This is a genomic window from Stenotrophomonas sp. 86428_Sma, assembly GCF_056481585.1.
In genome coordinates this window covers 2237112-2698484 of the sequence record NZ_CM151156.1, presented here as the reverse complement: position 1 = coordinate 2698484, position 461373 = coordinate 2237112, and the positions used below count along the sequence as shown (strand labels likewise).

Below are 461373 nucleotides of genomic sequence, written 5' to 3'. Positions count from 1 at the left end.
GTAGTCGCCAACCTTGGTTGGCGCCGCGATGCATCGGTGCCCACCAAGGTGGGCAGCTACCAAAGCAGCGCCGCTCAAGCCCGGTAGTCGCCAACCTTGGTTGGCGTCGCTTTCATCAATGCCCACCAAGGCGGGCATCTACCGATCCCGCCGCCCTTGCACCACCATCGCCAACACCACCACGCCCGCGGCAACGCTGGTGTGACCGGACAGCGCAGCCAGACCGAAACCCACGCCCAACCCGCGCATGGCAAACACGGTACTGAACACCAGCAGTGCCCAGCCAATCGCGCGCAGCTGCTGGGTTGCCTGCGCGCTCAGCACACGACGCAATACGTCCCGCTGATGACGCTCCATCGCCAGTGCCAGGCAGGCGAACGCGGCCAGCGACAACACGAACAGAATGACGTGGATCATGCGCTGGCCTCCGGTGCCGCAGTGCGTGACGCGGCAGACGGCCGTGCGCGCTTCACCTTCGGCGCATGCCGCCAGGTGCGCCAGGCCAGCAGCGTGTGCAGGGCGGCCAATGCCAGCAGGGTCAAGTCGGTGCCGGCAAACGCCCAATCGCCCGCGGCCAGCGTGCGCCACAGCGGATGCAGCGTGGTCACCGCAGTCAGCACCGGCAGCAGCGCCAGCAGCAGTGCCCCCAGCAGGAACTGTTCGATCCATGCGCGCTTGGGTGTGCGCAGCGTGGCGTGCACGAACATGGCCGCCCAGGCCAGGAAGAACACATGCACCTCCCACGCCGCGCGCCCGTCCATGGCAGTGGGCAGCAGGCGGTTCGCCCACAGGTAGGCCGCCATCGCCACCGACAGGCCGGCGACGGTGGCGATGTTGAGCCGCTCGACCAGGCGGAAGCCGAAGTAGGGTCGCTGCGGATCAGGCAGCTGCGCGCGGCGCTTGACCGTCCACAGCACCAGCCCGGTGCCGACCATGGCCGTGCCGGCCAGGCTGACGATGAAGTACAGCCAGCGCAGGGCGGCATCGGCGAAGCGGCCCAGGTGCAGGCCATACAGCACGCCCTGGGTATCGGCGGCAACGCCCGAGTGTTCCTTGACCTGCAGCAGCTGCCCGCTGCTGCCATCGAACAGCAGGTAGTTCGGCGTGGTGGAAACGCGGCTGGACTGCGCACGCACCACGGCCACGCGTGCGTTCTCGTCGCCGGGATTCTGCACCTGCACGCTGCCCACCGCGCCGGCTCCCCAGCGCTGCTCGGCCTGCTGCACCAGTGCACCGACGTTGGTGAGCGGAGCAGGGTGGCCGGCGGCCTTCTGCGGTGGCAGGAACAGGCGCATCTCGCTGACCACCTCGGCCTGCTGGCGCTTGTCCGGCAGCTTGGCCAGGCCCCACGGCATGTACAGCACCGCCAGCATCACCAGGCCGCTCCAGGTGATCATGAAGTGGAACGGCAGGCCGAGTACCGACAGCGCCGCGTGTCCATCCAGCCAAGAGCGCTGGCCCTTGCCCCAGCGGAAAGTGAAGAAGTCGGCGAAGATCTTCTTGTGGGTGATTACGCCGCTGACGATGGCGACCAGCATGAACATCGCGCACAGGCCGACGATCCAGCGGCCCCACATCGCCGGCATGTAGTGCAGGTTGAAGTGGAAGGCATAGAAGAAGTCGCCGCCGCCGGTGTCACGTGCCTGCAGCGGTGCACCGGTGCTGGCGTCGAACAGGCCCGAGTCGAAGCCATGCCGGCCACGCCCGCCCGGGCTGGCCCACATCGCCGACACCCACGGCATGCGCGTGCTCGGCAGGCTGAGGTTGATCTGGCTGGCCGCAGGCGTGTCGGCCATGATCGCCGTGACGGTACGCTGCGCAACCACAGCGGCGTCCGGCAACACGGACGGTGTGGCGATTTCCGGGCGGGTGTAGCGCGAGAGCTCGTCGCGGAAGTAGCTGGCGGTGCCGGTGAGGAACATCGCGTACAGGATCCATCCGGCCAGCAGCCCCACCCAGATATGCAGGTCGGACATGGTCTGGCGGATGCCGCGTGGCTTCGGAGTGCGATCGACCTTGCTCATGCAGCGCCTCCGTTGCCGACCGTCTGTGCGATCAACCACAAGGGCAATGCGGCGAAGATCAGGCCCAGCCACGCACGCCGCGCCGAGCGCACCGCGAACACCCAGACCACGGCGCCGGCGTACACCAGGAAGCTGGCCAGCATGCCGGTGAACACGGCCTGGCGACCATCAATGGGCAGCGCCAGTGCCGCGATGCTGCACAGTGCGGCCAGCACATAGCCGCCGAACAACGCGGCGATGATGCGTGAGACCAGGGGCAGCCAGGTCAGCACGGAGGCGGTACGGGAAACGGTCAAAGCACTTCTCCAGGGCACCACGCGCAATGGCGTGGCGCCCTTGAAACGAGGATCAGAAATCGACGGTGGCCGACAGCAGGGCGGTGCGTGGCGTACCCAGCCCCGAGCCGAGGCTGCCCGCCCAGTACGCCTTGTTGGTCAGGTTCTGCACGGTGGCACGCAGTACCAGCGGATGGCCGGCCGCTTGCGTCGCATAGCGGGCACCGAGATCGAACACGGTGCGGCCCGCCACCCACTGGCTGTTGTCAGCAGTGATGTAGCCCTTGGACAGGCTGACCGCGTTGCCGGTGAGGGTGAGGCCGGCCACGGTCGGCACGTCCCATTCGACGCCCAGCTTGCCCTGCCATTGCGGTGTGGCCGTCGCCAACCGGCCTTCGTTGATACCGCCCTGGGTACGGGTCAGCTTCGGCTGCAGCCAGCCGATGCCACCGAGCACGCGCAGCTGTTCGGTGGCCTGGCCGAACACGGTCCATTCCACGCCCCGGTTGCGTTGCTGGCCTCCGAACGAGAAGACATTCGTGGTCGGGTCGGTATAGGAGCTGGGCTTTTCGATCTCGTACACGCTCAATGCGCTGGCCACGCGGCCGAAGTCGAGCTTGGCACCGACCTCGCGCTGGGGGGTCTTGAACGGCGGGAACACGTCGCCCGCGTTGGCGGCGGTTGCCGGGGCGGTGCTGCCCTGGCTCAGGCCTTCGATGTAGTTGGCATACAGTGACAGGCGGTCGCTGGCCTTGAACAGCAGTGCACCGGCCGGGGTGTTGGCGCTGGCGTCGTAGCGTGCGGTGCGCTTGCCTGTGCCGCCATCGAAGGTATCGCTGAGCACGGTCTGGTGACGGATGCCCAGGGTCAGCTGCACACGATCATCGATGAACGACAGCGTATCGGCGATGCCGAAGCTGGTGGTGCGCACTTCCGCGGTCTTCGGAAGCGACGCATCACTGAAGCTGCGGTCGATGGCAGGGCCCCACTGCGGGTTGTAGATATTGGTTACCCAATCGCGGGCCAGCAGGTTGCGCTTGAAGCCGAACTTCTGGTCGTGCTGGTACCAGGCTGCACTGATGGCCAGCGCGTGATCGACCGCGCCGGTGCGGAAACGCGCCGACAATCCGGCTTCGGCGGTGTCCTTGCTGTAGATGAAGCGTTGGTGGGCGAAGTTGTTGCGGAAGTCGCCGGCGGTGTTGGTGATCAGCGTGGTGGCACTGGCGATGGAGTCGAAATCGGTATGGCCGTGGCCGTAGCTGGCATGCGCCTGCAGGTAGTCATTGATGTCGAACGACCAGCGCAGTGCGGCGGCCTGGTCCTTGACGGTGCTGAAGGTCCAGTCCGGTGCAAACAGGGTGCTGGCTTTCGGCGGGCGGGGCACGGCCAGGCCGGGCGCCAGCGAGACGCCACGGTTGAGGCCATCCACATGGTCGCGGCTGCTGAACAGGTCCAGCGACACCTGCGAGCGCTCACCACGCCAGTCCAGGCCGAGCGATGCGAGCTGCGTCTTGTGCTGCTGGTGGTCGGTGGCGGTGTCGCCGTCGCGATGCACGGCATTGAGGCGTACGCCGAACTGCTTGTCCGCGCCGAAGCGGCGGCCGACATCCAGGTGACCGCCCCACTGCGCGTCGCTGCCGTAGCTGGCGGTGAAGCGGGTCAGCGGCGTGTCGCCTGCACGCTTGGGTACCACGTTAACCGCACCGCCCACCGAGCCACCGGGCGGCATGCCGTTGAGCAGCGCGGACGGGCCCTTCAGCACTTCGATGCTCTCGGCCAGTTCGGGAGTGACGCGGTAGTAGGGGATCAGCCCGTACAGGCCACCAAAGCCGATATCCGACGAGGCGACACCGAAACCGCGGATGTTGAAGTAGTCGGTGATGCCACCACTGGAGCCACTGTTGTAGACGCTGGGGTCGGTCAGTGCGATGACCCGCACCAGGTCCGGCGCCTGGATGTTGTCGATGAATTCGGCGGTGTAGCGGGTGGTGTTGAACGGCGTGTCCATGAAGTCGAGCTCGCCGAGCAGGCCGACGCCGCTGCCGCGCGTGACCTGGCCGCCGGCGTAGGTATCGGTGGGTGCGGTCTTGTCGGCGCGCACGTTCACGGTGGGCAACTGGCGGGCGCCATCGGGTGCATCGTTGGCGTGTGCGGCGGTGGCGATCAGCAGGGTGGGCAGCAACGCCGCACGGGCGGCCAGAGACAGCGCCGAGCGGCGTGGGAGGGGCAGGGTTCGCAGGGGGAGGGACATGGCGGTTCTCGTGTGGTGGGTCGTGCGATCGGCCAGCACGGCGCCGTCTGTGACCTGCGGGGGCAGGACGACGCGGGCTGTGGAATGGCTGGCAGAGGGCACGGCACTGCCGCTGTGGCAGTGCTGCACGCGAGGTGCGTGGGCGATCTGTGGCTGGGTGGAACGAAGCGCGGGGCGCGGATACTGCGGGGTGGATCAGATATCGTCGGCGAGGTCGTCGAGGTCCTGCTGGCCACCGCCGCGTGCCAGCACGCGCTCGTAGTTGCGGCGGCGACGCTGGTCGGTCTCGGTGGTGGTCTCGCCACGTTTCCAGTAGCCGGCCACGGCAACGTCGCTGCGTGGCAGGCCGACCGTTTCGATGAAGTGGCGGCGCAGGGCACGCATTTCCTCGCGCTCGCCGGCCGCCCAGACCGTGCTGCCGGGTTCCGGCCGCAGTTGGCGCGCCTGCTGCAGCAACGGCACGTCACCGGTGGCGAGGCGGAGCACGCGGACACCTTCAATGGCGGGCAGTTCGTCTACCGGGAATGCATCATCCGAGGCGATCCAGGCCTCTGCGCGCAGGTCGGCCGGCCACTGCTGCAGCAATGCAAACAGGGCAGGGATGGCGCTTGGGTCGGCGAACAGGAGGGCGCAGGTGCCCTCGCGCTGCGGTACGTGCAGATGGGGGCGCGGTCCGGTCAGATCGAAGGCATCACCGGGGCGCAGCGCACCTACCCAGGCCAGCATCGGCCCCGGTGCCTCGTGCAGCACTACGTCCAGGGTGAACTGGCGGGTGTTGGGATCGAAGCTGCGCACGGTGTAGATCCGTGACACATCGCCGAACGTGGCGCCGAGCTGGATGCGCACGGCGGTGTTGGCACGCTGCCAGGGCGCGAGTTCTGCATGTTCCGGCAGCTGGACCACGAGGCGCAGCAGGCTGGCGCACGGCTGTGCAACCGCGACCACCTGGACCTGCAGCGCCTGCAGGCCGCGATCATGGTCGGCGCCGCGCAGCGGCCCGGCCGGGGTGATTGAAGTGGGGGACGCGGACATCGACAACGATCCTGGACACTGCAAATGCGAATTAGTTACATCATAGTAAACTAAATTGATCGTGCCGCAACCGGGGCCTGTCCACGGACCGCAGCGACGCGTTGACCACGGCGTCGCTGCGGACCACCATGGCAGCCCTTGCCCGCGCACCGCGCAGGAACCGTTACCGCATGGCTGCACCGAAAAAGACCGCTGCCCGTGGGCGACCGCCCAGCATCACCCGCGAGCGCATCGCCGACGCCGGCATTGCCATGACGCTGCCGGGGCTGAGCTTCGTGGGCGTGGCGGCGGCGCTGGGGGTCAGCCACATCGCGCTGTACAAGCATGTGGCGAATCTGGCGGCACTGCGCGAGCTGGTGGCCGAGGCGATCTTCGAGCGTTGGCAGGCACCGGCACTGGATGCCGCTGGCCGGCGCAGCATCGAGGAGGATCTGCGTGCGTTCCAACGTTCACTGCGGACGCTGGTGGACGGGAATCCGGGGCTGGCGCCGTTCCTGGTCAGCCACGGCGCGAAGACACCGGAGATGCTGGCGCGCATCCAGCGCCACCATGCCGAATTCAGCCGCGTGCATGATCTGCCGCTCGAGCAGGCGGCGTGGCTGCTGTCGACCGTGGCCTATCACGCCGTGGCGTTGGCCGACACCGTGTACTCACGCCATGCGGTGGTGGATACCACGCGACGCCCGCTGGATCGGAAGGCGCAGGAGGCCGAGTTCGACCGCAGCATGGAAGCGTTGATCATCGGAGCATTGACGATGTGCGGGCGCACGGCAACGTAGTCGCCAACCTTGGTTGGCGCCGCGATACATCGTTGCCCACCAAGGTGGGCGTCTACCGGTCAAGCGGCATCCTTGCGCTCAGCATCCTCCATGCCGGGGCTGACGCGGCGGCCGATGTCCTTCGGCGAGGTAACCGCCAATCCTGGTTGGCACCGTTGCCCCGGTAGTCGCCAACCTTGGTTGGCGCCGAGATGTGTCGGTGCCCACCAAGGTGGGCATCTACCGGTCAAGCGGCATCCTTGTGCTCCGCATCTTCCATGCCCGGGCTGACGCGGCGGCCGATGTCCTTCAGCGAGGTAATCGCCAATCCTGGTTGGCACCGTTGCGCCGGTAGTCGCCAACCTTGGTTGGCGCCGCTATACATCGTTGCCCACCAAGGTGGGCATCTACCGGTCACGCGGCATCCTTGTGCTCCGCATCTTCCATGCCCGGGCTGACGCGGCGGCCGATGTCCTTCCGCGAGGTAACCGCCAATCCTGGTTGGCACTGTTGCCTTGGTAGTCGCCAACCTTGGTTGGCGCCGCGATGTGTCGGTGCCCACCAAGGTGGGCATCTACCGGTCAAGCGGCATCCTTGCGCTCCGCATCTTCCATGCCCGGGCTGACTCGCCGGCCGATGTCCTTCAACCGCGCCAGCTGATCCACCATCGACGGTGCATCGTCCAGGCTGCCGACGAACGTCCACAGATAGGTCATCACCGCGTACACATGACCCGGCGTCACACCGTCGGTGGTGGCGAGTCGTCCGATGGTCAGCGCGAACAACACCGCCGCCGCCGCACCCACCACCACGAAGGCCCCAGCTTCTCGGTCCGAGAGCAGGATGCGCAGCCGCGACAGCGTGGTGTAGTGGCGACGCAGCACCGAGGGACTGACCCGGTCGACCAGGCGGATCTCATGCTCCAGCCGGTTGTTCAGTCGCCCATGCAGCTGCTCGTTGCGGCGTGCGAACGACGGCAGCAGCAACAATGCACCCAGCAGTGCGACCAGGCTTGCAGCGCCCACCAGCGGTTCGATCGCCAGCAGCATCGCTGCCGCACCAAACATTGATACCAGCGCGGTGGCGATGATCGGTACGTGCTTTTCGAAGAAGTCGACGAACTCACGGGCCAGCACAACGCGTGCGGCCGAGGTGGAGGTGGCGTGGCCCAGCCTGCGCTGCGCCTGCACCACGTTCACCGCCAGGTCGGCATAGATGCGGGTGAAGGTACGGGTATCGACCGCACGGCGGGCAGCACCGACCAGCCAGAACAGCAGCACCACGCCGGCGTAGGAAATGGCATGGCCGATGTTGCCTCGGATGATCGCGTCCACCGCGAAGCCGGCAAGCAGCGGATAGGCCAGCAGCAGCGCATTTTCCAGCGCCACCAGCGAAAAGGTGCCGGTGAGCTGCCACGGATAGGTTCGCAGGATGGCCTTGAGGGTGGCGGCCGCGTTCTGCTGGCCGATGCTGCCGGCGGCGGCCGCCGGATCATGTGGGGGGGGCATGGGGGTGCCTGGGCGAGGTGGAGGCAGGGCAGGGGGCCGGATACCTGTCGCCTCCCTGGTCACGCCCAGTATCGGCGGCCCTTTGGAGTGGGTATGGAGGGACGATGGAGATTGCGTGGAGAAACCGGCGCCGTTCAGCGATGCGAATGTCCACCAAGGTGGGCCGCTACCAGGGCAGTGTCTACCGCCTCAACGGCAGGCATGCACCGGCCAGCGGATTTCGAAGGCACTGCCACCACGTTCGGTGGCCCGGCATAGCGCTGTTCCGTGATGGGCCACGGCAATCGCACGCACCACGGCCAGGCCAAGCCCGGAGCCACCACTCTGCCGCGAACGCGAGACATCCGTGCGCTGGAAGGCTTCGAAGATGCTGTCGCGAAGGTCGTCCGGCACACCGGGGCCGCCATCTTCCACCGTGACGGTGCAATGGCCTTCTGCCAGCGTCACGTACACCCGCAGCGGGCAGGGAATGGCATGGCGTCGTGCATTCTCCAACAGTGCCAGTACTGCCTGGCGGATGCGTGCAGGATCGCAGTCGGCCAGCGAAGGTCGTGCGTCCAATGTCACCGAGAAACCACTCTCGGTCAGTGCCTCGGACATCGCTTCAACCACCGCGGCCACCTGCACACTGACATCGCTGCGCTGCAGGCGCAGATCCAGGTGGCCACTCTCGGCCAGACTGACCACGCGCAGGTCCTCGATGATGCGGGTCAGGCCTTCCAGCTGGGTGAGCATGCTGTTGAACTGCTCAGGCCCCGGCTCGAACACGCCTTCGGCGATGCCCTGCAGGCGGCCGCGCAGGATGGTCATCGGCGTGCGCAGTTCATGCGCGATCGCCGCGTTCCAGAACACCCGGTTCTCGGACATCCGGCTCAGCCGTTCTGCCATGGAGTTGAAATCGCTGACCAGCGTGGCCGCTTCGGCCATCGTGGTATCACCACCGCGTGCACGCGCTTCCAGATCGCCACTGGCGACCCGGCGCAGGCTTTCGGCCACCGAGTTCAACGGCGTGATGATGCGCCGGGTCAGGCGCGAGGCGACCAGCGTGGCGAAGATGACGACCACGGTGGCGGTCAATCCGATCCACAGCCATTCCAGCCCGGACGGCATGATCGTTTCCGGCTCGTCGTACCAGCGCGGGTAGAACACCTCCATGAGGTAATAGAACAGGTAGAAGCCGCTGATCGACAGCACCGTCGAACACAGCGAGGCCACGGTGATGGACAGCGTGATCTGGCGTCCGATGCTCTTGCCTTTGGGGTTCATCATTCAGTCCAGGAAGCGGTAGCCGACGCCGCGGATGGTGGCGGGAATGCCGATCACGCCGACATCCTCCAGCTTGCGCCGCAGTTTGCTGACATGGCTGTCGACGGTGCGTTCCTGCGCATCGCCTTCGGGCAGGCAGGCATGCAGCAGATCCACCCGCGCATGCACCTGCCGCGGCGCGCGTGCCATATGCACCAGCAGCCGGAACTCGGTGAGGGTGAAGTTCAGCTCGTGCACCTGCTCGCCATGGCGCACGGTCACCTCGTGGCTGCGCAGGTCGATCTCGAAGGGCCCTTGGCGGATCAACCCGTTGGGCGCTTCGACGACGGCGCGGGCACTGCGGCGCAGCACGGCCTGGATGCGGGCGACGATCTCGGCCGGATTGAACGGCTTGGCCACGTAGTCGTCGGCGCCCACGCGCAGGCCGGTCAGCTTGTCCACGTCCTGGTCGAGCGCAGTGAGCATGATGACCGGGGTGTTGCCGATCCGTCGCAGTTCGCTCAGCACCTGCCAGCCATCCAGTTTTGGCATCTGCACATCCAGCAGCACCAGGTCCGGGCGCAGTTGACGGTGGCTGGCGAGTGCCGCCTCACCGTCGGCGGCGCGGGCGCTACGCAGGCCGGAACGGGCCAGGTAAGCACTGAGGATGTCGGCGATTTCGCCCTCATCTTCGGCAATCAGCACCAAGGGTGCCTGTCGGGTACGGAGATCGTGTTTCATCGCGTGCTGCGGGTTCGGGGCAAGGGTGGGCAAGGGCGGGATCAGGGGCAGGGTCATCGTCGCCGCTGCATGTCCTGCGCCTCTTCGTTGGCAGCCCAGGCGAGGGTGGCCAGCACCAGCGTGCGCTGCAGGCTGGGTTCCACTGCACCTGCGCCGCGCAGCTGCTGCAGCATCAGGGTGGAGACCGCCGCCGGCAGCTTGCTCCAGCGCGATGCCATGGGGGTGGTGTTTACCCGGGCCTGCAGCCGCGAGGCCATGCCCAGGATGGCGCTCAGGCGCAGTGCCAGCAGGGCGACGATCGCGAGAGTGGCAAGGGCGAGCAGCAGATGCAGGGTGGCGTCGGCGACCGGGTGCGTTGCCGCCCAGACCGCCAGACCAATCAGCGCCAGCGACGCGAGTGCGCCGGAACGGCCAGTGCAACCGGGTCCATCGCTGCGGAACCCCACCAGGGCGGCCGCCCCGAAGCCCGCCAGCAGCGGGGGTAACGGATCCGGCGCGGCCAGCATCCAGCTGGTGGTCGATGCCAACACGACGGCGATCAACCACGGCGAAGGCGCACACCACGCCAGGTAGGCACGGCGCACATCGATGGGTGGCAGGTCTGGATGGGAAAGGGACACGGCAGGCGGGCAGTCGGCAAGGCCGACGAGGCTAGCGACCGTTGATGGAGACTCGGTCGAGATTGTGTCGAGATTGCGTGGACGCAGGCTGCAGCATTCAGGCGCGGGGCTGGTGCCTGAACGGCTGCCGCGGCTCCATGCAATCTCCACAGTGGCTCCAAGAAACGTCCATCCGCGGCTTCCAGACTGCAGTTTCGGCGGTCGCACTGGGCGACTGCACGCAGCCGGGCGTTTCGATGAGCAACCGCAGGATCTGGATCATTGCCGCCACCGTGACCACATTGGCCGCCGGCGCTGGATTGTGGGCATTTGCCGGCGGCGATGATGCCGCGTTGATCACCGCGCCGGCAAGGGTGGCGGATCTGGAGAAGACCGTACAGGCGGTCGGCCGGGTCCATCCCAAGGAGCTGGTGGCGGTGGGTGCGCAGGTGTCCGGCCAGGTCAAGCGCCTGCATGTGGTGCTGGGCCAGCGCGTACAGGCCGGTGACCTGATCGCCGAGGTCGATTCGCAGCCGCAGCGTATCGCGCTGCGCAGTGCCGAGGCGGCCACCAACACGCTGCGCGCCCAGCATGCGGCCAGCCAGGCCCGCTATGCGCAGGCCAGCCGTGCTTACCAGCGGCAGTCGCAGCTGGTGGCGTCGCGCCTGGTGTCACAGGAAGGTTTCGAAGCCGCACGCGTGGCGCGCGATGCGGCACGCTCAGAGGTGGCCGCGCTGCAGGCGCAGATCGACCAGGCCGTGACCCAGGTCGAAACCGCACGGATCAACCTGGGCTATACCCGCATTGTTTCGCCCAGCGACGGTTACATCGTGGCCATCGTCACCAAGGCCGGGCAGACGTTGAACTCGATGCAGACCACGCCGACCATCGTGATGCTGGCGCAGATGGATACGATGACCGTGCGCGCCGAGATCGCCGAGGCCGACGTCGAGCTGGTGGCACCGGGGCAACCGTTGTGGTTCTCGACACTGGGGCCAAGCGGCCGCCGCTATGAATCCCACCTGCAGCAGCTGGAACCGGCGCCCTCCTCGATTGCCGACGTCGCCACCGGCAATGCGGGTGGCTCTGCGCAGACGCCGAAGGCGGTGTACTACGCCGGCCTGTTCGACGTGGCCAATCCCGGCCTGAAGCTGAAGCCCTCGATGACGGTGAAGGTGACCCTGCAGCTGGCACGGGTTGCCAACGCGCTGCAGGTGCCATTGACGGCGCTGACCGATTCGGATGGCAAGGACGGCAGCCGTGGAACCGTGCGCGTGCTCGACACCAAGGGCCGCGCCCAGGAACGTGCGGTGACGACCGGCCTGCGCACCGCCACCGCCGTGCAGATCCTGTCCGGTCTGCGCGAGGGTGAGAACGTGGTGGTCGGCCAGGCGCCCAGCGGCGGCGAATCCGAACCGACCAGCCTGCTGGGGATGTGAGCATGGCCGACGTACTGCTGGAACTGCATGGCGTATCGCGCGCCTATCGCTCCGCCGCCGGCGAGGTGGTGGTGTTGAAGGACGTGTCGCTGCGCATCACGGCGGGCGAGTTCATCGCCATCATCGGCCCGTCCGGTTCGGGAAAATCCACGCTGATGAACATCCTTGGCTGCCTGGACCGGCCGACCGAGGGCAGCTATCGGGTGAACGGCGAGGCCACCGAGCAGATGGCGCCGGACGCGCTGGCACGCTTGCGGCGCGAGCATTTCGGTTTCATTTTCCAGCGCTACAACCTGATGGAGAACCTGAGTGCCACGGAAAATGTGGCACTGCCGGCAGTCTATGCCGGCGTGGATGCCGATGCGCGCACCGCCCGCGCGCGCATGCTGCTGGAAACACTGGGGCTGGGTGAGCGCACCACGAACCGGCCGAGCCAGCTGTCCGGCGGCCAGCAGCAGCGCGTGTCCATTGCCCGTTCGCTGATGAACGGCGGCGCGATCGTGCTGGCCGATGAACCCACCGGCGCGCTCGATCACGCCAGTGGCCAGCAGGTGATGGCCGAGCTGAAGCGCCTGCATGCACAGGGCCACACGGTGATCCTGGTGACACACGATGCGGCGATTGCCGCCAACGCGGCGCGGGTGATCGAGATCGCCGACGGCCGGGTGGTGACCGACCGCGGCGAGCGGGGATCGCGTGCTGCGGCTGAAACACCCGGGACCGAACGCGGCGTGTCGCCGGTCACCGAGCGCCGCGCACGCATGGATGCGATTCGCGAAGCCGCGCGCATGGCCGTGCGCTCGATGCTGGCCCATCGCCTGCGCACGCTGCTGACCATGCTCGGGATCATCATCGGCGTAGCCGCCGTGGTGACCGTGGTTGCGCTGGGCAAGGGTGCACAGGCGCAGGTTGAATCACAGATCAACGAACTGGGCGCCAGTACGCTGGAGATCTTCCCGGGCTCGGATTTCGGTGACCCGCGTTCGGCGGAGATCGAGACGCTGGTGGTGGGCGATGCGGACCATTTTGCGGCGTTGAGTTACGTGGACAGCGTAAGCCCGAACCTGAGCGGATCGGTGGCAGCGCTGCAGGGCAACCGGCGTGCCAACACCCAGGTGCTGGGCGTAGGCGCCGACATGCCGCGCGTGCGTGGGCTGCGGCTGAAGGCCGGCCGCTTCTTCACCGACGCCGAAGTGGATGCGCACCGCGCCGTGGGCGTGGTCGACCAGAAGGCGGCCAAAGCGCTGTTCAGCGGCAGCCCGATCGGCAGCACGGTGCTGCTGGGCGGCATGCCGGTGGAGGTGATCGGTGTGGTCGGGGCCAATGCGTTCGCTGGCGGTGCAACCCCGACGGTCTACGTGCCGTATACCTCGGCGGCCTCGCGACTGCTGGGCAGCGAGCGCCTGGAGAGCATCACGGTGCGCGTGCGCGACAACGTGCCCACCAACGCCGCCGAAGCCTCGCTGGGGGCCGAGCTGGAGCGGTTGCATGGCCGTCGTGACTTCTTCATCTACAACGCCGACCAGATCCGCAAGGCGGTGATGAAGTCCAGTCAGACCATGGCAGCGTTGGTTTCGGCCATCGCAGCAGTGGCGCTGGTGGTCGGCGGGGTGGGGGTGATGAACATCATGCTGGTCTCGGTGAAGGAGCGCGTGCGCGAGATCGGCGTGCGGCTGGCGGTGGGCGCGCGGCAGGGCGACATCCTGCGCCAGTTCCTGATCGAGGCGGTGCTGATCTGCCTGTTCGGTGGCGTGCTGGGGGTGCTGTTCGCGTTCGGGGTGGGTGCGCTGTCCAGCCTGCTGTCGCTGGGTGTGCCGTTCCTGTTCACGGCGGGCCCGGTGCTCGCCGCGCTGGCATGTTCGTCTGCGATCGGGCTTGGCTTCGGCTACTTCCCGGCGCGCAGTGCGGCACAACTGGATCCGATCCAGGCGCTGGCAGCGGAGTAGGCGCAGGCCCGGTGCAGGCATTTGTGGAGCCGAAGGCAACGGCAGGAGCCGTTGCCTTTGGCTCCACAGGAGCAGCCTCAGGATGAGGGGCGCGGATGCGTGCGCACGCGTGCACGCTCGCGATACAGACGGCTGTCGGCGCGCTGCAGGGTGTCGGCCACCGTCTCGCCGGGTGCGTGGTGGGTCGCGCCCAGCGAGAAGGGTGTGGGTGACTGCCCGGCATGCTGCGCATACCACTGCTCCAGCGCGGCCAGCCGTCCCGGTTCCGGTGCAGTCAGCACCACCATGAACTCGTCGCCACCCATACGCACTACGCTTTCCATTGACCCCAGTGGAGCGCGCAGGAAGGCGGCGAACTCGACCAGCACCGTGTCACCCCGCGCATGGCCCTGGGTGTCGTTTATCTGCTTGAAATGATCCAGATCGAACATCAGGCAGGCCCAAGGCTGGTCGATCAGTTCGTCCAGGCGGGGCAGGAAGCGGCGGTTGTAGCTCTGGGTGAGGGGGATCCTTGAAGGACATCTCGCGCAACTGCTGTTCCTGCATCCGCAGTGCGGTGACGTCCTGCGCATGGCCGAGCACGTAGGGTGGGGTGGCCTCGTTGTCGAGCACGTTGTGATACGCCCAGAAATGCCGGGAACCATCGGCGGCGATCAGCTCGATGACGCCGGCATCGGTGTGGTTGACTGCGATGCGTTCCAGATACGCCTTGAACGCGGCCCGCTTCTCCGGCGGCATCAGGTCGCACAAGCTGCGCCCGATCATGTAGCTCTCATCGAAGCCCAGTGACTGCACGGCCGCTGGGTTCACCGAGGTCAGCACGCCCTCCAGCGTGTGGGTGCAGATCAGGCCAAGGCTGTAATGGAACAGCCGCCGGTAGCGGGTTTCGCTGGCTTCCAGTGCATCCAGCGCGGCGCGCTCCTCGGTGATGTCCTGTATGGCCCCGACCAGCCGCGGCCGGCCATCGACCTGCTGCCGGCCTCCAACCACGCGGGTCCAGATGGCTCGTCCGTCGGCGGTGGTCATCGGCAGCTGCACCTCCCACGACGTGCCTTCATCGATGCAACGCTGCACCGCCGTGCGGATGATGTTTCGGCTGTCCTCGCGATAGAACGAGAGCGCAGTTTCGAGCGTCGGTTCGAAGTTGCTGCGCACGCCGTGGATCTGCTTGGTTTCGCGGGTCCAGCGGACCTCGTTGCTGACCAGGTCCATTTCCCAGCCACCCACCCGGGCCGCGCGGTTCGTGCGCTCCAGGAAGTCCTCGCTGCGCTTCAGCTCACGATGCAGGGCCTTGGCCTGGCCCACCTGGGCCATCAGCGTGCTGCGCTGCTCCAGCACCTGGGTGGTGACCCGGGCCAGATGCACCATCAATTCGCGCTGCGAGGGAGACAGAACGCCCGGCATCGGGTCGAGCAGGCACAGCGTTCCTATGCGCGCGCCATGCGCCGAGCCCAGCGAGATGCCCGCGTAGTGACGGATGCGCGGGCCGCCGGTCACCAGGGGATTGGTGGAGAAGCGAGGGTCCTGGCGCGCGTCCGGAATCTCGAACAGCGTGTCCTGCTGTATGGCATGGGTGCAGAATGAAATCTCGCGCGCGGTTTCGCTGACACCTTCCAGCCCGATGTTGGCCTTGAACCACTGGCGCTCGTCGGCAACAACTGAAATCAGAGCCATGGTCATGCCGGTTGCGGCACGCGCTGCGGCGACGATCGCATCGAAAACAGGCTCTGGTGGCGTGTCGAGCAGGTGCAGGCGGTCGAGTTCAAGCAGTCGTTCGGCTTCGTCCATGGCACTTTTCAGGGCGGGGTGGCGAGGGCGGCTTCGGCTGTCGGGCACTACGCTAGTGCGTACCACGTTATGTATCGCCAGCGTCGGGTGATGCCGGTGTGACGCGTTGGCATCAGCGTTTCGGTGGGCCGCACGTGGGTCGAGCCAAAACGTGACGGCGGTCGCGGACATGCAGCGCGTGTCGAACGACGGGGTAACGACGGGGTAGTGCCGGCCGCTGGCCGGCAACTTCGTGACGCCGGGGTACTGCAGATGCCGGCCAGCGGCCGGCACTACCGGTCGATTGGCCGGCAGGCGACGCAACGCGCAACGCACGCATCACGGGGCGTTCCGCCAGCAGCCGCAATGGTGGGCCGCATAGGCTGGGTAGTGCCGGCCGCTGGCCGGCAACTTCGTGACGCCGGGGTACTGCAGATGCCGGCCAGCGGCCGGCACTACCCCATCACACGACCAATGGCATCGGCCAGCAGGGCGCGCACCCGTTCCGGCGGCAGGTCGGGGTCGCGCACGGCGCGCATCGCCAGACCTTCCACCAGCAGCCGCAGCAGCAGGGTGCGGCCTGCAATCTGCTCTTCGTCCACGATCCGGCCCTGATCGACATCGCGCTGGCGCAGCCAGGCATGGATCGCGGCACTGGTCTGCTTGTCATGGGTGCGCAGCACCCCTGCCAGCATCGGGTCGCGATGCGCCTCGGCATTGATCTCTGCATACAGGGCCACGCTGGCGATGGCATTGCCGTGGATCGGCAGCACCTCGCCGCGTGCCCATTGCTGGTAGCACTCCAGCAGCCCATCAATCAGATCGGACGCCACCGGCATCTCGCTGATCGAGGCCTGGTCGTGGCGCAGCTGGCGCTCGATCAGGGCCAGGATCAGGGCGCGCTTGTTGGCGAAATAGCGGTACATCAGCCCCTGGCTGATCTCGGCCTCGGCAGCGATATCGCCGATCGAACCGGCATGGAAACCACGGGTGATGAAGCACTTCTGGGCGGCGTCGAGGATGCGCCGGCGCTGGGCTTCGGCATGGGCGGCGGCATGGGCGTCAGCGGGTGCGGCCAGGGCGGTTTTCGGCGTCATTGCATGAAGTCGGGGCGTCCAGAGGCGGGATAGTACGTCACAAAAGGTGTGAATGAACGGTCATTCATTTGTAATTCCCGCCTCCCAGACTGCGCCGGCCTTCTCCTTCCGCGAATGAGTCCGATGCGCCACGCCCTGCTGCACCGCCCGCTGCTCACCCTCGCCATTGCCGCCGCGCTGCCGGCACTGGCCCATGCCGAAGACAGTCCCAGTGCCGACGCCGAGGCATCCTCCGAGGCCGCGCGCACTGTCGTTGCCCTCGACCAGGTGATGGTGACCGCGCAGAAACGCGCCACCAACCTGCAGGAGACCCCGATCTCGGTATCGGTGGTCGATGCCGAAGCGCTGAAGGACCGCAGCGCGATTTCGCTGGGCAGCCTGTCCGATGGCTCCATCCCGTCGCTGCGGGTCACGCCGTTCGCTACCCGCAGTTCGGCGCTGAACATCGGCATCCGTGGCATCGGCGCCTCCGGCGACGCCAACCAGCCGGCCCGCGACGCCGGCGTCGGCATCTACGTCGACGGGGTGTTCATGGGCCGCGCACAGGGCCTGGGCAGCATGCTCTACGACGTGGAGCGTATTGAAGTACTGAAGGGGCCGCAGGGCACGCTGTTCGGCCGCAATACCGAAGGCGGCGCGGTGAGCATCGTGACCAAGGCGCCGACCGGCGAGTTTGGCGGCAACGTCAGCGCGGGCGTGTCCAACTTCAGCGGCTACAACAGTGCGCTGCACCTGGATCTGCCCAGGGTGGGCGATGTCAGCTTCAAGATCGACGCCGTGCAGGCCAAGCGTGGCGGCACCACCGACAACCCGATGCGCGGCGAGCGCGACTTCAACAGTTACGACAAGCGCGGCGCCCGCCTGAGCGCGCTGTGGCAGCCGAGCGATGACTTCTCGCTGCTGTACGCGTTCGATCGCTCCTACGACGCCACCACGCCGTACCACACCCAGGTGCTGGTGCCGGGCGCGTACCTCAGCCCGTTGCAGAAGGCCGGTGCCAGCCTGGATCGCCGCGACAGCGCGATCCTCGGTGGACCGCAGGAAGACAACATCGGGCGTACCAGCGGCCATCTGTTGAACCTGTCGTGGACGCTGAATGACAACCTGGAGCTGAAGTCGATCAGCTCATACCGTGAACTCACCCAGGGCCAGTTCGACATGGGCCTGGTCGATGCGATTTCCGCTTACGGTGGTGCAGGGACGCCGTTCGGTCGTTACAGCCTGGCGCAGGTCTACCAGCACCAGTACAGCCAGGAATTCCAGCTGATCGGCAATACCTCGCAGGTGCAGTTCCTCGGCGGAGCGTTCTACTACCACGAGACTGCCGGTGACAATGCGCAGACCCCGAACATGCTGGTCTGGGGGCCGGGTGGCAACAGCTACACCGTGAATCCGGCGACCAACCCGCTGGATCTCTCGCGGGTACGCATCGATCGCGCCAGCAAGGCCTGGACCGACAGCCTGGGCGTCTTCGGCCAGGCCACGTGGACCCCGGAAGCGATGCAGCGGCTGCACCTGACAGCGGGTGGCCGCTATACCCGCGATGACAAGAAGGGCAGCCTGTACATCGTCAATGGTGCGGCGACCAACCTTGCGTTCAAGGATCGCTGGAGCCGTTTCGACCCGATGGTCAATATCGCCTACGACCTCGGCGAGCACGCGATGGTCTATGCCAAGTACAGCACCGGCTTCAAGGCCGGCGGTGCCAACTCGCGCTCGACCAACTACAGCGCGTTCGGTCCTGAAGAAGTGACGGCCTATGAGCTGGGCTTCAAATCGCAGTTCTGGGACAACCGCGCGCGCCTGAACCTAGCGGTGTTCGATTCGACCATCGCGCACAAACAAATGGACTTCTCGCTGCCGTTCGACCCGAACAGTGGCGAGACCCGCACCACCATGGTCACCACCAATGCATTGAGCGATGGCAAGTCGCGCGGCGCGGAGCTGGAGTTCAACGTGATGCCGGTGGACAACCTCACTCTCGGCCTCAACTACGCCTATACGAAGATCGACGCGCAGACCGCGACGGACCCGTTCGGTGCAGGGGTGCAGGTAACGGTCCAGCCGCTGCTGGCGCCGAAGAACGCCGGCAGCCTGTCGGTCGACTACCTGGTGCCGTTCGCGAACTTCTCGGCACTGAAGCTCCATGTGGACGGCAACTGGTCCGATGGCTACTACACCAGCGAGTACGACCAGATGCTGACCGACAGCTCGTTCGTGGTGAACGCACGGGTGGCGCTGGTGGATGTGCCGGTCAACAGCACTGGCACCACCATGTCGTTCTCGTTGTGGGCACGCAACCTGCTCGATGAGCAGCACCTGTTCTACAAGATCAACAGCGCGGCGCTGGGCCAGAGCGGCATCTTCAACGACCCGCGTACCTTCGGCCTGGAAATGGCCGTCAACTTCTGATTCGAACGGAGAATTCCATGAAGCACCGCTCTACCGAACTTGTCCTGGCCCTGATGCTCAGCCTGCCGATGGCTGCGACGGCTGCTGCCGCTGATGCGCCGCAAGTCGCCGCCGCGAAGCCGACGGCCGTTGCGAACGTGAAGCCCGTCGCTGCCGATGCGCAGCGCGTGATCCCGCTGCAGGGCGCCTGGAACGTGCGTACCTTCGCCGGCCTGCAGGGCAGCCACGGTCCGATTCCGGCCGATGCGTTCGTGCGCACCGCAGACCTCGGCCGCCTCACCGATGCCGACCGTGATGCCCTGGCCGCGGCCGGCGTGAAGCTGGATATCGACCTGCGTACCGCCGATGAAGAGGCGCAGTCGCCGGACCTGCTGGCCAGGGATGATCGCTTTGCCTACCAGCGCATTTCGCTGATGGGCACCGAGAAGATGGACCTGCAGAAGATGATGACCAGTTTCCCGGATTCGCTGGGCGAAGCCTATGTGCAGTGGCTGGGCCACAGCCAGCCGCAGTTCAAGCAGGTGTTCCAGCGCATCGCCGCGCAGCAGGACGGTGCCGTGCTGTTCCATTGCACGGCCGGCAAGGATCGCACCGGCATCATCGCTGGCCTGCTGCTGGATCTGGCCGGCGTGCCGAAGTCCGAGATCGTGCACAACTACGCGATCTCCGCGCACTACCTGGAAGGGCAGCCAAAGGACAGCGCGATGAACGCGCAGATCATGGCGCTGGTCAAGCAGAACCCCGAGATCGCCCGCAAGATGGCCGGTATGGCCGGTACCGCACCGGACAACATGGAGCAGTTCCTGGCGGCGTTGCACAGCCAGTATGGTGGTGCGGAAGGGTACCTGAAGTCGATCGGGGTCAGCGAACAGGAGATCCAGCAGTTGAAGGTGCGGCTGGGGCAGGCCGGCTGAAGACTGCCAGGCTGAAGGCAGGTGCCGGACAGCCCGGCACCTGCCGAGCGTCATCACGGCTGCTGCGGTGCTACCAGGATGGCGGCATCCAGTACCGGGAATGTCTGCGGTGCCTGGCCGGACGATGCGACCAGGCGGATCTCCAGCGTGATCGTTCCCCCATCGGCGGCATTCAGTGCCTGCAGGGCCCCCAGTTTCTGCGGCAGCGGCACCGCGAACGTGGTTGGGTGGCTGTGATCCATCCCGGCCATGGTCGGCCCGAAGAACGATACGGTGCCGGCGTAGTACGGACTGTCGGCCGCCACGGAGGCGGTGCCCGCCGGTGCGTTGATCAGCACGTCGAACTCGCGCGTATTGTTCAAACCGCGTGGTCGCTCCAGGGTCACTTCGGCAATCAACTGGCGCGGGCCCGATGTGGTCAGGTGCGCGCGCACCGCCTCATTGGGGACAGCCACGCGGACGGCGCCATCGGAGCGTGTGCCGCGCACCAGCCGCACCGCACCGGCAGCTGCTGGCAGCGTGACCGCCTCCAGCATGTCGTTGCGGCGCGCGTAGACGTAGTCGTAGTCGAAGGCCGTGGTGGAGAAGAACGCGCTGGCCGGACGCTCGCCAACGGGCTTGCCCTGTGCATCGACGAAGAACCGGAACGGTTCGTTCATGAACTGACGCCGCTGGTCGACGTTGACGGGCATGATCGGCTTGCCGCGGGATTGCTGCAGCTGGTTCCACACATCCCACAGGCGGTCCATGTTGGCGTGGTGCAGGTAGAAGATCGGATCGAGTGGTGACAGGAAGTTGGTCATGTTGCCGTAGGGGCCGGGATCGACCGCGCCGACGCCACCGATGCAGTTGTGCACCTTGTTGTGCGGGAATCCTTCCAGTACCGAGAATTTCGTGGCGCCGTCAGGCTGCACCACGTGCGAGGCCGTACGTGAGCTGGTGAAGCTGCGGCTGACATCGTCGTTGTAGAACTCGACCGGCGACAGCCCCGCGTGGATGGTGTCGGGAGACACGGCCGAAGCGGTCTTTGCATCGAAGCCGGGATTCTCGCGCCAGAGGTAGCGGGCGCCGCAGGTGATCGCATAGGCCGCATTGCCCGAGATGCCGGTCTTTTCCGCGACGCTGTAGCCGGTCACATCGTTCCAGACATCGTCTGCAGTGAGGTAGCCGCGGAACTTGAGCTGGCCGCGTTGGCCTGCATCCAGCGTGTCCCAGTAGCGCTGCAACGCCGGGCGCATGAACCGGGTGAAGACCGCCAGGTTGCGCGTATACGGCGCATAGGCGCTGTCAGTGGGCGTCAATACGCCGTCGAACATCGCCGGGGGAATCCGTGGCAGCTCGGTCCAGTCCCAGTAGGGCATGGCGAACTGCGGATCACCGCTGAGCATACGGATGGTCTGTTCGAAGTAGCCGACATAGCCCCGGTGCCAGACATAGAACCACCAGTTGCCGTGCGGGCAGTCCATCAGATGCACGAAAGCGTTGCGGAACCAGTTGCGTGGATCGTCTGCCGGCAATGCCAGCATGGCCTTGATGCCACGCGCGTAGCTGGCCAGCATGCGCTGGCCTTCGGGGGTGGTGACGTTGTAGCGGTGGTAGCGTGCCTGTGCGGCCTTGCCGGCCGGCTCAGCACCGCTGGCCCAGGCCCCGGGTGCTACCAGTGACGCCAATGAAGCGCTGGCGGTGGTGGCAAGAAAATCACGACGTGTGTAGCGCATAGCCTTCCCCCTGGTGATTGGTTGAACCGCGTTGGGTTACAAATCACTGGCAGGACCGGCGGCAGCGTGGCGGCCGGCCCGACGGGGACATCCAGCCCCGCCGCTTCCACCGGCAGGTGCAACGATGGCAGGGGTGGAAGCGGCGGTAGTATAGGCATGGCAAACAGAGCTGATCTGCGAAGCAGGCCACAGTCGCAGGCGCGTACACATCCGCCCGGCTGAAGCTGTTCACCGTCGTCGTTGCGGCGTTGTCGATCAGCCAGGCATGGCCTGGCTCTACTGGTCGGGTTTCACCCTTGCCACCCGTTTCCGGTACTCGTACACGTTGTCACCGCGTATGCGCTTTTCCTCGGTGCCGGTGACCCGGCCCACCTGCTGGTCTGAACCGGTCACGGGCTGCGCCTCGATTTCGGTCTCGTGCTCGAAGGAATGCGATTTGTCGGTGTTGCGGTAATAGCGGTACAGCGCCCAGTACAGCGCGGTTGCGCCGGCCGGACCTGCCGCCAACAGCCAGAGGCCACTGTCGTCGCTCATGTCGATGCCACCAGGAAGGCAATTGCGAGGGCTTCAATGACGGTGCCGGTGGCAAGGGCCGCCAGCAGCATCTTCCATTGCTGCACGGGCACGCTGCCCATGGTTTCGCCGGTACGGCCGTTCACCGCGATGTAGTGCAGCATGCCGCCGTTCTTGCCAGGCTGATGGTACGAGTACAGCCAGACCGGCAGGTACATCGACACCCAGCGGGTGCCATGCACCTCCAGCTGTTCCTGCTCCCAGCGCACGCCGCGGTTGTAGCGCTTCACCGAGCCTTCCACCTGTGCGCGGGCAATCGACAGCAGCTGGTCTTCCAGCCGCGGCCGCAGCTTTTCCACATCCAGGTTGCGCTTCTCCGAAGTGAAGCCGGCCAGGTACGAGGCGTTCCACTTCACCGCGTTCTTGGTATCGAACGGCAGGATGGTGTTGATGATGTTGTTGGTGTTGGCGCGGGTATCCAGGTTGCCGCGCTCGGCCGAGGATTCCAGCGGAAGATCGTCGACCGTGAAATCGACCTGGCGTTCGACCTGGTAGACATCGGCGTCGTAGAGGGTGCGCTTGTTCTTCTCGCTGCCGACCGTGTACTCACGGGTCTTGATCTCGCCTTTGCCGGCCACCGCAGCGCTGACATTGCTGTCGACGATCATGTAGGGCAGGAACACGCCCACCACGTTTTCAGGGGTGAACTGGTCCTTGAACGCCTTCAGCGCGAACATCCGGCGCTTGTCGACGAACTGGCGGATGCGCGCGACCGCATCGTCCTTCTTGATGTGGAAGGGCAGCACCGCATCGGGTACCGCGCCATTGGCAATCTGCTCATTGACGCCGAAGACGTGGCGGCACCAGTGGCAGCGCGCCGTCATCGTGCTTTCGGTGTTGACCGTGACTTCTGCGCCACAGCCCGTGCACTTGAAGGTCATCAACGCCGAGGTGTCGGCATCGATGTCGCGTGCGCCGGAGGCGATGACGGTGCCGCGCAGCTGGTCGATGGCCTCGCCCAGCCCGAACTCCTCCTCGACGCGTGCGCCATGCCATTCGTGACGGCAGTACAGGCAGACCAGGATATCGGTACCGGCCTTGGGCCGGATGTCGGTGGCGCCGCACTTCGGGCAGCGGTTGAGGCCGTCCTTCAGCTCGCTGGCCGAAGTATCGATGGCCACAGGATCGGGCGCTTCCACTTCATCGCGGATGGCCTGTGGCAGTTTCGAGGTGTCCAGCGGGAAGCTGCCGGGCAGGGGAGGGACGTCCTGCGGCGAACCGGGCCCATCCAACGACGCCGCCGGCAAGGGCGGCGGCGTCGCGGGCGCGGATCCGGGCAGCGGCGGTGGGCCGTTTCGGGGATCGGACATGTTCGTTGTGCGTCCTGCTGTTACAGGCCCAGTGCCTTGGCTTTCAGGGCGTCATAGTCGCTCTGGGTGATCAGGCCCAGGTCCAGCATTTCCTTGGCCTTCTTCAGCTTGGCGACCGGGTCATCCGCGGCCGGAGTGACCGGCTGCTGCATGCCACCCACTCCGAACATGCCCGAGGCCATGCCGACGCCGACCAGGCCGGCCGCGCCGCCGTTCTCGCCGGCCGACTGGATGCCCTGGGCGACACTGGCCTGCAGGTTGGAATTGCCGCGCGAACCGGACAACGCATCGGCGCGCTGCACGGTCTTCAGCAGTTCGCGGGTATTGGCGTCGTATTCAATCGAGACGATAGCGGTCTTGACGATGGCCAGACCACGGTCGGACTTCCACTGGTAACCCTGTTCGACCGCAGCCGACAGGCTCTGCGCGAAGCCCAGCGAGTCCTGCTGCAGCTTGGTGATGCGGTTGCCCTTGCTCGGGTCGTTGGTATACAGGCTGAAGGCCGGCGCCAGCGAACCGACCACTTCATTGAACAGCTGGCTGGCCGCGGCGTTGTCCAGATCGGTGAAGTCGAACACCTGTCCCGGCTGCAGGTAGCTGGCCGGTACGAAGTTCTTCACGAACAGGATCGGGTCGACGATCTTCAGCGTGTACGAACCACGCGTGACCGCGCCGACCTGGGTATTGAGGAAGCCGTCGTCCCAGTAGATTTCCGATTGGGTGCCGAAGCGGTTATCCGGCAGTTCCTTCAGCGAGACGAAGTAGGCTGCCTGCTGCGAGCCGGGCTGGCCGCCGAACTTGAAGCGTTCCCAGCTCTGCTTGATGAAGGTGCTGACCAGGCCGTCGCCGGCGAAGATCGACTGCGAGTTCAGGTCGTCAGAGCGCCACTCGTAGCCGCCCGGTTCGGCGACGAACGCGGTGATCGCGCCGTCCTGGAACAGCAGCAGGCCATAGCCCTCCGGCACGATGATCTTCGAGCCGTTGGTGATGATGTTGGACGAGCCGCTGGTGTTGGAACCGCGGCCGGCATTGGTGCCCTGCGGCACCGCCGCGAACAGGGCCGCCGTGGACGGCAGGCCCGCCGGCACGGTGTAGAAGTCCTTCCACTGGTCGGCCAGCACACCGCCAACCGCACCCTTCACCGCCTGTACCAGACCCATGACCAACTCCCTGTGATTCGAGGGCAGGCACCATGCCTGCCGAGCTGGACTGAATATAGCAGTGGCCGGGGGCGGCTGTGGTGCCGGTGGGTGAATGCCGTCTCTGCCTTCGACCGCTTGTGCCGCGAATGGCTCAGCAGGTGCGGGCAGTAGATTGATCTGGCGTCAGGGCGCCCCACCGGGACATAATCAGCCTGCCTCGAGCGAGGCAATATGAAATTCAGAGTATCAACGGACGAACAGGGGGATTCATGGATGTTATTCGCGTTCTGGTTGAAGAGCCTTCCGAAGGCAATGTAAGAAACGGCCTGGCGTCGATGCGTTCGGGCATGGCACGTGTGGTTGAAGTAGGTGCCATGGAAATGGATGATAGTGTCCGGAAGATGGCCGAACATTTCTCGAAGATGCTGGAGGACGGCTTTTTGGCCTCGACTTCAGTCGTTGTGGATGAAATCGAACTTTCGTTGGCCGTAACCGCAAGCGGCGGCGTTGAGTTGCTCGGGAAGTTCTCTGCTGGGACCCAGGCGGGGCTTAAGCTCAAGCTCAAGCGGAAGGGCTGATGAGATGAGTACTGAGGCCAGCAGTTTCATCGAGCGTCGGAAGCGGGAGCAGGATCATCCTCTAGGCAAAGTGCGCCCGGAGCTGATCGCGGAGATTGCCGAGGAACTGGAACTACCTGCGGCAACTGGCTTGCCAGATGCCGCCTGTCGGGTGCAGATGGTTCTTCAGGATCTGCGGCCCGTGCTTCCAGAGTCCATCATCAGCCGCCTTGACGATGGTCGGATCTCAGCTGCGGAAATCTACGAGTACAACCCAGCCGTATACGTCCAAACGTTCCAGGACGGGAGTTACGGCATCGTGATGACATCAGCGCTCCCCGAGTATCTCTATCGGGTCGCAAGGCCTCTTTCCAGTGCGCTCATTCGCCTTGAAAGCAATCCTTCCAAGGGGCTTGAGCTCGACGAGTTGGCGCGCATCCTGGGCGAGATTGTCTGGTGGCAGTGCGAGGGTAGTTTCGGCCCTGACTACGAAATCTCAAAGCATCAGCGCGTCTATGCCAGCGAGCTCGCCATGCGTGCTCAGCGTTTTCTGGTTGCACATGAACTCGCGCATGTGATGTGCGACGTTGAGGATAAGCTGCGAGAGGCGCGGCCAGAAGCCGTCGGGCCTGTGGAGGAGGAGCTTGTTTGCGACTACATCGCGGTGCAGCTCTCGATGCACGCCAGTTCGGCGCGTGATGATGATCCGAATTTCCACATGCTCAACTATGCAGCTGCGGAGTTCGCGCTACAGTCGTGGTCCTTGCTGGAACGCTTGGGCGATCATGCGACTGATGCGGGCTCTCATCCTGCTCTCCCAGATCGGCTTGGGGCGATGCGACAGGCACTGCGCGATTGCTGTGAGGATGAAGCGACGTTCGAACAGATCGTATTGGTTGCAGATCTGATCGATCGTGCATTCGCCCGGGCTGCTGATCTGTTGCCAGACATCGAAGTGCGGTTCTCCGCCGACGCCGATGCTTTCGCATGCGACATCCATGCACTTCTTGATGAGTGCTCGCTCGAAGACGTCCCTGACTACTCCCGATTCCGGGAAGAGATCAGGCCCATTCTTGGGCGTGGCTATCCAGTAAAGCTCGTCGAGGCGGTGCTGAGTCCGGTGATCGATGGGTTCTTCCTCGCAAACCGATCGGGATCGCCTGAATTCTCTGATGAAGAGATCAAACGGCGCTTTCGCCGGATGAAGCTCCTCTATAGTCTGCAGGGCAATTATTCAAAGGCGATGGACACACTTCTGGAGTGTGTATTCAGTCGATACCGATAATGAGGGCAGGGCAGCCGTCCCGGCCATGCCGATGACTGGCTGGGACGAGTTGTTCAAGTAGCTACAACATGTACGGAATCTTGAACGCCAACGTGAAGTCCGGCGCATCCGGGGTCAACCCGATGCCCAGCAGCGTCACCAGCGTGGTGTGCTGGTTCAGCGCATAGGTCACGCCCAGGTTAAGTGATGCCGCATTGGCATCACTGCCGATTACCTTCATCCACTTGCCGCCCTGGAAGCGGGTGGAAGCGCGTGCGCTGATGCGGTCACTGAAGGACAGGCTCAGGCTGGTCCGCTCGTTGAATGCGAAGGCCACGCCTGCGCCGAAGTACACCGAGCCGCCCAGCTTCACATCGCCCGGGTTCACCGTGTCCGGATTACTGTCGATGTCGTTGAACCCACGCGGGATGGAGTGCACGTAGCCAATGTTGGCAAACAGGATGGCCGGGTCGGCGGTCTTCACCATCGACAGGCCCAGGTTGGCCTGCCATACGCCATTGCCAGTGGGTTGCTCGCGCGGCACGGCGAAGCGGATGTAGTCGTCGTCATCGCGCTCGATCACCTTCCAGTCCAGGCCGTAGGGTGCGCGCCCGGTGGGGGCGGTGACGCCGGCGGTAAGCACGGTCTCAGGACGCCAGCCGCGTTCGCCGAACAACCGGTAGTTCGCACTGAGCCCGATATCACCCAGGCCGTTGCCGTTGGTCTCTTCCTGTGCAATGGCGGCCGCTGCTCCGCCGGCGCCGCCCTTCTGGTATACGGTGCGCCGGGCCAGGTAAGGCACGTCCAGGTTGAGCGTCAGGTTCGGGCTGACACCCCAGCGGGCCGCCACGTTGTAGGTCAGCGAGTCGGACTCCACGTTCTCGATGGCGATATTGCCGAGGAAAATGGCGTCCAGCGCGAGGAAGCCGTTGAGGGTGAGCTGCTTGCGGTCGTAGCGGGCGTAGGTGAGGCTGTTCTCGATGGTGAAGCGGCGGGAGAACAGGGCCGATTGCTGTTGCTTCACGTCGTCCACGCTGCGCCGCGACTCCTGCTTGGCCTGTTGCGCCTCGGCGGCGGTACTGGCGTAGCCCTCGCTGCTCGGTGGGACCGCGGCGGCGGCCGCCTGCGCCAATGGCGCGGCCGGTGGGGCTGTGACCGGGCCAACCCGCCCGCTCAAGCGCGCCTGCATGGCCTGGACCTGCATGTCCAGTTCGCGCAACCGCCGCACTTCCTGTGCGTAGTTGGCCTTCAGCTGTTCCAGCTGGTTGGCCAGGGCCTGCACGTCAGCGCCATCGTCGGACGTCGGCGGTGCGGCAAGGGCGGTGCCCGCCAGCGCCGCCAGCGCCAACGGGGTGATCCTCATCAGGGTGTGCATGTTGGTGTCCTGCGTTGTGGAGCGTTTCCCCCAATGCCAGGCCCTGTTACTGGCCTGGCCCCATGCCGCGGTTCAACGCAATCGCCTGGGCCACGTTCTGGCTCAACGGCAGGTTGCTGCCCACGGCGTTGCGCACCAGCTCCAGCCGCAGCTGGTTACTGGCGATCTGGCCGTCACCGGCGAGGGCGATACCCTGGCCGACGCTGCCATTGCGGATCCACTGCTGCACCAGCCCCTGGCCATCCACCTGCAGCAGCAGGCGTGCCTGGTTGCCTTCCAGCATGGCGGTCGCGCTGGCGCCGGCCTGCTGCGCGGTGACGTTGCCTGCGCCATCAGAGAGAACGGCTGGCACGCCACCCTCGCGGACGGTCAGCGTGGTGACGTTGCGCGCGACATTGCCATCGCCGGCCACCTGCACGCTCTGCACCAGGCCGCTGGCGTTGGCCAGACCGCTGCTGTCGATGCTGCGTCCGTTGGTATCAGGCAGCGGCGCATCGGCTGCCGTGACATGCACGCTGGGTTGGAAACTCAGCTTCGGCGCGCCACCACCACGGAAGTCCATGCCCAGGGTGAGGCTGCCCTGCAGCGTCGCGCCGTTGCTGGTCTGCCACTGCGACACCATGGTGACCCCGAACCAAGCAACGTTGTTGCCACCCACGGTGTAGCGCCCCCGCATCAGGCTCAGTTCCGGGTCCTGAATTTCCTTCAGGCCGCGACCGGGAGCACCCTCTGCCGCCTGCAGAGGCAGGGAAGGGAAGGCCAGCAGCAGAGCCATCATCATCGGTTGGCGGAACATGGTCGAACCTCCTTCAGAACAGGTCGGCGTGGCTGAAGCCGAAGTCGACCAGTTCGGCATCGGTGATCGGCCCTTGCCGCGCGTAGAGCGCGCGGGCGCTTGGCCGTTCGCTGGGTTGCAGAAGAGCGGTGTTGCGATCGAAGTCGCTGCCGATCACCACGAAGACCGCGCGCGATGGCCAGGCGGCCAGGAACTCCGGAAGGGCCAGGCTGCGGTTGCCCAGGATCGGGTCGGCCACTTCCACGATGCCGTTGCGCACCTGCTTGAGCACCACGAAATGGCGGAAACCGCGCACGTCCATCAACACCAGTCCTGGCACGCGAAGGGTGCGCAGTCGTGTTTCATCGATGCGGTAGCCCCGACCGCGCATGCCCAGCGATTCCACGTAGCGCTTGATGTCGAGCAGCGAGAAGCCGCGCTCGGCTACCAGAGCGGGATCGGAGACCCCCATCATTCCCTCGATCACCGTCGCCTCGTCGGTATCAAGGTGGTAGGCGTGGCGCAGGATGGTGGCCAGCGCGGCGGCCCCGCAGCTGTAATCGGTGTGCTGCCGCACCACGTTGCGGTAGCGCCGCTCCTGCATGCTCTCCACCTTCTGCTGCAGCAACGCGCCATTGGGCAATACGCCGCTGAAGCGCACCTCGCCCGCCCACGCGGAGGCGGTACCCAGCAACAACAGCATCGCCAGCAGGCGCATCGAGAGGCGGCAACGGCTCATCACGTTCTCCGGCAGCAGGGGGGAGCCCCTGTCCCAAGGGGGAGGAGGAACAGGGGCTCCCGGGGACCCGGCCATTGGCGGACGGCCGGGGTGTTGCGCTTACTCGCCGCTGCCGCCACCGCCGCCGGTGCTGGGCTGGGCGACGGCCAGGGCCAGGCTGTTGGCCTGCAGGTTGCCGGTGCCCGCAGCAACGTTCACGCCGATGTTGCCGGAGGCGCCGGAGAAGGCACTGCCGGACAACGCCGAGGTGTTGGTGGCGTTGACGTTCACCCAGCGCGTGGTGCTGACCGTGCCGCTGAGGCTGGCGTACAGATCGGCCACGCCCAGTTCGACGAACTGGCTGGTGCCACTCTCACGCGTATCGAAGCCCAGGCCGCCCACTCCCGGCCGGTTGGGGTTCATCGTGGCGTTCTGGATCTCGTTGTCCAGGTCGATGTGGCCGGTGCTGTTGCCACCCGGATGTGGCAGCTCGCCATTCCATGTATCCAGATAGTAGTTGGCCATCTGGTAGGCGTTGCCGGTGCCGCGGTAGGTGCCCGCGCCATAGGCCAGCGTCAGGCCGCTGACGCCGCCACGCATGCCGACCTGCACGGTATCCGTGTAGGACTGCACGAAGCCGGCATTGCTGACCGTGTTGCTGGTGGAGACCTGGTTGGAGCTGATGCTCGACTGCGCCACTGCGGTGGTCGCTACCGAGGCCGCGAGCGCGTTCTTCTGCTCGTTGTTGTTGCCCGAGGCGATGTTCACGCCGATGTTGCCCGAAGCACCACCGAAGGCGTTGCCGCCGAGACCTGCGGCGTTGGTGACGCCGGAGTTCATGGTGGCGTTGCCGAAGCCGGCCTGGTTGACGAACACCTCGGCGTCGGCCATGCCGAAGCTGAAGGACGCGTCGGCAGCGGACAGCGACGCGGCATTGTCCTGGGCGTTGTTGTCGCCCGACACCACGTTGAAGCCGAGGTTGCCCGAAGCGCCTGCACCGACACTGTCGCCGATGGAGGCACTGTTGGTGACCAGGCTGTTGCTGGTGACGTTGTTGCTGATCGACTGGCGGTTGTCGATCACGGCAATGGCCGCCGAGTCGAGGTCGATGTCGCCGGTGATGTTCGGGTCACCGGAGAAATTGATGTCGGTGCTCAGCCGCAGGTCCTTCTCCAGGTTCACGTCGACGCCGTGGTTGTTCTTTTCCTTGCGTTCGTCGGCCTGGATGTTGCTGTGTTTCTGCACATTGACATTGACGGTGCGGTTGCGTACGTCGTTGTCGGTGTGGTTGTGCGTGTCGTTGCGGGTTTCGCTGACGGTGTGGTTGTGATTGATGTTCGCGTTGGCGTTCTGGTTGTCCCAGCCATTGGCCGCAGCGGCGGTCGAGGCAGTGGCAATCGCCATGGCGAGCATGGTCTGTTTGACGGTCGCTTTCATGGTGCCCTCTCTCTCATCAGGTGGTGCATCGGTTGGGTGGTTGTCACGGGCGGTCCTGCACGACCAGGCCCAATACGTTGGCCGTGTCGTTGCCGTTGCCCGCGATCTGATTGAGTTGCAGGACCCCGTCGAATCCCCGCAGTGCGGTGCTGGCTACACCTGCGCTGCGGGTGCCCGTCGCGACGCCGTGACCGGTGTCGTCCCGCCCCCCTGCCAACGCGGAACCCTCGGCAGCCAAGGCCGTATCGTCGGTTTCGCGTATGCCCTGTCGGGCCAGCGTCGCGCTGACGACGTTGAGCGTCGTGTTGGCGATGCCGCTGGCCTGGTTGATGGATGCGATGCCACTGGCACCGGCCAGTGCGTCACCGCCAATGAATGCAGTGGCCTGCAGCGGTCCGGACAGCACGCGGTTGCCCTGCTGCAGCTGCCGCGCATTGATCGCGACATCGGCGCGATCACCCTTGGCGATACCCCGTAGGTTGGCCTGCACGTTGAGGTCGCCGGCGGCCTGGTTCACGGCGATGGCGCCATTTGTTCCGGCGAGTGCGTGGCCGTCGATGCGGGCCACGTCGAGATAGGCGAGCATGCCGCTGTAGTCATCGGCCCGGGTCGCCCAGGGCGCGGCAGCGAGCAGCAGAAGCAACCCGTGCAGCGCCTTCATTTTCCACCTGCCGGGGCCGTGCCCTGCAGCGGGAACTGGGCCAGTGCGCCGCGCACGGTATCGGCGATACCGCGGGTGCTGCTGCCGACCGCTCCGAGCGGCCCACTCATGGCACCCCCCAGATTGCTGCCGACCATGCCGTCGCCACTGCGGCCCAGCGTGCCGCCCAGGGCCTGCTGGGTGACCCGTTCAACGGTGGTGCCACCCGGCGCCGTGATGGACGCGGCCTGGCCGGCGCCCATGCCGGCATAGTCCTCATCGCTCAACTCGTCCATGCCGGTTGTTGTGCCGCCGGCACCCAATGCGGTGGCGATCTCGCGCTGCGGCTTCGGGTCGGCAATCAGCGCCATGCCCGGCGGTGCCATGCGATATGCCGGGCGCGCGGATACATCCCGCAGCAGGACGATCTCGCCCGGTTGTGCCTTCACGCCTTGGCGGGCGCCGGATGCGGATGCGCCCGCGCCAACCGACAGCAGGGCCACTGCCAGTGCTGCGGCCAGGCCGCGAATCAGGGTGGAGCCGTCCATGCCGATCTCCCGCGATGGGTGCGGCGGAACCACGCATCAACCGTGCCAACTTCGAAGTGCCCACCGGCCAATGTCGGCACCGTGCCGCACCTGACCGGGCTGCTGCCACGCTGTTACAGGCACGTCGTGGAATTGTTGGGATTTCGAAGCCCCAGGCACTGCAGGGCAAGGGCGGCGGGCGACTGTCGCATCCGTGTTACAGGTGGCGTCGCGGTCTGCAACGGTGCCGCTTCAGCCAGGAATTTCTTGACGCACTGCTCATTGCGCCGCCGTTTAGGGAAGCGCTAGGATCCGCCCAACAAAGGCCGCCCCGGTGGCCGTAGAGGTCCCGGCGGGGGGCGGCACGCCGGTGATTGCCTGACAGTCCGCCGACGGTGTCCGGATGCTGGGGGAAGCATGGCAGCGGTCCCGGAGGCTTCAACGTCACGTTGCGTGCTCTGGTTTGGCGAGCCGTTGGCGAACGAGCGCAGTGCGCTGGCGGCAGCAGGCTGGTATGTGCGCAGCATCCGTCCCGATCCCGCCATGGCGATTGGCCTGCGCGGGCGCGATCGCTTGCTTGCCGTGCTCGATCTGCGCCACCTCGATGCGGTCGCGCTGCAGCTGCTGGTACCGTGGATCGAGCAGCACCAGCATCTACCCTGGCTGGCGGTACTGCCACCGGGTGCCGGACCTGCTTCAGCGGCCTGGCTGCCGTTGCTGCAGCGATGCCGTGCCCGCTTCACGCTGCCGTTCGGCCTGCAGGATCTGGTCTGCGCAATGCGCCAGCAGTTCGACGCAGATGATCCGCCTGTCGACGCAACCTGCAGCGGGCAGGGACCGCACGCATTGATTGGTGAAAGCGCTGCGCTGCATGCGGTGCGCACGGTGCTGCACAAGTTCGCGCCGGTGGAGCTGCCGGTGCTGGTCACCGGCGAAACCGGTACAGGCAAGGAACTGGCCGCACATGCGCTGCATGCGTTGTCGGGGCGTGCTGGCAGGCCTTTCATTGCGGTGAACTGTGGTGCGATTCCGGCCAACCTGGTGCAGTCGGAGCTGTTCGGCCACGAACGTGGCTCGTTCACCGGTGCCGACAAGCGGCAGATCGGCGTGTTCGAATCCGCGCACGGCGGCACGGTGTTTCTGGACGAAGTCGGTGACCTGCCGTCGGAGGCACAGACCAGCCTGTTGCGTGTACTGCAGGAAGGCACCTTCGAGCGCGTCGGCAGCAGCCAGCCGTTGCGGGCGGATGTGAGAGTGCTGGCTGCCACCCACGTGGAACTGGAACACGCGGTGGCGCAGGGCCGGTTCCGCAGCGATCTCTACTACCGTCTGAACGTGCTGCGCCTGCTCATGCCACCATTGCGTGAGCGCGGTGCCGATGTGCAGCTGCTGGCCGAACACTTCCTGCGCTGTTTCCGGCAGCGCCACAGCGTGCGTGCACGCGGCTTTGCGCCGGCCGCACTGCAGGCCATGCGGCGTTTCGAATGGCCCGGCAACGTACGCGAACTGCTGAACCGTGTGCAGCGTGCAGCGATCATGGCCGAGGGCGAGCTGATCAGCGAGCGTGACCTGGAGCTGGGCGCATCGGTGGCGGTCCTGCCTGGGGCGATGCTGCACGATGCGCGGGGCCAGGCCGAGCGCGATGTGCTGCTGCAGACCCTGCGCCAGACCGGCTACAACGTTTCCGAGTGCGCGCGGCAGATGCAGATCTCGCGGGTGACGGTGTATCGCCTATGCCGCAAGCACCGGTTGGAGCTGCCTGCGCAGCGCTGATCAGCCGGCCGCCAGGTGCTTGAACAGGCGCAACGGCTTGCCCGTGACGCGCTCTATCACGCCCTTGGCTTCCAGGTCCAGCTGCACGGCCTTCAACCACCAGCCGGCGGTGGCGCCTGCCGGGAACAGGGCGGCGGGCAGGTGCGGCAGCAGCGCCTGCTTGGCCTGCGCAACGGTCAGGCCTGGCGGTTGCGCAGGCAGGGCCTGCAGCAAGGCATGGCGCATGGCGAGATACTTGGCACGATCCACGCGCTGGATGTGCCCGGGCGTGGTGATGCTCTCGATCTCGATCCGCTCGGGCTCAGACATGGCTATCTCCCGCGACTTCGATGCGTGGGCTGCGGAAGCCCATGGCGATCCACGCCTGCATCAACCGTGCATAGAACCGCAGCGACCGGGTCTGCAGGTTCGGCACATCGTCCGGAAGGACAGACGCATCAGGAAGATCACTGACCATCGTCCGCATCTCCACGGCGGGTCTTGCCGATGCGGGCCACAACAGGCCATACAGGCTCAGCCAATGGCCGCCACTGAACTCCAGGAACAGCGGCGTATTGCAGCAGCCCGCCAGGACGCGGCGGCTGCCGCCCCTGCTGGACAAGCGCAACGCACGCAGCATGGAATGTCCGGCGTCGATGCTGACGCGATCCTTGCGGTGCATTACGAAAAGCGTCTGGCCGTGCGGGCCCAGTACTTCGGGTGCTCGGGGCAGCGACTGCAGCATGGCGCCGGCCTTGCGGCAGCTGTCGCAGCAGCATTCGACGGTGGCAATGGGTTGGCCCGTGGCGGTCAGGCGGACCTGGCCGCAGGCGCAGGCAAGGGACTGTTGGGAGGGCATCTGCATTTTCTCCTGGGGTACTCATCCTCTCGACGAACCGGGGCGCCGGGAATCGACAACATCCGCCTTCAAGGGCGCTTCATCCGGTAGTGGATGCGGTACAGGTCCAACCCTGCACCGTCCGCACGCCGCGCCGAATAGGTCAACGTGCCGGGTTGCGAGCCATCCAGCATCGCGCCGTAGCTGTTGCCGGAGGTCTCGTTCAAGGGCGAGGGCAATGCATGGCCCGCGTCATAACGGCCTCCACGTTCGTAAGCAATGAACTGGCGCACCGGTGCGCTGCCGAAGTCGAGAGCGCGGGCAAAGACCACAGTACGGCCATCCCCGAGGAAGGTGGCATCGAACTCCTGCGCCGAGGTATTGAGGTCTCCGGGCAGTGGCCGCGCGGGCTGCGCCTCACCACGGACGATCGCTGCGACGTAGAGGTCATGGCCACCCGCACCGCCTGCACGATTGCTGGAGAACAGCAGCGTGGCTGCGTCTGGTGAGAGCATCGGCGCGAACTCATCGGCCGCGCTGTTCACTGCGGGGCCAAGATTGACCGGTTCCCCGAATCGGCCGTCGCTCCCCACGCTGACCCGATACAGATCGTCACCACCCTGGCCGCCTTCTCGATCCGAACAGAAATACACCACGCGGCCATCGGCGGAAAAGGCGGGATCGAAGTCACGTCCCGGCGTGTTGAACGGCACCGGCGTCGCCGGCCGCCAGCGCTGCCCATCGTTACGGGAGACCCAGATGTCATACCCACCCGGACCGCCGGGCCGGTTGCGGCTGAACCACAGTGCGGTCTTTCCGTCCGGGCTCAAGGTCAGTCGAATCTCGTCGTACTGCGTGGATGCAATGCCCGGAGCAAAGCGCTCGGCCGGGCCGACGATCTGCAGCACCCTGGATGGAGACGCGCCAGGCGATGCAGACACCAGCAGCATCACGGCCAGCAGCGCCTTCATGCCTGTCGCTCGAAGTCGCTGACCCAGTTGGTTTCCCAGCTGCGTCCACCATCGGTCGAGGCCGCCTGTTCCCAGCGCGCCGAACGCGGGGTAATGCGTGACCAGATCACCCGCGTCTGGATCGCTCGTCCGTCGTGCTGGTCCTCGCCGAAGAAGCGACCGACACCGGCCTCGAAACCACCGCGCAGCGGCGCGCCGATCCGGGTCGGTTCCCGGCCATCCAGCCACCAGCTCAGCCAGTGCCGCTCCGCCGCATTCCAGGCGCGGATGCCCATGCCTCGCAGCGGCGCTCCAGGCATGTCCATCAGGTTGTCACCCACGTTGCCGAATCCTCCCAGCACCGGCCAGTTGTGCAGGGTGCCGTCGAACGCGTCCCACGCATCGCTGCCTGCCAGCCGAGCGCGCAGGCGACGATGGCGCACATTCCAATGGCCCACCAGGAAATCAAAATCGCCCGGTACATCCGGCAGCTTCGGAAGCGGAGAGGGGACCGCAGCTGTGCGGCGGAACCAGTTGCGCCAGTTCACTTCCCAGTGCGCACCGGCATCGTCGGAGAACGCCTGTTCCCACCACGGCTCCTCGCCGTGGATGTCATGCCAACGGAACCAGACCTCGATGGGGCGCCCGTCGATCCGGTCGGTGCCGCGGAAGCTGCCGGCATCGCCCTTGAAAGCGCCGCGCACGGGGGCTTCGATATAGGCAGGGTTGCGGCCATCGATCCACCAGATCGACCACGTGGAAGACACCGGATCGAATGCACGCACGCCCAGGCCCCTGTAGGGGCCCGAAGGCAGCGCCATGATGTTGTCATCGATGGTGCCGAGCCCGCCCAAGGTCAGCCAGACCGCACTGGCGCCGGTGAAGGACTCCCAGCGAGTGTCACCTGCCAGGCGTTCCTGCAGGCGTTGGTGCCGGACCTGCCAGTTGCCCTGCAACCATTTCCAGTCTTCGCTGTGGCTGGCCAGGGCCCACCCGGAGGGCAGGGCGGCGGACGCGGCCGTGGCGGCCAGGGTGACCAGAAACTGCCGTCGATCCATATGCGTGATCCCTTACCGAAGGTGCCCCCATCGTTGCGGGTACGAAGGGGATTGACCACGCAGATATCGGGGCTCAGGCTAAGCCACACTTATGGTCACCCAACGCCAGCTGCCATCGCTTGCCGCCATCCGCGCCTTCGAGGCGGCGGCGCGGCTGGGCAGCTTCGCGCGTGCCGCCGAGGAGCTCGACACCACTGCGGCATCGGTGAGCTATCACGTGCGGCGGCTGGAGGCCCAGACCGGTACCTGCCTGTTCCTGCGCCACGCACAGCACGTGGAACTGACGGTGGTGGGTGCCAGCGTCGCGCGGGAAGCCACCCGGGCATTCGACGCACTACGCGCCAGCTTCATGCGCGCCGCTGGCATGGATGCGGCGCGACTGCGCCTGTCCGTACTGCCAACGCTGGGCACCAGTTGGTTGACGCCGCGGCTGGGTACGTTCCGCGCCCGCCATCGGCAGCTCCTGCTGGAACTGGATCTGTCGGCAGAGCCGCAGGATCTTGCCGCCGGCCACTTCGATGCCGCCATCCGCAACGGGAATGGCGAGTGGCCTGGGTTGCAGGCCACGCCCTTGTTCCCCAGCGTTTTCATGCCGTTGTGTGCGCCGGCGCTACTGCCGGCGGCCCGTGGGCTGGGCAGCACCACGCTGGAGATTCCCCTGCTCGGTCGGCCGGACTGGTGGGCCCTGTGGTTCGCCGCGCACGGGCACCTTCCACCGCCGGCACCAGGGAGTCTGGTCACGCCCTTCGCCGTCGAGCATCTGGATGTCGGTGCCGCGATCGCAGGGCAGGGCATCGCCATCGGTTCGCCGATCCTGTTCCAGGCCGAGCTGGAGAGCGGGCGCCTGGTGCAGGCGCATCCGGGTGTCGCCAGCGACGGTCGCAGCTTCTGGTTCGTGGCGCCCTCGGCGCGGAGTGGGAGCGCCAAGGTCATCGCATTCCGTGACTGGGTGGTCGAACAGGCCGCCGAGGCACGGCACGCAGCACGCCATCATCTGGCGCAAGCGGTGACGCCGTGAACCAGAGCCCCGAACTGCTGCGACGCCTGCTGCGTGCCAAGGACCGGATGGACCGGGCCAGCCATGAGGAATGGCCAGTCACACGCCTGGCCGAGGTCAGTGCGGTGTCGCCGGCGCACTTCGCCCGCTCGTTCAAGCAGGCATTCGGGTTGCCGCCGCACCGGTATCTTCTCAGCCGCCGCATCGAACGGGCCGTGGCGATGTTGCGTGACACCGACATGCCGGTCACCGAAATCGCCGTGCAGACCGGTTGGAGCAGCCTGGGCACCTTTGGCCGCATCTTCCGTGACATCACCGGTGACAGCCCGGGCAATGTGCGTGAGCGTGAGCGTGGAGGCCAGGCGGCGTCGACCAGCGTGCCGGAATGCCACGCACGTGCCGCACAGCGACCGGACCTTAAGATCGCAGTTTTGGAGAAGCGTCGCCGCGAGGCGGTTGCTAACGTGGACCCCACCTGAGGGAGGTCCCATGACGAACACTGTGAACACGGTCGGCCTGTATGTGCGCGACCAGGATGAGGCGCTCGCGTTCTATGTCGGCAAGCTCGGCTTCGAAGTGCATACCGATGTACGCAACGGCAGCTACCGCTGGCTGACGGTACGCAGCCCGGGCCAGGACGGTTTCCAGCTGGGCCTGTTCGTGCCTGGCCCGCCCACCCACGATGCGGCCACCGCGCTTTCGCTGCAGCAGCTGGTGGCCAAGGGCGCAATGCCGCCGCTGGTGCTGGCCGTGGATGACTGCCAGGCGTGCTACACGCAATGGCTGGCGCTGGGCGTGGAATTCACCCAGGAGCCGATCGAGCGCTATGGCGCCGTGGACGCCGGATTCCGCGATCCATCAGGCAATGGCTGGAAGATGATCGAAGCCCGCTCCGAGACGAGGCGCCGGCAATGAGCCGCGGTGGCTGGGCACGGCCCGTGCACCGTTGGACCTCGATCGTGTTCACCCTGGCGGTGATCGCCAACTTCGTAGTGCGCGCGATGGGACAGGGCGAGCCTGCGGCGTGGCTCACCTACTCGCCGTTGCCACCCCTGTTCCTGCAACTGTTCACCGGCCTTTACCTGTTCGTGCTGCACTACGCCGGAAGGCGCCGCAGCGCCGCACTCGGCGCTACGGGCTGAGGCAAGGTCAGGCGACCGCGTCGACCGCATGGGCGGCAAGCAGGGCGGGCAGGTCTTCCATGCGCTGGAAGATCACCTGTGCACCCGCTGCACGCAGGGCCTCCGGCGTACTGTGGTGCGGACCGCCTTCACTGAAGCCGAACACGGTTGCGCCAGCGGCCACACCGGCCGTTGCACCGGTAACAGTGTCCTCGATCACCGCGCAACGCTTCGGGTCCACGCCCAGCGCAGCGGCGGCGGCCAGATAGACATCCGGATGCGGCTTGGTGTGCGGCATGTCCTGGCCGCTGAACACGTGGGCCCCGAAGGCATCAAGGATGCCGACCTTGCCCAGCTGCAGCTTCACCTTGTGCAGATCGGCGCCGGACGCGCATGCAATCCGGCCGTCGGTGAGCACCGCGATCGCACGCACCGCCTCGGGCGCACCCTGGATGGCAACCAGGTCACGTTCCAACGCGCGGTTGCGCTGCTGGCGGAACTCTTCCAGCCATTCCTCGGTGAACGGCTTGCCGGTGCGTTCTTCGATCAGGCCGGCCAGATGGGCCACGGACTGGCCCAGGAACACCTCACCGGCCTGCGCCGGGGTCAGCGGCCAGCCGCGCTCGGTCAGCATTTCCGAAAGCACGCGGGCGACCAGCGGCTCGGAATCAACGAGTACGCCATCGCAGTCGAACAGCACGGCATCGAAGGGGAAACGGGACATCTACAGCTCCTTGAAACAACAGCCATGGGGGCGATCAGCGGGTATTTTCCCACGGTGGAGACGGAACGAACGCCTCGACCAGCGCATCCACTGTGGCACGCACCTTGGGAGCAAGGTCGCGGGTGGTAGGCCAGAGCGCATGCAGGGGCGCGCCCGCGCTACCCGAGGCAGGGAATACGGCCACCAGTGCGCCGCTGCGCAGCGCGTCCCCCACCAGCCAGGTGGTCGCTTCTGCAATGCCCAGCCCGGCCAGCAATGCGCTACGCAGCGCATCGCCGTCACTGATGCGGTGGCGCCCTTCAATGCGGTGCTGGACAAGCCCGCCGGAGCCGTCCGGCACCGTCCAGGGTAGCGCGTGCCCCTGCCGGCCGAAGGTGATGCAGTCGTGTCCGGCAAGATCCTCGGCGCGCACCGGGACGCCACGTGCCGCCAGGTATCCGGGTGCAGCGCATATCACGGCATGCTGGCGGCCGAGCGCCCGGGCAGAGAGCGAGCTGCTGTCGTCAAGCGGCCCCAGGCGGACGGCCAGATCGACGTTTTCCTCGAGCAGATCAACCCTGCGGTCGGTGAAGCTGACATCGAGCTGCAGCCGCGAATGGCGTTGCGCCAGTCCGATCAGTACCGGCATCACCCAGCGCTGCCCGAACGCTACCGGCAGGCTGACCCGCAACAGGCCGGAAACCTCTTGCCGCCGCGACGCTGCGTTGGATTCGGCTTCGTCCAGTTCGGCCAGGATGCGCCGGCAGACCTGGTAGAACTCGGCGCCCTCGACAGTGAGCGCCAGCCTGCGCGTGGTGCGATCCAGCAACCGGGTGCCCAGTCGCCGCTCCAGCGTGGCCACACTCTTGCCAACGGCCGATTTGCTCAGCCCCATGCGCAGACCGGCTGCGGTGAAGCTGCCGGCGTCCACGGCCTGGACGAACACACTGATGCCCTGCAGGCGCGCCGCACTGTAGCTGGTCATATGCGTCAATTGGGGAATTTATGGATTCAGTGTATCGACAATATCCCGTCACTGAACACCTCAATGCGTCAATAGACTTTCCTGGCGCACTTCCGCGCGCCAATGAGTGATTTCCCATGTCTGTTTCGACCATAAAGGTCTGGGAGCTCGATGCCCCGGGCCTTGCTCACCTGCGCTGCGTACGGCGCCCCATTCCCAGGCCAGGCCCTGGTGAGGTACTGGTCAAGGTCGGTGCCGTGTCGCTCAACTACCGCGATCGCCTGGTGATCGACGGCGGACTGTTGTCCGGTCCGCTGCCACACCCGTTTGTTCCCGCTTCGGACATGGCCGGCGTCATTGTCGAAACCGGAAGCCCAGCGCGACGCTTCAGCGTTGACCAGCGGGTGATGGGCAATTTCTGGACGCAGTGGCTCGATGGCGCGCCTCCGCCCGAGATGCTGCAGCACGGACTGTCCCTGGGCGGTCCGCTGCCGGGCGTGCTGGCGGAGTATGTGGTGCTGCCGGAGGACGTGGCAGTCGCTACGCCCCCCTCGTTGTCTGACCTGCAGGCCAGCACGTTGCCGGTGGCGGCGCTGACGGCCTGGTTTGCACTGGTCGAGGCCGGCCAACTCGCTCCTGGCCAGACCGTGCTTGTGCAGGGGACCGGTGGTGTTTCCTTGTTCGGGCTGCAGTTCGCCCAGCGGCTGGGAGCCCGGGTAATCGTGACTTCACGCAGTGACAGCAAGCTTGCCCTTGCAGAACGGCTGGGTGCATGGGCGTCGATCAACACGCGGCAACATCCTGCATGGGGCGCGCGAGCGATGGAGCTGAGCGGAGGGCAGGGCGTCGATCATGTGCTTGAGCTGCTCGGAGGCGGCAACCTCGCCCAGAGCGTGGAGGCGCTCGCAGTGGGCGGGCACATCCTGCAGATCGGCTTCCTCGAGGATCCCGACCTGCACATGCCGGCGGTTCCTCTCATGCTGCGCCGCGCGACGCTGAAGGGGGTTTCGGTTGGCCATCGCCAGGCCTTCGAGGCGATGAACGTCTTCATCGAACGCGAGCGCCTGCAGCCTGTCATCGACAGCGTGCATCCGTTCGCCGGCCTGCCTGCGGCACTGGCAGCACTGCAGCAGGGGCCGTTCGGCAAAGTGGTGGTGCAGGTGGCAGAGCACTGAATCCAAGTGCGCCGTACCTGTCCAGGCGAAGTGCGCCTGTGCGGCCGGAATCGCGACCGCACGGGCGTCCTGGCGGATCAGCCCAGATCACAGCCCGCCGGCTGCGGCCAGGTGGTGGCCGGCAGCATGTTCTTCAACGAAGCGGGCGCGTTGATCGCCACATAGCTGGCGCCCAGCAGCTCCTCCAGGTCGGCGATGGTCACCAGATAGCTGTCGAGGCTGCCCAGATTGGCTTCGTTGGGAATGATCCAGCTGATCGCCTTGGCGGTGCCGGTGTTCGGGTCACGGGTGATGATGGTCTTCCAGAAGAACTCCGGCGTCGGGATGCCGTGGCTGGAAAGGAAGTAGTCGTTGGAGGCGTCGCCGTAGACCACGCCACCATAGACATCCACCGGCGCGATGTCGCGGTAGCACTCGGCCACGTTCTCGGCCTTCACCCAGACGCCCTGATTGAAGCTGGAAACCTGCGGAACGATGTTGGTCATGTAGTTGGCGCGACGGATGTAGGTCGCGTTGTAGTCCATGTGGTTGGAGGTCACCAGATGGCCGCGGTCATAGCCGCTGCGGATGCTGGCATACGACGCGGTGCTGTTCTGGCCGAGGCAGCCGGCCGGCAGGTCCGGGTCTTTGTAGAAGCTGGACGGGCGCGCGGCGGAGCCGGTGTCGGCGGTGAGCGTGTATTCGTAGCGGGTGGCGCTGTGGATGCTGCAGTCGTAGGTGAGCACGAAGCCGCCCTTGTTGAGGGTGACGACCTGGGCCTGGGCGGCACCGGCGAAGGTACTGAGGACGAACGCGAAGAAGAAACCTGCAAGGCGCATTGCGATTCTCCAGCAGAAGTTCAGGGCGCAGCCGTCCGCTACGACCGGGCCGGAGCGAGGTCATGTGAGGACACTGCGTAGTCGGGTAGTGCGGAATGCGTGGGACGTGACCGCGATGACAGGGCCGCGGAGGCCGTGCGGTGTCGTAAGCGTCACAAGCTGTCGTCTTTCGGTCAATGGCGAAACGACGAAGCTGTGACAGCGCGCAAGCACTGGAGATGTGTCAGATCATGTGGCGCGTGGATGAAACGCAGGCGTGCTAGGACGCCGCGCTGCCTGCAGCGGTGGTCAGGGGTTCGTCTTCAACATGTAGTCGCCCTTGCGTGTTCCCGGCACCAGCGACCATCCCGGCTTCAGGCTCAGCGACCACCCCGGCCCCTCCAGTGGCGGTTCAGCACTTGCCGGGGCCTGCACGAATACGACCTTCCAGTCGCTCTGCAGCAACGCACCGTCGGTGACATCCAGGCTGCCCCAGATGTCGGACAGCCGCATTGCTGGATACACCATGCCTTGGCCTGGCAACGGCTGCATGGTGTTGGGATCGAACTGGATGCGCATGTTGCGCAGATCCAGGCGCACGACCGGGCCTGTCACGAAGCGCGCACGGTTGTGTTCCAGCTGCGCAAGGCGCTGCTGCTCGCGCAGCGTTTCGGCTTCGTGCAGCTCCGGCCCGTCATAGCGCGCGGCAGCCGCTCCCAGCGCGGTCGCGTCCAGCTGCAATGGGGCCTGCGTCACTTCGGCCAGACGCGTGCCGAGATCGCGAGCCTGGTGGGCGAGGTCGCCGCGCCAGCCAGGTGCCGCCTGGTCCAGCAGCAGGCCATAGGCCGGGCCGGTGGCATAGGCGAAAGAGCGGACGAAGCTGCGATCACCCACGTGTGCGCGAAGGTCATGCAGTGCCGCCTGGATACGTGTCGACGGCGTCGGATTGCCGACGAACACGCCGGTGTACTCGGCCAGGCCCTCGTTCAATTCCAGCGCCGCTTCTTCCTGCGCAGCCGCAGGGAACCGGCGGTAGCGCTCGGCGCGGAATGCGAGCGCGTCCGTCATCGCAGTGTGCTGCGCTACTGCATCGGTGGATTCGAGTGCGTCCGCAAGCGCGCGCCATTCCAGCTGCAGCCAGTAGCGTCCTTCAAGCGTATCGAGGTGTTCGTTTCCACCTGCCGCCGGTGCGATGATGGGCAGCGCCGGCTGCAGGCGATGGAACATTTCGTGAGCCAGCAGCGTGCTGCGTCGGGACGCGTCCTGCGGCAATGGCCAGAGCAGCTGCGTCCAGCGTGTGCCGGACCAGTCCACGGCGGTGTTGGCGACGATCGCATCAGACGGAAGCTGGCCTGCGAACACATTGCCGCGCTCCTTCAGCGCACCTTGTGCGTCTGACTGCGAGGCGATGACCTGCCGGCTCTTTGGATCCACCAGCATCATCGGCCCGCACAGGGATTGACCCCACAATCGACCCCGGTCTCCGTTGCAGAGCTGTTCGGCGCGCCGGAAGACCTCGCGGGCCGCCGCATCGGAGAACGCCTGCTCGTTGGCCATCACGGTTCGTTGCGCACATAGCGCCAGTACAGCGAAGAGCAGGAAGCGTGACCTCATGACGTCCATTCATCCTTGGGGCCCAGCTCTCATAGCATCGATCCCATAGGCCGGCAATGCAGCAAACGTCATGTTGCGTCGCAAGGTGCCACCCACCATTCGCACTGGTACGGTCCAACCCGTTGCACCACCACCGACGGGGACAGACGACGATGCGCAAGGTATTGCTGCTGTTGATCCTGCTGACCGGACTGGCGCCCACCGCCTGGGCCGCTACGGTCAAGACCACCCACCGGACCATTCCCAGCTGGGATGGAACGCCTCTCGGGGCCTTCGTCATCGAACCGCAGGACGCGGGCAGCGGGCGCTATCCACTGCTGGTGATGCCCAGCAGTTGGGCGGTACCCAGCGTGGAGTATGTGGGGGTGGCGCAGTCGCTGGCGCGGCGCGGCTATGTGGTGATCAGCTACAGTTCGCGGGGTTTCTGGGAGTCTGGCGGCAGCATCGACATCGCAGGGCCAGCCACCGTCGAAGATGTCAGCGCCCTGATTGATTGGGCGCTGGACAACACCCGGGCCGATCCCGCCCGGATCGGCGTTTCGGGCATCTCCTACGGCGCAGGCACCAGCCTGCTGGCGGCGGCGCGCGATCCACGCATCAAGGCCGTGGCGGCGCTGAGTGGCTGGGCCGATCTGCAGGCCTCGCTGTACAGCAACGACACCCCCAGCGCGCAGGGCATCGCCTTGCTGGTGGCAGCCGGCCTGGCCACCGGCCGCCCGGGACCGGAACTGACGACCATCAATCGCAATGTACTGGTCGGCAACTACCAGGGCGCGGTGGATTCGCTGTTGCCGGTGGCGGCGCAGCGCAGCCCCGGGGCCAGCATCGATGAGATCAACGCCAACCAGCCAGCGGTGTTCCTCGCCAACGCCTTCAACGACAGCCTGTTCCCGCCGGGCCAGCTGGTCGATTTCTTCACCCGGTTGAAAGGCCCCAAGCAGTTGCAGTTGCGCCACGGCGATCATGCGCTCAACGAAGCCTTTGGCGCTCTGGGTGTTCCCAACGAGGTCTACGATTCGGTGGGCGACTGGTTCGACCATTACCTCAAGGGTGAAGCCAATGGCATCGACCGCCAGCCTGCAGTACAGCTGAAATCGCAGAAGGGCAGCTGGAGTACCTATCCGAACTGGCAGGCGACCAATGCCGGCGCTGTCAGCTATGCGCTGAGCGCACCCAAAGGGCTTCTGCTGCCCACGGGCGGCCTCGTCGCGAGCGGCAGCAGCACCGGCTGGAGTTACCGGATCGGCAGCGGGCTGCTGACCGCCGCCAATTCCGGCGTGGCGATGGCCTCCGGTGCATTGCAGATGATCAACCTGCCGCCCGGTGCCTATGTGCCCTTCGTGGGCCGCAACGCCGCAGGTGTCTGGCAGGGGCCGATCCAGTGGAGTGCGCAGCGCCTGGATGGAACGCCGGAGGTACGCTTGACCGTCACGCCCAGCCGCGCCAACACCACGCTGTACGCCTACCTGTACGCCGAGGATGTGCTGGGCAACGGCCAGCTGATCAGCCACAAGCCCTATACGCTGCGTGGTGCCACGCCGGGGCAGGCGAAGACCATCGACCTGCGGTTGGAAGCCAGCAGCTGGAACCTTCCGGCCGGCAGCCGCCTGACCCTGGTGGTGGACACCGTGGACCTGCGGTACGCGGGCATCAGCCAGCTGGGTGGCACGGTGACTTTCAGTTCGCCGGCCAATGCGCCATCAGTGTTGAAGGTGCCGTTGCATTGATGGAAGGCCGCGCCCGTTGCGGCGGGCGCGGTACGTCAGGCAGTAGAACTGCGAGACTGGCGTTTGTTCCGGGGAAGGGAAGAATCCATGGTCATTGCATGGCTGTTGCTCGGTGCAGCGCTTGCGGCACCTACCGCGCAAGGCGCGCCGATCGACTGGTCGGATACGCTGTTGAAGGATCTGGACGCTGCCGACGCCGCCATGCGCGGCAGCCATCCGGGCGCCGTGGACCTGCGCAATCCTGGTTTCGGCGCACAGCTGGACGATGCCCTGGCGCTTGCACGCTCGCGCGCGGAACGGGTCGCCAGCTACCCGGGCTACTGGTGGGCGATGAAGGGCTATGCGGCCTCCTTCAATGATGGCCATGTCAGCCTCAATGCGCTTGCCGATGCTCCCGATCTTCCAACGCAGTGGCCCGGCTTCCTGACCGGCTTCGATGGCGACGCACAGGTGGTCATGACCGTGGATGGTGGTCCGGGCCATCCGCCGCTGGGGGCTCGAATGCTGGCCTGCGATGGCATCGATGCGCAGACGCTGGCTGTACGCCGGGTGGGTGACTTCAACGGGCGCTGGAACCTGCAGGCCAGCCGCATCCAGGGTGGCGGTGAAGTGCTGCTCGAACAGGGCAATCCTTACGTGCCTGCATTGCGTACCTGCGTTTTCCAGGTGGGCGGACGCGAGACATCCTATGCACTGCGGTGGCAGCCGCTGCAGGCAGCACAGCGCAAGGAGCGCTTGGCTGATACCCGGCGCAGCTTCCGTCCCCCCAACGGCTGGCACGCGATGCCCGATGGCAGTTACTGGATCACCACCAGCAGCTTCAATGCCGACCCTGCGGAGCAGAACTTCAAGGAACTGACCGCGCTGCTTGAACAGCTTGCTCCGCAAGCCGAAGGGCTGCAGCAGGCACCGACGGTGGTGCTGGACGTGCGTGGCAACACTGGCGGTGCTTCGCAATGGAGCATCGAACTGGCGCGATTGATCTGGGGCCGGGCCGCTGTCGACGCGCTGCCCGACCGCAGCTGGGTAGAGTGGCGGACCTCGGAGGGCAACATCGCCCAGCTTCGCGGCTTCCTGCAGAAGCTGGAACAGGCGCCCGACGCGTCGCCTGAGCTGCGTCGCATGCTGGAATCGGTGACGGCAGGCATGGCGCAGGCTCGCGGCCGGGGTGAGGCTTTGTGGCGCGAGCCATCCGAGGCCAGCGCAGATCCAGCATTCGCCGCAAGCCAGGCCGGACCTGTGCGCAAGGGCAGGGTCCTGGTTGTGGCCGATGCTTCCTGTGGCTCGGCCTGCCTGGATGCATTGGACCTCTGGAAGCGGCTGGGCGCGGTGCAGGTGGGCGTCGAGACCTCCGCCGACAGTCTGTACATGGACGTGCGGCCGGAGCGGTTGCCCAGCGGGCTGGCCAGGATCTCGGTGCCGATGAAGGTGTTCCGTGGGCGGGTACGTGGTTCGAATGAACCGCACGTGCCCGATCATCGCTATACGGGCGACATGCGCGACACCCGGGCGCTGGAAGCGTGGCTGCTGACGCTGTAGGTGCGCGCAGGACCTCGTGCAGGGCTGAATTCCGCAGGAGAGGATCGCATGAACATCCCGCCACCCAGCGCTGCCAGGCCGCCATCGCGGGCAGGAGCCTTCCGTCGTTGGATGCTGACACCCGGTGCATTGCTCGGCGTGGCGCTGCTGATGTACATGGTCGGCGTACGTGTACCGCTGGCCAGGCTGAGCGGCCTGTAGGGCGGAGCGAGATCAGCGCCGGACGTCAAACTGCTCGCTCTCCAGCAGCGCCCAGACCTCGGCCTCGCGCACGGGACTGAAGTCTCCGGGAATGGAGTGCTTCAGCGCACCTGCCGCCAGACCGAAGCGCACGGTGCTCTCTGCATCGAATCCGGACGCCAGCCCGTGCAGGATGCCTGCCGCGAACGCATCGCCGCCGCCGATGCGATCAACGATACCGGGCAATGGCCGCGAGGGAGCCTGCGCACGGGTACCGTCGCGTCCCAACAGCAGCGCGCCCAGGATGTGATGATCTGCACTCACCACGTCGCGCTGGGTGCAGGCCAGCCACTGCAGGTGCGGGAGGGCCGCGAACGCGGCCGCTGCAGCCGCCTCGGTCCGCGCGATGGGGCTGTCCTCGGCGAAGCGCAGTCCCAGCACCAGTTCGATATCGCGATGGTCGGCAAAGACGATATCCGCCTCTGCGAAGAGCTCCCGCAGGATGGCGGCGGCGTTGCCGCCCCAACGCTGCCAGAGCGAAGGTCGGTAGTTGCCGTCGAAGGACACACGCACGCCTGACCTGCGTGCGGCCCGTGCAGCGCTCAAGACGGATTCGGCCACATTGGCGCCCAGCGCCGGACTGACGCCGGAAAGGTGCAGCCACTGCGCATCACGAAACAGCGTTGGCCAGTCATGGTCGGCAAGTGCAGTGTTGGCGAATGCCGAACCTGCCCGGTCATACACCACTTCACTGGCGCGCTGCAGCGCGCCGGTGGCCAGGAAATACAGGCCCATGCGGTCTCGGTCGACTTCACGCACACCTGCCACGCCCACACCATGCCGCCGCAGCTCGGCCACGGCATGCCGGCCCAGCGCGTTGCCGGGCACCGTACTGACCATCTGCACATCGTGGCCGAAACAGGCCAGTGAGACCGCCACATTGGCCTCGGCGCCCCCCACGTGGACCTGCAGCTGCGGTGTCTGCAGCAGCAGTTCACGACCGGGTGCGCCCAGGCGCAGCAGCAGTTCACCGAAACAAACGACGCGGCTCATCGGTTCTCTCTCATTCGGTGGGGGTACAGCCCAGCATGCGCAGATCGATGGCATCGGCCATGCGCCGGTAGCCTTCGTCATTGGGGTGCAGGTGGTCGCGGGTGATGTCGTTGGGCAACGATTCCACGGCCTTCGGGTCACGCAGCGCGGCATCGAAATCGATGATGCCATCGAACCCGGTCTTCCCACCGCGTGCCCACTGGTTGATCGAGGTGCGGGTCGCTGCGGACACGGGCTCGTAGCGCTCGGAACCACCGAATGGGGTCAACGTACCCAGCCAGGCGCGGATGCCGTGCGCATGCAGTCGCGCTGCAACCTGCTGATAGCCCAGCAGCATGTCCGCCGCACTGCGTCCAGGCAGCGGCTGCGTGCCACCACCGTGGCGGATGTCATTGATGCCCTCGAACAGGATGACCTGATCGGCATCGGCCACCGCGATCACATCGCGATCCAATCGTGACAGGGCGCTGTGGCTGCGGCCATGGTCAAGCAGCTTGTTGCCGCTGATGCCCTGATTGAGTACCACGAACCGGTTCGGGCAGGCTTGCTGCAGGCGCTGCGCCAATCGCTCCGGCCACTGGTTGAAGGTTCCGCGACGGGCGGTGGCACCTTCCGTGATGGAATCGCCGAGTGCCACGATCACCTGGGGACGATCAGCGCGCTGCACCATCACGGCCGAGAACACGTTCTGCTGGTAGCTCAGCCGCATGCTGTCGGCAACCGATGTCTGCCTGCCGTCCGCTACCCGCACTTCGGTGCGGCGCACGGCGGGATGGGTAGGCTGCGGGAAGTAGGCCGTTACGCTGATCTCCTGCAGCGCTGCCACCGGCATCGGTACCGGGTCGCTCAGCAGCGCGGCACCCACCGGCACCTCGATGACCGCGCGGCCATCCACCGTTACCGGCAGAGGGGCGGAATCGCCGTTTTTCACTCCTGCGCGCAGGTCCTCGACCCGTAACGGCGCCGTGCCGAGTTCGTTGCTGATGCGCAGCCGCAACGCGTCGCCACGGCTGCCGATGCGCATGTCCTGGCGCACGGTCTGCGCGGCGAACTGTACGGGGGCCTCGGCGGTGCCATCCTTGCGGTCAGGTGCCGGCGAGGCGGTCCACGCGGTGACCCAGACCGGTGCGGCCAACGCGCCAGGGGCGGCCGCGGCGGAACAGATCGTCAATGAAAGCAGGAGCGTCCAGCGCTGCATGGTCAGGATTCCAGTCAGGAGAAGTAGGTGCCGCCGTTGACGTCCAGATTCGCACCGGTGATGAACGCCGCCGCATCCGAGGCCAGGAATACAGCAGCGTCGGCAGCTTCGTCCGGTGCCCCTTGGCGGCGCAGCGGGGTAGCGCCGGCAACCGCCGTGCGCACTTCCGGCTTGGTGAACTCGTCATGGAAACGGGTGGCGATCATGCCGCAGCACAGTGCATTCACGCGGATGCCCTTCGGCCCCAGCTCCTTGGCCATGGCACGGGTGAAGGTCATTACTGCCGCCTTGGCGGTGGCATAGATCGACGCGCCAGGGCCGCCACCATCACGACCTGCCTGCGAGGCGAAGTTGACGATGGCCGCGCCGTCGCGCATGTGTGGCACCACCGCGTGCGTGGTCAGGTAGGTCGAGGTCAGATTCAGGTCCATCACGGCGTGGAAAAACGCCGGGTCGATGTCGGCCAGCGGCCGACGCTGCACCATGCCACCGGCCACGTTCACCAGCAGGTCGATACGCTCGCCGAACGCGGCCTGTACCGCAGCGACCAGGCCGGCCACGGCGGCGGCATCGGTGACGTCGGCGCGATGCACGATGGCCTGGCCACCGGCCGCCTGGATCTGTGCCAGCGTTTCCTGGGCACTGGCTTCATCATGGGCGTAGTTGATGCAGACGCGTGCACCGGCGGCAGCCAGTTTGATCGAAACGGCGCGGCCGATATCGCGGCCACCACCGGTGACAATGGCCACCTTGTCCTGGAACGACATGCGGAAAACTCCTTGGTTTGCGGGGGAATGGATGTACTTGGAAAAGAAGGAGACCCAGGCTCAGCCGCCGCGACGGTCGAGCTTCTGGATAGGTCCGGTCCACCACCACAGCGCAGCCAGCGACAGCGGCACCAGCGCGGCAACGAGGATGAAGATCGGGGCGTAGGAGTGGCGGGTCAGCACCGGCACCAGCCAGGTGGTGATCAAGGTGCCGGCGACCGCCGCCAGGCCACCCAGGCCTGCCAGCGTGCCCACCGAACGGCCGTCGAACAGGTCGCCGGGCAGGGTCTGGATGTTGCCGATGGCTACCTGGAAGCCGAACAGCACCGCAGCGATCGCCAGCACCGCCAGCAGCGGCTGGTTGGCCAGCACAGCACCCAGCAGGGCAGGGGCCATGATCACGCACCCCAGGGTGATGGCCAGCTTGCGGGCGCGGTCCACGCTGTGTCCGGCGCGGATCATGCGACCCGACAGCCAGCCGCCACTGAGGCTGCCCAGCATCGCGCCGACGAAGGGTACCCAGGCGAAAAGGCCGATCTGCTTGATGTCGAAGCCGAAGGTTTCAGCGAGATAGATCGGCAGCCAGGATACGAAAAGCCACCAGATAGGATCCAGCAGGAAGCGGCAGGCGAGCATGCCCCAGCTCTGGCGATGGGCCAGCAGCTCGCGCACGCTGGCTTTGGGCGCCGCCTCTATCTGTTGCCCGGCCTGGTCTTGCTGGATCAGTCGGCGCTCGGCATCGCTCACCCACGGATGCTTGTCCGGCCCGGCGCGGTAGACAAACAGCCACGGCAGCAGCCACAGGAAGCCGATCGCACCGACCAGCACGAAGGTGCCGCGCCAGCCCAGCCACAGATAGAGGCCGGCGATGGCGGGTGCGGAGACGATCGCGCCGATCGACGCACCCGCGTTGAACACGCCCTGCGCCAACGCGCGTTCGCGCGCAGGGAACCACTCGGCATTGGCCTTGACCGCGCCGGGCCACGCACCCGCTTCGCTGATGCCGAGCATCGCCCTTACCAGGCTGAAGGAGAGCATCGAATGGGTGATCGAGTGCAGCGCGATCGAGATCGACCACACGCTGATCGACAGGGCGAAGCCCAGGCGCGTGCCGATCATGTCGAACAGGCGACCGAACAGGAACTGGCCGGCGGCGTAGAACAGCATGAACACCGTTACCAGCAGGGCATAGTCGTCCTTGGTCGCGCCTACTTCCCTGGCGATTTCCGGCCACATCACCGCCAGTGCATTGCGGTCGATGTAGTTGATGACCGTAGCGACGGCGATCAGGCCCACGATCAACCAGCGCACTGCTGAACGCACCGGCACCTTGCGCAGGTTGGCCACCACGGCAGGGCCGTTCATTTTCCGTCACCCTTGCTGCGGTCCATGCGTGCATGGCTGCCGCTCCAGCGGTAGGCATGGCCGTCCACGGTCACGCTGTGCTCGCCCTTGGCGCTGCTGTCGTCGGCCACGCCGAGGGCGATGCGTGCACCGCTGGCCAGGCGCAGTTCGATCACCTCTGCATCGCTGCCCCGGCTGCGCACGATGTCCTTGATGCGGCTGTCCGCGCCGTGCACGTACTCGGCGGTGCCGTTGTACTCGCCATGCGGCTCCAGCACACTGAAGAAGGTCACGTCCTTCTGGCCTTCCACGCGCTGCAGCAGGGCCGGTTCACGGCGCAGGTTGAACTCGGGATCGTTGGCACCACTTTCCACCAGCAGCGCCTGTGCCGGCGCACTGCTGCCGAAGCGGTAGGTGTAGAAGCGCCCATCCAGCAGCCACGCCAGCGAACGCGATTCGCTGCCGGGCGTGCTGCGTGCATCCAGCCACAGGTGCTGGTAGCCGTTGTCCTTGCCCAGCACCGGGCGCTGGGTGGGGAAGTGTTCTGCCTCGAAGCCGGTGGTGACGATGTGGCCCTTGAAGTGCAGCGGCAGGTCGTAGCGCGCGGCCTTGTCGCCGTGCACCTGCAGCAGGTCCAGCACCACCGGCAGGCCCAAGTCGGGATGGCGCAGCAGCGCCTGGGTGCGGGTGAACACCACGCCGGGGTAGGCATCGCGCATGGTCGCCGAGGCAACCTGGGTATCGGCATCGGCCTGGAAGAAGCGCACCTGCGGGGCATGCTCCTCGCCGCGCTTCCAGTCGCCCTTGAAGTGGCTCTGTTCGTCCACCACCAGGGTGTTGTGGGCCACGGTCTGTTTGGCCCAGCTGCGGTTCTCGGCCAGGTAGATGCCCCCCCGCTTGGCTTCCACGTTGAGGAAGCGGGCAGCGCCGTAGTCAGTCACCACCGGATTGCCGTTGTCGTAGAACAGCCAGTTGAGTTTGTCGAAGTGGCCATGGCCCATGCCCTGCATCGTGTCCTTCTGCACCAGCGCCTGGCCGCGTTCGCCGTTTATGCGCAGGATCGCCAGGCCACCGCGGTCGCCGTCCGGGCCATCGCGCAGCAGCATCGGATGGTAATCGAAGGGCTTGGCCTGGTTGGCGGCCAGTGCTTGCGCCACCTGTAGTCCCTCGGGGGACAACAGCAGGCGTTTCTGCTGCTGGGCCACCGACAACAGGCGGTCGTCACCGGTGCGCGCATAGGCAATGCCGATACCGGCCACCAGTTCCTCGGTATCGATGCCCTTGTCCAGGATGGCATCGTTGATCGGGAAGAACAGGCCGTCATAGCTGGACTGCACCAGCACATCCACCGCCTTCAGCAGCACGCCGTCGCGGCGCGCGAAGATCCTGCGCTGCGGCTCGTTGCGTTCGATGGCGTTGGCGAACAGCAGGAACGGTGCCAGTGCGTAGCGCTGGTAGTACGGGCCTTCCTCGTAATAGCCATCGGGCGAGAACAGCAGGTCGATCTGGCGAAGGAAGCCGAACTGATCGTTCTTCTGGCTGCCGCGCAACGATTTCTCCACCAGCTCAGGGTCGCGCAGCACGTAGCCGGTCATGCCAGTGGCGGCCACCGCCCAGGTGGCGTGGTTGTGGATCTGGTCGTAGTTCTTCGGCTCGCTGACGAGGAACTCAGCCATCGGCCGGAACACCTTCGATTCGATGGTGTCGCGGTCCTCGGCGGACAGCGCGTCGCGGATCGCGTCGTAGCCCTGGATGGCATTGACCAGCCACACCGAATCGTTGAGCACCTGCCAGAACACGCGGCCTGGAATCTGTCCGCGGCCTTCGGGGTGCGGGCCCAGGGTGGGGTAGAGCCTGGCGTACTGCAGCAGCATGTCGCGCGCGTAGTCGACATAGACCTTGTCGCCGGTCAGCCGGTACAGGGTGCCGGCCGCCATCAGGGCCTGGTAGTTGCGCTTGTGCTGTTCATGGGTGCGGCCGCCGCCCTTGTCCTTCGGTACCGGCACGTCGATGCCGGCCTTCATCATCTTCTTCAGCGATTTTTCCGTGCGCGCCTGTTCCTTGGCGAACCACGGGTAGCGGCCGCCTTCGCTGGCCATCCGCTGCCACTGCGCTGCGGTCACCAGCACCGGCGCGGTGTCGGCCTGCCTCGCTGCGGCAGCGGGGGCTGCGAACAGCGGCGCGGCCGGCAGCAGGGCAAAGGGGGTGGCCAGGGCCAGGGAGACGAACAGCGGCTGCAACCTCATCGATCAACTCCATTGCGGGTGCGTGACAGGGCAACTTCGCCCACCTTGGGATACCAGTTGACGCCGGTCGCCTCGCGCGCGGTCATCGCCAGGGCAGGATCGGCGCCCACGGCGGGCAGCGCAGGCGCGGCCACCCACAATCCGCTGGCAGCCTGCTGCAGGCTGACGCCACGCCCCTCTACGCCGCCCGGGAATACGGTGCTGGCTGCCGGTGACTGCACGTTGCCACTGAAGTCGATGCCGGCCAGCGAACTGGCGGCATTCGGCGGGTTCCTGCTGGTGCGGTTGACGATCAGGTTGGCGCTGAAGCGGCTGTTGCTGGCGGCGACCACGATGCCCTTGGCCTCATCATGGCCGACGCCGAAACTGATCTTCGCCACGTCCACGAAGGTATTGCGGCTGATCGTGGCATTCACCACCGGCGCATAGCCGGACAGCGGCGGATCGGCCTGCGCGTCCATCACCGCCAGCGCGGAACGGTTGCTGGAGCCGGCCAGTCGTTCGAAGTAATTGTTGCTGACGGTCTGGTCGGCATTGATGATGCGCACGCCGCCGGTGCCGGTCTTGTCGTCGCCCAGGAACACGTTGTCGATCACCCGGTTGCCGTTGCCATGGCGTAGCGTGAGCGCGCCGGCCGAACGGTAGAACACGTTGCCGCGGTAGGTATTGCCGCCGGACTTGTTGCTGATGATCTCGGTCTCGCCGTCGCAGCCTTCGAACCAGTTGTTCTCCACCGTACTGTTGGAATCGCTCAACGAAGTGTCGCTGGTGCCGACGCGGAGGGTTTCGCCGCCGTTGACGCCCAGCGCCGGGCGCGGTCCGAACCAGTTGTGGTCGATGCGGTGCTGGTTGTCCAGGCCCTGGGTGGCATCGCGCACCACCACTACCGTGGGCCCGGCGTTGGTCTTGCCGCGCAGCTGGCTGTGATCCAACCGGTTGTTGCTGCCATACAGCGATACCCAGTAGTCCTGGTCGCTGGCATCGGGGTTGGTGTAGTCATCGATCACCAGGCCGGTCACCCGGCTGTGGCGGGCCACCGCCTTGCTGGATTCGCGGAACGCCACCACCGCATCACCCGGCGTATAGCCGTTGCGGAACACCAGGTTGGACACCTGCAGGTAGCTGCCCGCCAGGCGCAGGTCCGAACGTCCGCTGAGGACGACCTTGCCGGCGGTCTGCGCGCGCAACACGATCGGCGCGGCTGCCGTGCCCTGGCCTTTCAGCAGCAACCGCGCGTCGGTCCAGGTGCCGTCAGCCAACACGATCTCATCGCCGGGCTGCAGCGCCGAGGCGGCGGTCGTGAACTCAGCGACATCGTGGACGAGCCAGCTGGCTGCACTTGCCGCTGAAGTGGTCAGGCACATGGTCAGACCAGTGGTCAGGCAAAACAGTGATGGATTGCGGAGCGGATGTCGAGCAAGCGGACGAATGCGCATGAAATCCTTCCAGAGGCGGCCGTGCCGTCGTTTCAGGGTGGGTCTGCATACCACTTTCGAGTCCGTTGTAAGCCAGCTTTCGCGCAAAGTCATGCTGCATGAGCACATTAAATTGCGTTCAACTGGTATGGATCAAAGGCATTTGAACGTTCACATACCAATTGGTTGACATTTTCATCTCGCCGTGCCGAAGCTGCGTCCCACGCCTGGCATGCAGGCGATCCTTTGGGAGGAGGAAACCATGCGGCGACCCGCCGGAGCAGTGCACAGCATCTCGTTGTCCCCCACACCCCTGATCGTGGCGCTGCTTGCCGTGCTGGCAGGCATGCCCGCGGCCCAGGCGCAGTCCAGCAAGGACGCGTCAGGGCAGGATCCCACCACGCTGGACCAGGTGCGGGTCACCGGCATCCGCGAATCAATGCAGAGTTCGATCAACAAGAAGCGCGACGACACGGTCATCGCCGACGTGCTCTCGGCCGATGACATCGGCGACCTGCCGGCACCGTCGCTGGCCGATGCGATCGAGACCTTGACCGGCGCCGCCTCGACCCGCGACAAGACCGGCGCCTCGGAGATCTCGATCCGTGGCCTGGGCGCCTTCCTCAGCAGCACCAACTTCAATGGCCGCGAGATCACCAACGGCAGCGGCGACCGCTCGGTGAACTTCAACATGTTCCCGGCCGAGCTGATCAATACGGTGGCCATCTACAAGACCCAGCGCGCCGACATCATCGAAGGCGGCGTGGCCGGCACCATCGGCCTGGAAACAGTGCGCCCACTGGAGTACGGCAAGCGTGCAGTGCAGCTGGACCTGCGCGGCAGCTGGGCGGAGTACGACAGCAAGTACCGTGACAAGGACGGCATCGGCTATCGCGGCACCGCCAGCTACATCGATCAGTTCGAGTTCGGCAACGGGCAGAAGCTGGGCATCTCGCTGGGCTTCCAGCGCCTGGACGGCACCGATCCGGAAGAGAGCATTACCAGCGGTTCCACCTGGTATGCCTGCGATGGCACGCAGAACGTGGGCAATGCCAACTGCAACGAAGTGTCCGCGCAGGCCATCGCCAACGGCGCGCCGTACTACCTGGTGCCGAGCAGCCGCATCTACCGGCTCAAGCAGGAGCGCAACGACCGGCAGAGCGAGTTCGCCGCGCTGCAGTGGCGGCCCAATGACGTGGTCGAGCTGAATGTCGACTTCGAGCACACCGAGCGCAACTGGTATGAGAACCGCAGCGATCTGAGCCTGTCCAACGCACGACGCGGCATCACCCAGCGCGAGGTTGACGAAGACGGTATCGTGCGCCACCTGCACGGCAGCACCTCGATTGATTCCACCTCCAACCGCTACTGGCGTGGCGAGGAATACACCGGGGGTGGCCTGAACCTGATCCTGCGCCCGACCCCGGCCTGGGAGCTGTCTACCGATCTTTCCTACTCGCACACCAATCGCCTCGACAGCGAGCGCATGACGCGCCTGCGCGCCAACCAGCGCGACGTCAACAATGCCGTCGTGCCCGGTATCAGCAGTGGTGCCACCGGCTACGTGGACTATGACTGGGACTGGCACGGCGAAGTGCCCAGTGTTGCCCTGGCGCCGAACTTCGACCCCAACAACTGGGACGCCTATACGGGGGCGGCGCGGGTGACCTCCAGCGCCACCGAGAATGACCACAGGATCAAGGCCGGCCGCTTCGATGCCAGCTTCATGCCGGAGTCCGGTTTCTTCACCCGCATCAAGGGCGGCGTGCGCGCCAGCCAGGCCGACTACCGCCTGCGCGACAACACCCTGGTAACCGACTACGACCAGCGCGTGGCGGCCGACAAAGCGAAGATCATCGCCGCCAACCAGGCCTGCCGTGCACCCTTCCCGCAGGATGACTTCATGGATGCCGCCAGCGGCAACACGATCTCCTCGTGGGCGTACTTCGATCCGAACTGCCTGTACCAGTCGTTCCGCGGCAGCCTCGACAGCGGGCTGGATCCGGGTTTCCAGGATCCGAACAATGTCGATATCACCGAGAAGACACGCGCGCTCTATCTGATGGGTGAGTTCAGCAGCACCCTGTTCGGCTTGCCGGTGACCGGCAACCTCGGCCTGCGCTGGGTCAAGACCGATGTTCGTTCTGAAGGCGTGCGTACCGGGCTGCGCATCGAGGACAACGGTGACGGGACGATCCGCCTGCAACCCACCGGCGAGTACAGCACGCAGGTGTTCAAGGCGGGCAACGACAAGCTGCTGCCCAGCCTCAACGCGGCCTTCGAGCTGCGCCCGGACGTGTTGCTGCGGGTCGGTGCATATCGCGCGATGTCACGGCCGGACATTGCCGCGCTGGGTGCCGGGCGCACCATCAACGTGAGCAGTGATGCCACCTACGGCAACCTGGCCGACGCGCTGGATGACATCAGCGCCAGCGGCAACCCCGCCGCGCAGCCGCTGATGTCCTGGAACGGCGACCTTTCCCTGGAGTGGTACCCGAACCCGGACACGATGCTGGCCGGCGCGGTGTACTGGAAGCAGTTCAACGGCGGCACCGCCACTGCGCTGGTGCCTGAGACCTACACCATCGACGGCCAGAGCGTGACCGTGCCGGTGCGGCAGCAGGTAACCACCGACGAGAACAGCACGCTGACCGGCTTCGAGCTGACCGCCACCCATCGACTGTCGTACCTGCCCAAGCCGTTCGACGGGCTGGGTTTCAAGATGAGCTACAACTACGCCGATGCCGACTATCAGACCCAGGACTCGCGACTGGGCGAGCAGCTGGCCAGCGATGGCACGATCATTCCGGCCATCGTGCCACCGGCTGGCCTGAGTGGTTTCTCGCGGCACGTGCTGTCCGGCTCGATCTACTGGGACGTCGGGCGCTTCAACATCCAGGCCATCGGCAAGTTCCGCTCGCACTACTACCAGGACTTCACCGGCAACACCGCGCAGCAGAACCGCTACTACGATGACAACACCAGCGTGGACCTGCGCCTGCGCTACCGGGTGAACAAGCAGTTGTCGCTGTCGCTGGAGCTGATGAACCTGACCAACGAGCCGCGCGTGGCCTACCAGCCGCTTTATGGGAACTTCCGCGAAGTGGTGACCTACGGGCGGCGTGCGTATTTCGGTGTACGATACAAGTTCTGAACAGGGCGGCGCGGCCAGTGGTCGCGCCGTCGCTCCAACCGGACCCTTGCCGGCCGCGGTGGCAGGGCAGGGACCCGGAAGGAATCGCCAAGGGTCAGCCGCATGTCCGCCAACCGCCTTTACCAGACCATCGCTGCCAAGCTCCGCAAGCTGATCGAGGACGGCGAATTTCCGCCGGGCTCGCGGCTGCCGGGCGAGCGTGAGCTGGCCGAACGGTTCGGTGTCAGCCGGGTCACCATCCGCGAAGCCGAGATCGCACTGGAAGCGCAGGGCTGGATCGCCATCCGCATCGGCTCGGGCGTGCATGTGAAACCGCGCCCGACGCAGGCGTCCGGCGGGCTGCCGGATGTCAGCGCCTTCGACCTCACCGCCGCCCGCGCGGTATTCGAGGCCGAGGCCGCCGCTCTGGCTGCCAGCAATCTGGATGATGCCGGCATTGCCGAGCTGCAGGCGTTGGCCGAAGCGCTGTGCCGTCGCGACCTGAGTGACGCGGAAGCCGGCGAGTACGACCGCCGTTTCCACCTGGCCATCGCACGGCTTTCCGGCAACCCGGTGGTGGAATTCTTCGTGCAGCAGATCTGGCGCATGCGCAGCGAACTGCCGCGGGTGACCGAGGTCTATGCCCGGGTCTGCCATGATGATGGCGCCAGCCGTGCGGACGAGCACATGGCGATCTTCGAAGCCCTGCGCGCGCGTGATCCGGTGGCCGCGCGCAATGCGATGCGCCATCACTTCCAGCGCCTGTTCGAAGCCATGCTGCAGGCGACCGAAAGCCAGGCGCTGGAGGAGATCCGCCGCCGTACGCAGCAGGACCGCGAACGGTTCATGGCAACGACGCGGATCTGAGCGCCGCGTTCAACACAATCGGCGCTGCGACCTTCAGCAGGGCAGCTCGCGCTCGAAGCCTGATGGATATGAGAAATGGGCATGACTGCGCCGATGCCCAGCCTGTCCGCAATGCCTACACTGCCCGCGGGTCATAGACGGCCCGTTGAGAAAGCTGCATACACACAAGGAGCAGGGCATGAAGTTCTCGCTGTTGGGCGCGGCGCTGCCATTGGTGCTGGCACTGAGTGGAGTCCCCGGTGGGGGCGTCAATGCAGGACCGATCGCGGGCACGGCGACCGCCACTGTAGTTGCGAAGGCCACGTACGCGCCGGATTCGCTGGAAGCCGGTTACATCGTCGATTGGATCAAACGGAATTCGCCCGCCTACGCGCCGGCGTTGCAGACGGGCGAACTGGCCATCTCGCACAGCTATCAGTCTGCTGGCAGCCTGAAGCCGGCCGGTGCGGCGGGCCCGCCTGTTCCATTGCCTGCACGCGGTGTGGAGGGCGAGGTCATCTCGATCTCCAATACCTTGCCGAGCGGTGCTTCCGAGTCGTGGACATACCGATGGTCGAGTGGGTCGTGGAAGCTGATCAAGTACAGCTTTGATGCATGCCAGGGCCCGGCCAGCATCGGTGCGAAGGGATCCGGCACGGAGATCGCTGCGAAGGGACCCTGCATCGACTGAGGGTGACCGGTCCTGGCAGAACTGAACCAGGCCTGCTGCAGAGCAGTGGTGCCCCGGGAGATCATCATCCCGGGGCGCCGCTTCATACCTTGGCGTGCCCTGCATCGTGTCCTTCGAGCATTGACCTCGGCGATCGGGCGGAGATCACCCACGGCCCGAGCCAGTCGCTGGGTCATGCAACCCACGCAGCTTCTTCTTGTTGATCTTGCCCACGCTGGTCCGCTCGATCGATTCCACGAAACTGACCCGTTCCGGAATCGCATACCGTGAGATGTCCCCTGAGCGGCTTCGCGCAGCGACCAGTTCGATGATCTCCGCTTCGGTCACCTCACTGCCAGGCTGCCTGACCACCAGCGGCAACGGCCGCTCGCCCCATTTCGTGTCGGCGATGCCGATCACCGCGACTTCGCTGACCGCCGGATGCAGGGCGATGATGTCCTCCAGGGCGAGCGAGGAGATCCACTCACCGCCGGTCTTGATCACATCCTTGATCCGGTCGGTCACCCTCAGGTAGCCGTATTCATCGATGTTGCCGATGTCCCCGGTATGCAGATAGCCTCCTGCCCACAGTGCTGCAGATGCATCCGGATCGTGCAGGTAGCCCTGGGTGAGCCAGGGGGCGCGCGCCACCACTTCACCGGTGGCGATGCCATCATGGGCGACATCGCCCATGTCCGGGTCGACGATGCGCAGGTCCACCAGCGGCACCGGAATGCCGGCCTTGGTGCGCAGTGACAGCACCTCGTCGGCATCGGTCACGCTGTCCACGTCGATCTGGGCGATGGTCAGCAGAGGGCAGGTCTCGGACATGCCATAGCCGCCGAAGATGTCGATGCCCCGCGCCAGTGCGCGCTGCGCCAGGGCACGGGGCAGGGCGGCACCGCCGATGATCACCTTCCAGCCCTCCAGGTCGGTCTGCGCGGCGTCCGGGTGCTCCAGCAGCATGTGCAGGATGGTTGGCACGCAGTGCGAGAAGGTCACCTTTTCGCGGGCGATCAACGCCAGCAGTTTCGCAGGCAGGTAGCGCCCCGGATAGACCTGCCTGATGCCCATCGCGGTAGCCACGTAGGGCAGGCCCCACGCGTGCACATGGAACATCGGGGTGATGGGCATGTAGACATCGTCACGATGCAGGCGGCCTTGACGGGGTGCACCGCCAAGCGCGGCCATCGCCGCCAGCGAATGCAACACCAGCTGCCGGTGGCTGAAATACACGCCCTTGGGCAACCCGGTGGTTCCAGTGGTGTAGAACACCGTGGCACGGGCGTTCTCGTCGAAGTCCGGGAAGCGGACGATCGGCGTGGCATCGCGCAACCCCGCTTCGTACTCGGTGGCGAAGCCTGGCGGCAGCGGACCGCCTGCATCGTCCAGCAGGATGCGCGTGCGCAGGTCCGGCAGCTGCTCGTCGATGGCGTCCAGCAGCGGCAGGAACTCGCGGTTGGCCAGGATCACCCGCGCCCCGCTGTGGTTCAGCGTGTAGGCGATCTGCTCTGGGGCCAGGCGCACGTTCACCATCATCAGCACCGCACCGATCATCGGCACGGCGAAGTAGGCCTCCAGGTAGCGGTTGCTGTCCCAGTCCATCACCGCCACCGTGTCGCCGTGGCCGACTCCCAGCGAGGTCAACAGGCCGGCCAGCTGGCCGATGCGCGCCTGCAGGGTGCGGTAGTCGAATCGGACCTGGTCGCCGTAGACGATTTCCTGTTCAGGGCTCACCGCCAGCGGCATCAGCAGCAGCTGCTTGATCAGCAGTGGATAGGCATTGGCATCGGGAGTGGGGGCAGATGACATGGCATTTCCTCGTGGGCGGCGTTGCGGTCGCCGGCCTTCTCCGCACCACACTAGCAAGCCCTTCCTGCTGCACCAGCGTACCTAGGTACCTGTTCCCGCGCGCACCCGATTTGATAATCTCGCCAGGACATGCCCACCCTGCTCATCGCCGACGATCACCCTTTGTTCCGCGCGGCACTGCATCGCGCGGCGGAAGAGGCGGTCGCCGATCTGCAGATCAGCGAAGCTGATTCGCTGGACAGCGTGCTGGAGGTGATCGAGAACCAGTCGATCGATCTGATGCTGCTGGACCTGCACATGCCGGGCAACCACGGACTTGCCGGGCTGGCCACGATCCGTGCGTTGCAGCCGGGCCTGGCGATCATCATCGTCTCCGCCAACGAGGAGCCGCAGGTCATCCGGCGTGCCATCGACCTTGGCGCCGCGGGCTATCTGCCCAAGAGCTCGGGTTTGAACGAGCTGCAGTCCGCGCTGCAGTCCGTGCTGGAGGGCGAGCGCTGGATCCCGGCGCTGCTGCGCGAACCGGTGGCACGGGTGGCGACGTTCAGCAGGGATGCCGACCTGGCCGCACGCCTGGCCAGCCTGTCGGCACATCAGTACAAGGTGCTGGGCCTGGTGGCCGAGGGCCTGCTCAACAAGCAGATTGCCGACCGGCTGGGCGTACAGCTGCGCACGGTCAAGGCACACATGACACGCATCATGGAGCGGCTGGGCGTGCGCAACCGCGCGCAGGCCATCCGCGTGCTGCACGAAATGGGATTGGCCGATCCGTCCCGGCAGATCGAAGAACTGCCTGAGCCCTGACCGGTCAGGGCGTGGTGCTGGCCGCCAGCAGGTGGTTGATCGCCCAGCGCAGCGCCAACGGTTTGAACGGCTTGTTGAGCAGGGACAGCCCAACGCCGCGCACCGCCTCGCGCGTATCGCTGCCGGCATCCGCACTGAGGATCACCGTCGGACGCGGCCCATGCATGCCTACCAGCCGCTTCCACAGCGCAACACCGGTATCGCCATCATCCAGGTGATAGTCGAACAACCACAGCGCCGCCTCGTGCGCTGACGGTCCGATGTCATCGGCTTGGCCTGCCGCGATGACATCGCAACCCCAGGAAAGCAGCAGCTGCCGCATCGCCTCCAATGCGTCCGGGTCGTTGTCGACCACCAGCACGCGGACTCCCTTGAGCGCGCTGCTGCCGGCCGCCGGCGGCGAGCTGCGCGGGGTCGCAGGGGGTGCTGCGCGTTGCACGCTGATCGAGAAGGCCGAGCCGTGCTCGGGCACGCTGCGCAGGTGCAGGGGTGCGTGCAGCAGGTCGGCGATGCGGTGCGCGATGGTCAAGCCCAGGCCCAGTCCCTGGCCGTTGCTGCGATCGACCCGGTGGAATTCCTCGAACACCACCGCCTGCTGCTCCGGAGCAATGCCGGGGCCGGTGTCATGCACACCGATCAGCAGTGCCTGTCCCTGGCGGCGCACACCGAGCAACACACCGCCATGGCGGGTGTAACGAATGGCATTGGCCAGGAAGTTCTGCAGCACCCGGCGCAGCAGCAGGGGGTCACTATGGACCCAGGCCTGGCTCCGCACATGGCGGAACTGCAGGCCGCGCGCCGCCGCCAGTACCGCGAACTCCTGCGCGAGCGGATCCAGGACGGTCGACAGCGCGAAGGGGCGCGGATCGGCGACCAGCCCGCCCGCCTCAAGACGGGAGATATCCAGCAGCCCGGACAGCAGGTCGTCGGTGGAGTCCAGCGCACCACGGATCTGGCGCAGGAAACTGTCGAGGAACTCCGATTCGATGTGCTGCGACATCGCATCGGTCAGCAGCTGCGCCGCATGCAGTGGCTGGATCAGGTCGTGGCCGACCGCCGTCAGGAAGCGTGTCTTGGCAACGTTCGCGCGCTCGGCTTCGTGCACTGCCTGTTCCAGCCGTGCGGTGCGGTCCTGTACGCGGCGCTCCAGGGTTTCATTGCTGCGCTTGAGCGCTTCCTCGGCGCGGCGGAAGGCGGTGACGTCGGTGAAGGTGGCCACGTAGCCACCGCCGGGCATTGGATTGCCACGGATCTCGACGATGGTGTTGTCGGGGAAGATCCGTTCGGACAGATGCGGCGTGCCACGCCGCATGTGTGCGGCGCGACGCTGCAGGGCCTTGTCGCGAGAGTCACCAGGGCCGTCGCCGATCTTCAGTTCGGCCAGCGCCCACGCTGTCAGATTGACCACCGGCTGCCCGACCTGCAGCAACTCGGGCGGAAACTTGAACAACGCGGCGTAGCGGCTGTTCCAGGCTACCAGCTGCAGCTGCGCGTCGACCACGCTGATGCCCTGGCTCATGTTTTCCAGCGCCGCTTCCAGCAGGCGCTGGTTGAAGCGCAGCGCCTGGGTGGCTTCGCCTACAGCACGGGTTACCGCATCCAAGGGCGCGGCACCGCCATCGCGAGCGGCCTCCACCAGCAGGCGCGCCATGCCCGCGCCGACCACGGCGCTCAGTTCGCGTTCGATGGTGATGACCCGGTCGTCGTCCAGCAGCTGCCCGGCATGCCCATCCATCAGTTGCCGGGCCCGCTCCTGGCCGAGGAAGCGTCCGGCCGTCCTGCGCAGCGAGGCTGCCGCCACCGCATCCCGTCGTCGCGGCAACGAGGGACGCACCGCGCGCGACACCAGCGCAACCGTCAGCAGGTTGACCGCCAGACTGGCGCCCATGCTGATGGCGATATGGCCCGACTGCAGGCGCAGCGAGACCACGGACAGCCAGTGCAGGTCATCGGGCCCCGAGGCGGGGGGCGTGGCAGGGATCACCATCGGCAGCAGCACCAGCCACAGCCAGGCCAACGACCCCAGCACGATGCCGGCGATGATGGCCGGAGAGGGCGTGCGCGGGCGATACACCGCCAGCAGGACCGCCGGCGCCAGCTGCGAGAGGGCGGTGAAGGACATCAGGCCGAAATCGCTGAGTGCCTCGGTGTCGCTCATCGCCCGGCTGTACAGCCACGACATCAGGAACACGGCGAGGATGCCGGCACGGCGGAAGGCCAGCACGCGTGGACGCAGGTCGGCCGCCGCGGCACCGCCGGCAATACCGTCCAGCAACCGTGAGCCGAAGCCATGGTTGCCGAGCATGATCGACAGGGTCAGCCCGGACAGGATCATCATGCCGGTGGCGGCGCTCAGGCTGCCCAGATAGGCCAGCAAGGCCAGCAGGTGGTGGCCACCGGCCTGCGGCAGCGCCAGCACGTACAGGTCAGGCGACACCGATGCGGGCAGCTGCGCGGCACCGGCCAGCGCCATCGGCACCGAGGGCAGCCCGATCAGCAGCAGGTAGACCGGGAACAACCAGCGTGCCGTCCTCAGGTCCGAGGTCTGGCGCAGCTCGACCACGCCGACATGGAACTGGTGCGGCAGGGTGAACGCGGAGATCGCGCCCAGCGCGACCATGGTCAGATAGTCCGGCATGATGGCCGGTGGCGGCAGCTGCGTCATCTTTTCCAGCAGCGGCGTGCCCGCCTGGCGCACCGACAGCGCCGCATAGAGGCCAATGGCGAGCAGCGCCACCAGCTTCAATACCGACTCCAGCCCCAGTGCGACCACGATGCCACGGTTGGGCTCGGTGGCCGATGCCTTGCGTGCACCGAACAGCAGGGTGAACGCGGCCATCGTCAGGGCGAACCAGAACGACATGTCCAGCTGCGCGGCAGCAGGCGCGAAACGATCGCCCAGCAAGGCGCCCAGGCCCTGACTGACGGCTTTCAGCTGCAGGGCGATGTAGGGAATGATGCCGAACAGTGCCACCAGGGTGATGGTGAAGCCGAGGCCGCGATCGGCACGCAGTCGTGCGACGACCAGATCAGCGATGGTGGCACTGTTGTGCTGCTTGGCCAGCCGCCCCAGGCGGAGCAGGAAGGGCAGGCCGAACGCAAAGATCAACGCCATGCCGGCCAGGGTGGGTGGAATGGGGAAGCCCCATTGCAGTCCCTGCGAGGCCGCGCCGTAGTAGGTCCACGCGGTGCAGTGCACGGCCAGCGACAGCGCGTAGATGAGCGGCCATGCCTTCGAAAGCCGGTGCCCCCGGCGCTCACCCCACAGCGCCACGCCAAACAGCAGTGCGGTCCATGCAATGCAGGCGAAGAGGACGATGGAGGGCGTCAACATCGCTCCAGTGTAGGGAGAGAACCGGGCAGGGGGGGGCTAGGGGACGACCACGATCAGTGACAGCTGCTCAGCGACCAGTGCCAGCTCGCCATCGGCAACCCGCTCGACGGCCTTGTGCTGGGTCAGCAGCCACTGGCCGGGCTGGCGCGCCTCCAGTGACACCAGCTGCGAGCGTACCCGCACCCCGGACCCGCTGGGTACCGGCGCCAGGAAGCGGACCTTGTTGAGGCCGTAGTTGAGCACATGGGCGATGCCGGGGAAGCCGGTGAGGGCGGCCACATCGTCCTGCACGGTGAGCGAGAGCAGCAGGAAACCGTGCGCGATGGTCTGCCCGCCCGGCAGCTGCGTCTGCGCGCGGCCTGGATCGACGTGGATCCAGTTGTGGTCGCCGGTGGCGTCGGCAAAGGCATCGATGCGCGCCTGGTCCACGTGGGTCACGCCACTCACCCGCTCGCTGGCCGCCCACTGCTGCAACGCCTGCAGCGCGGGAGGCAGGTTGCTGTCTGCACTCACGCCACACGCTCCAGCAAGGTCAGGATCGCGTCACGTGCCTCTGGCTCGGACAGCATCGGAGCGTGTCCCACATCCGGCACTTCCACCAGGCGGGCACTTTCCGAGGTGGCCGCCATCTGCCGCGCGACATCGGCCGGCAGGATGTCGGACAGCGCACCGCGCACCACCAGTACCGGCACCCGTGCGGTCAGCCCACGAACCGCACGCCACAGCACCGGCCGCAGCAACCACAGCAGCCAGGGACGTGTCGTTCGGATCACGGCCGGATCGTAATCCAGCTCCAGCAGCCCATCGCTGCGCGGGCGGAAGGTGCGCACCGCCATCTGCCGCCAGTCGTCGGTACTGAAGCGAGGGAACGCGGCCTTGCCGATGGATTCCACGTAAGCGGTGGCTTGCACCAGGTCCATCGGCGGCACCGGCTTGCCGGCGTACTTGCCGATCCGTGCCAGCGCCTCACGCGGCACCTTGGGGCCGGCATCGTTGAGCACTGCGCCCGCGATCCGCTCGGGCGCGCGCGAGGCGAGGGTGATGGTCACCAGCACGCCCAGCGAGGTGCCGACGAATACCGCCTTGGCGATGTTCTGCGAGCGCAGCAGCGCAACCATGTCATCCGCATAGGCACGCGGGTTGTAGCTGGACGGGTCATATGCGCGTTCCGAGCCTGCGCGACCGCGCAGGTCGACCGCGATCACGCGCCAGCCCTCGGCGGTGAGCACATCGGCAAGCGCATCGAAATCGGCGCCATTGCGGGTCAGCCCGGGAATGCAGACCACCGTGCCACGCGCTGCCTGCCCCGCATCGGGTGCATGGTCGCGCGCGTGCAGGCGCAACCCATCATTGCTGTTCCAGTACAGGTCGTCGTAAGACTGCGTCATGCAGAAGCTTCCTGGAGATCGTAACGGATGCGCTAGAAATCGTAACGGACGCTGAGGCTATATTGGCGTGGCGGACCATAGAAGCCAATCAGCGTGCCGACCGCCGGGATGTTGTAGCCGGTGGTGCGGTATTCCTTGTCGGCCAGGTTGGTGCCCTGCAGCGAGAAGGTCCACGCATCATCCAGGCGCCAGATGACGCCGGCATTGACCAGCCCGTAACCCTGCTGGCGGATCACCGGGCTGAGATCAGTGGTCGGCCACACTTCGCTCTGGTAGCTGTAGCTCACCCGTGCCGACAGGTTGCTGCCGTTGGCCAGGTCGGTGCGGTACTCCACGTTGAACGCGCCCGAGAACTCCGGCGCGTTGGTGAACTTCATCTGCTTGGCGACATTGACGCCACGATCCATGTACTCGTCGTACTTGGTGTCCAGCCAGGCCAGGTTGCCGGAGATCAGCCAGTGCTGGCTGGGCAGATACTGGTACTCGACCTCCAGGCCCTTGACGGTACCCGCGCCGGCATTGGTGAAATCGCCGAAGAAGGAATCGTCGATGCCATCACCATTGGTATCCAGGCCAGTGAAGACCGATAGCTGGATGTCCTTGTACTTGTTGTAGAAGGCCGACAGATTGAGGAACAGGCGCTGGTCGAGGAAGGCCATCTTGCTGCCGACCTCGTAGCTGTCCACGGTCTCGTCGTCGAACGGCTCGGCCGAGCGTGGCACGGCCACAGCGTTGGCGCGGATGTTGTAGCCACCGGACTTGAAGCCACGCGTGGCCAGGCCGTAGACCATGATGTCCGGAGTGATCTGGTAGTCCAGCGAGACCTTGGGCGAGACGTTCTTGAAGTTGGTCTTCTTGTCGAAGTCCGCGGTCACCGCCACCGGGCGGCTGAAGGCCGGGTCGGCGTACAGGCGGTTCAGCACGATCGCGCGCTTGTCCTCGTCGGTGTAACGGGCGCCTACATCCAGCTTGAGTTTGCTGGTCAGGTCGAAGGTCCAGTCCGCGTACAGCGCGATGCTGTCGGTCAACACCTTGCCCTGGTTGTCGGCGAACTGCGCACTGAAGTAGTTGTTCTGGATCTGGCCGCCCGCCTCGCCACTGAACTGGTACAGGCCGACCACACCGCGCACCCGGCCGCCGGCATCGTAGTTCAATTGCACTTCGTTGCTGACCTGGTCGTCGTGATAGGTGCCACCCACGTCGGCCAGCTTGACCGGCGCGGTATCGAAGTCGATGTTGGCCTCGCTGTCCGATTCACGCTTGGCGACCACGTACTTCAGTGCAATGTCGTCGTTCGGCCGCCAGTTCACCGTGGCCGAGGCACCCTTGCTCTCCACGTTGTTGAGATTGCGCATGCCCGAGCGGATGTCGTAGCGGCTGTCCATCGGTGGATAGGCGCGCAGGAACGGATTGGGCGCCAGCATCTTCGAACCGCGCATGCCGGACTGATCGTCGATCCAGTCCAGTGCGAACTGCACGTCGAAGTCATCGCCCGCGTACGCGCCCAGGTTCAGGCGTGCCGCGTTGATCTGCTTGTCACTGACCGGCTGGCCGTTGAAGGTGTTCTCGCCAAACCCGTCGTGGTTCATGCTGGCCACCGCCACGCGGGCGCGCAGGCCACTGTCGGCGCCGCCAATCGGGCCGCCGATGGCCGCCTTCGCATCCAGCTGGCTGTAGTTGCCCACGGTGATCTGGGCGAAGCCCTCGGTCTGGGTGGGCAGGCCGCGCGAGATGTACTTGATCGCGCCGCCGATGGTGTTCTTGCCGTAGAGCGTGCCCTGCGGGCCGCGCAGCACCTCGATGCGCGAGACATCGAACACATCCAGCAGCGCACCCTGCGGGCGTGCGATGTAGACGTCATCCAGGTAGATGCCTACACCCGGATCGGCGCCCCAGGTGGGATCGGACTGGCCGATGCCGCGGATGTAGGCGGTGACCGTGCTGCTGGCGCCGCGCGCCGCGTAGATGGTCAGGTTGGGCACCTGCGCGTCCAGGTCGCTGATGTCCTGGACATTCATCTTGTCCAGCGCCTCGGAGGTAAATGCGGTGACGGCAACCGGCACTTCCTGCAGGGTTTCCTCACGCTTGCGCGCGGTGACCTTGATGCTGTCCAGGTTGGTCGGCGAAGCGGATCTGCCTGCCGTCGGTGATTCCTGTGCCAGTACCGGCCCCGTGGCCAGCAGCGCGCCGATCATGAGACTCAAACAATTCCGTTTCATTCGGTCCTCCCCCAGGCATGAGCGTGCGGATGGCCCATTGCCACCCCTGCAGCCAAGGCTAGCGGTGTCATGGGCAAGCAGCGAGTGGACCTAGGTCCAGTCGGCAGCGGCCCGTGGATGCGGATACTGGGCGCGCCCCCAACCGGAAGCGGTCCCCGGTACTCCTTCATCCACGACTCACGCACGAGGATCTGGCCATGAAATCCGGAATCGATTCGATCAAGGCGGTACTGCTGGTGTTGTGCAGCTGGCTGGCGATGGCGGGCAGCGCGGTTGCCGCTGGCCCGGCCGGGCATTGGGATATCGGCCTGTACGGCAATCTGTTCGGCGCCCGCGAGTACCAGGTATGGGTGCCGGCCGGCTATGACGACAGCCGGCCGCTGCCGCTGCTGCTGGTGCTGCATGGCTGTGTGACCGGGCCGAACCTGATGGGCGAGGCGTCAGGCTTCAATGATGTGGCCGACACGGAGGGGTTCATCGTGGTCTACCCCCGGCAGAACGTCACCTCCAATCCGGCCCGCTGCTGGAACTGGCAGCTGCCGATCAACCAGGCCCGCGACAGCGGCGAAGCATCGATCCTGGCCGGCATCGTGGACAAGGTGAAAGCGGGCTACAGCGTGGATCCGCACCGGGTCTATGTCACCGGCATTTCCGCGGGCGGCGCGATGACCTCGATCATGCTGGCCTGCTATTCGGATGTGTTCGCTGCCGGCGCCATCCATTCCGGTGGCATGTTCAAGGGTGCGACCACGATTTCCGGTAGCGCCTATGCGTTGCTGGCCGGCAGCATCTATTCGCCGGACAGCAATGGCCGTCTGGCCTGGCAGTGCTCGGGATCGCCGTCGCCGCGACCGCTGCCGGTGCTGGTGTTCCATGGCAGCGCCGATCTCACCGTCAATCCGGTGAACGGCCAGCAGGCGGTGCGCCAGTTCCTGCAGACCAATGATCTGGCCGACGACGGCCTGGACAACGACTCGGTGAAGTACGTGCCGACCAGCACCTATCACGGCCAGGTGCCGGGTGGACGTGCGTATACGGTGGATACCTACGCCTACGGTGGCAGGACGCTGGTGCAGCACTATGTTGTGCAGGGCATGGGGCATGCCTGGAGCGGCAGCCAGTCCGGCCTGCCGTTCACCGACCCGAAGGGACCGGATGCCACGCTGATCACGTGGTTGTTCCTGAAGGATCAGCAGCGCTGAGTGATCGCTGCGCCCGGGCGCAGCCTGGGCGTGCCCTTGCCAGCCGCCGGGCGCACGATCAACCGCAGGCGGGCCACGCCCGCGGTTGATCGCCTGCGTCGGGCGCCTGCAGCCAGGCCCCGCGTTCGGCGAGGAAGCGCTTGGGCGGGGCGCCGACCGCCTTGCGGAACATGGTCACGAAGGCGCCAGCGCTGTCGTAGCCAAGGTCATCGGCAATGGACTGCACCGTCCTGCCCCTTGCCAGCATCGGCAGGGCAACCATCACATGCATCTGCTGCCGCCAGCGCCTCACGCTCAATCCGGTTTCAGCGCAGAACAGGCGGGACATGTTGCGCTCGCTCATTCCAATCCGGCCGGCCCACAGGTCGAGCGTTGCGCGCTCGGCCGGTGCAGCCAGCATGGCATTGGCCAGGGCGCGCAGTCGCGGCTCGGAAGGCATGGGCAGGTGAAGCCACTCCGGCGGCGCCGCAGCAAGCTCATCCAGCAGCACGGTCATCAGCCGGGCATGGGCGCTGCCGTCCTCGTACTGCAGCGGCAGGCGTGCGGTGCGTTGCAGCAGGGCATGCATGAACGGGGTGATCGCCATCGCGAAGCAGTGGGCTGGCAATCCCGGAACCGCCTCGGGATCAATGAACACGACGAACCCATGGGGTTTTCCGCTGCTGCTGGCGCGGTGGGTCAACCCGCCGGGAATCCAGATCGCCCCCTGCGGCGGCACCACCCACAGGCCGGCTGGCGACTCTAGCGTGATCAGGCCATGCGTGGCCACCAGCAGCTGCGCTTTCCGATGCGAATGAAAGTCCATTTCCCACGCATCCGGGATCGGGTCCAGTTCGAACACCATGACCGTCTGCGCGACCCGATCCGGGTAATCGGCGCCCACGTCATTGCGCCCGGCAACCGCCTTGGTCACGCCTGCACCTGCGCAACCCTGGTCGGCCGGGCGCCACAGCGTGCCTCACTCCTCATCACGGGCCTGCCCGGGTTCATGTCGGTGCCAGACGCAGATGAATCCCATCAGGACGTGAATGATGGGCAGACTACTGTGTGTTGCTTCAGTGGCGGGGGCGGTGTCATTCATGCGGGCATCCTCTGGAACCGAGGAGGGGAAGCGTATTCGGCGGGCCGGAGACCGTCATTCGACAGTTCCGCCAGGTGATTCACCAATCCGGCCATCTCTGTCGACGTGGCCCCAGGGAAGGGAGGGTTCGGCCCAGGATTACAGCGCCGGAACCGTGATCCTCTGCAGGTCGAGCTTGGCCCTCAGAGCGTAGTGCTTGCGGGTGACCGGTACCACGCAGGTCAGGCGCGGGTCGACATAATCCTTGAACAGCGGCGGCCGCGGCGAAGACAGGTAGAACCCGCGATCCTGCTTGACCGCCGCCGGCAGCAGAACCTCGCTGAGGTCGCTGTCGGAGGCATCGGTGACGAGGCAGGGCGCATGGCGGAACCCGAGCCGGCGCAGCAGGTACAGGCGATGGGAGCCATTGGTCAGCACCATGCGCCTGCCGAACCGGGTGGCGCTGATCAGGTTGTCACTGAAACCCAGATAGATGACGACGGCGTGGCTGGCTGCGCCGAACGGCTCGTAGTCGGCGATGGCAGCCGGATCGAGGGTCGCCACATCGAGGAAGCGCAGGTCGTTCGAGGTGGACGCGAAGGTGTAGCTGCCATCGGACTGGGTGAAGCGCACTTCCGGATGTGCATGGCTGCCGCTGCGCGCGACAAGCTGCATGACCTCCTGCGCGCTGGGCGAGGCGGTCAGGGATGCCGCCAACTGGTCGATGTGACGCAGGTTGATGCACTCCTGGAAGATCACCAGTCGATCGATCTCGACCATCTGCCAACTGCGTGGCAGAACACTCGTCATCCGGTGCATCGAGGGTTGTCGCAGCGCCTGCTCAGCCAGCGGCAGCATCTCATCCGGTAACGCATGGACATTGATGGCGTCGGCCTCACCGGCTTCCTCCTGCTGCAGCCTCAGCACCTCGGCACGTGCCGTCCGCCATTCCTCCACCAGCGCAGCCTCGTCGAAGCGTCCCGGTGGGCAACGCTCCCGTACGAAACGGATGAACTTCGGCAAGGGAAACATCCCTTTCAGCAGAAGCGTGGGATCCAGGCCGTCGTCTCTGATCTCGCTGCTCATCCCTCTCGCCTCTCGTGGGTCATATCGACAACGGGCCACTGGCGTCATTCGTCACGCCAAAATAATATGTTATATCGTAACATTCAGGTGCCTTGGCGGCAATCGCCCTGCAATGTCGCGGCGATGGTGGCTTGGCTGCTCCGTATCCAATGCAACGCGATCCAACGCAATGCGCGGGTACATCCACTGACGATAGGAGATGTTCATGAACGAGCTGATTGAGCTGGGTGTAGTGGCAGGACAGCAGAACCCTGAGGATCAGGGCATGGGTGGCGAACTGATCGAGCTGGGCTCGGTGGTTTCGGAAACGAAGGCGCACAACCACGGCACGTTGTGGGATGGCGTGTTCCCGACCACGTCGCCCTGATCTACCGCGCAATGTCGCATCTGCGGTGCATGCCCTGCATGCACCGCTTCTCCGGTTCCGGCGCAGGAGCGCATGATGGAGCAGGCTGCCGCCCCGTATTTCCTGTCAAAGCACGCCCACGTCTGTGTCACCGGCGATGCGATGGTGATTCTGGACCAGGCCACGGGAAAGTATCTTTCCCTTGAAAAACGCGGCGCCGCAGGCCTTGGCAAGCTCGTTCTCGATTGGCCCCTGCAGTCCGATGACGCAAGCACGCCAAGGCTTCTGCAGGCCTTGATCGACCGCCGCCTGATCACCGCGGATCCGCAGCAGGGGAAATCCGCTGCCAGCCCTGCCATTGCGCTGCCTCGGTACTGGGCGCGCGAAGGCGCGCCGCGAGGCCGTCCGCCCATCATGGCGTGCGACCTGCGTCGATTCATCGCCTCGTGCGCCTATGCCGCCTGCAGCAGAACGTTCCTTCCTTTCAGTTCCACGGTGTCGGCCGTGCGCCGTCGGGCGGATCGCGGCCACAGCCGGCCGGTAAGCGCTGAAGAACTGGCCCTGCGGGTGCGGGTGTTCGACTGGCTTCGACCCCTGGCCTTCAGGAAAACCGATGAGTGCTTTCTCTACTGCCTGGCGATGCGCGGATTCCTGTCGAACTACGGCATCGTTCCGGCCTGGGTGTTCGCCGTCAGAACCCAGCCGTTCGCCGCGCATTGCTGGCTGCAGCACGGCGATCAGGTGTTGACCGACATTCCCTTCAACCTGCGCCGGATGGTTCCCATCCTGGTGCTGTAACGAAACCTGCCATGTACCGATACATCGCCGTGCTCTGGAACACCCACTCGGAATCCGCGACGGCGCAGGCGGAACGCATCGTGGAAAGGATCGGCGCCAGGCTGCCCGGCATCGCCTGCGTGTTGAACGACAACGGCGCGGCGATCCATGTGCAGAGCGACAACCACGGCTATTTCGAATGCGATCGCTCGAACGCGCTGGTGGTACTGGGCAAGCTATTCCACAAGACGTTCGGCGAAGGCAAAGTGCCTTGCTGCGTGAACCTGGATCCCGCAACAGCGGACGCCGCCTGCAGCAGCCAGGGCCGCAGCATCGTAGAACATTACTGGGGCCGCTACGTGGCGTTCGGCTTCCAGCAGGAAACGTCGAGCTGGTTCGTCCTGCGCGATCCCACTGCGGAGATCCCGTGCTATATGACCACGGTGGGCCAGTTGACGCTGGTCTTCTCCAACATGGAAGACTGCCTGATGCTGGGTCTGCGCGAATTCAGCGTTGACTGGTCCTTCCTGTCGTACTCGCTGCTGTATCCGTTTCGTGATGGCCTGCAGACCGGCTTCCAGGAGGTCACGGCGGTCGAAGCGGGTGAAGCGGTTTCCATCCTCGATGGTGAGCCGGTGGGCCGGCACTGCCAGTGGGACGTGGTGCGGCTGGCCCGCGACGCGCCGATCGAAGATCTTCAGCAAGCCGTGTCGCTGGCGCGTTCCACGCTGCTGGGCTGCATCGGTGCACTGGCCAGCCCGCACCGGCGCATCCAGCTGCAGCTGTCGGGCGGTCTGGATTCCTCGATCATCCTGGCCGGCCTGTTGCAGGCGCCGTCGGCACCGGAGGTGACGTGTGTTCACCACTACGATGAGGGCATCGGCGCCGACGAACGGCTGTTCGCGCGGATGGCAGTGCAAGGGGCCAGTGATTCCTCGGGCAGGCGTTGCGAATACATCGAGTACCGAAGGCAACCTCACTGCGCGCTGGAAGAGATCATGACCTTCCCGCGTACAGCCCGGCCGGCGCATTGTTCCGGCTATCTTCTCCACCGCCGTGACGTGGCCTTCGACGGTGACACCGTGCAGTTCACCGGTGTTGGCGGTGATGCGGTGTTCCTGCGTTTCAAGGGCAATGCCGCTGCGATCGACTACGCCTGGCGGCGCGGCATCGACCGGGATTTCTTCCGCGTCGCCTTCGAAACCGCGCAGTCCGGCGATTCACTGTACGGCGTGCTGAAGGATGCGATGGTCCATGGTCTGCTCAAGCGGCCAGGCAGCATCAATGGCCGTTGGGGCAAACCCTGCCCATGGGTGCGGGTGGACCGCGCCGAACAGGATGGCATGCAGCCGGCCTGGTTGCGGCACGCGCAGGCGCAGGGGCATCGCGTATCACCCTACAAGCTGGCCCATATTGGCCGCATGGTGTTTCCGACCAGCGTCCTTGATCCCTTCGAAGGTGCAGGCCACTGGCATGGCGTATCGCCGATCAGTGCGCAGCCGCTTGTCGAACTGTTCGCGCGCATTCCGCTGCACCTGCTCATCGCGGACGCGGAAGACCGCACCATCGCGCGGCGTGCAATGAAAGGCCTGTTGCCAGAGGTGCTGCTGTCGCGGAAGGTGAAATCCTATCTGGATGATCACTCCGTGGCGGTCACCCAGGGGCACCAGCAGTTCATCAGGAATCTGCTGGTTGACGGTATGCTGGCCAAGCGCGGCTATCTCGACAGCGCGCTGGCCGATGCGGGCATCCAGCAGGTCAGCCCGGACCACTCGTCGCAGGTGCTCGGCATCTTCGGCCCGCAGATCAACATCGAAGCGTGGCTGCGGCGGTGGTCAGGCGGGCATGGCGCGCAGGCGGCCGCCGTGGCCTAGGTGCTGCGGCTCATCTCTTCCAGGTACAGGCTCTCAAGATCGTTCGCGGTGATCGTGCTGGCATCCAGTGTCCTGCGCAGGCGACCGGCCCGCATCAGGCCGATCGTGGTCGCCACCTCACGGGCACGGAACAGATCGTGGGTGGCCATCAGGATCGCTGTGCCGCGATCGCGTTCCCGCACGATCAACTCATGGAATTCGGCTGACGCTGTAGGGTCCAGGCCCGAGGTGGGTTCATCCAGCAACAGAGCCCTGGCTTCCTTGACGATGGCCAGTGCGATGCCGACCTTCTGCCGCATGCCCTTGGAATAGAGGCCCACGCGTCGCCCGAATGCGTCGGTCGCCAGACCAGCGGACCTGAGTGCGTCCTTCAACCGCGCTGGCGAGCGTTCCTCGACACCGGCCAGGCGGGCGAAGTAGTCCAGATTCTCGTAGCCGGTCAGCTCGTCGTACAGCGCCACGGTTTCGGGGATGTACAGCAGCCGCCGGCGTACCTCCCGCGGCTGCTGGTGCGCACTGAGACCGTCCACTTCGGCCGCACCGGAGGTGGGTTTCAGAAAGCCAAGAAACAGCTTGATGGTGGTCGACTTGCCGGCGCCGTTGGCGCCCAGCAGGCAGAAGATCTCGCCGGGCTTCACCTCGAAGCTGACGTCATCCAGCGCCCGATGTGCACCGTGTTCCATGACCAGGCTTTTTGCAGACAGCATGTGGACGTCTCCTCAGGGCGTTGCCAGCCGGCTGCGCAATGCACCGGCTGCAAGCAGGACAAGCAGGGTGGCAATGATCAGTGCGGCGAGATCGGCCAGGACACCACGTTGGGCGACGCCGGCTGTTTCGTGGAACTGGAAGCGGGGCAGGGTGTCGTACTCTTCGAAGGTCTGCGGCGCGTCACGATCCAGATAGGCCTTGTGCAACAGCCGCCGCGCCTGCCAGAAGGAGTGGACCTGCCCCTGGAAGTCGAGCGCGCGGTCGGCATCCGAGCCTGCGATGCGGTCGAGCGCGTCCTGTGTCACGACGGCCGGCAGCAGCAGCCGCACCTTGTCCAGAACCTGGCGATGTGCGGCCTCGGCCTGCGCATGCGAGGCGATCAGACGTTCCAGTTCCCGGTCAGCTGCAACCCGATCGGCGTAGGCCTGGCGCACAGTGTCGGAGATGACGGGGGACGGCGAATTCACTGGTGCCGACGTCGCATGCTCGCGCTGCTGGCGCGTGGCGATATCGGACTGCATCGCCTTTACTTCGGTGGCGAACTGCATCTGTGACGGCGGCGGCGCGATCAGATTCGCCGTGGCCAGCGCCAGCGACGGTGCCATGACCACGATCAGCAGCCACAGCGCGCCGGCGGCGATGGCCGCCTCGGTGGTGCGGCGGGCAAGGCAGCCGATCAGCAGTGCAAGGGCCAGCCAGAACGCGCCGTACAGGAGGACGGTCAGGGCCAGCATGGCCAGGCCCGCAGGACTGCGCGCGCCGGCCCCGATCGTCACCGCCAGGAGGATGGCCAGTGCGGGCAGCAGCACCATCACGCCACGGGCCAGCACCTTGACCACCAGCAGGCGCGTTGCCGACACCGGCTGTGACAGCACCAGCGCCGCGATGCCGCGTTCGCGCTCACGGGACCACAGATCGTGGGTGGCCACGAGAATGACCAGCGGCAGCAGGAAGACGATGACGAAGGCGAGGTCGAACCGTCCCGCAGCCCGTGCCGCTGGATTGCCGATGTCGGCCCAGACGTGCTTGAGCAGCTGGGTCGGATCGCCCAGCGCGACCACATCGGCGGTGTAGGGGTAGGCGTCTGCCTGGCCGATCGACAGCGGTGCCATGGCGGCAGGCGCCAGCACCGGCTGGGCGCGGGGCAGCACCGAGGGCGCCTTGCCGACGAATGCCCGGCTGCGTTCCTTCGTCTGTTGTTCTTCCTGCTTGATCAGGGCGATGGCCGCCTCCCGCTGGTCCACCCATGCGCGGCCGTTCCACGCGGCGTAGGCACCCAGCCCGAGCAGCAGGACAAGCAGCACTGGCAGCGCTCGATCGCGCAGCAATCGGCGGATCTCATAGCGGGCAATCGACACAACGTTCATGGCGATCTCCCCAGCTTCCGAGCGGAGATGAGCACCACCACGCAACCCAGCATCAGCCAGACCAGCAGAATGACGAGATTTCCGCGCTGCGCGGCAGCGGTACCGGCCAGGGTCTGTTGCGGCGGCCGGTAGTGCACTGAACGGGTGATGCCGGCGATGTCGGCCACATGCTTCCCGCCTTGTGGTGCCTTGTGCAGTTTCACTTCCTGGTTGAGTGCCTGGATCAACCGATAACGGTAGTCCTCCACGCCGCGCAGGAACGCCAGATGCGCCGGGAAATCCGTGCCGGCGAAGGCGCGCGACCAGGACTGGAGCGCCAGCGTCGGCGAGGCAAGGCCAAACAGGCGCTGGGTGGCGTCCTGCTGCTGGTAGGTGGCATGCAGGCGATCGAAATGGCGGTTGTAGACGCGCGTCGAGTTGGCCTCGGCAAACTCCAGCGCGACACCGCGGAAGTTCAGCGGCAGGTCGTCAACGCTGTCGACCCGGTAGCGCGCCATCAACGCCGTGCGCAGGGCATCAAGGCGTTTGTCGGCCGGGTCATGGCCATCCGCGCCGTTCTCCGCTTCTTCGGTCACGCCGGTCCTGAACGCCGGTGCCGAAGGGGTCGGGTACAGGGATTCGGCAACCGCAGGCGCCACCCTCGGCAGCAGCAGCGTGGACACCACCCAGAAGCCGAGCAGCACGACCAGTGACGTCCGTGCCGAGCCGGCAAGTGCCGACACCCCCACGGTAAGTGCACAGAACACCAGCAGATAGAGCAGGTAGGCGGCCGCCAGTGCGAGCAGGGCGGCAAGATCCGTGGCGTCGCCGTACTGGATGGACAGCCCCGGAAGACTGATCAGCAGCATGGCCAGCACCAGCAGCAGCGAGGCGGCCACCAGGGCAATCAAGCGTCCACAGATCAGCACGCCGGCCGAGGCGCCGGTGCCGAGTTCCTGGCGCAGCGTCTCGCGGGCCACATCGCCGGACAGTGTGGCGAACCCGGCCAGGATGATCAGCAGCGGCGCCACCACCTGCAGCGCCCACGCCGCAGAGAAGCCCTCGAAGCGGCTGAGTGCGGTGCCACCATCCACGGCACGGTGCCGGGCCGGGTTCTGCGCGTGGCCTTCGATGAACACCGAGGTTCCCAGGTAATCCGTCAGCCCCGGGTCCAGTGCAGCCAGTGGCCGCACGGGGGCAGCAATGGCACGCCCCACATGTGCGGCGCTATGCGGGTCGATTGTGCCCTGGCTGTCCCAGAGCCGCGCCTCTTCCTCGCTCATTGCCTGGCGCTCCTGCGCCTGCAGGGTCAGGCGTGCAGCACCACCGAGCACCGATGCTCCCGCAATCAGCAACAGGGCAAGGGCGAGCCACAGCACGCGCCGCTCGCGCCACATCAACGTGAGCTGGGTTGCCGCAACAGCAAACGCCTGCTGGATGGCCATGACGGACCGGGACAAGGCAGGGGCTTCGGCGCGCATGGCGGCTTACCAGCGGTGGGTCAGCGACATGGACAGGAAGCGGCCCAGCGCTGTCGCATTGGTGGGGTCGTAGCCGGTGTTGATGCTGTTGACGATGAACGGCGGATCCCGGTCGAGCAGGTTCTGCACGTTGAACGCAAGCGAGGTGCCACGCTGCGGGTCCGCCGATGCACCGAAGTGGTAGGCGAGGTTCAGATCTACGGTCGTCCAGGAGCTGACGTGGGGCCGGGCGACATTGGCGGGGTCGCGATAACTGTCCACGTAGTTCACGAAGATCCCCGCCGCGGCCTGCTGCCGGCTCAGCGCGATGCCACCGCGCATCTTGAGGTCCACCGGGTAGTAAACCGAATTCACCGCATCCACCTCGGGCGACGTACTGGTCACGCGCCGCTTCGACTCGATGATGTACTGCCCGGCCAGGTTCAGCCCGATGTGGGTCTGGCCGGCATCGAAGCCATACGATCCGCTGAAGTCGACACCACGCTGCCAGGTGAAGGCGTTGTTGCGGAAGCGGTTGTCGAGGATCACCTGGCTGTTGGTTTCGTCCATGCCTGGCGGCAACGCATACGGCCCCACGCGCGAGACGAACAGGCCCAGCCCCGATACGCCCAGCTGGCGTGCCTGCTGGATCTGCTGCTGCGTGGGATTGGTGGTCAGGATGTCTGCGTAAGGTGCGGTGGACTGCAGGAACAGCGACGGGAAGCTGCCGCCGAAGCCGCTGCCGATACGGTCGGCGTATTCGATGTGGAAGTAGTTCGCATCGATCTTGAGCCCCGGCAGCGACGGCGGCGCGAACGAGAAACCGCCGGTCCAGGTCTTGGCCCGTTCGGGGCCCAGATCGGGATTGCCATTGGAGAGCATCATCAGGATGGTGTTGCCATTGGCTGCACTCGGGTTGGGCACGTTCGCCACCACCACGGTGTTGTTCAACTGCATGTCCTGGTACACCGGCGCCCGGTAGGAGCGGCCGTAGCTGGTACGGAACGAAAGCCCCTGGGTCGCCTCCCACAGCAGGCCGAACTTGGGGTTCAGCGTGGAACCGAAATCGCTGTAGTCGTCATAGCGCGCTGCGGCGGTCAGGGACAGGCTGCGCACGCCTGGCAGATCCTTCAGCAGCGGAACGTTGAGCTCGGCAAAGGCTGATCTCACGGTGCGCTGCAGGTCGAGCGGCTTTTCCAGGCCGCGGTGATCGATCAGTTCATAGCCATCGCGGCGGTAGCCCGCGCCGAATGCCGCGCGAACCCCACCGGCGGGCAGGCTGAACAGCTCACCGTCGGCGACCAGGTCCAGGTAACGCGATTCGGAGTTGGTATTGGTGGGCGGCGCGGTACTGGCCGAGCTGCCGGTGATGGTGGTGCGCTGATAGGACACATCGCTCCTGCCGAACCCCGAATCCAGGCGCGCCTGCCACTGACGCGGAAGGTCCAGTGTCAGGCCGGCGAACAGGTCGAACTGGCGCGTATGCGGGAACAACCGGGTTTCGTCGGCCGTGCCGGAAATGGTGGTGTCCATCTCGCGCTTGGCGAACGAGCCGGTCACGTTCAGGGTCAGCACATCGCTGAGCTGCTGAACGCCGTCCACGTACAGGCTGTGGCGCTTCGAACCGGGGTAGAGGTCGTACGGCTTGACCCGCACGTTCTTCGAGAAATCCTTGTCCACCGCCGGCAGGTTGCTCTGCTTCAGGAACTCGTAGCTGGCCAGCACATGGCCACCATCCCACGACCAGCCTGCCGACTGCGAGGCCTGGTATTCCTCCATGCCGCCGGTGGTCACGGCGCCGTAACGCACAGCGGTCTCACACCCGGTGAAGTCGCGGCGCAGGATGATGTTGACCACACCGCCGACCGCATCGGTGCCATAGATGGCCGAGGCACCATCGGTGAGGATCTCAACGCGTTCCACCGCACTCAGCGGTATCAGCGAGACATCCACGTACTGGTAGCGGTTCGACGAGGTCACGCGATGGCCGTTGATCAGGGTCAACGTGGTGCCGGTTCCCAGGCCGCGCAGGTTGATGGCGGTGCCCTGGCCGAAGTTGTTGCCGGTATCGCGGTCGACGCCGAGGTTGGCGACGTTGGCACCATTGGCGCCACCGCCGAAGTTCTGCGGCAGTTTCTCGAACAGCTGCTGCACGGTGGCCACGCCGGTGCGGTCGATGGCCTCCTTGTCGATCACGATGATCGGCGAGGCGCCTCCGCCAATGGCATCGCGGATGTTGCTGCCGACCACCAGCACCTTGTCCAGGGTGGCGGTCGGCGCCTCGGGCGCTGCGCCTGCGGCCCGCGAACGCCGGGCATCGCCGGGGTTCTGGGCGATCGCAGGCACGCTGGCCAACAGTGCAGCGGCAATGCTGAGGGCCATGAGCGCGCGTGGCATGGCAGCGGATACGTTCGTCATTCCCCGGTCCATCGATCCCATCCGAAAGTGGCCTGCGACGTGGCTACGTCGCTCCTGAATAGATATATTATATCATAGCCTTCTGGGGTTGAGTCCACGCCGGAACCAGGCCAATGAAGAAGACTGCTGTTCCGCCGCCCGTCGCTGAAATCCTGGGCGCGTACTGGAAGGCTGACCGCAGGCTGCTGCTGCTCATCGCCGGCAGTGTCGTGCTGTCCAGCCTGGCCAATGTTGCGGCGCCCTATCTTTTCTCACGCCTGATCGACCGTCTGCCCATCGACGGGGTCGGCGCTCTCGCGGGCGGCTTCCTGCTTTATGCGGTCATGCTTGGCGCTGGCAGCGCCCTGCAGAACACCGTGCAGTACCTGTCGTTCCTCAGTGGCGAGAATCTCGGCTTCATCACCAACACCCGCTACTTCGCCCGTCTGCTGAAGAAGACCAACAGCTTCTTCCTGGAGTACAACGCCGCCGAGCTGCAGGTTGCAGGGGAGAAAGGCCGTGGCGCGCTGAAGATCGTGGTGCAGTTGGGGCTGGTGGCCTTCATTCCCAGCGCGCTGCAGATCCTGCTGACGCTGATAACGCTTGGTGCGTTGATCAACCTGCAGGTGGTGGCCATCGTGCTGGCCTACGGCACGGTAGCCGTCACGCTTTCCGCAATCGCTACCCGGCGCGCACGCATCCATCGCGAAGCTGCGGTCGAGGCCGGCCAGCAGAACGCGCGCTTCGTCGGCAATGCCATGAATGCCATGGAGACGCTGCGCCAGTTCGGCGGCAGCGCCTGGATGGTGCAGCGCTTCGAGCAGAAGGCCCAGGAGGTGCGCGACAGCTGGCGCGCCTACGTACTGCAGCGGATCGGCTTCATTGCGCTGCTGGGCATCGGCCTGGCGGTCGAGTTCATCGTTACCTTCCATCTGTTGCTGCCGCGCTACCAGAGCGGCGGTCTGAGCGTCGGCGACATCGTCCTGTTCAATCTGCTGCTGCTCCAGCTCAACATGCCGTTCGAGATGATCGCCCGTTCGATCGATGACGTCGCGCGCTCGTGGAGCATGCTGGCTCCGCTTTCCACCTTGTGGGCGGCGCCCGAGGAGCAGCAGGTGGCCGATGCCCAGCGCTTCGCCGGGGAAAGCGGTGGCCTGGAGTTCCAGCAGGTCAGCCACCGCTATGGCAACGGTCGCGGGGTAAGCGATGTGTCCTTCGAGGCCGAACGTGGCGGCATCAATTTCCTGATCGGGCCGACCGGGGCAGGGAAGTCGACGCTGTTCAAGCTCGCCCTGAAATCGATCGATCCCCAGCGTGGCCGGATCCTGGTCGATGGGCTTGACCTGTCCCGGATCGACCGTGCGGCCTGGCATGCCGCTGTCGCGGTGGTTCCGCAGGATGTCATCCTGCTCAACGAAAGCCTGGCCGACAACATCCTGTTGGGGCGCGCACGCGATGATGATCGGCTGCAGCGTGCCGCACGCAAGTCTGCGATCCTGCCGTTGATCGAGGCGCTGCCCGAGGGCCTTGAAACCACCGTGGGCGAGCGGGGCCTGAAGTTGTCCGGTGGGGAACGCCAACGCATCGCGATTGCCCGTGCCCTGTATGGCGAGCCGGCGATCCTGTTTCTGGACGAGGCCAGCTCCGCGCTGGATGAGGCCACCGAACGCGAGATCATGGACCACATCCGCGCACTGGCGAACGATGTAACCGTGGTGGCCATCACCCATCGGCGAGGCATCGTGAGCCCGACTGACCGGGTGATTGATCTCGGGGGCGATGCTTAGGGCCAGGAGGCGCTCCGCAGCCAGCGTGTTCGTCTCGACAATCGGCTATCGTGAGCGCTCTTTCCTGATCGCCCTTCAAGCGCCAACGCATGGAAGCCACTTCGATGACCGTTCGAAACAGACGTTGGTTTCATGCCTTCGTCGTGTCCGTCGTACTCCTTGGTACCGGATGCACGGGTGGGAAGTCGCCATCGAAGGAACCGGGAGCAGAGATCGACGAGGTCGCGCAGACCCTGATCGAGCAGCCCTTGCTGCACTCGGCTTCCATCGGCGTGGTGTACCGGGGCAGGACCTTCATCCGCCATCGCGGCGACATGGTGGCCGGTACAGCCGGCGCGCCGACCGATGCCACGCTCTATGAGATCGGCTCACTGAGCAAGACGCTGGCCGGCACCTTGATGGCCAATGCGGTGCTGGAAGGCAGGGTGGGCCTGGAGGATGACGTTCGCACCTACCTGCAGGGCGACTATCGCAACCTGCAGTACCAGGGCCAACCCATCCGCGTCCGCCACCTGCTGTCGCACACCAGTGGCCTGCCGAACATGCTGCCGGAGCGCGCGAACACGGTACTGGAGGACTTTACCGATCACCGCACGCCGGGCGAGCTCAATGCGCTCTACGCGCACTACGGCAAGCCGGATTTCCTCCGGGACCTGCACACTGTGCAGATCCCGCGGATGCCAGGCAAGGAATACGCCTACTCCAGCGCAGGGACCGAGCTGGCGGCGCATGTTCTGGAGGTGGCCTACAAGACCGACTACGCGTCACTGCTGCGTGGCTTCTTCAACGACTCCGCGGCGATGACCAGCCTCCGGATCAGGCTGGATGATGCCGAAGCGCCGCGGTTGGCGGCCGGCTATCACAGCGACAATCCCGTACCGACCACGCCGATGCCACAGTTGCCATGGGGCGCTTCCGGCAACGTCAAAGCAACCGTCCCGGACATGGTGAAGTACCTTCAGTTCCAACTGGCCAATGGGCCGGTGGTAAAGGAATCGCATCGCGCCCTGGCCAGATTCGACGACGAGTTCAGCATCGGCTACTTCTGGAACATCGTCGCCGGCGATCGCCAGAAGGGCGTCTACTATGCCCATCACGGTGGCGTACCGCGCTCACAGTGCTACATCTACATCATGCCCGAGCACGATCTGGGCATCTTCGTGATCACCAACCAGAGTGGCGACCAGACCGCGCATGCCATGGAAGCGGCGATCGATGCCCTGGTCGGGAAGATTGCTGCAGGCAAGACCCCATAGTCCGGGTGGCGCCCGGCAGCCCCCGGCTAGAGCAGCAACAGTGCCCCGATCAGCGCAGGCGGCATCACCAGCGCGCCGACGCGCAGGAAGTCGAGCGCGCTGACATGCTCGCCCTCGCGGCGCAGCGCCACCAGCCACAGCATCGTGGCCAACGAGCCGGTCACCGACAGGTTGGGGCCCAGGTCCACGCCGACCAGCAATGCGGCGCGGGTCTGTGCCGGCAGGTCGGCCATCTGGCCCAGCGAGCCAGCGGCCAAGCCGACCGGCAGATTGTTGGCCACGTTGCTCAGCAACGCCGCCGCGCCACCGGCCAGCCAGCTGGCCTGGTGTGGGGAGGCTTGCGCTACGGCCTGCAGCGCGCTGGCTGCAGTCTGGATGGCGCCGGTCTGGGCAACCGCTTCCACCAATACGAACAGGCCGGCCACCAGCGGCAGTACGCCCCATGACACATGGCGCAGCAACGGCAACGGACTGCGCCGCTGGCGCATCGCCACCACCGCCACACTCAGCGTGCCTGCGCAGAACGTGGTCAATCCGAGCGGGCCGTTCAGTGCGGAGGTCACCAGCAGCACGGTGCCGGTGAGCAACACTCCCAGCGCGCTCAGCCGGCCGCCTTCGGTCAGCGGGCGATGCGCCGGCGCCGCCACCAGCGGCTGCGCGATCTCGCGCCGATGCACCCAGCGCAGCACCAGATAGGTGGCGCCGATCGCGGCCAGCGACGGCAGCGCGAACTGTGCCAGCCACTGCATCAAGGGCGGCATGTGCTGGCCGTACACCACCAGGTTGGCCGGGTTGGAAATGGGCAGCACGAAGCTGGCCGCATTGGCGATGAACGCACAGACGAACAGATAGGGCAGGGGGTTGGCACGGGCCGCCTTGCAGGCGGCGTAGACCGCCGGGGTCAGCACCACCGCCGTGGCATCGTTGGAAAGAAACACGGTCACCAACGTGCCGACCAGGAACACCAGGTCGAACAGGCGTCGTCCCGAGCCACCTGCGTGGCGGACCGCGTACAGCGCCAGCCAGGCGAACAGGCCCTCGCGCCGGGCCAGCTCGGCCAGCACCATCATGCCGACCAGGAACAGATAGACATCGCGGCCCTCGGCCACCGCGTGCAAGGTCCTGCCGAACGACACCGCTCCCAGCAGTGGAAGCAGAAGGGCAGCCCCCAGTGCCCACACATATTCCGGAATGCGGAACGGCCGGAACAGCAGGCCGACGGTGGCAACGGCCACGGCCGCCCAGATGAGGAAAGAGGAGTAGGAAACGAGCATCGGGCGGGGTGTCTCAGCGGCGCCGACGCGTACCTCGCAGGAGCGCGCCCGCTGCAATCACGGCAGTTCGGGGAAGGCGGCATCATACTCCGTGAGCCGCGCCCGAGCTGTGGAGCCCAGCCCATGCTTGTCTGCTTGCCGCGTGCCCCCGGCACCCACGCTCCGCGAACGTTTTCTTCGGGCGCTCTTCACCGTCGCTCCGCTTAGAGTGAAGGCCACTCAAAGTGTCACGCATGGAATCAACGATGTCCGAATACCGGGACTGGATCTTCAATGCCAACGGCCGAACCCTGGTGGCCCGGGTGGAGCTGGATGGCGACGGCGGCGGCACCATCAACCGCTACCAGTTGACTCCGGGTCCCGCGCAGTCCGGGCTGTGCATCAAGGTAGCCTCGCAGGCCGAAGCCGCAAAGAAGCTCGAAACCGAGGTGGAGAAGCTGCTCGGCCCAGAGTGGTGAGAGGGCTTCGCTACGGCAGAAGCGTTGAGAGGTCGCCAGCGCAAATCCGCAATCTCATTCCATGCGACGGCCGACCGTATTCTTCGGGCCATGCATTCACCCTCCAGCCCTCCCGATTTCATGACCGCTACCCGGCCCTCCGGCTGGGTGCAGAGCGGTGACCGCTGGGACCTGTGGTGGAACGGCCGCTGTGTGGCCAACGTCGTGCCGCATGCCGTGCTCGGCGTCCGCCTGTTCCTCGACGCGCGGAAAATGTCACAGACCAAGGTGGTGGCTGCCGCGAATGCGCGGCAGGCCAAGCGCTACGCCGAACGCTGGTGCGCCGCCCGGCTCTGCCCGCAGTTGCGGTTGCGCGATGCGGTGGCGCGGCTGGTAGATACCGGTGCTCCATCACCTCCGGCGCCTACGCGGGAGCAGCGGCAGCAGGCCCGCCGCCTGGCCGAGGCCGGGGCGCGCGAGATGGGCCGGATCAAGGAGGCGCTGGCGCTGAGACGGACCCCTGCGATGTCGCGAGCGCAGGAGCAGGCACGCCCGCTACCCAGATAGAACCTCGGCCACGTGGTCCTGCGCGCACCTATAATGCCGCCCCCGGCCCCGATCACTTGCTGATCGAGGCACCTGCCGGGTCTACCTGCGGCATCCATCTGGAGTTGATCAAGAATGCAGACGTTCACGGAAGAATGGATTGGCGCCCTGCGGCGCGTCGCACTCTGTGCGGGACTGGCTGCCCTGGCCTGCAGCACGCCGGCACTTGGCAATGACAACGCAGCCGAGCGGGATCGCGTGATGGCTGCGGCGAAGACCGGCAACGCGGAAGCCCAGAATGAACTTGGGGACAGGTATCTGCGCGGCGCAGGCGTCGACAGGGACGCAGCGAAGGCAGCGGACTGGTACCGCAAGGCGGCCGATCAGGGCTATGCGCCGGCACAGTCCATGCTGGGTGTGCTGTATCTGCGAGGCAATGGCGTGCCGAAGGATTCCGCTCAGGCCCTGCACTGGGTACGCAAGGCTGCCGATCAGGGCAATGCGGACGCAGAGTCCGATCTCGGGATCATGTACCTGCAGGGCCTGGGCCCGCAGCAGGATGATGCCCAGGCTGTCCTGTGGCTCCGCCGAGCCGCTGAACTCGGCTCGCCGGCCGGGCAGTACAGCCTTGCCAATCTCTATCAGAAGGGACGCGCCGGCCTCACGAAAGACGAGGCCCAGGCCATGCAGTGGTATGCCAGGGCAGCCGTGCAGGAGCTCGGCCTAGCGGGAGTCAAGGAGGCCCGTCTGGAGCTGTGCCTGAATCACAAGGAGAACGAGGTGTGGTGTGCCGAGATGGACACGCCCGGCGCATTTGGCCCGGTTGAAGCACTCACAGCGGCTGCCGATGGCGGTGATGTGGAGGCGCAGACCAGGCTCGCCCTGATGCATGCCAAGGGTATCAGCGTAGAGAAGGATGAGGCCCGATCCGCCGACCTGTATCGCAAGGCGGCAATGGCGGGCTACGCGCCTGCACAGGCCGAGCTGGGATACCTGTACTCCATCGGGCGTGGGGTGCCCAAGGACCAGGATGAGGATATCTACTGGACCTGTGAGGCTGCAGCGCAGGGAAACCGCAGGGCGATCCGCAATCTGGCCATCAAGCAGACCTACGATCTGTTCGATCCGAAGCAGTGCCCCGAGCGGCGCGCGCGCAAGCGCTGAGTGCCGATGCGTCCGGACCCCGCACAGAGGTCCGGACGCTGATCTCTTTCAGCGACTACGCCGAAAGCTCCTCACGCACGATCCTGGCCCCTTCGCTGAGCGCACGCAGCTTGCCCCGTGCCACGTCACGGGCCAGCGGCGCCATGCCGCAGTTGGTGCTCGGGTAGAGCTTGTCGGCATCCACGAACTGCAGCGCCTTGCGCAGAGTGTTGGCCACTTCCTCGGCCGCCTCCACCGTGCTGGAGGCCACGTCGATGGCGCCCACCATCACCTTCTTGCCGCGCACCAGCTCGATCAGGTCGATCGGCACGTGCGAGTTGTGGCATTCCAGCGAGATGATGTCGAGGTTGGAGGTCTGCAGCTTCGGGAACGACTCTTCATACTGGCGCCACTCCGAGCCCAGCGTCTGCTTCCAGTCGGTGTTGGCCTTGATGCCGTAGCCGTAGCAGATGTGCACGGCGGTCTCGCACTTCAGTCCTTCGATCGCACGCTCCAGTGCGGCCACGCCCCAGTCGTTCACTTCGTCGAAGAACACGTTGAAGGCGGGCTCGTCGAACTGGATGATGTCGACGCCAGCGGCTTCCAGCTCCTTCGCTTCCTCGTTGAGGATCTTCGCGAATTCCCAGGCCAGCTTCTCGCGGCTCTTGTAGTGCGCGTCGTACAGGGTGTCGATCATGGTCATCGGGCCGGGCAGGGCCCACTTGATCGGTTGCGTGGTCTGCCGGCGCAGGAACTTCGCATCCTCCACGAACACCGGCGTGGGGCGGCTCACGGCGCCGACCACGGTCGGCACGCTGGCGTCGTAGCGGTTGCGGATGCGCACGGTTTCGCGCTTCTCGAAATCGACGCCGTTGAGGTGCTCGATGAAGGTGGTAACGAAGTGCTGCCGGGTCTGCTCACCGTCGCTGACGATATCGATGCCGGCGTGCTGCTGTTCCTGCAGGGACAGGCGCAGGGCATCCTGCTTGCCTTCGGTCAAGCTTTCATCCTGCAGTTTCCAGGGCGACCAGAGCTTTTCGGGCTCCGCCAGCCAGGAGGGCTTGGGCAGGCTGCCGGCGGTGGAGGTAGGGAGCAGTTTCTTCGTCGACATTGCGTTCTGTGTCCTGGGGCGAATGGAGAATCGGTAAATCAGCGGGCAGCCCACTGCTCAAGCACGGCGCGATACGGCTTGATGAAGTGCTCTTCGGTGAATTTGCCCTGCTTGACCGCCAGCTGGCTGCGCTCTTCGCGGTCGTAGACGATGCGGGTGGAGGAGTAGTCCTGGTGCTTCAGGCTGGGCTGGTAGACCTTGCCGGCCACGGAGTTGGCGTTGTAGATCTCCGGGCGATAGATCTTCTGGAAGGCCTCCATCGTGCTGATGGTGCCGATCAGTTCCAGGTTCGAGTAGTCGCCCAGCAGGTCGCCGCGGAAATAGAAGGCCAGCGGCGCAACACTGCCCGGCGGCATGAAATAGCGCACCTGCAGGCCCATCTTGTCGAAGTACTGGTCGGTGGGGGAGAACTCGCCTTGCCGGTACTCCACGCCCAGGATGGGATGGTGGTTCTCGGTACGATGGTAGGTCTTGCTGCTGGAGACGCTGATGCAGATTACCGGCCCCTTGCTGAAATTGGCGCGGTAGGCCTCCGATTCCAGGAAGTGCTGGAACAGCTTGCCGTGAAGATCACCGAAGCCTTCCGGAATGCCGAAGGTGGCCTTTCCCTCGTTGCTGGCCGGCAGTACCACGCTGAAGTCGTAGTCGCGCACATAGGACGAGAAGTTGTTGCCGACGATGCCTTCGGTGCGCGTGCCGGTACGCGTGTCGACGATGGTCGGCCGCAGCACTTCGATCAGCGGGAACGGATCGCTGCCGTCGGCTCCATCGATGTGCATCTCCACCGAGATGATGTCCAGCTCAACGGCGTAGCGGTCCGCACTCGGGTTGTCCCAGTGCGCCAGGTCGTTGAAGCGATTGTTGATCATGCTGATCGTGTTGCGCAGGTTCTCCTGGCGGGACTCGCCGCGAGCCAGGTTGGCGAAGTTGGTGGTGATGCGCGTGCCGTCAGCGGGCTGGTAGTCCTCGTTGAAAGGGATGCGCGTGATGCTGAAGGTGAAGTTCTCGGTCGTCATGGGCGGCGTTCCGGGTTGCGGGGGTGACATCCGAATGCGGGTCGCTGGCATTCGGCATTCAAAGGACTGCAGCGGTCTCGGCAGTGGCAGGCGCTATGCGATGGGACAGGGCAAGCAGGGGCATCGCCCGCTGCACCGCCAGCCGTGCGCGCTGGATCAGAGCGTCGTTGTGCACGCGGCCCTCGGCGAAATCGCGGTCGGTGGCGTAGACGCCGAGGGGCAGGGTGCGCGCCTGGAAGAAGCTGAAGAGCGGCCGCAGCTGATGATCGATCACCAGTGCGTGCCGCTCGCTGCCGCCGGTGGCGGCCAGCAGGATGGGGGTGTCGACCAGCGCATCCTGGTGGATGAAATCGAAGAAGTGCTTGAACAGGCCGGTGTACGAACCGCGGTAGACCGGCGTGGCCACCACCAGTACGTCTGCCTGTTCAACGGCCACCAGCTGCCGCTCCACAGCCTCGGGCAGCTGCGAGCGCCACAGCGCACCGGCCAGCTGCGGCGCCAGTTCGCCCAGCTCGATCAGGTGCGGCTCGCAGGCAACGTCCTCGCCGATCAGGTCCAGCAGGTGCTCGGCCAGGGTTGCAGCCCTGGAGGGGCGCTGCAGTCCGCCGGAAACGGCGACGATACGGAGGGGGCGGGTCATCTGTTCGCTTTCAGCAGGGGAGGGGCTCCTTCGGGCAATCTGCGGGGGCGCAGTCCTGCAGGCCGGCGAGGTGACCGGGCTGGCAGGCAACCGAAGGCATGACCCGATCCTAGTCATGCCCTTCCATGACGTAAAATGGTATTACTTCACCAATCCATGAGCGGCATTCATCGTCATGTTGGAACGGATCCACCTCAGCATCGTGCAGCAGGTCGAGCAGCAGGGCTCGCTGACCGCTGCCGCCGGCGTGCTCAACCTGACCCAGTCAGCCCTGAGCCACAGCATGAAGAAGCTGGAGCAGCAGCTCGGCACCGATGTCTGGCTGCGCGAAGGCCGCAGCCTGCGTCTGACCCACGCCGGGCAGTACCTGCTGGCGGTAGCCAACCGGGTGCTGCCGCAGCTGGACCTGGCCGAAGAGCGGCTGGGCCAGTTCGCCCAGGGCGAGCGCGGCGCGCTACGCATCGGCATGGAATGCCACCCGTGCTACCAGTGGCTGCTTAAGATCGTCTCGCCCTACCTGGCGGCGTGGCCGGACGTGGATGTGGACGTCAAGCAGAAGTTCCAGTTTGGTGGCATCGGCGCGCTGTTCGGCTACGAGATCGACCTGCTGGTCACGCCCGATCCACTGCTGAAGCCGGGCCTGAAGTTCGTGCCCGTGTTCGACTACGAGCAGGTGCTGGTGGTGGCCAAGGGCCACGCCCTGGCCAAGGTGGACCACGTAAAGCCGCGCCAGCTCGGCCAGGAAGTGCTGATCAGCTATCCGGTTCCGTTCGAGCGCCTGGATATCTACAACCAGTTCCTGCTGCCGGCCGGCATTACGCCGCGGCGCCACAAGACCATCGAAACCACCGACATCATGATGCAGATGGTGGCCAGCGGCCGTGGCGTGGCCGCCATGCCGCGCTGGCTGGTGGAGGAATATGCCGCACGCATGGACGTGGTGCCGGTGCGCCTGGGGGCGAAGGGCATTCCCAAGCAGATCTACCTGGGCGCGCGCGAGGCCGATACCGGTATCGACTACCTGCAGGCCTTCGTCGAACTGGCGCGTAACAGCACGCCGATTGCCGGCAATGTGGGCGGAGCGCGTTGATGCCGGCCGGTACCTCATCGCAGGCGGACGCCTTCATCAACGCCTTTTCATTGGAAGTCAGCGCGAAGGCCATGCCGGCACTGCGCGCCGAGGCGGCCCGCATCCGGCGCGGCACGGTCATCTCCATTCCCTGGCTGGCCAGCGAGGACGACGATGCACGCCTGGCCGCCGCACGCACGGTGCGCGAGCTCGGCTTCGCGCCGATGCCGCATCTCTCCGCCCGCCGCATCGGCTCGCACGCAGCGCTTGAGCGCTTTCTGGAGCGCGCCACCAGCGAAGCCGGGATCACCCGCTGCCTGCTGGTCGCGGGTGACCTGGCCACACCCGCCGGGCCGTTTGCCGACAGTGCTTCAATCATCCAGACCGGTCTTCTGGAGCACTCCGGGATCAAGGTCGTTGGTATCGGCGGGCACCCGGAAGGCCACCCGGTGATGAGCGCTGACGATCGCTGGGAGGTGCTTGGGCGTAAATGCCAGGCCATCGAAGCGCGCGGCATGGCCCCCTTGGTCGTCACCCAGTTCGCCTTCGATGCCGATATCGTGCTGGCCTGGCTGGATGCGCTGCGCGCCCGTGGCATCACGGTTCCGGTACTGGTGGGCGTGCCGGGCCCGGCCAGCATTGCGCGGCTGGCGCGCTACGCCGCGATGTGCGGCGTGGGTGCCAGTGCATCGATGCTGGCGCGGTACGGCATCTCGATCGGCCGGCTGCTGGGAACGGCAGGGCCGGAGGTGTTCATGGATCGCCTGCTGAGTGGGCTGACGGACGCCCATGGCCCGGTCAGCCCGCACTTGTTCCCGTTCGGCGGTATCGCGCCATCGCTGGAGTGGGTGGAGCAGTATCGGCGGAGCATTTACAGCAGCGGCGGCTGAAAATCCGGGCAGCGGCGCATCCCAAGATCGAGGCGCTCTGCAATGCGCTGGGGATTGATGTCTCCGGCACGATTGATCAGGACCACGACCGTTCTTCGTTGCGCAGGAACGTGCCGCAAGTACCCAGTAAAGCCTGCGGTTCCGCCTCCGTGACCGACTACATTGCCGTCATCGGCAACCTGCCAGCCGGCCCCCCAGCCCGCCTTGCTTCCGTTGGAAAGAACCGTGTCGCACCACATGCGCCTCAGCGCACCATCAGGTAGCAGCCGACCCTGGTCCAATGCCACAGCAAGGCGTGCCATGTCATCGATGCTCGCCAACAGGCTGCCGGCCGCCCACGCCGAACCCGCAGCAGTGGGCGGTGGGTCGTGCCACTGGCCATCCTGGAATAGATGCCCCTGGGCAATCCGGCGCCGATCCTCTGAGCGGCGCGGTCCCGCGTCGCGCATGCCTAGCGGCGACAGGATCTCTTCCTGGAGAACGTTCCAGTAATCCATGCGGGTTGCATGTTCGATGGCCAGACCGAGCAGAATGTAGTTCGTATTGGAATAGGCATGCCGCGTACCTGGCGCAAACTCCAGCGGCATCTGCTCCACCCCTGCCAACAGTTCACGGGGTTGCGGACTCGTCGGCATCAATCGCAGGAAGTTGTCTTCATTCAAATAATTGGGAATGCCGGAGGTATGGCTCAGCAGCCGCAGCAGTGAAGTGGATGCCCACTCTGAAGGCAGTCCCTCCACATACAGGCCGATGGGCGCCGTGACGTCGAGCAACTGTCGCTGCTGGAGCCGGAATACCAGCAGCGCCGTGAACACCTTGGTAATCGATCCCAGCTCGAACACGGTATGGCGATCAATCGGTGAGGGCCGGGTGTCGGTGCGTCGGCCCGCCGTGGCTAGCGCGGCGATGCGCCCATGATCTACCAGAACGGCCGCCAGGCCAGGCTGCTGCTCGGCCCGCAGCAGCGCGGCCAGCGAACTGCAGCTGCCTGAAGTACGCCGGCTCGCCAGTGCAGACCGGGCAGACAGGCCGCAGCCGGCAGCCAGTAGTGCTGCACACAGGTGGCGCCGGACAGGATCGTTGCGCATGGCGTATCAGCTCGCAGCGGCATTGTGGCAATGGTATCGCGGGTCGAGCAGGCCGAGCGGATGAGGCGGGTGTCCCGGGTGGGTCCGCACTGTGGCTGTTGGCAGCGTGGCACGCCGCCACATCACCTACGAAGGCTGACAGCTGTCACTGGCTGCAACCTTGGGGGAAGCGAATAGTGAGCGCCAAGGCGAGGGCGCCTCGCCACCACTCAGCCACCACTCACCAAGGGGACCGCTCATGAACATGCTCCAGCAACTCGCCGCACAGACGCCGATCTGGGTCTGGCTGCTCCTGGCCTTCCTGATCACCCGCGGCATCGCCGCCATGAAGCCAGGGGAGACCTCGCTGCAGAAGCTGGCGATCGTGCCCGCCCTGTTCGCCGCCTGGGGTGCGTGGTCGATCAGCCATCGCTTCGGCACGTCGCTGACTGCCTGGAGCGAGTGGCTGGCCGGCATCGCCACGGGTGCCGCGCTGGCCTGGCCGCTGCTGAATCGGCTGAAGCTGACGCTGGACCGCAGCACCGGCAAGCTCTGGCGCAACGCGGACTTCAGCCTGCTGCCGCTGCTGCTGATCACCTTCCTGGTCAAGTACGGCTTCGAAGTCGCATTTGCGGTGTCGCCGTCGCTGACCGCCAACGCCGGCTTCAGCGCCGCCTACCTGCTGCTGGCAGGCGGATTCACCGGCCTCTTCATCGGCAAGTACTGCCGCTATCTGGCCTCGTTGCGACTGGGTGAGGCAGGTAAAGGGGTTGGGGTGGCAGGCTGAAACCAGCTCCGTCGTGACGCGTCACATTAATAGCCCCAGAGGGTAGTGCCGGCCGGTGGCCGGCACCCCTTGTCCCTACAGACTCCAATCAACCCGCATGCCCGCAATCAACGCATTCGGCAGGTCCCGCTGGCGGGCAGGTTCGTTGAACTGGTCCGGATGCACGATGTAGTGCAGGTTCGGCGCGACCCGGAGCTGTGGGGTGAGCTGGATGCCATAGCTCAGTTCCATCATCACCTGGCTCCCGTGCGGCGTGCCGCTACCGCCGGCCGCGGCGCGGGCAAGGCGCAGGTTCTCCAGCGCGATGCTGCTGTACTTCTGCTGGGTCACAACGAAAGCGATGCTGTCCTGCGGCCGGCTGGTGAACGTGCCTTTCTGCACCATGCCAGCCTGCAGGAAATGATCCTCGATCAACTGGCCGGAGGTGCCCTTGAGCGCCGCACCGAACAGGGTCAGGCCGCGGCCGCCACCATCACTGGTGAGCTGTTGCTCGAAGCGGGCGAACGCACCGGATCGGCCGCGACGGGACGCATAGTCCTGCCCGCTGAGCAGCGCCGGGCTGCCGTTGGCATCTCGCAGCGGATCCAGATAGGTCGAGTTGTCCTGCCAGCCACCGAGTTCGTAGCGGGCTTTCAGTCGTGCCGAAGCAGGGCTGCGCCAACCGAGCGTGTAGGGCACGATCCAGCCGGTGGCCTGGTTCGTATTCCACTTCAGGCCGTGCTGGCCATCCTCCGCCTGGCTGGGATCGACCTGGTAGGCGCCGACGCGCACATAGACATCGGGCGTCACCCAGGCCGTGGCATCGGCCATCCAGCTCGATACCGGCCACCAGGTGAAATTGCTGGTGCGGAACACGTAGGTCGGGTTGCCGCAGGCCGAATTGCCCTGGAAGTACTGGCACAGCTCCGAACCGAGGTGATGGATGTTGGCGACGCTGCGCCCGGCCTCCAGCACCAAACGGTCGTTCAGCAGTTTCTGCTCAAGCGTCAGGTTGGCCAGGCGCGTGCCCTGGCCGCCGTAGATTTCCTGCGCCGAGGTGCTGTTGCCAGTACGGCTGTTGGCCAGGTTGGTGCCATGGCGGTTGATGCCGTAGGCCTTGATCGTCGCGCCCCGCCAGCCAAACGCAGCGTCCAGGTTCACGTCGGCACCGAACATCAGCTGGCCGGCATACGCCGTGCCGCTGCGCTTGCCGCCGTCGAGCGTGGCAGCCGCTTCACCGGTGTACGCCAGCTTGGGGGTGAGGACGTCGCTCGCGTCGGCGGCTGCGGCCACGGACGGCAGGGCCAGCAGGATCGCTACCGGCAACAGGCGGCGGGAAGAGCAGGTCATGGGCGAGGTTCCTTTTACAGGGTGGGAGCCGTGACCGGCTTCTTGAGGACGCGCAGCGCGACAGCGGTGACGGCCACGCCGGCCACCAGTGCCAGCAGGTAGACGCCAAGGTGGGTGACCGCGTTCGGGATCGGCAGCACGAACACACCACCGTGCGGCACCTTCAGCTCGACACCTGCGGCCATCGAGATCGCACCGGCCACGGCCGAGCCGAGAATCAGCGCCGGAATGGTGCGCAACGGATCGCGTGCGGCGTAGGGGATCGCGCCCTCGGTCACGAAGCTGAGGCCGAGCACGCCCGCGGCACCAGCGGTGCCGCGCTCCTCGGCAGTGAAGCGGTTGCTGAACAGCCATGTGGCCAACGCGATGCCCAGCGGCGGCGTCATGCCGCCGATCATCGTCGCAGCCATCGGCGTGTAGACCTGGCTGGAAATCAGTGCGGTGGAGAACGCGTAGGAGGCCTTGTTGACCGGCCCGCCCATGTCCACCGCCATCATTCCGCCCAGCAGCAGGCCCAGCAGAATCGCGCTGCTGCCCTGCATGCCGCGCAGCCAGTCGGTCAGCCAGGCCAGCAGCCCGGCAACCGGCGTGCCGATCACGTACATCATCAACAGACCGACCAGCAGCGTGCCCAGCACCGGCAGGATCAGCACCGGCTTGAGGCCTTCCAGGCTGCGTGGCAGGCGCAGCGCACGGTTGATCCAATGCACGCCGTAGCCGGCGATGAAACCGGCCAGGATGCCGCCAATGAAGCCTGCATCCATGTTGACCGCGACCAGTCCGCCGATCATGCCCGGCGCGATGCCCGGGCGATCGGCGATGGAGTAGGCGATGTAACCGGCCAGCGCCGGCACCATCAGCATGAAGCCGGACTTGGCGCCGATCTGGAACAGCGACCAGGCCAGCGTGCCCTTGTGTGCATCGTCGAAGGCATAGATGCCGCCGAGCGCGAACGCCAGTGCGATCAGCAGGCCACCGGCAGTGACGAACGGCAGCATGAACGACACGCCGGTCATCAGGTGCTTGTAGGGGCCGGTGGCTCTGGCCTTTTCGGTGGTGCAGCCTGAAGCCGGCGTACCCGCCTGCACGCCGGCCTCGACCAGCGCCTTGCGGATCAGGTTCTGGCCGTCATTGATCGCCGGCTTGGTGCCGCTCTTGAACAGGCGTTTGGCAGCAAAGCGCGACAGATCGACTTCGCGGTCGGCGGCGATCAGCACCAGGTCGGCGGCAGCGATTTCTTCGTCGCTCAATGCGTCCTGCGCGCCGACCGAGCCCTGGGTTTCCACCCGGATCGCGTGGCCCAGTGCCTTGGCCGCCTGCTGCAGGCCTTCGGCCGCCATGAACGTGTGGGCGATGCCGGTCGGGCAGGAGGTAACGGCGACGATGTGCTTGCCGGCGTCCGCGGTGGGCGCGGTTGCCGACGTCGCGGCAAGCTGCGCCAGTACGGCAAGCGGGTCGTCCAGCACTTCACCGAGGCTGGCGCGTACGACCTGGGCGTTGCCGAAGCGGGCGGCATCCGCCTCGCCGTCACCCACCAGCAGCAGCTGCGTTGCGGCGGCGGCCTGCGTGGCGGGCAGTGCCCCGGTCACGCCCTGGTCGCTGCGGATTTCGATCGCCAGTTCAGCCCCTTGCTGGCGGGCGGCGCGGCGCAGCGCTTCGGCGGCAAGAACCGCCTCGATGCTGCGTTCGCCTGCGGCGATGACTACGGTGGAAGCTTGCATGGGCACTCCTGGAATTCTTCGGGTTCGTCCTTGCAGGAGGGGGCGGGCCAGCCGCAGCACCCTCTGCTGGGGTTTCAATCCAACCGCTCGATCAGTACATCGCCGGTCCACGCGCGCACCTGCGCCGGGTCCAGTCGTCGCGCGTCACCGCTCTCCAGCCGGCTCATCGAGAACGCCGTCGCCAATCGGGCGCAACCCGTCAGATCCAGGGAGGGCTCCAGCAATGAGGCGGCAATGCCGGCGACCATGGCATCGCCGGCACCGACCGTGCTGCCGCGTGCCAGTCGCGCCGGTCGCGCGACCAGAGCGCCGCTGCGATCAATGAACAGCGCGCCGTCAGTGCCCATCGAGATCGCTACCAGTGCGACTCCGCGCTCGACCAAGGCGTGGCCTGCGGCCCGCAGGGCGCTGCGATCCGGCAGCGGCGTGCCGGTCCAGGCCTCCAGTTCGTGGCGGTTGGGCTTGATCGCGTAGGGCAGTGCGCCCTGTGCGCCGCTCAACGCGGCGGCAAGTGCGTCACCACTGGTGTCCAGCAGTACGCGCGCACCAGCGGCGCTCGCCTGCGCCTGCAGTCTCGCCCATGCATCGGCTGGCAGCCCCGACGGCAGGCTACCGGACAGCACCACTGGCTGGTCCGGCTGGAGCAGGGCGTCGAGCCGGCGCGATACCGCGTCCAGATCGGCGTCACACAGTGACAGACCGGGCAGGTTGATGTCGGTGGTCTCGCCGCTGGCCTCTTCGACCAGCTTGATGTTGGTGCGGGTGCGGCCCGCAACGCGCAGGCAAGCGTCTGCGATGCCGCGCTCGGCGAACAACGCGCTGAACACGCCGTCGTTGCCATTACCGAGCACGCCCATCGCGGTGGTCGGCACGCCCCAATCGGCCAGGCAGGCGGCCACGTTGATGCCCTTGCCGCCGGCGTCGTCGCGCGAGCTGCGGGCACGATGCACATGGCCCGGTTGCAGGTGCGCCAGCCGCACGGTCTGGTCAATCGCCGGGTTCAGGGTAACGGTGAGGGCGTGGGCGCTCATGCGCGCGCTCCATCAAGGGCACGCACCTGCTCGGCGGTTTCGCAGTCCAGCGCGGTAGTGGCCAGCGCTTGCAGATCGGCCAGCGCGTTGCCACGCAGGCGTGCCTTCACGGCCGGGATGTCGTTCGGGGTCATCGACAGTTCGTCCACGCCCAGGCCGGCCAGCAGCATTGCACCAAAGGGATCGCCGGCCAGGCCGCCGCAGACGCCAACCCAGCGCCCATGCAGGCGTGCACCTTCCACCGTGGCGCGGATCGCGCGCAGCACGGCCGGGTGCAGGCTGTCGGCCTCGGCGGCGAGTTCCGGGTTCTGGCGGTCGATCGCCAGCACGTACTGGGTCAGGTCGTTGGTGCCGATCGAGAAGAAGTCGGCATGGCGCGCCAGCACATCGCTCTGGGCAGCGGCGGCCGGGACTTCAATCATGATCCCGATCGGCACGTCGGGCGCCTCGAGCTCGGCGCGCAACCGTTCGCAGATGGCGCGCAGTGCGATCAGCTCGGGCACCGAGGTGATCATCGGGAACATGATGGACAGGCGTGCGCCGTCCTTCGCCGCGCGATACAACGCACGCAGCTGCGGTTCCAGCAGGTCGGGGCGGCGCAGCAGCAGGCGCGCGCCACGCACGCCGAGGAACGGGTTTTCCTCGCGCGGCAACTCCAGGTGAGCAACCTGCTTGTCGCCACCGATATCGAGCGCGCGCACGATCAGCGGGCGGCCGTCGAGTGCCTTGGCCATCGCCACGTACGTGGCGTACTGCTCATCCTCGCTGGGCGTACTGCCACGTTCGAGGAACAGGAACTCGGTGCGCATCAGGCCGACACCTTCCGCGCCTTGCTCCAGCGCCAGTGGCACCTGCTCGGGCAGGTTGACGTTGGCGCCGATGTCGATGCGGTGGCCGTCTGGGGTCTGTGCCGGCTGCGCGCGTTGCGCCGCTTCACGCTCGCGGATCTGCTGCTGTTCGGCGATCCACGCACGGGCCGAGGCGAGATCGGCCTCGGACGGAGACAGGTAGAGCCGCCCGCTGTTGCCATCGATGATCGCCTCGCGGCCCGCACTGATCGCCAGCAGCTCCGCGCCGGCGGCAACCAGCGCTGGCAAGCCGAGCGTGCGCGAGAGAATCGCGGTGTGCGAGGTCGGCCCGCCCAGCACGGTGGCGAGGCCGAGCACGCGGCCGGTATCGAGGTTGGCCGTGTCGGACGGCGACAGATCAGCAGCGAGCAGGATGCAAGGATGTGCAGGCAGGTCGGCAAGGCCGCCACCCGCCGCAGACGGATCAAGCTGCGCCAGTACGCGCCGGCCCACGTCACGCATGTCGGCCGCGCGCGCGGCCAACACCGGGTTGCCCAGTGCCGCCAGGCCGGAGGCGATCTGCTCGATGGCCTGGTGCCAGGACCACGCAACGCCATGGCCTTCGACCATCAGCTGGCAGGTGCGGGTAATCAGATCGGTGTCGTCGAGCAGCGCGGCCTGCGCCTTGAAGATTGCCGCATCCGAAGCGCCTAGCCGGCGCTGGGTGTCGTCCTGCAGCGCGGCCAGTTGTTGGCGGGTGCGGCTGAGCGCGTCCTGCAGGTGCGCGCCGCCTTCGCCGAGTGGGGTGGGGCGGTCGGCGACCTCAGCCTGCGTGCTGGCCAGCACATGCACCGGGCCGATCGCCAGCCCTGGGCTGGCGCCGATGCCGACGATCGCCGCCTGTGCGTCGGGTGGATTCCAGCCCGCAACCGGCGCGGCCTTGCGCTGCGCTGCGCGCTCGGCATCGGCCTTTTCCTGTGCCACCAGCCCGTCCATGACCTTGCGCAGTGCGGCCAGCAGGGCAGGGGCATCGGCGCCCTCGGCAGACACGCTGACCGCGTCGCCATGGCGCAACCCGAGCTGCAGCAGCGCCACCAGGCTTTTGGCATCGGCAGCCTGATCGCCCGCGCGGACCTGTGCGCGGGCCGCGAAGCCGCGCGCTGTTTCGGCCCAGCGCGTGGCCGGGCGCGCGTGCAGCCCGCTGGGGTAGGCGATGGTCCAGTCGAAACGCTCGGCCAGGTCCGTCACCGGCACAGTGGGAGCCGTGGTCGAAACATCGCCAGCCAACGCGTTGATGATCTCGCTCGCATCGGCCGTGGTGAACAGGCGCTGCAGGGTCGCGTCATCCTGGATCAGCCGGGTCAGCCGCCGCAGCAGGGTGATGTGGGTATCGGACTGCGCGGCAATGCCGACCACAAGGCGGGTGACCTGGCCCGGGTTCCACTCCACGCCTTGCGGGAACTGCAGCACGGCAATGCCATCGCGGCGCACCAGGTGACGGTCCTCACCCAGCCCGTGCGGAATGGCCACGCCATGGCCGAGGAAGGTATTCGCCAGCGCCTCGCGCCGGCCCATGCTCGCCTCGTAACCCGGCGCAACGCAGCCGGCGGCGACCAGCATCTGCGCCACCTGGGCGATGGCGTCGGCCTTGTCGAGCGCCCGCGCATCCAGGCGGATCAGTTCCCGGTTGACGGGGGCTGGGGTAGTCAAGGGCTGCAAGGCGGGCTCCGGGAAGGGGGTGCTGTGGCGTATTGGGAACGTTCCCACTCATCATTTCAATGTGCACTGCACAAAAAGCCAATAGTCCTTTGGCGTTAGCATTGTCCTGAATGGCCATCCGGCCTCGAACAGCGACAGTTTCCGGGAACGGTTCCAATGAGCATCAGCATCAACGACGTCGCGCGCGTGGCGGGGGTCTCCAAGTCCACGGTGTCACGCGTGCTCGGCGGCGGCCCGGTCAGCGAGGCCGTGCGTGGCAGGGTGGAGGCGGCGATCCGCCAGACCGGCTATCACCCCAACCTGCAGGCGCGGCGCCTGCGTGCCCGGCACACCGGCATCATCGGGCTGATCGTGGCGGACATCCGCAACCCGTTCTTCACCGCGCTGATCCGAGCGGTGGAGGAGGTTGCCTATCGTGAAGGCCTGCGCGTCACCCTCTGCAACACCGACGAGGACCCCGAGCGCGAGGCCCTGTATCTGCAGTTGATGCACGAGGAGCGCATCAGCGGACTGATCTTCGCGCCCACCCGGACCACGGTGGGCCGCCTGGAGCGGCTTTCACTGGACTATCCGACGGTGCTGGTGGACCGCGCCGCACCCGGCGGGTCGATCGACAGCGTGGTGCTCGACAATCCGGCCGCGATGGCGGGCCTGGTCGAGCATCTGGTCGCGCGTGGCTATCGCCGCATCGGCGGCCTGTTCGGCAGCACCAGCACCACCGCAGCCGAACGTCGCGACGGCTATCTCGCTGCGATGCGTACACATGGGCTTCAGCCGGATTACCGCGAGGTTGAACCTACGGCTGAAGCGGCCATTGCAACGGTCGACCAGTGGCTGGCTGGCCCATCGCGGCCGGAGGCGCTGGTCGCCAGCAACAGCCTGCTGCTCATGGGAGCGTTGAAGGCCGCCCGCAGTGCAGGGTTGGCAATTCCTGGCGGGTTGGCGCTGGCGGGCTTCGACAACGAACGCTGGACCGAGATGGTCGAACCGGGCATCACCGTGATCGAACAGCCGGTCGAAGAGATGGGGCGCGCAGCGATGTCGTTGCTGCTTGAGCGCCTGCGCGCGCCGGAGCTGCCGGTACGCCGGCTGGTGATGACGGGCCGGTGCGTGGTGAGGGGATCAACTGCATGGAATCCAGAAGGACGACAACCAAGGTCCAAGGCATGAGAGGACATCAAGGCCGACAGGCGGGTCGTCGCATGATTCGGCTGCTTATGCTTGGAGCCTGCTTCCTGACCGGATCCTTGCTTGCGGAGACATCACCACCGAAGCGCACCTGGCTTGTGAGCGGCGCGGAGCTGATCACGCTACTGCAGGGAAAAGGGGCTGACGGATTCTGTGCCAGCGAACAGTGCCGGAGTCTGTCCATCGCCCGTGCCAATGCCTACATCCAGGGTGCTGCCGATACCAGTCGTGGCCAGTGGTGCGGCCAAGGCCAGATCCGTCCACATGAACTGGCCGATCGTGTCACCTCCCATCTTCAGCAATTGCCCCAGGAGCGCTTGCAACAGAATGCTTCTTCGCTGGTTGTGGAAGGCCTGCGAACAGCGTTTCCTTGCGAACGCCGGGCATTGCACGGTGGCATCGGACAGTCCAGGGAAAATTGACCCAGCCTCGTTGAAGTGATTTGCCAGGCTTGTTCCCCCCGCAACCGGGGGTTGGCAGCAAGCGCCGCCGTCGAGAAAATCCGCGTTTTGACTGCAGATTGCTTCGGCTCGGGAACAATCCCAGCGCTCCACATTCCAGACCAAGCAGTCCATAACCGGCCTTCCACGTCGAAGTAGCATCGACGCTTGGAGCATTGAGCACTTCCGCTGAATGCGTTCGGTCTACGGAAGCTATTGGATGAACATGAAGCGGACGACGGCGGGCGGCCCCGCTCCCATGCGCGGTGATCGGCGGGATACCGAGATCCGGAACTACGTGATGAACCTCGGCCCCCAACATCCTGCGGCACATGGGGTACTGCGCCTTGTGCTTGAGATGGATGGCGAGACCGTTGTGCGCGCGGATCCGCATGTGGGCCTGCTGCACCGGGGTACCGAGAAGCTGGCGGAGTCCAAGCCCTTCAACCAGTCCATCGGCTACATGGATCGGCTGGACTACGTATCCATGATGTGCAATGAACACGCCTACGTACGTGCGATTGAAACCCTTCTGGGAATCGAGGCGCCCATCAGGGCACAGTACATCCGCACGATGTTCGATGAGATCACCCGTATCCTCAATCACCTCATGAACATCGGAACGGGCGCGCTGGACCTGGGCGCCATGGCCGTGATGCTCTATGCATTCCGGGAACGCGAAGAGCTGATGGACTGCTACGAGGCGGTATCCGGCGCTCGAATGCATGCCACGTATTACCGGCCCGGCGGTGTGTACCGTGATCTGCCTGACCAGATGCCGAAGTACAAGGAGTCACGCTGGAAGAAGGGGAAGGAGCTGCGGCGGCTGAACGCCGCGAGAGAAGGGTCGCTGCTCGATTTCATCGAGAATTTCACCCGCGAATTCCCAAACCGCATTGATGAGTACGAAGCCCTGCTCACCGACAACAGAATCTGGAAGCAGCGCACGGTGGGCATTGGCGTTGTGACCCCGCAGCAGGCCATGGACTGGGGCATGACCGGGGTGATGCTGAGAGGCTCGGGCGTGGCGTGGGACCTGAGGAAGAAGCGCCCCTACGCGAAGTACGATGCCGTTGACTTCGACATTCCGGTCGGCAGCGCCGGTGACTGCTATGACCGCTACCTGTGCCGGGTCGCGGAGATGCGACAGTCCAACCGCATCATCCGGCAATGTGTCGACTGGCTTCGCGCCAACCCCGGCCCGGTGATGGTCCAGAACTTCAAGGTGGCGCCGCCGTCCAGACAGGAGATGAAGTCCGACATGGAAGCGCTGATCCATCACTTCAAGCTCTTCAGCGAAGGCTACCAGGTGCCGGCAGGTGAGACCTACGCAGCGGTCGAGGCGCCCAAGGGCGAGTTCGGTTGCTACCTGATCTCCGATGGCGCCAACAAGCCGTTCCGGGTGCACCTGCGTGCTCCCGGCTTCGCTCATCTCTCTTCTCTGGATGAAATCGTCAGGGGCCACATGCTGGCGGATGTCGTCGCCATGATTGGCACCTACGACATTGTGTTCGGCGAAGTGGATCGATGAGGAACCGGCTCAGCCCACGCATGGGCTGAGCCACGCTCCGGCGGCCGCGAAGGGAACAGCCATGTGCAGCCTGAGCAGGTCTTCCACGGTGCGTGCCCCGCCCATCTCCAGGTCGAGGATGCCGGGCTCCAGGATTGATCCCAGCAGAACACCGACCGCGATCGCATGAAGGCTGCGCGCCGCAGTGGCTGTATCAACGCCCTCACGGAGCTGGCCCAGTGCTCCTGCACGCCGGTATACAAGCTCCAGCATGCGGATCTCCGGCATCGCGCACGCCGCGAGCACGTCGCCTATGCCGCCCAGCTCATGTGATGCACCAGAGCGCAGCAGAAGCTCAACCGTTCGGCGAACGCGTGGGGTGCGGCGCGTGTGATCAAAGACCCTGACCAGGTCCGCAAACAGAAGCTTGAACGGGTCACTGCACTGCCGGATGGCGGCTTCCCGCAGTCCTTCGGGTGCATCTGGCCGCCCTCGCGCGGAAAGTTCACCCAGCAGGTTCTGACGGGACCCGAAGTGCCAGTAGATCGCGCCGCGCGAATGGCCGCACTCGGTGGCGATCAGCTCCAGCGTGGCGCCCGCGGGCCCATGGCGCAGCAGGCACACCAGTGCGGCATCGAGGATCCTCTCGCGCGTGGCCTGTGCGTCCTCCCTGGTTCTTCTAGCCATGGCACGGTTGCATCCCTGCTGTTCGATGAGCGCGCGGTCGCGCGTCCTGATCGTCCTTAGACAAGGCGATGGGACGGACCATGGCCACAGCGCTGCACCGGGATCTGCGGCGTTTGAATGTCGATCTTCGGCTCATTGGCGGGGGCAGGGCAGGACAGTGAGCCAAGCCACAGACCATCGGCGGCGAGACGCGCAGACTTCAGCGCGGGATCGTCCGCCTCGGACGGCTCGGTGGCCAGCTTCTTCTTCATCCACTCGATCCACTGCGACGCGGATACCTGGGTCAGGTCCAGGCGGATGATCAGGGCCGAGAGCATTGCAACGTCGTGCCGCCTGCAGCCCTCGACCACCGATTCCACGTAGGCGTTGGTGAATGCGCCGGAGCGGAGCCCGTTGGCACGCATTCTCCGTTCCACATCCTGATTGAAGTTCTGCAGCCAGCACGAGAAAGTGGCGTCGATGAGATCCTGCTTGCAGTAGAAGTGATGGAACATCGCGCCACGGCTGACGCCCGAGCATTCGAGAATCTCACTGACGGTCACCGAAGACCGGCCATTGCGGACGATAAGCGCTGCCGTTTCGCGGATGAGTATGCCGGGCACACGCACGGACGAACGGTGGGTAGCGTTCAAGAGAGTTTTCCTCATGTAGCGGGCGACGTACGATCCGCCAGGCCGGTACGGGCTGGCGGGTTGCCGTTCGAGCCAGTCAGTGATGCGCAGCGGATGCTTCGCTTTCGGCGCTCTTCCGGGAAGCGATGGGCCTGCCGATTTCAATCTCCGGGTCTCCCTTCTCGGGTTGCCATGCCCCCAGTGCCAGCTGCACCTGCACGTGGGCCATCAGCAGCTCGGCCTGTGCCGCGGCAAGCGCTCTGCGCGCCTTCTCGAGCAGCGCCTGCTGCTGCAGGCCGGCATCCTTCGGTTCGATTCCGGCGTCCACGCGGGAAGAGGCATAGGCCGAAGATCTGCTGCTGAGTGCCTCGGCATTTACTGCCTGCTGCATCCTGATCTGGGAACTCGTCCACGCATGCAGGGAGTCCTCACTCTCCTTCAGCGCCGTCAGCACGGTCTGCTCGAAGGCATGCCAGTTCTGATCACTGCCGGCGCGAGCGGCTTCCTCCCTGGCCTTCTTCCGGCCAAAGCTCAGCCACTCCCACTGAAGCTCCGGGCCGGCCGAATAGCGCTTTGCACTGGAATCGCCCAGCGAACCGAACGGTGCAAGGATGCCGCCGAAAACATTCAGCGTGAGGCGCGGAAGGTGCGCGCGCTCGGCGAGTACGACGTTGCCAAGGCTTGCTCGCAGTAGTGCATCGGCCTTGGCGACGTCTGGCCGCCGCGCCAGGAGGTCGGTCGGCTGCGCAAGCGATGCAAGATCCGGTGGGGCCGGCAGTGGAGCCGGGGCCAGCAACGCCTCCCAGGCGTCATCCTGCGCGGTCGGCGAGCGGCCTGCAAGAACCGCCAATGCGGCCCTGTCCGCCTGCAGCCGGGTAGCGGTTGCTGCCTCCTGCGCTACCAGCTCGGCGTGTTCGGATTCGACCGCAAGTGCCTCCCTGCGATCGACCAGCCCGGCCGCATACCGTGCCTTCACACGCACAACGCGCGCCTTGCTCAGCTCAACCTCCCGCTCAAGAGAGGACAGGTTGATCTGGTCCATCCTGAGCAGGAAGTAGTTCTTCGCAACCTCGGCCTGGAGCACTGCGGCAGCTGATCTCGCGTCAGCCGCCGCCGCATCGGCCTTGCGATCGGCCATGGCTGCGGCGGTGCCAATGCGCCCAAACAGATCCAGCTCCCAGGAGAACATCTGTCCGGCGGACAGCAGTCTCTGGGAAGGGGGGCGGGGAAGATCCTGGCGATAGGGATCCGCTTCGATCTGGGCGGACTGCATGGCTTCGGCCTTGACCTGCAGCGCACCGCTCGGCAGATAGTCCTTGCGCGCTGCGCCTGCCAGTGCGCGCGCTTCCACCACGGCGGCAAGGGCAGACTTCAGGTCATGATTCCCGCGCATGGCCAGGCTGACCAGCGCATCCAGGTTGGGGTCGGAGAAGTCCTTCCACCATTGCCTGTTGGGCGTCCCGGGCAGGACATCCGCATCCAGCGCCGCCGGCGTGGGGGCCTGGCCCACATGATGCCGGGCTGCGGCGTCAGGGATCTCGGTCCTGGGAGCCACAGAGGCGCAGCCAGAAGACAGGGCTACAAGCACAGCAATCGACAGGCAGGCAACTCGATTTCCAATAGCCATGATCATGCCTCCTCGGTCGGGTGAATGCGGTAGAGCGCGGCATACAGCGCTGGAATGAGACCCAGCGTGATCAGCGTTCCAAGGGCGAGGCCGCCGATCATCACGATCGACATGCTGGTCCACATGGAACCGCCAAACAGCAGCAGCGGGACAAGGCCGAGAATGCAGACCATCTTGGTCATCACGATGGGGCGCAGGCGCTTTGCCGCAGCCTCTTCAATGGCCTGGAGAGGGGGCAAGCCATCGCGCTGGCCTTCGTCGATCGCATCGATGAGCAGAATCGCGTTGTTGACGATGATGCCGGCAAGTGCGAGCAGCCCCAGTGTTCCGATGAAGGTCAGGCTGGTGCCACTCAGCTTGAGTGCCAAGGTCGCGCCGATGACCACGAACGGAATGCTCGCCAGGACGATCAGGCTCTTGCGGATGCTCTCGAACTGCCATACGAACAACAGGAACATGGCAGCAAGGCAGAGCGGGAGCAGCTTCTCGATGCCTTCGTTGGCACTCTTGCTTTCTTCGATCTCGCCACCGAGTTCAACCCGCACGCCCTGCTTGCGGAATTCGGAAAGAAGTGGCTCGACCTTGTCCGCGATCCCCTGGGCCGTCAGCTCGGAGCTCTTTGCAAGCACGGTGACCGCGCGCATCTGGTTCACTCGCTGGATTGAAGACAGCTGCGGCGCCAACCGAAGCTTGGCCACCTGGCCCAGGGGCACGCTTCCGCTGCCATCCGCCTTCTGGATCGGGAGTGCCTCAAGCTGGCCGATATCCGTGCGCAGTGCCGCTTCTCCGCGGAGGATGACCGGGAGAACGGTGTCGCCCTCACGATAGCGGGAAATCGTTGCGCCGGTCAGCAGCATGTCCATGCTCTTGGCGATGTCCGCGCTGCTGATGCCTGCGGCCTGGGCCTTGGGCTGATCGACGTCCACATCAAGCTGGACAACCTGGCGTTCGGCATCGCTGGATACATCCACCATTCCCGGCGTGTCCTGCAGCGTGCGCAGCAGCTTCTCGGCGGCAATCCGATGTGCGCCGTCGCTGCTGGAGATGCGGAACGTCGCAACGCCGGCATCCGAAGATCCCATCGAGAACCGCTTGGGCTCCACCCGCACGTCCGGGAAGTGTGTTGCCATCACAGAACGCAGCCGCTCAATGGCCGCTTCATGCTTGACGCCCTTCGCAAGGGACAGCACGGCATACGCGCGGTGTCCTGCGGGAGTAGGGGGATTGAGTGCCAGAATGAAGCGTGGGCCACCATCGCCCATGTACAGGGCGTGGCTGGAGATCTCCGGAACGAGCTTCTCGTCGGCCAGTACCTTGCTGATCTGGTGAGCAACCGCCATCGTATTGGCCGGACTGGAATCCGGGGACAGCTCGATGGCCATCTGCAGCTGATGGCGCTCGGACGGCGGCATCAGCTCGTTGGGGACGGTGGTGAACAACCAGCCGGAGGTTGCCAGCAGTGCAACCATTACGCCGATGTAGATGGCCTTGTGCCCCAGGATCCAGCGGACCTTGCCGCGGTACCAGCCCGTCAGCCGCTCGACCGCGCGTGCGGTGCGACTGAGTTCGGCATGGTGATGGGCAAAGTACTTGCACAGCAGCGGAATCAGGGTAACGCCGATGACCAGCGACAACAGCAGCGCGATGGCCATCACGATGCCGAGGCTGCGCAGATACTCGCCGGTTTCCGTGCTGGAGATGGCCAGCGGCATGAACGCGAGGATGATCGCCAGCGAAGAAACCAGAAGCGGCACGAACATCGTGCTGCCTGCGTGAGCGGCAGCCTGGTCCGGCGACTCACCCAGCGAGAGCCGCCGCTCCATGTCCTCGGCAACCACGATCGCGTTGTCAACGAACAGGCCCAGGGCAATGATGATTGCACCCACCGAGATCATGTGCAGATCGATGTTCAGGATCTTCATGATTGCCATCGTCCCCAGCACCGTGGTCGGCACGATGGCGCTGACAATCAGGCCGGTCCTCATTCCAAGGAACAGCACGACGACCGCCATGACGATGGCCAGGGTCTCCAGGAAAACCTTGGCAACACGCAGCAGCTGGGTGGAAACAACCTCGGCCTGATCCGTGATCTGGACAAGCTGCATGCCGGCCGGCAGCGTTTCCGAAAGCCGTTCAACGTCGCCGCGCAGCAGATCGGCGAAGCTGACCACGTTGAGTCCTGGCGCCATGGAGACCGCTATCACCACGGCCGGCGTGCCATTGACGAATGCACCCGTCATCGGCGGGTCCTGGGTCACCCGTTCCACTCGCGCAAGGGCACCCAGCGGCACCGAGCCACCCTTCGGCAGCGGTATCGGCGTGCTCTTCAGCTGGGAGGGGTTGTCGGCGTCACCGCTCACGTTGAGCGTAATCTCCGAACCTCCGATCTCGACGTAGCCCGCCGGCGCAATCACATTGCGCCTGGAAACCGCATCGGCAATCACATTGGGGTTGAGCCCACGCGCAGCCAGGGAAGGCACGTCCAGGATGATCTGGACCTGCTCGTCCCTCACGCCGTGCAGCGAGACACGTTCCACCCCGGGCAGCCGGAACAGTTCATCGCGCAGGCGGCGGGCTTCTGCCCGGAGCTCGCCTGCGTTATAGCCATCGCCGGTCAGGCCCATGGTCATCACCGCAACCCGACCGAATTCGTCGTCCACGACCGGGCCAATCGTTCCCTCGGGAAGCTGGCTCTGAATGTCCCCCATGCGTGAGCGCAACCGTTGCCACACGATGGGAATTTTCTCCGATTCCACGGTGGGATAGAGATCAACGTAGGTGAACGCAAAGCCTGGACGGACAGTCGTCCGGATCCGCTTGACCTCCGGCATGCCACGAATGCTCTCCTCGATCGGGCGAGCGACCAGCTGCTCGACCCGGTCCACGCCGGCGCCCGGCATGAAGCTGAGTACCGTCGCCGTGCGAATGGTGATGGGGGGCTCTTCAGTGGACGGGAAGTCCAGCGCCAGAATGAGGCCGGTGAGGACGATCGCTACGATCGCCAGCAGGGTCAGGCGGGGACGCGCCAATGAGAATGAGGAGAGGCTCATTGTTCTGATCCCATCTTCATGTCGACAGGCTTGATCTGCGTGCCCGGGCGGATGGCCTTGGCACCCGCAACCACGACGCGCTGACCGGCGGAAATCTGCCCGCTCACCTCGATCCAGTCACCGTGATACTGACCCAGATCTACCTCCGCCAGCTCGGTCGTCTTGCCATCCTTTGCCAGCCGAAGCACCTGGCCCTTGCCGCCAACGGCAGACGGCAGAACAGCCCGAAATGGCACTTGAAGCCTGGCTGGGCCTGTATCCGTTCCAGTGATCCGGACCGACCAGGTCGAACCCACGGTCGCCGCCTCGGGCACTGCGATGTATGCGGTACGCACGCCGCCTGCATCAACGCGGCCGTCGACACGGAGCACCTTGCTCGCCACGGTGTCCGAGCCGCTGATCAGGTTGACCACCTGCCCAACAGCCAGAGGAGCTGTGCCCGGAATCGCGACAGACAGCTCGCGGCCCGCACCATCGACCTGGATGGCGACAGCGCCCGGGCCCACGGACTGTCCAACTTCAACGTTTCGGGCAGCCACGACTCCGTCAAACGTTGCCTTCAGCGTGGCTTCCCCTTGCGACCAGCCGGCGAGCTCGTGCTGCGCGCGGGCATTGCGGACGGCCGCATTCGCAGCCGCCAGTTCGGCCTTCGCGGCGGTCATCTCCGCCGGGCTGAGCGCATCAGCCTTCTGCGCAACATCCAGTCGCTCGACGCGTCGCTGGACCTCGTCCAGTGCGGCCTGCGCGCGTGCGACGTCGCCGGCAGCGGACGCCTCCTGCGCTGCAAAGGGGACCGGATCCAGTCGAGCAAGCACCTGTCCCTTGCGTACAACGTCACCCGGTTCAACAAGTACCGCGGAGACCTTTCCGGAGACCGGGAAGGACAGCTGTCCTCGCTGCGTGGCACGCACGGTGCCGATGTAAGCGCGCTGATCGCCAGCAGCCTGTCGAACGGAGGCGACATACGCGGTGCGGGCTTCTGCCGTCCCGCTCTCTGGTGTATCGGAACATCCCGTCATCGCGGACAGGGCAATGGCCAGCGCGCTGAGACGAGGCACCAATGACCAGGTCATATGGGTTTTCACGTTCGATTCCTTGTATGGGTGGTCAGTTCCACAGACCAGCGCGGTGTGGTCAGGTCTGCAGGCGGCGTAAATTTAGGGGGACACCTGGACCACGAACAGGACACTTCCGGACATGCCGGGGCTCGTACAGGTCATCTGGGACAGGCGGCGCACTCAAAGCGGCCATCCGGACAACGCAGTCCCACCTGAAGCCAGTCAGTCACATCGACGCTGGATCATCATCCGGATCCATCAGGAGCATTACCGGACACGCGGGGGGCCGTTTAGGCCACGCACGGTCTCCTGCATTGAAATCAGTCCCCCACGGGACGACTATGGGGACTGCGAAACGCCCCTTCGAAACGTGATGGCTGCCATCTCCAAGAATCTGCCGACCTCCATGGACTGGCGTGAGCCCGGTGAGGAACTCGCGTTGGACGCGACGTCTCTGAACGCCTCCGACGATCCAGGCTCAACGCACGAATCGCAGATCGCAGAAATCGTGCCTACCGGAGCCAGGGCCATCCTTGGGCTTGTTGAAGAACGGGGTTTCTCGCCGGAAGAGCTGTGCCGCGGGCTTGGTTTCACGTACCGCGATCTCTCGATGAGAGATGTAAGGCTGTCCTACAGACAGATGCGCAAGCTGTTCATGCGCGCAGAACGATTGCTGGACGAACCTGCATTGGGCCTCGCCCTCGGAGCCCGGCAGACACCCATCTCCTGGGGTGTTCCCGGCCTGGCGATGCTCACCTGCGAGACCTATGGGGAAGCCCTGAACTATGGGCTCAGCCACCAGCAGGCAATCGGCGCCATGCTGATTCACACGATCGAGGAAGCGGGTCGTGAAATCCGGATGGAGGTCCGATTCCGGCGCTTTGATATCCAGCTGGAATCCGTTCTTGTGGAGGATGCATTCGCTGGGTTCGTCGCCGTCAGCAGGTACCTAATTGGCCCCTCCTTTGCACCGCTACGGGTCGACTTTTCCCTACCCAAGCCCTCCGATCCGGACGTCTACCGGCGGTTCTTCCAGTGCCCGGTGCGCTTTGATGCAGGGATCAACCGCCTGACCTTCGACTCACACTGGTTGAGTGTGCGGCTGCCAGGCTTCGACCGGATCAACTCGAAGATCGTACGCGACCAGCTCGAAACGCTGCTGCCAATGCGGGGCGTGCGCAATGAAATTGTCGAATCGCTGTCGAGCCACCTGCGGTGCGACATCGAGACGACCACCCGGCAGAGCGAACTCGCAAGCCTGATCAATGTAAGCGAGAGAACGCTCAGGCGCCGGCTCAATCGCCAGGATTCGAGTTATCGGGAACTCCGCGATGAGGCCCGGTATGAGCGGGCCCGCGATCTCCTGCTGAACTCAGAGCTGAGCATCGCCGAGGTTGCAGACGCGGTTGGATACTCCGACGCCCGTGCATTCCGCCGCGCATTCAAGCGTTGGGCGGGTTGCCTGCCAACCGAGTTCCGGGAATCCAGGTAGACAGCATCCACCCTGATTCCAGCACGGCGGGTAGCCATCGGTAGAGACCGGGCCACCCAATGACGTCGGGGCTGCCGCCGGGCCGTGCTGCCGGTGGTGGTTGCGCGTCTGTAGTCCATTGCACCAGTGCGTGTGCAGTCCTCTCCAGCCACCCCTCCTTCACCTGGATAGAACCATGAAGCGCATACGGCTGTTTGAATCGAAACTCGCGGCGAGATTCCTTGAGGTCGATCGATTGGCGCGGGAGGGCGCCACGTTGAAGAACGTGGCTGAGAACATGCGCACGATCACCATTGCGGTGACGATGCTGATCGTGGTGGGGCTGCTGATGGACGTTCCGGCGTCCGTCATTCGTGTGGCGGCCATCGCATGGGGGTGCTGGGCACTGGTCTATGCGCTGCTTGCCGCAGCACAAGCAGGACTTCTCTTTGTCCTGCTGCTTGGCGAGGTGGCCCTGTTGAAGCACATCCTCATCCGGATTGGATTTCTCAGAGGCGCCATTGCCACAGGATTCGCGGTGCTTGTCGTGATCATCATGGCAGTGTCGTGCGTGCTGTTCGATCCGAAGCACATGCTGCATTGGTGATTGCCGACATCCTGCCGACACCCTGCAATCGTCGGGCCAGGCATTCCGGACCGGCCAAGGCGAGCCCCGCACATGGGGGATGTTCGACCTCGATTGATTCCGTTCCACTCAACCTGCGAAAGTCATGCACTCTGCAATTCCCTGCTGCCGTAGTCATTCATCAGGCGGCGATCGAACTGCCACTCTGGCCAGAACATCCGGTTCCGGACGCGTAGCGAAAGGCAGCTTGTGGCGGCGGGTTCCTCGGCTCCTCGCAGGAATGGGAATGCTGTTGCTGGCCGCATGCAGTCCGGTGCATGTGGTCAGGTCAAACCAGGCCAGGACCTATGCAGGTCTCAGCATCCACGGGGAGCGTCGGATGGAGATCGTGCCAGCGGGTAGCACGCACGGGCACTTCCAGACGGTGACTCTCGCCCCCGTCCTGCTGATGCCAGAGGTAGCTGCAACGCTGAGCCCGGGCGTCGGTGATCGCCTCAAGGCTGCCGTAAGCAGTCAGCTGCAGCGGCAGATCGACAGGCGCCTGGGCTGGAGTAGGGCAGGGCGGCCGGGAACGGGGCTGTTGCTGCTTGCAAGGATTACCTCGGTGAAGGAGGTGTCTGTCGGCCTGAACATTGCCACATCCGTCCTGATGGGACCGGTGAGCAAGGGGCAGCTTTCCCTCGAGATCGAGGCGACCGACGCAGGCACTGGCAGGCAGGTAGCACTGCTGCTGCTCGCCGACGAAGCCGATATGAGGGACATCCGGAAAAGCTACACCCTGGACGGTCACGCCAAGGCGCTTGCAGGCCGGTTCGCGATTGAGGCGGTGGAGTTCATCGCGCCAATGGTGCGATCACGGCAGCTTCCCGGAGGGCGCAACTGCCGTGCGCTTCACCCCGGTTCCCAGGCCTCATCCGAACCGCGGCTGCAGGAAAGGGAGGGGGTAGGGAGTTCCAATTGCAAATGACTCTCACTACACTTGCGGCATCCCACCCCTTCCGCCGCCTATGGCGGCCAGAACTCCGGCTCCCAACGTGAATTCCCCGCCCCACCTGTGCAGACCGCAGGCATTTGCCCTGAGGGTGATGTGTCCACGCTAGGCCGGGGCACGGGCAGCAACGCGGATCGGGCCTCGTCCACGGAGGCGGGCATTCCGGAAGACGCCTCGCCAATGGGCGGGAACCTCCTTGCGAAAGCCTATGCCCGCTGGCGCGGGCCCATTCTGCGCAGCCTTGCGCGTGTCAGAGGTGCGGACGGTGAGGACGCCCTGCACGACGGTGCAGTCAAGTGGCTGGCGGCAAACCCTGCACTGGCCTCGTGCGACCAGCAAGGCGCCTATTTCCGGCGGACGGTAATGAACACCGTGGCCGATGAATATCGTGAGCACACCGCAGGCCGCCGTCTCCAGACGCTGCCGCTGGCAGATGCCGAGGATGCGGGCCAAGCCATCGCCAGCGATGAATCACAGTGCCCGTTGCAGCTCAGCGCCCAGCGGCAGCGCCTGGAGCGCCTGCGAGAAGCGCTGGCCGAGCTGCCCGAGCGTCAACGCGAGGCATTCGTGCTCTGCCGCTTCGATGGGCTGACCCAGGAGGACGTTGCCGCTCGCATGCAGATCTCCCGCCGCATGGTGGTCAAGCATCTGTCGCGAGCGGTTGCCTACTGCGAAGTGCGGGTACGCTATGCATCTCTGGCACAGTTGCAGGAACTGCATCGCCCGATCAATGCGGGCGAGGCGTTGGCGCCTGCCATCGATGCTGATTTTCCCTGCCGATGACCGATCTCCCTTCTGCCGCAGGTTCCGACCCGTTTGCCCTGCATGAGGCGGCCGCCGCGTGGATGGTGCGGCGGCAGGATGCGGACTGGCAACCGGAAGAAGAGGCGGCCCTGCAGCACTGGCTGGCCGAGAGCGAAGCGCACCGACAGGCGTTCGCCGACGTGGCCAGAACCTGGCACGACCTCGGCCAGTTGCCGCGCCCCGTGCTGGCCTCGGACCCGCATGCGGTGATCGCCCCAGCAGTACCTGCACCTGCCGCTCCACGGCGGGGCAGGGCGGCGCGGCGTGCACGGTCGTGGCGCCTGCCACGCGTTGCGGCGGCTGCGGCCGTGGCGACGCTGGCCTTGGGGTACGTCGGCTACGGTTGGTACACCGCGCCCAGCTACGTACAGGACGTGGCCACCGGTGCGGGCGAGATACGCGATCTTCAATTGCCGGACGGCTCACGGATTTCACTCAATGCACGCAGCACGCTGGCGGTGCATTTCTATCGATCCCGTCGGGAAGTGGTGCTCAGCCAGGGCGAGGCGTACTTCGAGGTCGCCCCGGCGGCCGACCGGCCCTTCACCGTCGATGCCCAGCGCAGCCGGGTGACGGTGGTCGGCACGGCCTTCAATGTGCGCAATGGGCCGGGCGAAGTCGTGGTCAAGGTGCTGCATGGGCACGTGCGGGTACAGCCGGATCGCGCCGAAGGCACCGCGCCGGTCAGCCTGCACGCTGAACAAGGCCTGGCCGTTACCACGCTTACAGCCGCCTACCGCTCCATTGCCGCCAGCGCAGACAGCATTGGCGGCTGGCGCAACGGGCGCCTGGTGTTCCGGCGCACCCCGCTGGACGAAGTGGCGCAGGAGGTCGGGCAGTATCTGGGCCATCCCGTCACGTTGGGCCAGCCAGGGCTGAAGTTCCTGCCGGTCTCCGGCTACGCAGCCACCGATGCCCCGGCCACCTTCCTGGAAGCGCTGCCGGATCTGTTGCCCGTGCAGGTGACCCGCACTGCCCAGGGCGGCTATCGCATCGACGAACGGCCTGTCACCCGCTGACGCCGGAACGAAAATTTCTTCCGGCGCGGGTTCCCACCCCATCGCCATTTTCCGTTTACCCCAGTGAGGCCAGTAGCGGCCAAGCATGATGGAGCGGTAATGGGGTACATGAAGATCAAGCGCGCACTTGTTGCTGGCGCGTTCTCTACGGGGGTACACGCCAAGCGGCTGCCGTTGCTGGCGCTGTGCATTTCCAGCGCGCTGGCAGGGCCAGCCATCGCACAGGCGCAGCCGGCTGCGCGCGTGCAGTTCAATATTCCGGCGCAACCGCTGGATGCCGCACTGCGCCGCTTTTCCGAGCAGTCCCGGCAGCAGGTGCTGTTCAGCGAATCGGCGGTGGCGGGCCGTCGCGCCCCGGCCTTGACCGGCAGCTACACGCCGCAGGAGGCACTGGCGCGCCTGCTGGAGGGGAGTGGCGTGCGTGTCAATGCCACCCGTCCGGGCGTGTTCACCCTGGCCCAGGAAGCAGCAACACCTGCGCGCAGCAAGGAGGCCCAGACCACCCTGCAGACGGTGAACGTCACCGCCAATGCCCCAAGCGATGGCGCTTACACGGCACGTGAGCTGAGCCTGGGCAAGCTGGGGCAGAGCATCCGCCAGACCCCGCAGTCGGTCAGCGTGATCACCCGCCAGCAGCTGGACGACCGCAACCTCACCACGCTGGACGAAGCGCTGGCACAGACCACCGGCGTGACCAAGACCGCCCGCAACTTCGGCAACCACAAGTTCTCGATCCGCAGCTTCACCGTGGACGACAGCAACTATCTGGTCGATGGCGTGGCCGGCATTGTCTATGCCCCGGTGGGCTGGCTGCCGATCGACACCGCCGTGCTGGAACGGGTTGAAGTGCTGCGCGGTGCCGGTGGCATGATGCTCGGCGCGGCCGACCCCAGCGGGGCGATCAACATGGTGCGCAAGCGCCCGCACGACCAGGCTCATCTGGATCTGGCCGCAACCGTGGGCTCGTGGGACAACTACCGCGTCGAGGTGGATGGCGGTGGCCCGCTCAATGCTACCGGCAGCGTGCGCGGCCGACTGGTCGCCGCCTATCAGGACCGCGACTACTTCCAGCGGGGCACCTCATCGAAGACGCCGGTGGCCTATGGGGTGATCGATGCCGATCTGGGCACGGATACCACGCTGACCTTCGGTCTGCGCCATCAGGCCAGTAACACCGACGGCTACTGGCTGTTCGGCCTGCCGCGCTACACCGATGGCGGTGCGCTGGACATCAAGCGTTCCACCTCGCTCATCCAGGACTGGAATCGGCAGGAGGGCTCCGTCGACGAAGCCTTTGCAGAGGCGGAGCACCGCTTCAACGAACGCTGGAAGGCACGCCTGTCGGTGAACCGCACCGAGTCGGACCTGGACCAGCGTGTCGCGGTTCCGCTGGGCGGGGTGGACCGGGCCACCGGCATCGGCTCGCGCTTCTATGACATCTATTTCAACCGCTCGCGCGTGCGCAGCGATGGCATCGACCTGCACACCACCGGCAGTTTCGACGCCTTCGGCCGCAGCCATCAGCTGCTGCTGGGCGCGATGTGGTCGCGCCAGCGTACCCGCCAGAGCTCGGCGGACCTGGCCATCGACGTGCCGATTGATGTCTACGCACCCGACCACAGCGCCATCGCGCAGCCGCTGCAGCCCGCGTGGGACTGGTCAGAAAATGCCCGCGCCCAGCAGAGCGGCGTGTACAGCAACCTGCGCCTGCAGCTGGCAGAACCGCTGCACCTCACGCTGGGTGGCCGACTGAGCTGGGTGAAGTACCAGTCCAGCGATGGCTTCACCGGCGCCAAGAGCCGCGACTACGAACAGAAGCACGAATTCACCCCGTACGCCGGCCTTGTCTACGACCTGGGTCCGCAATGGTCGGTCTATGCCAGCTACGCCGATACCTTCCAGCCGCAGAGCTCGTACGTCACCGCGTCCGGCTCGGTGCTGGATCCGGCCATCGGCGCCAACTACGAGCTGGGCGTGAAGGGTGAGTTGAACGATGGCCGCCTGAATGTCTCCGCCGCAGTGTTCTCCATCCGCAAGACCGGCAACGCCGTGGTGGACGAATCCGACCCGGGCAGCTGCCGTGGCTCGCTGGCGTCGTCCGATTGCTACCGCAATGGCGGCAAGCTGCGCAGCAAGGGCTTTGAGCTGGAGGCCAGCGGCGAACTGGCGCCGGGCTGGCAGATGATGGCGGGCTATACCCACGTCACCAGCCGCGACGATGAGGGCGCGACCATCAGCGCCGAGACGCCCCGCCACCTGCTGCGCCTGTCGACGTCCTACCAGCTGCCGGGCAAGTGGAACGCGTTCTCTGTGGGCGGTGGTGTATCGGCACAGAGCAGCTACTCCTATCCGGCCTACGACGACCCGGACTGGCGCATGGGCGCAGCGGGACGTGCCGTGTGGGACCTGCGCGCCGGCTACCGGATCAATCCGCGCTGGAGCGTAGGCGTCAACGTGGCCAACCTGTTCGACACCCGCTACTACGCGATGATCAGCCAGATCCGCCGCGGCAACTTCTTTGGCGAACCCCGCAATGTGATGCTGACGCTGCGCGGCTCGCTGTGATCTTCCGCAACCGGCGGGGCAACGGCCTGCCCGCCACGGGGCAGGCATGAAAGCGGGCTTCCGGCAGAGCATGTCGTGGCTGCACACCTGGTGCGGCCTTACCTGTGGCTGGCTGCTGTGCGCGATCTTCCTGACCGGCACGCTCAGCGTGTTCCGTGAGCCGATCACGCGATGGATGGAGGCCGGCCCCGTGCCGGCCTCCTTGCCGGCGGTCGACACCGCAACGCAGGCGGTGCGTGCGCAGCACTGGCTGGCTGCAAATGCCGCTGATGCCCGGTCATGGCAGATCCGTTGGCCTGCCCAGCAGGGTTGGCCACTGGAGCTGTCGTGGGAGGATGGCGACGGCACCGCGCACGAACGCTGGGTGGATGCCGGCACAGGCATGCCACAGCCTCCACCTCGTCTTCGGGAAACCGAAGGCGGGCGCCACTTCATGTCCTTCCACTACACCCTGCACGGCGGCATGGCCGGCTACTGGCTGGTGGGCTGGATCACCGCCTGCATGCTGCTGGCGCTGGTGTCCGGCGTGGTGGTGCATAAACGCATCTTCAAGGACTTCTTCACCTTCCGCCCGGGCAAGGGACAGCGCAGTTGGCTGGATGCGCACAACCTGAGTGCCGTGCTGACCCTGCCGTTCCTGTTCATGATCGGCTACACCGGGCTGACGTTCTTCTACAGCAGCTATCTGCCGTGGCCAGTGCACGTTGCCTATGGCGATGCGGAAGGCGCCTATGCGCGCTACGAAGCCGAGCTGTCGCCTGCGCAGCCGGCTCCGCCAGGCATCCTGGTATCCACCGCGCAACTGCCAGACCTGCAGCAACTGCTGGAACGCGCGCAGGCCATCAGCGGGCAGCCGCCGGCATTGATCATGGTCCAGGCGCCCGGCACCGTGCACAGCGTGGTGGAGGTGATCGGTCGCAAGCCCGAGGGGCGCGCAGACAGGCATCTGCTGACCGAGGCCAGCCGCGCGGTGTTCGATGCTGCCAGCGGCACGCTGCTGCAACAGCATGGCGCACACCCGCATGCCATTGGCGCTGTGCAGGTGCATGAGACGATCGAAGCACTGCACAAGGCCGATTTCGGCGGCTGGCCAATGAAGTGGCTGTACTTCATCAGCGGCCTGCTGGGCACGGCGATGATCGCCATCGGCACGCTGCTGTTCTCGATCAAGCGGCGCAAGCGCAGTGAGCATGAGTTCGGCGCGGCCACGGCAGGCATCTATCGCTGCGTGGAAGCCTTCAACGTGACATCGCTGGCTGGGGTGGCGCTGGCAAGCATCGTCTACCTGTATGGCAATCGGTTGCTGCCATTGGAAATGAGCGGTCGCAGCGCATGGGAAATACGCATTTTTCTTACGGCCTGCGCCGCCTCGGTGCTGCACGCGCTTTGGCGCCCACCTCGCCTGGCCTGGATCGAGCAGCTGTGGCTGGCCGCAGCACTGTGCCTGGCGCTGCCGTTGGTGAATCTGGCAACCACCGGGCAGGGGCTGCTGATGTACCTGCAGCGGGGCGCATGGCAGCAGGCTGGGGTGGAGCTGGTCGCACTGGCCTTCGGGCTGATGCTGGCAAGGATGGCCCTGATGCTGCAGCGCCGTTGGCCAGGGGCGCAGGAGGCGGCGCGCCCTGCCAAGCCTCCGGCCGGGCGGGAGCCGGCCTATCGCTGGCAGGTGGCGAGCCGTGTGCTGGCCGCCTCGCTGGGCGGCTACGTGTTCACCGCCGTTACCGCTTCGGCACTGGCGTTGTTGTTGCCCGCGCTGGTGGGGGTAAGGACGTCCGCTTCGGTCCTGGCCAGTTCACTGCTGGGGTTCGTGCTGTTGATTGCCGTTGCTGTGGGCGTCTTCAGTGCCCGCAGTGTTGGGAGGGTGTGGCTGAGTCTGGCGGCGGGGAGTGCCCTGATGGGGTTGCTGGTGGCGATGCTGCGGACGGGGTGAGGCCAGGGGGGGCGTTGGCCTGTCACATGCTTCCGTCCAGCCTCTTCCGGAAGAACGCCCCCAGCGCTGCAAACGGAATCAGATCGGTGCGGTCGTACAGATCCACATGGCCTGCACCCTTCACCCACAGCAGTTCCTTCGGTTGTCCCGCCAGCCGGTAGGCCTCCTCACTGAATTCCTTTGAATGCGCCTGATCACCCGCAATGAACAACATCGGACGCGGGGAGATGGTCTCGATGTCGTTGAACGGATAGAAGTTCATGAACTTCACGTTGCTGGTCAGCGTCGGGTGGGTGGTGAGCTGCGGTGATGAACCAGTCGGCGTGAACTCGCCGCGCGAAGTGCGGTAGAAGTCGTAGAACTCGCGCTGGATCGGATGAGTATCTGCCTCAAGCCTATGCACCGTGCCGGAGGTGTACTGTGCGGCGCCGCCCTCGGCTTCGACCCAACGCTGGCGCGCGGCAGCAGCAATCACGGCCTTGCGCTGCTCAACGCTCTGCGAGCGGTTGAGGGCACTGCGGTTCGCAGCGCCCATGTCGTACATGCTGACGGTAGCAATGGCTTTCATGCGCGGGTCGATCTTGGCCGCACTGATCACGAAACTGCCACTGCCGCAGATGCCAAGCACGCCGATCCGTTCGCGATCCACCTGTGGCTGCGTGCCCAGGTAATCGACGGCTGCACTGAAGGCCTCGGCATAGATGTCCGGCGCAACTGCATTGCGGGGCTCGCCCGCACTTTCACCCCAGAATGACTGGTCGATAGCCAGGGTCACGAAGCCTTGTTCAGCCAGCTTCTGTGCGTAGAGATCCGCACTCTGCTCCTTCACTGCGCCCATGGGATGGCCCACGATGATCGCGGGCAATGCTTGCCCAGGCCTGTGGTTCTTCGGTACGTACAGATTGCCGACGATCTGCATGTGGTACTGGTTGTTGAAGTGCACTTTTTCGCTGATGAGCTGGGTGCTTCGATAGAAGTTGTCGGCGTCGCGGGTCATGTCCTGTCCAATTGCAGTGAAGGGGATGGTCGCGAGGACCAGAGAAAGCAGCAGCGTCTTCATTCGCTCATCTCCGAATACTCTTCGTCGCTTACTTTCTCCAGCCACGTCACCGGGCTGCCATCCACCGCCTCGGCAATCGCGATGTGGGTCATCGCCACTGCGGCACTTGCGCCATGCCAATGCTTCACGCCCGGGGCGATCCACACGGTGTCGCCCGGACGAATCTGCTGGCGTGGCTGACCCCACTGCTGCACCCAGCCCACGCCTGCGGTCACGATGAGGGTCTGGCCCAGCGGGTGGGTGTGCCAGGCCGTGCGTGCGCCGGGCTCAAAGGTGACCGTTGCACCTCCTACGCGTGCCGGCGCAGGGCGTTGGAACCCGCCATCGATGCGCACGTTGCCAGTGAAGTAGTCAGCGGGGCCCGCCACGGACGATGCGCTGCCAGCAGGCGTTATGCTCAGATCATCGCTGGCCGGGCCGCCGCCGGTCGCAGGCGCAGCCATGGATATCAACGTACCGAGAAGCATGGACATGGGGAGTACTCCAGGAGTTGGGGGATTACCAGGCGTAGGCATTGGGCGCCTCGCCACCGGGGCCAGGCCAGATCGCATCCAGTCGAGCCAGTGAAACAACTGAGAGCTTCAGCGCAGGGGCCTTCAGGTTCTGCAAAAGCTGGTCCACCGTGCGCGGCCCGCTCAGCGCGGTGGTCACCACCGGGTTGTGCAGCAGCCAGGCCAGCGCCACGTCGGCGGGCGCCTCACCCAGTTCATCGCAGAACGCTTCATACGCTTCCAGCTGCGGGCGCAGCTGTTCGATACGCTGCAGGAGGTGCGGGGTAGCGCGTCGGCCATTGGCGACATTCTTCAGCACGCCGCCCAGCAGGCCCATGCCGATCGGGCTCCAGGGGATCAGGCCGAGCCCGTGGTAGCGCAGGGCCGGGATCACTTCCAGTTCCACCTTGCGCTGGGTCAGGTTGTACAGGCTCTGCTCGGCCACCAGGCCGAAGGTGTGCCGCGCGGTGGCCACGCCCTGTGCGGTGGCGATGTCCCAGCCGGCAAAGTTGCTGCTGCCCACGTAGGTGATCTTGCCTTCGCGGATCAGCTGTTCCATGGCCTGCCAGATTTCTTCCCATGGCGTGGCCCGGTCCACATGGTGCATCTGGTACAGATCGATGTGGTCGGTCTGCAGTCGGCGCAGGCTGGCCTCGCAGGCGCGGCGGATGTGGTACGCCGACAACCGGCGATCATTCGGGCCCAGCCCCATCGGCTGGTACACCTTGGTCGCCAGTACCAGACCATCACGCTTGCCACTGCGCTTGAGCCAGCGCCCGATGATCTCTTCAGACACGCCGAAGCCCTGCGCCATGTCCGGCGACTGCGGTCCGCCGTAGACGTCGGTGCTGTCGAAGAAGTTGATGCCGGCGTCCACGGCGGCATCCATGATGGCGAAACTGGTTGGCTCGTCGGCAAGCTCGCCGAAGTTCATGGTGCCAAGACCCAGCCGGCTGATCTTCAGGCCCGATCGGCCCAGACAGGTGTAGTGCATGGGGGACTCCTTCAGGTATGGACAGGCAGGCGATGGTGCTGCGCCGAGCGCGCAGCGATGCAGGACGTGACCACCGAGCCCAACAGCAGGACAGCGCTGAACCAGAACGTGGCGCGGTAGCCCTGGTGGTCCAGCAGCAGGCCGCCCACGGTCGCACCGACGGCGATGGCCATCTGCACCACGGCTACCATCAGGCCGCCACCGGCCTCGCCGTCATCGGGCAGGGTGCGGGCCAGCCACGACCACCAGGCCACGGGCGCCGACGTGCCAAGCAGGCCCCACAGGGCGAACAACACCGCCACCCTCGGCAGCGTGTTGCCGAGCAGGATCATGCACACCGCCACCACGGCCATCAGTGCGGGCAGCAGCACCAGTGTGCGGAAGAGTGCCTTGTGCACGAAGGGCTCGATCAACAACGTGCCGGCCAGGCCCGCAGCACCCATCAACAGCAGCAACAGCGACAACGTCGAAGGTGATACGTGCAGCGTGCCTTCCACGAACGGGCGCAGGTAGGTGAACAGCGAGAACTGGCCCATGAAGAACAGGCTCACGCCCGCCATGCCCCACGCCACCGGCGGGCGCTTCAACAGCGCGAACACATTCCAGGAAGCGCGCCCGGCGGTCGCCTTCATCGATGGCAGCGCGGCGATCTTCCACAGCAGGGCCACCACAGCCACCGGCACCAGCGAGAAGAACGCACCGCGCCAACCGATGATGGCGCCGAAGTAACTGCCCATCGGCGCCGCAATGACCGTGGCAAGCGCGTTGCCGCCGTTGACGATGGCCAGTGCGCGGGGCACCTGGTGCGAAGGAACCAGGCGCATGGCGGTGGCGGCCGACATGGCCCAGAAGCCACCGATGGCCACGCCGATCAGCGCACGGCCCAGCATGAACACCGGGAAGCTGGGCGCCAGTGCCGCCAGCGTGCCCGAGAGGATCATCGCGGTAGTGAGGCCCAGCAGCAGCCATTTGCGGTCCAGCTGTCCGGCCAGTGGCGAGACCAACAGGCTGGTGACCAGGGCGAACCCGCCGGACACCGCGATGGCCTGTCCGGCCTGGCCTTCACTGACGTGCAGGTCGGTGGCGATGGGCGTCAGCAGGCTGACCGGCATGAATTCGGAAGCGACCAGCGCGAAGGCGCCGAGTGACAGGGCCAGCACCGCACCCCATTCCCTGGGAGATGCCGAGCGGACAGGCGCGGCCGTGCTCGCCCCGGTCGGGGGGAGATTGAGTGAACACATGAAGGTTTCCAGGCCCAAAAAGGGCGATGACGGCGGAAAGCTCCGGCGGCCGGAGCTCCCCTGGTGGGGAAGGGGGCCAGTCTGGACCACGCAGAGGTACTTGATTAGATAATCAATTTCGAATGGGTCAATTAGTTGCGCTAATCAATCCCTGTGACACACTGCACGCATGGCACGACGCAACTTCAATGACCTGCTGGCTTTCGTGACCGTAGCGCGGGAGGGCAGCTTCACCCGTGCGGCAGGTGTACTCGGGGTTACCCAGTCCGCACTGAGCCAGGCCATCAAGACCCTGGAAGAGAGTCTCGGCATCCGGCTGCTGACCCGCACGACGCGCAGCGTTTCGCCGACCACGGCAGGCGAGCGCCTGCTGCAGTCGATCGGCAACCACTTCGACGACATCGAGATGGAGCTCGAAGCACTTACTGCATTGAGGGACACGCCAGCCGGGCAGGTCAGGATCACCAGCGGCGACCACGTACTGCGCACGGTGCTGCTGCCCAAGCTGATGCCGCTGCTGCACCGCTATCCGGACATCCGCATCGAATTCGACGTCAGCTATGCACTGCGTGACATCGTTGCCGACCGCTTCGACGCCGGTGTTCGCCTTGGCGAATCCATCGACAAGGACATGGTCGCCCTGCCCATCGGCCCACGCCTGCGCATGGCCACCGCAGGGACGCCGGGCTACTTCGCTGCGCACGGAATGCCGAAGGTGCCGGGCGATCTGACTGGTCACCGGTGCATCAACATCCGTCTTCCCACCAGCGGTGGACTGTATGTGTGGGAGTACGAGAAGAAGGGTCGCGAGATCAATGTGCGCGTGGATGGCCCGCTGGTGTTCAGCACGTCACCGCACATGGTCGATGCCGCGCTTGATGGCCTGGGCCTGGTGCATCTGCCCGTTGATGAGCTGGCACCCCATCTGGAAAGCGGCCGCCTGGTGCGGGTACTGGAGGACTGGTGCCCGCTGTTCCCCGGCTATCATCTGTATTACCCGAGCAGACGGCAGCCATCCCCGGCGTTCAGCCTGGTGCTCGAGGCATTGCGGGTCTAGGTCGATGTTGCCTCGATGACCGTCCGGCATCACAGCCGCGATGGGCTCACTGGAACAGGATCGCCGCCCTGCAGCCGGCCCTCGCGTGCGGGTTCTTCGCTACCGATCCGGAAACGTGCCGCATCCCAACCGATGCAGAACACGGCAAGAGTTTGACCAGGCGGAACGCACGCCTGGACAGCCCACCCGTCAACTGGGCGGGGCACGTTCTAGAGTACCTTGCAATGCGTATTCTGGACCTTCTGGACACACTGCGTTCACGGTCACCGACACCCGCGCTCACCACACTGCACCTTCCTTACGCACGAAGAGGTGCCACATGGCCACCTGTGATGTATGCGGCAACAACTACGACAAGAGTTTCACCCTGCAGCAGGGCGGACGCAGCGGAACCTTCGATTCGTTCGAGTGCGCGATTCATGCATTCGCGCCGCGCTGTGCACATTGCGACTGCGCGGTGATCGGGCATGGCGTTGAAGGAAAGGGCCAGATCTTCTGCTGTGCACATTGCGCCGGTCATGCCGGTGTACAGGGTGTAGCGGACCGGGCCTGAACTGCCTCGATTTGATCCTGCCGATTACGCAGAAACCAGCGACGAAAGTCGGACGACCCGGGCTGCGCCCGAGTCTGCCAGCACTGCCAGTGCATGCCGTTTCTGCGAGGGCATCGCCGCCACAGCTTCCAATGCCACCACGACCTCGAACTCCCTGGCGTTGGCGTCCAGCGCCGTGGCCAGGACACACGAGTCGGCCGTCATGCCAGTGAGGCAAAGACGGCGTACTCCCAGCTTGGCCAGCAGAATCGGCAAGGGACTGGCGAGGAACGCCGAGTGCTTGGGCTTGAGCACGAAATAGTGGCCGGGCAGGGGGGAGAGGGTTGTGGCAATTCGGGCAGCCGTCCCCCCGTCCCGCTGGCACTGCTCCACTTGCTGGCGGAAGTCCCGCTTCCAATCTGAGAAGTTGTCATTGGCATAGATGACTGGCCACCCTTGGTCATCGAAGTGGTCTCTCAGGCGGCGGATCTGCCGGGCCGCGTTCTCTGCCGCTGGCGCCAGCGCGTCTGCACCTGGGAAGTCGAAACGACTGAACATGTCGATGATCAGCAGGGCGGTAGAAGGGCGGCGTGCCATGCCTCAATCTCCTGTCTGCGCATGCGGCGCTTCGACCGGCTTGGACTGTGGCGAATCCTTCTGACGCAGGAAGATGGTCAGCACAACCAGAGACAGCACGGCCAGAAACTCACTTTGCCAGTTCTGCATCGATTCGAACCAGAACGTGCTGCTGGCCAGGTGCTCGAGAAAGCCCGGCACTGGCAAGCCCTGCAGCCGCTGCTCGGCCTGCTCGGCGCGCCAGCTTCCCAATGCGTGCAGCGTAAAGCTGGCCAGGAACAACAGGCCGAAGGCGATGGCAAGCGAATGGCCATAGATGATTTTCCATGCGCCACCACGCCTCACGGGCCAGGGCGTGGGCCCCCGCTCGACGCGATTCTGTTCCTGCGCAGGGTCCAAGGGCCGCGATTCGGCCGAACCGCGCTGGCGAAGGCTCACTGTCAGAAGGACATACATCCCCATCTGCAGGAATTCGCTCTCCCAGTTCTCGAATGTGGCGCTGACGAAATGCCCGGTTGCCAGGTAGTGCCAGAGATCGATCGGCGTGCGTCCGTGCTGCAGCAGCTCCTGGTTGTGCACGTGATGTCCCGCAATTGCCTGCCCACCAATGAATACAACGGTGAGCACAAGCAGCACCAGCGAGAGACCGTTGCGCTTCCACATGCAACACCTCGTTCAGGCTGTTTCAATGGCCATGATGAAGCTTGCGCCGCCAGCGGGCCATGAGCTGTGAATCCGGCGCATCCAGTATGTGAGGCGGTCTCAACGTTTCCCTGTTGGATCGGGATCAGGACGCTCGTAGTCCTCGGGTACAGCCTTGGGCCCATCGCCATCGTCGGGCATGTCGTGCTCCTTCCATCTGGCTCGATCATTGCGCCGCTTGTCCGGCGTATGTGCCTTCGACTGATCATCCACGTCCGTGGTCGGATTGAAGGGGAGCTTGTCGGTCATGGGTTGCTCCTGCAGCAGGAGGTTGAAGCGTGCGGCCAGTGCGGTTAACGCGGTGACGTCGCGAAATGAACACCATGCACACCGGGATGTCACCGCAGGGGGAGGGGGTGTTGCGATGCTGGAACCCCCTCTTGCTGGAGAACCGCGATGCAGGCATTGACCTACCACGGCCGCAAGGATGTACGCGTCGAGACCGTGCCGGACCCGGTACTGGCGGCTGATGACGATCTGATCCTGCGTGTTACCGCTACCGCCATCTGCGGCTCGGACCTGCATCTGTATCGGGGCAAGATTCCGGATCTGCACGATGGCGATGTTCTCGGCCACGAATTCATGGGCATCGTGGAAGAGGTCGGCAGCGGCGTCACCCAGGTCAAGCCGGGGGATCGGGTGGTGATTCCCTTCGTGATCGCCTGTGGTGAGTGCTTCCACTGTCGGCTGGCCGAGTATGCCGCTTGCGAAACCACCAATACCGGCAAGGGCGCGGCGCTGAATCAGAAGGGCCTTCTGCCGCCGGCCGCGCTGTTCGGATACAGCCATCTGTACGGTGGGGTTGCCGGTGGCCAAGCGGAGTTCGTGCGCGTGCCCAAGGCGAATGTGGGCCCGCTACGTATTCCGGAAGGCGTGGCCGACGAGCAGGTCCTGTTCCTGTCCGACATCCTGCCCACCGGCTACCAGGCCGCGCTGAACGCAGGGGTGAAGCCGGGCTCAACGGTGGCCATCTTCGGTGCGGGCCCGGTCGGGCTGATGAGCGCGGCCTGCTGCCGCCTGCTGGGGGCCGAGACCATCTTCATGATCGATCATCTTCGGTACCGCCTTGACTATGCGCGCCGCGCCTACGGGGTGACCCCCATTGATTTCAGCGAGATCGAAGACCCGGCCGATTTCATCCTCGCCCAGACCAGTGGACGGGGTGTGGACGCCTGCATCGAGGCGGTGGGCTTCGAGGCCGAGGGCAGTGCGCTGGAGTCAGCGTTGACCGCTGTAAAGCTGGAAGGCAGCAGCGGCGTGGCGATCCGGCAATGTATTGCAGCTGCACGCCGCGGCGGGGTGGTCAGCATCCCAGGCGTCTACGCCGGCTTCATCCATGGCTTCCTGCTGGGTGACGCGTTCGACAAGGGGCTGACGTTCAAGATGGGGCAGACCCATGTGCAGGGACTGATGCCGGAACTGCTCGACGCAATCATGGAAGGAAAGCTGGACCCGGGCGACATCATCTCGCACAGGATGCGACTGGCCGATGCGGCGCAGGGCTACGCGATGTTTGACGCCAAGGACGACGACTGCCGCAAGATCGTATTGACACCCTGAGCATGCCGCCATGAGCGCGATCGTCATGGCATGCGTCTATGCGCTCTGGTTGGCCGCCGGTTGGCTCGACTTCCATTTCCACCGGCGTACCGACCTGCCGCACACCTCTGCGTTGCGGGAAAGCGCATTGCACGGGCTGCAGCTACTGCTGATTGGTAGTGGCGTGCTGGCATGGCTCCTGCTGGAGAATACCCGGTCACTCGTCGCGCTCCTGGCGCTTCTGGTGATCGCACACGCGATCACCGGCTATTTCGACACCGTCAGCGCGGACGGCCGCCGGCGTATCAGTCCAGCGGAGCAGCACGTGCACAGCGTGCTCGATGCCGCGCCCTGGGTTCTGCTGGGCTGGGTCGGCTGGCACGCGCAGCCGCGGTGGTCGCTGAGCGTGGATCCTGCGGCGCTTGAGGCCTGGTGGCTCGTGCTGTTGCCGGCGCTGGTACTGGTGGTGCTGCCATGGCTGTGGGAATTGCAGCAGTGCCTGCGCGTGAGGCAGCAACGGCGTGGGACAGGTGCGTGAGGATCACTGCGCGGGGCATTCATGTGCCCGCCACACCTCCAAGACAGTGATATGACCGCCTGCCGCCTACGTTCATGACATATCTTCATTGCAGAAGCCCTCATGCAGGATGCGACGCCGCCATCATCGTTGATCAACCGCGCCCGCCAGGTGTTCGTCCAGCAGCCTGAACTGCCATTACCGGGATGCGGGCAGACACTGGATCGTTGGAGGGCGCTTGCGGCGTTGGGGGGCGAAGATCTCTGCCTGGCCAAGGTGCTGGAGGCGCACTACGACGCGCAGGCGATCATGGCCGAGTTGAAGGCACCGTTGGCTGCTGAAGGCCAACTGTGGGCTGTGTGGGCGGCAGAAGGCCCGGCGAGCACACTTCGCATCGACGCCGAGGGCAGACTGCGCGGGGACAAGCCTTGGTGCTCGGGCAGCGCCTGGGTGGATGCCGCATTGGTCACGGTTCGCAGTGCTCAGGGGGTGTGGCTGTGCCAAGTCGCAGCGGAGCACTGGGGTACGCTGTCGGGTGAGCCATGGCCCGCCGTCGGCATGGCCGGGATTCCGTCCACCACCGTGCGCTTTGATGCCGCGCCAATGGTGATATTGGGGGCTCGCGATGACTATCTGCAACGACCGGGCTTCTGGCATGGAGGCGCGGGTATGGCGGCGGTATGGTTTGGCGCAGCGGTCGCGTTGGCCGAACGCATGCGATCAGCCTGCACCGAGGGAAATCGTGCACGTCTACTGGGTGAAGTGGACCTCGCGCTGGCGCCGGCAGCGGCGCTGCTTCGCGAACTGGCGGCACGCATCGATGCCGAGCCCGAATCGGCGCATCGCGAGGACGTGGTGCGGATACGTTGCGTGGTCGAGCGTGCGGCTACGCGCGTGCTGGATCTGGCGGGTCGGGCCCTGGGCCCGGCCCCCATGTGCCTGGAAGATGCCCATGCCCACCGCTGCGCTGACCTGACCGTGTTCCTTCGCCAGAACCACGCCGACCGCGATTGGGAATGGCTGGGTGGGCGGCGGGCGGCCCAGGAGGCGACATGGGCGCTGTAGCCAAAGCACCGCTGCAAGGCGAAGGAACGCAGGAACAGGCGTGGCTGCGCTGCAATTGGCTCTGGCAGCAGCCGATTACGCCGGCAAGCGCGCTGTGCACCGGGCATGACCGCCTGGTGGTGGTCGCGCCGCACCCGGACGACGAGATCCTCGGCTGTGGCGGACTGCTCCATCACGCAGTGGGGCAGGGCATGGAGGTGAGCGTCGTTGCCGTGACCGACGGCGAAGCATGCTATCCGGGCGAGCCGTGGTGGACGCCAGGGCGCTTGCGGTCGGCACGGCGGGCGGAGCTTGCCGCGGCCCTTGGCGAACTCGGCATCCCGGCCGGTTCCATATTTCACCTGGGTATCGCCGACGGCGCGGTCAGCACGCACGAACAGGGCCTGGAAGGCTGGCTGCAACAGCATCTGCAGCCGCGTGACCTGATCCTGGCGCCATGGCGGTTTGATGGCCACCCCGACCATGAAGCGGCAGGGCGTGCTGCCTGCCACGCCGCCCGGGCGGTGGGGTGCCGCCGTCTGGAGTACCCGGTCTGGGGATGGCACTGGCTGGATCCGGCCTGTGCACATATGGCGTGGGAGGTGCCCAGACTGGTCGACATTTCAGCAGTAGCGGCCGCGAAACGAAACGCGATCGCGCATTTCCGGACGCAGACGGGCGACGTGCCGGGCTTGAACAGCCCTCCGGTGCTGCCCGCGCATGTACTGACCCGATTCTTCCGAAACTACGAGGTTTTCCTGGCATGAGCGCGCAACCGTACTTCGATGACCTGCATGAGCAGGAGGACCCGTTCGGCTACCGAAGCCGATGGTATGAAGAACGCAAGCGTGCACTGCTGCTGGCAAGCCTGAGCCAGCGTCATTTCACTCGCGGGTGGGAGCTGGGTTGTTCCAATGGCGTACTGACCGAGGCCCTGGCCGCCCGTTGCGAGCGACTTCTGGCAACCGACATCAGCCCGCGTGCTGCGTTCCAGGCGCGCCGCAACCTGGCCCACCTGCCGCACGTGCAGGTCCACTGCGCCAGCCATCCCGAGCAATGGCCGCCGGGCCGCTTCGATCTGATCGTCTGCGGCGAAATGGGCTACTACCTGGGAGCCGGCGCGCTGCGCGAGCTGCGCACCGGTATCGGGGAAGCGCTTCGTGATGATGGACTGCTGGTGGCCTGCCATTGGCTGCCCTCGTTCCCGGGGCGCGCGAGCCGCACCGAGGTCGTGCATCGATGCCTGGGTGAAGGCCTGCAGGAGGCCTTCCACTATCGCGACGCGGACTTCGTACTGCAGGGCTGGACGCGCGGCGCGATGTCGTTGGCCCGACTGGAGGGCCTGCGGTGATAGGCGTGCTGGTTCCGGCCCACAACGAGGCAGCCAGCATGGAGCGGTGCCTGCAGTCGATCAGGAGGGCGGCCCTGAATCCCGGGCTGGGTGGCGAAGCGGTGGAGGTGATTGTTGCGCTGGACGATTGTTCGGACGCCACGGAATCCATCTGCGCCCAGCAACGGGTTGATACGCTGCGGTTGGATGCACGCTGCGTCGGCATCGCCCGAGCCGCCGCCGCCGCCGAGCTGCTGGGCCGGGGTGCAAGATGGCTGGCGAGCACGGACGCGGACAGCGAGGTACCTCCTGAGTGGCTGGTCGCACAGCTTGAGGGACGCCGGGACGTCTTCTGCGGGCTGGTGGACATCGCAACGAACTGCAGCGCCGAGGAGCGCCTGCGCAAGGCGTTCCGGAGGCGGCAGCAATGGGAGGACGATCATGGGCGTATCCACGGCGCGAACCTGGGTGTTTCCGCCCAGGCCTATCGTGCGGCAGGCGGCTTTTCGCCACTGCACTGCGGGGAGGACGTCCAGCTGGTGAGGACATTGCAGCGTCTCGGCGCTGATGTGCGGTGGGCGGGGGCGCCGCTCGTCATGACCAGTGCCCGCCTGGCAGGGCGCGCGACAGGCGGGTTTTCAGCCTATCTGGCGGAGATGGGCGGGTTGGGCGCCGCACCGGCGGCGGGCCAGCCGATCCTGTTGGCTTGAAAATCAGCCGCTTCGGCGTGCCATGGCGGGATGCAACGGAAATGCTGTTAAAAACACCGGTTCGCCGGGCGATATGTGACCAATTCACGTTTGGCGTTTACGGTCTCTCAACGACACCAGCCTTAGATTGAGCGACCGGGAGAGCAGGAGCGCCACCATGCCGAACAGAGCCATTGTGTATGTCAGCGAAGCCGTCGCTGGATTCACGTCCGCGCGCTTGGAAGCACTGATGGAAGATGCGGCCCGCTTCAACCGATCAGCGGGTGTGACCGGCGTGCTTCTATTCGACGGCCGGCACTTCCTGCAATACATGGAGGGCCCCGCCGACGGGCTGGATGTGGCCTTCTCCCGCGTCAGTGGCGCCGGCAGTCACACCGACCTGATGGAGCTTGCTCGCGGGCGTGTCGGGCAACGGCGGTTGCCGTTCTGGCCAATGCGCTGCCTGCCAGTCAGTGCGGATGAGCTGCGGATGATCGCCCTTGCTGACTGGACCAGTTTCATCCAGCGGGCGGCGACGAACCAGGCGGGAGCTACCGCGATGGAAAAGCTCCTCTCGATCGTCGAACCCTATGCTAAAGCGGCCTGACTGGTCGATGCGTTGCTGTAGGCCGACCCTCCCGAATTTCGCAGGGCGGCGCAGGACAAGTGAAATGGGTTTTCCCTTGCTGACACACCACTGAGTTGACTGCGACGCAGGATCAGTGCGTGGTCAAGGGCGTGCAGGCATCGCCCATCACGCGTTGGACGGCCTGCTGCAACTGGGCGATGTGGAACGGTTTGGCCACGAAGGCCGCGCTTCGGTGGCGCTGCGGCACCAGTTGGTCGTAGACCGCAGACACAAACAGGAACGGGATGCCAAGCTCGGCCAAGCGATCGGCAACCGGAAAGACCACGCCGTCACGAAGCTCCACATCCAGCACGGCGCCATCGAACGTCTGCTTCTCCAACAGCCCCATCGCATCAAACACGCTATACGCATGGGTTACCTGGCCCCCTCCGTCTTCGAGCGCCTGCTCCATCAGTGCGGCCAGATCGAACTGATCTTCCACCAGCAGCAGGTTGCACCTGCGCCAGCTCATATCGGGTTGCATGCGCGCATGCCTGTATTGCCTCGGGAACTGCAGTGTGTGCTGTGCTGCATCAACGCTGCGCGTGTGGAATGTCAGCCCGGTGCGAAGCTGGGAAGGTGTCGCCAATGCTGTCGAGGTGGCGTGGAAAGAGCGCGGCGTTCCTTGACGGCATTTTGGCAGCGGCCATGGATTATTGCCGCCATCTTCGACACTGGAGCTTCTGCCATGCATCGACCTGGAACCGATCCCGCTTCGCCACGCGTGCTGCGTGTCGAGAGCATGTCCCTAGACTGCGGTGGCACCGCCGTTGTTGTAGAGCTTGACCGCACACCCGAACGGGTGTGGATGAAGTCGCTGAAGCGAGCCGTTCAGGCCAACACCGCCCTGGAGGGGGCGCAGGCCAAGTTCGATGGCCGTTTTGTGTATTTCGTGGGCATGGAGGAGAGTGGGAATCGCGTCCAGCATCACGTGATGCAGGCGCTGATTTCGGCGGAACCGGGCCGCGACCCGGCCAGGCCCAAGGGTTTCCCGGGCGCAGCACTCTCCAGCTCGATGACCGCCTGAGTGCGACCTGGGCCGATACGGCATTCCGCCTTGATTGCCACTGTCAGCCCATGCCGGCCGCCCTCGCGGCTGAAGCCCGCCATGTGCTGGCACGCGTGCGCACATCTGAAGCGCACGTTGCGTGTAGACGCGATGCGCAGCGGCCACGCCACAGCTCGACGCAACCTCCACACCGGTGTCACCGCGCGTACGATGCGCGTCGCTAAGGTAGGGCTGTCTGCAACAGCCGGTGGTGTCATGCCTCTTCGCGCAATTGCCTATGTAAGTGAAGCGTCCGACAGCCTGACTGCGGAATGACTGCAGCAGCTTGTGATGGACGCGGTGCTGTTCAATGAATCCGCCGATGTCACCGGTACGCTGTTAATTGATGGCAGCCGCTTCCTGCAGTACCTCGAAGGCCCCGAGGCTGGGGTCAACGGCGCGTACAAGCGGATCCTGGCAGCCGGCAGCCACAGCGGCGTGGTTGAGCTCAACCGGGGGAGGGTGGGGCGGCGGCAGTTCCCCCATTGGCGGATGTGCTGCGTGCGGGTGGATGAACTGGCGCTGGGAAAGATCGCCATCTCCGACTGGACAGGCTTCGTGCGCAGCGCATCGGCGCTGGCTTCAGGCACCAGCGCGCTCGATCGCCTGTTGTGGGTGACGCAATCAAATCTGGAAGGCGTTGCCAGCCGCGCTATCGAACCTGACGGCTGGGTGGCGCGATGAATACAACTCCGTCGCCGTCTGGTCCGGTACGCATCGGTTGTGCCGGCTGGTCCCTGTCCCGGTCGGCGCAGGAAGCCTTTGGGCAGGGCAATAGCGTTCTTCAACGCTATGCCACCCGCCTGCCCATGGTCGAGATCAACTCCTCGTCCTATCGTCCGCACTTGCCCAGTACCTATGCGCGGTGGGCTGCGAGCGTACCGGACCATTTCCGTTTCGCAGTGAAGATGCCGCGCTCGATCAGCCATGAACATCGGCTTCGCGATGCAATGCCGCCGCTGCAGCGGTTCCTTGATGGGGTGCTGGCACTGGGTGACAGGTTGGGTCCGCTGTTGCTCCAGTTGCCACCCAGCCTGGCATACGAACCGGCGACGGCGGAGAGCTTTCTGCAGGGTCTGCGCGAACGCGTCCAGGTCGATGTGGCCTGTGAGCCGCGCCATCCCAGTTGGTTCACTACGGAAGCGGACGCCCTGCTGAGCGACCATGGTGTTGCACGGGTTGCCGCGGACCCGGCACGGGCGCCCTCAGCCGCGATTCCTGGCGGGGACCGCTCCTGGAGCTATTGGCGCTGGCACGGCCAGCCACAGATCTATCGCAGTGCGTACTGTGAACAGACCCTGGCGGAGTTGGCGCAACGGCTGCGGCGCGAAGCCGACACGCAACGATCAGTCTGGTTCGTACTGGACAATACCGCGCTGGGCCACGCCACAAGCAACGCCCTGCGCCTGCAGGCCTTGCTGCAGGAGGACGAGCATGCCTGAGGGCCCATCCATTGTCCTGCTGTGCGAGGCTGCGAGGCATTTCAAAGGGCACGTCGTCCGCGCGGTTTCAGGGAACAGCCGGATCGATCTGTCGCCACTTCAAGGACGCAGGGTGAAAACCGTTCGAAGCTGGGGCAAGCATTTCCTGTTGGAGTTCAGCCACCAGACCCTGCGCATCCATCTGATGATGTTCGGCAGCTGGCGCATCGACGAACGGAAGCCAACCCCTGCGCGGGTGTCCCTGGGGTTCGACAATGGCGAGCTGAACTTCTATGCCTGTTCCGTAAAGCTCATTGGCGAGCCATTGGACGACGTCTATGATTGGCGCGCGGATGTGTTGAACGATGCCTGGGATCCGAAGCTGGCTCGGCGCAAGCTGAAGGCAATGCCGGACGTCCTGGTCTGTGACGCGCTTCTGGACCAGACCGTCTTCGCCGGCGTCGGCAACATCATCAAGAACGAGGTGCTGTTCCGCATAGGCGTGCACCCGGCCACTCGCTTGGGCAACCTGCCGCCGCGCAAGCTCACCGCCTTGATCACGCAGGCACGCGCCTACAGCTTCGATTTCCTGGAGTGGAAGCGCCGCTTCGCGTTGAAGAAGCACTGGCAGGTACATACGCGCAGGATCTGCCCGGTCTGCGGTGGCCCGATCAGCAAGCTGTACATGGGTACCACCCGGCGGCGCACCTTCTTCTGCCCGAACGACCAGGTGCTGTACGAACCCTGAGGCCGCCTTCCATGGCGGCCGGGCTGCATTCCCCGCGGCTCAGGCAGCCTGCGCGGCCTTGGCGTTGCCGCCGCCCTTGGCCAGCAGGGTGAGCTTTTCATCGGTCGCCTTCTCTTCCTCCAGCGTCTCCAGCAGCAAGGGGAGGGCATCCTTGTAGCCCAGCTGTTTGGCCAGCGCGGCGATGGTGCCGTAGGACGCAATTTCGTAATGCTCGACCTTCTGCGCGCCACCAATCAGCGCGGCATCACGCACAGGGCCCATGTCGATGCTGTCAATCACCTCCTTGCCTTCCTCTACAAGACCCTCCATCGCCGCGCACTTGATGCGCTTCAGGCGGATGCCAAGCACCTCCACCACCTGGTCGATGCGCTCGATCTGGCCCTGGGTTTCTTCCAGATGCGTTTCGAACGCCGCCGCCAGATCCGGATTCTCGGCCGCACGGGCCAGGCGCGGGAGGGCCTTGGTCAGCTGCTTCTCGGCGCTGTAGATGTCCGAGAGTTCGTGGATGAACAGGTCTTCCGCCGTCTTGATAGCCATAGTGGGCTCCGCGTTGAGTGGAGCGCTCAGCGTAGGCGTCGCCCGGTTGCGCCAAAGCAGGGGCCAGGTGAAGGCTGCATGGGAACGTCAGCAGAAAGCCTGCGCGCCGTCTTCACGAAGCGGCGCCCGTCACCGTGTGTGGCTGCATTTCGCTGCCGGCAGGCCTTCGGCATGGCTTCACGATGGCATCGTAGCTTGGGGCTGCTTGCGTCCCCGGTCGATGGCCTCCGTCGGAACAGCGCTGCAAGCCCTGCCGGGCAGCGCCTTGCACCAGGACATCCCCACGCGGGTCTGCCGCCGTCGCGGCCCCCTTCAGGCCTCGGCGGCCGCGTCCGCATCGCAAGGCATGCAACGCTCTTTCTTGAACTTGATGTCTGCAGCGGTCTTCGCCAGTGCCTCGTAACGCTGGCGTATCTCTTCAAGGTGAGCGGGCTCCATCGATTCCAGGTTCAACAGCTCCTGGTTGGCATCCTTGCTGACCCGGATCAGTTCATCCAGCTTGATGTGCAGCGCGGCCGTATCGGCGTTCTGCGTATGCTGGATCAGGAACACCATCAGGAAGGTCACGATGGTCGTCCCCGTATTCACCACCAGCTGCCACGTATCATTGAAGTGGAAGGCCGGCCCGCTGGCGGCCCAAGTGATGATCACCCCCAGCGCGGCGACGAATGCGCCCAGGCTGCCGGACAATCGTGCCGTTGCGGCCGCCACACGGGCAAAACCGCGCCCGATCACGCGTCACCTCCCGCGGCCTCCTTATCCGTGCGGCGGTCTGGCAGCGTGACCCGCTCCCCAAGGCGCTTGGCCTGCTCTTCGGGGGTTGGTGCAGCAACAAAGGGAGAGATCGGGTCACTGGCGGGGAAGGTTTCCTGCAGCGCTTCGTCATGGTTGCGGCGGTTGTGCAGCTTCGCCTGCAGTGGACTGACAGGATCGGGATTCTGCGCTTCCGGGTCCGGGTGGGGAAGGTCTTTCTGATCACGTTGCATGGTGCGGTCTCCAGGTTGGGTGCCACGGCTCAGGTGGCGCCCCCAGCATAGGAACTGCATCGTGAGCGGCCCCATCAAGGGCGGAGCAACGTGGCGTCAAGCCTTCAGGCAAAGCGCGTTAACAATCAGCAGGGCGGGGGTGTTCGGGGTCGGCCGCGACGGCGCCAGGCCATCACCTGGCCCACCACGGCCGTCAACAGCAACATCGCATTGGTCACCACGAAGACGGTGCTGCCCAGCATCGCGCTGTACACGGTAAACAGCGCGGACGCGGTCATCTGGCCCACGAACAGCCACTTCGATACCGCCTCGGGGTTTGGCGACTGCCACTGCTTCACCATCTGCCGGATCAACGTCGCCATCAGGACCGCCGTGGCGATCCAGCCAAGTACATCGGGATGCATGATCGCCTCCTATCGTGCAGATGACTCACGCTAGCCCTTGGCCGCGCAACGGCGTAGCAAGGGGGGTGAAGGTGGCATTCCACCTCCTGCGCCCTCACACCATTCACTCCGCAGCAGCGAGAATGGCCTACCGGGCGCGCCCATTGCGCGGCCCGCCCGCCGAATGCAGGAACGCTGAAATGTCCAACACCCCCTTTGGTGAATCGTCATGCGCTGCCGCCGCCAGCGGTTGCGTCGAGGTGCGTGGTGCCCGCGAGCACAACCTCAAGAATGTCGACGTTTCCATTCCGCGTAACGCACTGGTGGTGTTCTCCGGCGTATCAGGCTCCGGCAAGTCATCGTTGGCCTTCGGTACCGTGTTCGCCGAAGCGCAGCGGCGCTACTTCGAATCCGTCGCGCCCTATGCAAGGCGCCTGATCGACCAGGCGGGCGTGCCCGATGTGGATGCCATCGACGGGCTGCCGCCGGCAGTGGCCCTGCAGCAGCAGCGCGGCGCCAGCAATGCGCGTTCATCGGTGGGCAGCGTGACCACGCTGTCCAGCCTGGTGCGCATGATGTACTCGCGTGCCGGTGCGTACCCGGCCAACCAGCCCATGCTGTACGCCGAGGACTTTTCGCCCAATACGCCACAGGGCGCCTGCAGCACCTGCCATGGCCTGGGGCATGTCTACGAAGTAACCGAAGCGCTTATGGTTCCGGACCCGTCGCTGAGCATCCGTGAGCGCGCCATCGCTTCCTGGCCGCCGGCATGGCATGGCCAGAACCTGCGCGACATCCTGGTCACGCTCGGCTACGACATCGACATACCGTGGAAGAAGCTGCCGAAGAAGGACCGGGACTGGATCCTGTTCACCGAGCAGGCCCCCAGCGTGCCGGTCTATGCCGGGTTCACGCCCGCCGAGGCCCGCGCCGCACTGAAGCGCAAGCAGGAGCCCAGCTACATGGGCACCTATACCGGCGCGCGCCGCTACGTGCTGCACACCTTTGCCAATACCCAGAGCGCGCTGATGCGCAAGCGCGTGTCGCGCTACATGGAAGGCCGGCTGTGCCCGGCCTGCCACGGAAAACGCCTGAAGCCGGAGGCACTCTCGGTCACCTTCGCCGGCGTGGATATCGGTGAGTTCATGCGGCTGCCGCTGGACCAGCTGGCGGCGCTGCTGGAGCCCATCGCACAAGGTGATTTCGGCGCGCACAGCAAGGGCGCTCGCACCAGCAGGAGCGCGACACCCCGCGATCGCGCCCGGAGGGCCACGAGTGGCCAGGCGACTCACGAGGGTGCCCCCGACGTGCGGCTGACCTCCGCCCTGTCCGAAGAGAAGCGCTTGGCAGCACAACGACTGGCAGGCGGGGTCATGGCCCGTGTACGGCAATTGCGTGACCTGGGCCTGGGGTACCTCTCGCTGGACCGCGCCACGCCAACCCTGTCGGCCGGCGAACTGCAGCGCCTGCGGCTGGCCACCCAGCTCAGCTCGTTGCTGTTTGGCGTGCTGTATGTGCTCGATGAACCCTCGGCCGGCCTGCATCCTGCCGACAGCCAGGCGCTGTACGACGCGCTTGAGCGGCTGCGCGACGGCGGAAACTCGGTATTCGTGGTTGAACATGACCTGGAGTTGATGCGCCGCGCACAGTGGCTGGTGGATGTGGGCCCACAGGCGGGGGAACACGGCGGGCGCGTGCTCTACAGTGGCGAGCCCGATGGCCTGCGCCACGTCCAGGAGTCGCGCACGGCCCTGCATCTGTTCGATCAGGTGCCGGCGCCTGCCAGCCAACAGCGCAGCGCCAACCGCTGGCTGGAATTGAAGGGCATCCACCGCCACAACCTGCGGGGCGTGGACGCGCAGGTGCCGCTGGGGCTGCTGACGGCGGTGACCGGTATTTCCGGCTCCGGCAAGTCCAGCCTGATGGCGCAGGCGCTGCCCGAGCTGTTGCTGCTGCACCTCGGGCATGAGCCCGCGGACGACAGCGCCGATAGCGCGCCCACCGACGGCCCGACCGTGATTGAAACGACGCGGGGCACATTGGCAGGCGATGTAGGCGCCATCCAGCGGGTGGTGCAGGTCGACCAGAAGCCCATCGGCCGCACGCCACGCTCCAACCTGGCCACCTATACCGGGTTGTTCGATCACGTACGCAAGCTGTTCGCCGCGACACCCGCCGCGCGCCGCCGTCGTTTCGATGCGGGTCGCTTCTCGTTCAACGTGGCCAAGGGCCGGTGCGATACCTGCGAAGGCGAGGGCTTCGTCAGTGTCGAACTGCTGTTCATGCCCAGCGTCTATGCGCCGTGCCCCACCTGCCACGGCGCCCGTTACAACGACGCCACGCTGAACGTGCAATGGAATGACCGCAACATCGCCGAGGTTCTGCAGATGACGGTTGACCAGGCGCATGCGTTCTTCAGCGAGGAAGAGGCCATTGCCCGGCCGCTGCAGTTGCTGCAGGAGATCGGGCTGGGCTACCTGCGGCTCGGCCAACCGGCCACCGAGCTTTCCGGTGGTGAAGCGCAACGCATCAAGCTGGCCACCGAACTGCAGCGCAGCCAACGCGGGCGCACGCTGTACGTGCTGGACGAACCCACTACCGGCCTGCATGCCTCGGATGCGGACAGGCTGCTGGTGCAGCTGCAGCGGCTGGTGGACGCGGGCAATACGGTGGTGATGATCGAGCACGACATGCGCGCGGTTGCACAGGCGGACTGGGTGATTGATGTCGGCCCCGGCGCTGGCGGGGCAGGGGGCACCATCGTCGCGAAGGGAACGCCGCAACAGGTGGCGCGCGCCAAAGGCAGCAGAACGGCGCCGTTCCTTGCCAGGGAGCTGGCTCTTATGTAGAGCCGAGCCATGCTCGGCTGACGAAGAATCCACGCACGTGGTTCCAGCACTGCACTCATCAACAGATGCGGGCTATGGACAATCAGGGCATCCACTGCAGTGCAGGTTGTACTCAACGGGCTCGGCGGTGATTCCAGACGCATCCTTCAAGGTAATCCGCTCCCTCCAGGTCAACGGGGGAGGGGGAATGACGGGAGGCGGGTAGAGCACGATGGGGTAGAAGCAGGCCCATGTGTAGTTGAGCGGGGAGGGCATCTTGTCCGGCAACGTTTCCGTGGCAGGTTCGCAGGGCCCGCTCGGGCACACCGGGCGCTCCAGCGTCAACTCTATAGGGAACTTCGGAACTCCCTTGTACGCAACCGGAACGGAAAATGGCCTGAAATAATTTTCAGTTCGATCTGCGATGCCGGTAACTTCAAAGGCCTCCGTCAATACGGAAACGCCAAGTGCTGAAACCCGCTCGATGGGCATGTAGAACAGGTCGTTCTCAAATCCCGTGTCTTCACCGCCCCGGCCGTGAATGACGCCAACGGCCGCATTGTTCGAAAAGACCGGCCCACCGCTGTCACCTTCGACGCTGAGAGGGCCTGGAGAAAGGTTGCGTGCACGGATGTACCTGCCTATGGCCCCTTTATGATTGGACCTTGAATTCATATCCTCAATGGTCCCGCATGCGTAGTGGCCATGAATTCCACTCTTGCAGATCACATCCCCCATCGGCCTCAGATACATTGAACGTTCGCGAGTAGGTGTGTGCCGTGGGGTTGCCAGTTATCGGCTGGCTGTGCAGGGAGAATGCGAACGCACCGAGGGCGGACAATGTCAGGGCACGCATGGATAGCTTCGTGCGCAGATTGATCATGGCTGCTCCTTTGCCTGACGCATCAAGTGAATCGTCATGAGTGGGCCAGTACAGGCATCCGGAATGGACGCAGCAAGACTCGAACGGAGCGATTCACCGCCATGCCCCCCTCCGAATGATGCGGCGATTCCGAATTCCATTATTTCCCCCGATCGTTCATCCTGCACGCCTACGGGAGCGCCCCGCTTCATGGCCAGCGAGTAATTGTGAGGCCATGCTGCAAGATATGCCGTGCCACCTGGATCCACGAAGTAGACACAGCCGTTGATTGGCCTCAACACCCCCCTGAGTAGCCCGGTTGCCAGGACCGCCCCCTGCTCAGGTGAGAGTCTGACAAGCACAAGTGATCGGCCCTCTTTGGCGCCAACCGGCATGATCGCGGCGATGCAGGAGGCAATCATCAAATAAAGGAGAGCCGCAAGCTTTGCTGAAGACCTGCAAGATACCGTGCACATCCCCACCTCCATGTCACAGCTGATTGTTGGCCCGCCCGGAATCCACTCGCATCTTCAACAATTACGTTACAGCGAGATTGACGGTATTGACTTTCCCTGGACTTAACCGTGACCACCTTCACGAACGCGTGTTTTCAGATTACCCGCTCGCTCCCTGTAAAGCCGAGTTATCTTGCGAACGAGGGGTAGAGGATTACTGCCAGGTACCGAGGTTCTGGCATGGCCATTTCCACGCCCTTGCAGCCGGGCCCGGATGAAATTCTGCATCGTCCGAATCCGCACGGGGGCGACTCTGACCGGGAACGGACACGCGACGGGGCAGAAACACTCTGATGTGAGACGGGCTCCGGCGCGATGCCGGAGCCCCGGTTACTCACTTCTCCTGCAGGAAGTTCAGCAGATCCTGGTTGACCTTGTCCTTGTGGGTGTCGGTCAGGCCATGCGGCGCGCCCGGGTAAACAATCAGCCTGGCGCCCTTGATCAGCTTCGCCGACTGGCGGCCGGAGATGTCGATCGGCACGATCTGATCGTCATCACCGTGGATCACCAGCGTCGGCACATCAAACTTCTTCAGGTCGGCGCGGAAGTCGGTGGCCGAGAACGCGGCGATCGAATCGTAGGTGTTCTTGTGGCCACCCTGCATGCCCTGCGCCCACCACGCATCGATCAAGCCCTGAGACACCTTCGCGCCCGGGCGGTTGAAGCCGTAGAACGGGCCCGACGGGATGTCCTTGTACAGCTGCGCGCGGTTGTCCATCTGCGCCTTGCGGATGCCATCGAACACTTCGATCGGCAGGCCATTGGGGTTGTCGGCGGTCTTCAGCATGAGCGGCGGCACCGAGCTGATCAGCACCGCCTTCTTCACCCGGCCGGTGCCATGACGGCCGATGTAGCGCGCCACTTCGCCGCCGCCAGTGGAGAAGCCCACCAGGGTGACATCATGCAGGTCGAGCGTGTTGATCACCGTGGCCAGGTCATCGGCGTAGTGATCCATGTCGTTGCCATCCCAAGGCTGGCTGGAACGGCCGTGGCCACGACGGTCATGCGCGATGACGCGGTAGCCGTGGTTGGCCAGGAAGATCATCTGCGATTCCCAGCTATCCGAGTTCAGCGGCCAGCCGTGGCTGAAGGTAACGACCGGGCCGTCCTTCGGGCCCCAGTCCTTGTAGTAGAGCTGCACGCCATCAGCGGTGGTGATGTAGCTGGCGGTGCGCGCGATGCTGGTGACTGCCGCCGGCTTGGCCGGTTCGGCGGCCTGCGCGGACAGGCCGGCCTGGACCGAGAGGGCGAGGGCGGCAACGGCCAGGGAACGGGCAAAGGTGTTCATGCGGGGCGTCTCATGGGTGGGTGGTGAGACGTACTTTGCGGCCGAAATCGGGCGCCTGGATGATGACATGTACGAATTTCTTGATAGATCGTCCTGAGCAAGCGTGCCCACGCGAAAGGCCGTCGTGCCGCCTGTTGACAGGGTAGAATGATCATTCTACCTTGGCGCCGTGAACACAACTACCTCCGATACCCAGCAGAAGATCCTGGCCACGGCCGAGGCGCTGATCTACCAGAACGGGATCCACGCCACCGGCATGGACCTGCTGGTGAAGACCTCCGGCGTTGCCCGGAAGAGCATCTACCGGCACTTTGAAAACAAGGACCAGGTGGCCGCTGCGGCATTGAACGCGCGCGACGTGCGCTGGCTCACCTGGTTCCAGCAGGAGTGCAACAAGGCCGACACCCCGGAAGCGTGCATCCTCGGCATGTTCACCGTGCTCAAGGGCTGGTTCCAGTCCGAGGGCTATCGCGGCTGCGCCTTCATCAACACCGCAGGCGAGGTCGGCGACCCCGATGATCCGATTCGCCACATCGCCAAACATCACAAGCAGAAGCTGCTGGATTACACGCTGGAACTCACCACGCAACTGGATATCCAGCAGCCGGACGCACTGGCGCGGCAGCTGCTGGTTCTCATGGAAGGCGCCATCACCGTCTCGCGCGTGATGGGTGACTACAACGCCGCAGACACTGCAAGGGATGTTGCAGAAGTGCTGTTGGAGCAGGCCAGGCGCTGACGCCTGAGTCATCAAAATCCGTCGAAGCACCCCGTTCATCCATTTGATTGGAGGCCCCACCGTGTCCACTGAAGCACCCCGTCCGCCACTCCCCCCGTTCACCCGTGAATCGGCCATCGAGAAGGTTCGCCTTGCCGAAGATGGCTGGAACTCCCGCGATGCCGACAAGGTTTCGCTGGCCTATGCGCTGGACACCGAGTGGCGCAACCGTGCCGAGTTCACCCACGGCCGCGAGGAAGCGCGGCAGTTCCTGGCCCGCAAATGGAAGAAGGAACTGGACTACCGTTTGATCAAGGAACTGTGGGCCTTCACCGACAACCGTATTGCCGTGCGCTACGCCTATGAGTGGCATGACGACTCCGGCAACTGGTTCCGTTCCTATGGAAACGAGAACTGGGAATTCGGCGCCGATGGATTGATGCAGCGCCGCTTTTCGTGCATCAACGACATGCCGATCAAGGAAAGCGAACGCAGGTTCCACTGGCCGCTGGGGCGCCGCCCCGATGATCATCCGGGGCTGTCTGATCTGGGTATGTGATTCGCATTGCTTCCCGGAATGCAACATCACGTCCCCCTCCACGGGCCTACCGCAGCAACGGTGTGCTGCCTAGGCTGATCGCACACGGCACAAGCCGTGTTCCGGGCCCACCGCTTGCGCAGTGGCCCGTCTTCCCATGAACCCTGCAGCGCTGGCCTGCCAGGCATCCGTGCCCTGGCAACGCCACGCCCTGCGCCGTGGGAAAGCGCCCGGAATCGTTCGCGCCAGCCTTGCATCGCTGCCCGCCCAATGCCCCTTCGTGGAGATCCCTCATGTTCAGTCTGGAAAACACCGCCGCGCCCATTGCCCCCGCCCTCGATGAACTGGTGCCCTCGCGCTACGCCCTCAAGGTGGGCGACGTCGAAGTGCTGGTGATCAGCGATGGCGTCCTGCCGTTGCCCACCCAGATGCTCGGCCACAACGTTCCGGCCGCCGACCGTGCCGAATGGTTCGAAGAGATGTACCTGCCGCAGGATGCCTTCGACTGGGCATTGAACGTGATGGTGGTGCACAGCGGTGATCGCACCATCCTCATCGATGCCGGCCTGGGCATGGACCCGGACCTGCAGCTGCCGCGCGCCGGCCAGTTGATCCGCCGCCTCGGGGCCGCCGGTATCAACCTGGGCGAAATCACCGATGTGGTGATCACCCACATGCACATGGACCACGTCGGCGGGCTGCTGGTTGAAGGCGTGAAGGAACAGCTGCGCCCGGACCTGAAGATCCACGTGGCCGCGGCGGAGGTGGAGTTCTGGAAGTCGCCGGACTTCAGCCGCACCAACATGCCGCAAGGGTTCCCCGATGCGCTGCGCGCCACGGCCAAGCACTTCTGGGCCGAGTACAGCAGCTATGTGCACACCTTCCAGGACGAACAGCAGATCGCGCCGGGCGTGACGGCCCGCCGCACCGGAGGGCATACCCCGGGCCACTGCGTGGTGCGCGTGGCGTCTGCCGGGCAGGCGCTGACCTTCGCCGGTGACGCGGTGTTCGCGGTCGGCTTCGACCAGCCGAACTGGCACAACGGCTTCGAGCACGATCCGGAGGAATCCGCGCGCGTCCGCATCGCCCTGCTGAAGGACCTGGCAGGCACCGGCGAAATGCTGGTGGCCACGCATCTTCCGTTCCCGTCAGTGGGCCGGGTGTCGCTGGAGGGCGAGACCTTCCGCTGGGTGCCGGTGTTCTGGGACTTCTGATCGGGTCCTGCGGCCGTTGCGCAGGCAGGCGTTCACGACCGGGGCGCATCGGCGCCCCGGTCGAATCCCGCAAGAACGAGGTCGCAATGGATGCCATCCACGCGGGGCGCGGATCTACTGGATGGAGGTGGGTAGTGCCAGCCGCTGCAGCTTGTGCGGGTTGCGCTGAACCAGGATCTGCGTGATCCGTTCGCCATCGGTCTCGAAAGCCATCGCCGCTTCCAGCTCACCATCGAAATAGCGCAGCAGTCCCAGCCGTCCGTTGAGCATGGCCGGCACCATCCGCAATTGCGCGCTGCGCCGCAGGTGCGGGGCATACAGCAGCTGGGCAATGCGTGCGCCCCCGACCATCGGCTTGGGGAAGCTGGTGACGATGCCGCCGCCGTCACCCACCAGCTCGGCCGACTCGGCCATCAGCGCCTTCATCGTGCGGAAATCGCCGCTGGATACAGCCTCGGCGAAACGGCGCAGCAGTTTCTGGTGCACCTCCTGCGGGACGTTGTAGCGCGGGCGCTCCTGCCTGAGCTGCAGGCGTGCGCGATGCACGATCTGCCGGCAGGCGGCTTCTGTCTTGTCCAGGGTGCGCGCGACCACCGCGTAGTCCTGATCGAACACGTCGTGCAGCAGGAAGGCCGCACGCGCATCCGGCGCCAACCGCTCCAGCACGCTGAGGAAGGCGACCGACAGATCGCTGGCGGTTTCCAGCACATATTCAGGCGTGCTGGTGTCATCGGTCAGCAGCGGCTCGGGCAACCACATGCCGACATAGTGTTCGCGCGTATGCCGTGCCAGGCGCAGGCCATCAATGGCGCGACGGGTGGTGGTGGCCACCAGCCAGGCTTCGGGATTCTCGATCTGTGACGGGTCGGCGCCATGCCAGCGCAGCCAGACATCCTGCACCACGTCCTCGGCTTCGTGCGAAGACCCAAGCATGCGGTAGGCCACGCCGAACAGGCGCGGGCGGAGGCGGGAGAACAGCGCAGTGGAATCGTCCATGCCAGCGTAGACGGGACAGGTCCCCGGATTGTGACATCCGGGGACCTGTCCTTGGTGCCAGCGCCGGACGTGCGATCAGTGCGGCGGCAGAACCGCCGGCGTGCCGATGTCCTTGATCAGGAACACCACGAACTTCGCCGGCTCGGTAGCGCTGGCGTTACGGCCCACGGTGTGCAGATCGGCCGGACCTTCATGGAAGGCCTCGCCCGGGCCGAGGGTGACTTCCTTGCCGCCGGCCACGCCCATCACGATCCGTCCTTCCAGGACATAGACGAAGCCATGGGCATCGTGGCGATGCACCGGATCGGCGCCACCCGGCGGGTATTCCACGGTAAGGATCAGCGCTTCCTTGCCGGGCTGCTCCGGCAGGGCGCGGGTCATCACCTCGTGCACCAGGGGCTCGGGCGCAGCAGGGGGCGGGGTGGCGGCAGCGCTGCACAGTGGCAGCAGCGCAAGCAGGGCCAGAACAGAACGACGCATGGCAGGTCTCCAGTGCGGTAGGGGAGGGCCGCTGCATGGGGCAGCGGCGGAACGATCAGGCCAGGCCGGCCTTGTCCAGGCCAAAGGCCGCGTCCAGGGTGCCGGGCGTGGTACGGAAGGCGACGTTGGCGCGGTTCCAGGCGTTGATCGCCATCACCGCGTGGGTCAGGTCGACGATCTCCTGCTCGGACAGCTGGCCGCGCACACGCGCGTACAGCTCGTCGGGCACACCCTGCGCCGGCAGTTGAGTCAGCGCCTCGGTCCAGGCCAGGCAGGCGCGCTCGCGCGGGCTGAACAGCGTCGATTCACGCCATGCCGCCAGGTGATGCAGGCGCAGCGGGCGCTCGCCGCGCAGGGTGGCCTCCTTCACGTGCATGTCCAGGCAGAAACCGCAGCCGTTGAGCTGCGATGCACGGATGTTGACCAGATCGATGATGGCCGCTTCGATCGAGGCGGTATGGGCGGCATGCGAGTACAGGCCGAGCTTCTTGAACAGTTCCGGCGATTGCGCGGCGTAATCCAGACGTGCGGTCATGGCGTGTTCCTGTAGCGAGTGAAGGACACAGCGAGGCTAGGCCTGCGACCGCACTGCCGGTAGGCCGGGGCCGGGCCGCATGCTGTTGCATGAAAAACACCAATGGCCTGTCACAGCGGCCGATGCTCGGCCGTCTGCCGGGCATGGACACCTCAACGCACCTGCGCACCGCATTCCGCCCTGCCAGTGAGCAGGTCTGGCAGACCTTCCTGGCTGCACTGCGCGAATTGCCGCCCGATGCACGTGCGGTGCTGTTGCTGCACGACGTGCTGGGCGCCGGGTTCGAGGACATCGTGCCCCTGCTGGGGCTCGACCTTTCCGCGTGCAGACAGCGCCTGGCGCTGGCGCGGAACCACCTGCACGCACACCGTGCCCGCCTGGAGCCAGGCCGCCCATGAACACCGCACAGCCCAGCCCGGCCAGCGACGGCCACGATGCGCTCAATGCATCCTTCTCCACCAGCTACGCCGGCGTGCTGGCCTTCATTGCAGTGGCGGCCGAGGGCAGTTTCGCCCGCGCGGCCGACCGCCTCGGCATCGGCCGTTCGGCCGTCAGCCGCAGCGTGCAGAAGCTGGAAAGCCAGCTGGGCGTGCGGTTGTTCCTGCGCACCACGCGTTCGACCACGCTGACCCGCGAAGGCGAGCTGTTCCTGGAAGGCTGCAACCCAGGCGTGAACTGCATCCTGCAGGCGCTGGAGGAAATGCGCGACCTGCGCGAGGGCCCGCCGCGCGGGCACCTGCGCATCAGTGCCAGCCACGGCTTCGGCCGGCGGGTGATCGCCCCCCTACTGGCCGCCTTCCGCGCCGAGTACCCGCATGTCTCGGTAGAACTGCTGTTGGACGAGCAGGCCCCCGACCTGGCTGGTGACCGCATCGACGTAGCGTTTCGCGACGGCCTGCTGGAAGACAGCCAGGTGATCGCCAAGCAGCTGGTGCCGATGCAGCTGGTCGTGTGTGCATCTCCGGCGTACGTACAGGCGCATGGTCTGCCGGCGTCGGTGGATGCGCTGTCCACCCATGCCTGCATCGGGCGGCGCCTGCCGGGCGGACGCATGCAGCCCTGGGAATTCCGGGTCGACGGCACCGATGTGCACCTGCATCCGCCGGCCGCACTGGTATTCAACGATGCCGATCTGGCCCTGCAGGCCGTCATCGACGGGCTGGGCATCGCCCAGCTGCCCAGCTATCAGGTGCGTGAAGCGCTGTGGGCGGGCAGGGTGGTGACCTGCCTGGATCGGCATGCGCCGCTCGATCGCGGCCACTACCTGTGCTACCTCAGCCGCCGCCAGCTTCCCAAGCGCGTGCGGGCCTTCATCGACTTCAGCACGCAGCGGGTGCGCGCGCTCGAGCTGGATGTGATCTCGCATTGGGAAGCGCGCCAACAGGCCACGCCCATGAAGCCAGGCGCACAGCCGGCCTGGGCCTGAAGCATTGGTGCGTGCCGGGCAACAGTGCGCGCCCCAGCGCGGACCTACTGCCCCGCGCCCACGCTGCCTACGATTCCAGCATGCCCGGCCACAGCCGGTCGCCCCTTCTACATTCCAGGAGACACGTCATGAAATTCCTCGTCATCGGTGGTACCGGCCGCATCGGCAGCAAGGTGGTGGAGCGCCTGCGCACCGCCGGGCATGACATCGTGGTGGCAGCGCCCTCCACTGGGGTGGATGTTCTGACCGGCGAAGGCTTGGACGCCGCCATGAAAGGCGTCGACGTGGTGGTGGACCTGGCCAACTCGCCCTCGTTCGAAGACGCGGCAGTGCTTTCGTTCTTCGTGACCGCTGGCCACAACATCCTGACCGCCGCCGCCCGTGCCGGCGTACGCCACCACGTTGCGCTTTCCGTCGTAGGCACCGACAAGCTTGCGGCCAGCGGCTACTTCCGCGGCAAGATCGCCCAGGAGCGCCTGATCCGCGATTCGGGCCTGCCGTACACCATCATCCATTCCACGCAGTTCTTCGAGTTCCTGCCGGGCATCATCCAGTCCGCCGGCAATGGGGCGACCCTGCGCTTACCCGTCGCCGACGTTCAGCCGATTGCCGCCGAGGATGTTGCCGAAGCGGTGGCACGCATCGCGCAGCAGCCACCCCGCAATGACGTAGTGGAAATTGCGGGCCCCCAGCGCGCCGCGATGGCGGATCTGGCCAGGCAGTATCTGCAGCGGACCGGCGACCCGCGGCAGGTCGTGGCAGACGCCGAGTCCCTGTACTTCGGTGCGCCGCTGCAGATTGATACGCTGGTGCCGGTGGGGCAGGCGTGGCTGGGGCAGGTCGGCTTCGAAGCCTGGCTGCAGCAGTCCGGCCTGTTGCAGCGGCAGCCCGCCTGAGCGACGAATCGATCGCCTGCCAATGACCGAGCTGAAGCCACCTTCGCCCGCCATGCTGGACCGCTACCAGGGCGACGACGTGCAGCCGCTGTACACCGGCCGCGTGCGGGTGACCGGCGGCCAGGCCCAGCACGGGCGCGCGTCCGGCGTGGTGCGATCGGACGACGGTGCACTGGCGGTGGACCTGCGGCTGCCGCAGGAACTCGGAGGGCCTGGCGGCGGATCGAATCCCGAGCAGCTATTGGCCGCAAGCTACGCCGGTTGCTTCCACGGCGCCATGGTGCTGGTGGCCGAGCGTGCCGGCCTGCTGCTGCACAACCCCAGCGTCGAAGTGGCGGTCACCTTCGCCCGTGACCCGGCAGATGGGCTGTACCTGCTGTCTGCCGAGATCGTGGTCCATCTTCCCGGCATGGATGCGAACCTGGCCTGCGAACTGGTGCGCAACACCGAACGCGTCTGCCCGTACGCCAAGATGTTCCATCGTGGCATCAGCCATGTGGTGCATGTGCGAGTCGGCCCGCAGGCTCCGCCACTGTAGAGTCGAGCCATGCTCGACTATTGCCCTGACGTCCGCTTCCGGCCAACGGATGCCCTCCTGATGTAAATACGGCTAAGCTGCGGATCGTCCACGCGTGGAAACGCCAGATCCCCTCAAGAGGCTGCCATGGAACCGCACTATCAGCTGCTGGCGAGCGTGCTCATGGGGGTGTTTGTCTTCCTGTTCTTTCTTGCACGTGACTACTTCAAGAGCCTCGGCTGGATGCTCGGCCCGTTCGACCCCAATCTAGGGTATCCCTCTGCAGCCAAGCTCATCTCAGCAGCCAACAAGACCATGCTCGTGATTGGGGCGCTCCTGTTGATCTGGGCCTTCATCGGGCCTTCTCCGTACCGCAGGAACTGGGAACTCGAGGCCATGGGCCTGGCCCTGGGGGCGTTGGCCTGCTATGTGCTGCTCATCCTTCTGGCGTCTTCCCGCAGTCGATCCACACGGCAATGAATCCAGCATCACGCACGGCCGTGGCAGCTCGCCCGGACCACAGCGGTTGCTGACCACCGACGCAGCACCGTATCCGAGCGCCGCATGGCGCAGTTCCGCAGACAGGCCCATGGCGCGCCGTGGGCCTGTCTGGGCGGCTTTACCTGGGCATCAATACGCTGTCCACCAGGCGCACGTTTGCCAGAGGCGGCGTTGAAGATGACCGGCCAGCAGGCTCGGCCGACGATGCCGGCACACCCTGGACAGGCTTCACAGATCTGTACTACCCAGCCGGGCATAGTGCCCCTTGGGTAGTCTGAGCGCGTCCATCCAGCCACGGGGTTTCCCCGAACGCCAGGAGGTCACTGTGCCAAGTTGGGACGAAGGAATGAAGTTGACGCGTCGCCAGGTGATCGCCGGCGGCGCCACGACCATGGCGATGTCCGCCGCACCGGGGGCGTCATCGCTCGCCGCCGAACTGGCGGCATCCCCGCCGCCCAGGCCGCCGGTCATCAGCTCGGTGGCGTTGACCGTCAACGGCACGCATCGTGAGCTCGAGCTGGACACCCGCACGACGCTGCTCGACGCCCTGCGCGAACATCTGAAACTGACCGGCACCAAGAAGGGCTGCGACCACGGTCAGTGCGGTGCCTGTACCGTGCTGGTCAACGGTGAACGCATCAATGCCTGCCTCAGTCTGGCGGTGCAGCACCAGGGCGATGCCATCACTACCATCGAAGGCCTCGGAACCCCTGATGACCTGCATCCGATGCAGGCCGCCTTCATCAAGCATGACGGTTACCAGTGCGGGTACTGCACGCCGGGGCAGATCTGTTCGGCGGTGGCGGTACTGGACGAGATCAAGCGCGGCGTCCCCAGCCATGCGCAGGCCGATGTCAGCGCACGGCCCCAGGCCACCAACATAGAGATGCGCGAACGCATGAGCGGCAACCTCTGCCGCTGCGGCGCCTATTCCAACATTGCCGAGGCGATGCAAGAGGTCGCTGGCGCGGCCCCTGGAAGGGGGCGCTCATGAAGGTCTTCAGTTACGAGCGCGCGAAGTCTCCTGCCGAGGCCGCCAAGGCCGTCGCCGGCACCGAGGGCGCGAAGTTCCTGGCGGGAGGAACCAACCTGCTCGACCTGATGAAGCTGGAGGTCGAGACGCCAGCGCACCTGGTCGACGTGCAGGACATCGGCCTGGACAGGATCGAACCCACCGACGAGGGCGGCCTGCGCATCGGCACGCTGGTCACCAATACCGCGCTGGCCTCGCATGAGCGCGTGCGCCGCGACTACAGCGTGCTGACCCGCGCGATCGTGGCAGGCGCGTCCGGGCAGCTGCGCAACAAAGCCACCACCGGCGGCAACCTGCTGCAGCGCACCCGCTGCCCGTACTTCTACGACCCCCATCTGCCCTGCAACAAGCGCCTGCCCGGATCAGGCTGCGGCGCGCTCGAAGGGTTCTCCCGGCAGATGGGCGTGATCGGCACCTCGGACAGCTGCATCGCGACCTATCCGGGTGATATGGCGGTGGCGCTGCGCGTGCTGGACGCCTCGATCCAGACCGTCAAGGGCGATGGCAGCACGCGCAGCATTCCGATTGCCAATTTCCATCGTTCCCCTGGCGACACGCCGCAGCAGGACAATGTGCTGCAGCGCGGTGAGCTGATCACCCACGTCACGCTGCCGGAGCCGCTGGGCGGCCGGCACGTGTACCACAAGGTGCGTGACCGCGCGTCCTATGCGTTCGCACTGGTGTCGGTCGCCGCGGTCGTGCAGCGTGACGGCTCGGCGCGGTTCGCGTTCGGCGGGGTCGCACCGAAGCCGTGGCGCATCGAAGCAGCCGAACCCCTGCTGCGCGACAGCGTCAAGGCTGCGACCCGGCAGGTGTTCGCTGGTGCCCGTCCAACGCAGGAGAACGCGTTCAAGATCGCGCTCGCCGAGCGCACCCTCGCAGCCGTTCTGGCCGAAGGAGGGCGCTGATGCCCCTCGAATTCAACGCCCCCGCCGGCGACAACCTGTTCGACAAGGCCAAGGTGGTCGGCAAGTCGACGCCGCGCATCGACGGCCCACGCAAGACCACTGGCACCGCCCCCTATGCCTACGAGCGCCATGACGTGGCGCCGAACCAGGTCTACGGCTATATCGTGGGCGCGGGCATCGGCAAGGGGCGCATCATCTCGATGGATGCCTCCCGCGCACGTGCCGCCCCCGGCGTGCTGGCGGTGATCACCGCACCGGAGACCAAACCGGTCGGCACATCCAACTGGAACAATGCGCCACTGTTCGGCGGGCCCGAGGTCGCCCATTACCACCAGGCCATTGCCTGCGTGGTGGCAGAGACCTTCGAGCAGGCCCGCGCCGTTGCGGCGTTGATCCGCACCCGCTACGAGCGCGGCAAGGGGCGCTTCGATTTCCCAGCGCTGGCGCCGTCCGCGCCGCTGGCAAAGGGGCGCGGTGGCAAGCCCGACCGGCAGACGCTCGGCGATTTCGACACCGCCTACGCGAGCGCGGCGGTTAAGCTCGACGAGACCTACCACACAGCCGACGAAAGTCATTCGATGATGGAGCCGCACGCCACCATCGCCGCATGGGAAGGCGACACGCTCACCCTGTGGACCTCGAATCAGATGATCGACTGGGCCAGGCAGGGCATGGCCGCGATCCTCGGTATCGATGCTGGCAATGTGCGCGTGGACTCGCCCTATATCGGCGGCGGCTTCGGCGGCAAGCTGTTCATCCGCGCCGATGCGGTGCTGGCTGCACTGGCCGCCAGGCAGGTCGGGCGGCCGGTGAAGATCGCGCTGCAACGCCCGTTGATGCCCAACAACACCACGCACCGGCACGCGACCATCCAACGCGTCCGGATCGGTTGCGCGAAAGACGGCAGGATCTCCGCCATCGCCCATGAGAACTGGTCGGGCAATATCAACGGCGAGGACGGCGAGAACGGCACCCTGCAGACGCCCAAGCTCTATGCAGGCGCCAACCGCCTGGTGGCCAACTACATCGCCACGCTCGACATGCCCGAAGGCAATGCGATGCGCGCGCCGGGCGAAGCACCGGGCCACATGGCGCTGGAAGTGGCGATGGACGAAATGGCCGAGAAGCTGGGCCTCGACCCGATCGCGTTCCGCATCCTCAACGAACCCGAGGTCGTGCCCGGTGATCCGTCCAAGAAGTTCTCCGACCGCAACCTGGTGCGCTGCCTGCGCGAGGGCGCGGAACGCTTCAACTGGAACAAGCGCAACGCCAAGCCGGCGCAGGTAAGGGACGGGCACTGGCTGGTCGGCATGGGCGTGTCCGCGGGCTATCGCGGCGCACCGACGATGAAGTCGGCGGCGCGGGTCCGGCTTGACGGCCAGGGCGGGGTGATCGTGGAAACCGACATGACCGACATCGGCACCGGCTCCTACACGATCATCGCGCAGACGGCAGCCGAGACCATGGGCGTGCCGCTGGACCGGGTCCAGGTGACCCTCGGCGACTCGCGTCATCCCGCCTCAGCCGGTTCCGGTGGCCAGTGGGGCGCGGCAAGCTCCACCGCAGGCGTGTACGCGGCGTGCGTCAGTCTGCGCCGCAAGGTGGGCGAGAAACTGGGCTTCGACGGCGATACGGCAGACTTCGCCAATGGCCGTATCCAGGCGGGTGGGCGGACCATCGACCTAGCCGAAGCGGGCACACTGTCGGCAGAGGACGGCATTGCCTTCGGCAACTTCAAGCAGGGCTACGATGTCGGCACCTATGCAGCGCATTTCTGCGAGGTCGCCGTGCATGCCTACACCGGAGAGACGCGCATCCGCAGGATGCTTGCCGTATGCGATGGCGGCCGGATCCTCAACCCGCTGTCCGCACGCAGCCAGGTCATCGGCGGCATGGTGATGGGTGCGGGCGCGACCCTGATGGAGGAACTGGTGGTCGACAAGCGGCTTGGCTTGTTCATCAACCACGACCTTGCGGGCTACGAGGTTCCCGTGCACGCCGACATTCCGTACCAGGAAGTGGTCTTCCTCGACACGCTGGATCCGGTGATCTCGCCAATGAAGGCCAAGGGCGTGGGTGAGCTGGGCATCTGCGGGGTCGGCGCTGCGATCGCCAATGCGGTCTACAACGCCACCGGTGTGCGCGTGCGCAACTATCCCATCACCCTGGACAAGCTGTTGCCCGGCTTGCCCGACGTAGGCTGACCGTTGCGCATGGACCGACCCGTGGCCTCACCCGTCCTGGAGACCTCCGCGGCAGGCGGAGGGGAGCCCGGCGATCTTGCCGGGCACCTATCCACAGCGCCGGGCTTCCTCACCGAAGGCAGCCCGCGCGGCGTCCTCGAGACGGCCTTGTCGCGCGTGCGCGCGGGGAAGCACGCCGTGCTCGCACTGGTGCTGGAAACCGATGGCTCCACCTACGCCGGTGCCGGCGACATGGTGCTGTTCTGCAACGGCAGCCAGGTCGGCTGGCTCAGCGGCGGATGCCTGGAGCCCGAGCTCGCGCGACGCGCGGAGCAGGTGAGCGCGGCGGGGCAGGTCGACTGGATCGAGATCGACACCCGCAGTGACGACGACCTGTTGAGTGGGTCCGCGCTCGGCTGCCGCGGCCGGCTTCGGATTGCGCTTCTGCCATTGCGTGCCATGTCCGGCATCGACGACGTGATCGAGGCTTGGTTGCGCGACGGCGTGTCACTCCAGCGCGACCTTCGCACGTCGGGGCAGATCGCTTTCCGCGCCGGCAATTGCGAGCAGGCATGGCAGCTGCATCCGATGGACGGGGCGCAGCCCTTTGGCGAGGGCGCATGGCGTTTGCCGTTGCCCCGGCTTCCACGGGCTTTGGTGCTGGGTGGCGGTCCAGAAACGCCCTTCCTGGTTCCGTTGCTGCGGGGACTGGGATGGCGGGTCAGCGTGGCCGAACGACGAGCTCGCTGGTCCTCAGCGGGGCAGGGCGCGGATGCACAGCTCCAGGTGCGCCCGGCCGAGGCCCTCTATGCCGACGCGTGCGACGCGGTGCTGGTGATGCACCACGATTTCGAACTGGACCGGGAGGCGCTGGTGGCCTTGGCCGATACCGAGGTTGCCTTCATTGGGCTGCTGGGGCCCCGGCGAAGGCGCGAGGACCTGTTCAAGCTGCTGACTCCGGATCAGCGCCACCGCCTGTCCCCGAGACTTCGATCGCCGGTCGGCCTCAACATCGGCGGCCGAGGGCCGGAGGCGATTTCGCTCAGCATCGCCGCGCAGCTGCAGCAATGGCGAAGCACCGCCGGCACATGACGGCCGCGCATGCAGTCGTCGTGCTTGCTGCGGGCGGGAGCACCCGACTCGGCCAGCCCAAGCAGCTTCTGACCCGGCAGGGCGAGGGCCTTGTACATCGCGTAGTGCGGTTGTCCTTGGAGCTCGCGCCATCGCAGGTGTTGGTGGTGGTGGGCGCGAACGCACAGGCCGTGACATCCAGCATTTCCGGACTGGATGCGACTCCGGTAACCAACCACCACTGGGAAAGCGGCCTGGCCAGCAGCCTGCAGGTCGCAGGCACACACCTGCTGCCCACGGTGGCCGCCGTGATGGTCGTGGCATGCGACCAGCCCGCGATCGAGCACTCCCATCTGCAGGCGTTGCTTTTGGGTGCCCGCGCCTCGGCATCAGGGTGCGCGGGCACTTGTCACGGAAACGCGCTTGGCATTCCTGCAGTAGTGCCGCGTGCATGGTTCAACGCTGCGGGCGCAACCGGTGACCGCGGCTTCGGAGCGCGCTTGAGGCAGCTTCCCATCGATGCCGTGCATGCCCTTCAAGCGCCGGAGCTGGCCCTGGATATCGACACGCCAGAAGATCTCGCGCGTGCTCGCCTTGCGGGCTGGATCGATGCTGAGTGAGTCGCACCCTCGAGCGCTTGCGCAATGACGTTGCCGCCAACCTCGGCGTGCTGGCGGCTGCCGCTGGTGTTGCACTGGCCGGGAGCGGCTGGCCGGACATCGCAGCGGGTGCAGTGATTGCGCTGTGGTTCCTCCGATCTGCGCTGAACGTGATGGGCCAGGCGTGGCCGGCGTGGCGTGCAGCGGTGAAGTCGTCAGGCGAGCGGGGCACAGGTTGAGCGCCGCCGTACCTTTCCAATACCCGCTGCCGGACCTGCTCAGATAGCTCTGGCTCGGCTAGGATGATGCCGCCGGCATGCGCGCCGGCGGGGCAGGGGACGCAATGGACATGCAGGCAGGGGGCGGAGTCGATTCGCCGGACCAGACGAAGCAGCAGGAACTGACCTTCCGTTGGCTTTACCAGCGGGTACAGCGGCTGGCTCAGCACAGCATCTACCCCAAGGCCGGCCGGCTGGAGAGGTGGTCGTTGCGCGTGGGCGCGCTGGCGGCCGCCATCGGCATTCTCGGCAGCCAGCTGCCTGATCGATGGCTTCCGCTTACGGCCGCGCTGCTTCTGGTCAGGGTGTGCCTGGCGGTGGAGATCGGAGGCTTTGTCATCGGCGGATTTCTCGCGGCCCGCCGCGGAATCCGCCAGTTCGTGCAGCCACGGCTGTCGCACGCGCAGGAAATGGACGGCGAGTTTGCCCAGTGGCAAGCGGTGATCGCCGAGCTTCGAGGATTCCCCAGGGTCGAGCGTGAGCGCCGCCTCAAGTACGTCACCCACCTGCGCACAAGCATGATCGAGCGCATGGGGCTGATCTACGGCGGCCTGCAACGCCTCGGGCCATTTCCGCTGCTGATCGCCCTCTACCTGCAGTTTCGGCAGTGGAAATGGGGCGACTGGAGCAGCGCTTTTGACGTCGGCCAGCTGGGCGCATTCCTCATCTACGCGCTCGTACTGCTCTACCTCACAGGATGGCTGTTGACCGGCCTGCGCACGCGCCTGGACACCTACGTCGCACTTCTCGAAGGCTCCATACAAGAGCCCGAACCGGCCGAGACCGCGCACCTGTAAAGCCGAGCCATGCTCGGCTACTCCGCCGCACATCGCGCCCCATCGGGCACTACACCAGCGAGCTTCCCCAGCACCCGATCCATCAGAACAGGCTCCGGCACGCCAATCAGCACCTGTTCCAGATAGTCCATTGGCTGCAGCTGCCATTGAAGAAACCCCCGCAACTGCAGAACTTCGGGCGCCCGCTGCTCCGCATCCAGCGACGTCTGCATCAGCACGTGCTCTGGGCGATTCTCCAGCCACAGCACCGGAACGCCTCTGCAGTGAACCTGAAAGCTGCCGTGTTCTTTACGTTCCACGAAGTGGAATCCCTGCCATTGCCGAGCGTCCACGAACTGGATCGTCTGGCGGCGCAGATTTGAGAAGCGATAGCCAGGGATCGTCTCGAACGCGAGAGGCGAAGGTAGGGGGGGGCACAGGCCACTGGCACTGCGCCGTAACCACTGCAACCATGGACAGCGCCATGGCCGCCCAGCGGCAGCAGGCCACTCAACCCTCCGGGCGCACTCGATCGATGGCATGCGCCGTGAGTCCCAACCCGGCCATGATCAGGCCCTCCATGACGCGCGGGCCAACGTATTGCTCCAACTCACCGTTCTCGCGGGCGCGCTGTGCGGCCAGCAGGATTTCCAGCACCACGCGAAGACCCGCCAGCGAGCAGTCGGTGTCGGCCAGGGCGATGCGTCGGCCCGGCATTTGGTGGCGCTCTGGCCAGGGCTGACCATCGGAGGCGGCACCCGAACCGATGCTGTGCAGCAGGGCGACGAGCGTGTTCGGATCCAGCACGGGGCCGTTGGCGGGCGCGTCGTGGATCGCGTGCGGGGCAGGGGAGTGGGGCTGGGTCATGGCTGGGCTCCTTGCATGCATGCAGAAGCCGCCACCGATAAAGGTGGCGGACGGTGCGAGGTTCGAAACCCGGTCTACGCTAAAACCGGCAGGCACAAGGCCTCCGCGCACCGCCCGCCATAGCCGGCCGACGGATTGCCAGCCGGCACCACCTGATGGGTGATGCCGGCTGGCAAGCGTTTACTTCAGCGTAGAACCGGGGTTTCGAATCCCGGCCACCGATGCACGGTGGCACGGCAAGGAATACGCGGACCTATGCGTGATGCCAATGCAGTAAGGCCGATGCCGACACCACTTTCAACATTTTCAGAATCGTTGCATACCGCGCAATGAGACTGGAGCCTTGCGCTGCAATGCTATCGGCGATATCGGTGGTGCAGGCCTGCGAACTGTCGGTATCCGCCCGGCGGAGCCGTGAGCGAGGCGGATGCGACAGGATTGCCAAAGCCCGACAGGCGTCAGCAGCCCTTCATCGCGGCCTTGGTCCGCTCCAGCCAGGCCGCATTGTGGCTGCGCGCATGCCGCGACCAGTGCTGGGCATCGTCGATGATGCTTGCGAACAGGCTGCGGGCCTGCTCGCGATCGTCGGGTTGCGGCTGCGCTATCAGCCATTCGGCGTAGAGGCAGCGAGCGGCCGCATCGTTTCCGCATTCCACGGCGCGCTCGAATGCGGCGCGGGTGCCGGGCGCCTGGGTAACTGCCAGTGCCTGCGCGTAAAGCAGGGTCTGTTCCGGCTTGCGGCGCACATCCGGATGGCGGGCGAACAGGCCGTCCAGCGTCTCCACCGCCAGCGCGGCGTGCCCGGACTCAAGGCGGGCTCGGGCGAGGCCGGTCAGGATGTAGGGATCGTCACCCAGCGGCGAGCTGGCCGCCTGCTCGAGCAGGGTTCTGGCTTCCTCGGCCTGGCCTGCATCCAGTAGCGTCATGCCAAGACGAGCCCGATTCTGCACGGTGGGCGTGCGCGCCAGCTCGGCGCGAGCGTTACGCAGGTCCTGGCCCGGGTCCATGAGCTGCTTGGCGGAGCGGATGGCCTGCCGGGCGCCGCGCGAGTGGCGGACTTCCGGGAAGTAGATCGCCAGGAAGTAGACGACGCTGCCGAGCAGCGGGAACGAGAAGAGCAGGATGAGCCAATAGAGGCTCTGGCCCGAGCGGATGGCATGCACCGCGAAGTAGATGGCCGCCAGTACGTGGAGTCCGATTCCGATATAGGGCATGTGCGCCGCCTCGTCCTTGTGGGGGCTGGAACTATAGTGGGGGAGGGGTGGGGTGCCAATGGGGTGGGGCGATCGAGCGTGACGCGTCACGTTAATAGGGTTGGATTCTGCGAGGTAGGGCGCTGCATGTCACTATGTGAGGGTGCTGCATTGATGGAGGGCAATACATGGAACGTACGCAAAAAGCACTAGCGATGGCCAATGTCGCTGGTTGGGATCGGCGCTGGTCACGTTTGGCTTGGTTCAAGGGGGCTTTTATCTGAAGGCGTATTGGGACCACTTCGGCCTGGATCCCTTTCAGTTTGTGGCAGTGAGTGAGCTTGCGCTGGCAGGTTTAGCGGGCATCGGTTTGGTGTTGTTCTTCATGCTCGTGGCCCTGCTGCTTGGCGGCTGGGTTGAGGGCAAACTGACAACGCACACGCCCAAGGCCAGTCCGTTGATATGGCTGGTCTTGACGATCTTCCTTGTGGGCACGGCCGCGTTGATGTGATGGGCGAAGGGCTGGCCGCTTCTGATAGGCACAGCTTTGATGGCCATCTGCGCAGTGATCGTGCGCGTGTCGGCGGTGTTGCCGGCCTTCTTCAAGGACTCACCATGGCTGGTCTATGTCCTAGCGATGCTTGTCTATGTATCGTTTTCTTCGAACTGGCTTGGTTCTGAGCGCACCAAGAAGATCGCTGCCGATAGCAGCGAGCACACGGTGGCTGTGACTGTTGACGGAAAGGTGCAAGGCGGCCTGATACTGGCGGGTCGCTTTGGTGATAGTTATGTGTTTTGGGACTCAGGGCAGAAGCATGCATTACTTGTGCGTGCGGACGATGTCAGCAGATTGGAGGTTGCGCGTGGTTCTTTAGCGCCTGCAAAGTCAGCCCAGTAGCGATTAGGAAGATCTACCAGGGGTATGGCTCTGGATCGACCGAGACATTGAGTACCCGTTCGCGCTTGGCGTTTTTGCCCTAGATTGCCGTATGCGGTGGCCGAGCGCTCCCTTGGATGCACTCCAGTGACGACTCCCCGCTTCGGTGAACTAGTTAGTTAGCTCCCCGTGCGAACCAGTGGAATGACGATCTCCGGATGCGGTACCGTTTGTCTTAATTAAGACTGAGCTAACCGAGTAATGTCTGAAACGATAGCGTCAAACGCCCAAGGTAAGCCCATGCTGTGCGAGGTCCAACGCATCATCGAGGACTTCGATGCACTATACCCGTCACAAGACGTGGGTGCCGCCGTGGAGGCCATCGGCATCGCGACGCACGGCAAAGGCCTTTCGCAGTGGTCGGACCTTATCCACAAGCGCTTGGGCGCCTTGAGCGCTCCCGACCAGTACGGGGTGCGAGAGCATCTCCGCGACCTCACAACCGAAGTCGTATATGCGCACGCGCTATTTGATCAACCGCTCGAGCCGGTATTGAAAACTTTGGGGGCGGCTAGCTCGATCTCCGCGCCGCCCGATACTCGCAAGACCGCGGCGCCGATCGACTGGACAGCCTTGATCCAGGCCGCGCGCGTGCAGTCGTTATTGACCCAGTGGTACGCTGACAACTTGGACATGCGCTACCCGCGCGAGTTTGCGGTTGCGCGCGCCGCGCGCCGCCTAGCTGACCGCGGTTTCCCGGTGGAGCACGAGCGCACGCAACTTCGTCTTTCGCAGCAAACTAACGATCGGTTGATCGCGCGCTTGGAGGAATTGATCGGCGATCTAGGTGGACTAAGCTTGCTCCGAGAGTTGTTCCGAAAGGCCATTGCAACGTATGACGCCGACTCGGAGCGGTACATGATCGTCAGGGATACGAGGGTTGGGCGTCCGCGTGAACCAGACTTCCCTTGGGGTTACCTCATCGCCTTGAGCGCCAAGCACGTCTGCCGCCGCAACAGTCGCAGACCTGGCAACGAGGCTTGGGAAGAGCTTATCGGCCTAGCAACGGATTTTGCCGCCCTTCATGACGTCCAGGACTACACACCGCCGATCTTTGCGCAGATCCCGACCGACAAGCTCGTTGCGACGTTGACGAGACGAGCGCTCTACGACTCAATTTACACCTTTCCGCAACTACGCTCGAGCGATGTGCTGCGCATGCTTCGGCCGTTGCTGGCCGAGATTCCCGCTGACAGAACTTACGGTCCTGGTTGGACGAAAAATGACGTATTCTCCGTCATCGAGCAGCTATACCGGGCCATAGGAGATTGCCGCGGTCCGGTCTCTCTTGACCTTCGGCACATCGCCAAGACCGTTCCGGGCGTGGCGCCTGTGCTAGCCAAGCACATCCTGTTTGACGTGCTCTCGCACCCTTCCACGGGCCCAAACTCGCAGTTCTTCCGTCCCACCGACCAGACCGTGCGCGGCGCAGATCCGCTAACTGGCCCAGGCAACAGCCTGTACCTGCGCCCATTGATCCGGCTGGATGGCAAGCGCGCTATCGTCATAGATCGATCCGTGGCCGGGCCGGGCATGGTGGAGGCAGTGCTCAGTGCCGTGCGCGGGTACGAAGGTGCCGACACGTTCCAGGGCAAGGTGATTGGCGCAGGGGCCGAGGCGCTCATTCGACTTGAGTTCGCACAGCACGGTATTGCGATTCATACCGGCGACTACGACACGCCAAAGGTCCATGGCGAGTGCGACATCGTTATCGACGAGGCTGGCAACCTGGCATTCATTGAGTCCAAGGCCAAGGCCCTCACTCGAAACGCCGCCAACGGCAATGATGTCGACGTACTGCTCTCGCTCGCCGGCAGCGTGGTTGCGGCGGTGGAGCAGTCTTTTGGGCATGAGATGCAGTTACGAAAGCACGGCGAGCTTGAGCTTTACGATAAGGAAACACGGAAGGTGAATCACACCTTGACCTGGAGAGGCCAGACCGTCGATCGCATCGCTTTGTCCCTGTACGACTTTGGTTTTTTCCAGGATCATACTGCGATCTCAAAGCTGATGTGGCCGATGTTGAATGCTCGCTACGGAGCGATCGACCCTGCAATCCAGAACACCTTCAAGGGTCAGTTTAAAAAGTTGAACGAGAAGGTGTTGCCAAAGCTCACCGGACACCTGCAGATTTGGGAAGAGCTTGGCTTTCAGGGGGAGGACCCCTTCGCATTCGGCAACTGGTTCCTGAGTGCCCCGCAGCTTTTTGGGCTGCTCGATGGGATCCAAGGGCCGGCCGAATTCTTCGAGCGACTCGGTTTTCTAAGAAACCTGACATATCAAAGCTACAACTTCCACCACCAACTCAAACATGCCTTATCTCTCAAGGCGGAGCAGGATGTTCGCGCCGACGGAGAAAGGCCTTGAGTAAGAGCGAGACCAGGCAACTTGGGAGAGCTTCCGCTTGGGGCCGGCAAAGCACACCTGGACGGAACAGGCTCGTAATTGTCGGGGGAACTTACAGGCAGGCAAGAGCCGAGCCAGAGCCGCAGCCATTGCCAAGCAGAGCCAACGGCGCAGCCAGAACGGATCGAGCAGAGTGGGGCGGTCATCAATGGGAACGCCATCGCGCGTGGGGATAGGGCGCTCGGCAGCTTCCCGGAAACGCCCTCATTCCAAAGCAGCAGCCACATGACCACGCCAGCGATCCCCACAAGGCTGTGACCCCGCCCGTACTCGCCAACCTGAAGGCTAAGGAGGTAAGCTTCGGCCCAGCTACAGAGGGAAGTCATGGTCACAAGGATTGCGGCAGCAGCGGTGCTGTGCGTGATGGCTGCGCCAGTAGGCGCTCAGCAGATTTACAAGTGCGTCACCAAGGGCCGCGTTGAGTACCAGTCGATGCCATGCGCCAATGGTGAGGCGGCGAAAACGTGGAATGTTGAGGTTGCCCCGCGCTCTGCCGAATCCGCAGCCAATGAGCGTCGCCTGGATATGATCAGGCAGCAGAATTCTGCCGCTGTCACGCCTCAACCGGCACCGCGCCCGGCTCCGGTCTACAGAAATGGCGGTGGTGGCGGCCAGCTACATCACGTTTCGCAGTACAAGGACGCCAACGCGTGCGAGGCAGCACGTGCCGAGCGTGAGCGCGTTTTCCGGGCCTATGGCACCAATCGCCCATTTGACGTTGGGCGACGCATGGACGACATGGTTTGGCGTGCATGCAAGTAACCAAAGCCGTGATTCTTTGGACTCACAGTGACAGGAGGGCCTAGGTGGCGGAAGATTTCTCGACCAGCAATCTGAACGAAGCCAAGTTCCATGCGAGCTTGATGATTCGCACGGTGGCTTTCTCGACGTCAGATTCAGTGGGGGCGTTAAGCTCGTATGTGACCGCCGCAGCCGGAGCTGCGTTTATTGCCGCCATCTCCACCGGCTCCTCAATAGCAGCCGCCCTTGGCGCAAACGTCCTTGCCGCATGGCTTTTCACGTGTGTTGTCACGATGGTGATCGGGTTCGCCGCTAAGGGAGCAGGTACTGGCGTCCAGGCTGCGAAGGCTGCGTATGAGATGGGAGCCAAGGAAACGGACCGCCTTGGCGGTTCGGCTTCCTACGACATTTCCCCCTTACCAATTGACGTTCAACGGCTGGTTCTTAAGGCCGCGCCATTCGGCGAGAGGTGGATCGCGCGGCATACGCTTGCCATGGACAGATATGAAGGCGCTCTCTCCATTGCACTCATGAGCAATCTGCAGAAGCGGCTCGTTTTCCTGCAGATATCCGTCCTGCTATTTGGCGGCGGTTACATTTCACGGATGGTGTGGTGGGTGTTCGAGCACGGAAAGATCCCCGGGGTGTAGGGGCAGCGCCCCTACGGAAGCGCCTCACACGCGCTGGCGGGACCTCGGCCCACGGCTCATGTAGACCACATTGCAGGTTTCGGCGCCGGAGCCAGGATCACCGACGCCCAACCGCCGTTCTCGGCGAATCCTGAGGACTTCGGCAAGGTAGATCACGCCGGATTTCGCCGTGGCGGATCCCGTGGGGGCCGGAGCCGATCGCGCAGCCAAGTCTGCGCGAGCCTCGGCCATCATCAGTCGCCATTCCCGCGCAATGTTGCAGATCAGGGACCACCAGGCCATATCGCAGGGTTCCAGCTGGTGACCTTCGGGAGTGAACATGTGTCCAGCTTGGAAGCCGAAACCGGCCCAAGGGCCGGTTAGGTCAGTTCGGTCATGCGGATCGATTTCGATCATGCTGCAAGCTCTTCCTTGTCGGGGGAGCCTGCAGGGAGGCAAGAGCCAAGCCAGAGGGTCGGCAGGGATTCGTGTAAAAACGGGCCGAAAGTGAGCTAACTGCCTGTCGCAGCTGGCTTTATTGGCCGCTCCAGAAAATCGAGGGTTGGGCAGCACTCTCCCGCCGGCACTTGGGCGCACCGCGCTATTTTCTGTTCGAGATCCCTCTCCAGCTGTCGCAGCTCGCGGATTCGTAGACGGACATCGACGAGCTTTCGCTCGGTCAGCTGACGGGTCTGCTCGCAAGAACCTTCGCCTGTGATCTCTAGCAGGCCAGCGATCTCGTCGAGGCTGAATCCCATCATCTGAGCGCGCCGGATGAACTGAAGCCGATTGACATCGTTTTCGTCGTAACGACGCACGCCTCCTATGGGTCGCTCGGGTTGACGCAGCAGCCTACGCCGCTGGTAGTAGCGCACGGTTTCGACGTGCACATCGGCCGCCGCCGCCAGCCGGCTGATCGTAAACGTGTTCGGACGCACGGCTTGACTCCGTACCTAGGTACAGAGGCTAGTATGCTCTGATGCAAACAACCCCGGCCAAATCGTCTGTTCCAGCCATCGTTGGCGCGAGCATCGCCGCCATTGGCGCATCGGTCTGCTGCGTCGTGCCGCTGGTGCTGGTCCTGCTGGGCATCAGTGGCGCCTGGATCGGCACCCTGACAGCTCTCGATCCCTTGAGGCCCTGGTTCAGCGCCGCCGCCGTACTGTCCTTGGCCGTGGCGTTTTGGATGCTGTATCGACCGGCGGCACGGTGCGGTGTGGATGGCAGTTGCATCGCCCCGGACGCTCTGCGACGCAGGCGACGTTGGCTCTGGTTGGCGACAGCCCTCATCGTCCTGTTGCTGCTGTTTCCCTATTACATCGTCTGGATTCTGTAGGAGGCGCGATGCACAAGTGGATACTGGCCCTGGTGGCTGCTCTGTCGGTCGGTGCCGCTCTTGCGACGCCCGCAACCGTAGTGATGCTCGATGCTGAGAACATGACCTGTCCCGCCTGCGGCATCACCATCAGGAAGGCGCTGGAGAAGGTGCCGGGCGTGGCCGATGTGAAGGTGGACACCCGGGCTGAAACAGTCACGGTGACGTTCGAATCGAGCCAGACGGATGCAGCCGGAATCGCGCGTGCAGTCACGGAAGCAGGCTTCCCGGCCAAGGTGCGGACTGGCGGTGAGTGACGTCAAGCTGGAAAGCATCTTGACCTGCCCGGAGTGCGGCCATCGGGCGACCGAGACAATGCCCATCACAGCGTGTCAATTCTTCTATGAGTGCACGGGCTGTGGAGCGGTTTTGCGTCCGCATCAAGGCGACTGCTGTGTGTTCTGCTCGTTCGGAACAGTGCCATGTCCACCGATCCAACAGAACAATCCCTGTTGTGGTTGAACCGCGGACTCCGATAATAGTTGGACAGACAGGCTGCGAGATCGACTGTGCCACCCTGGAAAGCGCGCCGCTCAACCAGCGGTGTGCATGCGAAGTGGTCGACATCCTCCGTCTGCACGAGTCGATCCGGGGTGCCTTTCCGGAGTTCACGACTGATCCCGCCGTACACGCGCACTTATTTTCACCCTATGCCTTGTTCGTTGATCGGCCCGCGTTGGAGGCCATGGGACGAGTCGCGGCGGCGGTCTTCGACGTCGCAGGAAACCCGGGATATAGCCAACGGGTCCTGCAATGGGCCCCTGACATTGCAACCCATGATCCGGGTTCGGCGGGGGGCGTCCTGGGTCTGGACTTTCACCTGACGGTCGATGGCCCGCGGCTGATCGAGGTCAACACCAATCCAGGCGGTCTGCTCCTCAATGCCTTGTTGCTCGATGCCGTGCGGTCTTGCGCGCCGCCAGCATGGGCCACCTGGACCAACGCGGCCCAAGCGCGTGATGCGGCCGTCACGGCCTGGATGGAGGATGCTCGGCAGCAATCCGGGCGCACGCCGTCGCGCCTGGCCATCGTGGACAGCACTCCGCGAGCGCAGTTCCTTTACCCCGAGTTTGTGCTGTACGCGAACGCGTTTCGGGACCATGGCGTGGACTGCGTGATCAGCGCTCCCGAGGATTTGTCGTTTGGTTCGGACGGGCTTGAGGATGCCCACGGTCGAATCGACACTGTCTACAACCGGTTGACCGATTTCGCGCTCGAGGATGCCTCGCATGCAGACATTCGTGAGGCTTACCTGGCAGGGGACGTCGCGCTGATGCCGCATCCCCGAGCACACGCGCTGTTTGCCGACAAGCGCAACCTTGCGGTGCTCGGGGACCCGGCTCTGCTCGGCGGGTTCGGGGTCGATGCGGGTTCGACGGCACTGCTGGGCCAGGTGATCCCGCCCACGGTCGAACTCGTGCCCGCGAACCGGGATGCGTTGTGGGCAGTGCGCAACGGATATTTCTTCAAGCCTGCAGCAGGGTTTGGCAGCCGTGGGAGTTATCGGCGCGACAAGTTGACCCGGCGGACTTGGGCGTCTATGGCGTCGGCGACCTACATCGCACAGGCCTTCGCGCCACCGAGCATGCGGATCGTGCATGGGGGCCAGTCCCTCAAGGCGGATGTGCGCTGCTTCGCGTCCGAGGCGGGTGTCCTGTTGTTCGCGGCCAGGCTGTACCAGGGCCAGACCACGAACATGCGCACCCCCGGTGGTGGATTCGCAGCGGTGCTCACGTCGTCACGGATCGAGGAGTGATTCCCCACCGGAGCCGACCCTTGGGGCGTGTCGTGGCTACAGCCAGGCGAGTGCCGATTCAGCCAGTTCGCGCTCCTCATCGATCGCGACGTTCCATATGCTCGGCCCGCCCCCGCGGTCGATCCGCGTGGCTCCAGCATCGTTGACGTCAGGTGCCAGCGCCAGGCCGAGCCAGGCCAGTCGCGCGACGATGCGAGCCCGCAAAACCGGCGCGCGATGGCCGATGCCGCCGGAAAAGACGACATGGTCGAGACCGCCAATTGCCGTGGCCATGGCCGCGATGGACTGCGCAATCCGGACTGCAAAGAGCTCCACGGCAAGCTGGGCCTGCGGGCCGGGATCCGTCAGCAACACGCGCATGTCGCCATGGCCGGCGATTCCGGCAAGGCCTGCACTGCGGTACAGGCCGTTTTCAAGCGCCTGCGCATCCAGGCGTTCATGCCTCAGCAGATACAGCAACGCGCCGGGATCGAGATCTCCGGAGCGGGTAGGGCTCGGGATTCCACCCAGCGGAGTGAGCGCCATGGTGGTGTCGCGGCTGCGGCCGCCCTCGACGGCGCAGACGCTGCAGCCACCCCCCAGATGCGCGAAGACAGCGCGGCCCTTCAGGATTCCAGCGTCGTGGCTGGCCACTATGCGGAGCGCGGAGGCAAAGGCGAGTCCATGGAAACCGTAGCGGCGGATGCCCAGCGCATCCCATGCTTCAGGGACAGGCAAGCGCCGGCTCCAGGGCGCGAGCGACGCGTGGAAGTCGGTGTCGAAGGCCACGCCTTGGCGCGCGTGCGGCCAACGCATGCGCGCGGCACGCGCGAAAGCGAGGGCTACCGGCTGGTGCAAGGGTGCGAACGGCACCAATGCATCCAGTTTCGCGAGCACGGTTTCGTCGAGCTCGCGGGCGTCGTGCAGGTCACCGCCATGTACGATTCGGTGCACCACCACGTCGGGGCTGGGCCACGGCTCCGACAATGCCTCGAGCAGGGTGGCAAGGCGCTCCTGCGCATCCACGCCGACTGGAATTTCGGCCCGGGAGCGCTCGAGCAGACGAGACTGCGCGCCGTGTCCCTCAGTGTTGAACAGATAGGACGCGCCCTTGAGGGTGGACGAGCCAACGTTGAGTGCAAGAAGCCGGCGCGTGGTCACAGGTGTCCCCGAATCATGTTCATGGGGACCGCACCGCCCGGCGCAACAACTGCGCATTGATTGCCACAACGACGGTGCTCAGCGACATGAGCACTGCCCCAAGCGCAGGTTGCAGCAGGATCCCCCATGCGGCGAGAACGCCAGCGGCGAGAGGGATGGCGACGATGTTGTAGCCGGCGGCCCACCACAGGTTCTGGATCATCTTGCGATAGGTGGCCTTGCTCAATTCGATGATCGCTGGCACGTCGCGCGGGTCGCTGCGCACGAGTACGACGTCGCCGGCCTCGACCGCGACGTCCGTCCCTGTGCCGATGGCGATGCCGACGTCGGACGTGAGCAGCGCCGGAGCGTCATTGACACCGTCACCCACCATCGCGACGCGCTTGCCCTGGGCCTGCAGCTCCTCGATCTTTGCCACCTTGTCCTCGGGCAATACCTCGGCGAAGACGGTGTCGATGTTGAGTTCCTTCGCGACCGCGTTTGCGACCGCCGTGGAATCACCCGTCAGCAGGACAACCTCCAGTCCTTCGTCGTGCAGCCGCTTGACCGCGTCGAACGATTCGGGACGGATGGCATCCGCGATCGCAAATACGGCGAGCACCCGGTCGCCTTCCACCAGGTAGGTTGCAGATTGACCATCGGCTGCCGCTGATTCGGCAGCCCGCCGAAGCGTCTCCGGCGGTTCGACCGCGAGCATTCTCAACAGACCCGGCCCGCCAACGTGAAGCGAGCGCTCCTCGACGACTGCGCGCACGCCGCGTCCCGGCATGGACTCGAAGTCCTGCGACATCGGAACGTCGATGCCATGTTCCTTGGCGCTGGTCATCAGCGCCTGCGCGATCGGATGTTCAGCGTCGCGCTGGACCGACGCGGCCACGCGAAGCACCTCGTCGTCGGTGAGTCCATCGGCGGCAGTGGTCTTCACGACGCGGTGCGAACCGAGCGTGAGCGTGCCTGTCTTGTCGAACACGACCGTGTTCAGCAAACGGGCCTCTTCCAGGCCGCGTCGATCGCGCACGAGCAGGCCGTTCCGTGCGCCAATCGTGGTCGAGATGGCGGTCACCAGCGGGATGGCCAAACCCAGCGCATGGGGACAGGCGATCACGAGCACGGTCACTACGCGCTCGATCGTGAAGCTCCACGGTCGACCGAGGAGTGGCCAGACAATGGCGGTAACCGCGGCGGAGACGATGGCGATGATCGTGAGGTAGAACGCCGCCCGGTCCGCCAGGGCCTGGGCGCGCGAGCGCGACGTCTGGGCCTGCTCGACGAGCCGCATGATACCCGCGAGCGCGGTCTCGTCGCCGGTTCCCGTCACCTCGACACGCAACGAGCCCTGTCCGTTGACGGTGCCGGCGATCACCCGGTCGCCCGTCGACTTGTCCATCGGCTTGGACTCGCCGGTGATCATCGCTTCGTTGACGGCGCTGGTCCCTTCCTTCACGACGCCGTCGGCGGGAATGCTCGCGCCGGGCCTGATGAGCAGCAGGTCGCCGCGCTTCAGTTCCGCGACAGGGACTTCCTTCGCGGTACCGGCCTCATCCAACCGCACCGCCATATCAGGCAGCAGCTTCGCGAGTTCCTTGAGAGCGCCCTGTGCCTGGTTGATCGAACGCATCTCGATCCAGTGGCCGAGCAACATGATCGCCACCAGCGTCGCCAGCTCCCACCACAGGTCCAAGCCCTCGACAACGCCGAGCGTGACCAACGCGCTGTAAAGGAAGGCGACGGTGATCGCAAGCGAGATCAGCGTCATCATGCCCGGCAGGCGATTTCTCAGCTCGTGGTATCCGCCGCGGAGGAACGGCGAGCCGCCGTAGAAGTACACGATCGTGCCGAACACCGCCGGGATGTACGCCGACCCCGGGAACTGTGGTGCGGTGTAGTCGAACCAATGCTGGATCATCCCGCTCCAGATCAGAGTGGGGATGGTCAGCAGCAGCGTGAGCCAGAACTTGTCGCGGAAGCTCGCCACGCTGTGGCCGGCATGCTTGTCGTGCCCGGCATGGACGTCACCTTCAGCACCCGTGCGGGGATGCGGCGGTTGCTCGCCGTGCGCCTGATGATCTTGATGATGATGATTGTGTTGCGTCATGGGTCTGCCTTCCTGGATGCACTGATGCGCCGGGCACCAGCGGGGAGATAGATCAGTGTTCTGTTACAAGTGTCCCGATCTGGCGATGGCCATCACCAGCCGCAGTGAGAGCAATCCCGCAGCAGCGAAAGCCACCATAGCCAGGAAAGGCATGTGACCGAACACTTGCGGGCCGTCGGAATGCAGGCTCAACAGCGCACCGCTTACGTACAGGCCCAAGGTGACCAGGGCCAACGCCAGCCGGTTGCCCGTGCGCGCGATTGCCTCCTGCGTGGAACTCAGGCCATGGTGGTGTACGGAGAAGGCGGGTCGTCCGTCGCTCAGTTGCGCCTGCCGCAACAGGTCGGTGGCGATCTGTGGCAGTTGGCGCGCAGTGCGGGCCAGCCGCATGGCAAGCGGCCTGTTGCCGCTGGGGCGGCTGGCTTCGGCAATGTCGGCGATCGCGGCCGCCTGCGCGGACAGCGTCCCCAGCAGGTCCAGATTCGGATCCAGCGCCCGCAGCGTGTTCTCGACCAGGAACAGCGTCCGGATCAGGGACAGCAGGTGGGCCGGAAGCCGGAAGCCAGCGCCCTGCCCAATGCGTGCCACGCGCCAGATTGCCTCGGCAATGGACCACTGCGCCAGCGGACGGCTGGCCATCTCGGCCAGGATCAGGTGGATCTCGCGCACATGCGAGCGGCGGTCGACCTGCGACGGGAAGAAGCCCATGGCGATCGCTGCATCCAGCACGCCCTCGGCGTCGTCGGCCGCAATGGCCTCGACCATGCCGCCGAGCGCGAGCCGGGATGCAGGGTCGAGCACGCCGATCGATCCAAAGTCATGCAGGCACAGGCGACCGTCGTCAAAGAAGAACAGATTCCCCGGGTGCGGGTCGGCATGGAAGACGCCGGCGCCGAAGAGCTGATGCACGTAGGCACCGAGCAGCGCCCTTGCCAGTGCGGGAGCGGCCGCTGTGCCGTACGCGGCCTCCAGACGGGTCCCGTGGCTTCGATCCTGCACAAGCACGTTGCGGGTGGCATACGGCTCGACGACGTGCGGCTGGGTGATGCCGGGCAGGGCATCCAGCACCTTGGCCATGCGCCGCATGTTCTGCGCCTCGTGACGCATGTCGATCTCGTCACGCAGGAATGCGCCTAGTTCGTCCACCAGTTCGAGCGGCCGGTGGCGTTTCAGTGGCGGCCAGATCCACTGGGCGACGCGCATCGTGCGCCGCAGGAGCAGCAGATCCGCCTGCACCTGGGCATGGATCCCGGGGCGGGTGATCTTGACGACCACATCGCGACCATCATGCATGCGCGCTGGATGGATCTGGGCCACTGAAGCCGCGGCCAGGGGCTTGTCATCGAAGCTGGCGAAAAGTTCGCCGACCGGCGCGCCAAACGCCTGTTCGACGATACGCATGGCCTCCTCCGCCGGGAAGGGGGGCACATCGCTGTGCAATCGCGACAGCGCCTCGCGATAGGGCGCCGGCAGCAGGTCCCAGCGCAGGCTCAAGCCCTGGCCCAGCTTGACGAAGGTGGTGCCCAACCCCACCAGTGTGGTGCTGACGTATGCCGGAAGCAGGTCGGGTGCACGTCGGCGCAGGCGCAGCACGGCGACGCCGAGCTTGAGTCCCGCCCAGGCAATCTGGCCTCCGCGCCGCACCGTGCCCGCCATCAACGCGCGCTCCCGGTTGGACAACTCATGGCGTCGACCCACTTGCAGGACGCAGGATCGTGGCCGGATCGCCCCGACCATCCACTGCCGCCAGCTCCGCTTCCGACAACAGGCCGCCCCGGGACTGGCCGAGGACGCCCGCGGCCGCATCGACCACGTGCGCCCAGGTGCTGCGGTTGGCGAACAGCAGTCCCGGCACGTCCAGCGTGCCGCCGCGGTTGACGAAGCCGAGCGCCGCGGTCGTGGCCGGGCCAGTGTCGAGCCGGCGCAGCGCGCCCAGGAAGGGCTCGGGCCGCGTATGCGTGACGAATATGCGCGGCCGTTCCGCCGGGAACAGTGCATGGACCTCGCTGTCGGAGTGCACGTACCGCGCCTCGTCCGGATCGCGCGGCGTGCGGAACCGGCCGGGCTCGCCGAGATAGACGATCGCGGCCGACACGCCACGTTCAACGAGGCGCACCTGCGCGTGGCGCACTTCCTGCAATTGGTAAGCACCGGTGGCGACCAGCAGGATCGCCGCTGTCGCCGGGTTGCCGGCCAGGCACAGCGCACCTTGGGTGGCCAGCGCCTGCGCCTGCGTCGGTGTCAGCTCGTGCGGCACCGGTCGCTTGGGGACGACCAGGGTGGTGACCGTGCCGCGTTGCGCGTAGGCGTGGGCGAGGGCCGCGGCGGCGCCGTTGGCGTCCGGGGGAAACACCACGCGCGATATGTCGGCCATTTCGCCCAGGAGCGCCTCGGCCATGGTCGGATCCTGATGGGACTGCTCGTTCTTCGCGTTCTCCCACGTGTGCGAGGTCAGCACGAGAGGCACGCCCAGCCAGCCGGGCGGTCGCCCCGCCTGTGCCTGGTGACGCGCGAAGATCAATTCCTGGCGCACGGCGCCAAGCATCTTCGGTGCGAACGCCTCGTAGGTGACCACCAGGTTCAGCCCGCCCTTGTTGCCGAGCGCGGCGCATACCACGGCTTCCTCATTAAGCGCGGTGATGACCGCGCCAGTGGTCGATTCCGCGACACCGGGCTCGGGCTCGTGCACCCGGTGCTTCATTGCGTCCAGGGTGCGATCGAGCTTGTTGCTGCGCAGCTCGTCAGGATTGCCCACGCGCACGCGCAGCCCCGGGTTCGCTTCGGCGATGGCGACGAACTGCTCGTCGAGCGCGGTCATCGGCGAGCTCTCGCCGCCGGCGCCGCGGTCGGCGATCGCCGGGACGCGGGGCGGTTCCACCTGGCGATCGGCCAGCGCATGGTCGCGCTCGCGCACGCGCTGCTGGAGGTCGTGGCTGTTGAGTGCGGCAACAGCCTCCTCGAGCTCGGACGCGGCCACGAACAGCGCCGCGGCGCCTTGATTGAAGAGCGCGCGTGCCTCGGCCTCCTTCGACGGATTCCCGGGCAGGGGCAGGTTGTGCGAGGCGTTGGTCCCGGCGCCGGGGAATCCGAAGCCCTTCACGGTTTCGGCAATGCCATAGGGCAGCCGCACGTCGGCATCGGGAACGGCGGCGCCCGCTTGCAGGCGCGACTCCATCACATGGATACCCCACGCGATGCTGGCCGGATCGCGCCCGTCCAGCGCGATCGGATCAAAGCCGTTCAATCGCAGGTGCCGGTCCAGCCACCGCTCGCCGCCCTGCTGGGCGATCTGGCTGCGCTGTTCGATGCGCCGCCCGTTGAGGATGATGATCGGGCTGACCAGCCCGCTGTCCTCGGCACGCCACCAGCGCGGCGCCCAGTCGCTGCCGCGCTGTTCCTCGAACGCACCGTCGCTGAGGAACGCCACCAGGCGTTCGTCCTTGAGCGGTGCATGCACGTACTGCAGTTCGGCAAAGCCGAGATAGCCGCCTTCCATCACGCCCCCGGCGGTGTGCGCATTGACGTGGGAGCCCAGGGGCGACGCCGGTGTTCCGTCCGGATTGAGGGTGTAGGCATAGAAGTCGCCGACGAACCGGCTCAGCCCCGCGTCGGAGCGGTCGTAACGTTCGGCGTGCCGGGCGGTCATGTTGCCAACCAGCACGTTCAGCGCGTCGATGGCGGCCACGCAGTGCCCCTGGCCCATCATCCATGCGCGGGTGACGCCATCCAGGGCGTCCATCAGCAGGTAGCCGGCGTAGGCCGGCACCATGTTGAGGGACCCGCCAGTGTGGCCTTCGGGCGTGGCCTTGAAGTCATCGGCCTCGAGGGCCGCGCCGTCGGTGCGGACCCGCTGGCTGTAGGTCATGTGGGCCACCAGCCACATGCCGGCGCTGGTGACGCGATCGGCCGCGGCGAGCCGCTGCCAGGCGGTGCCGGCATCGGGCGTGCGGCCCAAGGCCACCAGCTCGTGCACCATCTGGCGGACCCGGAGCTGGGTGAGCGGGTCATGTCGGATCACGCCGTAGCCGGCCGCCCAATGGTCAAACGCGGGATCGGCCCGCCGGTGGGCGTCGGCGAGTTCAAGGGTCCGCTGGCGCTCGGCGGCCGACAGCTGGTCGGCGGTGCAGCAGTTGAGATGCAGGTTCATGGGTCCTCCGGGGAGTCGGCCGAAGCGGACATCAGGGTCGATGCCGCGTCAGCGAGGTCCGCGCCGAGCGCGATCGCGTTCGACGGGTGGGCAATGGTGTCGGTACTGACGATGCGGGCCAGACCTGCTTCCTGCAGGCGGGCATAGGCATCGCCGGCGAACACCGGATGGATGGCGACCAGCAGTGGCGGCGGCAACGACAACCGGCGCAGGTGTGCGAGGGTCTCCAGGATGGTGTGGCCGGACGACACGATGTCGTCGATCAGGACCGGGGTCCGGCCCGCCACGGCCTGCGGGTCGGGCAGGCTGACGCGCACGTCGTAGTCGCCGTGCCGCTCCTTGGCCAGCACCTGGTAGGGCATGCCGGACAGGGCGGCGATGTCCGCTACCCACTGCTCGCTCTCGCTGTCAGGGCCGATCAGCACAGCGTCGGGGACGGTCTCAGCGATCCAGCGGGCCACGGCCGGCGTCGCCGATACGTGGACCGTCGGAATGCGGTAGAGCGACTGCAGGCGCTCGACGCGGTGCAGGTGCGGGTCCACGGTCACCAGCCAGTCGAAAGCCTCTTCGAGGAATTGCGCAAACAGCGGTGTACTGACCGCCTCGCCGCGATGGAAGCGGGTGTCCTGGCGCATATACCCCAGGTAGGGTGCGATGAGGCCGACCGAACGAGCCCCGAACTCGCGCGCGGTCCGGGCGGCGAAGCGCAGCGGGAGGGCCAGGGCATCGGCGTTGCGCAGGCTGGCCAGGATCGCCACATCGGCGCCGTCCAGTGCGTCGTCCAGGGTGACCAGCGACTCGCCATCGGGGAAGTGCCGCCAGGCCACGGGTGCAATGCGCGCCTGCAGGGGCTGGTTGATGGTGCCGGCCAACACTGCATCGGCCGGGAAGGGCATCAGCACACGGGTCATGGAACCTCTCCAAGCACAAAGGGTTGCAGCGTCGCGGCGTGCTCCAGGGCGTAGGCCAGTTCTCCCGGCGACTCCGCATGCAGGGTCATCATGGGCTGTCCGCGCTCGACCGTATCGCCGATCCGCAGACCGGTTTCGAGGCCGGCGGTGGGGGATGTCGGGGCGCCGGCCAGCTTGGCCAGTTTGGCCAGCCTGCGGTTGTCGATCGCCGCGATGCGGCCCGATGCAGGCGCCGGGACGTCGGCGGTGAACGCCGCCCGTGGCGGTTCGCGGAAGCCTCCCTGGGCCTCGCAGATCGCCAGGAACTTGGCCAGCGCCGCCCCGGAATCCAGCACGCCGCGCGCGCGCTCCAGTCCGGTGCCGGCGTTGCTGCCCGCTGCCATGTCCAGCAGCGCCGCGGACAGCGCAAGTGCGCGTTCGCGAAGGTCGGCGGGTGCATCGGCCGCGTTGCGCAGCACCTTGAGCACGTCGTGCGCCTCGAGCGCCGGGCCGATTCCCCGACCCACCGGCTGGGTGCCGTCGGAGCGATGGATGCCCAACTGCAATCCCAGCGCGCCCGCGGTGTGGGCAAGCCGCGTGCCGAGGCTGTGGGCCGCGGCCTCACCTCGCACCTTGGCCGTCGGACCCACCGGCATGTCGATCAGGACGTGGGTGGAGCCCGCGGCTATCTTCTTCGACAGCACGCTGGCGACCAGTTGGCCGTCGCTGTCGAAATCCAGCGGGCGCTGGACCCGGATCAGGATGTCGTCGGCCGGGCTCAGGCGCACGTTGCCACCCCACACGATGCAGCCGCCCTCGCGCTCCACCACCCGGCGCATCGCCGCCAGGTCGAGCGCCACCGGCGCCATCACTTCCATGGTGTCGGCGGTGCCCGCGGGCGACGTGATCGCGCGCGACGAGGTCTTCGGGATGCGGTAGCCCAGCGCAGCCACGATGGCCACCACGATCGGGGTGGTGCGATTGCCCGGCAGGCCACCTACGCAGTGTTTGTCCAGCACCGGCCCTTCGCCCCAGTCCAGGCGCTGGCCCACGGAGATCATGGCTCGCGTCAGCGCGGTCGTCTCCGCATGGTCCAGGCGGTCACCCGCGCTGGCAGTGACGAAAGCTGCAAGCTCCAGGTCCGACAACCTGCTTTCCATCACGTCCTGCACCAGGGCGAAGTACTGCGCGTCGTCCAACCGGGCGCCGAACACCTTGGCACGGAGCGCGCCCGCCGACGCCGCGGGTTCCGCGTGCCTGACGCCGGCGAGGGCGTCGGGCGCGGGATCGAGGAGCGTCCACGCGGCCTCCGACAACGCCACCTCGTCCAGGCCGAGCCGATCGTCGATGACCACGTTCAGCGTCGCCACCAGCGTGCGGGCGTCCACGTCCAGCCTGACGCGCGTCATCGCGGCAAAGCCTTCCGAGCGACAGACCTCGCAGTCGCGGTGCATATAGACCACCGGCTGCTGGTAGGTGTCGATGCCGGCACGGGTGACGCGCAGGCGGGTGTGGCCCGGGGCCTGCGTGGTCATCTCGCATCCTCCAATCCGACTTGCTCCAGGTGCCCCGGCACGCGCGCACGCCAGCCCAGTTCACGCTGCACGCGCCCGCGCAGCGTGTCTGCAGCGTCGGGCTCGCCGTGGGTGAGGTAGACCATGCGCGGCGCGGACGGCGCGGTGCGCATCCAGTCCAGCAGCTCCCCGGCGTCGGCGTGGCCGGAGAAGCCCTCCAGCTGCACCACCTCGGCGCGGATGGGGACCTCGCGGCCGAACATGCGCAACGTGCGCTTGCCTGCCGCCAGCGCGGCACCGCGTGTTCCTCCGGCCTGGTAGCCCGCGAGCAGGATCGCGTTGCGGTCATCGGGGCCGAACGCCTCGATGTGGTGCAGCACGCGCCCGCCGGTGATCATGCCGCTGGCCGAGATGATGATCATCGGCCCGCGCTGGCGGTTGAGTGCCTTCGACTCTTCTACAGTGTTGACGAAGGTGGCCACGTCGAACATCCGCTGGCAGTCCTCGTCGGACACGTGGTGCTCGGAGTGGTGGTCGTGGTAGTGCCGGGTCGCGTTGATCGCCATCGGGCTGTTGAGGTAGACCGGCACGCGAGGGATGTCCTTGCGCTCACGCAGCCGGGCGATATGCAGCATGAGCGCCTGGGCGCGGCCGATGGCAAAGGCGGGAATGACGATCACGCCCCCGCGGGCGGCAACGCGGCGGATGATCGGTGCCAGCTCGGCTTCTTGGTCGATCGGAATGTGTTCCCGATTGCCATATGTGGATTCGCAGACCAGGACGTCACAGGCGGGCAGGGGCGTCGGCGGATTCATCAGCGACTCCTGCTGCCGTCCCAGGTCGCCACTGAAGTGCAGGCGCTGGCCCTGGACGTCAAGGCTGACATGGGCAGCGCCCAGGATGTGGCCGGCAGGATGGAAGCGGATCGTGACGCCTGATGCGACCTCGATGTCGCGACCATAGTCATGCCCCTTGAGCTGCTTCAGGCTGCGGCGGGCGTCATCCTCGGTATAAAGCGGCCGTGGTTCCTTGTGCTTGGAGTACCCCTTGCGGGCCGCGTACTTGGCCTCCTCTTCGAGCAGGTGTCCGCTGTCGGGAAGCAGCAGGCCGCACAGGGCCACGCTGCCATGGGTGCAGTGGATCCGGCCGCGGAACCCTTGTTTGACCAGTGCGGGCAAGTAGCCCGAATGGTCCAGGTGGGCGTGGGTCAGGACCACCGCGTCGATTGATGACGCCTCGACGGGAAACGGAGCCCAGTTGCGCTCGCGCAATTGCTTGTAGCCCTGGAACAGGCCGCAGTCCACGAGCACGCGCTGACCGTTGGCCTCGACCAGGTAGCGCGAGCCGGTCACGGTGCCCGCGGCACCGAGGAATTGCAGGGTGGGGTTGGAAGACGCTGTCATGGTGTGGCTCCTGTCCTGGAAGGGAAGTGATTGCGGAGGGCATGGCGAGGGCCGAGGCGCATCTGCATCGCCCGCGCGCCTGTCAGGGGCGGATCAGCTCCACTGTGTCGTTGACCTTGGGGCTCCCGGAGATCACTTCAGCCTCCGCGTAGTGGCTGTCGAACAGTTCGACGATGCGCACTTGGCCAACGTTCTCGCGGCGGTAGCGTGGACCGCCGGCCCGCGAATGCCGGATACGGCGCTTGTGCCGGATCACGTCCAGCACCTGCCCGACCTGGGCACCGTCGGCCTGCCCGACACAGACCACAAGCGTTCCGTCCTGCTTTTCCAGCACCTGGCCGCGCATCAACACGTTGTGGCGGAACCCACCCTCGTTCGCGGAGACGACCCCCGGCAATGCGAACGCGAGCGCGAGGGCCAGTGCGGCGACCCAATGGCTGCGATTGGTACCTCGGGGTCTGGAATGGGCGACGTGTGTGACCGTATTCATGGTGTGGACTCCTTAGATGGGCTGCGAGGGGTGGCGGCATCCGCCAGTGGAAGGCGTTTGAGCAGCAACGCGTTGAGGGCGACGATCACCGAACTGCCCGACATCGACAGCGCGGCGATTTCTGGCGACAGCACGAACGGATAGAGCACACCGGCCGCCAGCGGAAAGGCCAGCACGTTGTAGCCCACGGCCCAGCCCAGATTCTGATGCATCTTGCGCAGAGTGGCGTGGGCGATGGTGGTCGCGCGAACGACGTCATAAGGGTCGCTGTGCATGAGCACGATGTCGGCACTCTCGATGGCGACGTCGGTGCCGGCGCCGATCGCGAACCCAACGTCGGCTTGGGTGAGCGCCGGTGCGTCGTTGATGCCGTCGCCCACCATGCCGACCTTGAGGCCCTGCGACTGCAGCTTGATGACCTCATCGGCCTTGCCGCCCGGCAGCACGTCGGCCAGCACGATGTCGATTCCCAGGTCCTGTGCCACGCGCTCGGCCGTGGGGCGGTTGTCGCCGGTGATCATCGCCACCTTGATGTTGCGCCGGTGCAATTCGTCGATGGCCGCGCGCGAGGTCTCCCGGATCGCGTCGGCAATCGCGAAGAAGCCTGCGAGCCGGTCACCCACCCCGGCATAGATCACCGTGCGACCGGCACCGGTGAGGCGCGCAGCCTCCGCTTCCAATACCGAGAGGTCGATGCCGTGCTCGACCATCAGGATCCGGTTGCCCAGCACCACCTGCACCCCGTCAACCACGCCGGTAGCGCCCTGGCCATCGATGTTGGTGAACGCGGTAGCGCGCTCGGCTACCGGACCGGCACGCTTCAGGATGGCCTGCGCCAGCGGGTGCTCGGAGTGCGCCTCGACCGCGGCGGCCGCGGCCAGCAACCGCTCCTGCGTCCAGCCCGGCGCGACCGCCATGTCGACCACCTCGGGGGCGCCGACCGTCAGGGTGCCGGTCTTGTCGAAGATCACCACGTCCAGGCGTGCGCTCTTCTCAATCGATTCGGCATGCTTGAAGAGGATGCCGTGTCGTGCCCCCAGGCCAGTGCCGATCATGATCGCCATCGGCGTGGCCAAACCGAGTGCATCGGGGCAGGCGATGACGAAGACGGTGATCGTCAGCGTGAGCGCGAACAGCAGCGGCTGTCCCAGCCACCAGAACCAGACCGCGAAGGTCAGCAGCCCGATCACGATCGCAGCCAGCACCAGCCATTGCGAGGCGCGGTCGGCGAGCAGCTGCGCGGGCGCCTTGGAGTTCTGCGCGGTCTGGACCAGCTTGATGATCTGCGCCAGTGCCGTGTCGCTGCCGATCTTGGTGGCGGTGTAGGCGAATGCGCCGCTCTTGTTGATCGATCCGCCGACGACGGACTCTCCGGGATCCTTGCGCACCGGCATCGACTCGCCGGTCAGCATGGATTCGTCGACCTGAGAGCTGCCTTCCGTCACGATGCCATCGACCGGGATCTTCGCCCCGGGCCGCACGATCACGGTCTCGCCGACCAGCACTTCAGCGGTGGGAATGTCGAGCTCCTGCCCCTCGCGCCGGACGACCGCGCGGGGTGGGGACAGCTTCAGCAGCGCTTTCATGGCGTCCGAGGCGCCGGCGCGAGCCCGCATCTCGAGCCAGTGGCCAAGCAGGACGAAGGTCAGCAGGACGGCCGAGGCCTCGTAGAAGTTCGGCCCGTCGAAGAAGAACGTCGACGCGATGCTGAAACCGTAACCTGTGCCCACGCTCAGGAGCACCAGGACCGCCATGTCCAGCACACCCCGTCGCAGGGACCGGATCGCGGCGCTGAAGAATGGCCAGCCCGGATACAGCACGGCGCCGGTCGCCAGCAGGAACAACCAGACGTTCTCGCGCAGTCCGAACGGCACCGGCGGCGGCTCTATCAGCCCGCCCATGGGCGACCACACGAATACCGGGATCGCGAAGGCGAGGGCGACCAGGAAGCGGCGGCCCATGTCGCGCGCCGCGGCGTGCAGATCGCTGCCGTGGTTCATGCCCGCATGGGCGTCGTGGCCCCCGGCATCCGTGGCGTCATCGCCGTGGCCGGCGTGGGCGTCAGCGGGGCGCTCTGCGGCCAATTCCTGTCCGTGCCCGGCATGCGCAGCATGGGCGTGCGCGCCTGCGGCGGGGTCGGCATCGGGCATCGGCGCGTTGCATTGGAAGCCGCAGTCGCGGATCGCGGTGGCGACCGCGCCCGCCGACAGGCGGGCCGGGTCGTAGGACACCTGCAGGGTCGCGGTAGCGAAATTCGCGCTGGTGGCGTTGACTCCAGGCAGCGCGGCCACGGCCTTCTCCAGCGTGCGCGCGCAGCCGGCACTCACCATGTCGCCGATGGGCCAGGTGCGCGTGCGCACAGTGGGTTTGTGGACGTGCGTCATCGGGTTTCTCCTTGGGATGGAGCGGGGCCGCGCCGGCGTCGCGGGATGAAGGCCGGCACTTCCTGCATGTAGCGGACGTAGTCGTCGCCGAAGCGGCTCAAGCAGTCTTTTTCCTCACGACGCGCCAGGCGGGCATAGGCCCACACGAGCACTGGATAGCTGGCGAGCGTGAGCAGCGTGGGCCACTGCAGCAGGAAACCGGTCAGCACGAGCAGGAAGGCGACGTACTGCGGGTGACGCATGCGCGCATACACGCCCTCGCGGGCGAGCCGGCCTTCACGCTGTGCCCGATACAGCACCGGCCAGGCGGCCGACAGCAGCCAGAAGCCGCCGCCGATCAGGACGAAGCTTGCGATGTGGAATGGGCCGAAATGCGGGTTGGCGCGCCAGCCGAACCACATCTCGAGCAGATGGCCCGCGTCATGGCTCAGCCAGTCCACCTGCGGATAGTTGGCGCTGAGCCAGCCGCCCAGGACGTACAGCGTCAGCGGGAAGCCATACATTTCCGCGAACAGGGCCACGACGAAGGCGGAGAACATACCGAACCCACGCCAGTCCCAACGGGTCAGCGGTTTGTAGAAGCTCCAGGCGAAGAAGATGAAGAACGCGGCGTTGATGGCGGCGAGGAGCCAAAGACCGTAGCCGGAGTCGGGTGCCTGCATGTCAGTGCCCTCCGTTCGAGGTGTCGGACGTTTCGTCGTTCAGTGCCCGCTTGCTACGGCTCTCATGCTGGCCATGGGGTGTGTCGTCGGCATTGCCGTCGCGCCCATGACTTCCGGAACCTCCATGACCGCCATGCCCCTTGTGCATGAACACATGCATCAAGGGACATAGCAGCAGGATGGCCAGGGGCAACCAGCGAAGCGTCCCCCCAAGGTGGGCGCCGTGCTCGACGGCGAGATAGAACACGGCCAGCGCCAGGAAGATCCAGAAGACCCAGCGTCGGGAGCCTGAGGGGGCAGGACTGGAGGCTGTCATGGCAAATTCTCCTCTGTGGGGCGGCGTCCAAGAAGTCGCCGGGGGGTGGACTTGACGAACCCGCCGCCTTCAGCAGCGGCAACAGATTCGATCAATGCGCAGACGTCATCGCCAGTCGGAATGGAGTCCGGAAGCTCCGCCCAGGCGTGGATGGCACGCTCCATTCGTCCGTGCATGGCGAGCAGCCTGTCCAGTTGTTGGCGGGTGTCGTCGAGCCTGCGCCGAATGATGTCCCGCACAAGCGGACAGGGACTATGTCGCAGCAGGCTGTGGTGGATGATTTCCTCGATTTCCCCCAGCGTGAAGCCAAGGTGTTGCGCCGTGCGAATGAAGTGCAGGCGAAGGAGCTCCGAGGTGGAGAACAACTGGTAGCCGCCCTCGGTATGCGTGGCCGCTTGCAACAGACCGCGCCGCAGGTAGTTGCGCACCACATGCACCGTGACATCGCCCTGCCGTGCCAGCTGGCGGACCGTCATCAGCGGCAGCGTCACTTCTTCCTTGGTCGTCATCGGCTTGCTCCCGGCGAGGTGTTGATCAGGCTAGACCTGTGTCTCGCACACAGGTCAACCGGCCTTGCGGTGGGCGAAGCCAGTAACGCGCGAATTGGCCGTGGACGGACGGATGTTCGCGGCCACAGTTGCATGAGCCGTCGGTCCCTGCCTGCGTTGAACGGCCCCATCACTACTTCTCCTTGGGTAGTGCGGAGGAGGGGTGCGGCTTCCTGGCCAGCTGCCGCTGCTTGATCAGCGAGTACAGCGCCGGGATCACGACCAGGGTGAGGATGGTCGAAGACACCATGCCACCTACCATCGGCGCAGCGATTCGGCGCATGACTTCCGAGCCAGTACCGCTGCTCCACATGATGGGCAGCAGGCCCGCCATGATCGCGACCACGGTCATCATCTTCGGGCGCACGCGGTCGACCGCGCCTTCGATGATGGCCTCGCGCAGGTCCCGTGAATCCAGTGCCCGGCCTTCGGCCTGCCTCTGCGCGGCACGCGCTTCAAGTGCGTGGTCGAGGTAGATCAGCATCACCACGCCGGTTTCCGCGGCGACGCCGGCCAGCGCGATGAAGCCCACGATCACCGCGACGCTGGTGTTGTAGTCGAGCATCCACATCAGCCAGATGCCACCGACCAGTGCGAAGGGCACCGACAGCATCACGATCAGCGACTCGGTGACACGGCGGAAGTTGAGGTACAGCAGCAGGAAAATCAGCGCCAGCGTCACCGGAACGACGACACGCATCTTCTCCGCGGCACGTTGCATGTATTCGTACTGTCCACTCCAGGTCACGTAGTAGCCAGGCGGGAACTGCACCTGCTCGGTGACCGCTTCCTGCGCAGCCTTCACGTAGCGGCCGAGATCGCTCTCTCGGGTGTCGACGTAGATGTACGCCGCCAGCATCGCGTTCTCGGTGCGGATGCTCGGCGCACCCTTCCTGACCTCAATCCGCGCCAGTTCGCCCAGCGGCACCTGGGCGCCGCCGGGCACCGGCACAAGGACTTGGCTGCCTATCCGGTGCGGATCGTCGCGGAGTTCGCGGGGATAGCGCACGATCGCGCTGAAGCGTTCGCGGCCCTGGAGGATGGTGGTGACGATCTCGCCGCCCAGCGCGGCGGCCACCACGTTCTGCACCTCGCCCAGGGTGACGCCGTACTGGGCCAGGCTGCCAAGGTCGGGGGTGATGTCGAGGTAGTAGGCGCCGGTCAGGCGTTCGGCGAACGCGCTGGTCGTGCCCGGCACTTCGCGCACCACGGCTTCGATCTCGGTGGCCAGCGCGTCGAGTTGCTCAAGGTCCGTGCCGAAGAGTTTGATGCCCACGGGCGTGCGGATGCCGGTGGCCAGCATGTCGGTGCGCGCCTTGATCGGCATCGTCCAGGAGTTGGCGACGCCCGGGAACTTCAGCGCCGCGTCCATCTCGGCGATGAGCTTGTCGGTGGTCATGCCGTCCCGCCATTCGTCCTCGGGCTTGAGGTTGATGACGGTCTCGAACATCTCCAGCGGTGCGGGATCGGTGGCCGTCAGGGCACGGCCCGCCTTGCCGAACACCGACTCCACTTCCGGGAAGCCCTTGATGATCCGGTCCTGCTGCTGCAGCAGCTCCGAGGCCTTGGTCACCGACATGCCCGGAAGCGACGCGGGCATGTACAGCAGCGTGCCTTCGTTGAGGGTTGGCATGAACTCGCTGCCCAGCCGCGATGCAGGCCACAGGCTTGCAAACAGGGCGGCCAACGCAAACATGATTGTGGCCATGCGATGCCGCAGAACGACGTTGATCACCGGCCGATAGGCCGCAACCAGGAACCGGTTCACCGGATTCTTGTGCTCGGGCACGATCTTGCCGCGCACGAACAGCAGCATGAGTACCGGTACCAGCGTGATCGACAACAGCGCGCCACCGGCCATCGCGAAGGTCTTGGTGAAGGCCAGCGGCTTGAACAGGCGACCTTCCTGAGCCTCCAGGGCGAACACGGGCAGGAACGAGACGGTGATGATCATCAGGCTGAAGAACAGCGCCGGCCCGACCTCGCGACAGGCATCGATGATCAGCTGGGTCCGGCTGCGGGAGCCGTCGGAGCGCTCGATGTGCTTGTGCGCGTTCTCGATCATCACGATCGCCGCGTCGACCATCACGCCAATCGAGATCGCGATGCCGCCCAGGCTCATGATGTTGGAGTTCATGCCCAGCATGCGCATCGCGATCACCGCGATCAGCACGCCGACGGGCAGCATGACGATCGCGACCAGCGCGCTGCGCGCATGGAACAGGAATACCAGGCACACCAGTGCGACGATCAGGCTCTCCTCGAGCAGCGTCGTGCGTAGCGTCTTGATCGCGCGCACGATGAGATCGGAGCGGTCGTAGACCGCCTGGACGCTGACGCCCTCGGGGAGTCCACTCGCAAGCTGGGCGATCTTGTCCTTCACCCCCCCGATCACGGCCAGGGCGTTTTCGCCGAAGCGCGCAATGACGATCCCGCCCACAACGTCGCCTTCGCCGTCCAGGTCGACGATGCCACGGCGCTCATCGGGTACCAGTTCGACCCGGGCGACGTCGCCGATCAGCACCGGTGCGCCCCCTTCGGCGCGCAGAACCAGGCTCTCGATATCCTCGATACCGCGCAGGTAGCCGCGGCCCCGCACCATGTACTCGGTCTCGGCCATCTCGATCACGCGGCCGCCGACGTCGCGGTTGCTCTCGGCGATCACCTCGGACACGCGTGAAATCGGGATGTCGAACTCGCGCAGCCGGACCGGATCGACGGTGATCGAGTACTGGCGCACGAAGCCGCCGACGCTGGCGACCTCGGCCACGCCGGGCGCGGTGGTGAGCTGGTAACGCAGGTACCAGTCCTGCATCGCGCGCAGCTCGTCCAGCGAGTGGCGGTCGCTCTGCAGCACGTACTGGTAGACCCAGCCCACGCCGGACGCGTCGGGTCCCAGTGCCGGTGCCACGCCAGCCGGCAGGTTTTTCGACGCGACGTTGAGGTTCTCGAGCACGCGCGAGCGCGCCCAGTACAGGTCCGTGCCTTCTTCGAAGATGACGTAGATGAAGGAGGCGCCGAAGAACGAGAAGCCGCGGACGTCCTTCGACTTCGGCGTCGCGAGCAGGGCGCTGGTCAGCGGATAGGTGACCTGGTCCTCGACCACCTGGGGCGCCTGCCCCGGGTACTCCGTGAACACGATCACCTGCACGTCCGACAGATCCGGTTGTGCGTCCAGCGGCGTGTTCATCAGTGCGTAGATGCCACCGGCGACAATCGCCAGCGCCATCAGCAGCACCAGGAAGACGTTGCGCACCGACCATTCAACGAGACGGCCAAGCATGTCAGTGCTCCTCGTGACCGGTGGGGGAGAGCGGAGTCTCCTCCGGGGTGGCGGGCATGGAATGACCCGCGTGCGGATCAGAGGCGTCGTCACCATGACCCGCGTGCGGGTCGGCGGTGCCATCGCCGGACTCGGGTTGCGGATCCTCGCTGGTGCCCGAGGGCGCGCCGTGTCCTGCGTGACCCTCCAAACCCTGGAGGGCCGACTGCAGGTTGCTTTCGGCGTCGATCAGGAAGTTGGCGGAGACCACGACCTGCTCGCCCTCGGCCAGTCCGTCAAGGATCTCGATACGATCGCCACCACGGCGACCCAGGGTGACGTTGCGAGGGGCGAAGCGACCGGGGCCGGTCTCGACCAACACCACCTGGCGCGTGCCACTGTCGAGCACGGCCGAGCGCGGAACGGTCAGGACCGGCCCGGCCCCCGGCTCCTCGAGCAGCACTGTCCCGTAGAGTCCCGGCCGCAGGTCGCCATCGGGGTTGGGCAGGGCGATGCGCACGTCCACGGTGCGCGTCATCGCATCGATGACGGGCTGCACGAAGGTGACCTCGCCCTGTGCCACCTGGCCTGGCAGGGCCACCGTTTCGAACCGAGCCGGCTGGCCGGGCTTGATGCCTGCGGCCTGCGCCGCCGGAACCTTGGCGATCACCCACACCGTTGACAGGTCCGCCAGGCGCAGGATGGTTTCGCCGGGCGCGAAGCGGGCGCCCTGGACCACCGGCTTCTCGATCACGACTGCGTCCGCTGGCGCAGTGAGGACCAGGCCCGTCTTGCCCAGCTGTGCGTCGCTGATTTCCCAGTTGCGCAGGCGGGTGCGGGCGGCATCGCGCAGACGGACCATCGACACCGCGCTTGCGGGATCGGACTCGGCCAGCCTTCGGGCAGTCTCGTCGGCCAGCCGGTATTCCTGCTGCGCCGCAGCCAGCTGCGGGCTATAGACGGAGAGCAGCGGCTGCCCGGCACGGACCCGCATGCCGGTCTGGTTCGCGTACAGCCGCTCCACCCAGCCTTCGAAGCGTGGCGCGATTGCGTATTGCCGGGTCTCGTCGACCTCGACCGTGCCGCTGGTGCGCACGGTGCTGGCCATGGCCCCGCGCTTGACCGCTTCGGTGCGCACGCCCAGTGCCTGCACTTTGTCGGGTGGCATCACCACCGTGCCCGGCGCCGCTGGCGGCGTGTCGTCGGCATAAACCGGAACATAGTCCATGCCCATCGAGTCCTTCTTGGGCACCGGCGAGGTGTCCGGCAGACCCATGGGATTGCGGTAATAGAGCACCTTGCGTTCCGCGGCCGGCGCCTCGGCGGACGTGGCTGCGGTCGGGGAATCATTCGTTGCGCGGCCAGCCATCCAGCCGACGGCGAGGGCGGCGACTGCGAAGCCGATGGCGAGCGACAGGGTCTGGACACGGGTCATCGGATCTCTCCTTCGATAGCGCGCACGGCGGCGGCGCCCAACAGTTCGTCACGCAGTGCATCGACCCGTGCGAGGTCGGCGCCCTGCCATTCATTGAGTGCTTCCAGCAGCGTCCCGAAGTCGACTTCACCGACCTGGTAGCTGGCCAGGGCGGACTGCCAGGTGGCGTCGGCCTGCGGCAGCAGCGTGTTCTCGATCAGTCCGCGACGCTCGCGCGCGTTGGTCCACTGCGACCAGGCGGAAGCGCCGCGTTCCTCGACGGCCCGCAGCGTGGCGTCCCTGCGGGCAAGCGCTGCGTCTTCGAGCAGGCGCGATTCGCGCTCGCGCTCGCGGCGGGCACGCTGCTGGAACGGGATCTCGACCTCGAACATCAGCTCGGTGCTCTCGATGCCGTTGCCGAACTGCATCGCACCCACGCCCAGGGTGATGTCGGGAAAGCGGTTGCGACGCTGCAGTACCACGTTCGTGCGCGCCGCCTCGGCGCGAGCCTGCTGCGAGCGCACCGCGGGATGCGCATCGGCGTCATCCAGTGCCTCGGCAAGCGAGGCGCTGTGGACGGCGAGGCGCGGCGCCTCGTCGGGAGTCGCCAGCGGTGCATCGGACCGGCGCCCCAGCACCGCGTTCAAGGTGGCGGCCGCCTCCTGCTTGGTCGCGAGGCGTTCGATCCGCTCGCGCTGGAGGCTGGTCTGCTCGACCTGGGCGCGGATGGCATCCTGCTGCGCCGCGCGACCCAGGGCGTAGCGCACGCCGGCCATCTCTTCCACCTGGCGGAGCAGGGCGATGCGGCGATCAAGCACGGCCACGGCCTGGTCGGCATGCCAGTAGCGTGCGTAGGCCGCCTCGGCGTCGGCCAGCAAGTCGCGCGCAGTGGTGAGGCGATCGAGTCCGACCGCGACCGCGTCCTGGCTGGCCGCGGTCCGCGCCAGGGCGCGCTTGCCCCAAAGCGGGAGGCGCTGGCGCAGCGCGTAGTTGACCTCGCGCTCGGCACCGGCGGAGCGCCAGGGCTTGTCCGGATCGAGGCCGCGGAATCCAAGGGAAGCCGTCGGGTCGGGTAGGGCGCCCGCTGGCTGGATCCGTGCTTCGGCGGCCTGGGCCTCGAAGTCCATGGCCCGCAATTCCGGGTTGTGTTCCAGAACCCAGGCGCGGATCGACTCGAGGCTGTGCCCCGGGACGGGTTCGGTGGCGGTCACCGGCAGCGCCAGGGCCCACAAGGCGCCGGCAAGCACGCCGGCAAGAAGGTGCCGGAGCGGTGGCAGACGGCGGGACAGAGGGCGAGGGTGCAGGCGCCTGGCCGGCAGTCGGTCGAACGGGGATGCCATATCAGTGTCCTTGGGCCGACGCGACGCAGGTCGCTCGGACGAGGGCAGGAACACATGCCGTGACGCAGCCACGGCGCGAACGCACAGGACTGCGCCGCACAGACGTGCGGAGCAGTCAGCGTCCAGGCATCAGATCAGCAGGAGTGCCGCTGGATGGGCGGTAGGTCGGTGCCAGGCGGGTCTGGGCGGCGAATCCACCCATGTAGCCGTGACACCTGGCGCAGCATCCGCAATCGCGGCGATCGCAAGCCAGGAGAACCAGGCTTCGGCCAGCAGCGGCGGAATCGAAGGGATGCGCCCACTGTCCGCCGAGATGTCACCCTCGGTGCAGTGCGCGTCGCACACTGCCTTGCTCGCTGAGGGGAGCTCGGCATCGCAGCCGTGGCCATGGTCGTGTCGGGTGTCGGTGGCGGCAGCGACAAACGCCGCCGGCGTGACTGGGAGATCCAGGCAATCGCCATGGCCTGCGAGCGCGAACTGGGACCAGAGCAGGGCCACCATCGCGAGGAGGGCGGTGCGCTGGAACAAGTTCCGATGGCGGATGTGGACCATGGCGTGAGCTTACCTCTTACTGGAACCGATGCAATTGATCCAAGTCAATCCTTGGCCAGGCCCAGGGGCTGGCGCGGCACAGATGTGGTCGGCGAGGACGGTACGGCGGCCGACTTGGCAAGGCGAAGGGCGTTGGCCACCACCGACACCGAGCTCAAGCTCATCGCAAGCGCCGCGACCATCGGGCTCAGCAAGATCCCGAATGCGGGGTAGAGCACCCCGGCCGCGACCGGCACCCCCAGCGCGTTGTAGAGGAACGCGAAGGTGAGGTTCTGCTTCATGTTGGCCACGGTGGCCTGGGAGATCTTCCGGGCGCGCAGGATGCCCCGCAGGTCGCCCTTGACCAGGGTGATCTGGGCACTGGACATCGCGACGTCGGTGCCCGTGCCCATGGCGATGCCGACGTCGGCCGCGGCGAGCGCCGGGGCGTCGTTGATGCCGTCGCCCGCCATCGCCACCCGCCGGCCTTCGCGCTTGAGGCGCTGCACCAGCTCGGCCTTGTCCTCGGGGCGGACTTCGCCATGCACCTCGTCCAGGCCCAGCTCGGTGGCCACGGCCCGTGCGGTGGTGAGCCCGTCGCCGGTGGCCATGATGATGCGCAGCCCGGCGGCGTGGAGCTCGTTGATGGCCGCCGCGGCCGACGCCTTGATCGGGTCGGCAACCGCGACCAGCCCCGCCAGGCGCCCGTCCACGGCCAGGAACATGGCGCTCGCGCCCTCGCGGCGCATCCGCTCGGCCACGTCGACGTGCGCAGCGGGATTGGCGCCCAGGTCGTCCATGAGCGCGGTATTGCCCAGCGCAAGCGCATGGCCGGCCACGGACCCGCGCACACCCATGCCGGTCACCGAGTCGAAGTCCTCCACGCGGTCGAACTCGAAGTTCCGGCGTCGAGCCTCGGCGACGATGGCGTCGGCCAGCGGGTGCTCGCTGCCCTGGTCCAGGCTGGCGGCCAGGTGCAAGACCCGGTCGGCGTCGAAGCCCTCGAAGGCCACGACTTCCTTGAAGGCGGGGCGCCCCTCGGTGAGGGTGCCGGTCTTGTCGACGATCAGGGTGTCGATGCGGCGCATGTGCTCGATGGCCTCGGCGTCGCGGAACAGCACGCCCACCTGCGCCGCCTTGCCCGTGGCGACCATGATCGACATCGGCGTCGCCAGGCCCAGCGCGCAGGGGCAGGCGATGATCAGTACCGAGACCGCGTTGAGCACCGCAAAGGTCCAGGCCGGCTCCGGACCGAAGGAGCCCCAGATAAAGAAGGTGGCCACCGCGATCGCCAGCACCGCGAGCACGAACCAGTAGGCCGCGATATCGGCCATCCGCTGCATCGGCGCGCGGGAGCGCTGCGCCTGCGCGACCAGCTGCACGATCTGCGACAGCACGGTGTCGGAGCCCACCTTGGCGGCGCGGATCACCAGCGCGCCGGTGCCGTTCTGGGTCGCGCCGATGACCTGGTCGCCTGCGGTCTTCTCGACCGGAATCGGTTCACCCGTGAGCATCGACTCGTCGACGCTGGAGCGGCCTTCCACCACTTCGCCATCCACCGGCACCTTCTCGCCGGGACGCACGCGCAGGTGGTCGCCGACGTGGACGTGGGTCAGCGGGATGTCTTCCTCGGTGCCGTCGGCGTTGACCCGCCGGGCTTCCTTCGGCGCCAGGCCAAGCAGGCCCTTGATCGCCGCGGACGTTTTCGAGCGCGCCCGCAGTTCCAGCATCTGGCCGAGCAGGGTCAGCGAAACGATCACCGCCGCCGCCTCGTAGTACACCCCGACGCGCCCATGTTCGGTAAACGACGGTGGGAACAAGCCGGGTGCCAGCGTGGCGACCAGGCTGTAGCCAAAGGCGGCCGCAACGCCAATCCCGATGAGGGTGAACATGTTCGGGCTGCGGTTGCGGATCGACTGCACGCAGCGCTCGAAGAACGGCCAGCCGGCCCACAGCACGACTGGTGTGGTCAAGACCAGCTCGACCCAGGTCTGCACGTCGATCGACAACGGCAGGATCTGCACGTCGCCCAGCACGACACGCGGGAGGTACTGGCCGAACATGGCCAGCACGAGCGTCACCACAGTCAGCGGAAGCGTCCACCAGAACCGGCGCGAGAAGTCGCGAAGTTCCGGATTGTCATCGTCCTCCAGGCTCGGCATTTCCGGCTCCAGCGCCATGCCGCAGAAGGGACAGTTGCCTGGACCTTGTTGCCGGACTTCCGGGTGCATCGGGCAGGTGTAGATGGCGCCGGGCTGTGCCACCTCGGGTTCGTCCTGGGGCGTCAGATAGCGCTCCGGATCGGCCACGAACTTCGCGCGGCATCGCTCCGAGCAGAAGTGGAAAGGTGTGTCGGCGTGGGTCGCATGATGCTGCGTCGTGGCGGGATCGACCTGCATGCCACAGACCGGATCGGTGACCCGTCCATCCGCAGCCTCGACAGGGGCTGCGCCTGCAGAATGGTGATGGTCATGGGACGACGGTGAGTTCATGCCGATGCTCGCTTTAGTGGGGATGGACTGCCAAGGCAGTGTGCCATTGCGGGTTACACAGCTATTCGGGGCTGAGCGTCCCGAGCACTGAAACAACAATCAGGATCAAGATGGCCAGCGCGGCCTCAGCCGTAACACTCTGCCGCAAAGCCCGCACCTCCTGCGCGGGATCTCCGCTGGTCAGCGCTCGTTCCAAGCGCGGCACCAGCGTCCATCGGTGCAGCGCTCCCAAACCCAGCATTCCAGCGAACAGGGCCAGTTTGAACAGCAGCAACTTCCCGTAGGTGCTCTGGAACAGGGCCGAAAACGACCACGCGGTGAGATCCCCGTAGTGCGCGATGCCGGACACGATGAGCGCACCAACGAAGATCGTTCCCAGCGTCGAAAAACCATGCAGAAAGTCATGCGTTGATCGCAGACGCCCGCTGCCGTTCGTCTCTTTGCCGCGCAGCAGCATGGCAAGGAACATCAGGACCGCTGCGATCCAGCCGCCTGCCGCGAGAAGATGGACGATGCCTGCAGCAAGCCGGACCGCGCCTGCCAAGCCCTCGCCAGCGGCGGCGTGGCCGTTCCATGCCAGCGAAGCGAGTGCGCCGCCCGCCAGCATCGCCCCCAGCGGGAAGGCGGTCTCCACCTTCCCGCGGCGACGATGCCATCCGAGCACGAACATCAGGGCGACCAGCAGCGCGCCTCTCGCCATGGCTGCCCGGCCCGCGGACGTCTCGAGCAGATACCAGCCAAGCGATGCGCGATCAACCTCGGCAAGCGGCATTCCCATGATGCCCGCGGTCTTGAAGACGACATCGAGCCCGGTGAGCACGAGACCGGCTACGGCACCCGCCAATAGAACGCCCATGAGTGACCACCCGGCCAAGGCGTCGGCGAGTGCCGATCGACGCGACCCGTACCAACCGAAGAGTGGAACCCCGAAAAGAACCATGATGACAAGGTATTCCAGGAATCTCAGTGCATAAGCCGACAGGTCGAACATTCGCGACTCCTCAGCGCACCGTGAAGCTGAAGCTGCCCGGCATGGGGTGGTTGTCACCACCGACGGCGCGGTATTCCACGGTATAGACGCCCGGAGTCAGCGGCTGGGGCAACTTGGCACGCAGGGTCTTACCGTTGTTGACGATCTCGGTCGTGAAATTCTCGATCGGCATGGTGGAACTGCCGTGCTTCATGAGCAACTTGAGACGCGACGCCCGCGGAATCAATGTTTCGTTGAACACGAGATCGATCTGGCCCGGCGAAGCCACCACCGCATTTGCCGCCGGTGTGGACTGCTGCAGCGCGGCGTGGGCGTGCGCGATCTGCAGGGAGAACTGCCCAGCCGCAATCGCGAGGACGAGCGCGAAGGAGCGAAGGACGTTTGATGATTTCATAGGGATAAATCCTCATTGCGAATGTGATGCAAAGCCCCGTTCGGCGCCGTGCTGTGTTGGATCCGACAAGCGTTAGGTGTCGGGCTGTCACCGAAACCACGGTTGGTCGGCTTTTGATATTTGAGATGAGGATCCCGCCGCTCAGGCGGGATCCTCGACGCGTCAAGCCGCCATGGCGCTGCAGCTTTCCGCGCAACGGCGACAAACTTCGGCGCAGCGCGCCATCTCCGGGTCGTTCATGGCGTCGCATGCTTCGGCGCACTGGCGGCAGATCTCCGCGCAGGCACTGCAAACCACCGAGTGAGCGCTGGCGCCACGCAACATGGCGTCGGCGCTGGTGGCGCAGATATCGGCACACGTCGCCAGCAGGGCGATGTGCTCCGGGGCTGCGTGGGCACCTCCTTTGCTCAGGCAATAGTTGATGGTCTCAAGGCAAATCGCGTGGCATTGCGTGCAGTTGTCGATGCACTCGTTCATGGCCTGAGACCGGTGGTCTTCGGAATGGTGAGTCATGTGGATCTCCTGCTTCATCGCGGACGAGAATCGGCGCGCCCGCAACACCGCCCCCTGTTGCTCTTGCGGATCAATGCTGTGCGAAGGGTTCGGTGGTTCCGTCGTGATGGACCAGCTCGACCGTATACGGCTGCTGGCGTCCTTCCGGGACCTCCATGCCCGGCGAACCGAGCGGCATTCCGGGCAGGACCAGGCCGCGTGCGTCCGGCTTTTCTTCGAGGAGGCGCTTGATGTCCTCGGCCGGGACATGGCCTTCGATGACGTATCCGTCGACCTCGGCCGTGTGGCAGGAGCCCTTTGCATAGGGGACACCCAGGCGCTCCTTGACCGGACCCAGGTCATCCATGTCATGCACATCCACGGTGAACCCCGCCTTCTTCACGTGGTCGATCCAGCTACCGCAGCACCCGCAGGTCGGGGTCTTGTGGACGGTCATGCGTGGCAGGGCGGCTGGAGTCGCGTCGGCTGTTTCCGGGACGACCTGTGCAGTGGGCGCGATGGTGGATTGCGCGGGTGTAGCCGCTTGGGTGCAGGCACCCAGGCCGGCGACCGCAAAAGCCGCCCACGCCAGTCGGTTCAATCTGCAGGTTTTCATTTCTGGTTCTCCGCTTAGCGCTTGGTCCGCGAAGACCAGTGGATGTGGGCGATCCGCCAACCGTCGGTGGTCTGCTTCAGCACCATGGTCTCGGTGCTCTGGACGGTCAGTGGCTTACCGTCTTTCTGGGCGTGCAGCTCGCTTTCGGTTCCGACCCATGCGAACTCACCAGCGGTGCGTGCACGCTGACGGAGCAGCTGGCGATGGGCGCCCTTGAGGAATGCCGCATCGCTGACTGCGTGATGACCCAGATATTCCTCGCGGCTGCGCTCGGCACCCCCGGACTCGAGGATGAGGACGTCGGCAGCGAGCAGGGCTTCGACCGTGGCCAGATCGCCGCTAGACAGGGCCCTGTTGAAACGCTCCGCTACGGCGACCGCGGCCTCTGCAGTGACTGGGACGTCGACGTCCGCAGATGCCGCGGCAGCGGGGTGATGTGCGTGCGGCTGTGTCGCCTGCGCCATTGCGGGGGACACGACGGCCAGTGCCAGTGCGAGGGTGAACGAGATTGCTGTTGCGTTCATTGCGTGGGCTCCAAGGAGATCAATGGGTGTGCGCATGGCCGTCATCGGCCACGGGCGTGTGTGGTGCAGGGTGCGACTCCACCTTGCCGTCGGGATGGCCGTGGCTCACCAACCCGACTTCCGTGTCGCTGGGTGTCGGGCCGTGGTGATCGTCGTCCACGCCCGGCGGGTGCGCATGCGGCATGGAGTTGTTGCCCGGCTCGAATAGGGCAGGGTGATCCTCGGCCTTTTCGTCGTCATGGTGGCCTTGCGTCTCGCCGCCGCCATGCGAATGACCATCACTGCTGGCCACCAACGCCTGGTAACCGGCCTTGTCCAGCGTGGGCAGCTTCTGCAGGAAGGCCGACATGTTCCAGATGAACTCATCGTCCATGCTGCCGCCCCACGCGGGCATGCCGCTGGCCTTGATGCCGTGCTTGATCACCCAGAACGCCTCAGCTGGAGCGACCGACTGTTTGCTTAGGTTCGGTGGCGCGGGGTACAGGCCCTTGCTCATCTCGGTGGCCGCCGCCTCTGGCGAAAGATGGCAGGTCACGCACATGGCGTTGTAGTTGCCCGCACCCTGGCGGATACGCTCAGGATCATCCAGGTTCGTGGGCACCTGAAGCTTGGCGGCGCGCACCTCAATGGAACGCTCGCGCGCCGTTTCAAGTAGCGCATACACCGGGCGACTATGCGGATCGTCGGCGGCCACGTTGTACACGCCCAGAGAGACCGTGGCAGTTGCCGCGACCGCAACCAATCCCACGCCGGCACCGAGCCATACCCACATCCTTTTGTTGGATTTCATTGTCAGTTCCCCTTAGAACCAGGTACGAAGGCCGATGACCAAGCGCGTGTCTTCAAAGGACTCGCCATGCTCGCGTCGCATGTCTGCGGTATTGCCAAACGCGCGCTCGTACACCACGCCGATGTAGGGAGCGAACTTTCGGGTGAACTCATAACGAAGTCGTAGCCCCGCCTCAGCGGTACTCAGACCCGAACCTATCCCGCGCAATGGATCGTTCTTGCCATAGGCGGTGACTTCCACCAGCGGCTGCAAGATCAGCCGGTTGGTTAGCAGCAATTCGTACTCGGCCTCGACATTGGCGGCAGTCTGGCCCCCTTCGCCGAGATAGGCTGTGGCGGACACTTCGAACTTCATCGGCGCCAAGCCCTGTACACCGATAGCGGCGAAGTTTTGAGATGCCCCAGGCTTGAAGTCATGACGCACACCGGCCACCACATCCCACCACGTGGAGATACTGCGGCCGTAGAGCACTTCCAGATCAGCCGACTCGGTCTGACCATCCGTGCGTTCGCCTTCACTGCGGAGCCAGACGCGATTGAGGTCCGTACCGATCCAAGCCTGGCCCTCCCAGCCCAGCCCGGTGCCCGGATCGGCATCCCAGGCTTCCAGGCGATTGAGCAGCACGTAGCTCTTGATCGAGTTGTCATGCACCGGATGCGCGTGTTCCGGCGCGATGGCCGCCTTGCGATCCGCGTCCGTCACCGCGGGTATCGGGGTGCGCGGCTGCGTTGGCACTGCAGGCCCGTGTCCCATCTGACTGTGGTCCATGCCCTGCATCGACTGTGTCTGCGCTTTGGGCGTTGCGGGCGTGCTCGGAGGCGCGCCGTGCCCCATCTTGGAATGGTCCATCCCCTGCATCGCAGGCGTGGCCGTACTAGAGGTGTCGGCTGCAGCGGGTTGTGCCATCTGACTGTGATCCATGCCCTGCATCGACTGCGCCTGTGCTGTGGGCGCCGCAGGTGTGCTCGCGGGCGAGACGTGCCCCATTTGCGAATGGTCCATGCCCTGCATGGCAGGCTCGGCTGCTTTAGCCTGCGGCGCGGCGTGGCCCATCGTCGCATGATCGATCGTCGCTTCGCTCGGCTTGGCCGGTGTTGCAGGCTTTTGGGCTGGCGCAGGTTTTGATGTCGGCGCCTGTTGTGCAGAGTGATCCTGAGTCTGGGTCTGCGCGCCCTGCTCCATCGGCATGGAGCCGTGCTGCATGGATTGGGCGCTGGCCGCATTGGCCAGGGCCAGCGAGATAGCCAGCGTCAGCGCAGTCAGGGTGGTATCGCGTCTATTGATGTTCATTCGTCGACCCTCACCGTGCGCATCATTCCGGCTTCCATGTGATAAAGCAGGTGGCAATGGAACGCCCAGCTGCCCAACGCATCGGCACGCACGCGATACGTGCGTCGGCTACCCGGCGGCATATCCACCGTGTGCTTGCGCACCATGAAGTTGCCGTTGTCGTCCTCCACGTCACTCCACATGCCGTGCAAATGGATGGGATGGGTCATCATCGTGTCGTTAACCAATACGATGCGCATACGCTCGCCGTAGTTCAGCCGCAGCGGCTTGACATCGGAGAACTTCTGACCGTTGAAGCCCCAGGAGAATTTCTCCATATGTCCGGTCAGATGCAGCTCGATCTCGCGACCGGGGTCGCGTCCGTCAGGGTCTTCAAAGGTGCTCTTGAGCATGGAATACGTCAGTACATGACGGCCGTTATCGCGCAGGCCATTACCCGGATCATCCAAGCGCGAACTCACGCTCATGGCCTGGTTGTCCAACAGGGGATTGTTGGTCTCGCTGGCAGGGTGTGATTGCATGCCCCCGTGCTGCATGCCTGCCATGGCACCATCGCCGGCGGCGGGCATCGCATGGCCTGCATGGGCCGAGGTCGCGTTACCGCTGGCAGGTGGGGTCATGCCAGGCATGCCCATGGCCGCACCACAGCCGCCTTCCATGCCCTTGCTGCCGCCAGACATATCCATCGATCCATGATCCATGCCCATGTCTGCCATCGTCAGCAGCGGCCGGGGATCCACAGACGGAACGGGCGCGCGTAATCCTTCGCGCACGGCGAGCGTGCCGCTGACGTAGCCGGTGCGACCGGAGTCTTGGGCAAAGATGGTGAATGCGTCCTGCCCGGAGGGCTCCACGATCACATCGAAGGTTTCTGCTACCGCGATGCGGAACTCGTCGACGGAAACCGGATGGACATACAAGCCATCTGCTGCCACCACGGTCATCTTTAGCCCCGGAATACGCACATCGAAGTACGTCATGGCAGAGCCATTGATGAAACGCAGGCGCACCTTCTCGCCACTGCGGAACAAACCGGTCCAGTTGCCCAGCGAGGTCGTGCCGTTCATCAGGTAGGTGTAGGTGTTGGCGTTGACGTCGGACAGATCCGTGGGCGTCATCCGCATCACGCCCCACATCTTGCGATCTTCCAACGTGGCCGACAGGCCGTTGCGCTTCACATCGCGCGCAAAATCGCCGACCGTGCGCTTGTAGTAATTGTCATGGCCCGGCATCTTCTTCAAACGATCGAACAGGGCCGTCGGGTCCAGGTCTGTCCAATCGCTCAGCATCACGACGTAGTCGCGATCGAAGCTGAAGGGCTCCGGCTCCAATGGGTCGATGATGATCGGGCCATAGAGCCCGGCTTGTTCCTGGAACCCCGAGTGGCTGTGGTACCAGTAGGTGCCGCCCTGATGCAGGGTGAACCGGTAGTGGTAGGTCTCACCACGTCCGATACCGTCAAAGCTCAGGCCCGGCACGCCGTCCATGTTGGCCGGCAAAATGATGCCGTGCCAATGGATGGAGGTGTCCGCGCCATGGAGGGAGTTAGCGGGCAATGCATTGGAGACACGCAGGTTGACCGTGGTGCCTTCCCGCCAACGCAGCAACGGCGCCGGAACGGACCCATTGACGGTGATCGCGGTGCGGGTCTTGCCGGTGAAGTTCATCGGCGTCTCGCCGATGGTTAGGTCAAACTCGGTGCCCGATAGTACGTTGGGTTGTCCCGGGCCCTTGAGCGCCCAACTGGCTTTGGGCCAGAAACCTAATCCTGCGACTGCGCCTCCCAAGGCCAAGCCCTGGACAAATCGCCGCCGCGAAGGTAGCAGCGGCGGTCCACCGTGTGGACCACGAAAATCATCATGCGACATGAAAATGCTCCAAGCGTCGTGTTGCCACCGGCGGGCGGTGGTACAGAGCGGGCGGCTGGCCTATAAATAGGCATGCAAGCCACACCAACGGCGCCATTGCGGCGCTTAGGGACGCTTAGCCGATCGGTGGTCGGATCAGATGAGGCAAGGCAGGTGCCGCATGCCCTAGGGGCAGCGGCATGACATCCAGGCCCAAGGCCAGTTGCACCGAAACATGCAGGCGCGCCGGAAGTGCGCTCGCGCACGCGTGTACGCAGGCGCACCGGCACGCAGAAGACTTGCAACAGTCGGGACCGGCATGGTCGCCATGCCCAGTGCCAGCCCTTTCAATCGAGGTGGCATCGGGATGATTCTCAGCACTGTGATGGGCGACGCAGTCTTCGTCGCCTTGCACCGCGGCAGCCACTTCGCTGGCCTGCGCTTCCATGGCCGGGTTCATACTGATCGACGCAAATGCCGACCACGCGCCGTTAAGCACGAGCATGACGATCAGGAGCAGTCGCAGTAGAAGTGAGGAGGCTGACACGGGCGACATTGTAAATCACTTTAGACAAGGCGCGTGTGTATCGGTCGTGAACAAAATCTCAAGTAGGCCTGAGATGCCGCCACTTGTCAGTCGCACTAGTCACGGCCACTGCAGCTCCCTCCAGGAGCGCCCAATGGGCGGGTTGAGGCGAAGGGTTGCCCATAGGGCTAGCGCTTGTTCGGTTTACTTCTCGGGTGTGGCCTCGATCAGCTTCACCAACTCCCGCTTCTGCTGCTTGCTTAGCGAGCCCCAGCGCAGGAGCAACTTGGCCAGCAGATCATCGTCGGTGTAAAGGAAGGCGGCGGGGATCCCCAACGCTTGGGCCAACCGCTTAGCAGTCTCCAGCTTGGGCTCGTGCTTGCCACGTTCGTACTGGTTGACTCGGGGGCTGGCCACGTAAGGATCCAGACCGGCCCGGATGCCCAACTCCTTCTGCGACAAACCCGTGTGCAGGCGGGCTTGTTGGAGGCGTCGAGCGAAGGTCGGTGTTGAGTCGACGGACAAAGTCACGCGCACCCCCCATGGAAACCCCATAAGGATGGCGGATGTGGGGTTAAGCCGAGATACGTGCAAAAATGCCCCCCAGAATTTTTTTTTCTTCCGTGAAATCATTTGGTTGCCGGATTTTTGTTGGTACCTGAACTGTCGGCGCGATCGGGCCGCAACTGCGCCAGCAACTGCTCCAAGGTGTCCTGGCGCACACCGGCACGCAACGCTTCGGCCTCGGCTTGTTCACGCCGTTCTCGCTCCTTGGCCAAGTCGGCGTGAGCATTGGCCAGCTTGACCCGTGCGCTCTCCAACGCTTGGGCGTCCTGGGTCCAGCGTGCCAGCAAGGCCTGGTACTCCGCAGCCGTAAGCCGCAGCGCGTCCAGCTCCTTCCGCTGGTCGTCCGCAGCTTGCCGCACCTGCGCCAGTTCCCTCTCTAGGCGGCTGTGGCGTTCCAGCCACTGCCCGTTGTCGCGGTTGAGCTGAACCAGTTCGTGGTTCTTGGCGGTCAGCGCCTCGTTGGCCTGGCGCAGCGCGACCTGCAGTTCCTGCACCTGGTGCTCGTGGCGGCGCTGTTCCTGTTCGCGTTGGTCCTTGACCGAGGTGCGGTAGTGCTCCAACGCCTCGCGAGCATGCTGGTGCTTCTGCTCCAGCGACTGGGCATGCGCCTCGTGCTCCGCCAGCCGCGCGGTCAGTCCCGCGATCCGTTCGCCGAGCTGCGCGACCTCGGTGACCCGTTCGGCCAAGGCCTGCTGGGCTGCGGCGTGGGTCGTCTTTTCTTCGCGTAAGGCAGTTTCAATGCGCTGAAGCTGCGCGCTCAGCGTGGACGCCTCCTGCTGGGTGCGTTCCAGCGCCTCGCTACGCTCCTGCAAGTGCGCTTCGAAGCGCTGCCGGGCCTCGGCGATTACAGCCTCGGCCTCCTCGTGTAGGCGACCGGCAAGCCGACCGACCAGGTCCTGTAGCGCGTCGCTGACCGCGACCTTGGCGCCAAGGCCTTGCCCTTCATCTTCTTCCAGCTCCTTCAGGTAGCGGTGAATGGTTGTCTTGGAGCCGGTGTTGCCCAGCGCCACCCGCACCGCGTCCACCGACGGGTGTTTGCCCTGTGCCCGCAGCGCATCGCGGGCCTTCTGGATGTCGCTCTTGTACAAGCCGCCGCGTGCCATCGCACTCTCCGACTATTTCGTAATGTATTACATACCACGTAATTACATACCAATCAAGTTACACTACTCGCCGAGTACGGGTCGTATCTAAAGGCGGGATAATGTGGAATTATCCCGCGTAACCAGCGTTTCGGCCATTTCAAGTCGTCAAAACAGTACGAAACCGCCCAAGGCTGGCGATCCCTGGGTAGTATGGCCCAGAGCGGAAAGGAGGCCAGCCGGGGTGCAAGCAGGCGCCGCCACCGAACTCGTTGGCCATCAAAGGACTGTGCATGCCGATCGAACGTATCGTCATCGACAATTTCAAGTCGTTTCGCCATCTGGACCTGCCCCTCAACGCCCACATGAACCTGGTGGTGGGCGACAACGAGGTCGGTAAGTCCACCCTGCTGGAGGCCATCCACGTGGTGGTCACCGGGCAACTGCATGGGCGCAATCTCGCCTACGAGCTCACGCCCTACCTGTTCCACCAGCCCGCGGTGCAGGAATATCTGGCGACCCTTGCTGCAGGCACGCCGGCTTCGCCGCCACGGATCTCCATCGAAGCCTATCTGGGCGCAGATGTCGCGCTGGCGTCGTTGCGCGGCACCAACAACTCCCTGCGCTTGGATACCGCCGGCATCCGGCTGCTGGTCGAGCTCAACGACGACTACCGCGAGGAGTTCAACGCCTACCTGCAGCAGCACCAGGGTGCGGTCAGCCTGCCGGTGGAGTACTACACGGTGCGCTGGTATTCCTTCGCCAACAATGGCGTCACCGCTCGCAGCATTCCGTTCGATTCGACCATCATCGACACTCACGGCATCAAGACCTTGTCCGGTGCCGATCGCTATATCGCCGGCATCATCGATCAGGCACTGACGCCTGCGCAGCGCGTCTCGCTGTCGTTGAGCTTCCGCCGCATGCGGCAGAGTTTTTCCGAAGAGGCGGACGTGGCGGCCATCAATGCGTACCTGACCGAGCACACCGGGGACATCAGCCACCGGGCGCTGACGGTGGGTGTGGACACATCGCCGCGCTCAACATGGGAAACCAGCTTGTCACCTTACCTGGATGAGCTCCCGTTCACCCAGGCCGGCAAGGGTGAGCAAAGCGCGGTGAAGATGAAGCTGGCGATGCACGCGGCCGGCGCTGCCCACGTGCTGCTGATCGAGGAGCCGGAGAACCATCTGTCCTATTCCAGCATGACCCAGCTGATCGACAAGATTGCGGCCCTCTCCACCGCCCAGCAGGTGATCATCGCCACCCACAGCAGCTTCGTGTTGAATAAGCTGGGCGTGGACAACGTGATCCTGTTCAGCGCGCAGGGCCAGATGAAGCTGGACCAGCTGCCGAGCGATACCCATGACTATTTCATGAAGCTGCCGGGCCACGACACGCTGCGATTGATCCTGGCCAAGCAGGCGATCCTGGTGGAAGGCCCTTCCGACGAGCTGATCGTGCAGCGCGCCTACAGCGACCACCATGGCGTGGCGCCGATGGCTCGCGGCGTAGACATCATTTCGGTCAAGTCGCTGGCATTCAAGCGCTTCTTGCAGATTGCAGATCGGCTGAAAATCCAGGCCAAGGTGATCACCGACAATGATGGCGATATCGCCGTTGTGCAGGAGCGCTATGCCGAACACATCAACGCGATCTATTACGATTCCGACGAAAGCGCCCCATCGCTGGAAGAGCAGCTGATCAAAGCCAACTCGCTGGCCGAACTCAATACCGTGCTGGGCAAGACGTTTGCCGATGAGGTGGCGCTGCTCAAGTACATGAAGGGCCATAAGACCGATACGGCCCTGGCGATCTTCAACAGCCCGCACTCGATCAGGTTCCCGGACTATGTCCAGCGCGCCATCACCTAACCGGGTCCTGCTTTCGGCGGCCGGCTCGGGCAAGACCACCTTGCTGGTCCGGCAGGCCCTGGAGCGGCCTGGGCGTCGCATCGCGATTGTCACCTACACGCTGGAGAATCTAGAAGAGATCCGGCGCTCGTTTGAGGTCCACGCCGGTGCGGTCCCCGTGCATGTCACTTTGCACAGCTGGTATGGCTTCCTGCTGTGCCAGTGCATCCGCCCGTACCAGGCAGCGCTTTGCCCTGAGCCTCGCATCGAGACCATCCTGTTCGTAGAAGGTGTCACCAATAACAGGGCCCCACGCACCCAGGTGGCGCGCCACTACTTGGCAGGCAACCGGATGTATTCGGACCGGGCGGCCGATTTCGCTGTGCGCTGCGATGAGCTCACCCAAGGTCAGGTCATGGCACGCCTGGCGGCCATGTACGACGAGCTCTACATCGACGAAGTTCAGGACCTCGCCGGCTTTGATCTGGATCTGGTCGAGCGGCTGTTGAAGAGCGGCATTGCCATCACGTTGGTGGGTGATACGCGGCAGGCGACGTATGCCACCAACTATGCTCAAAGGCACAGCCAGTATCGTGGACCCAATCTGGCAGCGCTGTTTCAGATTTGGGAGGCGGACGGCTTATGCCAGCTGGATCACCGCCTCATCAGCCTTCGCTGCGTCCAGGCCCTGTGCGATATGGCGGACACGCTCTATCCGCAGATGCCGCGAACCCAATCAGGCAATGGCGAGGTCACCGGGCACGATGGCATCTACCTCGTCGCTCCAGCGGATGTTGAAGCGTACATGCAGGAGTTTGCGCCCACCGTGCTCCGGCATGACCGGCGGCAAGCGTGCGACGGACTACCGGCCGTGAACTTTGGGCAGTGCAAGGGCCGCACCTACAGCCGGGTCCTCATCTTTCCGAACGGCCCGCTGACACAGTACCTGCGCACGGCAGATGCAGCGCGTATCACCGCCCCACCAAAGTACTACGTGGCCTTCACCCGGGCGCGGCAAAGCGTGGCCTTTGTGTATGCCGGCGCGTGCGCGTTGCCGGGTTATCAGCTCTATGCGCCCGCCAACGCAGACGCATAGAGCCACGGGCGATCACATTTTCTTCAAGGGCGCCGCGGTGGGCTGTGGTGGCACCGGACCCGGGTCGTTGAAGCACAGCATGACCTGATCGATGTCAAATTGATCGGCCAGCACGCGGGCGATCACCGCATGCACCAGGTCCAGGTCGACCGAGGGCGCAGCGACGGTGATGGTGGCCGCGATCGCACGACCGCGCTCTTTGGCGGGGACTAGGCGCAGGTCATCCACCGCTTTCACGCCGGGGTCGGTAAACATCGCCGTACGCACTTGTTCCAGCTCGGCTTCATTCATGTTGGCGGTGACTCCAGGGAATGTGATTGTCAGGCGGGATAGGTCTGAATCTTGCAATCAAAAAACACCGGCCTTGCCAGCAAGGTTGGTAGGCGGGGGACAGGCTCCGGCCGATGACGACTGTCGCCAGCGACCGCTGCAACCCTGAGCGCGCATCTTTGAGGCTCCGGTGGGCTTCGGGCGCATTGAAACCAGAAGTCGCCACCACGGACCTACCTCGGGGTATTGCTTCCGGCCGGTAGAAGACCTCCACAAACGTGATCTCGATGCGCCACCTCTCACAGAGCGAGACTGACGACGGGTGGTCCCATCCGCCCTTGCGTCATATTTGTCGCGCTCGCAGTTGTCAAGAATTAGCCTCCATGATTTGGATTGGTTGATCGGATCCTATTTCCTGCGAGGCTTGGACCGAAGCCCCGGTGGTCTGCGTTGCTTAATAGGTTGCTTCAATCTCCACCGGCTCCATTCACTAGTAGATCCTTCAGCTATGAAGGTGACCAGAACCCACTTCAGTAAGGGAGAGAACCCCACCTCAGCATCACGAAGCAGGTTGGCCCAATACCTTCCGACTAGGAAGGAGAATAGACTCATGGCAGTGACAGACGATGCGAACCACGGCCAACTGATGTCACTGACGTTCGCTTGGATGCCTTTCTTGTACATGTAAACTGCAAACACCAGAGCAGCGCACTGCATCGAGATCACAACCGCGGTCGGCGTCGCCCGGGCTCTGTGGAGGGCGGCGGCGAAGAGAGTCTCCGCAAACGAGAAGCCGATCAGCAATAGAGCTGCACTCAGCATCGCTGGACCGAACTCCGCAATTCCGGCGAGTGACAGCACGATTGGAAGGAATGCAAAGGGGAGTGGCTCCAAGCAGAGGGTTGGATAGAATTTCACGAACAGTGGCCATCTCTTTACCGCGACCAGAATGATGTCTTGCATCATCGCAACTACCAATGCAGCAGCCGCACTCGTTAGCGCAATCGACACCGGTATCCAAAACATCATCTCTTCTGATGCCGGCGCGAAGGGCACCATGGCCGCTGCGCCCCAAATCGCTGCGGCCAAGAACGCGCCAATTGGGAGTGCGGCTGGCTTCCACATGGTCATACTCTGATCAGAATACGTGGCCAAATAGTCAGGCGCTCAAGGTCTGCACTGACGGCTCTGCAGCCATGTCTACGCCTCACCGTCATAGGGCCTCCCTTCCCCGGGGGGGGGGGCATAGGCCTTGATGGCGGTATCAGTCGATACCCAACCCGCGGCAGCGTCTGGATCATCTTTTCCTCAAACGGACCATCAATGCTTCGCCGCAGGCTGGACATCTGTGATCGCAGAAGATCCCCGTCGGGCAGGTCGTCACCCCAGAGAGTGTGCTCAAGCTGCCGCCTGGTCACAGCGGCAGGACTTGCCCGCATCAGCGCTTCAAGGAGCTTCCTGCAAGCTGGGTACAGATGCAGTCGTTTTCCAGCCCGTGTGGCCTCCAACGTTCTCAGGTCCAACGTGAGCTCTCCGATCAGCAGCCGCCTCCTTGTTACGCGTCCCTCCGTACGGGAAACCAACGCCTCTAGGCGAACTTCGAGCTCCGGGAGCTCAAAAGGCTTGGTCACATAGTCATCTGCACCGGAGCGGAAAGCGATGATTTTGTCCGAGAGCGCAACCTTTGCAGCCAACATCACAACAGGAACTGAAACACCGTGATTCAACCGCAGCCTTCTCAGAACCTCCGGGCCTTCCATGCGAGGAAGCATCCAATCAAGAATGACTGCGTCGTAACCATTGGACGCCGCAAAGTGAAGGCCGGCGATGCCGTCCCCGATGGTATCAAGCTGATGCCCTCGGGCCTCGAAGTAGGCCAGAATCTTCAAAGCGACTTCTCGATCGCGCTCAATCACTAGAATTCGCATGTCACGACTGACGGAAGCCAAGGAGCCTCAGCGCATTGAATACAACCAACAAGGTTGAACCTTCATGCACTGCCACAGCCGGTCCAATGCCAAGACCTAGGATGGTCGCAGGAACCAACAACGCTACGACGCCCAGGCTCACATACACGTTCTGACGGATCACCCGTTTCGTGCGTCGACTAAGCGCTACAGAGAATGCAACCTGTCTCAAATCCTCAGACATAAGCGCGACGTCGGCAGTCTCCAGCGCTACGTCCGAAGAGGCGGCACCCATTGCAATTCCGACGCTGGCACTAGCCATTGCGGGTGCGTCATTCACACCGTCGCCGACCATTGCCACTCGCTCCGTCTCCTTCAACTGACGTATTGCCTTCACCTTGTCGTCAGGCATGAGATTTCCCCATGCCTCGTTTAGACCCACGTCCGTTGCCACGGCTTGAGCTACAGTCTGGTGGTCGCCAGAGATCATGATCATTCGTTGGATGCCCAAGCGCCTTAGCTTGTCCAGGGCTTCACGCGCCTCTGGCCGGGGCGTATCCATAAGGCCGATGACACCTAGGTCGCGATCACCTAGGCGAACGGCCATCGTGGTTCTGCCGGCGTTACGGAGCTCCTCAATGGCAGACTCCGCACCCGCGGATAGAGCGCCAATGCCGTCGTTACCGAACATTTCTGCCTTTCCTATCCACACGTCAATGCCGTTCACCTTCGCCTGAACGCCTCTTCCAGCGAAGTTAGCGAGGTCTGTCGCTACCATGACCGGTCCATCGCCCAGGCGAGTATTACCATCTCGAACGATAGCTGCGGCCAAAGGGTGGTCACTTAAAGCCTCGACGGCGACGGCAACGTGAAGCAGTTCCTGCTCTGTCGTTCCCTGCATCACTTTGATGTCGGTAATTCGCGGCTTGCCTTCAGTGAGCGTTCCAGTCTTGTCGAACGCGATGGCGCGGATCATTCCTAGCTCTTCGAGTGGCGCCCCACCTTTGATGAGCACACCACCACGTGCCGCTCTTGCGATGCCCGCCAGAACAGCACTTGGCGTGGCTATGGCCAGTGCACAGGGGCTCGCTGCCACCAAAACTGCCATAGCACGATAGAAGCTGTCACGGAATGGCTCATCAACCACAACCCAGGAGAAAAGGAGGAGCACAGCCAGAATCAACACCGCGGGAACGAATACTCTCTCGAACTTGTCCGTGAAGCGCTGCGTGGGCGACTTCCTAGTCTCAGCCTCACTTACCATCTTGACGACGCGGGCCAGTGCCGATTCGCCTGATCGACGCGTGACTTCAACCTCCAGGGCGCCGGAGCCATTGATAGTGCCGGCGAAAACACGTGACTCCATTACCACCGAATCAGGTCGATCCCGTGCTAGAGCAGCGTCATTGACTGCCAGCTTATCAACCGGGATGCTTTCCCCGGTGACAGGGGCTTGGTCAACGCTGCTAGCCCCTTTGATAACGAATCCGTCCGCCGGCATCCGGTCATTGGGACGTACGACCACCACATCTCCAGGTATCAACGATTCAACCTGGACTTCCACGACCTGCCCATTCCTCAGCACCCTGGCAGTTTCTGGGGCAAGCTTGGCGAGAGCTTCTATCGCACGTTTAGCCCGGCCCATCGCGTAGTGTTCAAGGGCGTGACCGAGACTGAAGAGGAACAGAAGCAAGGCGCCTTCGGCCCATGCGCCGAGCGCGGCTGCGCCTGCCGCTGCAACCAGCATCAGCGTATCGATCTCAAAGCGCTTCAGCTTGATGTTCCCGATCGCCTCGCCAAGCGTGAACCAGCCGCCAAAGACGTAGGCTGCTACGTAAAACGCTGTGGGGATCCAGGGCGTTTGGGTCAACCCAAGCTTTTCAATCGCAAATCCCACGATCAGGAGCAGGCCGCAAGCAAGTGAGAAGATCAGCTCACTATTGCCACCTAGCGTGCCCCCGTGGGAATGACCGGGGTCCTGTCGGTCCTTGTGATCGTGTCCTTCGTGCTGATCCTTCAAATCTCCCCTCGGACTCGGTGGCTCTTGCGCTACACCCAGCGCCTCAAGCTTCGCTCTCAGCTCCGCCTCGCCTGTCTTGGCTCTCTCGTACTCGATGCTTATGCCACCAGCTGGGCTGGTGGTGGCTTCAATGACGCCTGGTACGGCCTGCACTTGCGCCGCAATTGTCCTTGCCTTTCGTGCGTGAACGGCCGAACCAAGCTCCAAGAAAAGGTGGCCATACCGATCACCCAACTCAATGCCCACGGATGCCGCCACCTCTCGCACTCGCTGAAGCGAGACGATCTCGGGGTCGTAATGAATGCAGAGCGTTCCGAGAGCTTCGTCGCTACCCTCGCGAATGTGCACGCGCGATACTCCCTCCATGTCCTGAAGACCAGCGACCAGCCTCTGGACGCAGCTGTCGTCCCGAGAGACACCTGGGAGTATTACTGGCAGTTCGAGTTCTGTGGTCAGGTTCATTTGTTCCCTCCAACGTCATAAAAATGGAACGGGAAGTCCGGCAGGCAGATGCTCTGCCGGGCCCAAACACTCCATCATTCAGTGGACAGTTTCCGGTTGCCCTTTCGGGCCTGCCTTGGCCAAGCGCCCCGCAAATGTCGGCAGCACAAGAAGTGTCAGTACTGTTGCGGTCAACAGGCCGCCAATGACCACCGTGGCGAGAGGCTTCTGCACCTCAGCACCAGATCCACTCGCAATAGCCATTGGAATGAAGCCAACGATCGCCACCAGCGCGGTGGTCACCACCGCGCGAATTCGGCTGCCGGCACCGTTCATTGCAGCGATCAATGGACTGTCACCTGCATCAAGCCTCTCTCTGATGGCTTGCATGAGCACCAATCCATTCAGGGTCGCAACACCCGATACCGCGATGAATCCGACGGCGGCAGATACCGAGAACGGCATACCACGCACCAGCAACGCGAGAATTCCGCCAACCAGGGCCAGTGGGACGCAGGTGAACACCAGGCCCGCCTCCTTTGCGCTGCCCAATGCCATGAACAGCAGGCTGCCGATCAATAGGAAGACAATCGGAACAACTGTCATGAGTCGCTTTTCAGCCCGCTGCAAGTTCTCGAACTGACCTCCCCACGTCATGTGGGCGCCCGGCGGAAGCTGTACGTCCTTCACCGCCGCCTGGGCCTCTCCAACAAACCCGCCCAAGTCACGACCGCGAACATTTGCCTGCACCACCACACGACGGCTTCCATTGTTTCGACTGATCTGGTTCGGCCCCTCGCTGATCTCAATGCGTGCGACAGAGGAGAGCGGCACGATGCCCCCAGTTGGAGTTGCAATCGGCAGTGACGCGAGCTGATCGGGGTCATTGCGTGCATCGTCGCCGAGGCGCACAACAACATCGAACCGGCGGTCGCCCTCGAAGATCTTGCCTGCCGCAGCGCCGCCAATACCGGTTGAAAGCGCGTCGCTCACGTCCGCTGCCGTGAGGCCATACTGCGCAGCTGCAAGATGATCGATTGCCACATTGAGCGTGGGCAGGCCGGAAATCTGTTCAACACGGACATCCGCTGAGCCCTGGACATTCCTCAGCTTCAGCGCGACCTGATCGGCAACAGCTTGCAGTTGCTCGAAGTTGTCGCCGTAGATCATGACGGCCAGGTCCGTACGCACGCCTGAGATCAGCTCATTGAAGCGCAGCTCGATGGGCTGGCTGAATTCAAAGCTGTTGCCTATCTGCGAGGCGGCGATCTTCTCAAACCTTGCAATCAGATCCTCCTTGCTCAGGGAAGAGTCTGGCCACTCCTTTCTCGGTTTAAGTACGATCACACTGTCGGAGATGTTGGTCGGCATGGGGTCGATAGCTGCTTCTGCAGTACCGGTCCGCGAGAAGACCGTCACAACCTCTGGTTCAGCAGCAATGGCCTTCTCCAGCGCCAATTGCATAGCCAACGATTGCTCAAGCGACGTAGATGGCACACGCAACGCTTGCATAGCGAGATTTCCCTCATCAAGCGTTGGCATGAACTCTCGACCCAGCATCGTAAAGCCGACCACGCCCATTGCGAGCATCACGAGGGCGCCAGCGAACACTGCCTTGGGCCTACGAATCGCCGCTTGGATCACCGGTTCGATGCGGCCGCGCAGGACGCGGATGATGGCTGTCTCATGTTCTTCGTCCTGGTCGCCCTCGTGTCCTTCCTTCTTCGCGTGGAGCTTGGGCTCCCTGACCAGCAGGGCAGCCATCGCCGGTACGAAGGTAAAGGAGAAGATGAATGCGCCAACGAGGGCGAGCATGAAGGTGGCGGCCATCGGGTGGAACGTCTTGCCTTCCACACCTTCCAAGGTAAGGATCGGTGCGAACACCAACAGGATGATCACCTGACCGAAGGCTGCAGGACGCGCCATCTTCCTCGCCGAGTCGGCGGCTACACGCAGTCGCTCCATGGCATTGAGGGGTCGGCCAAGTTCGGCACGCCGCTTGCCAAGCATCAGCAGGGTGGACTCGATCACAATTACCGCGCCATCTACAAGGATTCCGAAGTCCAGCGCACCCAAGCTCATCAGGTTGCCGCTGATACCGAACTTGTTCATGCCGATAACAGCGAACAGGAACGACAGCGGAATGACCAATGCGGTGATGGCTGCCGCACGCAGGTTGCCCAGGAGCAGGAACAGCACAACTACGACCAGCAGGGCACCTTCGGTCAGGTTCTTGGCGACAGTCTTGACAGTGGAGTTAACCAGCACACTACGGTCCAGCACTGGCTCTGCGAAGATATCGGCGGGCAGAGATTCATTGACCTGTGCCAGGCGCTCAGCTGCAGCTTGAGCGACGGTGCGGCTGTTGCCGCCGGCGATCATGAGCGCCGTGCCCAGTACCGCCTCATGACCATTTCGGCTAGCTGCACCAAGCCGTGGGGCGCGCCCCATACCGACCTCGGCAACATCGGCCACCCGGATGACCACACCGTCCTTGGTGGCAACGGGCGACTGAGCCAAGTCGTCGGTCGTAAGGGCAAGGCCGTCGGCCCGAACGACCAGGCCTTCGCCCGCACGCTGGACGAATCCGGCGCCAGCCTGGACGTTGGAGCGTTCCAGTGCTTGGACCAGATCGGCCAGACCCAAGTTGTATGCCGCCAGTCGAGCGCTGTCGGGGTAGATGCCGTATTCCTTGACGTACCCACCCACCGTATCAACACCGGCCAGGCCGGGGCTGGAGCGCATCTGTGGTGCGATGATCCAGTCCTGGACAGTACGCAGGTACGTTGCGCGCTCCTGGGCGGTTCCAAGACGATCGCCCTCTGGTGTCAGGTAGACCTCACCCTCTTGCCAGCCAGCCTGGCCGGGCTTGGCCAGCTTCTTGGGGTCGAATGGCTTGAAGTCCACCGTCCACATGAGAACCTCGCCCAGCCCGGTTGTAACCGGGGAGAGCATGGGGGACACGCCCTCGGGCAGATCTCCGGCAGCCTCCCGCATCCGCTCTGCCACCTGCTGGCGGGCGAAATAGATGTCGGTCTGATCAGTGAAGATCGCGGTGACCTGAGAGAAGCCATTGCGTGATAGGGAGCGAGTGGTGTTCAGACCTGGGATGCCGGCCAAGGCCGTCTCCAGAGGATAGGTGACCTGGCGTTCAATCTGCTCCGGAGTAAGGGCAGGTGCGATGGTATTGATCTGAACCTGGCGGTTGGTGATATCTGGTACAGCATCGACTGGCAGCTTGCTCAGTTGGAACAAGCCAAAGCAGGCAATCGAAGCAGCCAGAAACACCACGAGCCAACGGAACTTGACCGCTGCTTCAATGATGATCTTGAACATGGTGTATGAGTTCCCTTAGTGGCCGTGCTCGGCTTCGCCCTTGGCCAGTTCGGCCTTGAGCAGGAAGGCATTGGCGCCTACGAGGCGCTCACTACCTGTCAGACCGTTAAGGATTTCGATTCGATTACCTGCACGACGGCCAGCGAGTACCGGCGTTGCCTTAAAGCCTCCCTCGACAGCAACGAACACAACACTTCTGCCATCAACGCTTTGGACCGCATCCGCCGGGACGCTCATGCCTTCAGCTGCGCCATCGGCGATGATGACGGCCGAAACGGGGGAGCCGGCCGGTGGCAACTTCTCCGAAATTGGTTTGGCGCGAATGGTCGCGGTGCCTCCCTGCTGCATCACATTCGCAGCGGCGGCAATCACCTCAGCTTCGAAGCTTCCGCCCGGGCCAGTCACTTCCAGCTTCATTCCGGGCACCGCGAGAGTGGCCAGTGCTGGCGGTGCAGTGAATACGAGTTCATTCATGTCCGGATTGGAAACCTCCGCAACAAGCGTTCCAGCTGAGACGACACCACCGGGCGTCACTTGGACGTTGCCAACCACGCCAGCGACAGGACTGGAGATTGTCACCCGGCCGGAACTGTCCGGAGATCCACTGGCCGCTACCTGTGCACGTGCAGCACTAGCGGCGGCATCAGCGGCCAAAGAGCGCGCGCGCGAGGCCTCCAGCTCCTGGCGAGCCACTACGCCCTGCTCGACAAGAGACTTGTCGCGGCCGTAGGCCAGGCGGATGGCTTCGGCCTCCGCCGCAGCGGCAGTGGCGGCGGCTTTGAAGGTCGCAGCTTCTCCACTGACAATGATCACCAGGGGCTGGTTGCTCTTGACGGCTGTACCCGGCGCAACAAGCACGCGCTCAACGCGGCCGGTGACCGTTGAGGCGATGGCAGCACGCCCCCCGATGGCCGGCTCGACGCGACCTGCAAGGCGGGTCGATGCGCCACCGCCGCGGCCGACAGCCACCACGCCGATGCCAGATGCCTTGATCTGGTCAGGCGTCAGCTTGACTACACCTTCCTCGGACTCCTCTTCGCCATGTTCGCCATCACCATCACCTTCACTGTGCGCCTCGGCGGAGCCCGGCTTTGCGTCAGCTGCGTGATCGTCGTGACCATCATCCTTTCCAGCCGGCTTTTCTGCCTCCGTACCGGTGGATTTGGCATCCTCCTGCGCCCCGCCACTGCATGAGGTCAGCGCGCCGGTCATCATCAAGGTAGCCAGCAGCGTCGCTCCGATGAGCGTCTTGTTTCCGTACTTGTTCATTTTGCCTCCACAAACGGTGCGCGCCCTTCAAGGCGGGCGAGGTCGATTTCTGCTGCCACCCGGCTAAGACGGGCATCCACAGCACTGCCACGCGCAGCGATCAGGGTTGATCGCGTGCTGCGCAGCTCCAATTGCGATATACGACCTGCCTCGAATCCGATGCGGGCCAGCCGATAGGCTTCATCTGCGGCCTGTACGCTTTCATCCGCTGCTCGTACGCGGCTGTTGGATGCCTTGAGACTCGCTACCGCTCCCAAACGGGCCGCCTCACTGTCACGCCTCTGAGCCTCCAGAACCGCTTCGGCAGCACGTTGTTCCGCATAGGCCGCCTGGATCGCACCGCGGTTACGATCGAATAGGGGGATCGAAAGGCTGATGCCCACGTTGTAAGCTTGGTCGCCCGCTTGGCGGAAGCGCGTCTGAGCCACGGATGCACTCAGTTGTGGCAACGCACGCTTGCGCTCGACATCGATAAGGCGGCCGGAGGCTTCCGCTTCAGCTTGGGCAATGCGAACGGCAAGCGGGGCGACCTCAATAGCGACTGGGTGAGAGGGCACGCGGTCAAGCAGGCTTTCACCGATGTCGGTCAGGGGGCTGTCCACCAAGGACACGCCGGCCAGGCGAGCAAGCGCCGCATCCCGGTAGGCCTCGGCCTCATCCAGGCTTGCCTTTGCATTGGCGACCTCGCTCCGTGCCTGCACACCGCGCAGGTTGGGCTCACGTCCCTCGCTGACCATCGCAGCTACCGCCTTGGCGTCCTGTTCAATCAAGGCCAATGCCTCGCTGGCCAACTCATATCGGCGCAGCGCAGCCTCTGCTTCGGCGTATGTCGCCGCCAGGCGACCCGCTGCGTCACTGCGCATCAGATCACCCCGCAAGCCTGCAGCCCCAGCCTCCGCACGCGCGGCGCGCACTCGGGCCCCTCGTTGACCCCAAATCTCCAGCGGCTGGGAGAGGGTGACAATGCTGTCAGCGTTTGAGAAACCTTTGTAGGGACCAGTGCCGTAGGCGTTCTCCGCTTCGATGGAGACCGTCGGATTGGGCAGTGCCCGAGCCTGTTGTACCCGCGCCTCGGCTGCCTCAGCCAGCGCGACGCCTTGGACCGTCGCAGGCATCTGGTTCAAGCGAGAAAGCAACGATTCGTAAGATGGTGCAGTTTGAGCAGCTACATGTCCGATTGGCACCAACGCCAACAGAATAGCGACAGTCAACCCGGTCGCTGAAAGCGACCGGCCTGGCAAAATCGACATAAAAACTCCCGTAAATTATCTGAGCGAACGACCCGCAAGTGCGAGGCAGAGCCAGATCAGATACGGGGGGGGGCGCATGGGACCGTCGAGTCGTAGCGCGTAGACGTCCACGTGCTCGGTACTGTGCAGCGAGATCCGGCCATCGGCGAACAGATCGTCGTGACCGGCAGCTGGGAGGCTTGCCGTTGAATGGTGGCAATGCCCATGGCCACAGGCATCGGCACTGGACGAATCCTTGCTCTTGCTCGACTCGGAGTCTGAATCACTTTGCAAGGCGTGCACATCGCCCACGCTGACCGTCGCTTCTTGCGCGCACGCCAATGCCTCGGCCACAGGCACGACCACGAACGCCGCCAAAAGCAGCAGCATCAGGTATATACGAATAGCAGGCAGAGAGCGACGCATTGGGAAAGGTTAGCAACCTCTTTTGGACGGATACAATTACATAAAAACACTACGGTGGCTGTGCTTGAACGCACCCTAGCCCCGTTCAGGTCGGGACCCAGGGAATCAACCCACAAGGATAACGGCCCATGTGAGGGCGACATTGCAAAGAGCCACGAACACAGCGGCCGAACCCATATCTTTAGCGCGACCCGCCAGCTCATGGATCTCTGGGCCATACCGTTCGATAACCGCTTCGATGGCGGAGTTCAGCAGCTCCAAGGCCAGAACAGCCAGCACGCTCCCCATTAGAAGTGCTCGCTCAACCGCTGAGTGGCCCAGCAGAATCGCTGCCGGTAGTGCCACCACGGCCGCGACAACCTCGAGTCGAAACGAGGATTCATGCAGCCAAGCTGATCGTAGTCCTTGGAGGGACCAGCGGAGCGCCTTGAAAACGCGGGCAATGCTCCGCGGACGATGACCGTACATATCTGCCACTGTGTTGCTTCCTTAATTTAGGACCCCAAGAGCCGCTGCTGGGCGCTTCCAGCAGCGTGCTCGTTGTCGCCCGTTATGAAGTGGACCCGGCGTTGATGGAACAACCGGAGAAAAGATTCAGGCTTTCGTCCAACGACTTCGTCCGGACGTTCATGAGGCCGAGTACAGAATGGAAGAGGTTGTCGTGGCTGGCCGGGCGGTTTGATCGGTCCCGGACACATTGAAGGTCCAGGTTGTTGCTGCTCTTCATGCCCTCGGACATCCACATGACCATGGGCACTTTGATCTGAGTGTCGGGAGCAATGGCATAGGGGAGACCGTGGAGATAGACGTTCGCCTCTCCCAGTGACTCACCGTGGTCGGAAACGTAGATCAATCCAGTGTCATGGCTCTGATCCTGCTCAAGCATCCGGATGGTCTTTCCAAGGAAGTCATCTGTCGCAAGGACTGCGTTGTCATACGCATTGACGATCTGCTGGCGCGTGCACTTGCCCAGATCTGCATTGCGGCAGTCAGGCGTGAACTTCCTCAGATCCTCGGGATATCGCTTGTAGTAGCTCGGCCCGTGGTTCCCCAGCTGATGCAGAACGACCACAACATCACCCGGATTGTCATCGATAGCGTCATGCAATCCCCGCAACATGATCTCATCGCGACACGCTTGGTCATCGCACAACCCATCCTTGGTAGGCACGCGGAAGGACTCAAACGCCAGGTCCGCGCAAACCCCCTTGCAACCTGTCTGGTTGTCCCGCCATAACGTCTTGATGCCAGCTCGCTCAAGCACATGGAGCAGCGACTCTGAGCCCCTGATCTTGTCTCGATCGTAGTCTCGCCTTCCATACACCGAGAACATACAAGGCACGGAAACTTCAGTATTTGACCCGCAGGCAGTCACGTCCGAGAAGTTGACGACGTCCAACGCTGCCAACTGTGGCGTTGTCTGTCTGCCGTATCCATTCAAACCCCAGTTCTGCGCACGAACCGTCTCACCTACAACGATGACCAAGAAGTGGGGCTTCGCGCCTGGCGGATGAGGCGTCATCATGGCATCGGGGCCAACCACTTGGATCGGACCGCGCTCCGCACGGGTGTCTTCTCGCACAACCTTCGCAATGGAAGCGATGTAGTTTCCAGGGTTTGCAAGGTATCTGACTTGCTTGTGATTGCGTATGAGTGATGAGAGGTCGTCGAATGACGCAATTGCCGCGCCAACGATTACAACAACCGCCATGCCAAGTAGAAGCACTCTTGCAAGTATCGCCCGCGTCACATTGGAAGAACGTTGGAGCCTTACCATGCATACCGCGATAGCTGGCACGACGCCTTTAATTAGTACCGCAAGAAAGAAGCCCCAGGTCAGCAACTCTCCGGCTTCAGCGCCGTCGGTCTTCAGCACATTTCGTACCATGCTGGCGTCGAAGTAGACGCTGTAATTGTCTGAATAGTAGGCAGCAGTAGCGGACACGACGAGAAGCAATGCAAGAACCGGCTTCACCGTCCATCGAACGCATAGCAATCCGAGAATGAGCACATTCAAGGCAGTGAGGATCGCTCCCGTAGAGATAACAAGTAGCGCACGAGCTGCTCCGTCCGCACCACTCTTCGCAATTACTTCTGCGAAGAACGCGCTGTTGAGAAAGAACGTGAAGTACATCGCCACGATGATAATCAACGTGTTGACGCCCAGCTGCGGGCCGCAGATGGGCTTGCCAAGACGGCCCAGTGGATCTGAGCCTAGGCCCCCGCGCGAACTGCCTCGGTTGAATTCTGTTTTCACGTAATGCATTGGTGATTCCTTTTTATTGACCACCGCGCGCGCCCCTAGCGCACACGGCCGCCATTGCGCGTTCCTAGATGGAAAGCCATCCACACATATGCAACGCCTGACACCAGCGAAGGGGCCAGGACCGCGGTCCGCAGGTTTTGGGTCAGTGACAGCAGTGCAGCCGAGATCCACATGAAGAGACGCTTGTCTGGGTGCAGCTCCGCTCCCCGACGCGGGAACAGCGAGCTTCCGGTTGCCACCATTTGGGTGGCAACCAAGGCAAATCTCGGTTCGTCGACAGGCCCAAAATCGCGCACACCAAGAGATGCGCCGATGGCAAGCACGGAGGTTGCCATCAGTAGTGCCGCTCGATCGCGTGCAGTTCGGAGATTGGTAGATGTTGAGAAGGGCATTCAGGTCGCCTTCTTCAAGGCGGCGCAGTACTGGCCGGCGACTGCACGTGCAGCCACGCGTCGGCCGAGCGCACGGAGCGCCCAGCAACAAGATGTGTTCATGGAAAGACCTACACAAAGGTGATCGCAGAAGGACTGACAGGCGCGTTGCGCCTTTTATGCGATCAAAGCCTGGGAGGTCTAATCAGCGTGTCCGGGATGTGGGACGTCATGGGCTGTTCGTAGAACGTGTGCCCGCCTTCATTTCTTGCGGCTTCGGCACTGGTGAAACCGTTGGACGCCACAAAAGTGCTGCTGTGGTGGCAGTGACCGTGACCACAAGCGGCATGCGCCTTATCGGGGTGGCCATCGCCTGGCCCTGCCACTTCCTGGTGTGACTGCTCCTCAGAGAAGCAGACCGAAGCATCAACGACAGGCACGATGATCATCACTGCGAGCAGCAGTGCCAGAGCGTAGCGCTTGGCATGGATGACAATGGAAGGCACGTGTGGCTAGGACTGATACATTTGAGGCCGGAAAGATACCTTGGGTACCGCTCATCAGCAAGCTGACGCTTATTCATCAATCTCGCGGGCTCGAGTGGCCTCTGCGAGTCAGGTGGCCAGGCAAAAGCTGGCGCGGGAAATTGACGGAATCCGGCATCCGAAGAACAGAAAGTTAACGTTTTGCCTGAGCTTCCGCACGGTCACGCAGATTGAGCTGCGACGGATTAGGTCGGGGGCCAGCTGCGCCACGTGACAGTGCCGGGTTCAAGCGCAGCCGCCAGAGTCCGAGCTCAGTCGGCCAAGCCTGGTCATGCAGCCGTCTTGCGCGCGTCGGCACCTGCCCGGCGGGCATCACCTAAAATCTCGAAGGCTTCCTTGATCACATACAGGCCGATCAGGGCGCCGATCACGAAATCCGGGTACGGGCTGGCCAGCCACCACACCAACAGACCGGCCAGGATCACCCCAACATTGGCGACCACATCGGCCCGCGTGAACAGCCACGTCGCTCGCAGATGCACTTCGCCGGACTTTAGCGGTGCCAGCATGCGCAGCACCGCCATATTGACCGCCAGCGACAGCAGGGCGGTGCCAATCATCCAGCCGCTGACCGGCTCGGCGCCGTACATCACCCGGCGGCCCACCTCAACCAACACGCCCACACCCAGCACAAGCAGCACGCTGCCGCTGACCCAAGCGGCATTGGCCTTGAAGCGCGCCGTGCGCCCGATAGCGACCAGGCCAATGGCATAGGCGGTGGCATCGGACAGCATGTCCAGAGCGTCGGCCAGCAGGCCAGTGGAATGGGCAATCCAGCCGGCGATGCCGCCGATCACGGCCATCGCCGCGTTCAACGCTAGGGCGATCCAGAGGACGCGCCGCTCCTGCGCATTCTTGGCCTCGTGGTGGCAGCCGCAATCACTCATCGGAACATCTCCAGTCGCAGGGAAGCCGGGCCCGGGCGGGTCGCTGGCATGACACAGCAGGTGAGTGTAAAGTCCGTAGCTACTACGGAGTCAAGCGTACTACGAATGAAAATCAGTGAGGCTGCCGACGCCAGTGGATGCCACCTGGAGACGATCCGCTATTACGAGCGGATCGGCCTGTTGCCGCGCCCGGGGCGCTCGGGCAATGGCTACCGGGTCTATGGCCCGGCCGACATCGAGCGGCTGCGCTTCATTGCGCGCGGCCGGGACCTAGGCTTCAGCCTGGAGGAGGTCCGCAGCCTGCTGCAGCTGGCCGGCGATGAGGAGCTTTCGTGCGGGGACGTGGACCGGCTGGCACGCAGCCATCTGACCGACGTGCGGGCGCGCATGGCCGACCTGGAGCGCATGGCCACCGAGTTGGAACGGGTGATTGCCAGTTGCCACGGTGGGCAGCGGGCTGAATGCACCATCCTGTCGACCCTGCGGCAGCCGGTCGCTGTGGAGGCCACGCGCCAGTGACCGAACTGGACCGCTACCTCGATGCAGCCACGCGCCAGAACACGGTGCGCAGCTATGCGTCGGCGCTGCGGCACTTCGAGGTTGAATGGCAAGGCCACCTCCCAGCGACACCGGACAGCGTGGCGCGGTACCTGGCCGCGTATGCGCAGACCCTAGCCGCCAGCACGCTTCGCCACCGGCTGGCCGCCATTGCCTCTTGGCACCGCGACCACGGCTTTGTCGACCCGACCCGGTCGCCGCTGGTGCGCAAGGTGCTCAAAGGCATCCAGACCCTGCACCCGGGCCAGGTCAAGCAAGCCGCGCCGCTGCAGATTCGGCGGCTGGTCGAGCTCGATGACTGGTTGGCTGCCGCGATCGCGGCGGCGCATGCCCGGGGCGACGGAGCGGCGGCGCTGCGCCATCAACGCGACCGAGCGTTGGTGCTGCTCGGATTCTGGCGGGGCTTCCGTGGCGATGAACTGCTGCGTCTGGACGTGGCCCATCTCACGCTGGTGCCGGGACAGGGGATGACCTGTTTCCTGCCGCGCAGCAAGGGCGACCGCCAGGCCGCCGGCGTCACCTACAAGGTGCCGGCGTTGTCGCGGTTGTGCCCGGTGGAGGCGACCCAGGTGTGGCTGCAGGCGGCCGACCTGCACGAAGGGCCGGTGTTTCGGGCGGTTAACCAATGGGGCCAGGTGAGCGCCGAGGGCCTGCATCCCAACAGCTTGGTGCGCCTGCTACGCGAGTTGCTGACCAGTGCCGGCTTTGCCGATGCGGGGCTCCACAGCAGCCATTCGTTGCGCCGCGGCTTTGCCAGCTGGGCCAACGACCAAGGCTGGGACATGAAGGCGCTGATGGAGTACGTGGGCTGGCGCGATGTGCAGTCGGCCATGCGCTATCTCGACGGGCGTGACCCCTTTGCCCGTGACCGCATTGAAGCAAGCCTGCCCAGTCCAACCGCGCCGGTACCGGCGATGGCACTGCCGGCGCCCGAGGGCAAACCGGCCTTGCAGCTGCGCCTGCGCATGGTGCTGACCCCGTTTGCCCGCACGGGCCGCGGCGCGGCCAAGGCCCGAGGCCGGATCGAAGAGATCTGCTTGGCCCCGTTCCAGGCTGTGCGCCTGAACACTGCCAGCAGCGAGTACCAGTTGACTGTTCCCACCGATCCCGACCGGGATCTGGATGAAATCCTGGCCACGTTGCTCGATGACATGCACCGCATGGCCGATACGCACCAGTGTTTCCTGGAAGCGTCTCTCAATACAGACGACGGCCGGCACTGGGATTGATCCCCTCATAACCTCCGGATCCAATGGCTACCCTTCACGAGACCGCCTACCCGCGACTGAAGCCTGATCCCACCGCCAAGGAACTGGAGGAGATCTATACCCCCACCGCCGCTGAGATTGCATTCGCCAAGCAGCTGACCACCCAGCCGGGACCGCAGCTGGCGGTACTGATTCATCTCAAGCTCTTCCAGCGCCTGGGTTACTTCACGGTGTTAGCCGAAGTGCCCGAGCGGATCCGGAAGCACATCGCCAAGGCCGCCCGACTCGGGCGCGTATTGGACACCGACCAGCTCGAACGTTACGACGCTTCCGGTAGCCAGCGCCGCCATATGCCGCAGCTTCGGCAGTTCATCGGGGTACATCCCCTGGACAAATCAGGCTTGGCCTGGCTGGACACGGTGGCCACCGGAGCAGCCCAGACCAAGCACACCATCCCGGACATCGTGAACGTCCTGCTCGAAGAGCTGGTGCACCACCGCTACGAACTGCCAGGCTTCCGCACCCTGGAGCTGGCCGCCATCGGCGCACGTGAGCGGGTCAATCTGGGCTACTACCGCAGCATCAGTCACGCGCTGACGCCTGCCACGCGCACGCTCATTGACGAATTGCTGCGCGCACCGGAAGGCTCCAGATTTACTGGCTGGCAATCGCTCAAGCGCGAGCCTGGCCGACCGACCAACAAGGAGGTCCGGTTCTATCTGCAGCACATCCGCATGCTGCAGCAGTTGGCCGAGCAGCTGCCTCCCATCGATGTGCCGGTGCCCAAGCTCAAGCAATTCCGTGCAATGGCTCGCGCCTATGACGCCAGCGAGTTAGCCGAACTGGCTCCGGACAAGCGCTATGCGTTGGCCACCATCTTCATTCGCGCCCAGCATGCCAAGACGCTGGATGACGCAGCCGAGCTGTTCATCAAGCAGGTGCGCGGGCTGGAGAACACGGCCCAGCAAAAGCTGCTGGCCTACCAGCTCGAACATGCCAAGCGGGCCGACTTCCTGATCGGCCAGCTCAAGGAAATCCTGCAGGCCTATCAGCTCGACGGCAGCGATAGTCAGCGCGTGGATGCCATCGATAACAGTCTGGAAGCGGAAGTGTCGACCTTGTTGGCCGAATGCGAAGAACATATGGCATACGCAGGAAAGAACTATCTGCCTTTCATGCTGCAACCCTACGGCGCGGTCAGGCCGCTGCTGTTCAATGGGCTGGAGCTGATGAACTTGCGGGCAACCAGCCACGATGCCGGCATGGAGCCGTTGATTGCAGCGGTGCTGTCGCTGCGCAACCAACGCCGTGAGCTGATCGAGGTCGCATCCCTCGGCCTGGACCCGGAAAAGGACTTCGATTGGATGTCCAAGCTCTGGCGTCAGCACGTGTTTGGCAAGCGGGCCAGCGCGGCAGGCGCCGGCTGGATGCACCGTAAGTACTTCGAGCTGGCCGTGCTGGTGCAGGTCAAGGACGAACTGAAGTCGGGAGATCTCTTCATCCCGAGCAGCGAACGATTTGACGACTACCGCGAGCAGCTGGTCGATGAAGCCACCTTGGCCCAGGAACTGGAAGCCTATGGCCAGGTGTCAGGCTTGCCCACCGACGCTGCGACTTTCGTGGCCGGGTTGCGCGCACAACTGACCGACTTGGCCGACGAAGTTGACGAGCGTTTCCCCGAGAATGTTCATGCGGACATTCTGGAAGGACGCCTGGTACTGCGGAAGGGGCAACGCGCCGAGGTCTCAAGCGCCATTGCCACCGTGGACCGCCTCATCGCCGAACGGCTCCCGGAGTCCAGCATCGTCGATGTCCTGATCGACGCCAGCCAATGGCTGGATCTGCACCGATTCTTCCGTCCGATCGCCGGCACCGAGAGCCAGGTTGAAGATCTCCCTCGACGGGTGATCACCACGCTGTTTTGCTATGGCTGCAACTTGGGTCCGACGCAGACGGCGCGGTCGATCAAGGGCTTCAGCCGTCGCCAGGTCGCTTGGCTCAACCTCAAATACGTGACCGAAGATGTCCTTGAGAAGGCCATCGTGGAGGTCATCAATACCTACAACAAATTTGACCTGCCGGGCTATTGGGGCAGCGGCAAGAGCGCGTCAGCAGATGGCACCAAGTGGAGCGTGTACGAGGACAACCTGCTGTCGGAGTACCACATCCGCTACGGCGGCTACGGCGGCATCGGCTACTACCATGTGTCCGACAAATACGTGGCGCTGTTCAGCCACTTCATTCCCTGTGGCGTGCACGAGGGCATCTACATCCTCGATGGCCTGCTGGCCAACACGTCCGACATCCAGCCCGAGATCGTCCATGGCGACACGCAGGCCCAAAGCTATCCGGTCTTCGGTTTGGCCCACATGCTGGGCATCCAGCTGATGCCCAGGATACGAAACATCAAGGATCTGACATTCTTCCGGCCCGAACCTGGTAGGACCTATAAGAACATCCAGGCACTGTTCGGAGACAGCATCGACTGGCAACTGATCGCGACCCATCTCCACGACATGCTGCGGGTGGTGATCTCAATCCGATTGGGGAAGATCACCGCGTCCTCGATCCTGCGCCGGCTGGGCACCTACAGCCGGAAGAACAAGCTGTACTTCGCCTTCCGGGAAGTTGGCAAGGCCGTCCGAACGCTGTTCTTGCTGCGCTACATCGACGACAACGAGATTCGGAAAACGATCCATGCTGCGACCAACAAGAGCGAGGAGTACAACGGCTTCGTAAAATGGGTGTTCTTTGGCAGCCAGGGGATCATTGCTGAGAACGTCCAACACGAGCAGCGCAAGATCATCAAGTACAGCCAGCTGGTCGCCAACATGATCATCCTCCACAACGTAGAAGGCATGAGCCGGACCTTGGCTGAGATGCGGAAGGAGGGGATTGAACTGACCCCCGAGATCCTGGCCGGCCTGTCGCCGTATCGGACCAGCCACATCAATCGCTTCGGCGACTACCATCTCGACCTTGATAGGGAAGTGGCGCCGCTGAGCTATACAGCGAAAGTCCTTGAACAGGCCCCATAGACGGGGAGATCCGCTATCGGGATAAGGCAATTATCATTTCGTTTCAATTGCTTAGGCAGCTTTTGGCCCTGTACGTAACGATTCCCTGCCGACCCTCAGCCAGAGCCGCAGCCATTGCCATGCGGAGCCGACAAAGCCGACCGCCGACCGATACAACATTTCGCATAATGTATATTATGTTCAGATCATCTTGGGGTGGCTGGCACGTCTCTTGCCGCTGCCCCGGCACCTACTCTGGCATGGAGCCTGATCGTGCGTGATCTGTTGAGCGCTGCGAATTTGGGGCAGCTTGCGCGGCAACTTGTAGCAATTGATGCGCTGAGCTACGTGCAGTCCCAATGACTCGCTGTGATCTTGGTGCATCACCAATGGTGCGTCGCGAATCTGTTGCATCTCCAATGATGTTGCCAAGGCGTTGCAGCCACGCGCTTTCGAGAGCATCTAATTTGGGAGACGGCTATGACCGTCGGCTTCATTTCTGAGCTAGCTCAGCGGCTTGGACCCTCCAATTTTGAAGAGTCCAAGCGAACAATTCACTTGCTGGCTCCGGTGTCGCGGTCCCCGAGCCCCAACCACGTCAGAACCCCTTGGACTTCGGCGGTGTCAGTCAAGGCGCTGACTGATCCATTCCCATGTCGCCTTGCTGAGGTAGCCTTGGTACTCGCCACGGACAAGCTGGGATACAAAAATCCCGTCATTCTTATCGAGCTTCTGTTGAAGATCGGCAGATAGATCGTGAGCGCTCATATCCCCGGACACCCAGCGGACCGACTCCAGATCAGGATCTGCTACGTTCTGGTAGCGCTCCAGGTGCTTGAGGAACGCAGTCCTCTTTGCGTCGTAGTTGGCTTCTCGGTTCAAATTCCAGGTGACAACATAGACGGCCATTTCGATCCTTCGAGACTGACACCGAACGTGTCTCCGTGATCTTAGTAAGTGCGACATATACGGTTCCGATAAGATATATTTATCGGAACTCAGGCTATTTTTAATCCCTACTTTCAACCACTTATGAGCGACCTTCTTCCAGCTCTGACCACCGCGGCTCCTGCCAATCCGACTGTGGCGCAGCTCTCGCAGTCCTCGGCGGACGCGGTGCGCGAAGTCTTCGCCGAAGCGGCCTCGGCCAACACCACGCGCAGTTACGCCACCGCCTTGCGCTACTGGGCGGCCTGGTACCAAGGCCGCTACGGAGCGGTCATCGCCATGCCGGTCGACGCGTCTTGCGTGATCCAGTTCATCATCGATCATCTGGCCCGGCGCTCAGGCGATGCCCTGACCTGGGAGCTGCCGCCGACACTGGATGCGCTTTTGGTGGAAGGCAAATTCAAGCAGCGCCAAGGACCGCTCAAGCTGTCGACCATCGTCCACCGCGTTGCGGTGCTCTCCAGCGCCCATCAATTGCTCAAGCTGGCCAATCCCTGCGAAAGCAGCGAGGTTCGGCAGCTGCTGGCCAAGGGCCGTCGCGCCGCACATAAGCGCGGCGAGCGGCCGAGCAAGAAGACGGCGATCACTGCGACCGAATTGATGGCGATGATTGCGACCTGTGAGGACGATCTTGTTGGGAAACGTGATCGTGCCCTGCTCTACTTCGCCTTCGCCAGTGGTGGGCGCCGTCGGAGCGAGACGGCCCATGCCGTCTTGAGCAAGCTTGCGCCGATCGACGGCGGCTACCTCTACCACCTGGACGTCGGCAAAACGCTTCAGGAGGGCGTCAAAGCAGGCGGCTCGCCGGACAAGCCCTTGTTAGGTCCACCGGCCGAAGCGCTTCGCACCTGGATCGAAGCGGCTGGACTGCAGGAGGGTGCCCTCTTCCGCCAATTGACACGCGGGAAAGTTGGGGCCGGCTTGTCACCCAAGTCGGTGGCCACCATCATCCAGAATCGCGCCCGCGCTGCCGGATTGGTGGGGAGCTTTGGCGGTCACAGCCTACGATCGGGTTTCGTAACGGAAGGTGCTAGGCAAGGAATTGCCCTGCCAGCCATTATGGCAATGACCGATCACCGATCGGTGGTCAGTGTCATCGGCTACTATCAGGCCGGTGCGGCCGAAACGAATCCGGCGGCTCGAATGCTGGAAGCTGCCGCAAGGTCAAGTGCCGAGCGCCCCATAGGGCGGTATGGAGACACGACGAGCGCTGAGTCCTAGGCAATCGTGCGGTCAAACTAGTAGAAGTATCCTTTGATCGTCGCGGCTTCGCTGCGATCTATCACTGTCGGTCTCTGATGATCTCCCGTCGCAGTCGGCCCTCACGTCACGGAGATCGGGTGATCTGTGCCCGATGCTTGAGTCGGCCGTCTCCAGTAAATCGCGCGCGGCTACACCAAAGATCCTGCGATGCTTGGCGGTGCGAAAGGCAATGGCCACTCGACCCTGCCGTCCGATTTGCCGCTCTCGCATGGCAAGAAGAATCCCGTTTATGCGGTCATGGTCGAAGGTCCGGACGGCACCAGATTGCAAGCAGAAGCGGAGCTTCGTCTCGACCACTTTCGACCTGGCGGCTACAAACTGATTGCCTATCTCCCTAGACTCGATAAAGCTGATGTGCCCGTGATTAGCAAAGTCTGGAAGGTGTAAGTCGAGCCTCCGTTTCGGGCCGACAGCTGCCATGCTTCACCCCCGATAATTCCCCCTGCCCCCCCCCTTTGTTCCGTTGATGTCCGCCTGCGGCCACATGCGTCCGATCAGCTCCTACGGACAAATGTCAGCCATGGGCTGAACAGCCGTTCTCGCGTCCGTGCGAGTGACCGATGTGATCGACGACGGATATACTTCGATTCACAATGCCGCTCGATGCGGCGACGGCATACCCGCTGGTGCTCGACGCCCCCGGGTTATGCTGGAGCGGCTCCCTTTTCTCAGGTTCGCACCCACTACCCAATCCATATTTATGGCCTCGAAAGCGCCCAAAAATTCGCAGCCATCCGCTGCTACAGCTCCCGCAACGGCACCGGCGGAGGGCGAACGCCGAGCGCTTCGTGGATACGTCGGCCAGTACGAGCGCGCGGGCGCTGCCATCTATGCCGCGCTTGAGCGCGACGAGCTGCTTTGGATTGGCGTCGCTGACCGCAACGCGGGCATTGCGGACGACCTGGTACTAGGATTCGATGGATTGGTGGTCGGTCACCAGTTCAAGACGTCCAAGTTCCCAGGCACTTTCACTGTTGAGACGCTGTTTACTGGTGCCAATGGTCTCTTGAAGCCCCTAGTTCAAGCTTGGCAGTGCCTGTCCAAGGACAACCCAGGAAGTCGCGTCGAGATTCACTTGGTCGTCAACGACTTTCCATCGGTTACCGACAAGCCAGGCGACGGCAGGCTACGGCACAGCGCTGCATTTCTCGAGGAGTTCCAACAGCATCCAAATCGGTCGCTGTCGGATTGGTCCGCGCGAGGATGGAGCCGACTGATCGACCACCTGCGCCGCGAAGCCGGCTTAAATGATGACGACTTCGAACAGTTCATGCATGCCCTGCGCGTGGTGTGCGGAGCTGCAGCGAACTTCATCCAGTCGCACAAGCTGAATGCGGAGCAGGCGAGACAGGCATGCGAGATTGCCAGCGTGCTGCCCAAGCTAGTCGCCGATGAACGCGACAAGGACAGGTGGACGCGTGACGAGCTGCTTCATGAGCTTGGATGGCGCGATCCCGCCAAGACTTTGCTCATCCATCGGTTCCCGGTCGGCGCCTATGTCCAGCGCAATCGGGACACTGAGGTCAAGCTACTAGCAGCGCTTCATGCCTCCAATCACGGCTACGTCTCACTCATAGGACCACCTGGCTCCGGAAAATCCACTCTCCTGCAGGTTGCGCTGGCCACTGAAGCAAGTGTCCGGCTCGTTCGTTACTTAGCGTACGTGCCGGGCGCGGCTCAAGGCGTGGGTCGTGGGGAGGCCGACAACTTCCTGACCGACGTAGGTACGCAGCTGCGGAACAGCGGTTTAGTTGGGCTTCGTCTTCGCGATGACTCGCTATCTGAGCGCCGCGAACAGTTCGGCGTCCTGCTACGGCAGGCTGGTGAGCGCTTCACTCGCGAAGGGATCCGTACAATCATCGTTGTCGACGGGCTAGACCATGTGCCACGCGAAGAACGGCCGACCAATTCGTTTCTGGGAGAGCTGCCTCTTCCCGCGGCAATCCCAAATGGGGTCGTGTTCGTGCTCGGCACGCAACGGTTGGATCTCGCTAATCTGAAGCCCGCCGTAAGAGCGCAAGCGGAGAAGAGCGAGCGACAGGTTCTCATGGGGCCTCTCGGTCGCGAGGAACTCACCTGGATGGCGGATGCGCTAGGCTTGCCTGCCGAGATTCCAAGATTGGATCTCAGCAATCTCACGCATGGCCACCCGCTGGCAACGCGCTACTTGATTCAGGCACTGCTGCACGCTGACGAAGCTGGTCGCAAGCACCTTCTTAGCGGCGGGATGCCGTTCGACGGCGATATTGAGACTGTATATTCAGCTGCTTGGCGCGAGATCGCAAACGATGTCGATGCCATGGATGTGCTGGGCTTCATCGCTCGGGCTGAGGCACCCATGGACCTGCGACTGCTGGCCACGATGGTCAAGGAGTCCTCGATTGAACGCGCCCTGGTCATTGCGCAGCACCTGCTCCGCAGTTCATCCCGGGGATGGAGCGTCTTCCACAACAGCTTTAGGCTGTTCGTCATCGCTCAACCGCGAACCCGCCTCGGGAGCGTCGACGCTGAATACTCGCAGCGCGTATACCGCAACCTTGCCCAGTTGGCGAAGAGCGCGCCACCTGAATCGGCACAGTACTGGCTTGAGCTGCGCTACCGCGCGCGTGCCGGCGACGGTGCCGATGTACTGGCATTGGCGATGCCCGCTCGCTTCAGGCAGCAGCTGGCTGACGGGCGTTCTATCGCCGAGATTCACGCCGACATCCGCCTCGCCCTGCTGGCAGTGCGTGAAACGCACGACGCGACCGCCTTTACACGACTGCTGCTGTGTCGTGACGAAGTGGATCGGCGCAAATCAGCCCTTGAGTACGCCAACCAACTCCCGCTGGCTATGCTGGCGGTGGGGAACATTGAAGCAGCTGTCTCCCTCGTGCAGGACTTCCCCAGCCAGGGCTACGAGGTCGTCGACGCCCTACTAGCGCGAGGCGACTTCGACCGCGCGAAGGAGCTGTTTGAAAGCCTCGAACCACTATCGCAGCTCCATACGCCCAAGTTCAGAAACTACGGGCACCAGCACAACATCAAGGAATTCGAAAGATGGGCAATGCGCGCCGTCCACTTCCGAGACACCGAGCAGATCCAGATAGCGATTGATCATCTCGCCGCAGAGGGTCTAAGGGAGCCGGAAACGGTGGATCCGCAATCTGCCGTAGCGCTGCGGCTGCATCTTAGGAGGGAAGCCGCAAAGGCGATGCTAGGTCAGAAGGTTGGCTCCGATCCTCAAGAACTATGTAGCAAGCTCGGAGTAGCCAACGAAGATAAGCCGTCGGTGATGGTTCACGCAGGGCTTGCGGCCAGTCGACGTGGCGACGTTGGGCAAGCGCTTGCGCTGTTTGATAGTGCCGTCGCTCTTCCCCGGTTCGGGGAGGTACCAAACGGCTACCGTCAACGGATGGCGCTGATCGCATTCGAAGCTGGCCGTCGTGACCTAGCCGAGGCCCTGTTCGACAAGCTGGTCGCACCGATGATCTCCATGTGCGACGACAAGACGGACCTGGCTGGGCTGGGCAATCTGGTCGGCGCAGTGATGCATCACGCGAGGCTTTGCACGCTGCTCAAGAGGCCACTGCCAAGCGTGACACCGTCGAAGCACACCTTCCTTCATCCACTCCAACAGCACGCTTCGACGATAGGTGTGCTTCTAGCTCGCGCTGCCGGCGTCAACGGGTCCTTATCGGCAGGCGGCATCCAAGGCATAGCCCGCACGTCCCTTGGGTATGTCCTACGTCTCGCATCAGAAGGCGGCAGCGAGTCATACCGTATCCAGCAGTCTTTGAAAGCGATCCCCACGCTCGTGCAAGCGCTGCTGAGGCTCGGCGCCGAGCGCGGTGAGACTGAGTATCGCGCGGTACTTCGGGAGGTTGACTCAGCCATCGCTTCATCGGCGTCGAAGGGAACTGCTTACCTGCGACGCAGATTGGCTGTCGATGCATATCGCGTTGACGGTGATCGTGCGGCGGCGGCGGATCGGCTTAATGCCCTCGTGGCGGAGCTTAAAGAAAGTACACCAAGCGAGCAGATCGACGGGCTAGCGAATCTAGCCATCGGGTTGGCTGCGGTCGGGGAGTTAGAGCGGGCGAATCAGTTGCTGGCGACGGTTCCTGAGCAATGCCTTGGCTATGCCTTGGCTCCCAAGAAAGACCCGCAGTACGCGATCTGGCGAAACACTCTAGCTCTCGCGAACGCGGCTGACCCGGAAAACCGTGTCAAGCGGGTCTCAGACCTGATGCGTCAGGTCGGTGGCATGACCAAAACGGAAGGGTCGTCGGCCGCGCGTCGCCTTACCATGGCACTGATTAAGGAAGCGATGCAGGTTGGACCTCGCTTCGGCTTCGAGGTGTCAAAGACACTGGCGGATTGGCATCTAATCGGCTGGCCGAATCGTGTCGACCTGCTCATGACGGGGATGGTCAGGCGAAACCCTGAACTCGTCTTGGCATGCGCGACCGTCTGGTGCGGTCTCTGCCTGCCATTCTATATGGAACCGCACTACCGGGATCCGTCCCATGTTGGTGACTTCATCGACGCCTCCGCGGACGCAGCCGGCCCTGACCAGATTGAACCGCTCGCTCTGATGCTGCTTGGGGCGGTCGAGGTAGCCAGCAGAGCGCACGAGAGAATCACGCTGCTCCAGCGCATTCACAAGGCTTCCGGAAAGCATGGATTCTCGTCGCCTGAGCTCGAAGCCGCCATCGCCCGGTGGACGCCAGAAGCGCCGGAGCCTCGACACTCGTATACGTCTAACAAGTACGCCTCGGAAGCTACTCTCGCGGATCTTGAACTCGCGTTTGAAGCAGATAGCGACGAGCTGAACCACAACGCCCCGGACCGTTTCGAAGAGCTGGCAGACACAGCTCCGATTCATCTGGCGCGAAGGGTCTTTGAGCGCTGGCAGGTATTGCAGGACAACGCACGCTGCCGTTTCCTGATGGTGAAGCGGTTTGCTGCAGCCGATGAGGTCGATTACGCCAAGAAGCTTATGCAAGGCTACGAGACAAGCAACGACCCCTGGAGTTCCTGGAGCCAAGGGATGGGTGGCGGCAAGTTCTTCTACTTTAAGGCGAAGAAGCTTCTGCACGGATCATCCACATGCCCTGCGGCCTTCGAGAACATAGTCGATTCAGTGACAACGGGCCAGGAGAATACCCAGGCACTGCTCACAGAGCTGGATTCGATACTGCCGGTCATCAGCTTGACGCCAGATTGGCCGGCTATCTGGTCGCTGATTGAGGAGCAGATGACCTGCACTCGCGAGTTCCAGTTGGGGCGACCCTTCCAGTCGAGCGAGCTACCACTCAGCGACACGGACCTTTTGGAGGAGTTGCTGCACTTTGCCTATCGACTTCCCATTGCAGAGGTTCAGCGGCACGCGCGCAATTGCGCCCTGAGCTTGGCAAGGCAAGTCGGACAGGGTCAATCTTTGTTCACATCCCTTATCCGGCGACTTATGGACGGTGACTTGGACGCCCCCTTGCAGGCACTCGGAACGCTGCTCGCTGCCGACAGCGCGAACCTCGAGCCCGTATTGGGCCGCGCCGTAGCTGCAATGGTCAGTCACCGTGACATTGCAGTAGCCGAGTCAGCCACGCTCTTGTCGCATCGGTGGGGGCTGGCTGTCTCTTTTGACGCGACGCCACTGCCGCTCTTCTATCTCCTCGAATTCAGTGACCTGCCAGAGAGCGACCAGGCATTCACGGACGAGAGAACTGGTGCAATGCGCGTCGAATCGCCGCTTGGCTGGACTCGTATGTTGCGCTCGACGGCACGTCACATTGCAAAGGCGGCAGACATCGAGGAGATGACAGTTCGCCGTCGCGCGGCGATGTTCATCCAGGATTGGGGTGGACTTGAGGCCTTCGGGCCCTCTGGTGTCAAAGAGCTTGAGGCTCAGCTTCGTGTCCTTGATATGCAGATCACTTACATGAAGCCACACGCCTACATCGCCATTGCTGCCCTTCGCCACGTCGCAGGGGAGCTGCGCCTGGCCGGCAAGTTGGAGAGCCGGGACAGTCCGATGCTGTTGGAGAGATTGGGCTACCCGCTTCCGCCTCGGCCATTGATGCTCCCGCGAGTTCGTCCCGAGTGGATTCGAAGGCCGCTGATTGACCGAAGTGCCGGTTGGTCCGAGCGAGAGCAGAAGTGGATTGACGAGGTTGACGGCGATGTTGCCCCTTTCCTGGCGCACTGCGACGGCCAAGTCGTGGCCGAGGTGTCTCGCTTCCATATCCACAAGGCACGACTGTCAGAGCACCGCTTCTACCGCTTTAGAGCACCTTGGGCAGAGACTGATAGTGAAGAGTTCGACGATTGTTACGCCAAGCTGCCCATCGCTGTTTGGCTAGGCCAGTACGTCCCACTCGACAATGATCTGGCACCAACGCTGGTAAGGCGAGTTGTCTGCTCCGTGGACATGGGCTTTGACACAGCGGCCAATCCGTTTGCATTATGCCCAAACTGGGTTGAGGGGCTTCGCTGGCGCGCTCATGACGAGACACCGAGCGTATTCTTCGATGCGAGCGGAACGGTGGTCGCAGAGCTTCACTGGTGGCGTGACGCTGGCCCGGTTGGAATCGATGCGGATTCTCTGTGGGGCGAGGGTTGCTACCTCGTTGTGACGCCGGCTGGCCTGGAACAACTCACCGCCGCTTATGGGAAAGAGTCCTTAGCCGTTAATGTGTTCGCAAGCAGGCATATAGAGCAGCCGAGTAATTGCGGGCAAACTCTCCTAAGAACGGCGAAGGGCGGATACTCGGTCTAAGGCCATCCATACTCCGCTTCGATCCTAGACGCTAAACTACAGGCTGTTATCGCTGACGCAGCCCTTCTGGCGTAAGAACTGGAACGACCGCTATGCGTCGGAAGCAGCCATTGCCCTACCACGATAGACACCCCGAATCCATGTTTGGCCTTGAGCCTGCTTCGGTCCATCGCTGTTGGAGCCAAGGCTGAACCTAAAGCCCATCCTTCCTGGGCGCATCGGATAAATCGGGAGAGACTTCAATATCTTCTAGCCGGTCACTCCCAGGATTCGCGCGGAGCCTGGAAAAGAGGCAGAGTCGAATCTTGGCGCTAGTCGAAGTGACACCATTGGTCCAGATCTCTCCTAGATCTTTGAGCGCAGCCTGCACCCACGCTGCCCCGCTGCCCGTTGAGGTAGCCGGCCTGCATACGCCCACGGCCCAGCAGATCCGACTGGGCCATGTTAGGCGTCACAACCTGGAGCGGCTCACCTGGCGATGCCAGCTGGCCCCATATCGGCTGGACCACGCAAAGCGCCGTCTGTCACCACAGGGATACGCCGAAGAACAGCGTTCATCCGGCGGTTCTTCGGCGACCTGCTACCAAGGACTTACTGGGTCCCAAGCTGCTTGAGTGACAGTCCCGCCTGAGTTGCCGCCCTGTTGCTGTTCGGCCACAGCTGATTGTGCCCGCGTAGAACCAATCAGTGTGCACAGGGTCCTTTCATCTATGTACATCGAATTCACAATGAGCCAACAGGACCGAGTATCTATGCGGGGCGCAACACCAAGATGACTAGCCGGCTCCATCTCACCCATACGCATCATTCAAAGCGCTGTTCCCGTCGACTGTGATCTTCCGCCTCCCTCTGTCGCTCTCTTCGCACTGTGAGCTCGATCCGTTCAAGCCTCTCCGCCACAAGATTCCTAACTTCGGCCAATGGATGCTCCAGCAGCTCAGCAAAAGCTTTGGCCCGAATTTCTATGATGTCAGCCAACGAGCTAGACCAACTCATGGGCTGGATTCCGGCAAACATCACATCGACGATGCATTGCTTGTCCACTGCGGCTTCCAGCAAGCCTTTGATGGACGCACTGAGGACAACGCGTTTGGGATGTTCTAGTGGTATATCGGTTGCCTCTACAGTTGAGTAGGCGCAGGTCGCTGCGGCAACACCCACGATCCGATCTTGATCACCTCGACACCAGGTAATCAACCGATCCACCGGCATACTATTGAGTGACGGCGAAGCACCTCCGAAACGACACTTGAAAACGCGATCAATCAAACGACGCTCCCTATCGTCGCCCGTGAAGATCTCTCCAAGGACAATCTCCGGGAAGTTGCGGAATAGCGTTGTCATGAGGACTTCGAAATCAGAGCTGCGAATTCTAAGATCATCCAACCCTTCGCAAAGCAACCTCACGATCTCCTCGACTTCCTGTTCTGGAGCAGACTCAGATAGGCACTGCTGGGCGATCCGCTTGGTCCCTCGGATGCGATTCAATTCAGTCTGTCCGCGCTTCCCCCCGAGTAGAGCGCGAATGGCGTCGCGCCCTGTCGAAAGGAGATCTTCACTCGGCACGTAGTTTCCGCCCCTCCCCGCGAAGAATCGCATTTCTAGCACACTAAGCGTGGTGTAGAAGCCATCATGGCGCTGGTTCAATATGGTGAACAGTTCCGCGAGCTCGCTGTCGGTAAGGGACTCGTGCATGCGGCCATAGGCAAGCTGTCCAAACCGCCACGCTTCGAACTCTTCCCCTCGAGCCAACTCAATCAGCATATTGAACCCCCATGGGCCAATCTTGATGGCGCTGAGCAGGTAGATGAAGAAGGTCCGCAACAAGGGATGATCTAGCACCCGCTCCAACATCACCATGGCCAAGCGGGGGTCGATATCGTTTGCAGCGCTGATATAGCCTTGAAGCACCTGTGGATTGAGCTTCGCAGGCGCCTGCAGTTGCACCAGGCTCAAAAGACGCTCATAAGTGGCAATTAGGTCGACGCTGCCTTGCGCCAGCCCAATGCCGAAAGGATGCAGTGCATCGAACTCGCCCGACCAAAGCCCTGGACCCAATCGCTCTAAGCAACCTAGCTCTGCTGCGGCCATCTCACCAAGAGAGATGACCTTCTCTTTGATCATCTCGTCACTGAAGGCTACTTGCCCCCCCCTACTCTCGATGTGATCCCAAGTATTGGACAGCACATAGGCCTCGATCTCAGAATAGAGGTCGGATGGTGCCGCAACGCGCGAAAGTGACTCCAGCCGAGCCAGTAGATCAGGATGAGCTGAGTCGCCATCGAAGCCAAGCGTCTTCTTTACCGAGACCCACATCTGCGGCCATTCCCCTTTCGAAGCATGACTTCTGACTATCTCCTCGAGATCATCAAAACAGCCCGCAAACGTCCATAGTTCCCGGAAATGACCTGCCAGAAGTGAGCGCGCCCAGTCGCGAAGAGTCAAGTCATCACATGTCAGCACCGGTCGCAGCAAGTTCAAGAAGCCGATATACCACTCGAGCTCTTCGGCACGCGTTCGCGGCTGCCAGCCAGCATCACGTCTACGTGCACCGAAGTCGAACGCAGAGAAAGACGTCCAGTGCGTCGCTTCGAACGCAGCATGGAACAGCTCGGCTGCGATCTCGCGATGCCTCTCGGTGCCCGACTCGAGTAGCTTGCTGACAAACGCACACCGCCGTTCTGGTCGCGCCAGCGTACCTGACAGGTGCAACGAGAACAGATGCCGCATCTGTCCAACTATGCTGTCCCTGTTCTCACCTGACTTCTCGCCCTCGGAGAACTTCAGCATGACCGTCGCAGCACGATCAAACTTATCGTCGTCGTAAGCTAGCTGGTGCAGCAGGCGCACGAACAACCTGAAGTTTCGGTTCTCGCGCGAGGCAAAGCCTGGCTTGGTTGCGGCGTTCTCGATCAGCTGCAGCACGGTCTCCGGGAATACCGGCGCTATGTATAGCAATGCAGACAGCGTGCCTTCGTTACACGATCCAATATCATGCAGCGGTCCGCCGGGGCTCACCCAACTATTTGCCATCCGAACCGCAGGCTCGAAATCGTGCAGGTATCCCAGTCGATGCGCACATGAGACGAAAAGTCGGAGGTTCTCTGGCTTTAGCAGCTCGGCATTGATTGCATCGACAGGGATGTTCTCCAGCGCACGCTTCGCCAAACGATTGGCAAGTGCATGAGGAAGAACTGCTCTCCACTCACCACGACTCTGCGCGAGCTGACGACGCATCAACTCAGCCTGAGCCCGATGCAGACCACGACGATCGAGGCCAACGATGGCACTTAGGACGCCAAGCTCATCATTGAACTCGGACGAGGAGACATTGAAGGAATAGACGAGCGATAGCGCTTCAGCGCATTCCAGAAGTTCATTGGACGCTCCTTTTCGTTGACTGAACAACCTATGGAAAAGGTCCTCGTCGGAGAAGTTTGTCAACGTCTCATCTGCATCTACCCGGCTGGCCAGCGCGATCGCGATGCGCGAATTGCCGCCGGAAAATTCGGCGATTTTGCCCGCGTTCAACTTCCCGATGTCTGGGTGCCGCCGCTGGATCAGCATCGAGACCGTCTCCTCGCTGCACGGCTCGAGGTGGATCACTTCGGTTTCCTCAGGACGATCGTCCGAGATGTCGTACTCGATTGTCAGAAGGCTGAGCATCGCGCTACTTGCGGAGACCTGCTTCTGCAACTGCCGATGCACGTCTGGCGGGCAGTTGTCCAGCACCAATTGAACCGCATGATCGTTAGCAACGATGTATGAAACTAGCTCGGATGCCGTCGGTGTCAAGTTCTCACCCAGGTCGGCGTAGATTGCGCTAGCTGGTGACAAGGCCTCCTCACCAACGTTCGCCTCAAACAGGGCCTGCGCGAATCGCGTCTTCCCCACTCCGGAGAGGCCGGTGATGCGCACCGCACTACCGCGGCGGCGCAACCGTTCTCGAGCTAGATGTATACCCTCAGAAACAGGCATAGGAGTCTTTGCGCTCGAGTTCGCGTCAATCACGCAGGGGTGGTCATCAACAAGGAATGCGTCGTTCTGGGCTGGGGGAGTAGCTGCCCACCTCCCGAAAGGCCTCCAGCCGGACAAGGGGCGGCCGAGGCGCGCACGAACCCACAGCGCAACGCTTGGATGCCGCCGTAGCCAAGTCGCCAATCGATCTCGACCATAAAAGTCAACGCGCAGAGACGCTTTTCCAGGAAGGGTCTCCGCGACCGCCTCCATCGCCCGCACTCGACTCGCCAACATGCTGTCTGAACAATCGTCCTTGCCACTAACGATAATGTAGGCACCATTTCGATCGGCAAGATCTGCAAGTACGAGCTTTGGGGTGCCACCCTCCAACATCTCGTCCCTGCATGCCGCCGCACCCATAGCATGCTTCTTGACCTGGAAACCGCAGATCCCACGAGGAACAAAGCCGTCGTTGGACGGCAAGTCCATAGCCTCAATACGGACATCCAAACCGCCATCAGGTGCCTCCTGCGCACCTCCCCACATAACGCTCTTCGGCCGACGCCCCTGCTGGATTACCTCCGCTTCGCAAAGACGGGCAACCAATTCACGCAGATCGCCAGCACTGAGCGCTGTGATATCTACAGCATCAAGTTCAAAAAATCTCATGATTCCCTTCCCGCAATGATCGGGGCACGCGCATCAAGGCATTAAAGACGGCGCAAAGCAATTTGTCGCCTAGGTCAGACTGCCCAGAATTCTAGGAGCCTGGAAACTGTGGAAGGAGAACCTCCTGCTCCAGCGTCCCCGGATGCGTTTCCACATGAATGGCCAAGTCATTCCACCCGATGGATCGACAAGTTCGAGATATTGCGCTAGACACCGATTCAGCCGTTGGCTTGAGAGCGTAACCGAGACCAATGAGCTCCCTGGGATCCATCAACCACGGCTTCAGGGTGAACCCCGCCTCGGCGGCAGATCCTGCGATGACGGCGCCAATTCTCATCCCCCCCTCATCCAAGTCGCCGAAATGAAACGCCTGAGTTGTCTGGCAAGGAAGTGATTTCAAGATCAGCATGTAGACCTGTCTCCAGGATGGGGACGGCATACCACCGGTATAGAGCAGCACGAGGCCGACTTGATCAGATGCAGCTTCAGCAAACTCATGGAATGTCTGTCGATTCTCTATGGTGAGAACACGCCAACTCAACACGGCTGGATTCGGCACGAATCCAGTGATGTGGGCAGGAGCGAAGCCGAGATATGGATGAACCACTCCCACCACCGTAGTCGACGTAACAACCGTAAGCGGACCTGAGATCAGTACGGGCAATGGTTCCTTGTGCAGGCCTATGGCCGAGAAGACCTCGCTACTATCAAGTCCAGATGGTGCAATAGAGTTGAACCAAAGCAAATCGATCCATTTCACGATGCCCTCCACTCGCTTGCTGTCACCAAACATCATGGCCGAAACCCGGCGCAACAGTTCGTCCCTGACGACACCTCGCCTTGCTGAAATGAGTCTGATTGCATCCAGTATTTGCGCTACAGAAGCATCGGTAGCCTCTTGCCCGCGAACCTTATGGCCCAGCGACCAGCGCTCAATGACCTCGGTCAGTACGGGGAAAAGGCCGGTGTGAGTGTCCAGCATGGAACGGGCCTCTGATACGGAATCACGACGAAGTCGTGCGCCCAAGAAGTTCGCCAGCTTTGCGAGGTTCAGTACGGCAACGCCCGCAACATCTAGAGGCGGCTGCACCATCACCTTGGCCTTGATTTCGATGGCTCCAGAGCGCTCAGCCAGTTCAAGTTCGGAACGAAACGCTCTTGCATCCTCGATGCTGCGCAGGCTGAAGAACTCTGGGCATGATGACTCCGTCAGCCTGAGAGCTATTCGCTCATCCTTGCCACGACTCACTGCATTCTGGGAGCGATTGAAAATTGACGTAAGGAAGGCCCGGGCTATAGTCATGCAACGACCCCTTCCCCATGGGGCATTCGACTTGCTTCAACACGCTTGAGCTCCTCCTCGAAAAGCTCGGGATGCTTGCGCCAGTTATCGGAATCCAGAATTACATGACCATCGTCATCAATGCGTACGTGTTTGATGGAGATAAGATCGTCGTCACGGTACATCTCGATGTAGGTATCCACCGATTCGTTGATCTTACCCAAGGCATCGTCCGGTGCCGCGACGATGGGCTGAAGGCCCAATGCCTTCAGGTACTCAAAGACGGCACGGGTATTCACTGAGTCAATCTTGTCACCCAACTCATCGAAAATTATCAGCGACATGCCGCCTTGATCACCGCGCAACTTTCCCAATGCGCGCGCCATCGACGCTGCAGCAACGATGAAAAGAGGCGCGCGGTGCTCGCCCCCGGAACCCTTGTCCATGCGCTTTGAGAAGTCGGTCACCGTCACACCATTGCTGCGAACGTCAATCTCGAAGTTGAAGAAATTGCGATAGTCCTCCAGAAGCCTGTTGGCCTCTGCATCCTTTCCCTCAAGCATCGCCCTGAACTCAGGAGGAGCATCCACCTGTCCAGAGAAGATATCCCCCTCCGGTCCCGCACCAGCCACCTTCAGTATGAATTTGTACAGCGACTCATGATCTTTATTGAGATTGGTGACGAAGTGATACTTCTCGTTGTTCGAGAATGGCGGCAAGCGCTCCATCGTACTGTTCAGCTCATTGAGCGTGCTGCGCATGCTGGCGAAGTGGTCGCTCAGGCGGGCGGCGATCTGCACCTTGAACGTTTGCTCTGCCGCTTCTGCAGCTTCCGCGGAAAGCACTTGGTAGTGATGGAGCTCGGATTCCTCTAGCCGTTGCTTCTCCTGAGCCATCGTCTCGCACATGGCACCCAAGTCGCCCACCGCGATATCCATCTGCGGATCGAATTGGTTTGCGTATGTAGACATGTCACTTGCCAAGGCCTGCACCTGGGAAGACAGCTGATTGCCACTTCTAACCGTAGCGTCACTAATCTTCGCCACAATCGTATGCAGCGATAGGCCGGAACCATCAAACTCATCGCGTTTTGTTTCGAACCACTCATCACCCACGTATTCATTGCGGCGACTGAGAGCCGCCTTTGAGCAGATTCCGTTGGTTCTATCCGCAAGCTCGTCTAGCCGTCTCTGTGCTTGCCGGAAAGCCTCACCATGAGTTCCGACGTCTCTGCTGCTTTCTTCCAGCTTCGACTGTGCTGCCAGGGCAGCTCGCCTTGCCTCTGTGATGAGCAGCTGACGAGCAAGGAGATCAGGTGCGCTTGCGATCTCTTGCATCGCCGCCTTTGCATCAAGCGCGGATTGCTCCTGAATGTGCGAGTTCAGCCATCTTTCAATGTCCTGGATACGTCCTTCAAGTCCCACCAACTTCTCAAGGGCTTCAACCAACTGGCGCGACCGGTTCGCCTCCTGCTCGCATTCGGCTGCGTTCTGCCCCAAAGTGCTGCGCTGCTGCCGAAGCACCGCCAGGCGATGGCTCGCATCTTGGCGTCCCAACACCAGTTCCGTTGCAGACAAGGGGCGTCGACGGCCGAAATCAGCACGTCCAGCCTGCTCGCCAGTACGGGTGAAGCCCTCTGGGCTATCCGTGGTGACGCGCTCCAATCGCTCCAGCCGGCCGAGTCGAAGACGGATATAGTCCACCGCCACTTGATTGTCACCCGCGATCAGGTGCGCGAGACCCATTGGCGGAACCACACCCATATCCGCCTTCGACTTCACCGGGTTCACCAACAGTACTGAATCCGGCTTTGTATCCCACGGAATCTTGTTGAAAACGGACAAGGCATCCTCAAACTTGCCGCTACGGACAACCAGGGCAGTGCGCGAACGACCAAGGAATCCCTCGATTACGGGTGCCCAGTCGGCATCTGTGACTGTAACCAAATCGCAGACGGGCGTGCACAGAAGTCCTTTGTCTCCAAGTATGTTCACAACTGCTTGGACGGCCGGCGGGAGTTCCGCTTTGCCTTCCTGGATGCGTTTGATCTGCTCGTTAGCGATCCTAAGTTCATTTCCAAGCTTGGACAGCCTCTGCTCGTCATGGTCTAGCTGACGCCGTGCCGACTGGATGATCGGAGCAACCCGCATGCTGGACTCGCGCAATGCTGCCGAGGCCTGCGAAACGTCAAGCACAAGCGCATCGGATACGGATGTACTGGAAACCGCATCAAGAAGCTCAACCCACGGCATCGCCAGATGCTGCCAGCCTCCGAGATCGGGTTTCACGCGGTTGGCCTTCTCGAAGCCCGCCACCACCTCGCGAATGGCCTGGGCCACGTTGGTTTTGATAGGTCTAAGTGATCTCTCTCGTTCGCTGGCCAGGTCACGGGCGGCACTGATCGCCGGATCTGCTGCTGATTGAAGCTCTAGTTCGATGTACACGCCGTTGAGTCGATCATGCTCCGCCTTGGCGCTGTCGACTGCATTCTGCGCTGCCTGATGCCTGTCCCGCGCTTCATGCAGCGTAGTTTGTGCCGCATCAACAGCATCCATGTGTTGTTCACGCTCATAGTCATCCAACAGCGCCCTATAGGTCGCTGCGTGCATCCGAGTCTGAGTAGCCTTATGACCGGCTGCGATCAAGCTTTTGACGTTCTCAAGCCTGTCCAGTGTTTCCAGAACCTTGGCTTGAAGCGAGCGCAGATTGTCGAGCTGGGAGCGGAAGTTCTTGAGCTCGATAGGATAGGCATCGACAATGTAATTTCGAACAAAGCTGCTGGTGTCAGGAACTTTCTGCAGATTAAGCGCATTCTTCATCGCTCGCCGAAAAGCTCTCGGGTCGATGCTGCCCCCTCCTTTGGGGCGCAAGGCGAACAACATTGCTTCAACCTGCTTCTCCGCCGACGGAGGCACTGCGAGCCTACCATTCACGCGACTGACTGCGTCCTCCATCAGCTTATTGAACGTTCCCCAGGCCAACGGCAAAAGTTCCGCCTCGGCGTTCGCTTCAAGATGATCATCTAACGCGAGCGCAACCCCTTGGACCACATAGCGCCCGTAGACGTGCAGCTTTGGGTCGCCCACTGACGCGCCCAGGGCCAGGCCAACCGAAACCGGCGGCAATTCGCCCTCAGTGTCGCGAAACACCATGGTCAAATAGGACGTCGCATTCTCACGAATATGCTCGTCACCGCGATAGTAGCCGAGGCAGTATTCGCGCACTGAACGCCCTCGAGTGCCTGATACCCCCCCTGACTGCGCATTGAGATCGATTTGATTCTGATCCCCTCCGTACAAGACGATCTGCATCGCATCCAGAATCGCAGATTTTCCAGATCCGTTAGGCGCCACAATGCCTGTTGCAGGGCTAAAGCTCAGGGTTTCGGCACGGAATAGGAAAAACTGTACCAAGTGAAATTTCTCAAGCAGATACATCGCCATCCTCCGTGACTTCATTCATTGCGTCGAAAGTAGCCGCATCCCCCTCACCTGCCACTTCCTTACGGAAGGATTCCAGATGGCTCAAGTATTCCTTCCGCAGCAGATCTCCGATCGCGGGATGGATGCGAACCTTCGCGAGCTGATTCCGTACATCGTCCTTGTCCTCAAAGGCAGCAATCCCCCAGCGCTTGAACTTGGTCATCAAAGAGCGGAAGTCCCCAGGCGAGGGAAAGTCCCTGCCCGTTTCCTTCTCGTAGTGCTCTTGCAAGTCAGGCAAATCGACGAAAGTTTCGCCATTTGGCTCTTCGCGCCCCTCGAAACGGACGCGATGATGAACGCCGGCGAGCACCAACAGCAGCAGGGTTTCGTCCTTGCTGGCTCGCTGTTGGGTCAGTACGTGCACGGGCCGCGCCACGATGTACTGGTAGTTGGTGTCGTGCAACAGCTCGATGCCAAGGGGACGAACTGCCTGCTCAAAGTCATTGATATTTCGGCTGACAATGCCGTAATCCTTCCGGGTCGCCCGGTCAGAGGCGGACAAGACCTGATGGGTTACTAGCCGATAGGCCGCCTGCTCGTAGTCCTGCTCTTCGTACATAGTGTCGCGGCTAAGCGCCTTTTCCCAGTGGCGTGCCATGTCATTTCACCTTGGTGATGTAGAAGTCCGGCATGTCCAAATACGGCCCGGCAATTCGTTCATCACCGGCGCTTTGGAAGCGATATCCAGGTAGTCGCTTTGAAATTCCTTCATGGTGCTTCTTTCCGAGGCCTGTCATTGCTTCCTGTGCGTAGGTGGACAGCGTCTGCACCATTCGAAATTGCTTGATACCGGTGATGGGAAGCTGAGACGCCCGGATCTGCCTACCTCCTCCCATGACACCCTGCAAGTACACCCTCACCTCTGTTGGCATGGCGGTACGCGCATCACGCGCACGCCTGTGCAGGTTCATCCGCGCCTCCTGCTCGGCTGTCATCTGCCGCGGAGAATCCGCGGTCCTGGGAATGGGCGGACGGGCGATGCGTGGTTGAAACAGGAGTTCACCGGAAAGCAATGCTCCGGGCCCAACGGGCATGGAGGCGTCGAAGTTCTCCGCAGCATTGACTCCGGCGATAGCCTTTTTGATCCGTCTCTCGAGCTGGCCCGGCGCGCGAAGCTGGTACTCGATCATGGCCAGCATGCGACGCTCGATATGGCGCTGATCCTGGCCCAAGCGATCGAAGTAGTCTTGCAGACGATAGACATTGCTCAATCGCCTGATCGCCTTCTCATAGACAGCCTCAGCCGTGCCTTTATCACCTTTGTAGCGTCGCTCGGCCAACCACACGATGATCCGTTCCCGATGATCCCCGTAATGGATTTCCTGAGTTAGGCTCAACACCTGCGCCTTTCGTGCGAGGGGGTGATCGGCGCCAGCCAAGTCCGCATAGTCAGCCATGACGTGCTTGGAAATGTAGTCTTCAAACAACCGACGGATAGCCGCCCCGGGGGTCGCGGACTTGAATATCTCGCGCTGCAGGGTACGCACGTTCAGACTCATGGCGGCAATCCCGGACAGAAGCGCATGGGCGCTGTCGCCGGCGTTTACGAAGTCGTCACCGTAGACATTGCTTGCAGGATCAAGCACCCGACGTAATGTGTCTTCAATGGAACGCATCTTCGCGCCCACCATCGCCGGCGTGTCTTCTGTGAAGACCTGCAAGGTGGCAAGGAAACGGCTTACCTCAGCAGTCATGGACAGAGTGCGCGTGAGTCCCACCTGCTCTTCTTCGAACCAGCCATTCTCCGTGAGATGGCTCAAGTACATGTTGGCGCGAATGTTGAGCGGAGTGAGCTGGCCTACCCCCTCTTCTGCCTGCCAAGCGTCATCGTGTTCGAGGTAGTTCTCGATGAACTGCGTCAACTGCCGCCGTTCCCAGCCGGTCGCCGGGGGAACCTCAGCCTCTGGCCCGAAGAATTCTTCGTACAGACCCAAGAGCAGCCGCCAGTAGTTCTCCCGATTTGCCGAGGCCAATGGGCGAAAGAGTTGCGATGGCAGTACCTCAAACAGAGAGCTGGACACTGTGCAACTCCACAGAAGTTGGGCTATCTACTTCACATTAGCATAAACGCTAACATATCATAAACGCTAACTTAGCATCAATGCTAAGCTGCGTGTCATCTGACCCCGGCCCAGCCCCATGCCCCGCCCCCGCCCCAATCCAAACAAAAGTCCGGAAACACTTCGAGCCATCGAAACGCTGCTCCTCTGGGAGGGGCAAGTCACCAATGAGCGAGTACGCCAAGTGTTTGATCTGCATATCACCACGGTAAGTCGATTGCTAACCCAATATGCTGAACTCAATGGAGGCGGCCTTGAGTACCGAAGCCATGTGCGCGGATACGTGGCGATGTCTGGCTTCAGACCCCTCCTAACCGAAGGGCTGATCGAAGAGTACCTTGCGTTTGAGCGCCCCCAGGAAGCTACAGGCTTTATCGAGAGCTCCCAGCTTATCCTCGGCGGCGTTGAACGACGCCACTTCGCACTGCTTAATCGTGCCTGCAGAGAGGGCAAGGGGCTCGTTGGCGAGCACCGGTCCATGCGCAACCCAGCACCTCGCACCAAACGACTGTTCCCTCATGCGCTGGTGCAGGCAGGCAGGCGCTGGCATGTTCGCGCATTTGTCATCGCCGAGGACGAGGCGGAAGCCGGACGCTTCCTGGACCTGTCTATAAATCGGCTGAGCGGCTTGAAACAGCTGGCTGATCCTCGGCCAGAGCGGGCCGAGCCTAGCCAGGACGCCGCCTGGCAGACACAGGTAGAGCTGTCGATCGTCCCCCATCCGCATCTGACACCAGATCAGAAGGATATGGTGCGTATCGAGTATTTCGGAGGTAAGGCAGCCTACAGGTTAAGAACCCGTGCCGCACTACTCCAATACCGACTACATGAACTGCGCTGCGCCACCGATGCAGAGAAGGAGCCGCCGAACGAATTTCACCTCTGCGTCGACGATCCAACCGCGATCCAACCGTGGCTATTTGGCGAGCTGAATTAGCGGATGGCATGATCGTAGCCAAACTTGAGGCCCGGCACGGATACCGCGCTACCCCTGCCTGGGTAGCTACCCTACATAGGAACCGTATCAGATGGACGCCATTGGCATTCAAAGCCAATTCTCCGTCTGTACCTCAATGATCAGGTCGATGAGCCGTGCCCTCGTGTCCCTATCGATCGAGCGCCAAATGCAAACTACCGCCCCAGCTGCGGCATGGTCCGGGGCATTCAACTCTAGCCCTTCGCTTACTCGGCATTGAGGTGACCAATCCCTACCTAGGCGATTACTGATTGCCCACTTCATAAACTCATGGCACTCTGGGTTGGCATCATTCTGGTCACAGGGGGCCAGGTATGGGCAGTCTGCATCAAATCCACAGTCGCAACGGCCGTATCGGTGCCGGAACCGATACGAAGCCAGAGGATATCGACGCTATCGTCACGGCGCTTCGTAAGGACGGGCGTGGTCATTTGCTGCTTTACTTTCACGGGGGCCTGGTCGACAAGGCCGCGGGTATCGGTATTGCCCAGCGACTTGAGGGGCGCTTTTCTCAATCGGCCTATCCGGTTTTTTCCGTGTGGGAGTCGGGTTTCGTTGAAACGATCCGCAACAACCTGCGCGAGCTGCCGGATGAGCCGGTATTCAAGAATCTGGTGCGCAAGGCGCTAGAGTACGCGCTCCGCCGCTTGGGAGGTAGCAACGGCGCCCGGACCATCACGCCGGGCAACGTCGATGCAGGGAAGGTCCGCCAGGCAGTTGATACATATTGGAGCGATCCCAGTCGCAATCACGTGCCCTACCGTGATTTCAAACCTGTAGTGGGGCCCTCAGGTGCGCGTGCGGCGAGTGCGCTGATCGACGACGCCGAGATCGAAGCCGACTTGCAAACCGACAGCGAGTTTGTGGTCGCCATGCAAACCCTGCCAACCGCGTTAGACGAAGCACGCGATGCATTCATCGGGGGCGGAGCGAGCGTTCGAGATACCCCGTTCTCGCAGGCGGTATCAACGCAGGTCGCCGGGGTCGAGGGAGGCCGCGGGTTGATCGTCTGGTTCAAAGTTTCCCTTCTGGTGAAGCGCATCCTGCAGGGTGTTCTGCGTCGGTACGCGGATCAACGCGATCACGGCCTGTATGCAACGGTCGTAGAGGAAGTGTTGCGTGGTGTTCATTTTGGTGGCAGTGGACTCAATGAATGGGGCAAGGCACTCCAGTGGAACCGCATGAAGCAGGACTCACTCGATGCGTTCGGCGACGGCTCCGACCTGTATGCCGGAACTGCGCTGCTGGAGCGGCTGCGTGCCGCCCATGCCTCTGAAGGGCTGCTATCGAGGATCACTCTAGTCGGCCACAGCACTGGCGCCGTCTACATCGCCAATTGGCTTGACAAGGCATCAGAGCTTCTGCCGGCCGAGATTGCATTCGACGTCGTGTTCCTGGCGCCCGCCATCACCTACGAGCGCTTTGCCGCCACGATCACCCAACATGGCGATCGCATCCGTCACTTCCGCTTGTTTGGCATGCGCGATGAATTCGAACGGGACGATCAGGTCGTCGGAGACGACTCTAAATTTCCCAATGGGCAGGACTGGAAGCGCTTCATCTATCCCAGCTCCCTCCTCTATCTGGTGTCGGGTGTCCTCGAATCGCGCCCAAATTCCGACGGAACGCTCGTCGACGAACCGGACATGCCGCTGCTGGGCATGGAACGCTTCTTCGCTTGGCACCACATCTACTCAGATAGCAAGTTTCCCGAAATAGGTGCAGTCCGCGCGTGGCTCGGAGCTGCACCGAACCGTACGATCTGGTCCAAGTCCCAAGGACAGACAGCAGGCTTGAACAGCACAAGCATTGATCACGGAGCTTTCGACGACGACGAAGATACGCTGCTCAGCGTTGAGAGCCTCCTCGGCGGATGCTGACATCTTCGAGAGCACGCCAAAGGTGCCCTTGTGTACGCAACAGGGAGAGATGTGGACATGCCGCGAGATGATCACTACGCGATCGTGCTGACAATTAACCGTTATCCCGGCCTGAGTGACCTCCATGGACCTGAGAACGATGGCGAAGAGTTCCGGCAATGGCTCCTCGATCCGGAGTACGGCGACCTGGACACCCGACGTATCCAAGTCATACGGTCGCAGGATTATGGCGTGGCAGCGACCCCGGACGACGCAAACCCGACCGAGAAGGAGCTCAAGAAGGCGCTTAATCTATGGCTGCGCACCCCGAACGGATGGCATGACCGCATTGGACAGCGCTTGTATCTGTTCTTCGCCGGACACGGGTTCACAGCCGGTTCGGCGATTCACGACCCGGCACTATTCTCGGCCGTCGCGCAAAACGGCGACACGGCGCATATCGCCGTCCTGCGTTATGCGTCGAAAATCGCCAACGCGGGTTTCTTTGATGAAATCATCCTGGTAACGGACTGCTGCCAGGACGTACTCAAGGCGAGCCAGGTGCTCGAGCCGACTTGGACCCCGCCGGACCGGCAACGAACGGCACACGTCCGATTGTTCCAGGCGTATGGAGCGCCGCGGGGACGTCAGTCCTTTGAGCGCAACATTGGCCCGGCCGGGCAGTCTCGCGGCCTGTTCACTAGCGTCCTACTGGACGCGCTGCGCAGCGCACCGCCTGACGCCGACGGATGGGTGACGGATCGCGCCGTCGCGGACTACTTCCAGGTGCTATGGGCCGATCGCTACGAACAGGAAACCGGATACACGCCACCACTGACTCCCGCAACGAAGCGGATTCGAATATATCAGCGCCCGGCGTCGGCGCCAGCTTCCGCGCTCCCACGCCGGGTTGCCGTCGACCTGAGCCGCATCATTGCTAAATTCGCGGCCATCGACCGGCAACCGGATCCTGACATCTCACCTTACCCACCCGCGCCGCCCACCGACATGACGCCAAATGGGCAGCTACGCAGTAGCCAGCTTCGCCAGCTCGAGCATCCCATCGTGGAGCTGACCCCGGGTCTGCATCTCGTCGTTACACCAGGGAATCTACCCGACGTCGCCTTCGAGGTTCCCTACCCGGTGCTGCCAGCTGCAGGCAACACCCCTCCCGTTGCTGCACCTATCGACATGCCCGCTTTGCGAACCGACGAGGTTGCAGCGCAGCCGGTGGTGTTGAGGACGGACAATCCCAACGCGCAGATCACGGTGCTCGATGCTAGCTACGCTCGTGTCAGCATCGGTACGGGAGTGGTCTCGCTGTCCTTAGCTCCGGGACTCTACAAAGCCCTGGTGCACGTCGGGGCCGAATCGGCGCAATCGCTGTTCGTTGTTGCGGATGCGCCCCTCGACCAGCGGTTGCCCGGGCCCGAATTTTCCGCGGCTGCGCCCGTCATCGGCACGTCAACCACGCACCAAAATCAGTCCCTTCATGCCGCTGAATACTCGATGATTCCGACGGAGCCAAGCCGCGATCTCAGCGAAATCGGTGAGGTCTTTGTCTTCGCGCGCGACTCCAGTTTCAGTCCCGACGGCTCTCTAAACCCCGCGCCACCGTGGCGGCAGTGGCACCTCAGTTCCCTTGTAGGGGCAACCTTGGAGGAGCGCCTCATCCACAGTGGTACGGACGACAGGCTCGGCTACGCCTACCTCAAATTAGCAGCAACAGCTGGCAGCCTCGCACTGCGAACGGCCAGCCCTTGGGACGAGTCGAATGAAGACGGACTGGTCGTCCCGGTGATTAAGGGGTGGCGTACCGAGATCTACCTTGACTGTACCTCAGCTCCGCCAACCCCTCCGATGGTGGACACTCAGGGCGCACGAATGCTCGACTTGGCGACTGCCTCCATCCATCTGGTCCGGATGGGAAGTGCGTCACTGCTGTTCGATCCGATCGGGCTTGCGACGGAGGCGGCGCGAGCGCAGCTTACAGTCGGCCGGGAGGTGGCGGTGCCATCAACCGAGCAAGCAATGGCCAGCCCGATGTGGGCCTTGTACGCGGCCCTCGCTGCCTTCCAGCGGGGCGGGCAGCACATCGATACCGTTGGACAATGCGTTGCAGCCGTTCCTAAGGAAATCAGGGAGGGTCTATCCGATTTTGCGGTGCTCGCGCAATGGCTAGGCCTATCGAACGTGGCCCATCCGCTCCGTAACCCACCCGCGCTGGCGGCCTCATGGAGCCTTGCCTCAAAGCTGGAGGCGCGAGGCGGACTGGCCTCCGAACTGTTCGAGGAGATCGGCCAATGGCGGTCCGGTGGGAGTCTATGGACTCTCTGGCAGCGTTCAGTTGATGACCGCTGGTTGTTGCGAAATCGGCTTTCTGACCAGGCTATGGGCACTCTGAAGGGTAATGCACAGGGGATTGACGACGCGGCAACCCCGCAAGTGCTCGCCCCCGCCTGGTCACTGGACACCTGGGTTCCGGTCGAAGACGGCCTGAGGTGTCCTAATCCCACCCATAGCCCCTTCCAGCAAGCACTCCGTCGGCGTCTTCTGGATGCGCTGGCTGAGCGCCACACCGATGCCGACAGCGGCGCCTTCACCACTGTGTCGCTGCCACCCGAGTCCGATGTCTTCGCCTTGGCAGCGGAGCTCATGCTGTCGCCGATATACGCCATGGCCGCCTATAGCAAGCTGTATGCGGAAGCCCGCCGCCAATCCGACCTGGGCCCTCTCATCGAGTGGGTAACGGTGAACGGAGATGAACCCGACCCAGACTCGACAGCCACCAAGTCGAAGCGCAGCACTCACCTGCAATCAATGGACGACTACTGAGAGGCGAATCGTAAGCGCGGCCTTCACGCGAACCCCATCCAAGTATTCTTAGCGGTGTCTAGGCAAAGTTGTCCCAAGTCACTGCCGACCTGCGTTGCCAGCCCGAAGCGGTTATAGGTCAAGAATCTAGATGAGGTGCGACGCCCGGCCTACAGGATGACATCCTCCCGCGTGTTAGGCGGCTCTCAAGTAGCGCCATTTCTTGGTGGTCCTTGTGCCTTCGCTGTGGCAGTTTGCGATTCGGACCTCACACTACTCACATAGAATGCTGAAATGCCGGTAAGCGCCAATCTCGCCTACGACCTTCTCAAGACCGTGAGCAAACTGGAATTCCAGCTCCGACGGCACGGGGACTTCTTCCGGAAAGACCGGACGGGGCAACCGACGTCCGACGTGGCTTGGCGCAAGGTGCAAGAGCGCGTCCGAAAGTTGGGCGACGATTTCGCGTCAGAGGTTCCTGAGTCGGCGCGTGCGCGCCTTCTCTGTCAACGCGATGAGCGCCCCATGAAGCAGATGATTATTGAAGAGAACGGGAACTTGGTGGCCCGCTTTTGCCCCTGCCCATTGGATGCCGAATCGGATGCGGTCGCGCTGGTGGAAGCCATGCGGCAAGTCCGCAACAACCTCTTCCATGGTGGCAAAGAAGATTCGGAAGTGGATCCGTACGAAGAAGACAACGATTGGGTCTACGCCGCGACGCAGGTTGCGATTGCTCTCCAGCATGCGTTGTCTAACGGACGGCTCGACAATCGCGAATGAAACCACCTCACGAAACTCTCGGGACGGCCCTAGGCCGTTGACGAGCGTGCAGCAAGGGGCGACGCGGCGATTGGCATAGCGCTAGCTAAGGCGAGGGGTGCCGACTAAACGCAGCATTGGCCGGGGGCATTCATGGTAGGTCGGTCACATCAGATCCGTAATTCTGAGATCATCTGGGTCCGATCTTCTGAACCAGGCACGCTTGCGCGCCAAAGGCCGATGCTCGAATGATCGCGCACCTCGTCGAACTATCTCTCGCCCAAGGAGCTCAATAGCTGACTGCTTCCATGATCCTCTGGATGTAGTGACTAGTACGACCTTTTTCCCAGGGAACATGTTGCTCCTAACAAACTCCCAAGCCGGCGGCGCTGGGCAACCACGCCAGATGGGTGTTCCCAAATAGATAGCGTCATAGGGAGCTAGATCCATCCACGCGGGATTTATCCACGCGTCATCAAGACCCCCATCAGCCATAGCATTCACCCACCCGGCCAAGCCCAATGAGTAGTCAAATGCTTCGACAGCACGCAGATCGGCGTGTAACTGGTTCGCCAGATAACTAGAGGCTAAGGCGGTGTGCCCAGAGCGAGAGTAGTAGACCACCAGGGCATCGGGTAAAGGAGATCTCGATGGGGCCGGCGCCTTTAGCTTCTGAAGTTTCTCCAGCCTTCGTCGCGCTGCCCACACGACACAGCAATCAATCACCTTGATCCCAGCGGCAAGCGCGACGATGACTACGACGAGCTTGGTGATTAGCATCATTCAGTACTCTCCATCATGCACTCCCGCGTTACTTCTGTAGTCGCTCTGCGAGGTACTGCACTCAAGGACATTGCATGGTCGAACACCCGCGATCGTCGCCACCTACTATAGCGAGCGGCTAATAGTGAAGCTTCCGAACACCGGCGACTGGCGCTGGCCATAGAACTCCCGGGTGCTGTGGTAACGCGCCATTGCGAATCTCCAGCGCCCGCGCATCACCGCGATGCCGTAGCCGCCTTGGGCGACCACGTGGCGCTTGTCCACGCTGTGGCTGTTGCGGAAGGTATTGCCGTCCAGAGTGATGTCGCGGATTACCCATGCCGCGTCGGTGGTCGCAAACAAGTGCCAGGACCAGCCGCTGAGGCGGCCACCACGGGTCGGCGCGGTGTTCTCGCCGGCCGGGCGCAGCGGCGTGCTGCCGAAGTCGTCGGGCAGCTTCCAGCCGAAGCGCACTTCGCCACCGGCGTTGGCCTTGGTTTCCAGGTTGCCGATCGCACCGCCATAGTGACTGATCGCATCCCAGCCCCAGCCGCCGGCATTGACACTGGCATCGGCCGGCCAGCGGCGCATGCGCTCGTGGGTCAGCATGAACACCGGCTCGTTGTGCAGCTGGTTGTCCCAACCCTTGAACTTCTCGTCCCCTAGCGCGTCGTGCACGGCGTTCTGCACCTGCCTGCCCTGGGCCCAGGGCCCGACCACGCCCACGGCCAGCTGGGTGGTCTGCAGGCGGTCGCCGCTGCGTGCGTTGAAGCCGAAGCTGGCCAGCAGCACGCCGGCATACGGCCGGTCATCCTCGATCAGGTCGCGGCGGGTCGGGTCGGTGGGGGTGAAGATGGCCTGGCCGATGCTGAAGATCATGTTCTGCTGCTCGAACCTGCCGGGGTGCAGGCCTTCCAGGTACTGGTTCACCCAGCGCGCCATGCGCGGCAGGCACGGGTCGGCGGTGTAGTCGACCAGGTTCGGCGAGACCAGGGTCAGCTGCGCGCCGTTGGTATAGCCCTGGTCTTGGTGGCGGCCACCGAACAGGTCGTTGTCGACGCGGAAGCTGATCTGCGGCGGGTGATCGCGCATCGCGTCCGGGCCACATTGTTCGGCCGCCTGGGCCACCGGGGCTCGGGCAGCGGCCAGGAACACGAGTGCCGCCATCACAGACAACCGACTAAGCGCCAGTCTTTTCATGGGCTTGCTGCCATTTGACTCAATGTGAGGTTCAATTGAAGATCTAATGCGCTGTCGCAGTAGACCCGGAGGAAGGGGTTTGAGCCATACACCAGGCCATCAGCCGGCCGCACGCCAATTGCTTTCAAAGGCGGCGCATCCCTGCAGCAGTATCTAGCGCTCTTGGGCTCGCCAAGACGTTCGCCTGAGCAAGAGATCGTCCAGGCCCTCCCCTAGTGCCGCAACAGCCGGCGCCCCAGGTACTGACCTAGACTGAAGGGCACGTCACCTCGCTGCGAAGCAACGTCAGCCGCTCAAGATGGACGTTTCAGAATCACAGTCAGTTTGTTGATCTCTGACTGAGAGAATGGCCACCCCGCCAGCAACTCCGCATCATGTGAGGTGGGGCATATGCGCTCAGCGGGCTCGCCAGATGCGTCCAGGAATGACTCCGGTCGCAGCGAGTTTTGTGGAAGGCTCCCAATCGCAGGGCTAGCCTCCGTGCTGAGCACGGAGGCACCACCGCACTAGCTACTTACGCCGACCTATCCACGCCGAAATGGAGCTACGAAGCAATCTAATGGCCCAGACTGCGACAACCGACGCTCCGATGAGGCCTGTGACTGAGTCCAGCCACGTCACGTCCCAGATCATCCCCACGACAAGTGCAGTAATTGCGAGTGCCGTTACAGCGGTGTCCGTAGCGACGTGAAGATAGGCCGCACGAAGATTGGGACTCCTGCGCGCATCGGCCCCCTTCTCGTCAGCATGGCGCTCATGCGGAACGTGGCAGTGATCAACCGCAGCACCTTCGCGATGGTAGGCAGAATGTAGCCACCGCGCTGAGAATATATTTGTAATCAAACCCGCAACGGCGATGGCAAGCGCTTCTGAGTACTGAACAGCCTCTGGCGCATGGAGACGCTCCGTCGATTCATAGGCCATCGAAGCGGCAATCCAAAGCATGATCATCGCGCTTACGCTCGCCGCGATGAGCTCAACCGCTAGCACCCGAGCCGCGCGCTCTGGGCGGCTCTGATTCCGCTCAGCGTACCAAGCGATAGAAAGTGCGAACAGGAGTACCAGCACGTGAGAGCTCATGTGCCAGCCATCTGCGAGAAGAGCCATCGAGTTGAAGGCCCATCCTCCAGCAATTTCGACGGACATCATGACCGCAGTGAGAGTCGCGGCCTTCGTAATTGCCCGTGCGTTGCCGGTGCTCTGTACGCCCTGCAGAGTCCGCTCGTGCATTGCGTTGGGGGGAAGCAAGGACATGGTCGAAGACTCCAGGCTCTGAGCGAAAATGTATACGCCGGTGGCGTACTGTCAGGAAGTACCGCCCCTTGCATGCAAGGGGCGGCATTTACACTGCTTAGGAGAGAACGCCGCTGAGTCGTGCAGCATGCGCGGACAGCGCATCCATGAGCGGCGGGTTCAACACGTCGTACGGCTCCAGGGACAGAGCCTTCAGGCGGCTACGGACGCCGTCCATCTGTTCCGGCCTTGCGCCGCCGCCTTCGATGATCGAAGACACGAATGCGGCGAAGCGCGGTTCTTCCCAGCCCTTCTGTTCGGACAGTTCAACGTGAATGAAGTCCAGGCCGTAGAAGGCATGGGACTTGTTCTCGATGCGGCCAAACATGTGGACACCGCAGTCCTTGCACGCGTGGCGCTGGATGGTCGCAGCCGGATCGACAATCGCCAGCTTGTCGGCATTCGCCGTGATCGAAACGGTATCGCGGGGAACGACACCGACCACGGAGAAGATGGCGCCTTCCGGCTTCCAGCACTTGGTGCAACCACAGGCATGGTTGTGGGCCACATTGCTTGCGACGGAGATCTCAACCGGCTTGTCAGAGCACAGGCACTTCAGCGTGCCGCCCTTGAAGCCGGCGGTTCCGGCAACGACGCCGGAATCGACCGAGGGATGGATAGTTTGGTGTTGCATGGACTTAAACTCCTATTGTTGGAAGTGCAGCACCGGTTGCCCGGTGCTGCGGTGCATCAGTAGTTGATGACAGTACGAATGGACTTGCCTTCGTGCATGAGTTCGAAGGCTTCGTTGATTGCTTCCAGGCCCATCGTATGGGTCACGAACGGAGCCAGATCGATCTCACCCCGCATGGCGTCTTCGACCATGCCAGGCAGCTGGCTACGGCCCTTCACACCACCGAAGGCGCTGCCAATCCAGCGACGACCGGTCACGAGCTGGAACGGACGGGTGGAGATCTCCTGACCAGCACCGGCCACACCGATGACAACGCTCTGGCCCCAGCCGCGGTGTGCACACTCCAGCGCCGAACGCATCACATTGACGTTGCCGATGCACTCGAAGCTGTGATCGACGCCCCAGCCGGTCATCTCAACGATGACTTCTTGAACCGGACGGTCGTAATCCTTCGGGTTCACGAATTCGGTTGCGCCGAACTGCTTGGCCAACTCGAACTTGGACGGGTTGGTGTCCACTGCGATGATGCGACCAGCCTTCGCCTGACGAGCACCCTGGATCACCGCCAGGCCGATGCCACCGAGGCCGAACACGGCCACGCTGTCACCTTCCTGCACCTTGGCCGTGTTGTGCACCGCACCAATGCCAGTGGTGACACCGCAACCGAGCAGGCAGACGTGCTCCGGATTCGCTTCCGGATTGATCTTGGCCAGAGAGACTTCGGCCACGACGGTGTACTCGCTGAAGGTCGAGCAGCCCATGTAGTGATACAGCGGCTGGCCGTTGTAGCTGAAGCGGCTGGTGCCATCAGGCATCACACCCTTACCCTGGGTGGCGCGTACGGCAACGCACAGGTTGGTCTTGCCGCTCTTGCAGAACAGACACTCACCGCATTCTGCGGTGTACAGCGGGATGACGTGATCGCCGGGCTTCACACTGGTCACGCCCTCGCCCACTTCGACAACGATGCCGGCGCCTTCATGGCCCAGCACCACCGGGAACAGGCCTTCAGGGTCATTGCCCGACAGGGTGAATGCGTCGGTATGGCAGACACCAGTGCTGGTGATCTTCACCAGTACTTCGCCCTTCTTCGGCGGAGCAACATCGATTTCGACGATCTCGAGCGGTTGACCGGGACCGAATGCAACGGCTGCACGGGATTTCATGTGAGTTCTCCTTGGGTGTAACGAGATAAGTGCGACAACGGTCTTTGGGGCGAGCTTGATCAGTGGTACATCGGGCGCGCCGCCCCTGGCGCCGGCTCTAGAACGCGTTTCAATCAGGTCGAATGCGCCTACAGCATTCTTCTTGGCGAGCTGTTGGGACCAAGTATTGGACTTCGATGGATTGCTGTATATGGAACAGATTGGATTTCATAATTCCTTGCGTTGGAATTGTTGACTCGCAGCTCCGCCCCTGCGACGTCCCCCCGACCTGAGTAGTGGGCGGGTTTAGAATCCAGTGCTGATGGTATCTTTCTTCGCCGCCAACTGCGCGGCGTGCTGGGCGGGTGTTAGTCCGCCAAGCGCTCTTTTGGGCCTTTCTTCGTTGTAGTCGCGCCGCCAGCTTTCGATGCTGGTACGGGCATGAAGCAATGTCGGGAACCAGTGCTCGTTGAGGCATTCATCGCGTAAACGCCCGTTGAAAGACTCCACGTAAGCATTCTGGTTCGGTTTGCCCGGCTCGATCAGACGCAGGGCAACTCCCTTGTCGTGAGCCCAGGCCACCATCGCCTTACCGCAAAACTCCTTGCCGTTGTCTGTCCTGATCACTCGTGGCAAGCCGCGCTGCATGGCCAGTCTGTCCAGCACCCTGGACACACCTTGCCCGGAAATTGCCCGCTCCACTTCGATGGCAACAGCCTCGTGGGTGGCGTCGTCTACGATGGTCAGGCACTTGATCACCCGGCCTTCCGCGGTGCGGTCGAACACGAAGTCCATCGACCACACCTCATTGGCAGCGGACGGCCGCAGGAGGGGCTGGCGCTCGCCTACCGGCACCTTCTTACGCTTTCTGCGACGCACCTGCAGGCCCGCTTCCTGATACAAGCGCTCCACTCGCTTGTAGTTCACGACCAGCCCTTTCTGTCGCAGTTTCAAATGGATCATGCCCACCCCGTAGCGTCTGTGCCGATGCGCCAGCGCGGCGATCTGCTCGCGCAGCTCAACGTTGTGGTCGGCCCGAGGCTCATAGCGCAGCGCGCTAGCGCTCATCCGCACCACCTTCAGCGCCCGCCGCTCGCTCAACCCCTTCTCGACCATGCTCCGCACCAGCAGCCTGCGCGCCGGTGCGGTCACCACTTTTTTCGCAACGCATCCTTGATGACGTCGTTCTCGAAGACCTGTTCTGCCAGTAGCTTCTTCAGGCGTGTGTTCTCCGCCTCCAGGTCCTTGAGCCGCTTGGCGTCGGGCACGCTCATGCCGCCGAACTTGCTGCGCCACAGGTAGTACGAGGCCTCGCTGAAGCCGTGCTGGCGGCAGAGGTCCTTAATGGGCATGCCGGCCTCGGCTTCGCGTAGGAAGCCGATGATCTGCTCTTCGGAAAAACGCTTCTTCACGTCCAATCTCCTTGTCATTGAGGATTGGACTCCAAACCGCTTCGCTACTCAATCTCGGGGGGACGTCGCCTCAGCTCGCCCGCATCAATGCAACTTGAGGCGAGGCTCCGTACTCCGTCCCAATGCGTCTGCCAGCATGCGCGCAACCACCCGGCGTGTACCGAACAGGCTCCTCTGGTGCATGCGATACAGTGAGATGTAGAACATCCTGGCCAGCCAGCCCTCGACCTTGAATGACCCCATGAGGTTACCCATCAGCGTGCCAACGGCGCCCTCCCTCGACAGGGACACCAGCGATCCATAGTCTCGATAGGTGAAGCTGGGCAGCGGGCGTCCCTCGATACGGCGGGTAATCGCCTGCGCAAGGAAGTGAGCCTGCTGATGAGCGGCCTGTGCCCTGGGGGGAACGTTTGTACCGCTGTGTCCATTCGGGCAGGCTGCACAATCCCCGAATGCGAAGATGTTCGGATCCTGCGTTGTCTGCAGCGTTTCAGATACCTCGAGCTGGTTGATGCGATTGGTCTTTAGGTTCCCGAGGGATGCAAGGAAGACGGGAGCACGGATGCCCGCCGCCCATACCTTCAGCCTCGCAGCAACCTTGATGCCATTGGCGAGTTGCAGGCCCTCTTCATCCACTAGGGTCACAGCCGAGCCACACATGACACGAACGCCTTCATGTACAAGTCGCTCGGCGACCGGCAGGCTCACGCGCTCTGGCAGAGCTGGCAGCACTCGCGGACCAGCCTCGATAAGCGTGATTTTCAGATTCTCGGGAGAGATCTTGTCCAGCCCATAAGCGCTAAATTGCCTTGCAGCATCACGCAGCTCGGCCGCCAGCTCGACACCGGTGGCGCCGGCGCCGACGATCGCAACCTCCAGTGTTTCTGACTTGCCGCGCGCTTGCGCGCCCATGTACTCGCTCAGCAGCCGCTTCTGGAAAGCAATGGCGGCATCGGGATCGTCCAGGAACAGGCAATGATCCGCTGCACCGGGAGTTCCAAAGTCGTTCGTTCCGCTACCCACGCTGATCACCAGGGTGTCGTAGGAGATCGAGCGACGGGGCGCAATAACGTTGCCCTCCTCATCGTACAGTGGGGCAAGCTCGATCTTTCTGGACTTCTGATCCAAACCCGTCATCCGCCCCAACTGAAACTGGAAGTGATTCCAGCTAGCCTGGGCGAGATAGTTGAGCTCACTTTCTGCGGCATCCAACGCGCCTGAGGCAACCTCGTGAAGAAGTGGCTTCCACAGATGCGTCATCCGAGCATCGACAAGAGTGACTTTTGCTCGCCCTGAGCGCCCGAGCTTCCGGCCCAGCTGCGTAGCCAGCTCCAGCCCTCCGGCCCCACCACCAACAATGACAATACGATGCATTTTGATTCCCCAGGTATTTGAGTTGCCAGCGACGCCCACGAGCACTTCATGGCCCAGGCATCTAGACGTTGGTTAGTTCAGGACCTCAACGGAATGGAAGCGGAGCTGACCATCCCAATCCTTGTCGACGGCTACCTGCGCTCGTGCACGGCTTGCTTCGAGCGCTGCGAAGTCAATGTCAGCAATCGCCCACTCCTGATCGTCGGAGGTCGCTGCGAGCACGCCGTCACTGGGGAAGCCATGGTCCATCGGTGAGAGGATCATTGCCTCACCGGTGTTGACATCAAGCGCTTCACTCCAGTCGGCGACGCCAGCGGTGACCGCCTTTGCCACGAACATCCGATTCTCAAGCGCTCGCGCTCGGCACCCAACATCGACACGGGTGGCACCGGCGTCGGTGTCGGTGCAACTTGGCACCAACAGCAAGCGCACCCCTGCCTCCTGCTGGAGGCGAACAGGAAGCGGAAATTCGCTGTCATAGCAAACCGCAATCCCGACACGCTTTCCGTCCTGCTCAAACGCCGCGATGCGATCGCCAGGCTCGATGACAACTGCCTGCTTCTCGAAGCCAGTAAGCTGAAGCTTGTCCTGCCATCCGCTGCGACCATCAGCTGTGAACCACCAGGCACGGTTGCGATACATCCCATGGGATGTTGCGGTGAGGAACGTTCCTGCCTGGATGGTCATTCCCAGTTCGACAGCCAAGGTGCTATAGAGCTCACACCATGCGCTCTGATAGATCTGGAGCGACTCCAGGGTGGACCTCAGGCTAAGCTGAAGAGCTTCTGGAAGAGTCGAACCCAGTTCCAGCGACAGGTATTCCGGAAGTACTGCAAGCTCAACTCCTTGTTCCCGTGCGTCATTCAGAATTCGGCGCTGGCGCGCAGCGAACTCGGCAAAGGTCTTCGGACGACCGATCACGTACTTAGCTGCTGCAATCTTCATGTAACGTCCTCCAAGGAACGGAGCCAAAGTGAAAGTGTCTGCTCGGTTTCGTGCGTGGCCCCATGCTGCCGCCAAGGAAGAGCGACCTTCATCGCGCTCTGTTGTGCATACCCACGGCGAGTCCAGAAGCCTTCATTGCTTCGATATCCAGGTGGCCTAAGCGGATCAGTCTCCGACCGAACCACCGACGCGAAAGAAGACCACTTGAAGCCCTTTCGTCGGGCTTGCTCCTCTCTTCGATCAAAGAAGACGTGGCCCAAGCCAGCTCCTCTGTACTCCGGCCTCAGTACGGACTCCCCGCAGTAGAAGACTTCTTCTGGCCGGGGACCGTGCTCCTGGAAGGGACGAATGAAAGCGGCATCGGCGCTCAACAAAGGAAGGCCAGTCGATGCACCTACAACGTCCCTTCCATCCCTGGCCAGGACAACGATGCCCCCGTCAGACGTCGCATAATTGCGGAGGTAGTGACGCTCATAGTCCATGTCTCCTTCGTACAGGTAGGGATAGCTACTGAATATCTCGATCCGCAACTGAGCGACGCGATCGAGCCAGTCCTCGATTTCGGTGCCGACCAGTACCTCTACTCGCACGTTGGTAGCCATTTCAGGGCGCCTTGTGGACCTGGGAAATCCAGTCCTCCAGGTTGTAGTAGTTGGTGACGCGCGCAATCTTTCCATCACGGATGTCAAAGAACGCGCCACCGGGAAGAACATAGATCTGCCCTGCCGCTGCAGGGAGACCTTCGTCCGTGTGGTGGTAGAGTCCGTGCACCACGTACTCCGCGCCGGCACGCGCACCATCGCTGCTGTACATCACCACGATGTCGTGAAGCTGCTCGCTGTAGCAGGAATCCATGCGGCTCAGGAACGCGCGGAATGCGTCGATCCCTACTTCGCGACTCCCCTGATTTAGATCGTGCACAACGTCATCAGTGAGCATCGAGAGCATCGCGTCGCGATCACCGCGGTTGAATGCCTGGTAGTACTCTTCGATGTAGTTGAACTTGCTCATCAGGTTCTCCGGTCAGGTGAGGGTGTGGAGGAATTCTGGAGACCTGAAGAATTGTTGTATATGGAATTGATAGGATTTCATAATTCCCTGAAATGGAATAATATGAGCCCAACGACCATGGGGGCCTTGAGATGAACAGCGAGCTGGATCTTCTAAAGACGTTTAGGGCCGCGGCTGAGGCGCCGAGCTTTCGTGAGGCCGCTGTTCGACTGGGAAGCTCTCCTCAGGCCATCACCCGAGCGATACAGGCCCTTGAAAGTCATTACGGGGAGCTGTTGTTCCACCGAAGCACACGCCAGGTTCGCATCACGGCCTTTGGGGAGGATCTCTTACATCAGCTGCGGCCGGCGCTTGAGGGCTTAGACAAGCTGTGGCGCCCGCGAACCAAGGCGACGGCCTCACAGATTGTGGGCACAGTCCGAATTAGTGCCCCTCACAGCATGGGCTCCAGGGCAGTTCTTGCCGCCTTGGATACAGTGACCCAAAGTCACCCGGGAATTGTCTTGGACGTTCGCTTAAGCGATCGGGTTGCAGACGCTGTCGATGAAGGGATCGATGTCGGAATCCGCGTCGGCTTCATGCGTGATAGCAGATTCATTGCGAAGAAGGCAGGAGAGATGCGACTGCACATCGTTGGCTCCCCCGCACTTGTAGAGAGAATCGGAGCACCAGCGGAGACTAGCGAGCTCTCGCGGTTTCCACTGGTTGCATCGGTGGACATCAATACAGGCAGGCCCTGGCCCTGGTACCTGGCTGGAGGCGTACAGGTGGCGCCGACAGCACCGGTCTTCATTGCAGACAATGCCGACATGGAGATGGCAGGGGTCATTGCGGGCTTGGGGTTTGCCCAACTTGCTGATTACATGGCTGCCCCACTCATTCAGTCAGGTGTTCTGCAGCGTGTGATGGAAGAATTCGATCCTGCGCCGTGGGGCTTGTACGTCTATCGGCCTCAACGCGGCCCAGTCTCACCTCGCGTCAGAGTAGTTTTCGATGCACTCCATTCCGCCGTCGGAGCACTACCAAGCCTTACGCAGATGGCGCCCTCCCCCACCTCGGCCCTAACGCCATCCAAAGCAGGGAAGCGCTAATGCCGAGTCGCTTGGCCGCTCTCTGATACGGGATCTGGCCGCCATGAGCGCCAGGGACGCTCATGGTGGCCAAAAGAGCGTCGGGTCAACCCGCGCGGGCGAGTTCCTCAGCCAAGAAGGGGGCGGTACGGCTTCTCTTCACGCGAGCGACCTGTTTTGGAGTTCCTGCCGCCACGATCTGCCCGCCCGCATCACCGGCACCTGGACCCACGTCGATTACCCAATCCGCCTGAGCAACGGCACGCATGTCGTGCTCAATCATGACCACCGTATTGCCGGCATCAACGAGCCGCTGGAGCTGCACAAGCAGCCTATCCGCGTCCGAGGCATGGAGGCCCGTAGTGGGTTCATCCAGGACATACAGTGTCCGCCCGCGCTGGCTTCGTTGAAGCTCTGTGGCCAGCTTGATGCGCTGCGCTTCACCACCCGATAGCTCGGTAGCCGGCTGGCCCAGTCGAAGGTATCCAAGGCCAATCTCCTTCAGCAACTGAAGTGGGCGAGCGATCGCGTCCTCATCGCCAAAGAATTCACGTGCATCCTCGACAGTCATCCGCAGAACGTCTGCAATGTTCTTACCGTTCCAAAGCACCTTCAGCGTAGCTTCGTTGTATCGCGCACCGTGGCACGTTGGGCACGGTGCATAGACGCTAGGCATAAACAGCAGCTCGACGCTCACGAACCCCTCCCCTTCGCACGTCTCACAACGTCCCTTGGCCACGTTGAAGGAGAATCGACCTGCGTCGTAACGTCGACGCCGCGCATCTGGTGTTGCGGCAAACAGCTTTCGAACATGATCGAAAAGGCCGGTGTAAGTCGCGAGATTCGATCGCGGCGTCCGTCCGATTGGCTTCTGATCAACCTGGACGAGACGCTGAATAGCATCGACATCTCCGCCGAGGTGTCCCCCTGTCGTCTCGATGACGGTTGGCCCGTCTGCTGCCCCCGTTTCCACCGCGTCGTCTTCAGGCTCGTGTCCAATTTGAAGCATCATCAGCTCCGGCAACGCTTGGGCGACGAGGCTGGACTTGCCCGATCCCGAAATCCCGGTCACCGCGGTGAGGATGCCCAGAGGTATCTTCGCATCAATGCGCTTCAGGTTGTGACGCTGGATGCCCTGAAGTTCCAGCCAACCACTCGCTTGACGCTCTTGGCCACTAGGGGGCGGGACCTTGTCAAAGAGGTACAACGCGGTACGTGACTCGTCGATGTCACGAAGACCATCCGGCTCTCCGCTGTAGAGCACTTTGCCGCCCCGCTCTCCCGCCTCAGGCCCAACATCCACCAACCACTGGGCACGGCGCATCAGCTCCAGATCGTGCTCCACAACAAATACGGAATTACCACCGTCGCGGAGGCGGTCCAAGGCGTCATAGAGAGCCTGGCTGTCGGAGGGATGAAGACCTGCCGACGGCTCGTCCAACACGTACACCACGCCAAAGAGCAGCGAGCTCAACTGCGTGGCGAGTCTCAATCGCTGCAGCTCGCCAGCGGACAATGTCGGCGTAGCGCGATCCAAAGTTAGATAGCCAAGCCCAAGGCCACGCAACTGACTGATTCGGCTCATCACTCCACTAGCGAGGCGCTGCGCGGCCAGGCGCTTCTCCTCCGACAGCGCTGAGGTGCGGCGGACGTCAGGAGACACCGCGTGGACCGCCCGCCCACTGGCCGCCCTATCGGCGCGATCACGACGGGTGGCTTCCTTGTTCGCCTTGCCCCCGCCAGCATGAGCACTGAAGTCTCCTTGAGAAATGGGCTCGAGCAGGGAAGCCAGTTGGTCAAGAGGCATCTGCATGAATTGACCAATGTCCACACCCGCAAATGTCACTGACAGCGACTCTGCCTTAAGGCGCTTGCCATGGCAGGTGGGACAAAGCTTACCCTCCATGTATCGCGATACGCGGCGCCTCATCAGGGCACTTTGCGTGTTAGCAAACGTGTGCAGGACATACCTACGGGCGCCAGTGAAGGTTCCCATGTAGCTCGGCTCAGTTTTACGCTTCAGGGCCGCACGCGTCTCCGCCGGCGTGAACCCAGCATAGACCGGCACAGTGGGCGACTCCTCGGTAAACAGAATCCAATCGCGGTCTTTCTTGGGAAGGTCCTTCCAAGGCCTATCAATGTCGTAGCCCAGCGTCACCAGAATGTCGCGAAGGTTCTGCCCGTGCCATGCAGGTGGCCACGAAGCAATGGCACGCTCACGGATGCTCAGCTTTGGATCCGGCACCATGAGGGCCTCTGTCACCTCGTACACATGGCCAAGGCCATGGCAGGTCGCGCATGCGCCCTGGGGAGTATTGGGTGAGAAGTCCTCGGCATAAAGCATAGGCTGATCAGCCGGATATGCTCCCGCGCGGGAATACATCATACGAATGAGGCTGGATAGCGTGGTGACGCTACCCACCGAAGATCGCGCATTGCTGGCACCACGCTGCTGCTGCAGCGCTACTGCCGGCGGGAGTCCATCGATGGAGTCAACATCAGGGACGCCTGCCTGATCGATTAGGCGTCGAGCATAGGGAGCAACGGACTCAAAGTACCTCCTTTGAGCTTCCGCATAGATTGTCCCGAATGCAAGAGATGACTTCCCGGAACCGGATACACCGGAAAAGACGACCAGTGCGTTGCGAGGAATTGAGACATCAACGTCTCTAAGGTTGTTCTCACGCGCACCGCGCACCTCTACAAGGCCGCTTGCTGCGACACTGCAGGAAGCTTCACCGAATGTGGCGTTTGGCATGTGCATGTCTCTGTAGGTTGTAGACGTTAAGTTCAGCTGGATCACTGGCCCGAAGAGGGATCGGCTTCGGTTTGCGATGCCTCTTCATCCAAGGCTCGCTGCCATGCCTGTCTCTCAGCCAAGGCGCGCTCAGCTCCCCGATCAGTGGGCCGATACCAGTTCGGCCTCTCCACACCCTCCGGCAGGTACGTCTGTCCAGCTGCGTAGCCGTCTGGCTCATGATGCGCGTAGCGATATGCTTGTCGATACCCCATCTGCCTCATAAGCTTCGCTGGAGCATTCCGAAGATGCATGGGAACTGGTAATGATCCGTGCTCCTTGACGAAGGCCCTTGCTAGATCCCAAGCCGCATAGGACGCATTCGACTTGGGGGAGAGCGCCAGATAGGTCGCAGCCTGGGCCAAGACAATTTCACCTTCAGGAGAGCCAAGTCGCTCATACGCCTGCGCAGCGTGGATGGCCAAGTGCAGAGCGCCCGGATCAGCATTTCCGATATCTTCGCTTGCCATAACAATCATTCGACGTGTGACCTGGCTCACGTCCCCGCCCCCATCCAGAATGCGCGCTAGCCAGTAGAGGGAGGCGTCGGGATCAGAGCCACGCAGTGATTTGTGAAACGCGGAGAGCTGCCAATAGAACTCGTCCCCGCCCTTATCGAATCGACGCAGTGACGGGCTGGTGGAGCGCTTGGCAAACTCAAGATCCACCTCTTCCACCCGCTTCTCAGAGGCCGCAGTTGAGACCTGCTCGAGAAGATTCAGGAATCTGCGGCCATCACCATCAGCGAAGCCCTTCAGCAGCTGCAATGCGGGATCGGAGAGGTCAACGCCTCGCAAGTGAGGTCTGGCGCGTTCGTAGAGCTTCTCAAGATCTGCGTCAGACAGAGGCTCAAGTGTGTACACCTGCGCGCGCGAAAGCAGCGCCGAGTTAACGGCCAGTCCTGGATGCTCTGTGGTGCCGCCCACCAGCGTGAGTAGCCCTGATTCAACGTGAGGTAGCAGCGCATCCTGCTGGGCCTTGTTGAACCGGTGAATTTCGTCGACGAAAAGTACCGTGGAGCGACCGCGGACGTCGAGTTCGGCCCGCGCATCATCAATGGCCTGCCTGATGTCCTTTACCCCGGCGAGTACGGCGGAGATCGCAATGAAGTGACTGTCAGTCACCATCGCTGCGAGGCGCCCCAGGGTGGTCTTACCGACGCCCGGGGGCCCCCACATGATGAAGGAGTGCAGACTTCTTGCTTCAAAGGCAAGACGCAAAGGCTTCCCCGGCCCCAGCAGGTGTTGCTGCCCAACGAACTCGTCGAGAGACTTCGGTCGTAGCAGTTCGGCCAGTGGTGCCCTTGGTTTCGCTGTGAATAGATCTGCCAAGGTGTTCTCCTTCGGGAAGTCAGTTGCGAGTGTGCATTCAGAGCGTCTTGGCCCCTATTTCAGCTTCCCATCCAATGAGCCGCTTGTGGCATTGCTTGCTTTTTCACGGAGGATGATGCGAGCCCCTCTGTATCCAACGCTGTGATTCCATACCCAGCTCATTGCGACGCTCAGGCGATTTCGCACTCCGATAAGGAAGTAGATGTGAGCGAGCTTCCAGATCCACCATGCGATTCCTCCGCTCAGCTTTAGCTTCCCCATATCGATTACTGCAAGGCTGCGTCCAATCGTGGCGAGGTTGCCCTGGTGCCGGTACTTGAATGCAGCGGTCCTCCGCGCCCCTGTTATCAGCCCTTCAATCTGGCCCGCGACGTACTTGCCTTGCTGCTTGGCCGCCGGCGCGATTCCAGGAACGGTCTTTCCGTCCGCAGTGGCTGATGAAGCAGTGTCCCCGATCACGAAAATGTTGGGGGAACCAGGCACCGTTAGATCAGGGCCGACGATTGCGCGCCCCGCCCGATCTGATTCGGTGTCGAGCCAACGTGCGGCTGGAGACGCCTGAACTCCCGCTGCCCAGACGATTGTGGATGCCGCCAGCTTCTTGCCATTGAGCATCACCCCATCAGAGGCGCACTCGGTGACAGGGGCCCCCAACAAAACGGATACCCCAAGCTTCTCGAGGGCGCGCCTCGTGTACTCGGAGAGCTTTTCAGGAAAGACGGGGAGCAGCCGCGGACCCGCCTCAATGAGAAATACCCGGGTTTTGCTGGGATCAACTGACCGAAAGTCATCCTGCAGCGTGCCACGCGCCAGCTCCGCGATGGTTCCGGCAAGCTCGACACCTGTAGGCCCACCACCAATGATCACAAAGGTTTGAAGGGCCTCTCGAACCTCGGGATCATTGCAGAGCTCCGCTTGCTCGAACGCGCTCAAGATCCTGCCTCGAATGGTTGTTGCATCCTCCAGGCTCTTCAGGCCTGGAGCGTACTTCGACCATTCGTCATGCCCAAAGTAGGCATGTGTTGCTCCCGTAGCGAGCACAAGGGTGTCGTAAGGGTATCGAGTGCCGTCCTGAAGGATCACTTGGCGGGCAGCTTTATCCACACCCTCGACCTCCGCCATGAGGGTTCTGACCTCCGGGCGGTCACGGAACAGATAGCGGATCGGCCATGCGATCTCCGACGGTGACAGTGACGCACCAGCCACCTGGTAGAGCAGCGGCTGGAACAAGTGATAGTTCCGCCGGTCAATGATTGTTACATCGACATCCACTCCTTCAAGGTGCGTGGCGGCCTCCAGTCCGCCGAAGCCCGCCCCAACGATCACAACTTGATGACGATTTCTGGAGGTCTTGATCACGGCAGCACTCCTTGGTTAGGTGTTCAGCGCCGATGCGTGGTGCTTGAGATGATCGGCAATGAAGCTGGAGATGAAGTAGTAGCTATGGTCGTAACCATCGCGAAGGTTCAGCGAAAGCGGATGATTCACCTTGGCGCATGCATCTTGAAGCAGTTCGGGGCGGAGCTGATTCTGCAAGAAATCATCGCTGAGCCCTTGATCCACGAGCAGGGGCAGGCGCTCCTTTGCATCTGCAATCAGCTCCACGGCGTCATACTGCCGCCACTGCTCCTGATCTCCCCCCAAGTAGGCCGAAAACGCCTTCTGGCCCCAAGGAGCCTGGGTGGGTGCCACGATCGGAGAGAAGGCGGATACGCTGCGATAGCGACCTGGATTTCGCAAAGCGATGACCAAGGCACCGTGGCCGCCCATTGAGTGGCCGCTAATTGAGCGAGCCTGGCTAACAGGGAAGTTCTTCTCAACGAGAGCAGGCAGCTCACTTACAACGTAGTCATACATGCGGTAGTGGTCGGACCACGGTGCCTCGGTGGCATTGACGTAGAACCCCGCACCTTGGCCGAGATCGTAAGCTGGATCATCCGCGACGGACTCTCCGCGCGGACTTGTATCCGGAGCAACGATGGCAATGCCATGCTCAGCAGCGAGCTGCTGCACTGCAGACTTGGTGATGAAGTTCTGCTCTGTGCACGTCAGGCCAGAGAGCCAGTAGAGAACAGGTACCGGGCCGCTGGACGCCTGCGGAGGGAGATAGACTCCAAACTTCATGGTGCAACCAAGGCTGGATGATTCATGCTGGTAGACGTCCTGCCATCCACCGAAGCTTGCGTGACGCTCAATGCGTTCCATTGTTCTTTCCTCTGAGTTGAATTTGATAGGCCATCTATCGCGAATCGAATGTGGCCTTAAGCGAGGCTTTAGGCCTTGTCCTCGACTGCCGAGTCACCGTGTGCATGCCTGATCCTTCGGACAATCCACCAAATCAGCAGCAATACAGCGGGAACCAAGATCGCAGTGACGGTTGCTGCGATGTCATGCGTCCCAGGCAAACCCTTGAGCAGGTATGCGAGAAGACTCACGACGTAGTACGAGATGGCGGCCACCGACAAACCTTCCACCGTCTGCTGCAGGCGCAGCTGAACCTTCGCCCGTTCATTCATGGACGCCAGTAGGTCGCGGTTCTGCCGCTCGAGCTCAACATCAATCCACGACCGGAGGAGCGAGATCGAGCGCGTCAACTTGTCTGAGAGCTTCCCCTGTCGCTCCTTCACTGACTGGCAAGTTCGCATGGCCGGTGCAATCCTTCGATACAAGAAGTCCGCCCAGGTGCTATAGCCGGCAACTTGATCCTCCGCCAACGCATCCAGTCGCTCTTCAACAATTTCGTAGTAAGCCCGACTTGCACCAAACCTATAGAGATTTGCCGCGGCGTCCGCCTCCAACTCTGCAGCCAGGCTGGTCAAATCCGAGAGGAGCACGTCACTGTCACGACGTCCGCCGGAGGCCCTGCGCATCTCTTCAGTAATTGCAGCCAGACGCGCCTCCATGCGACGAAGATTCGACGTCATGGAACGAGTCAGCGGTAGCGCTAGGAGGGCAAGCGTTCGGTATGTCTCGACCTCGAGCAGTCGTTGCGCCAGCGCTCCTGCCCGCGCCGGAGTCAGGTCGCGATCAAGGATGAGCATGTGGGTTAGCCCTTCCTCGTCTTGACGGAAGTCGGTCACAATGGCCGCGGCACCGTTCTCAACCAGCGAGTAGCAGCGGCTGACGGGATCAAAGCAATCTATTTCCTTCTCCGCCTCCGCGGTCCAAGGCAAAAGCCTGACGCTAACAGCCGAGATCACGGGTCCTGGCGGCTTGAATCCCTGTCTAAACGGGTTGTCCCCACAAGGCTCACCTGTTTCTGAGCTCAGTGGTGCGCTCCAGAGGTAGGAAGAGAACTCAGTGTGCTTCTCGCAGTGCAGATCACCCTCATTCCACGTAAGCGCGTGATGAGGTGTGGTGTGATCCTCGACTGCAGCCCCCATACGACCTGAAAGATCGTCGATCGCGGCACGATCTCGACTCATGTCCCCTTCTGTCATGAAGGAGAGCTGGAGAAGGCTTCGCGGAGACTGGGTGAGAAGGTGCGGTCGCGCATGGACTTCCTCAACGGCGGCGCGGCGGTCCGCGTGCGCCGGCATCCCATATACGTAGCCTTCTGCTGGCGTGCCTGCAGCTTGGCTCAGGCCGGATGGGTCATTCATACATAGCCTCAAGAATGGATGATCTTCTAAACACCGCTCACGGGAGGTCTATCACTTGCTTGTGCGATAGCTCAGCGAAAGGTCGTGTGGTGGAGCCGGCTCTGGTGTAGGGCGGTAGTGGGAACCACAACAAGCTGGGAGGACAGCACCGCATAGATCGCAGGCCCTTGCTCTCCCACCTTCCAGCCAGGCGCGGACCGCATGGGAGTCGCAACGAGGCTGGAAGCTCACTTCAAAGGGCCTCCCATGACTCAGTCAGATGCCGAAGGCAACGATGCCGACAGAGATTGCCCGCTCCAAGAAATACAGACAGGCGCAACTCGACTGACATCATCCAGCATGCCTTGGAGCCTCCTGGAAAGGCCTCAACGTCCTAGTCGTGACGCCCTAACCCACGAAGGGGTTAGGAATGGCGGGTTCTACTTGGAAATGAAGTAGTTCGGACACCCATAGATTGCCTCCTCTACTTAGTACTAGCGCCATCAAGCAATGTCGCGAACTGACTAACGGAGATAGGAGCGGACAATAGAGATGGTCTCGTCAATCGACTTCCTTTGAGAGTCGGTGTGGGTGTCGCTATGCGGGAACTCTTCACGCAGATAGCTCTCCAGAACCGTCGCCATCAAACCATTGACCGCCCCGCGCACAGCAGCAAGCTGCTGAAGTACTGCAGCACATTCCGCCCCGCTCTCCAGAGCCTGCTCCAATGCAGCCACCTGTCCGCTGATCCGACGTACGCGGGTAAGGGCCTGCTTTTTCTCCCGAGGGCTGTGAGGCATTGCGCACCTGTCCGTATCACATGAGGGAACGATACTATACTCCCCGATAGTATGCAAGCTAGCAATCTGCGAGGGTCTTTAACTCCGTCAACTGAGTCTGCGCCTGATTTCGAGCCGCCGCCAGAGGCCAGTGACAGACCCCTCCCGCCCCACCCCCACACCACAAAAGGCGGGCTCCTGTAGGAGCCACGCCCCACCACTCGAAAGAGTGGTTACATGTAGATGAATTGGCGGTATAGCTTGTCTAGCTCCAGCCTGACGAACTCGATCTCCTCCTCGTCCCCGGCATCAGAGAGCTCCAGAAGCTGTCGCTCCTTTGATGTAATTCGATCACAGAGGTCTTTTAGGTTGGCGCAGAACTCCGCTGAATGGGCTTGCGACCGGTCAGGTCGAGCCTCTGTTGATCCCAACATTCCGCGAGACGTTGACGGGGTGATGCCGAACTCCTCATTGAACGCGATCTGATGCTGTCGCCTGTCATCAGTCTCAGAAATGGCCTGCCGCATCGCACTAGTGATCGTATCGGCATACATGATCGCCTTACCGCGCGAGTTTCTTGCGGCTCGTCCAATCATCTGAATGAGGGCCTGGCTCGACCGAAGGAAGCCCGCCTGGTCCGCATCAACGATAGCGACCAGAGAGGCCTCAGGAATATCGAGCCCCTCTCTCAGCAGGCTGATACCCACTAGCACATCGAACTCGCCGGCCCTCAGCCCATTGATGATCTCAACTCGATCCTCTGCCTTGATATCCGAGTGCATGTACTTCGCACGCACCCCTTGATCCTCGAGGAACTCGCACAGCTCCTCAGCAGACACCTTTGTCAGCGTGGTCACCAAGACCCTGTCGCCCTCTCGTACACAACGGGCGATCTCTGACAGAAGATCGTGCCTGTAGCCCTCCCTCGGCCTCACCTCTACCAGCGGATCGAGCAAGCCAGTGGGCCTGATGAGCTGGTCAATCAATCTTCCCTTGGATCTCCCAATCTCATAGGCGCCAGGCGTAGCCGAAACGAAGATCGTCTGGGGCTTGATGGCTTCAAACTCAGAGAAGCTAAGCGGTCTGTTGTTCATCGCCGAAGGTAGACGGAACCCGTACTCGATTAGAGTATCCTTCCTGCTCTGATCGCTCCTGAACATCGCCTCGATCTGAGGAACCATGACGTGCGACTCATCAACAAATAGCAGGCCATCCTTCGGGAGGTAGTCCATGAGTGTCGTCGGCCTAGCTCCTGAAGGCTTCGAGTTCAGGTAACTGGAGTAGTTCTCCATGCCAGAGCAATATCCCAGCTCCCTCATCATCTCCACGTCGTTCGTGATCTTCTCGTAAAGCCTATTTGCCTCAACGATTCGACCAGATGCGTTGAGCTCCGTCACCCTGGCCTCCAAATCCTTGAGGATGGCCTTCGTAGCCTCATTGATTTCTGTTTTGGGGCTTGCGAAGAGTGTCTTTGGAGAAACGAGGTAGCGCGTCTCATCGCCAAGCTTCTTCCCTGTAACCGCATCAATCCAGGTGAGCGACTGCACTCTCCCCTCGTCCGTGAGCTCTACTCTAATTGCCTTGTACTCAGAGTCGGCGGGAAAAATATCGACCACATCGCCAGACACACGGAACGTGCCACGCTTCAGGGTCCGCTCAGTCCTGTCGTACTGAAGCGATGCAAGCCGACGCAGGAAGTCCCTCTGATCCAGTTCGATTCCAAGCGCAAGCTCAACCTGCAGATCCCGGTAGCTCTGTGGGTCTCCCAGTCCATAGATTGAGGACACCGAAGCGACAACAATCACGTCTCTACGCTCAATCAGAGACTTCGTAGTCGATAGTCGAAGCCTCTCAAGGTGATCATTGATGGCTGAGTCTTTCTGGATGTAACGATCGCTACCTGGGATATAGACCTCTGGCTGGAAGAAGTCGTAGTAGGAAACGAAATACTCCACGGCGTTCTCGGGGAACAGCGCCTTCATCTCCCCGTAGAGCTGAGCAGTCAACGTCTTGTTTGGCGCAAGAATGAGCGTGGGTCGCTTCAGCCGATGGATCACATTGGCCATCGTGAAGGTCTTCCCTGACCCTGTAATTCCCTTCAAGGTCTGATGTGTTGCTCCCTCCTCGATGCCAGCAATTAGCCTGGCAATCGCTTCGGGTTGATCCCCGGCCGGCGTATGATCCGAATGCATTACGAACATATCTGTTGACATCACTTACGCTCCTACTGGCTCATTCTTGATCGTTAGAGGAACTATTCCCGTCTCACAGACTCCATCCCATATGTGCGAGCGGAACCAAGGGGGCTGTACGAATGCTATCTTTGGGCGAGTTCCTTTCAGGTGAGCCTGGCAACCCATGCCTGACTAGCGCTAGGGCGTGAGCTGGCATGTCGTTACATGCCGGAGCGGCCTCAGAAGTGCACCCGCCGCCCTCCGCTCACGCCTCACTCCTCCCTACCTGGCTGCTGTACCGACTCCTGATCGACCGCAGTCAGAGCCAGCGTTGACATTAGCTCTGTCTCGATCGTCCTCTGCATTGAGTAGATCGGGAGCGCGTTCGGCGCGGAACTGAATGGCTCCTCCAGCTGACGGCCCAGCGCATCGAGACCAAAAAACGTGTACGCCACAATGAGCACCGGTAAAAAGGTCCACCACCCCAATGTTCCTGCCAGCGCAAAAGGAAGTGTTGTGCAGAATACGATCGCAGTCCGGTGAAGCAGCAGCGAATACGAGAATGGAATCGGAGTATTGAGTATCCTCTCGCACCCCCCCCTGGATACGAGCCAAGTTGGCAAGCTGCTTATCCATCACCGAGTACTGAATCGAGTCGATCCTTCCCTCATGAGCCAGATGGGCAAGCTTCAAGCCAATGCCCTGGAGCACAGCGTCCGTCGGATTCGGGCCTTGTGATGCCTTGCCAATATCCCACCAAGGTGCGATCGCATGGGCTTCGTCGGCCCGGCGCAGTCGAGAATAGAGGCCAGCACTGAAGCCACACAGGCCTCGCAGGATCTGTGCTCGGCTGTTTGGATCCAGCAGGGACGTCTGCCTGGCTATTGAGCGACACGCTATGACCAGGTCACCCCAAAGGTGCCTCGCCTCCCACCATCTGGAGTAGCAAGCGTTGTTTCGAAAGCTCATGAATACGGAAAGTGCGATACCAATGAGCGTGAACGGAACGGCACTGAAGCGAGCAAAGATTCCTGGATGCTCCGTTGATGCGAGCACCGCTCCTGCGGTCACAATGCTAATCAGTAGTAGATGCAATGCGATCCTGGGCAGGATGGTACCCCTGACGGCAAACGCAACGTCCCACAACGTCGGCTGCCTTCGCATTCTCGTTTCAACATCTGGGAGACGGTGTGTCATGCCAACCTCTGATTCATTGATCGACTGCTGGCGTCGATACGCCTAGGCAACAAATTCCTTCCACTTGAGTTCGAAATGCGAATGACATCACGCCGTTCGCATGACACTGCTACAGCAGGTCTAAAGCAGTTCATCGTCGGCAGCCTCGGGCATCCATAGTTCAATGACCGTCCCTGTCAGGCCGGTTCTCACTACCGACAGGCTGCCACCGTGGCGGTTGGCAAGCATCTGACTGATGGAAAGACCCAGCCCAGTACCTTGACGATGTTTGGTCGTAAAGAATGGCTCAAAAATTCGGACCAGAATGTCCTGAGGAATGCCGCTTCCAGTATCTGAGACTCGCAAAGCGACGCCAGGGTGACCATGAACGTCGTCAACGTCCAACGTCGCCAATCCCAGCGTTCCGCCCTTCTGCATGACATAGATTGCATTGATCAGGAGGTTCACAAGAATTTGCTGCAGCTCGCCCCGATTGCCCGTTACGAGCCGTGTGGACAGGAAGTTCTTCTCTATCTTCACGGGATGGCGCTTGATGAGGTGTTGAATCAGGGGCAGCGTCTCCAACATCAGCGTGGCAGGCTCTAACAGCTCACTATGACCGGAGTACTCACTGGGCTTGGAGAACTGCAGCAACTTGGAAACAATGGTGCTGATACGCCCAATTTGATCCTCAATGAGGTCAATCTCTTCTCCAAACCCTTGACCCTCGGGCTCCCTGATCGAGTCACGCAGAAGCTCGAGGTTCCCCTGCATGACGGCAAGCGGATTGTTGATCTCGTGCGCTATTCCTGCTGCGATCTCGCCAATTGTTGCCAGCTTCTCAGTGACAATCAGGTGCTGGGTCGTCTCTTCCAACCGTCTATTGGCTAGTGCGAGACCAGCAGTTCGCTCCTCTACCCTGGAATTGAGCTCCTCGTTCCAGGCGACCAGCTGCCGTTCCTTCTCTTCCAGCTGACAGAGCAGCTGGTCCAAGTGCGAAGCGACACGTCCGATTTCATCATTGGATGCCCCTGCTCCGGAGCGAGCACTGCGGTCGCCCGCCTTGACCCGTCCAATTGCCTGATCCATCCGCTCAAGTGGCTTGAACACGCCGCGAGCGATGTACAGAAAAAGGGGTACGGTGATGACTGCAACAAGGAGGCAACCGAACACGATCGCTCCGATGGAATTTCGACGGGCGGTGGTGAATGGCTCCTCCAGAAAGCCCACGAAGAGCATACCAATAGGTACGCCCCGGCCATTGAGAATGGGCATATAGCCGGCAATGTACCAATCATTGACTACGTAGGCTCTCGCCTGCCAGGTCTTTCCCTGGCCCAGCACGGCCTCGGCCACTTCAGAAGACACCCGTGTCCCCGACGCTGGGTTCCCTCCCGCCAACAACGCGTTGGTGCTGATGCGGGTATCACCAAGGAAGATGGAGGCTATCCCTGTTGCGCCAGTACGCAGGGCCTTATCTCGGTAGACAAGATCAGTGATCTGCTTGATGAACTCGGTGTTGTGGTTCAGCAGAGTACCCGCAATCAAGACGCCAACCTGATTGTTTGGAAGTGCAACCGGCGTTGCAGCTTGAATCATTAGGCCCCGCTTCTCACTCTGGGCCGAATCGACAGGATTCCTTGCGTTATGCGGACGAATGACCTCGGCCCGTGCGGCGAGCTTTGGGGAGATCTCCATCAGATCGTCCCGGCTTACCACCCCCACCTCCACGCTGGACGCTCCCTTCAGGGCCTTTTCGATGACTGACCAGTCCAAGTCAAGCTCAGCTGGCGAGGCCGGCTCACTACTAGCCAACAAGCGACCGTTTGAATCCAACAGTGCGATGAAGTCTAGTGAACCACCTTGGGCTTTCGACGCTAGTAGGCTGCCAAGCTCTGCATTCTTGTTGACCCCCTGGCTAATGACGCCATGGAAGCTCTGCGAATCAGCAATCGCAGCCAGCGTCGCGCGGTCGTTGACGAGCAGCTGGTTCATGTACTGTCCCGCAACTTTCAGGTCCCCGCCAACCTTCGAGGCGAGCAGTCGGTCGAAGCGCAAATCCCATTGGTAGATGAGTCCGCCGACGATAGCCGGCAGGATCACAAACATTGGAAGGATCGCGATTAGAAGCAGGCGGAAGCGAACTGAGCGCGCTCGGTTCATTGCAGATTCCTAGGCTGATACATTCCAACTGGAGCACTTACGATCAATCGTCTTTCGCGATATGCCCAAGATCGTGGCCGCTCTTTCGCGATCTCCGCCAGTCTCACGAAGCACTGCAAGGATGTGCCTGCGCTCGACCTCCGAGAGCAGCCGGCTTCGTGGGTCAGAGAGTGACTCCAACCGCTCAAGCTGAGTCGGAAAGTGTCCGAGTATCAGGCTACGCTCAACGTAGTTGTGAAGCTCGCGGACGTTCCCGGGCCACGAGTAGCTCTGAAGATATGCCCGGATCCTTTCGTCGATCGGAATCGGTTGAAGGCCAAGCTGCAGCCCCAGCTCACGCATGAAGCCCGCCGCCAGCTCCAACACATCAGCGCCGCGGTCATGAAGGCGAGGAAGCGACACCTCGAGAACGTTGATGCGATAGTAGAGATCCGACCGGAATGTTCCATTCTTCACTTCCGCAACCAAATTCTTGTTGGTTGAGAAGATGAATCTGACATCGATCGGAATCTCCCGATCTGCGCCAACTGGTCGTATCCGTCTATCTTCAAGCATCCTTAGCAGCTTTCCTTGGAGAGCCAAGGGAAGATCAGCGACTTCGTCAAACAGCAATGTTCCGCCTTCTGCATAGGCGACCAGTCCTTGGCGAGACGAGTTCGCTCCACTGAACGTTCCTTTGAGACTCCCGAACAGTTCAACGTCAATCAACTCGCTGGGAACAGCTGCACAATTTATTGGAATGAAAGGATGAGATGCCCGTGCGGACAACGCGTGCAGCGATCTTGCGGCAACCTCCTTTCCAGAGCCGGATTCTCCAGTGAACAGCACGCTACTGGGCAGTGGTGCGACCTTCGCGATCAGATCCTTGGTGGCCTGAATCGCACGCGAGCTACCTGTGAGCCTGTCTCGAAGCGCAGCTGGTGCACCGGAGCCATGTAGCTCGTGACGGAGAATGGCATTCTCCCGCCGTAGGCGACCGCGTTCCAGGCAGCGCGATATAGCGGCCAGCAACTGATTGGTTCTGAAAGGCTTGAGAAGAAAATCAGCCGCTCCCGCGCGGATAGCGCCGATAGCGGAATCCAAGTCTGCGTACGCAGTAATCAGAATGAAGTCGGCCAAGACCCCTCCCCTGCGCTGGTCCTCCAGCCACGCGATGCCACTCTTCCCTGGCAACACGTTGTCCACAATCACGATGTCAAAGTGGCGCTCCGTCAGATGCTGCTCCGCTTCAATGGTGTCAGCTGCAGCTTCCACAACTTTGCATCGCGGTCGCAAGGCACGAACCAAGAAGCTACGCATGCCAGGTTCGTCGTCAACGATCAGTATCGATGAGCGCGCAAGGTCCGGCCATGCAAGATCGCCGTTTGCGCGCTCTTCGGAAGATTGGTTGGCGCTCTTTGGCGTCATGTTTCCCTCAGTACAATTGAAGCGTGGCTAGTTCCGTCGATTCGTGTTCGAGTTCATTTCGATCTTTCGACCGCTAGATGACGGGTGACATATCGAACAAAACACCCCCTCTCACGACGTAGGACGTTGTGCACCAAAGGCCAGTCTGAGACGTTCAATGCTGTCGACCTCAGTCATATGCCAATCCGGAACTCTTGCCCTACGAGCCTAGTATCGACCTCTTGGTGGCCAAACGGACCGGGGGCTCCTCGCCATATTGCCCAGAGCGCCAATGGCCTCCGTGCCCCTCCAAGCCCCTCGGCGGTCGGTCGCCACGGGAGGCTGGAGAAGTCTCGCTCCCTTCGAGCGGATCATTACGCCAATTCGGCCATATGGGAAGCGCTGGGTGCGCGTTGTCCCCGCCTCGGCCGGAGCCACGCAGCGCGGCCAAGCGCGGGCGAGTCGATCCGCCTTGCAAGAAGGTCCAGGCCCTACCGCTCGCCTACCGGCATAGAGATGCCTATGCACCAGGGTCGTCTCCCATTTGCGCGGCTCGCGGGCAGATGTATCGTGGCTTTGGACTCTCTGAGTCTCCGACTGACTGATGGTTGCTCTTCCCCTCAAGACCCGGGCTTGTTGGGGAGCCGACTAAGGATGGTAGAAGGCGGGGCTGACGGGTCGGCCTCTGACGCGAGCCGGGAGGAGAGATCAGTCGCCCATTTTCGATGCAGGCGATCTGGCCCCCAAATATCTCAATGTCGTTGGGATCATGGCTGATCAGCAGCAGTGGAATACCGGCCCCGTCCAGCACGGCCTCCAGCTCCTGCCGCAAGTGCTGGCGAAGATCCTGGTCCAGCGCGGAGAACGGTTCATCCAGCAGCAGCGCCTGCGGCTGCGTCACCAAGGCGCGTGCCAAGGCGGTACGCTGGCGCTGGCCGCCGGACACCTGCGAGGGCAGCAGATCACCCACCGTATCGATGCGGAATGCGTGCAACCACTGCTCCACCGCATCGAAGCGCTGGCCGACCCGCGGATTCAACCAGCCCTTCTGCAGACCGAACGCCACGTTCTGGCGCACGCTCAGGTGTGGGAACAGCGCGTAATCCTGGAACACGTAGCCCAGCCGGCGGTGCTGCGGCGGCAGATCCACACCGGTGGCCGCATCGAACAGGGTCTGCCCCTGTAGGCGCACATGACCCTGGCCCGGCCTCAGCAGCCCGGCCACCGCCTTCAGGGTCAGGCTCTTGCCCGCGCCCGAGGGCCCGAACAGCACCACCTGCCGCTGCGTGCACTGCAGCGACACGTCCAATACGAAATCCTGGCCGGCCGCCTGCAGGCGACGCTGCACCTGCAGGTCAAGCCACATCACGCAGCTCCCGGCGACGTCCGCCCACCAGCCGCGCGGCCAGCAGCAGGATCACGATGCACACCACCGAGGTCAGGATCACCAGCGCATTGGCCTTGCCGTCCTGGCCGGCCTGCACCGCTTCGTAGATGGCGATCGACAGCGTCTGCGTGCGGCCGGGAATGCTGCCCGCCACCATCAGCGTCGCGCCGAACTCGCCCATCGCGCGTGCAAACGCCAGCAGCAGGCCGGCGAGGATGCCGCGCCACGCCAGCGGCAGCGTGATGCGGAAGAACACCGCTGCTTCGGACACACCGAGCGTGCGTGCGGCCTGCTCCAACTGTCCATCCACTTCCTCGAACGCCGCGCGTGCCGGCTTGAACACCAGCGGCAGCGAGGCCACCGCCGCAGCGATCACCGCCGCCTGCCAGGTGAACACCAGGTTGATGCCGAACCACGACTGCAGCCACGCGCCGATCGGGCCGTTGCGGCCGATCAGCACCAGCAGGTAATACCCCAGCACGGTCGGCGGCAGCACCATCGGCAGGGTCAGCAGCGAATCCAGCAGCTCACGGCCAGGAAATCGCCGACGTGCCAGCAGCGCGCCCAGTGCCACGCCCAGCACCAGATTGATCGCGGTGGCCCAGCCGGCCACCTTCAGCGACAACCACAGTGCGCTCCAGTCGAGATCCATGCCTCAGGGCTTGCCGAACCCATGCTTGGCCAGGATCGCCTGGCCCTGTGCCGAACGCACGAAGGTGGTGAAGCGCTTGGCTTCAACCGGTTGCGCACTGGCCTTGGTCACCGCCAACGGATAGGCAATGCGCCCCGCCACCGGCACCGCGAAGGCACGGCGCACCCGATCAGGCATCGCCTGCGCATCGGTGGCATAGACGAAGCCGGCATCCACTTCACCGCGCGCCACGTAGTCCAGCGACTGGCGAACGTTCTGCGTGGTGATGGTCTTGCCCTGCACCGACGGCCACAGGCCCGCCGCTTCCAGCGCGCCCTTGGCATAGCGGCCGACCGGCACGCTGTCCGGGTTGCCCAGTGCGATGCGCTGCACACCGGCACCGGCCAGGTCCTTCAAGGTACGCGGCGCAGCCTTGGCCTGCGGCGGCACCACCACCCACAGCGCGTTCACCGCGAACACCTCGCGGGTGCCGGCCGCCAGCAGGTCCTGCTGCTGGGCCTGGTCCATCGTGGTTTCATCGGCCGACGCGAACACATCCACCGGCGCGCCGCGGCTGATCTGCTGCAGCAGCACGCCGGACGCGGCGAAGTTGAAATCGACCTTGGTTCCCGGGTGTGCCTTCTCATAGGCGGTGCCCAGTTCGCGGAAGCTCTCGGTCAAGCTCGATGCCGCCGACACCGTCAGGTCGGCCGCCAAGGCCGGCACCGTGGCCAGCAGTCCCAGCAACAACAGTCCAACTCGTTTCATCATTGGTTTCCCCGTTTGGTTGGGTTTAGATCGGTTTCACCGCCTATCCTTGGCATCGCAGGCGCTACATAGCTGGCCCGCCCAGAGCTAGGTAGAGGGTGCACGACGGTGCGGACCTCGTTGGCGCAGGCTGTCTCGTACATCCACATCGAATTGAAGCTGCAGCGAGATGTCATCATCCAGCGCAATGCCAAAACCCAGACCATCACGACAGGGCAAACGTAATGCCAAGGACTGAACCGCTTCGCGAGGAAGCATCAACCGGCAGTACTCGCTCCCCTCCAGAAGCACCGCCTGTTGCCCTGCATGCAGTGATAGCACCATGCCCCAGCCGCGATCGCCGCCGAACCGCGTCAGGTTCTCCACCGATTCGCCGGCCAGCAACTGCGCTAGCTCCTCTTCATCAACGCGCAGACGAACTGCCTGCCGCTGTAGCTGGACTTTCATGATGCAATGAACTCGAGCTCGGTTGAGGTGTTGCAGTTGAGTAGCTGGTCGTATTCGCTATCCGCCAGTGGCAGCTCGATTGCGCCCAAGCGTTCTCGCAGGGCGTGTAGCGAGCGGTGCGCCGCCGGATTCTCGATCAATTCCCGCAACACATGCCGGCAATGGTCATCAATCTGCAACCGCATCGGCAGGGGTTCTTCCGCAAACAGCACACAGGCAGCCGAAGGCGCATCACGTAACCGTTGTAGTAACGCCGGGGTCACATTGGGCGTATCCACCGGAAGCACCAGAGCGGCAGCGTCCGGCATGCACATGGCCACACTGTAGAGCCCGCCCAACGGGCCGCAGCGTGCCACGCGATCAGGAATGCCACCGAAGGCCGGGTAGTTGCCACTCACCCATACCCTTTCCGCACCTGCCTGTCGCAGCAGGCCACGCATGTGCTCTAGCAGGGTTCGCCCGTGCCACGGTAGCAGCGCCTTGTCACGGCCCATCCGGCTGGAAAGACCACCGGCCAGCACGATGCCGTCAGTGGGAATGTTCGTGATCGTGTGCACATTCATGGGCATTGTCATGAGCTTGCGTGGGTTCGTTATCCGCATGGCAGAGACTGCAGCCTTCGGTCCACTCGCTGTCGCCGTCCTCGTAATGCTCCTGCTTCCAGATCGGGCACTGGTGCTTGACCACCTCGATCAACTGCCGGCAGGCCCGGAATGCCTCGTCTCGATGCGGGCTGCCGGCGGCCACCACCACCGCCACATCGCCAATGCCCAACCGGCCCTTGGCGTGGGCCACATACAGCTTCAGCTTCGGACCGAACGTCGCCTCGACCTCTGCCGCCAGGCGCTTGAACTCGTTCAGCACCAAAGGTTCGAACAGGTCGTACGTGATCCCGGTCACCGGCCGGCCGATGTTGACGTCGCGCACCTTGCCGATGAACACGTCGATGCCGCCGAAGCCCGGATCAGATACCGCCGCGATGCCTTCGGCCGGATCGATCGCCGCCTGCGCGCGGTCCACCACCGTCGCGATGATCTTCTCGCTCATCGCTCAGCCCCCGCTCACTGGTGGCAGGATCGCCACGCGGCCATCGTCGGGCAGCGCCTCGTGGTCGCGCAGCACGCGTTGCTGGTCGGCAAACGCCGAGTAGTCCAGCAGGCCCGCGCGGAAACCCGGCCAACGCACCGGCAGCAGCTCGCGCAGCGCCTGGCGCAGATCGGCCACGGTGCCACCGGCCACATCGACGGCGATTTCGCGGCTGGCATCCAGATCGGAAAACGCACCGAACAACTGCAGATTCACCTGTTTCATCATGACTCCTGGCTCACCAGCTGCACCGGTTCGTGGTGACCCCAGCCCTGCACGCGCACGAAGGTGCCAGCGCTGGCCAGGTCTCCCTCGGCCTCCAGCACCACCCAGGCGTTGGCCTGCAGCATGGACATCAAACGGAACGACTCCTGCCCGGACAGTACGCGCGCACTCAGGCGCCCCTGCCCGTCCATTTCCACCCGCGCCCGCGCGTGGAAGCGCAGACCGGGCGGCTTGCGCACGTCGGCCTGCAGCGGCAGCCGCAACACCGGTTCCGGTGCAAGCCCCAGCAGGCGGCGCAGTACCGGCTCGACGAAGAAGCGCTGGCCCACGGCAGCCGAAACCGGGTTGCCGGGCAGGCCGAAGTACAGCGCGCCATTGGGCAACACCGCGAACAACAACGGCTTGCCGGGGCGGATCGCCACCTTATGGAAGACGATGCGCGCACCACGGCCACGCAGCGCATCGGGAACGAAGTCGTAGCGGCCGGCCGACACCGCGCCGGTACTGATCAGCAGCTGCGCGCCGGCAGCCAGCGCTTCATCCAGCACCGCATTGAACGCGGCCACGTCGTCGCCCACCGTGCCCTGCCAGACCACCTCGGCACCGGCCGCCTGCAGGCGGCCCACCAGGTAGGGGCGATTGCTGTCACGGATCTGGCCCGATTCCAGCGCCTGCGCCGCCTCGGTCACCAGTTCCTTGCCGGTGGCGATCACCGCCGCCCTCGGCCGCGCCACCACCGCCACCTCACCCACGCCCAGGGCGTGCAGCAGGGTGCGGGCATTGATATCCAGCACCTGGCCGGCGCACAGCACGCGCTCACCCTCGCGCACGTCCTGGCCGCGCAGGCGCACGTTCTGGCCCGGCTTCACCGTCGCGGTCAGCGCGATGCGGGTCGGGCGGCCGTCCTCGCTGGCGAGGATCTCCACGTTCTCGACCGGCACCACCGTATCCAGGCCAACCGGCATGCGCGCTCCGGTCATGATTTCCCAGGCACCCTCGCCGCCTTCGGCGCCGGCATCGCCGGCTGCCTGCCAGCCCTGCACCGCGAATTCGGTACCGGCCTCGAACGTCGCGCCGTTGGCGCGCAGCGCAAAGCCGTCCATCGCCGAATTGTCGAACGGCGGCAACGACTGCCCGCTGTGGATGTCACTGGCCAGGGTACGGCCGCCGGCTTCATGCAGCGGCACGCGCTCGGCCGGCAGCGGCGTGGCCGCGTCCAGCAGGTGCTGCAAGGCTTCGCAATAGGGAATCATGAGTGGCCATCCCCCTCGACCATCGCCAGGGCGTGGCCCAGTACCGGCGCCAGGATATCCAGGCACTGCGCCGCCGCCTTCGGGCTGCCGGGCAGCGCGAACACCAGCATGTTGCCCAGCTGCACCACCTCGGCGCGGCTCAGCCAGGCCATCGGCGTGTGCTGTGCACTCAGCGCGCGCACCATCTGCGCCAGGCCATGTACCGGCCGCGCGTTCAGGGAACGGAGCGCCTCCGGGGTCAGGTCACGCGGGCCCAGTCCGGTACCACCGGTACACAGGCACAGGCGCACGCCCTCGGCGGCCAAGGCCTGCAGGCGACCCGCCAATGGCTCGATGCCATCGGGCAACACCTCAGCGGCCACCACCTCGCCGCCCAGCTTTTTCAGGCCGGTCACCAGGGTCGGGCCAGAGATATCCTCATAGGTGCCGTCGCTGGCGCGATCGCTCAGCGTGATCACCGCGCAGGCCGCGCCCTCCAGGCCCTTCGGCGCACGCGGCTTGAAACGCGTGCGCTCGGCATCGTCCATGCCGTCGGGGTGCAGCCAGACACCGCGCTTGCCGCCTTCCTTGAACAGCAGGCGGATACCTTCGATGCGCAGGGCCGGTTCCACCGGCTTGCTCAGGTCGTACAGGGTAAGCAGCGCCGCGTTGACGCCGGCCAGTGCCTCCATCTCCACGCCGGTGCGCGCCTCGCTGGCGCACTCGCACCACACGCGGATCGCCTGCCGTTCCGGTACCGGCGCGCAGAACACCTGCACCAGTTCCAGCGGCAGCGGGTGGCACAGTGGCATCAGCATCGAGGCCATCTTGGCGCCCTGCAGGCCGGCAATCTCGGCCATCACCAGCGCATCGCCCTTGGGCAGGCGGCGCTCGACGATCAGCGGATAGGCCACTGGACCGGCATGCAGCTCGCCCACCGCCACCGCACGTCGGCGGGTGATGCGCTTGTCGCGGACATCGGCCATATGGAAGGCCGCATTCAATTCCCCACTCATCGTGTTGCTCATCCTCCGATGGAGGCCAGGTGCGGGGTCAGCCCGGTCTGGCCCTGGTGCAGTCCATGCCCGGCCGCTTTCAGGCCAAGCTGCGTGGTAATGCGTGCCAGCAGCGCGTCATGGTCATCGTCGCTCTGCAGCAGCGGGCGCAGCGGCACGCCGAACTCGCCGAACAGGCACAGCCGCAGGTCACCCTTGGCGGTCACCCGCAGGCGGTTGCAGCCCTTGCAGAAGTCACGCGAATACGGGGCGATGATGCCCACCGTGCCGCGATGGTCCGGGTGGCTGTACTCACGCGCCGGGCCGGCATCGGCGGCGCGCGGCCGTTCGTGCCAGCCAGCCGCCAGCAGCTGCTCGATCACCACGTCGGCGCGCAGGTGGTGGCGCTGGAAATAGGCTTCGTTGTCGCCGGTGCGCATCAGTTCGATGAAGCGCACGCTGAAGGGGCGGTCACGCAGGTAGTCCATCCACTGCGGCAGCTCGTCGTCGTTCAGGCCACGCAGCAGCACCGCATTGAGCTTGATCGCCGGCAGGCCCAGCGCCTGCGCCAGGGCCAGGCCCTGTTCGATCTCCGGCAGGCGGTCATGCCCGGTGATGGTCTTGAAACGTTCGCGCTGCAGGCTGTCCATGCTCACGTTCAGCGCGGTCAGGCCGGCGCGGTGCCAGCCCGGCAGGCGCCGCGGTAGCAACGTGCCATTGGTGGTGATGGCCACCTTGCGGATGCCCGGCACCGCCGCCACGGTGGCGATGATCTCATCCAGGTCCTTGCGCAGGCTGGGCTCGCCGCCGGTCAGGCGGATCTTGCTCATGCCCAGCGCGGCAAACGCACGCACCAGGCGCGCGATTTCTTCCACCTGCAGGAAGCGCGGGCGGCCATCGGCCTGGTAGCCGTCGGGCAGGCAGTAGCTGCAACGGAAGTTGCAGGCTTCGGTCAACGAAAGGCGCAGGTACGGAAAGCTGCGTCCGAAACCGTCGGTGAGTTGGCGGGGATGATCTGCCAGTGCGCCCTCACCTACCGGCTCTGGCGCCCGAATGAGCTCGGCTGACATTCTTAGTCCTCCCTACGACATGCCGGCGCAATCACTGTGAAATGACCACCCTGACCGGGATCGACTTCGCCGCGGGGGTACCACTGATGCGATCGAAGTAATCCAGAGGTAGCAGTGGATTGAGTTCAGGGTAGTAGCCCGCAATCGCGCCACGCGGCATCGGATAGTCAAGCACAGTCAACCCATCGACCCGCCGGCAGACGCCATCACTGGAGATCGTCTCGAGGCTCACCTGTTCCTCCTTCCCAATCCCTCGTGCTACTCGATCTTCCAGGTTCATGAAGAGGATCATTCGATCGTTATACACACCGCGATAGCGATCGTTGTAGCTGTAGATTGTCGTGTTGTACTGGTCATGGGAGCGAACCGTGGCCAGCCGAAGCATAGTGGGATCCTCGACCAGGTCGTTCACTTCAAGACCCGGCAACACCAGAATATTGGCCTTCCCGTTAGGTGTCGGCCACTCACGGCGGCGCGGCGGAATGTCCAAGTGGAAGCCACGCGGCGCCTGGATCCGTTCATTGAAGTCTGCGTAGATGCTGGGATAGACCGCCGCGATCAGCTCACGAACATGGTTGTAATCGTGCATGCAAGCTGCCCAGTCGACCTTGCTGTCCGGCAGTGTTGCCATTGCCATGCGGCACACGATCTCAACTTCCGGAAGAACATGTTCACTCACAGGCTCCAGTACTCCACGGGATGCGGTGACATTCGACATGGCATCCTCAATGGTGACAAACTGCTCACCCAGCGGGGTATGGATCCACTCCGAGCGCGCCACCACCGGTAGGATCAGCGCCTCCTTGCCATGCACTAGGTGGCCACGGTTGAGTTTGGTGGCGATGCCAACCGTAAGCTCAAGACCACGCATTGCCCTGTAGGCAATTTCGGTATCAGGAACAGCATGGATGAAGTTCCCGCCCATGCCGATGAAGACCTTGGCGGTTCCAGCCAGCATCGCCTCAATAGACTCAACCACATGGTGCCCATGTTCGCGCGGCGGTTCGAACCCGAACACGTCGCGAACTTGGTCCAGGTAGCGTTGCGTCGGCTTCTCATCAATGCCGACGGTACGGTCGCCTTGCACGTTGGAATGGCCGCGAATAGGAGCAATGCCCGCCCCGGGCTTTCCGAAGTTGCCGCGCAGCATCAGCAGATTGGCAACCTGCTGCAAAAGGCGAGATCCTTGCTGGTGCTGGGTCAGGCCCATGCCATAGCAGATAATGGTCGCACGGGAACGGATGTAGATCTCTGCACAACGCAGAATCTGCTCCTTCTTGATCCCGGACACTTGGACGATCTGGCTCCACTCCAGGGACATCACTTCTTCACGCAATGCCTCCAGCCCGACGGTGTGCTCGGTCAGGAATTCGTGATCGAGAACAGACTCGCCGGCCGCTTCCCGCTCGAACATAGCCTTCATGATGCCCTTGATCAGGGCCAGGTCACCGCCGATGCGAATGTGTACAAATTCACTGGAAATCTCGGTGGAGCCAAACGTGGCCATCTGCACGACGTCCTGGGGCTCGGCAAAGCGAATCAGCGCACGTTCCGGCATAGGATTGACCGCGACAATTGGAGCATTACGCTTCCGCGCCTCCACCAAGTTGGACATCATTCGTGGTGAGTTGGTGCCTGTGTTCTGGCCGATGACGAAGATGGCCTCAGCATGCTCAAAGTCATCGAGCACGATAGTGCCCTTGCCGACACCAATTGCCGGCGGCAACCCCCGGCTGGTCGGCTCGTGGCACATGTTCGAGCAGTCCGGGAAGTTGTTGGTTCCGAACTCGCGCACGAAGATCGAGTACAGGAACGCGGCTTCGTTCGGCGTCCTCCCCGAGGTGTAGAACTCAGCCTCATGCGGGCTGGACAGGGCCTGCAGGTGTCGCCCGATCAGCGCGAAGGCCTCATCCCAGCTACAAGGAACGTAATGGTCGGATACCGGGTCATATCGCATCGGCTCGGTCAATCGACCCTGCATCTCCAGCCAATAGTCGGACTGCGCCATCAGCTCCTGGACAGTGTGCTCCGCGAAGAACTCACGCGTGGCGCGATGCTTGGTTGCCTCCCATGCCAAGGCCTTCGCACCGTTTTCGCAGAACTCCAGCTTCTTGGTGTGATCTGCATCCGGGAAAGCGCAACTGGGGCACTTGAATCCCCCAGGCTGATTCATCGACAAAAGCGCTTTAGATCCCTTGGCAATGACGCTCTGCTGCATCAGAACCTTGGCGGTTGCACCGGCGGCACCCCAACCACCGGCAGGATGGTCGTAGGCTTTGTAACGGGGGATCTTCTGCTCTGACATGACAGGCACTCGCAGCATGCAATTGGGAGTGGGAAAAGTTAAGCACGCGACGGCCTCCCCTTCCACGGACAGTATGTCCACCCTGCCCAGACAAGACGTCCGGCGTACACGCCGGGGATCGAATCGAGGCACTGGTGTCCGATACGAGTGCCTCAACGGACCCGAAGCGCTCATCCTGGCCCTCACCACGAACAGGTCTTCACGCCACCCGCCATCGATTGTAACTATCTAATTTATCGGGCGTTTTCTAGCTACAGGCACATGTAGCGGACAGGCGGGCCACAGCCCCTCGAACAGAATGTCGGATCAACTCAGCCAAACTGTCCATCTGCGAACATTTGTAAATTTTGACCGCAGCGGGGTGTACGCCTTGGGATACTCTCCGCACTGTCAAACCACTAAGAAGTCCCCGACCCGAGGGACCCTGCACGCCCAGATCATCGTTACCGGCTTCCCTCCCCGCCAGGCCTCATCTCCATGCAAGCGCCCAGCCCAGTACCTGCCAACGAGCCCTGCGGCATCGCATATCGAAGAACCCTTCGGTGGCGTGGTGGCGAGCGCGGCTCAATCATGGACAGCGTTGCCGAAGAAGTGCCTGTCGCGATGCTCTACAACGACAGTCCTTTCTCGGTGATGATGGCCAGCCCAACGGATCTGGAAGACTTTGCGCTGGGCTTTTCCATGACGGAGGGAACAATTTCTGATCCCTCCCAACTTCTCCGGATTGAAGTGAGGCCATCGCTGGAAGGCATTGAGCTGGCGATGGAAGTCACAGATAGTGCGCCCATCGTGTCAATGCCCAACGACGCCACCCGCAACCTACCCGGGCGTAGCGGTTGCGGGCTATGTGGAGCTAGTCGACTGGAGCAAGTGCTCAGAATGCCTTTGCCAATCGACCGACCCACCACCTACTCCGCCTTGGCGCTACGCGTAGCACTGTCCTCGCTAAAAGGGCTACAGCCAATGAACGAGGCTGCCGGCTCAACCCACGCAGCAGCATGGGTTCTCCCGGACGGAGCTATCGAAGTGGTACGCGAAGACGTGGGCAGGCACAACGCACTAGATAAGCTCATTGGTGCAATGAGGCGCTCATCGACTTCAACCAACGAAGGTCTCGTGCTTCTATCTAGCCGTGCTAGCTACGAAATGGTGAGTAAGGCCGCCTATGCAGGCATGGCGATCGTTGCAGCGGTATCGGCACCCACAGCCTTAGCCATAGATCTCGCAAAGGCCGCAGGGATCTGTCTTGTCGGTTTCGCGCGCTCGGATGGCTTCAACATCTATTCACACCCCCAGCGCCTACTCGATTTGGAAGCTGCACACCTAGCAGCCGTATGACGCCAGATGACGCCTGCCGTGCAATGAGCAAGGATCTCCGCCGATGAAATTGCTAGGCACCATCGGAACTTGAGCCGCTAGCCACCACCCACCCCCTATTGGGATCGTTATGGACGCCCTCCTCCTTTCCCGAATTCAGTTCGGCTTTCTCATCAGCTTCCATGTGCTCTTCCCTGCCTTCACCATTGGCTTGGCCAGTTGGCTTGGTTTCGTGGAATGGCGCTGGCTTCGAACCCGCAACCCGGTGTGGCGGGATCTGTTCTTCTTCTGGCAGAAGATCTTTGCCGTGTCCTTCGGCATGGGCGTGGTAAGCGGTATCGTCATGGCGTTCCAGTTCGGCACAAACTGGCCTCGTTTGAGCCAGATCGCCGGAACCGTAATCGGCCCCCTACTGACTTACGAGGTCCTGACAGCCTTCTTCCTGGAGGCAAGTTTCCTCGGAGTGATGATGTTCGGCTGGGGGCGAGTATCACCACGCCTGCACTTCTTTTCCACATGCATGGTCGCACTTGGAACGCTCTTTTCAACGTTCTGGATTCTTGCCTCCAACAGCTGGTTGCATACGCCTGCGGGCTACGAAATGATCAACGGAGTGGTCCATCCGGTTGACTGGTTCGAGGTTGTGTTCAATCCATCGTTCCCCTATCGACTGGCCCATATGGCAATAGGGTCATTCATAACAACCTGCTTCGTGGTGGGTGGTGTTGGCGCCTGGTACCTGCGGCGTAAGGAGCACGTCGAAGCCGGCCGCAAGATGCTTGGGGCGGCTGTGATATTTGCGGCCATTACCGTTCCTGTTCAGATTTTCGTGGGTGACATGCATGGTCTGAACACCCTCAAGCACCAGCCGATGAAGATCGCAGCGGTAGAGGCTCACTGGCATCAGGGCCAAGAAGGTGAAGGAGTTCCGCTGGTCGTCTTCGCTGTACCAAATGAGAAGGAAGAGCGGAACGATCTTGAGATCGCGATTCCGCGTGTTGGCAGCCTCATCCTGACTCACTCCATGGATGGAACCTTCGCACCGCTGACATCCGTACCGGCGAGCGAACGACCTCCGGTCACGCCTGTGTTCTTCGCATTCCGGATCATGGTTGGGATAGGCACCCTCATGCTACTGCTCGCCTGGCTTTCTGCTTTCACCCTGGCCCGCCGTAAGCTGTTCGATTCCGGGGCCCTGCTGCGCGCTTGGAACTGGATGCTTCCAAGTGGGTTCGTTGCTTTGGTGGCCGGCTGGTTTGTCACCGAGATGGGGCGCCAGCCTTGGATTGTCTATGGCGTTTTGCGAACGGCTGATGCCGTGGGACCGCAAACGGCCTGGATGACAGCGATCTCACTCGCGGTCTATGTCGCTGGATATGCGTTCGTATTTGGTTGGGGCATCTGGTATCTGGTCAAGATCCTCCGACATGGCCCACATGCCCAAGACGGAAGTCCGTCGCTAGAGGGTGGTGATCGCACACCTGCACGGCCTATCTCGGCCGCTGATCAATCTCTCTGAGGAACGCTGACATGGACTCGATGACCTGGTTGCCCATCGCCTGGTTCGCCGTCATCAGCTTCGGCGTCCTGATGTACGTCGTCCTCGACGGCTTCGTACTCGGTATTGGCATTCTCGCGCCCTTTGCCGAGGATGAAGAGCAGCTCGATGTGATGATGAACACCGCTGCCCCAATATGGGATGGCAACGAAACCTGGCTGGTGCTCGGCGGAGCCGGATTGCTAGCAGCGTTTCCAACAGCCTATGCAGCGCTTCTTTCGGCCCTGTACCTTCCAGTACTTCTGCTGCTTGTATCATCGGTTTTCCGGGGGGTCGCCTTTGAGTTCAGGTTCAAAGCCCATCGCTCCAAGAGGCTTTGGAGCGTGGCTTTCGGCCTTGGCTCGCTTCTGGCCGCGTTCTCTCAAGGAGTGATTCTTGGCACGGTGGTGCAAGGCGTGCCAATGACTGGTGACACCTACGCTGGCGGGCCATTCCTATGGTTCAGCCCCTTTGCCATGCTTACCGGAGCAGCCTTGGTTGCCGGCTACGCCTTGCTTGGAGGCACCTGGCTAATCTTGAAGACCGAGGGGCGAACCCACGCACTTGCCAGGCGCCTGACCCGCCCCCTGGTGGTCGCCGTGATCGTGGCCATGGGGCTCGTGAGCAGCTGGCTGCCGTTCCTTGATCTGCGACTAATGACTCGCTGGTTCAGTGACGGGAATTTCTGGTGGCTGTCCCCCGTCCCCCTTCTTACGCTCGCCGTGGCAGTGGCGCTGTGGCGCGCGGAGAAACGCCCCACTCATGATCTTGCCCCTTTCCTACTGAGCCTGTCGTTGTTTGTCCTGGGTTACCTAGGCCTCGTACTCGGCATGTGGCCGTACCTGCTCCCCCCGGCATTGACGATCTGGGATGCAGCAGCGCCAGTGTCGTCGCTTGGCTTCAGCCTGGTCGGCTTGGCGGTCATGCTTCCTGTCATCCTGGGCTACACCGCCTGGTCATACCGCGTTTTCCGCGGCAAGGTGAGTGCGAGCACGAGCTATCATTGAGCGTGATATGCCGCCCATTCGCCTGAAGTGGAGAATGGGCTCAACTAAAGCCCGGAAAGGGCGAGTGGGTTCGGTGGCGGCCGACTCATGAACTGAATGTCACTGGACTATCTTCAGCTAAGCCGAAGGTCAAATGCCACCGCCTCTGGCCCTCGACTTGACTCAATCAGTTAGCCAATACGCCCGGCCTCCCAGAATCGTGTATCGCCCTAAGACACACAGGATGTGATGAGTGGGGCCTTCAGCCGACCCTGAATCGTATGCCTTCGGATCGAACTGACTTGAAGGAAAGTCGATGATTCACGGTGAGGTGGTAGAAGAACGCCTCACACCAACGAAGTCGCCTAGAAAGAAGGACTACATCATGTATGGGGCCGCTACGAGATAGCCACCTGACAAGAGTGAGTGGGTCCCTTCCCGACAGCATGGGGCTAAGTAGCTCAACAGTAGAGCCTCTGGCCAACGTGCAAACCCACGGCCGTACGGATCTTAACCATAGGTGGAAGCCCTCCCGCTCAAGCCTACGCCTTTCAGCAAGCTCCGCTCTGAGCTGACGCCGGCGAACTTGGCGGGCTATCTCCAAGTGTGGCGAGTACTCCCCCTTGCCATGATAGGCAACCTTCAGGACGTAGCCCCGGGCCCTGGTAGGAATCGGTGAGTACGAAGCTCGAACACGCGCAAAGAAGTACCCCGCGAAAACGGCAGTTGCGACGAGAACAACATGAAGTTCGCTCGGGGCGATACGGTATCCACTCGCGGTGAAGAACTGGACGCAAACAAGTCCATCACAACCCGTAGGAATCAACGTTCGATACAACGTCGTCCCGGGAACATACAAGAGAAAAATGAAGCCATAGGCGCACCATTTCCAGCAATGAACTCGCTGATCCAGCACCGGCTCCCAACTGAGCTCTCTTTTGGGGCGGCGCAGAACGTAAGCGCCAATGAAGAGCAGCGAAGGAACGCCCAATAGCAGCAGCAGGTCGATGATCTTCTGAATTGAGTACATGGCAGGGTACTTAGAACGTCGCTCCGGAGCTCCTGGGCAAACGGGATGCCATCGACTGGATTCGTGGCCGGGACGACCCGCCAGGAGTCTGGACAGGGCTGTATCGGCCGCGCGACATGGAACTTGAACCACTGATTCGTCCATGCTCAATGGCCTACTCGCGCTCCTCGGCATAGCACGGCTCCCCAAAGAACCTAGAACACCGCTGGAGGAAGCGACGGGACTTTCACTCACAACTCCAGCGCAGCCACGGACAGCAGTGTGGCGATATCTGAAGATCAGATAGACGCGGACTCGCCTCGCTGCTATGCTGGTGAGCTAGGCGAGCGATCTGAGAGACAAGTGGCCTATGTTGTCACCCAACCGACCCTCATTTCGCATTGGCCAGAGTTGGACGATTTCGTTCGTTCAATCGGCCCGTTCTTAGCCTGCGCCTGGTGCGCACTGGAGCGCTCAAGGACCGTAAGCGGGCCTGTTGCCGCCGAGGGCTTGGCCTCAGCCGCACTCGATACGCTTGCCTCACTTCGCGTACTGCAGCGCATTCCCATCGCAGCCCCCAATTCCGGGGCGAGGTCCTTGTATGAGCCTCTGGCATGGACCTATCAGGCCGCTTGGTCACGTCAGGACGTGAGTCTGGAGGCCAGGTTGACCAGTACGCTTACCCGATGGGCTGCCGAATGCCCGTCCACTGCCAAACGGACCTTGGGAACCTCGCTCGCAGAGAGCGAAGCCCGTGCATACCTGGCCAACCTGCTACGCAAGTATCGGCTATCTCCCACGCTGGGCAATGGCCTGAGATCGACCCAGCTCCCGGAGTGGAATGCACTGAGCTTGGGACGCAAGAGGTATGTACTGTGGGCCGGCATGCGCAACGTTGCGTCGGAGTTCCTGAAAGCTGATCTGGACGAGGAGGCCGCCCGTCGGGTACTTGATCGAGAGATCAGCAGGAGATGCACTTGGCTCGTTAGCCGAGTTCAATCGGGAGCACTTGGCCCGACTGACTTTTGCTTCGTGCCAGGCCATGGCTGGCGTCAGCCGTTGATCTTGGACGTGGCAATGGAGACGTTTATCCCTCTGGGCAGACAGTACTGGCTGCAGCCAAGTAGCGACTGGAGGCTTTAGCGGATACTCTCCGCGCCGCGTCCACTAGTGGGCGCGCGACCCAGCGAATCCGGTGTCAGCGGTCGACTAGATCGCGTAGGTATCGGTGGCGCCAATAGCCAGGGCTGGCCTTGAACGACTGATGAGCTCGCCACGCGTTTGATCTGGAAGGGCAACTACGAGCGCAGTCCCTGTGCCCATTGCTGCAGGAAATCCTCCTGGACAGCGGTCTCGATGGCACCCGGCCTGACACGTCGCACCGAGCCAATGGCAGCCTGCGCTGTTCGCTCAGCCCCTGACTGCAGTAGAAGCATCGCTGCGACAGTGCCGGCTCGCCCCAGCCCACCCTTGCAGTGGACCACAATGCGCAGGCCCGAATGCAAACTCCGAACGAGCATTGACCCCAGTACTGGCCATCGTTCGAGCAACCTCTGGTCAGGTGCTGCGCCATCCGTGATTGGAAGGCCATGCCATGAGATGCCCTGCCCTTCAACCACTTGAGGCAAGCACTCGATCCGCAACTCACTGAACTCCCACGGCTCGAGTAGCGTGATCAGGTGGCTGGCTCCCCAACACTGAATCACAGAGACATCCACATCGATGTCTCTCGCCCATGCCCCCGTCATCGCAACTTCTTGGTACTTACCTGGCGCGAAGGTCACACCAATTGCCCCTCCCCTTTCGCCAACCGGGAGTTCCGCGATAGCTAAAGGGTGGGTCAAACTTGTTCGAATCATGTCGGATCTCCTGAACGACAGCCCATTCCTATGCAGCAACCGGCGCTGCTGGCTGGAAGAGCTGCACCCGCCAACCCACTCACTAAGCACACCAACTACAACGGAACAACCAATCGTTCCTTCAGCATCTCAAGGGCCACTTCCAGGCCGGCGTCATCCGCGTCATATGGAGCGCCGAACAAAGAGACCTCAATCCAATAGCGCTCCTGCCCCGGATGGATGTAGTCCGCGTGATCGTCCAGCAACAGCGCTGCACCCAGGATCGGAGACACATACCGGAGGTCCTTCGTTGCCCCTCCCCAGAATGTATATGGCAACTCAGCGAACCAGCCTGGCGCGCTCCCTTCCTCGACCAGCAGCCGCGAAATCCTGCGGAAAGCTGCCTCAGGGACCGTGGTGTAGATGACCAGATGCTCGAAGAGTTCATGAGCGACCTCAAGGAACTGATAAAGCCCTGGGCGTGGAATCTGGCTGACAGCATTTGAGATCAGCGTCCCCTCGAGATCGAGAGCAAGGATGGTCGGTCGCATTGAGCGCTAGGATCCTCATCAGCAGTTGGACACTTGGATCTGGAGCGTTCCGCGCTGCGCTTGGTCATCGGACGCAGTTGCGGAACGCCAATGAGTCAGATATCTGAGAACTTCTCGGCTTGCTTAAGCTGATTCTCCAGAGACTGGATCTTTTCCCTATAGTTGGCAGCTATGTAGGGCTTGTCATTGAAGTCCAAAGCCGTCTGAGGAATTAGTTCGAGCTCGACTCGCGTTGAAGACGCTTGTCGAATTGCCAGTGTCGACCACGCATCATCACCTTTTACGAAGCCAACATTGAAGCGCGCCGTGACGCCGCGGCTCGGCTTGAGGCCATCAATCGATCGGAAGTCGCTGTGCACCCGCGACTTTGCCGTGGGCTGAGCTTCGCCATTGATGTAGAGCGTCGCCGCCCAGCTGGCCTGGCTGAGCGCCAAAGTTGAGCTATTCGCAATTCGCGCCTCAATGACCGGCTTCGGGCCAAAGAAGCTGTCCTCGATCCGTAACGTTGCGCCACTCGCACGCACTCTTTCTAGTTCGGTGATCGTCGGCCGCTGCGCGTTGGCCTGCTCCTGCAGAGCAAGAATTTCTTTTGGATGGGCATCCCTAATCTGCTTGATGTGCCCCCTAACCACCTGTCTTATAGATGCATTCGGGTAGGCCTTGTTCAGCTCAGCCAGATCAAGGCCGGCAACGGCCCAGTTGAAGGCATCCCGCTCATGGGCACTCAGCTCGGCGTCAATTGCGTCAATCGACGCTCTGTATTGCTCCTGCGTGCCGTCAGTGACCAACTTCCTGTCTACTGGACCGCTGCAGGCGGCAACTAGGACCGTCAGAGCAAGCAGCAAGCCCTGCCTGCCCCAGCCAGCTGCGTCGCGTCGACGTTGTTCTTTGATCATGCCCTTCCCCTGTCAATGAGAAGCACAGGATATCTGGTTTTTAGATATCGGAGAACTGGATATAGCTTCTGAAGCCGCTCAACCAGGGTGCGGCCGTGGCCAAGACAATCCATCGCAAGGAATACGCCGCCCTGATTGAGACCGTCAGAGACGCGCGCTTGGCTGCTGGCCTTACCCAAGTACAAGTGTCCAGCAAGCTGGGGCGCAGCCAGTCGTTCATTAGCGATGTTGAGACAGGGAAGCGCAGGGTTGACGTCGTGGAGCTTAGGGACATAGCGCGCCTGACAGGCCTATCCCTGGGCAAGCTCATTGCCGACTTTGAGAAGCGACTCAAAGACTGACTTTACTGAGCTAAGGCTCAGTCTTCTTCAGATGCGTACCACTAGGCTCACGCCTAGTGCCCACCCCACTATCCCGCTCAACGAGCATGCGACCACTTTGAGCAAATGGCTTCTTGCCAGTTCTGGCTACACAGGACTGGCTGGTCAAGTGGTGGCCTCCAGCGCACCATCCGAGCTAGAAGGGAAAGCATTCATAAGCCCTGTCGGCGCGCTTGACTGACGATTCCTTCGCAATAAGAGGTTCAGCGCTTCAAGGAAATCCCTTTGGGGCGACCTCTTCGTACTGACCATAGCTTAAAAGGCTCGGCATGCATTGCAGAACCAGCATGCGCATCTCCCCGCAAGAACAGTGACCTCCACCGCGCGGCTAGCGTTGATACCTCTCCCTTGTTGACGCCACTTCAAGGTAACGAAAGATCCTGGAGGCGCATCTCACGGCTCATCAACCATGGGATGCGGATGCTCAACGTCAACCAGCATGTCGACAGAACGCATGAACTTCAGAAGCACTGCGCCCAGAGGCTTGATGCGGGTGTAAGGCGAGCTTCCGATGCTAGAAGTGGGCAGGACTTCCGCCACGCATGCCGCTACCGGACTGATTGGCGCAAACTGCTTGAGAGTTGCAACCTCGCCGTGACAAACATCCTCCGGCACGTCCAGCAGCCCAAGAAACAGGTCGTCAATTGCATCTTGAGTCGGCAAAGATCCGCCGAGCTCAGTCCCAGCCAGCTGCGCGAATGCTCCTTGCCTTGTCAGATCATTCACGAAAGCAAGATAGTGCGAGTGAAACCGGGCGAAGAATGTATCCACCCCACCTGTGCGAGGAGTCACCGGAAGCATGCACGGATAGTCATCTGCGAAGAATACCCCCTTCGCCGAATTGCTACTAAACGCGCTGGAATCCGTATTGCCAAGTGGAAACCCAACATCCTTTGGCAACAGCGATCCCCTACGAAGCCTGACCACCCGCTGCTCCATCAACAGCTGGATTGCCGTGCATGCGTCGGGGCGCAATCCCCAAACAGCACAAAAACGAATAATTGCCCAGCGTAGTGCATCCCGGACATCTACTGCAGTCTCGAGCCTACCGCTGTCTATAGCTAACAGATAGTTACACGCACACAGGCCTATCGCGTCCAAGGAGCCACCTTCGGCCACGTTGAACATGGACTCCAAGGCATCTACCCGACTTGGCGCATAGCTGCTGAGGCCAGGGAGATTGTGATGAGAAGCCACCAGGCGTTCGGTGATGGACGGCATCAGTAGCCCAAGACGCTCCATTAGTGATCGACGTACGCCCCGCAATTGCTCCGCAGTGGGAGCCTCTGTGCTGCAGATCATCCAGATCGGATGCTCGAAGGCCTCCTTTGCAGCCGCGAACGCTGGATCCCCATGCACCGAGTCAATCAAGTATCCACCAGGACCGCGTAGCTTCCCTGGATGATGCCCCTTGCTGAAGAACCGGTAGAAGGATCGGGGACGACCGTTGGCCGCTTGCGCGTGTATATCGAGCCCAACTCTAGGCAAGAGCAACTGATCAAGATCATCCCAGGTCAGTCGATCGCCATGCAGCCTTCGCACAACGCAGGCCCACACGCTATTGCGGACGACCAGCGCCACGTCTGTTGGAATCTTGCCACGAGGCATACTTATGGATCTTCTGAAGCGGGACTAAAGAATCCCCTAGAACTGGCTGCAATTGTGCATGATGGGGTCCAACGGTAGCTAGGAGTTGCGTCATGCCTATCCAGAATCCAGAAGCAGCAGTCTCCACCGAACTCAGTCGCGAGCTGCTAGAGCGGCATGGGGAGCTCATGGGCGGCAGCGACCTCCAGCGGAACCTTGGCTTTCCAAACGGCCGCACCTTCGGCCGAGCCGTCCAGCGTGAACTTTTGCCGGTTCGCACCTTTCCGCTGCCAGGTCGGCGGGGGTTGTTCGCCAAAACGCGAGATGTCGCTGAGTGGCTGAACTCGCTGTAATTCCTGAGCACGCGAGCTGAGGCCGAAGCCAAAAGGCCCGCACCACTTCTGATCTGCTGAAACTCACCTAGGCGCACAGTGCGCCCCTGAACGGCTTGACGCCAAAACTCCAGCTTCAAAGGAGGCATTTAGCCCCCCAGTTCATCAAATCTCCGACCCCGGAAATGAAATCGCCCCCGCAGCAACGGGGGCGATAGCCTCTCGCCGGAGCGAGAGGGGGTGAAGCTCTACGATAACGTATGTAGGCTCCCGCAATTCCGACTTCGTGTCAAGCGGCAAAGCTGCTTGAGCGGGCATCTGCGCGCTCCGACTGCCATCGTATGGCAATCGGCACGGCACCCCATGCCCGAAATCCCCAATGACCCTGCTGGCCATTGCCGCCAGTACCGAGCCTCATTCTCCGAGGCCAACCGGGAAGTCGATCGATGAAGATCCAACACTCAGCTGACCATGCATTGAGTCATCCCTCAATCGCGATTGCGCAGCGCCACTCCTCGACCATGCGAACTGCAGTCATCCACAAGGAGGCAGCATGAGCAACCACGCGACCAATCCCGTGAGCCCGTTCCAAGGCGTAGCGTCTGCACGCGCCTCCGACCCGCTCCACAATGGGAAGGATCGACCGCTGGCCCCCCGTGAACTAACCGCTGGCCAGATCAAGAGGGGGGACATCTTCACCTTCTTTAGCCCGAAAGAGAACCGGACGGTTACCGTACACGGCCCCCTGCAACTCGCGCTTCGACTGCAATTGGAGTTTGATCCATCAGTGGCGGCCGTGACCGAGAGGCCTCGGTCCATCCCGGTAGGACTTGACAGCATGGAACTCCATTTCTGGTTTCAGAGGCGCGGAGGCCAGGAGATCTATGCAAACGTCATTCCGAATTCGCAGACAGTACCCGGCGTGGATGGCAAGCGTCGTCCTCGCGAGCTGGACCGGCTTCGTTCAGCAGCCAAGGATGCAGGCATCTCTTTGTGGCTAATCACGGAGGACGAACTCAAGGCGCCCGGCGGCAGGAATGAGCTCTGCTACCAACTGCTCGGGTTCTGCCAGTCAGCCAAGGATCTGGGGAGCAGCCTGGCGTTGCGACAGGAAATCGCCGCGACCATCGAGCGAAGCGGCAGCATCAGTGCAGATGAACTCATCCATGAGCTCAGGCACCACCCTCGAACTCACATTCAGGGGGTCGTGGCTGAGTTGCTTCACGTCGGATTTCTGGCGACCGATGCATTTCCTCGAATGACGGGGCGATCAAGGATCTGGAGGGCCGACCCATGAGTTCCAAGTTCAATGCCGTCGACCTCGAGTCGATCCGGGCAACTCCAAGGCCAAATGGGATCGTACTTCCAGCTGATCAACAGTCGGAATTTCAAGCCCGCCTGTCAGCACTCACCAGCGTCCTTGATGGGGCAACCTTGGTCGACGCAGCCCTTCGATGGGGCGTGCCGCGAAATACCCTCTCTCGAATGATCCGGACCGCACTGCTCTTCGACGAGAGCGGTCATCGAGTCGGATACCGAGCCTGCATTCCCTATGCGCGATTCAGCGTGTCAGATCGCAACAACTCGGTCGTCCCCGATAGTTCACATCCGTTCGCCATAGATGCTGTCCTGCAAGCGATCCCCGAACTCGGCGATGCAGTCGCAAGATTCAAGGGCGCCTTGCCAACACAGTCCAAAAGGAGCCCCGCGTTCGACAGGCTGCATTCCCAGTTCGTGAAGGTGCTGACTGGGAAGGGCTTTCAGGCCATGTATCCGCTCAACATCCGTGACAAGGGAAGACGAGCACTGACCTCCCTCATAAAGCGCATCCGAGGCACAAAGAGCGAAAATGAGATGCTCTTGGCTGCGGATGAGCCTACTTCCACCCGAATCGAGAACCTACTCAGCATTCGGCCATTTGATCGAGTTGAGTACGACGAGCATTCCGTCGACATCGACGCATGGCTGGCCATGCCGATGGCGGACGGCTCATTCCGGCTAGAGAAGATTAGTCGGATCTGGCTACTGGCAGTTGTTGATGTCGGGAGTGGCGCCATCCTTGGTTGGGAAATGGTGCTTGGCCGGAAGTACGAGCAACACGATGTAGTCAGCCTGTTCGCGAAGATCATGAGCCCCTGGCAACCAAGGGATCTGAGCACGTCGAACTTGAGCTACTCGACTAGTGCATGGATGCCGTCGATCTACCTAGTGGATGAGGTAGTGATGAGAAGCGCAATGATCGCAATGGACAACGACTCATCCCATCACGCCAAGATGACAGTCCGAAATCTCATTGATCATCACAAGGGAATCCTGCACTTTGGACGATCCGGGATGGGCGAAGGTCGCCCCTACATCGAGGCTCTATTCAAGAAGATTGAGAATGGCCTGCTGCGCCACATCGCCGGCGGCTTTGCTCCCGCAACGCAAGTGAATGAGCGTCAAGTCACTACAAAGCTTGACGGGAAAGACCACCCCATTCTCCTGGAGGTCTTGAAAGACCTCATTGACACCTATGTTACCTCGCACAATGTGACGAGCCGGTCCACTCGCGAACCCAGGTCGCCCAAGCGAATCATTGATGAGCATCTGGCATCTGGGGAGTGGGTGTGGCATGCACCTGGCACCGAAGATGACGTGAGAAACATGACCGTTAGGCGGATGAAGGTGACCATCAGAGGCTCCAGAAGGAGTGGTGTACCTCCCCTCGTCTATCTCGACCACGCTAGGTACAGGTCACCAACACTGTCTGGACAGTGGCACCTGATTGGGCAGTCATTTGACGCAACCTACGAAGACTGGCGAGACATTCGCAAGCTGACCCTCTGGAGAGGCGGTAAGCGTGTACTCACACTTCACGCTCTCGCCCCATATGCGAGCGTGGCCCACACGCTGTCGATCAGGAAGCGCGCGGCACGCTGGGCGAAGAGCGACGCGTCACGGGAGCCCGGTAACTACTGTTTAGCCGACAACATTGAGGCCTATCACGCAGCCGTCCGATCGGCGGCCGCTGGCGTCAGGGACAGCGCCTCGCTCATGGCAGCTGGCGATGTGCCCAAGCCACCTTCCACGACCAACAGTCAGGGGCAAGGCTCTCCACTGATGGGAATCCGCAGGGCCACGTTCAACACGAGGCTCCGCTGATGAAGGCCCCGGCGAGCCTTGAGAACCACCCAATGCACGCGCGACATCGCCCCAATATCCAGACTCTCCCCTTACTGCGAATGGCATCTGGATTCGCCACGTGCCTGGAGTATGGGCGGCCGAGCCTGAGGATCATTGGCGATGGCCGGTGTGGGAAGTCAACTGCCACGCGAATACTTGAAACCACCACTTCTTGGCGACCATTTCCTATTGGATTCCTCCGGATGGTCGTCGGAAAACCGACTACCCCTAGCGAAGGCAACTTCTTCCGCGAGGTCATCCTTGGACTGGGCATGAGGGCAACAACCGTAGCCAGCCCACAGGATCTCCTCCTCAGGATCATCCGGGCAATTGAGCAGGAAGCCGCTAGAGCATCGGCCGACGTGGTCGTGATTGCGATCGATACGGCTGAGCAGCTCACGCTCAAGGACTACGCCCACCTTGCAAAGCTTCAGAACCACTTCCTCGGATCATCAGTGCAACCGTTCTTTCTCTTCATCCACCAGAGCAACAGCGTGATTGGAGGCGCAGACGATCTTAGTCAGCTGGCGCCGCCACATCTGTATGGCCGATTCTTTGTCGACAGCCATCCTTTTACCGGGCTTCTCTGGGACATCCCGACGGAGGACGCTGACGTGCAGGACGCATGTGATGTCGCCTTGGCATTTCGCCAGCTTGACCAAGTTATGAGGTGGCCGGACGAGGGAGGAAAGACCTACACCGAAGCATTCGCACCCTATGCTTACAGCGTTGGCTGGCGCCTTGAGAAGGAGACCGAAGCGATACGCGAACGAATTGAGAACCTTGCCAATCAAGGCAACTATCCCGTTCCCAAGGATTGGCTCATGGCCTCCTTCAACCAGTTTGTCTACCACCTACTCACCAAGATCGCTGCTGGGCGCAACGATTTCGAAGGGCTTACTACCCAGCACATTGATGAAGCTCTCCTGCGCAGCGCATACGCCGGCTTCGAAAGCTCAAGAAATAGGGCCGTAGGCAAATGAGGAGCGGCGCTCAGCTGGTCGGCGGCAACCTCCGACTTGTTCCATACCAATCGGCTTTTGGCTGCGTCGCGAGGCTATCGCGACTGAACCAGGCCAGGCGGGTCACGGAGTACTCACAACTCCTCGGAATCAAGCCAAACAGAAACATCAACCTGCTCTTGAGCCTGACGACCTCGCAAGTACAACAAGAGGCACTCTCTACAACCCTTGGGATCGAGACTCCGCCCGAGTGGGACTTGGCGGCGTGGTATCCGTTCATGACGGACGACCCGAGACTGCCCTCCCATCTCAGGTTGAGGTACTGCCTTCCTTGCATCAGACTCGGGTATCACACCACACTGCATCAGCTGCCCTGGATTTCCACGTGTCCCTGGCATGGCGTTCGCCTGCGCCAGAGTTGCCCACGATGCAATGGATTTCCGGTGACAGTCGCTGGCACGCCCACGAAGTTGCTCACCTGTGCGTGCGGCTTTGACCTTATGAATGAGTCGGCTTCCGCCTTGCAGAGACACCCCCACCCCAATGCCACGGCGTATCTACAGGCCTACCTCAACTGGTGTGCGGAGCAAAGGCGTACAAGTCGGCTGATCGTAACTCCAGGGGTACACGTTGATCCCAGCAGGATTTCCAGCCTTGTGGACCTTCCTCCTGGCCTGGCGCTACGCCAGGCCAGGAGGGTCTGCAACGCTAAAAGGTACAGGCTCACGACACACCCAGATCAACAATCACCACCAGCAGGCGCAGATACAGCACTACGTGCAAACCATACGGGCTCTGAGGACGACTCAGGCCCAATCCTCCGTTACATTGACCAGAATGCAGCCAGAGGTTCCCGACGAGGTCGATCAGATCAGGCCTTTAGCCCTCAAGGCGAGCGAGTCGCCGGAGCTCGGGATCAACCGGCTCCGGATGGATGGAGCAGCTACGCCGCGACCAGGCCAGGCGGGCGCTATCGAGTGATTCACCCCAACTATTTGAACTTCGTAGATGAGCTCCTGGGCAAATTCAGCCATTCCAGCCCGCAGCGGGTGAGCAACTCGGGATTGGGACTACGAGTGAGACTAGCGGTGCTCGCCCAGGGCTACGCGGACGGCATCCTCCTCTCGGAGCATGAGGGCAACTTGAGCGCGCTTCCGGAGCGTTATAGATCGCCCAGTCCCATTGCGCTTTTGGATACGAGCCATCCACACGAATTGCGCGTGGCGTTCGGATAACGCAACCCTAAGCAAAGGCATCGATCGCCCCACCCTAAACTTCTGACGCACAACTCAGCTGCCGAGATAGAGAAGCCGCCTGTTTGCACCTGGAAATGGGCGGCACCCATTTATTCGTAGCATTTGCCAACAACAGCAATCGAATCCACGCCAGGGCCAGGCGCCTTCAATCCGTGATGCTGATGCACCAGTCAATGCCAGATGGCGCCATCGGGCAGAGACTCTGGCTGGTCTACCATCAGTAGATAGTCAGGAGCAAGATGACGCTGAGGGTTCGGCGCCGCGCGATAGGCCTGAATGACGTACTGGACCAGCGGGACTTCCACCCCAAACCGAAGACCTTAGGTGCCCCGCATGTACTCCTCGCGCACCATCTGCCGTTGTGCGCCAGTCAGTTGCGGATACTGCCCACCGCTAGGATCACCGATGACGCGCTGTCCTGCCGCGTGCGGGCACCCGGGTTGACTTGGCGATAGGCGCCCCACACCACCGCCGTGGTCATCCAGCACCGCGCCGCACTCGCCGGCCTGGAGGGGACTTCGGCGGACACAACCTGCGCTCGGGCTTCATCACCGAAGGGGCGCACCAAGGCTTGGCGCTGCCCGCCCTGATGGCGAATACCGATCACCGCTCGGTGGCCAGCGCGGCTGGCTACTTCCAGCAGGGCGGCGCCCAGCACAACCCGGCCGCACGGCTGCTCGACGCGGATTGAGCCCGTCCCAGGCGCGCCGCGTCCCGGCACCCACCCACGCCCTTGAAACTGTGAAAGCCATCCCAATGTTGATCGGGAGCTATCAGCTTTCCGGCCCGTGATCGGGGAAGAGTCGCAGTTCCTGCGACAACGAGCCGGCAAGTTGGCAGCGGGGAAGTCGCAGTACCACCTCACCTATCCGCCGGTCGGCACGCGCCCGGCTTGGAGATCGATGCATGGGAACGCAGCACGTAGGCCATAGGGAGCTTGTCAATTTTGCCGACGATCGGGTCAATCTGCCACGCGATAAAGCCAATGAGCTACGCGCGCAGGCGCGTGGACTGAGAGAGCGTCTGGAGACCTACCTAGGGCAGCACCCGGATTTCACCCTTCGAAAGATGATCCTTTCGGGAAGTCTGGCAAAAGGCACCGCATTGCGGTCGCTCAACGACATTGACGTGGCCTGTTACATCAGTGGGGCAGACGCCCCCAAGGACATTGGGAGGCTGCTGGAGTACTTGGCAGAGCGGCTTCGAAAGGCTTATCCAAATTTCAAGCCCGAACAAGTCAAGCCCCAGACTTACTCCGTAACAGTCTCGTTCCAAGGTTCTGGGCTGGATGTGGACGTGGTGCCGATCCTCTATGACGGCGATCCTGACTGGTATGGCAACCTAGTCAGTCAGGATGATGGCTCGTTCTTGAGAACCAGCATTCCCCGGCACCTAGAGTTTGCCAAGCGGCGTAAACAATTGCAGCCTTCGGATTTTGTGCAGGTGGTGCGCTTGGTCAAGTTCTGGGCAAGGCGCATGAAGACGGAAGTTCCCGGCTTTCGTTTCAAGTCCTTCATGATCGAGATGATCCTGGCAAAGCTGTGCGATGAGGGGCGTGATTTCTCCAACTACCCCGAAGCGCTCCAGCACTTCTTCACCTACGTGGCGCAGAGCGGCCTTCGCGAACAAATCGCATTCCAGGATTACTACCCTACCGCCATTATCGCCGCCTTCTCCGAGCCTATGCAGATCATTGATCCGGTGAACGAGAAGAACAACGTGGCCAAATTGTACGGTCACGCGCAGGTCGATGCCATTGTCGAGGCGGCATTGGATGCCGGCGACGCGATTGATGCGGCACTGGCTGCACCGACCAAGCAGGAGACCGTGCGCTACTGGCAAAAGGTCTTCGGCTCTTCCTTCCAAGCGTGAGGGCCCTATGACTGGCAGCTACACACAATCAAGCACCAGCACCTTTACGATCACTCATGCCCGCCACATGGCAGCGAAATTGGCCGCCGACCTCAAGCGTATGCAGCGCTTCTATGGGGCGCCCAGCGATGACAGAATCGCCGCTTATGAGACCGAAGTGGTTGAATTGTTGAAGGCCGGCTATCTGGACACAGTCACCTACGGTTTCAAGCGGGGTGATAACTGGATCGAGCCCACACTGCGCTACACCGCAAAAGATCTTGCAGGCATGTCCGGAATCGATGACGATCCCGGCAAGCTCCGCCCAGGCGCAGATGTATCCGGGGCGAGCTTCTACAACTACCTGACGTATTCCTCTGCCTGGTTCACGCTGTCGGCTCCTCAGCGGGAGTCATTTGAAAAGTCGCTTCCATTTCAGCGTACCGGGGCAGCCGAGCCTGGTATCAGCGGAAGCCTGGTGTCTGACCGCAGCTACTCTGCGGGTGGCAAGGCACTCGACCGCCTCAGTGTCAGGAGCTACTAATGCACTCAAAGCCAACCCTTGACGAGTTGTTTGATCAACGTCGCATCTATCCGGACATCGACGCCCGCACCCGATTGGATCGGCTGATTGGCGTGGACGATCAGAAGGCTCGCTTGTCGAAGATTCTCGGCCTGCTAGTCCACCCAGCTGGCCTGGAATTGTGGGCCAAGCGCCATCACCCAGGTGCCGCAACGCTGCTTGATTCCGTACTGCGCCGACCTCCTTTGGTCATTCTTTCCGGTGACGTCGGCTCTGGCAAAACCGAATTGGCAGAGACTATCGGTGATGCCGTGGCGCGACAGGAGAAGATTGATATCACCTTGTTCCCGCTCAGCCTGGCCACCCGAGGCAAGGGACAGGTTGGCGAGATGACCCAGCTACTCACCACAGCGTTCGACTACGCGCTGGCAGAAGCGACCAAATTGCAAGGTCGCGGAAAAAGCACCGGAGGGGTCATCTTGCTGGTGGATGAGGCCGATGCGCTGACCCAGTCTCGGGAATCGGCGCAGATGCACCATGAGGATCGAGCAGGGGTCAATGCCTTCATCAGGGGTATCGATCGTCTGGCGCAGACGAAGGTGCCCGCCGCCGTGATCATGTGCACCAATCGCCTCAACGCGCTGGATCCGGCCGTACGCCGTCGCGCCGCTGACATTTTGACCTTCAACCGTCCTGATTCAGCTCAGCGACGCTACGTCCTGGAACACCAGTTGCGACCGCTGGGTCTATCCTCCATGCAGATCGAAGGGCTGGTAGAGGCCACTGGAGCGAAGGATGGACAAGAGGTCGGCTTCACCTACTCTGACATCACACAGCGGTTGATCCCCTCGATCGTACTAGATGCTTATCCAGACCGATCGATTGAGAGCAAACGCGCGCTTGAGATTGCTCGCCCAATGCAGCCAACGCCGGCGTTTCAGGATCATGGCTGAGATGCCTTCCCAGCACGCGCCGGGGCGCCGCTGACACTGTTTCGTGTGGCACAGCTGGCTGCCCCACCCCAGTCGCTGCTATTTCACATTGTTGACCAGGCAAGCGCCTGCTGCTGAGTGTATGGAGGTCCCAAGATGTCCCAATGGTCACTTTCACAGCTGCTTTCTTCATTGCATGAGGATGTTCAGCTGCGCCTTGCCACTGTCCGGAAGACGTTCAATCACCCAGGGTCCAAGGGGGATGCCAGTGAGAACGTGTGGATCAGCTTGCTGGATACCTACCTACCAAAGCGCTATCAAGCTGCGAAGGCACACGTGGTGGATAGTCAAGGAAATTTCAGCCAGCAGATTGATGTGGTGATTTTCGATCGGCAGTATTCACCGTTTATTTTCACCTACGAGGGTGAAATCATTGTTCCTGCCGAGAGCGTCTATGCGGTGTTCGAAGCCAAGCAGACAGCGAATGCAGAGCTGGTGGCGTACGCCCAGCAGAAGGTGGCAAGCGTTCGACAGTTGCAGCGCACTAGCCTGCCAATCCCGCACGCGGGTGGGGTCTATCCGCCAAAGGCCTTGATGCCAATTCTTGGCGGGCTGCTGACCTTTGAAAGTGACTGGAGTCCAGCGCTTGGGCCCTCCCTGGAAAGGGCACTGACCGCCAATCCCGGCGACGGGCGCTTGGACCTTGGCTGCGTTGCTGCGCATGGTCACTTCTTCTTTGACCATTCCAAGGATCGCTATCTCTTTGTGAATGAGAACAAGCCCGCGACGGCGTTCCTCTTCAAACTCATCGCCCAACTTCAGTTCAGTGGGACCGTACCGATGATTGATGTTGAGGCTTACGGCCAGTGGCTGACGAAGTGATGGCTTGGTCATGGCAGCTGTTGGGCGCGACATGAGGCATGCCTGCCCGGGTACTCCGCGCTGTTTAGCGAGGAAGCTTGCCTGAGGGAGACGCCTCTAGGCTTCACGCGCTTCGTGCCCAGCTCGAGGTGCACCGAGTGAGGTCGCTGCCTTCCGGCCCGGAGCACGGATGTTTCAACTTGGGGCGTCGCGCGATTAGCTTGTGCACAATCAGCGTCAGCGGGCCAGCGCGAGGCTGGCTGAATCTCTAGCGATGCCGCGACTATCCCTTCCTCCGAGTCCGAGTCCGAGCCCCACCTCGACCACGTGGCGGGGCCGACCTAAAGGAAGAGGTTCGCAACCTCCAATGGCCACCTCGACTGCTGCGAGAGCGGCTCGGCCACAATCATCGATAGCCTGCCGGACAAGAGCATTCCAGTCCCCACAGCATTGATTACGCTCGTTTGAACTACGCCGCCGGGCACAGCCGCTCCATTGGCTTTGCCTCAAATTAGAAGCCGTGCATTGGCGCCGCACCAAATTCATGCACTAGCGTTGTGCAATGTCCAACTACACAGCATTGGCGCGCGCGCGATTGTGGTGCAACACCGCATCGATCCATTGATTAATCAATGAGATACAGAATCATAGTTTTGCGCGTGCAACATGATCGGAAACTGACCGGCCCTTGGGCCGGTTTTTCGTTTAAGGCTGGCCGACTGGTCACGCCCGAGGGTCGCGAGCTGGAACCGCAGGATCTCGCATGGCTGTCGCTCACCGCTGCACAAGCGCAGGAATGGCGCCGAATGATGGAGAGCGGCCGCGCGATCGGCAAGCCCCGGAAACCCTTGTCCTTCAACGCCGCCAGCGTGGTGAACCTCTCCGATGCCTTGGCACATCGCCGGGAAAAGCGGTCATCGATGGCGATGGCTGGCCCCGACGCCGAGCCGCCCGCGGCAGTCCTACCGGTACCGGGGCCGAAACGCCGCCAGCGCGTGTGAGGCGCTTCCGTAGGGGCGCCGCCCCTACACCCCGGCTACAATGCGCGCAGGACGCCTTGGGGGCCGTATGGAACGCGAACGACCGGAGTACCTACAACCCATCCCGCGCACGCGCTGGGAGTTTCCGTGGCTCGGCATGTGGGCAGTTCTGCTGCTGGGCATGGCTGGTGCCGGTATCTGGCTGCATTTGAAGACTGGTGACGCTTGGAATGCACGATTCCAGAGCCACGAACCACCGTCAGTTGTGGCCCAGCCATCGGTGACGACGCAGCCGACAACAGCGGAAAAAGACGCGTTCATCGCCGAGATCAGGGCGCGCCGCGAACGTGCGGAGATCGAGGCGAAATGGACCGAAGTGAGGCTTAGAGAGGTTGCGGCCGAACGTGCCGCTGCGGGCCGATCCAACCCAGCAAATAAGGATGAATATCGCTGCATCAACGGGATCGCGTTTCGGCGAATTCCAGGCGGGTGGGAGAACGTGCCTGGCGCGCCCTGCCCCTGATCATCTACGCCTTGCGGCTTCGCTCGCGCGCGAACGCCCGGTCCATCCATCGGGCAATCCAGTAGTGAATGTCGAGGTATCGGCGCAGGCTCATGGCCGCAGTATAGGCGCCAGCAGGCCTATGCACGCAAGGTGGGCCACGTAGTACCCGTAGAAGGCCCAACGGCCGCGCGGTACCGGCCACGTCGCATGGGATAGCCACCCGACCACGGGAACGGCCGCCAGCGCCCACAGGCTGCCATTGAAGGCGCACAGGGGCGCGAACGCCGCCAAGGTCAGCAGCGGCCGCCCTGTGCGGAATCCCAACCATGCCAGCAGAACGAACCCTACCCCGGCCCACTGGTAGTCCACGAACAGCGGAAACACCGCCGCGGTGAATGCCAGGACAACCCATCTGCGCTGACATGCCGCGTAGACCGCTCCTGCGCAAAGGGCGAACGTGAGCAGAATGTTCAGCGGCAGCCAGTACCCGAACGTCAACGCGTGAACCGGCTGTGCGACCAACCCCCAAGCGCCGAGCCTACGAACGGACTTGCCCACATCTGCGTCTGGCTGGGCGAGGTTGTAGGCCATCACCAGTGCGAACAGCGGAAAGGCCACCCGCCCCGCTTCGCTGAGTCCAGGCACGTACCCGCCATAGATCACCTTGGCAACGTGATCTCCGGTCATCAGGATCACGGCCAACCACTTCAACAGTTCGCGCGCGCTACTGGTCACAGCTTGTTCGGCCCCGGCGCCGTGGTCATGTAGGAATCCGATCGGTAGGACGGCGACTCCGGAAACGTGCCCATGGAGCGCTCGACGTGCTGGGCCACACCACCGACACGCCCCATTGCCGCATCCGGCTGGGATCGACCGGAGTCATCAAATCGCTGCTTACTGCGTTCCTCTGAACGTTCGCGGTACGGGTTGTAGACAGGTCCGTTGCGTGCGAGCGTGCGGCATTCCGGCTGGCTCAGCTCATATGCTGTGCCCTGCTCCGTAAGACAACGGCAGCTGGCCTCCTGTCGCACGCCCTGCGCATCCAGCCCTTCCAGTGACGACATACACACCAACTGCGGATCGGAACGCGCCTGACGTTCATCGAACACCGGCGCAGTCCAGGGCATGGTGCTGATGCGAGGCAGATGGTCCTTGGCGTACGCAGCGGCAGTAGGCCAACGCGGCGCCTCTTCCTTGGCTCCCGCTGGACGGAACGGCGAAGGGGCCGCATCGGCTGACGCCGATTGCGTCCCCTCTTTCCCCTCGCCCCCCGTAAGGCCGGATGAAGTGAGCGACCTATAGGCCAAGTAGGCGAAAACGAGGGCAACAACAACCAGCACCGGCAGCAACATCACCTTGAATGGAATGCGCGCCTTGATCGTGTGGACCTCAGCAGACTTGTACTGGCCGAAAACCTGCGACGGCAGGAGCCGGGTCGTGCGCTGCGCCATGTCACGCTTCGCAAGTGACTTGATTTCCTCGTTCAACTCGCCCCAGCGATAGACGTCGAGCATCTTCGTACCGAAGCGACGAACCACGTGCGCGTGCGATCCGATCAGGCCGCGCACGAACGGATACAGCTGGTTCGGCTGCTGCGTGGTCCATACGAAGTCCAGGCCACGATGCCGATGCTCAGCCAGCTCAAGCACGTGACGCGGCGTCTGCTGGCGAGTTGCGTCATGCAGATGGCCGAACCACTTCCACGCCTCATCGACAAAGATCAGAGACCCATCCGGAACGATGTAATTCCCCTCAGCGTCCTTGTTGTTCCAGTGCCGCGGATCATCCAGAACAGTCGCAAGGCCCGGATCAAGCCCGTCGATGCCAGCGGCGAAGATTGGCCGGGTTGCAGCCTTCGCCTCGGCGACAAGCCGCTCCATCATCAGCGCTGTTTTGCCATTGCCGGGCTGACCAGTAAACAGTTCGATAGGCATATCAGGTCCGCTTCGTCAGTACTGTTTTCACGGCACCCACGGCGAACTTCGCAGTCACCGCCGAGGCAATCATCGTGCAGGCCACGTCGAATTTCATGATGCCCGCATAGGCCACCACCAGTGCGCCAAATTCACCGCCGGGCGCGCCCGCTCGCATGGCCTGTTCCATCTGCTGGATCCACGGGTCTACGAGGAACTCATTGGTTGCCCAGGACAAGCCGAGCCACACCATGGCCTCAGTAACCCACGGGCCCCACTTCGAACGAAAGATTCCGGCAAGGCCGGTGAGAAGCGAGCTGATAAGCCAAGGCATGGTCAGGCGTCCTTCGATGCAACGATGCGGAGAGAGGCAAGCGCGGCGAGGCCCATGACAAAGTAGCCGCCTAGAAACAGCCAGTTACAGAGAGGTGCTGTGTTGATCTGAATTGCGTTGCCGAAGACTTCAATGCTCGGAGGTTGGGGGCACGTTCCGCCCCAGCCGTATCCGCTCGTGTCTGGCGTGGTGGCCTTGCCACCACCGGGTGCCCATGCGTCTGACGCTGGTCGATCAGGCGGCAAAGTAACAGTCCCGCCAGTGCCGGTAAGCGCGTCACGAATCGCCTTAATGTCAGCGTTGTCGCCGCCGCCATTCCCATTGCCCTGCGCCATCTTTTCCAGCGCACAAGCAGACCGCCACTGCATCAGCAGTGCCGCATACTCCATCGCATCGCACTTCTCCCCAGTGCAGATCGGCATGGATGCACAAGTGCCGCCCGCAATATTCCGGTTTTTGCGCGTGTTGCAGTCGATGCGCCATTGAATACGAGCCTGACCGCACATGATCGGCGACCCGCTGCACGATGGCGGCGCGCTACAGTCGTCGCCCCCGCTAAACGACTCTTCGTTCACTGGATCGGGATTGCCGTCGTCGTCGGCGTCCTTCTTGCAAGTTCCGTCCTGGCCGCGCACCTCGCCTTTTGCACACTGGCCGTCGCCGGGAAGACACTTGCCATCAGGGGAACGAACCTGCCCCGAAGGGCACTCGTTCTCTTTCTTCTTGCAGGTGCCATCCTGCTGCTGCGTCATTCCTTCCGGGCAGGGCTCAGGCGCGCACTGACCAAGAGAGTTTGGTTTTGCACCGTTGGGGCACTTTCCGTCGTTGGTCGGCTCGCAGACCCTAAGCAATGCGTTCCAAAAGTAGCCGGAACCCATCGCATTGCAGTTTGACTCTTCATTCGCAGGACAGATGCTGCCGGTTGCCGTCCACGTCTTGCTGCCATCACCGTTGCTATACCACGCACCATCACATCCGTTGCGGCAACCGATGCTCCCGTTCTTCGCGGATCCACTGCTAGCCCAAGGGCCAGTACCCGTGTACTCGGGTTCGGAAGAGCACTTGTTGAACCAGTAGAAGTAGGCACCCGGATTGAACGGACCTTGCTCTACCCCGTTCCTGTCCCTGCCCCAATACAGGACGATGAAGCGCCCATTGCTCGCGCCACCATCACGCTCACACTTCTTACGACTGAACGAAACAATGCTGGTATTTCCAGCGATACTGGGTTGGAAGGCCTCACACTGCGCCTGAGCTTCCGCGACCGAACAGCGTTCAGATTCATTCCGACAGTTCTTGGCCTGAGCGTGAGCGTCACCGAGACCGAGCCATGCCAGAAGCACCGCAATCAGCGCATATGCAATGCGTCTGGCAATCGCGGAAGCAAACACGCGTGCAAGCCAGTGCATTAGCTGAAGTCCACGAAGATGATCGCGCACGCCACCAGCCATGCGCACAGCCAAATCCACCCTTCCATCCCAAGCCCCCTGCCCTGTCCAGGGCGTTAGAAGACCGGGGGGAGGGAGTCGGCCCTGCCCCCCGGTTGCCGTTACATCGCGCGGCGCACCCACTTGTAGACCTTGATGCCGACCAGCACGCCCAGCACCGCGACACCGATCTGACCGATGGGACCCAAGGCCGCGTTGATGGCCGAAACCACAGCGCCCACGTCCACGCTGGTACCACCACCCGACGCGAATGCCGGCGCCGACACCAGCGCAGCGGTACCGACGACCGCCAGTGCGGCGCTCTTGCCCTTCAGGGCCTTCAACATCTTGTGCATGTGTCCTCCTAGGACTGTTCGATTTTTTTGCGAATGAGCCGGAACACGTACGCGACAGCCCACAGGAGCGCGATCTTTGCGCCGATGGCCTGTGCATCCTCAATCGGCAGTTCCGGCAGCAGTGCCGGTTGAGGAATCCAGATCACAGCCGTGCAGGTCCCCGTGGCCGTGTCCAGGTCGGCTTCGCGGCACGCAGGGATCAGCACGGCCATGGCTTACGGCTTCGCCGGTGCGGCTGCGGCCTTCGCCTGCAGCGGAACGAGGTCCACGTAACGCTTCAGGATCAGGTCCCCGTACTGGCTCAGTGCGAACGACTGGGGATCAATGTCGTACTCGCCCGGCGGGTACGGCGGGCGCGAGCCGAGGCCGACACGGAACGGCAGTTCGAAGCCGTTGCCGAAATCGAGACCGACCATCTGAGAACGGATGATCGAGTTGGTCTTGCTGTTGTGCCGTTCTTCGACGGCAGCGGACTTCACGCGGCAGATAGGCATAGTTCTTCCCTCACATAGCGATGGAGTGGTTCACCCTTGGCAATACCGCGAAACCGTCCGGGGTGACCGTCACGGAGGATGCGGCTCTCTGCGAAGTCGGCCCATGAATCGCCGAGCGCTCCGCGAAGGACGTTGAGGAAAGGCCCTACCTGTCGATGCGCCCACTCGATACCGGCTTCGACAGAGGTTTCCACTTGCTTTTGCAGCGTGCGCAGTCGCGTGCACACGCCCGTAATGAGGTTCTGCAAGGCGCTATACGAACCGCGCAGATACGCGCCCGGGTTCAACAGCACATCGAGCGGGATTTCCATGTGCTTGCCATACAAACGCACTTCTGCGCGCACCCAGCGCGATGACGGCAGGCCCTCGGCCTTGCCCTTCTCGTACACGCACAGTTCCTTGTGGCCTTTGCCGCCGACGTACAGCGTGCAGCCGGTGTTGTGGCCTTCATCGGAAATGAAGCGGTGACGGGGCGGGCAACCGCCTTCGGTAAAGCCGCCCTGAGCTGCAACCTCGCGGAGCGCATGCACGTCCAGGCGTTCGCCTTCGTAGTCGTCGTGCGCGCAGTCAACGCGGGTAATCTTGGCGTCCAGCATGGCGCACTGCTTGTAGACACGCGCCCAGTCACGAATCCACTTGCAGCCCATGCCGGTGAGGCTCAGGCACACGGTGCTTTTCTTGCCGCCAATGCCGACACGCCCGACAACCTCGTTTTCCCGGTCGATCAACACCGCCGACTGCTCGTAGAAGTTCCAGTTCTTCTCACGAATCGCACCGGCAACCACTTCGCCACGAAAACCGAAGATGCGGAACAGCAAGAGGTCCAGCTTCTTGCAGTTAACTTCTTCAAGGGCAGAGAGCGGGACCACAATGGTCAAGTAGTCGATGATTTCGTCTTGCTGACCCTTTTGGCCCGTGTTACTCCCCGGGCCAATCTCCGCCGCCGCTCGCTGCCCCTTTTGACCGGGCGAAAGCGGGGAAAAGCCCCCTGCCCCGCCCTCTACGGCCATCCTGAAGCGCGCGCGATCAACGGCCATTGCCTGCCCCCTTTCCACGCAGCACGAACACCAGCGACCAATAGAGGCCGGTAAGCAGCACGCCGCCCAGCACAGCGGCAACAAACGGATCGCGCAGGAGTTCAGCCATGACGGCCACCTTGACGGCGTGACTGGTAGTCGACCTCGTCCCGAGCGGTCCAGCCCGTGGCGGCCAGTTCGGCGCGTGCCTGGGCGACGATGGCTGCTTCGCGTGCACTACGACGGGCAGACTCCCCACGCCGGTCGAGGCACCACGAAACGAGTTTGGCGCTGCCAATCGAAACGGCCACGATGACCGCCAGCAGCACGAAGGCAATGAACGGATCGATCATCCCTCTTCCCCTACCCCAAGCCCCCAAGGGAACCCGCCAGCGGCCTTGGGGTGCCGGTGGCGGGCGTATGCGATCCCGCATACGGGGCCGATGTATAGTTCTCCGAATACACCCTGTCAACGGAATCGTGTACATGGACGCCGTCAACCAGCTGCTCGACCAAGCCCGTGTCGGAACAAATCTCCCTTCAGACAATGCTTTAGCTCAGCGCATGGGGGTCACGCGCGCCGTCGTCTCGAATTGGCGACAGGCCCGGAATCCGATCCCTGATGAGCGAATTGCGCAGCTTTGCGCCATGGCAAAGCTGGATGGACCGGCATGGACGGCACGCATCCATGCGGAGCGCGCAGCATCCCCAGCCGAGCGCGCGATGTGGAAATCGATGTTGGACAGGTTGAGCGCGGTCGCCGCAGTGTTGGCGCTGGTAGTGTTGGCAGCACCAGGCGCCGCCCGCGCTAAAGCCATTGATTCACAAGGCTTTTCCGGCTCGGATCAGCCGCATTCTGTATATTATGTTCACACTCCTGCAGCGGTGGCTGGCACGGGTCTTGCCCAGTCCCCGGCTCCGACGTTGACATGGAGCCCGATCAATGCGTGCCCTGAAACGACCGCCCCTTAGGTCGGCTTTTCGTTCAAGTGCGGTCGACTGGTCACCCCCAAAGGGATGCGAGCTGCTGCTGGAAGATTTCGCGTCGGCCATCGTGGCGGAGACTTTAGGCCGTTCTTCGTTGTAGTCACGCCGCAATCTTTCGGTACTGCTCCTGGCATGGAGCAACGTCGGGAACCAATGCTCGTTCAGACAATCAACACGCAGCCGCCCGTTGAAGGACTCAACGTAAACGCATTGGTTCGGCTTGCCGGGCTCGATCAGGCGCTGGGCAATTTCCTTCTCGTGAGCCCACGCCACCCTCGCCACGTCGATGGCCACCGCCTCGTGGGGGGCGCCGTTCTCGAACACCTGCTCGGCCAGCAACTTCTTCAGGCGTGTGTTCTCGGCCTCCAGGTCCTTGAGCCGCTTGGCGTCGGGCACGCTCATGCCACCGAACTTGCTGCGCCACGCGCTACTCAATCTCGGAGGGGGAGCGCAGCTCGGCATGGAGCGGGGAGCAGCCCTCCCCTACCCTCAATATATCGGGTTCTACCCCGTTTTCACGGACACTTACAAGAAGGCCGATTCAGGCCATGAGGAGTGTTCATGTCAAAGCGTAGGAAGTTCGGTGCCGAGTTCAAGCGCGGTGCGGTTGAGCAGGCGAACCAGCCCGGCATCAGCTGCGCCCAGGTGGCCCGGGAGCTGGGAATTCGCGACAACCTGCTAACCCGCTGGAAGCGCGAGGCGCAGAATCCAGAAGCGGCCGCTTTCGGCGGCGCTGGTCAGAAGGCGCCGCTCACACTCAGTGACATCTGGTCGATCAGGCGCGCCTACAGCTTGCAGGAGGTGCTCGTGACCTAGCGCTGTTCAACCTGGCGATCGACACAAAGCTGAGAGGTTGCGATCTGATCAGCCTACGACTGCGAGACGTATCGCATGGTGCGGTCATTGCTAATGAGGGCTATCGTATTGCAGCGTAAGACCGGAACGTCGAAGCGAACCACCTGCTGTCCAAGCCCAGCAGGAACCGCGTCAGCAAAAACATGGTAAAGGCCCGGCTTCGGGAAGTTCATCGCCACCCGGAAGCGACCATCCGGCTCCGGTTTGCCCGGATGCTCGTGCAGGAAGCTGGAGAAGTTGCTGTCGGTTGCCAGAACATGCAGATCCTGCGTCAACTCCTCTTCGAACTTCGTTATGCGCTTACCCGTGGTCTTTTCGGAGAATGTGATAAGTAACTCGCGGGAAAGAGGGCCCGTTTTTTCAATGGAAATTTCGGCAGTCACCTTCTCGGTTGATCCCGGAAGTGCGAAGTGCCCTCTCAGCGCTCTCTCGGACGCCGCGGATGGCAGCGCGGTCGTACCGATGGCGGCCATGCCGAATGCAAGAAGATTTTTGATGAACATGGGGATCTTTCTCCATAGAAAATTGACCAGCTGCGTGCCAACGACTGACCGTGGCATCCGGCCTCGGCCGGCCTCGCCAGATCAGATGTGTGAACGTTGATTGCCTGGCTAATTGGCACATCAACTACTTTCAGCGCTGACAGCGTGGCAATGTCAATACGATCCATGGAAGCCTTTCTTTTCCATCTGCTTGGATTCATGTTCGGAGAATGCGGGTCTCAGGCGACGTCCAGTTCCCGCCTCCCCTGCTACCGCGGCAGTAGGAGTATTCGTCGCGACGTCATGAGCTGCAGAGTCGATAGTCAAACGGAATACGCAGGATCTTCCTATCATCTCCCGGTCCCGAAATGCTCGCTTGCAATGACGCTCCATCACGCCGGTACTCGATGCGCTTCGGGAAGTCATTCTGCAGATTCTCGAGCACCACCCAGTTCGCGCCGTGCTCGGCAATGACGAACGTGGTTGCCGCCACGCCATTTGGCTGCACATGCAGGCCAGCCGCTTTGCCTGCAGGCACCAGACGCATGTACTCGAATGCCTCCATATCGCCGCAGCTCAACGTGCGCGACATACCAAGCAACGCGCCGCCTGCCTCGGGCAGCCAGACCTCATCAAGCCTGCGCTCCTCGGTACCGCCACACCAATGCCCGGCCAGCCAGTCGAACCTGGCCGGAGCAGCGGTGACTGCACTGCTTCCCAACGCCAGCCCTGCGCCCAGCACCACCAACGTCGACTTCAACATACCCTGACCTCCTGGATCGGTTGGACGCAGGCTAGCGCCCCAGCCCCGGGGACGCTTGTAAAAATGCGCAGGATGACGTCCGATGCGGCATGGACTACCGCGAGCACCCTGCCACCGACGACCTGCGCCGTCATGTCCAGTGCCTCTGGTGGCTGCGGGACGAAGCCCCAGGCCATGAGGTGCAGGTCATCTATCCCGATGGCCGGTGCGAGTTGCTGGCGGAACTTGGCGTGCCGCTGCATCTGCACGGGGCAGATGGCCGGATCCGTTCCGATCTGCCGTTCTGTTTCGCCGCACAGCAATGCGGCCCGATCCGCCTGCGGGCCGTCGGCCCGGTGTTCTGCATCGGCGTGCGGCTGCAGCCGGCCGCAAGCGCCTTGATCGCCGGTGCCCGCCTGCCCGGTCTTCGCGACCAGGCACCGGACCTGTACACGCTGGATGCCTCCTTTGCTGAGACCTTCAGTGCGGCCGCACGCGCAAGCGCGGCAAGCAGTACGCCCGAGCCGTTATGGCAGGTGCTGCGGGAATGCTGTGCCAGTTTCACCCTGGACGAGCGCATCGAACAGGCCGTTGCGGAGCTGGATGCAGCGGAAGGCGACCTGCGCATCGCCGAACTGGCGCGGCGGCTTGGCATGTCCCTGCGTGGCTTGCAGTCGCGTTTTCTGGCGGCCGTGGGCATGACCCCGAAAGAATATGCCCGAGTATGCAAGCTGCAGGCTCTGTTGCACACGTTGGATGGAGAAGCCACCAGCATCGCCTCCGCCGCTGCGCGCCACGGCTACAGTGACCAGGCCCATGCCACGCATGACCTGGTGCGATGGACCGGCGTCACGCCCGCTCGGCTGGTCCACGCGCTGCGCGGTGATCGCGGCAGCGACGATGCACTGCGGCTGGCTGCCGCCTTCGTGCGCGGAAGCAGTAGCGGCCAAGCACGATAGCCGGACCCCACCCTCCTGCCCTGCTCCAGAGCCGACTCCATCAGCCAGCGCTTCCCGCCACCCGGATCTGCTCCCCCAGCTCCCGGATACGCGCTTCACCTGCCTCCAGTGCCTGCGGGCTGGTATGGACCGAGTAGTAGCCTGTTGCCAGCGGATACGGATGCCGTGCTGCGGTACCGAACACGAACTCGGTGTCCTCGCGGGCGAAGAACGCGACCTCCTGGCCGCCTTCCTCGAAGACCACCAGTTCACCTGCACCGATCGCTTCGGGTACACGCAGCGAGCCCACGCTCACCGCGGTCCAGGCCACGTCATGTCCCGGCGGCGGTTGGAACCGCCACGATTCTCCCGCCCGCAGTTTCACCGAAAAGTAGTTGATCGGTGCCGGGGCATCGATGGGGCTGCGGGCCGTGCCGTACGCTCCCAGCAATACGGTCACCGGGCCTGCGCTGCGGATCTCGCCAGGAGAGAAGTAGCGGCTGAAGGGCGCGCCCAACTCCAGTGCGGGCGGCAGCGCAAGCCACAGCTGGAAACCGCGCAAGCGATCAGAATCACCGAATCCGCCGCCGTGCCATGCGCCACTGCCGGCCTGCATCCACTCGATCCAGCCGGCCTCGATACTGCCCTGGCGCCCCTGGTCGTCTTCATAGTCGACGGCCCCTTCCAGCAGCCAGGTGAGCGTGGCGATGCCCGAGTGCGGATGCAGGCCAAGCGCAGGGGCTTCGGCGCGCGAAAGATCGCGGGCGTCGATGAGATCGAGGAGGACGAAGGGCTTGAGACGTTCGCCCAGATCGGAAGGGCTCACCAGCCGGGTGATGGGCCCGTGGCTGCGGCCGCGGGTGCGATGCACGATGCGGCGCACGGAGGCGACCGGAGAGATCGCGGTGGATTCGGAAGGGTGGACGGCGAGCATGGCGTGGTCTCCTTGGAAGCAGGTTTCGAACGTCGCGACGACGTCCTACGCTCAAGGTAGGCACTGAGCACTCATGGCAGTAGCCCGCCAGTTCGGATTTCATTCCTCCATCGTTGGAGCAATAGCTGCCACGCGTGGAAGCGGCAGCGCCTCCCGCTCAGGTGCTTACCAGTTGCCCTGCATCAGATGGGTCGTGGCGAAGTCGACAAACGCGCTGGCGGCGCGTGGCAACTGCCGCCGGCTCTGGTAGACCACGAACAGCTCCAGGCCATCAATACGGTAGTCGGGCAGCACCTGGACCAGCGTCCCTTCCCGCAGCGGTTGCGCCACCATCGCCTCGGTCAGCAGCGCGATGCCCATGCCGGCCACGCAGGCCTTGGTCAAGGCAAAGGCCGAGTTGGCGCTGAATCGCCCGCGCACTTCGACCTCGGCGGGTCCATCCGGCCCCATCAAGCGCCACTGCGTGCGCCCTGAGCCCGAGGGCACGGCGATGCAGTCGTGCGTGGACAGGTCCTCCAGTGCGCTGGGCGCTCCCCGTGCCTCCAGGTAGGCCGGGCTGGCCACCAGCACGGCACGGTTGTTGCCCACCCGGCGCGCGATCAGTGTTGGCCCGGTGACTGCACCTGCACGAATCGCAACATCGATGCCGTCAGCGACCAGGTCGGCGCGCGCATCATTGAGCACGAACTCCAGGCGCACCCGCGGATGGGCCTGCAGGAATGACTGCACCCACTCCAGCTGGAACCAGTTGAAGAAGTCCACCGGCGCGGCAACGCGCACCTTGCCCACCGGCACTTCACTACCCTCGGAAAGCTCCAGGGTAGCGTCCGCCAGCGCCTCGATCTGCTCCACGCTGCGCGCGTACAGGCCCTCACCTGCATCGGTCAGGGTCAACTTGCGGGTGGAACGATGCAGCAGCCGGACACCCAGCTGCGCCTCCAGCTGCTGGATGCGCCGGCTGGCGGTATTGGAGGGCATGCCGATCCGGCGGGCGGCCTCAGCGAAGCTGCCGGCCTTGGCCACCTGTACGAACAGGGCCACATCATTGAGATCGATCACCCGCGGTCTCCATGCAGACGACCCCCGGTACGGAGGCCCCTGCATTGTGTTGCAAATGGTGTCGCCGCGCTCGGCGCAGCGCCCTTCCCTCATCGGGCCTTGCGCGCATCCAGGCTGAACCGGCCTGCGCCGTTGGCGGCCAGCATCAGGAATGCACCAGCAATGGATACATTCTTGAGGAACATGATCATCTGCGTCTGGTCAGCGACGTTGTTGTGGAACAGGAAGGCGGTAGCCAGGGTGAAGCCCGCCAGCAGAACGGCGACGATCCGGGTCTGCCAGCCGGCAATGATCGCCAGCGCGCCACCGATCTCCGCCAGGATCACCAGCGGCAGCAGCAGCGCGGGAACACCAACCGAGGCCATGTACCCCGCCGTGGCCTCGTAGGCGCTCAGCTTGCCGAATCCCGACAGCAGGAACAGTGCGACCAGCAGGAGGCGGCCGAGCAGTTCGACTGCGCCCTGCAGGCGGGTGGAGGACGAGGCACCAAAGGTGGTTGTGGAATAAGTGGACATGTCTGCATTTCCGGGAGGCGTGTTGAAACAAGAGGGACGGTGGCAGCGGCAGGAACGACGACATCATCATTGCCAGCGGGACGCACTCTAGGCGCCCCTTCCACCGCCCACTAGCCGCCCCAGGGGGAATTCACCCGTCCATTCATGGACGAATCCACCCACAGCGGGATTGCTCCCATCCGTGGACGAATGAAATCCGCTGCAATCGGCTAGTGGGGCCCAATGCCCCGAAATAGAGTGCAGCCGTGGCCCATGGCAGTGCGTTCGCCGGGCCCGTCCTACCCTTCACTACGAGAACCGCCATGAAGCTCCTGCACATTGATTCCAGCATCCTGGGCCAGCAGTCGGTCAGCCGCCAGCTCACCGCCCAGCTCATCGAAGCTGCCCGCAAGCAGCATGGCGACGTGAACGTGACCTACCGCGACCTCGCCCTGGCACCGGTCGAACACCTTGCTCCGCCCCACCTTGCCGCTGCCCAGGGCGCCCCCATCGAAGTGGATGCCCTGCAGCAGGACGTGGCGCTCGGTGCCGACGATCTGGATGCCTTCCTGCAGGCAGATGTCGTCGTCATCGGAGCACCGATGTACAACTTCAGCATTCCCAGCCAGCTCAAGGCCTGGATCGACCGCATTGCGATTGCCGACAAAACCTTCCGTTACACCGCACAGGGGCCGGAAGGCCTGGCGGGCGGCAAGCGGGTGCTTATCGCCTCCACCCGCGGCGGCATGTACGCCGGTGATGTGCCGGGTGCGGCCATGGACCACCACGAAACCTACCTGACCAGCCTGTTCGGCTTCCTCGGCGTCACCGACCTGCAGTTCATCCGGGCCGAAGGTCTGGCAATGGGCGACGATGCGCGTGCACAGGCACTGCGGCACGCCCAGCAGGACATCGAGCGCGTCTTCGCCTGATAGCTGTGCCGTCGGCGATACACATCGCCACGGCATTTCAATGCCATTCCGCCCGACGCACCGAAGCCGATGGACAGCGATATCGCTGTCTACAGGAACCGGTGCATCACATATACATCAACCAACCCCAGCGACAGATGCCGGAACGCCGCAGGTAGCGTACCGACCACGGCGAAGCCCAGCTTCCGATACAGCTCAATCGCTGGCGCATTGGTACTGACCACGTAGTTGAACTGCATGGCCAGAAAGCCTTCCGATCTGGCTCGATCAAGACTGTGCTCCACCAGCGCCCGGCCAATGCCGCGACCTTGTACCCGAGGATCGACCACATAGGTGGCGCTGGCCACATGCGCCCCCAGGTCCGGGTAGTTGGCGCCCATCTTGTACATTCCGACCACGCGCCCTTCCAGAACGGCCACAAAGGCCGCCTGCACTCCGAACCAATGGCTCCGGAAGGTGCCGGCCTCGAAGGTGACGGCGAACGGGAGCGAATCCTCCATCGTAATGGCCGCCTTGAAGATCGCCCACATGGCGTCGAAGTCACCGGCGGTGGCAGCTCGGATTTCCATGCGATTCCTCGCGGATCGGCGTAGTGGGCAGGCGGACACTAGCAGAATCCAGCAAGCGCCCCGTACCCGCTTCACGCGCCACCGCCATCGGTTCGGCAATAGTTGAGTGAATTCCGGCCCTTAGAGCAGTTCATGCCCCCTACTTCCGCGCGCACTCCACACCGGTTCCACCGATGGCGCGTCGCTGGCTACGTTCTACTGGGCGTGTACGTTCTCTACCTGCTCGCCGGCAACATCTTCCTCAACACCCCGCTGTTCGACCAGGTCACCAACCGCAAGCCGCACAAGTTCGTGATGACCACCGGCCCGGCCATCACGCTGCTGCCCGGCCACGTCATTGCCTGGAACGTGCATATGCGCGGCCACGTCAACCACACCGTCTACGTACTGCACGCCGAACGCGCCAGCGCCCGGCTGGCCGTGCTGCCCCTGTTCCGTCGCGAAGTGCGGGTTCCCCGATTGCAGGCCACAGGCGTGTCGGCCGAAATCAATCGCGTCGAGGATGCCATTCCGTCGCCCCCGCGCGGCGACCAGGGTTGGACCCTGCGTTTCGACGCCATCCACAGCGACAGCATCCGCAGCGCCCGGCTCGGCAAGCTGCTGATCATCGGCAAGGGCCAGGGCACGGTCGGGTTCCTCAAGCAGCTGCGCGGCGGCCCATCGGAACTGTTCGATTCCGAGGTCTCGTTCAGCAAGGCAGACACCAGCTATGACGGCGTGCAGCTGCTGGGCGACATGAATCTGACTGCGCGTTTCAGCTATCCGCGCCACTATCGCGATCAGGCGCCCGGCCTGGCCAAGTTGAAGCTGCTGCATGCGCAACTTGATTTGGAAGCGCGCAGCCAGGGGCTGCGCATGGATACGGACGCCACAACGCCAAAGATCTCCAGCGCGCCCGTGCCCGGACGCCTGCAACTAGCGGTCCACCTGATCGACGGCCAACTGCAACCCGGTGACCACGCGCTCTGGCAGGTGCCGCTCTTCCTCGGCGATGGCGCGCCCAATCGCGGTGTGCTGGCCCTGCAGCTCAATGTGGCGAACGACCTGCGCCTGCAGGCACGCCTGCCGCCACGCCCGGATTCGGCCGCTGGCATCGATGCCGACCTGCACATCACTGGGCGCGAGATTCCCTTCCAGCACCCTGCCCAGCTGCTGGAGCGCAGCTCCGGCACTGTGCGCGGCGAATGGACCTTCACCTCGCTCAACTGGATCCCTGCCCTGTTCGTGCGCAAGCCGTGGCTGCAGCTGGATGGCGGCGGCACCCTGAAAGCAGATCTGCGCCTGCGCAATGGCGAACTGATCGAAGGCAGCACCGTGGACATTCCTTCGGCTGCCGCCGTGGCCGAGGTCGCTGGCGTGCGGCTGGCCGGCACAGCCAGTGCGCATGGAGAGCTGAAGGCCGGCAGCCCCACTCAGGCACAGTTGGCGATCCGGCTGCCCCGCTTCACCGCTCGCCCAAGCGATGCGAAGGATGTACGCCTGTTCGACGGTCGCGACCTGGCCGTGGACCTCACCGGCGATGGCCGCCTGCAGGAACTGCGCAAGGGCGTTCGTGCGCGGTTGCGCTTCAGCCAAGCGACCATCCCGGACCTGGCCGCCTACAACCGCTACCTTGGTTCCCAACAGGTGCGCCTGCTGCGTGGCACCGGCAGCCTCAGCGGCGACGCCACGCTCGACACCGATGGGCGCGTCGGCCATGGCACCGCGCGGTTGCTGGGTCGCAATGCCAGCGCCAAGGTGGCGGGCCTGGACATGGGCGGCGATGTCGACGTGAACGCGACGCTTCGCCGCGGGGACTTCAACCAGCGCCACTTCGATCTGTCCGGCACCACCGTGGAACTGCGCAATGTGCAGGTGGCGGGCACCGATTCCAGCAGCGCGTGGAAAGGCCGTGCTGTGTTCAAGCGGGGCCGCATCGACGCGCAGTCCCCGTTCCAGGTGGACGCTACCACCGATCTGACCCTGAGCGATGCACGCCCCTTGCTGGCCGTGTTCGCCAAGCGCACCGACTACCCGCGCTGGACGCTGTCCCTGCTGGATTCCGGCCAGGTCGATGCACAGGCCACGTTGCGCTGGCGCCCGGGTCATCTGCTGATCGACGGACTGCAGGCCGAGAATGATCGCCTGTCGGTTCGTGCGCGGCTGGATCTGCTGGAGCGGCGCAAGCGTGGCGATCTCTACCTCCGCTGGGGGCTGCTGGGCGCGGGCATCGAGCTTGATGGCGAACAGCGCCAGTGGCATCTGGCCAAGGCGCGTGAATGGTTCGATCAGCGCCCTTCGCTGTTGCCGGCTGCCGAAGGTGGAAGCGCCGCAGGTTCTTCAGACTGATCGCCCCGGGCTGCATCCATTTGCCGCTTCCGTTCGTATGAGAGGTAAACGCAGGATGGAGCGGTACGGAATGAAGCGGCGTTCACAGGCTCTGGGTCTTCTGGGATGGGGCGTGGTCACCTTTGCGGCGGCCGCAGTCGGCGCATGGGCATCGGCCTCCGCCGCCAGCTTCTACACCACCCTCAGCCTGCCCGCCTGGGCACCGCCTGCCAGCGTGTTTGGCCCGGTATGGAGCCTGCTCTACGCCATGATGGCCATTGCGGCGTGGCTGGTGTGGCGCGAACGCGGCTGGCGCAACGCGCAACCGGCCCTGGTGCTCTATCTGGTGCAGCTGGCCGTCAATGCGCTCTGGAGCTGGCTGTTCTTCGGCTGGAAACTGGGCGCGCTGGCCTTTCTCGACATCCTTGTATTGATCGCGCTGGTGTGCGCAACGATCGTTGCATTCGCACGCCTCCATCGCGGTGCGGCGGTGATGCTGCTGCCTTATCTGGCCTGGATATCGTTCGCCTCGGCGCTGAACTTCGCGGTGTGGCGCACCAATCCCGGGTTGCTGTGACCCCGTATCAGTGCTCTCAGGCCTGTGCGACGCGCTGCGGCTGCCATGCACGCAGCAACGCCGGCTTGAACGCCTGCTGGCCACAGCCCGTTGGGCATCGCACCACCCGCGCGGCGGTGTGGCTGACCAGCCCCTGCCCCTCCTCGGCCTTGAACACCGTGTCGCAGCTCATGCACCGCGCAACCAGCGAGTACAGGTGGAGCAGGCGCCCGCTGGCCGGATCCTGCAGCGCATCCACATCCAGCAGCTCAAACTGGCAGCTGTCGGCAAGCATGCGGTATGGCGTTGAAGGCAAGGTCTGCAGGTTCACGGGGCGTGGTCACTCAGGAATGTGCGTTCACCTTAGGCAAGTCGGTGTCGAGTGCGCGTGCAGCGCACATGTACCTTTCGCGAAACATGCAAGTGCTGCTGGAATGTTCATATGAAGAATTCAGGTTTGAATGAAACGTTCTTCACACGCACGTACCGGTATGCGAATGCACGATTTTGCGTCACCATCCATGCATGCCGGATGCAACGCTGGGCCATTCCAGCCATCCACGAATCTTGAGTCCCGCCTTTGATGCCTTCTGCCGAGTCCACGCACGACACTGCCCAGTCCCGTTGTGCGCGCGAACCGATTCATACGCCCGGTGCGATCCAGCCCTACGGCGTGCTTCTGGTCGTTGAACCGCAGTCCCTGCGGGTGCGCGAGCGCGCCGTCAGTCATCCCGGGCTGCTGCAGCAGTTCGGCGAACCGTTGATGCAGCATGTCAGCGAGGTACTGGGCGGCGTGCTGGCGCCCTTCCAGGCGCTGTTCCAGCAGGCCACGGCGGGCAGCAGCGCGCATGTCGGCGCCGTGCACCTGGATGGCCACGGCCGCCATCAATTGTTGGTGCATCGCTCCGCCACCGATCTGCTGATCGAGCTGGAGGCACCGGTTCCCGGCCAGCCTGGTTCGCTGGAAGAATTGTATCCGTCGATCCGCGAACTGATGAACGGCATCGAATCGGCCACCACCGTGGAAGATCTGTGCCAGCTGGCGGCCGCGCACATGCGCCGGCTGACCGGCTTCGATCGCACCCTGGTCTACCAGTTCGATCCCGGCTGGAACGGCATCGTGGTCGCCGAGGATGGCAACGGCCTGTTGCCGTCCTACCTGGACCTGCGCTTCCCCGAGTCGGACATTCCTGCGCAGGCCCGCGAGCTGTACCGCCGCAATCGGGTGCGCCTGATCGCGGACAACAGCTATACCCCTACCCCGCTGATGCGGGCCGAGGACCATCGCGACGCGCCGGCTACCGACCTGAGCCTGGCCGTGCTGCGCAGCGTTTCGCCCGTGCACCTGCAGTACATGCGCAACATGGGCACTGGCGCGTCGATGTCGGTGTCACTGGTGCACGAGGGCCAGCTGTGGGGTCTGGTGTCCTGCCACACGGTGCAGCCACGCCGCCTGCCCTACCACGTGCGCACTGCCTGCGAGTTCATGGGCCAGATCCTGTCACTGCAGATCGCCCTGAAGGAGCGTGCACGCGCCATCGAAGAGCGCGTGGCGCGCCGTTCGGTGCTGGTCAAGCTACTGGCACGCATGGCCGGCGACGAGGATTTCATGGCTGCGCTGCGCCACGATGAAGCCAGCCTGCTGTCGCTGACCGGCGCTGCCGGTGCGGCCATCGTGCACAGGGGCGACTGCATGCGCGTGGGGGAGTGCCCACCCACCAGCGACGTGCTGGCCCTGGCTGATTGGCTGGCTACCCAGCAGACCGGGCAGGAAACGTACTGCAGCGACCATCTGGCAGCCGACTGGGCGCCCGGCGCGCGCCTGTCCGACGTGGCCAGCGGCGTACTGGCGGTGTCCATTTCGCAGCTGCACGACAGCTATCTGATGTGGTTCCGCCCGGAAGTGGTGCGCACCGTGCGCTGGGGCGGCGACCCACGCAAAGCGGCGGCGCCCGGCGTGGCGCTGTCCCCGCGCAGTTCATTCGAAGCCTGGAAAGAGACCGTGCAGCAGCGCAGCCTGCCGTGGAACGACGCCGACCGCGATGCCGCCCACGAGATGCGCACCGCCATCGTCGATATCGTGCTGCGCAAGGCCGAGGAAATGGCCGAGCTCAACGAGCAGCTGGTCCGCAGCAACAAGGAACTCGAAGCGTTTTCCTATTCGGTCAGCCACGACCTGCGTGCGCCCTTCCGCCACATCGTCGGTTACTCGGAGCTGCTGGGCAGCTCGGCCGGCGAACGCCTCAACGATACCGAGCGCCGCTTCCTGGATACGATCGTGGAGTCGGCCAAATCCGCTGGGACACTGGTGGACGATCTGCTGAGCTTCTCGCAGATGGGCCGTTCCACGCTCGGCCGGGTACGGCTGGATATGGCGGCGCTGGCCGAAGATGTGCACCGGAGCCTGGCTTTGGACTACGCCGGACGCGACGTGCAATGGACGCTGGCGCCGCTGCCGGAGGTGGAGGCCGATCCGACGATGTTGCGTCTGGTCTGGCAGAACCTGCTGGCCAACGCGATCAAGTTCACCCGCGAGCGCGAGCAGGCCGTAATCGAGGTCGGTCACGAGCGCAACGTCGACGAAGACCACTTTTTCGTGCGTGACAACGGCTGCGGCTTCGACATGCGCTACGTGGACAAGCTGTTCGGTGTGTTCCAGCGCCTGCATCACGTCGAAGAATTCGAAGGCACCGGCATCGGCCTGGCCAATGTACGCCGCATCATCGGCCGCCATGGCGGCCGTACCTGGGCCGAGGGCGAGCCCGGCAAGGGCGCCACGATTCATTTCACCCTACCCCGTTCCACAGGAGATCTCCCATGAGGGACCTGCGGCCGATCCTCCTGGTGGAGGACAGCCCCAAGGATGCCGAGCTGACGCTGGCCGCGTTGTCGCGCTGCCAGTTGCTGAACGATGTCATCCATGTACGCGATGGTGCCGAGGCGCTGGATTACCTGCGCTGCGAAGGCAAGTTCGCCGGCGCCATGCACGGCGGCCCGGTAGTGGTGCTGCTGGACCTGAAGCTGCCCAAGGTGAACGGCCTGGAAGTGCTGGAACAGGTGCGCGCTGACCCACAGCTGAGCAGCACACCGGTGGTGATGCTGACCTCGTCGCGCGAAGAACAGGATCTCGTGCGCAGTTACGAACTGGGCGTGAACGCATTCGTGGTCAAGCCAGTGGACTTCAAGGAGTTCTTCGACGCCATCCAGGGGCTGGGCATGTTCTGGGGCATCACCAACCAGCCCCCGCCGCATCGGCCCAACGGCTCGGGGCAGCACAATGCATGATGGATCGCGCCGCAGCGAGCGCCTGCGCATCCTCATGCTGGAGGACAGCGCGCTTGATGCGGAGCTGATCAGCGCACAGCTGCAGCGTGCCGGCCTCGATTTCGAGGCCGAGCGCCTGTGGACCCGCAATGCCTTCATCGAGGCAATTGAGAATCGCGCCTTCGATGTGATCCTGGCCGATCATGTGCTGCCCGGATTCGACGGCGACGCTGCACTGGCGCTGGCGCGCGAGCGGATTCCGCAAACGCCCTTCATCTTCGTCTCCGGCACGCTTACCGAGGAGTTGGCCGTGCAGGCCCTAACCCGCGGCGCGCGCGACTACGTGGTCAAGCAGCGCCTGCAGCGCCTGCCGGATGCGATCCGTCGTGCGCGGCAGGAGGCCCATGAACGCACCCAGCTTGTGCAGGCGCAGGCCGCACTGAACGACAGCCAGGCGCAGTTGCAGCAGGTCACCGATGCCGTCCCTGCGCTGATCGCCCAGCTCGACACGGCGCATCGCTACCGCTTCGCGAACAAGGCGTTCCTGGACTGGCACGGCGTCAGCCTGGCCGAACTGCTGGGTCGCGCGGCACGGGATGTCAGCGGCATTTCCGCCTTCGAGCACGCCCTGCCCAGCCTGGAGCGGGTACTGCAGGGCGAGCGCACCAGCTTCCAGGTCGAACTGGTCCACCGCAGCGGCGAGTCACGATTCGTGCAGATGGACTGCGTACCGGAACATGCGGCCGATGGCAGCGTGGTCGGCTACATCTGCATGGGCAGCGATGTTTCACTGTTGAAGCAGGCCGAACTGGCGCTGCGCGAGGACAACCAGGTTCTCGAGCGACAGGTGCAGGCACGCACCGCCGAGTTGCGGGCCAGCAAGCGGCGCCTGCAGGCGATCTTCGAATCCAGCTTCCAGCATCAGGTGCTGTTGGATCTGTCCGGACGCGTGGTTGATGCCAATGACGCGTCACTGGCCGCGGTGCTTGCGGACAAGAAGGACACCGTTGGCGCGCGCTTCGGCGAATCGCTCTGGTTTGCCACAACCGATGGCATCAGTGCGCTGATCGACCAGGCCGTCGCCGCAGCCGTACAGGGCCGCAGTTCGCTGCATGCACTGGAACTGGAACTCCCGACCGGGCGGCGCAGCTTCGACTTCTCGTTCCGCCCGCTGCTGGATACCGAAGGCGTGGTCACCGCCGTGGTTTCCGAGGCAGTGGAAACCACCGCGCGGCTGCAGGCAGAACACGCACTGCGCCAGTCGCAGAAGATCGAGGCGGTCGGCCAGCTCACCGGCGGCATCGCCCATGATTTCAACAACATCCTGACGGTCATCTCCGGCAATGTCGAGCACGCCATGCTCCTCAACGAACGCGCCGGAGAATCCGGGGCAATGGTCAGCCGTGCACTGGACAATGCACTGAAAGGCGTCGGCCGTGCCGCCAGCCTGACCCAGCGCCTGCTGGCATTTGCCCGTCGCCAGCCGCTGCACAGCCAGGCCGCCAACCTCAACGAACGCCTGCTGGACATGCACGACATGCTGCAGCGTGCACTGGGTGAGCTGGTGCAGCTGGAGATCCGCAATGCCGAGGACATCTGGTGCGTGGAGATCGACATCAGCCAGCTGGAGGCCTCCGTACTGAACCTGGCGGTCAATGCCCGCGATGCGATGCCGCATGGCGGCCGGCTGGTGATCGAAGTCGACAACAGCCATCTCGACCACGACTACGCCGCCCTGTTTCCCGATGCAGCGCCTGGCGAGTACGTGATGCTGCGGGTGCGCGACAATGGCCACGGCATGGACGCGGCGACCCTGGCGCGCGTGTTCGAGCCGTTCTTCACCACCAAGCAGGTTGGCCGCGGCACCGGGCTTGGCCTGTCCATGGTGCATGGCTTCGTCAAGCAGTCCGGTGGCCACGTGCTGATCGACTCGGTGGAAGGCGGCGGCACCAGCATCACCATGATGTTCCCGCGCTCTCCGCTGGCTCTGCCCTGCGAAGCACGCACCCCACAGACCGGCCTGGCGGGTTACTCACCGCGCGAGGAAACCATTCTGGTCGCCGAGGACAATGACGATGTCCGCGCCCACACGGTGGATGCGCTGCGGCTGCTCGGTTACCGCGTGCTGGAAGCCCACGACGGCCCCTCCGCGCTGCGGCTGCTGGAGCGCCCCGACACCAAGGTGGATCTGTTGTTCTCGGACGTGGTGATGCCCGGCATGTCGGGGTGGGAACTGGTGCACGAAGTCCGTGAACGCTGGCCGGAAGTCGCCGTCCTGTTCACGTCGGGCTATCCACGTGACCACGACCAGGTGGGCAGCCAGGGACGCGCGGTTTCATTGCTGCCAAAGCCGTTTACCCGCAGTGATCTTGCAGCGGCGGTACGCACCGCGCTGGGGGCGACGCACTGAGGTCAGGACGCCGGATCACGCATGCCAGCGGCGATCCGGTTGATGTCCGCGCACTCCACCGTGGCCGGCGGATGCTCCCTGCCGGCCAGCGCAATAATCGCCTGGCCCAGGGCCAGATTGCTGGTCATCAACGAAGGCGCAATCGCACCGGCCAGCTTCATCAACGGCGCGCCGCCCCAGTACAAGGGCTTCAACAGGGCATGACGGGTGCCGGTTCCCGCGACCGGCCTGACGCCACCCGGGCGCAGCATCACCGAGCGCATCGGCAGGGCCTGCAAAGCAACTTCGGTCTCGCCCTTGACCCTCAGCGGCATCAGCCGGCTCTGAGGGTCCGCACCCGCACCGGATACATACAGAAAGCATCCCTCGGGATTCGCGGCCACCCAGGCACGGGCTACCGCCAGTGTGGTGTCCACGGTAACGCGTCGGTACTCGGCCTCGGCGGTGCCGACCGGTGTCGCACCGGCGCAGTAGAGGCATGCATCGAACCCGGCAAGCTCCTCCACCCGCTCCTGGATACGCAGAAAGTCCGGGACAATCAGTTCGCTGCCGGTGCCGCGCAGACTACCCGGGTGGCGGACCAGCGCGGTCAGGCGGGAAACCTGTTGTGAGCGCTGGCAGGCCAGCACCACACCCTGCCCGACCAGGCCTGCGGCACCGGTCAACAGAATCCGTAGTGCACCTGTCCCGACCATCATCGCACCCGCCTCACAGTTTCACGAAACGCTGGATCTTCCGCGCCAGCCAACCGCTGAACACCAACGGCGCATCCAACGCAGACACGCAGATGCACGGCACACCCGGCGCGGTCACCGGCTGGTGCTCCACCTCCTCGTCCAGATCCGCAACGTCACCCGGCGCGAACAGCCCCAGCGCGTCGTTGTAGGAACCGCGCAGGATCTGAGTCAGCTCGCTGCGGCCATGGCTGTGCATGGGCAGGCATTTGCCCGGGGCGATCTTCAGCATGATCAGCGAGGGCATCTGCTCGGCCCGGATGCAGTGCACCCCCGGCGCCATCCAACGCCAGCGCAGCCCACTGAGTGAAGCACCAAAGTAGGGGTGCAGCGAGGCAGGCAGATGGTCCGGATTGGCCTCGGGCCGCTCCTTCGGTACAGGCCGCATGGTTTCCGCCATGGCAATCGGCATTTCCGCAGCCAGCTGCATCAGCATGGCTTCGCGCAACTGCTCGCGGCGCAGATCGGCCGTGGCTGGCTGCGTCTGCTCCAGCAGTGCGGAACCGATCGCCTCGGCCTCGCGGAGGCGCTGGCGGCAATGCGGGCACTGCTCCAGATGGGCACCCGCCACGATGCTCAACGGCGCCGGCAGCGCACCGGCGGCATAGCTCATCAGCGTGGATTCGTGCAGGTGATGGTGTGGATTCACAGCGCACCTCCCACTTTCGCCTGCAGCTGCAGGAACGCACGGCGCAGGTGGGATTTGACCGTCCCCAGCGGCATGCCCAGCGCTTCGGCGATCTCGCTGTGGCTCTTGGCCTCGAAATAGGACATCCGCACCAGCCGCGCCTGCACCGCCGGCAGCTCGTTGATGCGCTGGCGCAGACGCGCCTGGTCGGCGAACTGCTCGGCGCTGCTGCGCTCGATCACATCCAGCGTCGCCGCGTCCTCCACCGCCGCCTGCACCTGCATCCAGCTGCGCTCACGGCGCACTCGATCGATATGCAGGTTGCGGGCGATGCGATACAACCACGTACTCAGCGCACCCTGCGCCGGATCGAAATCGGCGGCCCGCAGCCATAGGCGCAACAGGCATTCCTGCGCCAGCTCCTCGGCTACGGCATCGGGTGCGCCCAGGCCGCGCAGGTACACGCACAACCGCGGCATGAAGTAGTCGTAGATCCGCATGAAACACTCGCGGTCGCGCAGCCGCGCTACGCCGTCCATGTCACCGGTCCAGTTCGTCGGCTCGCTGCTCGGCTGCTGGGAACTGGACACGGTGCGTGCGGTATCGAAGTTGAGGAGTGTGCTGGCGGCGTCAGGGTACATCTGCGTTCGCGGCGGGCAAGTGAAGGTCTGTCCTCTGTACGCGCAGGGGCAGCCATTGGATGCAGTCGGCACTGCGCATCCAACCGGGCGCCCCCGCCGTATGACCTGAGAGATCTCCGCTTCCGGATGAACACCATGCGCACTGCCTGGCTGCTGTTGTGCCTGCCCCATGCCGCGCTGGCGGCACCCTGGTTGCGAAATGAGGGTGTAGCCACCTCCGCGCAGGGCGACATCCTCTACCGTGAAGTGCACTGGCGGCGCGAGGCAACGGAGGGTGCCGAGCGCTGGGTGCTGTACCAGTGCCCGGATGGCCAGCCCTTCGCCCGCAAGCATCTGCCCGCCAGCGTCCGCCCGCAGGCACGGGGCTATTCGCTGCAGGACCGCCGCAGCGGCCAGACCGCCGAAGTCGACGCCACTGGCGACTCGGTGTCGATTGCCTGGAAGGAAGATGCCGCCAGCCAGCCGCATCAGCGCCGGCTTGAACTGCCGCCGGACGCGGTGATCGATGCAGGGTTCGACGCCGCGGTGCGCCTGCACTGGCCGGCGCTGCTGCGCGGCGAACGCATCAGCCTGCCCTTCCTGGTGCCGGGGCGGCAGCGCTACTTCCCGGTGCAGGTGCGGCGCATCGGTCCGGTACGTTGGCAGGGTATCGATGGGCAGTCGATCGACGTCAGTCTGGACACCTGGTACGGCGGCATCGCCCCGCGTCTGTCACTGGTCTATGCCAGCACGGACCGCCGCCTGCTGGAATTCCGCGGCACCAGCAACCTGCGCGATGCCCGCGGCAGCTACCCGCAGGTGACGGTGCGCTTCAGCTCGCCAGCTGCCGAGCAAACTGCCGCGGAATGGCAGCAGGCCTGGACGCGTCCTCTGGTCGACCGCTGCGCCGTGACGCCCAGGTGAAGTCGAGATTCTTCGCGTCGCAGCGCATCCATTGCACGCGCTGCTGCGTACAGGTAGACACGACACCCGCCGAGATCCCCCAATGGCCTCTGTAGCGCCCCTCCCCCATCGACGCTCGCGCCTGCTGCGTACGCTGCAGCGCTGGATCGACACCGGCAACGTCGCAGAGACCACCGGCGAACAGCCCGGCCGCATCGACTGGTTGCGCGCCGTGCCATTCGCACTGATGCACCTGGCCTGCATCGCTGTGCTCTGGGTCGGAATCTCATGGACAGCGGTGATCGTCGCCGCAGTGCTCTATGCGGTGCGCATGTTCGCCATCACGGCGTTCTATCACCGCTATTTCTCGCACCGGACCTTCCAGGCATCGCGGCCGGTGCAGTTCGTGTTCGCTGTCATCGGCGCCTCCAGCGTGCAGCGTGGGCCGCTTTGGTGGGCCGCCCATCATCGCCATCACCATCGGCATGCCGACCAGCCGCTGGATCCGCACTCGCCACGCGAGGGCGGCTTCTGGCGCAGCCACATGGGTTGGTTCCTGACCCGCGAGGCGTTCGCCACCGATCTGTCACGGGTACCGGACCTGGCGCGCTTCCCCGAACTGCGCTGGCTGGACCGTTTCGATACGGCCGTACCGGTACTGCTGGCCGCAGCGCTGTATGCATTGGGCGCCGGGTTGGAGCGCTGGGTACCGGGCCTGCACACCTCCGGCCCACAGCTGCTGGTGTGGGGCTTCTTCATCTCCACCATCGTGCTGTTCCATGCCACGGTCACCATCAATTCGCTGGCGCATCGATTCGGCCGCCGCCGCTTCGATACACGCGATGACAGCCGCAACAACCTGTGGCTGGCGCTGCTCACCTTCGGCGAAGGCTGGCACAACAATCACCACTTCTTCCCCGGCACTGTCCGCCAGGGCTTCCGCTGGTGGGAAGTGGATTTGACCTGGTACGGACTGCGCGCGATGGCGGCGCTGGGCCTGGTCAAAGGTCTCAAGCCCATCCCCGAGTGGGTCCTGGCCAAGGCGAGGTACTGACATGCGCATCGCCGTCATCGGCTCGGGTATCGCGGGGCTGGCCAGTGCCTGGTGGCTCGATGGCCAGCACGACGTCACGCTGTTCGAGGCCAACGACTACCTCGGTGGCCATACCCACACGCACGACGTGCAGGTGGATGGCACCCGCATGGCGGTGGATACCGGGTTCATCGTGTTCAATCCCCAGCACTATCCGCTGCTGACCGCGATCTTCGACGAGCTGGGTGTGGCTTCGCAGCCGACCACGATGAGTTTCTCGATGCACAGCGAGCGCAGCGGCGTGGAGTACAACGCCACCTCGCTGGATGGCCTGTTCTGCCAGCGCCGCAACCTGGTGTCACCTCGATTCTGGGGCATGCTGGCCGACCTGCGCCGGTTCTATCGGGATGCGCCGTTGCTGCTGGCCGAGGAAGACGGCCCCACGCTCGGCGAGTACCTGCGCAGCCAGCGCTATGGCGAGGCCTTCATCGACGAGCACCTGCTGCCGATGGCCTCGGCACTGTGGTCCTCACCGACCGCCACCGTGCAGGACTTCCCGGCGCGCTATCTGGCCCAGTTCATGGCCAACCACCAGATGCTGCAGATGAGCGGGCGCGCGCCGTGGCGGGTGGTGAGCGGCGGATCGGCACGCTATGTCGATGCCCTGCGCGCCCGCTGGCGGGTGCATGAGCGGCTGGAGTGCCCGGTGCAGTCGGTCGAGCGCATGCGCTGGGGCGCGCGCGTGCACAGCGCGGCCGGCGTGGAAGGCTTCGATGAGGTCATCCTGGCCTGCCACAGCGACCAGGCCCTGGCGCTGCTGCGCGACGCCGACCCCATCGAGCGCGACGTGCTCGGCGCCATCCGCTATCAAACCAATGAAGCGGTGCTGCACACCGATGCGTCATTGCTGCCGCGCAACCGCAAGGCGTGGGCGGCATGGAACGCGCACGTGCCAGAGGATCGCGCCGCGCCCTGCACGGTCAGCTACTGCATGAACCTGCTGCAGGGCCTGCCCGGCGATACGCCCCTGGTGGTTACCCTCAACCGCAGCGAGGCAATCGATCCGGCCAAAGTACTGCGTACGCTGCGCTACGCCCACCCGGTGCACGACCATGCCGCAGTGCGCGCGCAACAGCGCTGGGCGGAACTGCAGGGCCGTCGCCATACGTGGTTCGCAGGCGCCTATTGGGGCTGGGGCTTCCATGAGGATGGCATCCGCAGCGCCCGCCGCGTGGTCGATGCCCTGCAGGCCTGCGCTCCACATCGGCTGGCATCCGCCGCGGATGAGGTGGCGGCATGAGTGCCAGCGCGCTCTACATCGGGCAGGTGATACATCGCCGGCATCATCCGCACCCGCATGCCTTCCGTTACCCCATCGCCCAGCTGCTGCTCGATCTGGACGAACTCGATACGGTGTTCGACGGGCGCTGGTTGTGGTCGGTCAATCGCCGCAACCTGGCCGAGTTCCGCCGCAGCGACTACTTCGGCGATCCCGCACGGCCACTGGCCGATGCCATCCGCGATCACGCTGCCCACACGCTTGGCTACCGGCCGACCGGCCCGGTGCGCCTGCTCACCCATCTTCGCTTTGCCGGGCACGTGTTCAACCCGGTCAGTTTCTACTACTGCTACCAGGCAGACGGCAGCACGCTGGACTGCATTGTCGCCGAGATCACCAACACGCCCTGGAAGGAACGGCACGCCTATGTGCTGCCGGTCGCCACCGCCACGCACGAAGGCAGCTCACTGCGTTGGCAGTTCGACAAGTGCTTCCATGTCTCGCCGTTCATGCCGATGGACTGCGGCTACGACTGGCGATTCAACCGCCCCGACCAGGACCTGCGCGTGCACATGCAGGTCTGGCGGGACGGCGTGCGCCAGTTTGATGCCACCCAGGCCATGCAGCGGCGTGCCTTGGATGGCCGCGGGCTGGCCCGGGTCCTGGCCTGCTATCCCCTGATGACCACCCAGGTGGTGGCCGCCATTCACTGGCACGCACTGCGGCTGTGGTTGAAACGCAACCCGGTGTACGACCACCCCACTCTTGCCGAGAAACCGCGATGAACTCGATGACTCCCTGGGTTGCCCTGCCGCGCCCCGGCGCCTTGGACGCGTTCCTGCGCCGCCGCCTGCTGGCCCAGCTGGCCCCGATGCGCGACGGTCGGCTGTGCGTGCGCGATGCACTCGGCGAAGTCTGGCTGGGCGATGCCCGTGATGAACTGCATGTCACCGTCACCATCGATGACCCGGCGTTCTATCGGAAGGTTGCTGCGCAAGGCAGCGTGGGCGCAGGTGAAAGCTACATCCAGGGCGAGTGGCACTGCGATGATCTGGTGGCACTGATCCGGCTGCTGGTGCGCAATCGCGATCTGCTCGACGGCATGGAGCGTGGCCCGGCCCGCTTGGGTGGGGGGATGCTGCGGGCCTGGAACCGCCTGCGCCGCAACAGCCGCGAAGGCAGTCGCCGCAATATCGCCGCGCACTATGACCTGGGCAACGACTTCTTTGCCCTGTTCCTGTCGCCGGACCTGATGTACTCGTCGGCGATGTTCGCCAGCGAATCCGAGCCATTGGAATCCGCCTCGCGGCGCAAGCTGGACCGCATCTGCCAGCAGCTGCAACTCAAGCCAGGCGACCGCGTGGTGGAGATCGGCACCGGCTGGGGCGGTTTCGCGGTACACGCCGCCCAGCACTATGGCTGCCATGTGACCACCACCACCATCTCCGCGGAACAGCATGCGCTGGCCGCCCAGCGCGTAGAGGCGGCGGGCCTGCAGGACCAGGTCACGCTGCTGATGCAGGACTACCGCGACCTGCAGGGCCAGTTCGACAAGCTGGTCTCGATCGAGATGATCGAAGCGATCGGCGCCGAGTACCTGGACACCTACATGGCTACACTGCAACGCCTGCTCAAGCCGGATGGCGTTGCCCTGCTGCAGGCCATCACCATCGAGGACCATCGCTACGAACAGGCCCGGCGCAGCGTCGACTACATCAAGCGCTATGTATTTCCGGGCAGCTTCATCCCATCGATCAACGCGATCATGGCCGCCAAGACCCGATCCAGCGACCTGCAGCTGATCGCCCAGCAGGATTTCGGCCACTCCTACGCACTGACCCTGCGCGCCTGGCGCCAACGTTTCCTGGCCCAGCTGCCTGCGGTGCAGGCGCAGGGCTTTGATGCGCACTTCTGCCGGTTGTGGGAGTTCTATCTGGCCTATTGCGAGGGCGGCTTCCTGGAACGTTCGATCGGCGTCTCGCATCTGCTGCTGGCCCGTCCGGACCACCGGCCCGTCCTCGCTGCAGGCGACAGCCGCTGACATGCGCCGGTTCTGGACCAATCTGCTTGGCAACCAGCTGGTCTGGCTGTGTGCCGTGGCCGGCGCAGGGCGAGGCTGGCAGTGGCCGGCACTGCTGGCCGCAACGATCTATATCGGCAGCCAGCTGCTGACTTCACCGCACCCTCGACTGGACCTTCGGCTGATGCTGCTGGCGCTGGCCTGCGCGTGGCTGGTCGACGCCAGTGCCGCCGCCAGCGGCGCCGTGCGCTACGCTGCTGCCCCGCTGGGCTGGACTCCGCCCCTTTGGATCATGGCGTTGTGGGCCGCGTTTGCGATGACGCTGACCAATTCGATGCGCTTCCTGCTGCGCCACCCTGCCCTGCCAGCCCTGTTCGGCCTGTTGCTGGCCCCGCTGGCGTATCTCTCCGCAGCGCGCGGTTTCGAGGCGGTCCGTTTCACTGCGCCGCTGTGGCAGGGCCTGCTGGTGCTGGGTGTGGGCTGGAGCATCGCGCTTTCGCTGCTGTGCATGGCCGCTAGTCGCGGCTCCCGCACCCTCCCGCCACCCTTGGCCGGAGCACCGTCATGATCAATCTGTTGTGGGTCCTGCTGTATGCCGTGCTGGTGATGAGCTGGGGCTGGGCCTGGCAGCGCCGCCACGGCAACATCGGCGTGGTCGACGTGCTCTGGGCCAAGGGCGTGGGCGCATCTGCGCTGCTGCTGGCACTGCTGGGCGCTGGCGCGCTGATGCCACGGCTGTCACTGGGGCTGCTGGGCGGGTTGTGGGGCAGCCGCCTGGCCGTGCATCTCTGGCACCGCGTCCGTCACGAAGACGAGGACGGACGCTACCGCTATCTGCGCGAACACTGGCACGGCCATCAGGGAAAGATCTTCGGCTTCTTCATGGCCCAGGCCCTGCTGATCGTCCTGTTCGCACTGCCCTTCGTCGCGGTGGCCGCCAACCCACGACCGGGACTGTCGCCGTGGGTGCTGGCGGGTGCAGCGGTCTGGCTGCTCAGCGTGGGCGGCGAAGCGCTCGCCGACCGCCAGCTGGCCCGGTTCCGCGCCGACCCGTCGAACAAGGGCCGCACCTGCCGCGATGGCCTCTGGCGCTGTTCGCGGCACCCCAACTACTTCTTCGAATGGCTGCACTGGTTCAGCTACGTGCTGTTGGCGGTGGGCTCGCCGCTGTGGTGGCTGGCCTGGGCCGGACCACTGTTGATGTACGTGTTCCTGCGCTACCTCAGCGGCATCCCGTTCACCGAAAAGCAGGCCCTGCGCAGCCGGGGCGAGGACTACCGCGCCTACCAGCTCAGCACACCGATGTTCTTCCCCTGGTTTCCCCGCCCTTCCAAGGACCATTCCGCATGAACGCCATTCCGTCACAGAACCTGGCTGAGGAGACCGAGACCGGGCTGATCGCCTGGGCCGAACGTGGGCTGGTGCCCGATGCGGCGCTGCGTGCGGGCATCCGCCGCTTGTGCGCGCAACGCCTGCATGAGGAAAGCGAAGGCGGCATCGAAGGCCAATCGGCACGCTTCAGCCAGCGCATCACCGAGCTGGCCGACAGCCCACTCGCGCTGCATACCGAAGCGGCCAACCGCCAGCACTACGAAGTTCCCGCGGCATTCTTCCAGGCCTGCCTGGGCAAGCGGCTGAAGTACAGCAGCTGCTACTACGCCACCGGGCGCGAAACGCTGGACCAGGCCGAGGACGCCATGCTGGAACTGTACGGCCAGCGCGCCGGACTGGCCGATGGCCAGCAGATACTTGAGCTGGGCTGCGGCTGGGGCTCATTGACCCTGTGGATGGCCGAACGTTACCCGCACGCGCATATCACCGCCGTCTCCAACTCGCACAGCCAACGCCAGTACATCATGGCGCAGTGCCAGGCGCGCGGCCTGGGCAACGTCGAGGTGGTGACCCGCGACGTCAACCAGCTTGACCTGCCGACGGCCCGGTTCGACCGCTGTGTCTCGGTGGAGATGTTCGAGCACGTACGCAACTACCAGCGCCTGCTGGCAGGCATCGCACGGTGGCTGAAACCGGACGGTGCACTGTTCGTGCACATCTTCGCCCATCGCACACTGATGTATCCGTTCGAGACAGACGGCGGCGACAACTGGATGGGTCGCCACTTCTTTACCGGCGGACTGATGCCGGCGGCCGACACGCTGCTGCATTTCCAGCGCGACTTGCGCCTGGAGCAACGCTGGCTGCTGGACGGCACCCATTACCAGCGCACGGCCGACCACTGGCTGGCCAACCAGGATGCAGCCCGCGAGCAGGTGATGCCGGTGTTGATCGCCACCTATGGCCAGGTTGCAGCGAAGGTCTGGTGGCAGCGCTGGCGGATGTTCTGGATGGCATGCGCCGAGCTGTTCGGCTACGACGACGGCCAGCAGTGGCTGGTGGCCCACTATCTGTTCCGACCCCGCTGAGGTGCCCGATGCGCATGTTTCCGCTGCTTCCCCTGATCGCGGTCGGCCTGTTCGGTTCCGGCTGCAGTTCCAGCGACACCCGTCCGTTGCCGCGCCCACCGTCGGTGGATGTGCCGCGCTTCATGGGCGACTGGTACGTGATCGCGCATATCCCGTCGCGCCCTGAGCGCGAAGCCTTCGACGCCGTGGAGAGCTATGCCCTGCGCCCCGATGGACGCATCCAGACCACCTTCACGTACCGCAAAGGCAGCTTCGAAGCGCCACAGAAGTCCATGCACCCCATCGGCCGTGTCGAGAAGGAAGGCAACGGCGCGATCTGGGGCATGCAGTTCATGTGGCCGATCCAGGCTGAGTACGTGATCGCCTGGCTCGATGAAAGCTACCATCAGACCATCGTGGCACGAAGCAAGCGCGATTACGTCTGGTACATGGCCCGCACCCCGCAGGTATCGGACAGTGACTACCAGCAGGCGGTCGAGCGGATTGCGGCCATGGGTTACGACACCCGCAAGCTGAGGCGGGTGCCGCAATCGGTGCGATGACGCGGCACCTTCTGCCCGGGTCGATCGTCCTGGAGCATCAGTCGATCATCAATCATTGCAACGTGGTGCACTCGCGACGCGCCCTGCAGATACGATGCTGGGCAGGCCAGCAAGGCCGGAACGGATACACGATCGATGAACAGCCCCGCGGACGATGCCATCACAACCTCCTGGAATGGATTCGAAGTCCGGCAGATCCTTCCGTGCGACCTCGACCTCATCTGCGCTCACCGAGAAGCGATGTTCCGTGAAAGCGGCCGGAGCGAAGAGATCCTTCAGCAGATGGCGGCCCCGTTCCGTACCTGGCTCGAACCGCGCCTGGTGTCAGGCGACTACTTCGGCCATGTCCTTTCCGACAATGGACAACCCATCGCAGGCATTGGCCTGATGCTGATCGACTGGCCGCCCCACCCCGCCCATCCAGAGCAGGACACGCGCGGCTACGTACTCAATGTCTACGTGGAGCCCGGCTATCGGCGTCGCGGCATCGCCCGCCAACTGATGAAACTGGCCGACCATGCATTCGCCGGACGAGCGGTGGCCTACGCGGTGCTGCACGCTACCACCCAAGGGAAACCACTGTATGCGGATCTCGGATGGGCTGCGACCAGCGAAATGGCCCGCGACCTGCGCAGCGCGAGCGAAGTACCCCGAAGCGCTTGATTGGGTACTGACGATCCACCTCATCAATCGGCGGCATTGAATTGATGGGCTTTACGCATCGATTCTTAGGAATAATCGCAAAATTCCAACAAGTTCGATGCTCGACGCGACAGCGGCGCCAGAATGATCGCCACGCCCTGCGGGCGCCGATCACCTCCCTGCGCATGAATGGATATCCTGCACCGCGCCGACTGCGGCTGGCACTCCTCGACGATCACGAAATCGTCCGCCGCGGCACCGCCCTGCACCTGTCCCACGACGTCCGCTTCAGCATTGTCGCCAGCCACACCCGCAGCGATGAGCTCATCGGCAGCCTGCGCCAGTTGGCAGTGGATGTCGCCATCATCGATCTCACCCTGGCGCCTGGCGACCGCAGCAGTGATGAGCTGGTTCCGCTGCTGCGCGAGTGCTTCCCACATATTCCCCTGCTCGCCTTCGCCACGCTGACGCCATCCACCCGCATCGACCACCTGCTGGCGACCGGCATCTCCGGCGTAGTCAGCAAGTCCGAGCCCCTGGAGATGCTGTCTGATGCCATCGTGCGCATCTCGCAGGGGCTGTGCCGCCTCCCTGCCGATTGCCTGTTCCCGGCGTGCCGCGAGGAACTCAGCCGCAATGAACGCGAAGTGCTGGACCTGCTCCTGGCCGGCCTGACTGTCTCGGAAATCGCGCTGCGTCGCCACCGCAGCGTCAAGACGGTCAGTACCCAGAAGGTCGCGGCCCTGCGCAAGCTCGGGTTGCGCAATGATGCGGAGATCTATGCACTGCGGCAGCAGCTGGAGCTCCAGTGATGGGGCGCGTTCGCCTCCGTCTGCGCACGTCGTGCACGTTGTTGCTGGCCCTGATCCTGCTGCCGGCTGCATCGGCCGAGGATGCACAGTTGCGGAGATGGTCCGCCGGCCGCGAAGTGCGGGTTGCCACCGCGCCATCATCGCGACCGCTCCCCCCCAACGCTGGCGGATTCAAGCGCACTGCCCACCCTCGCCCATGGCTATGCCAGGCTTGTGGCTCGGCATTCCGGCCTGCGCTTCCGCGATCTCAACTACCCTAGCACGAGCGCAGCGGTCGCTGCCGTCTGCCGGGACGAGGCCGACCTGGTGCTGGTCATGGGCAGCCCCTCGCATCACCCGCTTCCCTGTCCCGACCTGAGGGCCTCCGGCGCCTTCCATGGCGGCAAGACGGTATTGGCTGTGCGTAAAGGCGAGCACCCGCCCCGTGACATTACCGGCGTGAGGGCGCAGCTGCTGGCCGTGGTTGACGGCGGCCCCTATGCCGACTGGCTGACGATCCACCACCCCCGGATCCGCCTCCTGCATCTCCCGGACCGCCATGCGGCCCTGGCCGCTGTTGAAAGCGGCAACGCCGATGCTGCGATCGGCCTGGAAGCAACGCTGCACTCGATGATCCGGCAGCACTTCACGGGAAGCCTGCAATTGCACCCGTTCGACAGCGGATTCTCCACCGATCTGCACCTGCTTGTCCGCCGGGAGGACCAGCAGCTGCTGGCGCGCATCGATCAGGCGCTGCGCGCCATCACCCTCGAAGAGCACGCAGGCCTGCTGGAGTTGTGGGCGCAGCAGATGCTGCCCACATCCATCGAGAGCGCGCTGGATCGGGTGCGTTCCCCGCTCCTGCTCTGGTTGCTGTGTCTGGCCGCGGCACTCATCGGCCTGCCCGTGCTCTGGCAGGCATTACGCTGGCGAATCGGCCGCGCGGAACAACGCCTCGGGCGCGCGGCGGGAATGATCAGCCATGAAGTGCGCAATTCCGCGCAGACAGTACTGGCTTCGATCGACCTGCTGAGCCAGTCACACCTGCCCAAGGGGCAGCGTGAACTGCTCGCGGCTGCCCTTGCCGCCGGCCACTCGCTGCGCAGGCTGCTCGATCGCTCGCTGGCGTTCTCGCGCCTTGCCAGCGGCAGCTTCAGGCCGCATCCCACGCCCTGCGACGTCGGCCAACTCTGTGCCCGCGCACTGGAAGCAATCCGGCCGGAGGCACTGCGGAGAGGGCTGTCACTCCAGTTGGATCGCGCGCCCGATCCAGCGCCGGTGGTTGTGCTCGATGCTGATGGACTGCGCCAGATTATCGACAACCTGCTGGGCAATGCATTGAAATTCACCGATGTCGGCGGTATCGAGGTGCGCCTGCAACTACAACCCGCCCTGTCTCCCCGGGAGCTGTTGCTGGATGTGATCGACAGCGGCATCGGCATCGCACCCGCTCAACTGGCGCTTCTGTTCCGACCATTCCAGCAGAACGAGGAGGGCCCGAGACGTGGCGGCAGCGGACTGGGTCTGACGATTGCGCACGAACTGGCCGTTGCCATGGGCGGCAACCTGACCGCACACAGCGTGCATGGGCGCGGCAGCCGCTTCACCCTGCGATTGCCGGTCCGCGCCGTTCACGGCGATCAGCCGCCCATCGAGCCGCTGCAGCAGACGCCACTGACCGGCATCGACCTGCTCCTTGTCGAAGATCATGCACTCAGCCGGCATGTCGTCGCAGAGCAACTGCGTCGGCTGGGCGCCGACGTACGCGCGGTTGCCGATGCCGACGCCGCATTGGCCGAGCATGCGCTACGACCGCGCGGCACGGTAGTACTGGATATCGGGCTTCGCGGCTCGGATGGCTATGCACTGGCGCAGCAGCTGCGCGCGCAGGCACAGGCACCTCTGCGAGTGATTGCCCTGTCCGCCCGCATGGGGCGCCGGCACGCGGCACGCTGCCGAAGGGCCGGCTTCGACGCCATCCTGGTCAAGCCGCTGCAGGTTGCGAGCCTGCTGCAGGCGCTGGACCTGCCGCCCTCGGCGCACGGCACCGCGCCCGATGACACCCCTGGCGCCGAGCCGGATTACGCTGCGGACATTGCCCATGAACTGGCCAGGATTGAACAGGCCGTGCAGGACGCCAATACCTCGACACTGCGCCATCATGCACACCGGCTGCAGGGAACGCTGCAGATGTGCCGGGCAACGGATCAGGCCGGCACGGCGGCCGACCTGTGGGAACTGGGGCATGAGGCCGCGCCTGACTGGGTCGAGGCGCGGCGACTGCTGCGGGGATTGCAGCAGTGGCACGGCTCCCGCAAGGCGGAAGCCGCACCATCGGCCTGATCAGGCCGCCAGGCGCTCGACCTGGCGACGGGTCAGGTCATTGAAGCGACCCAGCGACATCAGGTGCTGATGGATCAGCGCCAGCCAGCCGCTGCGGTGCCACTCGACCACGGTCGCTTCCGGCAGCGCTACGAACTTCTCGACGTCCACCACCAGGAAGCCGTTGAGATTGAACTCGCGGCCATCCGGAGTGCGGACGGTGGCGTTGCGCTCGACCAGCAGGCCGTTGTCGATCAGCGCCTTGGAGAAGGCCTGGGTCTGTTCGTGCTCGCGGGTGTACTGGCCGCAGAACTCCAACGCCTGCTGCACCATGTCGGTGGCCTTGCCATCAACGAACAGCGGCTGGCCTTCGTCACCACCCTTGACCACGCGCGCGCTCTCTTCGTCGATGCCCAGCAGGAAGTCGTTGTCTGCACCGGTGTCGATGAAGATGAAGGGGTGGCGACGCAGGTAGGCCGGGATATAGGCCTCGTCTTCCCACAGGCCGTCCTTGATGAACAGGTTCTGGTCGGACACGCCCACGGCTGCCATCGGCACGGCGGTCGGGCCGGCGAACAGGATCGGGAAGTGGTGCAGGGCCAGCGAGAACTCGCCCAGCACCAGCGGAATGGCGTTGTTGCCGGCGGCAAACTCGAGCCTGCCCGGCAGGATGCGCAGATCGGCATGCACATCGGCCTGCAGCGGCACCGGACGGGTGTAGAACAGGGGGGCGCTGCTCGGCGCCGCTTCGGTGGTGGTGTCGCTGGTGGTCGTCATCTTGGGAACCGTTCGATCATGCGCGCCTGCCATCCCGGGCGCGCCAGCGGGAACAACCTGAATCCCGCATTATCAACAAGCTCGATGACAACGGCCACCCCACCGACGGCCTATTTCAACTGCAGGGGGTAGCGCTGCCAGAGGACGTGGACCAGGAACCCGGCCAGCTCGGTGTCGCGCGCGCTCACAGCAGCGCGGATCTTGTCCAGCAGCACCATGTCCGAGCAGGAGCGCACATCGGCATGGTTGGCCTGCCCGGCCCGGCGCGCGCGGTAGCGCGCTGCGCGCTGCGCGTCACTCATTGCGTACCCGAACTTGGGCGGACGACCGCGCTTTCGCGGCAGGGTCAGCTCCAGGGTTCCGGGGTCTTTGTCATCACGCATGAGAGGGGTGCGGGCGGCGGCGAGCAACGGGGGGTGCGCAATTTATCGTGAGGCATCACTTTAATCCAGCTTTTTCTGCAGTTTTGTTGCGATGCAGTGCATTATCCCGGTGTCGATGCGAATTCATCCACGCATGGCGTGGATCTACTGCAGGGCCTGCAACCCGATCACCCGGTAGATCCACGCCATGCGTGGATGGGCGTTCCCGACGACAAAAAAAGGGAGCCCGCGAACGGGCTCCCTCACCTTTCCTCATGCAGCGCGTACCGGCTCGTAACCATGCAGGTGCGCCTCACTGCTGGCCCGCCCCTGGCTGAGCGAACGCAGTGATGTGGTGTAACCCACCAGCTGCGCCAGCGGCGCAAAGCCGCTGACCTCGGCGCGACCGTCCTGGTCGTCGATGCGGGCAATGCGACCATGGCGGCGGTTGAGATCGCCCACCACATCACCCACCGACGCCGACGGCGAATGCACCGTCACCGCCATCACCGGCTCCAGCAGCTGCGTACCGCCCTCCACCAGTGCCGCCTTGACCGCTTCGGCACCGGCACGGTGGAACGCCATCTCCGACGAGTCCTTGGCATGGGTCTGGCCATCGACAAGACTGACCTCGATACCGACCACCGGATGGCCCTGCGGACCTTCCGACAGCGCGGCACGCACGCCCTTCTCCACCGCCGCGATGAAGCTGCGCGGCACCACGCCACCGACGATGCGGTCGTTGAACACGACCTGGTCGTCCTCGCGCGGCGACACATCCAGCACCACGTGCGCGAACTGGCCCTGGCCACCGGTCTGCTTGACCAGCCGCCCCACCACGCCGGTCATCGCTCGCAGCGGTGTCTCCTGGTAGGCCACGCGCGGCGAACCTACGCCCACCTCGACCTTCCACTCGCTGCGCAGGCGCTCGACCATCACCTCCAGGTGCAGCTCGCCCATGCCCCAGACCAGGGTCTCCGCCGTGTCGCGATCGGTTTCGACGCGGAACGAGGGATCTTCCTGGGCCAGGCTGGCCAGGCCCTGCGCCATCCGGATCAGGTCGGCCGCACGCGCCGGCTCCAGCCGCCAGGCCAGCACTGGCGCCTGTGCCTGGATGTTCTCCAGGCGCAGCGGCTGCGCACGGCCACTCAGCGTTTCACCGCTGACCGCGTCCTTCCAGCCCAGCACCGCAACGATGTCACCGGCCACGGCCTGTTCGATGTCGTGGGTCTGGTCGGCCTGCACCCGCACCAGGCGACTGACACGTCGACCCTGCGGATGCTGCGAACTGGCCACGGCATCACCGACCTTCAAGGTGCCCGAGTACAGCCGCACGAAGCTCAGCGCACCGTGCTGCTGGTGGGTGATCTTGAACAGCAGACCGGCCAACGGACCGTCCGGATCCGGCGGCAGCACCACCTCGCCGCTCTCGCTTTCGGCGGTCACGGCAGGCCGATCCAGCGGCGACGGCAGGTAATCGACCACCGCATCCAGCAGCGTCTCGATGCCCTTGTCCTTGAAAGCCGCACCGGCCAATACCGGCACGCCCGCACCGGCCAGCGTCGCCCGTCGGATCGCCGCGCGCAGCTGTTCGGCATCGATCGCGCGACCTTCCAGCCAGGCATCGGCCAGAAGTTCGTCGTGGTCGGCCACGGCCTCGACCAGTGCGTCGCGCTGCGGCTGCCACAGGGTGCGCGCGGCGTCGTCCCACGGGGTCACCGTGGTTACGGCACCATCCTGCCAGTGCAGCACGCGCTCACCGACCAGGTCGACCCAGCCGTTGAAGTCGCTTTCGCTGCCCAGTGGCACACCGAGCGCCCACGGCCGCGCCCTCAGCTTGTCCTGCAGCTGCTCCAGCACGCGCTCGAACGAGGCGCCGACGCGATCCATCTTGTTGACGAACGCGATCAGCGGCACGCGATGGCGACGCGCCTGGCGCCACACCGTCTCCGACTGCGGCTGCACGCCGTCCACCGCCGAGAACACGGCCACGGCGCCGTCGAGCACGCGCAGCGAACGCTCGACTTCAATGGCGAAGTCGATGTGGCCGGGAGTGTCGATCAGGGTCAGCCGATGCGGCGGCAGGTCGCGTGGCGCCCACTGCGCCTGTACGGCGGCAGCGCCGATGGTGATGCCACGTTCGCGTTCGATCGCCGAGAAATCGGTGGTCGCGTTGCCATCGTGCACTTCGCCGACGCGATGGATTTCGCCGCTTTTCCATAGCAGGCGTTCGGTCAGCGTGGTCTTGCCGGCGTCGATGTGGGCAATGATGCCGAGGTTGCGACGGCGGGAAAGGACTTGGGTGTTCATGAGAAAGGTTCCTGCAAAGCCAACTTCGGGGGCCGCGCACCCCGGTTGGCGACAGGGTGCGCGGCTAGCGTTCGGTCTCGGCGATCTGGTGCATGGCACGTTCTCCTTGCGGTACACCGGGTTACGGGGAATGGAACTACGGAAACAAAAAGAGCGCCCCGGAGGGCGCTCTGTCGAAGGTCCAGCGATGGCCGCTTCAACGGCCTCGTGGGGCTCCAGGCAGACACGCCCGTTCCGCGCTTGCGCGGGTCAGGGTGAAAAACTTCAGGAGCGGCATCCGGTTCATGGCGCGTATTCTAGACCTGCCAATCTGGCGCGCAAGTGAATATTGCGCACATAAATGGAACGATGAAGCCGACAGCGATTGGGGTCCGGTCCCTTGGCCACGGGCAAAGGGCTCTGACCCCAGCTGACCTCACTTGCACTTGTGCAGCTTGCGCGCCTCACCCACCGTCGCAGCCTGGTCGTCCCCCATCGAGATCCAGCCCTTCAACGACATCGCCGGATCCACATGTGGCAGCCGCGGCCCCTCATGGACAATCACCTCGGTCCAGCTGCCCACCGGCGCCAACTCGGACAGACGCGCCGCCTGATCGTCTTCGGTGCTGAACATATCGTCCGGGCGCGCCGGGGGCGTCGTGTTCACGATCTCGGTCTTGCGGGAATGCACGCGCACCGCGCCATCCGGCATGCGCTGGGTGGTCACATCGAAGCGCTCCACCCCATAGGCCCATGGACTCTCCCCCGCGCTGCGGGTCCCGCTGCCATCAGCCGCCACCTCCAGGGATTCGCCCGATGCGGCACCAACGGCAGCGATTGCTCCAAGACTGGACATCATGGCCTGGTAAGCAAACATCTGACGCTGCTCTGCGGTCAACATCATTGGCTTGCCCTCGGGAAACCTGAGATACACCGCACCCTCGCACAACGTCAGCACCTGCTGACCGTCCCAGCTGAAATGCATTTCGTCACTGGCGTAGTACCTGGTGCTCATCGACGACACCGCAGCGCCCTCGCCGGAGGAATGGCGGCTCTCGATCAGCGAAGCCTGCTCGGTCGCATCCATCAGGGAAATGGAGGTTGCCGGTGCAGCACTCACCACGCCGGCAACCGCAGTCATTGCAGCAAAGAGTGCGCCGCGCGGGAAGAAACAGATCATCACATCAGTCCATTGAAGAAAACGAACTGCACATGATACGTGGCCGCGCAGAACGACTGGACGCTCAGGTCACAACCACCAGCGGCACGCCGCGCCGTGGGTGCTCCAGCACCACCACATCCTGCTGGTAGACCCGCTGCAGGTTGTCTTCGGTGAGCACCTGCAACGGCGTGCCATCGGCCGCCACCCTGCCCTGCTCCAGCAGCACGATGCGGTCGGCATAGCCCGCGGCCAGATTGAGGTCGTGCAGCACCACGATCACGCACGCACCGGCTTCGGCACAGGCGCGCACACTGCGCAGCGTGCGTTCCTGGTGACGCAGATCCAGCGCTGCGGTCGGCTCATCCAGCAGCAGCAGCGGCGTGTCCTGCGCCAGCACGCGCGCGAACGTCGTCCGGGCGGACTCGCCACCGGACAGCTGCTGCACCTCGCGCAGGCGCAGCGCCTGCAGTTCGGCAGCATCGATGGCAGCTTCCACCTGGGCGTCGTCCACGGCTGGATCCGGCGGATGCGGCAGCCGCCCCATCGCCACCACTTCTTCCACACTGAACGCGAAGCGCACGCCATGCTCCTGCGGCATCACCGCGCGCTCGCGCGCCAGTGGCCCGGCCTTGTAACCGGCCAACGGCTTGCCGAGTAGGCTTACTTCGCCAGCGTCGGCACGCAGGTCACCTGCCGCCACAGCCAACAACGTGGACTTGCCCGCGCCATTCGGGCCAACCAGTGCGGTGACCGTACCCGGTTCGAACGCCAGCGAGATGCCGTGCAGGATCTCGCGCTGCTGGCGACGGACCACCACCTCGTGCAGCTTCAACAACACGCTCATGGTGCGGCCTTGCGGCGCTGCTGCAGCACCAGCCAGAGGAAGAACGGCGCACCCAGCGCAGCCGAGAACAGGCCCAGCGGAATCTCCGCCGGGGGATCGAGCGTGCGAGCCGCGGTGTCGGCCACCACGATCAGCAGTGCGCCCAGCAGGCCGGACAACGGCAGCAACCAGCGATGACCAGGGCCGACCAGCAGGCGAGCCACGTGCGGCACCACCAAGCCGACGAAACTGATCGAACCGGCAAACGCCACCGCTGCGCCCACCAGCAGCGCACTGAACGCCACCAGACGACGCCGCGTGCGGGTCACATCCAGCCCGAGGTGCTGTGCCTGGCGTTCGCCCAGCGCCAGCATGTCCAGCGGCGTGGCCAGCCGCTGCAACGCAAACACGCCGATGGCAAACAACGGCACCACGGCCGCCACATCGGCCCAGTTGGCGCGCGCCAGCGAGCCCATCTGCCAGAACACCAGCGACTGCAGCTCGCTTTCGCTGGCGATATATGTAAGGAAACCGATCAACGCCGAGCAGAACGCCGCCATCGCGATGCCGACCAGCAGCAGCGTGGCGTTGCCCGTACCCTTGCCGGGCCGGGCCAACGCGTAGGTCAGGCCGATGGCCAGTGCGCCGCCAGCGAACGCGGCCACCGGCACCAGCCAACCGGCCGCGCCCGCAGCACCCAGCACGATGGCGGCAACTGCACCCAGTGCGGCACCTTGGCTGACACCGACAATGCCGGGATCGGCCAGCGGATTGCCGAACAGGCCCTGTAGGCTGGCACCGGCCATCGCCAGCGACGCACCGACCATCGCGCCCAACAGAGCACGCGGAATACGCAGCTGCCAGACCACGGCGAGGTCGCGGCTGCTGACCGCCTGCGGATCGAGCAGACCCAGCTTCACCGCCAACGCCTGCATCACCTCCATCGGCGGCAGCCGCAACGGACCCACGGCGAACGAGGCCAGCACTGCCCCCAGCAGTGCCAGCAACGCCACCAGCAACATCGTCCGCCCGCGACGGCGGCGCCGATCCGCCGGACTCATGCCTTCGGCAACGCCGCCAGGGCCTTGGCCAGCGCCAGCGCACCAGCACCGGAACCGACACTGGTGTACTTCAGCTGCACATCCGGCATCACCCAGACCCGATTGGCCTGCCCGGCCGGGGTCTGCTTCAGCGTCGGGTACGCCTTCCACAGGCCCTCGGCACCGCCGAACAGCTGCAGGTCATGCTCGGTCACCAGGATCACTTCCGGTGCCGCCGCGACCACGCCCTCATTGCTCAGCTGCGAGTAGTTCTTCACACCCGCCTCGGTGCCGATGTTGACGCCACCGGCCAGTGCGATCAGCTGCGCCGACGCACTGTCGGCACCCGCAACGGTGGGTGAGCCACCGGCGCCGGTGGCCGACACGTGGATCAGTCGTGGCGCATGGCCCAGGCCCTTGCCAATCGCTGCAGCCTCATCGAGCTGGCGCTGCACCTGCGTGGCAAGTGCCTGCCCTGCTTCGGCCAGCCCTAGTGCGGCGGCGACCTTGCGCACCTTGTCCGGTGCCGGCTGCAGGTCATCGATGACCACCGCCGGTTCGCCCACCTCACGCAGTTTCTTCGCCAGCTCGGTGTGGCGGCGCAGGCTGTTGCCGAGGAACAGCGACCCCTGCAGGCTCAGCACGCCCTCCACGCCCGTGGTGCGGTTGAACAGGAACTGGTGCGGGGCAGCCAGGCCAGCCTGGGTGGTGGTATTGGTCGGCGCTGCGAACACCTGCTTGTCCAGTCCCAGCGCCTCGATCACCGCGATCACGTCGTCACCACCGGCGATGATGCGGCTGGTATCGGCCACCTCGACGTCGGCGCCGTCATCGGAATGCACCTTGGCCGGCAGCACTGCCTTCTGGTCGCGCACGACCGGCATATCGGTGCCAGCCACGCGCTGCCAGCCTACAGGCAACGCAACTTCGCCAGCCGCGGTTGCGGCGGCGGCGGGCTCAACCGGCTTGCCGCTGTCCGAGGGCGTCGATGAACCGCCACAGGCAGCCAGTGCCAGCGAGACAGCCAATGAAAGCGCACACAGGCGCAGACGGGACGCGATGTTCATGCTCGTTCTCCTTGCTGGCGGGGCGATGCGCACGCCGCCCCGCCGTGTGACTTACTGCTTCGGGGTGATGCGGGTGATGCGGTCACCCTTCGGATCTTCAGCACCGCGCGACTTGTTCACCGCGAACACGTTGCCCTTGCCATCGGCACGGACGTGGTTCGGCAGCGTGCCGCCGTCGAGGTTGGCGACCACCTTGCCGTCACCGTTCACCACGGTGACCGTGCCAGCGCCACGGTTGCTGACGTAGGCCAGGCCGGAAGCATCATCGAAGGCGACGTTCAGCGCGCCGGCGCCGACCGGCACATCGTGCAGCACCTTGCCGGCGGCCACATCGACGATCAGCAGGTTGTCGGTGCCCTGCGAGGCCACGTACAGGCGGTTGCGCGCTGCGTCGAAGGCCACGCCCGAGGCACTGATCGAGTTGCCCAGGTCGATGACCTTCTCGACCTTGCCGCTGGCGACGTCGATCACTGCCGCTTCCGGGGTGCCGATGCTGACGGTGAACAGCTTGCCGCCCTTCTCGTCCAGCACCAGGCTCATCGGGGTGAACTTGCCGTCGTCCACGCCGGACTCCAGCGTCACCGCCGGCAGCTCCTTGAGGGTCTTGGCGTCGAACACCGACAGATGGTCCTCGCCCGTGGCCGAGGCGAACACCTTGCCGTGGGTGCCATCAACCACCACGTCGCGCGCGTGCGGCACGGCATCGACCGGGAACTGGTGGACCAGCGACAGGTCCTTCTGGCGGTAGACCGCGATGGAGTTCTGGCGGGTGTTGGTGACCCACACGTTGCCGTTGGTGTCATCCACGCCAACGCCGTAGACCGCGTACACCGCACCATTGGTGCTGCCCGGCACCTGCGCCGGGGTGATCGCCTTGGTCACCTTCAGCGACTTCGGGTCCAGCTTCAGCAGCTGCGACTGGGTCACCGGTGGGCGGCCCACGGCCGAGGTCACGAATACCGCGTTGCTGGCTGCGCTGTAGGCGGACTGGTACAGGCCCGGCACCAGCTTGTTGGACTGGATGGCGAACTGCGCCTGGCCGGACAGCGGCAACTGCGGCGAGACGCGCAGCTTCAGCACGGTGGCTGCAGCCGGCTGGCTGGCGCGCACCACCACCGGGTGGGTACCCGGCACGGCATCGGCCGGAATGCTCAGCTGGGTCTTGAAGTTGCCATCGGCATCGACCACCAGCGGCTGCGTGTTGAGCACGCTGTCGCCACGCAGCAGGCTGACTTTCTGGCCCGGCACGAAACCGCGACCGACCACGTCGGCAGTGCCGGGAACCACGTTCTCACCGCGCGAGACGACCTCACCCTTGAAGGTGGCGTTGGCCGGCTGATCGAACACCGGCTGTGCGGTGGCGGTCACGGCCAGCAACAGGCCAGCGGCGAGAGAAGTGAGACGGAAAGACGGACGGAACGACATGGAAGGCTCCTTGCACACGTAGGCCGCGCCACGTGACGCGGGATTCATCGGTTGCCTGGGCCGCTGCACATCGGCAGCCTCGCCTGGGTAGTGGGGTCGCACGCCTTGGCATGCGAAGGGATTCATTCGGCGGCGTTGTCACCACCGTTGAGCGCGCCGTCACCGGCGCTGCGGTCGGTCACGCCGTACAGCTCATGCAGCGCAGCGTGGAACGACGCGGGCAGCATCGGGCCATGGCCGAGGCCGGGGAACTCGCGGTACTGCACGCGCATGCCCGGCACTTTGGCCAACCGCTCGGACAGCTGCATCGCCGCATCCGGCGTGGCGCCACCGATGCGGCGCAGGTGTGCGACCACGCGCGGATTGTTCATGTCGCGCTTGCCGCGATCGCCAACACGCTCGGCACCGCCCAGCATCAGCCAGAGCTTTGCTGGCTGGCCATGGACGTTCTGCACGAACTGCTGTTCCGGATCACCCAGCGCCGCGCCCTGGCTCCACCACAGCGACGGACTGGCCGCCAGATAGGACTGGAAGGCGGCGGGACGGGTGTACAGCGCATTGAGCACGAACAACCCACCCAGCGAGTGGCCCCAGAGTGCTTGCTGCTGCGTATCAATGCGTGCGCGGCGCTCGACTTCCGGCTTGATGCGGCGTTCGATCACATCCAGGAACGCGGCAGCACCACCGCCAACCGCCTGGGTCGTACCGCTCTCGTCGTCGGCGCGATCGATCCACGCGGTGTAGTCACGGGTGCGCGCCTTGGAATCGATGCGCAGGTCGTTGTCGTAACCGATCAGCACCAGTACCGGCGGCGCCCTGCGTGCCGCCAGCTCGGCCAGCAGCGGCTGGTCCAGCACCATCGCCACCGCATTGCCATCCAGCGCGTACAACACCGGCAGCGGCGCCTTGCCGGCCTTGGCCGGGATCGCCACATTCACCCGCCAGCGGCGTTGCTGGTCAGGGCTGTCCACCACGAACTGCTCGAAGCGATAGCTCGCCGCCGGTTCGTCGAGCACGGTGTGGCCGATCTTCTGCAGCGGATTGCGCTGCTGGGCATGGGCGTACGGGGTGGCCAGGAGCAGACCCATCATCAAGGCGACCAGGCCGCGGGCCAGTGGACCACGGCGCGAAGGCGGGACGAAATGCTTCATCAGCGGCAGCAGAAGCGGCTCACGGCCGCCGGTTCACAAGGGACCGCAGTCTACCTTAAACGCGAATGATTATCACATCGATCGAACGTCACGCTGTGTATCACGCGCGCAAGCCAGACCTCGAGGGCGAAGCGCACGCTGGATTCATACCATTGGCTTGCGGCAAGCTAGGCGGCATCAAATAGACCCTGGACTGCCACAGCGTGTATTCCATTTTCCGCAACCTTGCCCGACAGGCGCTCGACACGATTCGGCCGCACGTCTTCCCCGTGAGTACTCCGACAGTGGAAAGGCCCGCTTGCAATATCTGCGGCTTCCGCCTGCGAGCATCCCGCGAGGTCATTGCCGAGAGAGAATCCCGCAGCTGCATCGGCTGCGGATCCACCCTTCGATTCCGCGCCCTCATGGCTGCCCTGCAGTCAGAGACGGACGAATGGCGCGAGATCCGCGTGCTTGAGCGGATTCCTCCGCGCAAGCAGATCAAAGGGATCGGAATGACCGACGCTCATATCTACGCCACTGCCCTGCGCCGCAAGTTCAACTACATCAATACGTACTTCCATACCGAGCCGATGCTGGACATCCGATACCCGGCTGCACACCACTTGGGCAAGTATGACTTCGTCGTCACTTCCGATGTTCTCGAGCATGTGGATGGTCCGTGCGAGCGTGCGCTCGGCAATCTGCGTGCGCTGTTGAAGCCGGGCGGGCTGCTTGTACTCACCGTTCCCTATGGATTTCACGAGGTCACGATTGAGCACTTCCCTGAGCTCAATGACTACCGGATCGAGGGCGAAGGTGCGGATCGGGTTCTTGTCAACATCACCAGTGATGGCAGGGAGCAACGATTTTCTGACCTATCCTTCCATGGTGGTGACGGCTCAACTCTGGAACTGAGGATCTATTCGTATCCTCACCTGGTGCGATTGCTGGGGGAAGCCGGCTTTGTTGACGTCAAGCTGCACGATAGCCAGTACCCGCAATGGGGCATCATCCACGACAGCCTGCTGGGCTTGCCCATCACGGCACGCGCCGCATAGGCCGTCAGCCCCCTCCGACATCCTCCCTTGCGCAACCGGCACCCCCATGGAAATGACGAAGCCGGCGAAACGCCGGCTTCAGTTCATTGCCCTGGTAGAGTCGAGCCATGCTCGACTCCCGCAGCCTCACGGCCCCGTGGGCACCGGACCGTACACGTTCTCCTGCGGCGTGCCCGGCAGCAGCGAGAAGATCATGATCACAATGCCACCGCCCGGCACCAGCGCCAGCAGGAACAGCCAGCCCGATTGGTTGCAGTCATGCAGGCGGCGCACGGTCACGGCAATCAGCGGCACGATCGTGGCCAGCCACATCACGCACAGCAGTACCACCATGCCGATCAGAATGCCGGCCAGCGCATCAGCATTGTTGCGCAGGAGGATCGCCAGCACACCGGCCAGCAGCATCACTGCCGTTGCCACCAGGAACAGGAACAGCTGGTACATCCAGTACTCGCGGCGGTTGGCGCGGCCCTCGAACTGGGCATAGCGCTTCAACGGCAGAATCATTTCCTGCACGGCATCGATCCTTGAAAGAGAAGCCGCGCAGTGTGCCAAATGCACGCGCTATGGACAATGTGGCGACGAACCATGCTCGGCTGCCATTGCCCCCCTGTAGAGTCGAGCCATGCTCGACTACTGCTCCAGAAGGCACCCGTAGTCCGTCAAAGAGCGGAGTCGAGCATGGCTCGACTCTACATGAACCGGGTCAGCGGCCCTTAGCCGCCCTTGCCGCTTCGCGCTCGGCGCGCAGCCGGTCCAGCTTTTCCTTCAGCTTGATTTCCAGGCCGCGCGGCACCGGGTTGTAGTACACGCGCTCGCCCATCGCATCCGGGAAACCGGTCTGGTCCAGTGCGATACTGCCTTCGGCATCATGGTCATACTGGTACTCGGCACCGTAGCCCAGCTCCTTCATCAGCTTGGTCGGCGCATTACGCAGGTGCAGCGGCACTTCTTCAGTGCCGCTCTCGCGCACATCGGCCTTGGCCTGGTTGAAGGCCGCATAGCCTGCATTCGACTTGGCGGTGCTGGCCAGGTACAGCACCAGCTGAGCAAAGGCGAGCTCGCCTTCCGGGCTGCCCAGCCGCTCGTAGATGTCCCAGGCCTCCAGTGCCATGCTCTGCGCGCGCGGATCGGCCAGGCCGATGTCCTCGATCGCCATGCGGGTCAGCCGGCGCGCCAGGTAGGACGGATCGCAGCCGCCATCAAGCATGCGGGTCAGCCAGTACAGCGCAGCATCCGGATTGGAACTGCGTACCGACTTGTGCAGCGCCGAGATCTGGTCGTAGAACTGTTCGCCGCCCTTGTCGAAGCGACGGGTGCGGTCGGCCAGTACCTGGGTCAGGGTCTGCGGGGTGATGCGACCACCCTCCCCGCCCGCCAGCTCAGCGGCGATCTCCAGCAGGGTCAGCGCACGGCGCACGTCGCCGTCGGCGGCGGTAGCGATTTCCAGCAGCAGCTCGGGGGCGACCTCGATGCCCTCCTCGCCCAGGCCGCGTTCGCGGTCACCCAGCGCACGCTCCAGCGCCTCGACAATGTCGGTAGGTGAAACACCTTCCAGCACATGCACGCGGCAGCGCGACAGCAGTGCCGAGTTCAGCTCGAACGACGGATTTTCGGTGGTGGCACCGACAAACAGGATGGTGCCGCGCTCGATGTGCGGCAGGAACGCGTCCTGCTGCGCCTTGTTGAAGCGATGCACCTCGTCCACGAACAGCACGGTGCGGCGACCTTCGGCGAACCGTTGCGCAGCCTCAGCCAGCACCTGGCGCACTTCCGGCAGGCCGGACAGCACCGCGGAGATCGCACGGAACTCGGCGTCGGAATACTCGGCCAGCAGCAGTGCCAGCGTGGTCTTGCCGCAGCCCGGCGGCCCCCACAGGATCATCGAGTGCACGCGACCGGACTCGACCGCGCGACGCAGCGCGCTGTCCGGCGCCAGCAGGCGCTTCTGCCCGACCATCTCGTCGAGGGTGCGTGGGCGCATGCGCTCGGCCAGCGGGCGCAGATGTTCCCGATCGACGCTCAGCAGATCGGGGCCGGGGAAGGAAGTTGAACGATGTCTTGCCACACGCTCATTGTACCGCGAGAGCGTGCCAACCAAGGTTGGCACCCACCAGCGCCAGGCCACAGGAATCGGTAGTGCCGGCCGCTGGCCGGCAGATCAGAAGCGTGTCAACCAAGGTTGACACCCACCAAGGCGTTTCCGCCCAGAGATCAGTTACCGATGACGTCGGTGCCCTTCGGCGGGGTGAAGCTGAAGGTGCCGGCAGCAAAGCCCGGGTTGCGCTTCCAGCCACTGAAGCTGATCACGGTGCGCTGGCCGACCGCATCGGTGATTTCCATTTTGGCCAGGCCCTGGGCGTTGAAGCCCAGCGCGGCGTACTGGAAGCTGGCCTCGGTCTCACGCTTCGGCGACAGCGACAGCCACTGCAGGCCGTCGCGCTGCGCGGCCTCTTCACTGACGTCGTACTGCTGCTCCAGCAGCGCCGGGTTGATCAGCGCGGTCAGCGGGCTGTTCTGCTCTTCCTTGCCCTGCTCGCGCACGGTGGCCTGTTCCAGGTCCGGCTCGTACATCCAGACCTTCCTGCCGTCGGCCACGATCAGCTGTTCGTGCGGGCGCACGTATTCCCAGCGGAACAGGCGCGGCGCCGACAGCGCCACGCGGCCGCTGGTCGATTCCTTGACCTTGCCGCGGCTGTCGAACACCTGCTGGCTGAACTGGCCATCCAGGCCCTTCAGGCCACCGGTGAAGGTCTTCAGGTCATCGCGGGCGCCAGCCCAGGCGCTGCCGGCGGCGGCGCAGGCCACGGCCAGGGTGGTGGTGGCAAGGAAACGGCGGAAGCGGAAGTTCATGCGGGAATCCTGTGGGCGCGGGCGCCAGGAAAGGTGGTTGCCAGTGTGCCCGGACAAAGATGAATGGGCGATCAGGGCGACATTATGCCGCCCCGAACGTCCATCGGCGATTCAGCCACCCGAGCCGGGCAGCTTGCCGTACAGCACCTGGCCGCGGAAGCCACGCCGCACTTCGCGATACAGCGCGCGGAACGCCGGATAGTCCTGCGGCTGGCACAACGCCTCTGGCCCACGCACTGCATTCTGCTGCAAGCGGTGGTGCACGATCACCTCCTGCCCCTCGCGACTCCAGTCCACCCGGTACTCGCCGGCTGCATTGGCGAAACGCTGGCTGGCCGGGATGGCGATGATCGGCGCATTGGCCGGGAACTGCAGGCGATAGGTTTCCTCGCGCAGGCTGGCATTGCAGTAGAACGGCGTTTCGTTGGCCGGCGCCGAGGCAGTGGCGTACAGCCCACGCACCGACTCGCCACCCGGCGGGTCCGGCACGGCCATGCCGCCGGCCACGCTGAAGTCGGCGTAGTCCTCGGCCTGGAACGCCATGCGGTAGCCGAACGGCCGGGTCAGGTCGACCGGCACGCCCTGGATCTGCAGCTGCCCTCGCCCATCGAAACCGGACGCAGCCATGATCTGCTCTTCAGCGCGCGCACGGTTCTGCGCGTTGAGCTGGGAGAACTGGGCGCGCATGCCGATCTCGGCGTTCTCGCCCAGCTTCGGAATCGTCTCGCCGCGCAGGTTGCCGTTGGCGTCGAAGGTGAAACGCACCTCCATCGAGGTGGCATTGCGCTCCGGCGTATTGGCCGGGGTGCGCGCCAGCGTGGCGTCGCGGGTACGCATCACCGGTGCACCGAGGTCGCCTTCCGGCAGCTGGCCGAAGCGCGCCCACGCCGTGGTCGAATCCAGGTACAGATCGAACTCGGGAATGTAGGTGATGGCGTGGTTGAAGCGGCCCAGCACCGGAATCTTCGGCAGCGTCGGACCGCCGCCGGCACCGATCAGCACCGGCGAGCTGGCGATGCCCTTGGCTGCCAGCAGCGCCTCCAGGATCGTCACATGGTCCTTGCAGTCACCATAGTGGTTGTCGAGGATGCTCTGCGCGCTGTTCGGCTCCAGCCCGCCATTGCCCAGGTACACCGCCACGTAGCGGATGTTCTGCGCCACCCAGCGGTACAACGCGTCGGCCTGCTCGCGACGGTCGCTGATGCCAGCAGTGATCTCATCGGCCAGCGCCTGCAGCTCCGGCGTGACCTGCGCGGCCGGGCCGGCCTTGAGCTGGTAGGCACGGCCCATCTGCGACCAGTCACGATAGGTGCTGGCCATGATGTTCGGGCCGAACTCCCAGCCCGCCGCCGACCAGTTCTGCGCCGGCATGGCTTCGCGACGCTGGTAGCGCCAGCGCCACTGTGCCTGTCCGTTCTTCACCGTCGGGCGATCACTACCCTGCACGCCGCGGCTGTCGACGAACATCGGCAGGTTGGCCGGCGCACTCAGGGTGACCTCGGCGTCCTCGTACTCGGTGAAGACATTGAAGGTTTCCCACAGGCCGAAGTAGCCGGGGAAGTACGGCGTGGCCTGGGTGCGGCGCACCTGGTAGAACAGGCGCGTGCCCGGGGCCAGGTTCGGGAACACGATCACCCGTACCTTGCGGTCGGCATACATCGCCGCCGAGGCGCTGGAGTAGCTTTCCTGGGTGTAGATGCGGTCGGCCGGCACGTCACGGCGCTGGCCGTCGGCGGTGATGGTGTAGGCGCCAAGCACCTCCAGGGTTTCCATCTTCTCGCTGTAGCTCAGCCGCACCTGGCTGAACTGCTCGACCGAGGCCTTGGTCTTGAGCAGCACTTCGTAGGTTTCGGTCTGCACATTGCCGGCATCCGGCCGCACCTGGTAGTCGGCGCGGTAACGGACAATGCTGAAATTATTGCTGGCTTCGGTATCGCCGCTGGTGGAAGGCGGCGCCGTGGCGGGCGCGGAGGTGGCGGTGTCTGCCAGTGCCGGGCCGGCAGCCAGGAAGGCTGCCAGCGCCAGTGCCAGCGCGCTTGGTACGGGGTGAAGCATGCGTCGGTTCCTTGGACGTCGTGGGGGATACGTCGGGTCTTACTTCGGCGGCGGCGGTGCCAGCACCGTGCGGTCGCCGTTGTGCTCGGGCGGGCTGACCACGCCGGCCGCTTCCATGGCCTCGATCAGTCGCGCTGCACGGTTGTAGCCGATCTTCAGCCGGCGCTGCACGCCGGAAATCGATGCACGGCGGGTCTCGGTGACCACCCGCAGCGCTTCGTCATACAACGGGTCGGACTCGTCGCCGGACGAACTGTTCTCGGGCAGGCCGGTGGCGCCGACGACCACGCCGTCGCCCATCGTCTGCACTTCGTCCAGCACGCCGTCGACATAGTCGGCAGGTCCCATCGCCTTGAGGTGCTCGACCACGCGATGCACTTCATCGTCGGACACGAACGCACCATGCACGCGCTCGGGCAGCGCGGTGCCCGGCGGCAGGTACAGCATGTCGCCGTGGCCCAGCAGTGTTTCCGCGCCGGACTGGTCGAGGATGGTGCGCGAGTCGATCTTGGAGCTGACCTGGAAGGCGATACGGGTCGGGATGTTGGCCTTGATCAGGCCGGTGATCACGTCCACCGACGGGCGCTGCGTGGCCAGGATCAGGTGGATGCCGGCCGCACGCGCCTTCTGCGCCAGGCGCGCGATCAGCTCTTCCACCTTCTTGCCGACGATCATCATCATGTCGGCGAATTCGTCGATGAAGATGACGATGAACGGCAGCGTTTCCAGCGGACGCGGCGCCTCGCCCAGTTCCGGGTTCGGCTTGAACAGCGGGTCCATCAGCGGCTGTCCTGCGTCCTGGGCTTCCTTCACCTTCTTGTTGAAGCCAGCCAGGTTGCGCACGCCCACTGCGCTCATCAGCTTGTAGCGGCGCTCCATCTCGGCCACGCACCAGCGCAGGCCGTTGGCGGCCTCCTTCATGTCGGTGACCACCGGCGCCAGCAGGTGCGGGATGCCCTGGTAGACGCTCAGTTCGAGCATCTTCGGGTCGATCATCAGCATCCGCAGGTCTTTCGGCGAGGCCTTGAACAACAGGCTCAGCACCATCGCGTTGACCGCCACCGACTTGCCCGAACCGGTGGTACCGGCCACCAGCAGATGCGGCATGCGTGCCAGGTCGGCCACGGTCGGGCGACCGGCGATGTCCTTGCCCAGCGCCAGGGTCAGTACGCTGGCCGACTTGTCATATTCCTTCGAGCGCAGCAGCTCGGACAGGAAGATCATCTCGCGGGTGACGTTGGGGATTTCCAGGCCGATCACCGACTTGCCCGGAATGACGTCGACCACGCGCACCGACTTCACCGACAAGCCACGCGCGATGTCCTTGTCCAGCGAACTGATCTGGCTGACCTTGATACCCGGTGCCGGCTCGATCTCGAAGCGGGTGATGACCGGGCCGGGATTGGCGCCGACCACCTGCGCATCGATGCGGAAGTCCTTCAGCTTGAACTCGATCTGCCGCGACAGGGTCTCCAGCGTCTCTTCGTCGTAGCCCTTGGGCTGCGGCTTGGGATCATCCAGCAGCGCCAGCGGCGGCAGGTCCGAGCCATCACCGTTGACGCCGCGGAACATCGGAATCTGGGTATCGCGCTTGGCCCGATCGCTCTTCTCGATCACCGGCTCCGGACGCGGCTCGATCTTTACCGGCTCGCGCTTGGCGCGCACCTCGGCGTCGGCCTTGCGCACTTCCTGGCGCTCCTCGCGCATCACCCGGGTCTGCTTCCACTCGGTGACTTCTTCCTTCTTGCGTTCCAGCAACGGCGCCAGCGACATTACGCCACGGCCGATCTTCTCCATCACCGTGAACCAGGACAGCCCGGTGGCCAGGGTGATCGAGGCCAGCAGCAGCACCAGCACGAACAGGTTGGCGCCCAGCGCGCCGAAGCCCACCGTGAGCGAATTGCCCACCAGTTTGCCGAGGATGCCGCCGGCGCTGGAGACGTCGCCACTGAACAGGCGCACGTGCAGGAAGCCGGTGCCGGCGATGAGGAAGCCGACCAGGCCGACCAGGCGCAGCGCAGGATCCAGGTCGTTCTCGCCCTTGCTCTCGCGCTTGAGCCCGAACATGGCGATCCACGCCAGCGCACCCAGCACCACCGGCAGCAGGAAGGCGATGTAGCCGAACAGCTGCAGCAGCACGTCGGCGATCCAGGCGCCGGCGCGACCGCCGAGGTTGTGCACCGGCGCGACCACGCTGCCGGTGTGCGACCAGCCCGGGTCGGTCGCTGAATAGGTGAACAGACTGGCCGCCAGATACAGCAGCGCCGGCGCGATGGCGATCAGGCCAAGGTCGCGCCAGAGGCGTTGGCGGCGTGGATTGTCGGTCGTCGCCGCCGCGGCCGTGCGACGTGACGCCTTGCTGTCGTCGGACTTGGAGCGTTCGGGGACCTGCTTCGCCACCTTAGACCATACCTTTGGAATGCGCTGTTAGTGATTGATAATAAATGAGACGGCGTCAGTTTTCAGTTATGCGACATCTGACAGGGCAATCGGAGGGCCGGAACTACTGCTGGATGACGGCGTTCTGTTCATCGGCTTGAATCGCCCTGCCCCAGCCGCCACTCTATGACCAGCCACGGATGCTGCGCAAACATCGCCAGCGCCTTGTCCCATCTACTTTTTCGCGAGTCTACATGAGCACCAGCCTGCCCTCCCGCCACCAGCGCCTCGTCATCCTCGGTTCCGGCCCGGCCGGTTGGACCGCCGCCGTCTACGCCGCCCGCGCCAACCTGAAGCCGGTCGTCATCACCGGCCTGCAGCAGGGCGGCCAGCTGATGACCACCACCGAGGTGGACAACTGGCCGGGCGACGCCCACGGCCTGATGGGCCCGGACCTGATGGCGCGCATGCAGGCCCACGCCGAGCGCTTCGAGACCGAAGTCATCTTCGACCACATCCACACCGCCGACGTGTCGCAGCGCCCGTTCAAGCTGATCGGCGACAGCCACGAGTACACCTGCGATGCCCTGATCATCGCCACCGGCGCCACCGCCAAGTATCTGGGCATCCCGACCGAGGACGAGTTCAAGGGCCGCGGCGTGTCTGCCTGCGCCACCTGTGACGGCTTCTTCTACCGCGACCAGGACGTGGTCGTGGTCGGCGGCGGCAACACCGCCGTGGAAGAGGCGCTGTACCTGTCCAACATCGCCCGCAAGGTCTACCTGGTCCACCGCCGCGACACCCTGAAGGCGGAAAAGATCATGCAGGACAAGCTGTTCAAGAAGGTCGCCGAAGGCAAGATCGAGACCGTCTGGCACCATCAGGTTGAAGAAGTGCTGGGCAATGATGCCGGCGTGACCGGCGTGCGCGTGAAGTCCACGCTGGACGGCAGCACCCGCGACATCGACGCCCACGGCTTCTTCGTGGCCATCGGCCACCACCCGAACACCACCTTGTTCGACGGCCAGCTGGCGATGAACAACGGTTACCTGGAAATCCGCTCGGGCCTCGGCGGCAATGCCACCCAGACCTCGGTGGAAGGCGTGTTCGCCGCCGGCGACGTGGCCGACCAGCACTACCGCCAGGCGATCACCTCGGCCGGTTTCGGCTGCATGGCCGCACTGGACGCCGAGCGCTACCTGGACGCACAGGGCAAGGCCAGCTGAGAGGCTGACCCGCTTCTGTAGGGTTGAGCCACGCCCGACTCCGGATAGAAGGCCGACGCCAGTGCGTCGGCCTTTCTGTTTCATCTGCCCTATCCTTCCCCCATGCCCTCCCCCCGCTTCCTCGACTCCCTGCAGTCCATCCCCGCCACCGACTGGGATGCCCTGCACGACGGCCGCAACCCTTTCGTCAGCCACGCCTTCCTCTCGGGCCTGGAACAGCATGGCTGCCTGCGCGAGGACTGGGGCTGGCAGTCGCAGCATTTCACTCTCTGGGAGGGGGACACTCTGGTCGGCGCCATTCCGGGCTATCTGAAGACCAACTCGCACGGCGAATTCGTGTTCGACCATGCCTGGGCCAACGCGTATACCCGTCATGGCCGCGACTACTATCCGAAGTGGCTGGGCGCGGTGCCGTACTCGCCGGTCACCGGTCCGCGCCTACTGGCCCGTCACGATTCAGAGCGCACCGCATTGCTGTCGGCGTTGCGCGAGACGCTGCCGACGCTGGACGTCTCCTCGGCCCATATCAACTTCCACACCGCAGGTGACGAGGCGTTGTTCGGCGATGACTGGCTGCTGCGCGAGGATGTGCAGTTCCAGTGGCAGAACCCGGGTGACTGGACGACATTCGACCAGTTCCTCGGTGCGATGAACCACAAGCATCGCAAGAATATCCGTCAGGAACGGGCCAAGGTCATGCGCCAAGGCATCACCTTCCGAGTGGTGCACGGCGATGAAGCGAGCCGCGCCGATCTGCAGGCGATGTACCGCTTCTACCTGCAGACGTTCCTCGAGTACGGCAATGCCCCGGCGCTGACCGAGACCTTCCTGCGTCATCTGGCCATTTCTTTGGGTCAGGGGCTGGTGCTGTTCCTGGCCGAACAGGACGGCGAGCCGATTGCCGGCGCGCTGTGCCTGCGGGGTGGCGACACGCTGTACGGCCGTTACTGGGGCGGCGCCACCCTGCCCGGCCTGCACTTCGAGGCCTGCTACTACCAAGGCATCGAGTATTGCCTGCGCGAAGGGCTGACCCGCTTCGAGCCGGGCGCACAGGGCGAGCACAAGCTGGCACGCGGTTTCCTGCCGACGCTGGTGCACAGCCGGCACTGGGTGGCCGATCCGGACTTCGCGGAAGCGCTGCAGGAGTGGTGCCGGCAGGAGCGACAGAGTGTGCGGCGCTACCAGCAGGAGCTGCAGGGGCATGGGCCGTTCCGCGTAGAACCGTAGAGGCGCGCTTGCTCGATTGGCGCGGTGCCGAAAAGCGTGCCAACCAAGGTTGGCACCTGCCAAGGCAATAGCGAGGGCGCTGTGCTCAGGTGCACTGCCAGAAGTGCCCGCTCACCCGGCACTTTGCACACCAGAACGTATAGAGCATGCCGCCGCTGCCCCACAGCAGCGTGCCCTCACCCGTGGTCGGCAGTGTCGAATCCAGCTGCATCACGAACGGCATCTCTTCGCCGCAATCGATGCACGCCGGGTACCAGGCACTCTGCACCCAGCTCGGCGCGCCGCCCACGCGCGACAGGTTCTGCCGATGATTGGACTGGCCCCAGTCCTGTTGTTGCCAGCGCGCACTGTCCATGGCGACCAGACCCACCTCGGCCTGCATCAGGTCGCCACTGTCGGTGGGTGTGTTCGGTACCTCACGGTGCTGGCTGGGGTGGCAGCTGGGCAGGCCGGCCGCATCATGGCGATAGAAACGCACGGGCGGGTCTTCCCAGCCGCAGCAGTCCAGGCACAGCCCCAGCGTGATCTCGCCCGACGCGCCCGGCTGCAGCGCGGCGACATCGGTCTGCAGCAGGCGCTGCAGCGGCGCATGGCAGCTGCTACACAGCGCTTCCAGCGGCCCTCCCATCTGCCCAGCATGGTGTACCTGCCCATCATTCCAGGTCGGGTGCAGGCGCCAGATGCGCCTGCGCCAGCTCGGCTCGTCCGCCTGCTGCGCGCGATGCTGTTCGCGGCCGAAGCGGAAGTGCAATGGCCGCTCGCCATGCAGGCGACGCGGCTGCGGACCTTCGGCGACGCCGGCCCAGTGCGCCCAGACCTCGGCATCCAAGCGCCCCCAGTCGACCAGGTAGCCGCGAGCAATGGCGTAGGTTTCGGGCTGGACGGCGAGCAGCAGCGCCCTGGCCCGCGCCATTTCGCGATCGTCATCGGCTTCGGCCAGGATCTGCGCCCAATGCGCGGAAATGGCAGAGGGCAGGCCCTGCCATACCTGCGAAGCCAGCTGCAGCTCGTCTTCAGTGGCCAGCGCCAGCAAGGCCTCCCAGTCGTCCTGCAGCACCTGCGGCGCCTGATTGCTGGTGAATTCGATCACGCTGGCCAGCAGCTCGCCGCGCTCGCCATCACGATAGCGACGCCAGGCCTCACTGCAGACCGGCACGACGGCCTCATCCGGCAACAGATCCAGCGCCGTATCGAGGAAGGTAGAGCTGGGCGAGCGGCGAACTAGCGCCTGCAGCAGCAACGCGCCAAGCTGGGGGCGGTCTTCGCTGGCCAGGGTCAACAGCATGGCCAGGCTGTCATTGCGCGTGTGCGCCGTATCGTGAGCATCAAGGATGGCGGTGATCGGATCGCTCATACGGGTTGATGATAGACCCACTTTAAGGGAACTCGACCCAGCACAACAGCCAAGACCACCAATCCGATGATGAACACGACGGTTCGCCAATCCTTTAGTGGTAACACGCCAAGCTCGGAGGTAAACAGAACACTGCCCCCAAGTCCGCAGAAGAAGGCCATTGGAATTGTCGCCCATCTCCTAAGTACGAGTCTGCGCCGACCATTACTCCATTGACCGAATCCCACTAGCAGCAGGGAGACATACATGCACATGAGGGCTGACGCAACCACAAGCCTGAACGACTTTCCCACAACGGTTTCGTCGCTAAGCGAGCTAACTACTCGGACGTCGCTGATCCCCGCAATTCTCGCCTGCGCAGTCACACTTGGTTCCGCGCCGCTCGTGAGAAATCCAATCTGAAAGCTATCCCCCGGATTGAGGAGCAATGGCTTTACAACGAGCTGTCGCTCTTGCCTTTCAAGCTCTGGCTTCAGTGCCGCAGGCTGGGATGTAAGGACCTGCGCCTGCGCAATTGCCACATTGCCCATCGCAAGAGTTAAAGGCCTTTCAACATCCGCAGCAGCGATAGAACGATTTCCTGCGTTCGTCACCTGTACCACCACATAGTATGGCTTGACGACTCGCCTACCACCGATTGCGAACTCCATCTCACCGTCCACTCCGGTTGGCAGTGAAGGGTCCAGGTTCGCCTTGGACAGAATCCTAACCTCGATCTCCCTTGAATCGGAATCTGCCATCCAAAGAACCAATGGAACAAGGATGCCTAGCATCGCTAGCGCCAACCCGGCAATAGAAGTCCACTTTCCTGACATTACTCCCCCTGTAAATCTCAGACTGATATTTTCAGACATTGGGCTCGCACAAGTCAGCCCCCCCCTTCCGACGCTAATGCACCTAGATGCCTGACGCTCACCTCTCCGCATTTTGGGGCAAAGTGAGTTCTGAGTGGGAGCCGCCTGCCAGATGCTCCCCCCAAACTAGTTCACTTCACCTCCGGGAGGCTGCGCCGTTAATAGGCGTGAGACTTATCCCTTCCATCGTCTAGATACAATGGCGGCATGACCCGCCAGCTGCCCTGGCGCCTGGCGGATGCGCCGGACGCCCCCTTCCCTCCGGCCGAGACCGCACTGCGCCAGCCCGATGGCCTGCTGGCGGTGGGCGGCGACCTGCATCCGGTGCGTCTGCTCAATGCCTACGCCGGCGGAATCTTTCCGTGGTTCAGCGAGGGCGAGCCAATCCTGTGGTGGTCGCCGGACCCGCGCATGGTGTTTCGCACCGATGGCGTGCACCTGTCCAGCCGCTTCCGCCGCCAGTTGCGCAGCAGCACGTGGGAGGTCACCGCCGACACCGCCTTCAGCCAGGTGATGCGCGCCTGCGCCGCCGCACCACGCCCTGGCCAGGACGGTACGTGGATCAGCCCGGCGATGGTCGAGGCCTACAGCCAACTGCACGACCTTGGCTTCGCCCATTCCTTCGAAGTCTGGGATCGGCAGACACTGGTCGGCGGCATCTACGGCGTCGCGATCGGCGCCATGTTCTTCGGCGAGAGCATGTTCAGTGGCGCCAGTGGCGGCTCCAAGATCGCCCTGGCCGCGTTGGCAGCCACCCTGCGTGGCTGGGGCTGGGAACTGATCGATGCCCAGGTGGAGAATCCGCACCTGCTGCGGATGGGCGCCGAGCACCTGCCGCGCGCGGACTTCCTGGAGCACGTCCGTCAGGCCGTACACCGTGACGGCCGTGAAGGCCCCTGGACCCAGGCGGTAGGACGCTTGCCAGCACAGCGTTTGGCCGGGGGTTAACACAAACTTTGCAAGCCGGGCCCATCACGCGTAAAATACCGCGCCTTAGGCCCAGCGTGGCCGTTTTCTGAACCGCACAGGACTACATGTCGAAAGACGATTCCATCGAGTTCGAGGGCACCGTCAGCGAGACGCTGCCGAACACCACTTTCCGCGTTCGTCTGGAAAATGGGCACGAAATCATCGCCCACATCTCCGGCCGCATGCGCAAGAACTACATCCGCATCCTCACCGGTGACCGGGTCAAGGTTGAAATGACCCCGTACGACCTGACCAAGGGTCGTATCACCTACCGCATGAAGTAAGCGGTCGGCGCATTGCGCCACTCCGACAGGGCCGGCCTCGCTGCTGGCCCTTTGTCGTGCGCGGAAGAAAGCGACCGGCACCGGGACCGCTCGATTTTCGTCCCTGTCCGAAATACCGCATCGCGCCGCGACTCTAGACTCAATGCGTTCTTCACAGAAGGCGTTGCGCGCATGACCTACCTGATCGTCCTGGACCCCCAGTCCGTCACCAGCCGCTGCTACGCCAGCAAGGGCCCGGACGGCACCTGGTTCGGCCAGCCCTGCCTGGTCTGCACCAGCATGGACGCCTCGCACCCGCTGTACCTGGCCGTGCAGCGCGAGATTCCGCATATGGGCAGCACCCTCAAGCAGCGCCTGCACATTCCGCACGAGGCGGTCGCCTTTGTCATCGAAGACGGCGGCGACCAGGGGCGCCAGCAGGGATTCCGTTCGATCGCGGCCTGAGGCGCCAAAGGTCATCGTGACTGATCTCACCGTGGCGTCGGTCAGCCCTGCTTGCGGCAGATTCGCATTTGCAGCGGCGGCGGCATCTTGGGATCCGATCCAGTCCGGATCGCTGACCCCTGCCCCGCCATGAACCTGTCTTCCCTGCTCATCCCCCTGGCTTTGTCTGCCGTCACCCTGCTGGCGTCGTCCGCCCATGCCGCCGACACCGCGCCGGCACAGTGCGTATCACTGACCGGCGAACAGCAGATCGTTCGCGCCGGCGCCGACAAGAACATCCTGCTTCGCTCCGGCGAAGACCACTATGTTGTGCATTTCCGCAACAGCTGCCCTTCTGCCGTATTGGCCACCCGCCTCGGCTTCAAGACCGACGGCAAAGAAGCTGACGAGCTGTGCAGCGAGGGCCGAAGCGCACTGGACACAGGTCGCGGCAGCTGCGAGGTTGCACGCATCGAGCCGATCGATGCCGAGCGATTCAAGCGTGAGGCGCGCCGCCGCAGCCGCTGACCCCAGACAGGACAAGGGCGGCCGAAGCCGCCCTTGTCGCGATATACGTCAACGCGTCGCGGCAACCAGCGACAACACTCTCGGTTGCGCGCGCTGCCGTGCCAACCAGAGATCGTAGCTGGATTGCAGCCCCATCCAGAAAACCGCAGTACTCACCCCCGCCATCTCAAGGCGGATGGCCAGGTCAGGACTGATGCCCGCCTTGCCGTTCAGAACCCGCGAAAGGGCTACCCGCGACATTGCCAGGCGCTCGGCCGCTTCGGTCACAGACAGATCCATTGGATCAAAGACCATTGCCTTGATCGCCTGCCCGGGATGCGGATGGTGATGAATCATGCGCGGCCTCAGTGATAGTCCAGGTAATCCAGCAGCTCCACGTCGCTGCCGGCGAAACGGAAGGTAATCCGCCAGTTTCCATTGACCCATACAGACCAATGCCCTTTCAGGCCGCCCCGGAGCTTATGCAGACGCAATCCAGGCATGGCCAGATCCTCAGGACCCGAAGCAACATCCAGGATCGACAGGATCAACAACACCTTGCTGGCGTGACTGTGGCGGATTCCACTGCTACTGCCGGAACGGTAGAGCCGCTCGAGGCCCCTGTGGCGAAAACCGATGATCATCACTGTATCCTGTATCGTTTCGCGATACAAACAGGGCAACACCCCATCGCGACCAGAAGACAGCATTGGCACCTCCGTTCCGTTCAAGCAAGGCCGCGGACGACAGCCCCACTGGAAACAACAAGGGCGGCCGAAGCCGCGCTTGTCATTTCCAGTCTTTCACGCCAAGCCTATGGCATCAGCTCATTCCACCGTGACCGGCAGCAGCCGCTCCGGCTCGGCCTGGGTCTCGACCACCAGCTCGTCGTCGCGAACATCGATGCTGACCTTGCCACCGTTGACCAGCTTGCCGAACAGCAGCTCGTCGGCCAGCGGACGCTTGATCTTGTCCTGGATCACGCGGGCCATCGGGCGGGCACCCATCAGCGGGTCGAAACCATGGTGGGCCAGCCAGTCGCGCGCGGTCGGGGTGGCCGACAGGCTGACGTGCTTGTCCTGCAGCAGCATCTCCAGCTCGATCAGGAACTTGTCGACCACGCGCAGGATGTGCTCGAAGCCCAGCGCCTGGAACTGCACCACCGCGTCGAGGCGGTTGCGGAATTCCGGGGTGAAGCTGCGGCGGATGGTCTCCATCGCGTCGGTGGCATGGTCCTGCTTGGTGAAGCCGATCGAACGCCGCGAGGCCTGCGCCGCACCGGCATTGGTGGTCATCACCAGCACGACGTTCTTGAAGTTGGCCTCGCGACCGTTGGTATCGGTCAGCACGCCGCGGTCCATCACCTGCAACAGGATGTTGAAGATGTCCGGATGCGCCTTTTCGATTTCGTCCAGCAGCAGCACGCAGTGCGGCGTCTTGACGATCTTCTCGGTCAGCAGGCCACCCTGGTCGAAGCCGACGTAGCCCGGAGGCGCACCGATCAGGCGGCTGATCGAATGCGGCTCCATGTACTCGGACATGTCGAAGCGGACCAGCTCGATGCCCAGCTGCAGCGCCAGCTGCTTGGTCACCTCGGTCTTGCCGACACCCGTGGGACCGGCGAACAGGAAGTTGCCGATCGGCTTTTCCGGGTTGCCCAGGCCCGAACGGGCCAGCTTGATCGCCGAGGACAGCGTCTCGATGGCCGGGTCCTGGCCGAAGATCACCATCTTCAGGTTGCGCTCCAGGTGCTGCAGCACATCCTTGTCGGTGGCGCTGACCTGCTTGGTCGGGATACGCGCCATCTTGGCGACGATCGCCTCCACTTCCTCGACGTCGATCAGTTCCTTGCGCTGGCCTTCCGGCAGCAGGCGCTGGCGGGCGCCCGCCTCGTCGATCACGTCGATGGCCTTGTCCGGCAGCAGGCGGTCGCCGATGTGCTTCACCGACAGGTCCACCGCCGCCTGCAGCGCCTCGTCGGAATAGGTCACACCGTGGTGCAGCTCGTACTTGGACTTCAGGCCCTGCAGGATCTCGTAGGTCTCGCCGACGGTCGGCTCGACGATGTCGATCTTCTGGAAGCGGCGGGCCAGCGCCCGGTCCTTCTCGAAGATGCCACGGTACTCCTGGAAGGTGGTCGAGCCGATGCAGCGCAGCTCTCCGGACGCCAGCGCCGGCTTGATCAGGTTGGAGGCATCCATGGTACCGCCCGACGCCGAGCCAGCACCGATGATGGTGTGGATCTCGTCGATGAACAGCACCGCATTGGGCACCTTCTTCAGCGCGGTCAGCACGCTCTTCAGGCGCTTTTCGAAGTCGCCGCGGTACTTGGTGCCAGCCACCAGCGCGCCCAGGTCGAGCGAATAGATCACCGCATCGGCCAGAACGTCGGGCACCGAGCCCTCGACGATGCGGCGGGCCAGGCCCTCGGCGATGGCGGTCTTGCCTACGCCCGCCTCACCCACGTACAGCGGGTTGTTCTTGCGGCGGCGGCACAGGACCTGGATGGTGCGCTCGATCTCGTCGGCACGGCCGACCAGCGGGTCGATGCGACCGGCCCGGGCCTGTTCGTTGAGGTTGCTGGCGAACTCGGTCAGGGCATCACCCTTCGGCTCGCCCTCCCCGCCTTCGATGCGGCCTTCGCCCTCGGAGGAGGACGACGGCTGCTCGCCTTCCTCGCCCAGCTTGGCGATGCCGTGGGACAGGTAATTGACCACATCCAGCCGGGTGACATCCTGCTGGTTGAGGTAGTAGACGGCGTGCGAGTCCTTCTCGCCGAAGATGGCGACCAGCACATTGGCGCCGGTGACCTCCTTCTTGCCCGAGGACTGCACGTGGTAAACGGCCCGCTGCAACACGCGCTGGAAGCCCAGGGTCGGCTGGGTATCGCGGCCGTCATCTTCGGCCAGGCGGGACACGGAGGCCTCGATGGCCTGCTCCAGCTCCTGGCGCAGGCGTTCGGCGTCGGCGCCGCAGGCCTTCAGTACGGCCTGGGCGGACGGGTTGTCGAGCAGTGCCAACAGCAGGTGTTCGACCGTCATGAACTCATGCCGGGCCTCACGGGCGCGCTTGTAGCACTGGCCGATGGTGTGTTCGAGGTCTTTGCTGAACATGGATTACTCCGGCGGCAGATGGGGACAATATGCGGCCTGACTACGCGATTTCCATCACCCTAGCGGATTGCTGCGTTCAGATGGCGTTATCAGTGCGAATCGCTTGATCTTCATTCACTCCAGGACAGCCCACCCGGCATGAGCGAACCCTACCTGAGCCGCTGGCGATTGCGGCGTGATGGCGCAGCCATCGAAACGCCCCATGCCCGGCTCTGGCCGGTGCTGACCGCCGCCGGCGAGCCGGCCATGCTGAAGATCAGCAGCGAAACCGAAGAGCAGAACAGCCATCGCCTGCTGCGTTGGTGGGACGGTGACGGCGCCGCCCGCCTGCTGGCCCACGAGGGGCCGGCGATCCTGATCGAACGTGCCGGCGGCGACTCGCTGCGGCAACGTTCGATCAAGGGCGACGATGACACCTGCACCACGGTCCTGTGCCAGGTCCTGCAACGGCTGCACCGGCCACGGAGCGCACCGCCAGCGGAACTGGTCTGCCTGCGAACATGGTTCGCCGACCTGCTGCAGCCAAGGGCTGCGCTGCCGACACTGCTGGAACAGTGCAGATCACTGGCGGAGGGACTGCTGCAGCAGGAACAGGAGATCCGGCCGCTGCACGGCGACCTGCACCACGACAACGTGCTGGATTTCGGCGCGCGCGGCTGGTTGGCGATCGACCCGAAGCGGCTGCTGGGCGACCGCGCGTTCGATTACACGACGCTGTTCAGCAACCCGGACCTGTGCGGGCCGGGAATCCACGTTGCGACACAGCCCGAGCGGTTTGCCGCCCGGGTGGAGCAGGTCACTGCGCTGGCGGGGATCGAGCGACACAGGCTGCTGCGTTGGATCGCAGCCAGCATGGCGCTGTCGGCAGTGTGGTTCAGGGATGACGGCGACCCGGCCGACGTGGACGAGGCGGTGGCGCGGATGGCGCTGGAGGCGTTGGCGGAGGGCTGATCCCGCGCTCTGGTAGATGCCCACCTTGGTGGGCGCCCCCCGTACGGCATCGATACGGGCCTCTGCTCTGGTAGGTGCCCACCTTGGTGGGCACACCCGGCCCGGAATCGATGTGCCCGGACGAAAACCGTCAGCCGGTCAGGCCTTTTCCATCGTGCACAGCAGCGGGTGCTGGTTCATCCGCGAGTACTCGTTGACCTGGGCGACCTTGGTCTCGGCCACTTCGCGGGTGAACACCCCGCACACGCCGCGGCCACGGGTATGGACGTGCAGCATCACCTGCGTGGCCTTGTCCAGGTCCATGCTGAAGAACTGCTGCAGCACGTCCACCACGAAATCCATCGGGGTGTAGTCGTCGTTGAGCAGCATCACCTGGTAGAACGGTGGCGGCGCCACTTCCGGGCGCGCGGGCTCCACGGCAACGCCGTGCTCGTGATGGGAATCGGGGGAAGACTCATGGGGCATCTGCCCATTATAGAGGCACGGGCCAGCCTGCGTCGGCCTGCCGCAGATTGGACGGCACGCACGCCCACCGTCACAATTGCACCCTCTCTCAACACTGTTTCACAGGATCTTCATGAAAAGGACCCTTCTTCCCGCCCTGCTGATCGCCCTGGCCGCCGCCGGCTCCGCCGCCGCCGAGACCCAGGCCGACAAGGCCGTGGCCCGCCACCTGGACAAGCTGGGCTATACCTACGAGGTCGACGAGGACGGCGACTACCGCATGGTGTTCGACGTCGAGGGTGATCGCACCCAGATGGTCTACGTGCGCTCGTCGGTGGAAGATTTCGGCACCCACAACATCCGCGAGATCTGGTCGCCGGCCTACAACGCCAAGACCAAGCAGTTCCCGGTGGCCGTAGCCAACCGCCTGCTGGAAGATTCGCAGGACGCCAAGATGGGCGGCTGGGTGAAGCAGGACACCACCGCCATGTTCGTGGTCAAGATCGACGCCGATGCCACGGCCGACCAGCTCAGCGACGCCATCGATGCGGCCATCCGCACCGCCGACGCCATGGAGCTGGAACTGACCAAGAAGGACGAGTTCTGAGTTGAACACCACGCCGGACCCGCGCTGGGCACCGCACGCCACTGTCGCCACCGTGGTGGTCGACGGCGGCCGCGTGCTGCTGGTCGAGGAGACCATCGACGGCCGCCAGGTGCTGAACCAGCCGGCCGGCCACCTCGAGCCGGGCGAAAGCCTGGCCGAGGCAGCCCTGCGCGAGACCCGCGAGGAAACCGGCTGGACGGTGCAGCTGACCCACTTCATCGGCTGCTACCAGTGGACGGCCGCCGACGGCACCACCTTCCTGCGCTTCTGCTATGCGGCGCATCCGGTCTCGCACGACCCGGCGCAGCCGCTGGACACCGGCATCGATCGCGCGCTGTGGCTGACCCCGGCCGAGCTGCAGGCCGCCACGGAGCGCCTGCGCAGCCCGCTGGTCTGGCAGGTGGTGGCTGATTTCCTGGGTGGCCAGCGCCATCCGCTTTCGCTGGTCCGGGAGGTCGCATGAGCACTCCGCGCGTGATGGTGGGCGTCTCCGGTGGCGTCGACTCCTCGGTCGCCGCCTGGCGGCTGGTGCAGCAGGGCGAGGCCGTAGCCGGTCTGTTCATGCAGAACTGGGCCGACGACGGCAGCGGCGACTGCCGCGCCGAGGACGACCGCCGCGATGCAGTGGTCGTCTGCGGCCTGCTCGGTATCCCGTTCCACTTCCGTGATTTCTCCAGCGAGTACTGGCAGGGTGTGTTCGAGCACTTCCTGGCCGAGTACGCGGCCGGCCGCACCCCGAACCCGGACGTGCTGTGCAACCGCGAAGTGAAGTTCAAGCACTTCCTGGATGCCGCCCGCGAGCTGGGCGCCGAACGCATTGCCACCGGCCACTACGCGCGCGTGGCCCAGCGCGGCCACCAGTGGCTGCTGCTGCGTGGTGCCGACCGCTCCAAGGACCAGAGCTACTTCCTGCACCAGCTGGGCCAGGCGCAGCTGGCGGCCACCCTGTTCCCGATCGGCGACCTGGAAAAGACCGACCTGCGCCGGATCGCGCGTGACGTCAGCCTGCCGACCCACGCCAAGAAGGACTCCACCGGCATCTGCTTCATCGGTGAGCGCGACTTCCGCGAGTTCCTCGGCCGCTACCTGCCGGCCAAGCCCGGGCAGATCCTGGACCCGGCCGACGGCAGTGTGATCGCCGAGCACCCAGGCGTCTTCTATTTCACCCTGGGCCAGCGCGAGGGCCTGAACATCGGCGGCGTGCGTGGCCGCCCGGCCGCGCCGTGGTACGTGGTCGGCAAGGATGTGGCCAGCAACGTGCTGTACGTGGACCAGGACCGCGACAGCACGTGGATGCTGTCCGACCGCCTGCGCTCGGAAACCGCGCACTGGATTGCCGGCGCGCCGCCGGCACGGCGCTTCGAATGCACCGCGCAGACCCGCTACCGCCAGCCCGACGAGCCGTGTACGGTCGAGGTGCTGGACGATGGCAGCGTGCTGGTCACCTTTGCGCGCCCGCAGCGCGCCGTTACTCCCGGTCAATCACTGGTGCTGTATGACGGTGATGTGTGCTTGGGTGGCGCGGTGATCGCCGCCACCGATGCGCCGCTGGAACAGCGCCTGCGCACCACCCCTTCCCCTTTTGAGGTAATCGCTGCATGAGTTTCACTGTCGACGACCGCGTCCTGGCTTTGGCCGGCATTGCCCAGGCCCTGCAGCAGGTACGCCGCATCGCCGATACCGGCCATTCCGACGCCGCTGCCGTGCGCACCGCCGTGGACAGCGTGTTCCGCGTCGATGCGTCTTCGCCGCAGGAGGTGTTCGGTGACCGCCATGCATTGAAGGCTGGGCTGCGCCTGCTGCACAACTACTTCCGCAGCCAGGGCCAGGACCCGATCCTGCCCAAGCTGGCCCTGTCGGTGCTGCAGCTGGAGCGCCGCTTCGTGCAGGACGGCGCCACCGTGAACAAGGTCGCCTCGGGCATCGAACGCGCCCAGCGCCAGGCCGTCGAGCTGGGCGACAGTGGGCACCCGGACGTGCTGGCCAACCTGGGTGGCCTGTACGCCGACACCATCAGCCACCTGAAGCCGCGGGTGATGGTGCAGGGCAACCCGCATTACCTGGGCCAGGCCGGCGTGGTCGCCGAGATCCGCGCCCTGCTGCTGGCCGCGGTGCGCTCGGCGGTGCTGTGGCGGCAGCTGGGCGGCAGCTACTGGGACTTCCTGTTCAGCCGCAAGGCGATGATCGAGGCCGTGGACCGGCAGCTGGCCTGAGCCCCATGGGGTCGGATCCTTTTCCGGCAAGGAAAGGGCTCTGACCCCGAAGCCGCCGAGGCGTCGGAAAACCGGCGCATTCAGAATGCACTTCGAGGCATTTCGACGTTAAAGAGAAAGGGGGTACGGCCGATACATCCTCCGTGCACCTCCCGAGAACGTCCATGTACTCACGCATTTTCATCCGTCTGGCCGCCCCCCTGGCTCTGACCCTGCTGCTCCCCTTCGCCATCGGTTTCGAATGGCCGGCCGCCCTGCGCTGGGCGATCCTGACCACGATGACGCTGAGCTGGCTCGGCTTTGCGTGGTGGACCACCCGCGCCCAGGCGCACCGTTCCCCGGAACACGCCCGTGTCCTGCGTGAGCAGGACCAGCTGCTGACCGAACTGCGCAACTTCGTCGGCAACGAGATCGACGGTTCGCGTGGCGAAGTGGAACGCGCCCGTGACCTGATCCGCCAGGCGGTGTCCAGCCTGGGCGGCAGCTTCGACGCCATGAACCGCAAGTCGCGCCAGCAGAGCCAGGCCCTGTCGCGCATCGTCGATCGTGCCGGTGATGAAGGCAATGCCGGCCTCGACGTTGCCCGTTTTGCCCAGCACGCCAGCAACCGCATGGAACAGCTGGTGGAAGCATTGGAACAGGTGAGCGGCCAGAGCAGCACCACCGTGCAGCACATCGACCAGATGGCGCAGCACCTGGATGGCATCTTCGCGCTGCTGGAAGACGTCAAGTCGATCGCCGACCAGACCAACCTGCTGGCCCTGAATGCCGCCATCGAAGCCGCGCGTGCCGGTGAAGCCGGTCGTGGCTTCGCGGTGGTCGCCGACGAAGTGCGCAACCTGTCCGAGCGCTCGACCACGTTCAACGAGCAGATCCGCAAGCTGGCGCACAGCTCCAAGGACGCCATCGCCAAGGTCCGCGAGACGGTCTCGCACATGGCCTCGCGTGACATGGACCGCTCCCGTGAAGCGCGCCAGGAAGCGGCGGCGATGCTCGACAACGTCGCGCAGATCAATGCGTCGCTGGGTGATGGCATGCGCGAAGTCTCCGACTGCGCCCGTTCGATCGATGGCAGCGTGGCCGAAGCTGTACGCGCCCTGCAGTTCGAGGACATCGCCACCCAGGCGCTGGGCGGCGTGCACACCCACCTGGACCGCCTGACCGCGATCAACCGCGAGGCGGTGGCCCTGCAGGAACTGCTGCACCGCAATGGCGGCGTGTTCGACGAAGAGATCGCCACCGCCCTGCAGCGCACCGGCAGCCGCCTGCGCGAACTGCGCAGCGAATGGGAACGCCCGCCGCACAAGCCGGTTGCCCAGCAGAGCATGGGCGCCGGCACCGTCGAGCTGTTCTGATCCTGATGTCCGCTGCCGCCGCCGGCAGCCCGCAAGGCCCCGGTTCGTCCGGGGCCTTTGCCTGTAACCCGCCGTTGGATGCATCCTGTACAAGCACCATGACCCTGATCCGCGCCCTGCCCTCCCTCGCCGACACCGAGCGCCCGCGCAACGCGAGCGTGCGTGAGCAGCTGCAGCAGCTGGAAGAGGTGGCCCGCGAGGAGATCCGCGAACTGCAGCAGCTGGCCGATGCGCGCCCTGCCCCGTCCCGCACGGACGACGCGCTGCTGGGTCTGGCGTGGGACCTGGGGTTGGATGGGGAAGCCTTGAGGTAGATCCACGCCATGCGTGGATGGTCTTCACCACCACCCGCTCCAAACCCATGGCATGATCCGCCCATGCCACCTACGGCTGGACACGGAGTGTCGTCGCATGAGCACCACGTTCATGACCTGGCTGGGATTTGCTGTGATGGTGCTCATCGCGGTCACCTTCACCTGGCGCCCCGCCTACGCCACTTTGCGGCCACCCCGGCATAGACCTGTCGCATTCCTGTTCGGCAGCCTGCTCTTCATGCTGATGGCCTTTCTATTTGCCTGGGCGCCGGCAACTGCCATCAACACCGGGCATGTTCATCTGAGCCATCACCGGTCCGGCACCATTGATGCATGGCGGGACATCGAGCCGATGACCTTCTGGCTGATCATCGTCGCGGAGTACGCGTTCGGGCTGTTGATCGCCAGCTATTCCATTGCAGGCATCGCATTGATGAAACGGTAGATCCACGACTTTCGGGGATGGACGCCGCGATATCTGCAACCTCTGCTTTGCCTGTCGCCTTTTAGGATTTGTTGCATAGCCTGAGGAACGGGACGAGGACACACTGCCCACTCCCCCTGTCTCCTCTGGCCTCTGCATGACGTTCAATCTGGAAGAAGCCCGCGAGGCTTTTGAGCAATTCCTGATGCTGATGGACGGCCAGATAGAATGGCTGGTCGCGCAGGCTCAAACGCATGGCATTGAACTGGATAGCAGCCCCGAAAGCCTCGACAGGCTGGAACACCTCCATGACTTGATGGCAGCCACGCTGTCTGAGGACGAGCGGGACTCTCTGAGGGTCGTGTTCGCTCGATATCTAGGGGAGACCGTCAGGCTGGTACACGGTGGGAAGTGGGCCCTGCCACTTGATGACCCTAAGGACATCCACTTCAACAGGCCCGTCATCATGGGGCACTCACGCTACCCCCTGTGTGAATTCAGTCCCATCCATGCGATACGCGCCTACTCGCTTCGCCGCCGCCCGGGGCTGATCAGAAGCATCGTAGCCAGCAGCGTCAACCCGCAGATCCTGGACCTAAGCGATCTGGCGGAAAAGGATTGAGCCAAGTCGATCCGGCAAGGCATGTGACCTGTTGCTCGTACTCGAACCCGCAGTGCTAGCGCCGGCCATCCCCATGGCATGATGCGCCGGTCCCGTTCATGGAAGACCGATGGCCATCGCCCTGATCGCATTGCTGCTGATCGAAGTCCTGCTGCTGGTGCTGTGGGCGCCGTTCTTCTTCCGCACCGGCATCGTCCTGTTCAATCAGCGCATCGCCGCTACGCCGGCAGAGCTGGCGCAGCTTTCGCTGGCCGGGTTGGAGCATGATCTGCCGGCCGATACCTGGCTTCGCCTGGTATTCCGCGCGCTGCCGGACGGCAGTGTCGCCTTTCGCGAGAGCTTCGCGCCGAGCTTTGGCGGTCGCTACTTTCCGCTGATGCGCGGGCGGGTGATGATCGACGCGCAACGCAGGGAGGTGCGGGTGGTCGGGCGGTGCAGCTGGTTCGCGCTGGGCCTGACACTGATGCTGGTGCCCATCATCCTGGTCCGCCCGGCTGCGTCGCCGATGCTGGTGGCCCTGCTGCTGTTCTACATGGGCTATTTCATCCAGCGCCGACGCTATGCACACGTGGTCGAAGCAGTGCGCGCACGGCTTCGCTCCGAATTTCCGCAGCGAATGGTTGCCGCATCGCAGTAGATCCACGCCATGCGTGGATGATCGCGAGCGCCGGCATCCGTGTCGACCAAGGTCGACACCTACCAGAGCGGTGCGTCGGCGTGCGGCGATCCCGCCGGGCAAGGCCCGGCGCCAACTTCAGCGTGCCAGCACGACCTCGCTGGCAGCGTCTGTGCGCCCAGGCGCTGGATGCTGCTGCCGCAGCCACTGCGCCAGGTCGCGCGGGCTGAGCGGGCGCGAATACAGGTAGCCCTGGATCTCGTCGCAGCCCTGGCGCCGCAGCATGTCTTCTTCCTGGTGCGTTTCCACGCCCTCGGCCACCACCTTCATGCCCAGCGCGTGACCCAGGTGCACGATGGCCTGGGTTACTTCGGCCGTGCCCGAGTCATGCAGCATGCCCTGCACGAAACTGCGGTCGATCTTCAGGCGCCCCACCGGGAAACGGTTGAGGTAGTTCAGATTGGAGAAGCCGGTACCAAAGTCATCCACCGCCAGTGGCACACCATGCCGTTCCAGCACGTCGAAGCAGTGGCGCAGGATGTCGGTGTCACGGATCAGCGCCGACTCGGTCAGCTCCAGTTCCAGCCTCTGCGGTGGCCAGCCGTGGGCATGGCAGATCTCGATCACCCGCTCGGCAAAGCCACGGTCACGTAACTGCACTGCCGACACATTGACTGCGATGCGGTCAAAACACAGGCCAGCCCGGTCCCAGGCGATTGCCTGCCGGCAGGCTTCGTTCAGCACCCAGTCGCCGATGCGCACGATTTCGCCGCACTTCTCTGCAATCGGAATGAACTCGGCCGGGCTGCAGTAGCCGATGCCGGGCCGGTGCCAGCGCAGCAGGGCCTCGATCGCCGGTGGCTCGCCCTGGTGCGCATGCAGCAGCGGCTGGTAGGCCAGGCTGAACTCTTCGCGTTCGATCGCCCCGTGCAGGGCATGCTCCAACTCGAGCTTGCGCTGGATGCGGGCCAATGCGTCCTGGCTGTAGTACTGGTAGGTATTGCGCCCCGCTTCCTTGGCCGCGTGCATCGCGGCGTCGGCGGCACGCAGCAGTGAATCGAAATCGGTCTGCGCATCGCCCAGCATCGCGATGCCGACGCTGGCACCGACCTTCAACGTGGTCTCGCCACGGCGCAGCGGCTCGGCCAGCGAAGCGATCAGCTTGCGCGCCACGTGGCCGGCGTCTTCCGGCTCGGCCAGGTCGCGCAGCACGACGATGAACTCGTCGCCACTGAAGCGGCCGAACAGGTCGTTGTTGCGCAGGTTCTGGTGCAGGCGGGTGGCGGCGGCCTTCAGCAGCGCATCACCGGTGGCATGACCGAAGCTGTCATTGATGGTCTTGAAGCCGTCCAGGTCGATGAACAACATCGCCAGCGAGGTGCCGCGGTCGCGCGCTTCCTCGATGGCTTCGGCGGTCTGCTCGCCGAGCAGCACACGATTGGGCAGACCGGTGAGCAGATCGTAGTGCGCCAGCAGCTCGATGCGCTCGTTGGCCTCGCGCTCGCGGGTGATGTCACGGAACAGCACCACGAACCGAGGCGGCAGGCCGTCACGGCGATCCAGCTCGATCAGTACCTGCACCCACACGCGCAGGCCGGACTGGCGGTAGAAGCACAGGTCCAGCTGTTCGGGCAGTCCACCCGCAGCGATCCGGCCCAGCGCCGCCTCGAAGGCATTGCGCGAATCCTCGGTGTACAGCGCCAGCGCCTGGTCGAGGGTGATCGGCTCCTTGCGCAGGCCGTGGATGCGGTAGCACTCCTCGGTCCACTGCATATGCCGGGTCTGCACTTCGATCTCGCAACCGCCGATGCGGCCCAGCGCGGACACGCGGTTGAGCAGTTCGGTACGCCAGCGGATCAGTGCATCGGTCTGGTGCTGCTCGGTGATGTTCTGCACCTGGCCGAGCAGGCGCTTGGGCTGGCCATCCATGTCCAGCAGCGGCTGCATCCACAGCCGCAGATGCTGCGACGGTTCGTTGCCGCGGGTCAGTTCCAGTTCGATGTTGGCGGCCCGGCCATCGCGCCACAAGCGTCGCCATGCTGCGCGTAGCGCACCACGCGAGCGCGGATGCAGCTGCTTCAGCCAGCGCCGCTGGCCGGGTACGGCCCCCTGCTCCAACGCCAGCAGCGAACGCAGCTCCGACGACCACCAGAAATGACCGCTGTTGGGGTCGAACGACCAGCTGCCCATGCTGGCGATGCGCTGGGCCTCGCTCAGGTGCAGCTGCTGTTCCTGAAGCAGCCCTTCCAGCTGCTTCTGTTGTTCGATATCGGTATGCGTGCCGACCATGCGCAGCGGCTGGCCATCGGCGGTGCGCGCGACTACGCGCCCGCGGTCCAGTACCCAACGCCACTGGCCATCGGCCTGGCGGAAACGGAACTGGGCGCTGTACTGTTCGCTCAAGCCACGCAGATGCTCATCCAGTGCAGCCCGCACCTGTGCGATGTCCTCGCTGTGCACGCGGGCCAGAATCTCGGTAGCGGTTTCATCGCCCAGTGCCGGGGTGCGCACCACACGGTCGCTGGGAATGTCCCAGTCCCAGAGGCTGTGCCCGGCGCTGTCCAGCGCCAGCTCCCAGCGCCCACCGCCGCCGAGCGGCACCGGCTCGGGAATGCTCAGCGTGAAGGCCAGCAGGTTGCCGGCGCCATCATGCACGGCGCGCAGGTGGCCGTCGTAGTGGCCGTGCGGGCCACCCGGCAGCGTGCAGGCCACGATGCCGCCATCGGCGGCCATCAGGCGCAGATCTTCCAGCATCGGCGCATACGCAGCCACGGTCGCCGGCAGGCCATGCTCGCGCGCAGCCGGATTGGCCGCCAGCGGGCGGCCCGTGCGGTCGACGATGACCAGCGCCGACGCAAGCGGGTGCTGCAGCAGGCTGGCGATGATCCCTTGGTCCACGCGATCTTGCTCCGGATGACACGCCCGTCAGCGGGGCACGCAGTGGTTAACGGCGCCTGCGGCGGATAATTGAGTGGTCTGGGCGCACCTGCGCGGTAAGATGGCCGGCGCCCCTTTCTTCCGCCCTGTCCATGCCCGCAGAACCGACCGGCAACGCCCCAGTTCCCGACCCGCGGATGGCGCAGGCGCTGAGCCGCGACCGGCGCCGGGTGGTGCTGAGCTACCTGGCGATGGCACTGGCCTGGATGATCTCCACCGACAGTGCAGTGCAGGCACTGGTACCCGACCCGCAGCAGGCGGCCTTGTGGCAGGGCCTGAAGGGCTCGTTCTTCGCCCTCGCCAGCGCCGGCCTGCTGTATCTGCTGCTGCGCCCGCTGGCCGAGCATGTGCTGCACACCCATGCACGCCAGCAGGCCTCCGAGCTGCGCCTGCGGCAGATGTTCGAAGGCAACCCCGGCCCGATCCTGGTCTACGACCTGGACACACTGGCAATCCTCGATGCCAATCCGGCGGCCTGTACGGCCTTTGGCTGGGACCGTGAAGAACTGCTGGAGCAGACCATCGATTCGCTGTGGCCGCCAGGCCAGGACCAGGCACTGCAGACCAAGCTGGAGGCGATCCGCGAGGCACCGGAGGAACTGTGCATCCTGCGTACCCAACTGCAGCTGCGCGACGGCTCGCTGCGGCAGATGGAGCTGCGCTCCAACGCCATCAGCTATGACGGCCACAACGCCCGCCTGCTGATTGCCATCGACCGCACCGCCGAAGACCTGGCTCAGCTGCGACGCGACCAGGCGCTGGCGCGGGTGGAGGAAGCCCACGAGCTGGCACGCATCGGCGCCTGGGAGCTGGACCCCTCCACGGGACTTGGCCGCTATTCGAACCAGGTCTATCGCCTGCTCGGTCGCCGCCCGCCCGAGGCGCGGCGCTGGCATCGCTTCGACGAACTGCTGGTGCCGGCCGACCCGGCCACCGCCACCCAGACCGAACAGCTGCTGGCCGAGCTCTGCTCCGGAGATCCCGTGCAGGTGGACGTGCTGCTGCCGTTGCTGTCGATGGATGGGCGCGCCTTGATGGTGCATCTGCGTGCGGCCAGCGGCATCGACGAGGCCGGCCGCAACCGCGTGCTGGGCACCCTGCAGGACGTGACGGAGCGCGAGCAGTCGCGACGCCTGCTGCGCGAGCGCGAGGAACAGTTCCGCGAGCTGGTACGGGTACTGCCCGACGGCGTGGTCATCCTCTCCGACGAACACGTGCTGTACGCCAACGCCTGGGCCGCCAGCCTGTTCGGCTATGGCAGCCACACCCTGCTGGGCGAACCCCTGTCAGCACTGGTGGACAGCGCCGATCTGGCCCGCGTGCGCAGCCAATTGCGTGCAGGCCAACCACACCTGGGGCCCGGTCACAGCAGCATGGTGGCGATGCAGCGCGCGGATGGCCGCAGCTTCCATGCCGGCCTGGCGGTGGGCGAAGTGCGTTATGGCGGACGCGACTGCAAGCTGCTGATCGTGCGCGACCTGAGCGATTCCGAACGCACCCGCACTGCACTGGAGACCAGCAACCGTGAGCTGCAGGCGATGGCCGGCCGACTGTTCTCGCTGCAGGAAGACGAACGCCGCGCGATCTCGCGCGACCTGCACGACGACATCGGCCAGGCGATCACCGCAATCAAACTGTCCGCCCATGCTGCGCAGGACGAGCATGATCCACAGCGCCGCGCCGAGGATCTGGCGCAGATCGTCAGCCTGGCCGACACCACCGTGGCCAAGCTGCGCGACATCTCCACGCTGCTGCGCCCACCGCAGCTGGATGCACTGGGCCTGGAGGCGGCGCTGAGCTGGCAGGCGCGTGTGCTGTTCCGCTCTTCGCCGGTGGAGCTGCTGGCCGAGATCGAGCCGCTGCCGCACCGCCCCGACAACAGCATCGAACAGGCCTGTTTCCGCATCGCCCAGGAAAGCCTGACCAATGCCCTGCGCCATGCCCGCGCCAGCCAGGTCCTGCTGCAGCTGCGCGATGTCGGCCAGCGCGGCCTGCACCTGCAGATCCGTGATGATGGCGAGGGCTTCGACCCGGACGGTCCGCGCGGGCTGGGCCTGATCGTGATGCGTGAGCGTGCGCAGAGCGTCGGTGGCCATGTGCGGATCGAATCCGCACACGGCGAAGGCACCCTGATCGACGTACACCTCCCCTACCAGGCGGCCAGCATGGCCGCCGTTGAGTCACCGGACTACTGAGCCTATGTGGAATCCCAACCAGCCCCCGGTCAGCATCGATGATGCGCCTGATCGCCTTGGCGCCGGCAACCCCGAGCTGCAGGCGATGGTCGCCGAGGCGGCCTCGGGCGGCACCGCACTGATGTTGATGCACGTGGACATCGACCACTTCGCCTCGGTCAACGAAAACATGAGCGCCGAGGTGGGTGACCAGGCCCTGGTGCTGGTGGCGCAGCGGTTGCAGTCCTACCTGCGTGGTCGCGGCAAGCTGTGGCGCCACGGCAGCGATGAGTTCCTGATCGCAGTGCCACGCACCGCCGACGTGCCATTGCCGGAGGACTTCGCAGAGGAGATCCGGCAGCAGATGGAGCTGCCGCTGTCGGTGCTGCCGTACACCTTGTTCATGACCGGCAAGCTGGGCGTCAGCCTGTGCCCGGACCATGCCAGCAGCACCTCGCGCCTGCTCGATCATGCCGAGGATGCGCTGTACCAGGCGGCCCGCGAAGGCGGCAACGCGGTGCGCATCCACGCCGTGGATACGCCACCGAGCGCGCACAGCGAAAGCATCATCGCCCGCCAGATCGTGGACGCCATTCCCAACGGAGAACTGAAACTGCGTTACCAGCCGCTGGTCAGCGCCCGCGATGGCCACGTGGTCGGCATGGAAGCGCTGCTGCGCTGGCAGTCGCCGACGCTGGGCATGCTGGTGCCGGAGCGCTTCATGCGCACCGCCGAGCGGCTGGGCATCATCGTGCAGATCGGCACCTGGGTGCTGGAAGGCGCGCTGAAGCAGGCACGCCTGTGGCGCGACCAGGGCTTCGACGACTTCACCATCGCGGTGAATGTCTCCACCCTGCAGCTGCTGCGGCCCAACTTCTTCGCTGAAGTCATGGGCCTGATCCAGGCCGCGGGCGTGCCGGCACAGATGCTGACGCTGGAGATCAACGAAAGCGCGCTGACCAACAACGTCAACTTCGTGCACGAGACGCTGGCCAATCTGCGCAACGAAGGCATCAGCCTGAGCCTGGACAATTTCGGCACCGGTGATTCCAGCCTGAGTGCACTGGTCCGCTACCCGGTGGACAAGCTCAAGATCGACCGCAGCTTCATCAAGAGCGCGCCGGCCGGCAACCGTGAGGCGGCCATCGCCCGCGCGATCATCGCCATGGGCCACCAGCTGGGCATGACCGTGATCGCCAACGGTGTGGAATCGCAGGCCCAGCTGGGCTTCCTGCGCCGCAATGACTGCGATGTGTTCCAGGGCTACCTGTTCGGCGAACCGATGTCGGCCGATGCCGCCGGCATGACCCTGCGCCGCCGCTACCTGCGTCCGGAAGCCTTTGCCGAGACCCGTCCCGACCGCACGCTGCTGCTGCTGGACGACGAAGAAAACGTACTGCGCTCGCTGGTGCGCCTGTTCCGTCGCGACGGCTACCGCATCCTGGCCGCCGGCAACGTGCGCGATGCATTCGACCTGCTGGCAATCAATGACGTGCAGGTGATCCTGTCCGACCAGCGCATGAGCGACATGAGCGGCACCGAGTTCCTGGGCCGGGTGAAGATGCTGTACCCGGACACGATCCGCCTGGTGCTGTCCGGTTACACCGATCTGAACACCGTGACCGACGCGATCAACCGCGGCGCGATCTACCGCTTCCTGACCAAGCCGTGGAACGACGACGAGCTGCGCAAGCACATCCATCAGGCGTTCCGCACCTACGAGGAGCAGCGCCGCAGCAACGCCGGTCCGGCGCCGGTGGAAAGCGGAGATGGCGGCGAGGATCGCCCATTGCGGTAACGATCCCCTCTGGTAGCGCCGGCCGCTGGCCGGCTGCTCTGGATGCCCAGTTCAATGAGGTTGCCGGCCAGCGGCCGGCACTACCCGAAGCGCGAATCCAGGTCGGGGACAAGCCCTGGTAGAGCCGGCCGCTGGCCGGCTGCTCTCGATGCCCGGTCCAATGGGATCGCCGGCCAGCGGCCGGCACTACCCGAAGCGCGAATCCAGGTCGGGGACAAGCCCTGGTAGAGCCGGCCGCTGGCCGGCTGCTCTCGATGCCCGGTCCAATGGGATCGCCGGCCAGCGGCCGGCACTACCCGAAGCGCGAATCCAGGTCGGGGACAAGCCCTGGTAGAGCCGGCCGCTGGCCGGCTGCTCTCGATGCCGGGTCCAATGAGGTTGCCGGCCAGCGGCCGGCACTACCCTGAGCAGTCAGCGCGGCTGCTTCACCGGCAGCACCACGCGGAAGCGCGAGCCCACGCCCGGGGTGCTGTCCAGGTCGATGCGGCCGTGGTGCTTGTTGATGATGCTGTAGGAGATCGACAGGCCCAGGCCGGTACCGCTGCCCACCGGCTTGGTGGTGAAGAACGGATCGAAGATGCGCTGGCGCAGTTCCGGCGAGATGCCGCCGCCGGTGTCTTCAAACTCGACCCACACATGATCGCCATCAACGCCGGTGCGCACCGTAATCGTGCCGCGCTCGGCGATGGCGTGGCCGGCGTTGAGCAGCAGGTTCATGTAGACCTGGTTCAATTCCGACGGCAGGCACTCCACCAACGGCAACTGGCCGAACTCCCGCACCAGGGTGACCTTGTACTTCAGCTCGTTCCAGATGATGTTGATGGTCGATTCCAGGCCCGCGTGCAGGTCGACCAGCTTCCACGACTCGTCGCGGCCGGAATACGAGAAGTCCTTCAGATCACGCACGATGCGCGTCACCCGCTCGATGCCTTCGCGCGACTCGGCCATCAGCTGCGGCAGGTCGCGGCTGATGAAATCGATGTCCAGGCGGTCACGGATATCGTCGATCTCCGGGATCAGCGCCTTCGGGTCCGGCGCCCGCAATGCGCGCTCGTAGGCTTCGATCACGGTGAACAGGCTGCGCAGGTACTCCTGCAGGCTGCCCAGGTTGGAGTGCACGTAGCCGATCGGGTTGTTGATCTCGTGCGCGACGCCTGCGGCGAGCTGGCCGATCGAGGCCATCTTCTCCGACTGCAGCAGTTTTTCCTGGGTACCGTTGAGGCGCAGGTAGGCCTGCCGCAGCTCTGCATGGCGCTGCTGCAGTTCGCGTTCGTAGTCTTCCTGGCCTTCGATGTGGCGGAACAATGCCAGGAAGTGGCCCTGGCCCACCGGGCCGTGGTGATACAGATGGGCGATGACCACGCCCTCGCCCAGCGGCAGGCTGCCGTTCCAGTGACCATGCTGGCGCGCCTGTTCCAGCGCATCGGGCGGCAGCAGTTCACGCAGGCGCTGCGGCGGTGGCAGACCGCCGCCCTCACCACTGGCCAGCAGGTTCTGCGCGGCCGGGTTGGCCAGGGCCACCTGCCCGTCTTCGGTGAACAGCAGCAGCCCTTCGCGCAGGCGCTCAAGCAGCGCCTGCAGCACCGGCTGCGGCGGAAGGGGGGCGGTAACCAGGGCGTTGGCAGCGGACACGGCGACTCGGGGCATTCGAACAGGCGCCCAATATACGCGGTCGTGCGGCGGGCTTCAGCCCGCGGGGGTGGGATGTGCGACCGCCGTCGCGTCAGGCGATGGCGAGTGGGCGCCGCGCAGTGACCGTATGCGACTGGCCCTTGGCATCATAGGAGGAGGAGGCCTCGGTACGCCCGAGCTGGCGCAGCGCCCAATCGACCTCGCGGCGCCGGCGCGACAGCAGCACGCCATTGGCTCGGTTGCGTTCGGCCAGTTCCTGGAGGTGATCCCCCTCACCAAGCGGCGGCGTGCCTTCCAGTGCACGCAGCGCCTCCAGCTTGGCACCGGTCGCCCGGATCAGCGCGTGTACGTCATGATCGACCAGCGCCTGACGTTCAACGTCAAGCGCCTGGGCCAGCCGCTGCAGTTGTTCGCTCATCGGCGCGGTCATCCGTGCAGCTGCTGATCCAGCTCAAGCATGCGCGATGCGATCGCGTCCGGATTGATCTTGTAGGTGCCGTTCTGCAGCGACTCGCGCACTGCGGCCACACGCTGGGCGTCGATTGCCGGGGCGGTGGTCAGCTCACGCTCGATGGCCTGCAGATTGGTGGCCTCGCCGGTCAGGCGCAGGCTGTCGGCCGCTTCGACCGGGCGCGTCGCCGCATCGGTGCTGACGCCGGGCTTGTTGGCCGGGGTCGTCACGCTGCGCAGTGCCTGGGGGACCTGCAGGTTGCCGTCGATTTTCTGGCTCATGGGGTGTCCTGGAGTTGCCGTTCACAAGGGATAACGGCCGCAGGGCCGTGATCTTTAGGGATATTTTGCGGTAAATCAACGCGCCACGATTACGTCACCGGCGGCATCGACCGTGCCCTGCACGATCCGCCGCGAGGACAGGTTCTCCACCGAGACCCGTTCGTTTTCACCGGCATCGCCCATTGCACGGCCTGCAATACGGACCTCGACCGAGCCGCGACGCGAAACCAGGGCCACACTGTCTCCTCGCTTGATGAGACGCTGCACCACCAGATCGTTGTTCGACAGCAGGGCTCCGGCCTGCAACGGACGGCGGGCGATGCGGCCGATCGCTGCATTCGGATCGGCCAGCACCGCACCGGCAATCCGGGCGGCATCACGCTGGGCAGTGGTGATATCGGCGGCGGTGAGGGTTTCTCCAGTACCGATTCCGCGGTTGAGTACCAGCACGGTCTGGTTGCGCCGCACCTTTACTGGCACGAACAGGCGCCAGCCGCCGGCATCCGGGCAGCTGACTTCAACCGTGGTGTTGGCGGTGGGCTGCACCTGTAGCGCGCCACCACACTTGGGCAAGCGCAGCGCATCGGCCACCTGGGCCTCGCCCTCGCTGCCGGCCGGCAGCGTCGACAACGCGGCGGTGCGGATACTGGCCACCGGCTGCCAGTCGGCGGCAACCGCCCACGGCGAGGCCAGGGCCAGCGCGATGGCGAAGAGCGATGTGACCCGGCGCATGGCGCCTCCTGTCGATGGGATCTGGCCCAGGTCCGTGCAAGGGGTGTGCCAGAGGGGCTTGTGTAGAGTCGAGCTTGCTCGACTGCTTCGTGACCAGTCGAGCAAGCTCGACTCTACAGAGGCAGGGTCGAGCATGGCGCGACTCTACAAAAGCGCTCAAGTTCGGCGCCCACCCCGCCGATACAGCAGCCATGTCCCATGACCTGCTCAACCGGATCGACCAGCGGACCCGACTGGCCGGCCACAATCGCCTGGCGCTGCTGCTGTTCCGCCTCGGCGGACGTCAGCTTTTTGGCGTCAATGTCTTCAAGGTGCAGGAAGTCCTGCGCCGCCCGGAGCTGTTCCAGGTGCCCGGACTGCCCAGCCAGTTCGCCGGTGTGGCCGACGTCCGTGGCCGCTCGGTGCCGGTGCTGGACCTGGGCCTGGCCATCGGCCACCCCGAGCGTGAGCCCGATGCGGACACCTCGCCCGGCTACCTGGTCGTCACCGAATTCAACCGTTCGATCCAGGGTTTCCTGGTCAGCGGCGTGGAGCGCATCGTCAACATCGCGGTGGAAGACATCCACCCGCCACCGGAACTGGGCGCCGAATCGAGCTATCTGACGGCGGTGACGCGCTTCCAGGGCGAGTTGATCCAGGTGATCGACGTTGAAAGCGTGCTGGCCGATATCGCCCAGGTACGCGGTGAAGCAATACTCGACCCGGCGATGGCAATGCCCGCCGACGGCCCGCAACTGCAGGTGCTGGTGGTGGACGACTCTCGTGTAGCCCGCCAGCAGATCCGCAGCGTGCTGGACCAGCTTGGGGTCGGCGCCACCCTGCTTTCCGACGGAAAGCAGGCGCTGGACCACCTGCTGCAGATCCAGGCCTCGGGCGAGAACCCCGCCGAGCGCTACGCCATGGTCATCTCGGACATCGAAATGCCGGCCATGGACGGCTATACGCTGACGACGGAAATCCGGCGCCATCCGGGCCTGGCCGGCCTTTACGTCCTGCTGCATACCTCGCTGTCGGGCGTGTTCAACAATGCGATGGTCGAGCGCGTCGGCGCCAACGCCTTCGTCGCCAAGTACTCGCCGCACGAACTGGCCGACTTCGTGCTGGACCGCCTGCGCAAGGTCGCGATGGCGGCCTGAGGCCTCTGAGCCGGTAGTGCCGGCCGCTGGCCGGCAACCGCGGACAATCCGGGAAGCCGGCCAGCGACCGGCACTACCCTCTCGAATTTGGCACACCCCTTGCAGCTTCCCGGGCAACGTTCCCGTGGGAGTGCACCGTGCGCAACCTGATTACCGACTACCTGGGCGTCCACGCCCAGGCCATGCCGTTGCGCGAACAGCGGATGAAGCTGATCGCCAGCAACCTCGGCAATGCCGACACTCCCGGCTACAAGGCCCAGGATCTGGACTTCGATGCCGCCCTGCGCCACGCCCAGGGGCAGGATGCCAATGGCCTGATGGCCACCACCCACGAGCAGCACTACGAGATCAGTAGTGGCCTGAACCCGTTCCAGATCGCGCGCGAAGGCGTGCAACCCAGCCTGGACGGCAACACCGTCGATCCCGATGCCGAGCGTGCCGCCTATGGCCGCGCCGCACTCGAATACCGCGCCTCGCTCAGCTTCGTCGAGAGCAAGGTGCGTTCCATGCTGACCGCGATCACGGGGCAATAAGCCATGAGCAACCTGCCGATCTTCGATATCGCCGGCTCCGCGCTGCAGGCGCAGTCGGTGCGCATGAGCACCATCGCCTCCAACCTCTCCAACGCCGACACCGTCGCCGGTTCCGCCGATGCCGTGTACAAGCCGCTGGAACCGATCTTCCAGGCAGTGACCAGCAAGAACGATCCGAACATCACGTCGGTGAAGGTCAAGGAGATCACCCAGAGCGAAGCCGCGCCGATCAAGCGCTATGAACCGGGCCACCCGCTGGCCGACGGCGATGGCTACATCTACCAGCCCGATGTCGATCCGGTGGCGCAGATGGTCAACCTGATCTCGACTTCGCGCAATTACCAGGCTGGCGTGGAGATGCTGACCACCGCCAAGGAACTGGCCCTGGCGACCTTGACCATGGGCCGCTGAGGCCCGCAGCACCGGATACCACCATGACCACCGCCGTCAACAACCAGACCAACCAGGACGTCTACGCCGCGCTCGGCCTGAACGCCCCGAACAGCAACGCCACCAAGAAGAAGAACACGCTGGACCAGGCCGATTTCCTGCGCCTGATGACCGAGCAGCTGCAGCACCAGGATCCGCTGAAGCCGATGGACAACACGCAGATGGTTGCGCAGATGGCGCAGATGTCCACCGTGCAGGGCATCACCGATCTGAACAAGACGGTGAAGGGTTTCCAGGAATCGATGGCCAGCGACCAGGTGCTGCGCGGTGCCGCTCTGGTTGGCCACCAGGTACTGGTGCCGTCGGAAAAGCTGGTACTGGAAAAGGAAGGCAGCGTCGAAGGCACGGTGGCTGCGCCCTCGGCCGGCATCGTGACCGTCGACATCACCGATGCCAACGGCACCAAGGTCACCTCGCTGAGCGTAGAAGCCAAGGCCGCTGGCGAAACCGCGTTTCAGTGGGACGGCAAGGACGCCAACGGCAAGCGCATGGAACCGGGCAAGTACTCCATCGTCGCCAACCACGTCGACACCGCCGGCAAGAGCACCAAGCTGTCCACCTTCGTGCAGGCCCCGGTGGAGAGCGTGACCGTCGGCTCCGACGGCCTGTACCTGAATCTCAAGGGCCTGGGCACGGCCCCGATCGACTACGTGCTCCGCGTCAGCTGAGCCGCACATTCCGCATCTACCAGGAGCATCCCATGGGCTTCAACGTCTCCCTGTCCGGCATCAATGCCGCCAATACCGACCTGAGCGTCACCGCCGACAACGTCGCCAACGTCAATACCGCCGGCTTCAAGCAATCACGCGCCGAGTTCGCTGACCTGTTCGCCTCCACCAGCTACGGCCTGTCGAAGAACCAGACCGGCTCGGGCGTGCGTGTTTCCAACGTGGCCCAACAATTCATCCAGGGCCACAACGAGCAGACCGGCCGCAGCCTGGACATGGCGATCTCCGGTGAGGGCTTCTTCACCATGAACATGAACGGCTCGCGCGTGTACTCGCGTGCCGGCAACTTCCAGACCGATTCCGCCGGCTATGTGATCAACCCGCAGGGCGCGCGCCTGCAGGTGTTCGCGCCGAACGCCGATGGCACCAACTTCGATGCCGGCCGCCTGGTGGACCTGCAGCTGCTGACTACCGACAGCCCGCCGAAGCAGACCAGCGAAGTGAAGGTCGGTTTCACCCTGCCGGCCAACGCCAAACAGCCGACGGTCAATACCTTCGATCCGACCGACTCGAACAGCTACAACCACTCCAGCGGCGGCATCACCGTGTACGACTCGCTGGGCGTCAGCCATATCCAGGTCTCGTACTTCGTGAAGGGCGCAAATCCAAACGAGTGGACCGTTCACAACTATGTGGACGGCCAACCGGCCGGTACCCCGACCGCGGTCGCCTTCGACAACAGCGGCAAGCTGACCAATCCGGCCAACGGCAAGGTCAGCCTCGGCACCTTCACCCCGACCACCGGCGCGGGCCAGCTGAACATGACGCTGGATATCAGCGGCTCGACCCAGTACGGCGAGAAGTTCGCGCTGCGCAACACCCAGCAGGACGGCTATGCCGCCGGCAAGCTCAACGAGATCACCGTGTCGGAAACCGGCGTGGTCTACGCCCGATATTCCAATGGCGACGACAAGCCGCTGGGCCAGGTCGCACTGACCACGTTCAACAACACGCAGGGTCTGGAGCAGAAGGGCAACAACCTGTGGGTGGAGACCTTCGAATCGGGCACGCCGCGCACCGGCATGCCGGACACCTCCAACCTTGGCAAGATCCAGGCCGGTTCGCTGGAAGCGTCCACCGTCGACCTCACCGAGCAGCTGGTCAACATGATCACCGCGCAGCGCAACTTCCAGGCTAACGCGCAGATGATCACGACCCAGGACCAGATCACCCAGACCGTCATCAACATCCGTTGATGACGCGCTGACCCTGTCACGGAACTCCCCGCATGGATAAAGCCCTTTACGTGGCGATGACCGGTGCCCGCGCCTCCCTGCAGGCGCAGGGTACGCTCAGCCACAACCTCGCCAACTCCGACACCCCCGGCTTCAAGGAAGCGCTGGCCAACACCGAAGCCTTCCCGATCCGTGGCCCGGGCTTTGCTTCGCGGGTGGATGCGCTGCATGTCGACGCCGGATTCAACCGCACGCCGGGCTCGCAGCACATCACCGGCAAACCGCTGGACCTGTCCCTGCAGACCGGCACCTGGCTGGCCGTGCAGTCCAGTGACGGAAGCGAGGCGTACACGCGCGGCGCGGCGTTGTCGGTGACGCCGAACGGCCAGCTGGTGACCTCCAGCGGCCGCCCGGTACTGGATGACAACAACAACCCGATCGCCATTCCGCCCTACCAGGCGATGGAGATCGGTGCCGACGGCACGCTCTCGATCATTCCGCAGGGCGAAGGCCCGCAGACCATGGCGCAGATCGGTCGCATCAAAGTGGTGCAGGCACCGGATGAACGCCTGGAGCGTGGCCTGGACGGCCTGTTCCGCAACACCGACCCGCTGCAGCCGTTCGCACCGGCACAGGGCACGGCCGTGCACAGCGGCCAGCTGGAAGGCAGCAACGTGGATGCGGCTGGCGCGCTGGTGCAGATGATCCAGCTGCAGCGCCAGTACGAAATGCAGGTGCAGGTGATCAAGCACGGCGACGAAAACGCGCGCAGCGCCAACAGCATGCTGCGCCTGGGCAGCTGACGGAATTCCGGCGCCGGTTGATGCCGGCGCTGGCACACCGCTTGCACACCCGCATACAAGGGCCGCACCACGCGGCCGGCTTCAGCAGACAGGACATCGAAGATGAACCAGGCATTGTGGATCGCGAAAACCGGACTGGATGCGCAGCAGATGCGCATGTCGGTGGTTTCCAACAACCTCGCCAACACCAACACCACCGGCTTCAAGCAGGACCGTGCCAGTTTTGAAGACCTGCTGTACCAGCAGGTGCGCCAGCCCGGCGGCTCCTCGTCGGCGCAGACGCAGCTGCCCACCGGCCTGCAGCTGGGTACCGGCGTGCGCGTGGTCGCCACCGCCAAGAACTTTGAACAGGGTGGCCAGCAGCAGACCGGCCGCGCCCTGGACGTGATGGTCAATGGCCGCGGCTTCTTCGAAGTTCAGATGCCTGATGGCAGCTCGGCCTACACCCGTGATGGCTCGTTCAAGATCAACCAGGACAGCGAGCTGGTCACCAACAGCGGCTACCCGGTGCAGCCGGGCATCCAGATTCCCGAAGGCGCGCAGTCGGTGACCATCGGCACCGATGGCACCATCAGCGTGAAGATGGCCGACGGCGCCGCCTCGGTGGAAGTCGGCGCACTGACCCTGACCGACTTCGTCAATCCCGCTGGCCTGCAGGCACGTGGCGAGAACCTGTTCCTGGAGACCACTGCGTCCGGCCCGGCACAGAACGGCAACCCCGGCCTCAACGGCCTCGGCACTGTGGTGCAGGGCGCGCTGGAAGGCAGCAACGTCAACGTGGTGGAAGAGCTGGTGTCGATGATCGAAACCCAGCGCGCCTACGAGATGAACGCCAAGGCGATCTCCACCACCGACTCGATGCTCGGTTATCTCAACAACAAGCTCTGACCGGCCAAACCGGGAAACTGCCATGTCGCCCATTTCCAACTTCGCCCGCACTGCTCTCGCCTGCGCCGTGGCCGCCCTGCTCGGTGGCTGCGTGATCGCGGGCGACGTGCGCCCCTACCCGACGATGGCACCGATCCAGCCGATCATGCCGCCGCAGGCACAGCCGACCGCCGGCGCGATCTACGCTGCCGGCCCGACCCTGCAGCTGTATTCGGACCGGCGCGCGCGCGATGTTGGCGACCTGTTGACCATCACCCTGCTGGAAAACACCACCGCGCAGACCAGCGCCAACACGGCCACCAACAAGGAATCGAACCTGAGCCTGGGAACGCCGTCCATTCTCGGCGCTCCGGTCACCCTCGGCGGCAAGGACATCCTGAGTGCCACAGCCAAGGGCGCGCGTGACTTCACCGGCAAGGGCAACAGCGCGCAGAGCAACCGCCTGCAGGGCAGCGTTACCGTCACCGTGGTCCAACGCCTGCCCAACGGCAACCTGGTGGTGCAGGGGCAGAAGAACCTGCGGCTCAACCAGGGCGATGAACTGGTACAGGTGCAGGGCATCGTGCGCCCGGGCGACATCAGCCAGGACAACACCATTCCGTCCAGCCGCGTGGCCGAGGCCCGCATCGTCTACGGCGGCCGCGGTCCCGTCGCGCAGTCCAACGCGATGGGCTGGCTGAGCCGCTTCTTCAACTCCGGCCTGACGCCGTTCTGAGTATGGCCATGAAACTCTTCTCCTCTTCTTCCTGGCAGCGACGCATGGCGTCGTTCGTCGCGCTGATGCTGCTGGTCGTGGCTGCCCCGGCCAGCGCCGAGCGCATCAAGGACCTGGCCCAGGTCGGCGGCGTACGCGGCAATGCGCTGGTGGGTTATGGCCTGGTGGTCGGCCTGGATGGCAGCGGCGACCGCACCAGCCAGGCACCCTTCACCGTGCAGAGCCTGAAGAACCTGCTCGGCGAACTGGGCGTCAACGTGCCGCCGAACGTCAACCCGCAGCTGAAGAACGTGGCCGCCGTGGCGATCCACGCCGAACTGCCGCCGTTCGCCAAGCCGGGCCAGCCGATCGACATCACCGTGTCCTCGATCGGCAACGCGGTCTCGCTGCGCGGCGGTTCGCTGCTGATGGCGCCGCTGCGCGGTGCTGACGGCCAGATCTATGCCATCGCACAGGGCAACCTGATCGTCGGCGGCTTTGGTGCGCAGGGCAAAGACGGTTCCCGTGTCTCGGTGAACGTGCCCAGCGTCGGCCGCATTCCCAACGGTGCCACCGTTGAACGCGCCCTGCCCGACCCGCTGGCCAACGGCGGCGACATCACCCTGAACCTGCACAACAACGACTTCACCACGGTCTCGCGCATGGTTGCCGCGCTCAACAACGCCTTCGGCGAAGGTGCGGCGCGTGCGGTCGATGGCGTGACCGTGGCGGTCACCGCGCCGACCGACCCAGGCGCGCGCATCGGCCTGCTGGCACGCATCGAGAACCTGGAACTCACCCCCGGCAGCGCCCCGGCCAAGGTGGTGGTCAATTCGCGTACCGGCACCGTGGTCATCGGCCAGCAGGTGCGCGTGGGACCGGCGGCGATCTCGCATGGTTCGCTGACCGTGACGATCCAGGAAAACACCAACGTCAGCCAGCCCAATGCGCTGTCCGGCGGCCGCACCGTGGCCAGCCCGCAGTCGACCATCACCGCCACCAACGACGGCAGCCGCATGTTCAAGTTCAGCGGCGGCACCACCCTGGACGAGATCGTGCACGCGGTGAACGCCGTGGGCGCGGCACCGGGCGATCTCATCGCGATCCTGGAAGCCCTGAAGCAGGCCGGCGCACTGAGTGCCGAGCTCGAGGTGATCTGATATGCGTATCACTCCCGCATTCGATCTGCACCCGGCGCAACAGAACGATCCGGCCAAGATCGACAAGGTCGCGCGCCAGCTGGAAGGCCAGTTCGCGCAGATGCTGGTCAAGAGCATGCGTGACGCCAGCTTCGGCGATTCGCTGTTCCCCGGCGAAAACAAGATGTTCCGCGAGATGTACGACCAGAAGATTGCCGAGGCGATGACCCGCGGCAAGGGCCTGGACCTGTCGGGCATGATCAGCCGGCAGCTGTCCGGCCAGGCCGCCGACGGCCCGGCGCTGGATACCCGCGTGGACCCGGCCAAGGCCAGTCGTGCCTACCAGCTCAATGCACCGGCCAAGCCGGCACCGTCGCTGCCGCTGGAAGACGGCAGCCAGGCCGTGCGCCTGCTGCAGCAGATGGCCGCCGGTGCACAGCACGGTGCGCAGGCGGCGGTCGCACCGATGGAACAGGCCCTGGACCTGATCGCCGGCCGCGAGAGCAGCAGCATGCATCGCTCGCTGGGCACCGACGATCCGTACATCGGCAGCCTGCAGGGCGAGGACTGGGCCGCCAACAGCGACCAGTGGTCGGCCACCGCCAGCAACCGCGGCACCGCCATCAGCCCGGCCGATGCGATGGCCACCCGTACCGCCGTCGCCCAGCTGGGCGAACACACCCCGGAAGGCTTCGTCGCCAGCATCTGGCAGCACGCGCAGAGTGCGGCCAAGGAACTGGGAGTCGATGCCCGCGCCCTGGTCGCCCAAGCGGCGCTGGAAACCGGCTGGGGCAAGCGCCACATCAAGCACGCCGACGGCAGCACTTCGCACAACCTGTTCGGCATCAAGGCCAATGGCTGGAACGGCCAGCGCGCCGTAGCCGGCACCCATGAATATGTCGATGGCGTGCGCCGCAACGAGACCGCCAGCTTCCGTGCCTACAGTTCGCCGGCCGAAAGCTTCGCCGACTACGTGCGCCTGCTGAAGACCAGCCCGCGTTACCAGCAGGCCCTGCAGGCCGGCACCGACGTTCAGGGCTTCGCCCGCGGCCTGCAACGCGCCGGCTACGCCACCGATCCGCGCTATGCGGCCAAGATCGCCGCGATCGCCGGCGGACCGACCATCGAGCGCGCCGTCAGCGCCGTCGCCGATGCCGGCTCGCGCCTTGGCCAGACCTTCGCCAGCACCGCAACCGCGGCGCTGGGTATCACTCGTCGTTGAGGAACCCCATGTCCAGCGTACTTTCCACCGGTACTGGTGCCCTGCTCGCCTTCCAGCGTGCGTTGGCGACCACCAGCCACAACGTCGCCAACATCAACACCCCTGGCTACAGCCGGCAGAAGGTCGACTTCGCCACGTCTGATCCGCAGAACTACGGCTTTGGGGACGTTGGCAGCGGCACCCGCATCACCGATATCCGCCGTGCTGCCGACCAGCTGGCCATCTCGCGCCTGCTCGACAGCAGCGGCGAGCTGGCACGCCTGAAGCAGCTTTCGGGCATGGCCGACCGGGTGAATGCCCTGTTCTCGGACCCGGCCACGAATGTCGCCGGCTCCTGGTCCAACTTCTTCGACGCCGTCAGTGGCCTTTCGTCCAACGCGGCCGGCACGGCCGACCGGCAGAGCCTGCTCGATGGCGGCAAGGCCCTGGCGAGCCGCTTCGTGCAGCTCAACACGCAGATGAACAACCTGAGCAGCGAGGTCAACAACGGGCTCATTGCCGGCGCCACGGAAGTCAATCGCCTGGCGCAGGAGATTGCGCAGATCAACGGCGCCATTGGCAGCAACGTGGCCAACGCGGCGCCGGACCTGCTCGACCGTCGCGACCAGCTGATCTCGCAGCTGATCGGTTACACCGGTGGCACTGCCGTCGTCCAGGATGGCGGCGTGATGAACGTCTATACCGCAGGCGGCAATGCGCTGGTGGTGGGCACGACCGCGTCCAAGGTCACTACGGTGACCGATCCATACCAGCCCGAACGCCTGCAACTGGCGCTGGAAACCCAGGGCAACACGATCACGCTCGATCCCAAGGCAGTGGGCGGAAAGATCGGCGGCATGCTCGAGTTCCGCGATACCGTGCTGACACCGGCCCAGGCCGAACTGGGCAAGCTCGCCGTCGGCCTGGCCGAGAGCTTCAACCAGGCGCACCACCAGGGCGTGGACATGTACGGCAAGATGGGCGGCGACTTCTTCACCATCGGCAACCCACGCGTCACGCCCAACGCGAGCAATACCGGTACCGGCAGCCTCACTGCGACCTATGGTGACCTGTCCAAGCTGGAGGCACAGAACATCGTCCTCAAGTTCGACGGCACCCAGTGGCAGGCCACCCGCGCCGACACTGGCGCCACCGTTGCGTTGACCGGTACCGGCACGACCGCCGATCCGCTGGTGATCAATGGCGTCAAGCTGGTGGTCGGCGGCACCCCGGCCACCAACGACCGTTTCCTCCTGCAGCCGACCGCGGGCGTCGCCGGAAGCCTGGAAACCGCCATCACCGATCCCTCCCGCATCGCCGCAGCGGCAGCGGTCAAGGGTACGGCTGCACTGGCCAACACCGGCACCGGGAAGCTGACCGGCGTCACCGTCAACGATGTATCCAATCCGAACCTGCGCGATCCTGCCGCAATCGTGTTCACGTCGGCGACCACCTACACCATCAACGGTGGGCCGCCGCAGACCTACACACCGGGCCAGACCATCAGCGCCAATGGCTGGAGCTTCGTGCTGGACGGTGCACCGAAGGTCGGCGACACCTTCAATATCAGCCCTACTCCGGCAGGCTCGTCGGACAACAGCAACGCGGCAAAGCTGGCCAAGGTCGAGGACGCCAAGGCCTTCAACGGCGGCACCGTCACCCTCAACGGTGCGCTGGGGGGGTTGACCACGCAGGTCGGCGCGGCGGCACGTTCTGCCGAGTACTCGCTGGACGCGCAGCAGGTCATCACGGACAAGGCGCAGGCAGCCCGCGACGAGATCTCCGGCGTCAACCTGGATGAGGAAGCAGCCGACATGCTGCGGTTGCAGCAGGCCTATCAGGCCGCCTCACAGCTGATCTCCACCGCCGACAACATGTTCCAGACCATCCTGGGAGCCGTCCGTCGATGAGCAGCCGAATTTCCACCGGGATGATGTTCAACCAGTCCGTGTCGCTGATGCTCGCCAAGCAGTCGAAAATCAGCCACCTCGAGCAGCAGATCGCGACTGGCAGCAAGATCACCTCCGCCAAGGACGACCCGGTCGCTGCAGGTACGGCTGTTGGCCTGGACCGTGTCGTGGCCGGGCTCGAGCAGCTCGGCAAGAACGCCAACAGCGTGCAGAACCGCCTGGGCCTGCAGGAAAACGCCTTGGCTCAGGTCAATGAGCTCATGTCGCGCGCCGTGGAGTTGAGTATCCAGGCCAACAGTCCGGTGCCCAAGGCCAGTGACCTCAAGGCCATCGTCAGCGAGCTGAAGACCATCCAGGAAAGCCTGCTGTCGCTGGCCAATTCCAGGGATGGCAGCGGACGCTACCTGTTCGGTGGCAGCAACGACGCTGACGCCCCGTTCCAGCGAAGCGGCGGCACCGTGACCTACAGCGGTGACCAGAACCAGCGGCAGGTGGAGGTGGCACCGGGCCAACTGGTCTCCGACGCCCTGCCCGGCAGCGAGATCTTCATGCGCATCCCCACCGGCGATGGCCGTGTGGATGCCAGCGCGGCCGCCGGCAACACCGGCAGTGGCCTGTTGACCTCGGTCAGCCGTGACGGCAGCGGCAGCTGGGCCGGCGGCACGCTCAATGTCCGCTTCACCGGCACTGCCGAAGGTGCCTATGAGGTGGTTGATGGCACCGGCACGGTGGTCGGCAGCGGAACCCACAAGCCCGGCGAAGACATTGTCGTTGGCGGCGTGCGCATGCGCATCGAGGGCAAGCCAGCCGCCGGTGATCAGTTCAACGTCAGCGACGCGGGTAGCCGCGACATCTTCTCCACCCTGGACAAACTGGTCGCCGCACTGGAAACCGACCCGTCCACCGAAAGCCAGCGCACGGCGCTGCAGAACACGCTGCAGTCCAGCATCCGCGACCTCAACAGGGCCTCGGAAACGATGATCGACGCCCGCGCCAAGGGCGGCGCCCAGCTGGCCGCCATCGATACCGCGGCCAGCGCCCGCGAAGCCACAGCCGTCACCGTCAAGAGCACCCTCTCGACGATGCGCGACCTCGATTACGCCGATGCCATCGGCCAATACAAGCTGGAGACCGCCGCCCTTCAAGCCGCCCAGACGATCTTCAGCCAGATGCAGGCGATGTCCCTGTTCAACAAGATCCGCTAGTCCCTTTCCTCGTTCCATCCGTCTTCCAGCACGGCGCGTCCCGCGCCTTCCACACCGAAACAACCGAGCAACCACGGAGAAGCACCATGGCACAGATCATCAACACCAACACCATGTCGCTGAACGCTCAGCGCAACCTGTCCACCAGCAGCAGCTCGCTGGCCACCTCGATCCAGCGCCTGTCCTCGGGCATGCGTATCAACAGTGCCAAGGACGACGCCGCCGGTCTGGCGATCTCCGAGCGGTTCACCACCCAGATCCGTGGCATCAACCAGGCCGCGCGCAACGCCAACGACGGCATCTCGCTGGCGCAGACCGCTGAAGGCGCACTGGGCGAAGTCGGCAACAATCTGCAGCGCATCCGCGAACTGGCCGTTCAGGCCCGCAGCGCGACCAACTCGGCCTCGGACCGCCAGGCGCTGAACGCCGAAGTGCAGCTGCTGAAGCAGGAAATCCAGCGCGTTGCGGAGCAGACCAACTTCAATGGCACCAGCCTGCTGGACGGCAGCTTCACCAACCAGGCCTTCCAGATCGGCGCCGACCAGGGCCAGACCATCAACATCTCGCAGATCACCAATGCGAATGTGCACATGCTGGGCAGCTGGACCAGTGCGTCAACTGATGGCTCGCTGACCGGTGCCGTGCCGAATACCGGCAACGTCGCCTCTACGGGAGCATTTGGCGCATTTACCCCGACAACCAGCACTGCAGCCTTCACCATTGACGTGGGCGGCATCAATATCGTCAACGTCGCCGACGCGTCTGGTGTGACGGAAACGAATCTTCAGGCCGCGATCGATGGCAAAGCAGCGGCGCTCACGGCAGCTGGTATTTCCGTCTCAGGCGATGTCGCCACCGGCGACCTTACGTTCACCAAGTCCGATGGACAGACCCTCCAGGTGAACATGAGCACCGCTGCGGCGGCAACCTTCGGCAACAGCGACAAGGTCAAGGGTCCGCATACCGCTGGCGGGTACAGCCCGACCAGCTTCCAGCTTTCAGGCTCCAAGGGTTCGGTAACCATCGATCTGGATCCGGCAAAGAACGCAAGTGATCGTGCCACTCAGATGGTCAACGCGGTGAACGCAAAGACCCACGCCACCGGCGTGAGCGCGGCACTGGTGGATGGCAAGCTGCAACTGACCGACAAGGAAGGCAATGTCACTGTAGGCTTGGCCGGTACCACGGACGCGCCTGCACTTCTGAAGGAAACTGGCCTCGCCCCTGGCAGCTCCACGACCTACGCTGCCGGCAAGGCAACCGTTGGATTCGCTGATCTGGATATTTCGTCACAGGCCAACGCCGACAACGCCATCCTTGCGATGGATGCCGCGCTGCAGTCCGTCAATTCGGCGCGTGCCGACCTCGGTGCAATCCAGAACCGCTTCACCTCGACCATCGCCAATCTGAACACCAATTCGGAAAACCTGTCTGCTGCGCGCAGCCGCATCCGTGACGTTGACTACGCACAGGAAACCGCCGAGCTGACCCGTGGCCAGATCCTGCAGCAGGCTGGCACGGCCATGCTGGCCCAGGCCAACCAGGTACCGCAGAACGTACTGCGCCTGCTGCAGTCGTAATACCTGCACCACTCGAGCTGGAGCCGGGCCCCGCCATGCAGATGGCGGGGCCTTTTCGTTTGACCAGAGAAAAAAGGATCGAAACTCCGCTAAAGGCCGGAGGGGTAGTGCCGTTATTGATTTCAGCAGCGGTAGCACACCCCTTGGGGGGAAGCCAGCCACTGCCCCCCGAAACCGGTCAGGCTGCTCTGCCGGACACACTGCCTACAAGGAAACCGCACCATGGCACAAGTCATCAACACCAACACCATGTCGCTGAACGCCCAGCGCAACCTGGGCACCAGCGGCGCCAACCTGGCCACCACCATTCAGCGCCTGTCCTCGGGCATGCGCATCAACAGCGCCAAGGACGATGCCGCCGGCCTGGCGATCTCCGAGCGCTTCACCACCCAGATCCGCGGCGCCAACCAGGCCGCCCGCAACGCCAACGACGGCATCTCGCTGGCCCAGACCGCCGAAGGCGCACTGGGTGAGATCGGCAACAACCTGCAGCGCGTCCGCGAGCTGGCCGTGCAGTCGCGCAGCGCCACCAACTCTGATTCCGACCGTCAGGCCCTGAACGCCGAAGTACAGCTCCTGAAGCAGGAAATCCAGCGCGTCGCCGAACAGACCAACTTCAACGGCACCAACCTGCTGGACGGCACTTTCACCAGCCAGGCCTTCCAGATCGGCGCCAACCAGGGCCAGACGATCAACATCTCGCAGGTCGCCAACGCCAACATCAGCAAGCTGGGCAACTGGACCAGCGCTTCGACCAGCGCCAGCATCTCAGGCGAACTGCCGACACTGACCAAATCCGCCAACTCGGGTGTTTCGGGAGCCTTCGCAACCGCAACCGCTGGTGCCGCTGGTGAAAAATTCACTCTGAAGGTGGATGGCATCACCATCGTAGACACGACGGCGACGGCTACCGGCGACAAAGTTGAAGCGGCCGCTATCGACGCAGGACTCGCCAACACGGCCACCGCGAATGCACTCGCGACTGCAGGCATCAAAGTATCCGGTAGCGCGACCGCCGGCACCTTGGCCTTCACAAAGGCTGATGGCAGTGATCTCGACATCACCTTGACGAACGACATGGCCACGCTTGGTGGCTTCGCAAATGCCGGATTTGTTGCCAGTCACGAGGCCTCTCTTGCCGGAGCGAAGTTCGGTGCAATTGACGCTGGCCAGCTGAAGATCAATGGCGTCGACATCAAGGTGGACGAAGCCAAGACCGCCAGCGACCGTGCAACTGCGCTTGCGAATGCTGTCAATGCGCAAACCCACAAGACCGGCGTATCGGCCTCACTGATCGAAGGCAAGCTGCAGCTGACCTCGAAAGACAAGGACTTCAGCATCGAGAGCTCGCTGAATGCAGCAGACCTCAAGGCAGCAACGGGCCTGGCTACCGCGAACACCGCCTCCAGCACGGGCGCGAACATCCAGAAGTACGACGGCGGTACCGCTGTCGAAGGCTTTGCAGGTCTGGATATCTCCTCGGTCAAGGGTGCCGACGACGCCATCCTGGCGATGGACGCAGCCCTGAACTCGATCAACTCCGCCCGCGCCGACCTAGGTGCGATCCAGAACCGCTTCACCTCGGTGGTTGCGAACCTGAACACCTCGTCGGAAAACATGTCGGCTGCCCGCAGCCGCATCCGCGACGTGGACTACGCTTCGGAAACCGCCGAGCTGACCCGCAACCAGATCCTGCAGCAGGCCGGTACCGCCATGCTGGCCCAGGCCAACCAGTCCAGCCAGAACGTGCTGAGCCTGCTGCGCTGATCCAGCGGTAGTACAAGGCAACAACGGGAAGGGGGCGCAAGCCCCCTTCATCGTGCCCGGTGGCGGATTGGCATGGGCCTTGCAGAAGGCTGGAGAGCGTTTCCACGCTCAAGCTCGCCCCTCCCAGGCCGATAGCAGGTGCAGGACACCCGCCCGGCCCGTCCAAGATAAAGGATTCCCCTCATGGCCATCGGCACGATTGGTTCCGGCCTCGACATTCCCAGCCTGGTTGCACAGCTGACCGCCAAGGAACGCGAGCCCCGGGAAAAGCAGATCAACTCGGCGGGTGTTGCCGCCAGCGCCAAGCTTTCGGCGCTTGGCACCATCAAAAGCGGAATGACAGGTCTGCAGAGCACGCTGAAGACCCTGGTCAAGGGTGTGGCCACCCCCGGCCTGAAAGTCAGCACGCCGACCGAGTCGAACTTCACTGCGACCCTGGACACCAGCACGACCGCCGGCAAGGCTGCTGCGGGCAGCCACCAGGTGGAAGTCAAATCCCTGGCACAGAACCAGAAGCTCAGCTCCAAGGCGTATACAAAGGACGCCGTGGTTGGCGACGGAACGCTGACGATCGCATACGGCGACAAGTCCATCAGCGTGAACATCGAACCCGGCGCGACGATGGAGAAGATCGCAGCCGAGATCAATTCCGCCGCCGAGAGCAAGGGCGTCACCGCGGCCGTGGTAACCGCAGACGATGGCATGCACCTGGTATTGACCGCCGTTGATTCCGGCAGCAAGGGCGCGTTGAAGGTCAGCGCCAGTGGCGGCAATGGCGGACTCTCCGAGCTGGCCTATGACGGCACGTCCGCATCGAAGATGACCGAGATGGTGCCCGCCAAGGATGCGGTGGTGGTGGTGGATGGTTTCACCCGCACCAGCAGCTCCAACACGATCACCGACCTGGTACCCGGTATCAGCCTCACCCTGACCAAGGCGAAGGAAGGCGAGACGCAGACGCTGACCGTCACTCCGGACAACAGCACGCTGAAGACCAATCTCACGGCCTTCATCACCGCCTACAACGGCATCCAGACCACGTTGAAGAATTCCAGCGCTTACAACGCTGAGACGCGCACGGCCTCGACCATGACCGGCGACGCCATGGTCCGTGGCCTGCAGCAGCAGCTGCGCGCCCAGCTGAGTGCGAACGTCAACGACCTCAAGGATCTGGGCATCACCATTGCCGCCGACGGCAGCATGAGCCTTGATGGCGCCAAGCTCGACACCGCGCTGGCGAAGAACCCGGAGGCCGCCACCAAGCTGTTCGGTGCAGAGGGCGCGCTGGGCAAGCCGATGACCGAACTGCTGAAGAGCAGCCTGGACGCGACCACCGGCACGATCACCCAGCGTACGGCGACCTTGAACAAGCAGATCAAGGCACTGGAAAAGCAGCTGGACGAGCTGGACAAGAACATGGAAAAGGTGGCTGACCGCTACACCAAGCAGTTCACCGCGATGGAAAAGATGGTCACGCAGATGCAGTCGGCCGGCGGCTCGCTCATCCAGCAGCTCGGCAACTGATTTCCAGGCATTTTTCCGGCGCAGTCGGTACTCAAGTAGAGCCCCGGCTGCGCCGATAACCCGTTAGACCCGTGCCGAACCCCTCAACCCACGCGGATGGGCAGGCATTCCAGGAGACTTCCCCTATGTACGGTTCCAATCGGCAGTTTGCCGAGCAGTACCGAAAAGTCGGCGTGACCACCTCGGTCGTCGATGCCGATCCACACAAGTTGGTAGCGCTGCTGCTGGCCGGTGCCTGCGAGCGCATCCGCACCGCTGAAGCCTCTTTGCAGCAGAATGACCAGGCGCGCAAGGGCAAGGCCATCGGCGAAGCCTGCGCCATCGTCGGCCACCTCAACGGCTCGCTCGATCACGAAGCCGGTGGCGAGATTGCCGGCAATCTGTCGGCACTGTACGACTTCGTCATCATGCGCCTGACCGAGGGCAACCTGCACAACGATCCGACCGCACTGAAGGAAGCCCTGGGCTTGATGGTGGAGATCGACTCGGCCTGGAACGCGATTCCGGCAGACCAGCGCCAGGTCACCAAAGCGGTGGCGCCATGAACCTTCAGACTATGCACGACGCCCTTGATACGCTGGAAACCAGCCTCGAGGGCGAGGACCACGACACCAGCGAACGCCTGATGGCCGAACACCTGGAAGCCGTGGCTGCCCTGTCGCTGATTGTCGAGCGCCCCAGTGATGCCGCCATCCTCGCGTTGCGTGACCACCAGCAACGCGTACTGGCGCGCATGATCTCCCTCCGCGATGAAGCCGCAGCTCACCTGAAGCACACCGGCCGCTCCCTTCGCGCGGCGCATGCCTACCTGCAGGCAGAATCACTCGCATGACCCAACTGCCGACCACGTCGCTGCACCACCCCGCCGAAAGCGAGCTGTTCGACGAAACGCTCAGCTGCGAGCTGGCCTTGCCGGCCGAGTTCCAGGCAGGCAGCGCCGCCGGTCGCACCAGCAGTGCCGAAGGCCTGCTGCGCAGCCTGGCCTTGGTCGAGGACAGCCGCGTTGACGAGCACGACGACCGCAATGAGTCCAGCCTGCAGCTGCAGCGGCTGGAAGCCAAGCTGGATCTGGCAATGGTGCTGCTCGGCCGTCTGGTACGCCAGCAGGGCCAGGAACTGACGCTGCGCCCCGTGCGCTGGTCACGCCGCGGCATCCGCCTGCAGCTGGGGCCGCGCAGCGGCGCCAGCCCCGGCCAGGCCGGCCTGGTGCGCCTGCAGCCCAGCGACTGGCTGCCTGACCATATCGACCTGCCCGTGGAAGTGATCGCCGAAGCGGCGGACGGTGGCGGTGGTCATTACCTGTGGCTGCGTTTCCAGCGTCTTGGCGATGGCCTGGAGATGGCAATGGAGCGGCATCTGTTCCGCCTGCATCGCCGCCAGGTGGCCGAAGCACGCCGCGCCCGCTGAAACCTGCCACCATGACGCCGGATGGACAGCCCTTGGCGCGCCCGTTCAGCTAAGTTAAGGTGGACTCCCCTCACGGACCTCCAACGTGCCTGTGCGAGTTCTCATCGTCGACGATCACACCCTGGTCCGCGCCGGCCTGGCGCGGCTGCTGCAGGGGTTTGCCGACGTGCAGCTCGTCGCCGAGGCCAGCAATGCCGAGCAGGCACTGCAGCTGGCCCTGCAGCACGCCCCGGACGTGATCCTGATGGACCTGTCACTGCCCGGCCGCACCGGCCTGGAAGCCCTCAGCGACATCCGCCTGCGCGCCCCCGGCACGCGGGTGGTGATGATGACCATGCACGACGACGCCGCACACGTGCGCGATGCACTCGATCGCGGTGCGGTCGGGTTCCTGGTCAAGGATGCCGCACCGCAGGAGCTTGAACTGGCGCTGCGTGCCGCGCACGCCGGCCAGGTGTTCCTGAGCCCGCAGATCTCCGCCAAGATGCTGGCACCGATGCTCGGTCGCGAGAAACCCACCGGCATCGCCGCACTGTCGCCGCGTCAGCGCGAGATCCTGCGCCGCATCGGCAAGGGCGAAAGCAACAAGGAAATCGCCGCCGACCTCGGCATCAGCGTCAAGACAGTGGAAACCCACCGCGCACGCATGATGGAGTCGCTGGGCTGTCGCCGCGCCAACGATCTGCTGCTGCTGGCCGCGCGCCACCAGCACGAGCTGGAGTGATCCTCCGCGAAGGAGGTCAGATCCGCACTGACGACGAATTCCCGTCACCCCGACACGCCCCGACAGGAATCCGTACACGGCGCAGCCCGCTTAACCCGGCACCCACACCGGGAATCAGCAACTTAGCGGCGATCATCGTCAACATTCCGCGACAATGTAGGGAATACCCCTACACCCTGTCAGGACATTCACGAAGCCCCTCAGGAACCCCCTGATTCCGCCTCCGCCGGATCAAAAGCAAGATGCGTTCCACAAGGCGCCGGGGAGCGGTGCCGGGGAACCACGATGAAGGCTGCACTCTCGGCCCAGCTGGGCCAACAACTTCACCTCACCCCGCAGTTGCTGCAGTCGATCCGGCTGCTGCAGCTCGATGGCCTGCACCTGGAACAGGAAATCCAGCGCCTGCTGGACTCCAACCCGCTGCTGGAGATCGAAGAGGCTGAAGCACCCACCGCAGAAGCCACCGAGGCCGGCGCCACCACGCTGGAAACCGCTGCGTTCGACGAGCTGCCCGAGTCGTCGATGTGGGACGTGGCCGGCGCCAGCTGGCAGGACGGCGACGACGACCGCATGGCGCGCATCGCCGCCGGCGAATCGAGCGACCCGCAGCTGCGCGTGCTGCAGCGCCTGTCGCTGGACATGGATGACCGCGAGCTGGCCGTGGCCGCCTTCTGGCTGGACCATTGCGATGAGGCAGGCTACCTGCAGGCACCGCTGGACCAGCTGCAGCTGCTGGCCAGCGCCCAGTTCGACATCGCCGCCGACGGCGTGGAAGCCATCCGTCAGCAGCTGCTGCATGGCGAGCCGGCCGGCATGGCCGCACAGGACCTGCGCGAAGGCCTGCAGGCCCAGCTGCGCAGCCTGCACGGCGTAGTCCCCGCCCGCCACCTGGCCGCCCGCATCCTCGATGGCGCGCTCGAGGCGCTGGCCGCCCACGACTACCCCGCCCTCGCCCGCCTGCACGACGCCGAGATCGACGACGTGCGCGAGGCGGTGCGCCTGATCCTCTCGCTGCAGCCGCGCCCGGGTGACAGTCTGCTGCCCGAACGCAATGCCGTGGTGGTGCCGGACGTGGTCGCCTGGCACGCCGACGACCAGTGGAAGGTGGCGCTGAACCCGGCGACCAGCCGCCGCGTCTCGATCAACAGCCAGTACGAACAGGCCCTGGCCGAGACCAGCGAGGCCGCACCGGCACTGCGCGAAATGCTGCAGGAAGCGCGCTGGTTCAGCCGCGGCCTGTCGATGCGCTACGACACCCTGCTGCGCACCGCGCGGGTGATCGTCGAGCGCCAGGCCGCGTTCCTGGTGCGTGGCGAGGAGGCCATGGCGCCGCTGACCCTGAAGGAAGTGGCCGAGGAAATCGGCATGCACGAGTCCACCGTCTCGCGCATCACCACCGGCAAGTTCCTGCAGACCCCGCGCGGCACCTTCGAACTGAAGCACTTCTTCGCCGTGCGCCTGGAAGGCGCCAGCGTCTCCGGCCAGGCCGTGAAGGCCATGGTCCGCCGCCTGATCGACGCCGAACCGGCCGGCCGGCCGCTGGCCGACGAGGCCATCGCCGGCCTGCTGTCGCGCCAGGGGGTGAACATTGCCCGCCGAACCGTCGCAAAGTACCGAGAACAACTGGACATCGCCCCGGCCCGTGAACGGCGCCGGCTTGGCGCCAGGCAACCGCAGCTGGCCCGGGTGGGCTGAAAAGGATGTTGGACATGAACAAGCTCACGGTCCTGCTGGTCGATGACCACGAGGGCTTCATCAACGCGGCGATGCGCCATTTCCGCAAGATCGACTGGCTGCAGATCGTCGGCAGCGCCGGCAACGGCCTGGAAGCGATCGAACGCTCGGAAACGCTGCGCCCGCAGGTGGTGCTGATGGACCTGGCGATGCCCGAAATGGGCGGCCTGCAGGCCACCCGCCTGATCAAGTCGCAGGACGATGCACCGTACATCGTGATCGCCAGCCACTTCGACGACGCCGAGCACCGCGAACACGCGCTGCGTGCCGGCGCCGACAATTTTGTCAGCAAGCTGTCCTACATCCAGGAAGTCATGCCGATCCTGGAAGGCCTCAGGGAGGATCGATCGTGAGCGAATCGCGCATCCTGGTGCTGGACAACGACGCCGTGCGCGCAGAGCGCACCGTTGCCCTGCTGGAATTCATGGATTTCAACCCGCGCTGGGTTTCCGACGCGGCCGACTTCGACCTGGGTCGCCAGCGCCAGAACGACTGGATGGCCGTGATCGTCGGCAGCCTGGACGACACCGCTGCCAGCACCGCGCTGTACAACTGGCTGGGCGGCAGCAGCCTGCCGCCGCCGGTGCTGCTGGCCGACGGTGATGCCGCAGCCTTTGCCCATCAGCACGGCCTGCACGAAGCCAACATCTGGCCGCTGGAAACGCCGCTGCGCCATGCGCAGATGGAAGCCCTGCTGCGCCGCGCCAGCCTCAAGCGCCTGGACGCCGAGCACCAGGCCGGCGCCGCCCAGGACCAGGGCCCGACCGGCAACGGTCCGGCGGTTACCGAGCTTCGCACCATGATCGAACAGGTGGCCGCATTCGACACCACCGTGCTGGTGCTGGGCGAATCCGGTACCGGCAAGGAAGTGGTGTCGCGCGCGATCCACCAGCGCTCGCCGCGCCGTGATGGCCCGTTCGTGGCGATCAACTGCGGCGCCATTCCGGCCGACCTGCTGGAAAGCGAACTGTTCGGCCACGAGAAGGGTGCCTTCACTGGCGCACTGACCGCGCGCAAGGGTCGTTTCGAAATGGCCGAAGGCGGTACCCTGCTGCTGGACGAAATCGGCGACATGAGCCTGCCGATGCAGGTGAAGCTGCTGCGTGTGCTGCAGGAGCGCAGCTTCGAGCGCGTCGGCGGCAACCAGACCATCCGCTGCAACGTGCGTGTCGTGGCCGCGACCCACCGCGACCTGGAAACCCGTATTGCCGAAGGCAAGTTCCGCGAGGATCTGTTCTACCGCCTCAACGTGTTCCCGATCGACGTGCCCGCCCTGCGCGAGCGTCGCGAAGACCTGCCGGCACTGGTCGAAACCATTGCCGCGCAACTGGCCCGTACCGGCCGTGGCGAAGTGCGCTTCACTCCGGAAGCCCTGCAGGCCCTGGCCAGCTACGAGTGGCCGGGCAACGTGCGTGAGCTGACCAACCTGGTCGAGCGCCTGGCGGTGCTGCATCCGGGCGGTTCGGTGCGCGTGCAGGACCTGCCGGCCCGCTACCGTGGCGACGCTGCACTGGCAGCGGTGGCCGCACCGGCACCGGTACAGCCGACGGCGAGCGAAGAACGCCTGGACCTGCGCAGCTTCTCGTTCCACACCCCGGGCGGCGGCAGCCAACCGGCACTGGAGCACGGCATTGCCGTCAATCGCGCCGCAGCACCAGCGGCGCTGCCCGATGAAGGCATGGACCTGCGCAACCATATGGCCAACATCGAACTGGGCCTGATCAACGAAGCACTGGAACGCACCCAGGGCGTGGTCGCCCACGCCGCCCAGCTGCTCGGCCTGCGCCGCACCACCCTGGTGGAAAAGCTGCGCAAGTACGGCATCGAACGCGAGCAGGCCGAACTGGCCGGCTGAAGCTCGCGACCAGCATGAAGGGGGCACGAACGCCTGGGCTTGCCCGGGCGTTGGTGTTTCTGGCACCGCTGCACGACGTCAGTAGATCCACGCCATGCGTGGATAGAGACCGTGGCCGCGCGCTGACAACGCCGCGCATCTGCACGAATTCCTACAGACAACGTTGCCGCGTTCCGGAGGATGGAGTGGGACTTCCCAACGAGGCTCCACCATGCATCGCCTTACCCTGCTCGCCGCCCTGCTCTGCCCCGGCATTGCCACCGCCACCGGCTGCACCCCGCCCGCCACGCTCGACCAGCGCCAGAATTCCGGCCGATGGACCCTGCAGCCCCAGGCCAGAAAACCGACGCCGGTTAAATGGCGCCACGACCGGAGTCAGAGCCCGTTGCGTTGCAACGGGATCCGACCCCGTGCCGACCAACGGTCGGCACCCACCATCATCAGAAGCACCATCAGAAGCAGGTTCCAACAGATCGCGGCCACCTGTCGAAGGCGGGGTGGGTCCGGTTGCGGGGGCGTGAGCGCCATGGATGGCGCGACCGAGCCTCCATGGACGGATTTACGGCGTCCCCCGTAACCGGACCCACCCCGCCACCCCACGGATAGCCCGATTTTGACGTTGATGTTGACGTGGCGTCGGCGGGTGCAGGGCGCAGCCCTGCCAGCACCCCCAACCCTCACTTCACTGAATCGAAAACCGGTTTCGGCACGGCACTTGCACTGGCTACAGCAGACAACCCCATCCCTGTTTCTGGAACCGTTGCAGATGTCCCACTCCGTCACTTCGATCCTTTCGCAGATCCGCTCCTATCAGACCCAGATGGGACAGCCGGCGCTCAACCCGCTGGGCGAAACGCCGCGCAGCAACGCCCTGCCGGGCACGGTGCTGGATGCACCGCAGGCCCAGCCGGCCAGCTTCACCGAAACCCTGCGTGGTGCGATTGCCGGCGTCAACGATGCGCAACAGAAATCCGGCGCCCTCGCCAAGGCCTTCGAAATGGGCGACCCCAGCGCCGACCTCGCCAAGGTGATGGTCGCCTCGCAGCAGTCCCAGATCGCCTTCCGCGCCACCGTGGAAGTCCGCAACCGTCTCGTCCAGGCTTACCAGGACGTGATGAACATGCCGCTGTAAGGAATAGAGACGCATGGCACTGACGCTCTCCAAGGACAGCCTGAACGCCGAAAAGGCCGGGCAATGGTTCGACCGCCTGCAGAGCCTGCAGATCACCCGTCGGCTGGGCCTGATGGCGATGATCGCGGTGGCGGTGGCGGCAGGCCTGTCCGTGTTCTTCTGGTCGCAGAAGCCGGGCATGGTCCCGCTGTACACCGGCCTGGACCAGAAGGCCACCGCTGAAGCGACCGACCTGCTGCGTGCCGCGCAGATCCCGTTCGCCCTCGACCCGGCCACCGGTGGCATCACCGTGCCGGAAAAGAACCTGCACGACGCCCGCCTGAAGCTGGCCGGTTCCGGCCTGACCGACAGTGGCAAGCTCGGCTTCGAGCTGATGGAACGCGACCCGGGATTCGGCGTCAGCCAGTTCGTGGAAAGCGCGCGCTACCAGCACGCGCTGGAAACCGAACTGTCGCGCACCATCAACACGCTGCGCCCGGTGCGCGATTCGCGCGTGCACCTGGCCATTCCCAAGCCCAGCGCCTTCACCCGCCAGCGCGACGTAGCCAGTGCCTCGGTCACCCTGGAACTGCGTGGTGGCCAGCAGCTGGAACGCAGCCAGGTGGATGCCATCGTGCACATGGTTGCGGCCAGCATCCCGGATCTCGCGCCGGAGCGGGTGACCGTGGTCGACCAGAGCGGGCGCATGCTCAGCATCACCGACCCGAACAGCGAAGCGGCGGTCAACGCTGCCCAGTTCGAGCAGGTGCGCCGCCAGGAAACCTCGTTCAACCAGCGCATCCGCGAGCTGCTGGAACCGATGACCGGCCCTGGCCGCGTCAACCCGGAAGTGAGCGTGGACATGGATTTCTCGGTGACCGAGGAGGCCCGTGAGCTCTACAACGGTGAACCGCAGAAGCTGCGCAGCGAGCAGATGAGCGAGAACACCACCAGCACCCCGGGCCCGCAGGGCGTGCCGGGCGCGACCAGCAACAGCCCGCCGGGCCAGCAGGCCGCACCGGCAACCGCACAGACTCCGACCGAAAGCAGCAAGAACGCGACCCGCAACTACGAGCTGGACCGCACCCTGCAGCACACCCGCCAGCCGGCCGGCCGCATCAAGCGCGTCTCGGTGGCGGTGCTGGTGGACAACGTCCCGCGCGCCGGTGCCAACGGCAAGATGAGCCCGCAGCCGCTGTCGGCCGCCGAACTGACCCGCGTCGAGGCGCTGGTCAAGCAGGCCGTCGGCTTCAACGCCGAGCGTGGCGACACCGTGTCGGTGATGAATGCCCCGTTCGTGCGTGACACCACGCCGGTCGAAGGCCCGGCATGGTGGGAGCTGCCGTGGGTGCACGACGCCGGTCGCATGCTGCTGGGTGCCGTGGTGGTGCTGGCATTGCTGTTCGGTGTGCTGCGCCCTGCACTGCGCGCGATCACCGGCCAGAACAAGAAGAACGACGAACAGGCATTGGAGCCGCATACCGCGGACGTGCAGCTGGTCGATGACGATGGCATGCCGCTGCCGGCGCTGGGCGCCGACCGGGCCAGCCTGGGCGGGCCGGATGCGCTGGCCCTGCCGGTGGATTCATATGAGGAACGACTGCGGATGGCGCGTGAAGCCGTGAAGACCGACTCCAAGCGCGTGGCCCAGGTGGTCAAGGGTTGGGTGGCCAATGACTGAGGCACCACTGACCGGCGTGCAGCGCGCCGCCGTACTGTTGCTTTCGCTGGGTGAGCTGGATGCGGCCGAAGTGCTGCGCCACATGGAACCCAAGGAAGTGCAGAAAATCGGCATCGCCATGGCCACCATGACCGACATCACCCGCGAGCAGGTGGAACGGGTGATGGACCAGTTCGGCCAGGAGCTCGGCTCGAAGACCTCGCTGGGCGTTGGCTCGGACGACTACATCCGCAACATGCTGGTGCAGGCGCTGGGCAGCGAGAAGGCCGGCAACCTGATCGACCGCATCCTGCTCGGCCGCAACACCACCGGCCTGGACGCACTGAAGTGGATGGACCCGCGCGCGGTGGCCGACCTGGTGCGCAACGAGCACCCGCAGATCATCGCCATCGTGATGGCGCACCTGGAAACCGACCAGGCCGCCGACGCGCTGAAGCTGCTGCCCGACCGCACGCGCGTGGACGTGCTGCTGCGCATCGCCACCCTCGATGGCATTCCGCCGAACGCGCTCAATGAGCTCAACGAGATCATGGAGCGCCAGTTCGCCGGCAACCAGAACCTGAAGTCGTCCAACATCGGCGGCGTGCAGTGCGCGGCCAATATCCTGAACTTCATGGACAGCGGCCAGGACCAGGCGATCCTGGGCGAGATCGCCCGTATCGACGCGCCGTTGAGCAACCGCATCCAGGACCTGATGTTCGTGTTCGACGACCTGGTCGACCTCGACGATCGCGAGATGCAGCTGGTGCTGCGCGAAGTGAGCGGCGAGCGCCTGGGCCTGGCACTGCGCGGTGCCGACATCAAGGTGCGCGACAAGATCACCCGCAACATGTCGCAGCGCGCGGCCGAAATCCTGCTGGAAGACATGGAAGCCCGCGGCCCGGTGCGCCTGTCCGACGTGGAAGGCGCGCAGCGCGAGATCCTGGCCATCGTCAAGCGCATGGCCGATGAAGGCACCGTCACCATCGGTGGCAGCGCGGAGGCCATGCTGTGAGCAACGTCGTGCGCTGGCTTGCCCCGGACCTGCTGGCCCAGCCCGAACCGGTGCTGGATCAGGCGGATGCGTTCGAACTCACCGAGCCGGACCCGGAACACGAGCCGGAGCCGCCGCTGCAGCTGCCGACCCTGGAGGAAATCCAGGCCATCCAGGACAGCGCCGAGAAGGAAGGTTTCCAGCACGGCCATGCCGAAGGCTATGGCCAGGGCCAGGCCGAAGTGCGTCGCCTCGCTGCGCAGATCGAAGGCATCCTCGACAACTTCAGCCGACCACTGGTGCGGCTGGAGAACGAAGTGGTCGGCGCACTGGGTGAGCTGGCGGTGCGCATCGCCGGTGCGCTGGTCGGCCGCGCCTATGAAGCCGACCCGGCACTGCTGGCACAGCTGGTCGGTGAGGCCATCGACGCGGTGGGTGGCAGCACCCGGGAAGTGGAAGTGCGACTGCACCCGGACGACATCGCCGCCCTCGCCCCGCTGTTGAACCTGCCGCCACAACAGCGCCTGGTGCCAGACACCAGCCTCAGCCGCGGCGATCTTCGCGTGCACGCCGAAGCCGTGCGCATCGACGGCACCCTGGAAGCCCGCCTGCGCGGCGCGCTGGACGCGGTGATCCGCCAGACCGGAGCCAATGCATGAACCCCGATCAGCAGCCGACGCCGCCACCGGCCGACTGGGCCATGGCCCGCAACCTGCGCCTGGCCCGTCGCCTCGATGGCCTGCGTGTGGATACCGCCCATGGCCGCGGCCTGATCCGCGAAGGCGTACTGCGTCGCGCGGTCGGCCTGACCCTGGAAGCGGTCGGCTGCGAGGCGCCGCTCGGCGCCAGCTGCAAGGTGGAAGTGGTCGATGGTGGCTGGGTCGATGCCGAAGTGGTCGGCTTCGCCGGCGAGCGCACCTACCTGATGCCCAGCGCCGAACTGCACGGCCTTCTGCCCAATGCCCGGGTGGTGCCGTCCGCGCGCCGTGGCGGCGTGGAAGTGGGCGAAGGCCTGCTCGGCCGCGTCATCGACAGCGATGGCGTGCCGCTGGATGGCAAGGGCCCGATCCGCGCCGAAGGCCACGTCGGCATGGCCGGCGTGTCGATCAATCCGTTGGCGCGTGAACCGATCACCCAGCCGCTGGACGTGGGCGTGCGCGCGATCAACGCGCTGCTGCCGATCGGCCGCGGCCAGCGCGTCGGCCTGTTCGCCGGTTCCGGCGTCGGCAAGTCGACGCTGCTGGGCATGATGACCCGCTATACCGCCGCGGACGTGATCGTGGTCGGCCTGATCGGTGAACGTGGCCGCGAAGTACGCGACTTCGTCGAGACCACGCTGGGCGAGGAAGGGCTGCGCCGCGCCGTGGTGGTGGCCAGTCCCGCCGACCGGCCGCCGCTGGCGCGCCTACATGGTGCCTATCGCGCTACCGCCATCGCCGAATGGTTCCGCGACCAGGGCCTGAACGTGCTGCTGCTGATGGACTCGCTGACCCGCTTCGCCCAGGCCCAGCGCGAGATCGGCCTGTCGGTGGGCGAACCGCCGACCACCCGCGGCTATCCGCCGTCGGTGTTCGCCAAGCTGCCGGCGCTGGTCGAGCGTGCCGGCAATGGTGCCAAGGGCCGTGGCTCGATCACTGCGTTCTACACGGTGCTGACCGAAGGCGACGATCCGCAGGATCCAATCGCCGATGCAGCGCGCGCGATCCTCGACGGCCACATCCTGCTGTCGCGGCGCGTGGCCGACAGTGGCCTGTACCCGGCCATCGACGTTGAATCGTCGGTCAGCCGCGTGGTCACGGAAATCGCCGACGAGCCGTGGCGCCTGCGCATCCGCAAGCTGAAGCGGCTGGTCTCGGCCTATTCGGCCAACCGCGACCTGATCGCCATCGGTGCCTACCAGCGCGGCAACGACGCGGCCACCGACGAAGCCCTGGAACGCTGGCCGGAAATCATGGAGTTCCTCGGCCAGGACGTCGCCAAGGCCGCAGATCTCCCGCACAGCCAGGCGGCACTGCAGCGCCTGGTGGAACAAGAGAGTTAAGCCATGAACCAGTCCAAGCGCATCGATCCCCTGCTCAAGCGGGCCCAGGAACACGAGGACGCAGTCGCCCGCGATCTGGCCGAACGCCAGCGCGTGCTCGATACCCATCTATCGCGACTGGACGAACTGCGCCGCTATGCCGAGGAATATGCGAACGCGCAGATGGCAGCGACCAGCCCGGCGCAGCTGCTGAACCGGCGCGCGTTCCTCGACCGTCTCGACAGTGCGGTGGAGCAGCAGCAGGCCACGGTCAACGGCAACCGCGAAAAGGTGGAAGCCGAGCGCGCCCGCCTGATCCTGGCCAGCCGTGACAAAGCTGTGCTGGAACAGCTGGCCGCCAGCTACCGCGCACAGGAAAAGGTGGTGACGGACCGCCGCGACCAGCGCGAGATGGACGACATTGGCGCGCGTCGCGCCCGCCTGGTGCAGGCCGAAGATCAGGACGGCGCCGAGCAGGGGGGCCGCTCGTGATGCCCGCGCCATTGGCCAGCAGCGCCAACGCGCAGCCACAGCATTCCGGCAGCAGCGCACCCCGCGCGCCACGCGGTGATGGCAACAAGGGGTTCAGCCAACTGCTGCAGGGTGGCTCGCCGGGTGCCGATGCACCCTCGAAACCCTCGAACTCGCCTATGCCGTCCACGCAGGGACCGGCATCGGACAGCACTGGCCAGGCCGGCGCCGAGCGCAGGCCGGACAGCACTGCCGTCCCCGAAGAGACCGCCGCCACGGTGCCCACAGCACCGGCCAAGCCGGTTGCCGAAAAGGACACCCCGGCGGCGACCGAGGAAGCCCCTTGGCCGCCACTCGGCCTGGCCGGGCTGGTGCTGGCGGTACCCGCGCCTGCCGATCCTGCCGCCGCTCTGCCAACAGTGGCCGCAACGGCTACCGACGCAGACGGCAACGCACTACCCGCCCCCGCCGCACTGCCGGCCGTCGCAGCCCTGCCATCCACAGCGGCGGCTGCCACATCGTCCACCACCAGCAGCGGCACCGACCAGACAGCCACGCTGCCGTTGTCTGAACTGGTGCTGCCCGGCAAGCGCATCGAACGTGGCGAAGACAGCGACGCACCCCTCATCGGCGACCGTGCCGCAGCGCCGCTGCTGCATGCGCCGGGCAATGCGGCCGTGCAGGATCTGAAGGCCGCGCTGGCCACCGGCAATGCCATCTTCAATGGCGAGCCGACGCCGAAGCCGGTGCTCGGTGACGATGGTTTCGACCAGGCCATCGGCGCGCGCCTGGGCTGGCTGGCCGACCAGAAGATCGGCCACGCCCACATCCGGTTGAGCCCGGACGACATGGGCCCGGTCGATGTGCGCCTGCAGTTGAACGGCGACAAGGTGCATGCCAGCTTCAGCAGCCCACACGTGGATGTGCGCCAGGCACTGGAAAGTAGCCTGCCGCGCCTGCGCGAACTCCTCGGCGAGCAGGGCTTCCAGCTGGCTCATGCTGATGTTGGTCATCAGGCGCCCGGTGGTGACGGCAATGCGTCAGGCCAGGCCAGTGGCGGCGGCATCGCGGGTGACGGAGAACCGTCGCCGGGCGAGGCCAGCGTGTCGTCCGCGCAGTTGATCCGCCAGCGCGGGTTGCTGGACGCGTACGCCTAACAAGCGTGCCAACCAAGGTTGGCACCCACCAGAGCGGGACGGTTGGCACCCACCAGGGCACCGGGGCAATAGAGCAGCAGCTACCCGTATCGCGTTGGTGGGTGCGGAGCTTGCTCCGCACGGCCCTACCGGCACCCCGACGGAATTCCGTCGCACCCCTCTGCCCCGGCTCCGGCACACCCCTTGCATATCCCGGTGAAGCAACCCTCAGGAGCTTCACCCCGTGGCCGCAGCCGCTGACAAAACCAAGAAGACCGCCGAGAAGGACAAGGCCGCCAAGCCGCGCAGTCCGATCCTGATCACCGCACTGGTGGCCGTGCTCGCTGCCGCTGCCGCCGGTGGCGGCGTCTGGTTCTTCACCCAGTCCAAGCACGAAGAGAAGACCGCGCAGGCCCCGAAGAAGGCCAGTACTCCGGCACCGGCGCAGTACTTCGCGCTGGACCCGGCGTTCGTGGTCAATCTCAACGGCCCGGTCGACGGCCCGCGCTACCTGCAGCTGGAAGTGCAGCTGATGACCCGCGACCCAGCCGCACTGGAAGCGATCAAGACGCATGCGCCAGCCATTCGCGCACGCCTGCTGATGCTGTTCTCGCAGGTCAGCCCCGACCAGATCGCCGACATCGCCGGCAAGCAGAAGCTGCAGGCCGCTTCGCTGGCCGAAGTGCAGAAAGTGCTCAAGGCCGAGACCGGCAGCAACGGCGCCGACGATCTGCTGTTCACCAGCTTCGTGACCCAGTAAGGGCCCACCGATGAATGATCTGCTGTCCCAGGACGAGATCGATGCCCTGCTCCACGGCGTGGACAGTGGCGCGGTCGAGACCGATGCGGAACCGCCGTCAGGAGAAGCACGTTCGTACGACTTCGCCAGCCAGGACCGCATCATCCGCGGTCGCATGCCGACCCTGGAAATGGTCCACGAGCGCTTCGCGCGCCTGTGGCGGATCGGCCTGTTCAACCTGATCCGCCGTTCGGCCGAACTGTCGGTGCGCGGCATCGAACTGATCAAGTTCAACGACTACATGCACTCGCTGTATGTGCCGACCAACCTGAACCTGATCCGCTTCAAGCCGCTGCGCGGTACCGGCCTGATCGTGTTCGAACCGACCCTGGTGTTCGCCATCGTCGACAACTTCTTCGGCGGCGACGGGCGCTACCCCACCCGCATCGAAGGCCGCGAGTTCACCGCCACCGAAATGCGGGTGATCCACCTGCTGCTGAAGCAGACCTTCGCCGACCTGCGCGAGGCCTGGGCACCGGTGATGGACGTCGACTTCGAGTACATCAACTCGGAGATCAACCCGCACTTCGCCAACATCGTGACGCCGCGCGAGTACGTGGTGGTGTGCCGGCTGCACGTCGAGCTCGACGGCGGTGGCGGCGACATCCACGTCACCCTGCCGTATTCGATGCTGGAGCCGATCCGCGAGCTGCTCGACGCTGGCATCCAGAGCGACCGCAATGATCGCGACGAAAGCTGGGGCCAGACCCTGCGCGAACAGCTCAACATCGCCGAGGTGACCCTGTCCAGCGTACTGGCCAGCAAGCGCATGACCCTGCGTGACCTGACCCAGCTGAAGGTCGGCGACATCCTGCCGATCGAGCTCAGCCCGCAGGTGCCGCTGTGCGTGGAGAACATCCCGGTGTTCACCGGCGAGTTCGGCATCGCCAACGGCATGAACGCCGTGAAGATCACCGCTACCCATCCGCCGGGCACCCGCCCGCGCGCACCCGTCATCCAGGAAGACCCGCAATGAACGATATCGACGCCCTCGAACCGACCCCGGCCCAGTTCGGCACCCTGCAGGCCGAAGAAGGGGCCGGCGCCGACCTCAACCTGGACGTGATCCTCGACGTGCCGGTGACCCTGTCGCTGGAAGTCGGTCGCGCCCGCCTGCCGATCCGCAACCTGCTGCAGCTCAACCAGGGCTCGGTGGTGGAACTGGAACGCGGCGCCGGCGAATCTCTGGATGTGTTCGTCAACGGCACCCTGATCGCCCACGGCGAGGTGGTGGTGATCAACGACCGCTTCGGCGTTCGCCTGACCGACGTGGTCAGCCCGAGCGAGCGGATCCGGAGACTGCGTTGAGCCTGCTGGCCTCCACACTGCTGGCGGTCGGCAAGACCGCCGCTCCGGTCGGCCCGCAGATCGGCCAGCACGCAGCCGCCGCACCGAGCCTGTTCGGTGCGGTGCTGGCGCTGCTGGCAGTGCTGGCGCTGGTCATCGGCCTCGGCTGGCTGCTAAAGCGCCTGCCCGGCAGCGGCTTCCGCCCGGCCGACGGCATGAAGGTGGTGGCCAGCCTGAGTGTCGGTGCCAAGGAGCGCGTGGTGGTGGTCGAGGTCAACGGCCAGCAGCTGCTGCTGGGCGTCACCGCTGGCGGCATCAACACCCTGCACACCCTGCCCGAACCGCTGCCGCCGCCCGCGCCGGTGCGCGTGCCGGACTTCAAGAACCTGCCGAATTTCGCCCAGCTGCTGCAGCAGCGGCTGCGCAAGGATCCCTGACATGCGTGTCACCCGTACCCGTCTTGCCACCCTGATGCCGTGGCTGCTGATGCTCGCCATGTGCCTGATGCCGGCGCTGGCCTTCGCCGCACCCGGTGCCCCGACCACGCCGCTGCCGGACATCAATGTCGGCAAGATCGGCGGTGCTCCGGTCAGCCTGCCGCTGCAGACCCTGCTGCTGATGACGGCGATCACCCTGATCCCGTCGATGCTGCTGGTGCTGACCTCGTTCACCCGCATCATCATCGTGCTGGGCCTGCTGCGCCAGGCGCTGGGCACCGGGCAGACGCCGTCCAACCAGGTGCTGCTGGGCCTGGCACTGTTCCTCACCGCAATGATCATGCTGCCGACCTGGGACAAGGCCTGGAGCACCGGCATGGCGCCGTACCTCAACGGCGAGATCGACTTCCAGACCGCCTGGACGCTGACCACCACGCCGCTGCGCGGCTTCATGCTGGCGCAGATCCGCGAGACCGACCTGATGACCTTTGCCGGCATCGCCGGGCATGGCACCTACGCCAGCCCCGATGCGATCCCGTTCCCGGTTCTGGTCGCCTCGTTCGTTACCAGCGAGCTGAAGACCGCCTTCGAAATCGGCTTCCTGATCTTCATCCCGTTCGTGATCATCGACCTGGTGGTGGCCAGCGTGCTGATGTCGATGGGCATGATGATGCTGTCGCCGATGCTGGTGTCGGCACCGTTCAAGATCCTGCTGTTCGTGCTGGTGGATGGCTGGGTGCTGACCGTCGGTACCTTGGCGGCGAGCTTCAATCCGGCGTGATCGAGAGGCAGTCGAGCATGGCTCGACTCTACAGAAGCACAGTCGAGCATGGCTCGACGCTACATGAGCAGATGGAACCCGAATGACTCCCGAACTTGCCCTGACCGAACTGCGTGGCGGCCTGATCACCGTGTTGTGGGTGGCCGGCCCGCTGCTGCTCACCGTGCTGGTGGTCGGTGTGGTGGTGGGCGTGGTGCAGGCCGCGACCCAGCTCAATGAGCCGACCATCGCCTTCGTTGCCAAGGCGGCGGCGCTGACCGCAGTGCTGTTCGCGCTGGGCAGCCTGCTGATCGGCCACCTGGTGGAGTTCACCACGCTGCTGTTCCAGCGCATTCCACACCTGATCGGCTAGGACACGCGCCTCGATGGACGCCGCCACCCAGATGGCTGCCGACGGCCTGCAGGCCTTCGGCATGATCGGCACCGTGCTGTGGACCATGCTGCGCATCGGCGCAGTGGCCATGGCCATGCCGATGGTCGGTACCCGTGCCGTACCCGCGCGGGTGCGCGTGGTGCTGGCTGGCACCCTGGCCATCGCACTGGCGCCGCTGCTGCCGCCGGTACCGGACTGGACCGGTTTCGATGCCGCCACGGTGCTGACCATCGCCCGTGAACTGGCCATCGGCGTATCCATCGGCTTCCTGCTTCGGCTGGTGTTCGAGGCCGGCGCGATGGCCGGCGAACTGATCGCCCAGGGCACCGGCCTGGCCTTCGCGCAGATGAGTGACCCATTGCGTGGCGGCACCTCCGGCGTGATCGGCCAGTGGTTCTATCTGCTGTTCGGCCTGCTGTTCTTCACCGCCAACGGGCACCTGGCGCTGATCTCGCTGGTGGTGGACAGCTACCGGGCGCTGCCGATCGGCGCCCCGCTGCCGGACCCGCACGCCTTCTTCAGCATCGCCCCAACCTTCCTGCTGACCGTACTGCGCGGCGCATTGACCCTGGCGATCCCGCTGACCGTGGCAATGCTGGCGGTGAACCTGGCGTTCGGCGTCCTGGCCCGTGCGGCCCCAGCGCTGAACCCGATCCAGCTCGGCCTGCCAGTGTCGCTGCTGCTGGGCCTGTTCCTGCTGGCGCTGCTGGCCGGGGAAATGGGTCCGCCGGTACAGCGCCTGTTCGATGCCGCCTTCCAGGCTGCGGACACGGTCACACACTGACCGGATCATCACGTTTTACTGCTTGCCCTTCCCCCGGGTCTGCGCGTTAGAGTGAATACGCGGCAACCGGGGGGATGCCGCACGTGGCCGGCGCCGTGCGTCGGCCTGCCTCATGCATGCCCCACCGTGGTTTCCGTCGACAGGCAGGTCCGGGAGACTGACGAATGCTGGTAGGCACGTACAACCCGTGGCTGGTGGCGATCTCGCTGCTGGTTGCCGTGATGGCTTCGTACACCGCGCTGGCGATGGCCGGGCGCACGGTCACTGCACCCGGCAAGGGCGCGGCGTGGTGGTGGCGCCTCGGTGGTGGCTTCGCCATGGGCCTGGGTATCTGGTCGATGCACTTCATCGGCATGCTCGCCTTCGACCTGCCCATTCCGCTCGGCTACGACCTGCCCATCACCCTGCTTTCCCTCGCATTGGCGATCGCCTCATCGGTGTTCGCGCTATGGCTGGTTTCGCTGCGTACCCTGCCCCACCCACGGCTGGCCGGTGGCGCGCTGCTGATGGGCACCGGCATTGCCGGCATGCATTACGTTGGCATGGCCGCAATGCGCATGCAGCCGGGCATCGACTACGACCCGGGCTGGCTGCTTTTTTCGCTGATGGTGGCGGTGGCCGCCTCGTGGACGGCGCTGTACGTGGCGTTCCGCCTGCGCGCGCAGCGCACCCGTGTCGGCGACCGGCTCGCGGCTGCCGGCCTGCTCGGGCTGGCCATCGTCGGCATGCACTACACCGGCATGGCCGCCGCGCGCTTTCCGGAAGGCAGCATCTGCGGCGCAGCCGTCGGCGATGGGCTGCAGAGCGAATGGCTGGCCATGCTGGTGGTGGTGCTGACCGTCGCCATCCTGGCCGTGGTGCTGGTGGTCTCCTGGCTGGACCAGCGGGTGGAGGCGCAGCTGCTGCGCCTGCGCAATTCCCTGTTGAGTACCTCACTGACCGACGCACAGCAGGAACTGACCCAGGCCGCACTGCACGACCCGCTTACCCGCCTGCCCAACCGCCTGCTGCTGCAGCGTCGCATCGTGCAGGCGCTGGCCGAGGCCGAACAGGGCGGCAGCCGCTTCGCGGTGATGTTCATGGACCTGGATGGCTTCAAGCAGGTCAACGATGCCTACGGCCACCAGGCCGGCGATGCACTGTTGGTTGCGGTGGCCGAACGCACGCGCCAGCTGCTTCGGCCCAACGACATGCTGGCCCGTCTGGGCGGTGACGAATTCGTGCTGGTGGTGCGCATCGAGCACGACGAGGACCTGCCGACTCTGGCCCGGCGCATCCTGCAGGCGGTCGGCAGCGGGCCGTTGCTGGCCGACAACGAACTGCAGGTGACCGCCAGCATCGGCGTGGCGATCTGTCCGGATCACGCTGCCAGCGAGCGGCAGCTGATGGCCTTTGCCGATGCAGCGATGTACCAGGCCAAGGAATCCGGACGCAACGCCTTCGTACTGTTCGCCGACTGGATGAATGACAGCGCCGAACAACAGTTCCGGCTGCTGGCCGACCTGCGCCGGGCCATCGGCAGCGAGCAGCTGTTCCTGCACTACCAGCCGAAGATCCAGGTAGCCACGCAGAAGGTGGCCGGTGCCGAAGCGCTGATCCGCTGGCGCCATCCGGAGCATGGCCTGATCCCGCCGGACCGCTTCATCCGGCTGGCCGAACGCAGCGGTGCGATCAATGAGATCGGGCGCTGGGCGCTGGACCAGGCCTGCCAGCAGCTGCGCCGCTGGCACGATGCCGGCCACGAGGGCTGGTCGATGTCGGTGAACCTGTCGCCGGTGCAGTTCAGTTCGCCGCACCTGCTGCAGGATGTGCGTGAAGTGATCGAACGCCACGACATTGCCCCACGCCACCTGGTGCTGGAGATCACCGAAAGCACGGTGATGCGCGATACCGATACCAGCCTGCGCCTGCTGCAGGCGCTGTCGGCACTGGGCGTGGGCATCTCCATCGATGACTTCGGCACCGGCTATTCCAGCCTGCTGTACCTGAAGCGGTTGCCGGCCACCGAAATCAAGATCGACCACGCCTTCGTACGCGACCTGGAGCACAGCGCCGAGGACGTGGTGATCGTCTCGGCGATCGTGGCGCTGGGCCACGCGCTGGACATGGACATCGTGGCCGAAGGCGTGGAAACCGCCGCGCAGCGCGCCTACCTGGAGCGGCTGGGCTGCGATTACCTGCAGGGCTACCTGCTCGGCCGCCCGGTGGATGCCGCCCGCTTCATGCAGCTGCATGACCTGCCCCGGCCTCGGGTGGAACTGGCGCAGAGCCCGCCGACGCAGCACCCGCCGGGGTAAATCCAGGCTGCGCTCCCACCTGCACCTGCTCTGGTAGATGCCAACCTTGGTTGGCACATGAACCCATAACGGAACGGTTCTTGCACGCACCCCGGCATCCCCTGCCGCAGTGCCCGTGATGTCCGAGAACGAATCCGCCGGCGAAAAGACCGAACAACCTACCGAAAAACGCCTGCGCGACGCCCGTGAACAGGGCAACCTGCCGCGCTCGCGCGAGCTCGGAACGGCCGCCGTGTTCGGCGCCGGCGTGCTGGCGGTGATGGCCATGAGCAGCTCGATCGGCCGCGGTGCAAGCGCCTGGATGAAGCATGCACTCAGCCCGGAACAGAGCCTGCGGCAGAACCCGAAGGAACTGTTCGGCCACTTCGGCGACCTGCTGCTGCAGTTCATGCTGGTGATCGCGCCGCTGGTGCTGGTCTGCCTGCTGGCCAGCTTCGTCGCCCCGCTGGTGATGGGCGGCCTGCGCTGGTCGCAGAAGGCGATGATGCCCGACTTCAACCGCATGAACCCGATGAGCGGGCTCAAGCGCCTGTATGGCCCGGAAGCCATCGCCGAGTTCACCAAGTCGTTGTTGCGCGTGGCTTTTGTCGGCGTTGCCGCCGGGCTGGTGGTGTGGACCGGCTTCGACACCCTGCGCGGGCTGATCCACCACCCGCTGGAGACCGCCATCACCGACGGCCTCGGCTTCACCCTGCGCCTGCTGCTGGCCACCGCCGGCGCGATGCTGGTGCTGGCGGCCATCGACGCCCCGTACCAGCGCTGGAACTGGATGCGCAAGCTGAAGATGACCCGTGAAGAGCTGCGTCGCGAAATGAAGGAAAGCGAGGGCAGCCCGGAGGTAAAGGGCCGAATCCGCCAGCTGCAGCAGCAGATGGCCAACCGCCGGATGATGGAGGCGGTGCCCACTGCCGACGTGGTGGTGGTCAACCCCACCCACTACGCGGTCGCCCTTAAGTACGAGGGCGGCGCCATGAACGCCCCCACCGTGGTCGCCCTGGGTGTGGATGAGACCGCCCTGCGCATCCGTGAAGTGGCCGACGGCAACAAGGTGGCGATCGTCTCCGCCCCGCCTTTGGCACGCGCCTTGTATCGGGAAGGCCAACTCGGAAAGGAAATCCCCGTGAGACTGTATTCGGCCGTCGCCCAGGTCCTGTCCTACGTCTACCAGCTGCGCGCCTGGCGCACTGGCCCGATGCCGGACGCCCCGCACATCCAGGTGGATGAATTCGGCAAGGGAGGCCGCCCGTGAGCGCCCAGCCCTCCACCGGTTTCAACACCCGCCGCGCGCTGGAAATGATCCGCCAGGGCCTTGGCGCACCGCTGATCGTGCTGGCCCTGCTGGCCATGGTCGTGGTGCCGCTGGCCGCGCCGGTGCTCGATGCCCTGTTCACCTTCAACATCGCCATCTCGCTGATGGTGCTGCTGGCGGTGGTCTACGTGAAGCGCCCACTGGATTTCACAATCTTCCCGATCGTGCTGCTGATCACCACCATGCTGCGGCTGGCGCTGAACGTCGCCTCCACCCGCGTGATCCTGCTGAACGGCCAGAACGGCCATGACGCCGCGGGCAAGGTCATCGCCGCCTTCGGCGAGTTCGTGATCGGCGGTAACTACGCGGTCGGCATCGTGGTGTTCGCGATCCTGACCATCATCAACTTCGTGGTCATCACCAAGGGCGCCGGCCGCGTCTCGGAAGTGACCGCGCGCTTCATCCTCGACGCGATGCCCGGCAAGCAGATGGCGATCGACGCCGACCTCAACGCCGGTTTGCTGACGCGTGAAGAAGCCAAGCTGCGCCGCGAGGAAGTCCGCGAGGAAGCCGATTTCTACGGCGCGATGGACGGTGCCAGCAAGTTCATCCGTGGTGATGCCATTGCCGGCATCCTGATCCTGTTCATCAACATGCTCGGCGGCCTGGCCGTAGGCGTGCTGCAGCATGGCATGCCGTTCGGCGATGCCGCTGCCACCTACACCCTGCTGTCGATTGGTGATGGCCTGGTGGCGCAGCTGCCGGCGCTGCTGGTCTCCAGCGCCGTGGCCATGCTGGTCACCCGTGCCTCGCGCTCGCAGGACATGGCCCAGGCCATGACCGGCCAGGTGTTCGGGCAGTACCGTGCGCTGGCGATCACCGCCGGCATCATCGGTGTGGTCGGCCTGGTGCCGGGCATGCCCAACGTCGCTTTCCTGACGCTGTCCGCGATCCTCGGCTTCATCGCCTGGAAGGTCTACCGAAAGGGCAAGGCCGCGGCCACCGATCCGGCAGCCGCAGGCAATGACGCTGCCGCGCTCAACGCACTCGGCCGCCCGGCCGCGCCGGCTCCGACTGCCGAACTGAGCTGGGACGAACTGCGCCCGGTCGATCCGCTGGGCCTGGAGGTCGGCTACCGGCTGATTCCGCTGGTGGACAGCAGCCAGGGCGGCGAACTGATGGCACGCATCAAGGGCGTGCGCCGCAAGCTGACCCAGGACGTCGGCTTCCTGATCCCGTCGGTGCACATCCGCGACAACCTGGAACTGCCGGCCAACGGCTACCGCGTGCTGGTGCACGGCGTACCGGTGGCCACCGCCGAGATCCACCCCGACCGCGAACTGGCGCTGGACCCGGGCAGCGCCCTCGGCGCACTGGAAGGCATCGCCGGCAAGGACCCCGCGTTCGGCCTGGACGCGACCTGGATCCAACCGCACCAGCGTGCCCAGGCTGAAACGCTGGGCTATACCGTGGTCGATCCAGCCACCGTGGTCGCCACCCACCTCTCGCACCTCATCCGCGAACACGCGCCGGAACTGCTCGGCCACGAGGAAGTGCAGCACCTGCTGGCCAACCTGGCCAAGAGCGCACCCAAGCTCGTCGAAGATCTGACGCCGAAGGCGCTGCCGCTGTCGGCGGTGGTGCGCGTGTTGCAGAACCTGCTGATCGAGCGCATTCCGATCCGCCAGCTGCGCAAGATCGCCGAAGCACTGGTCGAACACGCTCCGAACAGCCAGGACCCGGCCGTGCTGACTGCCGCCGTGCGCACCGCACTGGGTCGTTTCATCGTGCAGGAGATCGCCGGAATGTCGGCGGAGCTGCCGGTGTTCACGCTCAACCCACAATTGGAACGTGTCTTGCAGGAGTCCACGCAGGGCAACGGCGCCGCGCTGGAACCCGGACTCTCTGAGCGACTGCACCAGAGCCTGGCCGAATGCGTCAGCAAGCAGGAAGCCCGCAACGAGCCCGCGGTCGTGCTGGTACCTGGCCCGGTGCGTGCCGCGCTGGCCCGCCTGGTCCGCCACAGCGTTCCGTCGCTGTCGGTCCTGGCCTACAGCGAGGTGCCGGAGGACAAGCGCCTGAAGCTGGTCGGAACGATCAGCTGACGCCGCCCTCCGATGCGCCAGAAAACAGACACCACTTTCGAACCAACGCAACAGACAGATACCAAGGGGAACCCGCACCGTGCAGACCACCGACCACCCGAGTTCTCCGACCGCCACCCCGCCGTCTTCGTCCCGTGACCACAGCATGAAAATCAAACGATTCGTCGCCGCCGACATGCGCTCGGCCATGAACCTGGTGCGCAAGGAACATGGTCCTGACGCCGTGATCCTGTCCAACCGCCGGATCGAGGAAGGCATCGAGATCGTCGCCGCCGCCAACTACGACGAGAGCGCCGTGCAGCGTGCACTGGAAGCCTCGCGTCGTGACATCGCTCCGCCGCCGGCGCCGAAGCCGCGCACCGCCGCCGACGCGGTGATCGCCGCGGTCACCCGCCGCCGCAGCAATACCCCGGCACCGGAACCGGTGGCCGCAACCACCTCGGCCGTGGCTGCCCTCGCCCGCGCTGCGGTCGGCGCCACCGGCCGCACCCTGGACAGCGCCGACGAGATCGTGCCGACCCGCGGCAGCACCGGCTTCGCCGCCACCCTGGCACGCGCCGCCGTCAACGAACCGGCGCTGCCGGATCAGATCTTCGCTCCGTTCGCCGAAGCCATCGTCGCACCGGCGCCCAGCACCGCCGCACCGGCCAACCGCGCCCGCTTCCAGATCGACCCGCCGCACGAGACGCATCACGAAAGCGCGGCGTCGGCCGTGCAGCCGCCGCCGCTGCCGACCGCTGCCGTGACCGAAGCGCAACCCGGGATCGTCGCCAGCGAACCGGCACCGGTCGAAGCCAGCGACGAAACCGGCGCTGCCCCCGTGCTGGCCCCAGCCCCGGCACTGACCCTGGTGGCCCAGGACGACGCCGAGATCCGCCAGCTGCGCCAGGAAGTGGCCGGCATGCGCCATGTGATCGAGCGCGAGATGAACCGCTTCACCGACGAGCGCCTGCGCGGCTGCCCGGTGCGCGCCACCGCGCTGGACCTGATGGACGAGTATGGCTTCGATGCCGGCCTCGCCCGCGACGTGGCCATGCAGATCCCGCTGGAGACCGAGGCCCATCGAGGCCGCGGCCTGATGCTGGGGCTGATTTCGCGCAAGCTGCCGATCGCCCCGGTCGACCCGCTGGAAGAAGGTGGCGTGATCGCCCTGGTCGGCCCGACCGGCGCTGGCAAGACCACCACCATCGCCAAGCTGGCCTCGCGCTTCGCCGAGAAGCACGCGCCGCGTGACGTGGCCCTGGTCACCACCGACACCACCCGCATCGGTGCCCGCGAGCAGCTGTACGGCTACGGCCGCCAGCTCGGCATCGCGGTGCACGAGGCCAACAGCGGCACCGACCTGGACCAGCTGCTGGAACGCCTGAAGGACTACAAGCTGGTGCTGATCGACACCGCCGGCCTGGGCCCGCGCGACCGCGCCCTGGCCGCCCAGCTGCAGTGGCTGCGTGCCGCGCGCCAGGTCCGCACCCTGCTGGTGCTGCCGGCCAACACCAGCTTCGGCGACATGGACGAGGTGGTCCGCCGCTTCGGCGCCGCCAACCTGCAGGGCTTGGTACTGAGCAAGCTGGACGAGACCGGCCGCTTCGGCAACGCCCTGTCGGTGGCCGTGGATCATGCCCTGCCGATCACCTGGGTGACCGATGGCCAGGACGTCCCGGAGGACCTGCACCGGGCCAGTGCAGCCAATCTTGTACTTCGCCTTGAAGATTTGCGCCGCGCGGCCGATATGCCCTGCAACCCGGAGTTGAACCATGCCGTCGCGTGAGTACGCCAAGCTGACCAAGACCTTCCCGCTGTCGGCCACCCGCAGCGAGCCGCTCGGCCCTGTGCGCACCATTGCGGTCACTGGCGGCAAGGGCGGCGTGGGCAAGACGAATGTGTCGGCCAACCTGGCCGTGGCACTGGCTGGCATGGGCAAGCGCACGCTGCTGCTGGACGCCGACCTCGGCCTGGCCAACATCGACGTGATCCTGGGCCTGAACCCCACCTTTACACTGGCCGACCTGGTCGCCGGCCGCTGCACGCTGGATGACGTCATCGTCGAAGGCCCGAACGGCGTGCTGGTGGTCCCGGCCGCATCCGGCCGCCGCCACATGGCCGAGCTGGCCCCGGCCGAGCACGTTGGCCTGGTCAACGTGTTCTCCGAGCTGGAGCGCGAGCTGGACATCATGGTGGTGGACACTGCCGCGGGCATCACCGATGGCGTGCTGACCTTCTGCCAGGCCGCACAGGACACCGTGGTGGTGGTCTGTGACGAGCCGGCCTCGATCACCGACGCCTACGCACTGATCAAGGTGCTGTCGCGCGAGCGTGGCGTGGACCGCATCCAGGTGGTGGCCAACATGGTGCGCGACCCCAACGAGGGCCGCGTGCTGTACGAAAAGCTGACCCGCGTCTGCGAGAAGTTCCTTGCCGATGTCTCGCTGAACTACCTGGGCTGCGTGCCGCAGGACGATTGGCTGCGCCTGTCGGTGCAGCGCCAGCAGCCGGTGGTGAAGGCCTATCCGTCCAGCCCGGCGGCGCTGGCGATCACCGAGATCGCGCGCCGTACCGCGCGCTGGCAGGCGCCGACCGAACCGCGTGGCGGCGTCGAGTTCTTCCTCGAACGCATCCTCAAGCAGCGTGGGGTGACGGCATGAAAGGCGCAGCCCAGTACAGGGAAGTGCAGCGCTCGGCGGCGAACGAAGTCATCGCCCAGCATTCGGACCTGGTGCGGCGCATCGCCCACCACCTGGCCGCGCGCCTCCCGGCCAGCGTCGAGGTCGACGACCTGATCCAGGCCGGCATGATGGGCCTGATCGAAGCCTCGCGCAGCTATGACGCCGACCAGGGTGCTTCTTTCGAGACCTACGCCTCGATCCGCATCCGTGGTTCGATGATCGACGAGATCCGCCGTGGTGACTGGGTCCCGCGCTCGGTGCACCGCCGTGCACGTGATGCCGCCGCCACCATCCGCCGCCTGGAACAGAGCAGTGGCCGTGCCGCCAGCGCCACTGAAGTGGCCGCCGCGATGGAGATGCCGCTGCCCGAGTACCTGCGGCTGATGGAAGACGCTGCACGTGGCCAGGTGCTGAGCCTGGAATCGCGCATCGAGGACCAGGGCGAGCTGGACACCGTCGCCCAGGGCGGGCCGACCCCGCAGCAGGTACTGGAGCGCGGCGAGTTCGGTCGCGAGCTGGGCAAGGCCATCGGCCACCTGCCCGAGCGCGAACAACTGGTGCTCTCGCTGTACTACGAGCAGGAACTGAACCTGAAGGAGATCGGCGCGGTGCTCGGCGTGAGCGAGTCGCGGGTCTGCCAGATCCACGGCCAGGCGGTACTGCGCCTGCGTGGCCGGCTGAAGCTGTTCGAGGCTGCCGACGCAGGCCTCGAAGAATGAACATCCCCGAGGCGGCTGCCCCCGGCCGTCCGGAATGAACAACAAAGGAATTCTGCTTTGAACAAGAACATGCGCATCCTGATCGTCGACGACTTCTCGACCATGCGTCGAATCGTCAAGAACCTGCTGGGCGATCTGGGCTTCACCAATACCGCCGAAGCCGAGGACGGGCATGCCGCGCTGTCGCTGCTGCAGAGCCAGCCGTTCGATTTCGTGGTCACCGACTGGAACATGCCGGTGATGACCGGCATCGAGCTGCTCAAGGCGATCCGTGCCGATGCCAAGCTGAAGACCCTGCCGGTGCTGATGGTCACGGCAGAAGCCAAGCGCGAGCAGATCATCGAAGCCGCCCAGAGCGGTGTGAACGGCTACATCATCAAGCCGTTCACCGCGCAGACGCTGGAAGAGAAGCTCGGCAAGATCTTCGAACGCCTGGCGGCCAGCGTCTGATGGATACCACGGTCGACAAGAACGCCCTCGCCCTGCGCCTGCAGGAGGCTCTGGACGCGCTCGAATCCGGTGACGAGGCCGCCTGGCGGCAGCGCATCGACGGGCTGGTCGCGCTGCGCACGCAGCCGATGATGAGCGGCCTCTCGCGGCTGGCCCGCGAGCTGGGACAGGCGCTGGGCGAACTGCCGACCGTGCCGAGCGAAGCCGGCGAACTGGACGACGCCTGCGCGCGACTGGACCACGTGGTGGCGATGACCGAACAGGCCACGCACCGCACCCTGGACCTGGCCGAGGAATGCCGCAGCCTGACCGAACAGCTGCGCGCCGAAGGCCTGCAGCCGGGCCAGGACGCGCAGCTCGAGCGCATCCGCCACAACCTGACCGAGATCGCCCTGACCCAGAGCTACCAGGACCTGACCGGGCAGATCATCCGTCGCGTGGTCGGCATCGTCCGCCGCGTGCACGAAGGCTTCGGCGCGCTCGGCCTGCCGCCGGAACAGCATCGCACCGACCCGGAACTGGCCGGGCCGGCACTGAAGGGACTGGACCGCCACGCGGTCTCGCAGAACGACGCCGACGACCTGTTGTCGGATCTGGGGCTGTAAGCATGAGCGCGGTATCCGACGACATCACTGCCGATTTCATCATCGAGGCGCAGGAGATCCTGGATCGCCTCGGCGAACAGCTGGTGTCGCTGGAGCAGGCACCGCAGGACAGCGACCAGCTCAACGCGGTGTTCCGCGGCTACCACACGCTCAAGGGCGGCGCCGGCTTCCTCGGCGTCACCGCCATGGTAGAGCTGTGCCATGCCGCTGAAGAGGCGCTGGGCGCCGCACGTGCCGGCCAGGCCGTGCTGCAGGCCCACCACTTCGACGCGGCCCAGCAATCGCTGGACTACCTGCAGTCGATGCTGGACGCGGTTTCCTCCGGCACCGAGCCGGGCTATGCGCCGCCGGACCTGATCGCACAGTTCGACGTGCACGGCGGTGCCGTGGCTGCACCCGCCGCCGCAGCAGCACCCACCGCGGGTGGCAGCGACCTGATCACCGACGACGAATTCGAGGCTCTGCTCGACCAGCTGCATGGTGGCAACGCGCCGACCGCGGTCGCGCCAGCGAAGAAGGCCGACGACGGACTGATCAGCGAAGACGAGTTCGAAGCCCTGCTCGACCAGCTGCACGGTGGCGCGGCACCGGGCACCAAGCCTGCGGCCGTGGTGGCACCGGCACCGATCGCAGCGCCGCGCCCGGTCGCCGCACCGGCACCGGCGGCGAAGCCGGCCGCCAAGCCGCTGGCCGAGGCCGAACATACCGTGCGCGTGGACACCAAGCGCCTGGACGCGATCGTCAACCTGATCGGCGAACTGGTGCTGTCACGCAATCGGCTCAAGACCCTGCGTGCACGCCTGCGCGATGAAGAGCTGGACCGGGCCGTGTCCACTCTGGATATCGCCACCGCCCGCCTGCAGTCGGCAGTGATGCGCACCCGCATGCAGCCGGTGGGCAAGGTGTTCTCGCGCTTCCCCAAGGTTGCCCGCGACGTCGCCCGCTCGCTGAAGAAGGAAGTGGACCTGGAACTGATCGGCGCCGAGACCGAGCTCGACCGCAACCTGGTCGAAGCGCTGGCCGACCCGCTGGTGCACCTGGTCCGCAACGCCATCGACCATGGCGTGGAAATGCCCGACCTGCGCGAGGCACAGGGCAAGCCACGGATGGGCCATGTGCGCCTGTCGGCACAGCAGGAAGGCGACTACGTCAGCATCGAGGTGCAGGACGATGGCGCCGGCATCGACCCGGAAAAGCTGCGTGCCAAGGCGCGCGAGAAGGGCCTGATCGATCCGGAAGCCGCCGCCCGCCTGAGCAGCGAGGAGTGCCTGCACCTGGTGTTCCTGCCCGGCTTCTCGACCAAGCAGCAGGTCACCGACATCTCCGGTCGTGGCGTCGGCATGGACGTGGTGCAGTCACGCATCCGCGAACTGAGCGGCCAGATCCAGATCCAGTCGGAACTGGGCCGTGGCAGCCGCTTCCTGATCCGCGTGCCGCTGACCCTGGCGATCCTGCCGACCCTGCTGGTGCAGGCCGGCGAGGACGTCTATGCGCTGCCGCTGGCCCGCGTGATGGAAGTGCTGCACGCGCCGCGCACCTCGCTGGGCTGGTTCGATGGCCGTGCCGTGCTCGACCGCCGCTCGCACACGCTGCCGCTGGTCGATCTGCGCCAGTGGCTGGATGTGACGCCGGCCGCCTCGCCGCTGCTGACCATCGTGGTGCTGCAGGCTGGCGAAGCGCGCTTCGGGCTGGTCGTGGACCAGGTACGCGGGCGTGAGGAAGTGGTCATCAAGCCGCTGCCGAAAGCGCTGCGCGGCCTGCGCGGTTATGCCGGTGCAACCTTGATCGGCGATGGTCGCATGGCGCTGATCCTGGACGTGGACGGGCTGCGATGAACCCCGCCGGGCCATGCCCGGCGCCCCGAAAACTGTGACTACCGTCTGTACGCGATCTACCGGTGTCTCAAGTCCCATTCATACACGCCGATACCGGAACCATGGATAGACTCAGCCTCATTGGACTCTTTCTCGCCCTGGCCTCGCTGGTCGGCGGCAGCATCCTCAAGGGCGCCGGCCTGGCGTCGTTGTGGTCGCCTGCGGCGTTCGTGATCGTCATCGTCGGCACCGTCGCCGCGATCCTGCTGCACACCTCGCCGGCGGTGTTCAAGCATGCCTTCAAGATCGTGCGCTGGGTCGTGCGCCCGCCGCACAGCGATCGCCGCGAACTGATCCAGCAGATCGTCGAGTGGAGCAACATCGCCCGCCGCCAGGGCCTGCTGGGCCTGGAATCGCAGGTGGAAGCGCAGCAGGACCCATTCCTGCGCAAGGGCCTGCAGCTGCTGGTGGACGGCGTCGAGCCCGAATCGATGCGGCACATGCTGGAAATCGAACTGGGCAGCCAGGAACACCAGGACCAGGCCGGTGCCAAGGTCTTCGAAGCGATGGGCATCTATGCACCGACGCTGGGCATCATCGGTGCCGTGCTTGGCCTGATCGCGGTGATGAAGAACCTGGCCGACCCGAGCAAGCTTGGCCACGGCATCGCCGCAGCGTTCACCGCCACCATCTACGGCATCGCCTCGGCCAACCTGCTGTTCCTGCCGGTGGCCGCCAAGCTCAAGAGTGTGATCTCGCACAACACCCGCGACCGCGAAATGGTAATCGAAGGCCTGATCTCGATCGCCCAGGGCGAAAACCCGCGCAACATCGAAACCAACCTCTCCGGCTTCCTGCACTGACATGGCCCGCCGCAAGCACCACGAAGAACACGCCAACCACGAAGCATGGGCGATCCCCTATGCCGACCTGATGACGCTGCTGCTCGCCTTCTTCGTGGTCATGTACGCGATTTCCTCGGTGAACGAAGGCAAGTACCGGATCATGGCCGACGCGCTGACCGATGCCTTCGGGGGCGCGCCGCGCACGATCAATCCGGTACAGGTCGGCAACAAGCAGGTGCAGGGTGGCGGCTGGGACAGCCCTTCGGTGATCAAGTCCGGCACCAAGATCGGGCCCTCGGCGCCTGCGCCGTCGCACGACCCGACCCTGCTGCCGTCGATGGCCTCGCAGATGCGCATGCCTGTTTCGGTGCACAACCAGGAGCAGATCGCGCGCGCCGAGCGCCAGCTCAACAGCATCGCCGACCGCCTGACCGCCGCGCTCGCGCCGCTGATCGACCGCGGCATGATCAGCGTGCGCCGCACCGAGCTGTGGATCGAAGTCGAGATCAACAGCGACATCCTGTTCCCCACCGGCTCGGCGGCGCTGGACGTGCATGCGCGGCAGACCCTGGCCAGCCTGGCCGAGGTCCTGCGCGACGTACCCAACAGCGTGCGCGTGGAAGGCCACACCGACAACGTACCGATCGCCACCGCCACCTTCCCGTCGAACTGGGAACTGTCGGCCGGGCGCGCGGCCAGCGTGGTGCACCTGTTCGCCGACCAGGGCGTGCAGCCGTCGCGGCTGGCGATGGTCGGCTACGGCCAGTTCCGCCCGCGCGAAGAGAACGACAGCGCGCAGGGCCGCAACCGCAACCGCCGGGTGATGGTCATCATCCTGGCAGACACCTCGCACTCGGTGGACCCGCTCGGCCAGCGCCTGAACGCAGCCACCGGTGCCACCCGGAACACCGATACCGAACAAGCCGCGGCAACTCCGGCTACCGCCCCCACCTCCCCCATCGCACCGGTGAAGTTGCCGCCGGTGCCGGCTGGCAGCCGCGTCGGCGCCGCCGTTCCCCCGGCAATGAAGGAGTAATCCGATGCGCATCTGGGCAGTCGCCAACCAGAAGGGCGGAGTCGGCAAGACCACCACCACCCTCGCCCTCGGCCGCGGACTGGCCGCACTTGGCCATCGCGTGCTGTTGATCGACCTCGATCCGCACGCCTCGCTCAGCCGCGCGTTCGGCGTACCGGTGGACCCGCCGCCGGCTGGCGTGCTGGAGCTGTTCGGCGCCCCGCCCGCCGATCTTTCCAGCCTGTGCCATGCCAGCAGCATCCATGGCCTGGACTATGTCTGCGCACAGTCCGCGCTGGCCACGCTGGAACGCCGCAGCGCCAACCAGCCCGGCCTTGGCCTGGCACTGCAGAATGCGCTTGCGCGCCACCAGGGCCAGCACGACTACATCCTGCTGGACTGCGCGCCCACCCTCGGCCTGTTGATGATCAATGCGCTGGCCGCAGCCGATCGCCTGATCATCCCCACCCAGGCCGAGCCGCTGGCCCTGCATGGCCTGGACGGCATGGTCCGCACCGGCGAGATGGTCGAACGCTCGCGCCGCCGCCCGCTGCCGATCTCGATCCTGCCGACCCTGTTCGATCGACGCACCCGCGCCGGCAACGAGTCGCTGCGGACCATGCAGGACCGTCATGGCGCGCGCGTATGGGAAGACGCGATCCCGATCGATACCCGCATCAGCAATGCCGCCGGCCTGACCCTGCCGAGCGTTGGTGAGGATTACCCGGGCCGCGGCCTGGCCGCCTATCGCCGCGCGCTGAACTGGATCCTCGGCGAGGATGCCCGCGCCCTGGAGCAGGCCGCATGAACAGCACCGGTGTACTGGACGACTACCTGGACGAACTGCTGGGCGAAGCGATCGCCGCGGCACCACCGGCTGCACCGCCGCCGGCGAGCGACGAAGCGTCCCCGGCAATTGCAGCCGACGCCGAACGCGAGCCGACCTGGGATGACCTACCGGCCGAGGTGATCTACGAAACCGAGACCGTCGCCGCTGCGCCTGCCGTCGACAACGCCGCACTCGAAGCCGCCTTCGACGCGGCCGCAACGGCTGAGCGCGAACCCACCTGGGACGATCTGCCCGCCGAAGTGATCTACGAAACGGAGACTGTTGCTGCTGCAGCGGCAGAGGACGACGCAGCACTGGAGGCCGCCTTCGAGGCCGCCGCGATGCCTGTCGTCGCCCCCGAGCGCGAACCGACCTGGGATGACCTGCCTGACGAGGTGATCCACGAGACGGCCCCTGCTCCCGCCACCGCCAAGTCTGGCCCGGAACCTACATGGGACGACCTGCCGGACGAAGTGATCTACGAGACCGATCCGGCCGACAGCCATCGACTCGCCCACACCGACAGCCCCGGCCTGGAGGCCGCGTTCGAGGCCGCTGCCGGCGGCGAGGACGTTCCTGCGCCACCAGCGGCCGTGGTCGCAGCACCCGCTCCAGTTGCACACACCGGTGCCGCGCCGCCACCGCGCGTGGCCGTGGACGCGCCAGCAGGCAACCGCCCGAGCAGCTGGCAGGAGCTGCAGGCACAGGCACATCGGCCCGCCAGCAGCCCGCATCCGCAGAACCGACGCGCCGGCGAGCGCACCTCGCGCTGGCTGCGCCTGCGCTGCGGCACCCAGGCCTATGCACTGGAACTGCTGAAAGTGCAGGAAGTGGTGCTGCCAGTGCCGCTGCTGCCCTTGCGCGGCACTGCGCCGGCCATGCTGGGCATCATGAACCTGCGTGGCCAGGTGGTACCGGTGATGGACCTCGGCCTGCACCTGGGCGCCGCGGCCGCCGAAGACGACTCACAGACCCGCATCGTGGTGCTGGAAGAAGACGGCGAGACCATCGGCCTGCGCGTGTCGGCAGTGGAAGATGTCGCCAACCTCACCGACTCGCAGATCGAGCCGCCCGATACCGCGCGCATCTGCCAGATCTCCAACGACCTGTTCCGTGGCGTCGCCCGGGTCAGCCAGCGCCCGATGATCCTGCTGGATGCCACCCGGCTGTTGAGTTGAACGAAAAAAGGGGACGGAGGGGATTAAGTCGCAATCGACCAGGCTCTCCCGCAGCCACCCTCGGCAACGGCGACCACGCAGTGGGGACGTAAGGTATTGATCCAACGGATCAATGCCTTGCGTCCCCGACAGGCACCGCATCGGCGCAAAGCGCCGAGCCAGTTGCGACTTAATCCCCTCCGTCCCCTTTTCAACAGCGCCCGCATCGACGCACCGCGTCGATTCCCCTAAAGAACCCCACCGGGGTGCCGTTATGGATCACGGAACCGTTTGTCCGGAGCAACGATGAGCACTGTCGAACTGGGTGGGGATCTCGGCATCGAGAGCACCACCGAGCTCAAGAACCGCCTCGCCCCGCTGGTGGCGCAGGCAGGCGAGCTGACCCTGGATGCCAGCCAGGTCGCCCGCATCCACACGGCCGCCGTGCAGGTGCTGTGTGCGTTCGTGCAGGCCCGCCGCGAGGCAGGCCTCGGCACCGGCTTCCACGGTTGCACTGCAACCTTCCGTGACGCCGCGCGCCTGCTGGGCGTCACCCAGGCCCTGGGCCTGGACGTAACCCATGACAACCTGAAATCTGTGGAGAACGCTGCATGAGCGCACGTATCTTGGTGGTGGACGATTCGGCGTCAATGCGCCAGATGGTGTCCTTCGCCCTCACCTCGGCCGGTTTTGCCGTCGAAGAAGCTGAAGACGGCGCGGTCGCGCTCGGTCGCGCCAAGGGCCAGCGCTTCAATGCGGTAGTCACCGACGTCAACATGCCGAACATGGACGGCATCGCGCTGATCCGCGAACTGCGCCAGCTGCCGGACTACAAGTTCACGCCGCTGCTGATGCTGACCACCGAATCGGCCGCCGACAAGAAGTCCGAAGGCAAGGCCGCCGGTGCCACCGGCTGGCTGGTCAAGCCGTTCAATCCGGAACAGCTGGTCGCCACCGTGCAGAAAGTGCTGGGCTGATCGCCCGCCACCGCTCCCCCTCTTCGCTTCCGGACCACCACTGCCATGAGCATGGACCTGCAACGCTTCCACGCCACCTTCTTCGAGGAGAGCCGCGAAGGCCTCGACGCGATGGAGGCTGGCCTGCTGGCCCTGGAATCGGGGCAGCAGGACGCGGAGATCATCAATTCGGTGTTCCGCGCCGCCCACTCGATCAAGGGCGGCGCCGGCACCTTCGGCTTCGACGCGATCGCCGGCCTGACCCATGTGCTGGAAACGCTGCTCGATGAGCTGCGTGCCGGCAAGCGGGCGCTGGAAGGCCACGCCGTCGACGCCATGCTGTCCTCGGTGGACGTGCTGCGCGCCCTGCTGCGCGAAGCCGAACTCGGCCAGGCCGCCGATCCCGCCGCAGTTGCTGCGGTGAAGGCGCGCCTGGAGGCGGTTCTTTCCGGGGAGGCCGCAGCGAGCGCCCCCGCGGCCGCCGCAGCCAAGGTGGACGATACGCCGGAAGCCTGGCAGATCGGCTTCACCCCGGCGCCATCGCTGTTCATGAGCGGCAACGACCCGCTGCGCATCATCCGCGAACTGGAACATCTCGGTTCGCTGCAGGTCGCCGCGCGCATGGAACGCCTGCCCGGCTTCGCCCAGCTCGACCCGCTCGAGGCCCACCTGGCGTGGGACCTGGGTCTGGTCGGCAAGGTGCCGCGCAGCAAGATCGAAGACACCTTCGCCTGGGTGCTGGACGACTGCGAACTGGACATCCGTCCGGCTGCGCCGCCGAGCCTGGCCACCGAGGCACCTGCCACACCCGCCCCTTCCACACCGGCTGCCGTTGTACCGGCGGCACCCGCCGCCGCTGCCAGCAGCGCTGGCGGCCAGGAAGCCGAAACCTCGATCCGGGTCAGCGTCGACAAGGTCGATGCGCTGATCAACCTGGTCGGCGAACTGGTCATCACCCAGGCCATGCTCAAGCAGGTCTCGCACGCGCTGGACCCGGTCCACGCCGAGAGCCTGTTCGCCGGCCTGGACCAGCTTGAACGCAACACCCGCGACCTGCAGGAAGCGGTGATCGGCGTGCGCATGCTGCCGGTCGATGCGGTGTTCCGCCGCTTCCCGCGCCTGGTCCGCGACCTGTCCAGCCGCCTCGGCAAGCAGGTGCGCCTGCGCACCGTCGGCGAAGGCACCGAACTGGACAAGGGCCTGATCGAAAAGATCGCCGATCCGCTGGTGCACCTGGTGCGCAACTCGATCGACCACGGTCTGGAGATGCCCGACGTGCGACGTGATGCGGGCAAGGACGAGACCGGCACGATCACCCTGGCAGCCTCGCATCAGGGTGGCCATATCGTCATCGAAGTCAGCGACGACGGCCGCGGCCTGGACCGTGCCAAGATCCTGGCCAAGGCCACCGAACGCGGCCTGGCGGTGCCGGACAACCCGACCGATTCGCAGGTCTGGGACCTGATTTTCCAGCCGGGTTTCTCCACCGCCGATGCAGTCACCGACCTGTCCGGCCGTGGCGTCGGCATGGACGTGGTCCGCCGCAACATCCAGGCACTGGGGGGCGAGGTCCAGATCGAAAGCAGCCTCGGCGCTGGCACCCGCACGCTGATCCGGCTGCCGCTGACCCTGGCCATCCTCGACGGCATGACCGTGGCAGTGGCCGGTGAAACCCTGATCCTGCCGCTGGCTTATGTGCTTGAGGCCCTGCAGCCGCAGGCCGAGGACATCCGCAGCATGGCCGGCGAAGGCCGCGTGCTGCGCGTGCGTGGCGAGTATCTGCCGATCCTGTCGCTGAGCGAGTACTACGGCTACGGCAACCGCGCACCGGGCAGCGAATCGCTGGTGGTGGTGGTTGAAGGTGATGGCCAGAAGATTGCGCTGGAAGTGGACGAGCTGGTCGGTCAGCAGCAGGTGGTGGTGAAGAACATCGAGAACAACTACCGCCGCATCGGCGGGGTATCCGGTGCCACCATCCTTGGCGATGGCCGCGTGGCCCTGATCGTCGACATCGGCGGTCTGGTGCGTTCGCTGCGGATGCCGCAGGCCGCCTGATCCACGTTGCATGCGTGCACTGAGCCGCCGCCCTTCGGGGCGGCGGTTTTCGTTTGCGCGCACGGCCACGATCTGACCGCGCTCGCTTCGCCAGGCATACCGTGAACTCCGTCTGCACGAAGGTTTCGGGCGCAACCTTGCCGTTCAAGCGAAAGCCCTGTCATGGCGCCACTTTCGCGCCGCCGTCCCTACGCAACCGAATGTGATCTGCGTCCATAAAGTCCATCCGAACTGCGCCGCTATTTCGCTTTGACGGCCGTCACCGAACCCCCACCGGGCACCACCGTTCGCTCTGCAACCACCCCCAGCCGACGCAACGACGCCGGCGCCCTGCCCACCTGGAGCACCCTGCATGAAGTGGTTCCACGATCTGCCCATCGCCCGCAAGCTGGCCGTGGGGTTCACCCTCACCACCTTGATGACCCTCGTCCTCGGCGCATTCGCACTGCTGCGGCTCAACGAGGCCAACAAGCAACTGGGCGAGATGGCCAGCAACGATATTCCCTCGGTGCAGCATCTCGGCGAGGCGCGCTCGCAACTCGGCGAGTTCCGCACCTACGAGCTGGCTCTGTTGAGCATGCTCGACCAGCCTGACAAGGTGGCCGACTACTACAAGCGCATGGACGGCACCGCCAAGGCCGTACATGACGAACTGGCTGCCTACTCGGCACTGCCGGCCCTGGCCAAGGAGCGCGAGCTGTACGCTGCGGCCAACGTACAGCTGGACCGCTACTTCGCTGCCAACAAGGCCATGCGCGAAGCCGTCGCGGCAGGCGACGGCACCTTGGCGCGGCAGATCTCCGACGAACAGTCGCGCCCGGCCCGCCGTGACCTGTTCGCTGCGATGAAGACCCTCGGCACCCATATCGCCGGCCTGATGGATGCCAAGATCGCCGATGCAAATGCCACCCACCGCGCCAGCATGATCGCCATCATCGGCTGCATCGTGCTGCTGTCGCTGGTGGCGGCCGCGCTGGCGACGATCATCTCGCGCGCCGTCACCGGCCCGCTCGGCAAGGCCGTGCACGCGATCCAGGCCGTTGCCCGTGGCGATCTCAGCGTCAGCACCCAGGCCACCAGCAAGGACGAAGCCGGCAAGATGCTGGCCGCCACTACCGAAATGACCGCGATGCTGCGCCGCTTCTCCGAGCAGACCCAGCTGATGGCGCAGATGCACGCCGGTCCAGACATCAGCCACCGCATTCCGGAAGACTTCCCGGGCGTCTATGGGCAGCTGGCCAGCGGTATCAACACGGTCATTTTCGAACATCTCGACGCGATCCGCGACGCCATCGACGTGCTCAACCAGTACGCCACCGGCAACCTCACCCCGGACGCACGCCGCCTGCCCGGCAGCCGCGCGATCCTGCACGAGTCGATGGATGCGGCCAAGGCCAGCCTGCTGGCCATCAACACGCAGATCCAGCAGCTGGCCAGTGCCGCCGCCGCAGGCGACTTCAGCCAGCGCGGTGATGCGCAGCGTTTCGATCACGATTTCCGCGTGATGATCGAGCAGCTCAACAGCATGATGCAGGTCGCCGACGGCAACCTCGGCCAGCTCTCGCAGCTGCTGCAGTCGATCGCCGCCGGCGACCTGACCGCGCGCATGGACGGCCAGTTCAACGGCGTGTTCGCACGCATGCGTGACGACGCCAACACCACCGTCACCCAGCTGACCCAGATCGTCGGCCAGATCCAGGCCAGCGCGTCCAGCATCACCCTCGCCGCTGGCGAGATCGCCTCAGGCAACAGCGACCTGTCGCGCCGTACCGAGCAGCAGGCCGCCAATCTGGAAGAAACCGCCGCGTCGATGGAGGAACTGACCTCCACCGTGCGCCAGAACGCCGAGCACGCCCGCCAGGCCAATCAGCTCGCCATCGGCGCACATGGCGTCGCCTCGCAGGGCGGTGAAGTGGTCGGCCAGGTGGTCACGACCATGTCGGCCATCGAAGCCTCGTCGAAGAAGATCGCTGAGATCATCTCGGTCATCGACGGAATCGCCTTCCAGACCAACATCCTGGCGTTGAATGCTGCAGTGGAAGCTGCCCGCGCAGGTGAACAGGGCCGTGGCTTCGCCGTGGTCGCCAGCGAAGTGCGCACCCTCGCCCAGCGCTCGGCTGCGGCCGCCAAGGAGATCAAGGGCCTGATCGACGACTCCGTCGGCAAGGTCGCCGAAGGCTCCAGCCTGGTGCACCAGGCCGGCAGCACCATGGGCGAGATCGTCGCCTCGGTGCAGCGCGTGACCGACATCATGGCCGAGATCTCCGCCGCCTCGCAGGAGCAGTCGGCCGGCATCGAGCAGGTCAACCAGACCGTGGTGCAGATGGACGAAACCACCCAGCAGAATGCGGCGCTGGTGGAAGAAGCCACCGCCGCTGCACGTGCAATGGAAGACCAGGCCGTGCAGCTGGGTGAAGCCGTGGCCCGCTTCCGGCTGGCATCACAGGGCACGACGGCCATCCCGGCACGCCCACTGGCGGCACCGGTACCGCGCCAGGTCGCAGCCGCCGCACCGGCCGCAAAGCCGGTCCCGGCGCGTACGCTGCGCACCGCGACGGCCCAGCCGGCGCTGGCCGCAGACGGCGACTGGCAGGAGTTCTGATGTACCCGGGGTCGGATCCCTTTCCTTCGGGAAAGGGATCCGACCCCTGACGCATGGAAAGTGATGCAATTCTCACTTCATAATCGGGCACAGTGGCCGATATCCCCATTGAGCCTCGCGCCAACGCGTGCTGGCGCCCGCCCCCGACCGTAGATTCCATGTCCGACGGCAACGACACTGCAGTGCATGATGTCCACGCGGCTGATGCCGCTGACGAACGTTTCCTGGTCCGTAATCCGCGCCAGCTGCGGCAGCTGTTGCGATCGCTGATCGACCAGCGATCACTGATCAATGCGCATATCGACGGCCGCGACCGCTCGTTCCCGACCGCGCTGCTTGAACTCGACGAGGACGACGACACCCTGCTGCTCGATGGCAGCCCGCAGGAGGCGTCCAACCGCGCCGCCGAACAGGCCGACCATCTGCTGTGCTTTGCCCAGCTCGAACGCGTGCTGGTACGGTTCCGCCTGCAGGCACTGCAGCGTGTGGACAACGACGGCCACGTCGCCTTCCGTGCCCCTCTGCCGATTGAACTGGTCCATCTGCAACGACGTGAGATGTACCGGCTGGAAACGCCAGTCACCGATTCGCCCCAGCTGCTGATCCCCGCCGGCGAGAGCCGTGCCGAAGCGCTCTCGATGCGGGTGGTGGACATCAGCGGCGGCGGCCTGGCGGTGGCCGTACCTACCGACTGCGCGGTGTTCAGCCTGCAGAAGCGCTACCCGGCGATGCTGTCGCTGCCCGACGGCCCCGACCTGGAGATCGAGCTGGTCGTCTGCAACCTGCTGCCGCAGCGCCAACCCAATGGCATCGAGATCAAGCGCGTGGGCATGCGCTTCGACATCCTGCCGCGTGGCGCCGACAGTGCCATCCAGCGCTACATCTTCCGCATCGACCGCCAGCGCAAGGCGCGCCGCAACGGCGAGCTGTAAGGCCTCCCGACCGGTAGTGCCGGCCGCTGGCCGGCAATGACCGTATCCACATTGTTGCCAGGTTGCCGGCCAGCGCCCGGCACTAGCGCTTCCCGTGTAGATCCACGCCATGCGCGGATGCCCCCATCTTCCCCGGTAGATCCACGCCATGCGTGGATGCCTTCCCCCGGCACCTAAAGTCCCCCGACGAGGGGCCGATATCGAGCCTGACACCGGGACTTCCGGCAGAACCAGGACCCCTCGATGAACGACAAGACCAGCTCCGCCGCCAGCGCCGGTGGCGAATTCCTCAGCTTCACCCTCGGTGCCGAGCACTACGGCGTGGACATCCTCAAGGTCCAGGAAATCCGCGGCTATGACGCGGTCACCCGGGTCCCGGATGCACCGGACTACATCAAGGGCGTGATCAACCTGCGCGGCACCATCGTCCCGGTGATCGACCTGCGCCTGAAGCTGCGCCTGGACGATGCCCGCTACGACGCCTTCACCGTGATGATCGTGCTGAACGTCGACGACCGCGTGGTCGGCATCGTCGTCGACAGCGTCTCGGACGTGATCCCGCTGTCGGCCGAGCAGATCCGCCCGACCCCGGAATTCGGCGCCGCCGTCGATACCCGCTTCATCTCCGGCATCGGCACGCAGGACGACCGCATGCTGATCCTGCTCGACATCGAGACCCTGCTGGACAGCGCCGACATGGGCCAGGCCAGCGTCGTTGAAGACGCCGCTGCCTGATCGAACGGACCTGCTTCACGTTCTGGTCACAAAACCCTTCAGTTCCCTCCGGCAGTGCCGATAGGGGGACAGAAGCCGGTCGCGCAGGAGCGCGCAGAACCGGAACGACCATCACCATCCCCGGAGATACACCTCGATGAAGTCCCTGCTTGCGTTCGTTTCGGCCGCTGTCCTGGCCACCACTGCGTCCTCCGCTTTCGCCCAGTCGGCCGACATGATCCCGCCGGAACTGGCACCGCGCTCGGTCGGCAAGGACGGCATGGTCTGCGGCAAGGTCGAGAAGGCCCGCTACGCAGAAGGTTCCGAAGGCCAGCCGACCTTCCTGTACATGGGCGGCGCCTTCCCGCGCCACACCTTCTCGGCCCGCATCGCTGGCGAGAACCGCGGCAAGTTCTCCTTCCCGCTGGAAACCCTGGAAGGCAAGACCGTCTGCGTGATCGGCAAGATCCAGCGCGACGCCTCGCGCGCCGAAATCGAAGTCAGCTCGCCGGCCGGCCTGAAGCTGGCCAACATCAAGTAATCCGCTGTCCGTCGAACCACGCCGGACCTGGTGCCGGCGTGGTTTCTGCTGCAACCGGGCCCGATGCCCGGGCGCGTCTGCCTTAGGAGCTCGCAACGCCCATGCCGTGGATCAACAACCTGAAACTGATGCCGAAGCTGCTGCTGACCTTCGGTGTCCTCCTGCTGGTGATGCTGCTGCAGGGTATCGTCGCCTATCGCGGCCTGCACTCGCTGAACAACGTCACCACCGAGCTGGCGGGTTCTCGCATGGAGAGCATCCGCATGGCCGGCGAGATGCGCGGCATGCTGGGTGAATACCGCAACGCCGCCTACCAGCAGCTGATCCGCGCCAGTGACGACGTCAAGGCTGATGCACGCAAGCAGACCGTCGAGCTGCGTACCAGCATGGACAAGTCGATCAAGGACTATCCGAAGCTGGTCGACAACGCACAGCAGAAGAAGCTGTTCGACACCTTCGCCAAGGAATGGAAGGACGCCCTGGCCTCCTATGACAGCGTCACCGAGATGCTGGAACTGGACCTGCCGGACGACGCCATCGATACCTTCGTCGGCGAGACCCGCACCAAGCACCGCAAGGCCGCTTCGGCGCTGGAAGCGCTGATCGCCGAAGACAACCGCCTCGCCCGCGCCTCGCGCGAAGAGGCCGAATCCACCTACTCCGCCTCGGCCGTGCTGACCGTGATCGCTCTGCTGGGCGGCGCCGCACTCGGCCTGGTGCTTGTCTGGCTGTTTGCCCGGGCCCTGGTCGGCAGCGTGCGCGGCGCCGTCTCGGTTGCCAACGATGTGGCCGGCGGCAAGCTCGATGGCCACATCGACGTCAGCCGCCAGGACGAAGTGGGCGAACTGATGCAGGCGATGCAGCGCATGCAGCGCGACCTGCGCGAGCGCACCGAAACCGACCAGGCCATCGCCCGCGAGAACCTGCGCATCCGCACCGCGCTGGACTACAGCTCCACCGGCGTGTACCTGACCGACACCAGCAATACCATCGTCTACACCAATCGCGCCCTGCAGCAGACCCTGAGCCAGTACCAGGACGACGTGCGCCGCGACCTGCCGGACTTCGACGCGCAGGCCTCGCTGATCGGCAAGCCGGTCACTGTGCTGGAGCATCGCGGCGAGATGGACCAGACCCTGCTGGGCAACCTGAAGGCACACGGCGTCGCCCGTCGCCCGATGCAGTACGGCGATGCCCAGTTCGCCCAGGTGGTTTCCACCATCCGCAATGAAGGCGGCGACACCGTCGGCTACGTGGTGGAATGGCGCGACCGCACCCAGGAAGCGCAGGTGGAAGCCGAAGTGGCCCGCGTGATCGCCCAGGCCGCTGCCGGCGACCTGTCCGGCCGCATCGATTCCAGCGACAAGGAAGGCTTCTTCCTGCAGCTGGCCCAGCAGATCAACGGCCTGCTCGACGCCAACGCCGGCAGCATCGAACAGATCTCCGGCCTGCTCGCCGCACTGTCGCAGGGTGACCTGACCGTGCGCATGCACGGTGACTACCAGGGCGTGTTCGCCCGTATGCGAGACGACGCCAACGCGACCGCCGCGCAGCTGAGCGAGATCGTCACCCGCATCAAGCAGTCCAGCCGCGCGATCAGCTCGGCCGCCGGCGAGATCGCCTCGGGCAACAGTGACCTGTCGCGCCGCACCGAGCAGCAGGCCGCCAACCTGGAAGAAACCGCCGCCTCGATGGAGGAGCTGACCTCCACCGTGCGCCAGAACGCCGAACACGCCCGCCAGGCCAATCAGCTCGCCATCGGCGCGCATGGCGTCGCCTCGCAGGGCGGTGAAGTGGTCGGCCAGGTGGTCACCACCATGTCGGCCATCGAAGCCTCGTCGAAGAAGATCGCCGAGATCATCTCGGTCATCGACGGCATCGCCTTCCAGACCAACATCCTGGCGTTGAACGCCGCAGTGGAAGCCGCGCGTGCCGGTGAACAGGGCCGTGGCTTCGCCGTGGTCGCCAGCGAAGTGCGTACTCTCGCCCAGCGCTCGGCCGCTGCCGCGAAGGAGATCAAGGGCCTGATCGACGACTCCGTCGGCAAGGTCAATGACGGCTCGGCGCTGGTGCACAAGGCCGGCGCGACCATGGGCGAGATCGTCGCATCGGTGCAGCGCGTGACCGACATCATGGCCGAGATCTCCGCGGCTTCGCAGGAACAGAGTGCTGGCATCGAGCAGGTCAACCAGACCGTGGTGCAGATGGACGAAACCACCCAGCAGAACGCCGCGCTGGTGGAAGAAGCCACCGCCGCCGCACGCGCAATGGAAGAACAGGCCGGTCACCTCAGCGAGGCCGTGTCGATCTTCGTGGTGGATGAAGCCGAAACCGTGGTTGCCCCGCGCATCGCCGCTGCCCCGGCCCCGCGTGCTGCCGCACCGGCCGCACCGGCCCCGGTCGCCTCGCCGGCCCGCCGCACCGCCGGTGGTCGCCCCATGGCCACCGAACTGGCCGATGGAGACTGGCAGGAGTTCTGATGCCTGCCTGACCTGACTTACGAGAACGCCCTGGCCCTGCGCTGGGGCGTTTTTGTTTACGGGGTATCTGGATATCCAGCCAACGGCGAAGCCCCTCGGGGTGGTCGCGGTAGGCGCGTGGCTACTGAGGGTTGGCCGGGAGGGTGGGCTGCGCAGGGGCCGCTGCAAGTACGTCCATGTAAGCTCGGTCGCCGCATCCATGCGGCTCACGCCCCTGCGCAGCCCACCCTCCCGGCCACGGACAGTTTCCGTGCGCGTCCACCCCGGATTGAAGAAAGAAGAGCAAGAGCAACAGCACCGCTTCCGGGTTCAGATTCGCTTTCCGCAGGAAAACGGATCTGCCCCCTCTTCCCACCTGGAAACCCAACGCTCTTGCCGTCCGTCACAGGAATGCCGAGAGGGCTGGGTCGGGGTGGGCTGGCGGGACCGTTGGCGCCATGGATGGCGCCATCGAGCCCCCAAGGGTGAGGGCGCTTTGCTTGCGAAGCACTGCTTCGCAAGCGCCCGAACGCCCAGCCGCCAGCGGCTGGGCCGGACCGCGGAGCGGGGTTTACGGCGTGTCCCGCCAGCCCACCCCGATCCAGCCACCCACTGAAAATTCAGAGCCGACCAACCGCCGTTGCTGTTGCTGTTGCTGTTGCTGTTGCTTCAAAAGCCTGCCGCAGGCAGCGCCGCAGCCGCCGCTGCAAGGAAACCTGAATACGTTCGGACACCGCACCTCAATCCCCCGCCCGCGCGGCCGATAACGGGGTTGTCACCGCTTGTCCCGCTGTGACCGGCACGGCGCCGCCCGCCCGCTTCGACCTGGTCCTGCTCGATGAATCTCATGCATCGCTGGCAACACTACTTCAGCAACCTCTCCGTCCGGCGCAAGCTCAACCTGCTGACGCTGCTCATCGCGCTTGGCGTGATCGCGCTCTCGGTGATCGCCGCCCGCATGCAGTACCTCGACCTGACCGAGACCCGCAAGACCGCGCTGAAGACCCAGGTCGAACTCAGCTACGGCATCCTCCAGCACTACCATCGCCTGGCCGGTACCGGCGAGCTCAGCGAGGACGCTGCCAAGGCCGCTGCCCTGCAGGCCCTGGAAGTGATGCGCGCCGATAACGATGCCTACTACTTCAACATCTACGACACCGGCTACCGCCTGCTGATGCACCCGTTCCGCAAGGACCTGGTCGGCAAGGACATGAAGGATTTCCGCACCGACGACGGCGTGCGCATCTACTACGACCAGGTGGAAGCAGCCAAGGCCGGTGGCGGCTTCGTCAACTACCGCTGGGCCAAGCCCGGCAGCAAGGGCGAGGTCGAGAAGGTGGCTTACGCCGGCCTGTTCGCGCCCTGGAACTGGGTGGTCAGCAGTGGCGTCTACATGGACGACGTGCAGAAGCAGGCACTGGTGTTCACCGCCATCATGGCCGTCTCCGGTGGCGTGCTGGTACTGATCGTGCTGGCCCTGAGCTGGCTCATCGGCAACCGCATCGCCGTACCGCTGAAGCAGGCAACGGCCGTCGCCGAGGGTATCGCCCGCGGCAAGCTGGACAGCCACATCGGCCCGCAGCCGCATGACGAGACCGGCCGCCTGCTGGACGCCATGTCCGGCATGCAGCAGCAGCTGCACGCGGTGATCAGCGGCCAGCGCGAGATGGCGCGTCGCCACGACGGCGGCGAACTGAGCTACCGCATCGATGCCAGCGCCTTCCCCGGCGAGTACGGGCTGATGGTGCAGGAAACCAATGCCCTGGTCGGCGGCCACGTGCAGACCCTGCACGATGTGCTGGACGTGGTGCAGCAGTACGCGGTGGGCGATCTGAGCCGCGACGTCGCGCGCTACCCCGGCGAGAAGGCCGCGATGACCACCACCGTCGACACGGTCAAGGCCAACCTCGGCCGCATCAACGCCGAGATCAAGCAGCTGGCCAGTGCCGCCGCCGCAGGCGACTTCAGCCGCCGTGGCGACGCGCAGCGCTTCGATCACGATTTCCGCCTGATGCTGGAAAACCTCAACGCGATGATGGCGGTCAGCGATGACAACCTCGGCAAGCTCTCGCAGCTGCTGTCGGCCATCGCCGAAGGCGACCTGACCGCGCGCATGCACGGCGACTACCAGGGCGTGTTCGCACGCATGCGGGACGACGCCAACACCACCGTCACCCAGCTGACCCAGATCGTCGGCCAGATCCAGGCCAGCGCGTCCAGCATCACCCTCGCCGCCGGCGAGATCGCCTCGGGCAACAGTGACCTGTCGCGCCGTACCGAGCAGCAAGCCGCCAACCTGGAAGAAACCGCCGCGTCGATGGAGGAGCTGACCTCCACCGTGCGCCAGAACGCCGAGCACGCCCGCCAGGCCAATCAGCTGGCGATCGGCGCGCAGGGTGTTGCTTCTCAAGGCGGCAGCGTGGTCGGCCAGGTGGTCAACACCATGTCGGCCATCGAAGCCTCGTCGAAGAAGATCGCCGAGATCATCTCGGTCATCGACGGCATCGCCTTCCAGACCAACATCCTGGCGCTGAACGCCGCAGTGGAAGCCGCACGTGCCGGCGAACAGGGCCGTGGCTTCGCCGTGGTCGCCAGCGAAGTGCGTACCCTCGCCCAGCGCTCGGCCGCCGCGGCCAAGGAGATCAAGGGCCTGATCGATGATTCGGTCGGCAAGGTCGCCGAAGGCTCCAGCCTGGTGCACCAGGCCGGCAGCACCATGGGCGAGATCGTCGCCTCGGTGCAGCGCGTGACCGACATCATGGCCGAGATCTCCGCGGCTTCGCAGGAGCAGTCGGCCGGCATCGAGCAGGTCAACCAGACCGTGGTGCAGATGGACGAAACCACCCAGCAGAATGCTGCGCTGGTGGAAGAAGCCACCGCCGCCGCACGTGCGATGGAAGAACAGGCTGGCCAGCTGGCCGACGCCGTGGCGATCTTCCGCCTGGACAACCAGGTCTCGGCCGCGATGAAGGCAGTGGCCGCGCGTGTCGAGCCGGTGCATGTCGCCGCCGCCGTGGCGCGTCCGCGGCCGGCTCCGACGCCAGCACCGGTTCGCCGCACCGGCAGCAACGCCAACACCTTCGTCGCCAGCGACAGCGACTGGCAGGAATTCTGAGACCCACCCGCGGCGGCTTCGGCCGCCGCCTCTGCCGATGGACACGTCCCCCGTGCAAAGTCCTACTCCCATCGTCACCGGCCCGCGCGAATTCGAGTTCGCCGACCGTGATTTCCGCCGCGTCTGCGACCTGATCTACCAGCGCGTGGGCATTGCCCTTGCCCCGGCAAAGCGCGACATGGTCTATGGCCGCCTGTCGCGCCGCCTGCGCACGCTGGGCATGCGCAGCTTCCAGCAGTATCTGGACCATCTAGAGCAGGAAGACGGTGACGAGTGGCAGGCGTTCACCAACGCACTGACCACCAACCTGACCTCGTTCTTCCGTGAGCCGCACCACTTCGACAAGCTGCGCGAGGAGCTGCAGCAGCGCTCCAGCCGCACGCCGCTGCTGCTGTGGTCGTGCGCCGCCTCCACCGGCGAAGAGCCCTACTCGATGGCGATCACCGCCTGCGAAGCCTTCGGCACCCTGAAGCCACCGGTACGCATCATCGCCACCGACGTCGATACCCAGGTGCTGGCCACGGCCAGCCGTGGCGTCTACAACATCGACCGCGTCACCAGCCTCGATCCGGATCTGCGCCGTCGCTACTTCCAACGCGGCAGCGGCCCCAACGAGGGCCAGTGCCGCGTGCTGCCGGCGCTGCGCGAGCTGATCGAGTTCCGCCCGTTGAACCTGCTTGCCCCGCGCTACGACGTCGGCGGCCCGTTCGACGCACTGTTCTGCCGCAACGTGATGATCTACTTCGACAAGCCGACCCAGCGCGCGATCCTCGGCCGGCTGGTACAGCACCTGGCCGACGACGGCCTGTTGTATACCGGCCACTCGGAGAACTACCTGCACGCCGCCGACCTGATCCAGCCCTGCGGACGCACCCTGTACCGCCGTGCGGCAAAGGCAGGCGCATGAACGCATCGCTGCGCACCGATGATGTGATGCGCTACCAGGACGCGCGCTTCAAGACCATTGCGGCAAAGCTGCTGCCGACCCAGTACCTGGTGGTCGACGACACCACCGCGCTGACCACGACGCTGGGCTCCTGCGTGGCCGCCTGCCTGCGCGACCCGGTGCTGAAGATCGGCGGCATGAACCATTTCCTGTTGCCCGAGGGCAACGCCGGCGACGGCGCGCCCGCGCGTTACGGCAGCTACGCGATGGAACTGCTGATCAACGACATGCTCAAGCGTGGCGCGCACCGCAAACGCATCGAAGCCAAGGTGTTCGGCGGTGCCAACGTGCTGAAGGGTTTCACCAGCAACCCGGTCGGTACCCGCAACGCCGAGTTCGTGCGCCAGTACCTGCAGGCCGAGCACATCCCGATCATTGCCGAGGACCTGTGCGGCATCCATCCGCGCAAGATCTGGTTCTTCGCCGATACTGGCCGCGTGGTAGTGCAGCGCCTGCCGCATGCCCATGAGGCCGAAGTGGCCGCGACCGAATCGGCGGTGCGTGCACGCCTGTCCAAGGCCCCGGTCACCGGCGGCGTGGAGCTGTTCGAATGACCCTGACCGGCAACGCCCCCTGCCGGGTCCTGATCGTCGACGACTCCGCCGTCGTGCGCCAGATGCTCACGGAAATCCTGTCCAGCGATCCCGCCATTGACGTGGTCGGCACCGCCGCCGACCCGCTGCTGGCGCGCGAGAAGATCAAGCGTCTGGCCCCGGACGTGATCACGCTGGACGTGGAAATGCCGCGCATGGACGGCCTGGCGTTCCTGGAAAACCTGATGCGCCTGCACCCGCTGCCGGTGGTGATGATCTCCTCGCTGACCGAGCGCGGCGCCGACACCACCCTGCAGGCACTGGCGCTGGGCGCGGTGGACTTCGTCTCCAAGCCGAAACTGGACGTGGCGCGCGGCCTGCAGGCCTACGCCGACGAGATCATCGCCAAAGTGAAGATGGCGGCGCGTTCGCGTATGCGCCCGCTGGTGCGCACGGCCCTGCCCAAACTGACACTGGACGCCGCCCCGGCGATGCGTGCCGCCACGCCGCAGTTCCGCACCACCGACCGCCTGATCGCAATCGGCTCGTCGGCCGGTGGCACCGAGGCCCTGCGCGTGGTGCTGGAAGGCATGCCCGCCGACGGCCCGGCCGTGGTGATGACCCAGCACCTGCCGGCCAGCTTCAGCACGGCTTTCGCCGAAAGACTGGATCGCCATTCCGCCATGGCAGTGCGTGAGGCCAGCGACGGTGAAGCGGTGCTGCCCGGCCACGCTTACCTGCCACCGGGTGGCAAGCACCTGCGCATTATCCGCGACGGTGCGCGCTGGCGCTGCCGGGTCGACGACGGCCCGGCCGTGAACCGGCACAAGCCCGCGGTGGATGTGCTGTTCCGCTCGGTCGCGCAGAACGCCGGCGGCAACGCCATCGGTGCCATTCTCACCGGCATGGGCGATGACGGTGCGCGCGGCCTGCTGGAGATGCGCCAGGCCGGCGCACCGACACTGGTGCAGGACGAGGCCAGCAGCGTGGTCTGGGGCATGCCCGGTGCCGCGTTCAAGCTCGGCGCCGCCGAGGAGCAGGTGCCGCTGGAACGGATTGCCGAGCGGTTGCTGGCCCTGGCCCGCGGCTGATTGCGCGCCCCGGCTCAAGGACTCCGCTTGCAGTAGATCCACGCCATGCGTGGATGCCGTTGTAGAGTCGAGCCATGCTCGACTCATCGCGCATCGCACGAACAGCAGCCAAGCATGGACTCGGTGCTACAGGCCATCAGGCAACAAAAAAAAACCGGCTTTCACCGGGGGTCCTTCGTTTCAACGGGTTGCCGGCCAGCGGCCGGCACTACCATGCGTCGTCGGCCCACAAAAAAACCCCCGGCGCGAGCCGGGGGCTTTTCGTTACCGCATCAGGCGGCGACCGTCTTGGCCACGTCCTGGTATTCCTCGATCTGGTCGAAGTTCATGTAGCGGTAGATCTCCGCACCATTGGCGTTGATCACGCCGATGTCCGCCATGTACTCCTCCTTGGTCGGGATGCGGCCCAGACGCGAGCAGATCGCCGCCAGTTCCGCCGAACCCAGGTACACGTTGGTGTTGCGGCCCAGGCGGTTCGGGAAGTTGCGGGTCGAGGTCGACATCGCGGTGGAACCTTCGCGGATCTGCGCCTGGTTGCCCATGCACAGCGAGCAGCCCGGCATTTCCATGCGTGCACCGGTGGCGCCGAAGGTGCCGTACACGCCTTCCTTGGTCAGCTCCGAGGCATCCATCTTGGTCGGCGGGGCCACCCACAGGCGGGTCGGCAGGTCACGCTTGCCTTCCAGCAGCTTGGCAGCGGCGCGGAAGTGACCGATGTTGGTCATGCACGAACCGATGAACACTTCGTCGATCTTGGCGCCGGCCACTTCGGACAGGGTCTTCACGTCGTCCGGGTCGTTCGGGCAGGCCACGATCGGCTCGTGGATGTCGGCCAGGTCGATCTCGATGACGGCAGCGTATTCGGCATCGGCATCCGGCTCCAGCAGCTCCGGGTTGGCCAGCCACGCTTCCATCTTCTCGATACGGCGCTGCAGCGAACGCGGGTCCTGGTAACCCTCGGCGATCATCCACTTCAGCAGCGTGATGTTGCTGTTGAGGTACTCGATGATCGGTTCCTTGTTCAGGCGCACCGAGCAACCGGCCGCCGAACGCTCGGCCGAGGCGTCGGACAGTTCGAACGCCTGTTCGACCTTCAGCTCCGGCAGGCCTTCGATTTCCAGGATGCGACCGGAGAAGATGTTCTTCTTGCCAGCCTTGGCCACGGTCAGCAGGCCCGACTTGATCGCGTACAGCGGGATCGCGTTGACCAGGTCGCGCAGGGTCACGCCCGGCTGCATCTTGCCCTTGAAGCGCACCAGCACCGACTCCGGCATGTCCAGCGGCATCACGCCGGTGGCAGCGGCGAAGGCGACCAGGCCCGAACCGGCCGGGAACGAAATGCCGACCGGGAAACGGGTGTGCGAGTCACCACCGGTACCGACGGTATCCGGCAGCAGCATGCGGTTGAGCCAGCTGTGGATCACGCCGTCGCCGGGGCGCAGCGAGACGCCGCCACGGGTGGAGATGAACTCCGGCAGGGTGTGGTGGGTCTTCACGTCCACCGGCTTCGGGTAAGCGGCGGTGTGGCAGAACGACTGCATCACCAGGTCGGCCGAGAAGCCCAGGCAGGCCAGGTCCTTCAGCTCGTCACGGGTCATCGGGCCGGTGGTGTCCTGCGAGCCGACCGAGGTCATCTTCGGTTCGCAGTAGGTGCCCGGGCGCATGCCCTGGCCTTCCGGCAGGCCACAGGCGCGGCCGACCATCTTCTGCGCCAGCGAGAAGCCCTTGCCGGTATCGACCGGCTGCACCGGCAGGCGGAACAGGTCGGTCGGGGCCAGGCCCAGCGCTTCACGCGCCTTGCCGGTCAGGCCACGGCCGATGATCAGCGGAATGCGGCCACCGGCGCGCACTTCGTCGAACAGCACTTCGGACTTGACCTGGAACTCGGCGATCACTTCACCGTTCTTCAGCGCCTTGCCTTCGTACGGACGCAGCTCGACCACATCGCCGTGCTCCATCTTCGACACGTCCAGCTCAATCGGCAGTGCACCGGCATCTTCCATGGTGTTGTAGAAGATCGGGGCGATCTTCGAACCCAGGCAGACGCCACCGGCGCGCTTGTTCGGGATGAACGGAATGTCATCGCCGGTCCACCACAGCACGCTGTTGGTGGCCGACTTGCGCGAGGAACCGGTGCCGACCACGTCGCCCACGTACGCGACCAGGTGACCCTTGTCCTTCAGGTCGAGGATCTGCTGGATCGGGCCGCGCTTGCCGTCTTCTTCCGGGGTGAACGGCGCGTCGTCGCGCTTGTTCTTCAGCATCGCCAGGGCGTGCATCGGGATGTCCGGGCGAGTGGTCGCGTCCGGCGCCGGCGACAGGTCGTCGGTGTTGGTTTCGCCCGGCACCTTGAACACGGTGACGGTCAGGCTCTGCGGCACTTCCGGGTTGCTGGTGAACCACTCGGCGTCGGCCCAGCTCTGCAGCACGGCCTGGGCGTTGGCGTTGCCCGCCTTGGCCTTTTCCTGCACATCGTGGAAGGCATCAAATACCAGCAGAGTCTTCTTCAGACCGTTGGCGGCGATGGTGCCGACGCTGGCGTCGTCCAGCAGCTGCACCAGCGGGGCAACGTTGTAACCGCCGAGCATGGTGCCCAGCAGTTCGGTGGCGCGCTCACGGCTGATCAGCGGGTTCTGCTCGCTGCCCAGGGCGATTGCCGCCAGGTACGAGGCCTTGACCTTGGCCGCGTCATCGACGCCGGCCGGCACGCGGTGGGTCAGCAGGTCGAGCAGGAACTCGGCCTCGCCCTGCGGCGGGTTCTTCAGCAGTTCGATGACATCGGCCGTCTGCTGCGCGCTCAGCGGCAGCGGCGGGATGCCAAGCGCAGCGCGCTCGGCGACGTGGTGGCGGTAGGCTTCCAACATGACAACTCCCGGGTAATGCGTAGGTTGAAAAAACAAAATGGGCTCAGGCTTGCGGCACGATCAGCTTCAGGCCCTTGAAGTAGTCGCGGTAAAACGTGTCGTTCCAGGTGATCAGGCCATCGCACTGCAGCAGTGCGTGGGCGCCGACCATGAATTCGTCCAGGCTGCGGCGGCTGCCGCTGCGCTGGCGGTGGCGGCGGTGCATCTCGCCGGCGCGCAGCGCCGACTTGGCTTCCATCGGGTTGAAGTGCACGCCCATTTCTTCCAGCGCTTCGAGCACCTCGGCACCGCCACGCAGCGATGCGCAGACCTCGGCCAGGGTCGCGCCGCAGACCACCACACGGCCACCGACCAGGCTCTGCCTGAGGATGGCTTCCACGGCATCGGCCTGCGGGCCATTGCTGAGCAGCTCGACCAGCACCGGAGAGTCGACGGCGATCATCACGGCTTATTCCTCGTCACGCACCGCGCGTACCGCTGCGTCGGACGATTCGAAACCGTCCAGCGCGAACTTGCCGCGCGCCCGTGAAATGGCATCGTCAACACTCTTGCGCAGGATGATGCGGCTGCCGTCCAGCTCGACCTTCAGCAGCGTGCCCTTGGTCAGGCCGAGGGCATCACGCACCGCCTTGGGCAGGGTGATCTGTCCGCGTTCTGCAACAGTGGCTTCCATCGGTAGGCCCTCCAGAGTATGCACAAATTATACATACTTCCCCGGGCATACTTCCACCCTGAACAGGACCGGCAACCCGCCAGCCCTTGCCTCGCAAA

The 461373-nt window shown here is 64.3% G+C and carries 410 protein-coding genes and 13 pseudogenes; 209 read left to right on the top strand and 214 right to left on the bottom strand.

The window, feature by feature from the left end; all coding sequences use genetic code 11:
- Positions 1 to 138 precede the first annotated feature (138 nt).
- The 5 genes from ACZK3J_RS12410 to ACZK3J_RS12390 form a co-directional block, all read right to left on the bottom strand.
- A complete protein-coding gene (locus ACZK3J_RS12410; protein WP_423174022.1) occupies positions 139 to 417 on the bottom strand; it encodes a DUF3325 domain-containing protein in 279 nt (92 codons plus the stop codon).
- Entirely contained in the window at positions 414 to 2024 is a 1611-nt protein-coding gene (locus tag ACZK3J_RS12405; protein WP_277778364.1) for a PepSY-associated TM helix domain-containing protein, read from the bottom strand. Before ACZK3J_RS12405 ends, ACZK3J_RS12410 begins: the two co-directional genes overlap by 4 nt.
- Positions 2021 to 2320, bottom strand: a complete 300-nt coding sequence (locus ACZK3J_RS12400; RefSeq protein ID WP_478475873.1) for a DUF3649 domain-containing protein — start codon at positions 2318 to 2320, stop codon at positions 2021 to 2023. The genes ACZK3J_RS12405 and ACZK3J_RS12400 overlap by 4 nt, the downstream gene beginning before the upstream one ends.
- Before the next feature lie 52 nt (positions 2321 to 2372).
- A complete protein-coding gene (locus tag ACZK3J_RS12395; RefSeq protein ID WP_478475872.1) occupies positions 2373 to 4550 on the bottom strand; it encodes a TonB-dependent receptor in 2178 nt (725 codons plus the stop codon).
- 195 nt (positions 4551 to 4745) lie between these two features.
- Positions 4746 to 5582 carry a siderophore-interacting protein gene (locus tag ACZK3J_RS12390; protein ID WP_478475871.1) on the bottom strand — a complete coding sequence of 279 codons (837 nt, stop codon included), beginning with the start codon at positions 5580 to 5582 and terminating at the stop codon, positions 4746 to 4748.
- Between the two features lie 170 nt (positions 5583 to 5752).
- Between ACZK3J_RS12390 and ACZK3J_RS12385 the strand changes: the two genes are divergently transcribed.
- Positions 5753 to 6361: a TetR/AcrR family transcriptional regulator gene (locus ACZK3J_RS12385; protein WP_049422202.1), complete on the top strand. Its 609-nt coding sequence runs from the start codon at positions 5753 to 5755 to the stop codon at positions 6359 to 6361.
- A gap of 560 nt (positions 6362 to 6921) precedes the next feature.
- On the opposite strand, the gene ACZK3J_RS12380 is transcribed toward ACZK3J_RS12385, so the two are convergent.
- The 4 genes from ACZK3J_RS12380 to ACZK3J_RS12365 form a co-directional block, all read right to left on the bottom strand.
- Entirely contained in the window at positions 6922 to 7848 is a 927-nt protein-coding gene (locus ACZK3J_RS12380; RefSeq protein ID WP_134951760.1) for an ABC transporter six-transmembrane domain-containing protein, read from the bottom strand.
- A gap of 189 nt (positions 7849 to 8037) precedes the next feature.
- Positions 8038 to 9114: an ATP-binding protein gene (locus tag ACZK3J_RS12375; protein WP_049461165.1), complete on the bottom strand. Its 1077-nt coding sequence runs from the start codon at positions 9112 to 9114 to the stop codon at positions 8038 to 8040.
- A 3-nt stretch (positions 9115 to 9117) separates the two neighbouring features.
- Positions 9118 to 9834 (bottom strand): response regulator, encoded by a 717-nt coding sequence (locus ACZK3J_RS12370; protein WP_478475870.1) that lies wholly within the window; start codon positions 9832 to 9834, stop codon positions 9118 to 9120.
- Between the two features lie 53 nt (positions 9835 to 9887).
- Positions 9888 to 10454 (bottom strand): hypothetical protein, encoded by a 567-nt coding sequence (locus ACZK3J_RS12365; protein ID WP_478475869.1) that lies wholly within the window; start codon positions 10452 to 10454, stop codon positions 9888 to 9890.
- Positions 10455 to 10690: 236 nt separating this feature from the next.
- On the opposite strand from ACZK3J_RS12365, the gene ACZK3J_RS12360 reads away from it, so the two are divergent.
- Positions 10691 to 11872, top strand: a complete 1182-nt coding sequence (locus ACZK3J_RS12360; RefSeq protein WP_478475868.1) for an efflux RND transporter periplasmic adaptor subunit — start codon at positions 10691 to 10693, stop codon at positions 11870 to 11872.
- Positions 11873 to 11874: 2 nt separating this feature from the next.
- On the top strand, positions 11875 to 13818 hold the full coding sequence (locus ACZK3J_RS12355) for a MacB family efflux pump subunit (protein ID WP_478475867.1): 1944 nt from the start codon (positions 11875 to 11877) through the stop codon (positions 13816 to 13818).
- Positions 13819 to 13895: 77 nt separating this feature from the next.
- On the opposite strand, the pseudogene ACZK3J_RS12350 reads toward ACZK3J_RS12355, so the two are convergent.
- Both ACZK3J_RS12350 and ACZK3J_RS12345 read right to left on the bottom strand, forming a co-directional pair.
- Positions 13896 to 15606 (bottom strand): annotated as a pseudogene (locus ACZK3J_RS12350) (sensor domain-containing diguanylate cyclase).
- Between the two features lie 434 nt (positions 15607 to 16040).
- Positions 16041 to 16682: a TetR/AcrR family transcriptional regulator gene (locus tag ACZK3J_RS12345; RefSeq protein ID WP_134951520.1), complete on the bottom strand. Its 642-nt coding sequence runs from the start codon at positions 16680 to 16682 to the stop codon at positions 16041 to 16043.
- Positions 16683 to 16805: 123 nt separating this feature from the next.
- On the opposite strand from ACZK3J_RS12345, the gene ACZK3J_RS12340 reads away from it, so the two are divergent.
- Both ACZK3J_RS12340 and ACZK3J_RS12335 read left to right on the top strand, forming a co-directional pair.
- Entirely contained in the window at positions 16806 to 19094 is a 2289-nt protein-coding gene (locus tag ACZK3J_RS12340) for a TonB-dependent receptor (protein WP_478475866.1), read from the top strand.
- Between the two features lie 17 nt (positions 19095 to 19111).
- The gene (locus ACZK3J_RS12335) at positions 19112 to 20008 is read left to right on the top strand and encodes a tyrosine-protein phosphatase (RefSeq protein ID WP_032127213.1); all 897 of its coding nucleotides are present in this window, start codon (positions 19112 to 19114) and stop codon (positions 20006 to 20008) included.
- 53 nt (positions 20009 to 20061) lie between these two features.
- On the opposite strand, the gene ACZK3J_RS12330 is transcribed toward ACZK3J_RS12335, so the two are convergent.
- The 4 genes from ACZK3J_RS12330 to ACZK3J_RS12315 form a co-directional block, all read right to left on the bottom strand.
- Entirely contained in the window at positions 20062 to 21726 is a 1665-nt protein-coding gene (locus ACZK3J_RS12330; RefSeq protein ID WP_478475865.1) for a tyrosinase family protein, read from the bottom strand.
- Between the two features lie 276 nt (positions 21727 to 22002).
- The gene (locus ACZK3J_RS12325) at positions 22003 to 22260 is read right to left on the bottom strand and encodes a hypothetical protein (RefSeq protein WP_032127215.1); all 258 of its coding nucleotides are present in this window, start codon (positions 22258 to 22260) and stop codon (positions 22003 to 22005) included.
- Positions 22257 to 23609: a membrane protein gene (locus ACZK3J_RS12320; RefSeq protein ID WP_049461047.1), complete on the bottom strand. Its 1353-nt coding sequence runs from the start codon at positions 23607 to 23609 to the stop codon at positions 22257 to 22259. Before ACZK3J_RS12320 ends, ACZK3J_RS12325 begins: the two co-directional genes overlap by 4 nt.
- Before the next feature lie 20 nt (positions 23610 to 23629).
- Positions 23630 to 24769 (bottom strand): SPFH domain-containing protein, encoded by a 1140-nt coding sequence (locus ACZK3J_RS12315; protein WP_049401484.1) that lies wholly within the window; start codon positions 24767 to 24769, stop codon positions 23630 to 23632.
- 251 nt (positions 24770 to 25020) lie between these two features.
- On the opposite strand from ACZK3J_RS12315, the gene ACZK3J_RS12310 reads away from it, so the two are divergent.
- Positions 25021 to 25329 (top strand): Pepco domain-containing protein, encoded by a 309-nt coding sequence (locus ACZK3J_RS12310; RefSeq protein WP_152906899.1) that lies wholly within the window; start codon positions 25021 to 25023, stop codon positions 25327 to 25329.
- 4 nt (positions 25330 to 25333) lie between these two features.
- Positions 25334 to 26593, top strand: coding sequence for a hypothetical protein (locus tag ACZK3J_RS12305; protein WP_478475864.1), 1260 nt, complete (start codon positions 25334 to 25336; stop codon positions 26591 to 26593).
- A 61-nt stretch (positions 26594 to 26654) separates the two neighbouring features.
- On the opposite strand, the gene ACZK3J_RS12300 is transcribed toward ACZK3J_RS12305, so the two are convergent.
- The 6 genes from ACZK3J_RS12300 to ACZK3J_RS12275 all read right to left on the bottom strand — a co-directional run bounded on the left by ACZK3J_RS12300 (position 26655) and on the right by ACZK3J_RS12275 (position 32065).
- The gene (locus ACZK3J_RS12300) at positions 26655 to 27947 is read right to left on the bottom strand and encodes a transporter (RefSeq protein WP_032127219.1); all 1293 of its coding nucleotides are present in this window, start codon (positions 27945 to 27947) and stop codon (positions 26655 to 26657) included.
- 46 nt (positions 27948 to 27993) lie between these two features.
- Positions 27994 to 28743 carry a hypothetical protein gene (locus tag ACZK3J_RS12295; protein ID WP_414576599.1) on the bottom strand — a complete coding sequence of 250 codons (750 nt, stop codon included), beginning with the start codon at positions 28741 to 28743 and terminating at the stop codon, positions 27994 to 27996.
- Positions 28744 to 28756: 13 nt separating this feature from the next.
- On the bottom strand, positions 28757 to 29461 hold the full coding sequence (locus ACZK3J_RS12290) for a C39 family peptidase (protein ID WP_049401488.1): 705 nt from the start codon (positions 29459 to 29461) through the stop codon (positions 28757 to 28759).
- Between the two features lie 99 nt (positions 29462 to 29560).
- Positions 29561 to 30877: an adhesin gene (locus ACZK3J_RS12285; RefSeq protein ID WP_478475863.1), complete on the bottom strand. Its 1317-nt coding sequence runs from the start codon at positions 30875 to 30877 to the stop codon at positions 29561 to 29563.
- Positions 30878 to 30920: 43 nt separating this feature from the next.
- Positions 30921 to 31538, bottom strand: a complete 618-nt coding sequence (locus ACZK3J_RS12280; protein ID WP_121503352.1) for a hypothetical protein — start codon at positions 31536 to 31538, stop codon at positions 30921 to 30923.
- Positions 31535 to 32065, bottom strand: a complete 531-nt coding sequence (locus ACZK3J_RS12275; protein ID WP_049422221.1) for a hypothetical protein — start codon at positions 32063 to 32065, stop codon at positions 31535 to 31537. Before ACZK3J_RS12275 ends, ACZK3J_RS12280 begins: the two co-directional genes overlap by 4 nt.
- Before the next feature lie 396 nt (positions 32066 to 32461).
- Here ACZK3J_RS12275 and ACZK3J_RS12270 point away from each other — a divergent pair, with 396 nt between their 5' ends.
- Positions 32462 to 33817, top strand: coding sequence for a sigma 54-interacting transcriptional regulator (locus tag ACZK3J_RS12270; protein WP_279911845.1), 1356 nt, complete (start codon positions 32462 to 32464; stop codon positions 33815 to 33817).
- Here the strand turns inward: ACZK3J_RS12270 and ACZK3J_RS12265 are convergent, their stop codons facing one another.
- The 5 genes and pseudogenes from ACZK3J_RS12265 to ACZK3J_RS12245 form a co-directional block, all read right to left on the bottom strand.
- Positions 33818 to 34126, bottom strand: a complete 309-nt coding sequence (locus ACZK3J_RS12265; RefSeq protein WP_106468122.1) for a DUF6958 family protein — start codon at positions 34124 to 34126, stop codon at positions 33818 to 33820.
- Positions 34119 to 34541, bottom strand: a complete 423-nt coding sequence (locus ACZK3J_RS12260) for a GFA family protein (protein WP_478476983.1) — start codon at positions 34539 to 34541, stop codon at positions 34119 to 34121. Before ACZK3J_RS12260 ends, ACZK3J_RS12265 begins: the two co-directional genes overlap by 8 nt.
- A gap of 45 nt (positions 34542 to 34586) precedes the next feature.
- Positions 34587 to 34655: pseudogene (locus tag ACZK3J_RS12255) on the bottom strand (GFA family protein); the annotation flags it as partial.
- Positions 34656 to 34723: 68 nt separating this feature from the next.
- The gene (locus tag ACZK3J_RS12250; RefSeq protein WP_257471206.1) at positions 34724 to 35605 is read right to left on the bottom strand and encodes a TolB family protein; all 882 of its coding nucleotides are present in this window, start codon (positions 35603 to 35605) and stop codon (positions 34724 to 34726) included.
- Complete coding sequence (locus ACZK3J_RS12245) at positions 35602 to 36642, bottom strand: hypothetical protein (RefSeq protein WP_414576593.1); 1041 nt, start codon at positions 36640 to 36642, stop codon at positions 35602 to 35604. Before ACZK3J_RS12245 ends, ACZK3J_RS12250 begins: the two co-directional genes overlap by 4 nt.
- Positions 36643 to 36733: 91 nt before the next feature.
- Between ACZK3J_RS12245 and ACZK3J_RS12240 the strand changes: the two genes are divergently transcribed.
- From ACZK3J_RS12240 to ACZK3J_RS12225, 4 genes are read left to right on the top strand one after another with little or no spacing between them, the layout of a single operon-like run.
- On the top strand, positions 36734 to 37660 hold the full coding sequence (locus ACZK3J_RS12240) for a LysR substrate-binding domain-containing protein (RefSeq protein ID WP_423173994.1): 927 nt from the start codon (positions 36734 to 36736) through the stop codon (positions 37658 to 37660).
- Positions 37657 to 38118, top strand: coding sequence for a helix-turn-helix domain-containing protein (locus tag ACZK3J_RS12235; protein ID WP_478475862.1), 462 nt, complete (start codon positions 37657 to 37659; stop codon positions 38116 to 38118). The genes ACZK3J_RS12240 and ACZK3J_RS12235 overlap by 4 nt, the downstream gene beginning before the upstream one ends.
- Before the next feature lie 10 nt (positions 38119 to 38128).
- On the top strand, positions 38129 to 38554 hold the full coding sequence (locus ACZK3J_RS12230; RefSeq protein WP_121503347.1) for a VOC family protein: 426 nt from the start codon (positions 38129 to 38131) through the stop codon (positions 38552 to 38554).
- A complete protein-coding gene (locus ACZK3J_RS12225) occupies positions 38551 to 38781 on the top strand; it encodes a hypothetical protein (protein ID WP_049461076.1) in 231 nt (76 codons plus the stop codon). The genes ACZK3J_RS12230 and ACZK3J_RS12225 overlap by 4 nt, the downstream gene beginning before the upstream one ends.
- A gap of 7 nt (positions 38782 to 38788) precedes the next feature.
- On the opposite strand, the gene ACZK3J_RS12220 is transcribed toward ACZK3J_RS12225, so the two are convergent.
- Entirely contained in the window at positions 38789 to 39484 is a 696-nt protein-coding gene (locus tag ACZK3J_RS12220) for an HAD family hydrolase (protein WP_329892907.1), read from the bottom strand.
- A 34-nt stretch (positions 39485 to 39518) separates the two neighbouring features.
- Positions 39519 to 40448: a LysR family transcriptional regulator gene (locus ACZK3J_RS12215; RefSeq protein WP_478475861.1), complete on the bottom strand. Its 930-nt coding sequence runs from the start codon at positions 40446 to 40448 to the stop codon at positions 39519 to 39521.
- A gap of 116 nt (positions 40449 to 40564) precedes the next feature.
- On the opposite strand from ACZK3J_RS12215, the gene ACZK3J_RS12210 reads away from it, so the two are divergent.
- Positions 40565 to 41602 carry a zinc-dependent alcohol dehydrogenase family protein gene (locus ACZK3J_RS12210; RefSeq protein WP_478475860.1) on the top strand — a complete coding sequence of 346 codons (1038 nt, stop codon included), beginning with the start codon at positions 40565 to 40567 and terminating at the stop codon, positions 41600 to 41602.
- 77 nt (positions 41603 to 41679) lie between these two features.
- Here ACZK3J_RS12210 and ACZK3J_RS12205 read toward each other — a convergent pair whose 3' ends face one another.
- Entirely contained in the window at positions 41680 to 42420 is a 741-nt protein-coding gene (locus ACZK3J_RS12205) for a DNA/RNA non-specific endonuclease (RefSeq protein WP_049461082.1), read from the bottom strand.
- A 288-nt stretch (positions 42421 to 42708) separates the two neighbouring features.
- A complete protein-coding gene (locus tag ACZK3J_RS12200; protein WP_414574383.1) occupies positions 42709 to 44013 on the bottom strand; it encodes a hypothetical protein in 1305 nt (434 codons plus the stop codon).
- 152 nt (positions 44014 to 44165) lie between these two features.
- Between ACZK3J_RS12200 and ACZK3J_RS12195 the strand changes: the two genes are divergently transcribed.
- The 3 genes from ACZK3J_RS12195 (at position 44166) to ACZK3J_RS12185 (ending at position 47480) form a co-directional block, all read left to right on the top strand.
- The gene (locus ACZK3J_RS12195; RefSeq protein WP_049461085.1) at positions 44166 to 45740 is read left to right on the top strand and encodes a S15 peptidase family protein; all 1575 of its coding nucleotides are present in this window, start codon (positions 44166 to 44168) and stop codon (positions 45738 to 45740) included.
- Positions 45741 to 45827: 87 nt separating this feature from the next.
- Positions 45828 to 47279 carry a S41 family peptidase gene (locus ACZK3J_RS12190; RefSeq protein WP_478475859.1) on the top strand — a complete coding sequence of 484 codons (1452 nt, stop codon included), beginning with the start codon at positions 45828 to 45830 and terminating at the stop codon, positions 47277 to 47279.
- Between the two features lie 48 nt (positions 47280 to 47327).
- Entirely contained in the window at positions 47328 to 47480 is a 153-nt protein-coding gene (locus ACZK3J_RS12185) for a hypothetical protein (protein WP_157805904.1), read from the top strand.
- 12 nt (positions 47481 to 47492) lie between these two features.
- Here ACZK3J_RS12185 and ACZK3J_RS12180 read toward each other — a convergent pair whose 3' ends face one another.
- The 6 genes from ACZK3J_RS12180 to ACZK3J_RS12155 are packed head-to-tail and all read right to left on the bottom strand — an operon-like array spanning position 47493 to position 55503.
- Positions 47493 to 48512, bottom strand: a complete 1020-nt coding sequence (locus ACZK3J_RS12180; protein WP_478475858.1) for a sugar kinase — start codon at positions 48510 to 48512, stop codon at positions 47493 to 47495.
- Positions 48513 to 48522: 10 nt separating this feature from the next.
- Entirely contained in the window at positions 48523 to 49710 is a 1188-nt protein-coding gene (locus tag ACZK3J_RS12175; RefSeq protein WP_478475857.1) for a GDSL-type esterase/lipase family protein, read from the bottom strand.
- Positions 49711 to 49724: 14 nt separating this feature from the next.
- Complete coding sequence (locus tag ACZK3J_RS12170) at positions 49725 to 50477, bottom strand: SDR family NAD(P)-dependent oxidoreductase (protein WP_049461094.1); 753 nt, start codon at positions 50475 to 50477, stop codon at positions 49725 to 49727.
- Between the two features lie 60 nt (positions 50478 to 50537).
- Entirely contained in the window at positions 50538 to 51842 is a 1305-nt protein-coding gene (locus tag ACZK3J_RS12165) for an MFS transporter (protein ID WP_478475856.1), read from the bottom strand.
- Entirely contained in the window at positions 51839 to 54067 is a 2229-nt protein-coding gene (locus ACZK3J_RS12160; protein WP_478475855.1) for an oligoalginate lyase, read from the bottom strand. Before ACZK3J_RS12160 ends, ACZK3J_RS12165 begins: the two co-directional genes overlap by 4 nt.
- Positions 54064 to 55503 (bottom strand): polysaccharide lyase 6 family protein, encoded by a 1440-nt coding sequence (locus ACZK3J_RS12155; protein ID WP_478475854.1) that lies wholly within the window; start codon positions 55501 to 55503, stop codon positions 54064 to 54066. Before ACZK3J_RS12155 ends, ACZK3J_RS12160 begins: the two co-directional genes overlap by 4 nt.
- 241 nt (positions 55504 to 55744) lie before the next feature.
- On the opposite strand from ACZK3J_RS12155, the gene ACZK3J_RS12150 reads away from it, so the two are divergent.
- From ACZK3J_RS12150 to ACZK3J_RS12140, 3 genes are all read left to right on the top strand, one after another.
- A complete protein-coding gene (locus tag ACZK3J_RS12150) occupies positions 55745 to 58636 on the top strand; it encodes a TonB-dependent receptor (RefSeq protein WP_478475853.1) in 2892 nt (963 codons plus the stop codon).
- A gap of 102 nt (positions 58637 to 58738) precedes the next feature.
- A complete protein-coding gene (locus ACZK3J_RS12145; RefSeq protein ID WP_032127248.1) occupies positions 58739 to 59482 on the top strand; it encodes a FadR/GntR family transcriptional regulator in 744 nt (247 codons plus the stop codon).
- Between the two features lie 178 nt (positions 59483 to 59660).
- Positions 59661 to 60152, top strand: coding sequence for a hypothetical protein (locus ACZK3J_RS12140; RefSeq protein ID WP_257471405.1), 492 nt, complete (start codon positions 59661 to 59663; stop codon positions 60150 to 60152).
- A gap of 144 nt (positions 60153 to 60296) precedes the next feature.
- Here the strand turns inward: ACZK3J_RS12140 and ACZK3J_RS12135 are convergent, their stop codons facing one another.
- Positions 60297 to 61943 (bottom strand): fatty acid--CoA ligase, encoded by a 1647-nt coding sequence (locus ACZK3J_RS12135; protein ID WP_478475852.1) that lies wholly within the window; start codon positions 61941 to 61943, stop codon positions 60297 to 60299.
- Positions 61944 to 62072: 129 nt separating this feature from the next.
- On the opposite strand from ACZK3J_RS12135, the gene ACZK3J_RS12130 reads away from it, so the two are divergent.
- Positions 62073 to 62747 (top strand): response regulator transcription factor, encoded by a 675-nt coding sequence (locus ACZK3J_RS12130; protein ID WP_032127250.1) that lies wholly within the window; start codon positions 62073 to 62075, stop codon positions 62745 to 62747.
- Between the two features lie 4 nt (positions 62748 to 62751).
- On the opposite strand, the gene ACZK3J_RS12125 is transcribed toward ACZK3J_RS12130, so the two are convergent.
- The 4 genes from ACZK3J_RS12125 to ACZK3J_RS12110 are packed head-to-tail and all read right to left on the bottom strand — an operon-like array spanning position 62752 to position 69664.
- Positions 62752 to 66081 (bottom strand): hybrid sensor histidine kinase/response regulator, encoded by a 3330-nt coding sequence (locus tag ACZK3J_RS12125; RefSeq protein ID WP_478475851.1) that lies wholly within the window; start codon positions 66079 to 66081, stop codon positions 62752 to 62754.
- Between the two features lie 36 nt (positions 66082 to 66117).
- Positions 66118 to 66594, bottom strand: a complete 477-nt coding sequence (locus tag ACZK3J_RS12120; protein WP_478475850.1) for a MaoC family dehydratase — start codon at positions 66592 to 66594, stop codon at positions 66118 to 66120.
- Positions 66591 to 67469, bottom strand: coding sequence for an alpha/beta fold hydrolase (locus ACZK3J_RS12115; protein WP_049461116.1), 879 nt, complete (start codon positions 67467 to 67469; stop codon positions 66591 to 66593). Before ACZK3J_RS12115 ends, ACZK3J_RS12120 begins: the two co-directional genes overlap by 4 nt.
- Positions 67470 to 67501: 32 nt before the next feature.
- Positions 67502 to 69664 carry a TonB-dependent receptor gene (locus tag ACZK3J_RS12110; protein ID WP_478476981.1) on the bottom strand — a complete coding sequence of 721 codons (2163 nt, stop codon included), beginning with the start codon at positions 69662 to 69664 and terminating at the stop codon, positions 67502 to 67504.
- A 221-nt stretch (positions 69665 to 69885) separates the two neighbouring features.
- On the opposite strand from ACZK3J_RS12110, the gene ACZK3J_RS12105 reads away from it, so the two are divergent.
- Entirely contained in the window at positions 69886 to 70890 is a 1005-nt protein-coding gene (locus ACZK3J_RS12105) for an extracellular catalytic domain type 1 short-chain-length polyhydroxyalkanoate depolymerase (RefSeq protein ID WP_134951567.1), read from the top strand.
- 58 nt (positions 70891 to 70948) lie between these two features.
- Here the strand turns inward: ACZK3J_RS12105 and ACZK3J_RS12100 are convergent, their stop codons facing one another.
- Positions 70949 to 71803, bottom strand: coding sequence for an AraC family transcriptional regulator (locus tag ACZK3J_RS12100; RefSeq protein WP_277778404.1), 855 nt, complete (start codon positions 71801 to 71803; stop codon positions 70949 to 70951).
- 306 nt (positions 71804 to 72109) lie between these two features.
- Complete coding sequence (locus ACZK3J_RS12095; RefSeq protein ID WP_478475849.1) at positions 72110 to 73084, bottom strand: hypothetical protein; 975 nt, start codon at positions 73082 to 73084, stop codon at positions 72110 to 72112.
- Between the two features lie 157 nt (positions 73085 to 73241).
- Here ACZK3J_RS12095 and ACZK3J_RS12090 point away from each other — a divergent pair, with 157 nt between their 5' ends.
- The 3 genes from ACZK3J_RS12090 (at position 73242) to ACZK3J_RS12080 (ending at position 76033) form a co-directional block, all read left to right on the top strand.
- The gene (locus tag ACZK3J_RS12090) at positions 73242 to 73403 is read left to right on the top strand and encodes a hypothetical protein (RefSeq protein ID WP_162292259.1); all 162 of its coding nucleotides are present in this window, start codon (positions 73242 to 73244) and stop codon (positions 73401 to 73403) included.
- A 75-nt stretch (positions 73404 to 73478) separates the two neighbouring features.
- Positions 73479 to 74180, top strand: coding sequence for a lasso peptide biosynthesis B2 protein (locus tag ACZK3J_RS12085; RefSeq protein ID WP_423162349.1), 702 nt, complete (start codon positions 73479 to 73481; stop codon positions 74178 to 74180).
- Between the two features lie 11 nt (positions 74181 to 74191).
- Entirely contained in the window at positions 74192 to 76033 is a 1842-nt protein-coding gene (locus tag ACZK3J_RS12080; RefSeq protein WP_478475848.1) for an asparagine synthase-related protein, read from the top strand.
- Here ACZK3J_RS12080 and ACZK3J_RS12075 read toward each other — a convergent pair.
- From ACZK3J_RS12075 to ACZK3J_RS12060, 4 genes are read right to left on the bottom strand one after another with little or no spacing between them, the layout of a single operon-like run.
- Positions 76030 to 76740 (bottom strand): ABC transporter ATP-binding protein, encoded by a 711-nt coding sequence (locus ACZK3J_RS12075; protein WP_478475847.1) that lies wholly within the window; start codon positions 76738 to 76740, stop codon positions 76030 to 76032. The two genes, ACZK3J_RS12080 and ACZK3J_RS12075, sit on opposite strands and share 4 nt — an antisense overlap.
- 12 nt (positions 76741 to 76752) lie before the next feature.
- On the bottom strand, positions 76753 to 78108 hold the full coding sequence (locus ACZK3J_RS12070) for an ABC transporter permease subunit (protein WP_478475846.1): 1356 nt from the start codon (positions 78106 to 78108) through the stop codon (positions 76753 to 76755).
- Complete coding sequence (locus tag ACZK3J_RS12065) at positions 78105 to 79547, bottom strand: DUF3526 domain-containing protein (protein WP_478475845.1); 1443 nt, start codon at positions 79545 to 79547, stop codon at positions 78105 to 78107. The genes ACZK3J_RS12070 and ACZK3J_RS12065 overlap by 4 nt, the downstream gene beginning before the upstream one ends.
- A 27-nt stretch (positions 79548 to 79574) precedes the next feature.
- A complete protein-coding gene (locus tag ACZK3J_RS12060) occupies positions 79575 to 81965 on the bottom strand; it encodes a TonB-dependent receptor plug domain-containing protein (protein WP_478475844.1) in 2391 nt (796 codons plus the stop codon).
- Positions 81966 to 82078: 113 nt separating this feature from the next.
- On the opposite strand from ACZK3J_RS12060, the gene ACZK3J_RS12055 reads away from it, so the two are divergent.
- Both ACZK3J_RS12055 and ACZK3J_RS12050 read left to right on the top strand, forming a co-directional pair.
- Positions 82079 to 83731, top strand: coding sequence for an ABC transporter ATP-binding protein (locus tag ACZK3J_RS12055; protein WP_107431953.1), 1653 nt, complete (start codon positions 82079 to 82081; stop codon positions 83729 to 83731).
- Between the two features lie 143 nt (positions 83732 to 83874).
- Positions 83875 to 84987 carry a serine hydrolase domain-containing protein gene (locus ACZK3J_RS12050; protein ID WP_478475843.1) on the top strand — a complete coding sequence of 371 codons (1113 nt, stop codon included), beginning with the start codon at positions 83875 to 83877 and terminating at the stop codon, positions 84985 to 84987.
- 26 nt (positions 84988 to 85013) lie between these two features.
- On the opposite strand, the gene ACZK3J_RS12045 is transcribed toward ACZK3J_RS12050, so the two are convergent.
- Positions 85014 to 86261: an arsenic transporter gene (locus ACZK3J_RS12045; protein ID WP_478475842.1), complete on the bottom strand. Its 1248-nt coding sequence runs from the start codon at positions 86259 to 86261 to the stop codon at positions 85014 to 85016.
- A gap of 245 nt (positions 86262 to 86506) precedes the next feature.
- Here ACZK3J_RS12045 and ACZK3J_RS12040 point away from each other — a divergent pair, with 245 nt between their 5' ends.
- From ACZK3J_RS12040 to ACZK3J_RS12030, 3 genes are all read left to right on the top strand, one after another.
- The gene (locus tag ACZK3J_RS12040) at positions 86507 to 86719 is read left to right on the top strand and encodes a hypothetical protein (RefSeq protein ID WP_012511105.1); all 213 of its coding nucleotides are present in this window, start codon (positions 86507 to 86509) and stop codon (positions 86717 to 86719) included.
- 24 nt (positions 86720 to 86743) lie between these two features.
- Entirely contained in the window at positions 86744 to 87265 is a 522-nt protein-coding gene (locus ACZK3J_RS12035; protein WP_478475841.1) for a hypothetical protein, read from the top strand.
- Positions 87266 to 87379: 114 nt separating this feature from the next.
- A complete protein-coding gene (locus ACZK3J_RS12030) occupies positions 87380 to 88408 on the top strand; it encodes an SEL1-like repeat protein (protein WP_478475840.1) in 1029 nt (342 codons plus the stop codon).
- A 55-nt stretch (positions 88409 to 88463) separates the two neighbouring features.
- Here ACZK3J_RS12030 and ACZK3J_RS12025 read toward each other — a convergent pair whose 3' ends face one another.
- Genes ACZK3J_RS12025 through msuE form a run of 3 tightly spaced genes read right to left on the bottom strand, consistent with a single transcriptional unit; the run spans position 88464 to position 91154 of the window.
- Positions 88464 to 89498 (bottom strand): methionine synthase, encoded by a 1035-nt coding sequence (locus ACZK3J_RS12025; RefSeq protein ID WP_049461148.1) that lies wholly within the window; start codon positions 89496 to 89498, stop codon positions 88464 to 88466.
- Between the two features lie 38 nt (positions 89499 to 89536).
- Positions 89537 to 90514 carry a DUF1852 domain-containing protein gene (locus ACZK3J_RS12020; protein WP_049461150.1) on the bottom strand — a complete coding sequence of 326 codons (978 nt, stop codon included), beginning with the start codon at positions 90512 to 90514 and terminating at the stop codon, positions 89537 to 89539.
- A gap of 58 nt (positions 90515 to 90572) precedes the next feature.
- On the bottom strand, positions 90573 to 91154 hold the full coding sequence (gene msuE, locus ACZK3J_RS12015) for an FMN reductase (protein ID WP_049461152.1): 582 nt from the start codon (positions 91152 to 91154) through the stop codon (positions 90573 to 90575).
- A gap of 175 nt (positions 91155 to 91329) precedes the next feature.
- On the opposite strand from msuE, the gene ACZK3J_RS12010 reads away from it, so the two are divergent.
- Together ACZK3J_RS12010 and ACZK3J_RS12005 are read left to right on the top strand one after the other, a co-directional pair.
- Positions 91330 to 92244, top strand: a complete 915-nt coding sequence (locus tag ACZK3J_RS12010) for a LysR family transcriptional regulator (protein WP_478475839.1) — start codon at positions 91330 to 91332, stop codon at positions 92242 to 92244.
- Positions 92244 to 93113, top strand: a complete 870-nt coding sequence (locus ACZK3J_RS12005; RefSeq protein WP_134951246.1) for a methylenetetrahydrofolate reductase — start codon at positions 92244 to 92246, stop codon at positions 93111 to 93113. Before ACZK3J_RS12010 ends, ACZK3J_RS12005 begins: the two co-directional genes overlap by 1 nt.
- Here ACZK3J_RS12005 and ACZK3J_RS12000 read toward each other — a convergent pair.
- On the bottom strand, positions 93095 to 94201 hold the full coding sequence (locus ACZK3J_RS12000) for a serine hydrolase domain-containing protein (protein WP_134951247.1): 1107 nt from the start codon (positions 94199 to 94201) through the stop codon (positions 93095 to 93097). The two genes, ACZK3J_RS12005 and ACZK3J_RS12000, sit on opposite strands and share 19 nt — an antisense overlap.
- Before the next feature lie 238 nt (positions 94202 to 94439).
- Here ACZK3J_RS12000 and ACZK3J_RS11995 point away from each other — a divergent pair, with 238 nt between their 5' ends.
- Positions 94440 to 94967, top strand: a complete 528-nt coding sequence (locus ACZK3J_RS11995; RefSeq protein WP_134951248.1) for a DUF6622 family protein — start codon at positions 94440 to 94442, stop codon at positions 94965 to 94967.
- 75 nt (positions 94968 to 95042) lie between these two features.
- On the opposite strand, the gene ACZK3J_RS11990 is transcribed toward ACZK3J_RS11995, so the two are convergent.
- The 4 genes from ACZK3J_RS11990 to ptsP all read right to left on the bottom strand — a co-directional run bounded on the left by ACZK3J_RS11990 (position 95043) and on the right by ptsP (position 101555).
- Positions 95043 to 96296, bottom strand: coding sequence for a carbohydrate porin (locus ACZK3J_RS11990; RefSeq protein WP_478475838.1), 1254 nt, complete (start codon positions 96294 to 96296; stop codon positions 95043 to 95045).
- A gap of 14 nt (positions 96297 to 96310) precedes the next feature.
- Positions 96311 to 98017, bottom strand: coding sequence for a PTS fructose transporter subunit IIC (locus ACZK3J_RS11985; RefSeq protein ID WP_478475837.1), 1707 nt, complete (start codon positions 98015 to 98017; stop codon positions 96311 to 96313).
- 74 nt (positions 98018 to 98091) lie between these two features.
- Complete coding sequence (gene pfkB / locus ACZK3J_RS11980; RefSeq protein WP_277778420.1) at positions 98092 to 99048, bottom strand: 1-phosphofructokinase; 957 nt, start codon at positions 99046 to 99048, stop codon at positions 98092 to 98094.
- Positions 99045 to 101555: a phosphoenolpyruvate--protein phosphotransferase gene (gene ptsP, locus ACZK3J_RS11975; RefSeq protein WP_478475836.1), complete on the bottom strand. Its 2511-nt coding sequence runs from the start codon at positions 101553 to 101555 to the stop codon at positions 99045 to 99047. Before ptsP ends, pfkB begins: the two co-directional genes overlap by 4 nt.
- Positions 101556 to 101711: 156 nt before the next feature.
- On the opposite strand from ptsP, the gene ACZK3J_RS11970 reads away from it, so the two are divergent.
- The 3 genes from ACZK3J_RS11970 to ACZK3J_RS11960 all read left to right on the top strand — a co-directional run bounded on the left by ACZK3J_RS11970 (position 101712) and on the right by ACZK3J_RS11960 (position 104714).
- Positions 101712 to 102725: a LacI family DNA-binding transcriptional regulator gene (locus tag ACZK3J_RS11970; protein ID WP_478475835.1), complete on the top strand. Its 1014-nt coding sequence runs from the start codon at positions 101712 to 101714 to the stop codon at positions 102723 to 102725.
- A 32-nt stretch (positions 102726 to 102757) separates the two neighbouring features.
- The gene (locus tag ACZK3J_RS11965; protein WP_080356587.1) at positions 102758 to 103165 is read left to right on the top strand and encodes a Rap1a/Tai family immunity protein; all 408 of its coding nucleotides are present in this window, start codon (positions 102758 to 102760) and stop codon (positions 103163 to 103165) included.
- A gap of 244 nt (positions 103166 to 103409) precedes the next feature.
- Complete coding sequence (locus ACZK3J_RS11960; RefSeq protein WP_414576614.1) at positions 103410 to 104714, top strand: NADH-quinone oxidoreductase subunit D; 1305 nt, start codon at positions 103410 to 103412, stop codon at positions 104712 to 104714.
- 9 nt (positions 104715 to 104723) lie between these two features.
- Here ACZK3J_RS11960 and ACZK3J_RS11955 read toward each other — a convergent pair whose 3' ends face one another.
- The 5 genes from ACZK3J_RS11955 to ACZK3J_RS11935 form a co-directional block, all read right to left on the bottom strand.
- Positions 104724 to 105380 carry a TetR family transcriptional regulator gene (locus ACZK3J_RS11955; protein WP_478475834.1) on the bottom strand — a complete coding sequence of 219 codons (657 nt, stop codon included), beginning with the start codon at positions 105378 to 105380 and terminating at the stop codon, positions 104724 to 104726.
- A 56-nt stretch (positions 105381 to 105436) separates the two neighbouring features.
- Positions 105437 to 106012, bottom strand: a complete 576-nt coding sequence (locus tag ACZK3J_RS11950) for a TetR/AcrR family transcriptional regulator (protein WP_478475833.1) — start codon at positions 106010 to 106012, stop codon at positions 105437 to 105439.
- 76 nt (positions 106013 to 106088) lie between these two features.
- Complete coding sequence (locus tag ACZK3J_RS11945) at positions 106089 to 107624, bottom strand: TolC family protein (RefSeq protein WP_478475832.1); 1536 nt, start codon at positions 107622 to 107624, stop codon at positions 106089 to 106091.
- Positions 107621 to 110668, bottom strand: coding sequence for an efflux RND transporter permease subunit (locus tag ACZK3J_RS11940; protein WP_478475831.1), 3048 nt, complete (start codon positions 110666 to 110668; stop codon positions 107621 to 107623). The genes ACZK3J_RS11945 and ACZK3J_RS11940 overlap by 4 nt, the downstream gene beginning before the upstream one ends.
- Positions 110665 to 111753 carry an efflux RND transporter periplasmic adaptor subunit gene (locus tag ACZK3J_RS11935; RefSeq protein ID WP_223276796.1) on the bottom strand — a complete coding sequence of 363 codons (1089 nt, stop codon included), beginning with the start codon at positions 111751 to 111753 and terminating at the stop codon, positions 110665 to 110667. The genes ACZK3J_RS11940 and ACZK3J_RS11935 overlap by 4 nt, the downstream gene beginning before the upstream one ends.
- Before the next feature lie 346 nt (positions 111754 to 112099).
- Between ACZK3J_RS11935 and ACZK3J_RS11930 the strand changes: the two genes are divergently transcribed.
- The 7 genes from ACZK3J_RS11930 (at position 112100) to ACZK3J_RS11900 (ending at position 121092) form a co-directional block, all read left to right on the top strand.
- Positions 112100 to 113218 carry an AraC family transcriptional regulator gene (locus ACZK3J_RS11930; protein WP_478475830.1) on the top strand — a complete coding sequence of 373 codons (1119 nt, stop codon included), beginning with the start codon at positions 112100 to 112102 and terminating at the stop codon, positions 113216 to 113218.
- Positions 113219 to 113393: 175 nt separating this feature from the next.
- Positions 113394 to 113804, top strand: a complete 411-nt coding sequence (locus tag ACZK3J_RS11925; protein WP_012511082.1) for a hypothetical protein — start codon at positions 113394 to 113396, stop codon at positions 113802 to 113804.
- A gap of 265 nt (positions 113805 to 114069) precedes the next feature.
- A complete protein-coding gene (locus ACZK3J_RS11920) occupies positions 114070 to 114750 on the top strand; it encodes a DUF3313 family protein (protein ID WP_049463422.1) in 681 nt (226 codons plus the stop codon).
- Between the two features lie 204 nt (positions 114751 to 114954).
- A complete protein-coding gene (locus tag ACZK3J_RS11915) occupies positions 114955 to 115557 on the top strand; it encodes an RNA polymerase sigma factor (RefSeq protein WP_478475829.1) in 603 nt (200 codons plus the stop codon).
- Positions 115554 to 116597 carry a FecR family protein gene (locus ACZK3J_RS11910; RefSeq protein WP_049463420.1) on the top strand — a complete coding sequence of 348 codons (1044 nt, stop codon included), beginning with the start codon at positions 115554 to 115556 and terminating at the stop codon, positions 116595 to 116597. Before ACZK3J_RS11915 ends, ACZK3J_RS11910 begins: the two co-directional genes overlap by 4 nt.
- Positions 116598 to 116705: 108 nt before the next feature.
- Positions 116706 to 119162: a TonB-dependent siderophore receptor gene (locus tag ACZK3J_RS11905; protein WP_478475828.1), complete on the top strand. Its 2457-nt coding sequence runs from the start codon at positions 116706 to 116708 to the stop codon at positions 119160 to 119162.
- 46 nt (positions 119163 to 119208) lie between these two features.
- Positions 119209 to 121092, top strand: coding sequence for a PepSY-associated TM helix domain-containing protein (locus tag ACZK3J_RS11900; protein ID WP_414576523.1), 1884 nt, complete (start codon positions 119209 to 119211; stop codon positions 121090 to 121092).
- Between the two features lie 22 nt (positions 121093 to 121114).
- Here ACZK3J_RS11900 and ACZK3J_RS11895 read toward each other — a convergent pair whose 3' ends face one another.
- The 4 genes from ACZK3J_RS11895 to ACZK3J_RS11880 are packed head-to-tail and all read right to left on the bottom strand — an operon-like array spanning position 121115 to position 124878.
- Positions 121115 to 122152 (bottom strand): alpha/beta hydrolase, encoded by a 1038-nt coding sequence (locus ACZK3J_RS11895; protein WP_414576521.1) that lies wholly within the window; start codon positions 122150 to 122152, stop codon positions 121115 to 121117.
- Positions 122149 to 122625 (bottom strand): (R)-mandelonitrile lyase, encoded by a 477-nt coding sequence (locus ACZK3J_RS11890; RefSeq protein WP_168356089.1) that lies wholly within the window; start codon positions 122623 to 122625, stop codon positions 122149 to 122151. Before ACZK3J_RS11890 ends, ACZK3J_RS11895 begins: the two co-directional genes overlap by 4 nt.
- A gap of 25 nt (positions 122626 to 122650) precedes the next feature.
- The gene (locus ACZK3J_RS11885; RefSeq protein ID WP_478475827.1) at positions 122651 to 123637 is read right to left on the bottom strand and encodes an aldo/keto reductase; all 987 of its coding nucleotides are present in this window, start codon (positions 123635 to 123637) and stop codon (positions 122651 to 122653) included.
- 11 nt (positions 123638 to 123648) lie between these two features.
- The gene (locus tag ACZK3J_RS11880) at positions 123649 to 124878 is read right to left on the bottom strand and encodes an MFS transporter (protein WP_478475826.1); all 1230 of its coding nucleotides are present in this window, start codon (positions 124876 to 124878) and stop codon (positions 123649 to 123651) included.
- Between the two features lie 169 nt (positions 124879 to 125047).
- Here ACZK3J_RS11880 and ACZK3J_RS11875 point away from each other — a divergent pair, with 169 nt between their 5' ends.
- Together ACZK3J_RS11875 and ACZK3J_RS11870 are read left to right on the top strand one after the other, a co-directional pair.
- Entirely contained in the window at positions 125048 to 125935 is an 888-nt protein-coding gene (locus ACZK3J_RS11875; protein WP_006367409.1) for a LysR family transcriptional regulator, read from the top strand.
- Positions 125936 to 126254: 319 nt separating this feature from the next.
- Complete coding sequence (locus ACZK3J_RS11870) at positions 126255 to 126488, top strand: hypothetical protein (RefSeq protein ID WP_049422290.1); 234 nt, start codon at positions 126255 to 126257, stop codon at positions 126486 to 126488.
- Between the two features lie 24 nt (positions 126489 to 126512).
- Here ACZK3J_RS11870 and ACZK3J_RS11865 read toward each other — a convergent pair whose 3' ends face one another.
- The 3 genes from ACZK3J_RS11865 to ACZK3J_RS11855 form a co-directional block, all read right to left on the bottom strand.
- A complete protein-coding gene (locus tag ACZK3J_RS11865; RefSeq protein WP_134950739.1) occupies positions 126513 to 127064 on the bottom strand; it encodes a cysteine hydrolase family protein in 552 nt (183 codons plus the stop codon).
- 3 nt (positions 127065 to 127067) lie between these two features.
- Positions 127068 to 127706 carry a DUF6766 family protein gene (locus ACZK3J_RS11860; RefSeq protein WP_257470664.1) on the bottom strand — a complete coding sequence of 213 codons (639 nt, stop codon included), beginning with the start codon at positions 127704 to 127706 and terminating at the stop codon, positions 127068 to 127070.
- A gap of 99 nt (positions 127707 to 127805) precedes the next feature.
- Positions 127806 to 127994, bottom strand: coding sequence for a hypothetical protein (locus ACZK3J_RS11855; protein ID WP_080355380.1), 189 nt, complete (start codon positions 127992 to 127994; stop codon positions 127806 to 127808).
- Positions 127995 to 128141: 147 nt separating this feature from the next.
- On the opposite strand from ACZK3J_RS11855, the gene ACZK3J_RS11850 reads away from it, so the two are divergent.
- The 7 genes from ACZK3J_RS11850 (at position 128142) to ACZK3J_RS11820 (ending at position 133471) form a co-directional block, all read left to right on the top strand.
- Positions 128142 to 129305, top strand: coding sequence for a zinc-dependent alcohol dehydrogenase (locus tag ACZK3J_RS11850; RefSeq protein ID WP_107431976.1), 1164 nt, complete (start codon positions 128142 to 128144; stop codon positions 129303 to 129305).
- A 10-nt stretch (positions 129306 to 129315) separates the two neighbouring features.
- Positions 129316 to 129822 (top strand): hypothetical protein, encoded by a 507-nt coding sequence (locus ACZK3J_RS11845; RefSeq protein ID WP_049463406.1) that lies wholly within the window; start codon positions 129316 to 129318, stop codon positions 129820 to 129822.
- 102 nt (positions 129823 to 129924) lie between these two features.
- Entirely contained in the window at positions 129925 to 130866 is a 942-nt protein-coding gene (locus tag ACZK3J_RS11840; protein WP_277778436.1) for an acyl-CoA dehydrogenase middle domain-containing protein, read from the top strand.
- Positions 130854 to 131612 carry a PIG-L deacetylase family protein gene (locus ACZK3J_RS11835; protein WP_049463403.1) on the top strand — a complete coding sequence of 253 codons (759 nt, stop codon included), beginning with the start codon at positions 130854 to 130856 and terminating at the stop codon, positions 131610 to 131612. The genes ACZK3J_RS11840 and ACZK3J_RS11835 overlap by 13 nt, the downstream gene beginning before the upstream one ends.
- Complete coding sequence (locus ACZK3J_RS11830; protein ID WP_049463402.1) at positions 131609 to 132196, top strand: class I SAM-dependent DNA methyltransferase; 588 nt, start codon at positions 131609 to 131611, stop codon at positions 132194 to 132196. The genes ACZK3J_RS11835 and ACZK3J_RS11830 overlap by 4 nt, the downstream gene beginning before the upstream one ends.
- Entirely contained in the window at positions 132193 to 132885 is a 693-nt protein-coding gene (locus tag ACZK3J_RS11825; RefSeq protein ID WP_277778437.1) for a glycosyltransferase family 2 protein, read from the top strand. Before ACZK3J_RS11830 ends, ACZK3J_RS11825 begins: the two co-directional genes overlap by 4 nt.
- A 157-nt stretch (positions 132886 to 133042) precedes the next feature.
- Positions 133043 to 133471, top strand: coding sequence for a BLUF domain-containing protein (locus ACZK3J_RS11820; protein WP_049463400.1), 429 nt, complete (start codon positions 133043 to 133045; stop codon positions 133469 to 133471).
- A 112-nt stretch (positions 133472 to 133583) separates the two neighbouring features.
- On the opposite strand, the gene ACZK3J_RS11815 is transcribed toward ACZK3J_RS11820, so the two are convergent.
- Positions 133584 to 133976: a response regulator gene (locus ACZK3J_RS11815; protein WP_049463399.1), complete on the bottom strand. Its 393-nt coding sequence runs from the start codon at positions 133974 to 133976 to the stop codon at positions 133584 to 133586.
- 324 nt (positions 133977 to 134300) lie between these two features.
- On the opposite strand from ACZK3J_RS11815, the gene ACZK3J_RS11810 reads away from it, so the two are divergent.
- The 4 genes from ACZK3J_RS11810 (at position 134301) to ACZK3J_RS11795 (ending at position 136709) form a co-directional block, all read left to right on the top strand.
- Positions 134301 to 134519, top strand: a complete 219-nt coding sequence (locus ACZK3J_RS11810; protein WP_049422351.1) for a hypothetical protein — start codon at positions 134301 to 134303, stop codon at positions 134517 to 134519.
- Between the two features lie 297 nt (positions 134520 to 134816).
- Entirely contained in the window at positions 134817 to 135224 is a 408-nt protein-coding gene (locus tag ACZK3J_RS11805; protein WP_414576611.1) for a BLUF domain-containing protein, read from the top strand.
- The gene (locus ACZK3J_RS11800; RefSeq protein WP_049463396.1) at positions 135221 to 135982 is read left to right on the top strand and encodes a DUF72 domain-containing protein; all 762 of its coding nucleotides are present in this window, start codon (positions 135221 to 135223) and stop codon (positions 135980 to 135982) included. Before ACZK3J_RS11805 ends, ACZK3J_RS11800 begins: the two co-directional genes overlap by 4 nt.
- Positions 135975 to 136709 (top strand): DNA-formamidopyrimidine glycosylase family protein, encoded by a 735-nt coding sequence (locus ACZK3J_RS11795; protein ID WP_049463395.1) that lies wholly within the window; start codon positions 135975 to 135977, stop codon positions 136707 to 136709. The genes ACZK3J_RS11800 and ACZK3J_RS11795 overlap by 8 nt, the downstream gene beginning before the upstream one ends.
- Positions 136710 to 136748: 39 nt before the next feature.
- Here ACZK3J_RS11795 and ACZK3J_RS11790 read toward each other — a convergent pair whose 3' ends face one another.
- The 4 genes from ACZK3J_RS11790 to ACZK3J_RS11775 all read right to left on the bottom strand — a co-directional run bounded on the left by ACZK3J_RS11790 (position 136749) and on the right by ACZK3J_RS11775 (position 138636).
- Positions 136749 to 137246, bottom strand: coding sequence for a YciE/YciF ferroxidase family protein (locus ACZK3J_RS11790; protein ID WP_049463394.1), 498 nt, complete (start codon positions 137244 to 137246; stop codon positions 136749 to 136751).
- 312 nt (positions 137247 to 137558) lie between these two features.
- Positions 137559 to 137981 (bottom strand): low affinity iron permease family protein, encoded by a 423-nt coding sequence (locus ACZK3J_RS11785; RefSeq protein WP_049463393.1) that lies wholly within the window; start codon positions 137979 to 137981, stop codon positions 137559 to 137561.
- Complete coding sequence (locus ACZK3J_RS11780) at positions 137978 to 138232, bottom strand: hypothetical protein (RefSeq protein ID WP_049463392.1); 255 nt, start codon at positions 138230 to 138232, stop codon at positions 137978 to 137980. The genes ACZK3J_RS11785 and ACZK3J_RS11780 overlap by 4 nt, the downstream gene beginning before the upstream one ends.
- Before the next feature lie 125 nt (positions 138233 to 138357).
- Positions 138358 to 138636, bottom strand: a complete 279-nt coding sequence (locus tag ACZK3J_RS11775; protein ID WP_049463391.1) for a hypothetical protein — start codon at positions 138634 to 138636, stop codon at positions 138358 to 138360.
- A gap of 179 nt (positions 138637 to 138815) precedes the next feature.
- On the opposite strand from ACZK3J_RS11775, the gene ACZK3J_RS11770 reads away from it, so the two are divergent.
- Positions 138816 to 141464 (top strand): excinuclease ABC subunit UvrA, encoded by a 2649-nt coding sequence (locus tag ACZK3J_RS11770; protein ID WP_478475825.1) that lies wholly within the window; start codon positions 138816 to 138818, stop codon positions 141462 to 141464.
- Between the two features lie 1690 nt (positions 141465 to 143154).
- Here the strand turns inward: ACZK3J_RS11770 and ACZK3J_RS11765 are convergent.
- Positions 143155 to 144108 carry an alpha/beta fold hydrolase gene (locus ACZK3J_RS11765; protein WP_049463389.1) on the bottom strand — a complete coding sequence of 318 codons (954 nt, stop codon included), beginning with the start codon at positions 144106 to 144108 and terminating at the stop codon, positions 143155 to 143157.
- Between the two features lie 169 nt (positions 144109 to 144277).
- Here ACZK3J_RS11765 and ACZK3J_RS11760 point away from each other — a divergent pair, with 169 nt between their 5' ends.
- The 3 genes from ACZK3J_RS11760 to ACZK3J_RS11750 all read left to right on the top strand — a co-directional run bounded on the left by ACZK3J_RS11760 (position 144278) and on the right by ACZK3J_RS11750 (position 146578).
- The gene (locus tag ACZK3J_RS11760; protein WP_071228241.1) at positions 144278 to 144847 is read left to right on the top strand and encodes a TetR/AcrR family transcriptional regulator; all 570 of its coding nucleotides are present in this window, start codon (positions 144278 to 144280) and stop codon (positions 144845 to 144847) included.
- 61 nt (positions 144848 to 144908) lie between these two features.
- Entirely contained in the window at positions 144909 to 145385 is a 477-nt protein-coding gene (locus tag ACZK3J_RS11755) for a nuclear transport factor 2 family protein (protein ID WP_478475824.1), read from the top strand.
- Positions 145386 to 145657: 272 nt separating this feature from the next.
- Positions 145658 to 146578, top strand: a complete 921-nt coding sequence (locus ACZK3J_RS11750) for an MBL fold metallo-hydrolase (protein WP_049463386.1) — start codon at positions 145658 to 145660, stop codon at positions 146576 to 146578.
- 114 nt (positions 146579 to 146692) lie between these two features.
- On the opposite strand, the gene ACZK3J_RS11745 is transcribed toward ACZK3J_RS11750, so the two are convergent.
- The 3 genes from ACZK3J_RS11745 to ACZK3J_RS11735 form a co-directional block, all read right to left on the bottom strand.
- Positions 146693 to 147574: an RNA polymerase sigma-70 factor gene (locus ACZK3J_RS11745; RefSeq protein WP_049422314.1), complete on the bottom strand. Its 882-nt coding sequence runs from the start codon at positions 147572 to 147574 to the stop codon at positions 146693 to 146695.
- Between the two features lie 75 nt (positions 147575 to 147649).
- The gene (locus tag ACZK3J_RS11740; protein WP_049463384.1) at positions 147650 to 148054 is read right to left on the bottom strand and encodes a cupin domain-containing protein; all 405 of its coding nucleotides are present in this window, start codon (positions 148052 to 148054) and stop codon (positions 147650 to 147652) included.
- A gap of 55 nt (positions 148055 to 148109) precedes the next feature.
- Positions 148110 to 148589 carry a carboxymuconolactone decarboxylase family protein gene (locus tag ACZK3J_RS11735; protein WP_049463383.1) on the bottom strand — a complete coding sequence of 160 codons (480 nt, stop codon included), beginning with the start codon at positions 148587 to 148589 and terminating at the stop codon, positions 148110 to 148112.
- 89 nt (positions 148590 to 148678) lie between these two features.
- On the opposite strand from ACZK3J_RS11735, the gene ACZK3J_RS11730 reads away from it, so the two are divergent.
- The 12 genes from ACZK3J_RS11730 (at position 148679) to ACZK3J_RS11675 (ending at position 158798) form a co-directional block, all read left to right on the top strand.
- Entirely contained in the window at positions 148679 to 148987 is a 309-nt protein-coding gene (locus ACZK3J_RS11730) for a sigma factor-like helix-turn-helix DNA-binding protein (protein WP_087922603.1), read from the top strand.
- Positions 148984 to 150015 (top strand): LysR family transcriptional regulator, encoded by a 1032-nt coding sequence (locus ACZK3J_RS11725; protein WP_478475823.1) that lies wholly within the window; start codon positions 148984 to 148986, stop codon positions 150013 to 150015. The genes ACZK3J_RS11730 and ACZK3J_RS11725 overlap by 4 nt, the downstream gene beginning before the upstream one ends.
- 128 nt (positions 150016 to 150143) lie before the next feature.
- The gene (locus ACZK3J_RS11720) at positions 150144 to 150911 is read left to right on the top strand and encodes an SDR family oxidoreductase (protein ID WP_049463381.1); all 768 of its coding nucleotides are present in this window, start codon (positions 150144 to 150146) and stop codon (positions 150909 to 150911) included.
- 22 nt (positions 150912 to 150933) lie between these two features.
- Positions 150934 to 151449: an Ohr family peroxiredoxin gene (locus tag ACZK3J_RS11715; RefSeq protein WP_478475822.1), complete on the top strand. Its 516-nt coding sequence runs from the start codon at positions 150934 to 150936 to the stop codon at positions 151447 to 151449.
- A 126-nt stretch (positions 151450 to 151575) separates the two neighbouring features.
- Entirely contained in the window at positions 151576 to 151908 is a 333-nt protein-coding gene (locus ACZK3J_RS11710) for a hypothetical protein (RefSeq protein WP_032127302.1), read from the top strand.
- A gap of 367 nt (positions 151909 to 152275) precedes the next feature.
- Entirely contained in the window at positions 152276 to 152923 is a 648-nt protein-coding gene (gene paoA, locus ACZK3J_RS11705) for an aldehyde dehydrogenase iron-sulfur subunit PaoA (RefSeq protein WP_478476980.1), read from the top strand.
- Entirely contained in the window at positions 152920 to 153870 is a 951-nt protein-coding gene (locus ACZK3J_RS11700; protein WP_478475821.1) for an FAD binding domain-containing protein, read from the top strand. Before paoA ends, ACZK3J_RS11700 begins: the two co-directional genes overlap by 4 nt.
- Complete coding sequence (gene paoC, locus ACZK3J_RS11695) at positions 153870 to 156074, top strand: aldehyde oxidoreductase molybdenum-binding subunit PaoC (protein ID WP_478475820.1); 2205 nt, start codon at positions 153870 to 153872, stop codon at positions 156072 to 156074. The genes ACZK3J_RS11700 and paoC overlap by 1 nt, the downstream gene beginning before the upstream one ends.
- A 9-nt stretch (positions 156075 to 156083) precedes the next feature.
- Positions 156084 to 157145 (top strand): XdhC family protein, encoded by a 1062-nt coding sequence (locus tag ACZK3J_RS11690; protein WP_478475819.1) that lies wholly within the window; start codon positions 156084 to 156086, stop codon positions 157143 to 157145.
- Positions 157121 to 157744, top strand: a complete 624-nt coding sequence (locus tag ACZK3J_RS11685; protein ID WP_049463374.1) for a nucleotidyltransferase family protein — start codon at positions 157121 to 157123, stop codon at positions 157742 to 157744. The genes ACZK3J_RS11690 and ACZK3J_RS11685 overlap by 25 nt, the downstream gene beginning before the upstream one ends.
- Complete coding sequence (locus tag ACZK3J_RS11680) at positions 157741 to 157962, top strand: hypothetical protein (RefSeq protein WP_049463373.1); 222 nt, start codon at positions 157741 to 157743, stop codon at positions 157960 to 157962. The genes ACZK3J_RS11685 and ACZK3J_RS11680 overlap by 4 nt, the downstream gene beginning before the upstream one ends.
- Before the next feature lie 104 nt (positions 157963 to 158066).
- Positions 158067 to 158798, top strand: coding sequence for a hypothetical protein (locus ACZK3J_RS11675; RefSeq protein ID WP_049463452.1), 732 nt, complete (start codon positions 158067 to 158069; stop codon positions 158796 to 158798).
- Between the two features lie 17 nt (positions 158799 to 158815).
- Here the strand turns inward: ACZK3J_RS11675 and ACZK3J_RS11670 are convergent, their stop codons facing one another.
- From ACZK3J_RS11670 to ACZK3J_RS11660, 3 genes are all read right to left on the bottom strand, one after another.
- Positions 158816 to 159097 carry a hypothetical protein gene (locus ACZK3J_RS11670; protein ID WP_239684316.1) on the bottom strand — a complete coding sequence of 94 codons (282 nt, stop codon included), beginning with the start codon at positions 159095 to 159097 and terminating at the stop codon, positions 158816 to 158818.
- 190 nt (positions 159098 to 159287) lie between these two features.
- A complete protein-coding gene (locus ACZK3J_RS11665) occupies positions 159288 to 159644 on the bottom strand; it encodes a hypothetical protein (RefSeq protein WP_049401575.1) in 357 nt (118 codons plus the stop codon).
- A 458-nt stretch (positions 159645 to 160102) separates the two neighbouring features.
- On the bottom strand, positions 160103 to 160858 hold the full coding sequence (locus ACZK3J_RS11660) for a tetratricopeptide repeat protein (protein ID WP_100437624.1): 756 nt from the start codon (positions 160856 to 160858) through the stop codon (positions 160103 to 160105).
- Between the two features lie 211 nt (positions 160859 to 161069).
- Here ACZK3J_RS11660 and ACZK3J_RS11655 point away from each other — a divergent pair, with 211 nt between their 5' ends.
- From ACZK3J_RS11655 to ACZK3J_RS11635, 5 genes are all read left to right on the top strand, one after another.
- Entirely contained in the window at positions 161070 to 161348 is a 279-nt protein-coding gene (locus tag ACZK3J_RS11655) for a hypothetical protein (RefSeq protein WP_223224611.1), read from the top strand.
- Between the two features lie 39 nt (positions 161349 to 161387).
- Entirely contained in the window at positions 161388 to 161735 is a 348-nt protein-coding gene (locus ACZK3J_RS11650) for a hypothetical protein (RefSeq protein WP_223224610.1), read from the top strand.
- 279 nt (positions 161736 to 162014) lie between these two features.
- A complete protein-coding gene (locus tag ACZK3J_RS11645; RefSeq protein ID WP_478475818.1) occupies positions 162015 to 164141 on the top strand; it encodes a hypothetical protein in 2127 nt (708 codons plus the stop codon).
- Between the two features lie 363 nt (positions 164142 to 164504).
- Positions 164505 to 164942, top strand: coding sequence for a DUF4124 domain-containing protein (locus tag ACZK3J_RS11640; RefSeq protein ID WP_080356585.1), 438 nt, complete (start codon positions 164505 to 164507; stop codon positions 164940 to 164942).
- Between the two features lie 44 nt (positions 164943 to 164986).
- A complete protein-coding gene (locus ACZK3J_RS11635; RefSeq protein WP_049463371.1) occupies positions 164987 to 165571 on the top strand; it encodes a hypothetical protein in 585 nt (194 codons plus the stop codon).
- Positions 165572 to 165595: 24 nt separating this feature from the next.
- Here ACZK3J_RS11635 and ACZK3J_RS11630 read toward each other — a convergent pair whose 3' ends face one another.
- Positions 165596 to 165967 (bottom strand): DUF3653 domain-containing protein, encoded by a 372-nt coding sequence (locus ACZK3J_RS11630; RefSeq protein WP_049463370.1) that lies wholly within the window; start codon positions 165965 to 165967, stop codon positions 165596 to 165598.
- Positions 165968 to 166062: 95 nt separating this feature from the next.
- Positions 166063 to 166488, bottom strand: a complete 426-nt coding sequence (locus ACZK3J_RS11625; RefSeq protein ID WP_017355167.1) for a MerR family transcriptional regulator — start codon at positions 166486 to 166488, stop codon at positions 166063 to 166065.
- A gap of 41 nt (positions 166489 to 166529) precedes the next feature.
- Between ACZK3J_RS11625 and ACZK3J_RS11620 the strand changes: the two genes are divergently transcribed.
- The 4 genes from ACZK3J_RS11620 (at position 166530) to ACZK3J_RS11605 (ending at position 168681) form a co-directional block, all read left to right on the top strand.
- On the top strand, positions 166530 to 166886 hold the full coding sequence (locus tag ACZK3J_RS11620; protein WP_017355168.1) for a mercuric transporter MerT family protein: 357 nt from the start codon (positions 166530 to 166532) through the stop codon (positions 166884 to 166886).
- 8 nt (positions 166887 to 166894) lie between these two features.
- Complete coding sequence (locus ACZK3J_RS11615) at positions 166895 to 167182, top strand: heavy-metal-associated domain-containing protein (protein WP_017355169.1); 288 nt, start codon at positions 166895 to 166897, stop codon at positions 167180 to 167182.
- Complete coding sequence (locus ACZK3J_RS11610; protein ID WP_465251337.1) at positions 167112 to 167387, top strand: GDCCVxC domain-containing (seleno)protein; 276 nt, start codon at positions 167112 to 167114, stop codon at positions 167385 to 167387. The genes ACZK3J_RS11615 and ACZK3J_RS11610 overlap by 71 nt, the downstream gene beginning before the upstream one ends.
- 94 nt (positions 167388 to 167481) lie before the next feature.
- Positions 167482 to 168681 carry a hypothetical protein gene (locus ACZK3J_RS11605; protein WP_478475817.1) on the top strand — a complete coding sequence of 400 codons (1200 nt, stop codon included), beginning with the start codon at positions 167482 to 167484 and terminating at the stop codon, positions 168679 to 168681.
- A 36-nt stretch (positions 168682 to 168717) separates the two neighbouring features.
- On the opposite strand, the gene ACZK3J_RS11600 is transcribed toward ACZK3J_RS11605, so the two are convergent.
- The 28 genes from ACZK3J_RS11600 to ACZK3J_RS11465 form a co-directional block, all read right to left on the bottom strand.
- Positions 168718 to 169821, bottom strand: a complete 1104-nt coding sequence (locus tag ACZK3J_RS11600) for an acetate/propionate family kinase (protein WP_036196077.1) — start codon at positions 169819 to 169821, stop codon at positions 168718 to 168720.
- 19 nt (positions 169822 to 169840) lie between these two features.
- The gene (locus ACZK3J_RS11595) at positions 169841 to 171916 is read right to left on the bottom strand and encodes a heavy metal translocating P-type ATPase (RefSeq protein WP_082316348.1); all 2076 of its coding nucleotides are present in this window, start codon (positions 171914 to 171916) and stop codon (positions 169841 to 169843) included.
- A gap of 63 nt (positions 171917 to 171979) precedes the next feature.
- Positions 171980 to 173572: an ABC1 kinase family protein gene (locus ACZK3J_RS11590; protein ID WP_017355174.1), complete on the bottom strand. Its 1593-nt coding sequence runs from the start codon at positions 173570 to 173572 to the stop codon at positions 171980 to 171982.
- Positions 173573 to 173597: 25 nt separating this feature from the next.
- Positions 173598 to 176063: a phosphoketolase family protein gene (locus ACZK3J_RS11585; RefSeq protein WP_017355175.1), complete on the bottom strand. Its 2466-nt coding sequence runs from the start codon at positions 176061 to 176063 to the stop codon at positions 173598 to 173600.
- Positions 176060 to 176974 carry a ribose-phosphate diphosphokinase gene (locus tag ACZK3J_RS11580; RefSeq protein WP_017355176.1) on the bottom strand — a complete coding sequence of 305 codons (915 nt, stop codon included), beginning with the start codon at positions 176972 to 176974 and terminating at the stop codon, positions 176060 to 176062. Before ACZK3J_RS11580 ends, ACZK3J_RS11585 begins: the two co-directional genes overlap by 4 nt.
- Positions 176971 to 178488, bottom strand: a complete 1518-nt coding sequence (locus ACZK3J_RS11575) for a thymidine phosphorylase family protein (RefSeq protein ID WP_049404647.1) — start codon at positions 178486 to 178488, stop codon at positions 176971 to 176973. Before ACZK3J_RS11575 ends, ACZK3J_RS11580 begins: the two co-directional genes overlap by 4 nt.
- Positions 178485 to 179819: an MBL fold metallo-hydrolase RNA specificity domain-containing protein gene (locus tag ACZK3J_RS11570; protein WP_229301209.1), complete on the bottom strand. Its 1335-nt coding sequence runs from the start codon at positions 179817 to 179819 to the stop codon at positions 178485 to 178487. Before ACZK3J_RS11570 ends, ACZK3J_RS11575 begins: the two co-directional genes overlap by 4 nt.
- Before the next feature lie 133 nt (positions 179820 to 179952).
- Positions 179953 to 180360, bottom strand: a complete 408-nt coding sequence (locus ACZK3J_RS11565) for a hypothetical protein (protein ID WP_049436410.1) — start codon at positions 180358 to 180360, stop codon at positions 179953 to 179955.
- Entirely contained in the window at positions 180357 to 182744 is a 2388-nt protein-coding gene (locus ACZK3J_RS11560; RefSeq protein WP_049404642.1) for a heavy metal translocating P-type ATPase, read from the bottom strand. The genes ACZK3J_RS11565 and ACZK3J_RS11560 overlap by 4 nt, the downstream gene beginning before the upstream one ends.
- Complete coding sequence (locus ACZK3J_RS11555) at positions 182741 to 183406, bottom strand: methyltransferase family protein (RefSeq protein WP_017357195.1); 666 nt, start codon at positions 183404 to 183406, stop codon at positions 182741 to 182743. Before ACZK3J_RS11555 ends, ACZK3J_RS11560 begins: the two co-directional genes overlap by 4 nt.
- A gap of 1 nt (position 183407) precedes the next feature.
- The gene (locus ACZK3J_RS11550; RefSeq protein ID WP_088434186.1) at positions 183408 to 183722 is read right to left on the bottom strand and encodes a DUF2933 domain-containing protein; all 315 of its coding nucleotides are present in this window, start codon (positions 183720 to 183722) and stop codon (positions 183408 to 183410) included.
- Entirely contained in the window at positions 183719 to 184231 is a 513-nt protein-coding gene (locus ACZK3J_RS11545) for a MerR family transcriptional regulator (RefSeq protein WP_017357196.1), read from the bottom strand. The genes ACZK3J_RS11550 and ACZK3J_RS11545 overlap by 4 nt, the downstream gene beginning before the upstream one ends.
- Positions 184232 to 184403: 172 nt before the next feature.
- On the bottom strand, positions 184404 to 187553 hold the full coding sequence (locus ACZK3J_RS11540; RefSeq protein WP_049404640.1) for an efflux RND transporter permease subunit: 3150 nt from the start codon (positions 187551 to 187553) through the stop codon (positions 184404 to 184406).
- Between the two features lies 1 nt (position 187554).
- Positions 187555 to 188967 (bottom strand): efflux RND transporter periplasmic adaptor subunit, encoded by a 1413-nt coding sequence (locus ACZK3J_RS11535; protein ID WP_180834259.1) that lies wholly within the window; start codon positions 188965 to 188967, stop codon positions 187555 to 187557.
- Entirely contained in the window at positions 188964 to 190157 is a 1194-nt protein-coding gene (locus ACZK3J_RS11530; RefSeq protein WP_229296417.1) for a TolC family protein, read from the bottom strand. Before ACZK3J_RS11530 ends, ACZK3J_RS11535 begins: the two co-directional genes overlap by 4 nt.
- A gap of 258 nt (positions 190158 to 190415) precedes the next feature.
- The gene (locus ACZK3J_RS11525) at positions 190416 to 190838 is read right to left on the bottom strand and encodes a hypothetical protein (RefSeq protein ID WP_017357200.1); all 423 of its coding nucleotides are present in this window, start codon (positions 190836 to 190838) and stop codon (positions 190416 to 190418) included.
- 44 nt (positions 190839 to 190882) lie between these two features.
- On the bottom strand, positions 190883 to 193309 hold the full coding sequence (locus ACZK3J_RS11520) for a heavy metal translocating P-type ATPase (RefSeq protein WP_080354477.1): 2427 nt from the start codon (positions 193307 to 193309) through the stop codon (positions 190883 to 190885).
- A gap of 61 nt (positions 193310 to 193370) precedes the next feature.
- A complete protein-coding gene (gene copD, locus ACZK3J_RS11515; protein ID WP_017354978.1) occupies positions 193371 to 194300 on the bottom strand; it encodes a copper homeostasis membrane protein CopD in 930 nt (309 codons plus the stop codon).
- 10 nt (positions 194301 to 194310) lie between these two features.
- Positions 194311 to 194694 carry a copper homeostasis periplasmic binding protein CopC gene (copC, locus tag ACZK3J_RS11510; protein ID WP_017354979.1) on the bottom strand — a complete coding sequence of 128 codons (384 nt, stop codon included), beginning with the start codon at positions 194692 to 194694 and terminating at the stop codon, positions 194311 to 194313.
- Between the two features lie 162 nt (positions 194695 to 194856).
- The gene (locus ACZK3J_RS11505; RefSeq protein WP_026070601.1) at positions 194857 to 195207 is read right to left on the bottom strand and encodes a four-helix bundle copper-binding protein; all 351 of its coding nucleotides are present in this window, start codon (positions 195205 to 195207) and stop codon (positions 194857 to 194859) included.
- Between the two features lie 70 nt (positions 195208 to 195277).
- Complete coding sequence (locus tag ACZK3J_RS11500) at positions 195278 to 195802, bottom strand: DUF411 domain-containing protein (RefSeq protein ID WP_229301210.1); 525 nt, start codon at positions 195800 to 195802, stop codon at positions 195278 to 195280.
- Between the two features lie 14 nt (positions 195803 to 195816).
- Complete coding sequence (locus tag ACZK3J_RS11495) at positions 195817 to 196326, bottom strand: nuclear transport factor 2 family protein (protein ID WP_026070602.1); 510 nt, start codon at positions 196324 to 196326, stop codon at positions 195817 to 195819.
- 19 nt (positions 196327 to 196345) lie between these two features.
- On the bottom strand, positions 196346 to 197116 hold the full coding sequence (locus ACZK3J_RS11490; protein ID WP_026070603.1) for a c-type cytochrome: 771 nt from the start codon (positions 197114 to 197116) through the stop codon (positions 196346 to 196348).
- A gap of 12 nt (positions 197117 to 197128) precedes the next feature.
- Positions 197129 to 198406, bottom strand: a complete 1278-nt coding sequence (locus ACZK3J_RS11485) for a copper resistance protein B (RefSeq protein ID WP_017354984.1) — start codon at positions 198404 to 198406, stop codon at positions 197129 to 197131.
- The gene (locus tag ACZK3J_RS11480) at positions 198403 to 200274 is read right to left on the bottom strand and encodes a copper resistance system multicopper oxidase (protein WP_017354985.1); all 1872 of its coding nucleotides are present in this window, start codon (positions 200272 to 200274) and stop codon (positions 198403 to 198405) included. The genes ACZK3J_RS11485 and ACZK3J_RS11480 overlap by 4 nt, the downstream gene beginning before the upstream one ends.
- A gap of 115 nt (positions 200275 to 200389) precedes the next feature.
- Positions 200390 to 200809 (bottom strand): CopL family metal-binding regulatory protein, encoded by a 420-nt coding sequence (locus ACZK3J_RS11475; RefSeq protein WP_080354476.1) that lies wholly within the window; start codon positions 200807 to 200809, stop codon positions 200390 to 200392.
- 174 nt (positions 200810 to 200983) lie between these two features.
- Entirely contained in the window at positions 200984 to 201334 is a 351-nt protein-coding gene (locus ACZK3J_RS11470) for a helix-turn-helix domain-containing protein (protein WP_017354987.1), read from the bottom strand.
- A gap of 74 nt (positions 201335 to 201408) precedes the next feature.
- Positions 201409 to 202449 (bottom strand): DNA-binding protein, encoded by a 1041-nt coding sequence (locus ACZK3J_RS11465; protein ID WP_017354988.1) that lies wholly within the window; start codon positions 202447 to 202449, stop codon positions 201409 to 201411.
- Between the two features lie 272 nt (positions 202450 to 202721).
- On the opposite strand from ACZK3J_RS11465, the gene ACZK3J_RS11460 reads away from it, so the two are divergent.
- Together ACZK3J_RS11460 and ACZK3J_RS11455 are read left to right on the top strand one after the other, a co-directional pair.
- The gene (locus tag ACZK3J_RS11460) at positions 202722 to 204302 is read left to right on the top strand and encodes an ATP-dependent nuclease (protein WP_017354989.1); all 1581 of its coding nucleotides are present in this window, start codon (positions 202722 to 202724) and stop codon (positions 204300 to 204302) included.
- Positions 204280 to 205377: a UvrD-helicase domain-containing protein gene (locus ACZK3J_RS11455; protein ID WP_017354990.1), complete on the top strand. Its 1098-nt coding sequence runs from the start codon at positions 204280 to 204282 to the stop codon at positions 205375 to 205377. Before ACZK3J_RS11460 ends, ACZK3J_RS11455 begins: the two co-directional genes overlap by 23 nt.
- 12 nt (positions 205378 to 205389) lie before the next feature.
- On the opposite strand, the gene ACZK3J_RS11450 is transcribed toward ACZK3J_RS11455, so the two are convergent.
- The 13 genes and pseudogenes from ACZK3J_RS11450 to ACZK3J_RS11390 form a co-directional block, all read right to left on the bottom strand.
- On the bottom strand, positions 205390 to 205668 hold the full coding sequence (locus tag ACZK3J_RS11450; protein WP_027080079.1) for a hypothetical protein: 279 nt from the start codon (positions 205666 to 205668) through the stop codon (positions 205390 to 205392).
- Between the two features lie 387 nt (positions 205669 to 206055).
- Positions 206056 to 206778 carry a hypothetical protein gene (locus ACZK3J_RS11445; protein WP_017354992.1) on the bottom strand — a complete coding sequence of 241 codons (723 nt, stop codon included), beginning with the start codon at positions 206776 to 206778 and terminating at the stop codon, positions 206056 to 206058.
- 134 nt (positions 206779 to 206912) lie between these two features.
- Positions 206913 to 207575, bottom strand: a pseudogene (locus ACZK3J_RS11440) (response regulator transcription factor); the annotation flags it as partial.
- Between the two features lies 1 nt (position 207576).
- Positions 207577 to 210036 carry a heavy metal translocating P-type ATPase gene (locus ACZK3J_RS11435; RefSeq protein ID WP_017354994.1) on the bottom strand — a complete coding sequence of 820 codons (2460 nt, stop codon included), beginning with the start codon at positions 210034 to 210036 and terminating at the stop codon, positions 207577 to 207579.
- A gap of 78 nt (positions 210037 to 210114) precedes the next feature.
- Entirely contained in the window at positions 210115 to 213351 is a 3237-nt protein-coding gene (locus tag ACZK3J_RS11430; protein ID WP_017354995.1) for an efflux RND transporter permease subunit, read from the bottom strand.
- Positions 213352 to 213366: 15 nt separating this feature from the next.
- Positions 213367 to 214620: an efflux RND transporter periplasmic adaptor subunit gene (locus ACZK3J_RS11425; protein ID WP_014159610.1), complete on the bottom strand. Its 1254-nt coding sequence runs from the start codon at positions 214618 to 214620 to the stop codon at positions 213367 to 213369.
- Positions 214617 to 215870 carry a TolC family protein gene (locus tag ACZK3J_RS11420; protein WP_017354996.1) on the bottom strand — a complete coding sequence of 418 codons (1254 nt, stop codon included), beginning with the start codon at positions 215868 to 215870 and terminating at the stop codon, positions 214617 to 214619. Before ACZK3J_RS11420 ends, ACZK3J_RS11425 begins: the two co-directional genes overlap by 4 nt.
- Positions 215871 to 215885: 15 nt before the next feature.
- On the bottom strand, positions 215886 to 216239 hold the full coding sequence (locus ACZK3J_RS11415; RefSeq protein WP_478475816.1) for a hypothetical protein: 354 nt from the start codon (positions 216237 to 216239) through the stop codon (positions 215886 to 215888).
- A gap of 141 nt (positions 216240 to 216380) precedes the next feature.
- On the bottom strand, positions 216381 to 216752 hold the full coding sequence (locus ACZK3J_RS11410) for a diacylglycerol kinase (protein ID WP_017354998.1): 372 nt from the start codon (positions 216750 to 216752) through the stop codon (positions 216381 to 216383).
- 73 nt (positions 216753 to 216825) lie between these two features.
- A complete protein-coding gene (locus tag ACZK3J_RS11405) occupies positions 216826 to 218541 on the bottom strand; it encodes a phosphoethanolamine transferase (RefSeq protein WP_017354999.1) in 1716 nt (571 codons plus the stop codon).
- A 158-nt stretch (positions 218542 to 218699) separates the two neighbouring features.
- Positions 218700 to 218933 (bottom strand): annotated as a pseudogene (locus ACZK3J_RS11400) (dolichyl-phosphate-mannose--protein mannosyltransferase); the annotation flags it as partial.
- A 164-nt stretch (positions 218934 to 219097) separates the two neighbouring features.
- Entirely contained in the window at positions 219098 to 219418 is a 321-nt protein-coding gene (locus ACZK3J_RS11395) for a hypothetical protein (RefSeq protein ID WP_062167471.1), read from the bottom strand.
- Between the two features lie 308 nt (positions 219419 to 219726).
- Positions 219727 to 220344 carry a cation efflux transmembrane domain-containing protein gene (locus tag ACZK3J_RS11390; RefSeq protein ID WP_014159605.1) on the bottom strand — a complete coding sequence of 206 codons (618 nt, stop codon included), beginning with the start codon at positions 220342 to 220344 and terminating at the stop codon, positions 219727 to 219729.
- A gap of 105 nt (positions 220345 to 220449) precedes the next feature.
- On the opposite strand from ACZK3J_RS11390, the gene ACZK3J_RS11385 reads away from it, so the two are divergent.
- Genes ACZK3J_RS11385 through ACZK3J_RS11375 form a run of 3 tightly spaced genes read left to right on the top strand, consistent with a single transcriptional unit; the run spans position 220450 to position 225148 of the window.
- A complete protein-coding gene (locus ACZK3J_RS11385; protein WP_014159604.1) occupies positions 220450 to 220863 on the top strand; it encodes a MerR family transcriptional regulator in 414 nt (137 codons plus the stop codon).
- Entirely contained in the window at positions 220860 to 222131 is a 1272-nt protein-coding gene (locus ACZK3J_RS11380; protein ID WP_017355000.1) for a site-specific integrase, read from the top strand. Before ACZK3J_RS11385 ends, ACZK3J_RS11380 begins: the two co-directional genes overlap by 4 nt.
- A 23-nt stretch (positions 222132 to 222154) precedes the next feature.
- The gene (locus ACZK3J_RS11375) at positions 222155 to 225148 is read left to right on the top strand and encodes a Tn3 family transposase (RefSeq protein WP_017355001.1); all 2994 of its coding nucleotides are present in this window, start codon (positions 222155 to 222157) and stop codon (positions 225146 to 225148) included.
- 603 nt (positions 225149 to 225751) lie between these two features.
- Here the strand turns inward: ACZK3J_RS11375 and ACZK3J_RS11370 are convergent.
- Positions 225752 to 226036, bottom strand: a complete 285-nt coding sequence (locus ACZK3J_RS11370) for a hypothetical protein (RefSeq protein WP_017354460.1) — start codon at positions 226034 to 226036, stop codon at positions 225752 to 225754.
- A gap of 123 nt (positions 226037 to 226159) precedes the next feature.
- On the opposite strand from ACZK3J_RS11370, the gene ACZK3J_RS11365 reads away from it, so the two are divergent.
- The 3 genes from ACZK3J_RS11365 to ACZK3J_RS11355 all read left to right on the top strand — a co-directional run bounded on the left by ACZK3J_RS11365 (position 226160) and on the right by ACZK3J_RS11355 (position 234098).
- Positions 226160 to 227296 (top strand): site-specific integrase, encoded by a 1137-nt coding sequence (locus ACZK3J_RS11365; RefSeq protein ID WP_017354461.1) that lies wholly within the window; start codon positions 226160 to 226162, stop codon positions 227294 to 227296.
- A gap of 189 nt (positions 227297 to 227485) precedes the next feature.
- On the top strand, positions 227486 to 227725 hold the full coding sequence (locus tag ACZK3J_RS11360) for a hypothetical protein (RefSeq protein ID WP_146027648.1): 240 nt from the start codon (positions 227486 to 227488) through the stop codon (positions 227723 to 227725).
- 166 nt (positions 227726 to 227891) lie between these two features.
- Positions 227892 to 234098, top strand: a complete 6207-nt coding sequence (locus ACZK3J_RS11355; RefSeq protein ID WP_197656301.1) for a DEAD/DEAH box helicase family protein — start codon at positions 227892 to 227894, stop codon at positions 234096 to 234098.
- Between the two features lie 804 nt (positions 234099 to 234902).
- Here ACZK3J_RS11355 and ACZK3J_RS11350 read toward each other — a convergent pair.
- From ACZK3J_RS11350 to ACZK3J_RS11330, 5 genes are all read right to left on the bottom strand, one after another.
- On the bottom strand, positions 234903 to 238727 hold the full coding sequence (locus ACZK3J_RS11350; RefSeq protein WP_051008550.1) for a hypothetical protein: 3825 nt from the start codon (positions 238725 to 238727) through the stop codon (positions 234903 to 234905).
- Positions 238728 to 238818: 91 nt separating this feature from the next.
- Positions 238819 to 240030 carry a Wadjet anti-phage system protein JetD domain-containing protein gene (locus ACZK3J_RS11345; protein WP_017354465.1) on the bottom strand — a complete coding sequence of 404 codons (1212 nt, stop codon included), beginning with the start codon at positions 240028 to 240030 and terminating at the stop codon, positions 238819 to 238821.
- Positions 240027 to 243446, bottom strand: coding sequence for an SbcC/MukB-like Walker B domain-containing protein (locus ACZK3J_RS11340; RefSeq protein ID WP_158704768.1), 3420 nt, complete (start codon positions 243444 to 243446; stop codon positions 240027 to 240029). Before ACZK3J_RS11340 ends, ACZK3J_RS11345 begins: the two co-directional genes overlap by 4 nt.
- A complete protein-coding gene (locus tag ACZK3J_RS11335; protein WP_017354467.1) occupies positions 243433 to 244089 on the bottom strand; it encodes a DUF4194 domain-containing protein in 657 nt (218 codons plus the stop codon). Before ACZK3J_RS11335 ends, ACZK3J_RS11340 begins: the two co-directional genes overlap by 14 nt.
- A 1-nt stretch (position 244090) precedes the next feature.
- Complete coding sequence (locus ACZK3J_RS11330; RefSeq protein WP_478476951.1) at positions 244091 to 245512, bottom strand: Wadjet anti-phage system protein JetA family protein; 1422 nt, start codon at positions 245510 to 245512, stop codon at positions 244091 to 244093.
- Between the two features lie 118 nt (positions 245513 to 245630).
- Here ACZK3J_RS11330 and ACZK3J_RS11325 point away from each other — a divergent pair, with 118 nt between their 5' ends.
- The 4 genes from ACZK3J_RS11325 to ACZK3J_RS11310 all read left to right on the top strand — a co-directional run bounded on the left by ACZK3J_RS11325 (position 245631) and on the right by ACZK3J_RS11310 (position 251980).
- The gene (locus ACZK3J_RS11325) at positions 245631 to 246488 is read left to right on the top strand and encodes a BrxR family helix-turn-helix transcriptional regulator (RefSeq protein ID WP_146027645.1); all 858 of its coding nucleotides are present in this window, start codon (positions 245631 to 245633) and stop codon (positions 246486 to 246488) included.
- 353 nt (positions 246489 to 246841) lie between these two features.
- Positions 246842 to 248407 carry a hypothetical protein gene (locus ACZK3J_RS11320; protein WP_478476949.1) on the top strand — a complete coding sequence of 522 codons (1566 nt, stop codon included), beginning with the start codon at positions 246842 to 246844 and terminating at the stop codon, positions 248405 to 248407.
- A 57-nt stretch (positions 248408 to 248464) separates the two neighbouring features.
- Positions 248465 to 251221, top strand: coding sequence for a caspase family protein (locus ACZK3J_RS11315; protein ID WP_017354471.1), 2757 nt, complete (start codon positions 248465 to 248467; stop codon positions 251219 to 251221).
- Between the two features lie 504 nt (positions 251222 to 251725).
- Positions 251726 to 251980 (top strand): hypothetical protein, encoded by a 255-nt coding sequence (locus tag ACZK3J_RS11310; RefSeq protein ID WP_239669690.1) that lies wholly within the window; start codon positions 251726 to 251728, stop codon positions 251978 to 251980.
- A 144-nt stretch (positions 251981 to 252124) separates the two neighbouring features.
- Here ACZK3J_RS11310 and ACZK3J_RS11305 read toward each other — a convergent pair whose 3' ends face one another.
- The 10 genes from ACZK3J_RS11305 to ACZK3J_RS11260 all read right to left on the bottom strand — a co-directional run bounded on the left by ACZK3J_RS11305 (position 252125) and on the right by ACZK3J_RS11260 (position 261735).
- Positions 252125 to 252739 carry a flavodoxin family protein gene (locus ACZK3J_RS11305; protein ID WP_157804745.1) on the bottom strand — a complete coding sequence of 205 codons (615 nt, stop codon included), beginning with the start codon at positions 252737 to 252739 and terminating at the stop codon, positions 252125 to 252127.
- Positions 252740 to 252847: 108 nt separating this feature from the next.
- Complete coding sequence (locus ACZK3J_RS11300; protein WP_017354473.1) at positions 252848 to 253888, bottom strand: lipid A deacylase LpxR family protein; 1041 nt, start codon at positions 253886 to 253888, stop codon at positions 252848 to 252850.
- A gap of 543 nt (positions 253889 to 254431) precedes the next feature.
- The gene (locus ACZK3J_RS11295) at positions 254432 to 255175 is read right to left on the bottom strand and encodes a cation diffusion facilitator family transporter (RefSeq protein ID WP_049400906.1); all 744 of its coding nucleotides are present in this window, start codon (positions 255173 to 255175) and stop codon (positions 254432 to 254434) included.
- Positions 255176 to 255272: 97 nt separating this feature from the next.
- Entirely contained in the window at positions 255273 to 255848 is a 576-nt protein-coding gene (gfa, locus tag ACZK3J_RS11290; RefSeq protein ID WP_005413334.1) for an S-(hydroxymethyl)glutathione synthase, read from the bottom strand.
- 56 nt (positions 255849 to 255904) lie between these two features.
- Positions 255905 to 257014: an S-(hydroxymethyl)glutathione dehydrogenase/class III alcohol dehydrogenase gene (locus tag ACZK3J_RS11285; protein WP_005413335.1), complete on the bottom strand. Its 1110-nt coding sequence runs from the start codon at positions 257012 to 257014 to the stop codon at positions 255905 to 255907.
- Positions 257015 to 257299: 285 nt separating this feature from the next.
- Positions 257300 to 258423, bottom strand: a protein-coding gene (locus ACZK3J_RS11280) for an IS3 family transposase (RefSeq protein WP_197635070.1) whose coding sequence is annotated in 2 segments (ribosomal slippage) — positions 257300 to 258147 and positions 258147 to 258423 — 1125 coding nt in all. Because the reading frame shifts where the segments join, the coding sequence is not laid out codon by codon here.
- Between the two features lie 66 nt (positions 258424 to 258489).
- Complete coding sequence (locus tag ACZK3J_RS11275; RefSeq protein WP_037590709.1) at positions 258490 to 259779, bottom strand: NAD(P)/FAD-dependent oxidoreductase; 1290 nt, start codon at positions 259777 to 259779, stop codon at positions 258490 to 258492.
- A gap of 72 nt (positions 259780 to 259851) precedes the next feature.
- Positions 259852 to 260724, bottom strand: coding sequence for a carbon-nitrogen hydrolase family protein (locus ACZK3J_RS11270; protein WP_017354476.1), 873 nt, complete (start codon positions 260722 to 260724; stop codon positions 259852 to 259854).
- Positions 260721 to 261326 (bottom strand): GNAT family N-acetyltransferase, encoded by a 606-nt coding sequence (locus ACZK3J_RS11265; RefSeq protein WP_017354477.1) that lies wholly within the window; start codon positions 261324 to 261326, stop codon positions 260721 to 260723. Before ACZK3J_RS11265 ends, ACZK3J_RS11270 begins: the two co-directional genes overlap by 4 nt.
- Before the next feature lies 1 nt (position 261327).
- Positions 261328 to 261735, bottom strand: coding sequence for a ketosteroid isomerase-related protein (locus ACZK3J_RS11260; protein ID WP_017354478.1), 408 nt, complete (start codon positions 261733 to 261735; stop codon positions 261328 to 261330).
- A gap of 131 nt (positions 261736 to 261866) precedes the next feature.
- Here ACZK3J_RS11260 and ACZK3J_RS11255 point away from each other — a divergent pair, with 131 nt between their 5' ends.
- Positions 261867 to 262826, top strand: a complete 960-nt coding sequence (locus tag ACZK3J_RS11255) for a LysR family transcriptional regulator (RefSeq protein ID WP_017354479.1) — start codon at positions 261867 to 261869, stop codon at positions 262824 to 262826.
- 85 nt (positions 262827 to 262911) lie between these two features.
- Here the strand turns inward: ACZK3J_RS11255 and ACZK3J_RS11250 are convergent, their stop codons facing one another.
- The 22 genes and pseudogenes from ACZK3J_RS11250 to ACZK3J_RS11145 all read right to left on the bottom strand — a co-directional run bounded on the left by ACZK3J_RS11250 (position 262912) and on the right by ACZK3J_RS11145 (position 288338).
- Complete coding sequence (locus tag ACZK3J_RS11250; protein ID WP_478476947.1) at positions 262912 to 265563, bottom strand: excinuclease ABC subunit UvrA; 2652 nt, start codon at positions 265561 to 265563, stop codon at positions 262912 to 262914.
- A 41-nt stretch (positions 265564 to 265604) separates the two neighbouring features.
- Complete coding sequence (locus tag ACZK3J_RS11245; RefSeq protein WP_005413341.1) at positions 265605 to 266933, bottom strand: replication-associated recombination protein A; 1329 nt, start codon at positions 266931 to 266933, stop codon at positions 265605 to 265607.
- A gap of 54 nt (positions 266934 to 266987) precedes the next feature.
- Entirely contained in the window at positions 266988 to 268292 is a 1305-nt protein-coding gene (locus tag ACZK3J_RS11240; RefSeq protein WP_026070508.1) for an NAD(P)/FAD-dependent oxidoreductase, read from the bottom strand.
- Positions 268293 to 268307: 15 nt separating this feature from the next.
- Positions 268308 to 269138, bottom strand: coding sequence for an S-formylglutathione hydrolase (gene fghA, locus ACZK3J_RS11235; RefSeq protein ID WP_017354482.1), 831 nt, complete (start codon positions 269136 to 269138; stop codon positions 268308 to 268310).
- A gap of 68 nt (positions 269139 to 269206) precedes the next feature.
- Positions 269207 to 270535, bottom strand: a complete 1329-nt coding sequence (locus tag ACZK3J_RS11230; protein WP_026070509.1) for a DUF3422 family protein — start codon at positions 270533 to 270535, stop codon at positions 269207 to 269209.
- 503 nt (positions 270536 to 271038) lie between these two features.
- The gene (gene frmR / locus ACZK3J_RS11225; protein WP_017354484.1) at positions 271039 to 271314 is read right to left on the bottom strand and encodes a formaldehyde-responsive transcriptional repressor FrmR; all 276 of its coding nucleotides are present in this window, start codon (positions 271312 to 271314) and stop codon (positions 271039 to 271041) included.
- Between the two features lie 212 nt (positions 271315 to 271526).
- Positions 271527 to 273506: an excinuclease ABC subunit UvrB gene (uvrB, locus tag ACZK3J_RS11220; RefSeq protein ID WP_017354485.1), complete on the bottom strand. Its 1980-nt coding sequence runs from the start codon at positions 273504 to 273506 to the stop codon at positions 271527 to 271529.
- Between the two features lie 233 nt (positions 273507 to 273739).
- Entirely contained in the window at positions 273740 to 274090 is a 351-nt protein-coding gene (locus ACZK3J_RS11215; protein ID WP_478476945.1) for a hypothetical protein, read from the bottom strand.
- Positions 274091 to 274130: 40 nt separating this feature from the next.
- Positions 274131 to 274631, bottom strand: a pseudogene (locus ACZK3J_RS11210) (bestrophin family protein); the annotation flags it as partial.
- A 153-nt stretch (positions 274632 to 274784) separates the two neighbouring features.
- Positions 274785 to 276806, bottom strand: coding sequence for a cache domain-containing protein (locus tag ACZK3J_RS11205; protein ID WP_017354487.1), 2022 nt, complete (start codon positions 276804 to 276806; stop codon positions 274785 to 274787).
- 9 nt (positions 276807 to 276815) lie between these two features.
- Positions 276816 to 278213, bottom strand: coding sequence for a sigma-54-dependent transcriptional regulator (locus ACZK3J_RS11200; protein ID WP_026070510.1), 1398 nt, complete (start codon positions 278211 to 278213; stop codon positions 276816 to 276818).
- Between the two features lie 685 nt (positions 278214 to 278898).
- Positions 278899 to 279558, bottom strand: a pseudogene (locus ACZK3J_RS11195) (ATP-binding cassette domain-containing protein); the annotation flags it as partial.
- Positions 279548 to 280231, bottom strand: a complete 684-nt coding sequence (gene modB, locus ACZK3J_RS11190; protein WP_005413347.1) for a molybdate ABC transporter permease subunit — start codon at positions 280229 to 280231, stop codon at positions 279548 to 279550. The gene modB and the pseudogene ACZK3J_RS11195, both read right to left, overlap by 11 nt.
- Positions 280232 to 280234: 3 nt before the next feature.
- Entirely contained in the window at positions 280235 to 280978 is a 744-nt protein-coding gene (modA, locus tag ACZK3J_RS11185) for a molybdate ABC transporter substrate-binding protein (RefSeq protein WP_026070511.1), read from the bottom strand.
- An 87-nt stretch (positions 280979 to 281065) separates the two neighbouring features.
- On the bottom strand, positions 281066 to 281425 hold the full coding sequence (locus tag ACZK3J_RS11180; protein ID WP_017354491.1) for a hypothetical protein: 360 nt from the start codon (positions 281423 to 281425) through the stop codon (positions 281066 to 281068).
- Positions 281422 to 281988 (bottom strand): molybdenum cofactor guanylyltransferase, encoded by a 567-nt coding sequence (mobA, locus tag ACZK3J_RS11175; RefSeq protein WP_026070512.1) that lies wholly within the window; start codon positions 281986 to 281988, stop codon positions 281422 to 281424. The genes ACZK3J_RS11180 and mobA overlap by 4 nt, the downstream gene beginning before the upstream one ends.
- Positions 281954 to 282472, bottom strand: coding sequence for a molybdenum cofactor biosynthesis protein MoaE (locus ACZK3J_RS11170; protein WP_017354493.1), 519 nt, complete (start codon positions 282470 to 282472; stop codon positions 281954 to 281956). Before ACZK3J_RS11170 ends, mobA begins: the two co-directional genes overlap by 35 nt.
- A 3-nt stretch (positions 282473 to 282475) precedes the next feature.
- Positions 282476 to 282736 (bottom strand): MoaD/ThiS family protein, encoded by a 261-nt coding sequence (locus tag ACZK3J_RS11165; RefSeq protein ID WP_017354494.1) that lies wholly within the window; start codon positions 282734 to 282736, stop codon positions 282476 to 282478.
- Positions 282736 to 283989, bottom strand: a complete 1254-nt coding sequence (locus ACZK3J_RS11160; protein ID WP_017354495.1) for a molybdopterin molybdotransferase MoeA — start codon at positions 283987 to 283989, stop codon at positions 282736 to 282738. The genes ACZK3J_RS11165 and ACZK3J_RS11160 overlap by 1 nt, the downstream gene beginning before the upstream one ends.
- Complete coding sequence (gene moaCB / locus ACZK3J_RS11155) at positions 283986 to 284984, bottom strand: bifunctional molybdenum cofactor biosynthesis protein MoaC/MoaB (protein WP_026070513.1); 999 nt, start codon at positions 284982 to 284984, stop codon at positions 283986 to 283988. Before moaCB ends, ACZK3J_RS11160 begins: the two co-directional genes overlap by 4 nt.
- Before the next feature lie 8 nt (positions 284985 to 284992).
- Positions 284993 to 286033, bottom strand: coding sequence for a GTP 3',8-cyclase MoaA (gene moaA / locus ACZK3J_RS11150; RefSeq protein ID WP_017354497.1), 1041 nt, complete (start codon positions 286031 to 286033; stop codon positions 284993 to 284995).
- A gap of 31 nt (positions 286034 to 286064) precedes the next feature.
- On the bottom strand, positions 286065 to 288338 hold the full coding sequence (locus ACZK3J_RS11145) for an FdhF/YdeP family oxidoreductase (protein WP_026070515.1): 2274 nt from the start codon (positions 288336 to 288338) through the stop codon (positions 286065 to 286067).
- Between the two features lie 477 nt (positions 288339 to 288815).
- Here ACZK3J_RS11145 and fdhD point away from each other — a divergent pair, with 477 nt between their 5' ends.
- The 3 genes from fdhD to cydB all read left to right on the top strand — a co-directional run bounded on the left by fdhD (position 288816) and on the right by cydB (position 292199).
- Positions 288816 to 289676 (top strand): formate dehydrogenase accessory sulfurtransferase FdhD, encoded by an 861-nt coding sequence (gene fdhD, locus ACZK3J_RS11140; protein ID WP_026070516.1) that lies wholly within the window; start codon positions 288816 to 288818, stop codon positions 289674 to 289676.
- Positions 289677 to 289785: 109 nt separating this feature from the next.
- Positions 289786 to 291174, top strand: a complete 1389-nt coding sequence (locus tag ACZK3J_RS11135) for a cytochrome ubiquinol oxidase subunit I (protein WP_017354500.1) — start codon at positions 289786 to 289788, stop codon at positions 291172 to 291174.
- A gap of 11 nt (positions 291175 to 291185) precedes the next feature.
- A complete protein-coding gene (cydB, locus tag ACZK3J_RS11130) occupies positions 291186 to 292199 on the top strand; it encodes a cytochrome d ubiquinol oxidase subunit II (protein WP_478476943.1) in 1014 nt (337 codons plus the stop codon).
- 2286 nt (positions 292200 to 294485) lie between these two features.
- On the opposite strand, the gene ACZK3J_RS11125 is transcribed toward cydB, so the two are convergent.
- The 3 genes from ACZK3J_RS11125 to ACZK3J_RS11115 form a co-directional block, all read right to left on the bottom strand.
- The gene (locus ACZK3J_RS11125) at positions 294486 to 294935 is read right to left on the bottom strand and encodes a phosphatase domain-containing protein (protein ID WP_017354502.1); all 450 of its coding nucleotides are present in this window, start codon (positions 294933 to 294935) and stop codon (positions 294486 to 294488) included.
- Positions 294936 to 295141: 206 nt separating this feature from the next.
- Entirely contained in the window at positions 295142 to 295576 is a 435-nt protein-coding gene (locus ACZK3J_RS11120) for an NIF family HAD-type phosphatase (RefSeq protein ID WP_017354503.1), read from the bottom strand.
- 95 nt (positions 295577 to 295671) lie between these two features.
- Positions 295672 to 296472, bottom strand: a complete 801-nt coding sequence (locus ACZK3J_RS11115) for a hypothetical protein (protein WP_017354504.1) — start codon at positions 296470 to 296472, stop codon at positions 295672 to 295674.
- Positions 296473 to 296567: 95 nt separating this feature from the next.
- Between ACZK3J_RS11115 and ACZK3J_RS11110 the strand changes: the two genes are divergently transcribed.
- Positions 296568 to 296813 carry a helix-turn-helix domain-containing protein gene (locus ACZK3J_RS11110; protein WP_017354505.1) on the top strand — a complete coding sequence of 82 codons (246 nt, stop codon included), beginning with the start codon at positions 296568 to 296570 and terminating at the stop codon, positions 296811 to 296813.
- Positions 296814 to 297245: 432 nt separating this feature from the next.
- Here the strand turns inward: ACZK3J_RS11110 and ACZK3J_RS11105 are convergent, their stop codons facing one another.
- Positions 297246 to 298073, bottom strand: coding sequence for a hypothetical protein (locus ACZK3J_RS11105; RefSeq protein WP_049421696.1), 828 nt, complete (start codon positions 298071 to 298073; stop codon positions 297246 to 297248).
- Positions 298074 to 298552: 479 nt separating this feature from the next.
- Between ACZK3J_RS11105 and ACZK3J_RS11100 the strand changes: the two genes are divergently transcribed.
- From ACZK3J_RS11100 to ACZK3J_RS11050, 11 genes and pseudogenes are all read left to right on the top strand, one after another.
- On the top strand, positions 298553 to 298792 hold the full coding sequence (locus ACZK3J_RS11100; protein WP_049399270.1) for a hypothetical protein: 240 nt from the start codon (positions 298553 to 298555) through the stop codon (positions 298790 to 298792).
- Positions 298793 to 299324: 532 nt separating this feature from the next.
- Positions 299325 to 300068, top strand: a complete 744-nt coding sequence (locus ACZK3J_RS11095) for a hypothetical protein (RefSeq protein ID WP_017354507.1) — start codon at positions 299325 to 299327, stop codon at positions 300066 to 300068.
- Positions 300065 to 301915 carry a hypothetical protein gene (locus ACZK3J_RS11090; protein ID WP_049399271.1) on the top strand — a complete coding sequence of 617 codons (1851 nt, stop codon included), beginning with the start codon at positions 300065 to 300067 and terminating at the stop codon, positions 301913 to 301915. Before ACZK3J_RS11095 ends, ACZK3J_RS11090 begins: the two co-directional genes overlap by 4 nt.
- Positions 301915 to 302919 carry an ATP-binding protein gene (locus ACZK3J_RS11085; protein ID WP_332840906.1) on the top strand — a complete coding sequence of 335 codons (1005 nt, stop codon included), beginning with the start codon at positions 301915 to 301917 and terminating at the stop codon, positions 302917 to 302919. The genes ACZK3J_RS11090 and ACZK3J_RS11085 overlap by 1 nt, the downstream gene beginning before the upstream one ends.
- 1717 nt (positions 302920 to 304636) lie before the next feature.
- Positions 304637 to 304845, top strand: a pseudogene (locus tag ACZK3J_RS11080) (integrase); the annotation flags it as partial.
- Between the two features lie 215 nt (positions 304846 to 305060).
- A complete protein-coding gene (locus ACZK3J_RS11075; protein WP_026070609.1) occupies positions 305061 to 306026 on the top strand; it encodes a CBASS oligonucleotide cyclase in 966 nt (321 codons plus the stop codon).
- Between the two features lie 7 nt (positions 306027 to 306033).
- On the top strand, positions 306034 to 306549 hold the full coding sequence (locus ACZK3J_RS11070; RefSeq protein WP_026070608.1) for an HORMA-1 domain-containing protein: 516 nt from the start codon (positions 306034 to 306036) through the stop codon (positions 306547 to 306549).
- Entirely contained in the window at positions 306549 to 307481 is a 933-nt protein-coding gene (locus tag ACZK3J_RS11065; protein ID WP_478476942.1) for an AAA family ATPase, read from the top strand. Before ACZK3J_RS11070 ends, ACZK3J_RS11065 begins: the two co-directional genes overlap by 1 nt.
- A 135-nt stretch (positions 307482 to 307616) precedes the next feature.
- Positions 307617 to 308342 carry a DUF6602 domain-containing protein gene (locus tag ACZK3J_RS11060; protein ID WP_026070607.1) on the top strand — a complete coding sequence of 242 codons (726 nt, stop codon included), beginning with the start codon at positions 307617 to 307619 and terminating at the stop codon, positions 308340 to 308342.
- Between the two features lie 611 nt (positions 308343 to 308953).
- A complete protein-coding gene (locus ACZK3J_RS11055) occupies positions 308954 to 309322 on the top strand; it encodes a DUF3653 domain-containing protein (protein ID WP_478476941.1) in 369 nt (122 codons plus the stop codon).
- A gap of 67 nt (positions 309323 to 309389) precedes the next feature.
- Entirely contained in the window at positions 309390 to 309824 is a 435-nt protein-coding gene (locus ACZK3J_RS11050) for a hypothetical protein (RefSeq protein WP_478476939.1), read from the top strand.
- 90 nt (positions 309825 to 309914) lie between these two features.
- Here ACZK3J_RS11050 and ACZK3J_RS11045 read toward each other — a convergent pair whose 3' ends face one another.
- From ACZK3J_RS11045 to ACZK3J_RS11005, 9 genes are all read right to left on the bottom strand, one after another.
- Positions 309915 to 310493 (bottom strand): TraX family protein, encoded by a 579-nt coding sequence (locus ACZK3J_RS11045; RefSeq protein ID WP_239508834.1) that lies wholly within the window; start codon positions 310491 to 310493, stop codon positions 309915 to 309917.
- 44 nt (positions 310494 to 310537) lie between these two features.
- Positions 310538 to 311740, bottom strand: coding sequence for a zonular occludens toxin domain-containing protein (locus ACZK3J_RS11040; RefSeq protein WP_164078448.1), 1203 nt, complete (start codon positions 311738 to 311740; stop codon positions 310538 to 310540).
- A gap of 1 nt (position 311741) precedes the next feature.
- Positions 311742 to 312053: a DUF2523 family protein gene (locus ACZK3J_RS11035; RefSeq protein WP_001145882.1), complete on the bottom strand. Its 312-nt coding sequence runs from the start codon at positions 312051 to 312053 to the stop codon at positions 311742 to 311744.
- Positions 312054 to 312055: 2 nt separating this feature from the next.
- A complete protein-coding gene (locus ACZK3J_RS11030) occupies positions 312056 to 313522 on the bottom strand; it encodes a virulence factor TspB C-terminal domain-related protein (RefSeq protein ID WP_239508826.1) in 1467 nt (488 codons plus the stop codon).
- An 80-nt stretch (positions 313523 to 313602) separates the two neighbouring features.
- On the bottom strand, positions 313603 to 313827 hold the full coding sequence (locus ACZK3J_RS11025; protein WP_430769818.1) for a major capsid protein: 225 nt from the start codon (positions 313825 to 313827) through the stop codon (positions 313603 to 313605).
- Positions 313828 to 313844: 17 nt separating this feature from the next.
- Positions 313845 to 314048, bottom strand: coding sequence for a hypothetical protein (locus ACZK3J_RS11020; RefSeq protein ID WP_065184837.1), 204 nt, complete (start codon positions 314046 to 314048; stop codon positions 313845 to 313847).
- Between the two features lie 3 nt (positions 314049 to 314051).
- Positions 314052 to 314330, bottom strand: coding sequence for a single-stranded DNA-binding protein (locus ACZK3J_RS11015; RefSeq protein WP_279940644.1), 279 nt, complete (start codon positions 314328 to 314330; stop codon positions 314052 to 314054).
- A complete protein-coding gene (locus ACZK3J_RS11010) occupies positions 314312 to 315367 on the bottom strand; it encodes a replication initiation factor domain-containing protein (protein WP_478476937.1) in 1056 nt (351 codons plus the stop codon). The genes ACZK3J_RS11015 and ACZK3J_RS11010 overlap by 19 nt, the downstream gene beginning before the upstream one ends.
- A gap of 101 nt (positions 315368 to 315468) precedes the next feature.
- Positions 315469 to 315699, bottom strand: coding sequence for a hypothetical protein (locus tag ACZK3J_RS11005; RefSeq protein WP_164078435.1), 231 nt, complete (start codon positions 315697 to 315699; stop codon positions 315469 to 315471).
- A 127-nt stretch (positions 315700 to 315826) separates the two neighbouring features.
- On the opposite strand from ACZK3J_RS11005, the pseudogene ACZK3J_RS11000 reads away from it, so the two are divergent.
- Positions 315827 to 316135, top strand: a pseudogene (locus ACZK3J_RS11000) (DUF3693 domain-containing protein); the annotation flags it as partial.
- Between the two features lie 276 nt (positions 316136 to 316411).
- On the opposite strand, the pseudogene ACZK3J_RS10995 reads toward ACZK3J_RS11000, so the two are convergent.
- A pseudogene (locus ACZK3J_RS10995) lies at positions 316412 to 316612 on the bottom strand (integrase core domain-containing protein); the annotation flags it as partial.
- Positions 316613 to 316639: 27 nt separating this feature from the next.
- A pseudogene (locus tag ACZK3J_RS10990) lies at positions 316640 to 316756 on the bottom strand (transposase); the annotation flags it as partial.
- Positions 316757 to 316894: 138 nt separating this feature from the next.
- Here ACZK3J_RS10990 and ACZK3J_RS10985 point away from each other — a divergent pair.
- Positions 316895 to 317071, top strand: a pseudogene (locus ACZK3J_RS10985) (transposase); the annotation flags it as partial.
- Between the two features lie 131 nt (positions 317072 to 317202).
- On the opposite strand, the gene ACZK3J_RS10980 reads toward ACZK3J_RS10985, so the two are convergent.
- Positions 317203 to 317691, bottom strand: coding sequence for a hypothetical protein (locus tag ACZK3J_RS10980; RefSeq protein WP_478476936.1), 489 nt, complete (start codon positions 317689 to 317691; stop codon positions 317203 to 317205).
- Positions 317692 to 317971: 280 nt separating this feature from the next.
- Positions 317972 to 318433: a DUF6265 family protein gene (locus ACZK3J_RS10975; protein ID WP_478476933.1), complete on the bottom strand. Its 462-nt coding sequence runs from the start codon at positions 318431 to 318433 to the stop codon at positions 317972 to 317974.
- Positions 318434 to 318522: 89 nt separating this feature from the next.
- Between ACZK3J_RS10975 and ACZK3J_RS10970 the strand changes: the two genes are divergently transcribed.
- Entirely contained in the window at positions 318523 to 319371 is an 849-nt protein-coding gene (locus tag ACZK3J_RS10970) for a helix-turn-helix domain-containing protein (RefSeq protein WP_478476931.1), read from the top strand.
- Between the two features lie 40 nt (positions 319372 to 319411).
- On the opposite strand, the gene ACZK3J_RS10965 is transcribed toward ACZK3J_RS10970, so the two are convergent.
- The 3 genes from ACZK3J_RS10965 to ACZK3J_RS10955 form a co-directional block, all read right to left on the bottom strand.
- The gene (locus tag ACZK3J_RS10965) at positions 319412 to 320284 is read right to left on the bottom strand and encodes a pirin family protein (RefSeq protein ID WP_478476929.1); all 873 of its coding nucleotides are present in this window, start codon (positions 320282 to 320284) and stop codon (positions 319412 to 319414) included.
- A 165-nt stretch (positions 320285 to 320449) separates the two neighbouring features.
- On the bottom strand, positions 320450 to 321343 hold the full coding sequence (locus tag ACZK3J_RS10960; RefSeq protein ID WP_049463363.1) for a LysR family transcriptional regulator: 894 nt from the start codon (positions 321341 to 321343) through the stop codon (positions 320450 to 320452).
- 89 nt (positions 321344 to 321432) lie between these two features.
- Positions 321433 to 321858, bottom strand: coding sequence for a DoxX family protein (locus ACZK3J_RS10955; protein ID WP_049463362.1), 426 nt, complete (start codon positions 321856 to 321858; stop codon positions 321433 to 321435).
- Positions 321859 to 322160: 302 nt separating this feature from the next.
- On the opposite strand from ACZK3J_RS10955, the gene ACZK3J_RS10950 reads away from it, so the two are divergent.
- Entirely contained in the window at positions 322161 to 322769 is a 609-nt protein-coding gene (locus ACZK3J_RS10950; RefSeq protein WP_134950580.1) for an FMN-dependent NADH-azoreductase, read from the top strand.
- Between the two features lie 89 nt (positions 322770 to 322858).
- Here the strand turns inward: ACZK3J_RS10950 and ACZK3J_RS10945 are convergent, their stop codons facing one another.
- A complete protein-coding gene (locus tag ACZK3J_RS10945; RefSeq protein WP_049463360.1) occupies positions 322859 to 323338 on the bottom strand; it encodes a GNAT family N-acetyltransferase in 480 nt (159 codons plus the stop codon).
- Between the two features lie 132 nt (positions 323339 to 323470).
- Here ACZK3J_RS10945 and ACZK3J_RS10940 point away from each other — a divergent pair, with 132 nt between their 5' ends.
- Together ACZK3J_RS10940 and ACZK3J_RS10935 are read left to right on the top strand one after the other, a co-directional pair.
- Complete coding sequence (locus ACZK3J_RS10940; protein WP_478476927.1) at positions 323471 to 325666, top strand: AsmA family protein; 2196 nt, start codon at positions 323471 to 323473, stop codon at positions 325664 to 325666.
- Between the two features lie 70 nt (positions 325667 to 325736).
- Positions 325737 to 326222, top strand: a complete 486-nt coding sequence (locus ACZK3J_RS10935) for a TspO/MBR family protein (protein WP_277778743.1) — start codon at positions 325737 to 325739, stop codon at positions 326220 to 326222.
- 16 nt (positions 326223 to 326238) lie between these two features.
- On the opposite strand, the gene ACZK3J_RS10930 is transcribed toward ACZK3J_RS10935, so the two are convergent.
- The gene (locus ACZK3J_RS10930; protein ID WP_277778744.1) at positions 326239 to 326532 is read right to left on the bottom strand and encodes a hypothetical protein; all 294 of its coding nucleotides are present in this window, start codon (positions 326530 to 326532) and stop codon (positions 326239 to 326241) included.
- 252 nt (positions 326533 to 326784) lie between these two features.
- Here ACZK3J_RS10930 and ACZK3J_RS10925 point away from each other — a divergent pair, with 252 nt between their 5' ends.
- Genes ACZK3J_RS10925 through ACZK3J_RS10915 form a run of 3 tightly spaced genes read left to right on the top strand, consistent with a single transcriptional unit; the run spans position 326785 to position 331875 of the window.
- Complete coding sequence (locus tag ACZK3J_RS10925; RefSeq protein WP_478476926.1) at positions 326785 to 329022, top strand: ATP-binding protein; 2238 nt, start codon at positions 326785 to 326787, stop codon at positions 329020 to 329022.
- Positions 329019 to 329486, top strand: a complete 468-nt coding sequence (locus ACZK3J_RS10920; RefSeq protein WP_180865914.1) for a response regulator — start codon at positions 329019 to 329021, stop codon at positions 329484 to 329486. Before ACZK3J_RS10925 ends, ACZK3J_RS10920 begins: the two co-directional genes overlap by 4 nt.
- Positions 329479 to 331875, top strand: coding sequence for a response regulator (locus ACZK3J_RS10915; protein ID WP_180844239.1), 2397 nt, complete (start codon positions 329479 to 329481; stop codon positions 331873 to 331875). Before ACZK3J_RS10920 ends, ACZK3J_RS10915 begins: the two co-directional genes overlap by 8 nt.
- 2 nt (positions 331876 to 331877) lie before the next feature.
- Here ACZK3J_RS10915 and ACZK3J_RS10910 read toward each other — a convergent pair whose 3' ends face one another.
- The 3 genes from ACZK3J_RS10910 to ACZK3J_RS10900 are packed head-to-tail and all read right to left on the bottom strand — an operon-like array spanning position 331878 to position 333878.
- Positions 331878 to 332570: a Rossmann-fold NAD(P)-binding domain-containing protein gene (locus ACZK3J_RS10910; RefSeq protein ID WP_478476978.1), complete on the bottom strand. Its 693-nt coding sequence runs from the start codon at positions 332568 to 332570 to the stop codon at positions 331878 to 331880.
- Positions 332571 to 332583: 13 nt separating this feature from the next.
- The gene (locus ACZK3J_RS10905; RefSeq protein ID WP_478476925.1) at positions 332584 to 333258 is read right to left on the bottom strand and encodes a ChrR family anti-sigma-E factor; all 675 of its coding nucleotides are present in this window, start codon (positions 333256 to 333258) and stop codon (positions 332584 to 332586) included.
- Positions 333255 to 333878, bottom strand: coding sequence for a sigma-70 family RNA polymerase sigma factor (locus ACZK3J_RS10900; protein WP_478476923.1), 624 nt, complete (start codon positions 333876 to 333878; stop codon positions 333255 to 333257). Before ACZK3J_RS10900 ends, ACZK3J_RS10905 begins: the two co-directional genes overlap by 4 nt.
- 135 nt (positions 333879 to 334013) lie before the next feature.
- Between ACZK3J_RS10900 and ACZK3J_RS10895 the strand changes: the two genes are divergently transcribed.
- The 12 genes and pseudogenes from ACZK3J_RS10895 to ACZK3J_RS10840 all read left to right on the top strand — a co-directional run bounded on the left by ACZK3J_RS10895 (position 334014) and on the right by ACZK3J_RS10840 (position 345830).
- Positions 334014 to 334781 (top strand): hypothetical protein, encoded by a 768-nt coding sequence (locus ACZK3J_RS10895; protein WP_458074497.1) that lies wholly within the window; start codon positions 334014 to 334016, stop codon positions 334779 to 334781.
- Between the two features lie 82 nt (positions 334782 to 334863).
- Entirely contained in the window at positions 334864 to 335814 is a 951-nt protein-coding gene (locus ACZK3J_RS10890) for an acyl-CoA desaturase (protein ID WP_049463351.1), read from the top strand.
- Position 335815: 1 nt separating this feature from the next.
- Positions 335816 to 337093, top strand: coding sequence for an NAD(P)/FAD-dependent oxidoreductase (locus ACZK3J_RS10885; protein WP_478476922.1), 1278 nt, complete (start codon positions 335816 to 335818; stop codon positions 337091 to 337093).
- Complete coding sequence (locus ACZK3J_RS10880) at positions 337090 to 337857, top strand: DUF1365 domain-containing protein (RefSeq protein ID WP_478476920.1); 768 nt, start codon at positions 337090 to 337092, stop codon at positions 337855 to 337857. The genes ACZK3J_RS10885 and ACZK3J_RS10880 overlap by 4 nt, the downstream gene beginning before the upstream one ends.
- On the top strand, positions 337854 to 339113 hold the full coding sequence (locus ACZK3J_RS10875) for a class I SAM-dependent methyltransferase (RefSeq protein ID WP_478476919.1): 1260 nt from the start codon (positions 337854 to 337856) through the stop codon (positions 339111 to 339113). The genes ACZK3J_RS10880 and ACZK3J_RS10875 overlap by 4 nt, the downstream gene beginning before the upstream one ends.
- A 1-nt stretch (position 339114) precedes the next feature.
- Positions 339115 to 339660 (top strand): DUF2878 domain-containing protein, encoded by a 546-nt coding sequence (locus ACZK3J_RS10870; RefSeq protein WP_478476917.1) that lies wholly within the window; start codon positions 339115 to 339117, stop codon positions 339658 to 339660.
- Positions 339657 to 340442, top strand: coding sequence for a DUF1295 domain-containing protein (locus ACZK3J_RS10865; protein ID WP_478476915.1), 786 nt, complete (start codon positions 339657 to 339659; stop codon positions 340440 to 340442). The genes ACZK3J_RS10870 and ACZK3J_RS10865 overlap by 4 nt, the downstream gene beginning before the upstream one ends.
- Positions 340439 to 341512, top strand: coding sequence for an SAM-dependent methyltransferase (locus tag ACZK3J_RS10860; RefSeq protein ID WP_277778757.1), 1074 nt, complete (start codon positions 340439 to 340441; stop codon positions 341510 to 341512). The genes ACZK3J_RS10865 and ACZK3J_RS10860 overlap by 4 nt, the downstream gene beginning before the upstream one ends.
- Before the next feature lie 8 nt (positions 341513 to 341520).
- Entirely contained in the window at positions 341521 to 342054 is a 534-nt protein-coding gene (locus ACZK3J_RS10855; RefSeq protein WP_277778758.1) for a lipocalin family protein, read from the top strand.
- A 135-nt stretch (positions 342055 to 342189) separates the two neighbouring features.
- Positions 342190 to 342717, top strand: a complete 528-nt coding sequence (locus tag ACZK3J_RS10850) for a GNAT family N-acetyltransferase (RefSeq protein WP_032127338.1) — start codon at positions 342190 to 342192, stop codon at positions 342715 to 342717.
- Positions 342718 to 342881: 164 nt separating this feature from the next.
- Positions 342882 to 343508 carry a LuxR C-terminal-related transcriptional regulator gene (locus ACZK3J_RS10845; RefSeq protein ID WP_049421979.1) on the top strand — a complete coding sequence of 209 codons (627 nt, stop codon included), beginning with the start codon at positions 342882 to 342884 and terminating at the stop codon, positions 343506 to 343508.
- Positions 343508 to 345830 (top strand): annotated as a pseudogene (locus ACZK3J_RS10840) (ATP-binding protein). Before ACZK3J_RS10845 ends, ACZK3J_RS10840 begins: the two are co-directional and overlap by 1 nt.
- Here the strand turns inward: ACZK3J_RS10840 and ACZK3J_RS10835 are convergent.
- From ACZK3J_RS10835 to ACZK3J_RS10795, 9 genes are all read right to left on the bottom strand, one after another.
- Complete coding sequence (locus tag ACZK3J_RS10835; RefSeq protein WP_032127340.1) at positions 345831 to 346586, bottom strand: SapC family protein; 756 nt, start codon at positions 346584 to 346586, stop codon at positions 345831 to 345833.
- Positions 346587 to 346696: 110 nt separating this feature from the next.
- Complete coding sequence (locus ACZK3J_RS10830) at positions 346697 to 346969, bottom strand: hypothetical protein (protein ID WP_005409616.1); 273 nt, start codon at positions 346967 to 346969, stop codon at positions 346697 to 346699.
- Between the two features lie 252 nt (positions 346970 to 347221).
- Complete coding sequence (gene fusA / locus ACZK3J_RS10825) at positions 347222 to 349258, bottom strand: elongation factor G (RefSeq protein WP_478476913.1); 2037 nt, start codon at positions 349256 to 349258, stop codon at positions 347222 to 347224.
- Between the two features lie 415 nt (positions 349259 to 349673).
- Positions 349674 to 350417, bottom strand: a complete 744-nt coding sequence (locus ACZK3J_RS10820) for a hypothetical protein (RefSeq protein WP_201119101.1) — start codon at positions 350415 to 350417, stop codon at positions 349674 to 349676.
- Between the two features lie 64 nt (positions 350418 to 350481).
- Positions 350482 to 351243: a heme ABC transporter ATP-binding protein gene (locus ACZK3J_RS10815; protein ID WP_006366865.1), complete on the bottom strand. Its 762-nt coding sequence runs from the start codon at positions 351241 to 351243 to the stop codon at positions 350482 to 350484.
- Positions 351240 to 352283, bottom strand: coding sequence for a FecCD family ABC transporter permease (locus ACZK3J_RS10810; protein ID WP_012511012.1), 1044 nt, complete (start codon positions 352281 to 352283; stop codon positions 351240 to 351242). Before ACZK3J_RS10810 ends, ACZK3J_RS10815 begins: the two co-directional genes overlap by 4 nt.
- The gene (locus tag ACZK3J_RS10805; RefSeq protein ID WP_049463340.1) at positions 352280 to 353329 is read right to left on the bottom strand and encodes a heme/hemin ABC transporter substrate-binding protein; all 1050 of its coding nucleotides are present in this window, start codon (positions 353327 to 353329) and stop codon (positions 352280 to 352282) included. Before ACZK3J_RS10805 ends, ACZK3J_RS10810 begins: the two co-directional genes overlap by 4 nt.
- Positions 353330 to 353380: 51 nt before the next feature.
- Positions 353381 to 354754: a YncE family protein gene (locus ACZK3J_RS10800; protein WP_478476912.1), complete on the bottom strand. Its 1374-nt coding sequence runs from the start codon at positions 354752 to 354754 to the stop codon at positions 353381 to 353383.
- A 122-nt stretch (positions 354755 to 354876) separates the two neighbouring features.
- Complete coding sequence (locus ACZK3J_RS10795; RefSeq protein ID WP_049463338.1) at positions 354877 to 355905, bottom strand: alpha/beta hydrolase; 1029 nt, start codon at positions 355903 to 355905, stop codon at positions 354877 to 354879.
- Positions 355906 to 356108: 203 nt separating this feature from the next.
- On the opposite strand from ACZK3J_RS10795, the gene ACZK3J_RS10790 reads away from it, so the two are divergent.
- Positions 356109 to 356945 carry a class I SAM-dependent methyltransferase gene (locus ACZK3J_RS10790; protein WP_152911163.1) on the top strand — a complete coding sequence of 279 codons (837 nt, stop codon included), beginning with the start codon at positions 356109 to 356111 and terminating at the stop codon, positions 356943 to 356945.
- A gap of 126 nt (positions 356946 to 357071) precedes the next feature.
- On the opposite strand, the gene ACZK3J_RS10785 is transcribed toward ACZK3J_RS10790, so the two are convergent.
- From ACZK3J_RS10785 to ACZK3J_RS10765, 5 genes are all read right to left on the bottom strand, one after another.
- Positions 357072 to 357461: a DUF805 domain-containing protein gene (locus tag ACZK3J_RS10785; protein WP_121503228.1), complete on the bottom strand. Its 390-nt coding sequence runs from the start codon at positions 357459 to 357461 to the stop codon at positions 357072 to 357074.
- 190 nt (positions 357462 to 357651) lie between these two features.
- Positions 357652 to 358929 carry a replication-associated recombination protein A gene (locus ACZK3J_RS10780; protein WP_478476911.1) on the bottom strand — a complete coding sequence of 426 codons (1278 nt, stop codon included), beginning with the start codon at positions 358927 to 358929 and terminating at the stop codon, positions 357652 to 357654.
- 230 nt (positions 358930 to 359159) lie between these two features.
- On the bottom strand, positions 359160 to 359798 hold the full coding sequence (gene lolA / locus ACZK3J_RS10775; protein WP_478476910.1) for an outer membrane lipoprotein periplasmic chaperone LolA: 639 nt from the start codon (positions 359796 to 359798) through the stop codon (positions 359160 to 359162).
- 111 nt (positions 359799 to 359909) lie between these two features.
- Positions 359910 to 361853, bottom strand: coding sequence for a DUF3857 domain-containing protein (locus ACZK3J_RS10770; protein ID WP_478476909.1), 1944 nt, complete (start codon positions 361851 to 361853; stop codon positions 359910 to 359912).
- A 39-nt stretch (positions 361854 to 361892) separates the two neighbouring features.
- Positions 361893 to 364253 (bottom strand): DNA translocase FtsK, encoded by a 2361-nt coding sequence (locus ACZK3J_RS10765; protein WP_005413288.1) that lies wholly within the window; start codon positions 364251 to 364253, stop codon positions 361893 to 361895.
- A 233-nt stretch (positions 364254 to 364486) separates the two neighbouring features.
- Here ACZK3J_RS10765 and trxB point away from each other — a divergent pair, with 233 nt between their 5' ends.
- Together trxB and ACZK3J_RS10755 are read left to right on the top strand one after the other, a co-directional pair.
- The gene (trxB, locus tag ACZK3J_RS10760) at positions 364487 to 365458 is read left to right on the top strand and encodes a thioredoxin-disulfide reductase (RefSeq protein ID WP_014037154.1); all 972 of its coding nucleotides are present in this window, start codon (positions 364487 to 364489) and stop codon (positions 365456 to 365458) included.
- Positions 365459 to 365560: 102 nt separating this feature from the next.
- Entirely contained in the window at positions 365561 to 366685 is a 1125-nt protein-coding gene (locus ACZK3J_RS10755; RefSeq protein WP_277778779.1) for a GNAT family N-acetyltransferase, read from the top strand.
- 85 nt (positions 366686 to 366770) lie between these two features.
- Here ACZK3J_RS10755 and ACZK3J_RS10750 read toward each other — a convergent pair whose 3' ends face one another.
- Positions 366771 to 368039, bottom strand: coding sequence for a hypothetical protein (locus tag ACZK3J_RS10750; RefSeq protein ID WP_478476908.1), 1269 nt, complete (start codon positions 368037 to 368039; stop codon positions 366771 to 366773).
- Positions 368036 to 368779, bottom strand: coding sequence for a hypothetical protein (locus ACZK3J_RS10745; protein ID WP_478476907.1), 744 nt, complete (start codon positions 368777 to 368779; stop codon positions 368036 to 368038). The genes ACZK3J_RS10750 and ACZK3J_RS10745 overlap by 4 nt, the downstream gene beginning before the upstream one ends.
- A 321-nt stretch (positions 368780 to 369100) precedes the next feature.
- Between ACZK3J_RS10745 and aat the strand changes: the two genes are divergently transcribed.
- The 4 genes from aat to ACZK3J_RS10725 all read left to right on the top strand — a co-directional run bounded on the left by aat (position 369101) and on the right by ACZK3J_RS10725 (position 371097).
- Positions 369101 to 369841: a leucyl/phenylalanyl-tRNA--protein transferase gene (aat, locus tag ACZK3J_RS10740; RefSeq protein WP_414576481.1), complete on the top strand. Its 741-nt coding sequence runs from the start codon at positions 369101 to 369103 to the stop codon at positions 369839 to 369841.
- An 86-nt stretch (positions 369842 to 369927) separates the two neighbouring features.
- Positions 369928 to 370146: a translation initiation factor IF-1 gene (gene infA, locus ACZK3J_RS10735; RefSeq protein WP_005409596.1), complete on the top strand. Its 219-nt coding sequence runs from the start codon at positions 369928 to 369930 to the stop codon at positions 370144 to 370146.
- 171 nt (positions 370147 to 370317) lie between these two features.
- Positions 370318 to 370590 carry a hypothetical protein gene (locus tag ACZK3J_RS10730; RefSeq protein WP_049399363.1) on the top strand — a complete coding sequence of 91 codons (273 nt, stop codon included), beginning with the start codon at positions 370318 to 370320 and terminating at the stop codon, positions 370588 to 370590.
- A gap of 129 nt (positions 370591 to 370719) precedes the next feature.
- Positions 370720 to 371097 (top strand): hypothetical protein, encoded by a 378-nt coding sequence (locus ACZK3J_RS10725; RefSeq protein WP_032127355.1) that lies wholly within the window; start codon positions 370720 to 370722, stop codon positions 371095 to 371097.
- A 48-nt stretch (positions 371098 to 371145) separates the two neighbouring features.
- Here the strand turns inward: ACZK3J_RS10725 and ACZK3J_RS10720 are convergent, their stop codons facing one another.
- The 3 genes from ACZK3J_RS10720 to clpA form a co-directional block, all read right to left on the bottom strand.
- Complete coding sequence (locus ACZK3J_RS10720; RefSeq protein ID WP_032127356.1) at positions 371146 to 371433, bottom strand: HigA family addiction module antitoxin; 288 nt, start codon at positions 371431 to 371433, stop codon at positions 371146 to 371148.
- 8 nt (positions 371434 to 371441) lie between these two features.
- A complete protein-coding gene (locus ACZK3J_RS10715) occupies positions 371442 to 371720 on the bottom strand; it encodes a type II toxin-antitoxin system RelE/ParE family toxin (RefSeq protein ID WP_125895706.1) in 279 nt (92 codons plus the stop codon).
- 183 nt (positions 371721 to 371903) lie between these two features.
- Positions 371904 to 374189 carry an ATP-dependent Clp protease ATP-binding subunit ClpA gene (gene clpA, locus ACZK3J_RS10710; RefSeq protein ID WP_049421950.1) on the bottom strand — a complete coding sequence of 762 codons (2286 nt, stop codon included), beginning with the start codon at positions 374187 to 374189 and terminating at the stop codon, positions 371904 to 371906.
- A 138-nt stretch (positions 374190 to 374327) separates the two neighbouring features.
- Between clpA and ACZK3J_RS10705 the strand changes: the two genes are divergently transcribed.
- Positions 374328 to 375140 (top strand): APH(6) family putative aminoglycoside O-phosphotransferase, encoded by an 813-nt coding sequence (locus ACZK3J_RS10705; protein WP_478476906.1) that lies wholly within the window; start codon positions 374328 to 374330, stop codon positions 375138 to 375140.
- Positions 375141 to 375278: 138 nt separating this feature from the next.
- On the opposite strand, the gene clpS is transcribed toward ACZK3J_RS10705, so the two are convergent.
- Positions 375279 to 375605, bottom strand: coding sequence for an ATP-dependent Clp protease adapter ClpS (clpS, locus tag ACZK3J_RS10700; RefSeq protein WP_006444529.1), 327 nt, complete (start codon positions 375603 to 375605; stop codon positions 375279 to 375281).
- Between the two features lie 112 nt (positions 375606 to 375717).
- On the opposite strand from clpS, the gene ACZK3J_RS10695 reads away from it, so the two are divergent.
- The 9 genes from ACZK3J_RS10695 (at position 375718) to ACZK3J_RS10655 (ending at position 381756) form a co-directional block, all read left to right on the top strand.
- Positions 375718 to 376191 (top strand): hypothetical protein, encoded by a 474-nt coding sequence (locus ACZK3J_RS10695; protein ID WP_032127360.1) that lies wholly within the window; start codon positions 375718 to 375720, stop codon positions 376189 to 376191.
- A 1-nt stretch (position 376192) separates the two neighbouring features.
- Positions 376193 to 376654, top strand: a complete 462-nt coding sequence (locus ACZK3J_RS10690; protein WP_414576474.1) for an NUDIX hydrolase — start codon at positions 376193 to 376195, stop codon at positions 376652 to 376654.
- On the top strand, positions 376651 to 377793 hold the full coding sequence (gene mnmA / locus ACZK3J_RS10685) for a tRNA 2-thiouridine(34) synthase MnmA (RefSeq protein ID WP_478476904.1): 1143 nt from the start codon (positions 376651 to 376653) through the stop codon (positions 377791 to 377793). The genes ACZK3J_RS10690 and mnmA overlap by 4 nt, the downstream gene beginning before the upstream one ends.
- A complete protein-coding gene (gene hflD / locus ACZK3J_RS10680; protein WP_032127363.1) occupies positions 377790 to 378404 on the top strand; it encodes a high frequency lysogenization protein HflD in 615 nt (204 codons plus the stop codon). Before mnmA ends, hflD begins: the two co-directional genes overlap by 4 nt.
- A 164-nt stretch (positions 378405 to 378568) precedes the next feature.
- Positions 378569 to 379759, top strand: coding sequence for a methyl-accepting chemotaxis protein (locus ACZK3J_RS10675; protein WP_121503221.1), 1191 nt, complete (start codon positions 378569 to 378571; stop codon positions 379757 to 379759).
- Positions 379760 to 379857: 98 nt separating this feature from the next.
- Positions 379858 to 380073, top strand: coding sequence for a hypothetical protein (locus ACZK3J_RS10670; protein WP_478476902.1), 216 nt, complete (start codon positions 379858 to 379860; stop codon positions 380071 to 380073).
- Between the two features lie 97 nt (positions 380074 to 380170).
- Complete coding sequence (locus ACZK3J_RS10665; protein ID WP_049399381.1) at positions 380171 to 380518, top strand: hypothetical protein; 348 nt, start codon at positions 380171 to 380173, stop codon at positions 380516 to 380518.
- A 136-nt stretch (positions 380519 to 380654) separates the two neighbouring features.
- Positions 380655 to 381119 (top strand): hypothetical protein, encoded by a 465-nt coding sequence (locus ACZK3J_RS10660; RefSeq protein ID WP_032127367.1) that lies wholly within the window; start codon positions 380655 to 380657, stop codon positions 381117 to 381119.
- A gap of 109 nt (positions 381120 to 381228) precedes the next feature.
- Positions 381229 to 381756, top strand: a complete 528-nt coding sequence (locus tag ACZK3J_RS10655; RefSeq protein WP_478476900.1) for a hypothetical protein — start codon at positions 381229 to 381231, stop codon at positions 381754 to 381756.
- A gap of 117 nt (positions 381757 to 381873) precedes the next feature.
- Here ACZK3J_RS10655 and ACZK3J_RS10650 read toward each other — a convergent pair whose 3' ends face one another.
- Positions 381874 to 384633 carry a bifunctional diguanylate cyclase/phosphodiesterase gene (locus ACZK3J_RS10650; protein ID WP_478476898.1) on the bottom strand — a complete coding sequence of 920 codons (2760 nt, stop codon included), beginning with the start codon at positions 384631 to 384633 and terminating at the stop codon, positions 381874 to 381876.
- A 131-nt stretch (positions 384634 to 384764) separates the two neighbouring features.
- Here ACZK3J_RS10650 and ACZK3J_RS10645 point away from each other — a divergent pair, with 131 nt between their 5' ends.
- Both ACZK3J_RS10645 and ACZK3J_RS10640 read left to right on the top strand, forming a co-directional pair.
- Positions 384765 to 386867 (top strand): sensor histidine kinase, encoded by a 2103-nt coding sequence (locus tag ACZK3J_RS10645; RefSeq protein WP_478476896.1) that lies wholly within the window; start codon positions 384765 to 384767, stop codon positions 386865 to 386867.
- A 4-nt stretch (positions 386868 to 386871) separates the two neighbouring features.
- Positions 386872 to 388644 carry an EAL domain-containing protein gene (locus tag ACZK3J_RS10640; RefSeq protein WP_032127372.1) on the top strand — a complete coding sequence of 591 codons (1773 nt, stop codon included), beginning with the start codon at positions 386872 to 386874 and terminating at the stop codon, positions 388642 to 388644.
- A 411-nt stretch (positions 388645 to 389055) separates the two neighbouring features.
- Here ACZK3J_RS10640 and ACZK3J_RS10635 read toward each other — a convergent pair whose 3' ends face one another.
- The 4 genes from ACZK3J_RS10635 to flgA all read right to left on the bottom strand — a co-directional run bounded on the left by ACZK3J_RS10635 (position 389056) and on the right by flgA (position 391740).
- Positions 389056 to 390276 carry an ATP-binding protein gene (locus ACZK3J_RS10635; RefSeq protein ID WP_019337422.1) on the bottom strand — a complete coding sequence of 407 codons (1221 nt, stop codon included), beginning with the start codon at positions 390274 to 390276 and terminating at the stop codon, positions 389056 to 389058.
- 91 nt (positions 390277 to 390367) lie between these two features.
- The gene (locus ACZK3J_RS10630) at positions 390368 to 390706 is read right to left on the bottom strand and encodes a flagella protein (protein ID WP_049399388.1); all 339 of its coding nucleotides are present in this window, start codon (positions 390704 to 390706) and stop codon (positions 390368 to 390370) included.
- Positions 390703 to 391008 carry a flagellar biosynthesis anti-sigma factor FlgM gene (gene flgM, locus ACZK3J_RS10625; RefSeq protein WP_049421929.1) on the bottom strand — a complete coding sequence of 102 codons (306 nt, stop codon included), beginning with the start codon at positions 391006 to 391008 and terminating at the stop codon, positions 390703 to 390705. Before flgM ends, ACZK3J_RS10630 begins: the two co-directional genes overlap by 4 nt.
- A gap of 75 nt (positions 391009 to 391083) precedes the next feature.
- Positions 391084 to 391740, bottom strand: a complete 657-nt coding sequence (gene flgA / locus ACZK3J_RS10620; protein ID WP_478476895.1) for a flagellar basal body P-ring formation chaperone FlgA — start codon at positions 391738 to 391740, stop codon at positions 391084 to 391086.
- Positions 391741 to 391931: 191 nt separating this feature from the next.
- Here flgA and ACZK3J_RS10615 point away from each other — a divergent pair, with 191 nt between their 5' ends.
- The 61 genes and pseudogenes from ACZK3J_RS10615 to ACZK3J_RS10315 all read left to right on the top strand — a co-directional run bounded on the left by ACZK3J_RS10615 (position 391932) and on the right by ACZK3J_RS10315 (position 457738).
- Positions 391932 to 392876 (top strand): chemotaxis protein, encoded by a 945-nt coding sequence (locus ACZK3J_RS10615; protein ID WP_149909306.1) that lies wholly within the window; start codon positions 391932 to 391934, stop codon positions 392874 to 392876.
- Between the two features lie 137 nt (positions 392877 to 393013).
- Positions 393014 to 393409, top strand: coding sequence for a flagellar basal body rod protein FlgB (flgB, locus tag ACZK3J_RS10610; RefSeq protein WP_005409576.1), 396 nt, complete (start codon positions 393014 to 393016; stop codon positions 393407 to 393409).
- A gap of 3 nt (positions 393410 to 393412) precedes the next feature.
- Positions 393413 to 393820: a flagellar basal body rod protein FlgC gene (flgC, locus tag ACZK3J_RS10605; RefSeq protein ID WP_010485892.1), complete on the top strand. Its 408-nt coding sequence runs from the start codon at positions 393413 to 393415 to the stop codon at positions 393818 to 393820.
- Positions 393821 to 393843: 23 nt separating this feature from the next.
- A complete protein-coding gene (locus ACZK3J_RS10600) occupies positions 393844 to 394527 on the top strand; it encodes a flagellar hook assembly protein FlgD (RefSeq protein WP_049421924.1) in 684 nt (227 codons plus the stop codon).
- Between the two features lie 32 nt (positions 394528 to 394559).
- Positions 394560 to 395783: a flagellar hook protein FlgE gene (flgE, locus tag ACZK3J_RS10595; RefSeq protein ID WP_478476893.1), complete on the top strand. Its 1224-nt coding sequence runs from the start codon at positions 394560 to 394562 to the stop codon at positions 395781 to 395783.
- A gap of 32 nt (positions 395784 to 395815) precedes the next feature.
- The gene (locus ACZK3J_RS10590) at positions 395816 to 396565 is read left to right on the top strand and encodes a flagellar basal body rod protein FlgF (RefSeq protein ID WP_032127377.1); all 750 of its coding nucleotides are present in this window, start codon (positions 395816 to 395818) and stop codon (positions 396563 to 396565) included.
- Positions 396566 to 396667: 102 nt separating this feature from the next.
- The gene (gene flgG, locus ACZK3J_RS10585) at positions 396668 to 397453 is read left to right on the top strand and encodes a flagellar basal-body rod protein FlgG (protein WP_005409571.1); all 786 of its coding nucleotides are present in this window, start codon (positions 396668 to 396670) and stop codon (positions 397451 to 397453) included.
- Between the two features lie 22 nt (positions 397454 to 397475).
- Positions 397476 to 398168 (top strand): flagellar basal body L-ring protein FlgH, encoded by a 693-nt coding sequence (gene flgH, locus ACZK3J_RS10580; RefSeq protein WP_010485899.1) that lies wholly within the window; start codon positions 397476 to 397478, stop codon positions 398166 to 398168.
- 2 nt (positions 398169 to 398170) lie between these two features.
- Positions 398171 to 399307, top strand: coding sequence for a flagellar basal body P-ring protein FlgI (locus tag ACZK3J_RS10575; RefSeq protein ID WP_049421917.1), 1137 nt, complete (start codon positions 398171 to 398173; stop codon positions 399305 to 399307).
- A 1-nt stretch (position 399308) separates the two neighbouring features.
- Positions 399309 to 400508 carry a flagellar assembly peptidoglycan hydrolase FlgJ gene (gene flgJ, locus ACZK3J_RS10570; protein WP_478476891.1) on the top strand — a complete coding sequence of 400 codons (1200 nt, stop codon included), beginning with the start codon at positions 399309 to 399311 and terminating at the stop codon, positions 400506 to 400508.
- A gap of 8 nt (positions 400509 to 400516) precedes the next feature.
- Complete coding sequence (gene flgK / locus ACZK3J_RS10565; protein WP_414576458.1) at positions 400517 to 402397, top strand: flagellar hook-associated protein FlgK; 1881 nt, start codon at positions 400517 to 400519, stop codon at positions 402395 to 402397.
- Complete coding sequence (gene flgL / locus ACZK3J_RS10560; protein ID WP_049398114.1) at positions 402394 to 403602, top strand: flagellar hook-associated protein FlgL; 1209 nt, start codon at positions 402394 to 402396, stop codon at positions 403600 to 403602. The genes flgK and flgL overlap by 4 nt, the downstream gene beginning before the upstream one ends.
- Before the next feature lie 86 nt (positions 403603 to 403688).
- Complete coding sequence (locus ACZK3J_RS10555; protein ID WP_197612176.1) at positions 403689 to 405182, top strand: flagellin N-terminal helical domain-containing protein; 1494 nt, start codon at positions 403689 to 403691, stop codon at positions 405180 to 405182.
- A gap of 222 nt (positions 405183 to 405404) precedes the next feature.
- Positions 405405 to 406949, top strand: a complete 1545-nt coding sequence (locus ACZK3J_RS10550; RefSeq protein ID WP_459003285.1) for a flagellin — start codon at positions 405405 to 405407, stop codon at positions 406947 to 406949.
- Between the two features lie 183 nt (positions 406950 to 407132).
- On the top strand, positions 407133 to 408473 hold the full coding sequence (gene fliD / locus ACZK3J_RS10545) for a flagellar filament capping protein FliD (RefSeq protein WP_478476889.1): 1341 nt from the start codon (positions 407133 to 407135) through the stop codon (positions 408471 to 408473).
- Between the two features lie 125 nt (positions 408474 to 408598).
- Positions 408599 to 409018: a flagellar export chaperone FliS gene (gene fliS / locus ACZK3J_RS10540; protein ID WP_049398118.1), complete on the top strand. Its 420-nt coding sequence runs from the start codon at positions 408599 to 408601 to the stop codon at positions 409016 to 409018.
- Positions 409015 to 409305, top strand: a complete 291-nt coding sequence (locus ACZK3J_RS10535) for a hypothetical protein (RefSeq protein WP_134950603.1) — start codon at positions 409015 to 409017, stop codon at positions 409303 to 409305. The genes fliS and ACZK3J_RS10535 overlap by 4 nt, the downstream gene beginning before the upstream one ends.
- Positions 409302 to 409880, top strand: a complete 579-nt coding sequence (locus tag ACZK3J_RS10530; RefSeq protein ID WP_010485910.1) for a PilZ domain-containing protein — start codon at positions 409302 to 409304, stop codon at positions 409878 to 409880. The genes ACZK3J_RS10535 and ACZK3J_RS10530 overlap by 4 nt, the downstream gene beginning before the upstream one ends.
- A gap of 91 nt (positions 409881 to 409971) precedes the next feature.
- The gene (locus ACZK3J_RS10525; RefSeq protein ID WP_032970105.1) at positions 409972 to 410604 is read left to right on the top strand and encodes a response regulator; all 633 of its coding nucleotides are present in this window, start codon (positions 409972 to 409974) and stop codon (positions 410602 to 410604) included.
- Positions 410605 to 410889: 285 nt separating this feature from the next.
- Positions 410890 to 412299: an RNA polymerase factor sigma-54 gene (gene rpoN, locus ACZK3J_RS10520; RefSeq protein WP_414576450.1), complete on the top strand. Its 1410-nt coding sequence runs from the start codon at positions 410890 to 410892 to the stop codon at positions 412297 to 412299.
- 14 nt (positions 412300 to 412313) lie between these two features.
- The gene (locus tag ACZK3J_RS10515) at positions 412314 to 412691 is read left to right on the top strand and encodes a response regulator (RefSeq protein ID WP_010485922.1); all 378 of its coding nucleotides are present in this window, start codon (positions 412314 to 412316) and stop codon (positions 412689 to 412691) included.
- Positions 412688 to 414193 (top strand): sigma-54 dependent transcriptional regulator, encoded by a 1506-nt coding sequence (locus ACZK3J_RS10510; protein ID WP_478476886.1) that lies wholly within the window; start codon positions 412688 to 412690, stop codon positions 414191 to 414193. Before ACZK3J_RS10515 ends, ACZK3J_RS10510 begins: the two co-directional genes overlap by 4 nt.
- Before the next feature lie 766 nt (positions 414194 to 414959).
- On the top strand, positions 414960 to 415325 hold the full coding sequence (gene fliE, locus ACZK3J_RS10505) for a flagellar hook-basal body complex protein FliE (protein ID WP_005409552.1): 366 nt from the start codon (positions 414960 to 414962) through the stop codon (positions 415323 to 415325).
- Between the two features lie 13 nt (positions 415326 to 415338).
- Entirely contained in the window at positions 415339 to 416985 is a 1647-nt protein-coding gene (gene fliF, locus ACZK3J_RS10500) for a flagellar basal-body MS-ring/collar protein FliF (protein WP_125432504.1), read from the top strand.
- Between the two features lie 7 nt (positions 416986 to 416992).
- Positions 416993 to 417979: a flagellar motor switch protein FliG gene (gene fliG, locus ACZK3J_RS10495; RefSeq protein ID WP_024958226.1), complete on the top strand. Its 987-nt coding sequence runs from the start codon at positions 416993 to 416995 to the stop codon at positions 417977 to 417979.
- Positions 417976 to 418617 carry a FliH/SctL family protein gene (locus tag ACZK3J_RS10490; protein ID WP_049421898.1) on the top strand — a complete coding sequence of 214 codons (642 nt, stop codon included), beginning with the start codon at positions 417976 to 417978 and terminating at the stop codon, positions 418615 to 418617. Before fliG ends, ACZK3J_RS10490 begins: the two co-directional genes overlap by 4 nt.
- Positions 418614 to 419999 carry a FliI/YscN family ATPase gene (locus ACZK3J_RS10485; RefSeq protein WP_032129207.1) on the top strand — a complete coding sequence of 462 codons (1386 nt, stop codon included), beginning with the start codon at positions 418614 to 418616 and terminating at the stop codon, positions 419997 to 419999. Before ACZK3J_RS10490 ends, ACZK3J_RS10485 begins: the two co-directional genes overlap by 4 nt.
- Before the next feature lie 3 nt (positions 420000 to 420002).
- Positions 420003 to 420470 carry a flagellar export protein FliJ gene (gene fliJ / locus ACZK3J_RS10480; protein ID WP_005416437.1) on the top strand — a complete coding sequence of 156 codons (468 nt, stop codon included), beginning with the start codon at positions 420003 to 420005 and terminating at the stop codon, positions 420468 to 420470.
- A complete protein-coding gene (locus ACZK3J_RS10475; protein WP_478476884.1) occupies positions 420470 to 421606 on the top strand; it encodes a flagellar hook-length control protein FliK in 1137 nt (378 codons plus the stop codon). The genes fliJ and ACZK3J_RS10475 overlap by 1 nt, the downstream gene beginning before the upstream one ends.
- 223 nt (positions 421607 to 421829) lie before the next feature.
- A complete protein-coding gene (locus ACZK3J_RS10470) occupies positions 421830 to 422345 on the top strand; it encodes a flagellar basal body-associated FliL family protein (RefSeq protein WP_049421892.1) in 516 nt (171 codons plus the stop codon).
- Positions 422346 to 422355: 10 nt separating this feature from the next.
- On the top strand, positions 422356 to 423360 hold the full coding sequence (fliM, locus tag ACZK3J_RS10465) for a flagellar motor switch protein FliM (RefSeq protein ID WP_032129211.1): 1005 nt from the start codon (positions 422356 to 422358) through the stop codon (positions 423358 to 423360).
- Positions 423357 to 423692, top strand: a complete 336-nt coding sequence (gene fliN, locus ACZK3J_RS10460; RefSeq protein ID WP_012510967.1) for a flagellar motor switch protein FliN — start codon at positions 423357 to 423359, stop codon at positions 423690 to 423692. Before fliM ends, fliN begins: the two co-directional genes overlap by 4 nt.
- Positions 423689 to 424108: a flagellar biosynthetic protein FliO gene (fliO, locus tag ACZK3J_RS10455; RefSeq protein ID WP_032129212.1), complete on the top strand. Its 420-nt coding sequence runs from the start codon at positions 423689 to 423691 to the stop codon at positions 424106 to 424108. The genes fliN and fliO overlap by 4 nt, the downstream gene beginning before the upstream one ends.
- A gap of 1 nt (position 424109) precedes the next feature.
- Complete coding sequence (gene fliP / locus ACZK3J_RS10450; RefSeq protein WP_478476882.1) at positions 424110 to 424889, top strand: flagellar type III secretion system pore protein FliP; 780 nt, start codon at positions 424110 to 424112, stop codon at positions 424887 to 424889.
- 82 nt (positions 424890 to 424971) lie between these two features.
- Positions 424972 to 425241: a flagellar biosynthetic protein FliQ gene (locus ACZK3J_RS10445; protein WP_012510965.1), complete on the top strand. Its 270-nt coding sequence runs from the start codon at positions 424972 to 424974 to the stop codon at positions 425239 to 425241.
- Positions 425242 to 425254: 13 nt separating this feature from the next.
- Positions 425255 to 426046 carry a flagellar biosynthetic protein FliR gene (gene fliR / locus ACZK3J_RS10440; protein WP_012510964.1) on the top strand — a complete coding sequence of 264 codons (792 nt, stop codon included), beginning with the start codon at positions 425255 to 425257 and terminating at the stop codon, positions 426044 to 426046.
- 164 nt (positions 426047 to 426210) lie between these two features.
- Positions 426211 to 428343 carry a putative bifunctional diguanylate cyclase/phosphodiesterase gene (locus tag ACZK3J_RS10435; protein WP_478476880.1) on the top strand — a complete coding sequence of 711 codons (2133 nt, stop codon included), beginning with the start codon at positions 426211 to 426213 and terminating at the stop codon, positions 428341 to 428343.
- Between the two features lie 118 nt (positions 428344 to 428461).
- Complete coding sequence (gene flhB, locus ACZK3J_RS10430; protein WP_134951772.1) at positions 428462 to 429592, top strand: flagellar biosynthesis protein FlhB; 1131 nt, start codon at positions 428462 to 428464, stop codon at positions 429590 to 429592.
- 44 nt (positions 429593 to 429636) lie between these two features.
- Complete coding sequence (gene flhA, locus ACZK3J_RS10425) at positions 429637 to 431697, top strand: flagellar biosynthesis protein FlhA (RefSeq protein ID WP_478476977.1); 2061 nt, start codon at positions 429637 to 429639, stop codon at positions 431695 to 431697.
- Positions 431698 to 431842: 145 nt separating this feature from the next.
- A complete protein-coding gene (gene flhF, locus ACZK3J_RS10420) occupies positions 431843 to 433465 on the top strand; it encodes a flagellar biosynthesis GTPase FlhF (RefSeq protein ID WP_049461532.1) in 1623 nt (540 codons plus the stop codon).
- Entirely contained in the window at positions 433452 to 434339 is an 888-nt protein-coding gene (locus ACZK3J_RS10415) for a MinD/ParA family ATP-binding protein (protein WP_049401182.1), read from the top strand. Before flhF ends, ACZK3J_RS10415 begins: the two co-directional genes overlap by 14 nt.
- Complete coding sequence (locus ACZK3J_RS10410; RefSeq protein WP_049401180.1) at positions 434336 to 435079, top strand: RNA polymerase sigma factor FliA; 744 nt, start codon at positions 434336 to 434338, stop codon at positions 435077 to 435079. The genes ACZK3J_RS10415 and ACZK3J_RS10410 overlap by 4 nt, the downstream gene beginning before the upstream one ends.
- 57 nt (positions 435080 to 435136) lie before the next feature.
- The gene (cheY, locus tag ACZK3J_RS10405; RefSeq protein ID WP_164087913.1) at positions 435137 to 435529 is read left to right on the top strand and encodes a chemotaxis response regulator CheY; all 393 of its coding nucleotides are present in this window, start codon (positions 435137 to 435139) and stop codon (positions 435527 to 435529) included.
- On the top strand, positions 435529 to 436134 hold the full coding sequence (locus ACZK3J_RS10400; RefSeq protein WP_006442968.1) for a protein phosphatase CheZ: 606 nt from the start codon (positions 435529 to 435531) through the stop codon (positions 436132 to 436134). The genes cheY and ACZK3J_RS10400 overlap by 1 nt, the downstream gene beginning before the upstream one ends.
- Positions 436135 to 436136: 2 nt before the next feature.
- On the top strand, positions 436137 to 437969 hold the full coding sequence (locus ACZK3J_RS10395; protein ID WP_049401174.1) for a chemotaxis protein CheA: 1833 nt from the start codon (positions 436137 to 436139) through the stop codon (positions 437967 to 437969).
- Between the two features lie 101 nt (positions 437970 to 438070).
- Positions 438071 to 438811, top strand: a complete 741-nt coding sequence (locus ACZK3J_RS10390; protein WP_010482457.1) for a flagellar motor protein — start codon at positions 438071 to 438073, stop codon at positions 438809 to 438811.
- A gap of 1 nt (position 438812) precedes the next feature.
- Positions 438813 to 439829: a flagellar motor protein MotD gene (gene motD, locus ACZK3J_RS10385; protein WP_032129222.1), complete on the top strand. Its 1017-nt coding sequence runs from the start codon at positions 438813 to 438815 to the stop codon at positions 439827 to 439829.
- Positions 439830 to 439833: 4 nt separating this feature from the next.
- Positions 439834 to 440616 carry a ParA family protein gene (locus tag ACZK3J_RS10380; RefSeq protein ID WP_071229213.1) on the top strand — a complete coding sequence of 261 codons (783 nt, stop codon included), beginning with the start codon at positions 439834 to 439836 and terminating at the stop codon, positions 440614 to 440616.
- Positions 440613 to 441815 carry a chemotaxis protein CheW gene (locus tag ACZK3J_RS10375; RefSeq protein WP_478476878.1) on the top strand — a complete coding sequence of 401 codons (1203 nt, stop codon included), beginning with the start codon at positions 440613 to 440615 and terminating at the stop codon, positions 441813 to 441815. Before ACZK3J_RS10380 ends, ACZK3J_RS10375 begins: the two co-directional genes overlap by 4 nt.
- A 285-nt stretch (positions 441816 to 442100) precedes the next feature.
- Positions 442101 to 442409, top strand: a complete 309-nt coding sequence (locus tag ACZK3J_RS10370; protein WP_014037092.1) for an STAS domain-containing protein — start codon at positions 442101 to 442103, stop codon at positions 442407 to 442409.
- Positions 442406 to 442771, top strand: coding sequence for a response regulator (locus tag ACZK3J_RS10365; protein ID WP_005409521.1), 366 nt, complete (start codon positions 442406 to 442408; stop codon positions 442769 to 442771). Before ACZK3J_RS10370 ends, ACZK3J_RS10365 begins: the two co-directional genes overlap by 4 nt.
- 45 nt (positions 442772 to 442816) lie before the next feature.
- Positions 442817 to 444805 (top strand): chemotaxis protein CheA, encoded by a 1989-nt coding sequence (locus ACZK3J_RS10360; protein WP_478476876.1) that lies wholly within the window; start codon positions 442817 to 442819, stop codon positions 444803 to 444805.
- A 352-nt stretch (positions 444806 to 445157) separates the two neighbouring features.
- Complete coding sequence (locus ACZK3J_RS10355) at positions 445158 to 447407, top strand: methyl-accepting chemotaxis protein (protein ID WP_478476875.1); 2250 nt, start codon at positions 445158 to 445160, stop codon at positions 447405 to 447407.
- 158 nt (positions 447408 to 447565) lie between these two features.
- Positions 447566 to 448339 carry a flagellar brake protein gene (locus tag ACZK3J_RS10350; protein ID WP_049401200.1) on the top strand — a complete coding sequence of 258 codons (774 nt, stop codon included), beginning with the start codon at positions 447566 to 447568 and terminating at the stop codon, positions 448337 to 448339.
- Positions 448340 to 448582: 243 nt separating this feature from the next.
- A complete protein-coding gene (locus ACZK3J_RS10345; RefSeq protein ID WP_049401162.1) occupies positions 448583 to 449074 on the top strand; it encodes a chemotaxis protein CheW in 492 nt (163 codons plus the stop codon).
- 136 nt (positions 449075 to 449210) lie between these two features.
- Positions 449211 to 449594, top strand: a complete 384-nt coding sequence (locus ACZK3J_RS10340; protein ID WP_006442858.1) for a hypothetical protein — start codon at positions 449211 to 449213, stop codon at positions 449592 to 449594.
- Between the two features lie 101 nt (positions 449595 to 449695).
- Positions 449696 to 451910: pseudogene (locus ACZK3J_RS10335) on the top strand (methyl-accepting chemotaxis protein); the annotation flags it as partial.
- A 981-nt stretch (positions 451911 to 452891) separates the two neighbouring features.
- A complete protein-coding gene (locus tag ACZK3J_RS10330; RefSeq protein WP_121503193.1) occupies positions 452892 to 455168 on the top strand; it encodes a methyl-accepting chemotaxis protein in 2277 nt (758 codons plus the stop codon).
- 37 nt (positions 455169 to 455205) lie between these two features.
- The gene (locus ACZK3J_RS10325) at positions 455206 to 456075 is read left to right on the top strand and encodes a CheR family methyltransferase (protein ID WP_049399443.1); all 870 of its coding nucleotides are present in this window, start codon (positions 455206 to 455208) and stop codon (positions 456073 to 456075) included.
- Positions 456072 to 456668, top strand: coding sequence for a chemoreceptor glutamine deamidase CheD (gene cheD, locus ACZK3J_RS10320; RefSeq protein ID WP_008264676.1), 597 nt, complete (start codon positions 456072 to 456074; stop codon positions 456666 to 456668). The genes ACZK3J_RS10325 and cheD overlap by 4 nt, the downstream gene beginning before the upstream one ends.
- Positions 456665 to 457738 (top strand): protein-glutamate methylesterase/protein-glutamine glutaminase, encoded by a 1074-nt coding sequence (locus ACZK3J_RS10315; protein WP_478476874.1) that lies wholly within the window; start codon positions 456665 to 456667, stop codon positions 457736 to 457738. Before cheD ends, ACZK3J_RS10315 begins: the two co-directional genes overlap by 4 nt.
- A gap of 272 nt (positions 457739 to 458010) precedes the next feature.
- On the opposite strand, the gene acnB is transcribed toward ACZK3J_RS10315, so the two are convergent.
- Genes acnB through ACZK3J_RS10300 form a run of 3 tightly spaced genes read right to left on the bottom strand, consistent with a single transcriptional unit; the run spans position 458011 to position 461275 of the window.
- The gene (gene acnB, locus ACZK3J_RS10310) at positions 458011 to 460602 is read right to left on the bottom strand and encodes a bifunctional aconitate hydratase 2/2-methylisocitrate dehydratase (protein WP_049463414.1); all 2592 of its coding nucleotides are present in this window, start codon (positions 460600 to 460602) and stop codon (positions 458011 to 458013) included.
- Positions 460603 to 460645: 43 nt separating this feature from the next.
- Positions 460646 to 461044, bottom strand: a complete 399-nt coding sequence (locus ACZK3J_RS10305) for a type II toxin-antitoxin system VapC family toxin (protein ID WP_008267153.1) — start codon at positions 461042 to 461044, stop codon at positions 460646 to 460648.
- A 6-nt stretch (positions 461045 to 461050) separates the two neighbouring features.
- Positions 461051 to 461275 carry an AbrB/MazE/SpoVT family DNA-binding domain-containing protein gene (locus ACZK3J_RS10300; protein WP_005409505.1) on the bottom strand — a complete coding sequence of 75 codons (225 nt, stop codon included), beginning with the start codon at positions 461273 to 461275 and terminating at the stop codon, positions 461051 to 461053.
- Positions 461276 to 461373 lie beyond the last annotated feature (98 nt).

Coding starts and splice junctions, on each gene's coding strand:
- flgC (WP_010485892.1), top strand. CDS start 393,413: ATGAGCAACCTGCCGATCTTCGATATCGCCGGCTCCGCGCTGCAGGCG.
- ACZK3J_RS10805 (WP_049463340.1), bottom strand. CDS start 353,329: ATGAACATCGCGTCCCGTCTGCGCCTGTGTGCGCTTTCATTGGCTGTC.
- ACZK3J_RS11295 (WP_049400906.1), bottom strand. CDS start 255,175: ATGTCCTTGCTTCCCCCCAACGCAATGCACGAGCGGACTCTGCAGGGC.
- ACZK3J_RS11815 (WP_049463399.1), bottom strand. CDS start 133,976: ATGCAACCCGATATGAGCTGGCGCAGGTGCAACCTGCTGCTGGTGGAA.
- ACZK3J_RS11025 (WP_430769818.1), bottom strand. CDS start 313,827: ATGTTGAAGGCCCTGAAGGGCAAGAGCGCCGCACTGGCGGTCGTCGGT.
- ACZK3J_RS11035 (WP_001145882.1), bottom strand. CDS start 312,053: ATGCCTTGGCTTATCAGCTCGCTTCTCACCGGCCTTGCCGGAATCTTT.
- ACZK3J_RS11230 (WP_026070509.1), bottom strand. CDS start 270,535: ATGAATGACCCATCCGGCCTGAGCCAAGCTGCAGGCACGCCAGCAGAA.
- ACZK3J_RS10345 (WP_049401162.1), top strand. CDS start 448,583: ATGAACGACAAGACCAGCTCCGCCGCCAGCGCCGGTGGCGAATTCCTC.
- flgL (WP_049398114.1), top strand. CDS start 402,394: ATGAGCAGCCGAATTTCCACCGGGATGATGTTCAACCAGTCCGTGTCG.
- ACZK3J_RS12020 (WP_049461150.1), bottom strand. CDS start 90,514: ATGACGACCGAGAACTTCACCTTCAGCATCACGCGCATCCCTTTCAAC.
- ACZK3J_RS11550 (WP_088434186.1), bottom strand. CDS start 183,722: ATGACAGCCTCCAGTCCTGCCCCCTCAGGCTCCCGACGCTGGGTCTTC.
- ACZK3J_RS11820 (WP_049463400.1), top strand. CDS start 133,043: ATGCCGAACAGAGCCATTGTGTATGTCAGCGAAGCCGTCGCTGGATTC.
- ACZK3J_RS11810 (WP_049422351.1), top strand. CDS start 134,301: ATGAAGTCGCTGAAGCGAGCCGTTCAGGCCAACACCGCCCTGGAGGGG.
- ACZK3J_RS11965 (WP_080356587.1), top strand. CDS start 102,758: ATGATTCGGCTGCTTATGCTTGGAGCCTGCTTCCTGACCGGATCCTTG.
- moaCB (WP_026070513.1), bottom strand. CDS start 284,984: ATGAGTGGGGAATTGAATGCGGCCTTCCATATGGCCGATGTCCGCGAC.
- flgH (WP_010485899.1), top strand. CDS start 397,476: ATGTCGCCCATTTCCAACTTCGCCCGCACTGCTCTCGCCTGCGCCGTG.
- ACZK3J_RS12175 (WP_478475857.1), bottom strand. CDS start 49,710: ATGCAGCGCTGGACGCTCCTGCTTTCATTGACGATCTGTTCCGCCGCG.
- cydB (WP_478476943.1), top strand. CDS start 291,186: ATGGACTCGATGACCTGGTTGCCCATCGCCTGGTTCGCCGTCATCAGC.
- ACZK3J_RS11860 (WP_257470664.1), bottom strand. CDS start 127,706: ATGTGGAAGCGCAACGGTCTCTCGCTGGTGCTGCTTGTGCTCACCGTT.
- ACZK3J_RS10315 (WP_478476874.1), top strand. CDS start 456,665: ATGACCCTGACCGGCAACGCCCCCTGCCGGGTCCTGATCGTCGACGAC.
- motD (WP_032129222.1), top strand. CDS start 438,813: ATGGCCCGCCGCAAGCACCACGAAGAACACGCCAACCACGAAGCATGG.
- ACZK3J_RS12085 (WP_423162349.1), top strand. CDS start 73,479: ATGGAGCAGGCTGCCGCCCCGTATTTCCTGTCAAAGCACGCCCACGTC.
- ACZK3J_RS10935 (WP_277778743.1), top strand. CDS start 325,737: ATGAAGCGGCGTTCACAGGCTCTGGGTCTTCTGGGATGGGGCGTGGTC.
- ACZK3J_RS10530 (WP_010485910.1), top strand. CDS start 409,302: ATGACCCAACTGCCGACCACGTCGCTGCACCACCCCGCCGAAAGCGAG.
- ACZK3J_RS10950 (WP_134950580.1), top strand. CDS start 322,161: ATGAAGCTCCTGCACATTGATTCCAGCATCCTGGGCCAGCAGTCGGTC.
- msuE (WP_049461152.1), bottom strand. CDS start 91,154: ATGACCCGCCCCCTCCGTATCGTCGCCGTTTCCGGCGGACTGCAGCGC.
- ACZK3J_RS11700 (WP_478475821.1), top strand. CDS start 152,920: ATGAAGGTCTTCAGTTACGAGCGCGCGAAGTCTCCTGCCGAGGCCGCC.
- ACZK3J_RS10600 (WP_049421924.1), top strand. CDS start 393,844: ATGACCACCGCCGTCAACAACCAGACCAACCAGGACGTCTACGCCGCG.
- ACZK3J_RS11265 (WP_017354477.1), bottom strand. CDS start 261,326: ATGGCTACCAACGTGCGAGTAGAGGTACTGGTCGGCACCGAAATCGAG.
- ACZK3J_RS11790 (WP_049463394.1), bottom strand. CDS start 137,246: ATGGCTATCAAGACGGCGGAAGACCTGTTCATCCACGAACTCTCGGAC.
- ACZK3J_RS11095 (WP_017354507.1), top strand. CDS start 299,325: ATGAGCAACCACGCGACCAATCCCGTGAGCCCGTTCCAAGGCGTAGCG.
- ACZK3J_RS12125 (WP_478475851.1), bottom strand. CDS start 66,081: ATGTTGACGCCCTCCATCGTCCTCTTCGCCTGCATTGCATGGACCGCA.
- ACZK3J_RS11445 (WP_017354992.1), bottom strand. CDS start 206,778: ATGACCATGTGGAAGCCAGCCGCACTCCCAATTGGCGCGTTCTTGGCC.
- ACZK3J_RS11480 (WP_017354985.1), bottom strand. CDS start 200,274: ATGTCGCATGATGATTTTCGTGGTCCACACGGTGGACCGCCGCTGCTA.
- ACZK3J_RS11375 (WP_017355001.1), top strand. CDS start 222,155: ATGGCTACCCTTCACGAGACCGCCTACCCGCGACTGAAGCCTGATCCC.
- ACZK3J_RS12345 (WP_134951520.1), bottom strand. CDS start 16,682: ATGACGCCGAAAACCGCCCTGGCCGCACCCGCTGACGCCCATGCCGCC.
- ACZK3J_RS12340 (WP_478475866.1), top strand. CDS start 16,806: ATGCGCCACGCCCTGCTGCACCGCCCGCTGCTCACCCTCGCCATTGCC.
- ACZK3J_RS10745 (WP_478476907.1), bottom strand. CDS start 368,779: ATGGCAGATTCCGATTCAAGGGAGATCGAGGTTAGGATTCTGTCCAAG.
- acnB (WP_049463414.1), bottom strand. CDS start 460,602: ATGTTGGAAGCCTACCGCCACCACGTCGCCGAGCGCGCTGCGCTTGGC.
- ACZK3J_RS11405 (WP_017354999.1), bottom strand. CDS start 218,541: ATGCATTACGTGAAAACAGAATTCAACCGAGGCAGTTCGCGCGGGGGC.
- ACZK3J_RS12250 (WP_257471206.1), bottom strand. CDS start 35,605: ATGAAGGCGCTGCTGGCCGTGATGCTGCTGGTGTCTGCATCGCCTGGC.
- ACZK3J_RS12330 (WP_478475865.1), bottom strand. CDS start 21,726: ATGCGCTACACACGTCGTGATTTTCTTGCCACCACCGCCAGCGCTTCA.
- ACZK3J_RS12055 (WP_107431953.1), top strand. CDS start 82,079: ATGAAGAAGACTGCTGTTCCGCCGCCCGTCGCTGAAATCCTGGGCGCG.
- ACZK3J_RS11285 (WP_005413335.1), bottom strand. CDS start 257,014: ATGAAATCCCGTGCAGCCGTTGCATTCGGTCCCGGTCAACCGCTCGAG.
- ACZK3J_RS11170 (WP_017354493.1), bottom strand. CDS start 282,472: ATGAGCGAGAAGATCATCGCGACGGTGGTGGACCGCGCGCAGGCGGCG.
- ACZK3J_RS10380 (WP_071229213.1), top strand. CDS start 439,834: ATGCGCATCTGGGCAGTCGCCAACCAGAAGGGCGGAGTCGGCAAGACC.
- ACZK3J_RS11015 (WP_279940644.1), bottom strand. CDS start 314,330: ATGCCTATCTGCCGCGTGAAGTCCGCTGCCGTCGAAGAACGGCACAAC.
- ACZK3J_RS11710 (WP_032127302.1), top strand. CDS start 151,576: ATGGAACCGCACTATCAGCTGCTGGCGAGCGTGCTCATGGGGGTGTTT.
- modA (WP_026070511.1), bottom strand. CDS start 280,978: ATGAAACGAGTTGGACTGTTGTTGCTGGGACTGCTGGCCACGGTGCCG.
- ACZK3J_RS10850 (WP_032127338.1), top strand. CDS start 342,190: ATGAACAGCCCCGCGGACGATGCCATCACAACCTCCTGGAATGGATTC.
- ACZK3J_RS11640 (WP_080356585.1), top strand. CDS start 164,505: ATGGTCACAAGGATTGCGGCAGCAGCGGTGCTGTGCGTGATGGCTGCG.
- ACZK3J_RS10325 (WP_049399443.1), top strand. CDS start 455,206: ATGGACACGTCCCCCGTGCAAAGTCCTACTCCCATCGTCACCGGCCCG.
- fliD (WP_478476889.1), top strand. CDS start 407,133: ATGGCCATCGGCACGATTGGTTCCGGCCTCGACATTCCCAGCCTGGTT.
- ACZK3J_RS12285 (WP_478475863.1), bottom strand. CDS start 30,877: ATGAAAGCGACCGTCAAACAGACCATGCTCGCCATGGCGATTGCCACT.
- ACZK3J_RS12355 (WP_478475867.1), top strand. CDS start 11,875: ATGGCCGACGTACTGCTGGAACTGCATGGCGTATCGCGCGCCTATCGC.
- ACZK3J_RS10475 (WP_478476884.1), top strand. CDS start 420,470: ATGCCCGCGCCATTGGCCAGCAGCGCCAACGCGCAGCCACAGCATTCC.
- ACZK3J_RS10640 (WP_032127372.1), top strand. CDS start 386,872: ATGTGGAATCCCAACCAGCCCCCGGTCAGCATCGATGATGCGCCTGAT.
- ACZK3J_RS10725 (WP_032127355.1), top strand. CDS start 370,720: ATGAACCTGTCTTCCCTGCTCATCCCCCTGGCTTTGTCTGCCGTCACC.
- ACZK3J_RS12155 (WP_478475854.1), bottom strand. CDS start 55,503: ATGCGCATTCGTCCGCTTGCTCGACATCCGCTCCGCAATCCATCACTG.
- paoC (WP_478475820.1), top strand. CDS start 153,870: ATGCCCCTCGAATTCAACGCCCCCGCCGGCGACAACCTGTTCGACAAG.
- ACZK3J_RS10445 (WP_012510965.1), top strand. CDS start 424,972: ATGACTCCCGAACTTGCCCTGACCGAACTGCGTGGCGGCCTGATCACC.
- ACZK3J_RS11055 (WP_478476941.1), top strand. CDS start 308,954: ATGAGATACAGAATCATAGTTTTGCGCGTGCAACATGATCGGAAACTG.
- ACZK3J_RS11460 (WP_017354989.1), top strand. CDS start 202,722: ATGCCGATCGAACGTATCGTCATCGACAATTTCAAGTCGTTTCGCCAT.
- ACZK3J_RS11920 (WP_049463422.1), top strand. CDS start 114,070: ATGCTGTTGCTGGCCGCATGCAGTCCGGTGCATGTGGTCAGGTCAAAC.
- ACZK3J_RS10720 (WP_032127356.1), bottom strand. CDS start 371,433: ATGATTCATCACCATCCGCATCCCGGGCAGGCGATCAAGGCAATGGTC.
- ACZK3J_RS11450 (WP_027080079.1), bottom strand. CDS start 205,668: ATGAATGAAGCCGAGCTGGAACAAGTGCGTACGGCGATGTTTACCGAC.
- clpS (WP_006444529.1), bottom strand. CDS start 375,605: ATGCCCCATGAGTCTTCCCCCGATTCCCATCACGAGCACGGCGTTGCC.
- mobA (WP_026070512.1), bottom strand. CDS start 281,988: ATGAATGTGCACACGATCACGAACATTCCCACTGACGGCATCGTGCTG.
- ACZK3J_RS11305 (WP_157804745.1), bottom strand. CDS start 252,739: ATGCTAATCACCAAGCTCGTCGTAGTCATCGTCGCGCTTGCCGCTGGG.
- flgJ (WP_478476891.1), top strand. CDS start 399,309: ATGCGTATCACTCCCGCATTCGATCTGCACCCGGCGCAACAGAACGAT.
- fliM (WP_032129211.1), top strand. CDS start 422,356: ATGAATGATCTGCTGTCCCAGGACGAGATCGATGCCCTGCTCCACGGC.
- ACZK3J_RS11430 (WP_017354995.1), bottom strand. CDS start 213,351: ATGTTCAAGATCATCATTGAAGCAGCGGTCAAGTTCCGTTGGCTCGTG.
- ACZK3J_RS11085 (WP_332840906.1), top strand. CDS start 301,915: ATGAAGGCCCCGGCGAGCCTTGAGAACCACCCAATGCACGCGCGACAT.
- fliN (WP_012510967.1), top strand. CDS start 423,357: ATGAACGATATCGACGCCCTCGAACCGACCCCGGCCCAGTTCGGCACC.
- ACZK3J_RS10395 (WP_049401174.1), top strand. CDS start 436,137: ATGAGCGCGGTATCCGACGACATCACTGCCGATTTCATCATCGAGGCG.
- ACZK3J_RS10810 (WP_012511012.1), bottom strand. CDS start 352,283: ATGAGTCCGGCGGATCGGCGCCGCCGTCGCGGGCGGACGATGTTGCTG.
- ACZK3J_RS11465 (WP_017354988.1), bottom strand. CDS start 202,449: ATGGCACGCGGCGGCTTGTACAAGAGCGACATCCAGAAGGCCCGCGAT.
- mnmA (WP_478476904.1), top strand. CDS start 376,651: ATGAGCACTCCGCGCGTGATGGTGGGCGTCTCCGGTGGCGTCGACTCC.
- fusA (WP_478476913.1), bottom strand. CDS start 349,258: ATGAACACCCAAGTCCTTTCCCGCCGTCGCAACCTCGGCATCATTGCC.
- ACZK3J_RS12025 (WP_049461148.1), bottom strand. CDS start 89,498: ATGTCGACGAAGAAACTGCTCCCTACCTCCACCGCCGGCAGCCTGCCC.
- ACZK3J_RS12225 (WP_049461076.1), top strand. CDS start 38,551: ATGAGCCGCGGTGGCTGGGCACGGCCCGTGCACCGTTGGACCTCGATC.
- ACZK3J_RS10845 (WP_049421979.1), top strand. CDS start 342,882: ATGAATGGATATCCTGCACCGCGCCGACTGCGGCTGGCACTCCTCGAC.
- ACZK3J_RS11595 (WP_082316348.1), bottom strand. CDS start 171,916: ATGACGCAACACAATCATCATCATCAAGATCATCAGGCGCACGGCGAG.
- ACZK3J_RS10980 (WP_478476936.1), bottom strand. CDS start 317,691: ATGTTCATCAAAAATCTTCTTGCATTCGGCATGGCCGCCATCGGTACG.
- ACZK3J_RS10955 (WP_049463362.1), bottom strand. CDS start 321,858: ATGTCCACTTATTCCACAACCACCTTTGGTGCCTCGTCCTCCACCCGC.
- ACZK3J_RS11895 (WP_414576521.1), bottom strand. CDS start 122,152: ATGAAGACGCTGCTGCTTTCTCTGGTCCTCGCGACCATCCCCTTCACT.
- ACZK3J_RS10920 (WP_180865914.1), top strand. CDS start 329,019: ATGAGGGACCTGCGGCCGATCCTCCTGGTGGAGGACAGCCCCAAGGAT.
- ACZK3J_RS10795 (WP_049463338.1), bottom strand. CDS start 355,905: ATGAAGCATTTCGTCCCGCCTTCGCGCCGTGGTCCACTGGCCCGCGGC.
- ACZK3J_RS10965 (WP_478476929.1), bottom strand. CDS start 320,284: ATGCTCGCCGTCCACCCTTCCGAATCCACCGCGATCTCTCCGGTCGCC.
- flgA (WP_478476895.1), bottom strand. CDS start 391,740: ATGCGCCGGGTCACATCGCTCTTCGCCATCGCGCTGGCCCTGGCCTCG.
- ACZK3J_RS11985 (WP_478475837.1), bottom strand. CDS start 98,017: ATGCAAGCTTCCACCGTAGTCATCGCCGCAGGCGAACGCAGCATCGAG.
- trxB (WP_014037154.1), top strand. CDS start 364,487: ATGAGCACCAGCCTGCCCTCCCGCCACCAGCGCCTCGTCATCCTCGGT.
- ACZK3J_RS11340 (WP_158704768.1), bottom strand. CDS start 243,446: ATGTATCTGCTTGAGAAATTTCACTTGGTACAGTTTTTCCTATTCCGT.
- ACZK3J_RS11470 (WP_017354987.1), bottom strand. CDS start 201,334: ATGGGGTTTCCATGGGGGGTGCGCGTGACTTTGTCCGTCGACTCAACA.
- ACZK3J_RS11115 (WP_017354504.1), bottom strand. CDS start 296,472: ATGATCAAAGAACAACGTCGACGCGACGCAGCTGGCTGGGGCAGGCAG.
- ACZK3J_RS10910 (WP_478476978.1), bottom strand. CDS start 332,570: ATGGTCGGGACAGGTGCACTACGGATTCTGTTGACCGGTGCCGCAGGC.
- ACZK3J_RS12360 (WP_478475868.1), top strand. CDS start 10,691: ATGAGCAACCGCAGGATCTGGATCATTGCCGCCACCGTGACCACATTG.
- ACZK3J_RS11880 (WP_478475826.1), bottom strand. CDS start 124,878: ATGTGTTCACTCAATCTCCCCCCGACCGGGGCGAGCACGGCCGCGCCT.
- ACZK3J_RS12165 (WP_478475856.1), bottom strand. CDS start 51,842: ATGAACGGCCCTGCCGTGGTGGCCAACCTGCGCAAGGTGCCGGTGCGT.
- ACZK3J_RS11870 (WP_049422290.1), top strand. CDS start 126,255: ATGGCCACCTGTGATGTATGCGGCAACAACTACGACAAGAGTTTCACC.
- ACZK3J_RS11845 (WP_049463406.1), top strand. CDS start 129,316: ATGAGCGCGATCGTCATGGCATGCGTCTATGCGCTCTGGTTGGCCGCC.
- ACZK3J_RS12220 (WP_329892907.1), bottom strand. CDS start 39,484: ATGTCCCGTTTCCCCTTCGATGCCGTGCTGTTCGACTGCGATGGCGTA.
- ACZK3J_RS11885 (WP_478475827.1), bottom strand. CDS start 123,637: ATGCACTACACCTGTCTGGGCCGATCGGGCCTGAAGATCAGCCGGCTG.
- ACZK3J_RS12045 (WP_478475842.1), bottom strand. CDS start 86,261: ATGCTCGTTTCCTACTCCTCTTTCCTCATCTGGGCGGCCGTGGCCGTT.
- ACZK3J_RS10370 (WP_014037092.1), top strand. CDS start 442,101: ATGAGCACTGTCGAACTGGGTGGGGATCTCGGCATCGAGAGCACCACC.
- fliF (WP_125432504.1), top strand. CDS start 415,339: ATGGCACTGACGCTCTCCAAGGACAGCCTGAACGCCGAAAAGGCCGGG.
- ACZK3J_RS12160 (WP_478475855.1), bottom strand. CDS start 54,067: ATGAGGTTGCAGCCGCTGTTCGTCTCCCTGGCCCTGGCCACCCCCTTT.
- ACZK3J_RS11365 (WP_017354461.1), top strand. CDS start 226,160: ATGAGCGACCTTCTTCCAGCTCTGACCACCGCGGCTCCTGCCAATCCG.
- ACZK3J_RS11775 (WP_049463391.1), bottom strand. CDS start 138,636: ATGCATCCCGATGTACTTGGCTGGATCGCCACGGCGGTCCTGATGGCG.
- ACZK3J_RS10375 (WP_478476878.1), top strand. CDS start 440,613: ATGAACAGCACCGGTGTACTGGACGACTACCTGGACGAACTGCTGGGC.
- ACZK3J_RS11910 (WP_049463420.1), top strand. CDS start 115,554: ATGACCGATCTCCCTTCTGCCGCAGGTTCCGACCCGTTTGCCCTGCAT.
- ACZK3J_RS12000 (WP_134951247.1), bottom strand. CDS start 94,201: ATGCGCAACGATCCTGTCCGGCGCCACCTGTGTGCAGCACTACTGGCT.
- ACZK3J_RS10555 (WP_197612176.1), top strand. CDS start 403,689: ATGGCACAGATCATCAACACCAACACCATGTCGCTGAACGCTCAGCGC.
- ACZK3J_RS11165 (WP_017354494.1), bottom strand. CDS start 282,736: ATGAAACAGGTGAATCTGCAGTTGTTCGGTGCGTTTTCCGATCTGGAT.
- copD (WP_017354978.1), bottom strand. CDS start 194,300: ATGTTCGACCTGTCGGCTTATGCACTGAGATTCCTGGAATACCTTGTC.
- ACZK3J_RS11475 (WP_080354476.1), bottom strand. CDS start 200,809: ATGTCGCCCGTGTCAGCCTCCTCACTTCTACTGCGACTGCTCCTGATC.
- ACZK3J_RS10900 (WP_478476923.1), bottom strand. CDS start 333,878: ATGTACCCTGACGCCGCCAGCACACTCCTCAACTTCGATACCGCACGC.
- ACZK3J_RS11255 (WP_017354479.1), top strand. CDS start 261,867: ATGAACAGCGAGCTGGATCTTCTAAAGACGTTTAGGGCCGCGGCTGAG.
- infA (WP_005409596.1), top strand. CDS start 369,928: ATGTCGAAAGACGATTCCATCGAGTTCGAGGGCACCGTCAGCGAGACG.
- ACZK3J_RS11540 (WP_049404640.1), bottom strand. CDS start 187,553: ATGCTTGGCCGTCTCGTTGAATGGTCGGTGCGCAACGTCTTCCTGGTG.
- ACZK3J_RS10915 (WP_180844239.1), top strand. CDS start 329,479: ATGCATGATGGATCGCGCCGCAGCGAGCGCCTGCGCATCCTCATGCTG.
- ACZK3J_RS10975 (WP_478476933.1), bottom strand. CDS start 318,433: ATGTTGAAGTCGACGTTGGTGGTGCTGGGCGCAGGGCTGGCGTTGGGA.
- ACZK3J_RS12325 (WP_032127215.1), bottom strand. CDS start 22,260: ATGAGCGACGACAGTGGCCTCTGGCTGTTGGCGGCAGGTCCGGCCGGC.
- ACZK3J_RS11765 (WP_049463389.1), bottom strand. CDS start 144,108: ATGAACACCTTTGCCCGTTCCCTGGCCGTTGCCGCCCTCGCCCTCTCG.
- ACZK3J_RS10410 (WP_049401180.1), top strand. CDS start 434,336: ATGAAAGGCGCAGCCCAGTACAGGGAAGTGCAGCGCTCGGCGGCGAAC.
- ACZK3J_RS11200 (WP_026070510.1), bottom strand. CDS start 278,213: ATGACGCCAAAGAGCGCCAACCAATCTTCCGAAGAGCGCGCAAACGGC.
- ACZK3J_RS10835 (WP_032127340.1), bottom strand. CDS start 346,586: ATGACGACCACCAGCGACACCACCACCGAAGCGGCGCCGAGCAGCGCC.
- ACZK3J_RS11135 (WP_017354500.1), top strand. CDS start 289,786: ATGGACGCCCTCCTCCTTTCCCGAATTCAGTTCGGCTTTCTCATCAGC.
- ACZK3J_RS11145 (WP_026070515.1), bottom strand. CDS start 288,338: ATGTCAGAGCAGAAGATCCCCCGTTACAAAGCCTACGACCATCCTGCC.
- ACZK3J_RS10655 (WP_478476900.1), top strand. CDS start 381,229: ATGGCCATCGCCCTGATCGCATTGCTGCTGATCGAAGTCCTGCTGCTG.
- ACZK3J_RS11630 (WP_049463370.1), bottom strand. CDS start 165,967: ATGATCGAAATCGATCCGCATGACCGAACTGACCTAACCGGCCCTTGG.
- ACZK3J_RS12115 (WP_049461116.1), bottom strand. CDS start 67,469: ATGACGCAGTCTTACGACGACCTGTACTGGAACAGCAATGATGGGTTG.
- ACZK3J_RS11100 (WP_049399270.1), top strand. CDS start 298,553: ATGCCTATCCAGAATCCAGAAGCAGCAGTCTCCACCGAACTCAGTCGC.
- ACZK3J_RS10300 (WP_005409505.1), bottom strand. CDS start 461,275: ATGGAAGCCACTGTTGCAGAACGCGGACAGATCACCCTGCCCAAGGCG.
- ACZK3J_RS11125 (WP_017354502.1), bottom strand. CDS start 294,935: ATGACGGGGGCATGGGCGAGAGACATCGATGTGGATGTCTCTGTGATT.
- ACZK3J_RS11260 (WP_017354478.1), bottom strand. CDS start 261,735: ATGAGCAAGTTCAACTACATCGAAGAGTACTACCAGGCATTCAACCGC.
- ACZK3J_RS11275 (WP_037590709.1), bottom strand. CDS start 259,779: ATGCATCGTATTGTCATTGTTGGTGGTGGGGCCGGAGGGCTGGAGCTG.
- ACZK3J_RS10355 (WP_478476875.1), top strand. CDS start 445,158: ATGAAGTGGTTCCACGATCTGCCCATCGCCCGCAAGCTGGCCGTGGGG.
- fliE (WP_005409552.1), top strand. CDS start 414,960: ATGTCCCACTCCGTCACTTCGATCCTTTCGCAGATCCGCTCCTATCAG.
- ACZK3J_RS11590 (WP_017355174.1), bottom strand. CDS start 173,572: ATGGCGGGCACGGTGCGGCGCGGAGGCCAGATTGCCTGGGCGGGACTC.
- ACZK3J_RS11925 (WP_012511082.1), top strand. CDS start 113,394: ATGAAGCGCATACGGCTGTTTGAATCGAAACTCGCGGCGAGATTCCTT.
- ACZK3J_RS11320 (WP_478476949.1), top strand. CDS start 246,842: ATGGGCAGTCTGCATCAAATCCACAGTCGCAACGGCCGTATCGGTGCC.
- ACZK3J_RS12230 (WP_121503347.1), top strand. CDS start 38,129: ATGACGAACACTGTGAACACGGTCGGCCTGTATGTGCGCGACCAGGAT.
- ACZK3J_RS10820 (WP_201119101.1), bottom strand. CDS start 350,417: ATGATCTGTTTCTTCCCGCGCGGCGCACTCTTTGCTGCAATGACTGCG.
- hflD (WP_032127363.1), top strand. CDS start 377,790: ATGAGTTTCACTGTCGACGACCGCGTCCTGGCTTTGGCCGGCATTGCC.
- ACZK3J_RS10860 (WP_277778757.1), top strand. CDS start 340,439: ATGAACGCCATTCCGTCACAGAACCTGGCTGAGGAGACCGAGACCGGG.
- ACZK3J_RS11900 (WP_414576523.1), top strand. CDS start 119,209: ATGAAAGCGGGCTTCCGGCAGAGCATGTCGTGGCTGCACACCTGGTGC.
- ACZK3J_RS10350 (WP_049401200.1), top strand. CDS start 447,566: ATGTCCGACGGCAACGACACTGCAGTGCATGATGTCCACGCGGCTGAT.
- ACZK3J_RS10875 (WP_478476919.1), top strand. CDS start 337,854: ATGAACTCGATGACTCCCTGGGTTGCCCTGCCGCGCCCCGGCGCCTTG.
- ACZK3J_RS12005 (WP_134951246.1), top strand. CDS start 92,244: ATGCCGGCCGGTACCTCATCGCAGGCGGACGCCTTCATCAACGCCTTT.
- flgK (WP_414576458.1), top strand. CDS start 400,517: ATGTCCAGCGTACTTTCCACCGGTACTGGTGCCCTGCTCGCCTTCCAG.
- ACZK3J_RS12080 (WP_478475848.1), top strand. CDS start 74,192: ATGTACCGATACATCGCCGTGCTCTGGAACACCCACTCGGAATCCGCG.
- ACZK3J_RS12215 (WP_478475861.1), bottom strand. CDS start 40,448: ATGACCAGCTACAGTGCGGCGCGCCTGCAGGGCATCAGTGTGTTCGTC.
- fliP (WP_478476882.1), top strand. CDS start 424,110: ATGCGTGTCACCCGTACCCGTCTTGCCACCCTGATGCCGTGGCTGCTG.
- ACZK3J_RS10695 (WP_032127360.1), top strand. CDS start 375,718: ATGAAAAGGACCCTTCTTCCCGCCCTGCTGATCGCCCTGGCCGCCGCC.
- ACZK3J_RS11350 (WP_051008550.1), bottom strand. CDS start 238,727: ATGAGATTTTTTGAACTTGATGCTGTAGATATCACAGCGCTCAGTGCT.
- ACZK3J_RS12410 (WP_423174022.1), bottom strand. CDS start 417: ATGATCCACGTCATTCTGTTCGTGTTGTCGCTGGCCGCGTTCGCCTGC.
- ACZK3J_RS11890 (WP_168356089.1), bottom strand. CDS start 122,625: ATGTCCATGCTTCTCGGTACGTTGATATCCATGGCTGCGCCTGCGACC.
- ACZK3J_RS11535 (WP_180834259.1), bottom strand. CDS start 188,967: ATGACCCGTGTCCAGACCCTGTCGCTCGCCATCGGCTTCGCAGTCGCC.
- ACZK3J_RS11560 (WP_049404642.1), bottom strand. CDS start 182,744: ATGACGCACGTCCACAAACCCACTGTGCGCACGCGCACCTGGCCCATC.
- ACZK3J_RS12105 (WP_134951567.1), top strand. CDS start 69,886: ATGAAATCCGGAATCGATTCGATCAAGGCGGTACTGCTGGTGTTGTGC.
- ACZK3J_RS11730 (WP_087922603.1), top strand. CDS start 148,679: ATGAAAAACACCAATGGCCTGTCACAGCGGCCGATGCTCGGCCGTCTG.
- ACZK3J_RS10890 (WP_049463351.1), top strand. CDS start 334,864: ATGGCCTCTGTAGCGCCCCTCCCCCATCGACGCTCGCGCCTGCTGCGT.
- ACZK3J_RS11075 (WP_026070609.1), top strand. CDS start 305,061: ATGGGAACGCAGCACGTAGGCCATAGGGAGCTTGTCAATTTTGCCGAC.
- flhA (WP_478476977.1), top strand. CDS start 429,637: ATGATCCGCCAGGGCCTTGGCGCACCGCTGATCGTGCTGGCCCTGCTG.
- ACZK3J_RS12260 (WP_478476983.1), bottom strand. CDS start 34,541: ATGCTGCAGTCGCTGCCCCGAGCACCCGAAGTACTGGGCCCGCACGGC.
- ACZK3J_RS11565 (WP_049436410.1), bottom strand. CDS start 180,360: ATGAATACGGTCACACACGTCGCCCATTCCAGACCCCGAGGTACCAAT.
- ACZK3J_RS12265 (WP_106468122.1), bottom strand. CDS start 34,126: ATGTCTGAGCCCGAGCGGATCGAGATCGAGAGCATCACCACGCCCGGG.
- ACZK3J_RS11020 (WP_065184837.1), bottom strand. CDS start 314,048: ATGGCCGTGCTGATCCCTGCGTGCCGCGAAGCCGACCTGGACACGGCC.
- ACZK3J_RS11650 (WP_223224610.1), top strand. CDS start 161,388: ATGGCCATCTGCGCAGTGATCGTGCGCGTGTCGGCGGTGTTGCCGGCC.
- ACZK3J_RS11270 (WP_017354476.1), bottom strand. CDS start 260,724: ATGAAGATTGCAGCAGCTAAGTACGTGATCGGTCGTCCGAAGACCTTT.
- ACZK3J_RS11325 (WP_146027645.1), top strand. CDS start 245,631: ATGCCCCGCCCCCGCCCCAATCCAAACAAAAGTCCGGAAACACTTCGA.
- ACZK3J_RS11555 (WP_017357195.1), bottom strand. CDS start 183,406: ATGCAGGCACCCGACTCCGGCTACGGTCTTTGGCTCCTCGCCGCCATC.
- ACZK3J_RS12300 (WP_032127219.1), bottom strand. CDS start 27,947: ATGCACACCCTGATGAGGATCACCCCGTTGGCGCTGGCGGCGCTGGCG.
- frmR (WP_017354484.1), bottom strand. CDS start 271,314: ATGCCTCACAGCCCTCGGGAGAAAAAGCAGGCCCTTACCCGCGTACGT.
- ACZK3J_RS11575 (WP_049404647.1), bottom strand. CDS start 178,488: ATGACCACGCAGGCCCCGGGCCACACCCGCCTGCGCGTCACCCGTGCC.
- ACZK3J_RS12145 (WP_032127248.1), top strand. CDS start 58,739: ATGTCCGCCAACCGCCTTTACCAGACCATCGCTGCCAAGCTCCGCAAG.
- ACZK3J_RS11525 (WP_017357200.1), bottom strand. CDS start 190,838: ATGGTCCACATCCGCCATCGGAACTTGTTCCAGCGCACCGCCCTCCTC.
- ACZK3J_RS12110 (WP_478476981.1), bottom strand. CDS start 69,664: ATGATCGGCGCGCTGCTGGCCACGGGGCCGGTACTGGCACAGGAATCA.
- ACZK3J_RS11105 (WP_049421696.1), bottom strand. CDS start 298,073: ATGCCGTCCATCACCGAACGCCTGGTGGCTTCTCATCACAATCTCCCT.
- ACZK3J_RS11915 (WP_478475829.1), top strand. CDS start 114,955: ATGGGCGGGAACCTCCTTGCGAAAGCCTATGCCCGCTGGCGCGGGCCC.
- ACZK3J_RS11520 (WP_080354477.1), bottom strand. CDS start 193,309: ATGAACTCACCGTCGTCCCATGACCATCACCATTCTGCAGGCGCAGCC.
- ACZK3J_RS10630 (WP_049399388.1), bottom strand. CDS start 390,706: ATGACCGCGCCGATGAGCGAACAACTGCAGCGGCTGGCCCAGGCGCTT.
- ACZK3J_RS11545 (WP_017357196.1), bottom strand. CDS start 184,231: ATGACGACCAAGGAAGAAGTGACGCTGCCGCTGATGACGGTCCGCCAG.
- ACZK3J_RS10615 (WP_149909306.1), top strand. CDS start 391,932: ATGTCCCATGACCTGCTCAACCGGATCGACCAGCGGACCCGACTGGCC.
- pfkB (WP_277778420.1), bottom strand. CDS start 99,048: ATGAGCGCCCACGCCCTCACCGTTACCCTGAACCCGGCGATTGACCAG.
- ACZK3J_RS12195 (WP_049461085.1), top strand. CDS start 44,166: ATGCGCAAGGTATTGCTGCTGTTGATCCTGCTGACCGGACTGGCGCCC.
- ACZK3J_RS11040 (WP_164078448.1), bottom strand. CDS start 311,740: ATGCCTATCGAACTGTTTACTGGTCAGCCCGGCAATGGCAAAACAGCG.
- ACZK3J_RS11800 (WP_049463396.1), top strand. CDS start 135,221: ATGAATACAACTCCGTCGCCGTCTGGTCCGGTACGCATCGGTTGTGCC.
- ACZK3J_RS12075 (WP_478475847.1), bottom strand. CDS start 76,740: ATGCTGTCTGCAAAAAGCCTGGTCATGGAACACGGTGCACATCGGGCG.
- ACZK3J_RS11205 (WP_017354487.1), bottom strand. CDS start 276,806: ATGAACCGAGCGCGCTCAGTTCGCTTCCGCCTGCTTCTAATCGCGATC.
- ACZK3J_RS11360 (WP_146027648.1), top strand. CDS start 227,486: ATGCTTGGCGGTGCGAAAGGCAATGGCCACTCGACCCTGCCGTCCGAT.
- ACZK3J_RS11070 (WP_026070608.1), top strand. CDS start 306,034: ATGACTGGCAGCTACACACAATCAAGCACCAGCACCTTTACGATCACT.
- ACZK3J_RS11840 (WP_277778436.1), top strand. CDS start 129,925: ATGCAGGATGCGACGCCGCCATCATCGTTGATCAACCGCGCCCGCCAG.
- ACZK3J_RS10675 (WP_121503221.1), top strand. CDS start 378,569: ATGTACTCACGCATTTTCATCCGTCTGGCCGCCCCCCTGGCTCTGACC.
- ACZK3J_RS11875 (WP_006367409.1), top strand. CDS start 125,048: ATGGCACGACGCAACTTCAATGACCTGCTGGCTTTCGTGACCGTAGCG.
- ACZK3J_RS12295 (WP_414576599.1), bottom strand. CDS start 28,743: ATGTTCCGCCAACCGATGATGATGGCTCTGCTGCTGGCCTTCCCTTCC.
- ACZK3J_RS11610 (WP_465251337.1), top strand. CDS start 167,112: ATGCAGCCGGAATCGCGCGTGCAGTCACGGAAGCAGGCTTCCCGGCCA.
- ACZK3J_RS11585 (WP_017355175.1), bottom strand. CDS start 176,063: ATGAACCTGCATCTCAACTGCTGCACCGCCGACCAGCTGTCGGCCGCC.
- ACZK3J_RS12040 (WP_012511105.1), top strand. CDS start 86,507: ATGTCCGAATACCGGGACTGGATCTTCAATGCCAACGGCCGAACCCTG.
- ACZK3J_RS12210 (WP_478475860.1), top strand. CDS start 40,565: ATGTCTGTTTCGACCATAAAGGTCTGGGAGCTCGATGCCCCGGGCCTT.
- ACZK3J_RS12395 (WP_478475872.1), bottom strand. CDS start 4,550: ATGTCCCTCCCCCTGCGAACCCTGCCCCTCCCACGCCGCTCGGCGCTG.
- ACZK3J_RS12010 (WP_478475839.1), top strand. CDS start 91,330: ATGTTGGAACGGATCCACCTCAGCATCGTGCAGCAGGTCGAGCAGCAG.
- ACZK3J_RS12200 (WP_414574383.1), bottom strand. CDS start 44,013: ATGAGGTCACGCTTCCTGCTCTTCGCTGTACTGGCGCTATGTGCGCAA.
- ACZK3J_RS10800 (WP_478476912.1), bottom strand. CDS start 354,754: ATGTCGTTCCGTCCGTCTTTCCGTCTCACTTCTCTCGCCGCTGGCCTG.
- ACZK3J_RS10365 (WP_005409521.1), top strand. CDS start 442,406: ATGAGCGCACGTATCTTGGTGGTGGACGATTCGGCGTCAATGCGCCAG.
- ACZK3J_RS11300 (WP_017354473.1), bottom strand. CDS start 253,888: ATGGCGGCACTCGTGTTCCTGGCCGCTGCCCGAGCCCCGGTGGCCCAG.
- flgE (WP_478476893.1), top strand. CDS start 394,560: ATGGGCTTCAACGTCTCCCTGTCCGGCATCAATGCCGCCAATACCGAC.
- ACZK3J_RS10550 (WP_459003285.1), top strand. CDS start 405,405: ATGGCACAAGTCATCAACACCAACACCATGTCGCTGAACGCCCAGCGC.
- ACZK3J_RS10435 (WP_478476880.1), top strand. CDS start 426,211: ATGCTGGTAGGCACGTACAACCCGTGGCTGGTGGCGATCTCGCTGCTG.
- ACZK3J_RS10515 (WP_010485922.1), top strand. CDS start 412,314: ATGAACAAGCTCACGGTCCTGCTGGTCGATGACCACGAGGGCTTCATC.
- ACZK3J_RS12185 (WP_157805904.1), top strand. CDS start 47,328: ATGAACATCCCGCCACCCAGCGCTGCCAGGCCGCCATCGCGGGCAGGA.
- flgG (WP_005409571.1), top strand. CDS start 396,668: ATGAACCAGGCATTGTGGATCGCGAAAACCGGACTGGATGCGCAGCAG.
- ACZK3J_RS11735 (WP_049463383.1), bottom strand. CDS start 148,589: ATGACCGCACGTCTGGATTACGCCGCGCAATCGCCGGAACTGTTCAAG.
- ACZK3J_RS10880 (WP_478476920.1), top strand. CDS start 337,090: ATGAGTGCCAGCGCGCTCTACATCGGGCAGGTGATACATCGCCGGCAT.
- gfa (WP_005413334.1), bottom strand. CDS start 255,848: ATGCAACACCAAACTATCCATCCCTCGGTCGATTCCGGCGTCGTTGCC.
- ACZK3J_RS10340 (WP_006442858.1), top strand. CDS start 449,211: ATGAAGTCCCTGCTTGCGTTCGTTTCGGCCGCTGTCCTGGCCACCACT.
- ACZK3J_RS11580 (WP_017355176.1), bottom strand. CDS start 176,974: ATGACCCGTGTGCTGATGCCCTTCCCGGCCGATGCAGTGTTGGCCGGC.
- ACZK3J_RS11905 (WP_478475828.1), top strand. CDS start 116,706: ATGAAGATCAAGCGCGCACTTGTTGCTGGCGCGTTCTCTACGGGGGTA.
- ACZK3J_RS11970 (WP_478475835.1), top strand. CDS start 101,712: ATGAGCATCAGCATCAACGACGTCGCGCGCGTGGCGGGGGTCTCCAAG.
- ACZK3J_RS11180 (WP_017354491.1), bottom strand. CDS start 281,425: ATGAAAGTCCAGCTACAGCGGCAGGCAGTTCGTCTGCGCGTTGATGAA.
- ACZK3J_RS11005 (WP_164078435.1), bottom strand. CDS start 315,699: ATGATCGATCCGTTCATTGCCTTCGTGCTGCTGGCGGTCATCGTGGCC.
- ACZK3J_RS12385 (WP_049422202.1), top strand. CDS start 5,753: ATGGCTGCACCGAAAAAGACCGCTGCCCGTGGGCGACCGCCCAGCATC.
- ACZK3J_RS11660 (WP_100437624.1), bottom strand. CDS start 160,858: ATGCCCTATATCGGAATCGGACTCCACGTACTGGCGGCCATCTACTTC.
- fliR (WP_012510964.1), top strand. CDS start 425,255: ATGGACGCCGCCACCCAGATGGCTGCCGACGGCCTGCAGGCCTTCGGC.
- ACZK3J_RS11715 (WP_478475822.1), top strand. CDS start 150,934: ATGACCGAGCTGAAGCCACCTTCGCCCGCCATGCTGGACCGCTACCAG.
- ACZK3J_RS12090 (WP_162292259.1), top strand. CDS start 73,242: ATGAACGAGCTGATTGAGCTGGGTGTAGTGGCAGGACAGCAGAACCCT.
- ACZK3J_RS11485 (WP_017354984.1), bottom strand. CDS start 198,406: ATGAACATCAATAGACGCGATACCACCCTGACTGCGCTGACGCTGGCT.
- ACZK3J_RS11250 (WP_478476947.1), bottom strand. CDS start 265,563: ATGCCAAACGCCACATTCGGTGAAGCTTCCTGCAGTGTCGCAGCAAGC.
- ACZK3J_RS11830 (WP_049463402.1), top strand. CDS start 131,609: ATGAGCGCGCAACCGTACTTCGATGACCTGCATGAGCAGGAGGACCCG.
- ACZK3J_RS11010 (WP_478476937.1), bottom strand. CDS start 315,367: ATGGCCGTTGATCGCGCGCGCTTCAGGATGGCCGTAGAGGGCGGGGCA.
- ACZK3J_RS12070 (WP_478475846.1), bottom strand. CDS start 78,108: ATGAACGTTGTGTCGATTGCCCGCTATGAGATCCGCCGATTGCTGCGC.
- copC (WP_017354979.1), bottom strand. CDS start 194,694: ATGAAATCATCAAACGTCCTTCGCTCCTTCGCGCTCGTCCTCGCGATT.
- ACZK3J_RS11835 (WP_049463403.1), top strand. CDS start 130,854: ATGGGCGCTGTAGCCAAAGCACCGCTGCAAGGCGAAGGAACGCAGGAA.
- ACZK3J_RS10750 (WP_478476908.1), bottom strand. CDS start 368,039: ATGAGCGATCCGATCACCGCCATCCTTGATGCTCACGATACGGCGCAC.
- ACZK3J_RS12190 (WP_478475859.1), top strand. CDS start 45,828: ATGGTCATTGCATGGCTGTTGCTCGGTGCAGCGCTTGCGGCACCTACC.
- ACZK3J_RS11940 (WP_478475831.1), bottom strand. CDS start 110,668: ATGAGCCTCTCCTCATTCTCATTGGCGCGTCCCCGCCTGACCCTGCTG.
- ACZK3J_RS11960 (WP_414576614.1), top strand. CDS start 103,410: ATGAAGCGGACGACGGCGGGCGGCCCCGCTCCCATGCGCGGTGATCGG.
- ACZK3J_RS12305 (WP_478475864.1), top strand. CDS start 25,334: ATGAGTACTGAGGCCAGCAGTTTCATCGAGCGTCGGAAGCGGGAGCAG.
- ACZK3J_RS12205 (WP_049461082.1), bottom strand. CDS start 42,420: ATGCGCCTTGCAGGTTTCTTCTTCGCGTTCGTCCTCAGTACCTTCGCC.
- ACZK3J_RS11685 (WP_049463374.1), top strand. CDS start 157,121: ATGGCGAAGCACCGCCGGCACATGACGGCCGCGCATGCAGTCGTCGTG.
- ACZK3J_RS11420 (WP_017354996.1), bottom strand. CDS start 215,870: ATGTCGATTTTGCCAGGCCGGTCGCTTTCAGCGACCGGGTTGACTGTC.
- ACZK3J_RS11500 (WP_229301210.1), bottom strand. CDS start 195,802: ATGAAAACCTGCAGATTGAACCGACTGGCGTGGGCGGCTTTTGCGGTC.
- ACZK3J_RS11690 (WP_478475819.1), top strand. CDS start 156,084: ATGGACCGACCCGTGGCCTCACCCGTCCTGGAGACCTCCGCGGCAGGC.
- ACZK3J_RS11955 (WP_478475834.1), bottom strand. CDS start 105,380: ATGGCTAGAAGAACCAGGGAGGACGCACAGGCCACGCGCGAGAGGATC.
- ACZK3J_RS10535 (WP_134950603.1), top strand. CDS start 409,015: ATGAACCTTCAGACTATGCACGACGCCCTTGATACGCTGGAAACCAGC.
- ACZK3J_RS12270 (WP_279911845.1), top strand. CDS start 32,462: ATGGCAGCGGTCCCGGAGGCTTCAACGTCACGTTGCGTGCTCTGGTTT.
- fliJ (WP_005416437.1), top strand. CDS start 420,003: ATGAACCAGTCCAAGCGCATCGATCCCCTGCTCAAGCGGGCCCAGGAA.
- ACZK3J_RS10485 (WP_032129207.1), top strand. CDS start 418,614: ATGAACCCCGATCAGCAGCCGACGCCGCCACCGGCCGACTGGGCCATG.
- ACZK3J_RS10970 (WP_478476931.1), top strand. CDS start 318,523: ATGGACTACCGCGAGCACCCTGCCACCGACGACCTGCGCCGTCATGTC.
- ACZK3J_RS11455 (WP_017354990.1), top strand. CDS start 204,280: ATGTCCAGCGCGCCATCACCTAACCGGGTCCTGCTTTCGGCGGCCGGC.
- ACZK3J_RS10815 (WP_006366865.1), bottom strand. CDS start 351,243: ATGAGCGTGTTGTTGAAGCTGCACGAGGTGGTGGTCCGTCGCCAGCAG.
- ACZK3J_RS12240 (WP_423173994.1), top strand. CDS start 36,734: ATGGTCACCCAACGCCAGCTGCCATCGCTTGCCGCCATCCGCGCCTTC.
- ACZK3J_RS11315 (WP_017354471.1), top strand. CDS start 248,465: ATGCCGCGAGATGATCACTACGCGATCGTGCTGACAATTAACCGTTAT.
- ACZK3J_RS10885 (WP_478476922.1), top strand. CDS start 335,816: ATGCGCATCGCCGTCATCGGCTCGGGTATCGCGGGGCTGGCCAGTGCC.
- ACZK3J_RS12315 (WP_049401484.1), bottom strand. CDS start 24,769: ATGGGTCTGGTACAGGCGGTGAAGGGTGCGGTTGGCGGTGTGCTGGCC.
- ACZK3J_RS12095 (WP_478475849.1), bottom strand. CDS start 73,084: ATGACGCCAGTGGCCCGTTGTCGATATGACCCACGAGAGGCGAGAGGG.
- ACZK3J_RS11750 (WP_049463386.1), top strand. CDS start 145,658: ATGTTCAGTCTGGAAAACACCGCCGCGCCCATTGCCCCCGCCCTCGAT.
- ACZK3J_RS11780 (WP_049463392.1), bottom strand. CDS start 138,232: ATGCAACGTGATCAGAAAGACCTTCCCCACCCGGACCCGGAAGCGCAG.
- ACZK3J_RS10415 (WP_049401182.1), top strand. CDS start 433,452: ATGCCGTCGCGTGAGTACGCCAAGCTGACCAAGACCTTCCCGCTGTCG.
- ACZK3J_RS12375 (WP_049461165.1), bottom strand. CDS start 9,114: ATGAACCCCAAAGGCAAGAGCATCGGACGCCAGATCACGCTGTCCATC.
- ACZK3J_RS12130 (WP_032127250.1), top strand. CDS start 62,073: ATGCCCACCCTGCTCATCGCCGACGATCACCCTTTGTTCCGCGCGGCA.
- paoA (WP_478476980.1), top strand. CDS start 152,276: ATGAAGTTGACGCGTCGCCAGGTGATCGCCGGCGGCGCCACGACCATG.
- lolA (WP_478476910.1), bottom strand. CDS start 359,798: ATGAACTTCCGCTTCCGCCGTTTCCTTGCCACCACCACCCTGGCCGTG.
- ACZK3J_RS11415 (WP_478475816.1), bottom strand. CDS start 216,239: ATGCTGCTGCTTTTGGCGGCGTTCGTGGTCGTGCCTGTGGCCGAGGCA.
- ACZK3J_RS11850 (WP_107431976.1), top strand. CDS start 128,142: ATGCAGGCATTGACCTACCACGGCCGCAAGGATGTACGCGTCGAGACC.
- ACZK3J_RS12150 (WP_478475853.1), top strand. CDS start 55,745: ATGCGGCGACCCGCCGGAGCAGTGCACAGCATCTCGTTGTCCCCCACA.
- ACZK3J_RS12030 (WP_478475840.1), top strand. CDS start 87,380: ATGCAGACGTTCACGGAAGAATGGATTGGCGCCCTGCGGCGCGTCGCA.
- flgM (WP_049421929.1), bottom strand. CDS start 391,008: ATGAGCCAGAAAATCGACGGCAACCTGCAGGTCCCCCAGGCACTGCGC.
- ACZK3J_RS11435 (WP_017354994.1), bottom strand. CDS start 210,036: ATGAACCTGACCACAGAACTCGAACTGCCAGTAATACTCCCAGGTGTC.
- ACZK3J_RS12180 (WP_478475858.1), bottom strand. CDS start 48,512: ATGAGCCGCGTCGTTTGTTTCGGTGAACTGCTGCTGCGCCTGGGCGCA.
- ACZK3J_RS11795 (WP_049463395.1), top strand. CDS start 135,975: ATGCCTGAGGGCCCATCCATTGTCCTGCTGTGCGAGGCTGCGAGGCAT.
- ACZK3J_RS11310 (WP_239669690.1), top strand. CDS start 251,726: ATGAAGCAGATGATTATTGAAGAGAACGGGAACTTGGTGGCCCGCTTT.
- moaA (WP_017354497.1), bottom strand. CDS start 286,033: ATGTCAGCCGAGCTCATTCGGGCGCCAGAGCCGGTAGGTGAGGGCGCA.
- ACZK3J_RS11720 (WP_049463381.1), top strand. CDS start 150,144: ATGAAATTCCTCGTCATCGGTGGTACCGGCCGCATCGGCAGCAAGGTG.
- ACZK3J_RS12245 (WP_414576593.1), bottom strand. CDS start 36,642: ATGGATCGACGGCAGTTTCTGGTCACCCTGGCCGCCACGGCCGCGTCC.
- cheD (WP_008264676.1), top strand. CDS start 456,072: ATGAACGCATCGCTGCGCACCGATGATGTGATGCGCTACCAGGACGCG.
- flhB (WP_134951772.1), top strand. CDS start 428,462: ATGTCCGAGAACGAATCCGCCGGCGAAAAGACCGAACAACCTACCGAA.
- ACZK3J_RS10390 (WP_010482457.1), top strand. CDS start 438,071: ATGGATAGACTCAGCCTCATTGGACTCTTTCTCGCCCTGGCCTCGCTG.
- ACZK3J_RS10705 (WP_478476906.1), top strand. CDS start 374,328: ATGAGCGAACCCTACCTGAGCCGCTGGCGATTGCGGCGTGATGGCGCA.
- aat (WP_414576481.1), top strand. CDS start 369,101: ATGACCCGCCAGCTGCCCTGGCGCCTGGCGGATGCGCCGGACGCCCCC.
- ACZK3J_RS11050 (WP_478476939.1), top strand. CDS start 309,390: ATGGAACGCGAACGACCGGAGTACCTACAACCCATCCCGCGCACGCGC.
- fdhD (WP_026070516.1), top strand. CDS start 288,816: ATGCAAGCGCCCAGCCCAGTACCTGCCAACGAGCCCTGCGGCATCGCA.
- ACZK3J_RS12335 (WP_032127213.1), top strand. CDS start 19,112: ATGAAGCACCGCTCTACCGAACTTGTCCTGGCCCTGATGCTCAGCCTG.
- ACZK3J_RS11490 (WP_026070603.1), bottom strand. CDS start 197,116: ATGAAATCCAACAAAAGGATGTGGGTATGGCTCGGTGCCGGCGTGGGA.
- ACZK3J_RS12390 (WP_478475871.1), bottom strand. CDS start 5,582: ATGTCCGCGTCCCCCACTTCAATCACCCCGGCCGGGCCGCTGCGCGGC.
- ACZK3J_RS10305 (WP_008267153.1), bottom strand. CDS start 461,044: ATGATCGCCGTCGACTCTCCGGTGCTGGTCGAGCTGCTCAGCAATGGC.
- ACZK3J_RS10665 (WP_049399381.1), top strand. CDS start 380,171: ATGAGCACCACGTTCATGACCTGGCTGGGATTTGCTGTGATGGTGCTC.
- ACZK3J_RS11665 (WP_049401575.1), bottom strand. CDS start 159,644: ATGACCCAGCCCCACTCCCCTGCCCCGCACGCGATCCACGACGCGCCC.
- ACZK3J_RS11160 (WP_017354495.1), bottom strand. CDS start 283,989: ATGATTCCCTATTGCGAAGCCTTGCAGCACCTGCTGGACGCGGCCACG.
- ACZK3J_RS10755 (WP_277778779.1), top strand. CDS start 365,561: ATGCCCTCCCCCCGCTTCCTCGACTCCCTGCAGTCCATCCCCGCCACC.
- ACZK3J_RS11620 (WP_017355168.1), top strand. CDS start 166,530: ATGCAAACAACCCCGGCCAAATCGTCTGTTCCAGCCATCGTTGGCGCG.
- ACZK3J_RS11645 (WP_478475818.1), top strand. CDS start 162,015: ATGCTGTGCGAGGTCCAACGCATCATCGAGGACTTCGATGCACTATAC.
- ACZK3J_RS10730 (WP_049399363.1), top strand. CDS start 370,318: ATGACCTACCTGATCGTCCTGGACCCCCAGTCCGTCACCAGCCGCTGC.
- ACZK3J_RS11495 (WP_026070602.1), bottom strand. CDS start 196,326: ATGAACGCAACAGCAATCTCGTTCACCCTCGCACTGGCACTGGCCGTC.
- ACZK3J_RS10940 (WP_478476927.1), top strand. CDS start 323,471: ATGCCCCCTACTTCCGCGCGCACTCCACACCGGTTCCACCGATGGCGC.
- ACZK3J_RS11090 (WP_049399271.1), top strand. CDS start 300,065: ATGAGTTCCAAGTTCAATGCCGTCGACCTCGAGTCGATCCGGGCAACT.
- ACZK3J_RS12370 (WP_478475870.1), bottom strand. CDS start 9,834: ATGAAACACGATCTCCGTACCCGACAGGCACCCTTGGTGCTGATTGCC.
- ACZK3J_RS11745 (WP_049422314.1), bottom strand. CDS start 147,574: ATGGACGATTCCACTGCGCTGTTCTCCCGCCTCCGCCCGCGCCTGTTC.
- ACZK3J_RS10945 (WP_049463360.1), bottom strand. CDS start 323,338: ATGGAAATCCGAGCTGCCACCGCCGGTGACTTCGACGCCATGTGGGCG.
- ACZK3J_RS10645 (WP_478476896.1), top strand. CDS start 384,765: ATGCCCGCAGAACCGACCGGCAACGCCCCAGTTCCCGACCCGCGGATG.
- ACZK3J_RS10770 (WP_478476909.1), bottom strand. CDS start 361,853: ATGCTTCACCCCGTACCAAGCGCGCTGGCACTGGCGCTGGCAGCCTTC.
- ACZK3J_RS11335 (WP_017354467.1), bottom strand. CDS start 244,089: ATGGCACGCCACTGGGAAAAGGCGCTTAGCCGCGACACTATGTACGAA.
- ACZK3J_RS12275 (WP_049422221.1), bottom strand. CDS start 32,065: ATGGACGGCTCCACCCTGATTCGCGGCCTGGCCGCAGCACTGGCAGTG.
- ACZK3J_RS10870 (WP_478476917.1), top strand. CDS start 339,115: ATGCGCCGGTTCTGGACCAATCTGCTTGGCAACCAGCTGGTCTGGCTG.
- ACZK3J_RS12140 (WP_257471405.1), top strand. CDS start 59,661: ATGAAGTTCTCGCTGTTGGGCGCGGCGCTGCCATTGGTGCTGGCACTG.
- ACZK3J_RS11065 (WP_478476942.1), top strand. CDS start 306,549: ATGCACTCAAAGCCAACCCTTGACGAGTTGTTTGATCAACGTCGCATC.
- ACZK3J_RS11045 (WP_239508834.1), bottom strand. CDS start 310,493: ATGACCGGAGATCACGTTGCCAAGGTGATCTATGGCGGGTACGTGCCT.
- ACZK3J_RS11385 (WP_014159604.1), top strand. CDS start 220,450: ATGAAAATCAGTGAGGCTGCCGACGCCAGTGGATGCCACCTGGAGACG.
- ACZK3J_RS10670 (WP_478476902.1), top strand. CDS start 379,858: ATGACCCTGATCCGCGCCCTGCCCTCCCTCGCCGACACCGAGCGCCCG.
- flhF (WP_049461532.1), top strand. CDS start 431,843: ATGAAAATCAAACGATTCGTCGCCGCCGACATGCGCTCGGCCATGAAC.
- uvrB (WP_017354485.1), bottom strand. CDS start 273,506: ATGTCAACAGATATGTTCGTAATGCATTCGGATCATACGCCGGCCGGG.
- ACZK3J_RS11505 (WP_026070601.1), bottom strand. CDS start 195,207: ATGACTCACCATTCCGAAGACCACCGGTCTCAGGCCATGAACGAGTGC.
- ACZK3J_RS11060 (WP_026070607.1), top strand. CDS start 307,617: ATGTCCCAATGGTCACTTTCACAGCTGCTTTCTTCATTGCATGAGGAT.
- ACZK3J_RS10855 (WP_277778758.1), top strand. CDS start 341,521: ATGCGCATGTTTCCGCTGCTTCCCCTGATCGCGGTCGGCCTGTTCGGT.
- ACZK3J_RS10360 (WP_478476876.1), top strand. CDS start 442,817: ATGAGCATGGACCTGCAACGCTTCCACGCCACCTTCTTCGAGGAGAGC.
- ACZK3J_RS11390 (WP_014159605.1), bottom strand. CDS start 220,344: ATGAGTGATTGCGGCTGCCACCACGAGGCCAAGAATGCGCAGGAGCGG.
- modB (WP_005413347.1), bottom strand. CDS start 280,231: ATGGATCTCGACTGGAGCGCACTGTGGTTGTCGCTGAAGGTGGCCGGC.
- ACZK3J_RS11675 (WP_049463452.1), top strand. CDS start 158,067: ATGGACATGCAGGCAGGGGGCGGAGTCGATTCGCCGGACCAGACGAAG.
- fghA (WP_017354482.1), bottom strand. CDS start 269,138: ATGGAACGCATTGAGCGTCACGCAAGCTTCGGTGGATGGCAGGACGTC.
- ACZK3J_RS10830 (WP_005409616.1), bottom strand. CDS start 346,969: ATGCGTGATGACAAAGACCCCGGAACCCTGGAGCTGACCCTGCCGCGA.
- ACZK3J_RS12380 (WP_134951760.1), bottom strand. CDS start 7,848: ATGCCCCCCCCACATGATCCGGCGGCCGCCGCCGGCAGCATCGGCCAG.
- ACZK3J_RS12135 (WP_478475852.1), bottom strand. CDS start 61,943: ATGTCATCTGCCCCCACTCCCGATGCCAATGCCTATCCACTGCTGATC.
- ACZK3J_RS12170 (WP_049461094.1), bottom strand. CDS start 50,477: ATGTCGTTCCAGGACAAGGTGGCCATTGTCACCGGTGGTGGCCGCGAT.
- ACZK3J_RS10865 (WP_478476915.1), top strand. CDS start 339,657: ATGATCAATCTGTTGTGGGTCCTGCTGTATGCCGTGCTGGTGATGAGC.
- ACZK3J_RS11425 (WP_014159610.1), bottom strand. CDS start 214,620: ATGAACAAGTACGGAAACAAGACGCTCATCGGAGCGACGCTGCTGGCT.
- ACZK3J_RS10660 (WP_032127367.1), top strand. CDS start 380,655: ATGACGTTCAATCTGGAAGAAGCCCGCGAGGCTTTTGAGCAATTCCTG.
- ACZK3J_RS12405 (WP_277778364.1), bottom strand. CDS start 2,024: ATGAGCAAGGTCGATCGCACTCCGAAGCCACGCGGCATCCGCCAGACC.
- ACZK3J_RS11990 (WP_478475838.1), bottom strand. CDS start 96,296: ATGACCTGCTCTTCCCGCCGCCTGTTGCCGGTAGCGATCCTGCTGGCC.
- ACZK3J_RS12060 (WP_478475844.1), bottom strand. CDS start 81,965: ATGACGAACGTATCCGCTGCCATGCCACGCGCGCTCATGGCCCTCAGC.
- ACZK3J_RS11995 (WP_134951248.1), top strand. CDS start 94,440: ATGAACATGCTCCAGCAACTCGCCGCACAGACGCCGATCTGGGTCTGG.
- ACZK3J_RS10925 (WP_478476926.1), top strand. CDS start 326,785: ATGCCTTCTGCCGAGTCCACGCACGACACTGCCCAGTCCCGTTGTGCG.
- ACZK3J_RS11770 (WP_478475825.1), top strand. CDS start 138,816: ATGTCCAACACCCCCTTTGGTGAATCGTCATGCGCTGCCGCCGCCAGC.
- ACZK3J_RS11615 (WP_017355169.1), top strand. CDS start 166,895: ATGCACAAGTGGATACTGGCCCTGGTGGCTGCTCTGTCGGTCGGTGCC.
- ACZK3J_RS10715 (WP_125895706.1), bottom strand. CDS start 371,720: ATGATCATCGGTTTTCGCCACAGGGGCCTCGAGCGGCTCTACCGTTCC.
- ACZK3J_RS10895 (WP_458074497.1), top strand. CDS start 334,014: ATGCGCACTGCCTGGCTGCTGTTGTGCCTGCCCCATGCCGCGCTGGCG.
- ACZK3J_RS11930 (WP_478475830.1), top strand. CDS start 112,100: ATGGCTGCCATCTCCAAGAATCTGCCGACCTCCATGGACTGGCGTGAG.
- rpoN (WP_414576450.1), top strand. CDS start 410,890: ATGAAGGCTGCACTCTCGGCCCAGCTGGGCCAACAACTTCACCTCACC.
- ACZK3J_RS11370 (WP_017354460.1), bottom strand. CDS start 226,036: ATGGCCGTCTATGTTGTCACCTGGAATTTGAACCGAGAAGCCAACTAC.
- fliS (WP_049398118.1), top strand. CDS start 408,599: ATGTACGGTTCCAATCGGCAGTTTGCCGAGCAGTACCGAAAAGTCGGC.
- ACZK3J_RS10575 (WP_049421917.1), top strand. CDS start 398,171: ATGGCCATGAAACTCTTCTCCTCTTCTTCCTGGCAGCGACGCATGGCG.
- ACZK3J_RS12310 (WP_152906899.1), top strand. CDS start 25,021: ATGGATGTTATTCGCGTTCTGGTTGAAGAGCCTTCCGAAGGCAATGTA.
- ACZK3J_RS10780 (WP_478476911.1), bottom strand. CDS start 358,929: ATGCGCCCACGCACCCTCGACGAGATGGTCGGGCAGAAGCGCCTGCTG.
- ACZK3J_RS11725 (WP_478475823.1), top strand. CDS start 148,984: ATGAACACCGCACAGCCCAGCCCGGCCAGCGACGGCCACGATGCGCTC.
- clpA (WP_049421950.1), bottom strand. CDS start 374,189: ATGTTCAGCAAAGACCTCGAACACACCATCGGCCAGTGCTACAAGCGC.
- ACZK3J_RS11345 (WP_017354465.1), bottom strand. CDS start 240,030: ATGACTATAGCCCGGGCCTTCCTTACGTCAATTTTCAATCGCTCCCAG.
- ACZK3J_RS11120 (WP_017354503.1), bottom strand. CDS start 295,576: ATGCGACCGACCATCCTTGCTCTCGATCTCGAGGGGACGCTGATCTCA.
- ACZK3J_RS10590 (WP_032127377.1), top strand. CDS start 395,816: ATGGATAAAGCCCTTTACGTGGCGATGACCGGTGCCCGCGCCTCCCTG.
- ACZK3J_RS11855 (WP_080355380.1), bottom strand. CDS start 127,994: ATGACCGACAAGCTCCCCTTCAATCCGACCACGGACGTGGATGATCAG.
- ACZK3J_RS12280 (WP_121503352.1), bottom strand. CDS start 31,538: ATGAAGGCGCTGCACGGGTTGCTTCTGCTGCTCGCTGCCGCGCCCTGG.
- ACZK3J_RS11740 (WP_049463384.1), bottom strand. CDS start 148,054: ATGCGTCGTTCTGTTCTGGCCCTGCTTGCGCTGCTGCCACTGTGCAGC.
- ACZK3J_RS11865 (WP_134950739.1), bottom strand. CDS start 127,064: ATGGCACGCCGCCCTTCTACCGCCCTGCTGATCATCGACATGTTCAGT.
- ACZK3J_RS11945 (WP_478475832.1), bottom strand. CDS start 107,624: ATGATCATGGCTATTGGAAATCGAGTTGCCTGCCTGTCGATTGCTGTG.
- ACZK3J_RS10330 (WP_121503193.1), top strand. CDS start 452,892: ATGAATCTCATGCATCGCTGGCAACACTACTTCAGCAACCTCTCCGTC.
- ACZK3J_RS12320 (WP_049461047.1), bottom strand. CDS start 23,609: ATGTCCGATCCCCGAAACGGCCCACCGCCGCTGCCCGGATCCGCGCCC.
- ACZK3J_RS12290 (WP_049401488.1), bottom strand. CDS start 29,461: ATGAGCCGTTGCCGCCTCTCGATGCGCCTGCTGGCGATGCTGTTGTTG.
- ACZK3J_RS10400 (WP_006442968.1), top strand. CDS start 435,529: ATGGATACCACGGTCGACAAGAACGCCCTCGCCCTGCGCCTGCAGGAG.